Source organism: Stenotrophomonas sp. 22DLJC03 (genome assembly GCF_056861405.1).
On record NZ_JBSPUG010000003.1, the window covers coordinates 230,687 to 679,441 of the forward strand.

Consider the following 448,755-nt stretch of genomic DNA (forward strand, 5'->3'; position numbering starts at 1 on the left):
CTGGTGCCGTCGTTCGTGGTGCAGCGCCTGCCGATGGCGGATGGCCAGGTGTTCGTACGCCCGGCCACGCTGCGTGGCCTGTCGCCGGACCAGACGCTGGTGCTGGTCAACGGTCGCCGCTTCCACCGCAGCGCGCTGCTCGGCAACCGTGGCGCGCAGGCGGCTGACCTGGCACAGATTCCGACCAGTGCGATCAAGCGCATCGAAGTGCTGCGCGATGGTGCCTCGGCGCAGTACGGTTCGGATGCCATCGCCGGTGTCATCAACATCATTCTCGAAGATGGCCCCGGTACCGAGATTACTGCCGGCTACTCGCAGTACGCACAGGGCGATGGTGCCTCGCGCGACTTCAGTGCACGCACCGGCTGGTCGCTGGGTGACTACGGCAGCCTGGTGCTGTTCGCCGAATCGTCCAACTCCGACGCCACCTCGCGCACCCGCCAGCGCCCGGATGCGATCGCCTTCCAGGCTGCACATCCGGAGCTGGACGTGCCCAACCCGGTACAGCGCTGGGGCCAACCGGAACTGGAAAGCCGCCGCGTCGGCTTCAACGTGAAGGCCAACGCCAGCGATATGCTTGAGCTGTACGCGTTCGGCCTGTACAGCCACAGCGATGGTGTCAGCGATTTCAACTGGCGCAACCCGGACACCACCACCGGTGCCTACCGCACCACGGCGATCTTCCCCGGCTGGAACCTGCGTTCGATCTATCCGGTGGGCTTCAGCCCGCAGTACGGCAACGTCCAGAACGACCTGCAGCTGGTCGGTGGCCTGCGTGGCGAGATCACGCCCAAGCTGCGCTGGGATGTCAGCGCCTCGTACGGGCGCAACGCGATCGACTACAGCCTGAAGAACTCCATCAACGCCTCGCTCGGCCCGGCCAGCCCGACCGCATTCGATCTCGGCCGCCTGACCCAGACCGAGAAGAACGCCAACGCCGACTTCAACTACGAGTGGGACGTGGGCGGGCTGTCCAAGCCGATCAACGTCGCCTTCGGTGGTGAGTTCCGCCAGGAGACCTACCAGGTGCGTGCCGGTGATCCGGCCTCGTACGCGGTGGGCCCGGGCGCAGCGACAGGCCTGGAGGCCAATTCCAACGGCGCGCCGGGCTTCTCTGCCAGCCAGGCCGGGCAGTGGAGCCAGCGCAGCAAGGCCGCCTACGTGGATATGGAAGTGCCGCTGGGCGAGCGCTGGAGTATCGGTGCGGCCAGCCGCTATGAAGACTTCTCCAGTTTCGGCAGCACGCTGGACGGCAAGCTCTCGGCACGTTTCGCAATCACCCCGGATCTGGCCCTGCGTGGCACGGTGTCCACCGGCTTCCGTGCGCCGACACCCGCGCAGCTCAACACCACCAGCACCACCCAGGGCCTGGATACGCGCACGCTGCAGATCTTCACCAGTGGTCGTCTGTCGCCGAACGATCCGCTGGCGCAGCTGCTCGGTGCCAGGCCGCTGAAGCCGGAGGAATCGCGCACCGCGTCGCTGGGCCTGACCTGGCGCACCGACCTGGGCCTGTCCGGTTCGGTGGACGTCTACCAGATCAAGCTCACCGACCGCTTCAGCCAGTCGGCCAGCTTCGCCATTCCGGCCGGTACTCCCAATCCGCTGGGCTATACCTCGGTGAACTACTTCACCAATGACTTCGATACCACCACCACCGGCGTGGACGTGGTCGGCAACTACCTGCGCGATCTCGGTGCCGGCCGTATGACGCTGACCCTGGCCTACAACTACAACCGCACCCGCGTGGACAACGGCAGCACTTCGGTGGCCACCAACGAAACCCAGCGCGTGCTGTTCGAAGACCGCCTGCCCGAGCACAAGGGCAGCCTGACCGGCAGCTGGGATGTCGGCGCCTGGTCGTTGATGGCGCGCATGCGCTACTACGGTGCCTGGACCGACGCCAGCGGCAATGCGGTGGGCGATATCTACCAGCGCTTCGGCGCGATGAACTTCCTCGACCTTGCCGTGGGCTATCGCATCAATGAACACCACAGCCTGCGCGTCGGAGCAGACAACGTGCTGGACCGCTATCCGGATGAGGCGGTCTTCCAGGCCAGCCGCGGCCTGGTCTACTCGCGCAATGCGCCGTACGACACCGACGGTGCCAACCTGTACGCGCAGTACCGGCTGAGCTTCTGATGGACCGTACCCGCCGCTCCCTGCTGCGTGCCGGCACCTTGCTGCCCGCCGCAGCCGCACTGTCTTCACTGCCCGCCACGGCTGCCGCGCGTTACGCTGCACCCATGCAGATTCCCGCAACGACCGTGGCGCCGGACATGCTGGCCCGCGATGAAGGCTACTGGGCCGCCGTGGCCAGTCACTTCGACATCACCGACGAAGTGAACCACCTGGAGAACGGCTACTGGGGCGCGATGGGCAAGCAGACCCTGGCCAGCTACCAGCGGCATACCGCCGAAGTGAACCGGGGCAATGCTTGGTACGGTCGCCACGCGTTCCCGGCGCAGTACATGGCCGTGCATCGGCAGGTGGCCGACATGCTTGGCGTCGGCGCCGACGAGATCGCGCTGACCCGTGGCGCCACCGAAGCCATGCTCGCGCTGATCGGCGGCTACAACCGGCTGGCTGCAGGCGACCAGGTGCTGTACGCCGACGTCGACTACGACAGCATGATCAACGCGATGCGCTGGCTGCAGCAGCGTCGTGGCGTGCAGGTCGAGCGCATCGCACTGCCGGTGGTGCCCACCCATGAGCAGATCCTGCAGGCCTACGATGAGGCGTTCGCGCGCCTGCCGCGCCTGAAACTGGTACTGCTGACCCAGGTCAGCCACCGCCATGGGCTGGTGCTGCCGGTGGCCGAGCTCGCCGAGCGTGCGCGGGCGCGCGGCATCGATGTGATTGTCGATGCTGCACATGGCTTTGGCCAGATCGACTACGCGGTGCCGGACCTGAAGGCCGATTTCGTTGGCATCAACCTGCACAAGTGGATCGGCGCACCGGTGGGCGTGGGCGCGATGTACGTGCGCAAAGGACGCGTGGCCGACCTGGATTCGTACATGGGTGAGACCGACGACGGCCGCGTGGGCAGTCGCGTACACACCGGCACGGTCAACTTCGCGGCCTATCTGGCGCTGCCGGAGGCCATCGCGCTGCATCAGCGCATCGGCGCAGCGAACAAGCAGGCGCGGCTGCGCTACCTGCGTGAGCGTTGGACGGTGGCGGCGCGGCAGATGGTGCATATCGAGGTGCTGTCGTCACCGGATCCGGCGTTGGCCAGTGCATTGGCCAGCTTCCGCCTGCGCGGGCGCACCAGCGTGGCCGACAACATCGCGTTGCAGAAGCGCCTGCTGGATGAGCATCGCGTGTTCACCACCCATCGCGACGGGTTGGAGTCCGGCGCGTGCGTGCGGGTGACACCGTCGGTGTTCACCCGTCCGGAGCAGATGGATGCGCTCGTGCAGGCCCTCTCCGCTCTGGCCTGACCCTGCTCTGGTAGGTGCCAACCTTGGTTGGCACTTCCTTGCGCCTACCGCTCGATCGCCGGCAACGCATCCGACAACAACAACCGGTCGATTCTCCGCAACGCACTCTCCAGCTGCCGGCGGTCCGCCGCCAGTCCCAGCGACAGCCGCACACCGCTCTGATGCAATACCCCCGGCGGACAGAACGCCGATGACGGCGCGATCGCCAGCCCCTGCAGCTGTGCGGTACGCACCAGGGTGGCATCGGTCCACGGTGCCGGTATCCGGCACCAGGCATGCAGCCCTTCCGCGCGCTGCAGCAGCGAAGGCGCAAGCAGATATCGCGCCAGGCGCACGCGTTCGCGCGCCTCGGTGCGCACCTGCGCCAGCAGTGACTGCGCCGAACCATCCAGCAGCAGCTGGCTGGCCAGCGCCGAGACCAGCGGATGGCCCATCAACCGCGTTGCCCGCAACGCAGCCGTCATCGCCTCGGCATGCACGGCGCTTGGGCAGCGCACGAAGGCGGTGCGCAGGCCGGGGCTGATCACCTTCGACAGCGTCGCCACGTAGAACACATGACGCGGCGCCAGCGCCGCCAGCGGTGTCGGTGCAACCTCGGAGAGGTGCCAGTACGGATCATCTTCGATCGCCAGCAGGCCTTCGCTTTCCAGCACACGCGCCAGCGCTTCGCGCCGCTGCAGCGGCAGGGTCAGTGCGGTCGGGTTCTGGCAGGTGGGATTGAGATAGACCAGGCGCGCACCGCTTTCGCGTGCCAACCGCACCAGAGCCTCGGGGCACATACCGTGCTCGTCGCTGTCCACCGGCAGCAAGCGCCGACCGAGTGCGGCGGCCGCCTGCAGCAGGCCCGGATAGACCAGCGCATCGCACAGGATCGCGTCGTCGTCGCGTCCCTGGCTGACCAGGATCGACGCCAGCGCCACCTGTGCACCCTCGGTCAGCAGCAGGCAGGCATCGTCCACCGCGCCCAGCATCGGCTGCAGCCAGCGCGCCGCTGCGTGGCGGTCGGTGGGGTTGCCACCGCCCAGGTGATAGGTCATCAGGTTCGGTGCGTTGCTGCGTGCGAGTACGGCGGCCGCGCCACGCCGCAGCGTTTCGGCCAGCGCATCGGCGTCGGGCACCGGCGGCACGTTCATGCTCAGGTCCACCACCTGGTCGAAACCGGCCTTGGGTGGTGCGATGAAACTGCCCTGCGGTCCACGCGCTTCGATCAGGCCGCGCTTGCGCGCTTCATCAAAGGCCCGCGTCACCGTGGTCAGGTCGATGCCGAGCTGCTGCGCCAACGCGCGCTGCGAAGGCAGGCGCTGGCCCGGTGCGAGACTACCGCGGCGCACTGTGCGTTCCAGCGAATTGACGATGCGCAGGTAGATCGGCCCGTTGTGCGCGAGCACGTCCTGCACCCATTCGCGTGCTGCGACATCCGGTCGCGGCATGTACGGAGCATGTCGGGGCGTATCGTTGCTTCCAACGGCGGGAGCCTGTCCATAACCATCGGTCGGTTCGGACAGGTGACCGCCGTTGTTGTTTGCGGCGGCCACGCCGGACAGTGTCAGTGATGTCATTGCGCGTCCTCAGCGCTTGGCCTGCCACGGGCAGTAGCAGCCCACGGCAAGCAGTCCTTTCGGGCGCACGGTCTCGCCGCGTACCAGTCTGTCCAGCAATGGTTCGACGAAGCTGTTGGCCGAGTTGCAGACCATGCCGATGCTGTAAGGGCCGGCGTAGGCGAGGTGGCCCTGGCGATCCCAGATCGCGACAGCGGGGCTGGCCGGGATGTGTTCGATGCCGTCGATGGTCGGCAGGTTGATCACCTTGTTGCTCAGCGGCTCGGGCAGCTCGCCCTGGGTACCCGGGCGGCGGATCGCATAGAAGTCGATGCCGCCGCGGCGGTACATGCTGATCAGGTAGCTCAGGTGCGCACCGGTCTCGCGGTTGCACACGCCGCAGGCCGGGTCCCAGAAATGCACCACGCGGATGCGGCCGGTATCACCGGCCAGGTCGGCCGGCAGGCGCAGCTGAGAATCGTCGAAGACGATGGCCTGTTCGGTGAAGGTGGACTGCGCGCTGTAGCCGAAGTACTGCCACAGCGCAGCCGCGACGCCGGCCATGAACAGGCAGGCGAGGGCGATCATCGTCGGCAGCAGCCAGCGGCGACGCGGCGCGGCTGCGCCCATCAGGAATCTTCCCGGCCGAACTTGTGCACGTACTGCTTGCGCATCTCGCGGCAGGAATCGGCCTGGGCGCGGCGCTGGATCTCGCTACGCGACGGATCCTCGCTGCGCTGCACGCATTGCTCGATGGCGTGGCGTTCGGCGGCCTCTACGTCCACGGTCTGCGGCTGCAGGCAGACCCAGGCCAGCGCGGCCAGCATCAGCACCACAAAGCCGCCGCACCCGGCCATCACCAGGTGGAATTTCGGTTTCTCGGCGCGCATCGATGCACGTCCCTTCATCCATACATTGCATACAAAATATCATCTTGTATGGATAAAGCGCCATGCACCCCGTTCAGACGATGGCGTTGTGACGTGCCTCGGGGGCCTCGGACAGGATCTCGTTCAGCTTGGCCAGCGCCCCTGCCAGCGCGCCCTGGTCGACCGCGCCGCCCAACGACAGGCGGATCGCATTGCCCGGTGGCGGCTCTTCCACGCTGAAGGCGTCGGAGCTGGCAATGCCCAGCCCCTGTTCCTGTGCGGCCTGGATCAACCGGTACTGGTCCAGCCGCGGCGGCAGCGGCAGCCACACATGCAGGCCGGCCGGATGCGCCTGGGCACGGGCCGGCAGATAACGGGCGGCAATGGCCTGACGCTCGCGCAGCTCCTGCTGGAAGCGCTGAACCATGTCCCGTGCCAAGCCGCTGCGGATCCACTGCGAGGCCACCGCCACCATCGACTGGGTCGGCATCAGGGCGATCGCGCGCAGGGCGTCCAGCACCGGTTCCATCGGCTCGCCGGCCGGCACCACCAGATAGGCCGTGCGCATGCCCGGGGCCAGGCACTTGGACAGGGTGGAGATGTAATAGACCGGGCAGCCGGCATCGCGGTGGGCGGCCAGCGGCGGTGCGGCGTCACCGGCCAGCAACCAGTAGGGATCGTCTTCGATCACGGTCAGATCGTGGCGCTTCGCGATCGTCAGCAGGGCCTGCCGGCGCTGTGCCGACATCGTCGCCGTCGTCGGGTTCTGGATGGTCGGCACCAGGTACAGCAGGCGCGGGCGACGCAGCTGGCAGGCCTCTTCCAGCGCTTCAGGCAGCATGCCTTCGGCGTCCATCGCCACTGGCACCACGCCCCGCTGCAGCACGCGCGCGGCAGCCAGCAGGCCCGGGTAGGTCAGCTGCTCGGCGGCGATCAGCTCGCCCGGCTGGGTGCGGGCCAGGATCAGCGCGCACAGCGCGGTCTGCGCGCCGGGGCAGATCACCACCTGGTCGGCACCCACCGTGCCCAGCATCGGCGCCAGCCACTGCACTGCGGCGGCGCGGTCCTCGCGGGTGCCGGCGCCGACGTGGTAGCTCATCAATTCGCCCTGGCCCAGCTGCTGGCCGACGTGCTGGAAGCCGGTCTCCATGCCCTGCGCGAACGGCGCGCTGCCCAGCAGCGGCGGGATGTTCATGCTCAGGTCGACCGAGGTGCTGCGGTTGCCGGCCGACAGCGCTATGAAGGTGCCACCGGCGCCCTGGGCGTCGAGCAGGCCGGCCTGGCGCAGCTCGGCGAAGGCACGGGTGACCGTGGTCAGGTCCACGCCGACCTGCTGGGCCAGGTCGCGCTGCGGCGGCAGCCGGTCGCCCGGGCGCAGCACGCCGTCATCCACCGCCTCGCGCACCTGCTGGGCAATCTGCAGGTACAGCGGGCCGGCGCCTTCGCGGAAGGGGCGAACCCAGGTGCGATTGGGGTGTTTCAGGCGGCGGCCGGCGGCAGGTGGCGTCATCGGTCAGTTTTTTCCATACGTGCAGATGCACAAGTCCATACAATGCTGTATCTTGTATGGGCTTGATTGGAGTGGTTCGCCTGCTTGTAGGCGACCTCGTACCCACAGTGTAGCCGCTCCACGCCCGGGCGCTGCGCGCAGGCGAGCCGGTCAAGCGCGCTTCTTCAACAGGGTTGACCTCCAATGAATATCTGCTGGAACCGCATCCGCCTGGCGCTGGTCGCCCTGGCCTGCGTCGGCCTGTCGGGCTGTGACTGGGTGCTGCTGGATTCGAAGGGCATGGTCGGGCTCGCCCAGCGCGACCTGATCCTGATCTGCATCGGCCTGATGCTGATCGTGGTGATACCAGCCATCGTGCTGACCTTCGTGTTCGCCTGGCGCTACCGCGCCGGCAATACCAAAGCGAAATACATGCCTGACTGGTCACACTCCACCAAGGTGGAGATCGTGGTCTGGGGCGTGCCGCTGATCATCATCGCGGTGCTGGCGGTGATCGTGTGGAAGTCGACCCACGAGCTGGACCCGTACAAGCCGCTGGACGTGGCCGGTGAGCCGCTGCACGTGGACGTGATCGCCACCGACTGGAAGTGGGTGTTCGTGTACCCGGACCTGGGCATCGCCACGGTCAACCAGCTCAACTTCCCGGCCAACCGCCCGCTGGCGTTCAACATCACCTCCAACTCGACGATGAATACCTTTTTCATCCCGCAGCTGGGTGGGCAGATCTATGCGATGGCCGGCATGCGCACGCAGCTGCACCTGATCGCCAACGAGCCCGGCCAGTTCCGCGGCATGTCGGGCAACTACAGCGGGCATGGCTTCTCGAACATGAAGTTCATCGCCACCGCCAGCAGCAACGAAGACTTCGAGCGCTGGGTGGCCGAGGTGCGCAGTGCGCCGCAGGCGCTGGATTTCAACCAGTTCAAGGCGCTGGCCGCGCCGTCGAAGAACGCACCGGTACAGCACTTCTCCAGTGTTGAACCACTGCTGTTCAAGAAGGTCATCGACCAGTTCATCGGCGTTGGTGAGAACACCGCTGCTGCGACCCCGGCGGGCGCTGCCGGCGGTGCCCAGGTTTCCCAGGAGTAACGAACATGTTGGGTAAATTGACGTGGGAGGCCGTGCCGCTGCACGAGCCGATCGTCGTGGTCACATTGGCGGCCATGGTGCTGGGTGGCCTCGCGCTGCTTGGCGCGGTGACGTACTTCAAGCTGTGGGCGCCGCTGTGGCGTGACTGGTTCACCACCGTGGACCACAAGAAGATCGGCATCATGTACGTGGTGGTGGCGCTGGTCATGCTGGTGCGTGGCTTTGCCGATGCGCTGATGATGCGCGCGCAGCTGGCGGCGGCTGGCCCGGGCAGTGATGGCTTCCTGCCACCGGAGCACTACGACCAGATCTTCACCGCGCACGGCGTGATCATGATCTTCTTCGTGGCCACCCCGTTCGTGGTCGGCCTGATGAACATCATCGTGCCGCTGCAGATCGGCGCGCGCGACATGGCGTTCCCGTTCCTCAACGCCTTCAGCTTCTGGATCTTCGTGGTCGGCGCTGCGCTGATGATGATCTCGCTGGGTGTTGGCGAATTCGCCATGACCGGCTGGGTCGCCTATCCGCCGCTGTCGGGCATCGAGTTCAGTCCAGGAGTGGGTGTCGATTACTACATTTGGGCGTTGCAGGCGTCCGGCATCGGCACATTGCTGACCGGCGTCAACCTGTTCATCACCATCCTGCGCATGCGTGCGCCGGGCATGACCCTGATGAAGATGCCGGTGTTCACCTGGACCGTGCTGGTCACCAGCGTGATCATCATCGCCGCCTTCCCGATCCTGACCGTAGCCCTGGGTGCGCTCACCCTGGACCGCTACCTGGACTTCAACTTCTACACCAACACGTTGGGTGGCAACCCGATGATGTACGTGAACCTGGTGTGGGCCTGGGGCCACCCGGAGGTGTACATCCTGGTGCTGCCGGCGTTCGGCATCTTCTCTGAAGTGACCGCCACGTTCGCGCGCAAGAAACTGTTCGGCTACAAGTCGATGGTCGGCGCCACGCTGGCAATCGGCATCCTGTCGTTCATCGTCTGGCTGCACCACTTCTTCACCATGGGCTCCGGTGCCAGCGTCAATGCCTTCTTCGGCATCATGACGATGATCATCGCCATCCCCACCGGCGTGAAGATCTTCACCTGGCTGTTCACCATGTATGGCGGCCGCGTGGAGTTCAGCGTGCCGATGCTGTGGACGATCGCCTTCCTGGTCACCTTCACCATCGGCGGCATGACCGGCGTGCTGCTGGCCATCCCGGGCGCGGACTTCCTGCTGCACAACAGCCTGTTCCTGGTCGCGCACTTCCATAACACCATCATCGGCGGCGCGCTGTTCGGCTACCTGGCCGGCTTCGCCTACTGGTTCCCGAAGGTGTTCGGCTTCACCCTCAACGAGCGCCTGGGCAAGTGGTCGTTCGCCTGCTGGGTGATCGGTTTCTACCTGGCCTTCATGCCGCTGTACATGCTCGGCTTCATGGGCATGACCCGCCGCATGAACCAGTACGACAACCCGGCGTGGACGCCGTACCTGATCGCCGCCTTCATCGGTGCACTGTTCGTGTTCGCGGGCATCATCCTGATGCTGGTGCAGATCTACGTGAGCGTGCGCGACCGCAAGCGCAACCTGGACCTGACCGGCGACCCGTGGAACGCACGCACGCTGGAATGGGCCACGCCGTCGCCGCCGCCGTTCTACAACTTCGCCGTGGTGCCCAAGGCCGATGAGCTGGACGCCTTCCACGAAGCGAAGAAGCGTGGCCTGCCGCCGCCGCCGAAGAAGTACGCACCGATCCACATGCCGAAGAACACCGGCGTGCCGCTGATCCTCAACATCTGGATTCTGGTGCTGTGCTTCGCCCTGGTCTGGCACATCTGGTGGATGGCCGCGGCCAGCTTCATCGCGATGATCGTGACCCTGATCGTGCGGTCCTACGACGAGGACGTGGACTACTACGTCAGTTCCGAAGAGGTGGCGCGCACCGAAGCGGCCAGCCTTGCCAAGCTGAAGGAGGTACGCGCATGAACCTGTTGACCCGCCCGGAGCTGGCCAGCGACACGCAGGCGCACGAGGACCACCACGAACACGACCACGGCCACGAACAGGGCGGCATGAAGGTGTTCGGCATGTGGGTCTACCTCATGTCCGATCTGGTGCTGTTCGGTTCGCTGTTCGCCTCGTACGCGGTGCTCAGCACCGCCTACGCCGGCGGCCCAACCGGCAAGGACCTGTTCTCGCTGCCGTTCGTGATGGCCGAGACCTTCCTGCTGCTGGTTTCCAGCATCACCTACGGCCAGGCCGTACTGGCGATGCACCGCCACGATACCTCGGCGGTGCTGCGCTGGCTGGGCGTGACCTTCGTGCTCGGTGCCTCGTTCATCGGCATGGAGATCTACGAGTTCTCGCACCTGATCCATGAAGGCGCAGGCCCCAGCACCAGTGCCTACCTGTCGGCGTTCTTCGCACTGGTCGCCACCCACGGCCTGCACGTGGCCAGCGGCCTGATCTGGATGGCGGTGGTCATGCACCAGGTCTACAGCCGCGGCCTGACCCCGACCAACATCACCCGCGTGTCGTGCCTGAGCCTGTTCTGGCACTTCCTGGACCTGGTGTGGATCTGCGTCTTCACCTTCGTCTACCTGATCGGAGCCTTCTGACATGGCCCACGTCGAAACCTCGCGCGCCGGCAATGCGCACGGTTCCACCAAGTCCTACCTGATCGGCTTCGTGCTGTGCGCGCTGCTGACCGTGGTGCCGTTCGCACTGGTGATGAATCCGGTGCTGTCGCGGCCGCTCACGCTGTTCCTGCTGGTCGGCTTCGCGGTGGCGCAGATCCTGGTGCAGCTGGTCTATTTCCTGCACATGGACCGCAAGTCCGAAGGCGGCTGGAACCTGGCCAGCTTCGTGTTCACCCTGGTGATCCTGTTCATCATCGTCGCGCTGTCGGTGTGGATCATCTGGAGCATGCACTACCACATGATGATCAACTGACCGTGGCCGGGGTGATCGGCATGGACCGCGCGATCACCCCGGCACCTCCGTCCTCTTTCCCCCCAAGGGCAGGCCTGACCGAGACCCCGCCCGCGTCTGCGTTGGTGGTACCCCGTGAAGCGTCCTGCTGCTGTTGTCCGTTCGTTGTTCTCTCCCCGTTTCCGCCTGCCGCTGCTGGCAGGCCTGGCCATCGGCCTGCTGGCCGGTTGCAGCGCGCAGTCGCGCATGGACTTCTATTCCAAGGACATCGCCTGCGAAGAGCTCGGCCAGCAGTGGTCGATGCCCGACAGCCACGGCACCCTGCGCGGCCCGAAGGACCTGCAGGGGCAGGTGACCTATCTGTTCTTCGGTTTCACCAGTTGCCCGGATGTCTGCCCGACCACCATGGTCGAGCTCAGCCAGGTCAAGCACCTGATGGGCAAGGATGCCGACCAGCTGCAGGTGGTGTTCGTCAGCGTCGATCCCGCACGCGACACGCCCGAAGTCGCCCGCACCTATGTGGAAGCGTTCGATCCCAAGGCGATCGCACTGGTCGGCAACGAAGCACAACTGGCCGCGATGGCCAGCGACTTCAAGGCGTTCTATGAAAAGGAACCTGGCCAGGTGCCGGAGACCTACACCATGAGCCACATCGCGGGCGGTTACGTATTCGACCGCCAAGGCCGCCTGCGCCTGTTCGCGCCCTATGGCATGCCGGTGGACAAGCTGTTCTCCGACGTGCAGCGCCTGCTGCTGGAGCCGGCCCATCCAGCCGCCGGCAACGACGCACTGGCCAGCTGCCACCTCAAGCAAAGCGACACGCTCGCTGCCCGGTAGTCCCGGGCCATGCCCGACTGATACCAACCGTTCGTTGCGCCCGCTGCCCCGGTAGCTGTCGACCTTGGTCGACACGCGGTGAATGAATCTGGTGGGTGCCGACCGTTGGTCGGCACACCCCCACACACCAATCCCCCGGCCGGCCAGGAGAGCCAACCGACCGGGGGCACCACTCAACGCCTTACTTGGTTTCTTCCCACTGCACCACGTCCGGCTCGGCCGCCTTGATGCCGGCGGTCGACAGCAGCTTGGTGGTCGCATCCAGCGCCGCGTTCACCGACGGGTACTCCACAATGGCGCGGCCCGAGGCCTTGGACACCTTCACCACGGTGCCGCCGGTGGCGGTGGCCGCACGCTGGGCCGAGGCCGCATCGGTGAAGAACACCTTGACCCGCGAGGTCGCCACCACCGGCGCGCCATCGTTGGAGACAGCGGCCGCAAACTTGCTGGCACCGGCATCCGCACGTGCGGCCACACCGGTAGACGCATCGGTGGACCGCTTGCTGCGGGTGCCGACGGCCGCAGCGCTGGCATCAGCCCCGGTGGTGATCCGGAACTGACCGCCGCTGGCCTGCTGCACGGTTGCCGACGGCGCCAGCTGGAAGCGCGAGCCGCCCACATTGAACGAACGGCCAGTGGCCTCCGCCTTCAACTGCTGTGTGTCTACGGTCGACAAGGTCTTCGCCGGAGGTGTCTGGCCCGAACTCTGTGCCCAGGCGGTGGTGGTCATCGCCGCCAGGGCGAGGGTGCTCAACAGAATGGTCGTCTTCATCATCAGTGCCCCAGAACGCGGATCTTGAAGAATTCGAGGTTGCCACGCGATGCAGCGTTCGCGGCCTGCCCCAGGTCGGTAACTTCCAGTGTCCAGGTGCCCGTGGCGTTCTCATCCAGGAAGGCATTGCTGGACAGCAGGTCCCAGTTGGTGAAGTTGCGCTGGACACCATTGAGGCCAGAGCCGATCGCGGTGAATGCCGGCTGCACCACGCTGCGCGTGCCACTGGGCGAGACCAGCACGAACTGCAGCTGGCGGGTATTGCTGTGATTGACCCGGAAGCCCAGCTGCACGCTTTCGATGTTGCGCGCGCCATTGGCCAGCTGGAAGGTCAGGCGTGCAGCGGCCGCCGAGGTATTGCCGATGGCCACGGTACGCGTCGTGTTGCGCCAGCCACTATCCACCAGTGCACCCAGCGGCTGGAAGTCTTCTGCGACCTGTACCGCGCGTGCCGCGTTGACCACACCGAAACCGTACCAGTTGCTGTAGGCACGGCCGGCGGCATTCACCGTCCAGCCCGGCACCAGCACGCGGCCGTCGGAGTGGGTCACCGCTGCCCGGTTCGGATCGGTGCGGGTGGCGGTGGTGGCCAGGATGTACTTCACATCGCGGTAGGACAGGTTCGGGTTGGTCTCCAGCAGCAGTGCCGCCACGCCCGACACCATCGGCGTGGCCGCCGAGGTGCCGTTCATCTTGCCGGTGTAGTTGCAGGTGCTGTCGATGGCAGACTGGTCGCCGTCCAAGGTGTTGCGCAGGCTCGTGTTCTTGTTGCTGCCCTGCGCGCAGCCGGTGACATCGGTGGTGAGGATGGCCGGATCGTAGCGGATCGCCAGCTGCCCCGGCACGACCTGCCGCTGCCAACCATTCTCACCGCCGAAGCCGGATACCCACAGCGCCGAGCCGGTGGACGAGTAGGACGAGCGCACGCCATCGGCGCGCACGGCGGCAACGGTGATCACGTTGAACAGGTTGTTGCGCGGATCCCGGCCTGCCGGAATGCAACCCGTGTTGCGGTTCTTGGTGTCTGCCGAGCAGATGTCGGTGCCATCCGAGCGTGCGCCGTTGTTGTGATTGTTGCCGGCGGCTTTCACGTAGATGCCACCGCGCCCGCCACGGGTGCCGGACATGGCCTGCTCATAGGCGGTGATGTCGTTCTGGCTGTAGGCCAACGGCAGGTTGGGGTTGCCCGGGCTTGAGCCCCAGCTGTTGTTGAAGACGCCCACGTCGGCCACTTCGGCGCCGTCCCACCACGAGTACTCGATGTTGGAATTCGAATTGCCCTGGGCATTGGACGCCAGGAAATTGAAGCCCTTCAGGGTGGCCGCCGAGGCCACGCCGCGCACGCCCAGGTTGTTGGCGCCCACCGCACCGGCGATGCCGCCGACCATGGTGCCGTGATTGTCGCGGTCCGGATTGGACGGTGAAGGGTTGTTGCTCTGGTTGGCGAAGTTCTTGCCTGCGACCGCCGCGACGTTGGCGGCCAGGTCCGGGTGCGCGATCTGCAGGCCGTCATCGACGATGGCGATGGTGACGCCCTGGCCACGGATGCCATTGCGGAACAGGCCATCCACGTTGAGATCGTTGCCGGCCACCGGCAGGGTATCGCCCAGTACGGCCTGTCCGGTGTTGAGCAGATGCCACTGACGCCCGGCCAGCGGATCGGCCTGCTGGGCCTGGGCGGTGACGGCCAGGCTGCCCAGGACCAGGGCAGTGGCCAAGGCCAGGCGCGCGGAGCGCGGTGGCGTGGAGCGTTGCGTGTGTCGCTTCATACACGAATCCTTCTGTTGTGAATCGGCATGGCAGGACGGCAGGGCGGAACTGCCCCATCGCAACGAGCCAAACGCGACACAACGAACAACCCCCTACCTCTTCACACCCGCAATCTGCAGATGTGCAAATTGCGTCACAAACACTTATGCCGTGGGGTAATGACGACTGCAGCGGCCCGCATCTGGTAGGTGCCCACCTTGGTTGGCACGCGTATCGACGCATGGTGTGGATCTACCCGGCATCGTCGCGCGCCCTCACATCCGGCTGTGCTACTACAGCCCGTGCACCCTTCCGCATCGGAGCACGATGATGGTCAACCCTCTGGCCCAGGCCCATCGCGGCCTCGGCACCACGCTGTTCAGCCTGCTGAATCCGATACCGTTCGGCTTCTTCGTCGGCGCGCTGATCTTCGACGCGATCTATCTCAACAGCGCCGAGGTGATGTGGGGCAAGGCCGCCGCCTGGCTGATCACCTTCGGCCTGCTGATCGCCATCGTGCCGCGGCTGATCAACCTGTTCGCGGTCTGGCGCCGCAACGGCACCGCCACCCGCATCGATCGCATCGACTTCTTCCTCAACCTGGTCGCAGTGGTGCTGGCCATCTGGAATGCCTTCGTGCACAGCCGCGATGCGTATGCCGTGGCGGTGCCAGGCACGATCCTGTCGGCGTTGACCGTGGCCCTGATCGCACTGGGCCTGATCCTGCTGTCGTTGCAGCCGCCGGTGCTCCAGGGAGGTCGTCATGGCTAAGTACATCCTGCCCACCGTGGCCGCCTTGGCGCTGGCCGTCACCCTGTCGGCCTGTGCCGGCAAGGCCGAGTACCACCCCACCGATCAGTCCGGTGCGAAGCCGCCGCTGCCGGCACCGAAGAACTTCCTGATGCCGCCGATGCAGGTGCCGCGCGGCGTGGGTTGGGCCGAGGGCCAGTCACCCACGGTGGCCGAAGGCCTGAAGATCGAACGCATCGCCGCCAACCTGCTGCATCCGCGGCGATTGTTGACCCTGCCCAACGGCGATGTGCTGGTGGTGGAGGGCAATGGCCCCGGCGAAGAACCGGTCACCACGCCCAAGCAGTGGATCGCCGGCAAGGTGAAGGCGCGCTCGGGCAAAGCCGGCAAGGGCGGCAACCGGGTCACCCTGCTGCGCCGCACGCCGGGCACGAACACCTGGACCCAGCACGTGTACATCGAAGGCCTGCATTCGCCGTTCGGCATCCAGCTGATCGGCGACACGCTGTACGTGGCCAACACCGGCAACATCGTGCAGTACCACTACGTACCAGGTGAAACCCGCATGTCCGACAAGGGCCGCGAGTTCACCGACCTGCCCAGCACCATCAACCACCACTGGACCAAGGAGCTGCTGGCCAGCCGTGATGGCAGCAAGCTGTACGTGGGCGTGGGCTCCAACAGCAACATCACCGAAAATGGCCTGGCCGTGGAATACCGCCGTGCGGTGGTCCTGGAAGTGGACGTGGCTACCCGTGGCAGCCGCATCTTTGCATCGGGCATCCGCAACCCGACCGGGCTGGACTGGGAGCCGAGCACGGGGAAACTGTGGGCCGTGGCCAACGAGCGCGACGAGATCGGTGCCGACCTGGTGCCGGACTACCTCACCTCGGTGAAGGAGGATGGCTTCTACGGTTGGCCCTACAGCTACTACGGCCAGCATGTGGACGAGCGCGTGCAGCCGCAGCGGCCGGACCTGGTGGCCAAGGCCATCACGCCCGACTACGCCATCGGCTCACACGTAGCACCGCTGGGCCTGCTGTTCTACACCGGGCAGGCGCTGCCGGCGCAGTACCACGGTGGCGCCTTCATCGGCGAGCACGGCAGCTGGGATCGCACGCCGCTGAGCGGCTACGAAGTGGTCTACGTGCCGTTCAAGGACGGCAAGCCGACCGGGCGGCCGCAGACCGTGGTCAGTGGCTTCGCCTCGAAGGACGAGAAGACCCTGATGGGCGCGCCGGTAGGTATGGCCATGGACGCCGAGGGTGCATTGCTGGTCGCCGACGACGTGGGCGACGTGGTGTGGCGGGTGTCGGCCAAGTAGCTGTGTAGCGTCGAGCCACGCTCGGTTGCTTTGAATTGGCCTGTGTAGAGCCGAGCCATGCTCGGCTTACGCGCGCAGCGCGGGGTTTCCGGAAACCGGCCGAACAGCAGCCGGGCATGGGCTCGGCTCTACATTTCCGAAGGCGCAGCGCGGAATCCACTGAACACCGACTCGGCGGCAAACCCCACGCCACCCAGCAGCACGCCGAAATACACCACCGTAGCCACCACGAAACCATAACCAGCCGCCACCGCCGCACCATCGCGCTGGATGAAGCCAATCGCAAACGACATCAGCGCCAGTGCCGGCAACGTATTGCTGAAGGGAATCGGCCCGGCCGGGGCCATCAGCAACAGGGTCGCGAACACCAGCATCAGGTTGTTCAGGCGCATCATCTTCTTCGAGCGCACCATCACCGCCAGCCGCATCGGCTGTGACAGGCGCTCCATGCGGTGCACCCATTTCAGCGCACGGCCGAGGTTGGCCTTCAGCTTGTCGGTGGCGATCTCGCGGCGCGCCAGCTTCTGCGGCACCCACAGCGGGCGGTTGCGCACGCGGCTCAGGCCGATCAGCAGGATCGAGGCGCCGAACACGGTGCTCAGCCCGGGAATCGACACCGGGATGATGAAGATGGCCGAGAGCAGGATCACGATCAGCAGCAGACCTTCATCGCCCAGGGCGCTGAGCAGGGTACCGACGCTCACCTGGTCGCCGGGCAGCTCGTCGATCATCTGCTCGATCTGCTGGGCCAGGGGCGCGCTGTCATTGGTTTCGGGGGCACGGTAGGTCATGCGTCGCAAGGTTCTCCAGGGAAGGGCGGTCAGCGGGCCGTCCTGCGGTGGGGGACGCACAGGCTCCCGCAGTATCCCGGCCAACGTGGGCAAAGAGGTGAACCGGGCATGAGGGGTAAACTGGCGTGCCCCGCACGAGCTGAACGCAATGGACATGGGCCGCAGGCAATCGACCATCGAACTGGTCGCCATCGACATGGATGGCACCCTGCTGGACCCCACCCACACGCTCACCGCCCGGGCCAAGCAGGCCATCGCGCAGGCGCGCGCGCTGGGCGTGCATATCGTGCTGACCAGTGGCCGCCCGGTTCCCGGCCTGGCGCCGTTCCTGCATGAGCTGGCCATCACCGGCGACGACGACTACTGCATCGCCTGCAATGGCGGCCTGGTGCAGCGCATCGGCACGCGCGAAACCGTGGTCGAGTATCCGCTCAGCTTCGACGACTTCCTGTTCTGCGAGCAGGTGGCCCGCGAACTGGGCGTGCATTTCCAGGCGTTGGACAGCCTGCGCATGTATACGCCCAACCAGGACATCAGCTACTACACCGTGGCCGACTCGCATCTCTCGCGGATGCCGCTTTCCTACCGTCGCGTGGAAGACATGGACCCATCGATGTCCTTCATCAAGCTGATGATGATCGACGCGCCGGACGTGCTGGATGCCGCCATCGCGCGCCTGCCCAGCGAACTGACCGAGCGCTTCGCGGTAATGAAGAGCGCACCGTTCTTCCTGGAAGTGTTCGACCAGCGTGCCGGCAAGGGCCCCAGCCTGCAGAAGCTGGCCGAGCACCTGGGCATCGACCGCGCCAACGTGATGGCCATCGGTGACCAGGAGAACGACCTGACCATGCTGCAGTACGCCGGTACCAGCGTGGCGATGGGCAATGCCATCGACACGGTGAAGGCGGTGGCGCGTTTTGAAACCACGAGCAATGCCGATGAAGGCGTGGCGCGCGCCATTGAGCGTTTCGTGCTGCAGTAACCGCGCGTCCAGCTGCCCCGGTAGGTGCCAACCTTGGTTGGCACACGCAAACGGCACGCGCCGACCAAGGTCGGCCCCCACCACGCCCCATCCGCCCAAGGTGGTTGCCAACCTTGGTTGGCACACGCAGACGGCAAGCGCCGACCAAGGTCGGCCTCCACCACGCCGGGGCTATACCCACGTATAGCCCACCCATCCCCATCGCCATCGGCGCTGTACCACGGTGCAATGGCGGATGCGGCACTGCGATGCAAGAATTTCGCACGTCGAAATCACGCCATCGAATCCTGAGGCAGGGGATCGTCTTCCTCTGCTGCTGACCGGCGCGCACTGCGCTGTCACTCCCTCAACGCAATCGCACCGCCAGCCAGGGCGCCGACACCGGTGCTGCAACGCGCTGGGCGTGCGCCTGCGCCGCTCTCTCCCTGCACCCTGGATCTGCCCATGAACACCCCACCCACGACGCGTCTCGCCCTGGCCATCATCACGGCCATCGCCGCACCTGCGTATGCCGCCGAGACCCACGACGCAGCACATGACACCCCCACCACCTTGAACGCGCTGCAGGTGATCGCCACGCCGCGCGGCGCCGCCGTTGCACCGACCCAGGTGGTCGGCCCCAACCGCTACATCATCAAGGCCGAAGACCTCGACGCGATGGTCACCGGCAACAACGGCCTGGCCATGCTCAAGCAGGTGCCGGGTGCCAGCTACACCGCCACCGACGGGCTGGGTCTGGATATCTCCGCCACCAGCCTGTTCGTGCGCGGCTTCCGCATGAACGAAATGGGCATCACCTTCGAAGGCGTTCCGCTGAACGACAACGGTTTCCTCTCGCTCACCGGCACCAGCGTGGTGAACGTGGGCGTGCCCGATGGCATCGGCGCGATCACGGTCAGCCCGGGCGGCGCACCGGTCAGCGTGTTCTCCAGCAGCGTCAACGGCGGCAGTCTGGAATACCGCCTGCGCGATCTGCAGGACACGCCCAGCCTGCGCGTGAAGCAGGGCGTGGGCAGCAACAACACGTTGGTTACCACCGTATCCGGGCAGAGCGGCCAGCTCGGTGAGCACGGCCCGAAGGTGCTGGTCGACCTGCAGCGTGTATCGGCCGACAAGTACCAGGGTGAGGGCACCCAGAACTTCCTGCGCGGCGACCTGAAGCTGCAGCAGGATGTCGCCTGGGGTGACTTCACCGTCTTCCTGTCCGACAGCAAGGCCAAGGTCTGGGGTTACAACAACATCTCCTTCGACATGATCCGCAAGCTGGGCTGGAAGGCCGACATCTTCTATCCGGATTATGCGTGGGCGTGGTACGTAGCCTCGCCGGAGAATGCGGACAAGTCCTGCGGCGCCTACACCTGCGGTGAGCTGTCCGAACTGATCCCGTACGACACCGGCCAGACCACCCGCGACCGCGTGTCCTCGATCAACCATCGCTTCCAGATCAGCCCGGCCCTGAGTGGCAACGTGCAGCTGTACAACGCCAACAGCCACACCCAGGCCACGCTGACCGACCCGACCGTGCCGTCGCCAAACGGCGCACCGTTCTCCGAACAGGTGCAGACGCCGCGTGTGAATCGGCTGGGTGGCATGTTCAACCTGCAGTTCGAGACCGGCGCGCACACGTTCACCGCCGGCTTCTGGCAGGAGAAGAGCAAGGCCGCGGCCAAGACCGAGTGGTACCAGCAGCCGCTGCTGGGCGAGGGCCCGCCGCTGAAGGCCACCGGTCCGTTCGATGTGTATGGCCCCGCGTTCAAGACCGACAACGCGTCGAGCTGGGTGACCCGCTCGCGCCAGTTCTACCTGCAGGACGACATCGTGTTGAACGACACGCTGAAGCTGGGTGTCGGCTTCAAGGCCGTGGACTTCCGCACCAGCGGTGGCGGCCTGGGTGATGCCAAGGACCGGCCGGTGAACGGCACGCTGCGCGCCAAGAGCAACTTCCTGCCGCACGTCTCGCTGTTCTGGAGCCCGACCGAATCCACCGACGCCTTCATCGACCTGGCCAATACCATGAATGGCTATCGCGTGGCCCAGCGCGGCAACATCGGCTACACCGCCTCGGCATGGACCATCACCGACCAGGAAGAGTTCGACCGCGTGGCGGGCACCCTGCGCCCGGAAAAGAACTGGAACCTCACCGTGGGCGCATCGCACCGCTTCGACCGGCTGACGATCACCGGCGATGTGTTCTACAACGACATCCGCAATCGCCTGCTGTCGGCCGCCATCGGCACCCAGTTCGCTCAGATCAATACCGTGCGGCTGATGCCGAAGATGCACGTGATTGGTGCCGACCTCGGCATCACCGCCGACCTGACCGACCACCTGCAGTTCTACCAGGGCGTGGCCGTGGCCCGTTCTTACTACGACAGTGATTTCGTGGTGGGCGACACGGTGTACCCGATCAAGGGCAACGCGCAGCCGGGCTACCCGCAGATCTCGCTGGTCAGTGACCTGTCGGCGCATTTCGGTGACTGGCGCTTCGGTGCCACCAGCACCTCCTACCTGCGCCAGCCTTTCACCTACGAGAACGACATCCGCGTGCCGACCTTCTGGCAGGTCAACACCTATGCCGCCTATCGCTTCGGTGCGGACAGCGTGGTGCCCGGCCTGGAGCTGCGGCTGGACGTGAGCAACCTGTTCAACCGCCACAACATCGGCACTGCCACCATCGCCGGCTCGTCGTTCTCGGGGGATTACCAGACCCTGCAGCGCAGCGCCCCCCGGCAGCTGATGTTCAGCACCTCGATGGCGTTCTGAGGCAACGAGAGGTGGGGTCAGAGCCCTTTGCCGCGCAAAGGGATCCGACCCCGCAGCCATCCCGTGATCGGGGGTCAGATCCCTTTGCACGCAAAGGGCTCTGACCCCCAAAACCCGCCTACAAACCCGCATTGCGCAAACAACAGGGCTTTTCTGGCGAAGACGCAAGGTTCCCACAATGTTGCTGGGCCATCCTGTTGGCATGGCACAGCACAACCCGCGAACCCCGCTGTTCGGCATCCGGGGCCCAGGACGGCCCCGGCAGGCGCTGTCCGTGGCGCCTGCAATCGACCTGCGGGCCGAGTACCAGTTCTGGCAGGTCTACGAGCGCGTGGTCCGTCCGTTGCCCGGTGGGGGGCTGCGGCTGGCCTGGCTGGTGTGCCAGAAGGTGTACCGGGACCGGTGGCAGCACCCGAACGACAGCGACGAGGCGGCGTTGTCGCGGGTGCTGTTTGGCGGGAACATGACGGCTGACCGCGCATTGGAGCTGGCGGAGCTGCATGCGCTGGTCAGCCGTCGGGTGGCATTGCTGGCCAGGCGCGGGCGGATTGATTCCGCAGCGTGATGCGCGGGGACGTCCCTTGCGTCGCTGGGCGGCCATGACCCGCCTTGGCGGCATTGCACTGTTCGATGCCATAACCCGCTCTTGGTGGGGTCGACTGTTAGTCGACCGCTCTTCGTATCTACCCCACAGAGAGCCGCGCTTCGCGCGCGAGTCGACCAACGGTCGACTCCACCAATAGCCAACTCGACCGGCGTTTCTATGGCTTTCCCCGGTCCAACTGCCGATAGCCAATCGCCTCAGCCAGATGCGCCGTCTGGATCGTTTCACACCCCGCCAGATCAGCAATCGTGCGCGCCACCCGCAGAATCCTGTGCATCGCCCGTGCGGATAGCTGCAGACGCTCAATCGCCTGCTCCAGCAGATCCTGATCGGCCTCACTCAATTTCGTGCACGCACGCAGCGCAGCCGGCGGTAGATGTGCATTGAGCCCACCACGTGCCTGCTGCCAGGCATGGGCGGCTTCCACCCGCTCACGCACCGATGCACTGGGCTCACCCAGCGGCGTGCTTTCCCTCAGCTCCACCGCGTCCATGCGTGCCACACTGATATGCAAGTCGATGCGGTCCAGCAGCGGGCCGGACACCCGCGCACGGTAGCGGTTGATGCGCTCATCGCTGCACAGGCAGCGGTTGCTGCGGTCACCGGCCCAGCCACACGGGCAAGGGTTCATCGCTGCCACCAGTTGAAACCGCGCGGGATACTGCACGCTGCGTGCCGCGCGGGCGATGCGGATGTGGCCGGATTCCAGCGGCTCGCGCAGGGTCTCCAGCGCACTGCGGTTCCACTCTGGAAGCTCATCGAGGAACAGCACGCCGTGATGGGCCAGCGAGATCTCGCCGGGGCAGGGCGGATTGCCGCCACCCACCAGCGCCGCCGCGCTCGCACTGTGGTGGGGAGAACGGAACGGCCGTTGCCGCCAGCGCCGCGGGTCCAGCCCTTCACCACTCACCGAGGCAATCGCGGCCAGCTGCAGCGCCTCTGCTTCCTCGGTGTCCGGCAGCAGGCTGGGCAGGCGCGAGGCCAACAGCGTCTTGCCGCAGCCAGGGCTACCGATCAGCAATAGATGGTGCCCACCGGCGGCGGCCACTTCCAACGCGCGCCGCGCATGCGCCTGCCCGCGCACGTCGGCCAGATCAGGCAGTGGCAACGGCGTCGTGTCCCCACGCTCTACTGGCGGCAGCAGGCGTGGGTTCTCCAACCCAGCGCAGCACTCCAGCAACGTACGCGCTACCCGCACATCGGCGTGCTCGGCCAGCGCAGCCTCGGCGGCATTGCCCGGCGGCACCACCAGGATGCGCCCCGCTTCGGCGGCTGCAATCGCGGCGGGCAATGCACCGGCCACCGGGCGTAGCTCGCCGGTCAGGCCAAGCTCACCCAGGAATTCGTACTGCAGCAGCGACTGCGGGTCGACCTGGCCGCTGGCCGCAAGAATGCCCAAGGCAATCGCCAGGTCGTAGCGACCACCTTCCTTGGGCAGATCTGCGGGCGCCAAGTTCAGCGTGATACGCCGCTGTGGAAAGTCGAAGCGCGCGCAGAGCAGGGCGGCACGCACGCGCTCGCGGGATTCGCGCACGCTGGTTTCGGCCAGTCCCACGATCTGGGTGGCAGGCAGGCCGCCAGAGAGGTGCACTTCCACCCGCACCAGCGGGGCGTCGACCCCGGCGCGGGCACGGCTGTGGACCAGCGCCAGGCTCATGTTTGGGTTCCTGCAGAGAGACGCTTGATGGTGCGGCAGGTGCTCTGCGGGGGGCTATCAGGGATTGTTGGCGAAGTGGCTAGGGGGATTCTGGCCGGTGGCGCCCCGGGGCCTCAAACAGACATCGTTGTTCGCCAGGCACTGCTCAATTGAAGCGCCCAAGCTGCTTCTCGACTCCAAACGGCCCAGCACTCTTCACCAGCAACCAGCGCTGGCTCAGATGGAAATTCAGCTGTCGTTCGAAGCTAAACCGCAGTTGGGCGATAACCGGCGTCCGCCACACTGGATCGGTGAGAATTCAGATCCGCACACCTGAGCGTCGACTCTCCGGGGTAAGGGCTGCCAAAAATGTCCAAGGCGAGTATTTCCCTAATGCCATTGCTACCAGTGGTTCACTTTCCATTTGATCCAAAGCGCCCCGGCAACCAGCGCGCCTGCGACGACTGCAGCCTTGCCAGTGACGGATGTGTCGCGCCAAGCCGCAGCAAGGTCAACGTTGCCGGATGTAGCGCTGCGTGGCTCCTTCGGGGGGCGCGTTTGCTGTGGCAGGAGTCCGTCAAGGCACGAAATTACATTGGCTGCTGTGTTTGAGTAGTCGGCGAGAAGAGACTCTGACAAGCGCACTTCAGGATCATGCAAAAGCTTGTTGCGAACAGATGCCAGAAAGCGGATTTTTTTGATCAGGTCCGGTCCGAGAAGCCTTTCGATACTCGTAGCCTTCTCGTGCAGGCCGCGGCCGCTAGCACCCAGCGCTTCCAGTTTTGCTTCGATCTTCTTGGACAGGTCGACGATGTGTTCCAGTGACATCTAATAAAGCTCCTCACCAATCGCACCTACCTCGCCATTCAAGCGTGGTTAGGATCCGGTGCTGTTTATATGAATATCAAGCCTAACTTACTGCAAGCCATACTCGTACTCGCTGTTGCCATCCCTCGGAAGAACAGCACTAGGGGCCTCCGTGCTGCAAGCACCTTTGTTATTTCTTACTTCGTCCGCAACGAGACTGGATCATCGATGTTCGACATGTCGGCCTGGATCTACATCCACTGGCCACGCCAATTTTGGTGGCGTGGCTTTCAGCGCTCTAGAAATGGCGTCAAGCTACGGCGTTCTGGGGGGTGGCGCAACTGGGGCAAAAGTTTGCCGAGCGCTCCACCACCGCTTCGCAACTGCTGCAGGTTCTATAGGTCTTCTTCGCGATGATCTTGTTACGCATGTAAGCGATCTGAATCACAGCGGGAACGGTCACGCGGTAAGCCGGGCTGGAAAGGTCGGCCAAGGTCCATACTGCGGTGATCGCCCAGCCAATGGGTCCAAGCGCCAAACTGACACTCTTGGTAATGGCTGCGCCAGCACCGAATGTAAGGCCACGGCCGAGAATCGCCTTGGCAACTGCATTGGCAACGATAGTAGCGATCTTGTAGGTGGCAAACCCGCCCAAGCGAGCCGTCTGAATCAGTAGAGCAAGTGCCCCTGGCCCCGTTGGCAAGCTGCCCAAACCGAGCTCATTGGCGACCGCTTGCTTCTCTTCCTCAGACATCTTTTCTACTGCCTTGCCAAGAATCTTGCGGACGATGACCAGTTCTATGTCGGCTACCGCAGATACACTGGGCATCTTGACACCAAGGTGGCTGGCCACGTCACTGACGATCTCGCTGTACGCAACCGTCGGCGCTGCATCTGGCAGCAAGTTATCAAGGAAGCTTCCAGAAAACATGCCGCGTGCCTTGCGAAATGCGTTACCGACTGTATTCCCGCCAAACTCAAGAATTTCCTGAGCAATCAATGCCCGCTCGGTTGGGCCGTAGTGCTGCTTTTCTTTGGCATTGATCAGGATCCTGCACATGGCGCTGTCAAGCGTCAGGCGGCCAGCTCCCCGATCGGTAATGTAGTCAACTAGGATGTCGAGATCCTCGGCGTCAGCTTCCGCCAGGATCACCCCCAGATCATTGGTAACACGGATGTCTTCGTTGCTAAGAAAAACGGTGACGGTCATGATTAGTCTCGAAAATTTGCGCCCATCGCGGCGCAGAGGGTCAGGAGAAGAGGGATGTATTCTGGGTTGGAAGCGTGGAGTTGCTGTAGCGGTGGTGCAGCACTTGTTGCTCCAATTCGATATGCCTGGGCTTCGACGTTGGTGCGAACCATCTGATCAACGTTCGCGGGCAGCTGCTGCAGATGGTTGGTAAGTCGCGCCAGGTCGCGACCGTTCTGGACACTGGCGGAAGGACCGTGGTCATTGCTGGTGCAGAGCCGATTGGCGAATTCGATGAACCTCGGATTCGTGCTTGCTGCCCCGTGCGTGAAAATTGCCTCCGCGAGTACTTTCCAGTCCCTATCGCGCATGAGCAGAAACGCGGGAGGTACCCCTAGGGCATGGGCGATCTGGCAGATGGACTTGAGGGTTGGATTGGCTTCGTTGCTCTGCTTAAGCAACTTGGTTAGTGAGGAACGAGACATTCCCGCGTCCTCAGCGAGTTGTTCCTGACTGACAATAGTGCGCTCACCATCTTCATCAATGGCGGGTTTTGCGCCTGCGATCCGTCTAATGGATCTTATGAAAGCTTCTGCAGTACTTGCGTGCAATGACTTGGGCTGATCGAACATTGAGCACTCCATGCGATGCTGAATTCTCGTTGCTCCATTCAGGGCTGGCTAGCTGCTTTGAGTATTTCAGTAGACAAGTGCGAAATCTTGTCCACTGAAGTGGACAAGCACCGGGCTGTCTTGAGCTCACGCCGACTGCAATGGGTCGATGCAGGCAAGAGTTCGATGGGGTGAGCGGAGCTTCATGAAGTTGGCAAGAGCACTGTCCAGTGCGGGCGTTGTTCAAATGACTATGGGTTCACAGCGGCCGCATGCGTGGGTCGGCAGCGTTGGACGACGTAAGCCTGGGTGATGGCCGGGCCACCAGAGAGATGCACTTCCACCCGCACCAGCGGGGCATCGACCCCTGCGCGGGCACGGCTGTGGACCAGCGCCAGGCTCATGTGTGGGTTCCTGCAGAGAGACGCTTGATGGTGCGGCAGGTGCTCTGCGCGGGGATATCGGGAATTGTGGGCGACACAGCTAGGAGGATTCCGACAAGTGCCTGGAGCGAGCCTTCTCCCTTCGCGGCATCCAGTCTCTGCAACGTGAGCGCCGGAACTCGCCCGGCATCAAATGGATCGGAGTTGATCAGCCAGAACCGCTGCAATCAGCCCATCCGTGGCCGCTGCCGGCTCTCCTCCTGCTGCCGCTCCTGCGCTTGCGCCAGCTGCTGCGACTGCTCCCGGTCCTGAGCGCCGAGGCTCCGGTTGGCTGCTGCATACTGCTGCTCCGGTGCGACCGACAGGGCATCCTGTGTTGGCATCTGCACCCGGTTGGCGGCGGGGTCCGATGACGCGCCCGGCCCGGAGCGCGTCACGAACAGCGTGGTACCCGCAGCACGGGTCTCGGTGGCTTCACTCAATGCCACGTCTACTTTGTCGCCGGGCTTGAACCCGGCGTCTGCCGCAAGCCGGTAGGCGCTGGCCAGCAGGCGGTCGCTGTTCTGGTCCCACGGCTTGTTGTTCTTTTCATCCAGCATGGCTACCGACGAGCGCAACTGCTCCAGCAGCCCGCTGCCATCCGGGCGCAGGACTGTGTTGTGGTGTCGGCCTACGTCAGCGTCGTGCTGCGAGGCAGGCCTGGAGGTGTGTGGCGAAGGTGCGTCCGGTACGACGCCCGCAGGTTGTTGCTCCTGCTCTGAGGCCGTGCGCTGCGCGTGTGCCTGAGCAATCTCCTCTGGCGTAGTGACGGAAACGATCTGCATGCGCTCGTCATCTTTCCCAGCCAATGTGGCCAGCGAGCCATCCTTCTGTACCTGCAGCATGAAGGTGCCAAAGCTGGGCGCGGTGCGTGCATGATCCTGGGCAACCGCGGCTACAGCGTCATCAATTTCAACTGCGCTTCGCACAATGCCGGCGCTTCGATAGGCGTCCACGACCTGGCTGCGCAGGCCGTACTCGGTTGGCGTGGGATTGGCCCGGGCAATGTCGGCCATGGACGTCAGCTCCTGCACACCGGCCTGCTGGCTCTGGCGCGTGCGATTGAGCTCCTCGATGATGCTGCCCTCGGCCGGGTTGGTGCCATACACCCAACCCCGGGTGTGCCATTGCCCGTTGGCGTCCTGTGTGTACTTCTCGCCGTTGGAAGCGCGCAAGGGCTGGGTCTGGGTCTGCGCGTTGGCGATCACCTCCGGTACCGGCTCGATGGTGGCGAACTCGTGCCAGTTGTACTGGTTGAACGCCACCCGGTAACGGGCGGCGAGTGCCTCCGGCGTGTTGGCGGCGTTCTGGGCAATGATGCGCTGCGATTCCAGTTCCAGTTGCCCAGCCTTTTCGGGGCTGACTGACACGCTGTGGTCGAAAGGGACGCGCCCATCAATCATTGAGTGGATGGAGAGGTTCCATTCGCCGTTGTGCGGGTTGCGCACGTAGTGGCGGTTGGTTTCAAACGGCTCGCGTGGCGGCGTGTTGTCGCCGCCTGCATCCAGCTTGAAGGGGTTCTGCGGTTTGGGCAGGTTTGCCATGCCCAGCGAATAGGAGTCGTTGGCAGCTTTGTAGTTCAGTTCATCCACCAGCCGGCCATCGGCGACCATCGTGGTATCGCGGTAGCTTCCGTCGGGCTGCGGCGTGCGCACGCTACGGCTCCAGGTGCCATTTGCATCTTCCGGGTCGCGGCTCCATTCGTTGCCGCTGCGGTCCACCTGGGTGTAGACCGCTTTCTTGTCCTGGTACTGGGCCCAGTACTCACCGGCGAAGCCACCGGCCACGCCGCCCAACAGCCCGGTAGCTAGTGCACCTGGTCCGGTCCACGAGCCGGTAACGACTCCGTACCCTGCGCCCAACAGGAAGCCGCCGCCAAAGCCGCCCGCGGTACGCCCGACGAAGTGGGTGGCTGCAGATTCTGCGCCGGCGTTGTTGCCCTCGCTGCGCAACTCGGCCACGCGGTGGCCGGTGATGGCGAAGTCCACGGCCAGTGCGGCGACGCCAGCGGTACCGAGTACGCGCGCGCCACTAATCTGCCCGCGTGTGGCGACGGCAGCCTCGGCGGCACCTTCCGCAGCGCCCGCTCGCCCTGCAGTGCCAGCCAGTTCCGGAGCCGCGGTTGCCGGGCCAGGGCGCACGATGGCCAGCGGCATTTCCGGGTTGAACGCCGTGCGAACGCGGACGGCAGTGTGCTCGGTCAGCGGCAGGCGGCCGCCCTCGTTGGCCTCTTGAATTGCGGTGCCCAACGATGCGCGGCCGCCCCAGCGCTCGCTCAGGGTAGAGTTGCCGGGTTCGTCGATGGCATCCAGTGCCAACTTCACGTTGGCTTCGGACTGGGTGACACCACGCCAGCGCAGCTCGGAGGGGTTGAGGGTCTTCAGTTCCGCAATCTGTGCGGCGTGGGTACGTTGGTAGCCGTCCAGATCGGCGAAGAAGGTGCGGACCTTGGCGTTGGCCTCCGCCGGGGTCATGTTCTCGGGCGTGTTGGTGACCAGGTCGCCGTTGAGGATGCCGGCGCGAAGGGTATGTTCGAGGTTCTGGATGCGGGCGCCCATCCGCTCGGCAGCGGCAGCCCGCACATCCGGCGGAGTCTCCTTCGACAGCAGGGCTCGGCCATCGTACGTTTCCGCGAGGTCGTCGAGAACGAACTTCAGCTGATCCGAATACGCACCCAGAGGGCCGCCTGAGTGTGGCGAAATACCCAACCTGGTTGCCAGCGCGGGGTTCGCGGGCAGGTTGAGAATGTTGTCGGGTCCGTGGAGCGCGAAATGACCACTCCTGGCAAGCGATTTCAGCAGCGGGCTCTGTTCGAACGCAATCTGTTCGATCAGATGGTGTCCCTGAAAAACCGGTGTGTCGGCCATGCGCACCACCTCATTCAAGAATCCGTTTGAAAGAGCTCGTCTTAAATGTCGGCTACATCGCGCAGCCGTACGCCGGAGAAGTTGGCCGCACTCAATGCATCAAACATCGCGCGGTCGCAGATGGGCGGTGCGCCCATGCGATCCTGACGGAAGATATGCGCATTCCCCACAACATCCTGTTTGAATACCAGGCTCGCTCCGCCGACGAGGCTGTAAAGCTTCTCGTCCTCGCCGGTCTGATAATTGTGGTCGAGCTTGATCCTCACGCGTGAAGCGGCCCCATCCAGGGCATCGAGTCTGCGCAGCACATTGCCCAGGTAGTACCGGGGGCCGGGGCTGCCGTCAGCAAGGCTGAAGTCGCAGGCCACAAATGCAAACGCCTCGGGGTCCATCTGCTCGAACAGCTGCTTCAACGGCTCCGACACAATCCATATGCCGGCGAGCTCTTCCAGATCGCGCGGCATTCCGCCCTTTTCTGGTACATGAACCAGATGGGGACGCTCCGGATACTGGTCTGGCGTTCCATCAGGACGCGAGACGACATTCATCCCCGGGTCGATCAGCTTCTCTTCATTGGCGATCTCTATGCCGGGAACCTTGCCGTTTCCCGGGACGCCGGCGTCGATCAGGAAGAATTCGCCCTTATGAGATGCGGCTTCGGCTGGAACTTCAATGGGGGTCGAGTCGGTCACGGGGGCTTCCATCATGGATGCGGGGGCAGGACGGGAAAGCAGTCGAGCCGATGCTAGCGGGGCTGCAGCGCAGCCACAAGTTCCACCGAAACGGTGCCGCGATACCCGATTTACGTGAATCTCGGGAAAATTCGGAACAATGCAAAAGATGGTGTTGCGATTCATTCGTCACCCCGCGCATAGGCAGAAGGGAGCGCGCCGCGAGCGGGCGCTCAATCTTTGGGGCGCATCCGCTCGTGGATGAAGGCGGTCAGTGCAAGATCGGCCATCACTAGCCCCTCCATCACCCGGTCGCCCACGTACTGCTCAGGCTCACCGTTCTGGCGCGTGCGCTCGGCCGCCAGCAGGATCTCCTGCACGATGCGCTGCCCGGTCAGCGCGCAGTCGGCGTCGGACAACGCCATCTGCCGGCTGCGCAGGTGATGTCGCTCGGGCCAGGGCTGGCCATCGGCCGCAGCGCCCGCGCCGATGGCGTGCAGGATGGCGATGAGGCTGTTGGGGTCCAGCGCGGGCGCGGGTGACGGCGCTTGCTGGATCGGGCGCGGGGGCGGGGAGTGCGGCGTGGTCATGGCGGGCTCCGTGCATGCAGGCGGAAGCCGCCACCGATAAAGGTGGCGGGCAGAGCGTGGCTCGAAAACCGGTGTGTGATGATCGCCGGTGGGCACGAGGCCCCCACGCCCCGCCCGCCATAGCCGGCAGACGGATTGCCAGCCGGCACCACGCAAGGTGATGCCGGCTGGCAAGCGCAAACTTCATCACAACAACGGGTTTTCGAGTCCCGACCACCGATGCACGGTGGCGCAGTAACGATTACCTGCTGTTGTGCGGAATGCCAACGGGTAGGGGTCAATGCCGCCAAAACCCGAGACGCTTTTGGCATTGTCGCATAGCCCCGGATGCGGCGAGAGCCTTGGCGTGCTTGGCGGAGCGGCGCTTCTGTAACGGAGTCGTCAGAACCTTCCGTCAGAGATGTAGGGCGCGGCAAATGCGACAGCATTGGTCCGACGGTCGCTGATGGATGCCGCGTATTCTGCCTCCATGCGTGAGTGACTTTCTGCCTATTGACCTCGTGGGGCGTCATGCAGAATCTGACTACCGCTGTAGTCACCAGGAACTGTCCTGCCCGCAGCAGGAAGGTTCTGCGGCGTTTGAACGGACTCCACCCACTGGCGCAGGCCGCTACAAGGATCACTGTACGTGTTACGCCGCAATCGACTTCTTCTGTCTGCGGGTCTGCTCCCGCTTCCGTGGTTCCTGTTCTGGACCAGCGTTGCTGCCCTGTTCGCGCCGGGTTACAACCCGCTTGCCCAGCACGCCAGCGAGCTGCTGCAGGCGCCAACGCTCGCAAGCATCTGCGGCAGGATCGCCGCCATCGGCTCCGGTGTCGGCTTCGTGGCGTTCTCCATCGGGGTGTGGCGGGAGTCCGGTCGCCGGATTGCCGTAGGTGCAATCTGCTGGTTGGTCTTTGGCATTTCCATGCTGACCAACGGGCTCTGGCCCATGGGCCATCCGATGCACGGCTTCTACACCATCGGTATCGTAAACATCATTGCACCGGGGATGTCGCACATCGAACTAAGTGCGTGGTCTGCCAACCGAAGGGCGTACGCCGTGACTGCTATGGTGAGCATCGCGGGCATCGTCTATCTCTGGTTGAACGTGGTGGGAGCGGATCCGGATGGGTTCAGGGGGCTGACACAGCGCATGTTCTCGTCGATCAATTCGCTGTGGCCGTTCCTGGTTGCGCTGTACCTGCTGCGCAGGGGTTCAAGCGCGCTGAAGGTGCAGCCTGCGATTTGATGGAAGGGCATGCAGGCACAAGGACGACTGTTAAGCGTGCGGAGTTGAGAAGAGGATGAGGATTTTTCGCCGTCAGCTGATCTACGTTCAGGTGCATCAGGACCATTTTATTGCGCGCCTGGTCGGTGGAGACAGAACCATTCGCCGCCAGTGTCATGCCCTTGGCAATCGCGCGGGTCCGATCAAGGACTTCTCGAATATCCGGCCCCTGCTCAAGGCGATCCTCTCGGAACTCATGCCTGGGTTCTCTCTCGTCAAGCCGTGGGGGCTTCTGCACTTTGATCCGGTTGAGTACCCGATCACGAAAGAAGAACTGGCCGGGTTCCAGAAGGCTGCCATGCAAAGCGGTGTGAGCTTCTGTTTTCTCTCCACGTGGGAGCAGCGGCATGAAGACAAGGATCTGTTGGAGATGTTCAAGTAGGGTTCGGCACGAAGATTATTTCGGGGCAAGACCGCTTCGTGATTGGGCCTGGTGGATCTATTGCGAGCGTCCGCTTCTGGCCGAAAGCGGACGACCTCAACACACTCTGCCCGCATCCACTTGCCCCAACCCTGCATCCAGGTAGAGCAGTCGACGGGACATATGTCGGCTGGGCGGCTAGCGAGAGGGTGCCCGCGGGAACAGCAACCTGGGGGTTGCGAACAGAAGCAGCCACGCACTCATGGCAGCCGCATACGCAAGTACACCACCCACCAGGAAGGTGCCGAGCAGGCTTCCGGTGAATAGTCGGTACAAGCCGCGGCCCCGGCCCGCAGCGTCTTCTCCCAGGACGAGTACGATCACTGGGAGGATCATCATTCCGCTGCAGAGGATGAGCGAGAAGAGACCCAGCAGCCAGCGCCTTCCGGGTGGGTTCCAAGGCACTGGGTAGCCCGACAGCAGTCGTCGCATCCGGAGAAACAATGCTGGAATCAAGAACAAGTACATCAGCGCCACATACAACCAGGTGCGGGTGTCGGCATGGACGGAGGCGAAGACCGCCTGGGGATAGGCGCTTGCTCGGTGGAGCACCTCCGCGCAAGCCGCCATGGCAGCACTCATGACCATTGCAGGCCAGAACAGCTTCGATACGTTGGACCACTGTGCATCACGCTGTTGCTGCTTTCCGTCGGTCGTTCTAGACATGAGATTCCTCCTGCTAATCTGCTCTAACGAAATCGAAACGGAGTTGGTCGGTAGAGGAATGCACGATCGCATCGATGCACGAGAAAGCCACAGAGGGCGTAACGCTGCAAGGCTGTCAGCCTTATCCGCGAGAGCGCCCCCCCGCCCCAGTAGTTCCCGGCGCCCCAAGTCTAGCCCTTCGTGTAACAGTCGCCGACAGGGGCCAATGGACTGCTTCTGGCCGGAAGCAGACATAGGCCAATCTGACATCAGAGCCCGTGCGCCACTTTGAGTATTTCGGCGGCGCGCTCGCCGATGACGACACAAGGCGCCATCGTGTTTCCGCTGGGGACGTCCGGCATGATCGATGCATCTGAGATCCGTAGCCGGTCGATACCATAGACCTGCAGATTGCCGTTCACGACGGACATCTCATCCCGACCCATCTTCGCGGTGCAGGCTTGGTGCCAGTAGGTGACAGCCGAGTCGCGGACGTACGTCTCCATCTCGGATGAACTCAAATTTCCCGGCATCGCTTCACGCTTGAGCAGGCTGCTGAAGGGCGATGCATGCGCAAGGTCCCGAGCGAGTTGGATCGTCTTCGCTGCATCGCGCAGGTCATCCGGATGCGACAGCGTATTGGCCTCGATCCGGCAATGATCATTGACGCCGGCGCCAGTGAGATGTACTGAGCCGCGACTCTTGGGATGGGAAAGGCCGGCAAACGTCATCCAGCCATGCTCCGGTACGCCACGAGGCGCGGTCTCCAGCGTGGGAACCGGGAACTCCAACTGGCAGTGGAAGACATCCGGCGCGTCCAGTGCGGGGTCTGTCTTCCAGTAGAGCGTGGCTTCGGATCCTCCACTTCCCACCGCAACTGGTCCGTTCGCCTCGAAGAGGCATCCGAACGAGACGTGATCCTGATGGTTGCGGCCAACGCCGGGCAGGTGCTGCACCGTCGCGATGCCATGAGGCGCGAGCTCGTCCTCCGGGCCGATGCCGGACTGCATGAGGACCTTGGGCGTATTGATCGCGCCCATTGAGAGGATCACCTCGCGATCGGCCATCAGGTGCTTGGTGCTCGCGCCCTGGACGACCTCGACACCAACGACAGTGGTGCCGTTGAAAAGCAGTCTGCTGACCTGCGTATGCGTCAGAACGGTCAGGTTGGCCTGCCCCAGCTTCGGGAAGATGTAGGACCGGAAGATCGATGAGCGTCGGCCCGCCTTCACGATCAGGTCGTTGAGCGCGACGCCACCGCGTCCTTCCATCATCGCGCCGTTCGGGCTGTCGAAGATCGGCATGCCCAGCACTTTGGCCGCCTCGATCATCGCGATGGCCACTGGCTGCGGATGATGGGGCGCTTCCACATGCACGGGGCCACCAGTGCCGCGTCGGCGGGGATCCGGCATGCCGCGCCAGTTCTCGATCCGACGGTAGATCTCAAGCACGGACTCGTAGCCCCATGCATCGTCACCTGCTTCGCGTGCGAAGTGGTCCCAGTCGCTCTGATGACCGCGCGCCCACACCATGACGTTGATGCTCGAGCTTCCGCCCAGCGCCTTGCCCATGTTCAACGGGATCGCACGGCCATTGAGATGTGGATTGGGCTGGGCGACAAAGGCCCAGTCACGGTCGGATCCAAGATTCAGGGGCCACCGCGCGGGCTCCAACACCTCCGGCGTCTCATCGGAGCCTCCCGCCTCGATCAACAACACGCGTAAGCCCGGATGCTCGGCAAGACGGCCGGCCAGCGCGCAGCCGGCAGGACCGGCACCGCAGACGATGAAGTCGTAGCGTTCTTGATGGCCGGGATCATGCGTGTGCGAATGAGGGGGGAAGGACGTCGTCAAAGGGGGGAACTCCGGGCAAGGGAACAGCGCCAGGCAGCCGGATACGGCCGCCCGCCGTGGGCAGGGCGTGTTGTCTGAAGAGGAAAGCCGGACGCGACGGGGGAGGAGTCGGCGTCCGGCAGGTTGCGATCTTACTTGGTCGAGCGACCTGCTTCCTTGGCCGCCTGGTCGATCGTGTCGGCGACCACCTTGGGCTGGGTCATGAAGACCGCGTGGCTGGCAGAGACCTTAGTGATGCGCGCCTTGATGCGCTCGGCCATGTGGATGAGCATCGCTTGGTCGAACGCCTTGTCTTCGGTCGCTATCACCGCCCAGCTGGGCTTCGTGCGCCAAGCGGCCTGCGTCAACTTCGTACCGAACACCGACATGTTGATCGGCACCTGCGAATCACGCAGGAACGCCGCATCAGCGTCGGTGGTGTCATGGGCGAAGCCCGCCTTGAACTTGGCCGGGCTGATGAAGCCGTAGCCATCGCTTGCGGTCTCGATGACGAACTCGGGCGTGGGCGCGAAGCCTTCGTATTGCTGGGCGGTGGTCTCGCCCGCATCTGGCGCGAGCGCCGACACGTAGACCAGGCCTGCGACCTTGTCGTGCGCGCCAGCTTCGGTGATGACGGTACCGCCCCACGAGTGACCGACCAGGATAGCGGGACCGTCCTGGCGATCCAGCACACGCCGGGTGGCGTTCACGTCATCGGCCAACGAGGTTAGTGGGTTCTGCACGATCGAGACGCGGTAACCGCGTGCGGTCAGGTCGTCGTACACCGGCCGCCAGCCCGCGCCATCGGCGAAGGCACCATGCACCAGGACTACGTTCTTGATCCGGGTAGCGTCACGGGCAGCGATATCCGCGGCGTAGGTGGAGGGGGTGAAGCTGGCCGCCAGGGCGGCGGCGAGCACGGCGGGAATGAGCTTGAACATGGGCGTGTCCTCAGGTGGTGGGTGATGGCGGTTCGATGTGCGGCGTTGGCCGGCAGGGCTACTTTGGAACGAACAGCAGAACCATCGGGTACGTAAAGTCCAGATAACTTGACCAAAAGTACTGACATGCCCCGAACGCAATCCCGCCTAGGGTCAGTGGACGGGCCAGCCAAGCGCGCGCGACCGGGCAAGAGGGCGCCGCGCCATGCCGATGTGGCTCATCGGCGCTTGTCACGCCGTCGGCACGGTCCCGCCGTCGATGACGTGTTCTGTTCCGACGATGGATGCGGCGCGGGGCGAGACCAGGAACGCGATGAGATCCGCCACTTCGCTCGGCTTGGCCGGGCGCCCCAGCGGAATTCCGCCCAGCGCGTCCATGACCATCTGCCTGGCGCCTTCGTAATCCGTGCCCGCGTTGGCTGCGATGGTCCCGAGGAAATCGACCGAGGCTTCGGTCTCGACCCAGCCCGGCGAGACGCGGACCACGCGTACGCCCTTGGAGGTGACTTCCTTGGACAGCGCCTTGCTGTATGTGGACAACGCCGCCTTCGCCGCCGCGTAGGCGATGGTGGAATCATGCAGCGGCAGCACGTGCTGGATGGACGTGACATGCAGGACCACACCGGATCCCTGCGCGATCATCGCCGGCAACAGTGCGCGATCCATCCGCACGGCCGCCATCAGGTTCAGGTCCAGCGCCTTGGCCCACTGCCCATCGTCCAGCATGGCGAAGCCACCCGCAGGCGCCGACGATCCGCCCACCACGTTGATCAGGATATCGACGCCGCCCAGGTTTTGCCGGGCGGCCTCTACCGCCTCTTGGACACCCTCGGCGGTAGAGAGGTCCGCCGCCACGTAGTGCACGCCATCGATCGGCTTTCTGGGATTTGAGAGTGATGTCGCCACGATCCGCGCATCTAGTTGGGAGAGCTGCTCGACGACAGCCTCACCGATGCCTCGCGTGCCGCCGGTGACCACGACGCGCTTGCCTGCCAGTTGGAGGTCGAAACCCATCACGCCACCTCCAGCGAGGCGATCTTGCCGCGCTCCAGGATGAAGGCGTAACGCAGGCCCAGCGGGCTGCCGGGGAAATTTCCCGACACCTGGCAGGTGACGATGTAGCTGCGCCCTTGCGTTTCCAGCGTGTGGGGCTTGGCGGTATAGGTGTACCTGGCGGACGACTCGGTCTTCCAGGCTTCGATCGCGGCGAGGCCCGAATGAGTTTTGCCCTCGTCCAGGACGACACCGTCCTTGGTGAAGCAGCGGGCCACCGTCCGGCCATCCCGGCGGTCAGCTTCGAAATACGCCGAGATCGGCTCGGGCAGGTCCAGATCTTTCATTTCAATGCTCCGGTTGGGGTGTGCGGAGCTAGAGTGAGCCGTTCCCGAAGGTTAGAGAATCAGCTAGGATCTGATCAGGCTATGTAGGAAGCAGTGCACAATGCGGGGCTCCGAATTCGCGGAACTCAAGGCCTTCGTGGCCGTCGTCGACCGGGCCAGCTTCGCCAAGGCGGCCGATCATCTGGGCCTGTCCCGCTCCGCCCTCAGCCAGATCATTCGGCAGCTTGAGTCCCGGCTCGGCGTGCGCCTGTTGAACCGCACGACACGCAGCGTGTCGCCGACCGAACCCGGACGCCGTTTGCACGAACGGATTGCTCCGATGCTGCGCGACATGGACGAAGCAGTGGCACAAGCCATCGGCATAAATGCGCGCACGGCGGGAACGTTGCGGATCAACACGCTGAGCATGGCGGCAAAGAAAGTGATCGCGCCGAGATTGGGGCGTTTCGCAAAGGCGCATCCGGATGTCGTGCTCGACATCGTGATCAACGATGGACTGAGTGACATCGCGGGCGAGGGCTTCGATGCCGGCATCCGCGTGGGTGGTCGACTGCAGAAAGACATGGTGGCGGTCAGGCTGACACCGGACATCGACCTGCTGGCCGTAGCCTCACCCGACTATCTCGCCAGACACGGCGAGCCGAAGACACCGGCCGAGCTCAGCCATCATGCCTGCATCAACTGGCGCTTTCCCGGGAGCGGGAAGGTCGCAGGGTGGGAATTCAAGAAGAAGGGGAAAGGCGTCGAGTTCTTTGGCGATGGCACGGTGATCTCCAATCACCAGGACATCGTGGTGCCCGCCGCACTCCAGGGCTTGGGCATCTTCTATGCCTACAACGATGACGGCATTGCCGAAGCACTGCAGGACGGACGACTCAAGCGCGTCCTCTCCGACTGGTCACCGACGGTGCCTGGCCTGTATCTCTACTACTCCAGCCGGCGCTATATGCTGCCGGCGCTCCGCGCCTTTATCGATTGTCTGCTTGATCGCGATATCGGCACCGATGACTCCTCCACGTCCGGAAGTGTTCGTTGATAGTCGATGTCCGCTTTCGACCCAAAGCAGACATTTTCCTCCCATGCCGCGAGCTGTCATAAGTGCTCTGCTAGGTAAGGGCGACGACGCCGGAGCCGTAGCTACGTTCAACGCCGAGTGGGAGCTTGTCGAGCAATGGTTGGACCGCTGGCGAGACAATATGGCTACCTGCCCCGAAAACTTTGAGGGGTGCGGTTGTTGCTTCGTGTATTGGGAAGTGGATGCACCGCAGTGTGCGCTAGAGGAGCTTCCTTCTCATCTCTTGACTGGCAAGTGGTAGCCGACAACCAGCCTCCGCTTCTGGCCGAAAGCGGACGTCGATTGCGAGTAGCGCGTATCAACTGTCATCGCAGCGGCGCAAGGCAATGTATTGGGAGACCTACCGTTCCCGGTCGAAGCTCTTCTTGTGCTCGGGCGTTCTGCCCAACTCAGAGGATCTCTCCCATGAGCGGGTTTTTGGCATATCAAGGAGCTGCTCCAATGAATCAGCCGAACGGATTCTGTAGCCTTGCGCCGTACTGGCGACGGCTAACCACTGCGCTGGCGGTTCTCCGCTTCCAATCAGCTTCCTCATTACGCTGAGCCGCCTCAGATAGGATTCGAGGACCCTTGGTGCCACGCCAAGCGGAGACGTTTGTCTATCAAGCCCAGTGCAGTTAACCAGTAGATCCACCATCGCCGTTCCTCTGGTGGCCTGACATTTGTTCGCTTCGGGGTCCCGCAAAAATGCGGAGTAGCGCATTGCACCAATCGTTATTTCATCTTGATCCTTCGCGCCGAAGCACAAGAAATGGGCCTTCTTGGCGATATCCTGCATCTGCTTATCCTCCAGATAGCGCTGAAGGTTGGCCGGTGGCCACTTGCCGCGTTCTGAGCGTGCGGCCGGCCAGCTGCGCTTGAACTCCAGCGCCACACACCAGTCCCCCCCGCGATGAGATCGCCGAACGTGCCGTCGAGAGGGGTCTGCTGGAACAGATTCACAGGCAAGGGTTTTCCAGTTCTACCGCTCTCGTAACCCAATGCGTAGATGAAGGCACCTAGGAGCTGGTTCTCGTAGGCGATGCCTGGACGTGCAGCCGCTTGAAGGCTGGTACTCAATTGCTTCTCTCCTGATGACACGATTCGCGCGCTCGGTTCGACTATCCGCACGGGGCGCTCGCGGGATTTGATGGCTTGATCAGTCCGGAGAGGGGGCGGTCGCATCCAGGCACCGCCCCTCCGACCTAGCTCAGCGCTTTGTCTTGGTGGGATCGACCAGTCGGTAGGTTGATCCGCGGGTCGGCGTCGGTGGCAGGGGTTCCCGGCGCACTACGGTGCGCTCGGGACCTTGCCCCCCGCGTGGGCCGATGATCTGGTACTGACCCGACGTCGGGGCGGGCTGACCCGGCTTGAGTCCACTGGGCTTGCTCATACTGGCCTCCTTGGGCGCTATCGGTATTGCATGATTGGATGTTCGGTGTACCGAACAAGGTGGAGTGTGCCGTGCATATTCGCTACTGTCAAACATCTTGTTCGGTATAGTGCAACTTCCGATTGCACTGACCTTATGCACAAACATGAACAAAGCCCTTCAGACCAAGGTCAAAGATCTTCGGAAAAAGTCCGGCCTCACACTCGACGCCTTGGCGGATGCGACTGGCATCAGTAAGAGCTATTTGTGGGAGATAGAGAATCGCAAGGAAGCTCCCAGTCCCTCAGCTGAGAAGCTGGGTGCGATCGCTGGCGTCTTTGGCGTTACGGTCGACTTCCTGCTTCACGAAGAAACCGGGAGCCCGGAGGAGAGGCACTTGGATGAAGCCTTCTTCCGCAACTACAGCAACCTTGAGCCGGAGGACAGGGAACGTGTCAGGAAGATCGTCGACAGCTTCAGAAAGGGATAGGTCCGCGGCGCTGACCCCGCCGAAGGCCGCTTACAGGCTTACGAATCTGCTAAATGCCATCTCGCAAGCCCACGGCACGCCTAGATTTCCTATAGACGTGCAGGGCCTGGCGTTGGAAGCCGCGAACATCTTCAAGTGGGATGACCCCATCACCGAAGTGCGTGGGGAGGCGATCAACAACTTCGATGGCGCTCTGTTCCCGGATGACGGGCGCAAACGCTGGCTTCTTCTGTACAACAGTGCCCTAAGGTCACTCGGCAGGATCAAATTCACCCAGGCTCACGAACTAGGGCATTATTTATTACACCGCCATGAACGCGAGTGCTTTCAGTGCACCGATGAAGATATGGTCGATATCGACCTGGATGAACGGGATATTGAAGCCGAGGCGGACTACTTCGCGTCCACATTGTTGATGCCGCTAGACGACTTTCGTGCGCAGATGGGCACTGACGCTAGTCTTGATGCCATAAGCGGTTGTGCCGATAGATACGGCGTATCTCTGACTGCAGCACTGCTTCGCTGGATTGGTTACACGGACCACAACGCTGTGGTAGTTATTCACCGCGATGGGTACGTCCTGAAGTCTAAAGCAAGCCAGTCCGCGTTTCGTAGCGGGGCGTTCTTCCCGTCGCGGCGGAAGGTAATCGCAGTCCCAGACGATGTACTTGCGTCTAGTGACGTGACGAAGAATACGATAGGCGTTGAAACGGACGCTAGGCTCTGGTTTCCATATGTGGCAAGTGGAACAAGTCTTCGTGAAATGAAGGTCACTGCCGACCACTATGACTTCGCCATCTCACTTTTGGTTCTGCCACGAGGGACCTCTGCTTGGAAGCCGCGCTGCTCAGACAAGGCATGATTCAGTGGGATTCGCGGTCAAGCTGCTGTAGATGAGACGTCTCCTTTTGGCCGGGAGCGGACATTGGCTCGCGCAGGGCATTTCCTGTAGATCAGTGGCTAGCTAGCAACCCGTAGCGGACTTGCCCGTGTGTCTTGAAAGTGGATCTGGCGGGGCTCCTGATCCCATGCGTGGGGCCGGCCATGCGCTGGCTTGATGGCTGAGCTCGGCCGCCCTAGGATCGCGCTGTATCAGCAGAGCGGCCCAATATGCGGGGACGCGGGATGAACGCTTGTGTGAGACTGGTCTTGTTCACGAGCATGGCGCTATGCCTTCTGGCTTGCACCAAACCCGGTGGCACCGCCAGCGATGTGATCGCAGGAGCAGAAGCGGAAGCTACGGCCCCGAGTCCGCCGCGCAGATGCAAGCCAGAGCCCGCGCCGGTGACAGATACGCTCAGGCGCTGGTCGAGAATCATTATCGCGAGATAGGCAATGCAGCGCTGTACAGGCAGTGGATGGAGGAGGGCGTTTCGAGAGGAGACCCCGCAGCGATGCAGCGCCTGGCTTCCCATCTCATCTCTTTGGGCGGGACCGAGAATTGCCAGCGGGCTGAAGTGATGCTGGTGCGCGCGCGCACGCTTGTGACGGACGGCGATGCGTCGTTCCATGGAGCCATCGACTCCACGATGCGGAGGCTTAAGGGCGAGCTACCAGGTAGCTCGTCCTGCAAATGAAGGTTATGTGGCCGTGCCGATCTTCCACTTCTTCAGTTGATGATCTCGCCGCTACCGGACGCAACAAACGCCTTCAACTGCCGAACGAACTCCGGGTCGTAGGCTTCCCACTCCACAATCTCCCCAACAACCCGCAATGGCTGCGCACTCCGATACGACCGCGTAGGGTTCCCGGGAAATTTCTTGTTAGTCACATTCGGGTCGTCCTCAAACGGCCCGGTCGGCTCCACGATGTACACACGCGGTCGCCCCTCACCGCGAGCCATCTCCGCAGCCAGCCCGGCGCCCTTGGCAATGATGGTGAAGTAGATGTGGTTCATCACCACACTGTCGCGATAGTTGGAGCGGAAGCCCGCGCTCAGCAGCTCTCCCACCGCGAGGTCGGCGCGGGTGCCGTGATAGAACGGCCCGGTAACCTGGTCGCAGGTATCATGCGTAACGGGTGTCCATTCGGTGTCCTGTGCCATCGGCACTGCCCCTGCGTGTCCTGCCGGATCGACAGGCTGGCGAGTCTAGGGCGCCCGGTGGGCCTTGCTGCAAGGCCCCATCCGGGAAATACTCTGTAAACGGGAGGCGCGGTGCGCCTCCTTTTTCATTCTGCGGTGCCGCGCCCTTCCAGCTCACGCACGGCCGTTTCCAGCGCGTCCAGCTTCTCGCGGGTCTTCAACAACACCGCGCGCTGCACTTCGAACTCCTCGCGGGTGACTAGGTCGAGCTTGGCCAGGCCGGCCTGCAGCGCGCTCTTGAAGGTGGCCTGCAGTTCCTCCCGCGATTCGCGCAGGCCTGGTGGCACCATGTCGCTGAGGCGACGCGCCAGGTCATCGATTTGGTTCAGGTCGATCATGGTGTGCTCCGTGAGGGCGGGCCCGTGCATCCTGCGCGGGCAGGGCGTTCAGGCATAAGGATACTGCTGGCCCCATGGCTGCGAACAGGCGGCAGCGACTTCGCACGGGCCGCGTTCAGGCGCTATCCTCCACGCCGGAAGACAGGAGATAGACGATGAAGATGGTCATGGCGGTGATCAAGCCGTTCAAGCTCGACGACGTGCGCGAAGCGCTGGCCGAGCGTGGGGTCACCGGGATCACGGTGACGGAAGTGAAGGGCTTTGGTCGCCAGAAGGGCCATACAGAGCTGTACCGTGGCGCGGAGTATGTGGTCGATTTCCTGCCGAAGGTGAAGCTGGAAGTGGCGGTGACCGATGACCAGGTGGAAGCGGTGGTCGAGGCCATCGTGAAGGCGGCCGGCACCGGCAAGATTGGCGACGGCAAGGTGTTTGTGTACGACCTGGGCAGCGTGGTGCGTATCCGTACCGGTGAGTTGGACGCGGACGCGTTGTAAGCGCGCCGCGGGCTGCCGGCACCCGACAGTGATGCCGGGACGCGACGAGGTAGAGTCGACTGTTAGTCGACTTGCGCGCGAAGCGCGGGGTTTTACGTCGTCGGAAAGAAGAGCAGTCGACTAACAGTCGACTCTACCCAGCCGGGGTATCCAGCCCAGTCGGGTATCCAGCCCAGCCGGGGTATCCAGCCCAGCCGGGATATCCAGCCCGGTCGGTGTATCCAGCCCAGCCGGGGTATCCAGCCCAGTCGGGTATCCAGCCCAGCCGGGGTATCCAGCCCAGTCGGGATATCCAGCCCAGTGGGGCACCCAGCCCCATCGGGCAATCGGTCGCATTCCCAGAGGCGAAGCGCTTACCGGCGCTTCGCCCACTTGTAGAACCGCTTCCAGCCCTGCCGCACCGCAGCCACCCAGCCCGGGTCGGCCACCAGTGCGGCCTGCGCGGCGCTCGGGGCCTGGCCGGTCACGCGCTGGCGGATCTTCAGCAGGTTCTTCATGTCGCTGCGGCGCATCTGCCGGCTCAGCGGGTTGCGGCGCAGCCAGCGCGGGGCGCGCCAGGCCGAGGTGAAGTCCAGCAGCACCGGCACGCCGCCGCTCACCACCACATTGGTGCCGTGCAGGTCGTTGTGGGTGATGCCGGCGGCATGCAGGCGGCTGAGCGCGTGCTGCAGCTGCTCGAACACGTCATTGCCCACCGCCTGCGCGGTGCTGAGGGTCTGGCCGGGAATGAATTCCATGCCCAGCGCCAGGCCACCGAGGGTGCCGAGCAGGGCCGGGGCGTGCTTCCAGCCGCCCAGGCGCTGCAGCATGCGCGCCTCGCGACGCACCATCAGCCGGGCGACGGGCGACAGCGGGGTGCCGCGATAACGGGAGTAGTCCTTGATGACCGCCTCGCGCCCGTCCAGGCAGGTGCGGTAGACATCGGGGGCGAGGAAACGTTCGCCGCGCTTGAGCAGCAGCGGCGTTGCGGCGTCATCGCCGCAGGAGGAGGGGGGAGTAACAGGGAGGTACATATCAGGGTCTCGGGCGACCCGGTGGGCGGCGCTGAGCGTCAAGCGAACCGGTAGTGCAGGGGAAGTACTAATGTTTTGTTAATTTTAGTACTCGCCAGTTCGCTATTCCACGATTTGTCGGAGAAATGTCGGGGTCGTGGCTGGAACAGTTCGTCACGCCGAATCGGACAATTACGTCTCACTTGTTGGCGTGGGCCTTTCAGATCAGGTAGTTGTGCCTTCCTGACGTCCATTCATTCGCGTTCCGCTGCACGCCATGCACGCCTGGCTTGACCCCGACGCACGGCCTGCCGACCATAAGCTGTTAATTCGCGACATCGGCGGCCGCCCCTCTCCGGCACGTCCCCGTCCCCTGCCGCGGTCCCCTCCGGTGCTGGCCGTCCGGCCGTGCATCGCCCTGATTCCCGTTCCGGCTGCGGCTGGAGGAAAGTGCTTTGATCATCAAAATCGTCATCGCAGCGCTGTTCGTCGCCTGCGTGCTGTACATCCACTTCCGTGGCAAGGTGCGCGCGCGCTGGTCGCGCCAGCTGCTGGACCACTCCAGTTTCATGGCCCCGATCAACGTGGTCATGTACATGTTCTCGAAGGTGCCGACCACGCCGTTCCTGGACCCGGCCAAGGAATTCCCGCAGCTGGAGCCGCTGCGCCAGAACTGGCAGATGATCCGCGACGAGGCGCTGGCGCTGCGCGATGCGCAGGCGATCGCCGCGTCCAGCACGTTCAACGACGCCGGCTTCAATTCGTTCTTCCGCCGTGGTTGGAAGCGCTTCTACCTGAAGTGGTATGGCCCGTCGCACCCGTCGGCGAAGGCAATGTGCCCGAAGACCACGGCGCTGCTGGAGTCGCTGCCGGACGTGCGCGCGGCGATGTTCGCGCAGCTGCCGTCGGGCAGTGAACTGCGCCCGCACCGCGATCCGTTCGCCGGTTCGCTGCGCCTGCACCTGGGCTTGGCCACGCCGAACAACGACGGCTGCTACATCGAAGTGGACGGCATCAAGAAGAGCTGGCGCGATGGCGAGTGGATGATGTTCGATGAGACCTACATCCACCATGCGCATAACGAGACGCCCGATGATCGCGTGATCCTGTTCTGTGACATCGCCCGCCCGCTGCACTTCGGCCTGCCGGGCCTGTTCAACCGCGCGGTCGCGGCCACGCTGTTGGCCGGCGGCGCCTCACCGAACCTGCCGGGTGACCCGACCGGTGGCGTCAACAAGGCCTTTGGCAGCGTCTACAAGGTGCGCCTGAAGGCCAAGGCACTGCGCGAGCGCAGCGTGGTGGCTTACCAGGTCATCAAGTGGGGCTTGGTGGTGGCGGTGATTGCCGGTATCTGGGCGCTCTGATCGTTACATGAGGTTGCCGGCCAGCGGCCGGCACTACCGGGACATGAAAAAACCCGCGCTGGTGACAGCGCGGGTTTTTCTTTTGCATGGGTGGGTGCCAACCTTGGTTGGCACGCTTTCCGATCAGCCCTTCAGTGCGGCCTGCACGAACGGCGGGGTCACCAGCACGCCGGTGTGCAGCGCGGCGGTGTAGTACAGGGTCTCGAAGGTCTTGGCGGCCGAGTCGGCCTGGCGGAAGTCGAAGCTGCTTTCGCCCTTGCGCGCCAGGGTCACGCTCCACCAGCCGGTGGGGTAGCACGGCTGCGGGAACGGCAGGGTCTTGAACGAGCCGAAGCCGGCCTTGCCCATCTCGGTGCGCATTTCGTTGATCAGTTCCAGCTGCATCAGCGGCGACTCGGACTGCTGCACCAGGATGCCGTCGTCCTTCAGGGCCTTGAAGCAGCTCTCATAGAACGCCTTGTTGAACAGGCCTTCACCCGGGCCGACCGGATCGGTCGAATCGACGATCACCACGTCCACGCTGCCGGCCGGGCAGTTGGCCATGTAGGCCACGCCGTCGTCGAACATCAGCTCGGCGCGCGGGTCGTCGTTGGAATCGCACAGTTCCGGGAAGTGCTTGCGCGCCATCACCGTCACCTGCTCATCGATGTCGCACTGGGTCACGCTCTCCACGCCCTTGTGCTTGAGCACTTCGCGCAGGGTGCCGCAGTCGCCGCCGCCGATGATCACCACGCGCTTGGGTGCGGCATGGGTGAACAGCACCGGATGGCTGATCATCTCGTGGTAGAAGAAGTTGTCCTTGCTGGTCAGCATGATGGCCCCGTCGATGGTCATCAGGTTGCCCCAGTCAGTGGTCTGGAAGATCTCGATCTTCTGGAACGGCGACTGCACCTCGTCCAGCTTGCCGGTGATGCGGTAGCCGATGGCCGAGCCCGTGCGCTCGAAGTGTTCGATGTACCAGTTGTTGCTGTCAGTCATTGGAAAACAGTCCTGTTCGGAGGGGTGAAGCCGGGCTGGCGGGCGGGGCCGCGTGGCACAGATGCCACATCCGGACGGATCGGCCCGTTCAGGTTGGAACCTGCCACGGGCGCGGGCGCGCATGATAACGAACCTGTGGGCATATAGGCGTTATCATGCCCCCCCTTTTATTGCCAACAAGGCCGACTGCAATGACCGATTGGTCCCTCGACCAAGCCCGCAAGACCTACTCGATCCCGCATTGGGCGGACGGTTACTTCGACGTGGATCAGGCCGGGCACATGGTAGTGAGACCGACCGGGGCAGACGGCCCGGTGGTGTCGCTGCCCAAGGTGGTGGACGCGGCCCGTGCGGCCGGTGCCAAGCTGCCGCTGCTGGTGCGCTTCCCGGACATCCTGGGCCAGCGCCTGGGCAAGCTGCAGGCGGCCTTCACCCAGGCCCGCGCCGATTGGGATTACGCCGGTGGCTACACCGCCGTCTATCCGATCAAGGTGAACCAGCACCGCGGTGTGGCCGGCACCCTGGCCAGCCATCACGGTGAGGGCTTTGGCCTGGAAGCGGGCAGCAAGCCGGAACTGATGGCGGTGCTGGCGCTGTCGCGCCCGGGCGGCCTGATCGTCTGCAACGGCTACAAGGACCGCGAGTACATCCGTCTGGCCCTGATCGGCCGCAAGCTGGGCCTGCAGACCTTCATCGTTATCGAGAAGCCGTCCGAGCTGAAGCTGGTGCTGGAAGAATCCAAGGCGCTGGATGTGAAGCCGGGCCTGGGCGTGCGCATGCGCCTGGCCTCGCTGGGCGCTGGCAAGTGGCAGAACAGCGGTGGCGACAAGGCCAAGTTCGGCCTGTCGCCGCGCCAGCTGCTGGACCTGTGGAAGTCGCTGCGCGATACCGAGTACGCCGACTGCCTGAGCCTGCTGCACTTCCATATGGGCTCGCAGATCTCCAACGTGCGCGACATCGCCAACGGGATGCGCGAAGCCACCCGCTACTTCGTCGAACTGTCACAGCTGGGCGCGAAGATCACCCATGTGGACGTCGGCGGCGGCCTGGGCGTGGATTACGAAGGCACCCGTTCGCGCAGCTTCTGCTCGATCAACTACGGGCTGCATTCGTATGCCAGCAACATCGTGCAGCCGCTGGCCAATGCCTGCGAAGAACATGGCCTGACCCCGCCGCGCATCGTCACCGAGTGCGGCCGCGCGATGACCGCGCACCATGCGGTGCTGATCGCCAACGTGTCTGAAGTGGAACAGGCGCAGGAAGGCCGCGTGCCGGACCAGCACGACGACGAGCCGGCTTCGATCCGCCACCTGCGCGAGATCCACGAGGAACTGGACGTGCGCCCGGCGGTGGAACTGTTCCAGGAAGCGCAGCATTTCCATGCCGAGGGCCTGTCCAGCTACGCGCTGGGCCAGATCGACCTGCCGCAGCGTGCGCGCATCGACGATCTGTTCTACGCCATTGCCCACGGTGTGCGTGCGCGCCTGAGCTATGACGAAAAGAGCCATCGCCCGGCGCTGGACGAACTGAACGAGCGCCTGGTCGACAAGTACTTCGTCAACTTCAGCGTGTTCGAATCGATTCCCGATGCGTGGGCGATCGACCAGGTGTTTCCGATCGTGCCGATCGAGCGCCTGAACGAGACGCCGGACCGTCGCGGCATCATCGCCGACATGACCTGCGATTCCGATGGCATGGTCAAGACCTATGTCGAGAACGAAAGCCTGGACAGCTCGCTGCCGCTGCACGCAATGAAGCATGGCGAGAGCTACCGCATCGGCTTCTTCATGGTCGGCGCCTACCAGGAGATCCTGGGCGACATCCACAACCTGTTCGGGGATACCGACGCGGTGGAAGTGCTGGCCGATGCCGATGGCTACGCCATCACCCAGCAGCGCCGCGGCGATACCACCGACGTGATGCTGGACTACGTGGGCTACAAGCTGGATGACCTGCGTGCGGCCTATGCCGAACGCGTGGCTTCGGCCGACCTGTCGCCGGAGCGCGCGCAGGAGCTGTCCGAAGCGCTGGAAGCCGGCCTGACCGGCTACACCTACCTGTCCGACGAACCGCTGGTCTGAGGTAGACGGGAACGCCGGGCATGGCCCGGCGCTACCGGCCCTGATGAGCGCCCGCGCGATCTTCCACCTGTTCCTGCATGCCGCCGTGCCAGCGTTGCTGGCATGGCTGTTCTGGCGCAAGCGCTTCGCCTCGGCGTGGTTGCTGATGCTGCTGGGCTGGATCATCGATCTGGACCACCTGCTGGCCGACCCGATCTATGCACCGAACCGCTGCAGCATCGGTTTCCACCCGCTGCATACCGCACCGGCGATCGCGGTCTATGCCGGGCTGTGCGTGCCGAAGAAAACGCGATTGTTCGGCATCGGATTGATGATCCACATCGTGCTGGACGCGATTGACTGCTGGTGGATGCATCACCGTTGATGCATGGGTGGATGCCGACCTTGGTCGGCGCTTTTGATGCGTGTCGACCAAGGTCGACACCTACCGGGTGCACGGCGACCAGTCGAATTGACGCTTGGTAGAGCCGGCCGTCAGGTTGGCCGCTTCACCCCACCGGCAACCACAACGTTGCACACAGGCCGGGCTGCGCGTTCTCCAGCGCCAAGCGCCCGCCATAACTGGCGGCGATATCCCCCACAATCGCCAGGCCCAGCCCACTGCTGCCCTCGCGCTCATCCAGCCGCACGCCACGCTGCGTGACCTGTGACAGTGACTCCGCGGCCAGGCCCGGGCCGTCATCACGTACTTCGATGCGTAGCTGCCCGTCACTGCTGTCTGCGGTGACGTCCACCTGCTGTTGCGCCCACCGCCCGGCGTTATCCAGCAGGTTGCCCAGCATTTCTTCCAGATCGGCACTGGCACCGGCGAACTGCAGCGCCGGATCGATGCCTTCCGCCGTGAACGCAATGCCGCGTTCGCCATGCACGCGTGCCATCAGCCTGCACAGTGCTTGCGCGACAGCGGCCACGTCGGTGCGCTGGCGATGGTCGGCGGCCAGCCCGGCAGCCAGGTAACGGTCAACACTGGCCTGCATGCGTGCGCTTTGCTCGCGCACGGTGGCGCGCCAGTCCGCGCCGTCGCCATCGGCCTCGGTGGCCAGCACGCTCAGCGGGGTTTTCAGCGCATGCGCCAGATCCTGTGCGCTGGTACGCGCGCGCGCCACCATGCGCTGCTGGTGCTCCAACAGCGCGTTGAGTTCTTCGCCCAGCGGTGCGACCTCCGCACCCAGCCCCTGTGTATCGATGCGCTGCGCGTCGCCGCGACGCACCCGTTCCAGCTGCGCACCGAGGCGATGCAGCGGGCGCAATCCAAAGTGCACCTGGCTGGCCAGCACCGCCAGCCACGCGGCTACCAGCACGGCCAGGGCGATGGCCGTGCGCTGACGGAATGCGGCCACATCCGCATCCAGCGCACTGCGGTCGGTGGCGACCACGACCACGAACGGCTCGCTGGCGCGCGGCAACCGCACCTGCTGCACACGTGCGCGCAGGGATTGCTGCAGCGGCCCGCTCAGATTGCGCGTGGCCGGCCCGCTGGTCGTGGCCGGCAGGGTTTCATCCCACAGCGAGCGCGACTGCAGCAGCACACGGCCATCGGCACCGGCGATCTGCCAGTACGCACCGGAAAACACCCGCTGGAAGCGCGCGTCGTTCGGTTCCTGGCGCAGGCGCAGCTGTCCTTCCGGATCCACTTCGGCCTGTGCCAGCAGGGTCAGCATGTCCTGCTGCAGTTCGTGGTCGAGCCGGTCACGCGCGCTGCGCTTGAACAGTTCGCCCAGCAGTGAACTGGCCAGCAGCGAGACCAGCAGCAGGCCGACGCCGCCGGCCAGCAGCAGGCGCCGTCGCAGCGATGGCTGCCGCGTCATGGCGCGGCCAGCCGCCAGCCCTGGCCGCGCACGGTCTGGATCAGATCGATGCCGAGCTTGCGGCGGACCCGCCCGAGCAGGACGTCCAGCGCGTTGGAGTCGGGATCCAAGCCGCCCTCGAACACCTGTTCACCCAGGCGATCACGGCCGATCACCTGGCCGCTGTGGTGGATGAAGTAACTGAGCAGGCGGAACTCCTGCGGGCTCAGCGACAGCGCCTGCCCATCCAGTTCGAAGCGGCCTGCATTGACGTCCAGTTGCAGCGGGCCGCAGTGCAGGCGCGGGCTGGCATGGCCATGGCTGCGGCGGATCAGTGCGCGCAAGCGCAGCACCAGTTCGTCGGCCTGGAACGGTTTGGTCAGGTAGTCGTCGGCGCCGGCATCGAAGCCGGCCAGCTTGTCGTGCCAGCGCCCGCGCGCGGTCAGCACCAGCACCGGAAAGCTGCGGCCATTGCCGCGCCAGCGCTCGATCACGCTCAATCCGTCCAGCCCGGGCAGGCCGAGGTCGACGATGGCGGCCTGCAGGTCTTCGATCTGGCCGATTTCCTCGGCCTCGCGCCCGTCGGCAACCACGTGCACCACGTAGCCGGCCTGTTCCAGCAGGGGCAGCAGGCGCTGTGCCAGCGCAGCATCGTCTTCGGCCAACAGGATGCGCATCAGTCGTCCAGCTCCGTCTTCAGCAGCTTTCCGCTGCGCGCATCATAGTCCAGCTCCACCACCACGCCGTCGCCGCGCAGGATCTCCACTTCGTAGACGCCATCGTCCAGCTCCACTTCCAGCAGCTGGCCCGGGTAGCGCTTGAGGGCATCGCGCACCACGCTTTCCAATGGCACGTAACGGCCCTGCTGCACGGCGCGGCGCGCGACCTGCTGCGCCGGGTCCTGTGCAGGCGCGGCGGCGGTCGGGGCGCTGGCCAGGGCCAGCAGCAGGGGCAGGGTGGAGAGCATCGGGGTGCAGTGAGAGCTGTAGGAACAGGCGTGAGTGTGCCGGGGGTGACTAACCGTTGGCTAACAGGGGCGGCTAAGACGTTGTTAACCACGGGGTGCATCGTGGCGTTGCCGGGATGGTCCGGTCACGAACACGAACAGGAGAACCCCCATGTTGAAGTCGCTCACCCTCGCCACTGTTGCGCTGCTGGCCATCGCACCGGCTGTACAGGCCGCGCCGCTGGGCATGGCCCAGGTCGAACAGACCCTGCGCAAGGCCGGCTACACCCAGATCCACGAGATCGAACGCGATGACGGCCTGTGGGAAGCCGACGTGAGCCGCGCCGACGGTCGCTTCAGCGAGGTCTACGTTGACCCCAAGACCGGCGAGATCTTCGATGAGCACAGCAGCCGCGCACTGTTGACCACCGAGCAGGTGCTGGCACGGGCACAGGCGCATGGCCTGCGCGAGATCCATTCGCTGGAACGCGATGGTGCGACGTGGTCGCTGGAAGCGCGCAATGCCCGCAACCAGAAGGTGGAAGTGCGCCTGAGCGGTTATGACGGCCGCATCCTGCACAGCGAGCGCGATGGCTGGCTGGATTGATTCGCGTGCCGGTAGGTGCCGACCTTGGTCGGCACGGAAAGCAGAGCGTGTCGACCAAGGTGGACACCCACCGGCACATGCAAGGTCGACACCTACCGGACACGTGCACCGGTAGTGGCCGACCTTGGTCGGCCCAGGCCCGAAGCGGGGCTTACCAGCCAAACGGCGGCGGGTAATCCCAATAGCCCGGGCCGCGGCCGTAGTAGCCGCCGTACGGGCCGTAGAAGCCTGGGCCCTTGCCTTCGCTCACGTGGATGTTGACGTTGACCCCATGGGTCTTGCCTTCATCGGTGGTGTAGTTCTTGCTGAGGTTCAGGGTGGCGGCGTTGTAGTGGCTGTTGCCGCCGTTCTTGGAATAACCGATGCCGGTGGTGAAACTGCCCGACACCTTGACCTTGTCGTCGGTCACGTCGGCGATCTTCGCGTCGTCGTGCACGCGCGGGCCGCTCTTGTCGCCGTAGAACGTGCCCGGCGGGTCCTGCTTCAGGCTCGCATCGTTCAGATAACGCATCGGTGCCTGCGGCAGCGACAGATCCAGCCCGGTCGCCTGCGGCGCGGTCGCGCCAGCAGCGGACTGGGCCAGCACGGTTCCCGGCAGGGCCAGGCACAGCAGCAGGGTCAGGGGGCGGATCATGACGGCGCTCCAGCGGACAGGTGGCCACGCAACACGCGGCGGTACAGGCCGACGCTAGCAGGGGCTGCTTGAATGATGCCTGTCGGCGCCGGATTGGGGTAGAGCCAGGCCATGCCTGGTTGCGCGCTACAACCGCCCGAACCCGAACAGCCCCTGCAGCGGGTGCTTGCGCCGCTCGATCCGGGCCCGCAGCAGCTGCGCGCCGATCATCGAATAGGTGATGCCGTTGCCGCCGTAGGCCATGGCGAAGTGCACCCGTGGCCCCCATTGATCGTGCGGGCCGAAGAACGGCAGGCCGTCCGCCGTTTCGGCGAAGGTGCCGGCCCAGGAAAACGCCGGCACCGGGTCCAGCCGTGGGAACCAATGCAGCAGCTGTTTCATCAGCTTGTCGGCCTTGCGCTCTACGCGCCGATCACGGCGGGCGGGAATGTCGATGGCGTCGTCCAGGCCGCCCACCAGCAGGCGGCGATCGCCGGTGGCGCGCAGGTACAGGTAGGGACGTGCACTCTCCCACACCATCGTGTTCCGCAGCCGGCCCAGCACGTCTGCATCGATCGGATCGGTGATGAAGGCGTAGCTGCTGCGGTTGCGTGCGACGCGCTGCTGCAGCCACGTCTGGTTGGCGTAGCCCATCGCCAGCACGACATGGCGGGCGTGGATCGTGGCGCCGCCCTCGATGAGTGCGGTCACTCCCCGCGCGCTGGTCGTGAGCGTGTGCAGCACCGTACGGTCATGCACATTGCCGCCGCGCCGGCGCACGCGTTGCAGCAGCGCATAGGTCAGCCGATACGGATCGACCCGTGCCGCCTGGCGTGTGAGCAGGGCACCACCGGCGTCCACGTCGAAGCGTTCCTGCAGTGCCTCCGGGCCGAGCCAGCGGGCATCCAGGCCAATGCTGCGCCGGGCCTCACCCTCGGCCATCAGGGTGGGGACGTCACGGTGGCGGCTGGCCAGGTACAGGCTGTCCATGCGCTGGAAATCAACGTCTTTCAGACCGCGAGCGACCTCGCCAAGCGCCGGAATCGCCTCGGCACAGGCCCGGTAGGCCAGCGCGGCGGCGTCCTGGCCATAGCTTTGGGCCAGTTCCAGCAGATGGGTATCTATCTCGTACTGCAGCAGCGCTGTGCTGGCGGCGGTACTGCCCCAGCCGATGTCGCGCTGCTCGATCACCGCCACGTCGTGGCCATGCCGGGACAGTTCGTCGGCAATCAGCGCGCCGGTGATGCCGCCGCCGACCACCAGCACGTCGCAGCGCAGGTCCTGCTGCAGCGGGGGAAAGGCGTGGATCAGGCCGTTGCGTACCGCCCACCACGGGTAGCCACTCTTGAGATCCATGGTCGTGCGTTGCTCAGGCGGTGGGGCGGCCGGTGTGCGGGGTCTGGATCAGTTCGGACAGATCGAAGCCCTGCAGGCGGGCCGCCGCCAGATAATGGTCCTGCACGGTCGCGTCCAGGCGTGGCTCGCGCGCCAGCAGCCACAGGTATTTGCGGTCCGGGCTGCCGACCAGCGCCACGCTGTAGTCCGGAGCAACCTGGATCACCCAGTAGTCGCCCTTGGCGAACGGCAACCAGCGCAGGCCCTTGGGCAGGAAGCTCACCTCCAGCCGCGCGCTGTCGTTGTCGACGGCACAGGCCTCGCCGGTGGCTTCCTCGACCTCGCCGTCCATACGGCAGCGGTTGGTGACGCCGACGTTGCCGTTGTCGAGCAGCGTGTAGTGCGCCGACACGTCGGTGCAGCCCTCCGGTTCATGGCGCATAGGCAGGCGCGCGATCTCGTACCAGGTGCCCAGGTAGCGCGGCAGCTTGAGGTCGGCAACGGTCTTCAGCGGCGGGTGATCGGTCATTGGCGGTCGTTGCAGGGGTGGGCCTCCACGATGCCGATGGCCTTGCCATGGGCGGGTGAAGCCGGGGCGATGGCCGTGTCCAGAACGTTCCGTCGCCCCGACGGAGCGCCCGTTGTCACCGGCGCGGCGGTATCCTGCAGCCAGCGCCGTGTTTTCCTGATCCAGACGAGGTGGAGGTGCCGATGTACCAGGTGATCCTGTTGAAGAGTGAATCCGCGTTCGCACGCGAACAGTGGCCGCAGGTCGATGACCTGGTGGACTACGAAGGCGTGGCCTACAGCCTGCGTGCCGGCCCGCGCCAGCCGCTGCCGACCGACCACGACTGGCACCCGGTGGCGGTGTATGCGCCCGATGAGATCACCGAGGAAGAGTTCCAGGACTGGTACGCGCTGCAGCAGCCCACGGTGGAAGAGCTGCGCCTGAAGTACTGATGCTCGACGCTGCCGGGGCCGCCCATCCGCCCTTTACCGGCTCTGCCGTATAGTCGCGCGCAGGCGCGGTGGTCCGCGCGAACCGGTGTGGCTGGCTTGTCTTCTTTCCTGCGATCGATCCGTGCACGAGGGCCCTGGTGGGTCCTGATGCTGTGCTCCGCCCTCCTGCTGTCCGCGCCGGTGCTGGCACAGGATGAGGACCTCACGCCAAAGCAGCAGTTGGCGCAGATCGAATCCAGCCTGAAGGAGATCGACCGCAAGCGCGGTGATGCTTCGGCCATCGAGACACTGGCCATGTTGTCCGAGAGTGCCTCGCAGGCACGGCGAGACGCTGAGGCGCTGGAAAAGGAGCTGCAGCCACAGTTGGTTCGCCTCGACGAACAACTGGCGCAGTTGGGTACGCCTGCCGAGGGCACTACCGAGCCGCCGGAACTGGCGGCGCAACGGCGCAGCATCACCAAGCAGCGGGACGGACTGGCCGCGTCGGTAGCGCAGGCCAAGACCAGTGCCGTGCGTGCCCAGCAGCTGGCGACCGACATCGACCAGCAACGCGTCGCGCAGCGCACCGAAGAACTAGGGCAGAAGGTTGCCTCGCCGTTGTCTCCCGCGCTGTGGAGCAAAGTTGCCGAGCGCCTGCCGATCGATATCGCACGCGTTGCGCCGTTGGCCGAGCAGGGCCGCGATACCTTCGTCGCCGGCATCCGGGCCAATGGCTGGGGCACGCCGCTGCTGGGCCTGGTGGCTGCACTGGTCATGATGTTCCCGCTGCGGTTGTGGCTGCGCCGGCTGGGTCGTCGCTTTGGTGCGTCCGAGCGTGCACCCGATGGCCGCCTGCGGCGTTCTGGCCTGGCCATGTGGCTGCTGCTGGTGGGGACACTGCTGCCCGGCTATGCCGTGGTGGTACTGATGGCGGCGCTGGACGCCATCGATGCCATCGCGCCGCGCCTGCAGGTGGTGGCCGACGGCCTGGAGACGGCTACCTTCCGCGCCGCCTTCATCGCCGCGCTCAGCGCCTGCATGCTGGTTCCCAAGCGTCCGTCGTGGCGGCTGCTGAATCTGGATGACACCGCCGCACTGAAGCTGCGCAAATACGCCTGGGGTGCGGCGGCGCTGGCCTGGCTGAGCACGGTGCTGGTCGCCCTCGATCAGGCCACGCGTACCAGCGACGTCACCACGGTGGCGCTGGATGGCCTGATTGCGCTGACCTACCTCGGCCTGATCATGGCCATGCTGGTGACCCTGGCGCGCCTGCATCGCCGGCAGACCGCCGAGGCCGAGGCCAAGCTGGAGGCGCAGGCCGATGGCGTGGGTGCGGCCACGCCGGTGCGCCGCAGCAGTTGGCTGGTATTGGCACGCGTGGCGGGCAACATCGCTGTGGCAGCGGCCATCATCGCCACCCTGCTGGGCTATCTGAACTTCGCCAAGTTCGTGAACCAGCAGTTGATCGGCGGCAGCATCGTGGTGCTGGCGGCGACGCTGCTGTTCAAATTCGTCGATGACCTGAGCACGTGGATGCTCAATGCCGACAGCAAGGTCGGCCAGACCATTCTGCTCAGCACCGGCCTGAGCGTATCGCGGCTGGAGCAGGCCGGCGTGCTGCTGTCGGCGGTTCTGCGCACCTTCGTGGTGCTGATCGCGCTGCTGGCACTGGCAGCGCCGTTCGGCAACATCGGCTCGGTCGTTGAACGCGTGGCCTCGCTGGCCAACGGCATCCCGATCACCAAGGACCTGACGCTGCAACCCGGCCGCATCGCCATTGCTCTGCTGGTGATGCTGGTCGGCCTGGCGGTGACCCGGCTGCTGCAACGCTGGCTGACCGACACCTATCTGCCCAAGACCGAGCTGGACCTGGGGGCGCGCAACTCGATCAGCACCATTGCCGGTTACGTCGGCATCATCCTGGTGGGGCTGTGGGCGTTGACCGCCATGGGCCTGAACCTGAAGAACCTGGCGCTGCTGGTCAGCGCGCTGTCGGTGGGTATTGGTTTCGGCCTGCAGGCGATCATCCAGAACTTTGTCTCGGGCCTGATCCTGCTGGCCGAGCGCCCGGTGAAGATCGGCGACTGGGTGAAGCTGGGTGACCAGGAGGGTGACATCCGCCGCATCAACGTGCGTTCGACCGAGATCCAGGTGAGCGACAAGTCGACGCTGATCGTGCCGAACTCGGAACTGATCACCAAGACCATCCGCAACATGACGATGGGCAACAACCAGGGCCGCATCCAGATCCAGTTCGCGGTGCCCACCAGCACCGATGTCGGCAACCTGCGCCAAGCGTTGCTGGATGCGTACACCGCGCACACCAACGTGCTGAAACAGCCGGCGCCGACGGTCTACATCGACAGCATTGCCGGTGGCCAGATCACCATCAACAGCTTCGCGTACGTGGCCAGCCCGCGGCAGGTGTATGCGACCCGCAGCGATCTGTACTTCAGCCTGCTGCAGATCCTGGCCGAGCGGAACATTCCGCTGTCGACCCCGACCGACATCCACATCACCCGCGATCCGCAGGAGTAGGGGTTGTTCTGCAGGGCTGCGCCCTGCACCCGCTACGAGCCGGAGCAACAGCAACGGCAACAGCGTGCATTCCGTGGTCTGGCGGGGCGGTGTCGGAGTGCGGGGACGCCGTAAATCCGTCCATGCGGCTGACACCCCGCACTCCGACACCGCCCCACCTCTGACAGATTCCTGCGGCTGTCGGTAGGTGTCGACCTTGGTCGACACGTCTGTCAGATATCGAAATCAATCTGGGGTCAGATCCGTTTTCCTCCGGAAAACGGATCTGACCCCAAGAGTATTTCCGACAGATTGCGGAAAACTGTCGAAGGCGGGGTGGGTCCGGTTGCAGGAGTGTCCGCGGCATGGATGCCGCGGCCAAGCCCCCATGGATGGGTTTACGGCGTCTCCCGCAACCGGACCCACCCCGCCATCCCACGGAATGCCCGCTGTTGCCGTTGCTGTTGCTGTTGCTTCCGGCTGTTGCTTCGGCGGGCGCAGGGCGCAGCCCTGCAAAGAAACCCCTACCCTCGTGGCCGGCTGCGCGAGGGCACCAGTGCGAACGTGTCCACCGCCAGCTTCTCCGCATGGTTCAACCACGCGCGGATCTCCAGATCATCTACTTCGTGGTCCAGCCCGAATGACACGTTGATCTTGCCGTTGGCATCGGGCTGCACCCACTGCTGCGCCAGCACCACCTTGCGCTGCGAGGACACCGCCTCGATCCAGAAGCCGCGATCCGGGCGCGTGCTCGCCACCAGCTGCAGCATGTACTGGCCGGCACGGGTGCGGCGGCCCTTCTGGGTGATCATGTGCGCCTGGCGCACGCTCGGGCGCGGTCCCTGGAACGCATCCAGCGGTGCATCCACCGCGATGCCGCCACGCAGATCGTTGTCGCGGTACAGCTTGATGCCGTTGTCGCGGTTGACCAGCAGGGCGCACCAGTCACCGTCGGCTGAGCCATCCTCGAATGCGGTGCAACGGTCGACGTAGGCCAGGGTGTTGTCCGGGTTGGCATCATCGAACTGGCGCGAGGTGTTTTCCAGATACACGGACTTCAAACCCCAGTCCTTGTCGTACTCCAGCAACACCGGTGGCTGCACGTGCTGCAGGCCCACCACCACCTGGTCATCGCCATCAATCTTCAGCTCGCGGGTCGGTTCGCCCAGCCACAGTGAGCGGGCGAAGGCCAGGTACTGCGGATAGTCACGGCCGCCATCGCGCTGGGTGGCTACGCTGGCGCTGGGCGCGCGCTGGGTATCGATCAGTGAACGGCCGAAGCCCATCGTCTTCAGGTTCGGGTCAAGCAGGCTGAGCAGGGTCGCACCCGAATCCAGGGTGGTGCCGGCATCGGCGCTGAGCTGCTGCGGGGCAATGCCATCGCCAAGGAACAGCAGCAGGTTCTCGCGCTTCTGCCGGGTCAGGATATGGGTCAGATCGTTGGGCATCGCCAGGTGGTCGGAAGCGATGACGATCAGTGTGTCCTTGCCGTACGGGCTGGCCTGGATGCGTTCGACCAGCTGCGAGATCAAGCGGTCGCTGCACTTGAGCGCGTTGAGCATGTTGATGTTGCCGTACTGGCTCTGGTAGCGCTCGCCCTTGCACGACACCGGCAGATGACCTGCCGGGTGGTGGGTATCCATGGTCAGCGTGGTCAGCATGAACGGTGAACCGGCGCGCGAGAGCTGCTCGAAGCGCTGATAGGCGGTATCCAGCAGCACGTCATCGTGCACGCCCCACGCCGAGTAGTGGATGCGGCCGATCTTCTTCTGCTGCTTGAACCACGCCAGGTCATGGACTTCATCGAAGCCGTGGCTGGCCAGGAACTGGCCCTTGCCAGCGAACTGGCCGTTGGCACCACCCAGGTAATGGTTGGTGTAGCCCTGCTGCTTGAGGTAATCGCCCAGGCACACGGCCTTGGGCAGGAAGCTGCCCATGCGGTCCATGCTGTTCTCATCACCCTGCGAGGTGGTCAGCGGCACGCCGCACATCGATGACACCAGGCCGGCGATGGTCCAACCGCTGCCCTCAGCGGAGGCAAGGCCGCGCACGTCCAGCGACTCAGATGCCAAGCGGTTGAGGTTGGGCATCAGGCCCGGGAAAGCGCTCTCGTCCAGATAGGTACGTTCCAGGCTTTCGCCGTAGATCCAGACGATGTTGCGCGGACGCTGCAGCGGCTGCGTCGGCACCTGGTACTCGGGGGCGATGCGGGCGAAGTCGACCGGACGCAGCTGCTGGTAAAGGCGCTGGCCGTCGCGGGCCAGCGGGCTGATCATGATCGCGGCCACCCACACGGCCGCGAAACCGGCGAACAACGCGCCACCGTGGCCGGGCCGGCGCCAGCGCTTCACCCGCGTCGCGAACAGCGGCAGCAGCGAGACCAGCGCCAGCACGATGAAGCCGGCGATATAGCCCTTGAAATCGGAGACACCGGCGCCTTCCATATCGGCGCCGAGGTGGTACAGGGTGGCGGCATTGAGCCCATCACCGGAGAGTTTGTCGATCAGCCACCATGCGCTGAGCATGAGCAGCAGCAGCGAGAGTGAACCGGCCTTCCACCACACCCATTTGCCGGACGCGAGGAACAGCCAGCACAGCAGCAGCAACGACAACAACAGTATCCAGAGCATAGGCAGCTTCGGCAGTGACGGGATGTTGATGGACGTCGTACCGACGCGTGTCCATCCGACCGGCGCTGTCGCAAGCACATACACATGACAGGCCGATGACCCGATAGTGCATGCACGAACCTGACTGAAATGTTTGTTGAAATGACGCGCGCGCAATCGCGTTCAGAAGGTAAAACGAGCGTGAAAGGGTTCGTTGGATTGCATTAAAAACCGCATGAATACGGATGTTTTCATTGATGCGCTAGCGATGCCCGCGTTCTTCGCGCGCCCGCGCACGACGATCGAACAACAACGCGCTGGTAACGATGCCCAGCCCGAGCACCACGCCGATGAACAACAGAATCAGGGCGATGAGCGGGTAGCCGAACAGATGCCAGCCGGTGTCGATCTTCATCATCATTGCCGCAGCCATGATCAATGCCGCGCTGATGATGCCGGCCGCCACGCGGTTGGCGATCTTCTGCAGGTTTTCCATCAACCGCGATTCTTCCAGGCCGGTCACCTTCATCTGCAGGCGGTTCTCGGCCAGCAGCGCCATGATGTCCGACAGCTTGCGCGGCCCATCGCGCAGCAGCTGCTGCAGCTCCATCGCCTCGCTGGCGAGGTTGGCGGCAGACAGCGATTTCTTCAGGCGTGCGCGCATCACGTGCTGCAGCTGGCGCTCGACGATGCGGCGGGTATCCAGGTCCGGTGCCAACAACCGGCACACGGTTTCCAGATTGAGCAGGGCCTTGCCCAGCAGGCTCAGCTCCGGCGGCGTGCGCAGGCCGCAGGCGGTGGCGATGCGCACCAGGTCCAGGACCACGCGGCCTTCCGAGAAGCTGCCACTGGCGGCGTAGCGCGCAATCAGCTGGCCGGTCTCGCGCAGGTAGCGCTCTTCGTCGAATGCCTCCAACCGCGTGCTGATGCTGATCAGGTCGTCGGCCACTTCTTCGCCACGGCCATCGACAGCGGCGAACAGGATCTTCAGCAGCCGCTCGCGCAGGCGCGGCGGCATGTGCGCGACCATGCCCAGGTCGAAGATCGCCAGCCGTCCATCGGGCATCACCCGCAGGTTGCCGGGATGCGGGTCGGCATGGATCTCGCCATGCACGAAGATCTGGTCCAGGTAGCCGCGGATCAGCGCCGCCGCCAGCGGGTCCATTGATTGTTCGGTGCGGCGGACATCGGGAATCGCATCCACGCGCACGCCGGTGGCCAGTTCCATCGTCAGCACGCGCTGACTGCTGTAATCCCACAGCGGCTGCGGTATCCACAGGCGGCGGAACGGCTTGAGATGGCGGCCGAAACGGGCCAGGTTCTCGGCCTCTGCGTGGTAGTCCAGCTCCTGCATCAGGGTCTTGGCGAACTCGTTGAGCCAGTCGCGCAGGCGCACCCGACGGCCGACCTGGGTCAGATGGTCGGCGGCCAGCGCGAAGCTGCGCAGTGCCTCCAGGTCCGAGCGCAGCTGAGCAGCGACCTCGGGTTTCTGAACCTTCACCGCCACCTGGCGGCCATCGTGCAGCACCGCGCGATGCACCTGCGCGATCGAGGCACAGCCCAGTGGCTCGGGATCGAACGCGGCGAACAGCTTGTTCACCGGCGCGCCCAGCTCCTGTTCGACGATGGCATGGATGCGAGCGACCGGAATCTCGGCCACCTTTTCCTGCATGCGCTCCAGCGCCGTAGCGAACTCCACCGGCACCATGTCCGGTCGCGTGGACAGCATCTGGCCCAGCTTGACGAAAGTCGGCCCCAGGGCTTCCAGGTCGCTGACGAACTGTTCCGGGTTTCCGTCGGCGGGCACGTCGGCCTGATTGCTGGCGGCGTCCAGGTTCATGCCCGAGAACACGCCCGAATGGCGATAGCGCATCAGCAGGCGCAGGATCTGGCTGCGCCGGTTCATGCCCTTGACCAGCGGAGGGTTGCCATTGGTGGTGGGCGGATTGCTCAAGCGGAACTCCCATGCGACGGATACAGGTAGTGCCGGCCGCTGGCCGGCAATGTCCGGAACTGCGCGGTTGCCGGCCAGCGGCCGTCACTACCGGATTCCGCAGTGTCGCCGGGGGGCGGTAGGCATGCAGTGAATCCGACCGCTTCCGCAGTCGCCCCGGTATCGGTCAGAATCCGCTCATTCCCTCTCTTGGATCCCCCATGGCCGGTGCCAGCCTGTTCGCCCTGCTCGACGATATCGCCTCCCTGCTCGACGACGTCTCGGTCCTGACCAAGGTCGCGGCGAAGAAAACCGCCGGCGTGCTGGGCGACGACCTTGCACTGAACGCGCAGCAGGTGACCGGCGTCAACGCCAACCGCGAACTGCCGGTGGTGTGGGCGGTGGCCAAGGGCTCGCTGGTCAACAAGGTGATCCTGGTGCCAGCGGCGCTGGCGATCAGCGCGCTGGAAGCCTGGCTGCACAGCCGCGGCTGGAACGTGCCGCTGATCGTGCCGCTGATGATGATCGGCGGCGCCTTCCTGTGCTTCGAGGGCGTGGAGAAGTTGGCGCACCGGTTCCTGCATTCCGCCGATGAGGACGCCGAACACCAGGCCGAGCGGCGCAAGGCGCTGGCCGATGCGCAGGTGGACATGGTCGCGTGGGAAAAGGACAAGGTGAAGGGCGCCATCCGCACCGACTTCATCCTCTCGGCCGAAATCATCGTGCTGTCGCTGGGCGTGGTTGCCACGGCGTCGTTCATCAACCAGGTCAGCACCCTGGTGGTGATCGCGCTGGCGATGACCGTGTTCGTCTACGGGCTGGTCGCCGGCATCGTCAAGCTGGACGACCTGGGCCTGTATCTGTCGCGCAAGGGCGCGGCGCTGGCGGCAGTTGGCCGCGGCCTGCTGGTGTCGGCCCCGTGGCTGATGAAGTTCCTGTCGGTGGCCGGTACCGCGGCGATGTTCCTGGTCGGTGGCGGCATCCTGGTGCACAACGTGCCGGCGCTGCACCACGCGGTGCAGGCGCTGGGCGGTGAAGGCCAGTGGGGCTGGCTGATCAGTGCCGTGGCCAACATGGTGGTCGGCATCATTGCCGGTGCGATCGTGCTGGCGGCGGTGACCGGGTTCCAGAAGCTGCGCGGGAAGTAAGCAACGGCCCTTTGTCCGGTAGAGGCCGACCTTGGTCGGTGCTTTGTTTCCCGCGTGTGCCAACCAAGGTTGGCACCTACCGAAGCAGTTTCCGGTGTGCCGGGAAACTACCCTGCCTGCACCCGGTTCTTGCCCTGCCGCTTGGCCGCATACAGCGCGTCATCGGCGCGCCGCAGCAGGGTTTCTATATCGTCGCCGGGCTGCCATTGCGCCAGTCCGGCACTGAAATGCACTGGTACGCGCCGATCCTGTACGGTCAACACGCGGTGCGCCAGCGAGCGCTGCAGGCGCTGCACGGTGGCCATGCTGTCGGCACCCTGGGTTTCCGGCAGCACCAGCACGAACTCGTCGCCACCCAGCCGCGCGATGCCGTCGGTGGCGCGCAGCAGCAGCTTGCACACAGACACCAGGTGCTGCAGCAGCGCATCGCCACCGGCATGGCCGTGCGCATCGTTGGTCTGGTGGAAATCATCCAGGTCGATCACCGCCACGCCCAGCGGTGAGTTGTTGCGCGTGGCGCGGGCCAGCTCGCGCTGCAGCAGTTCGTCCAGGCCGCGGCGGTTCAGTGCCTGGGTCAGTGGATCGATGCGGGCGAGGTCGCCGGCCGCGCGCAGTTCCTGCTCAAGCTCGGCGATGCGCTGCTCGGCACGTTCCACTTCCTGGCGCGCGCTGGCCAGATGATCGCGCGCCTGCGCGGCCTGCTGCTGGACCTTGCCGGTATCGCGCATCACTTCCTGCAGCAGCTGGTTGAGGTCGGCGATGCTGCGTGCCTCGCGCAGCTGCAGTGCATAGCTGCCGATGCGATCGTGGTACTCACCGGTGCTGGTGGCCATGCCATCCATGCGCTCGATGAATTCACCCATCAGCCCGCGCATCGCCGCCTTCGAATCGTCGATGCCCTGGCGCAGCAGGCCCTGCTTGTAGATCACTTCGCGCAGTTCGGCGCGGGTGCGCTCCACCGCTTCGGCTTCCAGCGGTCCGTCCAGCAGGTGGCGCACTGCGGCGATCTGGCCCTGCAGCCAGCTGCGGTCGTCCAGCAGTTCGCTGACGTTCTCCAGCAGCAGCGCGAACAGCTCAAGCAGCAGCGCCTGCTGTTCCTGCCAGCTCTCGGCACGCACGCCGACCTGGTGGCCGAGCTCGCGCACGCCCTGTTCGATCGGTTCCAGCGCCGTGCCCGGTTGCCACTGGCGCAGCTGCATGGCGAGCGTCTGCGCCTGCTCGCGCAGGTCCGGATCGTGCTGCAGCAGGGCCACCACCGCGCCGCCCAGCAGCAACCGCAGCTGCTCGGACAGGCGCAGGCTTTCGGGCTGGCCATCCGGCGAATGCTGTTCGATGGTTCGGATGTACTTGTCGATCAGCTGCCGCATCGCGCGCCCGTAGCGCGGCCAGTCGGCACTGGCCTGCGCCGACTGCAGGCGGTCGCCCATGTCGCCCAGTTCGCCGGGCAGGGTGGCCATGCCGTTGGCGAACGCGGCCAGCAGTGGTTCCGGTGCATCGGCGCCGGCGAACAGCTGCTGCAGGGCCACGCCGCCACCGCCCTGCAGCACCACGCGGTCTCCCAGCCCGTCATCCACCACCGCGCGCACGCGTGCCGGCGGCCCAAGGGCGGTACCGGGGGCAGGGCGGTGGTCGGGCTGGTCCGTCATGGAGCAAATCCTGGGGGCTGGCAGGGACTGGTTCCAGCATATCGGCGCGGCCGCCGACGGCTTGAACGGCTAGGATGGGCGACAGGATGCCGCAGTGGAGGTGGTGATGCGCGTGATGTTGCTGGGGGCGACCGGGCTGGTGGGCGGGCTGACCCTGCGCAAGCTGCTGGACGACCCGCGCTGCAGTGTCGTGGTCGCTCCCACCCGCCGCCCGCTGGGCATGACCCACGGGACGCTTGAGAACCCGGTCCTGGCCTTCGATGCACTGCCCGCCGCAGCCGAATGGGCCCGCGTGGACGCGGTCATCTGCGCGCTCGGCAGTACCATTGCCCAGGCCGGCAGCCGCGAGGCCTTCCATCGCATCGACCATGACTACCCGCTGGCGTTCGCCCGGCTGGCGCGGGCGCAGGGAGCACAGACCTATGTGCTGAACTCCGCAGCCGGTGCCAACCCGCAGTCGTCGATCTTCTACAGCCGGGTGAAGGGTGAGCTGGAGCATGACCTGCGCGCGCTCGACTTCGCTTCGCTGACGCTGGTACGTCCAGGGTTGATTGGTGGCGAGCGTAACGAGGTGCGCCTCGGCGAGCGTTTCGCATTGACGGTACTCGGCGCACTGGGGCCAGTACTGCCACGGGCGTGGCGGATCAATCCGGCCAGCGAGGTTGCCAAGGAACTGGTCGAGGCCGCACTCGCCCCGCACCCGGGTGAACACGTAGTGGCATCGAGCGCACTGGCCGGCTGATGTCGCGTGCGCTGCGCCTGACCCAGCTTCAACAGTTGCTCCGCCGCCATCGGCGGCCGGTGGCCGGACAGGTGCTGGCCGAAGCCCTGGGCATCAGCCTGCGCACGCTGTACCGCGATATCGAGACCCTGCGCGAGCAGGGTGCCGACCTGCGCGGCGAGGCCGGCGTCGGCTACCAGCTGGCACCGAGCGATACCCTGCCGCCGATGACCCTGCCGCCCGCCGAGATCGATGCGCTGGTGCTGGGCCTGCGCTGGGTTGCGGCCCGCACCGAACCCGCGCTGGCCGAGGCCGCACGCGATGCCCTGGCGCGCATCGCGCATGTGTTGCCTGCCGCGCGTCGCGAAGCGCTGCGTGACAGCGGCCTGCGCGTGGGTCCCTCGCGTGCGGCAGCCAAGGTACCCGCTGCGCGCCTGCAGGCTGTGCGCGAAGCGGTGAGCGCGCAACAACGACTGCAGTTCGGCTACCAGGATGCGCAGGGCCAACGTACCGAGCGCATCGTCTGGCCGTTCGCGCTGGGCTACTTCGATGAAGTGCCAATGTTGGCGGCGTGGTGCGAAAGCCGCGAGGACTTCCGTCATTTCCGCTTGGACCGCATCCGCCAGGTGCGCGTGCTGGAGGATCGCTACCTCGTGCCACGCGCCACCCTGCTGCGGCGCTGGCAGAAGGCGCAGGGCATCGCACCGGATTGGTTGGACCGCTCGTAACCCCAACGAGGAATGGCGCTGTGCATCAACGCGGTGGGCTTACACAGCTGGTGGGCTATGTGCCGGGGGAGGCCGGGGTGGTACAGGTAATCGTCGACTCTATGGCCTGGGTTACGAGGCCCGACGCATCTTCCAAGAATGTCCTGACTCTCGAAACTTGAGGTTCACCAGGTTTACTGGGTGTACAACCCCAAGTGAAGGTGATGGGGGATGGGATGTTCTTATCGACTTTAGCGCGGCCCCCGTAGCAGATCCATCTGGCGGGACACGTCACGATCTCGAGGTTGATGTATACCGGAAACCTCGGATACCCACTGAAGTTCATCGTGGCAGTAACACTGGCGCCTGTTCCAGACACGTTCGGAACGCTGTCCAGCTGAAATGGCTTCGTCAGGGTAGCGACGCCCAGGGTGGACATTCTCTCTATGGGCATGAAGAAAAGGTCATTCTCCCAAGGAGAGCCATCGTTTCCCCTGCCATGAACAAGGCCGTAGGCCGAGTTGCCGGCATAGACGGGCCCACCACTATCGCCGCCTTTGTTCATCACGGTTCCATCAAGGCTGACGACTTGGACGTAGGTGCCAGCTTCCCCATTCCAGTTGGCTGCGAACTCTGCGTCTTTGATGGATCCGCATGTGCGACCGGTCGTTACGCCGAACTTGCAGACCGTTGTGCCTGGTGTCATGTCGGCCAGTGATGCCTCATCGGTTATCGCCAGTTTTTCCCCATCGACAATGATTTCGTTCGACTGGGAGAAGATGACGCCGCCACGCTGCTGTGCACCCCACTGAACGTCGTAAGATCCTTTGTTGCGTTCACTCTTGAACAGAATGCGAGCGGTTGGATTGCGCTGATAGTTGTCATTGTCACAGTGACCCGCAGTGGCCAAGCCTAGTTCGCGAGTTGCAGTTTCGACCACGTTGAAGCCGGCTGTGCAGAGCTGCTGCTGGTAGCCTTCCAGTCGCCGCCCGCCCGCTACAGTGTTTGTTGGCTCTATGAAACCTGTGGTCTCTTTTATGCGGATGAAGTCGGCGGCAGAGAGAAGTTTGGAAAGTCTGGCGCGTACGGCATCGGGATCGCGTACATATACCTCGACGATAGAGCTCTTTATGTCTACCGTGGCTGCAAACTCAATGCCCGCCTTGACGAGCTGATCGGACACCTCCTCTTGGGTGGCGCGGAGAAGCTCGAGAGAACGTGGCGCGGCTTCTGCGACGTAGAGGCGGTCCTTGGTGTAAGCAGAAAGTTGGCGTGAGGCATCGCCGGTGAACCTCACCACGATCCTGAATTCAGGGGAGTGCTCGATGTAAAGGCCGGCGAACGTCTCCGGCTTCTCCCTCTGAAGCCGTGCGCTGAGTTTACCGGCGGCCCGTTCCGCATCCATTCGTTGCGCGGCTTCGAACGTGCCTACGTGCATGGTTTCCGCGTAGTGCTGTATTGCTACATCCTTGGGGGCGTCGTCCGCAAGGGCGGGAGAGGCGGTGAGGATGGCTGCCAACAACGGGAGATATCTGCGTATTGTGGTCATGAACTTTCCTTTTCATGTGTATTACGTGAAGCGGCGTTCCATCTGCATTTGACTCTAAATCACTTCTGTCTGTTGCAACTGGTAACTGCGTCTCCCTTTGATTGGTCCGGGGGGCTCCAAAAGAGCGAAGGTTCATCGCCGACGACAGCTCCCATCATGACTTGGCTTTGCGATGTATCGCGAGATCACAGTGGGTCGCCTGCCTTTCCATCCGGTGGCGGAAGTGCCCGCAATACGCGAGATGTTCGAACGACGATCGACTCTACCTGGCCGATTTCATCTGCTTGATCTACTGACAGAATCTGTCAGCAGGCCCGTACCACCATGATCGCTCCCAACAACGGAGCTTTCCCATGTTCACGCCCAGCACCCTGCTGCAGTACGTGCGCGACGTTGCCACCAGCGCCACCTTCTACAGCGGCATCCTCGGCACGGCACCGGTCGAACAGTCACCCGGCTTTGCCCTGTTCCTGCTCGGCGATGGCGCCGCACTCGGCCTGTGGCAGCGCGATGACGTGCAGCCACCTGTGTCTGCGCAGGCCGGTGCCGCCGAACTGGCGATGGTGGTGGCCAATCCTGATGAAGTGCGGCAGTTGCACGATGCCTGGCGCGCACTCGGTGTGCAGATCGCGCAGGCGCCGGTGACGCTGGAATTCGGCCACACCTTCGTCGGGGTCGACCCCGATGGTCACCGGCTGCGTGTCTACAGCCGCGCCGAGGGCATGGTCGCGCGCGATTGATCCTCCCCTGACGCAGAACAACGGCGAGCCCTCCGCAGCGACAGGTCGTTCAGTAGATCCACGCCATGCGTGGATGGCGCGCGATCCAGCAGGCACAAAAAAACGCCGGGCAATGCCCGGCGTTTTTTCAATTCATGTGCCAACCAAGGTTGGCACCTACCGATCAGCTGGCCAGCGCCAGATCGTCCATCATCGCGCGCAGGAAGCGGGCCGCTTCACCGCCGGTGGCGGCGCGGTGGTCGAAGGTCACCGACAGCGGAATGACCTTGTGCGCTTCCACGCCGCCCATCACCGGGGTCATCTGGTGGCGGGCACGGCCGGCACCGACGATGGCCACGCACGGCGGCACCACGACCGGGGTGGCGTAGCGGCCGGCGAACATGCCGAAGTTGGACAGCGAGATGGTGTAGCCGCTCAGTTCCGAGGCGGCGATCGAACGCGATTCGACCTGCTCGCGCAGGCGGTTGACGCCTTCACGGATGCCGCGTGCATCGAGCATGTCGGCATTGCGCAGCGCCGGCACGAACAGGCCGTCGTCGGTGTCCACGGCAATGCCGATGTCCACCTGGGCGTGCAGGGTGCGGGTCAGCGCTTCACCGTCGAACCAGGCGTTCATCGCCGGCACCTTCTGTGCGGCGACCACGATCGAGCGCACCAGGCGCGCGGTGACGTCGTTGCCCGGCAGCCAGGCGTGGATGTCGGCGTCGTCGTTCAGCGTGGTCGGCACGACCTTGCTGTGCGCATCGGCCATCACGCGCGCCATGTTGCGGCGCACGCCCTTCAGCGGTTCCGGCTGGCCCTTGGCGACCACGCCCGGCGGCTGGGTACGCATCGGCTTGCCGGCAGCAGACAGCGGGGTGCGCGCTTCGCTCTGCACCGGGGCAGACACCTGCGCCGGGGCCGGCGTGGCATAGGCGGCAGCAGCGGCTGGAGCCGGAGCGGCACCGATCTTTGCGCTGCCATCCGCAGCTGCCTGCTTGACGTCGGCCATGGTCACCGCGCCATCGGCGCCGGTGGCACGTACGCGGCTCAGGTCCACGCCCAGCTTGCGCGCGGTGGCACGCACGGCCGGCACGGCCTTGACGCCGCCCACGGCCAGCGCCTGTTCGGCATGCACAGCGTTGGAGCTCTGCATCGCGCCGACCACGGTGCCGGCGTCATCACGCTCGGCGGCGGCGGGCTTGGCGGCTTCGGCGGCCACCGGTGCGGCAGCGGCCGGCAGCGGTGGCGGGGTCGGTGCTGCGGCAGGTGCGGCATGACCGTGGCTGTGGCCGGTGTCCTGGCCATCGGCGCGCTGCGGCAGGTTGGGGTCCAGCTCGAAGCTGGCCAGCACCGAGCCGGTCGGGATGATATCGCCGGCGGCGCCGGACAGCTTCAGCACCTTGCCGGAGAACGGCGACGGTACTTCGACGACGGCCTTGGCGGTCTCCATCGAGACCAGCGGCTCGTCCAGCTTGATCACATCGCCTTCCTTGACGAACCACTCGACGATGGTCGCGTCCGGCAGGCCTTCGCCCAGGTCGGGCAGGTTGAAGTTCTTGGTCTGGCTCATTTGCAGTTCTCTTCCAGCAGTTCCAGTTCGCGGGCCGGCAGCCAACCCGTCGCGCCATTGGCGCGCTCGGACCACCACCACCCGCCGTGTTCGTGATGAAGCTTCACCATCTCGCCGCTTTCCACATCCAGCTCGCGGGCGTCGTAGTCGCACAGCGCTTCGGCGCGACCCTCGTCCAGCAGCTGCAACCAGGCGATGGGCGCCCATCCAGCGCGCCCATCGTTGGTGCGTACCCAGGCAAACGCCGGCCATTCCTCGTCACGGACACCTACTTCGACGATCTGGCCGGTGCGGAACCGGAGCGGGTTGGGATACTGGCTGCGGTAAGCCCCCAGGAGGCGGGCCCGCATGTCAGCCGGCCGCCACCGCGCGCTTGGCCGCAGCCACGATCCGCTCAACGCTCGGCAGGTACTTCATTTCCAGGCGGAACAGCGGAATGTGGGTGTCGTAGCCAGTGACGCGCTCGACCGGGGCCAGCAGGTCGTAGATCGATTCCTCGGCCAGGCGCGCGGCGATCTCGGCGCCGAAGCCCGCGGTCTTCGGGGCCTCCTGCACGATCACGCAGCGGCCGGTCTTGGCCACCGATTCGGCGATGGTGGCGAAGTCCAGCGGACGCAGCGTGGCCACGTCGATGACTTCGGCACTGATACCTTCGCCGGCCAGCTTGTCGGCCGCTTCCAGCGCTTCCTTCACCTGCGCGCCCCAGGTCACCAGGGTCACGTCGGTGCCATCGCGCAGCACGAAGCAGACGTCCAGCGGCAAGGCTTCGCCGTCGTTGACGACCACTTCCTTGTACTGGCGGTAGATGCGCTTGGGCTCCATGTAGATCACCGGATCCGGCTCGCGGATCGCGGCCAGCAACAGGCCATAGGCACGCTGCGGCGACGACGGCAGCACCACGCGCAGGCCCGGCACGTTGGTGAAGATCGCCTCGTTGGCTTCGCTGTGATGTTCCGGTGCGCGGATACCACCGCCCCACGGCACGCGCAGCACCATCGGGCAGTGCAGGCGGCCACGCGTGCGGTAACGCAGGCGTGCGGCGTGGCAGACGATATGGTCGACCATCGGGTACATGAAACCGTCGAACTGCGCTTCGGCCACCGGCTTCATGCCCTGTGCCGCCAGACCGATGGTCAGGCCGGCGATGGTGGTTTCATCCAGCGGGGTGTCGAGGATGCGCTCGGAGCCGAAGCGCTGCTGCAGGCCGGCGGTGGCGCGGAACACGCCGCCGTTGACGCCCACGTCCTCGCCCAGCACCAGCACCGACGGGTCGTGCTCCAGCTCCCAGGCCAGTGCCTGGGTGATGGCTTCGATCAGGGTGATGGGGGTGGTGGTCATGCTCTGTTCTCCGCGCGCGACGGCGGCGCTGTCGGCGGCGTTGGTGTGCGCGCCGGGCGCGCCGTTCTTGATCTCATCCATGGCGCTTCTCCAGGGCGATCGCCTGGGCACGCTGGGCCAGCAGGTCCTGCGGCGGATCGGCGTAGAGGAAATCGAACATCGCCTCGACCGGCTGCACCGGCGTGTTGAGGTACAGGTTCACTTCCTCGTCCACGCGCGTGCCGCACTCGGCGACCCAAGCGGTTTCCTCTTCCTCGCTCCAGACGCCGGCGTTGATCAGGTACTTGCGCAGGCGCAGCATCGGTTCGCGCTGCCAGGCATCCTTCACTTCGGCGTCGTCGCGGTAGCGGCGCGCGTCATCGGCGGTGGTGTGGTCGGACAGGCGGTAGGTCATCAGTTCCAGCACAGTGCCACCGTCGCCGGCCAGCGCACGTTCGCGCGCCTGCTCCATTGCCGCCAGCACCGCGATCAGGTCGTTGCCGTCCACCTGCAGGCAATGCAGGCCGCCGGCCAGGCCCTTCTGCGCCAGCGTTTCGGCACCGGTCTGGGCCGAACGCGGGACCGAGATGGCCCAGCCGTTGTTGACGATGCACAGGATCAGCGGCAGCTTGTAAGCGCCCGCCGAATTCAGTGCCGCGTAGAAGTCGGTCTTGGAGCTGCCGCCGTCGCCACACACGGCCACCGCGATCTGCGGTTCCTTGTTGAGCTTGAACTTCAGCGCGGCGCCTGCGGCATGCAGGCACTGGGTGGAAATCGGCACGCAGAACGGGAAGTCCTTGGCCGCGTTGCCGCCGTAGTCGTTGCCGCGTTCGTCGCCGCCCCAGTACATCAGCACATCGTGCGGGCGCACGCCACGCATGAACATCGCGCCATACTCGCGGTACGAAGGCGCGAACACGTCGTCCTTCTGCATCGCAGCGCCGATACCCACATGCGCGGCTTCATGGCCCAGGCAGGCGGCATAGGTGCCGAGCTTGCCGGTGCGCTGCAGCGCGATGGATTTGCTGTCGAACGTACGTACGAACAGCATCTGCTTGAACAGCGGCACCAGGACCTTGGGGTCGCGCAGCGACGCGGGCAGGTCATTGCGGACGAGCGTGCCGTCCGTGTCCAGGTACTGCAGGTATTCGATCTTGAATTCAGCGGCAACCGTCATTGCGTACTGCACCTTCGACAGAGAAGTTACAAATGATATGAATCGCCATGTTAAGGAACGCGTACGGAATAGCCTTCCTGCGCCGCAACACGGCGATGCCCTGTTTTACCCCTGCCGGCGGGTGGGGGGCCAATAACAACAACGTATTCAGTCGTTGCTGCAAAGCATCAGAATACGCCTCTGGCTGACTGCCCGTGCAACGGCCCGAACGGTTCCACGCGCAGCCCCCATATCGGGGGATGCTCCACGGGCGCCCGGACGCCCCGGTATGGACGCGGCGGCTGCCAGCATGGCGGCAACGCGCTACCCTTGCCGCCCCCGATCTGGTCCCGCCCATGTCCGTCGACAACAACCAACGCGATCTCGAAGCTGGCATCCACACCGATCTGCAGGGGCGGCTGACCTATGGCGGCTACCTGCGGCTGGACCAGCTGCTCAGCGCGCAGCAGCCGTTGTCCAACCCGCCGCACCACGACGAGATGCTCTTCATCATCCAGCACCAGACCTCGGAGCTGTGGCTGAAGCTGCTCGGCCACGAACTGCGTGCCGCGATCGGCTTCCTGCAGCGTGATGAAGTCTGGCAGTGCCGCAAGGTGCTGGCGCGCAGCAAGCAGGTGCTGCGCCAGCTGACCGAGCAGTGGTCGGTACTGGAAACGCTGACCCCGTCCGAGTACATGGGCTTCCGCGACGTTCTGGGCCCGTCGTCGGGCTTCCAGTCGCTGCAGTACCGCTACATCGAGTTCCTGCTGGGCAACAAGAACACGCAGATGCTGCAGGTGTTCGAGCACGACCCGGCCGGCCAAGCGCAGCTGCGCACCGCGCTGGAAGCGCCGAGCCTGTACGAGGAATTCCTCAAGTACCTGACCCGTTTCGGCCACGCCGTCCCGGCGGTGTACGAGGCCCACGACTGGACCCAGCCGCATGTGGCCGATGACGCACTGCAGCCGGTCTTCGAACGCATCTACCAGGACACCGATCGCTACTGGCGCGAGTATTCGCTGTGCGAGGACCTGGTGGACCTGGAGACCGCCTTCCAGCTCTGGCGCTTCCGCCACATGCGTACGGTGATGCGGGTGATCGGCTTCAAGCGCGGCACGGGCGGCTCGTCCGGTGTCGGTTTCCTGGCCAAGGCGCTGGAACTGACCTTTTTCCCCGAACTGTTCCAGGTGCGCACCAGCCTGCAGGCCGCACCCCCGGCCGATCTGGCCTGACTCCCATTCAGCTTGGTTCCCGGCCGGCGGCTGGATCGTTTCAGATGCAAGTTCAGCGAGCAGGCTGGCACCTGCCTCAAACGGCGTGTATTTGACGTGAACGCCAGAAGTCGGTGATCCTCGCGCGTTGCTCCACTGCACATCGGACGTGCTCGTCATCCACCGAACCAGGAAATCCGCATGAGCTTGAACGCCACTGCGAACACCCCAGAGCCGGCCGTGCCGGACTTCAAGACCATGATGGGCCACCCGCGCCCGTTGTGGATGCTGTTCATGACCGAGTTCTGGGAACGCTTTGCGTTCTACGGCATCCGCTGGGCCTTGGTGCTGTACATCGTCGCCCAGTTCCGTGATGGCAGTGCCGCCGGTGAAGCCGACGCCAGCCGCATCTACGGTGCCTACCTGGCGCTGGTGTACGCCGCAGCGATCTTCGGTGGCTACGTGGCCGACCGGGTGCTGGGGTACCAGCGCTCGATCCTGACCGGTGCGGTGATCATGGCCGCCGGCCTGTTCATGATCTCGTTGCCGGAAGAGCATCTGTTCAAGCTCGGCCTGGCCACCATCATCGTCGGCAACGGCATGTTCAAGCCGAACATCTCGACCATGGTCGGCAAGCTGTACGGCCTGAAGGATGAGCGTCGCGATTCGGGCTTCACCATCTTCTACATGGGCATCAACATCGGCGCGATGATCGCCCCGGTGCTGACCGAGTACCTGGCCCGCAAGGTCTTCGGCACCTCGGAAATGCCGTCCTACAAGGTCGTGTTCATCGCCTCGGGCGTGGGCATGCTGATCTCGCTGGTGTGGTTCTACATCGGGCGCGCCGGCCTGAAGGGCATCGGTGCTCCGCCGGCTGGCGCTGAAGGCTTCGGCCGTGTCGTCATGGTGCTGGTGGGCTCGCTGTTCGCCATTCCGGTGGCCTACTTCCTGCTGGCCACCGGCGCCACCGCGCTGGCCTGGATCCTGGGCGTGATGTTCGCCGCACTGGCCGTGCTGCTGCTGGTCGAGGGCATCCGCGAGGGCAAGGTGCAGCGCGACCGCGTGATCGCCATGCTGATCATCTTCGCCTTCAACGTGATGTTCTGGATGTTCTTCGAACAGGCCGGCAGCTCGTTCACCTTCCTGGCCGAGAACATCGTCAACCGCCAGATGGGCGACTGGACCTTCCCGACCGCCTGGTTCCAGTCGGTCAACTCGGTGGCCATCATCACCCTGGCGCCGATCATCGCCTGGATCTGGGTGGCCCTGGGCCGCGCCAATCCGTCGATTCCGCGCAAGTTCGGCCTGGGCCTGCTGTTCAACGGCGCCGCCTTCGCCCTGCTGATGTACGCCCTGTCGCAGATGGTGGTGGACGGCAAGATCCCGTTCTGGACCCTGTTCATGGTCTACGTCATCCAGTCCGTCGGTGAGCTGTGCCTGTCGCCGATCGGCCTGTCGATGGTGACCAAGCTGGCTCCGGTGCGCCTGGTCGGCTTCGGCATGGGTGGCTGGTTCCTGTCCACCGGCATCGGCAACAACCTGTCGGGCATCTTCGCCGGCGTTGTCAGTGGTGAAGGCGGCATGACGGTCGAGTCGGCACTGAAGGGGTATACCTTCGGGTTCTGGGCTCTGATCGGCTCTGGCGTGGTGCTGTTCCTGGTCGCCCCGCTGATCAACAAGCTGATGCACGGCGTCAAGTAATGATGAGAGGGTAGAAGGCATGCGTAGCAAGCTCGATACTGCGGTAGTGGTGGTCTGTGCGGCGCTGATCGGCGCCTGTTCCCAACCGCAACCGCCTGCAGCCGCCGAGCCTACGCAGCCCCTGGATACCCGACCCACCGAGCCACCGGTCGCTGACCCCAGCGAACCGGTGGCCTCGGGCAACACCCCGGTGGCGGCGGACATCGCCGCCATCGCCGGGCTCGGTGCACAGTTCGACCCGGCCCGCGACCCGGCCAATGACCTGGCCACCGCCAAGGTGGAAGCCCAGCGCGGCAAGAAGCGCATCCTGCTCGAGGTCGGCAACGCCGCCTGCGAGCGCTGCCATGCGCTGGACGAACTGGTGGAAGGCAACGGCGACCTGCGCCGCTTCCGCGACGCCCACTACGTGTGGGTGAAGATCAACGCCAGTGATGAACAGCCCAACACCGCCTTTTTTGCCCAGTTCCCGATGATGGAACGCGACTACCCGTACCTGCTGGTGCTCGATGCTGATGGTGGACTGCTGGTATCGCAGGCGACTGGTGAGCTGCGCAGGGGCGAAGCTTTCCAGCCTGCCCGAGTGAGCGCCTTCCTCAAGCAGTGGGCACCTGACCGGTAGTGCCGGCCGCTGGCCGGCAACCTGGCTGGGTGCCGCCTGCTGGTCAGCAGGCTCTGGTGGGTGCCAACCGCTGGCCAGCAACCTCGGTGGGTGCCGACCATTGGTCGGCACAGAAGTGCATCCACGCATGGCGTGGATCTATTGCGCGCGCCGTCACACTCTCCGAATCGGTGTCTCAATTTCACTGCGTGCACGCCGTTACCGGCAAGGACTTCAGTCGACGCCCCGTCGATGCAACCTACCGGAACGCCCATGCACAGCGACCACGCCGAACGATTGCCCGAACCTGCCAGCGCATTGGCCGAGAGCGGAGCAGATGAGGGCGTGAGCCTGCCGGCGCAGGAAGTGCTGCTCGATGACGATGGTACCGGCGAGAACACCGTTGAACTGACACCACCGCGCCACCGCCTGCCGCAGATCGCGCTGCCCGACAACGTGGTGCTGAAGGGGGCGGTGCAAAGGCTGGTCGAGCAGAAAGCGCGGCTGGATGCGCTGGCTGCCGAAGGCCAGCTGGCTGGGTTGCTGCCGCCGGAATGGCAGGGCCATGGCGCGCGGGCCATCGAACTGTCCACCTTCATCCAGGGCGTACTGCCGTTCCTGCAGCCGGGCGAACGTGGCGAAACCGCGCCGGCGCGCCTGCCGGTGCGCCACGTGCTGGGCGATGACAGCCGCTGGGGCCTGGACGATGTCTCCGAACCGAAATCGCTGGCCTGGTACCTGGCCAGTGATGAGCGCGCCACTGCCGGCAGCAAGGACGTGGCCGAGGCGTATCTGGTGGGTGCACTCGGCCTGGCGTGGATGCAGGAGGGACGCAGCCGTCCTGGATTCCTGCGCGCGATGGGCCAGGACAGCCTGGCGGCGCGGGTGACCATGCTTGGCTACCCGCCAGCGGGTGAGCTGGCGCTGTACAGCGTCACCGCCCACGGCCAGCCACAGATCTGGTGCGTGCATGGCCGACGCCGCATGCGCCCGTTGGTGGCGCCGTGGCTGAGCGTGCCGCTGATGACCGCCTACGGCGTGCCGGCGCCGGTGGCGTGGCCGTCCAGCTTTCCGCCGGTGGAGGCCGTGGCCGAGCTGCTGGCGACCGCACGGCAGGGGCGCGCGCTGCCGGAAGTAGACCTGGGCAAGGCGGTGGCGAAGATCGCCGAGGACGCCGCATCCGACGCCTGGCAACCGGTCAGCCTGCTGCAGCTCAATACCTGGTCGCCGCGTTGGCACTTCTTCCTCGGCACCTTCGTCGGCCTGCCGTCGTTGCTGCTGGTGGCCGCGGCACTGGCGCTGCCAGGGGCGGTCGAAGCGGCCACGGTTGCTGCATCACTCGGTTTCGCCGGTGGCGCCATCGCCGCGCTGGCAGTGCCGTGGATCCATGCGCGGCGCAAGCATCTGAGCTGAGGCGTGGAAAAAAGGGACAGAGGGGATAAAGCCGCAATCAGCACAGTTGTGCCCAAAACGACTTGATCCCCTCCGTCCCCTTTTTCTTTCAGACCCCTTCGCCCATCCGCTCCAGGCCGTCGCCGGCCAGGCGCAGGATCAGCTTCTCCAGCACCTGCTCCTCCTCCTCGCTCAGCACCGACATCAGCTTGCGGGTGATCTCGATCACCATTGGCGCGATGGTCTCGTACACCTCGAAGCCGGCTGCCGACAGCGCCAGCACCGAGCGACGGCGGTCGTCGCCATGGGTCTCGCGCTTGATGAAGCCACGCTCCAGCAGGCGGGCCACGGCGCGGCTGACCGCCACCTTGTCCATCGCCGTGCGGTCGGAGACCTCGCTGGCCGAGGAACCCGGGTACAGCGCCAGGATGGTGATCACCCGCCATTCGGGGATCGCCAGACCGTAACGATCGCCGTATAGCTTGGCGATGTTGCCGCTGACCCGGTTGGACAGCACGCTCAGCCGGTACGGCAGGAACTGTTCCAGGTCGAGCAGGACGTGCGAGGAACGCAGGCGGGTCGAAACGGGATCGGCGGGGCTCATGTTGCGGTGCACCTTGCTGGTGGTTTCAAGTGTAACTATAAGGGGTAGGTCCAGACCCTGCATTCTCGCCGGGTCCCTACCTGCCCGCACCTGGTTTGTACCGATGCGGTACCGATTCGGAGCCACGCCATGAATACCGCAGTCCCGACCGCCTCGCATCCCAACCCCGGCATGCAGGTCACCACCTTCGAGAACCCGATGGGCATCGACGGCTTCGAGTTCGTCGAATTCGCCGCCCCGGCCGGCCGTGGCCAGGAGCTGCACGAGTACTTCCGGAAGATGGGCTTCAGCGCGGTGCTCAAGCACAAGCAGCGTCCGATTACCGTCTATCGCCAGGGCGACGTCAACTTCCTGGTCAATGAAGACCCTGATTCGTTCGCCGCCGACTTCGCCGAAAAGCACGGTCCGTGTGCCTGCGGCTTCGCCATCCGCTTCAAGAAGCCGGGCCAGGAGGTCTACCAGACCGCGCTGGGCAACGGCGCCGAAGCCATCGCCTTCAAGCCGGACAGCAAGGCGGTCAATGCCCCGGTCATCAAGGGCATCGGCGACTGCATGCTGTACCTGGTCGACCGCTATGGCAGCGCCGGCAGCATCTTCGACGGCGACTATGAGTTGATCGCCGGCGCCGACCTGCACCCGGTGGGCTTCGGCCTGACCTTCATCGACCACCTGACCCACAACCTGTACTTCGGCAACATGCAGCAGTGGTCGGACTACTACGAGCGTCTGTTCAATTTCCGCGAGATCCGCTACTTCGACATCAAGGGCTTGAAGACCGGCCTGGTGTCCAAGGCGATGACCGCGCCGGACGGCATCGTGCGCATCCCGCTGAACGAATCGTCCGACCCGAAGAGCCAGATCAACGAGTACCTGGACGCGTACAAGGGAGAGGGCATCCAGCACATCGCCTGCTTCACCGAGAACATCTACGAGACCGTCGAAGCGATGCGCGCGCAGGGCGTGGACTTCCTCGATACGCCGGAGACCTACTTCGACGTGATCGACCAGCGCGTGCCGAACCACGGTGAAGACGTGGCGCGCCTGGCGAAGAACAAGATCCTGATCGATGCCGATCCGGAAACCCACCAGCGCAAGCTGCTGCAGATCTTCACCCAGAACTGCATCGGCCCGATCTTCTTCGAGATCATCCAGCGCAAGGGCAACGAAGGCTTTGGCGAAGGCAACTTCACCGCGCTGTTCGAAAGCATCGAGCGCGACCAGATCCGCCGCGGCGTGCTGTAACGTTCATCGGTAGCGCCGGGCCACGCCCGGCGGCTGCTCATCTGTAGAGCCGAGCCATGCTCGGCTGCTATCCGTTCCGGCATCGCCGTTCCAGGAGCCACCATGTCCCCCGCCATCACCGCCCGCGGCTACCAGTCCGGCTTCGGCAACGAATTCGCCACCGAGGCCGTCGCCGGCGCGCTGCCGGTCGGGCAGAACTCGCCGCAGAAGGTGGCCCACGGCCTGTACGCCGAACAGTTGACCGGCACCGCCTTCACCGCGCCGCGCGGCAGCAACCGCCGCAGCTGGCTGTACCGGATCCGCCCGGCGGTCACCCATGGTGAGTTCACCCCGTTCGCGCAGTCCCAGCTGCAGTGCGATTTCGCTGCGCAGCCGGCGTCGCCGAACCAGCTGCGCTGGAGCCCGCTGCCGCTGCCGGAACTGCCGACCGACTTTGTGGAAGGCCTGTACACGATGGGTGGCAACGGCTCGCCCGACGCGCATGCCGGTGTGGGCATCCACCTCTACGCCGCCAACCGCGACATGGTTGGCCGCTACTTCTACGATGCCGATGGCGAACTGCTGATCGTGCCGCAGCTGGGAGCGCTGCGCCTGCTGACCGAACTGGGCGTGATCGAGATCGAACCGCAGCAGATCGCGGTGATTCCGCGTGGCGTGCGGTTCCGCGTCGAACTGCCCGATGGCCCGAGCCGCGGCTACATCTGCGAGAACTACGGTGCGCTGCTGAAGCTGCCTGACCTCGGCCCGATCGGCTCCAACGGCCTGGCCAACCCGCGCGACTTCGAGACCCCGCACGCGGCGTTCGAGGATATCGATGGTGATTTCGAACTGATCGCCAAGTTCGAAGGCCGCCTGTGGCGCGCGCCGATCGACCATTCGCCGCTGGACGTGGTGGCCTGGCACGGCAATTACGCGCCGTACCGCTACGACCTGCGCCGCTTCAACACCATCGGCTCGATCAGCCATGACCATCCGGACCCGTCGATCTTCCTGGTGCTGCATTCGCCCAGCGACACACCGGGGACCAGCAACATGGACTTCGCGATCTTCCCGCCGCGCTGGCTGGTGGCGCAGAACACGTTCCGCCCGCCGTGGTTCCACCGCAACATCGCCAGCGAGTTCATGGGCCTGGTGCATGGCGCCTACGACGCCAAGGCCGAAGGCTTCGTGCCCGGCGGCGCGTCGCTGCACAACTGCATGAGCGGCCATGGCCCGGATGCGCCGACCTTCGACAAGGCCTCCAACGCAGACCTGTCCAAGCCGGACGTGATCAAGGACACCATGGCCTTCATGTTCGAGACCCGCGCGGTGATCCGCCCGACCGCGCAGGCCTTGGCTGCCGGCCATCGGCAGGGTGATTACCAGCAGTGCTGGAACGGCCTGCGCAACAACTTCCGGTCGTCCCGCTAGCTTGGTGGGTGCCGACCTTGGTCGGCACGGATCCTGATCGCATCCACGCCATGCGTGGATGATTGCCGTCGGAACCTGCGGTTACGCCATCTCGGCGAACGCGTCGCAATGCTCCAGCGGCAGCGCTTCCAGCAGGCGCTGGCGTACGCGCTGGCAGTAGCCGTCCGAGGTCAGCGCGGGCAGCACCTGCAGCGCTGACTGCAGCCGCTGCAGCACTTCGACTTCCGCACGCGCCTGCTGCAGGTCGCGGAACACCGCAGCGGCCTGCGGGTGGCGCTGCATCTCCAGGATGCCCAGCACGTAGATGCGCGCGGCCACCAGCGAGCGGCGGCGTTCGACCGGTGTCGCAGGCACCGCAGCCTGCGCTGGCAAGATGGCAGCGGCTTCGGGGGAGGGGGCGGGCGTCGCTGCGGCCGGCCCTGTGCTCAGATAGCCCGCCTGCACCAGCTGGATGACCATCGCCGGAGCCTCCGGGCCAAGCAGGCCGGTCAAGTCGGTGATGCTGCGCTGGCCGTCGCACAGGATCAGCAGCCGCCTCTGGCGCATGTCCAGCGGCGCGCGGTGGGCCTGCAGCGCGGTTCGGGCGAGATCGGTCTTACGCGGTTGCATGGAGGGGACGGCCAAGTCGGTGCACGCCGAGCCTGAACGAAGGCCATGAAACGGCGATGACAATGCAGCACCTGCACATGTGCTGCGCTAGCGTGCAGCCACCTTCGTGCCAGGGAACCGCACCGATGAAGCATCTCCCGATTGCTGGTCTGTTGCTGCTTTCGCTCACCGCCTGCGGCGGCCAGGACAAACAGGGGGCGGCCGGCAGTGGCAGCGACACCCCAGCCGAAACCGCGTCGGCGACCGGGCCCGCACAGTCCGCCGATCCCGATCTGGCCGCGCGCCCGGCCAATGATCTCCGCAGCGACAGCCCAGCACACCTGGACGGCTACGCCGGCGCGAAGCTCGGTGCAGCCATCGCCGAGGTCCGCAGCGGCTTCGGCACGCCGCTGCGGGGCGTGGGCAGCGATGCTGCCGGCAAACCGCTGCCGGTCGACGACAACAACGATGGCTGCTATTTCCTGCGTCCGCAGAATGCCGAAGATCCGCGCCTGATGATCGAAGGCCGCAAGCTGGTGCGCTATGACGTGCACAATGCTGCGGTCATCGCACCGGGCGGCGGCAAGGTCGGCATGACCCTGGGCGAGTTGCAGGTGCTGTATCCCGAGCGCGGTGACGTCGTCCCCGACAAGTACGACGAGAAGGCCCAGCACCTGCGCGTGCGGCCGGCGCAGGAGGGCGGTGCGGTGGTCGACTTCGCACTCGGTGCGGACGGCCGGGTCGGCGCGTGGCGGGTGGGCCAGACCCCGCAGGTCGATTATGTGGAAGGCTGTGGCTGATCCTTGATCCACGGCCCAGCCTTGCGCGCGGGCCAAGCGTAGAATCGCGCCACGACCGCTGGGGGAGTGCTCGATGATCGCCATTGCAATTGCCTGGTTCCTGCTCGGCCTGCTGCTGCTGGCGCTGGGCGGGGACTCCATCGTCAAGGCCGTGTCCGGCCTGGCGCAACGCTTCGGCGCCAGTCCGTTCACGGCTGGCCTGTTGCTGCTCGGGGTGACCACTTCGCTGCCGGAACTGGCGGTCAACGCACGCGCGCTGGCGGTCGGCCAGCCGGAGCTGGCGCTGGGCAACGCGGTGGGCAGCAGCATCGTCAACCTGGGCCTGACCCTGGCCGTCGCTGCGATGGCTGCGCCGCTGCTGCTGCGCGCGCGATTGCAGACGGTACTGTGGTGGTCGCTGCTGGCGGCGGGCGTGGTGCTGATCCTGTTCGGTCTTGATGGTGGCCTGGCGCGCTGGGAAGGCGGCGTGCTGGTGGCCGGTTTCATCATCGTGCAGGTGGTGCTGCTGCGTCGTGGCCGCAGCGAGAGCGCCGAGGTGCAGGCGGTGATCGCCGAGTCCGCGTTGAGCCGTACCAGCCTGCCGTTGAACGTGCTGCGCGTGGTGATCGCGGCGCTGGCGCTGTACTGGGGCGCCCGCCTGGTGGTCGGTGCGGCGGCGGACTTCGGTGTTGCACTGGGGTGGACGCCGCTGCTGGTCGGTCTGCTGCCGGTCGCGATCGGTACCGCGCTGCCGGAGGTGGCAACCGCGATCGCTGCGGCACGCCGTGGCCATGGCGACATGGTGATGGGCCACGTGCTGGGCTCCAGCGTGGTCAACCTGCTGCTGGTGATCGGTGCGATGGCGGTCCTGCAGCCGCTGGCGCTGCCGGCCTCGTTCGTGCGCCTGGAGCTGCCGGCGCTGCTGGCCTTCGCGCTGGTGCTGTACCCGATGCTGCGTGGCGACCTGAAGATCAGCCGTGGCGAAGGCGTGATCCTGCTGGTCGCGTTTGTTGGCTGGTTCGTGCTGGAGCTGCTGCTGGTGGGTGCACCCGGGTTGTAGAGCCACACCATGCGTGGATGCGGTTGGTTCCGTGCCGACCAAGGTCGGCACCTACCGGTCACCCCGCCAATGATGCGGTAGCTGCCAACCTTGGTTGGCACTCGCAGCAACAAAGCGCCGACCAAGGTCGGCATCTACCGGGGTTACCGGTTCTGCGCGTGCTCTTCTTCCCGCACCGGCTCCGGCGGCGGCAGCTGCTCTTCGGCAGCCCGTTCGTTGCCGGGCAGGCTGGGGCGGGTTTCCATCAGCAGCGACAGCGCGGCCTTGGCCATCATGTGCGCGCTGATCGGTGCGGTGATGAACAGGAACACGGTGATCAGCAGCTCGCGCGGCTGCGGGTCCTGGCCGAGGAAGATGTGGTAGCACACCGAGCACACCAGCACGCAGCCCACGCCCAGCGTGCTGGCCTTGGTCGGCGCGTGCAGGCGCTTGAAGAACGTGGACAGCTTCACCAGGCCCAGCGCACCGACCAGGATGAAGAAGCAGCCGAACAGCAGCAGGATCGACAGGCCGATCTGGATCGCGGTGATCATTCGACGATGTCCCGGCGCAGCACGAACTTGCTCAGCACCACGGTGCTGCCGAAGCCGAGCATGGCGATGACCAGGGCAGCCTCGAAGTAGATCGCGGAGTTCAGGTACATGCCGAACAGCATCAGCTCGGCGATGGCGGTCACCGACAGCGTATCCAGCGCAAGGATGCGGTCGGGCACGGTCGGTCCGCGCAGCAGGCGCCAGGTGGCCAGCAGCATGGCCAGGCCGACCACGTGCATGCACACCACCAGCGTGGTCTGGATGATCTGGAATCCAGTCATGGGAAAATCTCCATCAACGGGGCTTCGTAACGTCGTTTGATCGTATCGATCAGCGCCTGCGGATCCTCCAGGTGCAGCACATGCACCAGCAGGAACCTGCGGTCTTCGCTGAGCGCGGCCGAGACCGTGCCCGGGGTCAGCGTGATCATGCTGGTCAGCGCGGCGATGCCGTGGATGTTGGCGATGTCCAACGGCAGCCAGATGAAGCCCGGATGGATGTTCTTCTCCGGGCCCAGCACCTGCAGGGCGACGCGGATGTTGGACATCAGGATGTCCCACAGGGTCACGCACAGCAGCTTGGGCAGCGGGCGCAGGGTACCGATGCGGGCGAACTCGCGGTCCAGGCGCGCGGCGAACAGTGGCACCACCACGCCCAGCACCAGGCCGAGCACGGTCTGGCCGACGGTGAAGCTGTCGGACATCAGCAACCAGAACGCCACCACCATGATGCTGAGCATCGGTGAGGGAATGATGCGGCGGAACAGTGAGCGCTGGGCGGTCATGGCTGGCGGATCTCCGGTGCGGTCGCGCGCAGCTGCTGCACGTACTCGCCGGGCTGCAGCAGCTGTGCGGCGGTGGCGTCGGTGTAGCGCATCAGCGGCGCGGCGGCCAGGGTCATGCCGATGCCATAGGCCAGCAGGATGCAGGCGGCGTACAGCTCGACCCGGCGCAGCCGTGCCTTGCGCGGCGGCGGCGCTTCCGGATCGACCGGCGGCACGCGCCAGAACAGGCGGATGCCACCGCGGGTCAGGCCCATGATCACCAGCAGGCTGCTGACAAGAACGGCGGTCCAGACCGGGCCGGTGTACTGCGCCGGCATGCCGGCCAGCAGCGCGGCCTTGGCCAGGAAGCCGGACAGCGGCGGCAGGCCAGCCACCGACACCGCGGCGATCAGGAACAGCACCGCCGGCGTCTCCTTGCCCGGCATCGGCGCCACCACTTCCTTGCGGTCGCTGGCGCCACCACGGCGGCGGCGGATCAGGTCGGCGATCAGGAACAGCGCGGCGGCGACGAAGCTGCTGTGCGGCAGGTAGTACAGGCCGGCCGAAAGTACTTGCGGCGTGCCCACCGAGAAGGCGATGAACAGCGTGGCGGCCGAGACGATCACCAGGTAGGAGATCAGCACGCGCAGGCGGGTCGCGGCCAGCGCACCGAGGCCACCGAGCACCAGTGTCGCCACGCCGGCCCACAGCAGCCAGTCGCGGCCATAGCCGGCCATCGCACCGGCATCGTCGCCGAACCACAGCATCTGGATGCGCAGCACCGCATACAGGCCGACCTTGGTCATGATCGCGAACAGTGCGGCCACTGCGGCCGGCGCGCGCGAATAGGCTTCAGGCAGCCACAGGTACAGCGGCATCAGTGCGGCCTTGGCGCAGAACACCAGCAGCAACAGGCCCATCGTCGCCTTCACCAGGGTCAGCTGTGCCGGCGGCACCTCGGCGATGCGCTGCGACAGCTCGGCCATGTTCAATGAGCCCAGCGAGGCGTACAGCAGGCCCAGCGCGATCAGGAACAACGTCGAGGCGGTGACGTTGAACACCACGTAGTGCAGGCCGATGCGCATGCGCAGGCCGCGGCCGCCACTGAGCAGCAGGCCGTAGGAGGCGATCAGCATCACCTCGAAGAACACGAACAGGTTGAAGATGTCGCCGGTCAGGAACGCACCGTTGAGGCCGACCAGCTGGAACTGGAACAGCGCATGGAAGTGCGGTGCGCGGCGGTCCCAGCCCGAGCAGGCATGCAGCAGGCAGGGAATGGCCAGCAGCAGGGTGGTCAGCAGCATCCACGCCGACAGCCGGTCGGCGACCAGCGCGATGCCCAGCCGCGACGGCCAGTCGCCGAGCAGGTAGACGCTGATATCGCCGCTGGCGGTGGTGGCGAACAACAGGCCCACCACCAGCGCCAGCGCCGACAGCGACGTCCAGGCCACCGCGCGCTGCACCTTCGGGCCATAACGGCGGTGCTCGACGAACAGCGACAGCGCGGCACCGAGCAGGGGAACCAGGATCGGCAGGATCACCAGGTGGTTCATGCGCGGTCCTCGCCCTGGCGCGGCGGCACACCCTCATCCTGCAGGTCGTCATCCGGCTCGTGAGCGTCCACGTGGTCGCTGTGGTTGTCGCTGCGGCTGCGCATGGCCAGCACGATGCTCACTGCGGTCATCGCGAAGGCAATGACGATGGCGGTCAGCACCAGCGCCTGTGGCAGTGGATCGGTGTAGTTGCCGAGGTTGCTGTCCACGCCTTCCTGCAGCACCGGCGCCTTGCCCAGCACCACACGGCCACCGGCGAAGATCAGCAGGTTGGTGGCGTAGGACAGGAAGGTCATGCCCAGGATCACATCGAAGCTGCGCGCGCGCAGCAGCAGGTAGATGCCGATGGCGGTCAGCACGCCGATCGCGGAGGCCAGGGCCAGTTCCATCAGTGCATCTCCCCGGTACGTGCCGAGCGGCGTTGCAGGTCGATCTCGCCCTTTCGCGCGGTGCGGGTACGAGAGGGTTTCACGGTGGCCATCATCGACAGCATCAGCATCGCGCCACCGAACACCACCAGGTACACGCCTATATCGAAGCCGATCGCGCTGGCCAGCGGTACCTCGCCGATCAGCGGCAGGTGCAGGTCGAGGTGGCCGCTGGTCAGGAACGGCACGCCGAACAGCATCGACGCACTGCCGCTGAGGATGGCGATCAGCAGGCCCATGCCGATGCAACGGATGTAGTCGAAGCCGAAGCGCGATTCCACCGATGCGGTGCCCTGGATCACGTACTGGATCAGCAGCGGCACGGCCAGCACCAGGCCGGCGATGAAGCCACCGCCCGGCGCATTGTGGCCGCGCAGGAACAGGAAGATCGACACGGTCAGGGTCAGCGGGAACATGATCTGGGCCAGGTCGGCCGGCACCGGCAGCTTGATCGGCGGGCCGGGCATGATCTGCTCCGGTGCCATCCGCGTGCGTCGCAGCAGTGCGTGTACCACCAGCGCGGCAATGCCGAACACGGTGATCTCGCCGAAGGTATCGAAGCCGCGGAAGTCGACCAGGATCACGTTGACCACGTTCTGGCCGTAGGCCTCGGGCAGGGCGCGGGCCAGCAGCTCGCCGGCCATGGTGTTCGGCGGCAGGGTCATCGCGGTGTAGGCGAGCGCACCCAGGCCGGCACCGGCGATGATCGCGATCACCGCATCGCGGCGCTTGCGCCAGCGCGGGCGCTCCGGCCCGGACTGCGCGGGCAGGTAGTTCATGCCCAGCAGCATCAGCACCAGGGTCACCATCTCCACCAGCAGCTGGGTCAGCGCCAGGTCCGGTGCGGACAGGAACACGAAGGTCAGCGCCACCATCAGGCCGACGCCGCCGACCAGCAGCACCGCCAGCAGGCGTTGCTTGTAGACGCGCAGGGTGGCGACCGCGCAGGCCATCATCACCAGCCACAGCGCCCAGCCCAGCAGCGGGATCGGCTGCGGCGCGGTCCAGTTCGGCGAGGCCGGATTGGCCACGAACGGCGCGGCGGCGACCACGATCGCCACCAGCACCAGGCCCAGCAGCATGCGCTGCAGGCTGCCGTTGGCGATGCCGTTGGTCAGTCGCTGTGCTGCGGCTGAGAGCAGGTCCAGCTGGTGGTGGAACACGTTGCGGCCGGGGCTGGTATTGGTCACCCCGTGCAGGTTGATCAGCCTGCGCAGGCCGAAGTACAGCGCCACGCCACCGACCACGCCGATCGCGCTCATCGCCAGCGGCAGGTTGAAGCCATGCCACACCGCCAGGCTGTATTCGGGCATGGCATTGCCGAGGATCGAGGCCGCAGCGGCGTGCAGCACCGGCGCGACGGTCAATGCCGGGGCCACGCCCACCGCCACGCAGATCACTACCAGGATCTCCACCGGCACCTTCATCCAGCGCGGCGGCTCGTGCGGCACGCGGTCCAGATCGTGCGGGCCGGGGCCGAAGAAGGTGTCATGCACGAAGCGCAGGCTGTAGGCCACGCCGAACACGCCGGCCAGCAGCGCGGCGATCGACACCGCGGTGCGCATGGCCTGGGGGCCGCCTGCGCTGATCGCCTCGGCGAACAGCATTTCCTTGGACAGGAAGCCGTTGAGCAGTGGAATGCCGGCCATTGCCAGCGAGGCGATGATCGCCAGCGCGCTGGTGAACGGCATCAGCCTGCGCAGCCCGCCCAGCTTGCGCATGTCACGGGTGCCGGTTTCGTGGTCGATGATGCCGGCGGCCATGAACAGCGAGGCCTTGAAGGTGGCGTGGTTGAGGATGTGGAACACGCCGGCCACCACCGCCATCGGCGTGGACAGGCCGAACAGCAGGGTGATCAGACCCAGATGGGAAATGGTGGAGTAGGCCAGCAGGCCCTTCAGGTCATGCTGGAAGATCGCGTTCCAGGCACCGACCAGCAGGGTCAGGGCGCCGATGCCGCTGACCGTATAGAAGAACAGATCGCTGCCGGCCAATGCCGGATGCAGGCGTGCCAGCAGGAACACGCCGGCCTTCACCATGGTGGCCGAGTGCAGGTAGGCCGAGACCGGGGTCGGCGCGGCCATTGCGTGCGGCAGCCAGAAGTGGAAAGGGAACTGCGCGCTCTTGGTGAAGATGCCGGCCAGCACCAGGAACAGCGCGTACGGGTACAGCGCGCTGGCGCGGATCTGCTCGCCGGCGGCCAGCACCACGTCCAGGTCGAAACTACCGACGATGCGGCCGATCAGCAGCACGCCGGCCAGCAGCGCCAGGCCGCCGCCGCCAGTGATCACCAGCGCCATGCGCGCGCCCTCGCGGGCGTCCTGGCGGTGCGACCAGAAGCCGATCAGCAGGAACGAGCTGATGCTGGTCATTTCCCAGAAAATCATCAGCAACAGCAGGTTGCCCGACACCACCATGCCCAGCATGGCGCCCATGAACAGCAGCAGGTAGATGTAGAAGCGGTGTGCGTTGTCCTGGCTGCTCAGGTAATAGCGCGCATACAGCACCACCAGCGCGCCGATGCCCAGCACCAACCCGGCGAACATCCAGGCCAGCCCATCCAGGCGCAGGGTGAAATCCAGGCCGATCTGCGGCAGCCAGGGGACCATCGTCCGCACCATCTGGCCGTCGAGCACCGATGGGGTCAGCCAGGCGAGGATGGCCAGCCCGCCCAACGGCGCCAGCGCCGCCAGCCAGGCAGCAGTCGAGCGCGAACTACGGGGGAAGGCCGCAACAGCCACTGCCATCAGGAACGGCAGGGCCAGCAGCAGGGGCAGGCTGGGGAGCATGCAGGGAATCCATGATTCACGAGCAGGTCAGGGAGGATAACAGGCTGCGAAATGTCGCCGAAACCCATCGAACAGCGATCAATTGCATGTAACGTTCGCTGATTCATTTTTTCTGCGGCGCAACATCACGTTCCTGCAGTCGCTCCCTGGCTGCCCTCGGGGATCACCCTACGCCCACGCAGGGAGACCGCAGGCCCTGTCGCACAGGGGCTGCCGTCGACGGGCGGGAGGTGGGGGGCGGGTCACCGGCGCAGGCTGGCAGGGCCGCCGTGGACTACGGGTGACGGAATCTGCCCGTTCAGGAAACAACAGCCTTTGTCGGTCGTGGTCGGGTCAGTAGCGCCAGTCGAGCTTCCGATAGGCCTTGGCCATCACCCAGGCCGGGCCGATCAGCAGGTAGGTCAGGTCGGTCAGGAAGCTGGGCTTGCGGCCCTCGAACTTGTGGCCGATGAACTGTGCGATCCAGGCCACCACGAACACGCCCACCGCCAGCCAGAACAGATTGTGCAGGCCGATTTCCGCCTCCAGCAGCCGGCACAGGCAGCCGAACACGAAGAACTGGATGAGCATGCCGATGCCCAGCGGGCGCGACAGCTTGTTGTAGAAGCACCAGGCGCTGAACATCGCGAAGGCCGACCAGATCCCGTACTGGAACCAGGTGATCAGCGGCGGCACGCACCACAGCAGGGCCACCACCGACCACAGGATCGCCGGCACCGCCACCACGTGGATGCGCTGGTTGATGACATTGCGGTGGTCGTCGGAATAGCTGGCGAAATAGCGGTCGATCGGCCGCGCAAGCTCGGTGGATGTCTGCATGCTGCGTCGCTTCCTCGGACAACGGTAGTGCCGGCCGCTGGCCGACAATCCAGAGCATAGCCGAGTTCGCGAGATTGCCGGCCAGCGGCCGGCACTACCCCATTCAGAACGCCCCCAGCCGGACCGGCCGGGGGCGCAGGGGGATCAGTCGACGCTGATCCCGGCCAGACGCTGCAGCGCCTCGGCGTACTTGGCGCGGGTGCGCTCGATGATCTCGGCCGGAATGGTCGGGCCCGGGGCGGTCTTGCCCCAGTCCAGCGTCTCCAGGTAATCACGTACGAACTGCTTGTCGTAGCTCGGCGGGCTGGTACCCACTTCGTACTCGTCGGCCGGCCAGTAACGCGAGGAATCCGGCGTCAGCATCTCGTCCATGATGTACAGGCGGCCATCGGCGTCGGTACCGAACTCGAACTTGGTATCGGCCAGGATGATGCCGCGCTCGCGGGCGTAATCAGCGGCGAACTTGTAGATGCGCAGGGTGGCATCGCGCACGCGCTCGGCCATTTCGGCGCCGACCTGCTTCACCATCGCATCGAAGTCGATGTTCTCGTCATGGTCGCCGACGGCGGCCTTGGTCGAGGGGGTGAAGATCGGCTCGGGCAGCTGTTCGGCCTGGCGCAGGCCGTCGGGCAGGTCGATGCCGCTGACCTTGCCGGTGCGCTGGTAATCCTTCCAGCCGCTGCCGATCAGGTAGCCACGGGCAATCGCTTCCACCGGTACCGGCTTCAGCTTGCGGGTGACTACCGCACGCTTGGCGTACAGGGCCGCGTCCACGCCCTCGGGCAGCACGCTGGCCACATCGATGCCGGTCAGGTGGTTGGGCATCAGGTGCGCGGTCTTGGCGAACCAGAAGTTGGAGACCTGGCAGAGCATCTCGCCCTTGCCCGGGATCGGGTCGGGCAGGACCACATCGAAGGCCGACAGGCGATCGGTGGCCACCATCAGCAGGTAGTCGCCTGGTGGGGTCCCGGCTGGCAGCCGCTCGCGCGGGATATCGAACACGTCACGCACCTTGCCGCGGTGGCGCAAGGGCAGGCCGGGGAGATCGGATTGCAACAGCGTGGTTGGCACGGGCACTCCTGGGGCTTCGTCGATACGGCTGCCCAACGGACCCGGCGGGCCCGCTGACCAGCGGGCGGCCTAGTGTAAAGCGGTCCGGGCCCGCTGTGACGTAAAATGAGCGTCCATTTCGCCGGTCGACCCTGGGGCGCCATGCGCTGGTACGGAAAACTGCTCGGATTCATCGCCGGCGCCCTGCTGTTCCGGCCCAATCCGCTGTTCGGTGCGGTCATCGGCCTGCTGATCGGCCATGCCTTCGATTCGGACTGGTTCCGCCTGAACAAGGAAAACCCGTACCGGGAGCTGGGGCTGACCTCCGAGGCCACCGATGCCGAGGTCGAGCGTGCCTACCGCAAGCTGATCTCCCAGTACCACCCCGACAAGCTCGGCGGCGCGGCCCCCGAGCTGCAGCAGCAGGCCGAGCAGAAGTCGCGGCGCATCAACGCCGCCTACGACCGCATCAAGACCCTGCGCAAGCGCTGACCCCATTGCCCCGCCTGCGGGCGGGAGACCCCTTTCCCCGTTCCGAAGGCCCCGGCCATGTCCAACTGCCTCATCGCTCCTTCCATCCTCTCGGCCAACTTCGCCCGCCTGGGCGAGGAAGTCGACAACGTCCTGGCCGCGGGTGCCGACTGGGTCCATTTCGATGTGATGGACAACCACTACGTGCCCAACCTGACCATCGGCCCGATGGTCTGCCAAGCCCTGCGCAAGCACGGCGTCACCGCGCCGATCGACGTGCACCTGATGGTCGAGCCGGTGGACCGCATCATCCCGGACTTCGCCGAGGCCGGTGCCACCTACATCAGCTTCCACCCGGAGGCCAGCCGCCACGTGCATCGCACCATCCAGCTGATCCGCTCGCTGGGCTGCAAGCCGGGCATCGTGCTCAACCCGGCCACCCCGGTGGACATCCTCGACTGGGTGCTGGATGACCTGGACCTGGTGCTGCTGATGTCGGTCAACCCGGGCTTCGGCGGCCAGGCCTTCATTCCGTCGGCCTTGGACAAGCTGCGCGTGGTGCGCCAGAAGATCGATGCCAGTGGCCGTGACATCCGCCTGGAGATCGACGGTGGCGTGAAGGCCGACAACATCGGCGAGATCGCCGCCGCTGGCGCCGACACGTTCGTCGCCGGCTCGGCCATCTTCAACGCCAAGACCAGCTACCAGGACGTGATCGCGCAGATGCGCGCCAACGTCGCTGCAGCGCGGGGCTGAGCCATGAGCACGGTGGCCGTGTTGAACATCCGTCCGGCCACCGTCGCCGATGCTGGCCTGATCCTTCGGTTCATCCGCGAACTGGCCATCTACGAGAAGGCCGAGCATTCGGTGCAGACCGATGAGATCGGCATCGCCGAAAGCCTGTTCGGCGCCGACGCCACGGCACGCGCGCTGATCTGCGAAGCCGACGGTGAAGCCATTGGTTATGCAGTGTATTTCTACAACTACTCCACCTGGCTGGGCCGCAAGGGCATCTATCTGGAAGACCTGTACGTGAGCCCGGAAAAACGTGGCTCCGGCGCGGGAAAAGCGCTGCTGAAGTACATCGCCCGTCAGGCGGTAGCTGAAGGTTGTGGTCGCTTCGAGTGGTCGGTGCTGGACTGGAACACCCCGGCCATCGAGTTCTACACCGCCGTTGGCGCGAAACCGCAGGACGAGTGGACCGTGTACCGGCTGCAGGGCCAGGCATTGCAAGATTTCGCCAACGGTTGAGATGACGTGCATCCGCGCCATGGGTGGATGCTTCTGGCAGACAAAAAAAAGCCACGCCAAACGTTGGCGTGGCCTTGCTGCATGCGTGGGAGGCTGATCCTGCCTCCATCCGTCGTCCCTGCTATGGCCTTCCATTCTCCGGCAGCTGAATGACATCTGCGTGACATTCACCACTGGCAAACGGCGTGTTGCTAGCCTGAGCGCCCTTTCACTGGATGTACTGCATGACCACCCCGCGCTGGCGCCTGATCCTCAACGGAAAATCCGCAGGCAACGACGAACTGCGCGACGCCGTCGGCCATTGGCGCGGGCAGGGCGTGCAGCTGGACGTGCGGGTGACCTGGGAGGACGGCGACGCCGAGCGCTACGTGGCCGAGGCCATCGACCATGGCGTGGACGTGATCGTTGCCGCCGGTGGCGATGGCACGCTCAGCGCGGTTGCAGAAACGCTGGCGCATCGCGAGGAACCGGCGGATGCGCTGCCATCGCTGGCACTGATCCCGATGGGGACCGCCAATGATTTCGCCACTGCTGCCGGCATCCCTGTCGCGCCGAAGGAGGCATTCGCGTTGATCGGGCAAGCGACGCCGCATGCCATCGACCTGTTGCGCGTGGATGCAGACGGTACGCCCTGGTGGTGCGCCAATCTTGCCAGCGGGGGCTTCGGCACGCAGGTGACGGTGGAGACCGATGCCGGCTTGAAGAAGATGCTGGGTGGGCTGGCCTACGTGATTACCGGCATTGCCAAGCTGGGGCGGATCGAGCCGATCAATGCGCGGCTGTCGGGCCCGGATTTCGCGTGGGAAGGCGACTTCATCGCACTCGGTATCGGCAACGGCCGCCAGGCCGGTGGTGGCCAGCAACTGTGCCCGCAGGCACTCATCGATGATGGGCAGCTGGACGTGACGGTGCTTCCGGAGCTGGAAGGTGAAGTCACTGCCACGCTTGGCCAGATGCTGAAGTCCGGCACCCAGGCCGCGCTGGAACAGCTGGCGACGCGCGCGCGCCTGCCGTGGCTGCAGGTCGAGTCGGAGCGTCCTTTGACGCTCAACCTGGACGGTGAGCCGGTGCAGGCCCGCCAGTTCCGCATCGAATGCGTGCCGGGCAGGGTGAGGATGCATCTGCCGGCCGACTGCCCGTTGCTGGCTGGCCAGGTGTTGCAGGGCCAGCAGGGGTAGAGTCGACTGGGTAGAGTCGACTCTACCGGTCCCCGCCATCGGTCCCCGTGGCCGGCCCCGGGCCTCTGGTGGTTCAGTTCCACAGGGTTCCCCTCCCGCCCAAGCTGCGATACAGTCAGGGGGTGTCCAGCCTGACGACCCCGCATACCCTTTCTTCCGCACGCCGTTGGTGGCGATGGTGGCCTGTTGCCGTCGTCCGTCCCCATAACGCTGTGTCCCGGAAGGAAAGTCGTCTTGAACTCGCACGCTCAGTTTCTGCAGCAGGCCGCTGAAGGCCACACCCATATTCCCGTTGTCCGCGAAGTGCTGTCCGACCTGGACACGCCGCTTTCGGTTTATCTGAAGCTCGCCGACGGCCCCAATACCTACCTGTTTGAATCCGTCGAAGGCGGCGAGCGCTTTGGTCGTTACTCGATCATCGGCCTGCCGGCACGTCGCGTGTACGCCTTCCATGGGCACACCCTGACTGTGCGCGAGGACGGCCAGGTCGTGGAAACCCGCGAAGTGGCCGATCCCTTCGCCGAAGTCGAGGCGCTGCGCAGCGCCCACTCGGTGCCGAAGCTGGACGGCCTGCCGGGCTTCACCGGTGGTCTGGTCGGCTGGTTCGGTTTCGAGTGCATCGGCTACATCGAGCCGCGCCTGGCCCCGTCGGCTGGCCGCGATGAGCTGGGCACGCCGGACATCCTGCTGCTGGACTCCAACGAACTGGCGGTGTTCGACAACCTGAAGGGCCGGCTGTACCTGATCGTGCATGCCGACCCGCGTACCGACGGTGCCTTCGAGCAGGCCCAGGCACGCCTGGATGCGTTGACCGCCAAGCTGCGCGCACCGGGTGCCGGCTATCCCGCACCGCTCAACAGCGACGTGCTGGACGAGTCCGATTTCGTTTCCGGTTTCACCCGCGAAGGCTTCGTCGATGCGGTCCAGCGCAGCAAGGAGTACATCCGTGCCGGCGACATCTTCCAGGTGGTGCTCAGCCAGCGCCTGAGCGTGCCGTTCAAGGCGCGCCCGGTGGATGTGTACCGCGCGCTGCGTGCACTGAATCCCTCGCCCTACATGTACTTCCTCGATGTCGGCGACCTGCAGGTGGTCGGCTCCTCGCCGGAAATCCTGGTGCGCCTGCAGGACGGAGAAGTGACCGTGCGCCCGATCGCCGGCACCCGCCCGCGTGGTGCCACGCCCGAGCTGGACCAGGCGCTGGAAGTCGAGCTGCTGGCCGATCCGAAGGAACGCGCCGAGCACCTGATGCTGATCGACCTGGGCCGCAACGACGCCGGCCGCGTGTCCAAAGCCGGTACCCTGGAAGTGGGCGAGCAGTTCGTGATCGAACGCTACAGCCACGTCATGCACATCGTCAGCGAAGTGACCGGGCAGCTGCAGCCGGGCTTGAGCTACGCCGACGTGCTGCGCGCCACCTTCCCGGCCGGTACGGTCAGCGGTGCGCCGAAGATCCGCGCGCTGGAAGTGATCCGCGAGCTGGAACCGATCAAGCGCAATGTCTACGCCGGCAGCATCGGCTACATCGGCTGGCACGGCGATGCCGATACCGCGATCGCGATCCGCACTGCGGTGATCAAGGACGGCCGCCTGTACGTGCAGGCCGGCGCCGGCATCGTCTACGACTCGGACCCGGACAAGGAATGGGACGAGACGATGAACAAGGGCCGTGCCCTGTTCCGCGCCGTCGCCCAGGCCGCCAAGGGTCTGTGAGTTCTACCGTGCCGTGGCCGACGCCGCGGCACCTTCCGCTGTTCCCATTCAAGACAAGGAGTACCGCATGAAGCTGCTGAGCGCATTGCTGTGGTCGTCACTGCTGGCCACGATGGCCCCGTCTGCGTGGGCGCAGGCCAATACCATTCCCTCGCAGCCGCACCTGCTGGTGAAGGGCGAGGCGCGTCGCGTGGTGATGCCGGATCGGTTCGGCCTGCAGTTGAACATCGAAGAGACCGACATGGACGCGGATGCGGCGCGCCGCCGCGTGCAGGACAACGTTGCCCGCGTGCTGGCGCTGTTCAAGCAGTACAAGGCGGTGGAAGGCAGCGTACGTGCGGACAACCTGCGGATTGGTCCGGCAACCCGCTATGAGCAGAGCCGGCAGGTCTTCATGGGTACCCAGGTGTCGCGCCAGTTGCGCGCCAGCTTCGCCAGCGTGAAGCAGATGCAGGACGTGCTGGGCGCGCTGAAGGCCAATGAGAACGTGCAGGTCAGCAGCGTTGCCCCGACCTACTCCGGTGAAGTCGCGCTGCGCCGCGAGCTCAAGGGCGAGGCCGCGGCCAAGACCCGCGAGTCCGCGCAGGGACTTGCCAAGGCCTATGGAACAAAAGTGCGCGGCCTGTACAGCATCTCCGATGTGGCGCCGAACTTTGCCTATGGCATCCAGGCCGGGCAATGGCCGCAGCCGGGCGAGGATGGTGAGTATCTCGACAGGATCTCGGTGACCGGCAGCTACGCACCGGCCTCGGCGCCGGCGCCCGCTGAACGCGAATCCATCGAAGCCGGCCCCATCACCTACACCGAAAACGTATACGCCATTTTCCTGATAAGCGACGGAACCTGACCATGTTGTGGATGATCGACAACTACGACAGCTTCACCTACAACCTCGTGCAGTACCTGCAGACGCTGGGCGCCGAGGTGAAGGTGGTGCGCAACGATGCGATGAGCGTGGACGAGATCGCCGCGCAGAAACCCGAGCGCATCGTCATCTCGCCCGGCCCGTGCACGCCCAACGAAGCGGGCGTGTCGCTGGCGCTGATCGAGCGCCTGGGCCCGACCACGCCGATCCTCGGTGTGTGCCTTGGCCACCAGGGCATCGGCCAGGTCTACGGCGGTACGGTGATCCGTGCCGGCAACATCATGCACGGCAAGACCTCGCCCATCCGCCATGAAGGCAAGGGCGTGTTCGCCGGCCTGCCGGACCGCTACCAGGCTACCCGCTACCACTCGCTGGTGGTGGACAAGCACAGCCTGCCCGACGCGCTGGAAGTGACCGCCTGGACCGAGAACGAGGATGGCTCGATCGAAGAGATCATGGGCCTGCGCCATCGCCAGTTCCCGGTGGAGGGCGTGCAGTTCCACCCCGAATCCATCCTCACCGAACACGGCCACGCCCTGCTGCGCAATTTCCTGCAGCGTCCGGCGGCCTGATCCAAGGAGCATTCCGATGAGCTTCTCCCCCCAGGAAGCCCTGCAACGCACCATCGAACACCGCGAGATCTTCTTCGACGAAATGGTCGACCTGATGCGGCAGATCATGCGCGGCGACGTCTCGCCGATGATGACCGCCGCCATCCTCACCGGCCTGCGGGTGAAGAAGGAAACCATCGACGAGATCGCCGCTGCGGCCACGGTCATGCGTGAATTCGCGCTGGCGGTGCCGGTGGCCGATACCACCCACCTGGTCGACATCGTCGGCACCGGTGGCGATGGCTCGCACACCTTCAACATCTCTACCTGCGCGATGTTCGTCGCCGCTGCGGCCGGTGCGCGCGTGGCCAAGCATGGCAACCGCAGCGTGTCGTCCAAGTCCGGCAGCGCCGACGCGGTCGAGGCGCTGGGCGCGGCCATCGAACTGCAGCCGGCCCAGGTGGCCGCGGCCATCGAACAGACCGGTATCGGCTTCATGTTTGCGCCGATCCATCATCCGTCGATGAAGGTGGTCGCGCCGGTGCGCCGCGAGATGGGCGTGCGCACCATCTTCAACATCCTCGGCCCGCTGACCAACCCGGCCAGCGCACCGTCGGTGCTGATGGGCGTGTTCCACCCCGATTTAGTGGGTATCCAGGCACGCGTGCTGCGCGAGCTGGGCACCGAGCGCGCCATGGTGGTCTGGGGCCGCGACAACATGGACGAGATCTCGCTGGGCGCCGGCACCCTGGTCGGCGAGCTGCGTGACGGCAAGGTGCGCGAGTACGAGATCCACCCGGAGGACTTCGGCATCGCCATGTCGGCCAGCCGCAACCTGCGCGTGGATGGCCCGGAGCAGTCCATTGCCATGCTGCGTGCGGTGCTGGACAACACCCCTGGCCCGGCGCTGGACATCGTGGCCCTGAACGCAGGCGCCGCGCTGTACGTGGCCGGCGTGGCCAGCGACATCGGCGATGGCCTGGCCCGCGCGCGTGCCGCCATCGCCAACGGCAGCGCCCGTCAGCGCCTGCAGCAGTACGTTGACACCACCCGCGCGCTGGTAGCCTGAGCGCGCGGTTCAGCCCGACCCCCTCGATGGCCGATAATGGCCGTCCTCACCGCCCCCGCATTGAACCGACGACGATGAGCGACATCCTGCAGACGATCCTGGCCCGCAAGGCCGAAGAAGTGGCCCAGCGCCGTGCCCAGCGTCCCCTCGAGGACCTGCAGGCCGCCGTGGCCAGCGCCCCGCCGGTACGTGGCTTCGTGCGCGCGCTGCAGGCGGCGGTGGCCAACGGCGACCCGGCGGTGATCGCCGAGGTGAAGAAGGCCAGCCCGTCCAAGGGCGTGATCCGCCCGGATTTCCGCCCGGCCGACATCGCCGTCAGCTACGAGTTCGGCGGCGCCAGTTGCCTGTCGGTGCTGACCGATGTGGACTTCTTCCAGGGTGCCGATGCCTACCTGCAGCAGGCCCGTGACGCCTGCACGCTGCCGGTGCTGCGCAAGGACTTCGTGATCGACGCCTACCAGGTGTACGAGGCGCGCGTGCTGGGCGCCGACTGCATCCTGCTGATCGTCGCCGCGCTGGACGACACGCAGTTGGCCACGCTGTCCGAACTGGCGATGTCGCTGGGCATGGATGTGCTGGTGGAAGTGCACGACATCGACGAGCTGGAGCGTGCGCTGCAGGTGCCGGCGCCGATGATCGGCATCAACAACCGCAACCTGCGCACCTTCGAGGTGTCGCTGCAGACCACGCTGGACATGCAGAAGGCGGTGCCGCGTGATCGCCTGCTGGTCACCGAGAGCGGCATCCTCGGCCCGCAGGACGTGGCGCTGATGCGCGACGCCGGCATCCACTCGTTCCTGGTGGGCGAGGCCTTCATGCGCGTGGAAGAGCCGGGCGAGGGCCTGCGTCAGCTATTCTTCGCGGCATGAAAACGCACTATCCAACGCCGCGCGAGGATGCGCCGCTGGTGGTCTTCGACTTCGACCACACCCTGTACGACGGCGATTCGGGCACCCACCTGTTCGCCTCGCTGATCAAGCGTAATCCGCTGCGGATGCTGGCGGCGCTGCTGGTCACCCCGATCGCCGGGCCGCTGGTGGCGATGCTGCCGACCCGTCGAACGGGTATTTCGGTCTATGTGTGGATCGGCAGTTTCGGCCTGCACCGTGCGCGCGATTTCAACAAGGTGATCGACGCCTACGTGCTGCGCAACGAGGCGCAGATGCGCGCCAAGCTGCTGCCGCAGGCGCTGGAGGTGTTCGCCGCGCACCGTGCCAAGGGGGACCGCGTGGTGGTGGCTACAGGCGCACCGCCGGAACTTGCGCGCGCGATCCTGGCCTTCGTCGCCCATCAGGACGTGCCGGTGATCGGTACCGAGGTCGGCCCGCGGCTGGGCGGCGTCGGCCCGACCCGCCACTGCCACAATGAAGAAAAGATGCGCATGCTGCGCGAGCGCGGCTACGGCGATATCGACATCGCCTACTCCGACAGCACCGCCGACCTGCCGCTGCTGCTGGCCGCCAAGGCGCCGGTGGTGGTGAACCCGAAGCCGGGCCGCGTGGAGTTCTTCCGCCGCGTGCTGCCGGCCGGTACCCGCATCCTCAACTGGGGTTGCGTCGACCGCGGCGGCGAGAAGGCGTAATCGATCCCGCCTGCCCGCCGGGCAGGGACCCGGTAGCGCCGGCCAGCGGCCGGCACTACCGAATCCCACGCGGGTAGCGCCGGGCCACGCTCGGCGAGCGGTCAGCGGTACAGGTGCCCGTATACCGCGTGGCCGATCTGGAACAGGCTGATGCCCAGCACCAGCACGCCGACGGCCACCAGCACCCAGCGCTCCTTCACCCGCTTGACCAGGATCGCCGCCACCGGCGCGGCCATCATGCCGCCGATCAGCAGGCCGGCGACGATCTGCAGATGCTGCACGCCCATCGACAGCAGGAAGGTGGCCGAGATGGTCAGGGTGACGATGAACTCGGCCGCGTTGACCGTACCGATGGTGGTACGCGCCTGGCCGCCGCGGGCGAGCAGGGTGGAGGTGGCCACCGGGCCCCAGCCGCCGCCGCCGCTGGCGTCGAGCAGGCCGGCGAAGAAGCCCAGCACCGGCACCCGACGGATCTCGCCCTGGGGCATCCAGCGCCCGGCCGCGCGGGCCAGGATGATGATGGCCAGCACCAGCAGGTAGAGGTAGATCAGTGGCCGGATGATGTCGCCGGGGATCTGGGTGAGCACGTAGGCGCCCACGGCGCCGCCCACTGCGCCGGGCAGGGCCAGACGCAGGAACAGGCGCTTATCGACATTGCCGGCTGCCAGGTGCGACACACCCGAGGCGCCGGTGGTGAACACTTCCGCAGTGTGGATGCTGGCGCTGACCTGCGCCGGCGGCAGGCCCATGCTCAGCATCACCGACGAGGACACCAGGCCGAACGCCATGCCCAGCGCGCCGTCCACCAGCTGCGCGCCGAGGCCGATGAGGATGAACCACCAGAATTCGCTGCTCAGTTCCATGCACCGAGCCTAGCGCGCGAAGGAGTGCGGACCAAGGTCCGCACCCACCGGTTGCTCAACGGGTGCCGTACAGCACCACGGTCTTGCCACGTGCATGCAGCAGGCCGTCGGTCTGCAGCTTCTTCAGCACGCGGCCAGCCATTTCGCGCGAGCAGCCCACCAGACGGGCCAGTTCCTGCCGCGAGACGCGCAGCTGGCTGCCCTGCGGGTGGCTCATCGCCTCCGGCTCCTGCGCCAGGTCGTGCAGGGTGCGCACGATCCGGTCAGTGACGTCCAGGAACGCCAGGCGACTGGCCTTGCGGCTGGTGTCGAGCAGGCGCTTGGAGATCTGCTGGCCCAGCGCGTAGAGCAGGCGCGGGGCATCGGCCGACAGCGGGCCGAGGAACAGCTGGTGCAGGCGCTCGTAGCTGATTTCGGCCAGCTCGCAGGCGGTACGGGTCCGCAGGATCACCTCGCGGCGGTCCGATTCAACGAACAGGCCCATCTCGCCGACAAACTCGCCGGCACCGAAGTAGCCCAGTACCAGCTCGCGATCGTCATCTTCCTCGGCCATGATCGAAACCGAGCCGCTGATGACGTAATACAGGGTTCCCGCCGGGTCACCGGGTCGGAAGACGTCGGTACGGGTGGGGTATCGCCGCCTGTGGCTGTGCGCCAGGAAACGATCGATTGTGGCGATATCCAGGGCCAGTGGACTGCTAGCTAGGCGCACGGTTGACACGATAGGAGCGCTCCCTCTGCGCATGAACGGATTCACGGGGTCGATAGCGGAGCTTAACCAGCGCAATTGTTAAGGGCAAACAGTGTGCCAGATGTGAGCGGTCTTCACGTTCCCCCCGGGGACAGTTTGCCCCATAATTCACCCTTTCCCTTCTTACACAGGAATCGACCGCCGTGGTCAAGCCGTTGCCTCGCCTGAGGCTGCAGGGTTTCAACAACCTCACCAAGGCGCTGAGCTTCAACATCTATGACGTGTGTTACGCGCGCACCGAAGAGGAGCGTCAGCGTTACATTGAATACATCGATGAAGAGTACAACGCCGACAGGCTGACTCAAATCTTGACCGATGTCGCTGAGATCATCGGCGCCAACATCCTCAACGTGGCCCGCCAGGATTACGATCCGCAGGGTGCCTCGGTGACGATCCTGATCTCCGAAGAACCGGTGATCGACAAGAAGCAGGCCGGCAAGGAGCTGATCTCCGATGCCGTGGTCGCGCACATGGACAAGTCGCACATCACCGTGCACACCTATCCGGAAACGCACCCGCAGGAAGGTATCGCGACCTTCCGCGCCGACATCGATGTGGCTACCTGTGGCGTCATTTCGCCGCTGAAGGCGCTGAACTACCTGATCGAGAGTCTGGAATCGGACATCGTGATCATGGACTACCGCGTGCGTGGCTTCACCCGCGATGTGAAGGGCAAGAAGCACTACATCGACCACAAGATCAACTCGATCCAGAACTTCCTGGCCAAGAACATCAAGTCGCGTTACGAGATGTTCGACGTCAACGTCTACCAGGAAAACATCTTCCACACGAAGATGCACCTGAAGGACTTCGACCTGGACCAGTACCTGTTCGAGGAGAAGGCCAAGAACCTGTCGTTCAAGGAACGCATGAAGATCGAAGCGCTGCTGCGTCGTGAGATCGAAGAGCTGTTCCACGGCCGGAACCTGTCCGAGTAAGCCCCATGCGCGATGCCGGCAGGCATCGCCACCCAGGCGGGACGACCCGCCCCGTGGAACCTGCGCTTTGCGCACTGTATAGTTCCACGGTGATGTACCGACCCACGGCCCGGTGTGAAAACACCGGGCCGTTTCGTTTTTTCAAAAAGGTAAGGAGCCCCCACCCATGCCCTGGATCTATCTGCTGCTGGCCGGCCTGTTCGAGATCGGTTTCGCCCTCGGAATGAAGTACTCCGAAGGCTTCAGCAAACCCCTGCCCACCGCCGCCACGGTGGTGTCCGCGCTGATCAGCCTGTACCTGATGAGCCAGGCGATGAAGAGCATCCCGGTCGGCACGGCCTATGCGATCTGGACCGGCATCGGCGCCATGGGCGTGGCGGTGCTGGGCATCTACCTGTTCAACGATAGTGCGTCGCCGGCACGCCTGGCCTGCGTGGGCCTGATCGTGGCTGGCGTGATCGGCCTGAAGCTGGTCTCGCCCAATTAACTGGTAGTGCCGGCCGCTGGCCGGCAACCTCAGGATCTTGCCGGCCAGCGGCCGGCACTACCCGGGGCTTACAGCCGGTAGGCGATGGTCTTCATCACCTTGGAGGCCAGCGCCATCGCGCCCGGAATCGGGAACGGCAGGCGGCGTGCGCCGGCCTGCTCGGCGTGCTCCGCGTGGCGGGCCTCGTCGTCCTTCATCACCTTGATGACCGCGCGGCTGCGCAGGTCGCCTGGGGGCAGATCGACCAGGTGTTCGTCCAGATGGGCCTCCACCTGGCGCTCGGTCTCGACCACGAAGCCCAGGTTCCAGCCGTCGCCGCGCAGCCCGGCCAGGGTGCCGATGGTGTAGCTGCCGGCATACCAAAGCGGGTTGAACAGGCTTGGGCGGCTGTCCAGCTCGCCCAGCCGGGTGGCGCACCACGCCAGGTGGTCGGTTTCTTCCTGCGCCGCTTCCAGCAGGTGTTCGCGCGTGGCCGGGTCGCGGGCCACGGCGGCCTGGCCGAAGTACAGGCCCTGTGCGCAGACTTCACCCACGTGGTTGATCCGCATCAGGCCGGCCGCGTGGCGGCGCTCGGCGCTGTCCATGCCCGGCTCGTCGGTATCCGCGGCCGGGTAGGGGCGGGCCGCCGGCGGATTGCCGAAGACCGTGTCCAGGGCGCGTTGCGCCTCGGTCAGCAGATGATCCAGCGGGGTGGTGTGGCGGAGCACGGTCATGGCGGTACGCGATGGGGCGAAAGACCCCGCGATTCTCGCCCGGCCCCGTGCCCCTGCCAACCCGCGGCTGGGGGTGGCTTGCACCGGGGGCTTGACCTGCGTACAATCCCGCCTCTTACGCTTCATCTTTCACAACGCGTGGCAGAGTTCCGGCGAGTCCTTCGCCGCAATGAGCCCGACCTAACTAGAGTTCTTCATGAGCACTTTCACTGCCAAGAACGAGACCGTCCAGCGCGACTGGTACCTCGTCGACGCCGAGGGCAAGACCCTGGGCCGTCTCTGCACCGAGCTGGCCCGCCGTCTGCGTGGCAAGCACAAGCCGGTCTACACCCCGCACGTTGATACCGGCGACTACCTGGTCGTCATCAATGCAGAAAAGATTGTCGTCACCGGCAAGAAGCTGCAGGACAAGATGTATCACCGTTTCACCGGCTACATCGGCAACCTGAAGACCGAGTCCCTGGCTCAGGCGCTGGAGCGCCACCCGGAGCGCGTGATCGAGACCGCCGTCAAGGGCATGCTGCCGAAGGGCCCGCTGGGTCGCCAGATGTACCGCAAGCTCAAGGTCTACGCCGGCACTGAGCATCCGCACGCCGCACAGCAGCCGCAGGTTCTGGATATCTAATCATGGCTATCACTCAAAACTACGGCACTGGCCGCCGCAAGTCCTCCACCGCTCGCGTGTTCCTGCGCAAGGGTTCGGGCAACATCACCGTCAATGGCCGTCCGCTGGACGAGTTCTTCGGTCGTGAGACCGCGCGCATGATCGTGCGCCAGCCGCTCGAGCTGACCAAGAACACCGAAAGCTTCGACATCCTGGTCACCGCCGCTGGCGGCGGCACCACCGGCCAGGCCGGTGCGATCCGTCTGGGCATCGCCCGTGCGCTGGTCGAGTACGACGAAACCCTGAAGTCCGAGCTGCGCAAGGCTGGCTTCATGACCCGTGACGCCCGTGAAGTCGAGCGTAAGAAGGTCGGTCTGCACAAGGCTCGTCGCGCCACCCAGTTCTCCAAGCGCTGATCTACTGCGCCTGGTTGGGCTCCTTCGGGGGCCCGCTGGATGGAAAAGCAAAAGCCCGGCTTCGGCCGGGCTTTTGTCGTTCTGGGGGTATGCATTTCGAGGTTGCTGGCCAGCGGCCGGCACTGCCCTTGGCTTCCTGTAGCGCCGAGCCGATGCTCGGCTGCTCTTCGCCAGGTTGCGGGACCAGATTAAAAAGCAAAAGGCCAGATCTTTCGATCTGGCCTTTTGCTTTTTAATCTGGCTGCCCCGGATGGATTCGAACCACCGAATGCCTGAGTCAGAGTCAGGTGCCTTACCGCTTGGCGACGGGGCAATGTAACGTGTAACTATTTTCTCACTTTTCACACTGAAAAACAACTTGGATTTCAGTGTGGTGGCTATGGGTGGACTCGAACCACCGACCCCAGCATTATGAGTGCTGTGCTCTAACCGGCTGAGCTACATAGCCTCGGTGAGCCCGCTATTCTGCTGATGTGTATCGACCCTGTCAACACTTTTGTGTCGTGCTTGTAGGCCGACAGACGGCATGGGATAGTCCCAACCAGTAGATTTTTTAGGAGTCCGCATCGTGATCGATCCGGACGGCTATCGACCGAACGTCGGCATTGTGCTGATGCGGCAGGACGGCCAGGTGTTCTGGGCACGACGTGTGCGCCGGGATGGCTGGCAGTTCCCGCAGGGTGGCATGAATACCGACGAGACGCCTGTCGAGGCCATGTATCGTGAACTGCAGGAAGAGACCGGCCTGCTGCCTGAGCACGTGGAAGTGCTCGGGGCAACGCCCGGCTGGCTGCGCTACAAGCTGCCGGCGCGGGCCATCCGCCGCAACGAGCGGCAGGTCTGCATCGGCCAGAAGCAGGTCTGGTTCCTGCTGCGCCTGACCGGTGACGAATCCCATGTGTGCCTGGACCATACCGATTCGCCGGAGTTCGACCACTGGCGCTGGGTGGATTTCTGGTACCCGGTGGAGCATGTGGTGATGTTCAAGCGCGGCGTCTATGCACGCGCTTTGCGACATTTGGCGCCGCTGGCACGCGGGGTGGCCGGGCAGGGCGTCACGGCCATGCCCAAGAGTGCTGCCGAGGCCTGGATGCCCGGCCACACGGCTGGCCACGATCGCCCGAGAAAGCGTCCGCGCAGCCGTGGCTACTGGCCGAAGAAGGCGCAGGGCGACGTGCCGCCGGCATAACCGGCTGAACGGTATCGAGAATGGTTCAGGTCTCTGATTGACAACCATTCTCGTTTCCATTGGAATAGCCAACAGGCCACCTCTGGCCTGTCAGCCCGGTTTACGCCTGTGTACGTCTGCATCTGCAACGGAGTCACCGACCACCAGATCCGCGAAGCCGCCAGCCATGGCGTCACGTCGGTGGCCGAGCTGACCATGCGTACCGGCTGTGGCGCCACCTGCGGTTCCTGCCTGGACATGGCCGGCGAACTGCTGGCCAAGGCGCGCGCCACCCACGACCTGCCGTTGCCGGTGCTCGGCCTGGCACAGGTCGCCTGAGCAACCTCTTTCGCGGCGCATTGACGCCGCTCACTCGTTCCCTTCACTGCGTGCCGCACAGGCCAATGCGCACGATTCGCGTTCCTTCACCGGCGCGCGCAAGGCGCTAAAGTGCCTGCGTTTTCAGCGCGCAGGAGCACCCCCATGAAGGGCGACACCAAGGTCATCGAATTCCTCAACAAGGTCCTCTACAACGAGCTGACCGCGATCAACCAGTACTTCCTGCACGCCAAGATGCTGAAGAACTGGGGCATCAAGGAACTGGCCGAACACGAGTACAAGGAATCGATCGACGAGATGAAGCATGCCGACATGCTCGCCGACCGCATCCTGTTCCTCGAAGGCCTGCCGAACTTCCAGGCGCTGGGCAAGCTTCGCATCGGCGAGAACCCGACCGAGATCCTGCAGTGTGACCTGTCGCTGGAACGCGACGGCGTGGTCACCCTGCGCGAGGCCGTGGCCTATTCCGATTCAGTCGGTGACTACGTCAGCCGCCAGCTGTTCGTGAAGATCCTCGATTCGGAGGAAGAACACATTGACTGGCTGGAAACCCAGCTCGACCTGATCGAGCGTATCGGTGAGCCGAAGTACCTGCTGAGCAAGCTGGAAGAGTGACTTAGCGTCGAGCTTGCTCGACTGTGTTCAGCATGGCGATGGGCGAGCAAGCTCGACGCTACCGATGCTGTGCCAGGTAGCCCGTCAGCGCCACGCGCGCCCGGGCGAATTCCGCAACCAGCAGCGCCACCGCCACGGCGGGGCGCTGTAGGCTGCCGGCACGGGCTTCATGCTCGATGCGCTGCGCGACCGCCGACAGCGACAACACGCCCACATTCGCACTGGATGATTTCAGGGTGTGCGCGAGTGCCTGCAGGCGCGGCTCGTCGCCGTTCTGCGCGGCCTGCTGCAGCTGCCGCACCATTGCGGGTGCATCTTCCAGGAACACCGCGACGATCTGGAGCGCGGCATCGCCGATCACCGCGTGCAGTTCGTCCAGAACACCGCGGTCAAGCACCGGCTGCGGAGCGGCGTGGCCTTTTGTGTTTTGTAGAGCCGAGCCATGCTCGGCTGGCGGGGCTCGACCGGCCGCGGGGGCGTTGCCGTCGAGCAAGCTCGACGCTGCGACATCGCTCGATCGTTGCCCCCAGCGCTTCAACAGCGCATGCAACGTGGCGCGCGCGATCGGCTTGGACAGGTAGTCATCCATTCCGGCCTGCAGGCAGCGTTCGCGGTCACCGGCCATGGCATTGGCGGTCATTGCGATGATCGGCAACCGCGGGCGACCGGATTCCGCTTCCTCGGCGCGCCACTGGCGGGTGGCGGCGTAGCCATCCAGCACCGGCATCTGGCAGTCCATCAGCACCACATCCACGCCGCCCTCGCGCAGCGCGAGCAATGCCTGTTCGCCATCGCTGGCGTTGCGCACCTCGCACTGGAACACCCGCAGCAGTTGTTCGGCCACCATGCGGTTGACCGTGTTGTCTTCCACCAGCAGCACGCGCAGGTGCAGCGGCGGCAATGCCGCTGCCGGCTGCCCATCTTCGGCGTTGGCCAGCAGCGCAGCCGGGCGCGCATGCGCCACCGGAACGGCCAGCAGCGCATGCAGGGCGGCATCATCGAAATGGGCGGGTAGCTGGTGCTGGCGCGGGTGCGGCGGGAGCGCCTCATCCTGCAGCCACAGCACCCGCAGTGCGTCGTCCTCGCCACGTTCGGCCAACGCCCGCTGCAGCGTCACCTCGCCGTTGCGGCGCGCACGTGCATCAACCAGCAGCCAGGCGGGCGCCTGCTGGCCCGGGCGCGGTACCGCGCGCAGGCGTTCGACCAGCGTATCCAGTTGCGGCAGCGGTTGAACCTGCAGGCCGTGGTGGGCCGCGACGCGCTCGACGCGTGCCTGTAGCGAGGCATCGGCGCTGAACAACAGCAGCGCTGCCGGTGCGCGCGCCATCGCGGGCAGGTCGCCGGGGACCTTCAGCAGCGGAATCTCGAACCAGAACGTGGCGCCCTGGCCAGGCGTGGACTGCACGCCGATGCGGCCCTGCATCAGGTCGATGATGCGCTTGCAGATGGCCAGGCCCAGGCCGGTGCCACCGTAGATGCGGGTGGTCGAGGCATCGGCCTGGCTGAAGGACTGGAACAGGCGCGCCTGCAGTGCCTGGTCGATGCCGATGCCGGTATCGGTGATCTCGAAGCGCAGCTGGTGCTGCGCGGCACCTTCGCCCAGCCGTTGCACGCGCAGCTGCACCTGGCCACGCGCGGTGAACTTGATCGCGTTCGCAAGCAGGTTGCTGAGCACCTGGCGCAGGCGCACCGGGTCACCACGCACCGGCAGCCGCACCGACGGGTCCAGCTGCAGGCCCAGTACCAGGCCCTTCGAATCGGCGGCGCGCTGCATTAGCTGCACCACGCCATCGAGCAGCTCGCGCAGGTTGAAGCTGGTGATCTCCAGTTCCAGCGCCTGCGCTTCCAGGCGCGAGTAATCGAGGATGTCGTCGACGATGCGCAGCAGCTGCTGCGAGCTGGCCGAGGCGGTGGCCAGCATCTGTCGCTGGTCCTCGCCCAGCGGTCCACGTGCGATCAGCTCCAGCATCGGCAGGATGCCGTTGAGCGGGGTGCGGATCTCATGGCTCATCGTGGCCAGGAACTCGCCCTTGGCCAGCACCGCTGCTTCGGCGGCCTGCTTGGCCTGCAGCAGCTGCTGTTCCAGCTGGCCCTGGCGTTCGGTGGTGCGGCGCAGCTGGTCGCGCTCGCTGGCCAGTACGCTGCGCTCGCGCTGCAGGCTGGCCAGCGCACGGTTGCGCGTACGCAGGCGCAGGCCCATCAGCAGCACGATGGCGGCCGCAGCAAGGGCAACCAGCAACGCGCCCCACAGCGGCACGTCAGAGCACCGCGTTGTGGAAGTCGAAGTTCAGGTCACTGCCGGCCGACTGCACCATGTTGCCCTGGATGTAGTCGACGCCACCGACCCACATCGCGGCGGCGGCTTGTGGGTCCTCGATCTGCTGCCCGATGATCTGCAGGCCGGCGGCATGCGCCTGCTCGATCGCCCGGCGCAGTTCTTCGCGGGTGGCCGGGTTGGCATGGCTGCTGGAGAAGCGCGCGGCCATGCGCACGAACGATAGCGGCAGCTGGGTCAGCAGTGCATCGGCGTCGGCACTGGGTTCGAACTGGCTCAGGCAGAAACGCACGCCGGCGCCGGCCATGCGCTGGCAGAACTGCTGCAGTGGCACGGTGTGGATCAACGCGTCGGGCAGGCGTACGTCGACCACCAGCGCGCTACCGGGCAGGTCGCGCCGCTGCAGCGATTCCAGCAGCCAGTCGGCGAAGGCATCGCGCTGCAGGGTGCGCAGCGACTGCGACACGAACAGGTTCAACGGTTGCGTGGCATGCCGGTACAGATCGAGCAGGCCCAGCGCGTGGTCCATCACCTGCTGGTCGAGATCAGCGATGCGGCCTGCCGCTTCCGCGGCCGGAATTACCTGGCCGGCCGCCAGCACCGTGCCATCGGCCTGGCGCAGGCGCAGCAGCAGCTGGTACTGCGCGGTGTTGCCGCCGGCGACGGCGACGATCGGCTGGTAGGCCAGTTCCAGCTGGCCCTCCAGCAGGGCCAGGTGTTCCTGTTCGGTGATCGCCTGGCGATGCACATGGCCGGCGACGCCGGCGCTGAGCAGGCGCGCCTGCAGGGTGGTGCGCTCGACCGCTTCCAGCGCGCTGTTGGCATCGTCGAAGCCCGGCGACATCGGCGCGTAACCGACCACGCCGCGCAGGTGCACCGATTCGTCGTCGCGGATCACGAAGGCCCGCGCCGACAACTGCTCGCGCAGGGTCGCGGCGATGCCTTCGAGGCTGTCTTCGTCAGCACTGCGGGCCAGCAGCAGGAAACTGTTGTCGTTCAAGCGCGCCAGCAGGTGCGGATGACCGGCTTCGGCCAGGCGCTGCCCGGCCTGCACCATCAGGCGCTCGAACGCGGCATAGCCGTAGCGCTCGCGCAGGCCAAGCGCGCTGGCCACTTCAATGAAGAACACGCCCCCGTGGTCGCGGTGGGCGAGCGCGGTGTTGAGCTGCTGCAGCACGTGGTGGCGGGTCGGCAGGCCGGTTTCCGGATTGCTGGTGGCCGGTGCGCCGGTGGCACCGGGCAAGGTTGCGGCCTGGGCACGTGCGCGGCGGATGCGGTTGGCCACCGCCGCGATCAGGTGGCGGGGGCGGATCGGCTTGCTCAGGTAGTCATCTGCACCGCTGTCGAGCACCTCGAACTGGCGCTCCGGATCCGGATCGCCGCTGAGGAACACGATCGGCAGCAACTGCAGGCCAGGCTGCTGGCGGATCAGCGCGGTCAGGCGCATGCCGTCCAGGCCGGGCAGGTGCAGGTCCATCAGGATCAGATCGGGGCGATGTTCCTTGATGGCCTGCAGCGCGCCATCGGCATCGCTGTGTACGATCGCCTGCATCCCGGCACCGTGCAGTACGCTCTGCGCGAACAGGGCCTGGGCGCGGTCATCCTCGACGATCAGCACGCGGTAGGGCGAATCGGAGGGCGGCGGTGCCTGGTCATTGTTGCCTGCTTCAGCCAGTGCGCCAGGGCCGGGCAGCGGCGGCGGTGCGCTGCCGATCGTCGCCGGCGTGTCAACCGCGGCCAGCGACGGGGTTGCCGCCGCGGCTGCTGCGACCGGACTTGCCGGGTCAGCGGCCCAGCGTTGCCAATGATCGGCCGGAGGGGTTTCAGCGCGTCCCGGGCGGGCGCCCGCGGGGGATTCGTTTGCGGCCATCGGTGCTCCTGGTGTTCGCGTCCATTATGCGACAAGCCCGGCGTTCAACCGGTGCCGGGCTGTCGCGGACCGTCTGCGGCGACACCACGCGCCAGCCAGCGCACACCTTTCCACAGGGTGCGCCAGACCAGCCACACCAGCAGGGCGCCGGCCAGGCTGCAGGCCAGCACCACCACCAGCGCGATCCACGGATGCGCCAGGGCCAGTGCCAGGCCGCCGATCACCACGGTGTCTTCGGCAGCGGACGCAACCCAGTTGCTGGCCGGTTCCGGCGAGGTGTTGAGCAACGCGCGGGTGCCGGCCTTCAGGCCATGGCTGGCCAACGCGACACCGGCACCGGCAGCAAGCGCGCCTGTGCCCAGCTGCCCATCGGGCGACAGCGTGGCGGCGGCGAGGAAGGCACCGGCAGGCACGCGCGCGAGCGTCTGCACAAGGTCCCAGGCCGAGTCCACGCCGGGAATCTTGTCGGCGAAGAATTCGGCCACGGCCAGCGCCGCCGAGGTGCCCAGCACCCACCATGACTCGGTGGCTTGCAGGGCGGGTGGCAGATCCACCCAGCCGAGCAGGCCGGCCAGGCCGACGCCGAACACGGTGAGGTAGACGCGGATACCGGCCAGCCAGGCCAGCAGGATGCCGATCACGAACAGGTGGGCTTCGGTCATGGCGATGCTCCGGCGACGGAACTGTGCAGGGGGCCACACTATCGGTGATGACGTGCCTGAACGCCACAGACCGCCGCCGGTCCCTGCGCAGGAAACCCACCTGTCCTGTCATACACTAGCCCGTCGTTTGCCACAGGGGCCGTATCGGTGTCGCCCTCGCGATGCCCCGGAAACCACCCATGAACAACCGCCCACCCATGCGCGTGCAGGTGCGCCTGCCCGGCGCGCCGCAACCGCCGATGGACCGTCGCCGCCTGCTGGTGATCGGTGGCATCTGGCTGCTCAGCCTGGTGTTGGCCGCGCTGGGTGGCTGCTGGATGGCCACGCCGCGCGATGCGCAGGGCCAGCGCCTGCAGGCCGCCGAGAAGCGTGCCGAGGGCCTGCAGACGCAGCTGACCGAGTTACGCCAGAAACAGGCCACGCTGGAAGCCTCCGACCGCATCAGCCGCGCCGCCAATACCGAGGTGCAGTCCTCGCTGGCCGAGCGTGACGAAGAAATCGCCGGCCTGCGCGCCGACGTCGCCTTCTATGAGCGACTGGTGGGTTCGACCAGCCAGCGCAAGGGCCTGAACACCCATTCCATCGAGTTCAGCCCGGAAGCGGCCGGCACCTGGCAGTACACCGCCGTGCTGACCCAGAACCTCAACCGCGGTGCCATCAGCCAGGGGCAGATGCGCTTCACCGTGGAAGGCGTGAAGAACGGCAAGCTGGCCACGATCAGCTGGGATGATCTGCACCAGCGCAGCAAGGTGCCGGGACAGGATTACTCGTTCCGGTACTTCCAGCAGATCAGCGGCAGCGTGATGCTGCCGGCTGACTTCACCCCGCAACGCGTGCGGGTGACATTGGGGAGTGGTGCGGGGGGCACCACCCAGGTATTCGACTGGAAACAGGCCGGTGCGCCGGCCGCCAAAGGGGAGTAGGCAGATGTTCGGAAGCAGCAAATCCAACCGTGAAGGCCAGCTGGTGGTGGATGCCCTGATCGGCAACCAGGTGGTGATCCGCGGTGATGTGGAATTCAGTGGAGGGCTGTACGTGGAAGGCCGCATCCATGGCAAGGTGATCGCCGCTGAAGGTGCCAGTGGCGCGACCCTGACGGTCGCCGAGCATGGTGTGATCGAGGGTGAGATCCGCGCCCAGGTGGTGGTCATCAGCGGTCGTCTCGACGGCGACGTGCACGCCACCGAGAAGGTCGAGCTGACCCCGAGCGCGCGGGTCAACGGCAATGTCCATTACCAGGTGGTGGAGATGAATGCGGGCGCCCAGCTGAACGGCCGCCTGATCCATGCCAGCGCCCCGATGGCGGCCCTGCCGGCGCCGGAAAGCGACGATGCCAACGGTGGCAAGGGCGATACCGCCGCGCGCCGCAAGCTGGCCGAGGCGATGGCTTGAAACCCAGCGTCGACGCCCCCATGCTGAGACCATGAGCACGCTAGTCTCCCTGCCCGGCGCCAGCCCGGTCGCCGCGCCCGATTACCAGTCGCTGGAGCGCCCGCTGAACTTCACCGAGTCGGCGGCCGCCAAGGTCAGATCTTTGATCCAGGAAGAGGGCAACCTCGACCTGGCCCTGCGCGTGTACATCGAGGGTGGCGGCTGTTCGGGCTTCCAGTATGGGTTCGAGTTCGACGAGAACCGTGCCGAGGATGATCTGGCGGTGCAGACCAGCGGGGTGACCCTGCTGGTCGATCCGCTGAGCCTGCAGTACCTGATGGGTGCCGAGGTGGACTACACCGAGAGCCTGACCGGTGCCCAGTTCGTGATCCGCAACCCGAACGCCAAGACTACCTGCGGCTGCGGCAGCAGCTTCAGCATGTAAACAGGCCGCGGGGCCTGCCCCCTGCGCGACAAGGTGTGTGGAGCAAGCTCCACCCCACAGCTGGTTTCCGCAAAGCCTGCGGCTTGCCACCCGCATCGATTGACGGCACGCTTGCCGGATGCCCAATACTCCTTCGCCGCTTTCCGGTTTCGCCTTCGTGGGCGAACCGCTGGAGCGCGCCGATGCCCTGCGCGACGATGCCGATGCACTGGCGCGCCTGTGGCCGGGCGCGCGCATTCTCGTGCTCGATCAGGACGGTACCGCCTTCACCGGCGACGACGACCAGCCCTTGGCGCTGACCGGCGCCGACATCGGTGGTGGCCCTGGTGCCGCAGTCTTCCTCGGCCTGCGTGGCGAGCAGGCCTGGTTCTCGGTCGAAGCCGCCAGCGTTTCGGTTACTGCGCCGCGCCGGCTCGACCTGCGCCAGGCCGCCCTGCTGTGGTCGATGGCCGATGCGACCGCCTTCAGCTATGCCCGCGGCATGTCCTACTGGCATTCGCGCACCCGCTTCTGTGGCGTGTGCGGCGGTGCCGTGGCATTTGCCCGTGGCGGCTTTGTCGGCCGTTGCACGCAGTGTTCCACCGAGCACTACCCTCGGGTCGATCCGGCGGTGATCGTGGCGGTGGAGAACCAGGGCCGGCTGCTGCTTGGCCGGCAGTCGAACTGGGCGCCGCGCCGTTACTCGGTGCTGGCCGGCTTTGTCGAACCGGGCGAGACCTTCGAACAGACCGTAGTGCGCGAAGTACACGAGGAGAGCAAGGTGCGGGTGACCGCCTGCCAATACCTCGGTTCGCAGCCGTGGCCGTTCCCTGGTGCGCTGATGATCGGCTTCCGTGCGCAGGCGCAGGATGACCTGCCGACCGTGGACGGAGAGCTGGAAGACGCGCGCTGGTTCAGCGCCGAAGACGTCGGCGCGGCGCTGGCACGTGATGTCGAGGACGATGGCCAGGGCATCCGCCTGTCGCCGCCGATCTCGATCTCGCGGGGCCTGATCGAGCATTGGTACCGCCAGCAGCAGGGGTGATGGCAAGGGGCTGCCAGGCGTGTTCTGGTGCCAGCATTGCCGCCACCTGAACACGCCTCGGGTTACAGTGCGATCCATCGCAGGAGGCGTCGCTGCGACAGGTAAGGTAGCGACGCCTAGCGTTCTGTTTCGTAGGGAGACCTGCCATGTTCACCACTCTGGCCGCCGTGCTGGTGGCACTGGCCTTGGGCCATGTGGCTCCGGCCGCTGCCGCTTCGCTGCGCCGTTTCGACGGCTTCCGGCGCTGGCTGGGCTGGCTGGACGTGCGGGGTGGCAAGGCCTGGCAGGGGCCGGCAGGCGTCGCCCTGGCGCTGCTGCCGCCGGTGCTGCTGATGGCGCTGCTGGCCTGGCTGCTGCGCGGCGCGCTGTTCGGCCTGCCATCGTTGCTGCTGGGCGTGGCGGTACTGGCGTGGTGCTGGGGCCCGCGCGACCTGGACCGCGATATCGAAGCGATCATCGATGCCGACGATGCCGCGACGCGTCAGGCGGCGGTGCGCAACCTGCAGTCGGCCGGCGGCAGCCTGCGCGAGGACATTCCGTCACTGGTCGAGGCGACCGTCCTCAACGCGCTGCGGCGCTGGTTCGCGGTGCTGTTCTGGTTCCTGCTGCTGGGCCCGGCCGGTGCGCTGGGGTACCGGCTGCTGGCACTGATGGCGGAAAGCCCGATGCGCGCGCGCGTGCCGGTGGAGCCGCTGGCACTGGCACAGCGCCTGCTGGGCTGGATCGAGTGGCCGGTGGCGCAGTTGATGGCGTTCTCGATGGCGCTGGTGGGTAACTTCGATACGGCGTGGAAGGCCTGGCGCCAGGCCCATGGCGAACGCCTGGCCGGTGACATCGGCTTTCTTGGCGCGGTGGCACGGGCCAGCGTCAACGCCGAGCTGCGCGAGGATGCGCACGATTACACCGAGGCGGGACTGTTGCCGGTATGGCAGCGGCTGCCGGACCTGCGCGATGCGATGAGCCTGGTGTGGCGGATGCTGCTGCTGTGGCTGGCGATCCTCGCCCTGCTGGTGATTGCAGGCTGGGTGACGTAGTGGCTTTGCAGGGCTTGCAGCCCTGCACCTGCAGAGGCAAAGGTCGGAGCAACAGCAACAGCAGCTCTGGATTGCTGATGGTTGGGCGGGACGGTGTGGGGCTGCAGGACACGCCGTAAACCCGTCCCTGGGGGCTCGATGGCGCCTCGCTCGTGTGCGCTGTCCTGCGCACACGTGCAAGCGGCGACCGAGCTGACATGGGTGAGGGCGCTTTGCTTGCGAAGCATTGCTTCGCAAGCGACCGAACGCCCAGCCGCCAGCGGCTGGGCCGGACCCCGGAGGGGGACTTGCAGCGCCCCCTGCGCAGGCCACCCACCCGGCCAACCCCAAGGCTTCTGCCTTCAAACGCCGCCCACCACGAGGGGCTGCGCCGTTGGCTGGAAACCTAGATCGGTGCCAGCGCAGTGAACGGTGCCCACGGCAGGTTGCGCAGCAGCGCATACCCGGGCAGCACCCAGAGCCAGAACACGGGATTGGCCAGTACCCGCATCAGCGGGTCGAGCACACGGGGGCGGATGCCGGCGATGTTCAGCAGCATCAGCAACAGGAACGGCAGGCTGATGACCAGCAGCGGGTTCATCGCCATCGCGCCGGGCAGGTCGAAATGGACCAGGGAATACAGGCAGCGCGTGCTGCCACAGCCGGGGCAGTACAGGCCGGTCAGCGCGTACAGCGGGCAGCTCGGCAGCGGATTGCCGGCGACATACGGATTGACGTTGCGCAACACCACCGTGGCACCCACGGCCAGGCCGGCGGAGACCAGCAGCGGTGCCCAGCGGGCGAGTCGGGAACGAGCGGGAAGCGCGGACATGCAACAACGGATCCGGCGCAGGCGCCGGATCCGTCCAGGCGTATCAGTAGCCGCTGTTGCTCATCGCGCCCATGCCGCCGAGCACAACGAAGAACAGCACGTACAGCACGACCAGCACGGCCCAGGCGATGGCCGACCAGATGGCCCACTTCTTGGCCTTGGCAGCGGAGTCCTGGGCACCGGCGATGTCGCCAGCCGCCAGCTTGCCGTTGACCTGTGCGGCGTAGACGATCGACACGATGCCGGCCGGCAGGCAGCAGAACAGGGTGGTCAGGATGGCCCAGACCAGGTTGTTCGGGACCTGCGGAGTAGCAGTATTCATGGGTTCAAGCTCCTTGATGGGTGGTGGTGGTGAATCATTGGTCGGAAAGAGCGCCCAGTACGGCCAAGCCGCCGAACAGCCCGAACCACAACAGCAACAGGACCGGCAGGGACACGGCCGAAGCCACTGCCCACCAGCCCGCCTTGCGCGACGCGCTGTAGGCCCCCGGCAGGTCGCCGGCCGCGCGGCGGCCATCGACCTGGGAGGCATAGACGATCGACACCACGCCCAACGGCAGGCAGCAGAACAGCGTCGTCAGGATTGCCCAGACCAGATGGTTGGGGATGTAGACCGGACGGCTGAGCGGTGGTGGTTGATTCAAAGCGAGACTCCATTCCTTGGTGGTCGACCGTTGTGAATCGGCCGGACCTCCCCCCTGTGGGTGCGTAATCTACCGCAACCGGCGTTGCATGTATGCGTTTACAGTCGCGGTATTCCGTGTTCGCCACTGCACGGTAGCGTATGCGGGAAGGTCGCCGGGTCCGCCTAGGCGAGCCGATTCCGTCAGGCGTGGTCACCACGCAGCGCCCGCACCTGGGCCTCCAGCACCGGGGCGCTGGTGGTGTGGCCATCCACGGCCGGCGCGGCGACCACTTCTACGGTGGCGCGGAAGCGGCGCGGTACACGCATGCGGCCCAGCCGGGTGTCGCGCCGGCTCCACATGCTCGACCACATGCTACGCAGCGCCATGGGTACCACCGGCACCGGCCGCCGTTCGAGGATCTTCTCCACCCCGGACTTGAACGGTGCCATCTGCCCGTCGCGGGTCAGCGCACCCTCGGGGAAGATGCAGACCAGTTCTCCTTCGGCCAGCGCCGCGTCGATCTCGTCGAACGCGCGCTGCATCAGCGCCGGGTCTTCGCGGGCACCAGCGATCGGGATCGCCTTGGCGGTACGGAAGATCCAGCGCATCACCGGAATGTTGAAGATCTTGTAGTACATGACGAAGCGCACCGGGCGCGGGATCGTCGCCGACAGGATCAGCGCGTCCATGTAGCTGACATGGTTGCAGACCAGCAGCGCGGCGCCTTCGTCGGGCACGTTGGCCTCGATGCCGTGCGGGCGCAGCCGGTACAGCGTGCGCACCATCACCCAGCTGAGGAAGCGCATCAGGAATTCGGGGACGATGGTGAAGATGTAGATCGCCACCAGTGCGTTGGCGATGGCCAGCGCCAGGAACTGCTGCGGAATGGTCCAGTGCAGCAGCTTGTGCGCGGCCAGCGACAGCAACGCGGCGCCGACGATGAAGCCGGAGTTCTGGATGTTCAGCGCGGCGAACACGCGTGACATCTGCGCCTTCGGCGTGCGGCTCTGGATCAGCGCGAACAGCGGCACCACGAAGATGCCGGTGAACAGGCCGATGCCGACCAGGTCGATGACGATACGGATGCTGCCAGGCTGCTGCAGGAACGGGCCGATGGACAGCCCGTGCACGGTCGCCTCGCCGCTGCGGGCGAAGTACAGGTCGAGCAGGAACGCGGTCATGCCAAACGCACCGAGCGGCACCAGGCCGATTTCCACCGTGCGTGCCGACAGCTTCTCGCACAGCAGCGAGCCGACGCCGGTGCCCACCGAGAACAGGGCCAGGGCGAAGATGTACAAGGTCGGTTCGCCGCCGAGGTTGGTCACCGCATAGGCCGGCAGCTGCGAGGTCAGCACGGTGCCGACGAACCAGAACCAGGACACGCCCAGGATCGCGTTGCGCACCGCTTTCTGCTGGCGTGCCATGCGCAGCACCGCCAGCGATTCCGGCAATGGGTTCCAGTTGATCTTCAGGTCCGGGTCGCCGGCATCGACCTTGGGGATCAGCCGCGCTGCGATGTTGCCGCATATGGCTAGGCCGATGATCGCGCAAGCCGCCACCACCGTGCCATGACTGCCGGCAACGGTGAATACCAGACCGCCGACGATCATGCCGGAGAGGATCGACATCGAGGTGCCCATCTCGACCAGGCCGTTGCCGCCGGTCAGCTCTTCTGGCTTGAGCACCGACGGCAGCACCGAGTACTTCACCGGGCCGAACAACGTCGACTGCATGCCGGTGCAGAACAGGGCGACCAGCAATACCGGAAGGCTCTGGGTGAGGAACCCGGTGGCCGCCAGCGACATGATCACGATCTCCATGCTGGTGGTGATCACGATCAGCCGCGATTTCTCAAGTTTGTCGGCGATCTGCCCGGCCAGTGCCGAGAACAGGAAGTACGGCAGGATGAAGATGGCCGGTGCCAGCGTGGCGTACAGCCCCAGTTCTTCCTCCGGCACGGCCATGAACAGCAACATGCTGATGATCGCCTGCCGGTATACGTTGTCGTTGAACGCACCGAGCGCCTGGACGACGAAGAACGGCAGGAAACGGCGCTGGCGCAGCAGGGCGAACTGGTTGTGACCGGACATGGAGCCTCCTTGACCGGCGCAGCCTAGCATTCCTGCCTATCCGCTGTGGGTGCGGACCTGTGGGTGCGGACCGTTGGTCCGCACACTTTGAAAGGTGTCAGACGATATCGTCGACCACGCCGCCATCCACGCGCAGCGCCGCGCCGGAGGTGGCCGAGGCCTGCGGCGAGGCCAGGTACACCACCATGTTGGCCACTTCCTCAACCGTGGCGGTGCGCTGGATCACCGAAGACGGACGGTGCGCCATCACGAACTCGCGGCCGATCTGCTCCAGTGGCTTGCCACTGCGCTGGCGTTCATCTTCGAACATCGCCGCGAAACCATCGGACAGGGTGGGGCCGGGCAGCACCGCGTTGACGGTGACACCGCTGCCGGCCACGCGCTTGGCCAGGCCGCGCGACAACGACAATTGCGCGGTCTTGCTGACCCCGTAATGGATCATGTCGGCGGGAATGTTGCGGGCCGACTCGGAAGAGATGAACAGCACGCGGCCCCAGCCAGCATCAACCATCGCCGGCAGCAGCGCCCGCGACAGGCGCACGCCGGACATCACGTTGGTCTGCCAGTAGCGCTCCCAGGTCGCATCGTCGGTCTCGAAGAAGTCCTCGGGGCCGAAGATGCCGGCGTTGTTGACCAGGATGTCGACCTTGGGCAAGCCGGCCAGCAGCGTATCGACACCGGCCGCATCGGACAGGTCGGCAGCCACGCCGAGCACGTCGGCATCTGGAACGGCGTCGAGCAGGCGCTGGCGGGCGCGCTCGACGCTGTCGGTGCTGCGGCCATTGAGGATGACCCGCGCACCGGCGACGGCCAGGCCCTGGGCAATCGCCAGGCCGATGCCGGCGGTGGAGGCGGTGACCAGCGCGGTACGGCCGCTGAGTTCGATCTTCATGGAGGAATCCGGGGCAGGGGGATCACGCAGTATCCGCGTGGCTGCGTGATCGGGATGCAGCGCTGGATGCAACGCGATGTTGCGTTGGCGGTAGCACCGGGCGATGCACGGCGGCAGGCTGTCAGGTGAGCGTGCGTACCGCCTCATTGGCCGCCGCGCGCACCTTCGGCAGCATCCGCAGCACCAGCGCCATCTGCGTGCGGATCAACTGCAGCTTCGGCGGCATCGCCTCGTCAATCTGCTCCAGCTCGGCGGCCACCGCGCGGTCGGCATCATTGTCCTCCTCTGCGACCGGCTGCCGTGCGGTCAGGGCCGTTGCCAGCTGCTGCAGCGCCTTGCGCACGCGCTCACCGGCAGCCAGTGCCAGCGGATCGCCGGCGTAGCTGTCCACCTGGTCGCGGTGCGCACCCAGGGCCGACAGGTGCCCGAGCAGCGTGTTGGACAGCGCCAGGAAGTGGAAGCCGGCGTCCAGGTTGCGGCGCACGTGGCCGGGTTCGCGCAGCATGTTCGACAGCGCGGTAGACAGCGCGGCGTCGGCGTTGTGCATGTCGCGGCGGGCGATGCGGTAGGCCAGATCGTCACGCATGCCGCTGCGGTACTGGCCCAGTACCGAATCCAGATAGCGCGCGGCGGTGTCCAGCACCCGCGCCAGTACAAGATGCAGTTGCCGGCCCTGCCAGTCGGGCAGGATCAGGAACGCGGCCGCAGCGGCGATCGCACAGCCCAGCAGCGTATCGACCATGCGCGGCACGATCAGCACGAAGCCGTCGCCGATCAGGTTGAAGCAGGTCAGTGCCATCACCGTGATCGCCGCCGACGCTACCAGGTAGCGGTCGGTGCGGGTGAAGAAGAACAGCAGCGCCGACAGCAGCGCGATCAGCAGCTGCACGTGCAGCTGCGGGAACAGCTGCAGCAGTGCCCAGGTCAGCACCAGGCCGAACAGCGTGCCGACGATGCGTTGTGCAAGGCGCTGGCGGGTTGCACCGAAGTTGGGACGGCACACGAACACGATGGTCAGCAGCACCCACGAGCCGTTCTGTGCATTGAACAAGCGGATCGCAGCGAAGCCGGCGATCAGTGCCAGCGCCATGCGCAGTCCATGGCGGAACAGCACCGAGCCCGGCGTGAGCTGCTGGCGGATACGCACGCCCATCTCGCGCAGGCTATGCGGGTTGCTGTCGCGCAGGCGGGTGTCAACGTTGTCGAGGCTGGCCTCGGAACGCTCCGCATCGAGCAGGCGGCGCTCGATGCTGCGCAGGTTGTGCACCAGCAGGTCCAGCGAGCCGAGCAGGCGCTGCCATTGCGGACGCTGCTGGTCGCGCAGGTAGGCCAGCGCATCGGCCAGGTCGCGCCCGGCCTGCTGGTTGCTTTCGCCATACACGAACGGACGGCGCAGGCGGATCGCCTCGCCCAGCCGCGCACAGGCCTGGCCCTGCAGGTCGAGCAGGCGCTGGCAGCGGTACAGCACGTCGCTGTGGAAGAACGCATCGACCAGCGCGCCGTACGGGTAATGCGAGGAACTGGCGCGCTCGTGGAAATCCTGCGCCATGTAGTACAGGCGCAGGTACAGGCCGGAATTGACGCCGGGCCGGCCGGAGCGACCGAAGCGGGCCAGGATCGCGGTCTTGGCTTCGTTGAGCGCACCGACCACGCGCCGGTTCTGTTCGGCCAGGTCCAGCTGGCGACGCTGCAGGTCGGCCTCGCGCACCGGTTCGAACAGCGCGGCCTTCAGCTGCAGGTAGCGGCCCAGTTCCACATACAGGCGCGCCACCCGTTCGCGCACCGGCCGGTTGGCGAACAGCGTGGTCCACAGGATCGACAGCAGGCCGTACCAGACCGCACCGGCCAGCAGGTGGCTGACCGCTTCCAGCGCGCTGTGCAGATCGCTGGCCCCGTGCTGTTCCAGCCCGATCATGGTGTAGATCGCCAGCGTCACCGTGGCCTGGGCGATGGACGCATAGCGCTCGCCGAGCGCACCGAGCAGGGTCAGGCCGAAGGTGGACAGCGCCAGCGCGGCGATGAAGATCCACGGCCATGGGAACAGCCAGATCACCGAAGCTGCGGCGATGCAGAAGCACAGCAGCGACAGCGCCACGGCCTTGGTCCGGCCCCACCAGTTGTCGTCGGTCTCGGCGATGGCGCTGGCGATGATGCCCAGGAACACGCCGGGTAGCGCGGTCAGTGCATCCAGCTGCCAGCACACGGCGACAGCTGCGGTCAGGGCGATGAACACCCGCAGGCCATAACTGGCCTTCTCGTGGGCCCACAGGCGACTGAGACTGGATTGGCGGGGGGACATGCAGGCTCGGGAGGCGGAATGCCCCCATTATTGCGGGCCTTGCGTGAAATCCGGTAGCGCCGGGCCGTGCCCGGCGAGGGCGCAGCGCGGCGCTACCGTTGGATCACATCTCCCAACGCACGCTCACCGCGAACGTGCGCGGCAGGCCGGCGCCGGCGTTGGACCAGTACCTGCGGTTGGCCAGGTTCTCGACGCTGGCACGCAGGGTCACCGGATGGCCGGACGCCAGCAGGCGATAGCCGATGCCTGCGTTCACCAGCGTGTAGTCGGGCAGCTTCAGGGTGTTGTCGGCGTCGTACCAGACATCGCCGTAGTAGCGCACGGCGGCATAGATCTCCAAACCGTCTACCCACGGCAGCTGGTAGGTGGCGTGCAGTACGCCGCTCCAGCGCGCAGCACCGGCGGTACGGTTGCCTTCCTGTGCGGCGCTACCCGGGGACAGCTTGTCGTAGGTCGGATCCAGCCAGGTGACGCCGCCGCCGACCTTCAGTGCATCGTTGAGGTGCAGGTCGGCACTGGCTTCGATGCCTTCGTACAGCGTGATGCCATCCTGCACCAAGCGCTTGCCGGCCGGCGTGAGCTCATCGATGTTGGCACCACGTTCCAGCCGGAACGCGGCCACGTTCGCATTCCAACGCGCCGCTTCGACCTTGGCACCGATCTCGTACTGCTTGCTGATGGTGGGATCGAGCACGTCACCGGCGTTGATGTAGCTGTTGCCTACGCGGCTGCCCGCTTCCAGCGACTCGATGTAGCTGGCGTAAAGGGTGACCACCTCGCTGGGCTTGAACATCACGGCGTAGGTCGGGGTGACCGGGTAGGTGTGGTATCGCCCCTTGGTTTCGAAGTCGTTGTAGCGCCAGCCCGCCAGCACCGACCAGCCGCTGCCGAGGTTCACCGTATCGCTTGCGAACACCGCCTGCTGCACCGTCTCGTCGCCGCGGGTCATCACCCGCGAACCGACGGCGTCGTGGCGGATGGCATGGCGCTGGTACAGGTTGGCGCGGCCGATCAGGTTCCACTCGTAGGGACGGTCCCAGCCCAGCCCGGTCTGGTGGCTGATGCCTGCCACCACCTGATGCTGCAGCGGACCGGTGCGGAAGCTGCCCTGCAACATCGCCTGGGCCAGCTTCCACTCGCTCTTGCCACCCAGTTCGTAGACATTGACGTCGTAGTCGCCGTTGAGATCATCGATGTAGGCGAAGATCTTGTTGACGTCATTCCATGAAGTGGTGACGCCATAACTCAGGCTGGCCTTCCAGTCACTGTTGATCTGCCAGTTCAAGCCGGTCGACAGCAGGCTGGAGCGTGTGTCGTAGTAGGTGCCGGGCACGCTGTTGTCGGTATCTCCAGAGATCGGCCGCGGCAACGAGGTCAGGCCACGGAAGTAGTACTGCGGCGATTCCTCGCGCAGGTCGCGCGACTGGAACACACCGTCGAAGGTCCAGGTGAGTGCATCACTCAGGCGCGCATCCAGCGACAGCGCGCCCACCTTGCGATCGACATGCCCGCCGTTGAAGGTCTCGCCCTTTTCCTGGAAGGCGTTGAAGCGGTAGCCGAACATCTGCTCGTTGCCGAAGCGGCCGCCAACGTCGATGCCGCCGCTGACGATGCCCTGTTCGCGCCAGCCCAGCTGGGCGGAGAACGTGGGCGTGTCGGTTGGCTTCTTGGTGATGTAGTTGACGATGCCGCCGGGGGTGCCGAAGCCATACAGGAATCCGCCCGGGCCTTTCAGCAGATCGACCTGTTCCATTACTTCCAGTGGCCATTCGGTGCCCCAGGACGAGACCTGCAGGCCATTGACCCGGTAGCTGTCGTAGTTCAGCTCCAGACCGCGGTTGCGGATCGGCGAGCTCCAGCCACTGGCATAGGCGCTGACCTGGGTGCTGACCGAGGGGTCGAGCAGGAAGGCTTCACCCAGCGAGACCACCTGGCGCTGCTCTATCTGCTCGCGGCCAACCGCGGTGATCGCGAACGGAGTGTCGCGCAGGGCGCGGTCGCCCAGTGCGCCGGCGTCGGTATGGGTGCGCTCGGCAGTGACTTTCACCGCATCCAGATCGGTGGCGCTACGGCTGCCGGCCGGCACTTCGGCGTGGGCGGCACAGGCGGCGGAAAGGGCAACGGCCAGCAGGGCCAGGCGGGGGGAACGGGAAGGTAGCATCGATGGTGGTCCTCGACGGACGGCCACGGGCCATCCGCCCACGGGTGGGGGAAGGGGCAGTGGCTGGGATCACACAGGCGTGCCGGAAGCCGGCAGCGGGGCGCCACAACGGGGCGCAGGACCATGGCTGGATGAGAATTGTTCTCTTTTCGTTACGGCGCGTCAAACCCGGAGGCGTGCGGACCAACGGTCCGCACCCACCATCCACACCCACCATCTGCATCCACGGTAGTGCCGGCCGCTGGCCGGCAGATTGGCTGTATGGAGAAAGCCGGCCAGCGGCCGGCTCTACCAGTAGTAGATCCACGCCATGCGTGGATGACCCTTCTACGCCCGCTGCGCGCGCTTGAGCAGCTTCGCTTCGCGCTTGCGTGTGCGGCGTGCCCGCCAGCGTTCGGCCAGGCACGAGAAGATCACGTACAGCGCTGGTGTGCTGAGCAGCGTCAGGCTCTGCGAGAACAGCAGGCCGCCGATCATCGCGATACCCAGCGGGCGCCGCAGCTCGGACCCTTCGCCGAGGCCGATCGCCAGCGGTACGGCGGCCAGGATCGCCACCATCGTGGTCATCATGATCGGGCGGAAGCGCACGATACTGGCCTCGCGTGCCGCTTCGCGCGGGGCCAGCCCATGCTCGCGCTGCGCCACCAGCGCGAAGTCGATCATCATGATCGCGTTCTTCTTGACGATGCCGATCAGCAGCACCAGTGCGATCATCGAGATCACCGACAGTTCGGTGTTGGTGCCGAACAGCGCCAGCAGCGCGCCCACTCCGGCCGCCGGCAGCGTGGACAGGATGGTGACCGGATGGATCAGGCTCTCGTACAGCATGCCCAGCACCAGGTACACGGTCAGGATCGCGGCAAACACCAGGATCAGCATGTCGCTGGGATCGGAGTTGAACCCGAAGCCCGCATCATCGGCCAGGCGGATGTCGCCGGGCATGCGCATGCCGGCCACGGTCGCGTCGATGATCGCCTTGGCCTCACCCATGCTCACGTTCGGCGCCAGGTTGTAGCTCAGGTCCATCGTCGTGTACTGGTTCTCGTGGGTGATCTGCGACGGCGCCAGCCCCGGCACCTGCTTGGCCATCGCCGTGATCGGCACCATCTCGCCGTTGCGCGCCCGCACGTACACCTCGTCCAGCGCTGCCGGCGTAGCGGTCTGCGAGGGCAGGGCGTTGACCACCACGCTGTACTGATTGATGTCCGAGTAGATCGTCGAGATCTGGCGCTGGCCGAACGCGCCGTACAGCGCCCCATCGATGGCGCCGACCGATACGCCCAGGCGCGCAGCCTTGGCGCGGTCGATCTCGATGTTCTGGCGCAGCCCGGCATTGTCGACATCGGTGCCGACATCGCGCAGCTTCGGGTTCTTCTTCAGTTCCGCCTGCAGCTTGGGCAGCCATTCCTGCAGGGACGCCAGGTCATTGCCCTGCAGCGAGATACGGTACTGCGCGCCCTGGCTGGAGCCGCCGCCATCGTTGCTGGGCAGATCCTGGATCGCACGCAGGCGCAGCTGCAGGTCGGGGTAACGGTCGGCCTTGGCGCTCAAGCGTGCCAGTGCATGTGCGGTGGTTTCGCGGCGGCCTTCCTTGCGCGATTTCAGCTCGACGTTGAACTGTGCGCTGGAGCCCTGGCGGCCGCTGCCCAGGCGTACGCCCACGGTCTTCACCGCCGGGTCGGCCATCAGCATGTCGGTGATGCGACGCTGGCGGGCGACCATGTCCTCGAAGGAGACGGTGGCACTGGAGTTGGCGCGGCCCCAGATCAGGCCGGTGTCCTGCGGAGGGAACGCGCCCTTCTTCACTGCGCCGAACAGGAAGATGGTGACGCCGATCAGGATCAGCGGCGTCAACGACAGCAGCAACGCGTGGCGCAGCGAGAAGTCGAGGAATACGGTGTAGATGCGCAGCATGCGCTCGTGGCCGGCATCCAGCCAACGGCCGAAGCGCGACGGCGCTGCCTTGTGATCATGGGCACTGAGGAAGCGGCTGCACAGCGCCGGGGTCAGCGTCAGCGAGACGACCATCGACACCACGATGGCCGCGACCAGGGTAACGGTGAACTCGCGGAAGAACGCACCCATCATGCCGCTGGCGAACAGCAGCGGGATGAACACCGCCACCAGCGAGGCGGTGATCGAGACGATGGTGAAGCCGATCTCGCGGGCACCGGTCAGCGCCGCCTGCATGCGCGGCATGCCCTCGTCGAGGTGGCGCATGATGTTCTCGATCACCACGATCGCATCATCGACCACGAAGCCGATCGCGATCACCAGCGCCAGCAGGCTCAGGTTGTTCAGGGTGAAGCCCATCACGTACATCACCAGCGCAGCACCGGCCAGCGACAGCGGCACGGTCACTGCGGCGATCAGCGTGGGTGCCAGCCGGCGCAGGAACAGCGCCATGGTCAGCACCACCATCGCCAGGCTGATCAGCAGGGTGATCTGCACTTCATGCAGCGACGAGCGGATGGTCGGCGTACGATCGAAGTACGGCGTCATCGTGGTGCCGGGCTGCAGGTAGTCGCGCAGGGTCGGGATCTGCGCCTTGACCCGGTCTACGGTCTCAACGATGTTGGCGCCGGCGCGGGTGAACACGTACATCACCACCGCCGGTTTGTGGTCGAACCACGCGGCCTGGTAGGCGTCCTGCTGGCCGTCGTAGACGTTGGCGATGTCCTTCAGGCGGATCACCCGGCCGTCGCCCTGGGTCTTCACCACCAGGTCGGCGAAGTCGGCAGCGCGTGCGACCGAATCGTTGGCGATGATCGCGGTGGTGGTGTTGCCATCGCTGAGGAAGCCGGTGGGTGAGGTCACGTTGGCCGCACGCACCGCGTTGCGCAGGTCATCGGCGGTCAGGCCCAACGCGTTCATCAGGCGCAGGTTGACGTCCACACGCACCGCCGGCGTCGAGGCACCGGCGATGTCGACCGAGGCCACGCCGCTGATCTGGCGGATGCGTTGGGCCAGCAGTGAGTCGGCGACGTTGTACAGCTCGTCGGCCGACTGCGTTTGCGAGGTCAGCGCGATGGCGATGACCGGATCGTCGTTCGGGTTCGCCTTCTGGTACATCGGCGAACCCATGCCCGAGGGCAGGTCGGCCTGTGCAGAATTGATCGCGGTCTGTACGTCCAGCGCGGCCGAATCGATGTTGTGGCCGCTCTGGAAGATCATGAACACCAGCGAGCTGCCTTCCGAACTCGACGAGCGCATGCGGTCGATGCCGGGCAGCTGGCCGAGGTGGCGCTCCAGCGGTGCGGTGACCGTCGAGGCCATGGTCGCCGCATCTGCGCCCGATTGGCTGGCGTGCACGAAGATCACCGGGATCTCGATGTTCGGCAGCGCCGATACGCCCAGCCGCAGGTAGCAGATCAGGCCGACCATGAACAGGCCGATGGCCAGCAGCGCGGTGCCGATCGGACGGCGGATGAAGGGGCCGGACAGGTTCATCGTGCGGGCCACCACGGCAGTGGGGCGTGGATCATGCCTGCGGCTCCTGCAGTGAACCATCGCGCAGTGCGCGCTGTTCACGGCGGCGTGCCAGCCACTCGGAGAAGCGCTCCATGTACAGGTAGATCACCGGAGTGGTGTACAGGGTCACCAGCTGCGACAGCAGCAGGCCGCCGACGATGGCGATGCCCAACGGGCGGCGCAGCTCCGAACCGATGCCGGTACCCAGCGCCAGCGGCAGGGCGCCGAGCATGGCCGCGGCGGTGGTCATCATGATCGGGCGGAAACGCAGCAGGCAGGCGCGGCGGATCGCTTCGTGCGCGTTGGCACCGGCGCGGCGTGCCTCGATCGCGAAGTCCACCATCATGATGCCGTTCTTCTTGACGATGCCGATCAGCAGCACGATGCCGACGATGCCATCCACCGACAGGCTCAGCCCGCACAGCATCAGCGCCAGCAGCGCGCCAACACCGGCCGGCGGCAGCGTGGAGATGATCGTGATCGGGTGGATGTAGCTCTCGTACAGCACGCCCAGCACGATGTAGATCACCACCAGCGACGCCAGCAGCAACCACACCACATCGGTCTGGCTGCCGGTGAATTCGGCAGCCTTGCCGATGAACTCGGCATGCAGGTGGGTGGGCATGTCCAGGTTGTCCTTGGTTTCCTGGATCGCCCGCACCGCTTCGGACAGCGAATAGCCCGGTGCCACGTTGAACGAGACCGTCACCGCCGGCAGCTGCTGCTGATGGCTGACCAGCAGTGGCGCGCTGCTGACCTTGCCCTCGGCCAGCGCCGACAGCGGGATGATGTTGCCGGCGCCGACGGTGATACCGGTGTTCTGCGCACCGATGCCCGTAGCGGTCGACGAGTTGGACGAGGTGACCTGGCCGAAGCTGGTGGCATTGGTGCCTGTCAGTGCACCGGCACCATTGGAGGCAACGGCCAGCTGTTCCATCAGCGCGGTGCTGGTGCGGAACTCCGGCGCCACTTCCAGCACAACGCGATACTGGTTGAGCTCGGTGAAGATGGTCGAGATCTGGCGCTGGCCGAACGCATCATAGAGGGTGTCGTCGATGGTCTGCATCGGCACGCCCAGCACGCTGGCCTTGTCGCGGTCGATGTTCAGCTCAAGCGCACGGCCCTGGTTGGACAGGTTGTTGTCGACGTCGGCCAGTTCCGGGCGCTTGCGCAGTGCTTCGGTCAGGCGCGTGGCCTGGGTGGCCACCGTGGCCGAATCCACGTCCGACAGCGAGTACTGGTACTCGGTGGCAGCCACGCGGGTATCCAGGGTCACGTCCTGTACCGGCTTCAGGTACAGCGCGACACCTGGAATGCCGGCGACGGCCTTCTGCAGGCGCGGCAGGATCTTGTCCAGGCCGTCACGCTCGCCGCGTTCCTTCAGCACGATCGACAGCTGGCCCTGGTTGAGCGTGGGGTTCATGCTGCCAGCACCGATGAACGCCGACACGCCGGTCACGTCCGGGTCCTGGCGCAGTGCTTCGGCCACCTGCTTGGTGCGCTGCTCCATCTGCGGGAAGGCGATGTTCTGGTCGGCCTGGACCACGCCGGTGATCAGGCCGGTGTCCTGCTCGGGCAGCAGGCCCTTGGGAATCAGCACGTACAGCAGCACGGTCAGCACCAGCGCGCCGCCGGCCACGGCCAGGGTCAGGCGCTGGTGGCCCAGCACCCAGTCCAGGCTCTGTTCGTACAGGCCCACCGTGCGCGTCCACAGGTTCTGCTTGCCGGCCGCCGCCGCACGCTCATGTGCGTCCTCGCCTTCGGGCAGGGCATCGGGCTTGAGCAGGTAGGCACACATCATCGGGGTCAGCGTCAGCGAGATCAGCATCGACAGCACGACGGCGATGCTCAGCACCCACGCGAACTCATGGAACAGGCGGCCGGTGACGCCGGGCATCAGCAGCAGCGGCAGGAACACCGCCACCAGCGAAACGGTCAACGACAGCACGGTGAAGCCGATCTGGCGCGCACCGATTTCGGCCGCTTCCTTGCCACTCTTGCCCTGCTCGATGTAACGCACGATGTTCTCGATCATCACGATCGCATCGTCGACCACGAAGCCGGTGGCCACCACCAGCGCCATCAGCGACAGGTTGTCCAGCGACATGCCGGCAAAGGCCATCACCGCGAAGGTGCCGGCCAGCGACAGCGGCACCGCCACCGAGGGAATGATCGTGGCCCACAGCCGGCGCAGGAACACGAAGATCACCGCTACCACCAGGCCGATGGTGAGGATCAGGGTGAACTGCACTTCATGCACCGAGGCGCGGATGGTCTCGGTACGGTCGTTGAAGATCTCCAGGTGCACGTCGGCTGGCAACACGCCCTGCAGCTGCGGCAGGATCGCGCGGATGCGCTCGACGGTCTGCACGATGTTGGCGCCGGGCTGGCGACGCACTTCCAGCAGCACCGCCGGTTTGCCATCGGCCCAGGCGGCCAGCTGATCGTTCTCAACGCCATCGATCACCTGGGCCACGTCCGACAGCCGCACCGGACGGCCGTTCTTGTAGCTGATGATGGTGTCGCGGTACTCGGCGGCGCTGGACAGCTGGTCGTTGGTGCCAATGCTGTAGGACTGGGTCTTGCCGTTCAACGAACCCTTCGGTGCGTTGACGTTGGCCTGGGTCAGCGCGCTGCGCAGCTGCTCCAGGGTCAGGCCCATGTTCGACAGCTGCGCCGGATTGACCTGGATGCGCACGGCCGGGCGCACGTTGCCGGCGATCGAGACCAGGCCCACGCCCTGCACCTGCGAAAGGCGCTGGGCGAGGATCGAGTCGGCGTAGTTGTTGACGTCGCGCAGCGGGCGCGTGTCCGAGGTCAGCTTCAGGGTGACGATGGCCGCGTCCGCCGGATTCACCCGGTTATAGACCGGCTGGTAGGGCAGCGACGAGGGCAGGGTGGCCTGGCGGATCGCCGCCTGCACGTCCTGCGCGGCGATGTCGATGTCGCGGTCCATCGAGAACTGCAGGATGATCGTGGACAACCCGGCCGACGAGTCGGAGGTCATCAGCTCCAGCCCGGAGATCTGCCCGAACTGGCGCTCCAGCGGGGTGGTGACCAGCGAGGCCATCGTGGTCGCGTTGGCACCGGGGTACTGGGTGGTGACCACCAGGCTGGGCGCATCGATTTCCGGCAGCGCCGACACCGGCAGCTTGCGGTAACCGAGGATGCCCAGCAGCAACAGGCCCGCCATCAACAGCGAGGTGGCGATGGGACGGCGGATGAAGATCGTCGAAAAGCCCACGGACTGATCCTTGCTGGCACTTCAATGTCGGCGCCGGCAGGCTTGCCGGCGCGAGGGAGGTCGGTAGCCTGCGCTCAGCGCGGGCCGCCGCCACGACGGCCACCGCCGCCAGCGTTCTTCTGCTCGGCCGCCTTCAGCTCGGCTTCGGTCGGCACCGCCGGGGTTTCGCCCGGCTTCAGCGCGGTGACCTTGCTGCCCGGCTTCAAGCGGAACTGGCCTTCACTGACCACCCGCTCGCCGCCCTTCAGGCCTTCGGCGATCTGCACCTGGCTGTCACCCACTTCCACGCCGCTGCGCACGGCCTGCATCTTCACCGAGTTGTCGCCCTGCACCACATAGACGTACTCGCCGTCCGGGCCACGCAGCACCGCCTGGGTCGGAATGACCACGCCACCGGCAATCGTGCGCAGCTGCATGCGTACGTTGACGAACTGGCCCGGCCACAGGCCGTTGTCGGTGTTGTCGAAGATCGCGCGCGCCTTGAACGTGCCGCTGTCGGCACTGATCAGGTTGTCGACCACGTCGAGCTTGCCGTCGCCGGACAGCACATGCGAATCGGCGCGGTCCAGTGCCGCGACAGGTACCGCACCGGCGGCCTGCGCCTGGCGCACATCGCCGAGCTGGCGCTCGGGCAGGTTGAACAGCACGTGGATCGGATGGATCTGGGTCAGCGTGACCAGCGCGGTGCCGGCGCTGACCACGTTGCCGGCGTCGACCGCACGGATGCCGGCGATACCGGTGATCGGCGCGGTGACCTTGGTGTACTGCAGCTGCACCTGCGCCGAGCGCATGCTGGCCTCGTTGGCCGCCACCGCGCTTTCATACTGTGCCACTTGGTTTCGTTGTGTATCCAGATCGGTCTTGGCGACGAACTGGCGATACTCCGGCGCGTTCGAGCGCTGGTAGTTGGAACGCGCAGTGGCCAGCAGCGCTTCGTTCTGGCGCTTGGAAGCCACCGCTTGGTCATAACTGGCCTGGGCGGTGCGCGGGTCGATCACCGCAAGCACATCGCCCTTCTTCACTTCCTGGCCTTCGCGGAAGTTCAGGCTCATCAGCTGGCCGCCAACCTGCGGGCTGACGGTGACGGTGTTCATCGCGGTCACCGTGCCCAGGGCACTGGCATAGACCGGCACGTCCTGGCGTGCCGCATCCACCACAGTCACCGGCACCGGGCCGGCATCCGGATCCTCGCCACCCTGGCGCGCAGCTGCCGCCGGGCCACCAGCCTTGTCCTTGCCCCCGCCGAGTACGCGCAGGCCGACCACAGCCAGCACCAGTACCGCCACGACCAGCAGCACGATCTTCCAAACACGTGACATTCAAGGACTCCAAGAGGGCTGGACGGGGCACGGCCCCGGTTGGCATTGCGCAAAGCATACCTGTGCCACATCACGTTTCCTGCATGACGGATGGGACGGGCGCTAAGACCGGATCCGGCCGCGGAGGTTCCCGTGGCGGCGGCGTTGCCCTACATTCAGCTGGAACCCCCTGCCGTGGAGATCGTGATGCGCCGTTCGTTGCTGCTGTCCGCCCTGCTGCTGGCCTTGCCGGCCCTCGCCCATGCCCAGGACGCGCAGCGCCCGGAAGTGACCGCCGCCGCCCAGCGACTGCAGGCCAAGGTGGTGGAGTGGCGGCGCGACTTCCACCAGCATCCGGAGCTGTCCAACCGGGAGGTACGCACCTCGGCCGAGGTCGCCAAGCGCCTGCGTGCGATGGGCCTGAAGCCGAAGACCGGCATCGCCCACCACGGCGTGGTGGCGATCATCGAAGGCGGCAAGCCCGGGCCGAAGATCGCCCTGCGCGCGGACATGGACGCGCTGCCGGTGACCGAACAGACCGGCCTGCCGTTCGCCTCCAAGGCCACCGACCAGTATCGCGGGCAGACCGTGGGCGTGATGCATGCCTGTGGTCATGACGCGCACACCGCCACCCTGCTGGGCGTGGCCGAAGCACTGGTGTCGATGAAGAAGGATCTGCCGGGCCAGGTGATGCTGATCTTCCAGCCGGCCGAAGAGGGCGCTCCGCCGCCGGAGGAGGGCGGTGCCGCACTGATGCTGAAGGAAGGCCTGTTCGCCGACTTCAAGCCGGAAGCGGTGTTCGGCCTGCACGTGTTCTCCAGCGTGCAGGCTGGGCAGATCGCCGTGCGTGGTGGTCCGTTGATGGCTGCCTCGGATCGTTTCGGAATCAAGGTGATCGGTCGGCAGACGCATGGCTCGGCGCCGTGGAATGGTGTTGATCCGATCGTGGCCACCGCCGACCTGGTCGGCACCGCGCAGACCATCGTCAGCCGCCGCGCCAACCTGTCCAAGCAGCCGGCGGTGCTGACCTTCGGCGCGATCAATGGTGGCATCCGCTACAACATCATTCCGGATGAAGTGGAGATGGTGGGCACCATCCGCACCTTCGACGAAGGCATGCGCCAGCAGATCTTCGCCGACCTGCGCAACGTGGCCGAGCACACCGCCGCCGCGCACGGTGCAAAGGCGGTGACCGACATCTACGAGTCGGAAGGCAACCCGGCCACGGTGAACGACCCGGCACTGACCGCGAAGATGCTGCCGAGCCTGCAGGCGGTGGTGGGCAAGGACAATGTGTACGAGCCGCCGCTGCAGATGGGCGCGGAGGATTTCTCGCTGTATGCGAAGGAAGTGCCGGGCATGTTCTTCTTCGTCGGTTCGACCAGCGTGGGCATCGATCCGGCGACGGCACCGGCGAATCATTCGCCGAAGTTCCTGCTGGATGAGAAGGCGCTGGATGTGGGACTGCGCGCGCTGCTGCAGGTGAGCCTGGATTACCTGCACGGTGCCGGCACCCCGGCGGGGTGAGGATTACCGGCAGGGCTTGCAGCCCTGCACCCGCAGAGGCAACGGCAACAGCCGGAGCAACAGCAAAGGCTGGCATTCCGTGGGATGGCGGGGTGGGTCCGGTGGCAGGGGACGGCGCAAGTACGTCCCTGTAGCCTCGGTCGCGCCATCCATGGCGCTCACGCCCCTGCCACAGGACCCACCCCGCCTTCGACAGCTTCCCGCGGCTGTTGGAGCGACCTCCTGCTTTGGTAGGTGTCGACCTTGGTCGACACGGCGGACGTCATGAACGTCTGAAGCATCGGCTTTTGATTTTGATTTTTCTGATCTTTCCCGTGGTGGATCGGCGGCAGAAATGTGTCTGGGGGCCGGGAGTCGGGGCTTCCCGCGACCAACCCACCCACCACGGAGGGGCTCCGCCGTTGGCCGACCCGGCCGAAGGTCCGCTCTGCGCGCGATACAATAAGCGCCATGAACACCCCCCAGGATTCCAGCCTCGGTCGCGAGGTCAGTTACCCGTCGCAGTACGATCCCGGCCTGCTGTTTCCCATCCCCCGCAGCGGCGCCCGCGCCGAGATCGGCCTCGATGACGCCGCGCTGCCATTCGTCGGCCACGACCGCTGGCATGCCTTCGAGCTGAGCTGGCTCGACCCGCGTGGCAAGCCGCAGGTCGCCGTCGCCACCGTGCAGGTGCCGTGCACCTCGCCGCGGCTGGTCGAATCGAAGTCGTTCAAGCTGTACCTCAACTCCCTCAACAGCACCCGTATCGACAGCGCCGAGGCACTGCGCGAACGCCTGGTGACCGATCTGTCGGCCTGCGCCGGTGCGCCGGTGCAGGTGCGGTTCGGCCTGCCGGAACTGCGCGAGGCGCCGCTGGGCGAGTCCATCGATGGGCTGGACGTGGAAATCGACTGCTACGGCCCGCCGCAGGCGGACTTCCTCGTGGCCGACGCGGGCGAGGTGGTGGAGGAGACCCTGGTCTCGGCACTGCTCAAGTCGAACTGCCCGGTGACAGGCCAGCCGGACTGGGCCACCGTCAGCCTGCGTTACCGTGGGCCGAAGATCGATCGCGCGGGCCTGCTGCGTTATCTGATCAGCTACCGCGAACACGCCGAGTTCCACGAGCAGTGCGTTGAGCGGATCTTCAGTGAGGTGTCCGCGCGTTGCCAGCCGCAGTGGCTGGAGGTGGAAGCCCGCTACACGCGCCGTGGTGGCCTGGACATCAACCCCTGGCGCGCCAGCCCTGGCATCGCCGCGCCGGCTGCGACCTACCGCGAACTGCGCCAGTAGCCGCCTCAGGCGGTTACGGGTAGCGCCGGCCGCTGGCCGGCAACCGCGTGGAACCCGCGTGCAGGCCAAGCCGGCCAGCGGCCGGCACTACCGGTTCAACGGCGAGCCCGGCGGGTGCCTTCCGCCCCGATTGTTCAGCCGCCCCGGGGGGCGGCTTCACATCTGCACCATCCCCATTTAACAACCGTCATGGCAACGTGCGAACCACGTAGTCATGCAAACGGGAGTTGTGGATGAGTACCGAGAAGAAAGCCGATTTCTCCGGCGTCAGTGGCAGCGTCGACAGTACCGCCGAGCAGGTGCCGAAGGCAGACTTCTCTGGCGTCAGCGCTTCGGTGGACAGCACCGCAGACGTCGTCAGCGGCGGCACCTACACCGTGCAGAAGGGTGACTCGTTGTCGAAGATCGCCAAGCAGCATCTGGGCGACGCCAATGCCTGGAAGAAGATCTTCGAAGCCAATCGCGATGTGCTTGACGACCCGGACAAGATCTTCCCGGGCCAGACCCTGAAACTGCCGCCGAAGTAAACGGCGATCGAACGCCGTCCGACAATCCCTGGGAGGAACCCCGAATGATCAAGACCACCCCGCTCCAGACCGCCCTGATCGCCGCCCTGCTGGGCAGCGTTGCCCTGGTAGGTTGCAAGAAGAAAGAAGAGTCGACCGACAACAACGCCGCGCCCGCCGCAACCGCTCCGGCCGAGACGGCACCGGCGCCGATGACCGGCGCGCCGCCGCCGATGGCAGAAGCCGCTGCTGTCAGCGTCTCGGCGGTCACCGTGGGCAAGACCGCTGCCGCCGACAAGTCGGTTGCAACGGCGGCGCTGTTTGCTCCGAAGGATGACATCGTCGTCTCGGTCAAGACCGATGGCGCTGCCAACAACGTCACCGTTGGCGCGAAGCTGACCTACCAGGACGGCCAGGTGGCCGGCGAACAGAACGCAACCCTGAACACCAGCGGTGCGGAAACCACCAACGTCACCTTCAAGAATGCAAAGGGCTGGCCGGCCGGCAAGTACCGCGCCGAGGTCACCGTCGATGGCAAGGCGGCCGGAACGCCGCAGGAGTTCGAGGTCAAGTAAGTCCTGCCGACTCTCTCCCGGCAGGGCTCACGATGGACGCAGCCGCGAGGCTGCGTCTTTTTTTATGGTGCGATGGCGGGGTCTCATCCACGCATCACCGCCGCACAAGCCCGGCCGAACGAATCACTGCGTTGCAGTACCGCCGCGTATGGCGCGGCTTTGCCCCGCGCGGCTGAAAACGCGACAATGCAGGGGTTTCCCCGCCGCGCGCCCACCCTGACGGCGGCGGGGGAAGTGACACGGTTGCACGTGGCCCGGCGCTGGCGCCGGCCTTCCCCTGAGCACTGCTACAGAGTCCAAGTCCCCCATGTCCAAGATCCTCTACACGCTGACCGACGAAGCACCGTTCCTGGCCACCCAGTCGTTGCTGCCGATCGTCGACGCCTATACCTCCACTGCCGGCATCGCGGTGGAAACCCGTGACATCTCGCTGTCCGGCCGCATCCTGTCGCTGTTCCCGGAACTGCTGAGCGATGCGCAGAAGGTCAACGACGACCTGGCCGAGCTGGGCCAGCTGGCGACCACCCCGGACGCCAACATCATCAAGCTGCCGAACATCTCCGCCTCGGTGCCGCAGCTGAAGGCGGCCATCAAGGAACTGCAGGACCAGGGCTACCCGCTGCCGGATTACCCTGAAGCTCCGGCCGACGACCAGCAGCGCGACTACAAGGCGCGCTATGACAAGGTCAAGGGCAGCGCGGTGAACCCGGTGCTGCGCGAAGGCAACTCCGACCGCCGCGCACCGCTGTCGGTGAAGAACTACGCACGCAAGCACCCGCACCGCATGGGCGCCTGGGCCTCGGATTCGAAGTCGCACGTCGCGCACATGGCCGCCGGTGATTTCTACGGCAGCGAGAAGTCGGCCACCCTGGCCAACGCCGGTGCGCTGAAGATCACCTTCCACGGCAAGGACGGCAGCACCGTCGTGCTGAAGGAAAAGACCGCGGTGAAAGCGGGCGAGATCGTCGATGCCGCGGTGATGAGCCGCAAGGCGCTGGCCGCGTTCATCAGTGAGCAGATCGCCGATGCCAAGGCCCAGGGCGTGCTGTTCTCACTGCACCTGAAGGCGACCATGATGAAGGTTTCCGACCCGATCATGTTCGGCGTGGCAGTCAACGAGTTCTACAAGGACGTGCTGGCCAAGCATGCCGACGTGCTCAAGCAGGCCGGGTTCGATGCCAACAACGGCATCGGTGACCTGGCCGCGCGCCTCCCGTCGCTGCCTGAAGCCACCCGCGCTGCGATCGAAGCCGATCTGGCTGCCGAGTACGCGCAGCGTCCGGGCGTGGCCATGGTCAACTCGGACAAGGGCATCACCAACCTGCACGTGCCGAGCGACGTGATCGTCGACGCCTCGATGCCGGCGATGATCCGCGACTCCGGCAAGATGTGGAACGCCGAAGGCAAGCTGCAGGACACCAAGGCCGTCATTCCGGACCGCTGCTACGCCGGCGTGTACCAGGCCGTCATCGACGACTGCAAGGCGCACGGTGCCTTCGACCCGGCCACCATGGGTTCGGTGCCGAACGTGGGCCTGATGGCGCAGAAGGCCGAGGAATACGGCTCGCACGACAAGACCTTCCAGATCGCCGCCGACGGCGTGGTCAAGGTTACCGATGATGCCGGCACCGTGGTGTTCGAGCACGCCGTGGAAGCCGGTGACATCTGGCGCATGTGCCAGACCAAGGACGCGCCGATCCAGGATTGGGTCAAGCTGGCCGTCGAACGCGCCCGCCTGAGCAGCACCCCGGCCGTGTTCTGGCTGGATGCTGCCCGCGCCCACGACGCGCAGGTCATCGCCAAGGTCGAGCAGTACCTGAAGAACCACGACACCGCCGGCCTGGACATCCGCATCCTGCCGCCGGTGGAAGCCACCGCGTTCTCGCTGGACCGCATCCGCAAGGGTGAGGACACCATCTCGGTGACCGGCAACGTGCTGCGCGACTACCTGACCGACCTGTTCCCGATCATGGAGCTGGGTACCAGCGCCAAGATGCTGTCGATCGTGCCGCTGATGGCCGGTGGCGGCCTGTTCGAGACCGGCGCCGGTGGTTCGGCCCCGAAGCACGTGCAGCAGTTCGTTGAAGAGGACTACCTGCGCTGGGATTCGCTGGGTGAGTTCCTGGCCCTGGCCGCGTCGCTGGAACACCTCGGCAACCGCTACGACAACGCCGCTGCCCGCGTGCTGGCCAAGGCGCTGGACGAAGCCAATGGCCAGTTCCTGGACAACGACAAGTCGCCGTCGCGCAAGCTGGGTGGCATCGACAACCGCGGCAGCCACTTCTACATCGCGCTGTACTGGGCGCAGGCCCTGGCCGCGCAGACCGAAGACGCTGCACTGCAGGCCCGCTTCGCACCGCTGGCCAAGGCGCTGACCGACAACGAGCAGAAGATCGTCGAAGAGCTGATCGCCGTGCAGGGCAAGGCCGTGGACATCGGCGGCTACTACCGTCCGGACGTGGCCAAGGCCAGCAAGGCGATGCGCCCGAGCGCGACCTTCAACGCCGCGCTGGAGCAGCTGCGCGGCTGATCCATCGCCGCTCGGTCGTGATACCGGAACCCGCGCTTCGGCGCGGGTTTCTTTTTTGCAGGCCGCGGGGGTCAGAGCCCTTCTGCATGGCAAAAGGGCTCTGACCCCTTCCTGCCCGGGGTCGGATCCCTCTGCACCGCAGAGGGCTCTGACCCCAGCCGAAAAGCGCGACATCCGTCGGCTGTCGGAATGCCGTCAAAGGGGCATGAAACTTGCCCGCGATGGCCGTCGCAGAACCGATAAGAGTGAATCTGCAACCGCCCTCGATCTGAGCAGTCGATCACGACGGCTGCCGCTGGCGATGGCCTAGCCTTGGCGACGCGAGGCCACCGGGGAGGTGGCCGCACGGGGAACACGGATGGCACGCGTGCTGGTGGTGGGAACCGACATCCAGGGCGAGCAGGCCCTGCTGCAGCGGCTGCGCGTGGCATCGGCCCTGCCGGACGACCAGATCCGCCGCAGCCAGGACCTGGATGATTGCGATCTGCTGGTCATCCGCGATACGCCGGCGCTGCGCAACGCGGCCCTGCGCATGCGTCAGCAGCGTCCGCGACTGCAGTGCTGGATCGAGGACCTGGGGGGCCAGCTGCGTGACGGTGATGGCCACCAGGACGTACTTGATGACAGTGCCATCGGCCGTGCATTGCGCGGCATGCAGTTGGCAGTGGAGCCCCTGGCCATGCACGCACTCGCACCGATCCGCCTGGCTGATGGTGCGCATGCCATCACCCGTCTGCTGCGCGAGCGGCTGCCGCTGCGGCAGGGCCAGGCACTGCTGAGTGATGCGGGCGAGCCGTTGCTGTTGATGGATCTGGAGCACGACCAGGCGGTGCTGCTGCAGGAGCCAGCGGCCGCCCTTGTGGAACGCCTGGCCGATGCCTTCGAACGCCTGCAGCTGGATGCGTTGACGCCGGCGCGCCTGCAGGCGCTGGCCGGTGAGCGGCCGCGCCAACCGCTGCGGCCGCTGTTGTGGCAATGGGCGCAGCGCAGCCGCCATTGGCAGGCGCTGGATGAACGCCTGCGCAGCGCGTCGGTGAAACTGCTGCGCTGGCCGGACTTCCGCGTGCTGGGGCACGACCACGATGGCTTCCGCCTGTGCTCGCTGTTGCTCAAGCGGGGCTGCACGGTGGACGAGTGCGCGATGCTGCTCGAGCTGCCGGCCGCAGCGGTGCGCGATTTCATCCATGCCGCCTACCTGTGCGGCTATGCACAGTTGCAGGTGGCGTCGGGCGCACCGATAGCGTCGTCGAGGCACGGCGCCGGTACCGACAACGGCCTGCTCGCCCGCTTGTGGCGGCACCTGCGCGGGAGCGAGCGCAATGCGTGAGCACAAGGTGGTGGTGCTGGGCGGGATGGGCAGCGGCAAGTCGACCCTGGTGCGCAGCATCGCCGCCGGCGCGGTGATCGACACTGACGTTGCCAACAGTGACCGTGCGGGTGCGGACAAGGCGTCGACCACCGTAGCGCTGGACTACGCCGATATCCACCTGCCCAACGGTGAGCGCCTGCGCCTGTACGGAACACCCGGCCAGCAGCGTTTCGATTTCCTGTGGCCGATCCTGTTGCAGGGCGCACGTGGCGCGGTGCTGCTGCTGGATGCGCGTCGCGCCGGCCTGGCCAGCGAGCTGGAAGACTATCTTCAGGTGCTGCGCCCGTTCGCATCATCCTTGGCACTGGCGGTGGCGGTCACCCACCTGGACCAGGCGCCACACGCCGCGCTGGATGACTGGGCCGCCCGTGCCTACCTCGATGACCAGCCGCTGCCGCTGCTGGCGGTGGATGCCCGTGACCGCGAACAGGGACTGCTGCTGATGGATGTATTGATGAGCGAAATGGAAGCGCACGCACTGGTGGCTGCGCATGGCTGACGGGCAGATGGCGGTACTGCCCGATGCCGGCCAGCGTGAGCGCCTGCAGCCTCTGCTGCAGGACCTGCAGCAGCGCGTGGAAGGCGTGCGCACGGTCGTGCTGGCCAGTGTCGATGGCTTCGCCCTGGTCAGCGCCGGGGCCGAGGGGCGCGGCGAACGGCTGGCGGCGATGACCAGCGCGATGCTGGCGCTGGCCGCGGCGGTCGGGCGCGAACTGGTGCTGGGTGATCTGCAGACGCTGATGCTGGAAGCGGCGGGCGGCAAGGTACTGATGCTGGCCATCCATGCCGAGGGGCGCGCGCCGTTGCTGCTGATGGCGGCCTGCGACCAGCGCAGCGTGATCGGCCAGGTGCTGTGGCAGAGCAGGGAATGTGGCCAGGCGATCCTGGCCGAACTCGGCGGATCGTGAGCCCGGCCGCAGGGGAACGAGGGGCTCGAACCAACATCGACAAGGGGTGCGACGTGGCTGGATTGAATGAATCGTTGAACGCACTGATGGGCATCGACGGCGCGCAGGCAGTAGCGTTGGTCGACTACGAGAGCGGCATGCTGCTGGGCGAGGCCGGTGCCGGCATGGACATGGAAGTGGCCGCCGCCGGCAACACCGAAGTGATCCGCGCCAAGATGAAGACCGCCGCATCGCTGAACCTAAACGACAGCATCGAGGACATTCTGATCTCGCTGGGCAAGGCGTACCACATCATGCGCCCGGTGGCGAAGAAGCAGGGCCTGTTCTTCTACATCGTGCTGGATCGTACCAAGTCCAACCTGGCACTGGCCCGGCGCAAGGTGCAGGACGTGGAGGCCGAACTGGCGATCTGAGCCGGTAGTGCCGGCCGCTGGCCGGCATCTGCATCGATCCATCGACGATCCAGGTGCTGCCGGCCAGCGGCCGGCACTACCTTCGCGCTCGACGGCATCGCACACGCCAGCGTATGGTGGAGACGGTCCTCCACGGGTACGTCGTGCATGTCCGAGCCTGTCATCGCAACCATACTGGCGCCGCGCATCGCCGGCGCCATCCGCGATGGTTTCGAGGATTACCATGCCCGTTTCGCGGCGATCACCGTTCGCGCCCGCCTGCGCTTCGAGCAGCGCGACTGGGCTGGTGCCCGCCAGGATGCGGTCGAGCGCATTGCGCTGTACGACCTGTGCATCGCCGAACAGATGGACGCGCTGCGTCGCCTGGCCGGAGAGGTGATCGGCGAGCGCGTGCTGTGGCTGCAGGTGCACGCGGAGTACAGCGCGCTGCTGCAGGGGCTGATCGACGCCGAGCTGTACAAGACCTTCTACAACACGTTGTCGCGGCGGCTGTTCGCCACTCGTGGCGTGGATCCGGCGCTGGAGTTCATTGCTTTTGATGTCGAACCGTCCGATGCGATCACCCATCCGGTTGCCCGGCATACCTATGCGGTCTCGCCGACGCGACCGGTGGAGGCGCTGCAGCGGGTGCTGGCCGATTACCGCTTCGATATTCCCTATGCCCACCAGCTGCGCTGTGCGGCGGCGATTGCCGTACGTCTGCAGGACGATCTCGCGCATTGGGGCGACACGCCGGTGCGCAGCATCGAGCTGCTGGATACCGTGTTCTACCGCGAGCGCCGTGCCTATCTGGTCGGCCGGGTGTTCGGCGAGCATCGCTTCTCGCCGTGCGTGATCGCGCTGGTCAATGACGAGCGTGGCCTGCGTGCCGATGCGGTACTGACCCGGCGCCGCGATGTCGCCCACCTGTTCGGCGTTTCGCGCAGCTATTTCCAAGCCGATCTGGCCACGGTGGGTGATGCCGTGGTGTTCCTGCGCAGCCTGCTGCCGGGCAAGCCGATCGACGAGATCTACACCGTGCTGGGTCGGGCCAAGCAGGGCAAGACCGAGCGCTACCGAACCTTCTTCCGCCACTTCAACGAGCATCCGCAGGAACGGCTGGTGCATGCCGAAGGCACGCCGGGCATGGTCATGGCGGTATTCACTCTGCCCAGCTATCCGCTGGTGTTCAAGCTGATCCGTGACCGTTTCTCCTGGCCCAAGGCAATGTCGCGGCAGCAGGTGGAAGAAAAATATGCGCTGGTGTTCAACCTGGATCGTGTCGGCCGCCTGCTTGATGCGCAGCCGTATCGCCACCTGCGGTTCCCACGTGACCGCTTCGCTCCGGCATTGCTGGAGGAACTGCTGCAACAGTGCGCGCAGAGCGTGCGACTGGATGGCGACGAGGTCGAGATCAACCTGTGCTACGTGCAGCGCCGCTTCCGACCGTTGAACCTCTACCTGCGTGAGCAGGGCGCGGAGGCGGTGCGCGCGGCGGTGCTCGACTACGCGCAGGCAATCACCGACATGGCGCGCAACAACATCTTCCCCGGCGACATGCTGCCGAAGAACTTCGGCGTCTCGCGGCATGGCCGTGCGGTGTTCTACGACTACGACGAGCTCTGCCTGGTCAGTGACTGCGTGTTCCGTGCCTGGCCGCAGCCGCGCACGCCGGAGGAGGCCATGGCCGACGAGCCCTGGTTCCATGTGGGGCCGCGCGATGTGTTTCCCGAGCGTTTCGGCCCGTTCATGGGCCTGCCGGGAGGAGAGCTGGCAGCGGTGCGCGAGCACTACCGGCACCTGTTCGACCCGGGCTGGTGGCAGGGCCTGCAGGAACGCTTCGCCCACGGTGACTATCCGGATACGCCGCCCTATGCGGGCGCCCACCGGCTGGCGTGACCCGGCAATCAGGTTTTCAGGCACGACAGGCTGTTGCGTGACTTGGGAAGGCACGGTAGGGCGCAGCCAAGGCACTGAGCATCCGGCGATTTTTTCAGTCCGCGTACGGGTACACCACCACCCGGTTGCGGCCCTGTTCCTTGGCCAGGTACAGCGCCTTGTCGGCCAGCCGCAGCGCCTGCTCGGCGTCGACATGGAAGCTCGGGAAATGCGCCACGCCCAGCGACACGGTGATGGTGCCGACCGGCTCGAACGGATGATCGGCAATATGCTGGCGCAGGCGCTCGCCGGCCTGCCGCGCCGATTCGGTGCCGATGCCCGGCAGCAACAGCAGGAACTCTTCGCCACCGGCGCGGCAGAGGATGTCGCTGTCGCGCGAGTAGCGGCGCATCTGGTCGGCGATGTGGACGATGGCGGCGTCGCCGACGTCATGGCCGTGGCTGTCGTTGATCGATTTGAAACGATCGATGTCCAGCGCCAGGATCGCGAACGGGATGCGCTGCACCTGCAGCGCATCCAACGCCTGCTGGAGGCCGCGGCGGTTGAGCAGGCCGGTCAGTGGATCGGTGCGGCTGGCGCGGTTGAGCGTGCCGATCCGGTCCTGCAGCGCGTTGAAGCTGTGCAGTACCGCCTGCTTGAGCTGGGCGACCTCGAAATACCAGGCACGAATGCCGCTGACGTGGTTGATCGCATTGCCGGTGTCTTCACCGCCCTGCACGTTGCGCGCCAACTGCCATAGCGGCAGCGAGATGCGGCGCGCAAACCACCAGGTGATCAGCAGCGACAGCAGGCCCAGCGGGATCGCGTTCCAGATCACTGCGGTCATCAACCGCGACAGCGGCTGCAGGGTGGATTCGGTGGGGCGCTGGGCGATGATGCCCCAGCCGGTGGCCGGCACCGGTGCATAGCCGGCCAGCATCGACACCCCGCGGTTGTTGCGCACCTGCTGTGCACCGCGTTCGCCGCGAATCACCGCCTTCACCGCCGGGTTGCCGACCACATAGTCACCCACCCGCTTGCCATCGGCGTGGTACAGCAGGCGGCCGTGGCGGTCGACCACGTACAGGTAGGAACCATCGCGGTAGTAGTGCTTGCCCAGCAGCGTATGCAGCGCGCTGCGCTGGCGCAGGTACAGGGTGCCACTGACATAACCGCGATAGTGGCCCTGGCGGTCGAAGATCGGGTGCGACAGCGAGACCAGCAGCTTGCCGGTGGCCGACTGGTACGGGTCGCTGATCATCGGCTGGCGCGCCGCCAATGCGGCGTTGTTGCCGACGCTGTGCAGGATTTCACCCTGCAGCTGCAGGGTCTGTGGAGAGGTGGCGATCACCAGGCCGTCGGCATCCACCACCAGCGATGAGTTGAAGCTGTTGGTCTGCAGCTGCAGGCGGCTGGCTTCGTCCTGCGCCTGTACCCGATCGAGGTCGCTCTGGCCGAGCCGGGTGGCGGCGTAGGCCAGCTCCTGCTGTGCGGCCAGCAGGAAGTTCTGGGTGGTCTCGGCCAGCTTGGTGGCATAGACACGGTTCGCTTCCAGGGTGTTGCCGACCAGCTGGTCGCGCTGCACCCGGTAGCTGGCCAGCAGGGTGTTGGCCAAGGCAATGATGGCACTGAGCAGGGCCAGGGCAAGGATCAGCTTGCCCAGGTTGAGGCGGGGCGAAATCAGGCGCATGCGGGGCAAACGGAGGCGGAGGGCGCTCAGCGCGGGCAGGTGCCGGCGGAGGCGGGGCTGCATTATCGCCACAAACGGGGCCGCCGCGGGTGAAGTGCGCGCCCCGCGCAGGGCTCACCGTTGCAGGCGTTGGCGCAGGATGTTCCTGATCTGCCCGGCACGCTCTTCGCTCAGTGGCCCAAGTACGCCGCGTGCCTGCGTAGGAATATGTGCGCTGGTCGACATATTGGCGTCGAACACATAGTGATCGAACATCACACGCCACTGCGCGCGCTGCGCTTCGGGCAGATCGCGCAACGCCAGGATCGCCAGCATCAGTGCGTTCATTGGTGAGTCCATCCATGACGGCACCGGGCGCCACCAGCTGTTGATCAGCACGTTGAAGGCATCCAGCCCTTCCATGTGGTGCCACCAGAGTGAAGGAATGAAGACGGCGTCGCCTGGCTCCAGTTCCGCCACCTGTGCCTGTGCCTGGCCGAAGCGTGGGAAGCGCTCGAAATCCGGTGCGTGGAAGTCAACCAGGCTGATGGCCTGGCCTGCCGGGGTGAGATCCAGAGGGCCGATGTAGAGATTGCGCACCTGGTCGGGAGCGAACAGGGTGACCCGGCGACGTCCTGCGGCCACGCAGGCCAGGTTGTCCGGCACATCCTGGTGGGCGGCGATGCGCGAGCGGTTGCCTATCCAGATGCTGGTCAGCGGGTCAGCCACGCCCAGCTGCAGCGGATTGGCCTCGGCCAGGCCAGGCAGGAAGCTGTCCAGGGTGGTCGATGCCACGTAGATCGACGGTGGAGACGGTTCGTGGGCGTACTTCAGCAGCGTGGCCAGCACCACTTTCAGCGGCACCTGCTCGCGGCGGAAGTTGAAGCCGCTCATGTCCTCGTTGTAGAACAGCCGCCCACCCGCTCCCGGCGCGGCCGTGGTGGCGGTCACCGGCATCTGCCCGTGATCGAACAGGGCAAGGTGGGCCACCGCCTCGGCGGCGGACCGGCGCGCGGCGGCCACCAGTGGCCAGTGTGCCACCAGCCCACGGATCACCTTGGGTGTGGTCCAGGTGGGCAGCTGCTCGTGCAGCTGCGCCGGGCCCAGGTCATGCACTTCATCGATGGGGCGGGGTTGGGCCAGCATGCGCGCAAATCCGGAGCGGTGTGTAGAGCCGAGCGTACGCTCGGCTCCGTCGGGATGCACGGCCCCGGCCCGGCAGGGCCGAGCCGGCGCCCGGCTCCACGGCCCTGCAACAGGTCAGAACTTGTAGCGCACGCCGAACATGTAGCGTGGGCCGGTCTGGGTGGCGTAGCGCAGCATGTTGGTATGGCGCGAGTACGTGCGCATGGTCTCGTCGGTGAGGTTGATCGCCTCCAGGCTCAGTGTCAGCTGGTCACTTACCGCGTAGCTGATGTTCAGATCGAGCTGGCCATAGGCGGCAGTGTAGTTGGGATTGGGCCCCTGGCCGCCGATGCCGTTGAGGAACTTGTCGCGCCAGTTGTATGCCGCGCGGATCTGCCAGGCATTCTTGTCATAGAAGGCGACAACGTTGGCCGAGTCGCTCAGGCCGATCATCGGGTACTGGTCACCCAGGCTCAGGTTGTTGAAGGTCAGCCCCGACTTCACCTTGGTGTAGTTGGCCGCTACGCCGAAACCGGACTGGCCGAACAGGTGCTGTACCGCCACTTCCCAGCCATCGAGATGGTCCGAGTGCTGGTTGGCGGGCACGGTGACGTCGAAGCCGGCGATCGGATCTCCCGGCAGGCCGGTGATGGTGCCGGTCTTCTGACCCGCCGAATTGGTGCCGGTGTAGGTCACGCCGGGATCGCCGGCATGGTTGGTGAAGATATAGTCGCGGATGCAGGGCATGTCGGTGGTGCCGCAGCCGGAGGCCAGTGCCTCGTTCCAGTACGCACCGCCCACCGGAGTGTGCAGCGTCCCGGTGTTCTCGCGCACGATCGTGTCGCTGATGAAGTTCTTGATGTTCTTGCGGAAGAATCCAACCGAGGCATAGCTGGCCTCGCCGTAGTACCACTCCAGCGACAGGTCGAAGTTGTCCGAGATCAGCGGTTCCAGGCCCGGGTTGCCACGACTGGCGGTACCGCCCTGGGTGCGCACGATGTCGGCCAGCGACTGGCCGCTCTGGATCTGGGTCCAGCTGGGACGGCCCAGCGTGCGGCTGTAGCTGCCGCGCAGTGCCAGCGATTCGCTGAGGTCCAGCTTCAGGTCGACGTTGGGCAACACGTAGTCGTACTTGCCACGGCCACCGATGAAGCTGCTGTCGGCCGCGTAGACGATGTTCAGCTCGTTGGCCGAGCCCCAGCTGATACCGGTGGGCACGCGAACCATCGCGTTCGATTCCACTTCGGTGCGCTCATAGCGCACGCCGGCGGCTACGTGCAGCGGCATCGACCAGTCAAAGCTGGTGCGGTACTGCAGGTAGGCACTGCGGGTCTTCTCGGTGGTGCGGATGTCCTCTGAATACTCGCTGGGCGCGTAGTAGCAACTGGGGCATGCCGGATCGGATGTGGTGCCGACCTGCGCGGCGCGATCGATCAGGCGGTCGAAGTCGAAGACCAGGAACTGGCCGGTCAGGCGCGGATCGCTGTGGCCGGAGAATGCCTTGAAGTACTTGGCCATGTTGTCCGCATACCAGATGTCATCGGCGTAGTCGGACGGCGTTCCCAGGCCACCCCAGGTATTGCGCTGCATGATCGCCGAGGCCGAGCGGTTCTCCACCTGGGCGTGGCCGATGCCGAAGTCCAGGGCCGAATAGTCTGCGAAGCGGAAGGTGCCGCGGCCCTGGTACTGCTGCACCTTGGACTTGTTGTAGCTGTTCTGGAATACCGACCCGGTCACCAGCGCATCGGATGCCTGCACGCCACCGGGCGGCAGGGCGATGTTGATGATCGGCAGGTCGCCGCTGTAGTCGACCGTGGTCTTGCCGCGCACGAAGGCGGCCACGCCCAGCACGCCGGCAGAACCATACGGGCTGTCCGGCTTCGATTCGGCGGTGGAGTTGTGTGCATCGAACGACAGGTCCAGCGCATCGTTCACTTCCCAGTCCACGTTGAAGCCCAGCGAATGCATGCCGGTCTTGGTGGCCAGCTTGGCGCCACCCATCGACACATCGGAGTTGGTCATGTCCTCGCTGTAGATGATCGGCGCGGCCACCGGGCCGCTGGTCCAGGTACTGTCGCCGGGGCCGTAGTTGAACCATACCGACAGTTCGCTACGCTGCTGCTGCACCTTGTTCTCGACATAGGTGTAGTCCAGCGTGGTCGTCACATTGTCGGCCGGCTTCCACTGGAACGTAGCCTGCGCGTTGGTGCGCTGGCGCTGCACGCCATTGACGTTGTAGGCGGTGTTCTGCGGGCGTGCGTACACATCGTCCGGCCCGGGCCGGTTGGTGATGCGATCGGCGTAGCCCTGGCCAGGCTGCGGCAGCGCACGCCAGTCCGTGGTGTTGTTGCCGTACAGGGTCGCCCAGCCCTCGGCCACCGTGGCCTGGTTGAAGCCCGAATCGCGCTCCTGATGGCTGGCACTGAGGGTCACGCCGAAGCGGTCATCGGCGTAGCGCTGGCTGAAGATGCCCGACAGCTCGCCGGTGATGTTCGAGCCCTGCAGCGTGCGCGGCAGGTTGTCGTTGGATGAATCATTGACCGCCTTCAGGCCCAGGCTGATCACCGGCTCCGATTCCAGCGGGCGCATCGTCTTGATATTGATGGTGGCGCCGATGCCGCCAGCCGGATTGTCGGCGCGGCTGGTCTTGTACACCTCAACCGCCGAAACCGATTCGGATGCGAGGTTGGCGAAGTCGAACGAGCGCGAGCCGTTGAGGCCGCCACCGCCGTTGCCAAGGTTGGATGCAGGCATCTGTCGGCCATTCAACAACACCAGGTTGTAGTCCGGGCCGATGCCGCGCACGGTCACCTTGGAGCCTTCGCCGCTGGAGGTGCGGTCGATCGACACGCCACTGATGCGCTGCAGCGACTCGGCCAGGTTGGTGTCCGGGAACTTGCCGATGTCCTCGGCGACGATGCCATCGACCACGCCCTGGCTGTCGCGCTTGAGGTTCATCGACGACTGCAGGCTGCCGCGGATACCGGTGACCTGCACGGTATCGAGCGTGGCTGGATCGGCAGGGGCGGCGGCGGGCGCGTCCTGTGCCCAGGCCGGAGCGGCCAGTGCTGCAAGCAGCGCGGAAGTGAGCATCGTCTTGCGAGGTACTGCCGTGTACGTCTTCATGGAAGCTCCCTCCCCAGGGAATTCGGTTGTGTCGGTGCGGCGCTGTCGTGATCGCGGTTACTGCACGTGGCCGGATTGGAGCGACGGTTGACAGCGTTGTCAACAAACTGCCATCAAGTGCGCCTGACCAGCGGTCGTGCCGGCCGTGATGTAACCGTTGCCATGGGCCCGCTCGCACCGATGAATTGCCTTAAAGGAAGGCATCTGCAGCGGTTTTCAAGGTATGACAGCGCTGCCAATCCGATTGCGGAAAAGCGTTGTGCGGTGCAGAACGAAACTGCGCGGATGGCGGTGCGGAACCTTGCCAGTACGGGGTGCAGCGAGCTGACAGCGCTGGACAACCCGGAGCGGCGTCGCATGTCGCACATGACCGATGGATGGCTTTAATCACTGACCGGGAGGACAGGCTTTGGACACAGCAACGACCGTCAGCGGACAGCACGTGCAGGGCAATACCCGCGCGCTGGCTGTGGTGACCGCGATCTTCTTCATGTGGGGCTTCCTCACCTGCCTCAACGACATCCTCATTCCGCACCTGAAGGCCGCCTTCGCACTGACCTGGGTGCAGGCGATGCTGATCCAGTTCACCTTCTTTGGCGCGTATTTCCTGATGTCACTGCCGGCCGGCCGGCTGGTGGCGGCGGTCGGCTACAAGCGCGGCATCGTCGCCGGCCTCGCGATCGCCTGCGTGGGTGCGCTGATGTTCTGGCCGGCGGCGGCCGCACACGTGTACAGCCTGTTCCTGGCGGCGCTGTTCGTGCTGGCCACCGGCATCACCGTGCTCCAGGTGGCCGCCAATCCATACGTTGCGCTGCTCGGTGACGAGCGCACCAGCTCCAGCCGGCTGACCCTGGCGCAGGCGATGAACGCGCTGGGCACGACGCTGGCGCCACTGTTCGGCGGCCTGCTGATCCTCTCGGCGCAGCCACGCAGCGAGGATGAGCTGGCCCTGCTGCCGCAGGCCGAAGCACTGGCCTATCGTGCGGCCGAAGCACAGTCGGTGCAGCTGCCGTACTTCGGCCTGGCGGTGGCGCTGTTCCTGCTGGCTGCAGCGATCTGGATGTTCCGCCTGCCCACCATTGCGGGCGTGGAGGGGCGCATCAGCGGCGAAGGCCGCGTGTGGGATGTGCTGCGCCATCGCCACGTGCGCCTGGGGGTGCTGGCCATCTTCTGTTACGTCGGTGCCGAGGTATCCGTCGGCAGCGTGCTGGTTAACTTCCTGTCCTCGCCGGGCATCGGCCAGGGCCTGTCCGAACAGGAGGCCACCGGCTATGTCTCGCTGTATTGGGGCGGTGCGCTGGCCGGCCGCCTGGTGGGTGCCGCACTACTGGCACGCTTGGACGCACGCCAGTTGCTTGGCCTGTTCGCACTGATGGTGATGGTCTTGCTGGGCATCACGGTCACCGCCAGTGGCGGTATGGCCAAGTGGGCCGTGGTCAGCATCGGTCTGTTCAACTCCATCATGTTCCCGACCATTTTCGCCCTGGCCATCGCGCGCCTCGGCGCACTCACAGGAAAGGCCTCCAGCTTGCTGGTGATGGCCATCGTTGGTGGCGCGGTCATTCCGCTGGCGATGGGCTGGCTGGCCGACAGCTACGGCCTGCAGGTGTCTTTCCTGCTGCCGATGCTGTGCTACGTCTACATCGCCTTCTATGCATGGAACGGCTCACGGCTACCGGCGCCGTGAGCCACGTGTTGCCGTTGTCAGCGCCGGCGTGGCGCGGCAGTCGATTCGCGATCCAGCACCGCATGTTCAACCGTGATCATGCGACCAGCGGCCTCGGCACGGATGTGCTCGATCAACTGCTCGGTTGCCAGCCGGCCCATGTAAGCGGTCGGCTGGCGCACCGTGGTCAGCGCCGGGTAGATGTGCCCGGCGATCGGCGTATCGTCGAAGCCGCACACCGACAGATCGCGTGGTACGCGCAGGCCACGCTCGCCAGCCACGCGGTACACCGCCGCGGCCATGTCATCGTTGGCCGCGAAGATCGCCGTTGGCGGGTCGACCAGGTCAAGCAGGGCATTGGCGGCGTCCACGCCCGATTCGAACGAAAACTGGCCTTTGACCACCAGCTCCGGGTCGTAAGCGATGCCGGCCTCGCGCAGCGCCTGGCGGTAGCCGGCGTGGCGCCACTGGCAGGCCCCATGTGCGCGTGGGCCCTTGATGTGGCCGATGCGCCGATGGCCCTGCGCGACCAGGTGGCCAATCAGTTCGATCACCGCTGTGGTCTCATCCATGCGTACGCCGATGCGGCCTTCCGGGTGGCGCGGCGCGATGCAGGCGAAGGGAATTTCATGCTCCTCCAGATAGGACAGCACCACCTCGTCATCGGTCAGCGGCGGGATCAGCACGACGCCGTCGGGGCGCGAATTCTCGAACAGCGCGGCCAGGTCGGGCAGGGTGCGGCGGCCGGTGCCGACCGGGCCCAGGATCAGGTTGTAGTGCTGCGCATGGCAGGCTTCCAGCATGCCGCTCTGGATTTCCATCAGGTAGTTGCGCGAGGGATTGTTGTAGACCAGCGCCAGCGCATACGAGCGCTGGCCGGCCAGGCTGCGTGCCGACGGGTTGGGCTTGTAGCCCAGCCGTGCCACGGCCGACAGCACCCGTTCGCGGGTCTGCTCGCGCACGTTCGGCTCGTGGTTGAGCACGCGGGACACGGTCTTGATCGAAACCCCGGCAACGGCGGCGACATCCTCGATTCGACTGCGCATGGTGCGATGGATCCTCCTGGAAGGCGGCGGGCACGCGGCGATGGTAGAGCGTGGTGGCCCGGTCGGTGTTGCCGAAGCAGGCGGATGTTGCCACGACAGGAGGTGCGCTGGCACGTCCCGATTCCTTGTCGCGATGCAACACACGGGCACCACTGTAGCGCGCTTGTGATGTGCCGGGGCCCGTGGTTGAGGGGCGGCCACCACAGCGCGCACGAGCAACGATTGACAGTACGGGAGCGGGCTTATATGACAGCGCTGTCAGGAACGGCACGCAGGTGCCCGCGCTGTCGTGCTGCTGCAGCCCCGCACGCCAGGAACTTCATCCACGGAGGTAGAACCCAGTGAATCGCCCCACCCAGACCCTTCTTGCCAGCTGCCTGCTGGCGGCCCTTGCCGCGCCCGCCGGTGCCGCACCGGCCAGCGGCGAACGCCTGCAGGACTGGCCGCACGTGCAGAGCGCGATCACCGCCGACGCGGACATCGAAAGCCGCGTGCAGAAGATCCTTTCGCAGATGACGCTGGCGCAGAAGATCGGGCAGATGACCCAGGCGGAAATCAAGACGATCACGCCCGAGCAGGTGCGCCGCTACTACATCGGTTCGGTGCTCAACGGCGGCGGCTCCTGGCCGGGCATGGACAAGCACGCCAGCGCGCAGGACTGGCTGAAACTGGCTGATGCGTACCACGCCGCCTCGCTGTCAACAGACGCGAAGACGCCGGTGCCGGTCATCTGGGGCACGGACGCAGTGCACGGCCACAACAACGTGCTGGGCGCGACCCTGTTCCCGCACAACATCGGCCTGGGCGCGGCCGGTGATCCGGAACTGATCGAGCGCATCGGTGAGGCGACGGCGCGTTCGGTGCGCGCCACCGGCATCGGCTGGGTGTTCGCGCCCACCCTGGCCGTGGCCCACGACCCGCGCTGGGGGCGCACCTACGAAAGCTATTCGTCCGATCCGGCGGTGATCCGCAGCTTCGCCCATGCCTACGTCAAGGGCGCGCAGGGTCGCTTCCACGACGACGGCAACGTGATCACCACCGCCAAGCACTACCTGGGCGACGGCGCCACCGACAACGGTCGCGACCAGGGCGAGGCGTTGGTCGACAAGGCGACGATGATCAACGTGCATGCACAGGGGTATTACGGCGCGCTGGCCGAAGGCGCGCAGACAGTGATGGCGTCCTTCAACAGCTGGAACGACCGCGCCGCCGGTATCGACTACGGCAAGATGCACGGCAGCAAGGCACTGCTGACCGATGCACTGAAGGACAGGATGGGCTTCGACGGCTTCGTTGTCTCCGACTGGAACGGCATCGCCCAGGTGCCCGGCTGCCGCAACGACAGCTGCGCGCAGGCCATCAACGCCGGCATCGACATGGTGATGGTGCCCGACGACTGGAAGGCGTTCATCGACAACACCATCGCGCAGGTCAAGAGCGGCGAGATCCCGGTGGCACGCATCGACGATGCAGTCACCCGCATTCTGCGGGTGAAGCTGCGCGCCGGGCTGTTCGAGCGCAAGCCGTCCGACAGCCGCTATGCCGGTGATGCCAGCGCAGTGCAGCACCGCGACCTGGCGCGCCGCGCGGTGCGCGAATCGCTGGTGCTGCTGAAGAACGAAGGCAAGCTGCTGCCGTTGCGCCGCGATGCGCGCGTGCTGGTGGTCGGCAAGGGCGCCGACAGCATCGGTGACCAGTCCGGTGGCTGGTCGCTGACCTGGCAGGGCACCGGGAACAACAACGCCGATTTCCCCAATGCCGATTCGGTGCTCGGTGCGCTGCGCGCGGAACTGGGCGCAGACAAGGTCAGCTTCAGCGTCGACGGCCAGGGCGTCGATCCGAAGGCCTTCGATGTGGTGCTGGCGGTGATCGGTGAGACGCCGTATGCGGAAACCAACGGTGACATCCTCGCCTCGGACACCGTGAGCCACAGCCGCGCCTACCCGCAGGATCTGGCCGCGCTGAAGGCCGCGGCGGCGACTGGCAAGCCGGTGGTGACGGTCTACATGTCCGGTCGGCCGATGTACACCAACGACCTGCTCAACCTGTCCAGCGCCTTCGTTGCGGCCTGGCTGCCGGGCACCGAAGGCAAGGGCGTCACCGATGTACTGGTGGCGGGCAAGGGCGGAACGCCCGCGCATGACTTCCGCGGTCGCCTCAGCTTCCCGTGGCCGAGCGTGCCTTGCCCGGCGCCGATCGACCAGCCCGATGCGAAGAAGCCGCCGCTGTTCCCGCTGGGCTATGGCCTGAGCTACGCCAGGAGCGGCAAGGTTGCTACGCTGGGCGAGGCCAATCCGGACAGCTGCGGTGAAGTGACCCTGCTGCCCATCTTCAACCGCGCCGACACCCCGCCGTTCGCTCTGCACGTGGCCGCGGCCGGTGCCACCCAGCCGCTGGGCAACGATCTGAATTCCACGCTGCGCTGGCCGACCGCCACGCCGGTGGTGCAGGTGCGCACCGTGCAGGTGAACACCCAGCAGGACGCCAGGGAAGTGACGTGGCTGGCCCCGGCGCAGCTGATCGCGCGCAGTACCTCACGCCGCAACCTGGGCGCGCTTGCGCGCAGCAATGGCGCACTGCAGTTCGACGTGCAGCTGGTGAAGCGCCCGGCATCGCCGGTGAAGGTGACCATGCAATGTGGCACCGGCTGCGAAGGGGGAGTGGACATCGCCCCGCTGCTGGGCAAACTTTCGCCCGGGCAGAAGCAGACGGTGACCGTGCCGCTGGCGTGTTTTGCAAAGCAGGGTGTGGATCTGGGCGCGGTCGAAGCACCGTTCGTGGTGAGCGCGGACACGCCGTTCGCCGCGGCGTTCACCCAGGTCAAGCTGACCGCCAACACGGCCAATTCGGAGGGCGCGGTGGCCTGCCCGTGATCTGGATGGATGCGCCGGGCCATGCCCGGCGTGTCTGTGACCGCGCGCGGTGATGCATTCCGCCGGGCATGGCCCGGCGCTACCGGTAGATCCACGCCACGCGTGGATGGGCCGTCCCGAAAACAAAAAAAGCCCCGCAGTGCGGGGCTTTTCTCTTATCGCTTCATCGAACCGAAGAACTCGTCGTTGGACTTGGTGTTCTTCATCTTGTCCAGCAGGAACTCCATCGCGGCCATTTCATCCATCGGATGCAGCAGCTTGCGCAGGATCCAGATCTTCTGCAGCAGTTCCGGCTCGATCAGCAGGTCTTCGCGGCGGGTGCCGGAACGATTGATGTCGATGGCCGGGAACACGCGCTTTTCAGCGATGCGGCGGCTCAGGTGCACTTCGCTGTTGCCGGTGCCCTTGAACTCTTCGTAGATCACCTCGTCCATCTTCGAGCCGGTGTCGACCAGCGCGGTGGCGATGATGGTCAGGCTGCCGCCTTCTTCCACGTTGCGCGCGGCACCGAAGAAACGCTTCGGGCGGTGCAGGGCGTTGGCATCGACACCACCGGTCAGCACCTTGCCCGAGCTCGGCACCACGTTGTTGTAGGCGCGGGCCAGGCGGGTAATCGAGTCCAGCAGGATCACCACGTCCTTCTTGTGCTCGACCAGGCGCTTGGCACGCTCGATGACCATTTCGGCCACCTGCACGTGGCGCGCGGCCGGTTCGTCGAAGGTCGAGCTGATGACCTCGCCGCGCACGGTGCGCTGCATTTCGGTCACTTCTTCCGGGCGCTCGTCGATCAGCAGCACGATCAGGTGCACGTCAGGATGGTTGGTGGTGATGGCCGTGGCCACCTGCTGCATCATCATCGTCTTGCCGGCCTTCGGCTGGGAAACGATGAGCGAGCGCTGGCCCTTGCCCTGCGGCGCCATCAGGTCGAGGATGCGGCCGGTGATGTCTTCCGACGAACCGTTGCCACGCTCCAGGGTGAAGCGGCGGCGCGGGAACAGCGCGGTCAGGTTCTCGAACAGCACCTTGTTCTTCGATGCTTCCAGCGGCTCACCGTTGATGGTGTCCACGATCGACAGCGCGAAGTAGCGCTCGCCGTCCTTGGGGAAGCGGATGCGGCCGGACAGGTGGTCGCCGGTGCGCAGGTTGAAGCGACGGATCTGGCTGGGCGAGATGTAGGTGTCGTCCGGGCCGGCCAGGTAGCTGGCTTCGGCCGCGCGCAGGAAGCCGAAGCCGTCCGGCAGGATTTCCAGCACGCCGTCGGCGGCAACGCCGTCACCATGGCGGGTCAGCACCTTCAGCAGGGCGAAGATCACGTCCTGCTTGCGCGCGCGCGCCACGCCTTCGGAGATCTGCAGCTGCTCGGCGATCTCCAGCAGCTTCTGTGCCGGCATGCGCTTGAGGTCGCTCAGCGAGTAGACCGGGAAACCTTCCGGCACGCTGGCATGCGGACGCGGCACGAAGGGCTGCTGCTCGCCGTTGTCGTTGGGCATGCCGTCATCGCGGAAGCGACCACCGCCACCGCCGCCGTTGCGATCACGATCGCGGCGGTTGCGGAAACGGTCGCGGCGATTGCCCTGGCCCTGACCCTGCTGGTTCTGGTTGTACGGGTTCTGGTTCTGGCCACCACCCTGGTGGTTCTGCTGCCGCGGCTGGCCGGATTCGCGGCCCTCACCACTGTCACCGCCGCCACTGCTGGCAGGCGCCTCGGCGGCGGGCGCGCTCGGCGCGGGAGGCGCTGCAGCCGGTGCCGGCGCTTCGGGCGCGGCTGCCAGCGGCAGGGTGGGCTGCGCCGGGGCGGCGCTGGTTTCGGCGGCGGCCGGAGTGGCAGCCTTGGCTACGCGGGGCTTGCGCACGCGCTTTTCGGCGGGCGCTTCGGCGCTGCCGGTTTCGGGAGTGTTATCGGACAAGAGCGTTATTCCTCGCTTGAAGGTGCGAGCGCCCGGCTGGGGCGGCGAACGTTGGGAATGGGTCTGGAAGAAACTGCGTCCAGAGGGTGCGGCACGCGAACGCGGCCGGATATGCCGACACTATCATCGGCCCGCGGCGCCGTGCAAGGGTCACCGGGAACTGCATTCATGCTGGCGCGGTATGCGCCCACCGGCAGCCGCGGGTGGCGGCCGCCGGTGTTGTCACGCAGGATCAGGCCAGAGCCTTGTCCAGCAGGCCGGCCAGCTGGGCCTTGCCCACCGCGCCGATCTGCTCGCCGACCTTCTCGCCGTCCTTGAATACGACCAGGTACGGAATCGAGCGCACGTGGTACTTGGCGGCCAGCGCACGGTTGTGGTCGACGTTGACCTTGGCGATCTTGGCGCGGCCCTGGTAGGCGTCGGCCAGTTCGTCCAGCGCCGGGGCGATCATCTTGCACGGGCCACACCACTCGGCCCAGAAATCGACCAGCACCGGCTCCTTGGAATTCAGCACTGCGCTATCAAAGTCGGCGTCGCCGACATGTACAACCTTGTCGCTCATCTTGGTTTCTCGTCTTGGATTGCACCCGGCGATGCCGGAGGTGGGTGAACTGGGCCATGCCCGGTGGCGCGACCCTCGTCGTTGCCTCGCGGCGCACTGCCGCGGTGCGTTCGGCGGGATGCCTGGACGCTCACGGCCGGCAGTGTACCCCTATCGCAGGGCAGGGACAGGCGCCGGCTGGAACCCAGCGTATCGTGATCGCTTCGATGCCTGATATGTGTCGGATTTCACTGTCCTCCTGTACATGGGGTTGGCAGCGGGCGACACCAGCGCCTCTGGCAGGGCTGTTCAAGTCCGGTGTTGCTGGGTGAAGGGTCAGCGTCTCCCTGCGTGGTGAGACGCGTCATTCCGGTTTGTCGGCCCGAGTGCGTTAAACTGGAACATTGAGCGGCGCGCGGACCCGGTGGTCCCGGCCCGCCGACCCGCCGCAGGGGCCGCAGTTTGCGACGGTGCCCCCAGACGATGCAGTGCCGCCCGCCCGCTGGCCGGTGGCCATACCAAGACGGACTCATGAGCGACAAACCGCTGACCGATTTGACCTTTTCCTCCTTCGAGCTGCATCCGGCCCTGCAGGCTGGCCTTGAAGGAGCCGGATTCACCCGCTGCACCCCGATCCAGGCGCTGACCCTGCCGGTCGCGCTGCCCGGTGGTGATGTTGCCGGCCAGGCCCAGACCGGCACCGGCAAGACGCTGGCATTCCTGGTCGCTGTCGTGAACCGCCTGCTGACCCGTCCGGCCCTGGCCGATCGCAAGCCGGAAGACCCGCGCGCGCTGATCCTTGCGCCGACCCGTGAACTGGCCATCCAGATCCACAAGGACGCGGTGAAGTTCGGTTCCGACCTGGGCCTGCGCTTCGCGCTGGTCTACGGCGGCGTCGACTACGACAAGCAACGCGAGCTGCTGCAGCAGGGCGTGGACGTGATCATCGCCACGCCGGGTCGCCTGATCGACTACGTCAAGCAGCACAAGGTGGTTTCGCTGCACGCCTGCGAGATCTGCGTGCTGGACGAAGCCGATCGCATGTTCGATCTCGGCTTCATCAAGGACATCCGCTTCCTGCTGCGCCGCATGCCTGAGCGCACCACCCGGCAGACCCTGTTGTTCAGCGCCACCCTCAGCCACCGCGTGCTGGAGCTGGCCTATGAGCACATGAACGAGCCGCAGAAGCTGGTGGTCGAGGCCGAGACCATCACCGCCGCCCGCGTGCGCCAGCGCATCTACTTCCCGGCCGACGACGAGAAGATCCCGCTGCTGCTGGGCCTGCTGTCGCGCAGCGAAGGCGCCCGCACCATGGTCTTCGTCAACACCAAGGTGTTCGTCGAGCGCGTGGCCCGTTCGCTGGAAAAGGCCGGCTACCGTGTCGGCGTGCTGTCCGGTGATGTGCCGCAGAAGAAGCGCGAGAGCCTGCTCAACCGCTTCCAGAAGGGCCAGCTGGAAATCCTGGTGGCCACCGACGTGGCTGCGCGCGGCCTGCACATCGACGGCATCAAGTATGTCTACAACTACGACCTGCCGTTCGATGCCGAAGACTACGTGCACCGCATCGGTCGTACCGCGCGCCTGGGTGAAGAAGGCGATGCGATCAGCTTCGCCTGCGAGCGCTACGCGATGGGCCTGCCGGACATCGAAGCCTATATCGAGCAGAAGATTCCGTCCGAGCCGGTCACCAAGGAACTGCTGACGCCGCTGCCGCGCCCGGAACGCCCGGCCCCGGCGGCAGGCGAGGAAGGCGATGACAACGAAAGCGTCGGCCAGATCTTCCGCGAAGCGCGCGAAGCCCGCGCCGCCGAGGAAGAGCGTCGGGGCGGTGGCCGTAGTGGCGGCCGTTCAGGCAGTGGCGGTGGCCGCGGTGGTCGTGACGGCGAGCGCAGCGGCGAACGTCGCCCGCGTGGCCCGCGCAAGCCGCGTGTGGAAGGCGAGCAGGCTGCCGCCACCCCGGTTGCTGGCGCCGAGGCTGCCGTGACCCAGGCCCCGCGTCCGCCGCGCCCGCCGCGTGCCGAAGGTGCACCGGACGTGGCAGTGGATGGCGAGCACAAGCCGCGCAAGCGCCGTCGTCGTCGCCACGGCCGTCCGGTCGAAGGCGCCGAAGGCGTGCAGGCCACGGCCGGCAATGGCGCCAGCCCGGTCACCCCGGTGCAGGTGGTGGCCAAGCCGGTGCGCACCGCCGCCGATACCGGTGATTCGTTCCTGACCCGCATCGGCCGCAAGATCCGCCGGATGCTGTCGGGCAGCTGATCGGCGCCGCCGATCAGCGGGTAGCGCCCGACCGTTGGTCGGGCGACCTTGAAGGGTGTGCCGACCAACGGTCGGCACCCACCGAGCCGAGCATTGGCTCGGCTCTACAGCCTTCATGCCGCAGGTAGCGCCGGGTCATGCCCGGCGAGCGCAGCGGCAGATCGAAAAATCCGCGGGGCATGGCCCGGCGCTACCGATCCGCGGCGCCGCTCCTGCATAATCGGGGTATGAGTGTCCTGCGCTTCGACAATGTCAGCAAACAGTACGCCGGTGGCCACGAGGCGCTGACCGATGTCAGCTTCGAGGTCGCGCCGGGCGAGATGCTGTTCGTCACCGGCCATTCCGGTGCGGGCAAGAGCACCCTGCTCAAGTTGATCCACCTGGACGAGCGGCCCAGCCGCGGCGCGGTGGTGTTCGACGAGCGCAACCTGCTGAAGGTGCGCGGCGGCGATGTGCCCCGCCACCGTCGCGCGGTCGGTGCGGTCTACCAGGACCACCGTTTGCTGATGGACCGCTCGATTGCCGAGAACGTGGCACTGCCGCTGATCCTGCGCGGTACCCGCCGTGGCGACATCAACAAGCGGGTGCGCTCGGTGCTGGAGCGGATGGGCCTGGGCCATCGCGAGAAGGCGCTGCCCTCGCAGTTGTCCGCCGGTGAGCAGCAGCGCGTCGGCATCGCCCGCGCCATCGTCGGCGAACCCAAGCTGCTGGTGGCCGACGAGCCGACGGGCAACCTCGACCCGACCCTGGCGGCGGAGATCATGGCGTTGTTCGCCGAGCTGCCTTCGCGCGGCACCAGCGTGCTGGTGGTCAGCCACGACCTGCCGCTGCTGCGCCGCATGCGCAAGCGCGTGCTGATCCTCGATCACGGCCGGCTGGTGGATGACATCTCGCCGCAGGACCTGGCGGAGTAACCATGGCGAAGAACGAAAACAGCGAAGCCGCCGCCCCGTCGCGCGTGGGTGTCTGGTTCCAGCACCACGTACACAGCGTGGTGTTCAGCCTGGGCCGCGCCTGCCGCAAGCCGTGGGCGACCCTGCTGACGGTGATGGTGATGGCGCTGGCGCTGGCCCTGCCGCTGGGCCTGTCGATCGCGCTGGACAACCTCAAGCAGTTCGCCGGCAGCGTGCAGCAGTCGCGCGACATCAACGTGTTCCTGAAGGGCAATGTCGATGGCCCCGGCGCGCTGCGCCTGGCCGGGCAGCTGCGCGACCGCGACGACGTTGCCGAAGTGAACGTGCGTACGCCCGAGCAGGGCCTGCAGGAACTGCGCGATGCCGGCCTCGGCGAGGCGATCGACGCGCTCAACGACAATCCGCTGCCCTCGCTGCTGGTGATCACTCCCGGCCAGGGCAAGGACGATGCGCGCCTGGCGCGCGCGCTGGAAAGCCTGCCCGAGGCCGACCTGGTGCAACACGATGCGCTGTGGCGCCAGCGCCTCGATGCCTGGCTCGCCTTTGGCGCGCGGCTGGTGCAGGTGCTGTCGGTGCTGCTTGGTGTCGGTGCCGCATTGGTGGTCGGCAACACCGTGCGCCTGGACATCCAGGCCCGCCGTGAAGAGATCGGCGTGCTGCAGCTGCTGGGCGCCAGCGATGGCTTCATCCGACGTCCGTTCCTGTACCTGGGCGCCTGGTATGGCCTGGGCGCTGGCGCAGTGGCGCTGGCCCTGATCGCTGCCGCCGGTGCCGCGCTGCGCATGCCGCTGGCCGAACTTTCGCGCAGCTACGGCAGCCCGTTCGTGCTGCACGGCCTGGACCTGCTGCATGGCGGCCTGGTGCTGCTCGGCACGCTGCTGCTGGGCTGGCTGGGGGCGTGGCTGGTGACCGGCCATTTCCTGCGCCAGACCCGACCGACCGACACCTGAGACCGGCATGCAACCGCAAGCGTTGAAGCACCTTGAGGGGCCCGCGACGCGGGTGATGGTGGTCGATGGCTCGAAGCTGGTACGCAAGCTGATCGCCGACGTGCTGAGGCGTGACCTGCCGGGCGTGGAGGTGATCGGCTGCGACAGCATCGAGGAAGCGCAGCAGGCGCTGGCACAGGGTCCGGTGGACCTGGTGACCACCTCGCTGACCCTGCGTGATGGCGACGGCCTGGCATTGGCGCGGATGATCCGCGAAGCCGCTGGCCAGGCCTATGTGCCGGTGATCGTGGTCTCCGGCGATGCCCAGCAGCATCTGGAGCAGCGCCGCTTCACCGAGTACGTCACCGATTATTTCGACAAGGCGCTGGGCCATGAGGCACTGGCGACCTTCATCCGCGGCTATGTGCAGCCGCAGACCATTCCCGGCGCCACCATCCTCTATATCGAGGACAGCCGCGTGGTGGCCGAGGCCACCAAGCGCATGCTCGAACGCCAGCAGCTGAACGTGCTGCACGTGGTCAGCGCCGAAGAGGCGTTCACCCTGCTCACCGCCGAGTCGCTGGGCCGCAGCCGCCACCGCATCGACCTGGTGCTGACCGACGTCACCCTGAAGGGTGAACTGAGCGGCCGCGACGTGGTGCAGCGCGTGCGCGTGGACTTCGGCTACGGCAAGCGCCGCCTGCCGGTGCTGGTGATGACCGGCGATGGCAATCCGCACAACCAGACCGGGCTGCTGCAGTCCGGCGCCAACGACCTGGTGCTGAAGCCGATCGAAGAACGGCTGCTGGTCACCAAGGTGCTGTTCCAGCTGCGGCTGGCCCGATTGAATGATGGACCCCTGATTCGATGATGGATGAAGTAGCCGACACCCCGACGATCCAACTGGAACCGAGCTGGAAGCAGCATGTCGGCGATTACCTGCTGCAGCCGCAGATGCGCGAGCTGTCCAGCTTCCTGCGCCAGCGCAAGGCCAGTGGCGCGGCGGTGTTCCCGCCCGGCCCGCAGATCTTCGCCGCGTTCGATGCCACGCCGTTCGAGCAGGTGAAGGTGGTCATCCTCGGCCAGGACCCGTACCACGGCCGTGGCCAGGCCCATGGGCTGAGCTTCTCGGTGCCGCCGGGCGTGCCGGTGCCGCCGTCGCTGCTGAACATCTACAAAGAGATCGAGAGCGATCTCGGTATCCCGCGCCCGGACCATGGCTGCCTGATTCCGTGGGCCCAGCGTGGCGTACTGCTGCTCAATGCCGTACTGACGGTGGAAGAGGGCAAGGCCGGCGCCCATCAGGGGCGCGGCTGGGAAGGCTTCACCGACCACGTGGTGGACGTGCTCAACCGCGAGCGCGAAGGGCTGGTGTTCATGCTGTGGGGCGCCTACGCGCAGCAGAAGGGCAAGGTCATCGACACCCGCCGCCATCGCGTGCTGAAGTCGCCGCATCCGTCGCCGCTGTCGGCCCATCGCGGCTTCCTCGGCTGCCGCCATTTCTCGATGGCCAACGAGTACCTGCAGCGTCGCGGGCAGGCCCCGATCGACTGGTCGCTGCCGCCGCGTTCTGCGCTCTGAGCGGGCCGGGCGGTAGCCCGGCGCCGCCAGCGATGGATCAGTGGCCCGCTGCTGGCGCGATATCCGCGCGCCGATAGTAGGCGCGCGCGCCTTCGGCGATCACGCTCAATGCCTGCACGGTGCCATCGCCGCCGCGATGGAACAGCAGTTCCGCGCCCGCACTGCCTGCCAGGAAGCGGACGGGCGTCAGCGCCTGCAGTGCGACCGGTGCATCACGCCCGGGCAGGTGCAACTGCAGTCCAGCATCGACCGCCTGCACGTCCAGGGTGGCGGCGTCGAACCAATCGGCCAGGCCACTGCGCAGATCCATGGGCAGGGCTTCATCGAGTACGAAGCGGCCGCTGAAGCGCGCATAGCCATCCACCAGCAATGCGGGATCCAGCGTGCGGATGACCGGCTTGGCGTTGTGGCCGAGTGCATCGGACAGGGCATTGCGGATCTCCCCACGCAGCGCAGGGCCGTTGTCCCCATTGGTCAGGATGACGAATCCATCGCCGCTCTCGGGGTAGCCTTCGATGCCTGCGTGATAGCTGTCGTTGCTGCCGTTGTGGAAGAAGCGGCGACTGGCGCCAGCGCCGGCCAGCTCCGGGCCCAGGCCACGGCCGGCCGGTGCCACTTCGCTGACCATCTGCAGGGCCAACGACTGCGGCAGCCATCCATCCTTGGTGCGGATGCTGCGCAGCAGGGCCGCGACGAACAGGCCCATGTCATTGGCGCTGGTCCACAGCCCCGACGCCGCCTGTTCTGGAAAGCTCTGCCAGCCGCGTGGCAGGGCCTCTGGCTGGCCCTTGTTGTCGTGCGCATGGGCAACGTTGCCGTAGCCGGCAGGCAAGGGATTCCGATACGTGCTGCGCGACATGCCCAGTGGCGAGAACACCTCGCGTTGTGCGACCTCAGCGAATGCTCTGCCGGTCAGATCTTCGATCGCCAGCTGCACCACCGTGTAGCCGCCACCGGAATAGTCGACCTGCTGGCCGGGTGCGTGGATCAGGCGTACCGGTTCATTCTTTGCAGGCGCCATTCCATCCAGTGTCTGCAGCAAGGTCGGAAGGCGTTCGGCGGGCTGGTAGTCCTGGAAGCCATGCACGTTGAAGCCGGCAGTGTGCGAGAGCAGCATGCGCAGGTTGATCGGCGGGTGCTGTCCCTGCGAATCGGCAGGCAGGTGCCAGCGGCGCAGGCGATGGTCGATGTTCTCCTCCAGCGAGACCTTGCCGGCAGCAACCAGCCTCAGGGTGGTTGCCGCAGTGCCCATTTTGCTGACCGAGCCGACCGAGAACACGGTATCGGCATCCACCGCGTCGCGCGTGCCGGCCTGGCGCAGGCCGTATCCGGCGGCGTAGACCACCTTCCCATCGCGGATCACCGCAACGGCGGCACCCGGTACCTTGTAGTGGGCGAGGCGTTCTTCGATCGACCACTGCGGCAGCGCGGCGCCCAGCTGCGCGGTGCTGGGGCGCAAGCCATGGGCCATAGCCTGCGCAAAGCGCGCAGCGTCTTCAGCGCTGGCGTCAGTGGCCATCACGTGGAACGGGGCAAGGGAGACCAGCAGCGAACACAGCAACAGGCGGTTCATCATCGACATCCTTGCAGGAGTGGAAGAAGGGCGGGATCGGCGCACGCGGTGCCACGCACGCCTGTCGCGTCCAGTCGTTGCGGGTGGAACGGGTTACCGCCGCAGCGCAGGAGGCGATGCGGCGGAGGCGTCAGCGTCGTTCGCGGCGGGCGCCCTGCGCCAGCAGGTAATCGCGCACGGCCGCGTTGCCAGCCTGGTTCAGCGGTGTCCGCCAGCGCCCCAGCCAGCCGTCGGCTTCCACGCCCAGGTTGATGTCGGCGCCGTGAGCAAGCAGGTACTGCACGGTGACCAGGTGCCCTTCGCGCGAGGCATTTATCAGCGGTGTCTCGTCATAGGTCACGACCCGGTTGACGTCGGCACCAGCCTGCACAAGCTGCTCGACGATGGGTTGCAGGCCCAACGCGGAGGCGACGATCAACGGATTGCCTTCGCCCAGCGCGGCACGATCGGGGTCGGCGCCCAGTTGCAGCAGCGTGTCGACCATCGCCGGATCGCGTGCACGGATGGCCTGGATCAGCGCCGTGCCATCACCGAGCACGCGCGCATCAAGATCGACGCCGGCCGCCGCCAACAGACGGACCTGCGCGACGTCATGCGTGCTGGCGGCTTGGAACAGCTTGATGACGCGCGTATCGGAGGCGCTGGCAGCCGGTGATGGGGCGAGCCGTGGTGAGATGGCCACGGCGGTGCCGGTGCAGGCCAGCAGAAGCAGCAGGCCCAGCCCCAACAGGCTGCGGTGCCGGGGTGTGGGTGACCCGGCGTCCACCAGCTGATCAATGCGCTGCGCCAGCTGGCTGCGCGCACTGAACATACCCAGTGCAAGCGTCGGCGCCTCCTCGCGCAGGGCCTGCAGCTGTTCGACGCTGGCCAGCAGCGAACCTGCATAGTCCAGCGGTTCGCGTGCCTGCATCGCAGCGCGTGCATCACAGGCCATCTCGCGCAGTACCGCCAGGCGTGCCTGGGCAAGGTGCAGGAGCGGATTCCACCAGAACAGTGCTGTTCCCGCCCGCAGCAGCGTGCTTGTCCACAGGTCGCGCCGTTGCAGGTGTGCAACCTCGTGGCGGACGATGTCGCGCAGCACATTGTTGTCCAGGCGTGCCAGCAAGGGGCGGGGCAGGAGGATCTGCGGGTGCCACAGGCCGACGACCATCGGCCCGTCGACGGCGCAGGTGGCGATCGTCACGTGGGCGGGCACGATGTCGGCCAGGACCGCGCGCAGTCCGGCGGTCGCCGGTTGCGCCAGCCGCCGCAGCCGGCGTGCGTGCAGCGTCGCGTCCAGCAGGCGCATGCCCAGCCACAGGGTGCCCAGCAGCCACAGCAGTGCAAGCAGTGTCGGCAGGGTCTTCGGCAGTTCGACGTAGTAGATGTCGGGCTGTCGTCCGGCTTCGAAGATGGCTTCTTCCGCCGTTGCCCCCTCGCCGGGCATGGGGTGGAACGCGGCCGCGGGCGGTGCCGGTGCGGGCAGGGTGGTCGACCAGCCCGGCAGGAAGGCGCTGAGTGGCAGCAGCAGGGCCGCTGCCATCGCTGCGGTCAGCAGCCAGGAACGTTGTTCGGCACTGAGGGCCCGCCGCCGTGCCAGCCACAGCGCGGGCAGCAGCACGATTGCGGACAACAGCAACTGTCGTACGCCCAATGCCATCGCCAGGTCGATGAGGTTCATTCCTTCCTCCCGGCCCTGGCATCGCTGACGCGCTGCTGCAGTGCCTGCAGTTCGGTGCGGTCGATTTCGCGTTCGTCCACCAGGTGCTGTGCCAACACGTTCGGTGAGCCGTCGAAGAACTGATGCAGAAGATGGTCAAGCGCTTGCCGGCGGGCCTGCTCGCGGCTGAGCGTGGCGTGATAGATGTAGGCGCGACCTTCCTGGCGATGACTGACAAAGCCTTTCTTCGCCAGCACGTTGAACATGGTCAGCACCGTGGTGTACGCGACCGGCTTGTGTTGGCCGAGCACATCCGCCACATCGCGCACGGACGCTTCGCCCTTGTCCCAGAGGATGTCCAGGATGGCCTGCTCGGCGGGAGTGGGATTCTGCGAGACAGGGCGGGCCATGCGCTTCTACGTATGAATTAGTTGATGCATCGGAGCATGTCGCCGGGTGGCTGTCAACGGGTTTCTTAGTAGTAAAGGGTCACCCCTCAGCCCTCGGGCCTGAACACCGGGCAACGTCTCCTGGCCTGAATGGACCTCCAGGACGGCCCGTTCAGCTCCGCTTGACCGGAAATCGCCGGTTTCCGGTGGGTAATTGATTGAATTCCAAGGGATTGTGAATCCCGAAAAGCGTGCTCGCCACTGTCATCAAATCGCGCTACGGTAGGGCTCTGTTTGGGACCAGTGTTGCATCAATAGGATGCTGGAACTTTTTCCTCCTTTAGCAGTCCAAATCCCGGACTGCTAAGATGGGTGCCTATGAGCCAGAACACCTCTACTGCCCTTGTGGCAAACAATCTCCCGATTCCCAGTGCGCTCGGTTCGCTGGACGCCTACATCGGTGCCGTGCACCAGATCCCGGTGCTGTCGGTCGATGACGAACAGGACCTGGCCCGTCGCTTCCGCGACGGCAACGATCTGGACGCCGCCCGCGAGCTGGTGCATTCGCACCTGCGCTTCGTAGTGCACGTGGCCCGCGGTTACAACGGCTACGGCCTTGCGCTGGGCGACCTGATCCAGGAAGGCAACATCGGCCTGATGAAGGCGGTCAAGCGCTTCGACCCGGAGATGGGCGTGCGCCTGGTCTCCTTCGCGGTGCACTGGATCCGTGCCGAGATGCACGAGTTCATCCTGAAGAACTGGCGCATCGTCAAGGTCGCCACCACCAAGGCGCAGCGCAAGCTGTTCTTCAACCTGCGCAAGTCGAAGACGCGCCTGGGCTGGATGAACGCGGCTGAAGTGAGCGCAGTGGCCAAGGACCTGAACGTGTCCGAGCGCGAGGTCATGGAAATGGAGTCGCGCCTGTCCGGTCGCGATATCGGTTTCGATGCGCCGACCGACGAGGACAACGAGCACGCGCCGCCGTCGCCGGCCGCGTACCTGGTGGCCAACGACGAAGACCCGTCGATGGCCTACGAACGTGCGGACAGCGAAGACAACCAGATGCAGCTGCTGCGCGAAGGCCTGGCCGAACTGGATGCGCGTTCGCGCGACATCATCCGCCGCCGCTGGCTGGATGCCGACAGCAAGGTGACGCTGCAGGAACTGGCGGACGAGTACGGCGTATCGGCCGAGCGTATCCGCCAGGTCGAAGCGAACGCGCTGAAGAAGATGAAGGCGCTGTTCACCGCGTAAGCGGGAGGGCGTTGGAACGAAGAAAGGCCCGGCATCGCCGGGCCTTTCTCGTTTGTGGGGCTCATCCACGCATGGCGTGGATCTACCCCGGCGGTGTGGCGCCCGTACGGCCACGCCATGCGTGGCAGCGGCGCCGGCCTCACCCCTCGCGTGCGATCGCGCGCCAGCCAATGTCGTTGCGGTGGAACTCGTTGGCCCAGGTCACCTTCGCCACACCCGCATACGCGTTCGCCTGCGCGTCGCGCACGCTGTCGCCCAACGCCGCCACGCACAGCACGCGGCCACCGGCGCTGAGCACCTGGCCCTGCGCATCCAGCGTCGTTCCTGCATGGAACACCTTGGCCGTTGCCGGCACATCATCCAGGCCGGAGATCACCTCGCCGGTGATCGGCGTTTCCGGGTACGGCTTGGCTGCCAGCACCACGCCGAGCGACGGGCGCGGATCCCACTGCGCATCCACCTGGTCCAGGCGGCCATCGATCGCCGCTTCCACCAGGTCCACCAGGTCCGACTGCAGGCGCAGCATCACCGGCTGGGTTTCCGGGTCGCCGAAGCGCACGTTGAATTCGATCACCTTCGGCGCACCGCTGGCATCGATCATCAGGCCGGCGTAGAGGAAACCGGTGAACGGGATGCCGTCGGCAATCATGCCCTGCACGGTCGGGTTCACCACCTCGCGCATCACGCGGGCGTGCACCTCCGGCGTGACCACCGGAGCGGGCGAGTAAGCGCCCATGCCGCCGGTGTTGGGGCCGGTGTCGCCGTCGCCGACGCGCTTGTGGTCCTGCGAGGTGGCCATCGGCAGTGCATGCACGCCGTCCACCATCGAAATGAAGCTGGCTTCCTCGCCGTCGAGGAATTCCTCGATCACCACGCGGGCACCGGCATCGCCGAATGCGTTGCCCGAGAGCATGTCACGCACGGCGTCTTCGGCTTCGACCTGGGTCATCGCCACGATCACGCCTTTGCCGGCGGCCAGGCCATCGGCCTTGACCACGATCGGTGCGCCCTTCTCGCGGATGTAGGCCAGCGCGGCGTCCACCTCGGTGTGCACGGCGTAGAACGCGGTCGGAATGTTGTGGCGGGCCAGGAAGTCCTTGGCGTAGGCCTTGCTGCCTTCCAGCTGCGCGGCAGCGGCGGTCGGCCCGAAGATGCGCAGGCCGGCGGCGCGGAAGCGGTCGACCACGCCGGCCACCAGCGGCACTTCCGGGCCGACCACGGTCAGCGCCACGCCTTCGGCCTGGGCCAACGCCAGCAGGCCGTCGATATCGGTCACCTTCACCGCGACGTTGCGGCACTTGTCTTCGTTGGCGGTGCCGGCATTGCCGGGCGCCACGAGCACTTCAGTGACACGGGAGGACTGGGCCAGCTTCCATGCCAGGGCGTGTTCGCGGCCGCCAGAGCCGATGACAAGTACGTTCATCACGAGATTCCAGATTGCGTGGGAAGGGAAGTTCCAGGTCCCCGGCGGCGCGTGTGCGTCATTCGCAGCCTTCGCGTCGCAGCGATTCGGGGAAGGAGTAGGTCCAGGACTTCGGGTCCAGGGTGAAGCGGTGCTCCTGACGCACCCGCTTGCCGCCGCAGGTGTTGCCGGATTCCTCGATCAGCAGTGGCCAGATGCGCGCACTGCGGTCGCTGTCGTCGAAACGCAGGGCGAAATCGATGCTGAAGCGGCGGGTGCGGCAGTCTTCGGCGGTATCGGGGTCGGCGGCCGCGTCGACGTTCTCGCATTCGTACTGGGCGTCGTTGTCGATGTGGCTGCGCACGTTGCCGGTGCTGGTCAGGCCTTTCGGGCCCGGCAGGACCAGGGTCTGCGAGAGCAGCGAGAAGCCCTGGCCGAACCAGCCATCCTCGACTCGGAAGCCGTAGAAATCGCTGCCGGCGCGGATGATGCTGGCGGTGCCCGGCTGGCCACCACTGCCGAAGCGCTCGCCGGTCAGCTCGCTGGCTATCCCGAAGCCATCGCCCTTGGGCTGCAGCACGAAGAACTCGATCGTTCCCGGGTCGATATGCGCACCATCGACCAGCGCACCGCACACCGCCAGTAGTTGTTGCCAGCTGTCACCGCTCACCACCGGTTGCTCGGCGCAGACCTGCCAGTCGATCGCGCGCGTTTCATCGTCCTGGGTCCAGCTGCCGCGCCATTGGCCGGAAAGCTTGGCGTCCTTGCCGTAACGCCCGGTCAGGAACGCCTGCAGACGCGCGGTGCGACTGACATGCGCCGCCGGTTCGCTGGCGGCGGGCTTTGCCGCATCTGCCTGGGGGGCAGATGCGGGTTCGGCAGCCGGCTTGCAGCCGGCCAGCAGGGCGGTGCCAGCGAAGGCGAGCACGGCAAGCGGTTTCAAAGAGACTGCAGACATCCGTGTCGCTCCAGCAATCAGTGGCGGAAGTGGCGCACGCCGGTGAACACCATGGCCAGGCCATGTTCGTCGGCGGCAGCGATGACTTCAGCATCGCGCATCGAACCGCCCGGCTGGATCACCGCCTTGATGCCGGCGGCAGCCGCGGCATCGATGCCATCGCGGAACGGGAAGAACGCATCGGAGGCCATCACCGAACCCTCGACCACCAGGTTCGCATCGGCGGCCTTGATGCCGGCGATGCGTGCCGAGTACACGCGGCTCATCTGGCCGGCGCCGACACCGATGGTGCGGTTGTCCTTGGCATAGACGATCGCGTTGGACTTCACGAACTTGGCCACCTTCCAGGCAAACAGCAGGTCGGTGAACTGCTTGTCGGTCGGCGCCAGCTTGCTCACCACCTTCAGCTCGTCGCGGGTCATGCCGCGGTTGTCGGAGGACTGCAGTAGCAGGCCTGAGCCGACGCGCTTGTTGTCGAAATTGTTCAGGCCGTCGCCGTGCGGGATGCGCAGCACGCGCACATTGGCCTTCTTCTGCGCGTATTCCAGCGCGGCCGGCTCGTAGTCCGGAGCGATCAGCACTTCCACGAACTGGCGGTCCAGGATCACCTTGGCGGTGGCCGCGTCCAGCGGCTTGTTGAAGGCGATGATGCCGCCGAAGGCACTGGTGGGGTCGGTGGCGTAGGCCAACTCGTAGGCATCGCCGTTGCCGGCACCGACCGCCACGCCGCACGGGTTGGCATGCTTGACGATGACGCAGGCCGGCGCGTCGAACTGGCGCACGCATTCCCACGCCGCATCGGCATCGGCCAGGTTGTTGTAGCTCAGCTCCTTGCCCTGCAGCTGCTGGAACGTGGCCAGCGTGCCCGGCACCGGGTACAGGTCGCGGTAGAACGCGCCGCTCTGGTGCGGGTTTTCGCCGTAGCGCAGGTCCATCACTTTCACGAAGGTGGAATTCATCTGCACCGGGTACTCGGCACGCACCGGCACCGCCGTGTCAGTAGCGGTGACCGCCGACAGGTAGTTGCTGATCGCGGCGTCGTACTGGGCGACGCGGTTGAACGCGGCCACCGAGAACGCGAAGCGGGTGGTGGCCGACAGCTGGCCGTCGTTGGCCTCCAGCGAGGCCAGCAGCTCAGCGTACTGCGACGGGTCGGTGGCCACCGCCACGCGGGCAAAGTTCTTGGCCGCCGAACGCAGCATGGCCGGGCCGCCGATGTCGATGTTCTCGACCGCGTCGGCCAGGGTGCAGTCGGCCTTGGCAGTGACCGATTCGAACGGGTACAGGTTCAGCACCAGCAGGTCGATGGCGCCGATGCCGTGCTCGGCCATCACCGCGTCATCCAGGCCGGAACGGCCCAGCAGGCCGCCATGTACCATCGGGTGCAGGGTCTTGACCCGGCCGTCCATCATTTCCGGGAAACCGGTGACGTCGGCCACGTCCTTCACGGCCAGGCCTGCATCGCGGATCGCCTTGGCGGTGCCGCCGGTGGACAGCAGCTCCACGCCGCGTGCCGCCAGCGCGGTGGCCAGCTCGACCAGACCGGTCTTGTCGGAAACGGAGAGGAGGGCCCGACGGACGGGCAACAGATCAGCAGTCATGGGGACAGGGCAATCGGCAGCGGAGCGGGGCCGATATTGTAGTTCTTGGGGCCCGGTGGCGGGTGCTGCCGGGGCAGATTCGCTGCGTCCAAAGCCGGTTTGACCGTAATGGGCACGGCCCGCGGGCTTGTCAGCCACCGCTGGGCACGGCACGGTGCCGCCTGTTCCCCGTGTGCAGGATGCCGTCCCGTGACCGTTGCCAACCGCCTGCAGGCCACCCTCGATGCCGAAGGGGCGCTGCTGTTCCTGGCCCGTTATGTGCGCCATGCGCGTTGTGGCCAAGGCGCGGCCTGGTGCGCCCAGGCCGATGTGCCGACGCTGCAGGCCGAAGCCGCAGAGCGCTGGGGCGAGCAGGCCGAGATCCTGTCCTGGGACGTGCAGCGCCGCGAACGCCGGCGCTGGCGGCGGCTGGAGTTCAAGGTCTACCTGGATGACGACAAGCGCTGGTATGGCGATGCCATCGCGCTGCATCGGCGCGCGCCTGGGTTGGCCGAGCTGCTGTGGGTGATGCAAGCACAGCACTGGCTGGAGCCTTTCGAGCTGTATCTGTACGCCGATGGGCTGGATGAGGGGGCGATCGTGCTGCCTGCCGGCGGCATCATCCACTTCCAGCGCTCGCGCGGGGGCGTCTACCGGCTGCTGTCGCTGCAGGCGGGGTTCGCGGATGCAGGAGCACGCGAGCGGGCCGTGCAGGCGGTGCGCAATGCCCTGCAGCGCAGCCATGACGTGGTCTGGCTGTGCCGGCATATCGATCCTGGGCTGCCATGGCATGACTGGCTGGGCCAGCCCGAACTTGCCGGTAACCGCATTTGATGGGGTAGGCTGTGCCCGCACTGCCAAGGATCAGCAGGTACGGATCATGTCGATCTATGCATTGAAAGGACGTTTCCAGGACCTGTTGCGTCCGGCCGTACGCGGTCTGTACCGCATGGGGATCACCGCCAATACGGTGACCGTGGCCGCTGCCGTGGTCTCGCTGCTGGTGGCTGCCGCCGTGTGGTGCTGTGCGCCGGCCCAGCCCCTGCTGTACCTGCTGCTGCCACTGTGGATGCTGCTGCGCATGGCGCTCAACGCCGTGGACGGCATGCTGGCCCGCGAGTTCGGCCAGCAGTCGCGGCTGGGCGCCTACCTGAACGAGCTGTGCGATGTGATCGCCGACGCGGCGCTGTACCTGAGCCTGCTCAGTGTGCCGGGCGTGCGCCCGGAAGCGCTGTGGCTGCTGGCCTGGACCGCGGCCCTGAGCGAGTACGCCGGGGTGCTGGGGCTGATGGTCGGTGCCAGCCGTCGCTATGACGGTCCGATGGGCAAGAGCGACCGCGCCTTCGTCATCGGTGCGCTGGGCCTGCTGCTGGCGCTCGGCTGGGGCGGTGCAATGACGGTCACTGGCGTGGCCGCCGCGATGGCGGTGCTGTGCGCGGTGACGATGATCAACCGCGTGCGGCGCGGACTGCAGGAAGCGGCGGTTTCGCCGAACTAATCAAGCAGATACAAAAAGACAATCAGGAGATTGCATGCGTCAGGCGCAGGAACGGGAATTCCACAGCTTCGACCAGGTACCGCTGTTCTACAGGTACTGGCCGGGCGCCACGACAACCACGCCAGCGAAGGCCATCGTGCTGCTGCATCGCGGCCATGAGCATTCCGGCCGCGTGACCCATCTGGTTGACGAACTCGACCTGCCCGACACCGCCTTCTTCGCCTGGGATGCACGTGGCAACGGCCGTTCGCCGGGCGCACGCGGCGATGCGCCGGGCTTCCCGGCGCTGGTGCGCGACCTCGACAGCTTCATCGCCCACATCGGCGCCGAGCATGGCATCGCGGTGGAGGACATCGTGGTGATCGCGCAGAGCGTGGGCGCCGTGGTCGCCGCGACCTGGGTGCACGACTACGCACCACGCCTGCGCGCGCTGGTGATGGCTTCGCCGGCGTTCAAGGTGAAGCTGTACGTGCCATTCGCACGTGCGGGCCTGGCCCTGATGCAGAAGCTGCGCGGCAACTTCTTCGTCAACAGCTACGTCAAGCCGCAGTGGCTGACGCATGACCCGGCACGGGTGGAAAGTTATCGCACCGACCCGCTGATCACCCGGCCGATTTCGGTGCGCGTGCTGTTGGGCCTGTACGAGGCCGCCGACCGTGTCGTGGCCGATGCGCAGGCGATCAGTGTGCCGGTGCAGTTGCTGGTGTCCGGTTCGGACTTCGTTGTGCACCGCACGCCGCAGGACCGCTTCTACGAGCGCCTGTCCAGCCCGATCAAGGAGCGCGTGCATCTGCCGGGCTTCTTCCACGACACGCTGGGCGAGCGCGATCGTGCACCGGCACTGGTGCGTATCCGCAGCTTCATCCGGGCGCGTTTCGCCGAACCGCTGCGCGAGCTGTCACGGCGTGATGCGCACCGCCACGGGCCAACCTTCGAGGAATCGGAAATCCTGGCCTGGCCACCGGAGCGCAACAGCTTGGCCGACCTGCGCTGGCGCGTGGTACGCGGTGGCCTGCGTTTCGGCGGCACGCTGTCCGAAGGCATCGCGCTGGGCCTGCAGACCGGTTTCGATTCGGGCAGTACGCTCGACTACATCTATCGCGACGAAGCACGAGGCAAAGGTCCATTGGGGCGGATGGTTGACCGCAACTATCTGGACGCGATCGGCTGGCGTGGCATCCGCGTGCGCGGCCAGCACCTGCAGGAACTGCTGCGCGATGCTGCCCAGCGCCTCCGTGGGCAGGGCACGCCGGTGCGCGTGATGGACGTGGCCGCCGGCCACGGCCGCTACGTGCTGGAAGCGCTGGGAACGGGCGAACAGCGCGCCGAGCGCATCGTGCTGCGTGATTTCAGCGATCTGAACGTGACCCAGGGTCAGGCTTTGATCGAGCGCCTTGGTGCGGCCGACATCGCCCGCTTCGAGCAAGGCGATGCGTTCGATCCCGCGCAGCTGGCAGCGGTGGACCCTGCACCGACGCTGGCGGTGGTGTCGGGCCTGTACGAACTGTTCCCCGACAACGACGCCGTGCTGCGCTCGCTGCAGGGCATTGCCGCGACGGTGCCGGCGGGCGGCTACCTGGCCTACACCGGCCAGCCGTGGCATCCGCAGCTGGAGTTCATCGCGCGTGCGCTGACCAGCCACCGCGGTGGCGCAGCGTGGGTGATGCGCCGCCGGACCCAGCACGAAATGGATGAACTGGTGCGCCTGGCTGGATTCGAAAAGGTGGCGCAGCGCATCGACGACTTCGGCATCTTCACGGTGTCGCTGGCGCGCCGGACCGCGTGATGGCGACGCTCGCTGCAACCCCGCTGGCCGCGGAAGGGCGCCCCTGGCGGCGCGCCCTGTTGTGGCTGGCGCTGCTGGGTCCGTTCTTCTTCGCCAGCTATGGCTTTGCCAACTGGATGGCCGGCCGCCATGCCGAACTGCCGGTGATGGCGTTCGGTTGGGAAACGCAGATTCCGTTCGTGCCGTGGACAATCGTGCCGTACTGGTCGATCGACCTGTTCTATGCGATCTCGTTCTTCCTGTGCAGGCGCCGGCTGGAACTGGACCGGCATGCACTGCGCCTGCTCAGCGCGCAGGTGATCGCAGTGGCGTGCTTCCTGCTGTGGCCGCTGCGCTTCAGCTTCGAGCGGCCGGAGATCGGCGGCGTGTTTGGTTGGCTGTTCGATGTGCTGCTGGGCTTCGACAAGCCGTTCAACCAGGCGCCGTCGCTGCACATCGTGCTGCTCATCGTGCTGTGGGTGAAGTTCGCACAGTATCTGCACGGGGTGTGGCGTTGGGTACTGCATCTGTGGGCGCTATTGATCGGCGTCTCGGTGCTGACCACGTTCCAGCATCATTTCATCGATATCCCGACCGGCCTGCTGGCCGGCTGGCTGTGCGTCTGGCTGTGGCCGGAGCAGGGCGCGCCACCGTTGCGTGCCTGGCGCACCGCGCGTGACGCCAAACGTTGGCGCCTGGCAGCGCTGTACCTGCTGGGGGCCGCTGTATTGCTGATGCCGGTGGTGCTTCTGCGTGGCGCGGCGTTGTGGCTGCTGTGGCCGGTGGTATCGCTGCTGCTGGTGGCGTTGGCGTATGCGGGGCTCGGTATGGCGGTGTTCCAGAAGCGCGCCGACGGTCGCCTGACGATGGCGGCGCGCTGGCTGCTGGCGCCCTACCTGGGTGCGGCCTGGATCAATTCGCGGCTGTGGACGCGCCGTGCGCCGCAGCCGGTGCCGGTGATGGATGGTGTGTGGCTGGGGCGTATTCCCTGCGCTGCATTGCCGGCACCCTTGGTCGGCGTGGTCGATGCCTGTGCCGAACTGTCCTGCCGCGCGCCGGGCGCCGCGTATGCCAGCGTGCCGGTGCTGGATCTGATGGTTCCTGCACCGGAGCAGCTGCGCGAGGCGGCCGAGGCCATCGAGCGGCTGCGTGCGCAGGGACCGTTGCTGGTGTGCTGCGCACTGGGCTATTCGCGCAGCGCCGCCAGCGTCGCGACCTGGCTGCTGCGCAGTGGCCGTGCGGGCGATGCCGAAGCAGCGGTGGCGATCGTGCGCGCTGCACGCCCCGGCATCGTGCTGGGCACGGCGCATCTGTATGCCATCGCTGCTGCAGCGGGAGTGCGCGCATGAGTACGGTTCCCGATCTGGCGACCATGCAGTTGCTGCTGAGGCAGGGGCGTTGGCCGGCGCTGCTGTCGCTGGGCCTGTTGCTGGTGGCGTTGCTGCTGCTCGGTATCGAGCCGGGGCTGGCGATGATCGCTGCCGGCCTGTTGCTGCTCAGTGTCGTTGTCGGGCTTGCACAGGCGTACCACGCATGGCGGGTTGGGTTGGACGCGAGCCTGCTGAAGCTGCTGCGTAATGAAGGGCTGGAAGGCGACGCCGCCGCGCGCCGTATCGATCAGGTGCTGCATGACAACGGCTTGCGCCGCGTATCGTCCGACGCACCGCTGCGCGGCTGGGACCTGCGCTGGGCAGGCATGCGTCGCCTGTTGCTGCGGCAGTACCTGCTGACAGGCGTGCAGGGTGTGCTGCTGGTGCTGGCCGTGTTGTGGCCGCAGACGTGAACGGGAGGACCCGATGTTCGCCGAACTGATTGCCCGCGCCTGCAGTGGTGCGATTCATGTGGTGACCGGTGCGCGTGCGCTGTGGATCGGCTGTGCGCCGTCCAGCGAGCGCCGCGTGTACTACGGCAACCATGCCAGCCATGGTGACTTCGTGCTGATCTGGTCGTCGATGCCGCCGGCGTTGCGGCGCCAGGTGCGCCCGGTGGCCGCGGCCGAATACTGGCAGCGCGATGGCCTGCGACGCTACCTGATCGATGCGGTGTTCAACGGTGTGCTGGTCGAGCGCGAGGCCGGTCATCGCCAGCAGGATCCGCTGCAGGTGCTGCGTGATGCGGTGGACGAGGGGTGTTCGTTGATCCTGTTTCCAGAAGGTACGCGCAACGTGGGCGACGAGCCGTTGCTGCCGTTCAAGAGCGGCATCTTTCACCTGGCACGGCAACGGCCGGAGCTGGAGTTCGTACCGGTGTGGATCGACAACCTGAAGCGGGTGATGCCCAAGGGTCGTTTCCTGCCGCTGCCATTGCTGTGTACGGCCACCTTCGGTACACCGCTACGGCTGCAGGCCGATGAGGACAAGGCCGCCTTCCTGGCACGCAGCAGGCAGGCGCTGCTGGACCTGGCGCCGAACGGGGGCAAGGCATGAGCTTCCTGATCGATGTGTCTGGTGACCTGGCTACGCAGAGCGTCGGCCAGCAGACCGGTCTGCTGTTCGCTGGCGTGGGTGCGGTCCTGGTGTTGGCCACGCTGGTGGCCGAAACGCTGCGCTGGCGCCGGCGTGGGCAGCCGAGCGCAGTGATCGCCAACCTGGTCTCGCGCATCCGCGCCTGGTGGGTGATGGCGATCGTGGTCGGGTTGGCGCTGTTCTTCGGCCGTGCCGGGGTGATCGTGCTGTTCGCGATCATCTCGCTGTTCGCGCTGCGCGAGTTCATTACCTTGGCGCCGACTCGCTCAGGCGACTACTACGCGCTGCTGGCCGCGTTCTACATCGTGCTGCCGTGGCAGTACTACCTGGTGTGGATCGACTGGTACGGCATGTACACACTGCTGATCCCGGTCTATGCGTTCCTGTTCCTGCCGATCCTGTCGACCATCGGCGGCGACACCACCCACTACCTGGAGCGCACGGCGAAGGTGCAGTGGGGGCTGATGATCTGCGTGTTCTGCATCTCGCATGTGCCGCTGCTGCTGAACCTGCACGTGCCCGGCCATGACCCCTCGCGCAACGTGTTGCTGTTTGCCTTCCTGGTGATCGTGGTGCAGTCCTCGGACGTGCTGCAGTACATCTGGGGCAAGCTGCTGGGCAGGCGCCTGATTGCACCGAAGCTGTCGCCGTCGAAGACGGTGGAGGGCTTCGTGGGTGGTGTGCTCAGTGCCAGCGCGCTGGGGGCGGCGCTATGGTGGATCACCCCGTTCACGCCGCTGCAGGCCTTCGGCCTGTCGCTGTTGATCAACCTGATGGGGTTCTGGGGTGGCCTGGTGATGTCGGCAATCAAGCGCGACCGTGGCATCAAGGACTGGGGCCACATGATCGAGGGCCATGGCGGCATGCTCGACCGGCTGGATTCGGTGTGTTTCGCCGCGCCGGTGTTCTTCCACGTGGTGCGGTACTACTGGAAGGCAGGCGGCGGCGGTTGATGCCGCTGGGCCGTCATCCACGCATGGCGTGGATCTACCGGTAGTGCCGGCCGCTGGCCGGCAACTGCAACATCCTGCCATCGTTCATGGGGTTGCCGGCCAGCGGCCGGCACTACCCTCGTGCGCGCTTACGCGCTGATGCCGTATTCCTTCAGCTTCTTGCGCAGGGTGGCGCGGTGGATGCCCAGCATCGCTGCAGCCCGGCTCTGGTTGCCTTCGCAGTGGTTGAGCACTTCCACGAACAACGGGATCTCCATCTCGCGCAGCACGATCTCGTAGACATCGTCCGCGTCGCAGCCATCAAGGTCACGCAGGTAACGGCGCACGGACTGGGCGACATGTTCACGCAGCGGTGGCCGGGCAGCGCCACGACTGTTGTCAGGACGAGAAAGGACAGCGTTCAAGGGGGTTCCCGATTCGGTTGCCCGTGCGCGCGGAGCGCGCGGCCGGACGAGGTGGTGGCGGCCAGTCTAGCGCGAGCGTGCCCGGCCTGCCACGGCCAGTCGTGTCCATCCTGGTCACAGGAAGTCGAAGGTGAATGCGACGGTGGACGCAGCCGGCTCCTGTACACGGAAGGCAATACGCGCGCTCTGTCCCGGCTCCAGCAGGGCCGCACCGGGGTCTTCACCCAGATACTGCGCCGGCGTGAACACTGCGCTGCCGATCACCCGGCCATCCGCATCGGACAGCGACAGGCGCAGCGCCGGCCAGGCCTGCGCCCAGCGTGCATCGTTGCGGATGCTGGCCTGTACCTGCAGAACGCCTGCCTGGTTGGGCAGCGGCCGGATCTCGCGGCTGGTCATGGTGAATGCGGTCGGCTCATGCCAGGCGGGCAGGGTGCAGCGCAGGACGCCACACAGCGCCCCGAGCCACGCACGATTGCCGGCGTCGGCGGCCAGTCGCGCACGATCGGCAAGCACGCTTTGCAGAACCAGCAGCAGGGCCAGTCCGGCGACCAGCAGCCAGTGCCAGCGCGGCGTCGGCAGCCTGCGCGCGCGCGCGGCACCGAGGAAGCTGGGCGCGTCGCTGGCAACGGCGGTTGCCTGTATCGCGGCCGATACGGGCTCGATGCGCACTGCTTCATCGGCAATGACAGTGTCATCGTGGTGGTGCTTCATCGCTTCCTGTTGCGGTACAGGGTCGATAGGTTCAGCCGGTGCTGCAGCAATGGGCACCGGCGCGGCTGCGTCCGGCGTGTGCGCTTCGGTCGCAGGCGCGGCATCACCTTCCGACGTGGGACGCAGGAAGGTGGCCAGTGGACGGCGCGGTGGGTTCGGCTCGGACATGCTCAGGGCGCGGGCTCGGATCCAGCGGTCATTCAACCACGATCAGGCGCGGCGCACGCCGGTGATGCGCATCCAGTCGCCGTCCTGGGTGGCCTGCAGGTCGTCGAACCACGGCGCATAGCGCTGCAGCAGTTCGCCTTCCTGGCCGTGCAGGATGCCCGACAGGGCGATGCGACCGCCGGCAGCGACGCGCGCGGCCAGCAGTTCGGCCAGCGCATCCAGCGCCGAGGCAAGAATGTTGGCGACCACGACCGGATAGGTCGCGACGGGTTCGTCCTGCGGCAGGTACACGTGCATGCGTGCCTGTTCGCCGTTGCGCTCGGCGTTGTCGGCGGTGGCCACCAGTGCCTGCGGATCGTTGTCGACGCCGATTGCCTCAGCCGCGCCCAGCTTCAGTGCGGCCAGCGCGAGGATGCCCGAGCCACAACCGAAGTCGAGCACGCGCTGGCCCTGCAGCAGGCCATCCACGGCCAACTGGTCCAGCCAGCGCAGGCACAGCGCGGTGGTCGGGTGGGTGCCCGAACCGAACGCCAGGCCCGGATCCAGTCGCACCACGGCGGCATCGGCGGACTGCGCGGCCTCTGGCAGTTCATGGTTCCACGGCACGATCCAGGTCCGGCTGCCGAAATCCATCGGCTGGAACTGGTCCAGCCAGGCGCGTTCCCAGTCCTCGTCCTCGACCGCGCGGAAGCTGCCGCCGCTCCAGTCCAGTTCCGGATCGAATGCTTCCAGTGCGGCCAGCAGCAACAGCGCATTGCTGTCGGCGGGGAACAACGCGCTCAGCACCAGGGTGTCCCACAGCGGCGTTTCGCCCACACCCGGCTCGAGGATGGCCTGTTCGTTGCTGGTATCGGCCTCGGCATCAAGCAGGGTCACGGCCAGTGCGCCGACGTCCTCCAGCGCGTTTTCATAGCGGGGCTGGGTCGCTTCGGTGCAGCGCAGGGTCAGTTCCAGGAACGGCATGGCAGTGGGGGCAATCGCGGGAAAGGGGGCCATGCTAGACCATCGGGGCGTCTCCGTATTGCCTGAGATGCCGCTCTGGGATGAACGACGCCGATTCAGACAGGCCTGCCGGGCCTTGCTAAACTCCGTGCTTTCCTGTGCGCCCTGATGCTCCACCGCCGCCAATGGCCTTTGCTCCGACCCTGAAAACCTGGTTGCTCGTGCTGCCGGCGGTGGCCGTGCTGGGCGTGGCCGGCTATCGGGCCAGCGGCCACGTGGCGCCGTCCACGGTGCAGGCAGACCTGCCGGGCGTCGCGGTCGCCGATGACAGCGCAGCAGCATTGCAGGTAATGCCGGAAGCACTGGCGCGCCGGCTGGCGGCCTTCGAGCGCGGCAACGCCCTGCCTTCAGGCCTGCCACTGGATCTCCGTGCCGATATCGAAGATGCCACCGATCTGTATGCCTACGCGCAGCGCCTGCGCGTGCAGGCCGATGAGGGCAACCACGAGGCGCGCTGGATGCTCAGCCGTGTCTATGACTACTGCGCACAGTATGCGGTCGACCCGGGCGGCTACCGCCTGGACAACAACGTGCTGGCCGGATCAGGGCTGACCGCCGCGCCGGCGATGGTGCAGGCACGCGAACGTGTCGCGCAGCGCTGCGGTGGCTTTGTGCCTGGCGACAAGCTGGGGCCGCCGCTGGTGCTTGCCGAACGGCGCAAGGCGGCGGAGCAGGGCAACCTGGCAGCCGAGGCAGCGTTGTTCGCCGAAGGCGAGCCGCTGCAGGACAGCCCCGAGTACCGCCGCGACCTGGTCGAGCGGGTGCGCACGTCGCGCGATCCGGAGGCATTCATGGCCATCGCGCCGGGCATGGGGGTGCGCGCCTCGGGCGATCGTGCGCTGAACGGCCTGGTGGCCGGCGAACAGCTCAGTGAACTGGCATGGCGGCTTGCGGCCTGCGAACTCGGTCTACCGTGTGGAGCAGACAGCGTGCTGGTCAACAGTTTTTGTGCGAACGGAGGGATCTGTTCGCAGGATGGAACGCAGGATTTCCGGGATTTCGTGTATGACGCTGCGGTTTCGCGGCAAGGTGCGGGGAAGATGAGGCAATGGATCAAGCGATTGGTTGGAAAGAGGGACGGGCAATGAATTACCGTCGATTCCTGCATGGGGCCAAATTCTGGTTCTGGGTGGCGCTGTTCGTGGCCTATTCGGCCGGTGCGGTTGGCCTGTTGATGATCGACACCTATGAAGATCGCTACCGGCATCTGTCGAAGGTGGAGCTGACCACGGTGAAGGCGCAGGAAGACGTGCGCCGCGCGGGCGCCAGCCAGGTCGCAGCGGTGTATCGCGCGCAGAGCGGCATGCCGTTCGCCTCGCTGCCGGCCGGCAGCACCTTCCAGGTGGTGTGGCCCGACGGCTCGACCGAGACCATGGTGATCGTCGACCCGACTTCGCCCAATGGCGTCCGCCCGTTGGCAAAGTCGCAGATTCCGGCGACGGCGGCCGACGCGCGCTGAAGGTAGCGCCGGGCCATGCCCGGCGGCCTCGCGCTTCGTTGCCATTTCGCCGGGCATGGTCCGGCGGTAGCGGAAGAGAAACAGAAAAGGGCGGGGATATCCCCGCCCTTTTCATGTCCAGCACCTGGCGCCGATCAGGTCAGCGCGATCGGCTTGTTCTTGCGTTCGGCAAGGCGCTTTTCCAGGTAGTGGATGTTCTGGCCACCGGCCTGGAAGCCCTTGTCGCGCATGATCCGCTGCTGCAGCGCGATGTTGGTCTTGATGCCGTCCACCACCATTTCGCTCAGTGCCACCCGCATGCGGGCGATGGCGGTCTCGCGGTCCGGACCGTGCACGATCAGCTTGCCGATCATCGAGTCGTAGTTCGACGGCACGCGGTAGCCACTGTAGATGTGGGTGTCCACGCGCACGCCGGGGCCGCCCGGCGGATGGAAGCCGGTGATGGTGCCCGGGCTCGGCACGAAGGTTTCAGCATCTTCGGCGTTGATGCGGCACTCGATCGCATGACCGGTCAGTACCACGTCGCTCTGCTTGATCGACAGCTTCTGGCCGGCGGCGATCTTCAGCTGCTCGGCCACCAGGTCGATGCCGGTGACCATTTCGGTGACCGGATGCTCCACCTGGATGCGGGTGTTCATTTCGATGAAGTAGAAGCGGCCATCTTCGTACAGGAACTCGAACGTGCCGGCACCGCGGTAGCCGATGCGCACGCAGGCTTCGGTGCACACTTTGCCGATCTGTTCGCGCTGCTCGGCGCTGATGCCCGGTGCCGGTGCTTCTTCCACCACCTTCTGGTGGCGGCGCTGCATCGAGCAGTCGCGCTCACCCAGGTGGATGGCGTTGCCCTGGCCGTCGGCAAGCACCTGGATCTCCACGTGGCGCGGATTTTCCAGGAACTTTTCCATGTAGACCTCACCATTGCCGAACGCGGCCTTGGCCTCGCTCTTGGTGGTTTCGATGGAGGTCTTCAGCGAGGCTTCGGCGTGCACCACGCGCATGCCGCGGCCACCACCGCCACCGGCTGCCTTGATGATGACCGGGTAGCCGATCTCACGGGCGATCTTGGTGTTGGCGACGATGTCATCGCCCAGCGGGCCGCCCGAGCCAGGCACGCACGGCACGCCGGCGGACTTCATCGCGCGGATGGCTTCGACCTTGTCGCCCATCATGCGGATGGTGTCCGCCTTGGGGCCGATGAAGATGAAGCCGGACTCCTCCACGCGCTCGGCGAAGTCGGCGTTCTCCGACAGGAAGCCGTAGCCCGGGTGGATGGCCTGGGCGTCGGTGACTTCAGCGGCAGCAATCAGCGCCGGGATGTTGAGGTAGCTCTGCGGCGACGGCGCGGGTCCGATGCAGACCGACTCGTCGGCCATGGCCACGTGCTTGAGGTTGCGGTCGACCGTGGAATGCACGGCCACCGTGCGGATGCCCAGGGTATGGCACGCGCGCAGGATGCGCAGCGCGATTTCCCCTCGGTTGGCAATGACGACTTTGTCGAGCATGGCGTGCCCCTCAGCCGATCACGAACAGCGGCTGGTCGAACTCCACCGGCTGGCCGTTCTCGCCGAGGATGGCGACGATGGTGCCGGACTTGTCGGCCTCGATCGGGTTGAACATCTTCATCGCTTCGATGATGGCCAGGGTTTCGCCTTCCTTGACCTGCTGGCCAACGCTGACGAAGGCCGGCTTGTCCGGGGCGGCCGAGGCATAGAAGGTGCCGACCATCGGCGAGCGCAGCACGTGGCCTTCCGGCAGCGCCGGGCCCGGCTTGGCGGTGCCGCCGGTGGAGGCTTCGGTCGGCGACTGCATCGGCATCGCCTGCGGTGCGGGGGCGGCCGGGGCGGCATACACCGGTGCCGGCATAGGTGCGGCATAGCCGGCCACCGGGGCACGCGACAGGCGCACCGACTCTTCGCCTTCCTTGATTTCGATTTCGGCCAGGTTCGACTCTTCCAGCAGGTCGATCAGCTTCTTGATTTTGCGGAGATCCATGGTGGCCTCTTTGCTCTTGATGTCAGTGTGGTGGGAAGCGCGTCGCGCTCGGGTCAAAGCAGTTCGTAGAACTCGCGCAGCTGCCGCGTACGGTCGCGCGCGAGGGTGGTCAGGCAGCGCATCTGTGCGCCGTTGCGCGCCGTGCCATCGGAATTGAGGGCATAGACGGCGTTGCAGTCGTGGTCGCGCAGCTGCATCCAGGCACGCTGGGCCAGCACCAGCTGCTGTTCGGCCTCGCCGCAGTAGCTGCAGCTGCCACCGTGGTCCGGCGTGCGCAGCTGCTGGCGCGCCTGGGCGTACACGGTATTGAGTTCAGCGTCTGCAGCCGCCGCTACGTCCGAGGCGCACAGGTCGCTCTCCATCGTGGTGGTCGGGTGCGCACAGTCGATGCCTTCGTCCTTGCGGTCGAACGCTGTGGCCGCGCCGCAGATGCCGGCCCACAGCACGACGCTGGCAAGCACGCGCGGCAGCATCATCACGCGCCGGCCACCCGCACGCGTGCCAGCGCTGCATCCATCGCATAGCGATAGCTGTCGGCACCGAAGCCACAGACCACGCCCACGGCCTTGTCACTGAAGTAGCTGTGCTGGCGGAACGGTTCGCGGGTATGCGGGTTGGACAGGTGGATCTCGATGAACGGCACCGCCACCGCTGCCAGCGCATCGCGCAGGGCCACCGAGGTGTGGGTGAAGGCGGCCGGATTGATCAGGATGAAAGCGGTTCCGTCATTGCGCGCGGCCTGCACGCGGTCCACCAGGACGTGCTCGGCGTTGGACTGCAGGCTCTCCACGGCGTGCCCGGCAGCGGACGCCTGGGCTGCCAGGGCCTGGTCGATGTCGGCCAGCGTGGTGTGGCCGTAGACCTCCGGCTCGCGGGTGCCGAGCAGGTTGAGGTTGGGGCCGTGCAGGACCAGCAGCTTCGCCATGGGATCCGGAAGACGGGAAAGGGCGGCAGTCTGGCGGAACCGGTGGATGCTGTCCAGTTCGGCGAAGTTTGCAGCGTTTCAATTGATCGTTTGAAATCTGCCGGAGCGCTTGTGGCCGTATGGCGGGCGCTGGATCAAGGCGCGCTGAACGCCTTGCAGGCCGGGGATGCATGCACGTAGGCCGACGATGGCGGCAGGCCGGGCGATGGCTGCTGCCGCAATGGGCCGTGATGCCGTAGATCCACGCCATGCGTGGATGGCGGAGTTCGGTGCGCAGCAAGCGACGCACCCACCACTGAGCCATCTGGCCCCCTCACGTCTCCAACGGCACCGTTGGCACCACATTCGGAAACACTTCTTCCAGCGGCTCCTGCTCGCCCGGCTTCGGCGCCGGCCAGTTGTAGGCGTTCACCGGCTGCGCGCGGTTCACCCACAACGCGTAATACAGATGGTCGGCGCGGCCATCACCGGTATTGGGGTGGATCAGGATGGTCAGGCCCAGGCTGTTGAGCTGCAGCCAGGGCACCAGCACCGGCAGCAGGTCGTTGGTGAAGCCGAAATAGAACGAGGGCGTGACGTGCGGGCCGCGCGGCTCCAGGTTCCAGTTGCCCAGCTCCACCGGGAAGCGCTCGGCCGCCCAGCGCCGCAACAGGGCCGCCTTCTCGAAGCTGTCCTCGTCGAAGTAGATATGCGCGTGATAGCTCCTGATATCGGTGTAGGCACGCGGGGTGGCCGGCAGGGTGGCCTCGCCGGGGCGCACACTGGTTGGACGCGGAGTCGACTCGCTGACCGTGGCCTCGCCCCAAGGGCTGCGACCTTGGGGCGCGGGCGGAACAATGGCTCGGAAACCGGGGCGGCCCGGCTCGGTGGTGTTCGCCGCCGCTTCGGCGCGCGCGGCTGCCGGGGCGGCCGCCGCGCTGGCACTGGCCAGGCCACCGGCGGCCAGCCCGGCCGAGGCGATCAGCCGGCGGCGCGTGGGCGAGAGCAGGTCGGCCCACTGGGCATCGTCGTCGGCAGCAAACAGGGCGTTGGTGGCGGAGGTCTGTGGGTCCGGGTGCATGAAGGGCTCCATGGCAGCGTGCAGCGGGGGCAGGCAAGCACGCTCAGGCACCTGCCTCGGCAGCGTCCAATAAGCAGGCGGTATCACCTCATGCCCGTTCACCCCTTGTCATTGAGCGCGGCCGATCGACGGGCTAGGGTGCAGGTCTGCCGCCCTGGAGCCCGCCATGACCTCGCCCGATGCCGACACCCGGCGCAAGCGCGCGACCTTCCGCCAACTGCACGCACAGGGTTGTTTCGTGCTGCCCAATCCGTGGGATGTGGGCAGCGCCCGCTACCTGCAGCGGCAGGGCTTCCAGGCGCTGGCCACGACCAGCGCCGGGTGCGCTTGGAGCGAGGGGCGGCCAGACGGCGCGGTTTCGCTGCAGGCCACGCTGGAACATCTGCGGCTGATGGTGGCGGCGACGCCATTGCCGTTGAACGCCGATTTCGGTGATGGCTTTGGCGCCACACCGCGCGCGGTGGAGGAGGCCGTGGCGGCGGCAATCGATACTGGCGTAGCCGCGTTGTCGATCGAGGACGCCAGTGGCGTGGCCGATGCGCCGTTGAGGCCGATCGACGAGGCGGTCCAGCGCCTGCGTGCAGCGCGCTCGGCCATCGACCGTGCCGGCGGCGAGGTGCTGCTGGTCGGCCGGGCGGAGAACTTCTTCGTCGGAGTGCCCGATCTGCAGGACGCACTGCAGCGGCTGCGCGCCTATGCCGAAGCGGGTGCCGATGTGCTGTATGCACCGGGCATCAGTACACGCGAACAGATCAGTGCGGTAGTCGCCGCTGCGGGCTCGAAGCCGGTGAACCTGCTGGTCGGTGGGCCGACGCCGCTGAGCCTGCAGGACATCGCCGCACTCGGCGTGCGCCGGGTCAGTCTCGGCGGTGCGCTGGCGCGTGCGGCGTGGGGTGGCTTGATGCAGGCCACCCAGCCTATCGTGCAGGACGGCCGCTTCGATGGCCTGCAGCACGCGGCCTCGGGCGCGGCGTTGAATACGCTGTTCCGCTGACGGAAACCTGGGTGCCGGCCCAGGTGAGCAGATTGGCAGCAGGTCCACGCCATGCGTGGACGGATGAGCCCGCGACTACAGCGCCTCGATCCCGCCCTTGGGCATGGACACTTCCGGCTCCAGCGCCGGCAGCAGTTGCCGCAGCAGCCCGGGGTTGTCCAGCAGCGCAGTGCCATCGAGATAACGCCAGTCCGCAGTTCCCACGCGGCGTACAGCGACCATGAACGAGGTGCTGCGTATCGGCGATTCGCGCACGCGCAACAGTGACTGGCGTGGCACGAAGCTGACCTCTTCGCCGCCAGCGGCGTAGGTGCGGCCGGGCATGCCGGCTTCGTCGCTGATGACGGTGACCGACTTGCGCAGTTCCTTCACGGTATCGCGGGTCATCCGTGCATAGGCATCATCGCCGCCGGCCAGCTGCTTCAGGCTGGGGTGGGTGCGCGCGATGATCATCTCCGCATCGCCGCGACCGAACGCATCCAGCATCGCCTGCACGTCCTGACGCAATGCCTTTGAATCGCTGGGGCTGAGTTCGCCTGCGAAGGCCGATGGCAGCACTACCGACAGCAGCAGGGCCAGCAATGGGAGAAGCGGGCGTCGATCCATTCTCGGCTATCTCTGGGGGGGAACCGCCGCACTATACGGCGGATGCGGAAACAGCGTCCCACGCATGGCGCTGGTATCCCGACAATCACTACTTACTATTGGTAGTTAGTGAATTCCGGACATCCCCCATGCACAGCCTCATCGTTACCGCCCATCCTGAATCCGGCTCGTTGACCCATGCCATCGCCAAGCGCATCGGCGAAGCCATCACCGCGGCGGATGCCGCCAACACCGTGACCCACGCCGACCTGATGGCCGAAGGTTTCGATCCACGCTTCAACCCACAGGACCAGGCCCTGTTCCGTGGCACCGGCGCAGTTCCGGCCGACGTCGCCGCCGAGCAGGCGCGGCTGGACGCCACCGACACACTGGTACTGGTCTACCCGCTGTACTGGTGGTCATTCCCCGCGCTGCTGAAGGGATGGATCGATCGTGTATTCGCCCAAGGCTGGGCCTACCAGGACGGTGCCGATGGCAAGGTGCAGAAGAAGCTGCGACGGTTGCGCGTGCACTTGGTCGGGATCGGCGGCGCGGGCGCGGACATGATCGAACGACGCGGCTACGGCGCGGCGATGAAGACCCAGATCGACATGGGCATCTTCGACTATTGCGGCGCGCGCGTGCTGTCGTCTGACCTGTTGCTGGACGCTGATTCCGGTGCGGCCGAAGCGCATCTGCAGTCGGCAGGGGAGATCGGCCGTAAAATCGGAACTCCAATGCACTGATCGCCGTGTCCCGCCGATGCCTGCCAACGCCGCTCCCACGCGCCGCCGATTGACCCGCGAGCAACGCGCCCGCCAGTTGCTGGATGTGGCCTGGGCGCTGGTTGGCGACGAAGGTACCGACGCGCTGACGTTGGGGCGGCTGGCCGAGGCCGCGGGCGTGACCAAGCCGGTGGCCTACGATCACTTCGTAACCCGCAACGGATTGCTGGCCGCGCTCTACGATGACTACGACGGCCGGCAGACGATGGTGTTCCACGAGCGCATCGGCCGCGCCCGGGCGCAGCTGGCCGACCGCGCGGCAGCCATCGCCTCCGGCTACATCGATTGCATCCTCAGCCAGGGCAGTGAAGTGCAGGGCATCCTCGCAGCGCTGGTGGGCGCGCCGGAACTGCACGAAGTGCGGCGGCGTTACCAGCAGGACTTCATCAACAACTGCGACGCCTGGCTGGGCCCGTTCGCCGCCGATGGCACCGTGCCGTTGGCGGGACGCTGGGCGATTCTCGGTGCTGCCGAAACCCTGTCAGAAGGGGTAGCCGCCGGTGCCCTGGACAAGATGGAGGCCGAACATGAGTTGCAACGCCTGATCGTGGCCACCGTCAAACGGCGCTGAGCCGCTCAGGCGTCGGCGCTGCTGCCGGCCAGCGCAGCGAATCCGGCGGCCAGCCGTTCGCGTACCAGAGCATCGCGTGCGTCGCGGCTGTCCGAGCCAAGCACCACTGTGATCAGCCGTACCGGATGCGCGCGCCGTGGCACAGGTTGGCAGGCGGTGGCGGCCAGGCAGAAGCCCGCGGCCTGGGTGTAGCCGGTCTTCAAGCCATCCACGCCGTCATCGCCAAGCAGGGCATTCTGGTTGTTGCGGCTGAAGCTGCCGTGCGCGAACGCGCGCTGTGCGGTGACGGCCAGAATCTGCGGATGATCGTTCAGCAGGCAGGCCGCCAGCACTGCCATGTCGCGCGCGCTGGACGCATGGTGTGGCGTGGTTATGCCGGAGACGCTGGCGAACCAGGTGCTGCGCAGGCCGAGCTGGCGTGCGTGCCGGTTCATGCGGTCCAGGAATGCAGACTGTGATCCGTCCAGATGACGCGCGATGGCCAGCGCCGCATCATTACCGGAGACGATCATCAACCCTTCCAGCAAGCGTGCCAGGCTGACCCTTTCGCCGGGCACCAGGCCCATCCGCGTTTCATCATCGGCCACCGCGTGCACGTCTTCGGCGGCAATGGTGACCGCCTCGTCCCATGTGCGACCCCCTTCTTCGATGCACGCATACGCTGCGTAGGCGGTCATCAGTTTGGTCAGCGACGCCGGCTGCCGCGCGACCCCGGCGTTGTCCTGATGGATCACCTCGAAGGTGGCGGCATCGAGGGTGATGAAGGAGAGAGGCGCGCGTGCAGGGGAAGAAGACGGCATGGATGCTGCGGTGGCGAGGGGAAGCTCGCAGGATAGTGCGCATCGGCTGCATGAAGCTGCAATATTGAAATGATATAACGTTCGAAATGATGGGCCGCCACTGGCCTGACGGGACCTCCGATGACTGCACACATGCCACGCCGTTGGCTCCCTTCCTCTCTGCTGCTCGCGCTGCTCGCGCTCGGTGGCTTTCAGCCGAACCTGCGCGCCGATACCGCCGCGGCCAGCACCACGCGCCCGCACAACGTGATCGTGATGATCAACGACGGTGCCGGTTGGGGCACCTGGGACGCGGCTGCCTACTGGCAGTACGGCAGCCGCGAAGGCGCCCCCTATGCGGACTTCCCGCAGCGCCTCGCCGTGACCACCTATCCGTTGAACGCCAGCAGCCAGCCGACCCGCGACAACGCGCAGACCCTCGGCTACGACGCGGCCAAAGCCTGGGATGACTCCCCGGTTCCCGCGCAGGACCTGCCGTTCGCCGGCTACCAGTACCTGTCCGCGGTCGCCACCGACAGTGCAGCGGCGGGCACGGCGTTGTCCTCGGGCATCAAGACCTACAACAACGCCATCAACTACAGCAACGATGGCAACGCGGTGGAATTCAATACGCTGCATGCCAAGCGCCTGGGCATGGCCACCGGCGTGGTCACCTCGGTGCCGTTCGCACATGCCACGCCGGCCGCGTTCGCTGCGCAGAACGAATCGCGCAACAACTATCACGCCATTGCGCACCAGATGCTGGCGCAGGGCCACATGGACCTGGTGATGGGTACTGGTGGTCCCGGCTACAGCGTTGATGGCCATGCCTGTGACGAAGGCGCGGGCGCGGTGAAGGCCGAGGGCTGTGCGAACCCGTGGGAGTGGGTGTCGCAGCAGGATTGGCAGCAGCTGGAAGCGGGCAGCACCATCGCCGGTAATCCGTCCGGGCCGTGGCGCCTGATCCGCAGCAAGGAGGCGTTCGCTGCGCTGGCGCAGGGACGGCTGCCGACCGACCGGCCGCTGATCGGCGTGCCGCGCGTGGCCAACACGCTGCAGCAGGCGCGCCAGCTGCAGGTGCTGGGCAAGGATGCGGCCACGCCTTCTGGTGTGAGGAAGATCGACAGCGTGCCGGATCTTGCAACCATGACCCGCGGTGCGCTGCAGTTCCTGCAGCAGCGTTCGGCCGAGGGCCTGTTCCTGATGGTGGAAGGTGGCGCTACCGACTGGGCCGCGCATACCAGCGCCTGCGGCACCGAATGGCACTACGGCCAGTGCGGCGACCAGCCGCAGTACGGCCGGCTGATCGAGGAAACCGTGGAGTTCAACGACGCGGTGACAGCAGTGATCGAGTGGATCGAACGCAACGGTGGCTGGGAACGCACCCTGCTGATCGTCACCACCGACCACGACAACAGCATGCCGATGGGCCCGGATGCACAGAGCGTGGCCTTCCAGCCGGTGCGCAACAACGGCCGTGGACGAATGCCGGGGATGAGCTTCCGTCCCACCGGCAACCATTCCAATGCACTGGTGCCGTTGTGGGCCAAGGGGGCGGGGTCGGAGCTGCTGGGCCAGCGCGTGCGGGGCGTCGACGCGGGCTACCGCCGCCATGTGCGCTGGAACGACGGCAGTTACATCGACAACACCGACGTGGCTGCGGCGGTGCAGGAAGCACTGCAGCGCTAGGGTAGTGCCGGCCGCTGGCCGGCAACCTCGGTGACCGGGCATCTTGCCGCTGCCGGCCAGCGGCCGGCACTACCGGGAGTGCTGCTGGGCGGTGGGGACGGCGACGGGGAAGGGCTGGCCAGTTGCCGCGCCAGCTCGGCGTTGGTCACATGGCCATGCAGGAACAACAGGCCGCTGAAGATGTTCATGTGCGTACCTCCACTTGAGTGGATTGCACGATACGGGCAGCATGGAAGGCGAAAAAGCGACATTTCCGCAAGCTTGCCTTGAGAGGAATTCAAGCCTGATGTCCCGCCCACCCCTCCATGCCCTGCAGGGTTTCGTGGCTGCCGCCCGGCTTGGCAACCTGTCGCGCGCGGCGGCGTCGATGAACCTGACCGTCAGTGCACTCAGCCATCAGATGCGCCAGCTGGAAGAGCGGCTCGGGCAGCCGCTGCTGGTCCGCCAGCCACGTGGTGTCACCCTCACCCTTGAGGGGCAGCGCCTGCTCGACCAGGTGGGTCCGCACCTGGATGCGATCAACGAAGCCTTCCAGCCCTATGCCGCGCGTGCCGAGCACGTGCTGACGATCAGCGCGGTGCCATCGATGGCGTCGGCCTGGCTGGTGCCGCGCCTGGGCCACTTCGTGGCTGAGCACCCACAGATCGAGATCAACCTGCAGTCGAGTGAGCGCCTGGTGGATTTCGAGCGTCAGCGGCAGTTCGACGCGGCGCTGCGGCTGGGCAGCGGGCACTGGCCCGGGCTGGTGGTGGAGCCATTGTTTGACGAGTGGCTGCTGCCGATGGCCAGCCCGGCGCTGATTGAACGCATGGGCGGTATCGACCGCGTACCGCTGACCCAGTGGCCACTGCTGGGTGATCCTGACGGCGCGTGGGGCGCGTGGTTCGCCTTGAGCGGGCAGAGCCCGCCGCCGCGCTTCGTGGCGGTGCTGGATGATTCGGAAGCGCACCATCGCGCGGCGCTGGATGGCGTGGGCGTGGCGCTCGGACGGGTGACCCGGGCACGCCTGCTGCTGGAATCCGGCCAGCTGGTTGCACTGTCCAGCCAGCGCCTGAAGACGGCGTGGCCGCATTGGCTGGTGTACCCGCAGCGCTCGGCCAGCCATCGTGGCTTCCTTGCTTTCCGCGACTGGCTGCATGCGCAGGCCGCCGAGCACGTGCGGCACATGGCAGGGCAAGGGCCGCCCGGCTAGACAGGTGCACCGGCCTGTCCGGCCGCTGTCATCAGGGCGTGGCCGGCCGCGGCGAAGCTGGGCACCTCCACCCAACACCGCCTGCCGCCATGCGCTACCGCCTCGCCGTTCTTGATATCGCCGGAACCACCGTTGCCGACCCGGGACTGGTCGCCCGCGCCTTCGTTGAAGCGATGGCCGCCGCCGGCCACGCCATCGACGTAGAGCACGTGCGCCCGTTGATGGGCTACCCCAAGCCACAGGCGATCGCCCGCCTGTTGGGGACTGCGGTGGACGACCCGCACGTGGCGCCGATCCATGCCGACTTCGTGGCGCGCATGCTCGAGTGCTACCGCCATGCACCGGGCATCGCGCCGCTGCCGGGTGCCGAGGTACTGTTCGAAACGCTGCGCGCGCACGGCATCCGCATCGGCCTGGATACCGGCTTCTCGCGTGACATTGCCGAGGTGATCATCGAGCGGCTCGGTTGGCAGGATCGCATCGATGCGTTGGTGGCCAGCGATGAGGTCCCGATGGGTCGCCCCGCGCCGTACATGATCCATGCGCTGATGCAGCGCACCGGTGTGGATGACGCCGCCGCTGTAGTGAAGGTGGGCGACACCGAGGTCGACATCAACGAAGGCCGCAATGCCGGCGTCGGCCTGAACATCGCGGTCACAACAGGTGCGTTCACCCGTTCCGAACTGCTGCCGCATGGTCCGGACCACATCATCGACCACCTCGACCGCCTGCCGGCGCTGCTCGGCCTGGCACGTTCCGGCACGGTCGCCGCTGCATGAGCCGGCCCTCGCTGCGGGCTCGGCTGCAGGGGCATCGGTTGGCGCTGACGGTGTTCGCCGGCAGTGCCGCGCTGTCCACCTATGCGTGCATGTATGCCTTTCGCAAGCCATTCGCCGCCGCATCGTTCGATGACCAGCATCTGTTCGGCGCCGACTACAAGGTGTGGCTGGTGGTGGCGCAGGTGCTGGGCTACATGTGCAGCAAGTTCATCGGCGTGCGGGTGATCGGCGAACTGCGCGCCGAGCGCCGCGCCAGCCTGCTGCTGGGCCTGATCGGCATTTCCTGGTTGGCACTGCTCGGCTTCGCGCTGGTGCCGGCGCCGTGGAACATCCCGTTCCTGTTCCTCAACGGCCTGCCGCTGGGCATGGTGTGGGGCCTGGTGTTCAGCTACCTGGAAGGGCGACGGACCACCGAAGCGATGGGCGCGATCCTCGCCTCCAGTTTCATCATGGCCTCCGGCGTGGTGAAGTCGGTCGGAAAATGGCTGCTGCTGCAGGGCGTTAGCGAGTTCTGGATGCCGTTCCTGTGCGGCCTGCTGTTCCTGCCGCTGCTGCTGGTGTCGGTACGCATGCTGGAACGCATTCCCGCCCCGGATGCCGCCGACCTGCGCGAGCGCTCGCCGCGGCTACCGATGGACCGAGCACAGCGTCGCGCCTTCGTGCGCCGCTTCCTGCCGGGGCTGGCGCTGATGATCCTGTGCTACGTGTGCCTGACCGTGGTCCGCGATTTCCGCGACAGCTTTGAAGCCGAGCTGTTCCGCGAGCTGGGCTACGGTGGCAGTGCCGGTGTTTTTGCTGCCATCGAAACGCCGGTGGCGTTCGCGGTGCTGGCGCTGACCGCTGGCCTGACCTGGTTCCGCAACAACCTCAACGGACTGATGGCGCTGCATGCGCTGATGTTCATCGGCCTGGCAACAGCCGGCCTGAGCACGCTGGCGTTCCGCGAAGGCATGCTGCATCCGCTGGCGTGGCTGGGCCTGGTGGGCTTCGGCCTGTACCTGGCCTACGTGCCCTTCAACTGCGTGTTCTTCGAACGCCTGATCGCCACCTTCAAGGTCGCTGGCAACGTCGGCTTCGTGATGTACCTGGCCGATGCGTTCGGCTACCTGGGCAGTGTGCTGGTCCTGCTTGGCCACGAATTCTCCGGCCTGCAGCTGTCGTGGGTGCGCTTCTTCTCCAGTGCGGTCATCCATCTGTCGCTGCTGGGCGGTGCCTGCCTGCTGCTGTCCCTGCTGTACTTCCACCACAAGGCGCTGCGCCTGGCCCGCATGCCAGCACTCGCCTCCGTCTGAGTCCATCCCCCATGAAGAACACAACCGCCCTCGTGGTCGGTGCCGGCATCGTCGGCCTGGCCGTGGCCCGCGCGCTGGCCGTGCGTGGCTGCAAGGTCACCGTGCTGGAGCGCCATGAACGCGCTGTCGGCGCCTCCATCCGCAACTTCGGCATGGTCTGGCCGATCGGCGTGCCCAATGGACCGCTGTATGAGCGCGCGCTGCGCTCGCGGCAGATCTGGCAGGAGCTGATCGACGTGGCCGGCCTCTGGCACGATCCCAGTGGCTCGTTGCATGTGGCCCATGCCGACGACGAATGGGCCGTGCTGCAGCAGTATGCGACGGCCAATGCGCAGCTGCGCCCATGCCGCCTGCTGGATCGGGATGCGGCGCTGGCGAAGTCGCCGGCATTGGTGGCGCGCGAGCTGCGCGGCGCGCTGTTCAATGCCGATGAGCTGGTGGTCGATCCGCGCCAGGCGATCCGCGCGCTGCCGGACGTGCTGCATGAACAGCACGGTGTGCAGTTCCATTGGCGCACGCCGGTAACGGCGGTGGAGAGCGGTCGGGTGTGGTCCGGCAGCCGCCTGTTCGAGGCGGATCAGGTGTTCGTCTGCAGCGGTCCGGAGTTCGAGCAGTTGTATCCGGAGCGGTACGCGGCAGCACCATTGACCCGCTGCAAGCTGCAGATGCTGCGGTTGGCCGCACAGCCGTCCGGGTTCCGCCTGGGTGCGGCCCTCTGTGGCGGCCTGTCGCTGGTGCACTACGCCGGATTCCGCGAGGCCGCCGATGTCGCGCCGTTGCAGGCGCGTTACCAGGCCGAGCATGCCGACCTGATCGAGCTCGGCATCCACGTGATGGCCGCGCAGAACGGCCAGGGTGAAATCACCATTGGTGATTCGCATGCCTACGCACATACGCACGATCCGTTCGATGAGCACGCCATCAACCAGAAGGTGCTCGATTACCTGTCCCGTTTCATGCAGGTACCCGACGCGCGCATTGCGCAGACCTGGCACGGCATCTATCCCAAGCTGCTGGATGGCAGCAGCGAATTCGTCGCCGAGCCGGCACCGGGCGTGACCATCGTCAACGCCATCGGTGGCGGTGGTCTGGGCATGACGCTCAGCTTCGGTCTGGCCGAAGAGCTGGTGGACGGCCGCTACACGGCGCTGCGGCGCGCAGCCTGAGGCGCTGCACGCGGCGGGTGCAATGCCCGCCGCGCTTTCGCTAGAGGTCGCTGCTGACCATCAGCTGCACCCAGTCACCGGCGAAGCAGGTGATGCCGAACTGCACCGCTTGCCCCTGTGGATCGACATTCAGCGAATGCACGCACAGCACCGGCCGTCGCGTCGATTGCCCGAGCACGCGCGCGACCTCGGCATCGGGCAGGCGCGCCATCACCGTGGTGTGCCGGCGCAGGTAGTCGGTCACCCCGAATGCGGCCAGCGTGCGGGTCACCGACGGCGTGCGTGCGAACACCTCGCCCAGCCCCGGGAAGCGGGTGGCCGGGAAATAGGCTTCGCTGTGGTCCACAGTACGGTCTTCCACCTGGCTGGAGTACACCACCCGATGCACGCGCTCGCCAGCGATCAGGCCGAGCGCGCGCGCTACCTGGCGGCTGGGCACCTGCACCCGGGTGTCGATCAGGGTGTAGTGGCTTTCTACGTTCAGGTCATGCATGGCCCGGCCGAAACGCGTGCGTCGGCTGATCGGGTAGTGGTACGGATGCTCCTGCACGAAGCTGCCGCGGCCGGTTTCGGTGCGAATGTAGCCGCGCTCCTCCAACGCCTCGATCGCGCGCCGCACGGTATGGCGGTTGACTGCGAAGCGCGTGGCCAGGTCCTGCGCCGAGGGCAGCTGGTCGCCTTCCACCAGCTGGCGTTCGCGGATCTGCCGCAGCAGCGCCTGTTCGATCTGCTGCCACAGCGGCAGCGCCGAATCGCGCGGCGTCAAGGCCGGGTCGGTCATGGTCATCAAACCTCCATCTGCGGCTGCTGGACTAGACAGGTGCACTGCACGTGCGGGCATATCAACGCGTTGCGGTTGCAACGGCATGACACAGACGGCGAAATCCATGGGCGAGCGCATTCTCGACAACCTGAAGCTGGTGCTGGCCGACGAGGTCGTGCACGGCCACGTGGTGCTGGACGGGCCGTGTATCCGCGCGGTGGGGCGGGGGCGGGTGGGGCTGCCGGGCGCAGAAGACTGTGGCGGCGACTGGCTGATGCCGGGGTTTGTGGAGCTGCATACCGACAATCTGGAGAAACACCTGGTGCCGCGCCCGGGCGTGGCGTTTCCCGCCGCGGCGGCCGTGCAGGCGCACGATGCGCAGTTGCTGGCTGCTGGCATCACCACGGCCTGCGATGCCTTGGCGGTGGGCGACGTGGAAGCCGACAGCGTGCGCGTGCGCAGCCTGCAGGCCGCCCATGCGGCGCTGGTTGAGGCGCGCCGCGCCGGCGGCCTGCGCAGCGACCACTACCTGCACCTGCGTGCGGAGCTGCCGTATTCCGGGTTGCTGCCATTGCTGGGGCCACTGCTGGATGATCCGGCGGTGCGCCTTCTGTCGCTGACCGATCACACGCCGGGGCAGCGCCAGTTCCGGAATCTGCAGCGCTATGCGGCCTACTACGGTTTGCCGACCGACACGAAGACCGGTTACCTGGATGATCTGCTGCAGGCACGCCGTGCGCAACAGGCGCGCTATCGTCAAGCACACCTGCAGCAGGTGCTGCAGTGGGGGCGCAGCCGCGGCCTGTGCCTGGCCAGCCACGACGACACGGTGGCTGCGGATGTAGATGAAGCCGTGGCCTGTGGTGCACGCATCTGCGAGTTCCCGACCACGCTGGAGGCCGCTGCCGCCGCACGTGCAGCCGGTCTGACAATCGTCGCCGGCGCACCCAACCTGGTGCTGGGCGGCTCGCATTCCGGCAACGTGGCGGCGCTGGAACTGGCACGTGCCGGCTGCCTCGATGTGCTGTCCTCCGACTATGTGCCCGCCAGCCTGCTGCCGGCGCTGGGCGTGCTGTGCGCGCAGCTGGGCTGGAGCCTGCCACGTGCGGTGGCCACGGTCAGCCATGCGCCGGCGCAGGCGCTGGGCCTGCAGGATCGCGGTCGCATCGGCGAAGGCCTGCGCGCCGACCTGCTGCGGGTGCGTGGGTCCACGCCGGACTACGTGGCCGAGGTCTGGGTGGCCGGCCGTCGCCTGCTGGCCCAGTAGCCGCCGCGGTGCGAACACCTAGACAGCTGCCCCGACCTGCCTAGTGGATGCCGCCTGCGCTTCACCGCACTGATCGAAAGTGGCCGCCATCGCCGCTCCCGCCGGAGTGGCCCACTTTCCCTTGCCGCCGCCATCGCCATGTCCACACTGCCTTCGCGCCATCCGCTTACCCTGGGTCTGCTCGCCCTGCTGCATGCCCCGCTGGCCGTCCAGGCCGCCACGCCAGCCGCGACCGATACCGTGCCCGCCACCTCCGCCGTCGACCTGGACACCGTCACCGTGGTCGGCAGCATCGTCAGTGGCGAGAAACAGGCGCTGGATGCACAGCGCGAAGCCAGCCATCTGATGAACGTGATCAGTGCCGACGGCATCGGCAAGCTGCCCGACCACAACGCTGCCGAAGCCGTGCAGCGGGTTCCCGGTGTGTCGATCGAACGCGACCAGGGCGAAGGCCGCTTCGTTGCCGTGCGTGGCCTGCCGGCACAGTGGAACTCAACCACCCTCAACGGTGACCGTCTGCCGACCGCCGAAGAGGAAACCACCAGCCGTGCCACGGCATTCGATTTCTTCCCGACCGAGCTGATCGAGCGCATCGAAGTGAGCAAGACGCTCACGCCCGACCGCGAAGGCGACGCCATCGGTGGCCAGGTCAACTTCGTCACCCGCACCGCACCGACACGGCGCACGTTTGCCGCCAGCGTGGCCGGCAACTACAACGACAAGGCAGTCGACACCGGCACCAGCGCGAACGTGCTGTACGGCGACCGCAGCGCCGATGGACGCTTCGGGTTCCTGATCAACGGTACCTACTGGAAGCGCCCGTGGGCGACCGACAACTTCGAGCCGCGCCGCAGTGCCGACGGCCTGGGCGTCTACCGGCTGGAGCTGCGCGACTACACCGGCGAGCGCACCACGCGCGGCGTCAACGGTGGCATGGAATTCCTTCCGGCCGATGGCCATCGCCTGTACGTGCGTGGCCAGTATGGCGAGTTGAGCGACGATGAGACCCACTACAAGCACCGCTACCGGTTCGACAAGGACCGCGTGGAGCTGCAGAACATCCACAACGAGCTGATCACCGAATTCAAGACGTTCGAATTCGGCGGCCAGCACACCTTCGGCCGGGTCCAGGTGGACTGGAAGCTGGCCAGTGCCGAGAACGATTTCCGCTATGGCTGCATTCCCACCTGCGCCGACAACGCGTACTTCGTGGTCCAGTTCAACCAGGGCAAGGTCGGCTACCAGGGCCTGCAGGACCGTGGTGTGGGCCGCAACTCGTACAACACCCTCGATGGCGGCAACGTTGCCGCCGACACCCCCGAAACCCATCTGCCGCCGAGCTTCGCAATGGATCCGCGGAAGATGTCGCTGAGCGCGGTGGAGCTGTATCGGGTGGCGATCAATGAGAAGGACAAGGCGGTCGCGCAGCTGGACTTCAGTTTCGACGCGAGCGACACGCTGACCTGGAAGATGGGGGCCAAGTACCGCGACAAGCAGCGCCGCGCGCGCTTCTCCGACGAGTTCTATGCCTGGAACTCCGCCACCGGCGGGCCGGTACCGACCCTGGCTGACTTCCCGTTGATGGACCAGCCGGACCGCAGTGGCTACGACGTCGGCAATGGACGTGACTACGCCCGCGATTTCTCGCAGGTGGTACCGGTGCAGGCATTGGCCGAATGGTACCGGCAGAACAAGCAGCACCTGGTGCTGGTGCCGGGCGATTCGGCACTGGTGGCCAACGGCGCGGCGCTGGGTCGCAACTTCGACGTGGCCGAGAAGCAGTACGCGACCTATGCGATGGCCACCTGGAAGCCGGACGAGCGCTGGGACGTGGTTGGCGGCGTGCGCCTGGAACGCACCGCCACCGACGTGCGCGGTCTGGTGCTGGAGCGTGACGCTGATGGCAGCAGCGCGCTGGTGCCCAACCTGGGCCGCAAGCGCTACACCTCGGCGCTGCCGCAGCTCAACGTGCGTTTCTCACCGCGCAGCGATCTCAACCTGCGGCTGGGCCTGACCCGCAGCTTCGCCCGCCCGAACTTTGGTGACATCAACCCGGGTGGCTCGTTCATGGAAGCCGACAGCACCTTCACCTCCGGCAACGCCAACCTGGACCCGACCTATTCGGACAACCTGGACCTGATGGCCGAGTGGTATGCCGGTCCGCTGGGTCTGCTGTCCGGCGGGGTGTTCTACAAGAACATCAGTAATCCGGTGTTCCAGAGCAGCAGCACCGGCAGCTTCAACGGCAACCCCAACGTCACCTTCTACCGGCCCGAGAATGGTGACGATGCCAAGCTGTGGGGCGCAGAGTTCGTCTTCGTGCGCCGCTTCGATTTCCTGCCAGGCCTGTGGAGCAACTTGGGCATCAATGCCAACCTGACCCTGATGGACTCGCGCATGCGCATTCCGGCTCGTAACGGCAACGTGCCGATAACCGGCCAGGCCGACCGCCTGTACAACGTCACCGTGTACTACGACGACGGCGCCTTCGCTGCCCGTCTGGCCACCAATCACAAGGGTGCCTACATCGAAGCGCACGGCGACAGCAGCGTCACCGACGCCTGGTACGGCGCCAACACCTCGGTCGACTTCAGCGCTTCCTATACCTTCGATCGCTGGACGGTGTTCGCCGAGCTGAGCAACCTCACCAACGAGCCGTTGAAGTACTACCAAGGCAGCCCGCAGCGCCCGCTGCAGGTGGAGTACTACGGCCGTCGTGCGCAGATCGGCCTGAAGTATCTGTTCCAGTGAGCCGTACCGGCGTTCTGTAGAGTCGAGCCAAGCTCGACTGCTTCTGCTCTTCAATCATCGCACCAGCGTGACCGCCTGCCCGGCACGGGCGAAGGCTTCAGCCAGCAACGGGCCGGCCTTGATCGCCTCCACTTCCTCGAACAACGCCCTCAGCGCGTCGGCCGGGCGGGAGGCCGGCGCTGCCACCGCCTGCTGGATCGCGGTGAAGCGGTCAGCCAGCACGCGGTGGCCAGGATGGATCTGTGCCCAGGCTTCCAGCGGCTGGCGCACGCCGGCGGCGGCATCCAGGCGCCGCTGCTCGAACAGGGTGATCGCCGCCGCCGACGTCTCTGCCCGCTCGATCATGGCGTGGCGCAGTTCGCGGCTGAGAAACAGGTCGTAGGCCGCACCGCGGCCGACCGCGATGCGCAGTCCGTCGCGGTCCAGGTCGGCCACCTGTTGCGAGGGGCTGTCCTCGCGCACCAGGTAGGTGCCTTCGATCTCCACGTATGGGGCACTGAAGGCGATGCGGTCGGCCCGCGCCGGATCGATGGCCAGGAAGGCCAGGTCCCATGCATCTTCGGCCGCTGCGGCGACCACCGACGCCGCAGCGTCGTGGCAGGTGAAACGGGCCTGCACGCCCATCCGCTGCGCCATCGCTGTGGCCAGCTCCAGTGAAGGGCCACGCGGTGAACGGGCATCACCCTGCGCCAGCACTGGGTTGCCCAGGTTGATCGCTACGCGCAGAAAGCCTCGCGGTGCCAGTGTGCTTCGATGATCGGCCAGGGACATGCAGGGCTCCGCGGAACAGGGGGGCGTCCAGCATGCCAGTGCTGCTGCGCAGGCAGCGTCAGCGTCCGGTTATCCTGCGCGGATGAATCCGATCCTGCATGTCGAGATCCCAGCCAGTGACCTGGCCCGTGCCATCACCTTCTACCAGCAGTGGTTGCAGGTGCAGGTGGACGAACCGATCCTGCTGCACGATTGCCGGATGGCCTACCTGCCGTTCGGCGATGAAGCGGCAGGGGCCAGCATGGCGCTGGTGCAGGGGGCGGACTACCGGCCGTCAGAACAGGGCGCGCGCATCTACATCGGGGTCGATGACCTTGATGCCAGCCTCGAGCGAGCCTTGCAGGTTGGAGCCGAACTGTGTTTCGGCCCCGCTGATGCCGGTGACTGGCGCGTGGCCGAGATCCGCGACAGCGAAGGCAACCGCATTGCGTTGCAGGCGCGCGCGATTCTGTAGAGTCGAGCCATGCTCGGCTGCTGCTGGTCGCGCCGTCAATGCACCAGTCGAGCATGGCTCGCCGCTACAAGTGGGGCGCGGCCCGCGAGCGCTGCAACCATTCGTTGATCGCCGGGTCCAGCCGCGGGTCGTTCGGCAGCAGCATGCCGAAGCGCTGCTGCAGCACCTCGCGCACATCGCCGACATCGTGCAACGGGCGCTTGTCCGGTGCCTGCCCGGGCCGGTACTCGGTGTAGTTGCCGCTACCAATGGTGCGGCGCCAGTCCGGTCCGGTCAGCGACGCACGCAGCTGGCCGGGGAAGCTCGAATCCGGATGGGTGCACACGTACCAATTGCCCACCACGTTGTCGATCGGGGCCGGTGACTGCAGGTCGAAGCGATACATCGCCCGCCAACCATCGTTGGACTCGGCGGAGAGCACGAAGTCTCCGTCGCCGGGCAGCCGCTGCAGCAGATAGCGTTCGTGCGGCGTTGCCTGCGGCTGCGCACCCTGCAGGCGCAGAGGTACGGTCGGGGTCAGGCTGCCGAAGCCGGCGTCCACCAGCCATTCGTCACCGTCCACGTGCACGCGCAGCAGCAGGTGGGTGCGCGCCGTGAGCTCGCCGTCCCGTGCCGCCAGTAGAACGCGCGCGCTCAGCGGCTGCGCATCGAAGCCCAGCGCCTGCAGCAGCGCCAGCAGGCCGCCGTTGAGTTCGAAGCAGTAGCCGCCACGACGTTCATCGAGCAGTTTGCGCTGCACGCTGTCCAGGTCGATCGGCACTGCATCGCGCAGCAGGCAGCTGAGGGTTTCGAATGGCAGCAGCGCGTTGTGGCGCTGCTGCAGCAGGGTCAGGCCAGCCAGCGTTGGCGGTGGCGGTGCATCCAACTGCAGGCGCTGCAGGTAGCGGGGGACATCGAGCGTCGTCATGCGGCCACCGGTCGGGGGAGGGAGGTCCACTGTGTTCCCCCAACCGGGGTTGAGGTCAAGCACTGCGCGGGTGTCATCCCCCCGTCGCCTATGCCGGGTACAAAGGCCGCGTCCGCCAGCAATCGGTGGGACTGAACCAAAAAAAACCTAAAGTTGCCCCATATCCAGCCGATACAGGTGCGTCCTTTCGCCTGGAGTCTGTCATGTCGGCCGTCGTCCCCCACCTCCGGTCCCTGCGCATGCGGCTTGCCGCGTTGCGCTCGGCGTCCCCCGGCCTGCTGCTGTGGCTGCAGCCGCACCGGCTCAGCGTGGCCGACAAGCTCAAGGCGACCCTGTGGGTCTGTGGCCTGGGCCTGGTGGCGATCGCCGCCGTCTACGCGTGGACCGGCCATGCCAACTCCCTGGCCGCGCGCAGCCAGGCCAGCTACCAGCGTGGCAGCGATCTGGCTGCCAGCCTGTCCACACGGGTGGCCGAAGCGCGTCGTCTGCAGACCCAGTATGCACGCAGTTTCGATGATGCCGACCGCGCGCAGCTGCTGGCGACGCAGAAGGCGCTGCAGGCCGATCTTCAGGCGCTGCGCGCGATGCCGATGGATGCCGGACGGCGCAAGGCGCTGCAGGCGCTGACCGAAGCCGCCGGCGCGTTCTCGCAGGGTGTGGCCGCCCTGTTCGAACGCGTCGATGAGATGGGTCGTGGCGATGCCGGCCTTGCCGCGCAGCTGCAGCAGGCCGCTGACACCCTGCAGGCGCAGGTGGATGCGCTGCAGCGGCCGTCGTTGGCGCTGTCCCTGCAGAAGATGCGCTGGCAGGAAGCACTGCTGCTGCTCGATGGCGACTCCACCCATGCCGACCGTGCGAGCGAAGAGAAACTGCCATTCGATCTCGGGCTGGTGGGCCTGCCGACCGATGCGCAGGATGCCCTTCGCAACGGCATGGAGGCCTATCAGGTCGCGTTGCTGGGCTATACCGCCGCCCGCGTTGGCCTGGATGTGGAAGCACAGTCGCTGCTGGACACCGCGGCCAGCGTCGCACCGGCGCTGAGCGCCTTCCAGCAGGCCCAGGTCGCCGCGCTGGGCAAGGCACAGGCGCGCCAGCAGGCCGGTGCACGCACCATGAGCGTGCTGTTCGCAGTGACCCTGCTGCTGGTCGCCGGTGTGCTGATCACCAGCCTGATACTGGTGCTGCGCGCGGTACGCCAGCCGATCCAGGACACCCTGCGCTTCGCCAGCGACATTGCCGAAGACCGCCTGGACACCATGCTGCGTGTGTACAACGCCAACGACGAGATCGGCCAGCTGGCCCAGCGCCTGGTCCACATGCAGCAGCGCCTGCGCGCGCGTATCGAAACCGAGCGGGCGGTAGCGCGCGGCAATACCCGCGTGCGACAGGCCTTGGACAGCGCACAGACCGGCTTGATGGTGGTCGATGCCGAAGGCCAGGTGGCGTATGCCAACCCTGCGCTGCTGCAGCTGCTGGATCTGCAGGCCGAAGACCTGGTGGGCGGTGACGCGGTGCGCCTGCACCCGGCGCTGGCCAGCCTGGCCGGCGTGCGCCAGCGCGAGGAGCGCGAGATCGGCCACGCCGGCGTGCGCTACCAGTTGATCGCCAACGCCATCATCGACGAGGGCCATTTCCTTGGTGTCGCGGTGGAATGGCGCAGCCGCGCGCTGGAAACCCTGCTGGAAACCGAGGTGGCAGCCCTGGTCGATGCCGCCGCACACGGTGACCTGCACGGACGTATTGCACTGGACGGCAAGCAAGGCTTCGTGCGTACGCTGTCGACCAGCATCAACCGGCTTCTGGTGACCTTCGAGACCAACCTCGGCGATCTACAGGCATTGCTGGCGGCACTGGCACGCGGCGATCTCAGCGTGCGCATGGAAGGTGAGCTGCAGGGCGTGTTCGCGCGCATGCGTGACGATGCCAATACCACCGTCGCGCAGCTGGGCCGCATCGTCACCCGCATCCAGCAGGCTACGTCCAGCCTCGATACGGGTGTTGGCGAAATCGTCGCCGGTCACCACGACCTGTCACAGCGCACCGAGCAGCAGGCGGCCAACCTGGAAGAGACTGCAGCATCGATGCATGAACTGACCGATACGGTCGGCCGCAACGCCGATGCCGCAGGCCGCGCTGATGCACTTGTCCAGGGCGCGGCGGCAGTGGCCCAGCGCGGCGGTGAGGCGGTCGGCCAAGTGGTGGCAACCATGCATGGCATCAGCGAGGCGTCTCGACGCATCGGTGACATCACTCAGTTGATCGATGGCATCGCCTTCCAGACCAACATCCTCGCGCTCAACGCGGCGGTGGAAGCGGCGCGCGCCGGAGAGCAGGGTCGCAGCTTCGCCGTGGTGGCCGCCGAAGTGCGCCTGCTGGCACAGCGCAGCGCCGAGGCGGCCAAGCAGATCAAGGGGTTGATCGAGGATTCGGTGGCGCGTGTCGGGCAGGGCAACCAGCAGGCCGAACAGGCCGGCACCACGATGGGCGAGATCGTCGGCAGCGTGCAGCAGCTGGCCGAGCTGTTGGCCGGCATTCGCAGCGCGTCCCAGGACCAGCATGCCGGCATCGCGCAGGTGAACCAGACCATCGTGCAGATGGAAGCCAGTATCCAGCGCAACGCCAGCCTGGTGGAAGAGGCCGGCGCCTCGACTGCGCAGATGCAGGCGCAGGTGCATGCCTTGGCAGAAGCGGTGGGGGCGTTCCAGCTGCAGCCGGCGCTGCAGGCCGCACGCGCGGCATGACCGCGGTCGCCGAGTACGGCCCGGCGCTAGCCGAGGCAGATTGAAACGGTAGCGCCGGGCCATGCCCGGCGGGATGGCTCAATACACGTCGCGCCGGTAGCGCCCGCTTTCCAACAGCGTCTCCACTGCGTCATCGCCCAGCGCAGCGCGCAGCACCTGGTCCACGCCTTCGGCCATGCCCTGCAGCGAACCGCAGACATGGATCACCGCGCCACGCTGCATCCACTCGTGCAGCGCATCGGCTGCGGCGTGCAGTCGATCCTGCACGTAGCCACCGTCGCCATCGCGCGAGAACGCCAGGTCCACCCGCGACAGATGGCCATCGGCCTGCCAGGCCTCGATTTCTTCGGCAAACAGGAAGTCGTGCGCGCACTGGCGTTCGCCAAACAGCAGCCAATGCCCGTGCTCGCCAGCATGGGCGGCTTCGCGCAACAGGCTGCGCAGGCCAGCGATGCCAGTACCGTTGCCGACCAGCACCATCGGTGCACCCGGCACGCGGTGGAAGCCGGGATTGCGATGTACGCGGGCGACGATGCTGGCACCGATCGGTGCATGCAGTGACAGCCACCCCGAACCCAGTCCAGCCCGACCGGAGGCGTCATGTACCAGGCGCACCACCAGTTCCACTGCGCCGTCATCCGTGCACGAGGCGATCGAGTACTCGCGGCCGGGCAGCAACGGCAGTCCGCGCAGCCACAGGCAGGCATCCTGCACCGCCAGCGCGGCGTCTGCATCGGGTAGCTCGCGCTCGCTGGCCAGGGCCAACAGCGTGCGCGGGTTGCCTTCCACCAGCAGTGGTTGCAGTGGGTCCAGCCCATGCGCCTTCAGCACTGCACTGGCGTGCCCTGCATTGTGGCGGGGTGCGATATGCAGGATGTCACCGGCCTGCCACCGCACCTTGGCGGGCGCGGCAAGACGGATACGCCAGATCGCGCCACCGATGCTGCCAGGATTGAGGCGGTCGCGGCCGAGCAGGCGCCAGTCATGCATCTGCGTGGCAGCCGGCAGCACGCTGTCATCGGTGGTGATGCCGGTCAACGCGCCCAGCTGCTGCTGCCACTGGCGCAGGGACGGTACCGAGGCAGCATCGACATCGATGCGCTCGAACAGCGGGCGCGCGCCGTTGCCGATCAGCCAGGCATCGACCTGGCGGCCGAAACCGCAGTAGTGCGGGTACTGGCGATCACCCAGCGCGAGCAGGGCGAACTGCAGGCCCGACAGGTCCACGCGCTGCGCGAGCAGCAGTCGCGAAGCGCGTCGCGCCGCATCCGGTGGTTCGCCGTCGCCAAAGGTGCTGAGCACGAACAGGGCCTGCACGGTTTGCTGTAGCTGTGAGCCGTCGACGCGGGCCAATGGCAGCACCTGCACCGCATGTCCGGCGGCCTGCAACAGCGCCGCCGCGCGCCAGGCCAGCTGCTCGCCCAGCCCGCTCTGGCTGGCATGCACCACAAGCCAGGGTAGGTTGCTGCCATCGTCAGTGGCTACCGGCAGCGACTGGCGAAGCCCGCGCGCGGCGCGCTGGCTGCGGCGGCGGTCCAGGTACAGCATCCAGCCGGTGATGAAGAACAGGCTCATGCCCAGACTGCTGAGCATCACCACCACGCGCCCGGGTGCACCGAAGTAACTTCCCGAATGCAGCGCGAACACGCTGGTGGCCAGCTGTCCGCCGGCGCCCTGGCGTGCATACGGACGGGCATCGAGGATCGCACCGCTGGCCGGATCGAGCTGCAGCAGGTCATGTGCACGATCGTGGTGGCCACCGCGCCGCGCCGGATCACCGGCCATCACGCGTACATTGAGTGGCTGCCCGGGCTTCTCCGGCAGGCGCAGGTCGATGTACCCGGTGCGCACGCCCGGCAACGCATACAGCGTGGCCTCGATGCGATCCAGGTCCAGTGCCGCGTCGGCGGCGACCTTGTGCTTCGCTGCCGGCGCCACGCCCAGCAGCGTGTTGGCGGCGCTGCGGTACCAGTCGAACGACCACCACAGGCCGGTCAACGCACTCATCAGGTAGATCAGCAGCACCCAGGTGCCGACCACCGAGTGCAGGCTCCACAGGAAGCCACGGCCGCTGCGCTTCCACTCCACCGCCAACCAGCTGCGCCAGTGCCACCAGCGCCGGGGCCAGCGCAGGTACAGACCGGAGAGGGTGAAGAACAGCAGCGCGATCGCACAGCTGCCGGTGATCCATTTGCCCCGCTCGCCGGCAGCGAGGTGCCGATGCAGGTCTTCGATGAAGTCGAAGAAGGCCTGCCCGCGCAGGGCACTGAAGCGCTCGCCGCTGTACGGATCGAAGTACACCCAGTGTTCCTTGCCTCCGGCAAACCGCGCCACCGAGGGCCGCTGGCCGGTGGCGTCGATCCGCAGGCGCTGCAGGGGGCGCTCGCTTCCTGCCTGGAGCAAAGGCATCAGCTCGCTCAACGCCAGCGGTGGCTGGCCGTCGGCATGGTGCTCGGCGATCGCGGCGAATCCGGGATTGGCGGCACGCAGCAGTTCGTCCTCGAAGGACAGCACGGCGCCGCTGAGGCCCATAACGGCCAGTACGGCACCAGCGGTGATGCCCAGCAGCCAGTGCAGTTGGAACAGGACGTTCTTGAACATCGAAGGAGGAGGGCCTGGAAGGCTGCCGCCCGCATCCTGCGCAACAGCAAATGAGAATTAGTCGCGGAATTCTCCGTGGCGCCCTGCCTGTGGTCAAGCAGGGGGTATCGGCCGGGCGGCGCCCGGCACCCCTCGGAAAGCCCGCTGTTGCTGTTGCCTTGGCTGTTGTTTCTGAGGTTGCCGGCCAGCGGCCGGCACTACCGCGGGTGCAGGGTGCAACCCTGCCAAGACCCTCACTTCACCCAGCTGTCGATCTCGCCGTGGGTGAACGGTCCCAGCTTCGCCTTCTGCAATCGCCCCTGTGCGTCGAACAGCACGCTGTAGGGCAGCAGTCCCTGCGTATTGCCCAGCTGCACGCTGGCATCGCGCGGGCCCGGGGTCTCGATCACGATCGGGTAGTCCACCGGTACCTGCTGCAGGAAGCGGCGCACGTCTTCCGGCGTATCCAATGCCAGGCCCAGCACCTGCACGCCTTCGCTGCCCTGGGTATGGGCAAAGCGTGCCAGCTCCGGCATCTCTTCCACGCAGGGGGCGCACCAGCTGGCCCAGACATTGATCAGCAGCGGGCGACCGGCGAAGCGCTGGCGCAGGTCGAGCGGTCGGCCCTCGAGATCCGGCAGCGTCAGTGCAGGCAGTGGGTCACCCACCTGCAGCGCAGGCGTCGCGGGGGCTGCAGGGGAAGCGGCCGGCGCTGCGGCAGGTGCAGCCGGCGTTGGTGCCAGCCGGTACCCGGCCCACAGGCCGAGGCCGGCGGCCAGCACCGCTGTCCACAGCAGCGCTGGCCGTTGCCATTTCATCGTGCGGTGCGCAGCAGCGCTTCCTCGACCACCGCCTGGGTCAGCAGGGTCGGCAGCACGGTCGGCGGCGCGCCGGGGCCGTACACCACGTACAGCGGCACGCCCACGGCCTTGTGCTCTTCCAGGAACGTGGTGATCTGCGGGTCCACATTGGTGTAGTCACCGCGCATGTACACCGCATTGGTGCGCTTGAGCAGTTCCTTGAACTCCGGCCGCGACAGCACAGCGCGCTCGTTGGCCTTGCAGCTCACGCACCAGTCGGCGGTCATGTTGACGAACACCACGCGCTTGTCGGCGCGCAGGCGGTCCAGCAGCTGCGGCGAGTATTCGACCACGTTGTCGCTGGCCGCCTGTGCGGCGCGCGCTGGCGGTGCCAGCTGGGTGACGCCCCAGGCCGGCACCAGTGCGGCGATGGCCAGCAGCACGCCCAGCAGGGCAACGGCACGCGGGCCGGTCCAGCGGTTGCGTTCGAACAGCCACAGACCGAAAGCGAACAGCAGCAGGCCACCCAGCACCAGCGACATGCCGTCCACGCCGCGCTGCTTGCCCAGCACCCACAGCAGCCATAGCGCGGTGGCATACATCGGGAAAGCCAGCACGTGCTTGAGCGTTTCCATCCACGGGCCCGGCTTGGGCAGGCGGCGTGCCAGCGCCGGCACGAAGCCGATCAGCAGGAACGGCAGGGCCAGGCCGAGGCCGAGGAACAGGAACACGGTCATCGCCTGCAGTGGCGTCGCGATGAACGCATAGGCCACCGCACCGCCCATGAACGGGCCGACGCAGGCACTGCCGACCACGCAGGCCAGCGCACCGGTGAAGAAGTCCCCGGCCGGGCCGCTGCGGCTGGCCAGCGACTGGCCGAGGTTGCCGAGGCCACCGCCGAGGGTGAACACCCCGGACAGGCTCAGGCCCACTGCGAACATGACGTAGGCCAGTGCGGCCACCACGCCCGGGTGCTGCAGCTGGAAGCCGATGCCGACCGCGTTGCCGATCGCGCGCAGGCCGACCATCAACGCACCGATCACCGCGAACGCAACCAGCACGCCCAGCGTGTACCAGAGCGCATGGCTGCGCGCGCGCTGCGGGCTTTCACCGCTCTGTGCCAGGCCGAGTACCTTCAGCGACAGGATCGGCAGCACGCACGGCATCAGGTTCAGCACCAGGCCGCCGGCCAGGGCGAGCAGCAGGACCCACAGGAACGAACGGTCCGGGTTCGGCGTGGCCGCTGGCGGGCGCGTGCGCATGGCGTTGTCGCCGCGCGCGTCGGCGGCGAACGCGTTGTCAGCGGCGGCACTGCCAGCGCCGGCCGGCGTGCCGGCATCGGCGTTGGGCACGGTCGGCAGCAGGCGCAGCGGCGCGCCATTGGCAGCCTCGCGCGGAGCACCGGTGGCGGTCGGCAGCGGGCTGATCACCTCGCTGCGCGGCGGCGCCTGGTTGGCGCTGGCGTTGATCCTGCCGGCCGGGATCGACAGCTTCACCCGTCGCGTCATCGGCGGGTAGCAGATGCCGTCGGTCTGGCAGCCCTGGAAGGTCACCACCAGGGTGCTGTCGACCGCGTCGGCGACAGAGCGGCGCAGCGGCAGCGGCACCTCCACCTGGTTGAAATACACCGAGACATCGCCGAAGTGCTCGTCGCGATGCGACTGAGCGGCCGGCCATCGCAGCTTGTCGGCCAGCACGCCGGCGCTGCCTTCGAGCTTCAGCGAGGTGCGGTCGCGATACAGGTAGTAGCCCGGCGCCGGGCTGAAGCGCAGCAGCAGGGTGTTGCCATCGCTGGCAATGGCATCGAAGCCGAATGCCTGCTCCGACGGCAGTGGCAGCGCCTGGCTGTTGCTGGCCGCACCCGGCAGGCGCAGGCCGCCGCTGTTGCCGGCACCGGCCAGCGGGTTGTTGAACGGGCTGGCCGCACCGGGGCGTGCGGCCGGGGCCGCCGCCTGTGCACCGCCGCCGGGCAGGGTGACCTGCACCACGCGCTTCTGCGGCGGATAGCAGACACCGGCGTCGGCGCAGCCCTGGTAACGCACTTCCAGGCTGATGGTGCCGGCTGCATCGGTCGGTGCGCCGGGCAGGGTGGCCTGCAGCCGCTCGCGATAGGTTTCAACCTCGCCGAAGAAATCGTCGTGGTGCTTGTCGCCCTTGGGCATCTGCAGCGCGCCTGCGTTGAAGGCCGGGTCGGCCTTGACGCTGGTGCGGTGGCGATACAGGTAATAGCCCGGTGCGATCTTGAACTGCAGCTGCACCTGGCCGCGTTCGGGGGCGGTCGCGGTCAGCGCGAACGCCTGGTCCACCGGCAGCAGGTCCTTCTCATCCAGCGCGAAGGCCGGCAGCGAGAGCCACAACAGGGCGCACAGGGCGGCGCCACGCGCAAACAAAGTCTTCAATCAGTGTCCTCCCGGGTCTGTGCCCGGATCCAGTCCAGATACGCCGGCAGGCCGGCCCGGGTTTCGACCGCGATGCACTCCGGGAGTTCATACGGATGCAGTTCGACGACCCGGGCGATTGCGTCATCGACGCGGCTCGCGGTGGTCTTCACCAGCAACTGCAGTTCGGTGTCGGTGGTGACCTCGCCCTGCCAGCGGTAGGTCGACTGCGCGCCCTCCAGTCGTGTGACGCACGCGGCCAGGCGCTCGCCAACCAGCGCGTGCGCGATGCGCTCGGCACTGGCCCGGTCCGGGCAGGTGGTCAACAGCAACAGGACGGGATCGACGGTCGACATGACCGTCGAGTATAGGGCCGCCGCCGGGTCAGGGCCCGGCGGCGGCAATGGACCGCTGCGTTGCGCGGTCAGTTGGCCAGCTGGCAGGTGGCCGGCTTGGCCGAGGTGAACAGGGCGGGGGTGGCCCATTCGGGATGGTCGATGAACGGGTTGCGGTTGCCCTGGAAGCTGTAGATCACGTCATTGCGGGCGCGTTCCGCAGCGCTCGGCGGGTCGGCCAGGTGCCAGTCGATCAACGTCGACAACAGGCCCATGTAGGCCGGCGAACTGCTGGTCTTGACGATCTTGCTGCGGTCGTCGGTCAGCTCCAGGTCCGGCTCGGACTGGCCGGTGGCCGCATCCTTGCCGCCCTCGTAGCGGATGGCCATGTACAGCACCGCACGCGCCATGTCGCCCTTGCGTGCACCCCACACTTCAAAGGTGCCGCCGTTGCCGTCCGGGGTGCGTACCCAGTTCGAATTGCCCGGATAGCCACCGCTGCCGCCGCCCTGGCCGTTGTTGGCCTCGGTGGCACGCTCGCCGCAGTTGGCGTCGCACTTGCCGAACGGCTTGTTGCCGCGGTCGGCGTTCCACTGCGCGTCGGTGAGGTACAGCATGTGGGTGTCGGTGTACGGCGCGTACGGCAGGCCCTTGTCGCCGGTGGTGCTGGCAAAGCCCAGCGAGTTCGGCCAGGTGTGCTCGCGGTTGTACTTCAGGCCGCCGCCGCTGCCGGCGCGATCGGTCCCCTTGGCGTAGCTGCGGTTGCGGTACGCATCCAGGATCCTGCCGCTGTTGTTCGGATCCTCGTCGGCGATCTCCAGAATGGTCCAGGTGCTGGTGCCCGAGCCGCTGTACGAGTAGGCGGTGTGGCCCTTGATGGTGGCGTGCAGCGAACAGCGCAGCTGGCTGGGGCTGCTGGTGTTGACCTTGGAGTAGTAACCGGCCGGCACGCCCGGGTTGCCCGGGTCCGGATTGCCACCGGTGCTGGCCACGGCGAAGGCGATGCGGCTGTCGGCGGCCGGGTGTGCGCCCTGCAGGTCGGTGATGCGCGCGGCGCGGATGTCGAAGCGGCAGGCTTCACCGGCCACCAGCGCAGTGTTGGTGGACAGCTTCACGCTGCGGCCGCTGGACGGGAAAGTCAGCGGTACGCTGCCGGAAGTGCCGCAGCTCAGGGCGAACGCGCCGCTGGCCAGGTTCACCGTCTCGCTGAACACCACTTCCAGGTCGGCGGCGGCGGGGAAGGTGCTGCTGCCCTGGGCCGGGGTGGTGGTGGACACCGACGGCGGCGTGTTCGGGCCCGGGGTGCCGCCACCACTGAAGGTCTGGCCGTTGTTGCAGCTGCCGAAGGTCTGCCTGGCCGACTCGGCCCAGGTGAAGTGGGCGTACTGGCTGCCACTGCCGGTCAGCTGCAGCGAGGTGCCCGGGGCCGTGCTGTTGGTCTCGGCCACCGGAATGTTCTGGCTGGTCATGCCGGCCGCGGGCCCGCCGGACGCTGTGATGGCACCCTCGTAGCTGAGGAACTGGACCACCTTGCCGCTGGCGTCGACCAGGGCAATGCCATCGTTCGGGCCGTTCTGCAGGCCGTTGGTGGGGTAGGTGACCACGGCGATGCTGGCGCTGCCGCAGCCTGCAGCGGTACCGGCGGGAACCGGATTGTTGGCGTAGACCGTGGCGGCCGACGGATTGCTGCCGTTGTAGAGGTACAGGCGGTAGCCGGACAGATCCTCACCGGCGGTGGCCACGACCTCGATCGCTTCGCCGACGTCGCCGGCGGCGGTGCTGTCGTCGTAGTGCAGTTCGTTGATGAAGACCTCGGCCTGGGCCGGCGCGGCGGCCAGTGCCAGCAGGCAGGCAGCGGCAAGCGGGGACAGCAATCGCATCGACTACTCCTTGTGATTGGGAATGCGCGGCCGAGCCTAAGGCCGATCCAGTGACACTTTGTCGTAAATGAACGTCAGATATCTGACAGTGCGACGCGTATCACCAAATGTCGAGGGTTGCGGGCATCCGCTTGTCGCGTTGCACGCGGAACCCCGCCTTCACGCAGCACCTGGGTGCGGCTTTGCCGGGCGGTGAATTTTTTTGCGGGATCGGCCTTGAAAGGCCCGGGGCCAGCTCCATCTCTGTCCTGCTCCCGATTCGTCGGGCTTTTTCGCGAGCAATGCTGGCAGTCACCTTGGGTGAGTGCTAACATCGCCAGACTTTTTCAGACCAATCAATAACTTAAGAGGTCTCTCATGAGCATCAAGCCGCTGCACGACCGCGTTGTGGTCAAGCCGATCGAAGCCGACGAAATCTCCGCCGGTGGCATCGTGATCCCGGATTCGGCCAAGGAAAAGTCCACCAAGGGTGAAGTCGTGGCCGTGGGCCCGGGCAAGCCGCTGGACAACGGCAGCGTGCGCGCTCCGTCGCTGAAGGTCGGTGACAAGGTCATCTACGGCCAGTACGCCGGCAGCTCGTACAAGAGCGAAGGCGTCGAGTACAAGGTCCTGCGCGAAGACGACGTGCTCGCCGTCATCGGCTGAGCTTCGGCGCGACCTGCTTCATCCCCTGATCTCCAATTCCCAGCCGCCGGGCATCGCCCGGCGCTACCAAAGAGGTAACTGCAATGGCTGCCAAGGATATTCGTTTCGGTGAAGACGCCCGTTCGCGCATGGTGCGCGGCGTCAACGTTCTCGCCAATGCCGTCAAGGCCACCCTGGGCCCGAAGGGCCGCAACGTCGTGCTGGAAAAGAGCTTCGGCGCTCCGACCATCACCAAGGACGGCGTCTCCGTCGCCAAGGAAATCGAACTGGCTGACAAGTTCGAGAACATGGGCGCGCAGATGGTGAAGGAAGTTGCTTCCCGCACCAACGACGACGCTGGCGACGGCACCACCACCGCCACCGTGCTGGCCCAGGCCCTGATTCGCGAAGGTGCCAAGGCTGTTGCCGCCGGCATGAACCCGATGGACCTCAAGCGCGGTATCGACAAGGCCGTCGTGGCCGCCGTCAACGAGCTGAAGAGCATCTCCAAGCCGACCGCTGACGACAAGGCGATCGCCCAGGTCGGCACCATCTCGGCCAACTCGGACGAGTCGATCGGCCAGATCATCGCTGACGCGATGAAGGAAGTCGGCAAGGAAGGCGTGATCACCGTTGAAGAGGGCTCGGGCCTGGACAACGAGCTGGACGTGGTCAAGGGCATGCAGTTCGACCGCGGCTACCTGTCCCCGTACTTCATCAACAACCAGCAGTCGCAGACCGCTGATCTGGATGACCCGTTCATCCTGCTGCACGACAAGAAGATCTCCAACGTCCGTGACCTGCTGCCGGTGCTGGAAGGCGTCGCCAAGGCCGGCAAGCCGCTGCTGATCGTCGCTGAAGAAGTCGAAGGCGAAGCGCTGGCGACCCTGGTGGTCAACACCATCCGTGGCATCGTCAAGGTCGTGGCCGTCAAGGCTCCGGGCTTCGGCGACCGTCGCAAGGCGATGCTGGAAGACATGGCCGTGCTGACCGGCGGCACCGTGATCTCCGAAGAAGTGGGCCTGTCGCTGGAAAAGGCCACCATCAAGGACCTGGGCCGCGCCAAGAAGGTGCAGGTTTCCAAGGAAAACACCACCATCATCGATGGCGTGGGTGACAAGGCTGCGGTCGATTCGCGCGTTGCGCAGATCAAGACCCAGATCCAGGACACCTCCTCGGATTACGACCGCGAGAAGCTGCAGGAACGCGTGGCCAAGCTGGCCGGTGGCGTTGCCGTGATCAAGGTCGGTGCCTCGACCGAAATCGAAATGAAGGAAAAGAAGGATCGCGTCGACGACGCCCTGCACGCCACCCGTGCAGCCGTTGAAGAAGGCGTGGTCCCGGGCGGCGGCGTTGCCCTGGTCCGTGCGGTCTCCGCGCTGGCTGGCCTGAAGGGTGCCAACGAAGACCAGAACCACGGCATCCAGATCGCCCTGCGCGCGATGGAAGCCCCGCTGCGCGAGATCGTTGCCAACGCCGGCGAAGAGCCGTCGGTCATCGTCAACAAGGTCAAGGAAGGCACCGGCAGCTTCGGCTACAACGCCGCCACCGGCGAGTTCGGTGACATGCTGCAGTTCGGCATCCTGGACCCGACCAAGGTGACCCGTTCGGCGCTGCAGAACGCAGCCTCGATCGCTGGCCTGATGATCACCACCGAAGCCATGGTTGCCGAAGCTCCGAAGAAGGACGAGCCGGCCATGGGTGGCGCCGGTGGCATGGGCGGCATGGGTGGCATGGGCGGCATGGACTTCTAAGGTCCTGTGCTGCACCGGAAGCGGCCGGCCTTGGGCCGGCACGCTTCTCTGCTGCTGTGAAAGACCCCGCCGCAAGGCGGGGTTTTTCGTTGCCCGGTTGCCGCCGCGTCAACGCATCGCTACGCTCGGCGTCCATGCCTACCTCGTTCATCGTCGTTGACGACTTCCTTTCTCCCGCCGATGCGCACGGCCTGCGCCAGGCGGCGCTGGGCCTGACCTATCCGGCACAGGAAGGCGCATTCCCCGGCCGCAACTCCCTGGAGCGGCTGGAGCTGGACGGCCTGTCCGGAGCTGCGTCGCGGCTGGTCAATGAACCATTGCGACCGGTCAACCCACTGCAGTCGCACGGCAAGTTCCGTCTGACCCTGGCCGGGGATGTCGGCCGCGCGAAAGTGCACACAGACCACTCTCACTGGTCCGGCATCCTCTACCTGAGCGCGCCGGAGCACTGCGAGGGCGGCACCGAGTTCTTCCGTCACCGCCGCACCAACACCGAACGGATGGCCCTGGATGCCAGCGAGCTGGCCGCATTGGGCTATGCCAATGGCGGCGACATGCATCGCGACATCATCGAGCGCGACAGCATCGACGACAGCCAGTGGGAGATGACGATGCGCATTCCGATGCGCTTCAACCGGCTGGTGCTGCTGCGGCCCTGGTTCTGGCACACCGCCGGGCCGGCGTTCGGCGACCGGCCGGAGAACGGCCGGCTGGTGTACCTGATGTTCTTCGAGCAGGCGCGGTAAGCGGGGGAATCATCCACGCATGGCGTGGATCTACTGGCCCTGCAGCGCTGCGCGCAACCACGCCAGGAAGGCAGGCAGCGCCGGATTGCCATCTGCATCGGCGCGCGTCACTGCGTAGTAGGCGAAGGCCTGCGGCCATGGCTGGTCGATCACCACCTGCAGGCGCCCGTTGGCCAGTTCTTCGGCCGCATGGATGTCGCGTACCAGCGCGATGCCCTGCCCGGCCACCGCCGCACGGATCAGCAACAGGTCGTCATCGAAAGCAGGGCCGCGCTCCAGCCGCTCATCGGCCGCCAGGCCCTGTGCCTGGAACCACAGCCGCCAGTCGCTGCGATCGGCATCCTGCAGCAGCGGCAGCTGCAGGCAATCCTGCACGGTGCCCACGGCGGGCGCGCTGGCCAGCAGCGCAGGGCTGGCCACTGGCAGCAGCACCGGCGCCAGCAGATGCTCGGCATGCAGTCCGGGGTAGCGCCCCAGCCCGTGGCGGATCGCGATGTCCACACCATCGCGGCGCAGGTCGGCCAGCGCCGGGCTGGCATCGAGCTGCACGTCCACCTGCGGTTGCAGTGCGCTGAATTCACCCAGGCGTGGCGCCAGCCATTGCGCGGCGAAACTGGGTGCGGCGCTGATACGCAGCGTGCGCCGCGTTTCCCAGCGTTCGAGTGCCTGCAGGCTCTGTGCGATCTGCTCGAAAGCCAGCAGCAGTTCCGGGTACACGCGCGCGCCCGCCGCGCTGAGCACCACGCCATGACGGGTGCGATCGAACAGGTTCACGCCCAGGCGTTCCTGCAGCTGCCGCAGCTGCTGGCTGATCGCGCCGGGCGTGACACCCATCGCTTCGGCGGCAGCGGTCAGGCTGCCGTGGCGGCCGGTTTCAACAAAGGCCCGCAGGCCCAGCAGCGGCAAAACTGCCCCATTCCGTTCTCCCGTTGCTTCGCCGGCATCCACCGCGCGGCGACAGCATATCGACCGCGGCGCAGGCTGTCGCGCACCCGTCGCGCAAGTTGAGCCAGGCTCAACTCCCCGTGCAGAAGACATCGTTTCCCCGCCACGGCGGCCTTTCCTAGACTGCCTGCACGGCTGCTGCAGCGCCTGTTTCCGCATCGTCGGCCCTCGTGCATCGAAGGCTGGCGCGTGCCGTCGCTCCCTGCCGTCCAGGAACCCCATGAACGAACCTTCGCTGCACCTGTACACCGACAGCTCGCCCAATGGCTTCAAGGCCACCACCGCGCTGGAAGAACTGGGCCTGCCGTATCGCCTGCATCACGTCCGCATCGACGCGGGCGAGCACCGACATCCCGATTTCCTGCAGCTCAATCCGCATGGCCGCATACCGGTGCTGGAGGATCGCGCGCGTGGCATCGTCATTTTCGAATCCGCGGCGATCCTGATGTACCTGGCCGAGCAGGGCAACGCGTTGTTGCCTTCCGAGCCGTCTGCACGCTGGCAGACACTGACCTGGCTGATGTTCCATGCCGCCAGCGTCGGCCCGATCCTCGGCCAGCGCGTGCACTTCGAGCACTTCGCACAACAGCCCGACATGGCCGCAATCGAACGCTATCGCAGGTTGAGCGACGATCTGTTCGCCGTGCTCGACCAGCGCCTGCACGGGCGCGAGTGGCTGGCCGGTGATCAGTACTCGATCGCCGACATCGCCCACTTCGGTTGGCTGCATATCGCCCACATCATCGATATCGATTTCTCGCAGCATCGCCATCTGAGCGCGTGGTACGCGCGCGTTGCCGCACGCCCTGCGGTACAGCGCGGCGTGCAGTTGCCCGAACCGGCCACTGGCCCGTAAGGAGGCAACGCTCATGAACGACTCCATCGTGATGCCGGGCGCGTCAGCCCCGGCCTTTGCCACGCACCCAGGCTACCAGCGCATGTTCCGCCCCGATGCACTGACCCTGGGCATCTACCTGCCATTGCGCTTCTATCAGGGCGACATGGCCGTGCTGCAGGGCCAGGCGCGGCTGGTGGAGGACATCGACCGCCACGGCTTTGCCGCGGTGTGGGTGCGTGATGTGCCGCTGTACGACCCGAAGTTCGGCGATGCGGGCCAATTGTTCGATCCATTCACCTACCTTGCGTGGCTGGCGGCGCGCACGCAGCGCGTAGCTCTGGCCACCGGCAGCGTGGTGTTGCCACTGCGCCATCCGATCGATCTGGCGAAGGCGGCGGCGTCTGTCGATCAGCTGTCCGGTGGGCGCCTGGTGATGGGCGTTGCCTCCGGTGATCGTCCGCTGGAGTTTCCCGCCTACGGGCTGGAGCACGCGGCGCGCGGTGAGCGCTTCGCCAGCGCGATGGGTGAGATGCGGCGTTGGCTGCAGCCGGGCGCGGACGGGCGGATGACGCATGCCTGGGCCGAACAGGGCCTGCAGTTGCTGCCGCCCACGGTCAACGGCCGCGTTCCGCTGGTTGTCACCGGTGGCGCACGCCAGCCGCTGGAGTGGATTGGCCAGCATGCCGATGGCTGGCTGACCTACCCAGAGGCCACTCATGACAACGCTGGTCCGCAGCGGCTGGCCACGAAGATCGGCGCCTGGCGCGCGCTGATCCCGGATGGTGGCTTCCGCCCGCACATGACCAACGAATGGATCGACCTGGTGGACGACCCGGATCATCCACGCACGCCGCTGCAAGGGGGCTATACCCTGCGCACCGGCCGCAAGGGCCTGATAGAGCTGCTGCAGGCCTGGCAGCAGGCAGGCGTCAATCATGCCGCGCTGGGCATCCAGTTCGCCGAGCGGCCCGCAGATGAGGTGCTGCAGGAACTGGCCGAAGAGGTGCTGCCATTGTTCCCGTCGCACCCGGGGCCGACGCCGCGGGTGATGGACTGGTAGCGCAGTAGGAATGGCGTCGGCCGGCGCTCAGCTGGCCGGCCGGCGCAGGCAGATGCGTGACGCCCCGGTGCTGATGTCCACCTGCCCACCCTGCATGGCGTCGGCGCCGAGAATCAGCGCGGGTCGCGTCTCGAGGCCGATCGCCTTGAACACGGGCAGTTCGCTGATCCGGACTTCCATCGGTGGATGCCGCCAGCCAGCGCTGGTCATGCTCGGCAGGGTGTACAGCCAGGTGGCCTGCTTCCCGCCGCCCAGGCCCTCGGTGCCCTTCTCACGTACCCGCACGCGGATGTCGCTGCCATCGGTGCGCACGCCCAGCGCACGGGCGGCTTCGGCATTGAGCACGGTCTGCGCCGCGCCGGTATCGACCACGGCGATGGCCTCCACACCGGTCTCGCCCAGTGCCAGCGTGATGAAGCCGAACTGGCGCAGCCCGGCACTGCGATCGGGCAGGGCATTGGCCTGGCAGCCGTTTCCATCCAGCGCGAGACGCCCCGGCGCCCACAAGGCAAGCTCGCCACGGCCGAAGTCCCAGCGCGTGTCCCAGCGCCCGGTCAGGTCGTTGCCGACCAGGCCATCAATGGCCGCTTCATCGTCCTTCGCCAACGAGGACAGGTCGGCCTGCGTGCCGCTCGCCTGCAGCTGCCAGCTGCCCAGCCGCCAAGAGGTGGTGCGCATCCTCCGCAGCGCGGCTGCCTTTGCGCTGGCACCTTGGGCATGTGAAACCGCCGCATCGGTGTCTTCCAGGCGATAGCGCCGGGCCACACGGTCATCCACCAGGGTTGCACCGGCCGCACTGTCGACCACGAAACGCAGTGGTTCGGCGCGCCCGTCCAGCGAGACAGCCACGGCTGGATGACCCCCCTGCATCCACATCGGCAGTACGTGTTCGGGAGCATCGGCCGCCAGCGCAGGCAGCGAGGCAGCAAGCAGGGGAAGCAAGGTGAGGCGCACGGGATGTCTCAGCAGTGAGGGTGGAGAGACCATTGGCGGGCACGGGCGTATCGCGGGAATATCGGCGTTGATACCGTCCTGATACACAGCTGGCTGATACTGAGCACATGAACGCTCCCGCCCGGGTCATCGTCGTCGATGACGACGCCAGCATCCGAGATGCCATCGCCGACTGCCTGCTGCTGCATGGCTACCAGGTGCGCGTGGCGGCCGGTGCCATGGCGTTGGATATGCTGCTGCAGGCCGAACGACCGGATGTGATCATCCTCGACTGGATGATGCCCGGCGAGGATGGCCTGTCGGTCTGCCGCCGGCTGCAGGCACGGGCCATCCCGATCCTGATGCTGTCGGCGATGGGCAGTGCCCCGGACCGGGTGATCGGTCTGGAAATGGGCGCGGATGATTACCTGGCCAAGCCGTTCGACCCGCGTGAGCTGCTGGCAAGGGTGCGTGCGCTGCTGCGCCGGCAGGACAAGCTGCGCACCCAGGTGGCGAGTGAGCTGCGCTTCGCCGGCTGGCGGCTGCTGCCCGAACAACGCCGCCTGATCGCGCCGGATGGAGCGGAGCTGGTACTGAGCCGCGGTGAGTTCTCTCTGCTGCTGGTGCTGGCCGAACGTCCCGGGCGGGTGCTGGCGCGCGAGCAGCTGCTGCAGCTGAGCCGCGGCGAGCCGAGCGACAGCGTGGATCGTGCCATCGACCTGGCAATCAGCCGCCTGCGTCGGAAGCTGGGGCAGGCCGCGCCCGGCGCTGAAGCCCTGGTACAGACATTGCGCGGCGAAGGCTATCGCTTCAATGCCGAGGTCCAGGTGCTGTGAGTGCCCGTTGGTCCACTGCGCGCTGGATCGCAATGCTGGCTCTCACCAGCCTGCTGCTGGCCACCCTGGTCAGCGTGGCGGTGGTGGGCTGGATGCCACGACCGGCGCCGCCGCCGATGCGCCTGGATCAGGCTCTGCAGGTGCTGCGGGGGGAACGTGCGGCGCCGCCGCTGGGGCTGCATCTATCGGTCGTCAGTTCGGCACCGGAAGGCCGCAGCAGCGACTGGCTGACCGAGCTGGCCGCCTTGCAGCTGGGTGTACCGGTGGATCACGTGCGCCTGGTCTGGGCCGGGCAGGGCAAGGCCCCCGATGTGCAGGTCATCGAGGGCGGGACGGTGCTGGATGCTTCAGGGCGTGCCGGAGTGCTGACGTCACAGGCGGCCCTGCTGACCGCCATGCAGTGGCCGCCGTTCGAGCTGGGTGTGCGCCGGGCCGATGATCGCTGGCAGGTGGTCGGCAGCGATCACAGTGATCTGGCGGCCTGGCGCGGTCAGGTTCTGCTTGCACTGTTGGCCGGCACGCTGCTGCTGGCGCCGCTGGCGGCCTGGGCGTCGCTCCGCATCGGGCGGCCCCTGCGCCGCTTGGCCGAAGCCAGCGCGCGGGTTGATCTGCAGGACGGGACGCCGCTGCCGGACGATGGCCCACGCGAGGTGCAGGTGCTGGCCGCAGCGATCAGCAGCGGTCGTGAGCGCCTGCGCGACCAGGCGCAGGACATGACCCGCATGCTGGCGGCCGTGGCGCACGACCTGCGCACGCCGCTGACCGGCCTGCGCCTGCGTGCGGAGTTTGCACCGCCGCCACAGGCAGCGCGGATGGTGGCCGACATCGAGCGCATGGACACGATGATCGAGCAGGTGCTCGATTACGCACGCGGGGAGCTGCAACCGCTGGAGTTGCGAGCACTGGACGTGGCCGCGTTGCTGGAGGAATGCGTGCAGAGCGCCTTGCTGCGCGGTGTCGATATTTCTGCAGAGGGACCGGACGTGCTGCCGTGGCAGGGGGATGCGCTCCTGCTGCGGCGGGCCATCGACAACCTCATCGACAACGCCGCTCGTTATGCCGGCGCCGTGCACCTGCGGGTTGCCATGGCAGGCAATCGCGTGCAGCTGGACGTGATGGATCGCGGACCGGGCATCGCCGAGGCCGATCGCGTGCGCCTGCTGCAACCCTTCCAGCGCAGCGAAAGCTCGCGCAGTCGTGCCACCGGTGGGACCGGCCTCGGTCTGGCCGTCGCCGCCAACGTGGCACGGCGGCATGCGGGTGAACTGCAGCTGCTGCAACGTGACGGAGGGGGATTGATCGCACGCCTGGTGCTGGGATCGGCCTCCTGACATCGCATGTCGATTGACTGGACGTCATCTTTCTGGTTTATGATTAGGTGCCTAATCATGTGGGTATCGATGATGCTCGAAGCCAAGCACCATGCCCTGCTGGACGAGGCACAGCGACGAGGCCATGCCAACGTCGCGCAGCTGCGCCTGTGCTTCCAGCTGCTGTCGCTGTCATCGTCGATCGATCGCGACTGCGCCACACGTCTGGCGCCACAGGGTCTCAGCGAGGGGCGCTTCATCGTGCTGTTCCTGCTGCACGGTGCAGGTGGCACGCTGCCGCCGCATGAACTTGCCGAGCGCGCAGGCGTCACCCGCGCCACCATCAGCGGCCTGCTCGATGGCCTGCAGCGCGAAGGCCTGCTGCAGCGTCGCAGCGATGCCGAGGATGGCCGCCGCCTGCAGATCGTGCTGACCGCAAAGGGCGCGCGTCTGGCCGAGTCATTGTTCGACCAGCACACGCAGTGGATCGGTGGCCTGTTCAATGGGCTCGAAGCTGGCGAACAGCAGCAGCTTTCGCAGCTGCTGCACAAGGTCTGGCAGCACACCGACGCCGGGCGTGAGACTGCGGCATGAGCGGTGCCATCGCCGCAGAGCGCCTGCGTGCGCTCAACCGTGGCAGCGTCGCGACGACCCATCTGGCCGAGTGCCTTGCAGTGGACTTCGCTGCGCTGCTGCAGGTGGTAGCCCCCGCACTTGGACCGGATGCGCTGCAACGCATGCGCGACGCTGCGGGAAAGGGCATCACCCGACGCATGGGTTTGGCCGCACAGCTGCTGCGCGGGGCGGGGCAGGGCACACCTGCGCTCTGGCAGGCTCACAGCTCTGACACCGTGCGCGGCTGGGCCTGCTATCTGATCGGCAGCGATGCCTCTACACCGCTGGCAACGAAGCTGCAGGCGATGCGACCGCTGGCCGATGACCCGCACTTCGGCGTGCGCGAATGGGCGTGGCTGGCATTGCGTGCCGACATCGTTGCTGCGCCGATGCAGGCGCTTGAGTACCTGCAGCCGTGGACGCATGACGCATCGCCGTACCTGCGTCGCTTCGCCTGCGAGGCGCTGCGCCCGCGCGGCGTCTGGGCCACGCATATCGCGCTGTTCAAGCAGCGTCCGGAACTTGCGTTGCCGGTGCTGGAAGCACTCGCCGACGATCCCGAGCGCTATGTGCAGGATTCGGTTGGCAACTGGCTCAACGATGCTGGCAGGACGCAGCCGCAGTGGCTGCTTGATCTCTGCACGCGCTGGCAGCGCGAACGCGACAGCGCTGCCAATGCCTACATCCGCAAGCGCGCACTGCGCTCGCTGCAATCCCGGTAGCGCCGGGCCATGCCCGGCGGACGCCAATCGACCACCTCAGGGAAGACCACCATGCCGCACACGCTCATCGAGCTCTACAGCGCCACCCCCGCCTGGACCACGCTGCCTCCCGAACAACGCGCGGCCTTCTTCGCCCTCATCGGCGCCGGTATGCAGCAGTTCGATCCGGCCCGCATCATGCCGCTGGCGATGGGCCGCATTGCCACGGGCGTACCGCGCGGCAGTGGTGAGCAGTTCTACGCGGTCTGGCGCTGCGCCAGCCGCGAGGAGGCCGACGCGCTGGTGGCGGGCATCGCCGCCACCGGCTGGCACGACTACTTCACCACCACCCATGCGGTAGGCGCGGTGGACGGCATGGCCCAGCACTTGGCTGATCTGGCTGCGCTGTAACGACGCGAAGAGCGCTCGCATGGCCCAGCCCACGGCATGGATGGCACATGCGCCTGTCACCGAGACACGGTAAACAGTGCATTGCCCATGTCCGTCCGCAGGGAAGTTGATCATGCAGAGCAAGCTCCAGGTCACGTTGTTCGGCCCTCTTGGTGCCAGCCCGGCGCTGCAGGTGCCGGGGCAGGAAGGGCCGTCGGTGGCCATTCCGGAAGCGACGCTGCGGCAGCTGGTCTCCGATCTCTATACCGCGCGCTCCCTGCTCAACCCCGAGCAGCTGGACGAAGCCAGGCAGGAGCTGGACCGCGTGCTGGAGCGCTGGGCGGACATCCATGAAGGCCTGCTGCTGGACGTGGAAGTGCATGGCAGATGAGCGACTTCGCATGCGTGCCGCCGCGTAGTCGTCCCAGACGGGCCCATCGCTGAACCGCGTTCCCAGTTGCGGATGAAACATTTTGCACTGCGCAAAAGCTGTGCTATCAATACAACCCATGAACGCAGCCCCCACCAGCTTTTACTGGTATTACTTTCCGAAGCCACTGGCGGAGGAAGGACTGCGCTCACCCTGAAGAAAGCTTCAGACGCATTCCCGAAAGCCGCCAGCGAACCTGGCGGCTTTTTTCATGCCGCCACGCTGGGGACCCCCAACGTCCCGGAGATCTCCCGCAATGCCCCCGCACACCGACGACCTGCGTATCCGCACCATCGAACCGCTGACACCGCCTGCCCAGCTGCTGGCGATGCTGCCCTGTGACGATGAAGCTTCCGACACCGTCAGCGCCTCGCGCGCGGCCCTGCACCAGATCCTGCACGGCCGTGACGACCGCTTGGCGGTGGTGGTGGGCCCGTGCTCGATCCACGACCCGAACGCTGCCATTGAGTACGCCCAGCGCCTGAAGCCGCTGCGCGACGCACTGGCCGGCGAACTGGAAATCGTCATGCGCGTGTACTTCGAGAAGCCGCGCACCACGGTGGGCTGGAAGGGCCTGATCAACGACCCGGACCTGGACGGCAGCTTCAAGATCGACAAGGGCCTGCGCATCGCCCGCGGCCTGCTGCGCGACATCAACAAGCTCGGCCTGCCTGCCGGTGTCGAGTTCCTCGACGTGATCTCGCCGCAGTACATCGCCGACCTGGTGGCATGGGGCGCGATCGGTGCGCGTACCACCGAGAGCCAGGTACACCGCGAGCTGGCTTCGGGGCTGTCGTGCCCGGTCGGCTTCAAGAACGGCACCGATGGCAACGTGAAGATCGCCGCTGACGCAGTGGGTGCGGCATCCAATCCGCATCACTTCCTGTCGGTCACCAAGCAGGGCGGCACGGCCATCGTGTCGACCACCGGCAACCCGGATTGCCATGTGATCCTGCGCGGTGGCAAGCAGCCGAACTACGACGCGGGCAGCGTTGCCGAGGCCTGCCAAGTGCTGGCCAAGTCCAAGCTGCCGACGCGTTTGATGATCGATGCCAGCCACGCCAACAGCCTGAAGAACCCGGAGAACCAGCCGAAGGTGATCGACGACATCGCCGTTCAGCTGGAAGACGGTGAACAGCGCATCGTTGGCGTGATGATCGAGAGCCATCTGGTCGGTGGTCGCCAGGAGCTGGTGGAAGGCCAGCCGCTGGTCTACGGGCAGAGCATCACCGATGGGTGCATCGATTGGGACACCACCGTGACGGTGCTGGAGCGACTGGCTGCGGCCGTGCGCGCCCGTCGCGACGTAAAGGTGTCCGAAGCCGCCTGAGTGCGGCACGTGTGTGGATGGCGGCCAGCGCCTGCGGGGGTGCGGCCGCGATCAGGGCCGGTCGGAGTTGGAGGCCAGCCCATCTGCACCGGCGATGCGCCTGGCGCTGCGCATGAGCGACAGCGCCAGGTACATCGCCGGGGTGGTGTACAGCGTCAGCCACTGGCTGACCAGCAACCCGCCCACAATGGCGATTCCCAGCGGTTGCCGGAGTTCCCAGCCTTCGCCGTTGGCCAGCATCAGCGGCAGCGTGCCCAGCAGCGCCGCCAGCGAGGTCATCAGGATCGGCCGCAGGCGCAATCGCGCTGCTTCCATCACCGCGTCCCGTGCAGTCAGGCCACGCCGCTCGCCGGCCAGCGCGAAGTCCACCAGCAGGATGGTGTTCTTCATCACCACACCGACCAGCAGGAACAGACCGAGCAGCGCGATCAGGTTCAGTTCGTCGCCGAACAGCCACAGCGCCAGCAGTGCGCCGATGCCGGCCGAGGGCAAGGTGGACAGGATCACCAGCGGCTGCATGAAACTCTCGTAGAGGATGCCCAGCACCAGGTAGACCGCCAGCGTGGCGCCGAGCACCAGCCACAGCTGGCGCGAACGCAGCTGCTCCAGGCCGCCGGCCTCACCGGACAGCTTGCCCTGTACCGAACGTGGCAGCATCAGTTTCGACATCGCGCCATCGATTGCCTGTGTGGCCTGTTCCAGGCCCACCCCCGGTGCCAGCGCGAACTCGATCCAGATCGAGGCGAACTGCTCACTGTGGTACACCCGGTCCGGTGCCATGCCATAGCGCCAGCTGGCGATGCTCGACAGCGGAATGCGCTGGCCGTTGCCATCGATCACCTGCAGGCGTGACAGCGTGCCCGGGTCCTGGGTGTGCTTCGGGTCCAGCTCCATCACCACGCGGTACTGGTTGAGGCTGTCGTACAGCGTGGCGACCTGGCGCTGGCTGAAGGAGTTGTTGAGCATGTTGGCCACCGTGCGCAGGTCCACGCCGTGGCGCGCGGCTGCTTCGCGGTCGATGTCCAGCATCACCTGGCGCATGCCTGCTTCGCCCTGTGCTTCCACGTCCACCAGTTCGGGCAGGCCACGCAGCGCGGCAGCCACCTTCGGCGCCCATTCGCGCAGCGGTGCTGTATCGGCCGACAGCAGCTGGAACTCGTACTTGCCACTGCTGCCTGCGCCCTCCAGGCGGATGTCCTGGTCCACCCACAGATAGAGATTGCCGCCGGGCAGCTTGGGCAGCCGCGCGCGCAGGCGGTCAATCACCTCTTGGCTGGAGACCTTTCGCTCGGCCAGAGGCTTCATCTTGATCATGATGAAGGCGTTGTTGACCCCGTTGCTGCCACCGATGTAGCCGATGATGTCCTCGATGGCCGGGTCGGACAGCAACAGCTTCCTGTACGCATCGATCTTCGGTTGCATGGCCTGAAAGGACAGGCCGTCATCGCCACGGGCGAAGCCGCGCAGCTGCGCGGTGTCCTGCTTGGGCACGATGCCCTTGGGCACCTGCTGGAACAGCCACGTGTTGAGCGCGATGACTGCAATGAAGGCCAGCAACGGCCAGCGCAGCCGGCGCAGGCTGGCCTGCAGCGTGCGCAGGTAAGCGCCGCGCACGCGCTCGAACAGTGCATTGCTGCCGCGCTGCCAACGCGAGGGTTGCTGCGCGGCATCCACGAACAATCGTGCACACAGCATCGGAACCAGGCTCAGCGCGACCAGCACGGAGACCGTCATTGCCGCCACCAGGGTCAGCGAGAATTCGCGGAACAGGCGTTCGACGAAGTCATCCAGGAACAGGATGGCGACGAACACCACGGCCAGTGCAACGTTCATCGACAGCAGCGTGGCACCGACTTCCGATGCGCCACGCACCGCCGCCTGCCAGCGGTCCGCGCCGAGTTCGCGATGGCGGGCGATGTTCTCCAGCACCACGATGGCATCGTCCACCACCAGCACCGCCGCGACAATCAACGCCATCAGCGAGAGCGTGTTGAGCGAGAAGCCCATCAGCGCGATCAGCGCCAGCGTACCGAACAGCACCACCGGGATCGCCACGCTGGGCACCAGTGCAGCACGCCAGTGGCCGAGGAAGGCCAGCACCACCAGCACCACCAATACGATCGCCAGCACCAGGGTGAGCTCTGCCTCATGCAGGGTGGCGCGGATTACCGGCGAGCGGTCCATCACCAGCCGCATGTCCACGCCGGAGGGCAGCAGTGCATGCAGCTGGGGCAGCTGCGCCTGGATGGCATCGACGGTAGCGATGATGTTGGCGCCGGGTTGGCGGCTGACGATCAGCAGCACGGCCGGGCGTTCGTTGTGGAAGCCGCTGGCATAGCGGTCCTCCACGCCATCGGCAACGGCGGCTACATCGCCCAGCCGCAGCGTGCGGTCGTCGCTCACCTTCAGAGCCAACTCGCGATACTGCGCGGCCTGGCGCAGCTGCAGTGGCGCTTCCAGCTGCCACTGCTGGTGCGCATCCCCCACCGCACCCAACGGGCGCACCGCATTGGCGCGGGCGATGACCTGGGCTACGTCTTCCAGCGCCAGCCCGGCGTGGTTCAGTGCGTTCGGATCCAGCGACACACGCACTGCCGGCAAGGCACTGCCGCCCACCTGCACTTCGCCCACGCCTGGTACCTGCGACAGCTTCTGCGCCAGCACGGTGGAGGCCAGGTCATACAGCTGGCCTGGCGAGCGCGTGTCCGAAGTCAGTGCCAGTGCCAGGATCGGTGCCTGCGAAGGATTCACCTTGCGGTACTGCGGCATGCCCGGCATGCCACTGGGCAGCTGGCCGCGAGCGAGGTTGATCGCGGCCTGCACTTCACGTGCGGCCTCATCGATATCACGGCCGAGCACGAACTTCAGTTCGATCTGGGTCTGGCCCTGGGTGCTGGCCGAATCGATGCGCGAGATGCCGGGCAGGCTGCCCAGCGCACGCTCCAACGGCGTGGCCACGGTGGCGGCCATCGATTCGGGCGAGGCGCCGGGCAGGCTGGCACTGACTTCAATGGCTGGGTAGTCCACCTGTGGCAGCGGCGCCACCGGCAACAGCCGCAGCGCCAGCAGGCCGGCCAGCACCAGTGCCACCGCCAGCAGGATCGTTGCTACCGGGCGCTGCACGCAGGCCTGCGCCAGGCGCGCGATGGGGGTCACGCGCGTGCCTCGTCAGCGCCCGTCGGGGCCGCTGCACGGCCACGCTGCAGGCGGTCGAAGGCCAGGTAGATCACCGGCGTGGTGAACAGCGTCAATACCTGGCTGACCAGCAGTCCGCCCACCATCACCCAGCCCAGTGGCTGCCGCAGCTCGGCGCCGGAACCGCTGGCCAGCATCAGCGGTACCGCGCCGAACAGTGCGGCCAGCGTGGTCATCAGGATCGGCCGGAAGCGCAGCAGCGCGGCCTGATGGATCGCCTCGCGTGGTGACATGCCGCGTGTGCGCTGCGCGTCCAGCGCGAAGTCGATCATCATGATCGCGTTCTTCTTCACCAGCCCGATCAGCAGCACGATGCCGATCACCGCGATCAGATCCAGGCTGCGTCCGCTCAGCCACAGTGCGGCCAATGCACCCACGGTGGCCGAGGGCAGGGTGGACAGGATGGTGATGGGATGGATGAAGCTCTCGTAGAGCACGCCCAGCACGATGTACATCACTACCACGGCCGCCAGGATCAGCCACAACGTGGACGATAGCGAGCTGCTGAAGGCGGCCGCCGCGCCCTGCAGGCGAAGTTCGATGCTCTGCGGCAGATTCACCTGCGCGCGCGCGGCGAGCACGGCATCCACCGCTTCGCCCAGCGAAGCGCCCGGGGCGAGATTGAACGAAAGCGTAGCCGCCGGGAACTGGCCCACGTGATTGCGCAGCAGCGCGGACGGACCCACCTCTACACGCGCTACCGAACCCAGCGGCACGGTCTGCCCGGCGCTGTTGCGCACGCGCAGGCCGGTGATGGCTTCCGGTCCCGGCTGGCGCGACGGATCGGCTTCCAGCACCACCCGGTATTGGCTGGCCTGGGTGAAGATGGTTGAAATCTGGCGCTGCCCATAGGCGTCGTACAGGGCATCGGCTACCGCTTCCACGCTTACGCCCAGGCGCGCCGCCGCATCGCGGTCGATCGCCACGCGCGCCTGCCGCCCCTGCATCTGCAGATCGCTGGACACATCACGCAGCGCCGGCGACTGGCGCAAGGCCTGCAGAAGCTTCGGTGTCCAGCTTTCCAGCGCTTCCAGATCCGGCGTGGTCAGGGTGAACTGGTACTGGTTGCGGCTGATGCGGTCTTCGATGCCCAGTTCCTGCACCGGTTGCAGGTACAGGATGATGCCGGGAATCTTCGCCACGCGCTGCTGCAGCCGTTCCATCACGACGGCGGCACCGTCGCGGTCGCCATGCGATTTCAGTTCGATCAGCAGGCGGCCGGTGTTGAGCGTGGCGTTGTTGCCGTCCACGCCGATGTAGGACGAGACGCTGGCCACTGCCTCGTCGGCTTCGATGGCCGCCGCCAGCGCCTGCTGGCGCTCGCGCATGGCCTGGAACGAGATAGCCTGTGGCGCCTCGCTGATGCCTTGCACCAGGCCGGCATCCTGCACCGGGAAGAAACCCTTGGGCACGGCGAAGTACAGCGCTACGGTCAGTGCCAGCGTCGCCACCGTGGCCAGCAGCATCAGCGGCTGGCGCTGCAGCACCCAGCGCAGCTGGCGGTCGTAAAGGGTGATGACGCGGTCGAAGACATCTTGTTTTGGGGTCGGAGCCCTGGCTGGATCCGACCCCTGGGCCGGGGTCAGATCCCCGTGGGGCTCTGACCCCTTCGCATGCGGCTTCAGGAAGCGCGCGCACAGCATCGGCGTCAGCGTCAGCGAGACCAGCAGCGAGATGCCGATGGCTACCGCCAGCGTCACCGCGAACTCATGGAACAGCGCGCCCACCAGGTCGGCCATGAACAGCAGCGGGATCAGTACCGCGATCAGCGAGACCGTCAAGGAGACCAGAGTGAAGCCGATTTCCGCTGCACCCCTGAGCGCCGCCTCGCGGGGGCTTTCGCCGTCCTCCAGATGGCGGGCGATGTTCTCCAGCATCACGATGGCGTCGTCCACCACGAAGCCGGTGGCGATGGTCAGTGCCATCAGCGTGAGGTTGTTGAGCGAATAGCCGGCCAGCAGCATCACCGAGAAGGTGCCGACCAGCGACAGCGGCACTGCAACGCTGGGAATCAGTGTGGCCGGCAGATTGCGCAGGAACACCCAGGTGACCAGCACCACCAGCGCGATGGCCAGCACCAGTTCCTTCTGCACGCCGCGCACCGACGCGCGGATCGATTCGGTGCGGTCACTCAGCACGTCCATCTGCACGCCGGCCGGCAGCGTGGCCTGCAGCTGCGGCAGCAATGCTCGCACCTGCTCGACCACGGCGATCACGTTGGCACCGGGCTGGCGCTGGATGTTCACCAGAACTGCCGGCGTAGTGCCGCTCCAGGCGGCCAGCTGCCGGTTCTCAGCGCCATCGCTGATGGTGGCCACATCGCCCAGCCGCAGTGGCGCGCCGTCATGCCAGGCCAGTACCAGCGCGCGGTATTCGGCCACGCTGCGCATCTGATCGTTGGCGTCGAGCATCACCGCTCGGATCGGGCCATCGAAGCTGCCCTTGGGCAGGTTGACGTTGGCCGCAGCAATCGCGGTACGGATGTGGTCCATGCCCAGGCCGTTGGCGGCCAGTGCCGCTGGATTGACCTGGATGCGCACCGCAGGGCGCTGGCCGCCGGCCAGGCTGACCAGCCCGACGCCGGGCAGCTGCGCCAGACGCTGGGCAATGCGCGTATCGACCAGATCGTGCACCTGCGGCAGCGACAGTCCCTGCGAGGTCACCGCCAATGTCAGGATCGGTGTGTCGGCCGGGTTGACCTTGCGGTACACCGGCGGTACCGGCAGGTCTCCGGGAAGGAAGCTGCCTGCCGCGTTGATGGCGGCCTGCACGTCCTGCTCGGCCACGCCCAGCGACACCTCCAGCCCGAACTGCAGGGTAATGACCGAGGCGCCGCCGGAACTGGTCGACGACAGTTGTTTCAGACCGGGAATCTGCCCGAGCTGGCGTTCCAGCGGCGCGGTGATGGTGCGTGTGGTCAGTTCCGGGCTGGCCCCCGGATACAGCGTTGTGATCTGGATGATCGGATAGTCGACCTGCGGCAGCGCTGCCACCGGCAGCAGGCGGTAGGCCAGTACACCGGACAGCAGCAACGCCACCATCAGGAGAGTCGTTGCGACCGGGCGCAGGATGAACGGGCGCGAGAGATTCATGCGCCGGCCTTGATCGCGGCCTCCTCGGTGATGATCTCCACCGCCGTGCCGTCTTCCAGCCCGTCGATGCCTTCGATCACCACCTGGTCGCCGGCCACCAGTCCGGAGCGCACGGCCACGCGTCCATCGTCGGCCGGACCGAGCACCACGTTGCGGCGCTGTGCCTTGTTGTCCTTGTCGACGATATGCACGTAGTTGCCCTGGCTGCCGAACTGCACGGCGGCATCGGGAATCAGCAGCGCGCGCTGCTCGCCCAGTTGCAGGCGGACGTTGACGAACTGGTTGGGGAACAGCGCCAGATCGTGGTTGTCGAAGTGCGCACGCAGTTTCAGCGTGCCAGTGGCGGTATCGATGCGGTTGTCGACACTGGACAGCGCGCCACTGGCAAGCTGCCGGCCTTCTTCGCGGTCCCAGGTTTCCACTGCCAGCGCCGGTTGCACCTGCACGGCATCGAGCAGCGCCGGCAGCTCGGGTTCGGGCACGGTGAACAGAACGCTGATCGGTGCGGTCTGTGCCAGCGTCACCAGGCCTTCGGCATCGCTGGCGCGTACCAGGTTGCCCACGTCCAACCGGCGCAGCCCGACGCGGCCACTGACCGGTGCGGTGATGCGGGTGTACTGCAGCTGCAGGCGCGCCTCGTCAACAGACGCCTGATCGCTGAGGCGGCGGCCCTGCAGCTGGCGCACCTTGCTCTGCTGGTCGCTCAGTTCCTGCCCGGACACGTAGTTCTGCTTCTGCAGTTCGCGGTAGCGCTGCAGCTGGCGCTCGGCGTTCTCCAGCTCGGCCAGGTTCTGTTGCTGGGTGCCCTTGGCCTGCGCCAGCTTCACTTCATACGGGCGCGGGTCGATCTGCGCCAGCAGATCGCCGGCCTTCACCTGCTGGCCTTCCTGGAAATGCAGTCGCAGCAGTTCGCCGTCCACGCGGCTGCGTACCACCACGCTGTGCAGCGGCGTGACCGTACCGACCGCCTTCAGGCGCAGCACCAGCGGCTCGGCGCTGGCGCGGGCGATGCGCACGGGTACCGTCTTGCCGGGTGCATCGTCGCCGGCACCGGCCTCCGTGCGTGGCCAGAACCCCCACAGCAGGCCGCCGGCAAGGGCAACGCCCAGCACGATCAGCAACGGGCGGGCACGACGGAAGCGGGAGTTTTCGGCGACAGACATGGGGCATCCTGCGCCCTGCGCGCGCAGGGACATGCGGGCCCGTCGGTGCGTTCACGGCACCACGGGCAGCGGGGAGGGAGTGTCTGGCGGGGCCGCGGGCGCGGCGTGGCTGGATGCCGTCGCGGCAGCGACGGGGCGACAATGGTAGCCAATCACCCCGGCCAATGCCGCATGACCAACGTCATGCAACGCAATCGGTAGTGCCGGCCGCTGGCCTGCAACCGGCTGGAATCTGCGGGCGTGTGCCGTGTTTCCGGCCAGCGGCCGGCACTACCATCAAGCAATCAATGCACTTCGTCGTGATAGACGAACTTCGGCATTTCCCAGCGGTAGTGGATCGCCAGCAGGCGCAGCGCGAAGCCGCCGCCCAGGCAGCACAGGATCGCGGTAGCGTCGGCCACGCCCCAGTGCAGCAGCAACAGGTAGGCCGCGCCGGTCAGCAGCGCGATGATCGCGTACAGCTCTTTCTGGAAGATCAGCGGCACCTCGTTGCAGAGGATGTCGCGCAGCACGCCGCCGAAGGCGCCTGTCAGCATGCCGGCAATCAGCACGATCGGCATGGCATGGCCGGCCTCACGTGCGATCGAGCAGCCGATCAGGGTGAAGGCGATCAGGCCCAGGCCATCGAGCACCAGGAAGGTGCGGCGGAAGTGGTGCATCCAGCGTGCGACCCAGGTGGCGATCAGCGCCGCACACACGGTGAAGCCCAGGTACTCGGGATGCTTCACCCAGCCCAGCGGATAGTGGCCGAGCAGGATGTCGCGCAGTGATCCGCCGCCGAGGGCGGTGACGCAGGCGATCATGACCACACCGAACAGGTCCATGCGGCGGCGGCCGGCGGACAGCGCGCCGGTCATGGCTTCGGCGGAAATAGCGATCAGGTAGATGATGGACAACAGCATGGGACAGGCTCCGGGCGCGGTGGGGCCGGCCATGCGCCACTATCGCCATTGCCTGCGCAATGACGGGATGACGATGACCGGTGCCGCTCCCGCTGTCCTTTTGCCTGAGAGTTCAGCGGCATGGGCCGCGTGCCCCTTCGGCGGATCGTCCCGGGCGTGCCCGGTGACCTCTCTCCAGCTCGGCGAGTCGAATGCATGGTTGGTGGGATTCCAGCCCACCGGCCTGAGCGATCATGGGAGCCTGCGCCTTCGGCGGGCGCCAGCGCGGCGCCTCTCTCCTGCATTCGGGCGCCAGTATATCCGCTGCAGTGCATCACGGCATAATCCGGGCATGGCACCGTCCCTCCGCCCGTGGTTCCTGTACCTGCTCGAATGCCGCGATGGCAGCTACTACGCCGGCATCAGCACCGACGTGGACGCGCGTTTCGCTGCCCACCAGGCCGGAAAGGGCGCGCGTTACACCCGGTCGCGGCCACCACTGCGGGTCCTGGCGGTGCGCGAGTACCCGGACCGAGCAGCGGCCTCACGTGCCGAATGGGAGCTCAAGCGGCAGCCGCGCGAACGCAAACTGGCCTGGCTGTTGCAGTAGATCCACGCCATGCGTGGATGGGGCGCATCCGGCCATGCCATGATCGCCCAGCCTTCAGCGCTGGAGACCCGGATGTCCACCGTTGCCCTGTTGTTCGCACTTTCCGCAGCAGCAAGCCCTGCCGCCGACGCCGCCACGATCGCAGCCATCGAAGCCACCTGCCATGACTACGTGGATGGCCAGCTGGAGGCCGACCCGCAGCGTGTCGCCCGTTCCCTGCACCCGGACCTGGCCAAACGTGCGGTGCTCGGTGATACACCGGACGAACGCCTGGGCCTGCGCCGGATGTCGAAGGAAGAACTGGTCTCGCTGACGAAGCAGGGCGCGCTGAAGACCCCGAAAGATCAATGGGATCGCCGCTGCACGGTGCTGGACGTGACCGGCAACGCGGCCTCGGTGCGGCTGGAAACGCCGTGGTTCGTCGACTACTTCCACATGGGGCGCTTCGACCAGCGCTGGGTGATCGTCAACGCGATGTGGTACCCGAAGCCGAAGGCGCCGTGAGCCGAGCATGGGCTCGGCTCTACAGGAACATGCGTGCGGCCCTAGCGCCTCGGCCGCCGGTCTTCCTGATCATCACCGAAGATGATGCGCGCGCTGCGCTGGTAGCTCCAGTACGCCACGGCCCAGTTCAGCAGCACCACGATGCGGTTGCGGAAACCGATCAGGAAGAACACGTGCGCGGCCAGCCAGAACCACCAGGCGAGGATGCCCGAGAGCTGCAGCCTGCCCAGGTGCACGATTGCAGCCATGCGGCCGATGGTGGCGAGGTTGCCGAAGTCGGCGTACTTGAAGGGACCTGGCGCCGGCTTGTCGTGCAGGCGCGCGCGGAGCACCTCGGCCACGTACTTGCCCATCTGCTTGGCGGCGGGCGCAACGCCGGGTACCGGCTTGCCGTTGGCCTGGTTCAGCACGGCCAGATCGCCGGCCACGAACAGCTCCGGATGGCCAGGCAGTGTCAGGTCTGGTTGCACCTGCACGCGGCCGGCGCGGTCCAGCGGCACGTCCAGTGTACGCGCCAGTGGTGAAGCAGCCACACCGGCGGCCCAGACCACGGTGCGCGCCGGCACGAACTGATCACCGAGCTTGAAGCCCTGGCTGTCGATGTCGCTCACCGGGGTACCGGTCAACACTTCCACGCCCAGTTTTTCCAGCTGCCGGCGCGCCTTCAGCGAAAGCACTTCCGGGAACGAGGACAGCACGCGCGGCCCGGCCTCGACCAGCCGCACCTTGGCGCTGGCCGGGTCGATGTGGCGGAACTCGTTGCGCAGCGTATGCCGTGCGATCTCTGCCAGGGTGCCGGCCAGTTCAACACCGGTGGGGCCACCGCCGACCACGGCGAAGCTCAGCCACGCCGCCTTCTTCGCCGGGTCCGGTTCGGCCTCGGCACGTTCGAACGCCAGCAGCAGCTTGCGGCGCAGCGCGATGGCATCGTCCAGGGTCTTCAGGCCGGGGGCATCATCGGCCCACTGGTCGTTGCCGAAGTAGGCGTGGGTGGCGCCCGTGGCCAGCAGCAGGGTGTCGTAGTCCAGCGTGCTGCCATCGGCCATGCGGATCTGTCGAGCCTGCTTGTCGATGGTGACCACTTCGCCGAGACGGACTTCCACATTGCGCTGGTGGCCGAGGATGTGGCGCAGCGGTGCGGCGATATCCGGCGCGGACAGGCCGGCGGTGGCCACCTGGTACAGCAGCGGCTGGAACAGATGGTGGTTGCGGCGGTCGACCAGGGTGATGCGTATGCGCTCGCGGGCCAGGGCACGGGTGGCCCAGAGACCGGCAAAACCGCCGCCGACAACAACCAGGTGGGGAACGCGCTCGCGACTCATCGACTCACTCCAGTGGGGGCATGGGGGAAGCGCTTGGCATCTTCGCACGGCAGGCGGTTGTCACGTCAGCGCCTGCGCGGATCGGCGATACTCGGGTTCAGGCAACCGCCCGCGAGGAATCCATGAGCGAACCGGAAAAGCGCATCGCCCTGTTGATCGACGCCGACAATGCGCCGGCATCGAAAATCGACGAAGTCCTGGCCGAAGTCGCCCGCTACGGCGTGGCCAACGTTCGCCGTGCCTATGGCAACTGGAAGAGCCCACGGTTGAAGGGATGGGAGGCGGTGCTGCACGAGTACGCGATCCGTCCGATCCAGCAGTTCGCCTACAGCAAGGGCAAGAATGCTTCGGACATGGCGATGGTGATCGATGCCATGGACCTGCTGTACGCGCGCAATCTGGATGGCTTCGCCATCGTGTCCAGCGATGCCGATTTCACCCCGATGGTGATGCGCCTGCTGACCGATGGCGTGAAGGTCTATGGCTTCGGCGAAAAGAAGACGCCGGAGCCGTTCGTCAACGCATGCTCGAAGTTCACCTATCTGGAAGCGCTGGGGCAGACTCATGCCAGCGTGCAGGATGCGGAACAGTCATCGAACGAACAGGCACCGAACGAGCCGGTGGCCAACGACGATGCGCGTCCGCGCAAGAGCGGCGCGGAAATGCGCAGCGATACGCGTCTGGTGAAGATGCTGCGACGTGCGGTGTCCTCGGCCGAGGGCGAGGATGGCTGGTCGCACCTGGGCCCGGTCGGCAGCCAGATCGGCAACCAGGCCTCGTTCGACCCGCGCAACTACGGTTACGGCAAGCTCAGCGACCTGCTGGCCGCGATTGGCCTGTTCGAGCTGAAAAAGGACGGCAAGTCCTCCTACGTGCGCGCGCTGCCGAAGAAGAACCGGTAGCGCCAGAAGAACCGGTAGCGCCGGGCCATGCCCGGCGGGTGCGCGAGGGAGTCATGCCACTCGCACATCCGCATGCCGATCAGGCGTATCGTTGCCGCTCGCATTGCCAGCAAGGAAAACCCGCATGTTGAAGATCTGGGGCCGTCGCAATTCCAGCAACGTCCGCAAGGTGCTGTGGTGCGCCGAGGAGATCGGCCTGCCGTATGAGTCCATCGAAGTCGGTGGCAGCCACGGCGGCACGCAGACGCCGGAATACCAGGCGATGAATCCCAACAGCCTGGTGCCGGTGATCGAGGACCACGGCCTGCCGCTGTGGGAATCGAACGCCATCGTGCGCTACCTGAGCGCGCGTTACGCGCTGGGCACGCTGTACGCCGAGGACCCGATGGAACGCGCCCAGGCCGAGAAGTGGATGGACTGGAGCACTTCGCGGATGGCGCCGCTGTACACCGACCTGATCTGGGGCATCATGCGCACCGCCCCGGCGGACCGCGACGAAGCACGGATCAACGCCGCCATCGTGCGTGCCGGTGACTACCTGGCGATGGCTGACGCCACGCTGGCCAGGCAGCCGTGGCTGTCGGGCGAGACGTTCGCGATGGGCGATATCCCGCTGGGTTCGCTGATCTACGCGTGGTTCGAACTGCCGATCCAGCGCCCGGAACTGCCGCACCTGGCCGACTGGTACGCGCGCCTGCGCGAACGCCCGGCGTACCAGCGCGGCGTGATGTCGCCGCTGACGTAAGCGGAAACGGTAGCGCCGGGCCATGCCCGGCGGACGCGGTGCGCGCAGAAATCCGCCGGGCATGGCCCGGCGCTACCGTCCGCGTGCCCTCAATACAGATCCGTCGGATCCACGTCCAGCGACCAGCGCACCTTGCGTGCTTCCGGCAGCGCGTACAACTGCGGCACCAAGTGCGAAAGCACGCCATGCAACGGCGGCCGCTGCAGCGCAGACAGCAGCAGCTGGGTGCGCTGGTAGCCGGCGCGGCGCGGCATCGGCGCCGGCATCGGCCCGTAGGCCTCGACCGCGTTCTGTTCGCCCAGCAACTGCCGCGCGGCCAGCAGGAAGGCATTGGCGTGCTCCACCTGCTGGGCTTCGGCACGCATCAGCGCCAGATGTGCGAACGGTGGGAATCCAGCCGCCTCGCGCTGGTTCAACTCGGCCTGCGCGAACGGGTGGTAGCCGCCGCTCACCAGCGTTTCCAGCAACGGATGCCCGGGATGGTGGGTCTGCAGCCAGACTTCGCCGGGATCGCGTGCGCGGCCGGCGCGGCCAGCGACCTGGATCAGCTGCTGTGCCAGTTTTTCACTGGCACGGAAGTCGGCCGAGAACAGCCCTTCGTCGATGCCCACCACCACCACCAGAGTCAGCTTGGGCAGGTCGTGGCCCTTGGCCAGGATCTGCGTGCCGACCAGGATGCCGGGCTGATCGCCCAGTTTCGCCAGCTGCTGTTCCAGCGCGTCGCGTCGCGAGGTGGTGCCGCGGTCGATGCGCACCACCGGGAATTCGGCGAAGGCCGCAGTGAGGTGCTCTTCCAGGCGTTCGGTGCCGATACCCTGCGGCTGCAGCGCCAGGCTGCCGCAGGCCGGGCAGGCCAGCGGTGCCGGTTGCCGCGCACCGCAGTGGTGGCATTGCAGGCGACGGCCGCCACCATGCACGGTCATCGGAGCATCGCAGCGGTTGCAGGGCGCGGTCCAGCCGCAGTCATGACACAGCAGCACCGGCGCGTAACCGCGGCGGTTCTTGAATACCAGCACCTGCTGGCCGCGCTTGAGATGCTCGCCGATGCCGGCCAGTACGTCGGCCGACAAACCGTCATGCAGCGGCCGTTTGCGTACATCCAGGATGCGCACGCGCGGTGGCCGTGCGTCGCCGGCACGCTGCTTCAGGCGCAGGTGGGTGTAGCGCCCGGCATAGGCGTTGTGCAGGGTTTCCAGCGACGGCGTGGCGCTGCCCAGCAGCACCGGGATGCCCAATGCCTTGGCCCGCACCAGAGCGAAATCGCGAGCGTGATAGCGGATGCCGTCCTGCTGCTTGTAGCTGCCGTCGTGTTCCTCGTCGACGATCAGCAGGCCGGCTTGCGGCAATGGCGTGAACACCGCCGAGCGGGTGCCGACGATGACCCGAGCTTCACCGCGAGAGGCGGCCGCCCAGACGCGTGCGCGCTCGTTGTCGTTCAAGCCCGAATGCAGCGCGTGCACGGCGATGCCGAGACGGCCGCGAAAGCGTGCCAGGGTCTGCGGAGTCAGGCCGATTTCCGGCACCAGCACCAGCGCCTGCTTGCCCTGTGCCAGGCAATGGATGATCGCCTGCAGGTACACCTCGGTCTTGCCGCTGCCGGTCACGCCATCCAGCAGGAACGGCTGGAAACCCTCGGTGGCGTTGATCGCGGCCACGGCCTCGGCCTGGTCCGGATTGAGGGTGGGGCCGGGCAGCGGTTGCGCGTGTTGCGGGGCCACACTCAGGGCGACGCGCTCGGCCAGCTCACGCTTGGCCAGGCTGCGCGCAGCGGTGCGCCAGTCCTGCATGCGTTCACCCAGCACGTCTTCGTCCACTGTGGCCTCGGCCAGCAGCTCGGCCAGTTGCCGGGGGCGGCTGCCAGCGCGCAGCTTCCCGCGCTGCAGGCGTCCTTCGGCGGTCAGCTGCCAGCCCCAGTGATGGGTGTCGGGCAGGGCTTCACCATGGCGCAGCGGGCCGGGCAGTGCGGTGCTCAGCACCTCGCCCAGCGGCGCATGGGTATAGCGCGACAGCCACTGCAGGCTCTGCCACAGCTCGCCCTGCAGCAGCGGCTGCGGGTCGCACCACGCCAGCGCCTGGCGCAGGCCCTGGCCGTCGTCGGTCTGGCCGTGGCCGGCCACCACGCCGATCAGCTCGCGGTTGCCGAATGGCACCTTCAGGCGGCAGCCAACCGCCACCGCGGGAGCCTCACCCTCCGGCGACAGGTAGTCGAACAGGCGGGGCAGGGGGACGGGCAGGGCGACCTGCAGGGTCGGAATCGGTGAAAGCATCGGTGTAACGGCGCGCGATAAATCGCCCGCCGCTGGTGAGATAAGCGGTGGGCCACCAATGTTGCGCCCAGCGGAATGAAATTGCACGGGGCGGAAACCGCCCCGCGCACTGGCTCCCCTACCAGGTCGTGTAGATCAGCTCCCGCCGCTGAACAGCCTGGCGGCCGATGGTGTAGCGGATTGGCACCACCCGGGCCCTGAACTGACTGAAGACCTCCCGCATGTCCGGGTGGTCGTTGATCGTCAGGATGGCCGCGCCACGCAGCCCGGCCATCTGACGGGCCAGCTCCTGGTACTGGTCCATGCCAAAGGGAGCGCCGTACCCCTCGGTCTCCCAGTACGGCGGATCGAGGAAGAACAGGCTGTCGGCGGCATCGTACTTGGCCACGCACTGCTGCCAGGGCAGGTGCTCAACGGTGACCTTGTGAAGCCGGAGGTGTGCAGCGCTCAGATCCTCCTCAATGCGCAGCAGGTTGAGGCCCTTGCCGCCCCGGCCGAAACCGGGGGTCTGGCCAGTCGCCTTGCCACCCCATGCCAGTCGCTGCAGGTAATAGAAGCGTGCGGCACGCTGGATGTCGGTCAGGGTGTCCGGGTGCTGGAGCTGGCACCAGCGGAACATCTCGCGGCTCGTCAGCGCCCATTTGAACTGGCGGACGAACTCTTCTAGGTGGTTGGCCACCACCCGATACAGGCGCACCAGCTCGCCGTGGCAGTCGTTCAGGACTTCAGCCCTGGCCGGCTCCCTGGCGAACAGCAGAGCCGCGCCACCAGCGAACGCCTCGACATAGGTGCGGTGGGGGTTCTCGGCCACCAGGGGCAGCAGGTGCGGTAGTAGGCGGGTCTTCCCGCCCGGCCAGGGGAACAGCGTTGTGGTCTTCATTCTCAGCCTCTGCGATGGATCACGGCCAGACTGAGCCTCCCCGCGCGAGGGGGCTGGGCCTTGGCCAATTGCACGCGGGCTGTCGCGTGTGTTGCGGCGTCGGCCGATCAGTTCCCGCTGATCGGCCGGCGCCCAGTTCTTGAACTACTTTCCGGCCTCAAGGACAGCCAGGCGCTGCTCGATGCTGGCCAGGCGCAGCTCGGCCGCCTCTCGCTCGCGGCGGTCCCGACGTGCCATTGCCGCCAGCATCCATGCGTGCAGCTCGCCCACGCGGAAGCTGAAGGACTCACCCGCTTCGACAGCCGGCTCCAGCAGCTCGCGGCCGGCTTCCACAGCCCCGCTGATGAGCCGGCGCCCGGCCTCAATGGCCGGTGAAACCATGATGTGGATCTCGGGGGCCAACATCTCCCCTTCGTCACCGTAGGCGGCCGGCACTACCTCGTAGACCGCATCTTGCGCGGGCCATTCCTCCCAGACCTCCTCCTGCGCTGGCCACTCGCGCCAGACAGCCTCTTTCGCCGGCCAGCTGTCGTGGCAGAAGCAGCTGTAGGCCCAGGAGTCGAGGCCATGCGTCACCATCACGTCGCAAGCATCTTGCACAGTCGGGCCGCCGTGAATGCGGTCGCCGGTCTCCCACTCCCAGACAGACTCAAGCTCCGCGATCGCCAAGAACGCGGCTTCTTCGGTATCCGTCATGTGGCGGAGGTTCTTCTTCTTCCGCTTGTCCGAGCCAGTGACCGGGGCGTTCTGGACGAACAGATTGCGGTAGGCGAACGTGCCCGTGCCCAGGTCATCCTTGTTGGTAGTGCGCGGCCGCACCACGTAGTCGGTGGTGATGACCTTGTTGGCCAGCTCAATGCGCAACGGCATATCAATGATCACGGAATTTTCGTAACCGTTGTTGCGCACCTGCCACTGTTTGATGTCCCCGTCCAGGACCTCATACAAGGAGAAATTGCCGCCGATCTCGTTGTACCAGGTGCCCGGGAAGGGCGAACTCATGCGTAGCTGGCTACCGGTGAGGGTCTTGACGCCGGCAATGGTCTCGTCCCCCACCAGGCCTGCAGCCTGGAGGCTGGTGCGCGAGCGGGCCTTCGCTGCGTCGTCCCCGGTCATGGTCAGCTCGGCGGTGAACGTGTTGAGCCAGGCGTTGCCGACAGTGCCGAGGTTCAATGTTCCCGGGATAGTCGGCCGCACATGGGCCGGGCCGATGCTGACCCAGTTCACAGGCGCTGCGTTGTCCGATGCGGAGCCGCAGCCGAGCAATAGGTCACCGGATCGAGCGCGAATGTCCGAGCGGCGCGCAGCCCCAGCATTCCAATCACCACGGAACAGCGAAATACCTGCCGAGTCGCCACCGGGTTCGCCGTACACGATCCGGCCGTTGGCGGAAAGGTTCCAGTTGCTATTGGCCGTGTAGGTCTTTACGCCACCGATCGTCTCATCACCCATCGTATGAACCACACCGCTGTCCGATGCCATTCCGGCCCGAATCGCACTGACCAGGACCTTCACGCTGCCGCCCCCTTGGACAGCAGGAATCGCCTCATTGCCGGTGAGCGCGGCGGCAGCCGGCAGGCCAGAAATCTTTACGTCGACCATTTTCGTTACTCCAGAATCAGGGGGTCGCCCGCTTCGGTGACCAGGCGATCGCCTGCCTCGGTCACCAGCTGCGCGCGGTACAGGAAGGTGTGCTGCTGGATCTGCCAGCTGCGGTAGCCATCACGGATGGCTTCGACCTCGACACGGATCTGCTTTCCACCGCTGCCGGCGGGCGGCGTGTAGGTGTCGGTCGTGCCACTGATGGTGGCCTGCGTCCGGGCCAGCGCGCCGGCGAGGTACCAGCGGACGGTGTAGGTAGTACCCGGTTCGGGGCCGATGCTGCCCTGCTCGGTGTCGATCAGCTGATCAGCCTGCAGGAGACGGTCGCGATGCGCCCACTGCACCGTAAGCGCGGCGCCGGCGGTCCACACCTCCGGCGGGTAGGCCTCGCCTTGTACGCGCAGCCGACCGGGTGGATACGGGCGGATCTGGCGACGCTGCACCGTCAGACCGATAGCGGCGGCCAGGTCAGGGTTCAGCTCCCCCTGGCTGGTGCGGGTGAGCAGCTTCGCCTGGGGCGATTCATTGGCCAGGTACTCGCGTGTGTCGAAGCCGACGTACTCGTCGGTGAACCACACCCGCGTTCCGACCGCGTGCGCCGCTGGCACGGTGTCGACGCAACCACGGGCCACGGTGAGCGTGGCTGCCACCGGGTCGAGGGCCACCACGCGCACCAGCTCGTCATCAATGAGCGCCTCGGTGCCAATTGCGACTGCGTCCAGGCTGACGCCGGCGGACAGGGCGATGGCCGTGGTGGTGGCCGTCATGGCGGTGATCAGCAGGCCGGTGGGGGCGAAGTCGGCCACGCCCACCTCCGCGAACGCGGCGCTACCCAGCCGGGTCTGCAGGGTGTAGCCGAATGCCACCGAGGACGGCCGCACGCCGATAGAAGTCAGGAAGCCAACATCCGCCGGCACGGCAGTCAGCTCCGCTGCCGCAAGGGTGGCGGCAAGGTCGCGGTAGCTGGCCTCCTGTAGGCGCTGCACGGTGACGGGCTTGGGCTTGGTATCCGGCTCCACCCAAGCATTCTCCGAAGGCTGGATGTAACTGGCTGCGGTCATGCCGCTAACGTCCTGGACCACGGTAAGCACCACAGCCGTGTCGGTCTGCGTCCCTTCGTCGACGTCCAAGACGCGCACGGGCATGCGGACCACGCCGCGCCGTGGCCACGACAAGGCTCGGACCTGCCCGCGTTTGAACGGCCCGGCGTCCTGGCGCACGCGAATCCTGACCCTGCACGGCAAACTGCTCACGGCGGCCACCTCGCGCGCCGCGACACGTCCGGCGAGCGCGGCGTTCCACAGCCCCGGATAGTTCTTGCGGCTGCTGACGACCCGCCCCTGCGCCTGCACGCTCGCCAAATTTTGGTAGGTGACGGCCGCATCCTTGTTGGTTCTGACATCGCGGTAGACGACCGTGATTTCATTGACGCTGTTCTCAAGCATCGGCTGCTGCCACTCCAGCAGCTCCATGATGCTCGCCGGACCGATTTCCTCCAGGGCCGCTGGGTCATAGTCCGGCCGCACCAGCACCAGCTCGGTCAGCCCTGTCACCGGATCCTCGATGCGCATACCACCGATGTGGTCGCACACCATGTCCATGAACTCCCCAGCAGGTACTGATCGGGCCCACTTCAGGCACAGGCCGAACCCTTCGTTTTTCAGCGTCTGCGCTGCCTTGCGGAAGCTCTCATCGTTGATTACGTCGATAGGGTGGCCCATACCCTCAGTACGGACCTGATAGATGATGTGGGCCGGGTTCATTCCCTCATCGATCTGCGCCAGGTCGCCCTGCCAAAGCCCTCTTTTCCAGCCTTGGCGCCAGCGTGAGACCTTCTTCGTCCAGTTCTTGATATAGGGGTTCATGGACGAAACCTGGCCATTGAAGACGGTCGTGAACAGACCGCGTGCAGCTGGCCACGGGCCCGGCACCCGCGACTGCAGGTAGGCGCTGGGCATCTGAGTGGGCTCACCCATGCGTACCTCCAAGGTGCCGGAAATGCCTCCTTCGCCCTTGTCCCCGCCGAAGACTTGCGGGGCAAAAATCGAAATGATCTGGGAAGTGACCACGTTGCCTGCCCACACAATGCGATCGCCAACGCGGATCTCGCGCAGCGAATCCACCGGCCCCAGGCATTCGCCCATATAGAGGCCCATGAAGTAGCGATAGCCGACGGTTTGCTTCTTGCCACTACCCACGACCAGCCTCCTCGCGGGCAATGCCGGCCAAACGTTGAGCGAAGGCATCGTCCAGCGCTTCGAACTGCTCCACCGGCAGCCCCTCGTCCAGGAACTGCCGCAGGTTCAGGCCGTGCCGTTCCATCCAAGTACGGATGCCGGCGGCGCACAACACGCCGGCCTGCTCTCCCAGCTTCGCTGCGCGAGCATGGTCGACGGTGACCAGGACAGAAGACCCCATCACTTTTTGCCACCCTTGACCTTGATCGGCGTAGTGCGCAGGTCGCCGTACCACAGCACGTTCGGATCATCGATCCAGACAGTGCCGAAGATCATGGCCGTCTCGCGGCCGTCCTCGGCGGTCGGCACGTTGAAGTCTTCAAGCGACGATGGTCGAGGCACCGGCGGCTTTGGCCGCATCACGTAGCTGACGATCAACGCCACGATCATGACAACGATTTGAACCCACATGGGCAGCTCCTCAGAAGATGGGATCGGCGCCGAAGGGATTCTTCGGCGGGATGGTGTGCTGGCCGCCGTAGTTCGGCGCGTTGTTGAACTTCTCGTGGCAGATCTGCAGGGCGTGACCGCAGCCCGGGTAGGCGGACACCAACGCGCCGGCAGCGAGCGGCGCTGCTGTGAGTAGAGTGAGGGTCGGCCCGACATGGCCTATCACGAAGCGGTACTCGACGGCCGCGCCTTGGACCCATTTGATGAAGCCGCCCACGAACCAACCGTCCGGCTTTGCCGCGAAGGCAGTGGACGCAATCGTCTGAGCGGATGCGGCCGACAGCACGCCATCGACTCGGAACAGCTCCGGATTCAGACCGCAGTCGGCGTCAAAGAGTGCGAACGGGCACTGCGCCTGCCAGCATCGGCGAAGGCCGTTCGTCGCGGCGGCGCCGGCATTGCTCTGGCAGGTCAGGATCAGATCATTCTGTCGCTCGCTGAAGTCGCTCAGCACGCCGTTCCAGGTGCCGCGGATCGCGCCGTCGCTCTTCCGAATCCGCCGCCAGCGAACGGCGATGCGATCGGTCGGCGGATACGGCCGCAGGGCCGACGCCAAAGAGATGGACAGCGGCACGGTCACTTCCAGATTTGACCTGGCCTCCTGGGCGGACTGGCCAAGGCGACCGCGCTTGATTGCCTCGGGGCTGAACGGCTGTGAATCGTAGATCTCGACCCGATCGCTGGACGTGTAGCGCCAACGCTGGGAACCGCGCCCAAATTCATACAGCTCGACATGGCGGGAGAACAGGCTCATGGCTCGCTCTCCTCAGCGCCAATGCCGGCGAAAGACACGCGGCAACGCGCGACGCCCTCACCATCGGTTTCATGGGACAGTTCCACGGTGTCGGAACTGAGGCGGGCCAGCACCATCCAGCTGATCAAGCGAATGGCACTCGGCTGCAGGGCGATCCCGTGTGGCACGTCCAGCTGCAGGAACTCCCGCTGCGGATCCAGCTCGGTGGCCTCAATCAACTGCCGGTACAGTACCTGGCCACTGAACAGTTCGATGCGCAGGTGGCGACGGCCAGCTTGTGCACGCCCGAAGCGGGCCACACCCACCCAGGCCACAACAATCCCGCTGGACGTGCTCAAGGCTGGCTCGACCAGCTCCAGATCGTCGGCCCAAGACGGCACCCACAGTGCGGCCGCTCGGCCCTGCAGCCAGTACAGCAAGCTGCGCAGGTTGGCCTGCTCCGTGCGTCCCCAGGTCTGCCAGGCGTGCGACTGCAGCGGCCACGCCTTGCCGGTGATGTCGTCGACCGCCATCGGACCGATGTCACCGTCGATCACCACCACCTGTCGACCGAACTCGGCCGTCTGCGCCTGGTCGAGGTCAGGACGCTGCTCCAGCACAGGTCGACCGCGATAGATCGCCGCCGGTGCCGCTGCTGGCCAGTCGCAGGTCTCTACCGCAGCCAGGCGCACGGTCGACCGCATGACCTGGTCGGTCACGCGTTCCAGGCTGGGGGTCTCGGCAATACGAGCCGTCCTGCAGGGCAGCACGCGGGTGCCTGGCGCCCAGGCATTGGCCGTGGGGCGGGCCAGCTGCAGGCTGTCGGCGGCAACGTCGGCCACTTCCACCAGCTCGTACGTGGTGACGTCCTTCCAGAGCATGGCCAGCCCACCAGGCCGGTAGTCACGATGGGTGGCGGCGTGCACCGGAATGGACTGGACACCCAGCACCAGGTGCGTGCGCAGCCACGACACGTCGTTCCAAACCGGTAGTGCCCAAGTACGCGCAGACCAGTCGAACAGAGCGTGTTCCAGCACCTGGCGCTCGCGCCGGTCGGCCAGCACGCTGAACTCCCAAGAGCGCCTCGGCGAACCACGCAGAGGAAATCTGGCTTCGCCGCCGCCGACCGATTGCTGGATGTCCGTCGCCCAAGCCAGCGTTTCGGTGACAGGACGCTCCCAGTCCGGCGGCAGCATCCACGCCGACATGCGATTGCCGGTGATGGTGACGGTGCGGCGCCCCAAGGCCACGAAGTCGTAAGACAGCGTAGCCGCGATCACCGGCGGGCCTTCGGTCGTGACCGACAGCTGCCAACGGCGCAGCTGCAGGGCCGAAAACGCCAATGGTGGGGTGCCAGGGCCTACCAGCTCGACGCCATCGCCGTTCTCAAGGGTTACCGAGGCCAGCGTCTGCTGCTGGAGGTAGGAGTTCCAGACTTGCACGTAGCGCACCTGATTGGTGACCAGGTTGCCCAGGTCGATGCGCAGAGGAAGGACGTGGATCCGGTAGTACCAGTCATCGAATGAGCTACGGAGGTTCGGACCAGCTGACCGCTGCTCGGGTTCCACCACCGTGGCCTCGTGGCCAGGCCCCACGTAGAAACCGATGCCTGCCAGCGCAGAGCGGAACTGTAGCGGGATCCTTGTGCGCGGAAGGCCTAGGTTTGCGCTGCGCCAATTCGGGCCCGTGCTGCTCTGGGTGGAGAGAATGATCGTCATCAGGACTTCCGCACTGCCCAACCATAGTTGCCGCTTGCCGGCGGTGCGTTAGTGGCGCTGTTCATGGCCAACTTGCGCAGCCAGGGGAACACGACCCAAGTCTCATCTCCGATCGTTACCTCCTGCTCGGGCTCCAGCCTGTCCATGTAGCAAGCGCGCAGGCCGATGACCTGGCCGATCGGAGATAGGTAAGGATTCGTGCCAGGGCGCCTGACAGTCAGATGGATTGGCTGAAAGACGCTACGGCCAGAGAACGTGTTGTCGTTCGCACCCGCAAGAACGCGACCGAGCCACATGCTGTCGTAGCTGTTGGATGTCGTAGCTTGGTAGATCGAGCCGACTCCACTACCGGCCTGACCTTCTACACCCAGCGCCGAACCAAAGTAGTTGCACAGCTGGTGATACCAATTGCTCCTGTCGTCTTCAATAGAATCGGCACGAACATGGCCACAACCGGTAAAGCTGGTGTTGTGGCCAAACAGAACGACGTTGGATCCGCTTGAGATGAGAACACCACTCCAACCACCTGTGCGAGCCCAGTAGGTTCCATCGACATAGGTGCCGCCAGCGTAGCTGCCGGCCTTCTCCAGCACACCGAAGGCATGATGGCGATACTCACCGGCAACGGCCTGGGCCACCGCAACATGAATCGCAGTCTCGTTGGAGAAGAGCTTCAGGCGCGGGAAGGGTCCAGTCAGCTCGTAGGAGGAGATGTCGCGAGGAGAGACCAGCGGTTGCAGCGCCGGAGTCGCACCCCCGTCGTAGCCGATGGAGATTCGCGACCGCAGGCTCAGCTGGTCAGTATTGAACAGATGCACGTAGTCCGAAACACCGGGAATGCGGATCGTGGCAGTGCGATTGGCACCCGAAAGAGAATTGCGCTCGACCGTCCAGCCATTGGCCTGCGCAAATTGCACAACCAGGTCGATCAGCGTCTGAACGTTCGGGATGTTGTTGAACTCGGCGTACGCCATTTTTCACTCCAGAGCAAAGGCGGCGTACTCGCCGTCGCCGGTTCGATACACGTTTGGGACCAGCAAGTGATCCGTGCCATTCACTGCCACGATTTGCTCTGCGGTGGCGCCGAAGGACGGCGTGTAGAAGACGCCGTCGAAACTCCCGAAGAACTGCCCGCGTTCCGGCATGTCGATGACCTGATCACCTCGGTCATAGTTGCCAGCCGTCCAACCAATGCCTACAAGTTGCCCGCGCTGCAGCCAGCGCTGACCGTCAAGACAGTTCCGGAAGTTCTGCTGCCGAACGCCAGGCGCCCACGGCAACGTCATTCGTGACGTGGATAGAGCGCCGCTACTGTAAGAGTTGCGAATCGGCATCCAAGCCTGCACCGGACTGAATATATACGCTTGGCTGTTCGCGATGCTATTGGTGTTATCCGCGCTCGCATTCCAGAAGTTGGAATGCATATAGGTGTCCAGCGATGCCTGGGCGTTTCTACCCAAGTAGGACGCACCAATGAAGAGGGGATAGCTCCAGTCCCCTGGGAGGTGTTCCGGCAAGATGAAGCCGGCATACATAGCGTCGTAGCGACCGTTGATCCGGGTGATGACCTTGAAGCAACGACCGTTTGCGACGAACCAGTACTTGATCGGTGAATTCACGCCCAGGATCGAGACGTAGTTCGAATTTGTGCCGGCCGGATCTATGCTCGGCATTGCGGGGTTGTAAGCAACGTGGCCGCGAATGGCCATGTTGTAGTAGCTGCTCGCCGGCACTACCCATGCCTGCAAAGAGAGGTAGATCTCATCTTCGCCGGCCAACCCTCGTCCCTTCAGTGATACGAAATCATTGGCCGTAATTTGGCCGCTGGCCACCCCCCCGACGACCTGCCATTGCTGGTTCGCGGCCACCAAGGCCGGGTCGGTAGTCAGAAAGTCCCGCAGGCGCGCCATGAGGTCCGTGATGTTGGCGGCGGTGTCTGTTGCCCAAGCCATGTTCAGAGTCCCAGTACTTGGCGGATCGCCGCAGAGTTGCGGCTGATCTTGTTGATGACGGTGGTGTCGCTGCCCGGGTCGTCCAGGTACTGGTCGAGCAGGTCTGGCGACACCTGGTTGATCACACGCAGACCCAGCTGCGCAGCCGCTGCCACTGGCGTAGGCGACGAGGCGGTGAACATGGGCGTGTTTGCGATCATCGGCGTAACTGCGCCGCCCTCGGCGTAACCGCGCCAGCGATCGATGGCCGCCATGCCGACCTGGTTGAAGGCCGAAAGGAACGCCAGCGCACCCGGTTGGCGCACGACCTCCTGGCGGTGGACGAACTCACCCGCATGGACACTGCCTGCGTACTGGTACTTGCCGCCGGGACCGGTGTAGCCGCCGGTGGCATAACTGGCAGCGGCGCCGATCGCGTTTGCGGCCGCCATTGCTGCCGCTGCGGACTGCATCTGGATGGCTGCAGCGGTCACAGCGGCAGCGCCGCTGATCAGGCCAGCGCCAGACGTGCTCAGTGCGGTGGCGCTGGTGGCCACGGCGGTGGCGCCTGCGGTGACGCCCGCGGCTGCGCTGGACAGGGCCGCCGCAGACGCCTGGGTGGCGGCGGCACTGGCGACGTCAGTGCCGGCATCGACGCCCTTGTCGAACACCATCGAGGTGATGCGGTTAGCCAACGCCTGCGACCACTGATCAGCCACAAACTCGGCCAGCCCGGTCGACACGGACACGAAGAAGGACCGGACCGTCTCGCCGAGGGATGCGTTTCCGGTCGCCAGGGACATGAAAGCATCCTTGAACGCGCTCTGGAATGTGGTGCGAACGTTCTGCTGCAGGAGATTGGTGGTCTCGGCCATCTCCCGCAGCTTCAACTCGATCTGTTCGACGGCAGCCAGGGCTTCCGGATTGCCGAGCGCGGTCGCTGCTGCGCGCATCTGCGGGACCAGGTCGCGCAGCGTGACCAGCTTGGCTTGGTACAGGTTGACGATGCGCTGTTGGGCGTCGGCTTCGGTGATCAGTCCAGCCTGCAGTTCGACTTGGATGCGCTGCTGCTCCAGCCCGACCTGGCCCATCGTGCGGTTGTAGGTCTCCTGCACACCCTTGAGCTGGGCGCTGGCCTCGGTGAGCTTCATCAGCTTGGCGACGTCGGCCGCCTCGGCGCTCCTGCCTACGTTGTCCAGCTGCTGCTGCAGGCGCCCCAGCTCCTTGACCGTCTTGGCCACCTCAGCGTCCTGACCGGTTCCCTGCAGCTGGGCCAGCTGCAGGCGGACGTCGACCATGCGCTTGGCCATCTCAACGCGCTGGCGCTCGCTGTCCAGCAACTGTGCCTGGTCGACCAGTTGGGACTTGAGCGTCTCGCTGGCGTTCTTGTAGGCGCCGTTCTCGATTTCGTAGCGGATCCGTGCCGCCTCGCCGGCCTTCGTTTCACCCTCCTGCAGGTCGCCCAGCATGGAGACCTGCTTGGCGAGGTTGTCCAGCTCGCGCTGAGCCGCAGTGTCGGCCTTCTCGCCTTCGGATTTACCCGGCTTCCGCGTACGGCTGCGGTCCTTGTACTGCTCCTCCAGCTGCTTGAGGGCCTTGTCGTAGGCGCCGCCCTTGATGCTGCCATCGGCACCGAACACGACATCGCGCAGCAGCGCCGGATCCGTATTGCCCGCCGCAGCACCGTCACGCAATGCGCGGAATTTCTTCCCCAGCTCATCGACAGCCTTGGCCATCTTCTCAGCCTTCGGCGCGCCGCTGTCGAGCTGGTCCTGGATGGCCTTCGATGCAGCCACGGCCTTGCTCTGCACCTCCTGGTTGGCCTTGTCGGCCGCCGCCCGCTGCTCCAGCGCCACCTTCTCCGACTCCAGCGCGGCGATGCGGGCCTTGGTCTGCTGTTCGCCCGCCGCACCTCGGGTGGCGTCACCCGGAATCGGGCTGTTCCGCAATGACTGGAAGAACACCAGGTCCTCACGCAGAGAGCTGAGGCGCGCCTCCACGTCAGTGCGGCCGACGTCCTTCATTGCCTGCCAGGTGCGCAGTACCGCGCCCTTGACGCCCTCCCAAGCCTGTTCCAGGAAGCCGGCCGACTGGCGGGCCTCTTCTACACGCTGCTTGTGGACTTCCGCGAAGGAACTGATGGCCAGGCGTGCGGCGTCGGTTTGGCGGCCCTGATCCTCCAAAGCGCGAACGTGGTCGTATACCTCCAGCGTCAGGAAGTTGTACTGCTCGTTCAGCTCTGCCAACGTTGCCGACGGCGCCTTGGCCAAGGCGATGATCTTGGCGGTCGTGTTCTCGATGCTGTCGCCGGTGAGCTTGGACAGGTTCACGGCGGCTTCGGCCGCCTCGGCAAGCGAATCACTGGCGATCCGGCCGGAGCCGGCCAGGCCGTTCAATGCCTGCTGCGCCTTGCCGTACTCGCCTGTGGTGCCGCCTACTTGGTTGCGCAGTTCGGCCAGGTGTCCGGCCGTAGTCCCCGCCGCATCACCGGTGGCGATCAGGGACAGTTCCAGGGCGCGGTTCTCCTGATAGCCCTTGTATGCGGCGGCTGCGAACAGGCCCAGCGTGGCCACGGCACCGCCGACGGCCACTCCCAGGGCGCCAAAGCCGGCCGCGCTGCGACTGCCCAGGTTGAGCAGCATGCTGCCAGCGCCGGACACATTGCCCTGCAGCAGGTTGGCGCCGACACCGGCCAGGCTGGTCCGGACCTCGCGAGCTGACAGGCTGAGATTGCGCATGCGCCGATCGGCAAGATCGACGCCGTCGCTCAGCTGCTGCCAATGGGCACGCTGGCTGGCGATACCCACCATTGCGCGGTTGTAGGCCTCACGCGAGATCGTGCCGGCATCGACCGATCGCTTGAGCTTGGCTTCATCGGCATCGAGCCGGACCAGCGCAGCGTGGGCCGGGTCGTACACACGCAGCAGCTGCTGCATTTGGCGCTCTTCCTTGGCGCGGGTGGAAGCGGCCTGCTCCTTGCTGGCCAGCAGTTGCTTCTCCTGCTTGTCCAGCTTGCCGAAGATCTCGGACTGCTCCTCCACGGAGATCAGATTGGACCGCATCACCCGATCAAGCAGCTGCTCGGTTTCGGCCAAGTCTTCGAACGAGCGGGCACCGCGCTCGACGCGCTGCTGCAGCTCGGAGATGGACTGGATCTGCTGGGTAGTGGTGGCCTGAGAGGCATACGCGGCTTGAACTGCCTCGCGGGAGGCCTGCGCCTGCGCGGCGGTGGCGGCGGCATGCCGGGAGGCCGCTTCGCTGTTGGACTGGCTCGACTGCACCTGGGCGTCCAGTGCCCGCTTGTAGTCCAGCGATGCCTGCACCATGTCCTGGATGCGCTTGGCCGCCTGCTCGGCGGTCTCGCCCTGGCGCTGCAGGCCAGCGGCGGCGGTCTCCGCCGCCTTGCCGGTCTCGGCGACACCCTTGGCGTTGCCGACCTTGGCCAGGCCATCGGCCGCCTTCTGCGCCGACCCGCCGATCTTCTCCAGATCCTTGTCCAGGGCCTGGACCGCGCTGCCGGCCTGGCTGAGGTCCGCTCGGATCTTGAGGGCCAGTTCCATGTTGCCGGCGTTGCGGTTCACGTGATTACTCCAGTTGCTTGGATAGATCCTTGGCTACGGCACCGCCGGCGAATGCGGCATTGATGTCGTGCAGCCTGGCGCGACGTTCCCTGCGGCTGCGCCTGTCCTCTTCTCGGAGGAAGAGCATCAGCTGCCGCTGGGTGTATCGCCCGATGTCGGCGGGGGTTCGTCCGTACCCCGCGCGGATGAGGGTTGAGTAGAGCTGGGCCCAGCCAATGACCTTGCCAGCCGCTCGGCCGCTGCCTTTCGCATCAGGCGTTCGATGAAAAAATGGCCATTCACCTGCCACCACAGCAACTGCAGCTGCTCGCCGTCGCGGTAGCTGAGGCCGCTGATCCAGTCCTTGTCCTGGTCCGTCGCTGCGGCGATCAGCACCAGCACGTCATCGATGTTGCTGGCCAGAACCTCGGCCACCGCTTCCATGCTCGGGATGACGGACGCATCGCCGAAGACGCGGTGCAGCCCCTCGACCAGCGGACGGATGTGGCGATCCAGACGTGCGGCCTCGACGAAGCCGTACTCACGGACGGTGATCTCGCGCCCACCGATCACCGCCATGCTCTCCGGGTGCAGGATGGCCAGGTCGTCGGGAGCGCCCGTCTTGGGCGCTCCCTTCTTATCCGGGGCCTCGACCTTCTTGGCCATCAGGCGGCCTTCTTCTGCAGCAGGCGACCGAAGCCACCCAGCACCGGATCGCTGGCCCTGGCCGGATCGAACAGGATCGCAGCCGACAGTGCCAGGTTGCCGTACTCCTGGTTGATCAGGCCCAGCGACTGCACCGGCGCGAAACGCGAGCGCCACAGCTCGATGACCACGGCGTCGCCGGTCTCGGTGTTGATACCGTCGAACTGCAGGAACTGCACCTTGCCTGGTGCGGAGAACAGCACGGTGTTCTCCACGCTCTCATAGCTGTAGGCCGCTTTGAACGGCTGCTGGAAGCTGCCGATGTTCTTCAGCTCGACGACGCCCTTGCTGTGGCCCACCAGCTCGTAGTTGGCCGGAGGCACAGTAGCCGGGGTGGTGGCGCTGTCGGTCAGTACCAGGGCGGACGCGAACGGATGGTCCAGGCGCACCTGGTCACCCACCACCAGGCCGGTGGGGAAAGCCTCGCCGGTCACTGTGGCGCCGGCGATGTCCGCGACAGTTGCCTGGAAGCCGAGCGCCAGGTTGGCGGAGGACCAGTAGTCCAGCGTCAGGTTCAGCGCGGCAGTCGTGCCGGTGTCCAGTCGGCCGAGCTGCAGGCGCTTGCCGGAGAACGAGTCGGTCTTGTCGGTACTGTTGGTGGACAGTTCCAGGGTGGCTTCGGGAACGTTGCCGAGCCAGCGCAGCTTGCCGATCTTGCCATCGGGCAGGACGTCGGCGCTGCGGATGTAGCCCTGCAGCGAGAAAAGGGAACCGGTACCGGACATCGTCACTTCTCCTTCGTATCGGCGACCACGCGGTTCGCGATCAACCACTCGCGATCGGCTTCGGACACCTTGATCTTGGCCTTGGCGTCGTACTGGACGCCGGCGTGGGTGTGGGGCTTGTCGAGGGTGACCTCGACCAGCTTCTGGACGGGTGCTTCGTTCACCGCGCTGCTCCTTTGATGATGTGCTGCGTTTGATAGATGTCGGCCCACAGGGCGACGCTGGCGTTGTAGTCCTGCATGTCGCCCTGGACGAATTGGCAGGCGCGCGCGCCCGGCAGGTACGGAACCCAGCCAATCAACGCTCCGCGAATGGCGGCCAGTACCGCCTGCAGATCCTGGGCGACCTGCTCGCCCCGCTGATCCCGGTAGTTCCGCGCCGCGACGACGACAGCAAAGCTGGCGTAGGCGATCTGGCTGCTCGGCACCTGCAGGCCCGGAGGAGCGACGCCCTGCTGCTGGGAAACCGCCTTCTCTCGGGCCAGCACCAGGTAGGCGCACGGCGCGGGAAAGTCCTGGAGCGACTTCACTGCGTGGTAGTCAGCCGCGCCCTTGATAGACCGCAACGTCTGGTTCTCCAGCAGCTTGGCCTCTACCAGGCGCTCGCGGACCAGCTCGACGTCGAAGGGGGCGGCGCTCACTTGCCGTAGTCCTCCAGCGTTGCATGGCTGAACTGCCGTGCCGGCGCGCACCACTCAGGTGAGCCACTGCTCGGAGGCGGAAGCGGATCATCGACGCCGAGCGAGAACTTGCCGTCCCTGGTCAGCTCCAGAAAGCGGAGCGCTTCCTTGTAGTCGCGTACCACCGGATCCGTCCGGTCCTCGGTGTTCACCCGATCCTTGTGCAGCAGGTAGCGGGCGATCCAGCGTGCCCAGGTCGGGACGATCGTCGGCACCGGGTTGAGCGGCACGGTGTAAGGCACCGGCTTGCGCACGACCAGGTAGCCATTGATAACGCCGTCGGCGTCGTCCAGGGCACGCTGCACGTGCGCTGCTGCCTGGTCGGCGATCGCAACGTCTGCAGGATCGTAGGCACTGCGATCGACGCCAAGGAGCGTGGCGTCCATCAGCGCCTCATCGACGATGCGGAAGCGCTCCGGGGTGGCCACCTCGGCCAGTTCCCTGGCGAGTTTTGCGGCCGACAGCAGGGGCAGCGTGCAGTAGGACATGGCGGCCCTCAGACGTGGTCGAAGGGTTCGGCCGGCTCGGTGCCGAGGACGCCAGCGGCCTGGTAGATCGCCGCGTCGTCCTCGGAGATTTCGATCCAGGCCGGCGGCTTCACGGGGTGCCCCTTGAACTTGAACGGCGTCAGCACCTCAAAACAAACGCGTGCCTGCGCGTCGTCATCGTGCGAATTCACGTCGGCGCCAAGGCCAGCAGCGGCATTGTCCGCGCCACTGGCTTCAGCGATGGCCGGCGGTGCAGAGGTGGAAACGTCGCCGCCGGCGCCAGGAGCCTGAGCGTTCTCGGCCGGTACCAGCGCCGGGTCGGCGGCCAAGTCCTTCGCTGCGGCGGCGCCGACATCGATATCAGCATCGGCCGGAGGATCCAGCTGTGCCGTGGCAGTCTCTGCGGGCTTCTCTTCCGTGACGGCCGGCGCGGCGGCCGGCTTGCTGTCCTGGACGTTCTTGGGTGCGCTGGGCGGCGCAGTGCGGGGCTTGGCCACGACGAAGATCTCCGAATAGATGGGGCCGTGCTCTCCGGCTGTCACGCATGGTTCGCTGTGCTCCGCACTGCCAGGCCCGCGTTCGCCTGGTGCCGCTGCCGCCCTTGGTGTGGCGTGGGCCGCTCTGGGGACAGTCCTGTCACCAGCGACCAGGTTGTTGTTACTCCGCGCCAGCGCCCTGGATCAGGTAGCCGGCGAGCATGCCGCTCATCACCGGCGCACGATCGGCATCCACCGGGTACACCCAGGAGCGAGCGTTCTCATCGCGATACGGCTTGCGGACCAGCGGCATGCCGGTGATCGAGTAGGTGTAGCCATAGCTCGGGCGCGCGTTGCTGCGACTGTTGCCACCGGTCGGCGGAGCCACGTAGGCCACGATCACGTCGTTGCCCCAGACGTCGCTGAGGTCGTCGTCCTGGCCGCTCGCGCCCACGGCCTCACCCACAACCACGTTCTGCACGTTCCACAGCTTGGCCAGCAGTTCCGCAGTGACCGAGTCACGACCGGTGTACTTCAGTCGATCGATGATCGACTTGTTGGCCTCCAGGGCGGCGAAGGACGAGGCCGACAGCAGAACGGTATTGGGGCGCACGCCGATCGAGCCGCGCACCGCGTTCTTGGCCTTGCCGATATCCTGGGTCGGATCGCTTCCATCAGCCGTCCAGCGATCGGCGGCGAGCAGGGCAATCTTGTGGTCGTTGTCGTACTTGCTGGCATCGCGGGCAAGTTCAGCGCACTCGTACTCATGTGCCAGCTCGTGGGTATCCAGGACGACGTCGACCGCGTCGCTGGCCAGATCCAGCCCCGGCACCTGGGCTGCGTCGTTCTGGTTTTCGTCCGGCACCAGCGCTTCCAAACCCGCCGGCGTAATCGCGTAGGGCTTACCGGCGTAACCGAAGGTGATGCGCTTGGTGGCCGAGCCGGGGGCACGCTTGGTGTTGTAGCGGCGGAAGCTCTCCTTGCCGAACTCCAGGATCTGGCCGCCGTAGGAACGCACTGTGGCGATCGGGAAGAGGAAGCGGCCCACGTTGCCCGGCCGCAGGTAGCCCTGCGCGTGGGTGGTCAGGATGGGATCGATGACGCGGGTCTGGGCGAGCGTTTGCTGGGACATGACAGGGTCTCTTGGATTCGACGAAGGTTGGGTGTGCCGCTGCGGCGCTTGGCTTAGCCAGCCGGTGCCGGGGGCGGCGCGTTCTGGATCAGCAGCACTTCGATGCGGTCGCCATCGGCAGCTGCGGCCTGCAGCGCCTGTGCGACGGCGACGCCGGTCGTAAGGGCAACCGCCTTGCCATCACTGCCGACCTGCACATACGCGTTCTTGGCAATCGCGCCGCCGGCGGTCACGACCGACGTGCCCAGCACGTCGGTGTTGACCAGGTCGCCGACCTTTGCCTCGGTGGCGGTCACGCCGAAGGTGTTGCCGGCGGCGGTGGCATAGGCGCCAGCTGCGCCGACAAAGCGCTCGGCGGCCAGTGCGGCCGTGGCGGCGATGGAGAGGGAAAGCAGAGCAATCTTCTGGGTCATGGTCGTGCGCTCCTGGCGCCTATAGCTGCGAATGGTCTGGGTGGTGCCTGGTTGTCGTTGGCGATCAGCGGCCGCCGACCGCCTTCACCGCGTCCAGGTACTTCACGCCGGGGTTGGTCTGCTGGTAAGCCAGTGCCTTGCGGTGCAGCTCCATGCCGGCGGCATCGACCTGCAGGCCGCCGCCCGGCGTGGCGAAATCGGCCGGCGCAGACGTGTCAGGCAAGCCACCGCCGGACTTCTCGCTGAAGTCGATGGCCTTGGGCAGGCTGGACAGCAGCTCGCGCAGGACTGACTCGGCGGGTTTGGAGACCTGGGTTTCGCCCTCGGCGAAGTTCAGCGGCTGACCACCGGCCGGCAGCGCCAGCAGCAGCTCGACCACACCGGCTTTCTGGCGCGGCAGCAGCTTGCCGTCGTTGACCAAGCCCTCGGCAAAGTTGGTGACGTCTTCGCGACGCGCACCTGCCTCCCGTGCGGCAAGCGCTTTCTCGCGCGCATCCAAGGCGGAAGTCTGCTGGTCCAGCTCCTGCTGGCGCTTGTCGATCTGTTCCGAGGTCTGCTGGGACATGTGAATCTCCGTTGTTCGTTCATCGGTGGGTGCCGCGAAGGCGGTGGGTTGCAATCCCGAACGCTCGTCCGGGTCACGGGTGCTTTCCGTGACCTCGCGGATCTGCCATTGCGGGATGAGCTTGTCGGCGGTTTCCAATCCATCGCGGTCGATGAGGTAATCGCGCATCGACTGCAGCAAGCTGCTCAACGTCCAGCCCAGGCGGGCGAGCGGCTGGGAGAAGCAAACCGCCTCTTCGCCCTCGGAGAAGGACGCGGACTTCAGGCCCTTCACTGCTGGCGGCTGCGCGCCCAGGAATCCGATGTGCCGCAGATAGAACTTGCCGGGTGTCGGATTGCCAGGCGTGTCGGGAAGGAAGATTGATGCGCTGATCTTCTTGAAGCGCCCCTTGTTCACCATGCCGGCGAAATCGGGGTCGACCTGGTGCGGCTCGGCGAACAGCACGCCGTCGCGACACTCCAGGGATTTACCCCAGCCGTATGCCGGCAGGTCGGCCTTGGGATGACCGACAACGATCGGCGCCTCATGCAAGTCGACGCTATAGGTCTGCGCGATCTGCTCAACGTCGGCTGCGCTGAACGTAAAGGAGCGACCGTCCTCGGCGACGTGCGTTCCGGCCTTGAAGATTTCGAGAGCTGCGGCGGGCTGGTTCATGCCGCCATGTTCCTGTCGCGATCGCGTCAGGTCATTTGCACGGGTTCACAGCTTTTCGGGGTCGCGCGCGTGCGAGTTTTGTCAGCATCGAGACGCGCGCCGGCAGCAGCGCCTTGGATGCGGGAAGGATCGCGCAGAAAGTGGTGTCTGACACTTGCGGCACCAGAGACACGAATCACCGTGCCACTCAGCGTGCGATTGGGCGCAGGGACGCGCTGTCGCGCTCACTCGGAAAACAGTCCAGCAACGTGATCGGAGGCAATGAGGACGACCTCTTGCTCATCTTCGTTGGACAGACCGAGCCAAGGGCGCGCGGGGATGCCGATGGTGTACGCGGGCAAGGTGACCCATTGAGCGAAGTTTGATTGCCGGCGCTTCACGAACTGCGTACCGACTTCGCCGTCCCGGCCCTGCCGGAAGTACACCTGCGTGGATCGCGCAGGGCGATTGATCGTTGCGCCGAACTGGTGGACAGCTCCGTATGGCGCGTTGGTGCCGACCAGCAGCGTGTCGCCGACCACCTGATGTGAGAGCTGATCGCCGAGCATGTGGAAGTCGAAGCGAAGCATTGGAACGCCAGGACGCTTGCGCTCCTTCTGGCGTCGATAGCTTGGGGAGAGCGGCGCCCAGGGCGCGCCGTCCGGTGACACCTGGCGTGCCGCTCGGTCCCGCGTTGAGCGCAGCAGGTACTCGCCGATGTCCGCAAGCATCGGCCGCAGCGCATCGTTGCGCAGGCCCTTGGCCGCATTGCGAAGCGAGGGGCTCGCCGTGTCCTTGGTGATCTCGACGCGCGCGGCCATCAGGGAATCTCGCCTTGGATTAGCTGCCAGCTTCCACGGTCGACCAGGCGACGAAGATCCACGGGCGAAACCATGCTGGCGTCCTCGATCAGGTTGGGCACAGCAGCACCCGCCTGAATCCTGACGTCGACGACCAGGCGCTGCCGCCGATCACCCTGAAGTACGAAGCGCATGATGCCGGCTGCGGCGTCGTACAGGAGCGCAAATGGCGATCGCATAGCGCTGGCCAGCGTCGGGAAGTATGCCGGCGGCACGCGCTCCAGCACTTCGGCAGTTTCGATCGCAATCGCAGCCGAGCCCACATCGGGCGCCACGCCCAACAGTGCATCGACCGATTTCGCCCGAAGGGCGCCGACCAGGTACTGGCTGGCATGCGGGCGTGATGCTGCTGCAGCCGCACGCCACTCGGCAAGACCGGCCTGCAGCGCATCCAGTGCTCGGGGTCGCTCCAGCACTTGGGCAGCGGTACGCGCTGCAGGGGCGGCAGGCAGCCGCACGTTCCGCCGCAGCGCTGCCTGCAGGGCCTCTTCGATACCGCTACCCAACGCGGGCGGCGTGTGAGGCCCACCTCTGCGTGACGGCCAACCGTCCAAGCTGCGGCCCGGGGCATAGCCGAAGCCTGGATCCACGCCCACTGGCGTTTCTACCAGGAACGGACCGCCTGGGCTTCGCTGCCCGACCATGCGCTGTTCAAACTCGATCGCGGGCGCCGTGTCTGGGCCGTCCTTGCCCAGCCGCGCCAGGTCACGATCGTTGAGCGCTTCGACATAGCACTGGCAACCCCAGCCATTGGCCGGGAAGAACCACTGCCACCAGGGATCGTCACAGTGCAGGACCATGCCATCCCACGCCAGATGCAGCGGTCGGGGCGTCTCGACAGCGTCGCTGTGGCGGTAGCGCCACCACGGCCTGGACTTCTTCAGGGCCTGCAGTTGATGCCAACGGCCAGCGTTGTAGCTCTGGCGAAGGTTGGTCTCGTAGATGACGCGGCTACGCCAGTTGCGACCGCCGTTGTAGTCCCAGCCATGCGTGGCGACGATTCGGTCGAAGTCGCGGCGGAATTGCTCCAGCGTGGCTCCATCGTCGATGGCCTTCCGGACGGCTGCGGCAAAGTCGGCGACCAGCTCGTCGCGATTGGCGCCGGCGACCATGAATCCCTGATCGTGCTCCGACTCCCACACGTCGAGCCAGCTTTCCGTGACGATGTTTCGCTTCCGCCGGAAGAACGCGATCTGCTGTTCGAAGGGAACTCGGCCATAGCCCACGGTTGCCATCGATCAGCCCCCGATGGCGCGCTGCGCGTCGTCGCGACCGCGCAGGTGGGCGGCGCTCAGACCAAGGGCGACGCCACCGGCAAAATCCTCAAGGCTCATGTCGGGCGCCGCCGCGAGCACCTGGTCGTACAGCTCCTCCAGGGATGTCGCGCTCCGCGTCATCTCCTGCAGCTGTTGCACCCATGCCGCACCGGCTTCCCGCGTCGACTCGTCCAGCTGGCCCGTCATGCCTCCAACAGCCTGGCTGTCCGATTCTGCGAACGCCGCCGGGTAGTGACGTCGTAGCAGTCCCAGGATCGCCTGGCCGGGATCGGCGAATCGAGCATCGTCGATCGCGGTCGGCGGTGTCTGCGGTTCGGCCGGAGCCTGTATCGGCTCATAGTTGGGGCCATACGTCTGCTCGATGTAGACCTGCTTGGGTCGATAGCCCAACCGCATCAACTTCTCGTCCCTGGCCGCCACGGCGTCCAGGTCCTCGGGTTCATTGGTGACGCGATAGACGCGCGGCACTTCTGCGCCTGGGAAGTTCATCTCCGTGAGCCAGCGGGCAGGCCCCTTCGTGAAGGACTCGCATATCAGGTCGGCGTCGGCTTTGATGATGTCCCTGCGGACTTCGGCCTGCAGTTCGTCGTTGCCAAGCTTTCCGGCCGTGCCTTGCGTGCTGGCGGTCTGCCCGAGGACGACCTTTTGGATCGTGGCGTCCATGTAGTCCTGCAGCGCCTTGTAGTCCGCCGTCCCGCTGCGACCCGCCTCAAGCAGATCCACTTCCATTGCCTTGGGCATGATGATGCCGCTGTCGGTCTGGATGGCGCGGGTTGCGCCCAGCAACCTGTTCCGCTCTTCAGCAGTGGCGTTCTCGTCGTACTTGCCTACCGCCGTGGGCATGCCGAACTTCTCCAGGAAGATCAGCCAGAACTTCAGCCCATTGCGCTTGAAAAGAACGGGCCAGTACAACCAATGAGCCAGGCCGAGGCCGTAGGGCTCATCATCATGATCGGCGCCGGCGCAGTAGTTCCAGAAGTATGGAGCCGGCGCAGGGATACCTTCAGCCATGTGGGACTGAGTGAGCAGGCGCAGATCGCCATCTTTCCCGAAACGGAAACGACGACGGTTTCGCACTTTGATCGCGCTCATTGCGATCCGATTGCCATCCGCCTTGTAGATGATCTCTGCCGGGGCATAGCCATAGAAGACGCCAAAGTGCATCTTGCGGGTCACGTTGTCCCAGCCGATGTCGTGGAGCTGGTCCCGCAGATGATCCGCTGCCGCGCGGTCGACCGCCCGCTTCCCGCCTGGCTCAACCTGCCATTCGCAGGCGACCATTGAATCCTGCCTGGAACCGAAGGTCGCCTTCACCTCGGGGTCGGAAAGCACCTGCTCATAGATCTGCAGGTCATAGCCACCACGATTGCGCAGCACGCTGTCGAACGGAAGCATCAACGGCCCGGTGTATCCGCGGGTGATGTCCATTCCGTCTGCGGTGGTGGCCACCTCGCGATTCAGTTCAGGGCGGGCGGTGGTCATGCGAAGCCTCCAAAATCATTGCCACCCGACACGGTGCCGAAGCCCCTATCGGACGTAGTTGCTACAACACCATCATCAAGGGCTTCGCCCACGTACACGCGCTGCCCGGTCGACTGAAACTCGATCGTGCCGTGTGGTACAGGGTTCAGCGCGGCAAACTGTGTGAGGGCACCGGCGATCGCGCCGTCGCCGTGGCGCACCAGCTCGGGCTCCTGCAGATCCTTGCGCTCCAGTTTGGGCACCATCGGAATGCCGTCGACGTACTCGACCGCTCGGTGGTCATCCTCCAGCGAGGCGTCCCTGGGAAGGCTGATGAAGCCATCCTCAAACAACGAGATGTACTTGGGCATCCATTCGCCGTACCAGGGTCGCGACAGCGTCACCTCGTGGACGGGGCCGCCCCTGTAGCGCCCGGTCTCCTTGTCCAGCTCGGCCCTGCCATATCGGTCGCCGGTGTACTCCATCAGCGTCTGACCGGGGCCGGTGGCATCCCCAGCAAACGACCAGCGCCCTGCAGCTTCCGTCTTCAGGAAGTCCAGCAGCGCCCAGAGGATCTGCTCCTGCTGGCGGGTGGGAGCATTGGCCAGCTCGATCAGGAACGGCACTACGCGACGCAGATCCTGCTCGATTCGCGCGGGCATGATCACCGAGAAGTGGCGATGACGAGCGAAGTCCATGCCAACCGCCCAACGGCCAGTGAATCCATTGGCGGCCGCCCTCAGTGCCGGCATCAGCTGCGTGGCAATCCAGGACGCACACCACACCTCGCGCTCCTTCTCGGGGCGCTTCGGGAAGTCGTCATCAAAGACGATGCGCAGTACCGGCCGGGTCTCCGCCATTGCGCGGTCCAACCACACCGAAGGAATGGCCGAACCATCGCCGTCGCGGGGGATGACGTCCAGCTCCTCGCGCATGGCAGCCTTGCGCGGGCCATAGGCGGATCGGATCGCGTTGTACCACTCGCGCTTTCCATCCGGCGTGGCGATCTTGCCGCGCATGGCGCAGGCGCGCTCGTAAAGGCCGTTGGCCACGGCATCGTCGAAGCTGATCCGGATCACCTTCGCCTTTGCACCGTAGCGCCCCGCACGGATGTCCTGCACCAGCTGATTAAACGGGTTCTTCTTGCCCCGGTGCGTTGACCACACCCGGATGCGACCGCCCCAGATGAGCAGTGCAGTGGCCGACTCCAGCACCTTGGCGACGTCCTTGTGGAGCGCCGCTTCGTCCAGGTCGACCACGCCCTGCAGGCCGTGGATGTTCTCGGGACGCGAGGACAGGGCAGTGACACGGAACCCGCTGGCGAAGCGGACGCGGAACGCTTGGATCTGGCGGCTTGTGCCGTCAGGCGCCTGGTCCTGGAAGATGTGCTGTTCAACACGTGATGCCTGCCCGCGCGCAATGATCGGCGCGAACTTGGCAACGTAGCCAATGAACTCCAGGCCTTTCTCTTTCGTGTCGGCCATGTACCACACGTTGTCGCCGCCGGCTTCCTTGGAGGAAGCGGCGGTGATCGTGTCGGTCAGCGCCTGCGCGAAGGTGATGCCGGTGCGGCGCCCCTTCTCACATACCGCAATATCCAGCCCTTCTTGCATCCGGATCCATTCGGACTGGTGGGCCATCAGTACGCCGGCCTCACGCGGGTCGAAGTTGGACGAGATGGTGCGGACGCTCTCTGGAAGGTCATCCCAATCCAGAACGCGCTCGGTATCCGGCAGCGGCGTCAGCTCGGACACTTAGCCGACTCCCTGCAGGACGGTGTTCCGCCAGAAGGCAACGTCGTCGGCGCCAAGGCCGCGCGCACGTGCCGCGTCCTCCACCCGCTGCGAGGCCTCCTGAAGCGCCTTCTCCCGCACCTCAGTCGCCCACTTGTGGCGGTTCACGCTGGCACGACTGAGGGTGGCGATGTTCTTGGCGGCCTTTCCCAGGAGTGCGATGCGCTTACCAGGATCCATGCCCTCGGCGTCGCCTTCCTCCAATTCCTGCAGCGCCAGCAGCGCATCGAAGATCTCGGTTTGCACGATGCTGATGATCGCGTTGCTGCGCTCGTCGGCATCATCAGGCGCTGCTTGGCTGATCAGCCGGGCAGCTTCGGTGCTGGCCTTTACCGCAGCCAAGCGCCGCTCCAGCTTCTGGCCATATGCGCCGACGGCGCTCTTGCCGATGCTGAATCCCTTTTCCGTAAGCCACTCGGCCAAGCCGACGTAGCCACCGAAGCCGGAGGTAATCAGGCGGGTGTCCAGCTCGGCGCGGACGTCCTGGGGAAGCTGTTCGATCTTGCTGGCCGGGGGCATGGCGTCACCAGTACCGTTCGGGGCGAGCGATGCCAGGGTCACACTGCGCGGTGTACTCGGCGATATCGGTGCCGAGGCGGGTCATGTCGGCGTGCCAACGGCCATCCGGCCGCTTGTCCAGTTCGATCATGCGGCGGTCATCCAGGTAGTCCAGGGCACGGCGCACCTCCAGCTGCGTGGCATCGGGGTACAGGGCGTGCGCAATGCTGAGCAGGATTTCCTCATAAGCGCCGTAGGGCGACGCGTTGTGGAGCCCCAGCAGCATCACCCAGCGCAGGTTTTCCCGGCGAACTTTGTCCATGTCCAACTTAATGCTCACGTCTTGCTCCTTGGATCTGAATCGACTTGATCTCTGAGTTGATCGCGTCGAGCTTCGCCTCAATGACAGTCTGGCTCCGGATGTGGTCATCCCTTCGCACGTACTTCTCAGCCAGTTCCGCGCGCAGTCCCAGGAGATCCACCTCCTGCTTTCGCCAGCCCTCGGCGGCCTTTTCGAACCCCGCCATCCGCTGGTCGATGCTCGCTTTGACCTGGCTGATTCCCCACTTGACCAAGCCCAGCAACGTGCCGAGTAGTGCGATGGTCAATGAGAGGAGATGCCACAGCTCCAGCTCGATCTTCATTTCGTGGCGTCTCCGCCACTGAGATTCGCCTGTGACATTTTTTTGGCGCCACTGAGCCGCCCCGACGTGGCGCGATCGTCGTTGGCTCTCTGCAGCAGCTGCTGCCAGGTGGCCTCACGAACAATCGCGTCGATGACGCAGGGTGTGAGCGTGCCGTCCTGAAGACGGCACAGTGGGGCCGGCGGCGGCGGAGCCTCCAGCGGATCGGTCAGTGCGGGCGGCAGTTCGACGTAGACCAGCACCGGCCATTCGACCAGTTCAGTTCGGACCAGCGGTTGCTTGGTCTCCCCACAACCCGCGAGCAAGAGCAGCGCACACAGGAGTAGTGCGAAGGACGTTGCAGTCTTCATCGGAATCCACCTTCTTGTTCAGGGCCTGCTGGCGCTGCGCCGCCAGGCGTTCGAGTTGAGCGATGCGGCCTGCACGGGCATCCAGCTCGGCGATGGCAGCCCGCTGCTGGTCCAGCTTCGTATCTGCCTCCCGTTTGAGGGCGGCCCGCAGCGTGGCAACGGCGTCGGCGTTGCCGGCGGCGACGTTGCGTGCGGTGTCGCGCTCGGCGCTCAGTGCGATGACCTGATCAGATAGAGCGTTGACCCGTTCGGCCTGGTTGCCTGCGCCCCAGCGGTGGCCAAGCCAGAGTCCCAGGAAGAAGGCGACAACCACCACGGCCAGAGCGAACCGCACCACAACTGGCCCCGTGGCAGCACCCACGATGTGCTTGCTGGTCAGGTGTGGATTCACGCACTCACCGCCTTGCGGGCACGGCGCAGCCGCCACCAGGTGAAGATGCTGGCGCCTGCCAGTGCAATCACCCCGATGGCGATGGCCAGACGTAGCCAGCTGGGCATGCCGGTCGTGGCCTGCGCGACAGCATTGACCTGCTGGATCGCTGGCAGCACGCCCTGGATCACTGGCTGCAGCTGCTGTGCGGCTTCCACGGCGGCCATCGTGCCACCCGCTGCGGCGGCGGTGGCTGCTGCCGTGGTGACCGACGCAGGCACGGCAACCAGCGGTTTCGCGCCGGGGTTGACGACGCCGGCCAGGCGCAGGCCTTCCTCGATCACGTCCGAGCTGTAAGGCTGCTGGCCGTTCTCGTGGCGAATGATGGCCTCGACCAACGGGCGCATGCGGCGGAATTCATGGGTATTGATGAACTGGGTCGAAGCGACGCCGACAGCGTCAGCCACTGCACCAACGTAGGCGTCGGTGTTGTTCTCGCTCGGCGGTGCCCAGCGATCAATCAGCTGCCGCACGTTGCTGCAGCCGTGCTTGTCCTGGTAGTTGATCAGCAGCAGTGCCATCGCGCGGATACCCCAAGCCGGCGCCGAGAACACTTCGAAGCGCGTTTCGCCGCGCTGCTCCTTGGTCATCCGCTCGCGGGGCATGCGCCCCTGCCACTTGTTGGCGGAGTTGCGTTCGATGTTGCCCGGATTGTTGTTGCGGATGCCGCGCGTGGTCTTGGTCGTCATGGCCTGCTCCTGGAATAGAAGGGCCGACGGGACACGACGAGGAGCGCCCGTCGACCAAGCGCGCCCCGAACGCGCCGAATCGATGGGATGCAGTCTCTATTTCGACAGTGCGCAGGTCATTTGCACGCGTTCCAAGCCTTCCTCGCGCGCGCGCGAGATAGTGGGCTGGAAACGAAGAAGGCCACCCGGAGGTGGCCTTCGATCAGTTCACTGCGTGCAGTGCCGCAGGCTGGTCCATCAAGCGCTGCCGATCATCAGGATCAAGATCGATTCCGCGCAGTTGCAGTATCCGCTGGAACGTCCCATCCGTGTTGAACACCAGCATGACGTGCTTGATCTGCGTGTCGGAGCGACCGGTCCAGACACTGGACTTGGCCAGGACATGCTGCCAGAGGTACGCGGTAGCTCCGCTCTTGCCCACGGTCGAACTCTGCGGCTCAACTCCGAGCAGCGCTACCGCTTCGGCGAGCGTGGTCTTGCCGACTTCCAGCTGAGCGATGTTGGCCGCGTTGAACTCTTGACCAACGGTCGCCTTTGCGCCGGTCAACAGCACCAGGGCGAGGAAAGCGAGATAGAGCTTCTTCATGGCGACTTTCTCCTTGTCGTCTTGCGAGGTGTTTTGGCGTGGTCGGCTTCAACTGGAGTCGAGCGGACGTCGTGAACGAATCCATCGATGGTGGTCTGCAAGAGATCCGACTGCCCTAGCGCTGCGCCGACCAGGATGTCGCGAACCAGCGCCTGGTAGGTCTCCGGCAGGTCCAGCGTCGACGCCTTCTGTGACGCGTCCGAGAGCAGCTTCATCCGGCGGCCCAGCTCGACCTCTGCAGGTTGCGCGAATACAGGCCCGTTGCCGGTGGCAAGGAACTCAGCGCGAACGTGTAGTTTTTCCACCAGGGCGCGCATTTCTTCGGATGACAGCTTCTTGACCCGACCCGAGGTCAGGTTTTTTACGCGATCGATAGACACGCCAAGCCTTTCAGCCAGGTCGACCTGCCTGAATCCCCCGTCGTCCATGATCTGGCGGATGAGTGAAGAAACCACACGAACCCCTTGCAAGGTGTACTTTTTACACTTAGGATTGTTCCGGAGTCGTCAACGGCCCTTTTACACCCCGGCAATAAGAACCGAAGGATAACCCAATGCGTTCCACTGACCCCGGCCTTGATCTTCACAAGCGCGTACGTGCCGGCTTCCTTCTCCAGGGCACAACCCTGACCGAGTGGTGCCGCGAGAACGGCACGCATGTATCCAACGCCCGTGGCGCGCTGGTCGGCACGTGGGACGGCCCGAAGGGCCGCGCGATGCGGAATCGAATCGTCAAGGCGGCGCGTATCGAACGGGTGCAGGCATGAGTGCACCCGCCCAACAGCCCGTCCGCCGGGCGCTCCGCCTGATCTTCGCCCTGCAGGGCCACACGCTCGACGGCCTGCGGCTCAAGCAGCTGGCCGACTCAATTAAGGCAACGCCGTCAACGGTGCTGCGCGACCTGGAAGTACTTGCCGACGAAGGCATCGTCGAGCGCATCGCCGGCCGCGACGAGTACTGGCGCCTTTCCCCCCGACTGATCCAGCTGGCTCGCGCTCACGAACAGGAGATGGCGCGCGTGCGCCAACGCCTGGAAGAGACCGAGCAGCGCTACTCCCGCAACCCCAACTGATCGACGAGGACCGCAATGAGCAACAGCAAGAAAGAGAACGCAGGCCGCAAGGCAGTCGCCCAAGCCGAGCCGGTAGGACCGGAGTTCATTGGCAAGACCGATGCCAACGATGCCGTGCAGATGGAAGAGTTGCGCGAGCGCCAGCTGGCCTTGGTCGAACAGTTCGGCGAGGGCCTTGCCTGGCACCCGGAACACTATGAGGCCGCCATCCGCCGCGAACTGCATCGCGGCTGCGAGGCGTTCCTGCGCGCGGGCAGCTACCTGCTGGTGGCCCGCGAATGCAGCATTCACGGGGAGTGGGCCGGCATGCTCCAACGCCTCCGCATGGAGCCGCGTCAGGCACAGCGAATGATGGAAGCGGCCCGCCGCGTGGCCACCCTGTCGAATGCGTCGACGTCGACGCAATTGGTCGCTGCGGTGAATAGCGAAAGCAAGCTCATCGAGCTGCTATCGCTGCCCGAAGATCAGTTTAAGGAACTGGCCGAGACCGGCGAAACGGGCGAGCTGGAACTCGATGAAGTGGGCAACATGTCCGTGCGTGAACTGCGCGAGGCAGTCCGCAATGCCCGCGCCGACATTGAGGCAAAGGACCAGCGAATCAGTAAGTTGTCCGATGACCTGAACAAGGAGCATGAGAAGACAACCAAGGCACAACGCCGCTGGAAGACGGCCGAAGCCGATCAGCAGCTGATCATCCTCAAGCAGGCCGTCACCGAAGCCGAGCAAGCCGTCCTCGCCGCCCTGGGCAATGGCAAGGCCGGCTTGATGGCGGCGGTCCGTGCGTGCGCTACCCACGCCTCCGAGACCGACCAGGACACGGACGCAGCCGTGTTCCTCAGCGACACGATCGGCCGCCTGCTCAATGCGGTGCGTACCGTGCGCGACGACGAGGAACTGCCGCTATCCCTGCCGCTGGTACATGACGGCTCGGAGGCCTGAGCATGTCCGCCGAGGCCCTCATCCACGCGGCAGCCGGCAAGTTGCTGGCGGCGCCGCACGGTAGCAAGAGCCGCATCGCGGCTGAGCTGGCCGAGCAGATGGGTTGCTCGGTCCAAACCGCCTACCGTCGCCTGCAGCAGGTGACGGGCGGCATCAAGCCCCGCAAGAAGCGATCAGATGCTGGTGAACTCGCGCTCACCCGCGACGAGGCCGCCGCCATCGCCGCCCTGGTCGAAGAGACACGGCGCCTCACCGGCACTGGCACCTTACCGGTCGAGGACGCCGTGGAGATTCTGCGCGCGAATGATCGCATCGAAGCACTGCGGGTCGACAAGACGACTGGCGAGCTAGTGCCGCTGAGCGTGTCCTCCATCTGCCGCGCCATTCGCGCCTACGGGTTCCATCGTGACCAGCTGGCGGCACCGACCCCGGCTGCGCGCCTGGCCTCGCCGCATCCGAACCATCTCTGGCAGATCGATGCTTCGGTGAGCCGCCAGTTCTACCTGGCGGCCGACGGCACCGAGGTGATGGACAAGCGGCGCTTCTACCGTGGCAAGCCTGAGAACTTCACCAAGATCGCAGAGAACCGCCTGTGGCGTTACGCCGTCACGGACCACGCGAGCGGCGCGATCGAGGTGTTCTATGTGCTTGGTGCCGAGAGCAGCGCGAACCTGCTTTCGGCACTGATCCACGCGATGACCCGGCGCGAAATGGGCACGATGCACGGCATCCCGAAGCTGCTGATGATGGATCCCGGCAGCGCGATGGTCGCAGCGACGACCCGCAGTTTCATGTCCGCCTGCGGTATCGAAGTGATCATCAATGAGGTGGGAAATGCCCGTGCGAAGGGGCAGGTCGAGAACGCGAACTACCTGATCGAGACCCACTTCGAAGCCATGCTCAAGACCAGGGCGCCGGTCACCAGCCTGGAGGAAATGAACACCCTGGCCCAGCAGTGGGCACGGGCCTACAACGCCACCCGCATCCACACTCGCACTGGCATGACTCGACGGGATGGGTGGCTACGCATCACCCCCGAGCAGCTCCGCATCGCACCGGACGTCCAGGTGCTGCGGCAGCTGGCCACCAGCACCCCGAAGGCATGCACCGTGCGTGACTGCATCATCCGCTTCCGGGGCAAGCAGTACGACGTGCGCGGCATTCCCGGCCTCATCAACGGGCAGCGCGTGGACGTGGTCGCCAACGCGCTGGAGCCGGACAACAGTGTGCGCGTGCTGATGCCTGGTGAGCAGGACAGCGCGCCGATTCACTTCGTGGCGCCGCGCCTGCAGCACGACGACTGGGGCTTCCTCGATACGGCCGCCCAGGTTGGTGCCGAGTACCGGGCTGCGCCTGAGACGCCTGCCGATGCAGCGCGTAAGGAGCTTGATCGCCTGGCGATGGGGGTCAAAACCGACGCAGAGGCGATCGCAGCGCGCAAGGCCCGCCGCGTGCCCTTCGGCGGCAAGGTCGACCCGATGAAGCATATCCGCGAGGCCAATGTCGCCCCAAGCCTGCCGCGCTCGGGAACCTTGGCCGAGGTCGACGCGCCGCAGGTGCTGGCGGCTCAGCGCATTGAGCCGGAAGTAGTGCGGGCCGAGCTGCCTCCGCTGAACCACGTGGAGGCAGCCATGCGCCTCAAGCCCCTGGTCGAGCGCTCCGGCAACGCATGGACCCCGGAAATGTACGCACGCACCAGCCATCGCTGGCCCGAAGGCCTGCCAGTGCATGAGGTCGAGGCTTGGGCGATCGCCCTGGTCGAGCCCGAACGCGCGGGCCTGCGCGTCATCAACGGAGGTGCTGCATGACGCTGCGCCTGAAATCGATCCTGGCCAATGCCGGCATCAAGCAGGGGACGCTGGCAAAGGCGGTGTCCCTCAGCCGCCCAGCCCTCAATGCCCTGATCAATCACGGCGTGCTGCCGACTGGCTGCGACCAGCCCCGAGTCCGTTCCGCCATCTCTGTGTTCCTGCTGGAAAGCGGCGCCCCGGCCGTTGACTGGCATTTGGAGGAGGAGCCGGCGTGCGCTAACACGCCGGCCCCGGTTTCCCCACCGCAAGACCCCGATACCGCTACCGAAATCAACGACGAGGAGATTCAGATGCTACTCCGTAAGCAGACCCTGACGCCGCAGGCCCGCCGCCACTTTGGCCTGACGGCCGACCCTTTCGCCGACCCGGCCAGCGCCGATGAGGTGTTCCTCAGCGCCGATATCCGCTATGTGCGCGAGAGCATGTACCAGGTCGCGCGCCACGGCGGGTTCATGGCCGTCATCGGTGAATCCGGTGCCGGTAAGTCCACGCTACGCGAGGAGCTGCTCGACCGCATCCGTAGGGAAGAGCAGGCGATCATCGCCGTCGAGCCCTACGTCCAGGCGATGGAGGGCACCGAAAAGAACGGCAAGACCCTGCGAAGCCTGCACATCGCCGAGGCCGTCATGTCGGCCGTAGCGCCGCTGGCCAAGACCATGAGCAGCCCGCAGGCGCGCTTTGCGCAGCTGCACGCGGCACTGCGTGATAGCGCCCGCGCCGGCCACAGCCACGTGCTCATCATCGAAGAGGCCCACTGCCTTCCGCTGGCCACGCTCAAGCACCTCAAGCGCTTCCGCGAACTGAAGGACGGCCTTCGCCCGCTGCTGTCGGTGATCCTGATCGGCCAGCCCGAACTGCAGGTCAAGCTGTCCGAACACAACCCCGAGGTGCGGGAGGTCGTGCAGCGCATCGAAATTGTGAACCTGCCGGCCTTGGATACGGAATTGGAGAGCTACCTCATCCACCGGTTCAAGCGCAACCAGCTGCCCCTTGAGCGTGTTCTGGATACGTCAGCAATTGAGGCACTACGCGCGAAGCTGACGCCGACGCGCGGTGCCGCCTCGTTGCTGTATCCGCTGGCTATTCAGAACACCCTCGCGGCGGCGATGAACCGGGCGGCCAACCTGGGCGTGCCGACCGTCACCGCCGACGTGGTCCGGGGAGTCTGAGCATGGCGATTCGAACTGATGGCTGGCCCGCCGTCGAAGGCATGGTCGTGAAACCGCGTGGTGCCCTGTGGCCACTGGCCACCCAGGTCATTGTGGTCCCATTCGAAATGCAGGATCGGCCGGAGCCGGTCAACGTGGACATTCTGCAGGTCGTGCTGGTGCCTCGCGGCAGCTGGGAGCGCATCACGGCTCACGTTCCGGAAGAGGTGCTGCAGCGTGAGGGGGTGACGCATGGCTAAGGCTATCGCCGATGACCTGCAGCCGCTCCGCCAGTTCGCGCAACGCCTGCTGCGCGAGGCGGAACTCCCGCACCGCCAGGTGACCGTCATGCATCGGGACATGTTCTCCCGCGCCGGCATCGCTTGGAAGGACGGCCAGAGCATGGACACGCTCCTGTCGGGCCTTTCCACGCAGCAGCTCCTCGCGCTGATTTATGAGCTGCGCGACGACGACCAGGACGAGGAGGAGTGATGGCCGTGCCAACCCTGAAGCGCTGCCTCGGCCAGGTGCGAAACCGAAAGCGCCACAGTGCTCACCACCCCCAGCGGAAGAAGGTCATTGGGGCGCTGGTGCATGCGCCTCTGTTCCCCACAGCATCGCGTGTGGGGACGGTCCAGCTGCACGATCCCGAGACCAGGCGTGAATACACGGTCGAGGTATGGATCCATAGCGGTGTGATGGTGATTTCGCACGCCACCGACAAGCGCTGGCTGTTGGAACTGGACGAGATCCTCGACCTGGCCATCGCTGCCGGCATCGATAGGGGGGCCCACTGACATGCAGCTGGCCCTGCTACCGCAAGAGCTGTCCCCCGAGGCGGTGCTGGCGGAGCTGCAGGGCCGCCGTGGTGCCGCCAACGGCATCACTGCCCGCGACCTGGTGCACGCCCTCACGCAGCGCTTCAACACCGCTGACGAGCGGCGGCTGCGCCAGATCATCGAGAAGCTGCGCCGCGATGGGCATCCCATCTGCGCCCACCCAGCGAACGGCTACCACCTGGCCGCCAGCGCGGAAGAACTGGACCGGTGCTGCGAATACCTGACCGGTCGCGCCATGACCTCCCTGCAGCAGGTGTGCGCGATGAAGCGCGTCGCCCTGCCGGATCTGTACGGACAACTCGGGCTAACCAAGCCCATCACCGACGAGGACACGAACGATGAACGTTGATCGTAGCTCTGACATGCTGTTCGCTGCCGCAAACACCGCGCGCGAACTGGAAAACGCCGGCATCGACGTGCTGGCCCACTACAGCAACGGGCGCCGCCCGGTGCTGATCATCACCCAGCCGCCGGCCGACATTGAAGGCCACCTCAAGCGCTGGGGACCCAACGGCAGCGGCGGCCGCGATCGTGTGCTGGCGGCGGAGTACCAGGGACTGCAGCTGGAATGGACCGAGCGTGCTCCGGTGGTTGTGACCATCCGCTCCCGCCGCGACACCTTCGAAAGCCGAGAGGTGGTGCTGTGACCGCGCCGAGCGTCCGCCTGCAGGCGGCCTTCGCTGCAGTGCTTGGCACCAGCACCTTGGAGTCGCGTGAGCTGATCGACGGCGTCATGGATTACGGCTTTGAGTATCGCGGTTATGTGCAGCACGGCCTGACCAACGCGCTCAACTGCGGCATGGTAGAGCGCGTCGGCGGTCGCTTCTCCCGCCGGTACCGCCTGAATCAGAACTGGAAGATCGACCCGAAGCGGTTGGACGCCGCCTTGGCGCAGTATGCGAAGCACGCAGGTACCGCGCCGAAACGCTGCGGCGTCGAACCCCGCGCGGCGGTCGCGCCGCTGAACATTGGTCCGGCGATCAACCCTGCGCCGTTGGTGCCGTCGATCGGCACACCGTGCATGTCCCAGGAAGAGCGCGAGGGCGAGCTGCCGCCCTACCTGGCCGGCCGCATCGTGGATTCCCTGCATTCGCACTTCGACCAGATCCTCGGCGGGGTGGAGTGATGGCTCGCACCGGCCGCCAGCGGTTCGACCACCTGCGGGCGATGCGCTTCGCGCTATGGGCCAGGACGCAGGACCAACGCTCCCTCACGCCTCTCCGGATCGCATGTCTGCTCGGCATTTCCCCTGACGCCGCGCGCCGATGGCGGGCCGATTGGTTCACCGCCGTCAGCCCTGTCCACGTCGAGGGCATCCCGGAGCGGCTCCGCCCCATGCACTTCCATACCGATTCCGCCGTCCAAGGAGGCACCCAATGACCAACCGCACCATTCCCGAAGGTTACCGCGAGGATCGCAAGGGCCGCCTTGTGCAGGAGAGCCAGATCGCGGCAATCGACCTTGCACGCGACCAACTGGTTGGCGAGCTGATCAATGGCGCCAGGAAACTGCATCAGCAGATGGCCGAGTTTCGCGGTACTGCCTTCGGCGATATCGCAGCGTTCGTGCAGCTCAGCGCCGAGCAGTACGGCGCCACCATTGGCGGCGACAAGGGCAATGTGACCCTGATGAGCTACGACGGCCGCTTCAAGATCGTCCGCGCAGTCCAGGACTCGATCCAATTCGACGAACGCCTGCAGGCGGCCAAGGCGCTCATCGATGAATGCCTCAGCGACTGGACCGAGGGCTCGCGCGCCGAGCTGCGCACCCTGGTCAACAACGCCTTCCGGGTCGACAACGACGGCAGCATCAAGACCGGTGAGGTGCTGTCCCTGCGCCGGTTGAAGTTTGACGATCCGCGCTGGACGCAGGCGATGGCGGCGATCAGCGATGCAGTGACTGTGGTGGGGAGCAAGACCTATGTGCGCTTCTACGAGCGCGATGCACAGGGGCAGTACCAGCCCATCAGCCTGGATATCGCGGCGGTGAAGCATGTCTAAGCATGCCCTCCACGACGCCTGCTACCTGGCGGTGCTGGCCAGCGACATCGCTGACGCCACCGTACGTTCCGAGGTCGAGTTGTTCGCCTACAAGCAGCGCGACGAGAACGGCCATCCGATGTTCGACACGCGCCAGGGCGCCAATTCCCCGGCGGACCTGCAGCGCGTCAACAACGCGATCGCCTACATCGAGCGACGCGGCACCGCCGCGTTCCCCTGGGACATGAAGCGGCGGATCGACGCGCCGACCCTGGTCCAGTTCTTCGACAAGGAGCATTCCGATGAACGGTGAACAGCGACTTTCCACGTGCTGCCCCGGCTGCGGCGCCGCCGCGCTGTTCGCGAGCCTCTCCACGGTCGAGAACGATCCTGAGCAGCTGCTGCTGTACGTGATCTGCCAGGAGCAGGATGGCGGCTGCGGCATCGAGTACTCCTTCATCGAGCGCCTGCAGGCGCCGGGGGTGGCCGCGTGATCGCCTACTGCTGGGCCAACGGGTTGATCGAGTTCGGCGAACACCTGCCGGAACACGCAATCCTCGTTGCCAGCGGCGAAGCCGCCCAGCTGCGCAAGGTCGTCAGCACCCGTGCCCGCCACGGTAAGGGCGAGAGCCAGGGCTGCCTGCTGGTGCCGGGCGTCCCGGAAGCGGCCGACCAGGCCGCGAAGGGCGACGCACTCGGTCTCTGGCTCGCTTGGTGCGCTCAAGCGCCGACGAGCCTGCGCTGGGGTGCGATGACCGCAACTCCGAGACGCCGCGATCCGCTGACCAAGAAGGTCCAGGTCATCGCAGCAGTCCAGGCCGGCGGCCAGATAGTTGCCGGCGACCGGCCGGGCATCCGTCGGCTGCTCGATTCGCTGGGTGAGGAGGTTCCCGCCTGGCAGACCGCCCTCACTGCCGCCCAGGCACAACTGTTGAAGGAGAAGATCTGATGTCTGCGCAAACCACTCGCTGTAAGGGCGTCTGCCGCTACAAGGTGGAGCAGGACTGGGGTGATGCCGAGGTTACCCTCGATATCGACCACCGCATCCTGACCACCGAATTGGCCACGCAGCTGAATAAGTTCTGGACCGGGGCCGAAGAGCGCCTGGAAGCAGCTGACGGCGACGTCGTCATGGCCGTGATCAAGATGGCAGCCGCTGAGTTCCTGGGGTGGGTTCTTGACGTAAACGAGAGCCTCAACGTCTTGGGGATGCAGAGGGAATTCGACGAACTGGAAGGCTGGTGCGGGGCGCATGGCGCCATCCGCTTGAGGGACTTCGATGGCCGACCGGATCTCGATTCAGAGCTTTTGCGCGTCACGGAGCTGGAGGTCTGATGTTCATTCGGAACGTCACGATGTTCCAGTTCTCGCCGGTGATCGACTGGACGCAGGTGGAGAAGCTGCTGCCGCTGTCCCAGCTGCAGCCGGTGGGCGCGCTGGAGCTGTCGTCGCGCGGGTTCATTTCTCCGTATGGGCGTGAGGGCGGTGCGGCGTTGTCGCACCGCTCCGGCGCGTTCCTCTGGCTGGTGATCGGCACCGAGACGAAGATCATTCCGGCGGCGAGCGTCAATGAAATGCTGGAGACGCGGCTGCAGGCGCTGGAAGCGCAGGGGCGCCGGGCCGGTGGCCGCGAACGGCGCCGCATGAAAGACGACCTGCTGCACGAACTGCTGCCCCGCGCCCTGGTGAAGTCGGCCCGCGTCGACATGTTCGTGGATACCCAGCGGGGGATTGCGTTCGTCGACACCGGCAGCAGCACGGCCGCGAGCGACGCCGTCTCAGAGGTCAGGGGCCTGCTCGGGAGCTTCCCGGCCAGTAGGCTCCGCGCTGCGGTCGCGCCCCGTTCCGTGATGACCGGCTGGGTCGCTGGCGAGCAGCTGCCGGCCGGCCTGTCTCTGGGAGAGGAATGCGAGCTTCGCGACCCGGTTGAAGGCGGTGCCACGATCCGCTGCCAGCACCAGGAACTGCGCTGCGACGAGGTGGAAAAGCATCTTGAGGCAGGCAAGCAGGTCTATCGGCTGGCTTTGATCATGGAGGACACCCTGTCCTTCGTGATCAGTGACGATCTGGTCATCCGGAAACTCAAGTTCCTCGACGGCGCCCTTGACTCATTGGCGGAACTGGCCGAGGACGAGCAACGGCAGGAACTGGACGCCCGCTTCGCGCTGCAGACCGGCCAGCTCAGCAGGCTGTTCGACGTCATGCAGCTCACCTTCCAACTGGAAGAGGAGGCCTGAGCAATGGCCCGCACCCGCCCGCCAACCGACCGCCGCAAGCGCACCTTGGCGGCCATCCATGCCGCCGCCAAGGCGCTCGGCCTGGCCGAGGACGTCTACCGCGACCTGGTGCAGCGCGTGTCCGGCCAGAGTGGCGAGCCGCAGCGTAGCGCTGGCAGCTGCGACCAGCGCCAGCTGGACGCGATCGCCAACGAGCTGCGCCGCCTGGGCGGCATGCCGGCGCGGTCGGCCCGTGCCGCAGAGCGCTGGGCCGGGCGCCCAAAGGGCGATCTGGCTCCTCAGCTGGCCAAGGTTGAGGCACTCCTTGCCGACGCCGGCCGGCCTTGGGCCTACGCGCACAGCCTGGCATTGCGCATGTGCAAGGTCACCCGCATCGAGTGGTGCAACAAGGAGCAGCTGCAGAAGGTGATTGCCGCTCTCCAGTACGATGCAAACCGTCGCGCACATGCTGTACCGAAGGACGTCCCATGAGCAGGAACCTGATGGAAGCGCGCCGCAGTGAGCTTTTGGCCGATGCCGCCGCCCAGGCGGCCGACGTCGCCAAGGAGCTGGGGCTCGACCAGGACCGCGCCGACCAAGTGGGGGCAGCGGTTGCTGACCGGCTGGCCGAGAACTGGTCCGGTCAGGTGCTTTCGTTCCCCAAGAATCACGCCTTCAAGCTGAGCCAGCGAGAGCGTGAGATACTGGCCGCCCACCGCGACGGGGCCTCCTATGCGGAGCTGGCCAGGAAGTACGACATGACTGAACGCGGCATCCGTAAGCTGATCCGACGCGCCGAGCTGCGCGATCGCGACCTCCGCCAGATGGGCCTTTTTGCCCCCTGAGCCAATTGCACCACGTGCAATCTCTTTGCGAGGCGGGCTTTCAACTTCCGCCATCTTCCGGGGTCTTCCGGCTAGATATCGCAGCCTCCCCCCTGATATATCTCACCCCTGCACACATCGGGCCAGTGTAACGGGCCATGCGCACGCGGATGGCAGGCGCGAAGGCGCCCGGGCGACGCCCGTTGAATCATAAATGTCACCTAAATATCGGTGTCCATTGGAGATTCAGTCTTATCCACATGTTCTGTGGATAAGACTGTGCGTTAACGGTCGGCGGGCGCGCGGGAGGCCGATGGCGACGGCCTCACGCTTGGGTTGGTCAAAAAATCGCCATACTTTAAAAACAATCAAAATCAATGGCTTAAGTGTGAAACATTGCTGAAACAGAGTGAATTCAGCTGGATGCCGCAGTTTCCCGTGCGAGGGCCGTGGTGCTGTGCACAACCTGCAGCACGAAGTACCTGCGGGCGCAAGTCCTGCCGGGCGCCGATGACCTGCCGCTATCATGCCGGCAGACCTTTGGAGTAACCGATGACGGCTGTGCCCGCCCCTGTTCCCTCGACCGCGGCCGGCGCGCTGTCGGCGTTCCTGCGTGGCGTCGAACGCCGTGCCCTGGTGGTGGCTGAACTGCAGTGCGGTGAAGCCGCCCGTGCCGAACAGACCCTGGTGGCGGTGATGCGCGCCTTTGCCGCCGTCGCCAGCGACCTGCCCATGGCGCAATGGCCGACCCGCTTCTGGACCCTGCTGGGCCAGCGCCAGGCGCTACGCGAACCGCTGGGCGGCCAGTGGGCACCGCCATTGGCTGCGCTGGGTGAGATGGGGCCGCTGCCGCGCCTGGCGCTGTTGCTGCGGGTAGGCGGTAGTCTGGATGAAGGCATTGCCATGCGCGTGCTCGACCAGGACGAGGCCGGCTACCAGCAATTGCTGGCCGATGCCTGCCCGCGCGATACCCATGGCCAGCCTGATGCCTCGGCCTGGCGGCAGCTGGCCGAGCAGGTGCAGCTGCGCATCCGTGACCTGCCGGCCAAGCGCCTGCAGCAGCTGCAACAACCGGCCGCACCGGCCGCCAACAATGAAACCCCGACCTCCAGCTGGCGTGCACCGCAGCGTGACGAGCGCGCGGCCGCCAACGGCAAGCGCCGCCGTGCGAATGCCAAGCCGCGCTGGCGCGGTCCGCTGATCCTGTTGCTGACCGTGGCGGTGCTGCTGGCCGCCGCGCTGGGCTGGCGCCATTGGCAGGGCCGTGTGCTCGGCAGCGATGCACCGCTGCCGGAAGGGGTGGTGGGCGATGCCGGTCCGGTCACGGTGGAGGCGCTGCCGCCGAGCAAGGTTGAAGCCGCGCCGGATGCGATCCCGGCCCAGGCTGCCGACGACGCCACGATGCTGGCCGACCGCGACTATCCGCTGGTGGCCGATGCCGACCTGTATGCGTGGACGGCCGCTGGCGGCCCGCTGCCGGTGGACGAATCGCAATCCAAGCCGAGCCGGCCGGAGCCGGCCAGCGCCACGCTGGAAACCGCTGCTGCCGATGAATAAGACTGTGTTCGCCAGCCTGCTGCTGGCCCTGCCGTTGTCGCTGTCGGCCACGCCGCAGACCGTGAACGTGCCGCTGCCACCGCCCTCGCGCGGAACCACGACGGCGCCACCGGCGCCGGCCGCGGCACCTTCGACGTTTGCCCACCTGGATGCGCAGCAGCAGCGCCAGCGCCGTGCCGACTACGCCACGTGGCGGGCGTTGCCGGAAGGCGAGCGTGAACGCGTCCGCCAGGCTGCGGCGCGTTTCAATGCACTGCCGGCCGATCAGCAGCAGCGCCTGCGCCAGCAGTTCCAGGCGCAGGACCAGGCGTTTCGCGAAGGCTGGCGGCTGGGCCCGCAGCTGGGCCTGGAATTCCCCAAGCTGCACGGCCTGTTCGGCTTCGTGCCGCCGGAACAGCGCGAGGCCGCGCTGGCCGTGCTGCGCCAGCTCAGCCCGGCGCAGCTGGCCCAGCTGACCTTGGTCGCACAGCGCACGCCGCCGCAGGAACGCGACGCGGTGCGCAGCGCCTTCCTCGCCGTGCCCGCCGCCGAGCGCGACAGCTGGCTCAAGCGCCAGGCGGGTCAGTAAACAAAGGGGACGGAGGGGATTAAGTCGTACTCGGCACAGTCGGGCTTGAAACGACTTAATCCCCTCCGTCCCCTTTTTTCTGTTCGTAACGCGATCGCAACGCGGTAAACCGGGGGCTGCTGAAACCCAGCATTCACGCCATGTCATGGGAATGCGCGCGCTGCGCGCGTAAGATGACCGGCCGCAACCCGGTGCCTGTGCCCTTCGCGCGCAACCGCAGTTCGCGTCAAGCACCTTATGTCTACTGCAACCTCCACGCCGCGCTTCAGCAAGGAAGTCGGCGCCACCGGTCTGCTTGCCCTGCCGCTTGTGCTCGGGCATGTCTCCACCGGTCTGATCTCCTTCGTCGACAACGTCATTGCTGGCCACCACGCCACGGCGACCCTGGCCGCGGTGACCATTGGTACCGCACTGCTGTGGCTGCCGATGCTGATCCCGATCGGTACCCTGATCTCGCTTACCGCCTCGGTGTCGCAGCTGCACGGCGCCGGTCGTGAGCGCGAGATCGGCCCGCTGTTCCGCCAGGCGCTGTGGCTGGCGCTGGGCCTGGGCCTGATCATGTTCACCTTCCTCACCGTAGTGCCGCCGCTGCTGCCGGCCTTCGGCATCGCACCGGACATCGTGCCGGGGGCGACCGCGTTCCTGCATGCGGTGCGCTGGGGTGGCCCGGCACTGACCCTGTACTTCTGCATGCGCTACCTCAGTGAGGGCATGCACTGGACCCTGCCGACCATGCTGATCGGCTTCGGTGGCCTGCTGGTGCTGGCGCCGATGGGCTACGTGCTGGCCAACGGCAAGCTGGGCTTCCCGGAAATGGGTGCCGAAGGCCTGGGCATCGCCTCGGCGGTGATGATGTGGCTGCAGGCGATCGCCTTCGCCACCTACCTGTGGTTCACCAAACGCTTCGCCCATCTGCGGCTGTTCTCGCACTTCGAAGGGCCGCGCTGGCCGGCGATCTGGGATCTGCTGCGCACCGGGCTGCCGATCGGGATCACCGTGCTGATGGAAGGTGGTCTGTTCATCGTCACCGCGCTGCTGATCGGTCGCCTGGGTGCCAATGAAGCGGCTGCGCACCAGATCGCGATCAACGTCGCCCAGCTGTGCTTCATGATCCCCATGGGCGTGGCCGAGGCCACTACCGTGCGCGTCGGCCATGCGGTCGGCCGTGGCGATGGCTTCGGCGTGCGCCGTGCGGCCTGGGCCGGCTACGCGATCATCATGGGCACGCAGACCCTGTCGGCGGCGGTGCTGCTGTTCGGCCATGACGCCATCGTCGGTGTCTACACCAACGATCTGGCAGTGGCCGGGCTGGCCTCAACCCTGCTGCTGTACGCGGCCACCTTCCAGTTCCCGGATGGCATCCAGGTGTTGTCGGCCGGTGCGCTGCGCGGCCTGAAGGACACCCGCGTGCCGATGTTCATCGCCATGTTCGCGTACTGGGGCCTGGGCATGCCGCTCGGCGCCGGGCTCGGCCTGGGCCTGGGCATGGGCCCGCAGGGCATGTGGATCGGCCTGATCGTCGGTCTCACCGCGGCGGCGATCCTGATGGGCTGGCGCCTGCGCCGCAGCAGCCTGCGCATCGGCCAGTCCAGCCTGTCCTGATCCTTCCTGCCCGCCCTGGCGACCCGTGGCGGGCGATCCCCTGACTTGTGTCCGATGCCGCATCACGCGGCACCGGCTATGCTGGTACTACGGCAAGAAGCCTTCCGGAGCGTTCCATGAATCAACCCGTGCCCCCGCTGCCCCCGGCGCGTCGCAACCCCGTCGCCAGTTTCTTCATCGGGCTGTGGGACGTCATGAATTTCACCCGCCGGTTGATCCTCAACCTGGTGTTCTTCGGCCTGCTGTTCCTGTTGCTGGTGATGTTCGTCATCGCCGCCGGCATGGGTGCCGGTGCCAGCAAATCGCTGCAGGACCGCACCACCCTGGTGATCGCGCCGGAAGGCCGCCTGGTCGAGCAGTTCAGCGCTGACCCGGTCAGCCGCGCGCTGGCCAAGGCGGTGGGCGACAACGGTGCCGAAGAGATCCAGCTGCGTGACCTGCTGCGGGTGATCGAGTCGGCCAAGGAAGACAAGAAGATCGAGCGCGTGGTGCTGGAGCTCGACAAGCTGCAGCCGTCGGGCTTCGCTTCGCTGCGTGAAGTGGCCGCTGCGCTGCAGGACCTGCGTGCGTCCGGCAAGCAGCTGGTGGCCTACAGCGAGAGCATGGGCCAGTCGCAGTACCTGCTGGCCGCGCAGGCCGACGAGGTCTACCTGGACCCGATGGGGTCGGTGGTGCTCGAGGGCCTGGGCCGCTACCGCCAGTACTTCCGCACCGGCCTGCAGGACAAGCTGGGCGTGGACGTGCACCTGTTCAAGGTGGGCGAGTACAAGTCCGCTGCCGAGCCGTACGTGCTCGACGCCGCTTCGCCGGCGTCCAAGGAAGCCGACCTGTTCTGGATGAACGACGTGTGGCAGCGCTACCTGGGTGACATCGCCAAAGCCCGCCGCCTGGATCCGGCACAGCTGGCCGCCGGCATCGACACGCTGCCGGAGGGCATCTCCGCCGCCGGTGGCGACCTGGCCAAGTTCGCCCTGCAGCAGAAGCTGGTGACCTCGCTGAAGACCCGCGAGGAATTCGAGGATCTGATGATCGAGCGCGGCGTGGCTGACGACGATGCCGACGGTGGTTTCCGCAACGTCGACTTCGGCAGCTACCTGGGCCAGCTCGATGCGCGCCGCAACCCGGTGGACAGCCGTCCGCAGGTGGCGGTGGTGGTGGCAGCCGGCGAGATCAGCGGTGGCGACCTGCCGGCCGGCCGCATCGGTGGCGAGTCAACCTCGGCGCTGCTGCGTGCAGCGCGCGACGACGAGAACGTGAAGTCCGTGGTGCTGCGCGTCAATTCGCCGGGTGGTGAGGTGTTCGCCTCCGAGCAGATCCGTCGCGAAGTGGTGGCCCTGCAGGCCGCTGGCAAGCCGGTGGTGGTGTCGATGGGCGACCTGGCTGCCTCCGGTGGCTACTGGATCAGCATGAATGCCGACCGCATCTATGCCGATCCGTCGACCATCACCGGTTCGATCGGGATCTTCGGCATGGTGCCGAACTTCAGCCGCGCGCTGGACAAGATCGGTGTGCACACCGACGGCGTCGGTACGACCCGCTTTGCCGGTGCCTTCGATGTCACCCGCCCGATGGATCCGGCGGTGGGCCAGGTCATCCAGTCGGTGATCAACAAGGGTTACGCCGACTTCACCGGTCGCGTTGCCGACGCCCGCAAGAAGCCGGTCGAGGCGGTCGACGAAGTGGCCCGTGGCCGCGTGTGGAGCGGTGCGCAGGCCAAGGAACGCGGTCTGGTCGACGCCTTCGGTGGCTTGAAGGATGCGGTGGCCGATGCCGCCAGCCGTGCCAAGCTGGGCAAGGCCGATGCTTACCGCGTGCGTTACATCGAGAAGGCGGCGACGCCGTTTGCGCAGTTCGTAAGCGGCTTCGCCGGCAGCCGTGCCGGTGCCTGGATGCTGTCCGACTCGGGCATGGCGCGGATGATGCTGGCGCGTGCGATGCCGGAAGTGGATACGCAGCTGCGCTTCGTCGAGAACGCGGCCCGCGACAAGGGCAATGGTGCGCCGGTGAAGGCGCTGGCGTACTGCTTCTGCGGGTTCTGATCGGAAGTCCATCCACGCATGGCGTGGATCTACTGGAAACGCCCGGCCCCGGCCGGGCGTTTTCGTTCAAGGGGTCGGATCCCTTTGCTCCGCAAAGGGCTCTGACCCCACAGGTCATTGCGTCGCGTCGGCCTCGGCCTTCTGCTCGCGTGCTGCGGCATCCTCCACGGCCTTCTGCGCGCTCTTGGCGCGGTCCAGCGGCTCATGCATTGCACGGGTCATTGCCTGCGGTGCCGGTGGCTTCTCCGGGTTGGGCGTCGGCGGCCGTTGGCACGCCGCCAGCAGTACGGCGGCCAGCAGGGACGTGGACACGATCAGGATGCGCATGGCGGCTCTCCGCAGTGGGCGTGCGTGCAGTGTCGCATTCCGGGCAGGGGGCTGCCGTGAGCGCGTATCCTTGCCGCATCGAAACACAGCGGGCGCGGCCCCGGAGGACACATGACCCAGCAACGGTGGCGCCTGGACGGCCAGACTGCCCTGATCACCGGTGCCAGTGCCGGCATCGGCCTTGCAATCGCGCATGAACTGGCTGGCTTCGGTGCCGACCTGATGATCGTCGGGCGCGATATAGACATGCTGGAGACCGCGCGCGACGAGCTGCTGGACATGTATCCGCAGATGCAGGTGCACGCGCTGGCTGCCGATGTTTCCGATGACGAAGACCGCCGGCAGATCCTGGACTGGGTGGAAGACCACAGCGATGGCCTGCACATCCTGGTCAACAACGCCGGCGGCAACATCAGCAAAGCGGCTACCGAGTATTCCGAGGACGAGTGGCGCAACATCTTCGAGACCAACCTGTTCTCGGCTTTCGAACTGTCGCGCTACGCGCACCCGCTGCTGGCACGCCATGCCTCGTCATCCATCGTCAACGTCGGCAGCGTATCCGGCCTGACCCATGTGCGCAGCGGCGTGGTCTACGGCATGAGCAAGGCGGCAATGCACCAGATGACCCGCAACCTGGCCGTCGAGTGGGCCGAGGATGGCATCCGGGTCAACGCGGTGGCGCCGTGGTACATCCGCACGCGGCGCACGTCCGGCCCGTTGTCGGACCCGGACTACTACGAGGAAGTGATCAACCGCACGCCGATGCGCCGCATCGGGGAGCCGGAGGAAGTGGCTGCGGCCGTGGGCTTCCTGTGCCTGCCCGCCGCCAGCTATGTCACCGGCGAGTGCATCGCGGTGGATGGTGGTTTCCTGCGCTACGGATTCTGAGCGGCAACTGCAATCATCTGAAGATCCTGTGGTTGCCGGCCAGCGGCCGGCACTACCGGGTGGCCGTCACCCCGGTACCGGGCAGTTGCTGGCCTCCAGCACACCCTGCAGCCGCTCGCGCTCGCTGCGTGCGCCGTCGCGGTTCTCTGGCGTGGCGAAACGTTCGCGGCCGCGTGCATCGCGGAAGCGCTGCTGCCAGCCGCCGCAACGCTGCGCTTCGGGCAGTTCCTCGCAGCGATCACGTACCACTTCGCAGCCGGCCGCATTCACCGGCGTGACGCCGCCCAGGCCCTGTACCGTCATCAGTTCGCAGCGACCGGGCGCGGCCTCGTACTCGTGCAGGTAGCTGCCGCCCTGGCTGTCGGTGCACTGGAAGATCGGGGGCAGGGGCGGCTTCGGTGGGCCGTCCTTTGCTTCGGCGTGGGCCTCGGCGTCACGACGCAGCGTCGCGCTGTCGAGGATCTGGTTGCCGCCCTCGCGTTCGACCATTCCCGCTTCCATGATCGTTCGGCCTTCGTCCGCACGGCGTGGCGTTGCAGAGGGCGCCTGCGCGGGCGCGGGTCCTGCCGGCAGGGGGGCTGGCGTCTCGACGGCGGGGGTGGGGGCGACCACCGCCGGCTGTGCGTTGGCCGGATCGGGTACGCGCAGTACCTGCTGCTTGCTGCCGGACGGGCAGGGCGTGCGTTGCAGCGTGGGCACGTCGCTGCTGCTGGAGGTGCATCGATACACCACGCTTGTTTCGGCCAGTGCCGCGCCGGGCAGCAACACCAGGGCCAGCCAGATCAGTTTGTTCATGCGCACAGCGTACAGGTGGTGATGCGGCGCGGCGCTCAGCGCTGGCAATCGCGCGACACGCGAGCGTCGATGCCGCGCTGTTCGTTGCTGATGGCCGTACGTTCGCTCTGCAGCGCACTGTTGTAGCGGCGGTCCAGCTCCCAGCGGCGGTCACGCAGGCGCGCGCAGACTTCCTGCGGTGGCAGCGCATGGCAGCTGTCGCGCACCAGGACGCTGCCGGCCGGAACCTGTACCCCCATGCCCACCGAGGGCGGACGATAACCCGCGCCTTCACCGATGGGGGTCCCCACCGGTGTACCGAATGCCGGACGCGGTCCGGGATAGGCCGGGCCACGATGCCCGTGCGGCAGCCAGACACTGGTCCACAACGGGACCCAGCGCGGATTGCCTTCGTTATTGTCGCTGGTATAGCGCTGGCCATCCTCGGTGACGCACTCGTACATCGGCTGTGGCGGCTGGATGTAGACGTGGCGTACTTCGCGCTCGCGGATGACCGGGGTATCGCTGGGCGGCGATGGCGTGGCGTCACTACGCACCACCCGCGGCGCAGGATCGCGCGGACGCTGCAGGTCGCGCACTTCCTGGCGGCCGCTGTTGCAGGGCTTGTCCTGCAGCGCCACGGCACCATTGCTGGCCACGCAGCGGTATACGCGCACGTCCTCGGCGGCCGGTGCGGTCCAAGGCAACAGCAGGCACAGGCTCAAGGTGGCGCGCAGCAGGTTCATGGCGGCAGGGTGCGCGATTGTCGGTGGCTGTGCAATCGTCTGCTCAGGAGCGCAGCACGTTGCCGCTGAGCGCGTCGCGGATCGGCGTCGGCTGGGCCAGGCCGCCGGTCTCGCCATCGAGGATGCCGTCGAGCAGGCGCAACAGGCGTGGGTCGAGTTCCTCGCGGCTGCGCGCCGGTGGCTCGCCGGCCAGGTTGGCGCTGGTGGACACCAGCGGGCCACCCCAGGCACGGCATAGCGCGGCCACCAGCGGGTGGGCACTGATGCGCACCGCAATGCCGCTGTGCTCGCCGGTAATCCACGGTTTGGCTCGTGGGCCGGCCGGCAGAATCCAGGTGTTGGCGCCGGGCCAGCTGGCCAGCACTGCGCGCTGGCGGGCATCGGGCAGTGCCTGCAGGCGTACCCAGCCTTCCAGCTGCGCCAGCTCGGCGGCGACCAGGATCATGCCCTTCTCGATCGGGCGCTGTTTCAGCCGCAGCACCATGTGCACCGCGGCTTCGTGCGAGGGATCGCAGCCCAGGCCCCAGACCGCTTCGGTCGGATAGGCGATCACGCCGCCTGCGCGGAGCGAGGCGACAGCGGAGTCCAGGGTGAGTTCTTTCATGGCGGCGACCGGCCCGGCGTGGGCCTTCATTATCCCCCCGCTGCGTGCAGATGGGGTGGAACCAGGCACCCCGGCAGTGCCGGCCGCTGGTCGGCACCTGATGCTTCTGGGGGTTGCCGGCCAGCTGCCGGCACTACCCCTCATCCACGCAGGGCGCGGATCTACTTCGCGGCCTTCTTGACGGCCTTCTTGGCCGGCGCCTTCTTCGCAGCAGCCTTTTTCACCGCTTTCTTGGCAGGTGCCTTCTTGGCGGCCGCTTTCTTCGGTGCCGCCTCCTTCTTCACCGTCGCCTTCTTCGCAGGTGCCTTCTTGGCCGCGGCCTTCTTGCCGAAGCCCTTGCGCACCGGCTTGCCGGTTTCTTCCATCAGCTGCTGCACTTCGGCCAGGGTCAGCGACGCCGGCTCGCGATCCTTGGGGATCTTGCCGTTCATCCTGCCGTCGCTGATGTACGGACCGAAACGGCCGTTCAGCACCTGGATGTCGCTGCCCTCGAACTCCTTGATGATCCGGTTGCGCGCGATCTCTTCCTTCTCTTCGATCAGGAACACGGCGCGGGCCAGATCGATGGTGTACGGGTCATCTTCCTTCTTCAGCGAGGCATAGGTGCTGCCGCGCTTGGCGAACGGGCCGAAACGACCGATGCCGACGCTGACGTCTTCGCCCTTGTCCTCACCCAGTGCGCGCGGCATCAGGAACAGCTCCAGCGCGTCTTCCAGGGTGATGGTGTGCATCGACTGGCCCGGACGAAGCGAGGCGAACTTGGGCTTCTCCTCGGCGTCCTCGGCGGTGCTGCCGATGGCCGCGTACGGCCCGAAACGGCCCAGGCGCACGCTGACCGGCTTGCCGGTCTTCGGGTCGGTGCCCAGTTCGCGTGCGCCGCTGGCCTCGGCGCGGTCGACCGATTCCTTCTTGTCTTCGACCAGTTCCTTGAACGGTCCCCAGAAGCGCGACATCAGCGGAATCCACTCTTCCTCGCCACGCGAGACGGCATCGAGCTCGTCCTCGAGCTTGGCGGTGAAGTCGTAGTCCACGTACCGGGTGAAGTGGCTGGACAGGAACTTGGATACCGCGCGGCCGACATCGGACGGGCGGAAGCTGCGGCCTTCCATTTCCACGTACTTGCGGAACAGCAGGGTCTGGATGATCGAAGCGTAGGTCGAGGGACGGCCGATGCCGTACTCTTCCAGCGCCTTCACCAGTGCCGCTTCGGTGAAGCGCGGCGGCGGCTGGGTGAAATGCTGGTCGGCCACGATGCGCTCCAGCGGCACGCGGTCGCCGGGCTTCATCGCCGGCAGCTTGCGGCCTTCGTCCTCGTCCTCGGCGCTCTTGTTGTCCTTGCCTTCTTCGTACACGGCCAGGAAGCCGGGCACCACCACGGTGGTGCCGCTGGCGCGGAACACGTGCTCGCTGCCGGCCGACAGATCGACGCTGACGGTGTTGAGCGTGGCCGGGATCATCTGGCAGGCCACCGCACGCTTCCAGATCAGTTCGTACAGCTTGCGCTCGTCATCGGTCAGGTAGCGCGCGACCTGCGCAGGGGTGCGCAGTGCCGAGGTCGGGCGCACCGCTTCGTGCGCTTCCTGGGCGTTCTTCGACTTGGTCTGGTAGGTGTTGGGCTGGTCCGGCAGCGAGGCGATGCCGTAGTCACGGGCGATCACGTCGCGGATCTCGGCCAGTGCATCCTGCGACAGGTTCACCGAGTCGGTACGCATGTACGAGATCAGGCCGACGGTGCCTTCGTCACCGATGGCCACGCCTTCGTACAGCTTCTGCGCCACCTGCATGGTCTTGCGGGTGGTGAAGCCGAGCTTGCGCGAGGCTTCCTGCTGCAGCGTGGAGGTGGTGAACGGCGGCGCCGGACGGCGCTTGCGCTCCTTGCTGGCCACGTCGGTGACGTGCAGCGCACCCTGCGCGGCCTGCTGGATGCGCAGGCGGGCCGCCTCGGCGGTGTCGCCATCGGTGACGGTGAACTGCTCGAACTTCTGCCCGTCCAGCTTGATCAGCTTGGCGTTGAAGTGCTGCGACGGGTGCGCGCACTCGGCGGCGATCGACCAGTACTCGCGGGCGATGAAGGCTTCGATCTCTTCCTCGCGCTCGACGATCATGCGCAGCGCCGGGCTCTGCACGCGGCCGGCGGACAAACCGCGCTGTACCTTGCGCCACAGCACCGGCGACAGGTTGAAACCGACCAGGTAATCCAGCGCGCGGCGCGCCTGCTGGGCATCGACCAGGTCGCTGGCGATCGCGCGCGGCTGGCTGATCGCTTCCTTGATGGCGCGCGGGGTGATCTCGGTGAAGACCACGCGCTGCATCGGCTTGTCCTTGACCAGCCCGCGTTCCTTCAGGATCTCGGCGATGTGCCAGCTGATCGCCTCACCCTCGCGGTCCGGGTCGGTCGCCAGCAGGATGTCGTCGGCGCCCTTGGCGGCCTTGGCGATCGCATCGACATGCTTCTCGTTCTTGTCGATCACGTCGTAGTGCATGGCGAACCCGTTGTCCGGGTCGACTGCGCCTTCCTTCGGAATCAGGTCACGCACATGCCCATACGAGGCCAGGACGGTGTAGTCCTTGCCGAGGTATTTGTTGATCGTCTTGGCCTTGGCCGGCGATTCGACGATGAGCAGGTGCTTGGGCATGTCGGGAAAGGTCTGTGGGCGGACCGGGGGAAGGGGCCGCTAGGGTGGAGCAAACGGCCGCATTAGTGAAGCGGCCACGGGCAAATCCATAAACTGAACGCCCGGTAGTGTGCCGGGCGTTCAGGTTTCACCTTATTAGAGGAATCACGCCCGGCCAGCCCATGTCAAGCAGCGAGGCGTGAGGATGGTCGTTCATGAGGCCATCTTGGCGATGAAGCCGACTGCTGCCACCAGCAGGACCAGGCCCGCCAAGGACAGCAGGGCGGTCAGGACCAGAACCAGGATGGTGACCGTGCCCAGTTCCCGACGCTGCAGCTGCGGCTGGTCGGTATAGGCCCAACGGTCGACCACCAGAGTGTCGCAGATCATGTCGTGCAGGCCCTGCTTGCGTTCGGTGAACGCGGCCATCAGGAAGCCGATGCCGAGAGTGAAGCTGCTCAGCAGCATGGCCCAGTAGCGACCGAAGGCGCGGGCCTTGGTGAGGCGCTCGCCATTGCCGCGCACGACCTTGATGCCGACCGCCATCTTTCCCAGCGTGGCACCGCCCCGCGAGGCATGGAACCAGGTGTAGTAGGCCATGCCGATGCCCAGGTTGATCAGCGCACTGGCCAGCTGCGCGACGATTTCGATGGACGATTCGCCACTGCCGACCGCGCCCATGCTGGCGCCGAGGACCACGCCGAGGATGGCACCGATGATGCTGCCCGGGATGACCAGCACGAAGTAGTCGATCATGTAGGCCGCTACGCGCTTCCAGAAACCGGCGTAGATCACTTCGCCGCCCATCACCGGCTGTACATGGCCGGCGGCACCGGCGGCGGCCGGCGCGTTGTACGGCGAGCTGCTGATGGCGCCGGTGCCGGGCAGCGGCGCGGTGCCGTTGTCGATGGCGGCATAGTCGCCGCGCAGGTCGAAACCGCCACTACCGGTGGCAGCGCTGGCATCGGCCAGCGTCTGCAGTCCGAGCTCGTCGACCACCTGGCGCAGCGCAGCCCACTGTGCCATGCCCTCATGCCAGACCAGGGTGTCCAGGTTCAGTTGGCCGCGCTGGAAGCGCTGGCGGATCTCCTGGACCGGCAGGGGGCCCTGGCGTTGCTGTCCTTCGGCGTAATACCACTCAGTCATTGCATGTTCCCTGTTGGGTCGTCCTTGGAGGGGCTGGCGTGCGTGCGGCTCAACCGCGGCACGACGGCGGCAGGTACTTGTCGTCGCTTTCGCCGGTGCATTCCCAGCGGCCGCTGTCGCGGTCGTATTCCAGCCACAGCAGGTCGCCGTCGATGCTCTTGCCGGGCACGGCCAGGGTGGCTTCGATACCGCAATGGCCGTTGTTGAAGCGGCCGATGTTCACCGCCGACAGGCCGGCATGGGCGAAGTCGCCCGGCGCCGGGAAGCCGGCGTCGTTGGCGCCCGGGCAACGACCTTCGTCATCGGCGAAATGCTGCACCTGGTCCTTCAGCGGTTGCAGCACGGTCACCGCGCCAGCGACCTTGGCACGCAGGGTGTAGTCGTTGTAGGCCGGCAGGGCGATCGCGGCAAGGATCGCAATGATCGGCACAAGGACCAGCAGCAGGCCGCCGCCGATGATGACGGTGAGCGCGCAGCCGGAGAGCTTCTTTTTCGGAGGCGGCAGGGCCGTCGTCGCCGTGCTTGTGGCATACGGTGTGGACGGCGGCAGTACGGGCGGCTGCGGCGGAGGCGGCGCTGTCGCCACCGCTTCCGGCTCGGGTTCGGCGGCGGCCGCAGCGACATCCAGTGCCGGTACGATCAGGCCGAGTTCGTCGACGACCGTGCGCAACGGCTGCCATTGTGGCAGCCCGTCGCGCCAGACCAGAGTGTCCAGGGAGATCTGGTTGTTGCGGAACAACTCGACCAACTGTTCCGCCGGCAGCGGGCCTTGCTGCCGGTTGCCTTCTGCGTGGAACCACTCGCTCACGGGGACGCTCCTGAATGCGCTATGCCCCCAAGTGTACGGTCAGTGCAGGGGTTCTGGCTCGTCCATGAACATCTGCGTTTCCATCCAGGCATAGGCCGCTTCGGAACCGGGCTGGTTGAACAGCACCATCAGCACGACCCATTTCAGGTCATCCAGGTCCAGTTCGTCCTGATCCAGGGCCATAGCCCGGTCCAGCACCAGCTCGCGCTGGTCGGCGTCGAGGATGCCGTGCTGTTCCAGGTACAGCAGGAAACCACGGCATTCCACGTCCAGCTTGTCCAGCTCGGGACCGTGGTAGACGCGCACGGGGCCATCGACCCTCGCCTGGGCCACGCTCGGCCGCTGCGCGGCCAGGGCGTCGAGCCAGTCGAACGCCTTGTTGATCTCGGTTGGGCTGAAACCGGCCTGGATCAGGCCGTTCTGCAGCGAATCGCGGTCACGGATCAGGTCCGCATCTTCGCTGAAATAGTGTTCAAACAGGTACAGCAGTACGTCCAGGATGCTCTCTTTCATTGCCCCTCGGCCTGCGTCGCGCGACGCTGTGGAGGTGAAGAAACTAGGGAGTTCGACAGTAGCGGCCGTGTACGCACACCACGATTCCCGCCAGTTCCATGGCCAGCAGCATGGAGGACACCTGTGACGCCGTCAATCCACAGCGCGTGATCAGTGAATCCATACCGCTTGGGTTGTGGTCCAGGGCCCGCCACAAGCACTGGTAGTCAGGGTCGTCGGCCCAGCGCGCCGGCAGGAGCGCCGGCGGTGCCTGTTCAGTGGGGGTGGCCAGCCGCGATTGCAAGCCCGGCAGCTGTTGGCGCAGGGCCGGGGCCAGCAGCTCCAGCACTTCCTCGGGGCGCTCGACCAGCGCTGCGCCTTCACGGATCAGCCGGTGGCAACCCGACGCGCGTGGATTGAGCACCGAGCCGGGCAGGGCGCAGACCTCGCGCCCGGCCTCGGCGGCCAGGCGGGCCGTGATCAGTGCGCCCGAGCGTTGCGCTGCTTCGACCACCACCGTGGCCAGCGCCAGCCCGGCCACCAGCCGGTTGCGCGCCGGGAAATGGCCTGGGCGTGCCGGCGTGCCCGGCAGGTACTCGCTGAGCACCACGCCTTCTGTGGCGATCCGCGCCTGCAGCCGGGCATGGCTGTCCGGGTAGGCCCGGTCGGGGCCGGTGCCGATCACTGCCACGGTGCAACCGCCGGCCTCCAGCGCGGCCAGGTGGGCGGCGGCGTCGATACCGGCGGCCAGCCCGCTGGTCACCGCCAGTCCGGCTTCGACGAAGCAGCCGGCAAAGCGTGTCGCCAGCGCCCGCCCACCGGGCGTCGGCGAACGGCTGCCGACCAGCGCCACCGAGGGGCGCCAGGCCAGGCTCGGGTCGCCGGCCACGAACAGTGCCAGTGGCGGGTTGGGGACGTCCAGCAGGGACGGAGGAAAGGCCGGATCGTTGAAGGCCAACAGATGGTGGTTGTCGTCCAGCAGCCAGCGCAGGCCCGCCGCCCAGGTCCGCGTATCGGGGCGCTCCAATGCCGCGCACTGTTCCGGGGTGCAGCCATGTGCACGCCATCCCGCCACGCCCAGCGAGATGGCCGCGCCCGCATCGCCCTGGCTCTGCAGCAGCGCCCGCCGTTGCGCCAATGCGCCCCCCGCCATCACCAGGCGCAGCAGCGCCTCTTCAGCTTGCTTGGTCATTCCCCACTATCGACCAGATGCAACAAAGGCGCCCTAGGGCGCCTTCGCGTGTGATCGTCAGGTTTTCCCGGAGGTGGCTGCCGGCCAGCGGCCGGCACTACCTGGGGTGGCCGGGGCAGCCCGGCAACGGTTACTTCGCGTCCGGATGCAGTGCGTTGTAACCCACGCGCACCGGCTTCACGCCCTGCATCACCAGTGCGTAGCTGACGTTGTCGAAGGTACGGAACACCATCGCGTGCGCGGCGTACTCATCCGGCAGCGCAACACGGCCAACGTTGCCGCTGAGGGCATCGTCCATACGCGACGAGGTCGGGTACTTCATGCGGTCCGCCACATGGCGGCCTGGCCGCCACAGCGAGAACACGGTGCCGTTGTCCACGCCCTGCGCGCGGCCGGCCGAAATCGCGATCACGTCGCGCGGACCACCGGCGGTGAACATGTCGGTCACTGCCAGCACGCGCACGTCGACGCCTTCGACGCCGGCAGCGGGCACATGCGGCACGAACTGCAGGTCGTAGGGCCGGGCCTCGATCGGGACCAGGCGGTCGCCGACACGCACTTCGCGGCCGCCTTCGTTCCTGTCCAGGACCAGGGTGGATGCCTGGACTTTGCCGCCAGCGATCCGGGTGATGGTGCCGGTGCCGACCTGGGCCAGCTCATAGCCGAGCACGCCGCGGCGGTGGTTGGGCGCGTTGTAGGCCTGCCACAGGTTGCCGCTGCCCGGGGTGACGTCGCCATTGGCGGTCAGGTCCTCGGTCGGCTTGGGCTGGGAGTAGCGCACGGTCGGGCGGACCACGGCCCAGCGCTGGCCCAGCTGGGCGTCGGCCAGGCGCACGTAGACGGCGTGGCCGCTGGTGGCACGCAGGCGTTCTTCTTCCAAGCCGGCCACGGCGGGCAGCTGCTCGATGCTGTCGACCACGCTCAGCTGCTTCAGGAACGGCTCGACCTGGGCCAGCGGAATGGCGTCGATCGGAGCTTCCTGGCGCGGGCCGGGCTTGGCTGCGACGGTCACCCGGTCCAGATAGGCCAGGCTGAGCACGTCACCGGGATAGATCAGGTGCGGATTGGCGATCTGCGGATTGGCCTGCCAGATCTCCGGCCACAGCCACGGCTTCTGCAGGAAACGTGCGGCGATGTCCCACAACGTATCCCCTTTTCGGACCACATAGGTGTCCGGGTGCCCGCCATTCACTTCCACGGCGGTAGCATAGGCAGCCACGGTCAGCATCGCCGCGGCGACGACCGTACGAAAACGAAGCAACATAGGTGTGAAGCCCTGATTCCCCAACAGGTCCGCGCACTATAGTCCAGAAACCGGGGCGCAAGGCAAGCGTTGCAGCTAGAATCTGCGACGTATGCCGGCGTGCCGGCCCCCAATCCGGAAATTGCCATGGCTCTTCTCCCCATCCTCGAGTTCCCCGATCCGCGCCTGCGTACCAAGGCTGCGTTGATCGACGCTGCCGAAGTCACCACGCCGGCCTTCCAGGAACTGATCGACAACATGTTCCAGACCATGTACGACGCGCCGGGCATCGGCCTGGCCGCCACCCAGGTGGACGTGCACAAGCGCTTCATGGTCATCGACGTCAGTGAAGAAAAGAATGAACCGCATGTGTTCATCAACCCGGAAATCGTCGCCAAGGACGGCGGCCGGGTGTACCAGGAAGGCTGCCTGTCGGTGCCGGGCATCTTCGCCGACGTGACCCGTGCCGATACCATCACCGTGAAGTACCTGGACCGCAGCGGCCAGCAGCAGGAGCTGGAAGCCGGTGAAGTGCTGGCCACCTGCATCCAGCACGAGATGGACCACCTGGATGGCAAGCTGTTCATCGACTATCTGTCGCCGCTCAAGCGCGAGATGGTCCGCAAGAAGCTGGCCAAGCAGCGCAAGCACGTGGCGTGATCGCCAATCCGGGCCGCCCTTGGGGTGGCCCGTGCCTGCGCGGCAAGCGCGGGCTGTACGGCGCCGGCCGACGGCGCCGTTTTTCTTTCCTGCACGAATCCATCCTGCAAGTGGGGTAGCCATGAGGATTGTCTTTGCCGGTACGCCGGAATTCGCGGTGTCGTCGCTGCGCGCGGCCGCGCGCCATCACGAGGTCGTCGCTGTCTACACCCAGCCTGATCGCCCCGCCGGCCGTGGCCGTGGCCTGGCGCCATCGCCGGTCAAGCTGGAAGCCGTTGCCCGTGGCATCCCGGTCTACCAGCCGGAATCGCTGAAGGACGAGGCGGCCCAGCAGCAGCTGCGCGACCTGCAGCCGGACCTGATGGTGGTGGTGGCCTACGGCCTGATCCTGCCCAAGGCGGTGCTGGCCATTCCGACCCACGGCTGCTGGAACGTGCATGCCTCGCTGCTGCCGCGCTGGCGCGGTGCCGCGCCGATCCAGCGCGCGATCCAGGCCGGCGATGCGAAGACCGGCGTGTGCCTGATGCAGATGGAGGCCGGCCTGGATACCGGCCCGGTGCTGCTGCACCAGGAGCTGCTGATCGCCGCCACCGATACCGGTGGGCAGCTGCACGACAAGCTGGCCGAACTCGGTGCGCAGGTGCTGTCTGACGGCCTGGGCCTGCTGCGCGCGGGCATCAAGCCGGTCGCGCGGCCGCAGCCGGAGCAGGGCGTGACCTACGCGCACAAACTGGACAAGGCCGAGGCCCGGCTGGACTGGGCACTGGATGCCGGCGCGCTGGCACGCACCGTGCGTGCATTCAACCCGTGGCCGATTGCCGAGGCGAGCCTGGCTGGCGAACGCGTGCGCATCCATGGCGCAGTGGCGCTGGATCTGGCCCATGGCCAGGCGCCGGGCACGGTGCTGGCGGCCAGCCGCGACGGTATCGACATTGCCTGCGGCCAGGGCGCGCTGCGCCTGCGCGTGCTGCAGCGTGAAGGTGGCAAGGCGATCACCGCCGCCGACTACCTCAACGCCCGCCGCGACCTGCGCGTGGGAGCATAAGCGGTGTCGAAGCAGAACGATTTTTCCGTCGCCAAGGCGGCGCCGGGCGCAGCCACCCGCATGCTGGCTGCACGCGTGCTGGCGCAGGTGTTCACCCGCGGCCGTTCGCTGAAGGCCGAACTGGCCTGGGCGCTGCCCAAGCTGGCTGACAGCCGCGACCGTGCACTGCTGGAAGCGCTGTGTTTCGCGGTCCTGCGCCGCCGCAGCACCTATGACGCTGCCCTGCAGGGCTGGATGCAGAAGCCGCTGTCGGCCCGCGATGCCGACCTGCGTACCTTGCTGATGGTGGGCTTTGCCCAGCTGGATGTGCTGGAACTGCCTGCGCATGCGGCACTGTCGGCCACGGTCGATGCCGCGCGTGCGCTGGGTCGCGAGCGCCAGGCCGGCCTGGTCAACGCGATCCTGCGCCGTGCACAGCGCGAGGGTTTCCCGGAGCAGCCCGCACGCGATGCCTTCCCGGAATGGCTGGCCGATGCGATTGAACGCGACTGGCCGGCCCAGGCCGAGGCCGTCTTCACTGCCAGCCTGCAGCCCGCGCCGCTGTGGCTGCGGGCCAACCGCCAGCATGGCGGCCGCGACAAGGTGCTGGCAACGCTGGCCGAGGCCGGTATTGCTGCCGAAGCCAGTGCGCTCAGTGCAGATGCATTGCGGTTGGCAGTCCCCGTTGCGGTGAACCAGCTGCCGGGGTTCGCCGAAGGCGCGTTGTCGGTGCAGGACCTGTCGGCGCAATGCGCGGCCGATGCCCTGGCGCCGGCGTCTGGTGCGCGCGTGCTGGATGCCTGCGCGGCACCCGGTGGCAAGTCTGCGCACCTGCTCGAACGCGATCCGAGCCTGCGCCTGCTGGCACTGGATATCGATGCCCGTCGCCTGGCGCGCGCACGCGATACCTACATCCGCACTGGCGTGGGTGAGCACGTACAGACCCTGGCCGCAGACGCCAGTGATCCAGGTTCATGGTGGGATGGCGTGCCGTTCGACGCGATCCTGCTGGATGCGCCGTGCTCGGCCACCGGCGTGATCCGCCGTCAGCCGGATGTGATGTTCCACCGCCGCGCCGAGGACATCGATGCGCTGGTCGGCGTGCAGGCGCGTTTGCTGGAAGCCTGCTGGTCGATGCTGCGCCCGGGCGGCGTGCTGCTGTACGCCACCTGCTCGATCCTGCGTGCCGAGAACATCGACCAGGTCCGAGCGTTCCTGAAGTGGCATCCGGACGCGCTGGCGCAGCCACTTGATGACACCTTCGGCGTGGATTGCGAAGGTGTGGCGCGGCAGAGACTGCCGGGTGAAGACGATGCTGACGGTTTCTTCTACGCGCGTCTGTTAAAAGCAGCCTGACCCCGCTGCCGCTTCGAGGCCCATGCTGAAATCCCCCGCGTCACGCCAGACCGGGTTGTTGGTGGTAATGGCCCTGCTGGTGCTGGGGGCCGGGCTGGGCCTTCGCGATCCGTGGCCCTCTGACGAGCCACGCTTTGCGCTGGTGGCCAAACAGATGGTCGACAGTGGCCACTGGCTGTTCCCGCAGCGTGGCACCGAGCTGTATTCGGACAAGCCTCCGATGCTGATGTGGTGGCAGGCCACGCTGTATAGCCTGGTCGGCCACTGGCGGGTTGCCTTCCTGTTGCCCTCGCTGATCGCGGCGCTCGGTACGCTGTGGTGCGTGATCGACCTGGGCAGACGGCTGTGGACGCGGCAGGTCGGTCTGTATGCGGGCTGGGCGCTGCTGTTCGCACTGCATTTCACCTTCCAGGCGAAGAAGGCGCAGATCGATCCGCTGGTGGTGTTGTTCATCACCCTGGCCAACTACGGCCTGCTGCGACACCTGCTGCTGGGCCCGGCCTGGCGCTGGTGGTGGCTGGGCTGGTTCTTCGCCGGCATCGGGGTGATCACCAAAGGCGTGGGCGTGCTCGCGCTGATGATGATCGTGCCAGCGGCGATCGCCTCGGCGCTGCACTGGCCAAGGGTGCGACTGCATGTGGGTGAGGGCCGCTTCTGGCTGGCACCACTGGCGTTCCTGCTGGCGTTATCGCTGTGGCTGGTACCAATGCTGCTGGCTGGCCTGGCGACGGGCTCGGAGCAGTACCGTGCTTACGCGGGAGACATCCTGTTCCGGCAGACCGCGCAGCGCTATACGCAATCCTGGGACCATCACCAACCGTGGTGGTACTTCCTCGGGATCATGCCGTCGCTGTGGATCCCCGCATTCCTGCTGCTGCCCTGGGCGGTTCCGGCCTGGTGCCGGCGCCTGCGCCGCCGCGACCCGCGCTACCTGCTGCCGTTGGCCTGGTGGCTGCTGGTCGTGCTGTTCTTCTCGATTCCCCACGGCAAGCGTGATGTCTACATCCTGCCGGCACTGCCGATGTTCTGCCTGGCGCTGGCGCCGTTGCTGCCGGGGCTGCTGAGGCGGCGTGATGTTCAGGGCGTGCTGGCGGCATTCACCGGATTGCTGGCTGCGGCGCTGGTCGTGGCCGGGGCACTGGCGCTGCTGGGCGATCCGGCCTTCGAAGTGCGCCTGACCCAGGGTCGCGGCCTGGCACCCGGCGCCACCGATGCGCTGGCATGGGCGGCGCTGGCGATGGGGATCTGGGCGGCCCTGAGCCTGTGGGTGTGCGGTCGCCGTCGCCATCACTACGCCCTGGTCTCGACCCTGGCTGCCGTCTGGGTGCTGTACAGCCTTTTGGGCTATCCGGTGCTGAATGATTCCAGTTCGGCACGTGGTCTGATGCGCGAAGTCGGTGCACGCATCGGCCCGGAGGCCGAGCTTGGACTGGTGGCGTGGAAGGAGCAGAACCTGTTGATGGCTGATCGCCCGGCGGCGACCTTCGGCTTCGAGGAGCGTTGGCATGAACAACTGCAGGCCGCTGTGCGCTGGCAACGGCTGGTTCCGCAACGACGCTGGCTGCTGGTCAACGAGGATGCGATGCAGGCGTGCATTGATCGGTCGCGCGCGGAAATGGCCGGTATTTCCAATCGGCGGCGCTGGTGGCTGGTGCCGACGCCGGCGATCATGGGTCCCTGCAGGCCATCGGCGGCGGAACTCGAACGGGAGCGGCGCCTGCAGGGCCCGGCGCTGCGGATTGAGCGCGCCGGTGCCGCCGCTCAGGTCCCGGCCAGCGCAGCCCGGTAGCTGGCCAGCGTGGCATCAGCGAACGTCTGCAGGCCGAACTCACGCTCTGCGTGGCGACGCGCCGCCCGACCGTGTTCCGCCAGCGTATCGCGCTGCTCATACAACGCCTGCAGTTGTGCGGCGATGGCGTCGATGTTGCGGGTGGCCACAACCCAGCCATCGACACCCTGTTCAATGTTTTCCGGCAGGCCCGCGTAGTCGCTGACCAGCATCGGCTTGGCGCTGGCCATCATCTCGCGGCAGGCGAAGGAGATTGTCTCGACATCGTGGGACAGCACGAAGCCGACATCACCGGCGGCGATCAACACGCGGGTATCGGCCAGCAGGCCGGTGAAGTGCACCTGCGCAGCGACTTCCCCCAGGGCCTGCACCTGTTCGCGCTGCTGCGGGCTGGGCAGATGGCCGGCCACCGCCATGTGCACGTGCGGGCGGATCGCATCGGGCAGGCGCGCGATGGCCTGGCCCAGGTCGATCCAGCCCTTGTAATCGTCGGTGCCGGCATTGCTGACCAGCACCAGCGCCTGCGGATCCTGCGTCCATTGCTGGCGCAGCGCGTGGCCGCTTCCGGAGGGCAGCGGCGAGTAGCGCTCCAGATCGACACCATTGCGCACCACATCGATCGGGCAGCGCCGGTACGGGCCCTGCTGCAGCAGGCGCTTGGTGTCGGCCGATACCGCGATCACGCGATCGGTTGCCCAGCGTGCACGCAGCGCATTGCCGAAGGTGGCGGTCGGCTTGCTGTTGTGCTTGGTCAGCACGATCGGCGGGTGGCGCATGCCGAGCAGGCCCTGCATCACGAAGCGGTGGTCGCGTGCGCCATTGACGTGGATCAGGTCGATGCCTTCATCGCGGACCAGCCGGCGCAGCGCGCGCTGTTCGGCCAGCTGCTGCGGCAGGGTGGGCAGGCCGCTGCCGAAGGCCAGTGGCAGCGTGCTGGCGATGCTCTCGTCGGCCACGGTCCGCAGCAGGCGGCTGTCGGCCGGTGCAGCGACATGCAGCGTGTGCTGGCCACGCAGCGCACGCGCCAGCGAGACGATGTACGTGGTGTGGCCGCCACCGTCGCCGTAGTGGAAGTTGGTGTACAGGATTTTCATGGGGGAGTCTTCAGGCAACGCGTGGGCAGTGTGACACAGCAGGCTCAGGGCCGGTCCGGGCGGACCGCCGGGTCGGCCACGGCCTGACCGTTGCCCAGCATCCACAGCATGATGGTCTTCTGGCGCACGTAATTGGCGCGAACATAGGCGTAGACCAGGCCATGCCAGCCGTCGCGGAAGCCGCCGCGGAACAGGAAGCCGCGCCAGAACCGCCAGGCGGGCGCCAGCACCAGCTTGCCCAGGGTGGCGCGCTTGCCGCGTGCGAATTCGTGCTCGGCCATCATCCGCGCGTACTTCTCGGTCTTGGCCAGCTGCTGCTGCAATGAGCGGTAGGGGTAGTGGATCAGGTCGCCCTGCAGGGTGCCGACGCTGCCGTCGACACTGGCCGCCTCGTGGATCTCGCGCTTGCCGCGCCAGCCCCCCTTGCGGCGGTCGAACAGGCGCATCACCCGGTCCGGGTAGGCGTTGCCATGGCGCAGGAACCTGCCGAAGTACTCCGACAGGCGGGCGAAGCGGTAGCCAGCATGGCCGGTGAAGCCACCGTCACGGGCCTGTTCGATGGCCGCGCGCAGTTCCGGGCTGATGCGCTCGTCGGCGTCCAGGCACAGCACCCAGTCGTGCGTCGCCTGTTCTACGCAGAACGCCTTCTGGCTGCGGAAACCCTCGAACGGGCGCTGCAGCACCCGGGCGCCGGCGGCCTCGGCGATGGCCACGGTGGCATCGGTGGAATACGAGTCCACCACCACGATCTCGTCGCAGAAGGGCAGCGAGGCCAGGCAGTCGCCGATGCGCCCAGCCTCGTTGAACGCGATAATGCAGGCCGAGATGCGAGGCCGTTCGATGGGAGCGGTCGTGGAGGACATGATGGCCGGGTACCTGTTGTTTGCGACGGAGCGTTATGCGCTGCCTATTCTCGCCCCGTTGGCGCAGGCCTTGCACGCCTCCGGGCAGGAGGTGGCAGCCTGGTTCGAGGACGGCGCCGCGGGCAGTGCTCTGCCGGGGGTGCCCAACATCGGCCTGAAGCAGGCCCTGGCGATGCGTCCGCGAGCGGTGTTCAGCGCGGCCAACTGGGTGCCGACCTTCATTTCGGGGGCCAAGGTGCAGCTGTTCCATGGGTTCAATGTGGAGAAGCGGGACAGTGCGCGCGGCCACTTCCGGGTGCGCGGCATGTTCGACCTGTACTGCACCCAGGGCCCGGCGACCACCGCGCCGTTCCGCGAGATCGCCGCCCTGCAGGGCCATTTCGCGGTGGCAGAGACCGGTTGGCCGAAGCTGGACCCGCTGTTCCGCGACGATGGCGGCGAGAGCGCTGCGCTGCGCGCGCCGGCAGGTGGGCGCCCGGTGATCCTGTTTGGCTCGACCTTCACCGAGCGGCTCAGCGCGGCCCCGCACCTGCATGCGCAGATCGCCGCCGACATCGCCGCCGGTGAGCGCTACTGGCTGCTGACCCTGCACCCGAAGTGCCCGCCGGAGCTGTTCGAGCGCTACCGCGCGCTGGCCGGTGCCAATGCCCGTTTCATCGAGCCTGAGCAGGTGATGGCCGCGCAGCGTGCTGCCGATGTGCTGGTGTCGGATACCTCGTCGATCGTTTCGGAGTTCATCGTCCAGCACAAGCCGGTGGTGACCTTCCGCAACCGCGTGCCCAAACCGCACATGATCGACTTCGACGATGCGGCGCAGCTGCCGGCAATGCTGCAGCGTGCGCTGCATCCGGACGCCGCGCTGCAGGCGGAGATCGTGCGCTACGCCGATACCATCCACCCGTATCGCGATGGCCTGTCCAGCGAGCGGGTGATCACCGCCACCGAGGATTTCCTGGCTGGCGAAATGGGCGCGCTGCGCCGCAAGCCGTTCGGCACCTGGCTGCGCGATCTGCAGATCCGCAAGGACCTGGGTTATTGGGGCCGGTCGCAGCGTTGAGGTAGTGCCGGCCGCTGGCCGGCAACCCGGGAAATGTCTGCAATTGCCGGCCAGCGGCCGGCACTACCTGCTACATGTCCGGAATCCGACCCTGCCATCACCAGCGCAGCTTGCGCCGTGCCAGCGCCGCAGCCAACTGCTCCATCACCTGCTGCGCCTGCGCGCGCGGCAGATGGTGCAGGGTCAGCGCCACATCACCATGTGCGCCGGCGGTATCCAGCTGCAGGCTGCTGGTGCCCAGCAGCTTGTCCAGCGGCGAACGCTGCAGGCGAAGGCCCTGCACCTTGTCCAGTTCGGCCCAGCGCCACCAGCGCTTCCACCAGCCGCCGCGCACCGCGACGTATTGATCGTCCAGGTACCAGCCCATGCGCGCCATCTGCCGGTGCGCGACCAGCAGTGCCACCGGCAGCCAGGCCAGCACGACCAGGCCCCAGGGCCCCCAGCGCCAGTACCCGGCCGCGGCCAGCAGGGGCACCAGCAGCAGCGCGCCCAGGCACAACCGCCACCAGCCACGCTGCGGAATGGCGTGCCATTGCAGCGGCGGCCACTGCAGCTGCGGCAGCAGGTGCTGCACCAGCTGCTCACAACGCCTACTGGACGCCAGCGGCGCAAGTTCGCGCAGGGCGCGGTCCTCATCGCGAGACGGCCCACCAGCGGCGCTGTCGATGCGCAGCTGGCGCAGGCCGAACCAACGATGCAGGGTGCTTTCGCGCAGCGTCCAGGCCTGGATGCGACGCCGTGCCACGCTGCTGCGGGTGCGGCTGAGCAGTCCGGCCGATACGGTCAGGCGGCGCTCCTGCTCACTGAGGGTGAAGCCGTGGTAGCGCAGCAGGGTCAGCACCACCGACAGCGCACGCAGTCCCAGCCAGCCCAGCAGCAAGGCCGCGGCCAGCAGCAGGAAGGCGCCGGCCACGCCGGGGTGCAGGTGGCTTGCATAGCCGAAGGCCTCGCGGCCGCCGCGCTGGAGGGCGTCGTCCATCACCGGCCGCGGCACGGTCTGGAACAGCACGCCGAACGCGGCGATCGCCAGCGCCCAGCCGCGGTTGGAGAGAAGGCCCATGCGCACCACGTCCCAGCTCGACAGGCGCAGCAGCACATGTTCGCTGTCAGCGTCGGCCACCTGCCCGGATGTGGTCACGTCGCCGGCCTGCGGTGCTTGTCCGCGCTGGCGCACCAGCCGTTCCAAGGCCAGTGCCTGGTCCAGCTTCAGTACCCGCATCTCCGCTTCCGGACGCACGCCGCCAGCCGATTCCAGGCGCAGCTCGGCCACGCCGAACAGGCGATGCAGCGGGTTCTGCCGCACTTCCACGTTGTGGATGCGGGCGAATGGAATTTCCCGCCGGTTGCTCGCCAGCAGGCCGCTGCGCACGGTGATCGCATCGCTGCCGATGCGGTAGCGATAGCTGAGGTACTGCAGCACCGATACCAGCACCAGCACGGCAATTGCCGACAGTGGAATGAGCTGGGCCCACATCGGATCGCGGTCACCGCGCTGGCCGAACACCAGGAGCGCCACCAGCGGCAGGAAGTAGTGGCGCAGCTGCATCAGCAGCACGAACAGCCACGACCACGGGTGCAGGCGATGATCCTCGCCACCGTTGGGCAGCGACGCGGGCAGGGGTGGCGGCTGGCTCACAGGGCGTCGGCGTCCTGGTCGAGCTGGTGCGAGAGGGTGTCGCGCAGGCGCTCGGCATCGGCCTCGTCCAGGCCGCTCACGGTGACCGCGCTCATGCGGGTACCGGCGGTGTGCACGATCAGCGTGGCCAACCCGGCACGGCGTTCCAGCGGACCGCGGCGCAGGTCCAGGTGCTGTACGCGCGAAATGGGAATGCGCGTTTCCAGCTGCCACATCAGATCGCGGCGCAGGCCCAGTCCCTGCGCATCCAGGCGCCAGCGGGTGCGGGTCAGGCGCCGGCGGCCGAGCCAGGCGCCGAAGGCGATGCCCACCAGCAGCCCGACCACGGCGCCCCACAGGCCGGCGGGCAGATCGAAGAACCACCAGGCCGCTGCGAGCGGAAGGCCCGGCACGAACAGGCCGCCGAATGCGCCTTCCAGTGCTGCCAGGCGCGCGGCGCGTGCTGGCAGCGCCTGCCAGTCAGAGGTGAGCGGTGCAGGTATCGAGGCTTCGGTCACGCGGGCTCCGTCAGGCAGCAGGGCAGGCGATGGCGGCGACGACCGCACCGCGCAGACGGTAGCAGGTCGGCCGTATTACTGGGCAGCCTGGATCAGCGCGTCGACATCGAGCATGTGACCGGCGCGGTCGGCCTTGGTGCGCAGGTAATGCTCGTTCTCGGCGGTGATCTCGCCGGTGACCGGGATGCAGTCCAGCACCTCGATGCCGGCATTGCGCAGGCGTTGCGCCTTGGTCGGATTGTTGCTGAGCAGGGCCACGCGCGCGATGCCCAGGCCACGCAGCATCGCCACCGCGCTGCCGTAGCGGCGCTCGTCGGCACCAAAGCCCAGCTGTGCATCGGCATCGATGGTGTCCAGGCCGTCGTGCTGGTAGCCGTAAGCACGCATCTTCGCGGCGATGCCGGTGCCACGGCCTTCCTGGTCCAGGTACAGCAGTACGCCGCCACCCAGTTCCTTCAGCTTGCGCAGGCCACGCCGCAGCTGATCGCCGCAGTCGCACTTGAGTGAACCGAACAGGTCGCCGGTCAGGCACGAGGAATGCACCCGCACCGGTACCACGGCTGACAGGTCCGGTTCGCCGACGATGATCGCCACCTGGTCGCGCTGGGCCACGCCACCGCGGAACACCGCGAAGGTGGTCATGCCGACGTCGCGCAGCGGCACCGGTGAACGCGCCACCAGCTCGTAATCGTGGGCGGCATGCGCCGCGCCTTCAGCCAGGTCGCACAGCGCCACCTCGGCGGCACCGTCGAAGGTGCGGTCATCGACGTCCAGGCGCACCGCCACCATCGCCGGCAGCAGCAGGCCAAGGCGGGCCAGTTCCACTGCGCCGGCATCGAAGGCGTCACCGGCGCTCCAGCCGTCCGGCATCGGGCCCGGCTCGCGCAGGTAGCCCAGCGATGGCAGGGCATCGAAGGCGACACCGGCCAGCGGCAGGCGCGCGCCCTCCGCGGCCTCCACCCCGAGCACGCGGGCGCGGGTGGCGGTCAGGAACAGGTAGTGGCGCTCGCGCGCGGCGGTGGCGAAGGCCGCGAAACTGCTGGCGGTAGCGCTGTCCAGCGCGATCACCGCCAGGCGCTGGCCCTGGCCATCATGGAGTAGGACCGGGCGACCGGCGCGCAGTTCGGCCACCGCGCGCTCGCAGCGGATCGCGGCCGGATCGCCGAACAGGGAAGAAGCAGACATGGCAGGACCGGGGGAGGCAGACATCGGTGTCTCTATGGGGGCGCCAGCGTCGTATTCAACGTGCTGCGGCGGTCTGTCGCAGGCCGGCGGGAGCGGCTTTCAGTGTGGATGCTCTTCGGTCGCATACGGGTCTTCCTCGTCGCTGCCCGGTGGTCGCAGGGTATAGCGCTTGTAGGTCCACTGATACTGCGCCGGGTCGCGGCGGGCGATCCGCTCGATGCCGGCGTTGAGCGCGGTCGCGGCCACCTGTGGGTCCGGGTCGGCCACGGACGGGTCGGTCGGCTCGATGTGCAGCGCGAATTCCATGTCCGGGCCGATCCGCTCGCACCAGCCGTACAGCACGGTGGCCCCCGTGCGTTCGGCCAGGCGGTTGACCAGGGTCATGGTCAGTGCCTGCACGCCGAAGAATGGCACGAACACGCCATCGCCGGCCTTGGGCTGCTGGTCGGGCAGGATGCCGGTGGCACCGCCGTCCTTGAGTACCTTGAACAGCTGGCGCACGGCCGGGCCTTCGGCGCGCACCTGCTGCACGTTCTGGCCGCCGCGCACGATCTGCAGGAAGGCGTCGCTGGCCTCGTCCTCCGGCGGCTTGTAGACGATGGCGATCTGCCCGCGCGAGGCCAGCCATTGGTTCAACAGCTCCCAGTTGCCGAAGTGCGGCGCGGCCACGATCACGCCCTTGCCACTGGCCAGCGCCGCGTCGTACAGGGCTTCGCCGTGGCGCTGCTTCAGGTGCAGGCGCAGGTTGTCGGCGGGTTCCTGGCTCCACAGGCGCAGGGTCTCGATGGCCTGCAGGGCGGTGGAGCGCAGCAGCTCGCGGTGCAGGCGGTCGCGTGCGGCGCCGTCCAGTTCTGGATAGGCCAGTTCCAGGTTGCGCCGGGTGACGCGGCTCTCGCGGGCGTTGAGATTGATCCACGCCCACGCCAGGCCGCGCGCGAATCCCCGCAGCAGCGGCCAGGGCAGGCGGGCGAACAGGGTGGTGGCGCGGTAGACCAGCCGGGCTTTGCGTTGCGGATTCATCGGCGCCAGTTTAGCCAAGGGCGCTGCTATCGTGGCCGGCCCGTTCATTGGAAGCCCGCAGATGCTCGTCCTGATCCAACGTGTCAGCCAGGCCGCCGTCCATGTCGATGACGAAGCGGTGGGGCAGATCGGCCCCGGCCTACTGGCGCTGGTGGGGATGGAGCCGGGCGATACCGAAGCCCAGCTGCAGCGGATGGCCGAGCGCCTGCTGGGCTACCGGGTGTTCGCCGACGAGGCCGGAAAGATGAACAGATCATTGCGCGACACCGGTGGCGGGCTGCTGCTGGTCAGTCAGTTCACCCTGGCCGCAGATACCCGTTCGGGCATGCGCCCGAGTTTCACCAGCGCCGCTCCGCCGGCAGAGGCTGAACAGGGGTTCAATCGATTTGTCGAGATCTGTCGTGAAAATCACGCGCCGGGGGTGGAAACGGGCCGATTCGGTGCCCATATGGTCGTCAGCCTGGTCAATGACGGTCCCGTGACCTTCCTTCTCAGGCCCTGAGCCTGCGGGACCACCGCCCGGCAGGCGGGGCCCCGGGCTGGTATAATGCTACGTTCCCTATTTCCCCCTAGCCGGTGGCGCGAGCACTACATGGCCAACGAACGTCCTGCCCAATCCGAAATCAAGCAACTGATCAGCAAGGGCCTGGAACAGGGCTACCTGACCTACGCCGAAGTCAATGACCATCTGCCGGACGACATGGTCGACCCGGAACAGATCGAAGACATCATCGGCATGATCAACGGCATGGGCATTGATGTCCATGAAGTTGCGCCGGATGTCGAAACCCTGCTTCTCAACGACGGCAACACCGGTAACCGCGAAGTCGATGACACCGCGGCCGAAGAAGCTGCCGCCGCGCTGAGCGCACTCGACACCGAAGGTGGCCGTACCACCGACCCGGTGCGCATGTACATGCGCGAAATGGGCACCGTCGAGCTGCTGACCCGCGAAGGCGAAATCGCCATCGCCAAGCGCATCGAGGAAGGCCTTTCGCAGGTGCAGGCCGCACTGGGCCAGTTCCCGGTGTCGGTCGAATCGCTGTTGAACGATTACGAAGCCCACAAGGAAGGCAAGAAGCGCCTGGCCGAAGTGATCGTCGGCTTCAACGACCTGGCTGAAGAGGTGGCCGCCCCGGCCGCGCCCGCTGCCTCCGATGACGGTGACGACGCAGACGCCGACGCTGACGAGGAAGAGGACGATGATGTCGAGGGCGGCGATGAAGAAGCCGCACCGACCGGTCCGGACCCGGAGGAAGTCGCCGCGCGCATGCAGGCGCTGAGCGATGCCTTCAATGCGTTCAAGAAGGCTGTGGCCAAGGGCGACAAGAAGAGCCTGCTGAAGCTCCGCGAGGAGATGTCGGCGGTGTTCGTCACCCTGAAGCTGCCGCTGCCGCTGACCGACGTGCTGACCAAGCAGCTGCGCGACACCATGGCCGGCATCAAGGCCCATGAGCGCCGCGTGCTGAACCTGGCGACCGTCACCGCACGCATGCCGCGCAAGGATTTCATCCGCTCCTGGGAAGGCAACCAGACCAACCTGGAGTGGGTGGAAGACGCACTGAAGCGCAAGCAGAAGTGGTCATCGGCCCTGCGCGAAGTGAAGGACCAGATCATCGCCGAACAGCAGGCGACGATCGACATCGAGAAGCTGACCCAGCTGGACCTGGACGATCTGAAGGAACTCAGCCGTGCCATGGCCTACGGCGAAGCCAAGGCGCGCAAGGCCAAGAAGGAAATGGTCGAGGCCAACCTGCGCCTGGTGATCTCGATCGCCAAGAAGTACACCAACCGCGGCCTGCAGTTCCTCGACCTGATCCAGGAAGGCAACATCGGCTTGATGAAGGCCGTGGACAAGTTCGAATACCGTCGTGGCTACAAGTTCTCCACGTATGCGACCTGGTGGATCCGCCAGGCCATCACCCGTTCGATCGCCGATCAGGCGCGCACCATCCGTATCCCGGTGCACATGATTGAAACGATCAACAAGTTGAACCGCATTTCCCGCCAGATGCTCCAGCAGTACGGCCGTGAGGCCACGCCGGAGGAGCTGGCCAAGGAAATGGACATGCCGGAAGACAAGATCCGCAAGGTGATGAAGATCGCCAAGGAGCCGATCTCGATGGAAACCCCGATCGGTGACGACGAGGATTCCCATCTGGGCGACTTCATCGAGGACACCAACGTGGAGTCCCCGATCGAGAACACCACCAACATCAACCTGTCTGAAACCGTGCGTGACGTGCTGGCCGGCCTCACCCCGCGTGAAGCCAAGGTGCTGCGCATGCGCTTCGGCATCGACATGAACACCGACCACACGCTGGAAGAGGTCGGCAAGCAGTTCGACGTGACCCGCGAGCGCATCCGCCAGATCGAAGCGAAGGCCCTGCGCAAGCTGCGTCACCCGAGCCGCTCGGAGCAGCTGCGCAGCTTCCTGGATATCGACTGACGCGTATCCGCTGCACATGAAGCACCTGACAGACCCCGCGCAAGCGGGGTCTGTTTTTTTTGCCTGCGATCATCCGCGTTGCAGGCGAGGGGATAGGATACGTGTCCTGTTTTCGCCCTGGTCAATGGAATGCCGATGAAACTGCCGATCCTGCTGCTCTCGCTGTCACCGCTGGTTGCCTGGGCGGATACTCCACAACCGCCGGCGTGCAATGCCGAGAGTTTCTTCAGCAGCCAGTTCGACTATGTCGTGGGCCGCGTGGTCGACGCCGGGGAGGTGCTGTTGCTGGGCGAGGCGGAAGGCTGCCTGGACGAAGAGCGTGATGGGTGCCGCAGTGGCGAGGAGATGGAACCGGGCACTGGCCTGGTGATCGGCGACCGCTGGAACAGCTACTACTGCGTGAAAGCACGTCCGCCGAGCAAGGAAGTGGTGGGCTGGGCACCGGAGCCGCGCGTGATGAAAACGAGCAACTATGTCGAGACCAGCCTGACCGACTGGGTTGCCCATTGGGAGCGCAGCGACGGAAATGCCATCGACATCGCAGCCAAGGGGGGCGCATTCGAGCTGAGCGTACCTGGTAACGGCGAGGGCGCCGCGCCGCGGGTTCTGGGCCGTGTTGCACCAGAGGAGGATGAGGACGTGCTGTACCTGCACCATGGGCGCTGCACGACACGAGTACTGCTGCGCGGCACCGACTTGGTGGTGGCCGACAATGGGGAGTGTGGCGAGCGCGAGCGCGGCCTGCGCGGTGAGTATCACAACCGTGCTCCATTGGATCGGTTGATGCAGCGCCTGGGGCAGTAGTGGCGCACGGGCCTGGTTTGGCGCGCAGTGGAAACCCATTGCCAGCCTCACTACACTGTGAGGCTGCACCGGGCCTATAGCTCAACGGTTAGAGCAGGGGACTCATAATCCCTTGGTTCCAGGTTCGAATCCTGGTGGGCCCACCAATTGGACGTCCAATGAAGTCCAGCTGTTCCTTGAACCATAAGTTGTCCGCTTTGGCCAACTTATGATTCCCAAAGAAACAAAAGATGTCCGCTTGGCTGGAGGGCCGGGCCTAGCTTCCGCTCTTAGGTCAGGAATCAGCCGAGGGCTTGGCTTTTGGGAAATTCATGCTGACTGAATTCCGCGCCTTGGCCGGAGCAGTGGCAAGAGTGTCGTTGAGCACCAATTCGGCGCGAATACGTGCCAGGACGGCATCGCGCAGCGAGCCTCGGTGCGATCCGTCAATGGCTGCAGCGTAAATATCATCATCTCGCTGAAGGATGGGCAGGCCCTCCAGCCGAAGCGACGCGGTGGCTTCAATGAGAGCCTGCTTGCGCTGAGCTTTGCTAGTCATGGTGAGTCCGTGGCAGCCAGTTCATTGTAGCGTGGGCTAGCTCCAGTCATCCCTTCAAAACAGAAGAATGGGAATGGCTGGAGACGCCGCCGAGCAGACATTGGCATCCAGACTTGGGTCGTGATCCTGTGCGCCCGACAGGATCCTCTCTAGCGGTAGCGTGAACGAGCAGCCAAGCGTCGGAAGGCGGGCTGTTGCGCCAGATTGACCGAAGCGCGTCGTATCTGCTCTAGGGCTTCCGGCAAATCCATGGGCGCGACCGATCCCTCAGTCGCACCGATGCTCTTGTCCAGCAAGTGCAGCAGCGCCGCCGCCTTTGCAGGTGCATCGATGGACTCCAGGCTTGGCATTCCCTCTGCGCCGGTGTGAAAGCCGAAACTGTGCATCGACCAACAGTCGAACGGGACGATGAACCGTGAGATAGCATCGACTGCTTCAGAGAAGGCGTCGCCGGCGCTAGCAGGTAGGTCGGCAAAAGCGGCAGCGACGCCCCGAGTGGCCAGCGAACGCTCCTGAGGCCAGACGTTCGCGAGAAACGGGGCAATCGAACCTTGGAACACCTCCTCTGCAGACTGTCCAGGCCGAACAGAGGGGCTCTTTGACATGCTAATCAGAAAGCGCTGCACGATCTGTGCAGCTGTGGCGCGTACCTCGTCATCAACAGATCGTATTGTCTGCTGAACCTTCGCATTCGGGACGACTGGCTCCCGAACCTCACGGTAAGCATGAAGTGATTCGAGCACGAGGCTGGAGAGCAGAGAGCCCCTGGATCGGCGTCCCAGTCGCCTGTCGAGGGCTCTTTCAGCAAAGTAGTCCCCGATCTCCTTCAACACGGAGGTGAACTGATTCCGTTGCGAAACTGCCCGCCACAAAGCCAGCGAACCAGCATCGTTGGCGAGCAGTGGCCCAATCAAGGTCTCACGTGACCAGCCTCGATCGGCCTTTAAGAAGTAAGGAAGCGATTCAATCAGGCGGTGTCGACCGATCAGACCCGATCTGCCCTCAGCGGAAGCGATCGCCTCGCGCATGGCACGTAATGAACTGCTCGTCGCGAACGGATTCTGGTTCCCCTCGATGCTCGGGCACAACTCTAGGAACACGCCCACCAAGCGCCCGGCGGACGTGTTGAGGGTGTCTAGCTTCTCAACGTCGAGATCTTGGGCGGCTGTGATGGATTCGTCCAGCGTGACGGTATCTGAAACGTCCTCGGTTCCATTTGTAACGGCGACGGCCACGGGCCAAAGCGTCGTCCACACATCAGGCAGCTGTGGCGCTTTCGTGATGACACGCTGCCAGGCTGACATCCAATGGGTAATGCCTTGAATCGCTTTCACCAGAGTGGAGGTCGGGACAAGTCTGAGCAGGTTCAGTACGCGCTCGGCCGTTTGCAGGTAGCCCGGTGATTGTTCGGTCTCGCGGCTCGGGGCGCTATGACTCCAGCCGAAGCGATCCCACACGTTAGGGTGGTCCCTGCCGCCTTCCACGGCGGTCTCCAGATCAGCCAAGATGCTGTCTGCGTTTCCTGCAGTGCTGATCCATGCTCCAGCACGTTCAGCAGGGTCATCGTCCCAACTGCTGCGGGCCGAGCCAAGCGCTGCTTCAAGAGCGCTCAATCGTTCCTGGCCTGACAGCTGGTCGTATCGATCCTCTGGCGCCGGTGCCACCCCGCGTGACAGTGGTGAAGAGAGGAAGTCAAACTGGACCGAATCCATCTGCACAAGTTCGGCATGCCCGCCGATGCGTTCAGCCAACCACAGCGATGCTGAAGGATCAAGCTGGCTACCAGCGACCTCAATGCGCCGAAGCTCACGGACGGCCCAGTATTGTCGGGCGCCGTTGACGCGCTCGCGATCCGAGCCGCGTGGCCAGTAGGTCGCAGGCGGACCCCGCTTGATGCGAGCCACAATCTTACAGCGGGCTGAATCGGACACGTCGTTGAATCGAAGCGACCGCACTTCGGCCACCTCTGGGAACGTATGGACGTCCCAGAACGGCCTGTCTTCCAAGGAGAGCAGGAACTCAGTCAGTTCGGCTGGTGCGGCGAGATCGGGGTTTTGCGACAACGATGCCCACAGGCGAAGGTGCACTGGCGTGCTGATCTGACTCCAGCGAGAAACGAACGCCTTCGCTTGGGGGACGTCGAGTGCAGCGATCCGCTTCACAACCGCATTGAGCAGTTTGACCGATGGCGAAATCCCATGATGAAACTCGTCGATATCCCAGTTGTGCGCCTCATCACCTTGCGTGAGGTAGGCAACGTAGTAGAGATCCCCCAGTTGCCAGAATTTGTGGTCGCCCTTCCATCCGAGCCTGCGGCCCAGGCTCAAGCCACTACTGACACCCCCTTCCAGAACGGTCCCCAGAGCGATAAGAAAGTCCACATCCTCGATGCGATCAAGTCTAAAAATCTCTGGCCTCATCAACTCGTGGCTTCCAAGCGATGCGAAGAACACGTCCTCAACACGGCGGGGGCGCTTTGCCGCTGGTCCATGAGATGGCTGCGAACGGATACCAATTTTGAGCCGAGGCTTGACCAAGGCAATGATCGAGGCGATCAAGGAGCCAGATCGCTCGCCGGCATCAATTCGACGCTGCAGGTGGTGGGCATCACTGGAGGCATTGTTTAGCGTCTCCTCCTCCCAGCTTTGCTCGATCAGCCGCCAAGCCGAGTACCAGGGCTCAGCAAGCTCGTGGGGATTGAGAAACTCCAAGGACTCCAGCACCGCCATGCGCTTAACAATCTCATATGGCTTGGTTCTTAGTGCCCAGTCGATTGTCGATTGCTCAGCAAGGCGCCCGTGCAGAAACGCTCTCACCGCTCGAACAGCGTCTCGGTCCCTGTCACTGAGCAGGAAATGGTAGGTACTCATGCCGAGATCTCGCTGTCTTGCTCAAGCGCGATCATCGTAATGGCATCAAGCCAGGCCATGTCCGCGCCGGCCCGGGACGCCAAGTTCGATAGTCGAACGCGATCAGTAGAATTTCCCCGACGCAGCAGATGATCGAACAGGTCACGATCAGCCTCGGTGGCTAGGCTCCTGGGCAGCTTCACGATGCGCTTGATGGTTGCATCGACTCGTCGCGGATCGCCATTGACCGCCGATAGCTCGGCCCAGCGCTCAAGCAGGTCCAATAGGGCCTTGTGATGCTCCTTCTCGTCATAGGCGATAGGCGTTATGCCCCGACCTTTCCAGTCCTCGATCTGGACCGGATCCGGTGCCTCGGAACCGACAAACGTGAAGCGCTCCCTGAGGTCGTCGAAGCGGACCCCGTCTGCGGCGATTGCGCTGAGCAGGTAGCGCATCGGAGGATCATTGGCGCTGTAGCCGATCAGGACAATATGGAACAGGCGCGCCGCATCGTAGATGAAGTCAGGGATGGAGCGTCGACGCATGTAGAACTCGCCAAAATCCTGGTCGGTTAGGATCAGGTCGGCGGTACGCTGGAGGTTAGGATCAAGCGCGCCATGGATGTGAAAGACACCGGAAAATTCACTGCTCCAAGTTGGTCTCGGGATTCCGCCGAGCGCGTAGGTCTGGGGTTTCCGCTTCGCCGGACTGGCGGCCTGCAGCAGCAAATCAAAATTGGTGGTAACGATCGCTGTACCTGCGCCTCGGTCTGCCAATCGCATCAACGCCCTATGGATCCTGGCCGGCTTACCGCCTGATTCTCTCAGCACCTCAGCAGATGCCGCCCTTACCCGACTGGCCACACTGGGTAAGTCATCAATCCTGCGCTCGAGCATGCCAAGCACGACATCGTAGTCTCCTCGCCAAAACCGCTTGACTTCGGCCACCTGTTGGTTGGTCAGCCCATCAAGCCCGACAGGTGCAGCTTCGGTGGCGGAAATTACGGCATGCACGCTCGTGTCGAGCTTGGCGTAAACATCAATAACGAGTTTGCCGAAGTCGGGAAGGCCGGCAGGCTTGGACACCCCCGCACCGGCAATGAAAAGTACCTTTCCTTGCGCGTGCGCAAGCAGCAGTCGCTCAGGTACGACCGGCAATCCCGAGCCCAGGGAGATCAAGCGATCAGGGGACTGCGATCTGCTAAGTGGGACCTTCGAATTCATGGCTTCTGGAAGGTTAGATACGTCTGCTGAGGTGGTGGGCGCGCGATGCGGGTCAAACCTACACGGCTTGGCTCGGCTGCGTGATGGGTCCCAAGCTCTTGATCTGACACCGGCGTGGTACTTTAGAACTCTATGCCTGCCGATTGAATGATTCTCGCATCACCCGGCTGATACTGCACATCATGCTCGGTGCGCAAAATTTTCAATCACACCGCCGCGCCCACTCCCGATCTGACGGATGGAGGATGCCGGCTTACTGACAAGCAAGGGGAGAAATGGCCCCTTGCTGTAGGTGTGGTGAGGCCGCGACCGTGGCTGGCAGCCGGTCTATCTAAGTTTACGGGGCTCCGCGCTCGACACGGTTGGGCAGGCTCCCGCGTGAAGTGTCACGCCGTGTTCGCTCCTATGCTATATCCCGCTGCGTGCCGTATGTACACGTCCTGCGCTGGCCAGCCAAGGCAGTTTGCGCGGTTGTCGGGGGAGGACTCCCGTACATGCTCCGCCAGGTCCGCCGCCTGGAAGGTTCGACCGAACCGAATCCCGCCTCAGTGCGCAGATGCCCCTGCCTTTGGGCTCCTTGGTCAAAGTGGTGCATCTCGCCGATCAGCTAGTCCTGAGTGGATAGCAGCCGACGTACAACGTGGACTGGTGCACCAGACCGCTCAACGACCAAGCGCGTGAGCGCCTTGATGGGCAACCTTGTGCCTTGTCTTGTCAGCGATGCAATGATACGTACAGCGGCGCGCCTTCGCCGCTCGGCCCGATCATTCCACCACTCCCAATGCTTCCTGCTCAACTCTGCCGTCAATAACGGATACGTGGTGCTGGCAGCACACAGGCTGTAGTTGCGGCTGCGACAAAACTCTGCCGTAGAGGGATAGGGTGGTCCAGCTGCAATAGCTTCTTCCAGTTCCCCCTTGAACCAGCGCGAGCGCTCGCCTCGCAGGTGCGTGGTCTGGCGCCGCTTTCGCTGTGGCAATGCGCTACCAATGTCCAAGCTAGCCTGTGCGGCAGCCAACTTAGGATCCACAATCAGTTGGATAATGTCGACGTTGAAGTTGGCGGCCACGGAGACCAGTGATGTCAGGTGGGGCCGAGGTGGGCGGTGCCGCGTATGGAAGAGGTCCCCAAGTTTTCGTTGGAGCTCGACCTGAGGGGTATCGATGCTTGCCAAGAATTTCGTCAACGACCCTGCAACGACGCCCTCAACTTCGCTCAGGCGAGTGACCAGCTGCTCAGTTTGGAGCTCACCGAACTCCGGATGCGCGGCGTACTCCTGAAGCGAAATTCGGTCGCACAGGCTTTGGCTGCAAATGCAACAACGGTCCAGCTCTGCCTTGCTGAGTCGTTTGCGCTGGCACGCACCACAGTATGGGCATACACGGCAACTCAGAATTTGAGGATTAGGGAAGCCAAAGAAGGACGCGCGCGAACTCCGGTAATTGCCCTTTCAACAGCGACAGATGCACATCATCTTTCCCAATGCTTCTCATTTGGAATGGACGGGGTGCTGCGAAAGCCGGTGAGAATCGGCGAGCTGCGAGCACTGTTGGATCTTTGGACTGGAAGACCGGTGGTTGAGTCTGCTTTCAACAGTCCCCCTGATTTCTTCAGCGCTGGCAGCCTCGCCGACAGGCATCGTCGGTCCATCATTGAGGATCTGAGTTCCTTGAAGGCCGCGGCGATCGGTGGCGACTGGGAGGAGTGCCGCAGACTCGCACATCGCCTAAGAGAAGCCGCTTTGATGGGAGGGTACGGAGAGATCGCCGATTGGGCGGCCGACATTGACACTGGCTCGCCCGATTGGTTGAGCGCTGCCTAGGAAGCCTCTCTGTTTCTCGCAGGCCTAGATCAACGCCCGCACACCGGCGAGTATTAGCCAGGTTCGCAGTTCCAATTCTTTGGCTCCTGGGAGTTGGTGTTAAGAGTCACTCTCCACATTGCAAACTAGCGACGTTCTGCGCATGGCCGAAGCTGGCGTGGCAAGTGATGATCTCCATCGTGTCCCCTGCCTCAGCGAAAATCAGTCCCCAGCATCAACTGAACTCCGTGACAGCATCGAAGGTTGTCGGCGCGACCACAGCGAAGAGGGGCTGAAAGGTACGGTCGGCGTGTCAGCATCCACCTGGCGCGCCATGCGATCAGGGGGGGCATCAGGACAGCAGCTCCGCGATGTAATCCCGCCGAGAGCTCAGGCCGGGTGGGGGCGGGGGCGCTGTTCGGCGAGCCTGGTTGGAGGCATCGGCGCCAGCATAAGACACTGCAAGCCTATAGGGTGGGCAGCGATTGTATTGCCAACTATCGAAATAGTTCTACGTTCCGACACGCGCGAGAGGAACACGATCGACTCTGGTTTGAACGTACTGGTTAACGGAGACGAAGTGAGGCAGAAGATCATCCTTATGGGCGGTATATATGATCGCCAAGAAGTGCTCGCAAACTCATTGGAAATTGTCTGCGGTCTCTACATCCGGGACGGCGCGCATTACTTCTCGACTGCTAGCGTTGATGCGGAAGGGATAATCATCTACCAGTACTCTGCTGCCAAATCCTGCTCGTCAGCTATCGATACAAGTTCGAGCTTGGTTAGGGACGCACATCGACCAGATTCGCGGCCAGCATAGGTAAACGCTATGCAAAGTGTCTGGCGCCCTGGTCCGACCCTTGCGCCAGACTATAAGCGGGAGGGAGCCTGCATTGAGGAGCGGTGGTGATGTGTGGCGATGAACTTTGAGTTTGAAGCTGCATCATCGTCCCTAGTTCCGCAGCTTCTGTGGGTCATGGCGTTCGCACTGAGCCTACTTCAGTACCGGGCTTGTCAGTGCCGCGCTTGCTGACTGCTGTGCTGGCGGCGCCGTGATCCTCGACCGCAGCAGGGGCGGAGATGCGCTCCAGAATTCCGTTCAGCCGCTCTATGATCTGCTGCGCGTCCTTTGACTGAATTTGTGTGCTATCAAGAGTAATACTGCGTAGGTCAGCAAGGGCTGCCTTGATGTCATCCGAGCCCTCGCGAGCACTAGCTGCCGCCAAGTTGATCGCTGGCACGGAATCGTCTGGCGAGGGCCAGCACCTTTGAAGGCCGAAAAGCAAGGCGCCGCTCAGGCCAATCGTCAGAACCCATCTACCTATTCGTCGGATTTCCTTGGCGGCGCGGGTGCGCTTTAGCCTTGATTTCTTCTTCTTTAAGACGCAGTGCCGCTTGAACCATTGCAGGTGGAAATATCGCATGCGCTGGCTGAGCGAAGGGTCTCCATCCAGGCTCGTCATTGCCATGTATGCAGTTAGCAGATTGAAATGGCGCTGAAGCCGCTGCACTTTCAGCAGCTCTCTCGGGTTGGAAATTACTTCCAGAAGAATCAACAGCTCCGCGGGCTTGATGTGATCGGTCTGAGCAGGGGTCAGTGTGCAAAAAACGGATCCATCGTCAGAGCGAATGTAGTGGAGCCTTGCGCCCTGCTCAGCGACTAGTGAAATGTGGGAGCGACTAGGTCCTTTATCAAAGGGCCTGTTGCCGAAGAAGACTTCCACAGAAAGACGATTGTCGCCTCCCATGGCGCCCCCAGGGCAAATGCAGAACGAGTAGATCGTCTCGTAGTAGCGAGCTTGATGGTCCCCGTCTGCAAGCTTGCGGAACAGTTCGTTTGAACAATTGAAGAATTCGTCAAACGCCGCATAGCGATCCAATCTCTTAGCAACCGCCTTGTCGATTCTACTTTTAAGAGAGTCATCCATCTTGGAGCTGCTCAGCGGGTGCTCTGGCGGTGGCGCAGTTCGATTACTTGAGTCTGTCATTACATCTTCCCTGGTTAAGAGCCCGCACAGCTCTATTTGCGCCAGAGAAGATAGTCTTGATGCAATCGCTCAGCAAGCTCTTAGCGCCGCTGCCAGAAGCCGTTGATCTGTTCTTCGGAGGGGCGCCTTCTCTTGTCCAATCTCCGTCTCGTTGGGGATTGAAGGCCCCCGACCCCACACCCGGCGTGGGCCGCAGGGCGGGTCTTCTTTGCACGGCCGGTGAAGGTCGCAATCCTTATTGCTAGGCCAGCTGTCGGCAGGGTGTCAGGGCCTCTCATAGAGGCTGCTATCTCTAGGCCCTAGCCTCGCTGATGCCCATACTGGGGCGGAAGTGGGGAATTGTGGCGGTGGGACTTCGAAGGCGGGCTGAGAGCGACAAACTTCAAGGGTGATTGGACGACATGTACAAGCAGATCAAATTCACGCGGGAAGATCTTTACCAGATGGTATGGGAGCGGCCGGTGCTAGTGATCGCCAAGGAGATTGGCGTGTCTGACGTTGCTATTGCAAAGGCCTGTCGGAAAGCGGGTATCCCGCTGCCAAGCCGAGGGCACTGGGCCAGCGTGAAGGCTGGCAGGGCTGTGGGGGCAGCGCCGTTGCCAAAAGCCAAGTCGGACCAGCCGGTGTCCGTGATGTTCACAGTGCTTGAGAATCCGCCCCCCAAACTTCCTAAATCCGAGATTCCGATCAGTCCACTGATCGAGGTTCCTCCGGAATTGGTCAGGCCTCACCGTTTGGTTGCGGAGTTCAAAGCTGCTGCGAAAGGGCGAAGGGAGGACAAGGGCATCATCCCGTTGAACAATCACAAGCTCCTGCGGGTGAGAACGTCGGCCGCCCAGCTCGAACGTGCTCTGATCTTGATGGACACGCTGATCAAGCAATTCGAAGAGAAGGGCTGCAAGGTGCGGGTCTCAGAGAGGAGCGCAGAGACCGAATTGGTCCTCAAAGAAGGGGTAGTCACATTCCGCCTTGATGAGAGGACCAAGCAAACGGTGCCATCGTCGCCGCCACGGCCACCGGGACGGAGGGGCGAGCAACACCACGATTCATGGCGGCCCACTCATGTACTGGTTGGCACGGGGGAGTTCACCTTGGCCTTCGGGAAGTACCGGATCAGGAATTGCCCCCATACTTGGAAAGATCGCGCCAACAAGCCTCTAGAGATGCAACTGCACGAAGTCGTAGCTACCATGCCGCTATGGGAGGCTGAGCTCTTGGCAGATCGTCTCGAGACTGAGGAAAAAGCGGCTCAAGCCCAGGAAGCCGAGAAGCGTCGGATAGCTTCGGCACGTGCGGAGGAGACGCTCAGGCTGCAACGGTTGAAGCTGGTCAACCAGTTGTCGGCCTGGGAGCGTGCGGAGCGGCTGAGGCGATTCATAGCGGCTTTTGAGCAGACGGGAGACAGCAGCCCGGAGGCGCTGGCTTGGCTTGAGTGGGTGGATCTGCAGGTCCAAGAGCTGGATCCCATTTGTTCGAACCCAAGGGCAATCACCGATCCCAGGGTTCCTCTGAGCGACTCTTTTACTGGTCGCGGATCGTGGGAGAGAAAGCCGAGTGATTGGTGGTGCTTCGACGCGAAGGAACGGCCTGCCCTGGAGCCAATAGATGAGTCTGAGCATGAGCGTGAAGGGGCGGCTGGTGCGGCAACAACCTCGACGCATCTCGAAGACAGTGGTACGAAACCGGAGTGGCACCCCAATCAGTGGTACACGCGCCTGCACCGATAAGGATTTGGGAGCGTGGCCCATTCTCTAATGGCTCCTCCCCTTAGCTAAGTAAGGGGGAGAAGCTGGGCCATATGTGGCAGCGTGGAGCTAACTCCTGGGATCCGCCTCGTCCACCCTCGGCCGGCAGTGCCCGCGCCCGCTCTCTTAACTGGAGGTGTCGCAATGCCCTGCTGGACGACAGGCCATGGAAGGTGCGCGGGTTGCGTAAGCCTGTGGCGGACAACTTATGCTTCAAAGCCATGGACAACTTATGCTTGTACGAACACCAGCTGTTCCTCCGACCATAAGTTGTCCGGCATGGCCAACTTATGCTGGTGAAACAACCATAAGTTGGCCGCTCTGGGTTCCGAATTCGGGCCTGAAGTTGTGTATACAGGGGCGACCTATTGCGAGGTTTGCCCCATGCCGGAAAAGGCTCCTGCAGCCCCCAGCACCAAGGACCGGTTGAGCTTCGTCACCGCCGGCGTGCACATCCCTGATTCTCCGATCCTCTCGGCCGCCGATACGGCCCGTCTTATGGGTTTCCCGACCCGCGAAGCGCTTGCCAAGGCCCGCAGAACCGCGCGCCTCCCAATCGAAATGTTCATGCTGGAAGGGCGCCGCGGTTGGTTCGCTCGGCGGGACGATGTGGTTACCTGGCTCGAGAACGCCTTGAGACCTCCTGTTTCACCCGAGTAGCGGACAGCTTATGGTTGGCGTGGACGGACAACTTATGCCGGTGCGAACACCAGCGGCGTTCGCAAAGCCCTTGTGTCGCTTGATTACAGGTGGTTCTAGCGTCCAGTGGTGTTCAGCGGCATCCACTTGCATCCACGAAAAAGTGAGTCAGGCTGTGTGTCAGCGGGCTAGACGCCCCTGGGCGACTCACAGGCGCTCGACTCACATGCTGATCGACACCAGGCCGCGCTCGCTCAAGCCGAAGGCCAGTCCCTTCCGTGTGGCTGACGCCAATGGCTTGTGTGTACGTCGAAGTGCGCCCCTCGGGATCCAAGGTCTGGCGTTACCGTTATTTAGGGAAGGCAAGCGTCCTATTCACCGTAAGCCCATTGAAAGGACTTCGGAGCAAGATCGAAGTTGCGTGCATTGCGGTCTGCAGTTGAAAGGTTCCATGAATGACACACGGAAGCATACGACTCATGCAGACAGAAAACCTCCCAGTGCGGAGATTATGGTTCGGTCACATCTGTCGAGGCTGTCGGTATGCAGAGGAATTTTGAAGTAACAAAGGCAGCTGTGAGCGATGCCAGTGCTGTCGTTCGGCTGATTGCATTGGCTGATGAAGAGGCCGTCATTGTTCTATCAGGGAAGCCCTCGTTGTCCGAGGCAATGGCACACTTTGAGCAGAACTTCGCACGTTCAGATGTCTACTTCAATTTTGAGAACGTTTTGATCGCGCGCAAAGGTAGCGCAGTCATTGGCTGCATCCTGTTTTTCAATGGCACGGATGAAAGTCGGTACAGCTCAGTAAGCGGTCTGGAAGAGAGTGAACCCAGGGAATCCGATGAAGATGAGGTCTACATTGATTCGCTGGCGGTCGATCCGGATCATCGGGGCGAAGGCATAGCTGGCGAATTGGTGCGCAGGGTCATCATTGAGGCGGAGGCCCGAGGCTTTACCAAGGTTGGTCTGCTGGCTGATGCCTCCAATCCGCGACTGGGCAAGATGTATCGAAATCTTGGGTTCGCGCAGGAAAAGCTTGTCCATTGCAGGAGTGGGGAGTACGAGAAGCTGACGCATCTGCTGAAGATCAGTCAGGCCGACCGCGCCAGGGGTGTGTAGCGACAGCCCGACGTCATAGGTCACGGTTGCAGGGAGCGAGAGGGTGAGGGTAACCAGTACGCATGTCGTTGCTTCGATCCTGATGCTTGCGGGCATCACTCTCGGTGCGCAGTCTGTCGCTCAGGGCCGTGCAGTGGATGAAGCGCAGGCCCATGAGATGGAACAAGAGATAGCGATCTCTGCGCGATCCATCATGACGCGCGCCCCCGGCATCACCTTGGATGAAGCCCGGCAACGGGCCAGGATCGAAGGTGAACTTCCGCCGCATCTGCAGGCCCTGCAGGCCGAGTTTGCACGCCGTCTGCTTGAGGTCCGCCTCATGCAGGCGACAGACCTGTATGTGCGGGTGTCGCTGCAAGGCGATGCTCCGGTCGCGCCCCGTACTCTGGTTGTGCCGTCAGGTCGCGTCCGCGTGGAATTCTCGACCGGACATCCGTTCACGGAAGAAGCATTCGCGCAGCGGCTGCGTGCCATCAGCCGGGAGGCTGCGGCCAGCATCCCGGGCTATGTCGGGTTGAGCGGAGATGCGCATGCCCATGCCGCGTCCGTTCGCATCCGGGGCGATGAGGCTGAGGCGCGACGGTACCGTGGCGCTCTGTCCGCCTTGCAGGAAAAGTACGGTCTTGCCCTGCGCTTCCAGACTTTGAGCGAACCAGAACGAAACTATTGAGCGGGCCCCGACGGATCGCCCCCGATGTTGAAGCAGGCCATCATCTGCGGGATGCTCGACCACGGCGCTGCCACATCTCGAGGCAGCGCCTGCCGTGCCACCCGTCCAGGAGTCCGCATGAAACGCAGTGCCCGCATGTTCGTCGCCCTGACCGCGCTCGCTGCATTGCCTGCCGCTGCAGAGCCATCCGAATCACCCAAGCGCCCTTCCGTTGAAACCCTGCAGCGCCTGATCGTCGACAAGGCACCACAAACGCGCGTGCAAACACCGGACCACGAGCGCATCACCGCACGGCGCATCGATATCGTCGATGACACGGGGGTGATCCGCATGACGTTGTCCGGCAGAACGCCGGCGCCGATCATCGATGGGCTGCAGTACAAGCGCGCCTTCAACGTGGCCGGCATGGTGCTGTATGACGATAAGGGCAGCGAGCGTGGTGGCTTCGGTACTGCCGACGTCGATGGTGGGATGGCGGTGCTGGCGCTGGATCATCCGGCGATGGATGCGATTGGCTGGCGGGTATCGCCGGACGGCGCGGTGAGTTTTTCGCTCAACCAGGCGCCGAAGCTGATCCGCGAGCCTGCGCTGGGCAACAAGTTGATTCCCGGCGTGCAGGCACCCACCCGTATCGGTCTGATGGTCGGGCCTGACGGCACCCCGGCCATTGCGTTGAATGACAAGGCCGACCGCACGCGCCTGCGCTTGACCGTCACGGCCGAGGGTTACGGTGCCATCGAGTTCCTGGATGCACAGGGCAGGGTGATCCACACGCTGGCGCCGGAGGCTGAGCTTCGCCGCTAGCGCGTGCGCGTCGCGGATCGGCGCTTACCCGCGCCGCCCGCGCCCATCAATGCTGTAGCGCCCGGCGCCGGTGCAGGCCAGCAGCAGGAAGCCACCGGCCAGCCCCAGGTTCTTCAGGAACATGATCTGCTGGGTCTGGTCTGCGAAGTTGTGGTGGAAGATGAAGGCGGTGATCAGGCTGAAACCCACCAGCACGATCGACACCAGCCGGGTCTGGAAGCCGAGCAGGATGCACAGCCCGCTGCCGATCTCGAAAACGATGGTTGGCCACAGCAGGATGCCCGGCACACCCATCGCTTCCATATAGCCCTGGGTGCCGCTGAGATCACCGAGCTTGCCCAGCCCGGAGACCAGGAACAATGCCATCAGCAGGATGCGCGCAAGCAGGTAGGCAAGCGAATGCGATGAGTGGCTCATGTGGATGTCCTCAGGGGCTGGCGACGCCGATCGGAGCCCAGCGCCGGTGAAGCCTGTGTATACAACCAGATAGGGCGTCTTGACAGACAGCCATGCCGCAGTAGACCTTTCCCGCCATGACGATCGATATTGAATCGCTCAGCCTTCGGGAACTGGGTGCCTTGGTGGCTGCCGCTGAACAGCGCAGACAACTGATTTCCAACCGTCGCCCGGCCAGTGCGGTGCGGCGCATGTTGAAGGCCGCAGCGGCCGAAGCCGGCTATACGCTCGAAGAGCTCTTCGGCGAAGAAGCCGTCGAAGACGCCGCACCCAGCCGCAAGCCCGCGAGGCGTAGAACCGGAAAGGTGGCGGCCAAGTACCGCGACCCGGAGTACAAGCGCCTGACCTGGTCCGGCCGCGGGCGCATGCCACGCTGGCTGGCGTCCAAGGTGCAGAAGGGCCACAAGGTGACCGATTTCCTGATTCCCGGCCTGGCCCGGCCGACGGCGCGCAAGAGCAGCCCGATCGGCAAGCGCACGGTCTTCAAGAAGGATTGACCAGGCCACGCTGTTAACCTGCCAGGATCTGCACAGAGAGAGAGCACGCATGCAACACAACGGCAGCATGACGATTGCGCCCAAGATCCTGTACGCCGCAGGCGCCGCAGCCGTGCTGATCAGTCTGCTGGCCTGGTCGGTGGAATGGAGTGGGGTGGCCTACGTCTGCCCATACTGCCGGGTGCAGCGCACGGGTATCGGGCTGTTGGGCCTGTTGGTGCTGTTCGCGCGGCCCGGCGGGCTCATCGTGCCTTGGCTTTCATACACCACGGGCGGTTTCGCGTTCGTGGTGGCGGCGATGCAGCACTTCAACGGCTGGAAGCGCATTTCCGCCGGCAATTTCAGCTTCAATGAACAGTGGTACATCGACCCCTGGCTGCTGTCGGGCTGCGCGATGCTGATCCTGGTGGCGCAGCTGATGCTGGTACAGGCGGCGTGCCGGCGCAGTCTGCACTGAGGCCTGCCCACGGGGCGTAGCGTCAGGCGTTCTGGAACACTGCCAGCTGTGCGGCATACGCACGTTGGTAGGCGGGGCGGTGCGTTGCACGGGCCACATAGGCGACCACCTGCGGGTGCTCGTCGAGGAGGCCGCTGCTCTTCAGGCGCAGCAGCACCGAGACCATCATCAGGTCGCCCACGCTGAAGTCACCGTCAAGCCACAGGGCTTTGCCCAGCCACGCTGACAGCTGCGCCAGCCGCATACGCACACGCTCATCGAGCATCGGCAGCCGCTGCGCGTACCAGGGCTGCTCGCGCTCCAGCACCCAGGCCATCGAGCGTTCGACAATCGGCGGCTCCACCGTGTTCAGCGCGGCAAACACCCACATGATGGCGCGCATGCGCGCATCCGGATCGGTCGGCAACAGACCGGGATGCTGCTCGGCCAGGTGCAGGATGATCGCGCCGGATTCGAACAGGACCCGATGTCCTTCCTGCCAGGTGGGAATCTGTCCGAAGGGACTCCGTGCCAGATGCGCGGGCTGCTTCATCTCGGCGAAGGTGAGCAGCTGCACGTCATAGGGCACGCTCAGCTCTTCGAGCGTCCAGCGCACGCGCATGTCACGGGCCAGGCCCTGGCCGCGGTCCGGGGAGGTGGCGAAGGCGGTGAGGATGGGGCACATCGGGGTACTCCTTCGGGCCGAAGGGCCCGCCTTTCCTGTTCCGACGAACGACGGGGCGGGAAATCGACAGCCATTCCGGGACGCCGGGCGATACACTGCCCGCTACCCATCAACCCTGTGCCCTCCCCATGTGGCAGCGCCGCACCTCCCTGGCCGAACTGCGGCAGCAACGCGATCTGCTACAGGCTGAGATGGATGCGGAAGCCCGGCGACAGGTCTCATGGCTTCCGCCGGATGATCTCGTGGCAGCGCTGATGCCGCAGGCGCGCCGGCTGCAGGAGCTTAATCAGCAGATCATCCGGGCTACTCCGCCGCGTGAGCTGATGAAGCGCCTGCAGGCGCTTGAACGGCAGCTGGTCGAATCCGGTGCACAAAGCGCAGGTATGCGGCAGGCGCTGCGGGATGAACTGCGCGATCTGAACCTGCATTTCAGCAATCCGCGCCGTCGTCCATTGACAGCCAAGGTGTTGCTGATCCTGGTGGCCAGCGTTGCGGCGGCGTTGTTGCTGCCGAAGCTGCTCGTGGACCTGCTGGCCGCTATCTAACTCGCCCTCACTCTGCCCGATGCAGCTTCCGGTACTGATCCGGCGTGCACTGCGCGTGCCGCTTGAACATCTCGGCGAAGGCGCTGACGCCGGAGTAACCCAGCTCTTCGGCGATCCGGCTGATCGGCCGGCGTGTGCACAACGCCTCCGTGGCGCGCACGAACTTCACCCGCCCACGCCAGTCGCCAAGCGACATGCCCAGTTCACTGCGTGCCAGGCGCTCCAGCTTGCGCACGCTCATGTGGTGGCGCTGCGCGACCTCGGCAACCGATTCGGCCGCCGACAGGCGTTTCTCCATGTACGCCATCACCTGCTTCAGTGCAGCGCTGCTGGCGATCGGCAGGAAACTTGGCAGCACCGCGGCATTGACGATCTGATCGATCACCACCGCGGCCATGCGCCGCTGGGCCGGTGTCTGCGGATCGGCAACCCCCTGCCGTGCCAGCTCATGCAGCAGTTCACGCAGCAACGGGCTGACTTCCAGCGCACTGCAACGCGTTGGCAGCCGACGTGACAGTGCTGCCGACAGATAGGCCGAGCGATAGGCCAGCTGCGATCGATTGCGCGAGTAGTGGGCCATGCCGGGTGGAATCCAGATGGCGTAGTGGGGTGGAGATACCATCCACTCACCATCGATCTTCATCTCCATCACGCCCTGCGCGACGAAGTTGAACTGTCCCCAGGGATGACTGTGCGTGCCCCAGTTGGTGGGCTCCATCGAGCCCTGCCGGAAGTAGATTGGGCCGGGCAGCTGGAGGAAAGTGGGGACCGGCTCAAGCGGTTGCCGCAAGCGAGGGGTGGAATGGCGCATTTTCGGGATGTCCTCGATATGCGCCAAGCGTACGCTGGCCATTCCCATGCGTACAGCCGCCGCCTTGAACTATCTCTTTCCTATCCTCGCGTGCCTGTTGTGGGGCGCAAACACCATCGTCACCAAGCTTGCCTCCGGTTCAGTGGGCCCGATCGACATCGGCTTCTTCCGCTGGCTGGTGGCGGCCGTCCTTCTGTTGCCGTTTGCCCTGCCACGTCTGCGCGGAAACCTGCCAACCGTGCGTGCAAATCTCGGCCGCTTCCTGATGCTGGGTTGCCTGGGTGGCGTGATGTACCAGTGCCTGGCGTACTACGCGGCACACTTCACCTCGGCCACCAACATGGGGGTGATCCAGGCCCTGATTCCACTGATCGCGCTGGCGCTGTCACGTGTATTCATGGGCCATCCGGTGCGTGGCACCGCCATCCTCGGAGCGGTGATCTCCAGCATCGGCGTGGTCGCGGTGGTGTCCCAGGGCGACCTGGCGCGGTTGGCTACGCAGGGCCTGAACCGCGGTGATGCGATCATGCTGGTCGGAGCGTTGGCCTTCGCCGCCTACAACGTGCTGATGCAGCGCTGGAAGATTCCGCTGTCGGTGCTGGAGTCGCTGTTCCTTCAGGCCACGGCCGCGTCGCTGATCCTGCTGCCACTGCAGCTGCTGATCGGGACCGGGGTGGACAACCTGACGGCGGTCGGTTGCATCGGCTTCGCTGCGGTCTGTGCATCCATTCTCGCGCCGCTGACCTGGATGACCGGCCTTTCCCGGCTGGGCGCAGCGCGTGTTTCCGGCTTCTTCAATCTGGTGCCGATCGTCACCGCTGCGTTGGCGGTGATGCTGCTGGGGGAGTCGCTCACTGGATGGGTACTGGGCGGTGGCCTGCTGGCTGTCGGCGGCGTGGTGTTCGCCGAATACGCTGCCAAGCGCGCAGCAGCGCAGGCGTAGTGTCGTGATCAAGAATCGTGCACCGATCCGCACAATGCCTGCTGCACCCGCAACTCCAGTGCATCCACATCGTGACCTCGCTTGCCCTGCAGGCTGAGATACAGCGACAACGGGTCAACCGCATCGTCGATGCTGGTGAACCCGGGCGGATATGCCCAGATCTGCAACCGGGCATTCTGTGCGCAGGTGGGCCCCGGCGCGGGCAGTGCGCCCAGTACCCGCCAGGTTTCGATGTACAGGGCGCGGGTGGTGCTGGCCGCCTGCGAGGGACCGGCAAGGAGGGCATCGGTACCGGCCACGGGTGCCGGATGGCCGGCACTGCGGAGCACATCGGCGGTCTGTTCCCAGCAGACATCCACCTCTTTCAGCACCGGCGAACGCAGGAACGGTTGTGCCCGGGCCCAGACATCGTCGCGGTTGCCGGCCAGCGTGAGGAAGCGCTCGCGGCCGCCCTTGGAGCGTTCGACCAGTCCGCGTTCGACCAGTTCGGCAGAGAGGCGCGATGCCGTCATGGAGGTGTAGCCAGCGGCCGCACTGATCTCGCGGGGAGACCACCATCGCGGCTGCCCCGACAACAGTACGTGGATCAACACGGCCTGTGCCGAGGGCAACAACGAGATGGCCTTCTTCTCGTGATCGGGCGCGTCGCGGAACTCGATGGCCAGGCTGGGCGCGAACAGCTGGGCATGCGGAACCACGAAGTCGATATGGGCCTCCACCAGGAACCGTCGTTGGGTGGGGGTGAGATAAGGAGAGACATACAGGACCAGTGCATTTGCCGCGGCGCGCAGGCAGCGGACGTCCTGGATGACGCGGCTGCTGGACTCGCTGGGCTCGCGGGCCACGGCAAGCATCGCAGGTGTTTCCCCATACAGCATCAGCTCGGCAAGGTGGTAGCGCGAGGACATCGCGCGTGGAATGGCATGCGATGAAGCCAGCGGGTGCACCGCAGAGGCGAGCCCGGGGAGAATCCTGCGCAGGTACCGCTGCGCGTCAGTGACCAGGTCGGTCAGGCCAGTGCGAACTGCCGTCGTCATCTCGTACTTTCCTTGCGGCGGCACGTCCGGAGGATCGGGACCGGGCCACACCGTCGCGTTCAGTGGTGAACCTGGAGACGGGCGTGCAGTGTCGAGGCGCGTGGCGATCCATGCGGTCCTGCTCCTTTGCCGTCATGACATCAGTGTTGCCGGGAACCTTGGAGATTCCGTCGAAGAACGATGGAGATCGGGTGGAGGTTGTGTGCATCGTGGCCGGCGGACTCCCCTTCCGCCGGCCACGAGCACGTACCTGTCGATCAGAAGCGCTGCGAGTACTTCACGTACACGGTGCGGCCGATGTCGAAGCCGCCGTAGTAGGGGAAGGAGCTGGACGGCTTGGAGAACATGATCGGGCCCTGGTGATTGAACACGTTGTTCGAGCCTAGTGCCACCGTGCCGTCCCACGGCAGCTTGTAGCTGACCTGGATGTCGTGGAAGGCATTCGAACCCACCTTGCGCAGTGCATCCGGCTCACCATAGGCGTAGCGGTCGGGCAGGGTGCAGGGCCGGTTCGGCACGCAGTTTTCAACCATGCCGGAGAAGTAGCGCACGGTGTACTGGGTGCTGAAGTTGCCGAGCTGCCAGTTCACGCCCAGATTCGAGCGCAGTCGGGAAATGCCCGGCTGGCCGATCCGGCCCATCATGATCGTATCGCCGGCCGAGTTCTGGTTCTGCTCGTCGTACTTGGAGACGTAGCTGTTCTGCAGGTCGATGGTGATGCGGCCGAAGGAGAACTCGGGCAGGCGATAGCGGATGCCCAGATCCCAGCCTTCGGTCTCCATCGAGCCCAGGTTGGCGAGGCCGTAGAACATGCTGGTGATGTGGCCATCACCGGCTCGCTTGACGCTTCCGCAACGCGAGGCATTACCCAGCACGTAGCAGTCACGCAGGATGCGGTCGACGCTGTCCTGGATGATCATGTTGGTGATCTTGTAGCTGTACCAGTCGAGGTTGATGTCCAGGCCCTCGACCCAGCGCGGGCTCCAGACCACGCCCACGGTCTTGCTCTTGGACTCTTCCGGGCGCAGCTTCGGGTCTGAGCCGGTGGTGAACTCGTCAGGAGTGGCGCACGGATAGCTGGCACAGGGCTTCAGGCTCTGGTTCAGCTGCTGGTAGCCCAACGGCACGCCGGCGGCGTTGCAGGCGGCATTGCCGTTGACGCTGTTGGTGGCACCGATGCCGCAGGGGTCGACATACGTTTCGAAGCTGGTACCCAGGCCGCCGTACAGGTCGGAGATGCTCGGTGCGCGGAAGCCTTCGGCGAAGGTGCCGCGGATCATCAGCTCTTCGATTGGACGCCAGGCGAAGCTAGCCTTGGAATTGGTGGTACTGCCGAAGTTGCTGTAGTCGGAGTAGCGCGTGGCCAGGTTCACGGTCAGTTCCTTGGCGAACGGCAGGTCGCGCAGCACCGGTACGTTCACTTCGGCGAAGAACTCGTTGAGGCTGTAGTCACCGGCGGTGGTGGAGGCGCCCAGCGCCGTGCTCTGCCGCGACTGCGCGAAGGCATCGGGCACGAAGCGGCCTTCTTCCTTGCGGTACTGGTAGCCCAGGGCGACGGACAGGTCGCCGGCGGGCAGCTCGATCACCGGGCCGGAGATGTTGGCGAAGTAGCTGCGGGTCTTGGTGATGCCGGTGTCGTTGAACGTCGGGAACAAGAAGCGCTGCAGTTCAGGATCGGAGAGAGAGCCAGCCCCCGCGACCCCGAACGGCAGCAAAGGATTCCAGGCCAGGCAACCCGTGACCGGCGATGCCGCCGTGCCACAACGGGCCACACCGTTGGCATCGAGGTAGGAGGGCCCCAATGCCTGCCGGGAAGCGATCAGGCTCATGTCGCCACGGCCCGTTTTTGTAACTTCATTGCGGTTGAACAGCGCGCCGACGTCCCAGTCGTACGCCTTGCTTCCCAGCTCGAAGTAGCCGGACAGGCTCGGCGCGACGCGCAGGGACTTCAGCTTGCTTTCGGTGGTGCGCGGCACCTCCCACAGACGGCGATTGAACGCAATGCTGTGGTCGACGGGGTTGAACACGCTGGCCGCGTCCATCGGCGTGCCGAACTTGGTCGACTGGTACGGGTAACCTGCAATCTGCTGGTCGGTGGTGCGCTCGTTGTAGCCGATATCGGCAGTGAACTTGATCTGCTCGGTCAGCGCGTAGTCCGTGCTGAGGAACAGCGAGCGACGCTCGATGCCGGTCTGCAGGTGCATCTGCTCGTTGCCGTTGGCGAACTCGGCCGGCGTGATCGGGTGGTAGTCGTTCGGGTTCTTCGGGTTGCCGCCACGATTGAGTGTCTTGAACACCGCATCACCCGTGTTGCACTTGTACAGGGCCGGGTCGCACCACGAACCGTTCTGGCTGATGTTGCTCCAGTCCGCACCGGGGTAGTTGGGGCCAGCACCACCGTACCGGGAGAACTCACGGTCGCGGGCGAACACCGGGTCCGATTTCTGGTATTCCAGTGCGAGCGTGTAGCCGCCGCGTTCACCACGGGCGCCGGTGACCAGCGAGAAAGTGCTGTCCTTGCCGTCGCCCTCGCTGAACTGCCCATGTTGCACGGACACTTCCAGGCCTTCGTAGTTCTTGCGGGTGATGATGTTGACCACGCCGGCGATCGCATCCGATCCGTACAGCGCAGAGGCGCCGTCCTTCAGTACATCGATGCGCTCCACCGCGCTCATCGGGATCTGGCTGAGATCCTGGTAGCCGCCGGTGGTGGCGCCCAGGCGCTTGCCGTTGACCAGCACCAGCGAGCGGGTGGCGCCCAGGTTGCGGATGTTCACGTAGTAGCCGCCGACGTTCTCGCCGGAAGCCAGGGCGCGCGCACGCGAAATGGTCGGGGCGCCGGTGGAGGTCAGGTTCTGCAGCAGGTCGGCAATGGTGGTGAAGCCCTGCTGTTCGATCATCGCGCGGGTGATGGCGATGATGGGCTGCTGCGTCTCGATGTCGACGCTGCGGATGGCCGAGCCGGTGACCTGGATGCGATCGAGGTTCTTCGGTGTTTTCTCGCTGCCATCCTGGGCATGTGCGGCCGGCGACCAGGTGGCAGCCAGGGCGGTGCCCACTGCCAGTGAAAGCAGGGTGTACTTGTAATGCATTTGGCTCTCTCCAAATCCAGTTGAATGGGTTTCGTGCATTGCTGCGTGGAAACCGATCTGAAACTCCGCTGTGCGGAATCGGAAGGAACCTAACACTCCGTTTACATCCTGATTACGTTATGGACGCGTTATCGTCGCGCGCTGGCTCCGTGCGTTCCTGCACGGGTCCTGCACGAAATCTCTACGCGCGCACATGCTGCTTTGCATCAGTGTGCCTGTGCACCTTTTGCAGATCGAAGGAGATGCGTAGTGAATACCCCTGGAAAGCCCAAACCCAGTTGGCGGCAGAGGCATGTGCTGCTGCTTGTACTGGCCATCGTGCTGCTGGTTGCGTTGATCATCATCATCGCGCCCTGGTGAATCGACGTCGGTTCGCTTGTTTTCCGTGAACGGAAATGCGCCTGCGCATGAAGAAGTCAGCGCGCGTTGAACGTGGTGATGTGCACATCAATCAGTACTCACCCGACAGCCACGCCACACCCGCCACAGTGGGGTCGAAGGCAACGCAATCGCGCTGCCATTCCCCACAGATTTTCGAGCACACAGGAGCGACTCCATGAGCACCCAGTCCACCATTGAACATCGCCTCAACGACCTGATCGAGATCGCCCGCGACGGCAAGTCGTTCTATGAAGAAGCCGCGACCAAGGTGAAGGATGCCGAGCTGTCGGCATTGTTCACCCGTATCGCCGGTGTCAAGGGTCGTATCGTCTCGGCGTTGAGCAGCTCGGTTGCTGCCAGCGGCGGCAAGCCTGCCGAGCACGGCACCATGGTCGGTTCGATGCAGCAGTTCTACGGCAAGGTACGCGCCGCGTTTGGCGACACCAATTATGGCTATGTGGCCGAACTGGAGGAATCCGAAGATCGCCTGCTTGGTGCGTTCAAGGACGTGCTGAAGGACAACGAGCTGCCGCCGGCAGTGCGCCAGGAAGTCACCCAGCTACTTCCGGAAGTTCAGGAATGCCACAACGTCATGCGCGCCCGCAAGCACGCCATGAAGGCGGCCTGACGCTCTCTGGCGGCCTTCTCCCCGGGGCCGCCACGGCCGGGTCAGCGCGGCTGCCCCGGCCATCTTTGCAGAAGCAGGAAGAGAATCAGTTGCTCTCCTGCGATTGCCGTTGATGGTGGGAAATAGCGTCTGCTGATCGACTCCGCAGCAGTGCCACCGCGAGGCTGGCCAGCGCTGCGGCGATGGCCGAGGTCCACAGGGCGCTGGCGAAGCCGTGGCTGTAGATCGCCTGTGCGAACGTCGCGGTGTGTGTGCCGGCCAATGTACCGGTGGCGATCGCATCGGCCATCGGCCGCACGTCGCCGGGTGGCACCGCCGCCGCCAACGCGGTGCGGATGCCCAGGCTCAGTGCGCTGGAAAGGATGGTGAAGCCCAGCAGGATGCCGACGAAACGCGTGGTGGCGCTGATGCCGGAGGCCATGCCGGCGCGGTCGCGCGGTGCCGCACCGATGATGGCCTTGGAGGTCTCGCCATTGAGGATGCCGCCACCGGCACCGATCACAACCATCGCGAGCAATGCAAGCCATGGTTGCTGCTGCCACGCGGCGAGGCCGGCCACGGCGTTGCCGGCGGCGGTGATCGACAGGCCGATGGCCAGCACGGCCGGGCTCGTCAGGTGGCGGCCCAGCCGCCGGCCGATCGCAGGGAACAGCAGCATCGCCGCAGCGAAGGGCAGCATGCCGACACCGGCGGCCAACGCGCCCAGCCCCATGCCGTTCTGCAGATACTGCGGCAGCATCGAGGCCATCACCTGGGCGCTTACCGAATAGCCGACCATGGCGATGAGCGCGCCGACGAAGCGCGGGCTGGCCAGCAGCCCGAGGTCCATCATGGGATGCGGCCGTGCCCGCTCAACGATGACGAAGGCGGTCCCCATGGCGAAGGCCAGGGCCAGCCCGGTCAACGCCGTTGCAGCGCCCCAGCCCTGCGCCAGGCCTTCCACCAGGAACAGCACGATGCCGAAGATTGCCAGGCTGAAGGTGGCGATGCCGGGCGGGTCGAGCGGGCGGAGCACGCTGTCGGAGGATTCCGGTATCCAGCGCAGCGCGCCGTAGCCGAGCAGGGCGAGGAACGGCAGGATCGCGATGAACACCGCGCGCCAGCCCCATAGCGTGGACAGTACGCCACCGATCAACGGCGAGAGCACCATCATCATGCCCATGGCCGTGCCCCAGAATGCCCACGCGTTGTCCTTGGCGGCCCCCTCGTGGAAGGTGTGGCCGATGATCGACAGCGATGGCGCCAACAGGAATGCGGCACCCACGCCCTGCAGCGCCCGCGCGAGATAGAGCGATGATGCGGTCGGCGCCAACGCGCACAGCAATGAGGTGAGGGCGAACACGGTGATGCCGATCAGCAGCACGCGGCGGCGGCCGCAACGGTCGGCGATGGCACCGGCCGGCAGCAGCAGCGAAGTGAAGGACAGGATGTAGGCGCTGATCACCCACTCGATATCCGCGAACCCGGCATGCAGGTCACGCGCGATGCCGGGCAGCGCGACCGCCACTGCATTGGTCTCCAGCACGGTCATCGTGCAGCCCAGTGAGGCCACCAGCAGGATCCGGTCGGGCAGCCTGCGTGGTACAGGGGAAGGGGTGGGGGAGAACGGCACCGGTCGCTCGCAGGAGGGGCAGGACAGGCATTCCAGCAGCGATCAGTGTTTGTTTCATTCTCGGCGTTTTCCCGGTACGTTAGGTTTTGCCTAACGAAGCGCCGCCCATGGAACGCCGTCACCTGGAGTACTTCGTCACCTTGGCCGAGGAGCTGCACTTCGGCCGTGCGGCGCTGCGCCTGGGGATCGCCACGCCGACCCTGAGCGTGCAGATCCAGGACATCGAGCGCCGGCTCGGGACCCGCCTGTTCGAGCGCGGACGCCGGGAGGCGGCGCTGACCTCGGCCGGCGAGGTGTTCCTGGCCGAAGCACGTGACGTGCTGCGCCGGTTCGAGCAGGCCGAAACCGTGGGCCGGCGGGCTGGCCGCGGCGAGATCGGCAAGATCGAGATCGGTTATGTGGGTTCGGCGTTGTATGCCGGCGCGCTGCAGGACCAGCTGAGCCGGTTCCGCCACCGCTATCCCGGCGTTGACCTGCAGGTGAGCGAATGGCCGATGGGCGTGCTGCCGGAGCTGCTGCAGCAAGGCCGGGTGGACGTGGTGTTCTGCCGGCCGCCGATGGATGTGCCCGACAGTTTCGGTGAACACACCCTGGTCGAGGACCAGTTCTGCGTGGCCCTGCCGGAAATCCATCCGCTGGCGCAGGCGGGGATTCCGGTGCAACCGGCGGCGCTGGCCAGGGAAGGGTTCGTGATGCCGGAACAGCCGGCAGGCGCGATGGAGGTCGCGCGACGGGGCGGCTTCATTCCACGCATCCGTTCGCAGCCCGGCCATCTGGCAGCGGTGCTGGCCGAGGTTTCCGTCGGCGTCGGTTCGGTGGCGATCGTGCCATCGGTGCTGCAACGCACGCTGGTGCTGCCGGGCATGGTCTATCTGCCGCTGGCCGGCCCGACCATCGTTTCGACCATTGCCGTGCAGTACCGCCAGGCCGAGAGCTCGCCGGTGGTGCGGCGCCTGATCGAACAGGTGAAACAGACGCCATGCAGGCGCATCGACATGCTGCCGCTGGGCTGACCGCTGCTGCCGCTTGCCGGTGGTTGCTACACTTGCGCCACCTGTACAGGTATTCGATGGCGCCATGAACAACGGGAACGGTCCGCAGACAGTTCGCTGAGCCGCAACAACGATGCAGACGTTGTTGCGGTGATCATCCCTGCGATGCACGCGAAGTGGATGGATCACCGCCGGATTCACTCTGGGCGGAGACTCCCCATGTTCAATCGACAGGCCCCACGTTGGGCCCATTCCCTGCCGTCGGCCATCGCGCTGATGGCCCCCTTCGATCTCCTGGCCTCGCTGGCCATGGATATCTACCTGCCTGTGGTTCCTGCAATGCCACGCGCGCTGGGCACCTCGCCGGTGCTGGTGCAGCTGACGCTCGGTGCCTACCTGCTGGTGCTCGGCGTGGGCCAGTTGGTGTTCGGTCCACTGTCCGATCGCATCGGGCGACGGCCGGTGCTGTTGCTGGGCGCGTTGCTGTTCACCGCCGCGTCGTTGGCGCTGGCGGCGTCCAGCAGCGGTGCGGCGTTCCTGGCCTGGCGAACCGTGCAGGCGGTCGGTGCATCGGCGGCGCTGGTGGCGACCTTCGCCACCGTGCGTGATGTATATGCCGATACGCCGGAGGGTGCTTCCCTGTATGGGTTGTTCGCCTCGATGCTGGCCTTCGTACCCGCGCTCGGTCCGATTCTTGGTGCGTTGGTGGCAGGGGCGTTCGGCTGGCGTGCGATCTTCGCACTGCTGGGCGTGCTCGGCCTGATCGCGGGCCTGCGCGCGCAACGCCATTGGCAGGAGACCCGCCCGCCGCGCAGCGACGCGCCACGCCCGGTGCTGCAGCGCATTCTCCGCAGCGCCAGCTTCTGGGTGTACACACTGGGTTTCAGTGCGGGCATGGGCACCTTCTTCGTGTTCTTCTCGATCGCTCCCCGCATCCTGGTTGGACGCATGCAGTACTCGCCACTGTCCTTCAGCCTGGCGTTGGCAACGGTGGCGCTGATGATGATTTTCAGCGCGCGCCTGGCGAAGAGGCTGATCGCCCGCTGGCAGGTGCGCGGGACCTTCCTGCGTGGGCTGTGCGTGATGATCGGCGGGGCGTTGCTGATGGCACTGGCGACGCTATGGCCACCGTCATTCGCCAGCGTGGTGCTGCCGATGTGGGCCATCGCGGTGGGCCTGGTGATGGTGGTATCGGTGGCTGCCAACGGTGCATTGCGTGATTTCGCCGATGCCTCCGGGATGGCGGTGGCGCTCTACTATGCCCTGCAGAGCGTGATCGTCGCCGGAGTAGGGACGTTGGCTACCGTGCTGCTGCCGGGAGATACGGTGTGGCCGCTGGTGGCCTATGGGTTGCTGTTGCCACTGACCAGCCTGCTGGCTGCAAGCTGCCTGCCGCGTGGTGGATAGCGGCTGGCGGCGGACAAAAAAGGGGCGGCCGCGAGGCCGCCCCAACCTGTCAAGAGAACACGTGCCTGGAACTAGAAGCGGACCGACCAGCGTGCATTGGCGCCATGGTCGCGGCTTTCACTGCCGAACTGGCCGCTGTAACCCAGCTCCAGCTGCTGCCGCGGGGTCAGCCATGCCGACAGGCCCAGCTCGGCCACCACGGCGTTGTCGGCGATCGGTGCGCCCTGGACCGCGAAGGTGCTGCTGCTGTTGGCGAGGGCCAGGTTGGCCACCTGGCTGCGGTCGCCAGAGGCGCGGCGATAGCCCACACCACCGCGCAGGTGCAGCCAGCTGTCCTTCTGGAACGAAGCCTTCAGTCCCTTGTCGAAGCGCACACCGGCGGTGGCGATCGTGGTTGCGGTGTCATCCACCTTGCCCTGAAGGGAGGCCGCACCACCGCGTTCGTTGATGCGCTTGAGGTCCACTTCCACGCGCGCCACCTGCAGGTACGGCTCCAGTCCGGCTTCCGGACCACCGAAGCGGTAACCGGCTTCGATGAAGGCCTGGCGGGTGCGGGCGTCGTAGCGTGCGCTCAGGCTGTCGCTGAAGCCAGCGAACGCCACGTCGCGCGTGCTCTTCACCTCGTGCTTGCTCCAGGCCACGCCGCCGCGCAGGCCGAATCCACCCCAGTTGTGGCTGGCGTAGGCGCCGAAGTGCGTGTTGTCGATCTTCGACTTGGCACGACGCTCCTGCTGCTTCACGTCGGTACGGCCGGTACCGGCCAGCACACCGACCTGCCAGCCGGAAAACTCGCGGTCGATGCCGACCAGCAGGCCGTTGCTGTTGGCTTCGGTGCGGGCGGTGTTGCTGTTGCCATCAAGCTTGCTGTTGCCGCCGAGTGCCTGCACCCAGGCGCCGGTGGCATCGCCCGCGTCGGCACCTGGTGCGGTGGTACCGGCACGGCGCGACAGCGCGGCATCACGCACGTAGCGGCTGCCCTCGACCAGGGCCAGTGCCGTGGCCGGATGCAGTTCGCCGCTGAGGCCGTCAAGCACGCCACCGACCTGTTGCGGGAACAGTTGGGTCAGCGGCTTGGGCAGGCCCTGGTTGATCGCCAGGCCATCGGCGCTGGTCGCCACCGCGCGTTGGTTCGGCGTGGTGGCAGCACTGGCCAGCGAGGCGCCGCGTGCCACGTCGATGCGGGCGCCGTTGGCAGCATAGGCGAGGCTGAACTGCAGGAACGGCGAGAACGCGCTGAAGTCGGTTTTCGCGAACTGGCCGCTGACGCCACCGTCGGCGCGGATGAAGTTGAACTGCTCACCCAGGTAGTAGGTGCCAGGCTCCGGCAGTGCGACCAGGGTGCCGCCAAGGGTGGCGCTGCCGGTGACGTGCAGCTGGTCGCTGCGGCCGCCGGGGGCAAGCTCGGCGGCATAGACGCCGGTCGCGCCCTGCACGTAGTTGCCATTGATGGTCAGCGTGCCGATCGAGTTGCCCGGGGCGATGGTGCCGTCCACATGTGTGTTGCCCAGCGTGCCGATGCCCTTCAACAGGCCGTTCGCACCGACCGTGGTGGTGCCGCCGGTCTGGGTGCCGTTGAAGGACAGCACGCCACCGTTGACGGTCAGGTTGCTGTCCTTCAGCACGCCACTGGCGCTGACGGTGCTGACGCCGCCGGTGGTGGTCAGTGCGGTGGAGACCAGGCTGCCGTTGAGCAGGAACTGGCCACCCTGTACTTCGACCGCCGAGATGAGCGTGTTGGCACCGTTCAACTCCAGCGTGCCTTCACGCAGCACCGCGCCGTTGAAGCTGTTGTCGCCGCTCAGGCGCAGCCAGCCGATACCGGACTTGGTCAGCTTGCCGGGGCCCCCGATGTCGTTGGTCCAGTCATCCCACGCGTCGCCTTCCCACACCTTCAGGCCGCCGGCCTTCTGGTTCATCACCACGTTGGTATCCACGCGCAGCGAACCGTAGCCTTCGATGGCCTTGCGCAGGTCGACCATGCCCCAGCCGTAGATCGGATCAATGCCGGCTGCACCAAGATCACGTGCGGTGGTCAGCAGCACGTCGCGTACCTGCGCATTGTCCAGATAGGGGAAGCGTTCCATCAGCAAGCCGAGAGCACCGGTAATGTGTGGCGCGGCCATGGATGTGCCGGTCTTGGTGCCGTAGGTGTACTGCGTGTTCTCGCTGTCGATGATCAACCGCACATAGGCGGAGGTGTTTTCGATGCGGCCCTGGATATCGCCGGAGACAATGGTGCTGAGGATGTCGGTACCGGGAGCCGAGATGCACCAGTTGGCGGCAACGCCGCAGATGCTGGAGCTGCCATCGATCACGTAGTCGGTTTCACCTGCGGCGGCATTGGGCTGGCGCACATTGGCCACTGCCAGCCAGTAGGGTTCGAGTTCGGGCTTCCAGCGCGGCATCGCGGCCGTGATGCCTGCCACTGCACCGCTGCCGTTGCCTGCCGACCACACCTGGATCAGGGTGGAACCGGGGGTGTCGCCGTTGCCGGCGTAGATGCTGCCGTACACGTCGTAGCCGTCACCGATCGCTGCATACTGCGCATCCAGCGCGGCAGCGGTCATGTTGCGGGTAGAGATGCCCCAGCTGTGGTTGATGGCACGCACACCCTGCGCCTGGATCTGCGCATACATGTCCAGCGTGGCGGCGTCATCTGGATCGGTGCGGTACAGCGCACGCGGGCGATAGAAATTGTCAGGGTCCAGGCGCCACTCGTAGTAGGTATCACCGAAGACGCGGGCAGCGGTCAGGTTCGAACCGAAGGCCACGCCGTGCATGCCCTTGCCATCACGGTTGGCACCGATGGTGCCCAGCACGTGGGTGCCATGGTCGGCGTAGCTGAAGCCATAGGGCTGGCCTGCCGCGATCAGGCGTGCGGCCAGCGCGGCGGGAACACCGGGGCCGAGGCCGTAGTAGTTGTAGCCCGGCTGCTCGCCACGGGTCTGTCCGCACGCGCCGGTACCTGCCACCACGCCCGGTGTTGCGCAGTCTGCACCGATGGTGATGCTGGAGGTGTTGCGCCCCGCAAATTCCTGGTGGGCCAGTGCCGAGCCCGAATCGAACAGAGCAAGGCGCACGCCCTGGCCGGTCAGGCCTCGGGCATAGGCGTAGTCGGCCCCCATCGCGGCCAGGCCCCAGTCGGCGTTGAATTCATCGCTGCGCCAGCTGGCCGCATCGCCTGGGTTGCCGAGGATCGACGTGCTGCTGGTGGTGGCGGACGACACCGGCGCCGACAGGTTCGCGGTGCTGGCCGTGCTGGCCGGTTGCGCCCAGGCCGCCTGCAACTGGCGCTGTTGCTGCCAGGCATCGAGTGACTCGTTGGCCATGGCGGGTAGTGCGCTGGCCAGCAGCAGCGAACTGGCGACTGCCAGCGCCAGGCGGCTGTGCAGCGGGGAACGGGAGTGGGACGAACGGCCATACAGCGGGTGATTCATCAGACAACTTCCTTGGTTGACGGACAACAAGGCCGTTAACCCTGCAACGGCGTCATCTCCCCCAGTGATGTGAGAGAAAATTTATGAACGCGTTAATTATTTGTGACGCTTTCGTTCACTCCGTCTCCCGGCGTCCTCGCTACGGTGGCCTGGCCTGGAGTTACCAGGCCTATCAAGGAGTGATGTCGATGCGTACTTTCAGGAAAGTAATCGCAGGTGCCGTGTTCGCGTTGGCCTGCAGCGGCTCGGTTGCCGCCGCCGGGCCGATTCCGCCCTGCGATCTGCCCTGCTGGAAGGCCTACCAGGCATGTTTGTCCGGTGGCGGTGATGCCATGGAATGCCAGTACGAATACGACCGTTGCATCATGGAGCGCTGCGGCGCCGTGTAAGCCCAACCGGTACCGGCTGATGGCGAGCCCCGTCATCGACGGGGCTCTTCTGTTTCTGACGTGGGTCGGGCAGTCTCGACGCATCTTCACCCGGCGAAGGAATGTCATGGCCGTCAAACGTGTTGTCGCCAACATCGCCACGCCCGATCCATCGCGCGCAGCGGCCTTCTATGGCGACCTGCTCGGTATGCCCGTGGTGATGGACCATGGCTGGATCGTCACCCATGGCGGGCAGGGCAGTGCGCTGGCGCAGGTCAGCTTCGCAAGCGAAGGCGGTGCCGGAACCCCGGTGCCGGACCTGTCGATCGAAGTGGACAACCTGCAGGAGGTGCTGGAGCGCATGCGCGCGGCCGGCATTACGCTGGAGTACGGCCCCGCCGATGAGCCCTGGGGCGTGCGCCGCTTCTTCGTGCGCGACCCGTTCGGGCGGTTGTTGAACATCCTGGCCCACGCCTGAGCGAAGGGGCTGCCTCTCAGCGGCGCCTGCCACCACGCGCCGAGGCGGGCGAGATGCCGACCATGCGGAGGCAATCGGCCACCACCGCCGCGATGAAGGCGTCTGCATCCTGGGCCGGTGCCGCGATCAGGTCGTCGGTGGCGCCGTGTACGCCAGCATAGATCAACGATGCGGTGACCTGCGGTGCCGGCAACTGCCACAGGCCGGCGGCGATGCCCGCCTCGAGGATCTCCCGCAGCTGCTTCTGGATCGCATTGCGTTCGGCATTGCCGCGCTGGTGATGGTGGTGGTTGGCGAACACCACGTCGTGCAGCGCATGGGTACGCACGTAGAGCTCGATGTTGGCGCGGATCCAGGCACGCAGGCGCGCCACGCCATCATTGGCGGGCTGCTGCTGCACGGCCAGATCGACCTCCTCCATGAACTGCCGCGTATAGCGCTGCGCCAGCGCCTGCAGGATTTCGGTGCGCGAGGCGAAGTAGGTATAGAAGGTGCCCTTGGCCACGTCGGCGGCAGCGACGATGTCGCTGATGGTGGTCGCTTCCACGCCCTGCGACAGGAACAGCGCCTGCGCGGCGTCCATCAGTTCTTCCTGGCGGGTTTCGGCGGGCTTGGTGCGGGGCCTGGCGACAGCTGGGGTCTGCATGGTGGGCGTGGTCCGGGTGCGGCGGCCACCATTCTAGCTGCCCTGCGCAGGCGACTGACCGTCAGTCATTGACCGACGGTCAGTCAGTGGCTACGATGCGCGCACATCCTCCGCGGGATCCGTACATGCATCGCTTCCAACGACCGGCCCTGGTGCTGGCGGCTTATCTCGGCACGTTCCTCGCCTCGCTGGACATCAGCATCGTCAACGTCGCCCTGCCGACCCTGCAGCAGGCACTGCGGACCGACATGGCCGGCCTGCAGTGGGTGATCAATGCCTATGCGATCGCGCTGTCAGCGCTGATGCTGTCGGCCGGTCCGCTCGGGGACCGCTATGGCCATCGGCGGATGTGGCTGCTCAGCGTGGCGACCTTCACTCTCGGCTCGTTGCTCTGCGCCTGCGCCGGCAACCTGTCGATGCTGGTGGCCGGGCGCGCGGTGCAGGGCGTCGCTGGTGCGCTGTTGATTCCCAGCGCGATGCCGATCCTCAGTCATGCGTTTCCTGATCCGCGCCAGCGTGCACGTGCGATCGGCGGCTGGTCGGCGTTCAGTGCCCTGGCCCTGGTGCTTGGGCCGCTGCTGGGCGGGGTACTGGTACAGCGTGCCGGTTGGCCGAGCATCTTCCTGATCAACCTGCCGCTGGGCCTGCTGGCGCTCGTGCTGGGGGCCTGGGCCATTCCAGAACGGCAGCATCCGCAGCACGCTGCACTGGACCCGGCCGGGCAGATGCTCAGCATCGTTGCCCTGGGCGCGCTCAGCTACGGCCTGATCGCGATCGGCGAGCGTGGTCTGCTGGCCCCGTTGACGCTGCTGGCGTTGGGCGTCGCAGCCGCGGGGTTGATCCTGTTCGGCGTCGTCGAACGCCTGGTGGCACGTCCACTGCTGCCCCTCGACCTGTTCGCCAGCCGCCGCTTCGGCATGCTCAACCTGGCTTCGTTCGTGCTGGGCTTCACCGCCTATGCCAGCCTCTTCTTCCTGTCGCTGTTCTTCCAGCAGGCGCAGGGCCATGGTGCGGCGCTGGCGGGAACGCAGCTGGTCCCGCAGTTCCTGCTGATGGGCGCGGTGTCGCTGCTGTTCGGCCGGCTGGTCACCCATATCGGCCTGCCCACCGCACTGGTGTTGGGTTATGCCCTGACCGGGGGGGCGCTGTTGGCGATGACCACATTCGAACCGGATACATCGCAGGGGCAGGCCAACGCACTGTTGATGCTGCTTGGAGTCGGAATGGGCCTGGCGGTGCCGGCCACCGGCATGGCGGTCATGGCCAGCGTACCGCCCGAGCGCGCGGGTATTGCCTCGGCCACGATGAACGCATTGCGCCAGGCTGGCATGAGCCTGGGTATCGCCTTGCTGGGCAGCCTGATGAGTGTGCGAGCGGTGCAACAGTTCGCCAGCTCCGCACAGGCTGCCGGGCAGTCAGGGGTGGCCGAGCAGGCGCGCGCGCTGATCCTACGGCACAACTCGATGGTGCCGACGCCGCAGATGCTGGCCTGGTATCGCAGTGCGATGGCCAGTGGCTTTGGCTGGGCGATGGCCGTGGCGGGTGCAATGGCGCTGCTGGCGGCCATCGGCCTGCAGCGGCAGCGGTTGCGGGACTGACTACGGGCTACTCATCCCTGCTGGCGCTTCGGGTCGTCCGCCAGGGTCGTGGACTGGCCCTGCTGCTGCTGCTGCTGCCGCGTATTGGCGTGGCGCGCATGCCCGCCTTCGCGACCGATCGCAGCCATGTGCTGTCGATCACGGCTGATCGCTTCGCCGCCTTTGCGACCCGCGACGCGCGCTTCAGCAGGACTGAACTCATGTGCGTTGCCGGACGCATGCGCAGCGCGTCCACCCTTGGCAGCGATCTCGCGCTGCTTGCCCTGGTCCATCGAGGCGAAACCCCGATTGGAGGTGCCGCGTTGCTGGTCAGCCATGTGAAATCTCCCGTTGCGTGGGTGTCGCCGCGTTCGACGACGGCGACCATCGTTGGCCATGGCACGCTAAGTCCAGGTCGCCATCTTCAGGGTCGCTTTCACCTGGCCTGCGCATCCGGTTGACGGTGATGCCCATTCAGGCTGGCGCCGCGCGTGCTGCCGCCAAGGCCATGCCGCCGACGATGGCTGCGATCGCCTCAACTTCGGCTGCCGCTGCTGTTGCTCCAAGCCGTGTCTGCAGGGCGCCGTGCGAGACAGCGAAGACGATTGCCTGACCGAGCAGGGCGTGGGTGCGCAGCAGCGTCTCAGTGCTGGATGCATCGGTGCCTCGCAGACGGGCCACGCACTCGGCCAACGCGCCATGCAGCGGCCCGAACAGCTCACGGTGGGCGCTGGCGAATGCAGCCGTCGGCTGGATCTGCTCCCGGGCCAGCAACAGGGTCCGTGGGCCTGCATCGGATGCAGCCAGCAGCGCGTGCACGAATGCCCGCATCAGCTGCTGCAACTGCTGTGCGGCCTGGCGTGGACTGGAGGGTGGCACGCTGGGCAACGGCAGCTGTTCGGAGATGGCCTGTGCGGCGCGCTTGAGCACGGCGGCATACAGTTCCAGCTTGCCGCCGAAGTGGTAGGGAATGGCTGATTGGCTGCAGCCCGCTATGTCCACCAGCTGGCGAGTGCGCACGCCCTCCACGCCGAACGCGCTGAACAGCTGAAGCCCGGCCTGCAGCAGTCGGGCTCGGGTCTGCTCGCTGCGCGTCTCGGCTGCCCGCTGTCGCGCCGGTGTCTGCAGGTGGGCGATGAACTCAGGCATCGGCCCGCATCAACCAGGTGGAGTTTTCGTTGAGGGCTACGCCGGCGTTCTCGCCGACGATGACCGTACCGCCGATGTTGGCCATGTGCCGGCCGAACGCGCAGTTTGGTTCGAAGGCGAAGCACATGCCGGCCTGCAGGGGCAGTTCGCGCCCGACGGTCGGCAGCGGCGCGATATGCGCATATCGCGTGGCCTCCGGCAGCGCTTCGATGCCCGGTGCACGGCCGAAGCCAACCGGTCCATAGGGGTTGAGGCTGTGGACCAGCGGGTGCACATGCCAGCCACGGGCCTCCAGCAGGGGGGCTTCCATCGCGTCGACGACATCGCCGAAGGTATTGCCCACGCGCAGTGCGGACAGGCCTGCCTCGTAGCTGCTGCGGGCAACGGTGGCGGCGCGATGGATGTCGTCGTGCACCTCGCCGATCGCAACCGCAGCCTGGTGCTGGGTTTCCATCAGCCCGTACAGGGCGAAGATCTCCGACAACACCAGATCACCATCGCGCAGGACGCGCGGCGGCTGCGCACGGTACTGCCAGGCGGGTGGCCCCCAGCCTACATACTCTGGACCCGAGCCGAGCAGCACTTCGGCGGTATAGCCCCCCAACGAGAAACAGGTGGCGGTCACTGCGGCAACCAGTTCGGCTTCGGAAACACCAGGGCGAGCAGTGGCACGCAGCGCCTCGCTCATCGATTCACCGATCCAGGCGGCATGCGCGATCAGCGCCAGTTCCTCCTGGCTCTTCACCGAGGCACGCTGGAAGAACGCCCGAAACACCGGTACGAATTCCGCGCCCGGTACCGCCGCCTGCATGCCCTGCAGGGTGCGTGCGGGCATCGCACCGTCGAAGTAGAACGGCGGATAGGGCTCCAGCCCCAACACGCCGATGCGTGCCGAGTACAGGCCGCACTGCTGCAGCCAGCGGCCGACTTCCTGACCGGATTTCCCTACCCAGAGTTGCTCGGGTGCGATCCATTGCAGGTCGCCGCGCAGGCCGGCCTGGAGGTGGTCGGCGATCATCAACGAGGCGAAGGTGAATACCCGTGGCGGCTCGTCGCCGACGAATACCACGATCGAGCCCGGGCGATCGTTGGTGAAATAGCAGTCCGGGGAAAAGCCAGCCGGGGCGGCAGCCTCCCGATCGCCATGCACGACCAGTGCATCGAGCTGCTCACTGGCCATGAGGTCGCGGGCCAGGGCCCAGCGGCGATTGCGTTCGTCCAGGCTTAGTGGTGCCGGTGGCGTGCGCATGAGAAGAACTCCAAGGGGAAGGTGCGCGCAGGCTCGATCACGCAGATGAATGAATCAACCGCTTGAAATGGGTTCGGGTGTGCTCTGCCGCGGGTGCAGCGGAAGTGGGCGATTGCGCAGCCGTGCCGGTGATCGCGGCGTGGTGCCGGCCGATGTTGCTAGGATGGGCGACGACGCCACTCACCTGGCCTCGACAGGGACGTAGAAAATGAACAGGATTGGATTGATCGTGGTGCTGGCATGTGCCGCGCCGGCCCACGCCGCCAGCAGCCTATTGACCGGCAGCTTCGTCCACGTTGGCTATTCGGCCAACGATGAGCAACTGCCCGCTGCGCAGTTGCCGCTGTTCCTGGACGAGCTGCAGGACCTGGGCAACGATACGATCATCCTCGGCCAGACCCGTGCCACGCGCGCTGGCGTGGGATGCGCCAGCGGCGTGCAGGACTTCGAATGGATCGCCGGTTTCCCCGGCAAGCTTGGCACGGTGCTTGATGCTGCGGCGGCGCGCGGCATGAAGGTCGTGGTCGGCACCACCTACAGTTCGGGACAATGCGGCGCCTTCTGGCAGGGCCGGAACGCGACGGCGGTGGCGCAGGATGCAGCGCAGGCGTTGGCCCAGCTCGGCCAGCAGTACGGTTCGCATCCGGCCTTTGCGGGCTGGTACATCACCGACGAGCCGGCACAGGCGTCGGCTGATCGTGCGCCCTTCTATCGTGCGATCGTGACGGCGCTCAAAGGCAGCACGCCTTCGCGGCCGGTGATGGTCGCGCCCTACCTGGCGTCATCCAGCGTCGATCCGGCCAGTGTGGCCAACGCTGCAGCGGCGTTCCGCACGGCCACCGGCGTGGACGTGCAGATCTGGCAGGATGGCATCGGCGCGGCCTCGCATGCCAGGTTGTTCCAGTGGGACCGCCCGGGACATTCCACCGAGGAGTACTTCCAGGCGCTGTCGGCAACGCTGGGTGCTGACGGCCTGTGGGCCGACATCGAACTGTTCAACCATGGCAGCCCGTTGTTCATGGATACCGGCAACGGGCTGTCCGGCGCCTACCGGCCTGCCTCGGTACAGCGCATCAACCAGCAGTTGTGGAGTGCACGTTCGGCTGGCAAACGCGTTGCCTGGCTCAACCAGTACCACATGTCCGAGGTGGTCGGCCCTGGCCAGGGCCACGTCGAAGCGCCACGGATGATGAACACCTACCGCGGGTTGTATGGCCTGGGTGCCTCATACATCGTCGATCCGGTGCAGACCACCTACAGCTACAGCGTGGCGCCGGATGCGAACTATCCCGACGGCACAGGCCACGAGCTGTTCGACCGCCGGGTGGGCGATCCGCGCAACCCGATGGATGCCGGCTGGGTGGGCGTGCATGGCAACGTCGCCGTCACCATCGATCTCGGCCAGCGCCGGCAGGTGGACTGGATTGGCCTGCACACGATGACACGCCCCGCCTGGGGCATTCTCACTCCCACCTCTGTGGAAGTGATGTGTGCCGAGCCGGGCACGCCTGCCGTAAAGATCGGCGCGCTGTCAGCGCCCTTCACCCAGGCCGGGCTGAGCGCTTCAACCGAAGAGGAATACGTGCTGGGCAACGTGGCACCGCTGGCCGCGCAGTGCCGCACACTGGAGCTACGCGTGGCCAATGGCAGCTGGACCTTCCTCAGTGAAATCGAGATGGCGGCGGAGCAGTAAGGGCGTCAGCGCACGCGCCCATCGCGCAGTCGCTGCGCGAAGGGTCGCTGTTCAAGCGCTTGCAGCGTGTCGCGCAGCACCTGCTCCAACGACTGCCCGAGATCGACGTCCAGGCTGCGTGCCGCGCGCGCCGTCGCCTGCCACTGCGCCTGCAGCGCCGGCAGCGACTGCAGTGCATGCGGGCTCAGTTGCAGGATGCGCTCGCGACTGTCTTCGCCGACGGCGGTGTGCAGCCAGCCGTCGCGCACCATCGCTGAAACCGTCTGGCTGAGCGCCGAATGGCTGAGCCCGCAGGCCAGCGCCAGGTCCTTGATACGGCAGGGCCCCTGCGCCATCAGCGTGCGCAGCACCGGCGTGTAACGCGGCCGGTAGTCCAGTTGCAGATCGCGATAGGCCTGCTCGACGGCCGGGTCGAGCTGATCAAGAAGAGCACGTAGCAGGGTGCCCAGGGTGGCATGTTGGAGATCCATGGTCGTGATGATATATAAGCACTTACATATCATCAATGCGGGGTGGGGCATGGCGGTTTCGTGGATGCTTGGCGCGCTGCTGGCAGCCTCCTGCCCTGCACAGGAGGCGGTGCTGCAGGCGGCGGCCACGGCCATACAGGCGCAGTACCTGGACGCGGCGGAAGGTGCCCGCATCGCCGATGCCCTGCGTGGTTGGTCGAACGAACAGCGCTACGCCGATACGTGTGCGGATCCGAAGGCCTTCAGCTTGCGCCTGAACCAGGACCTGGACGTATTCGATGGCCATTTCCACGTCGAGCGGGTGGATGCCAGCGCCGGACAGGACGATTGGCTGATGGCCTGGCGCGCCGACGCCCGCAGCAACGGTGCCGGCGTGCGCGAGGTAAAGGTGCTGGAGGGCAATATTGGTTACCTGCGGCTGAGCACTTTCTATCCGCTCGACCTGGCCAGGCCGAAGCTGTCTGCTGCCTTCACCCTGCTGGCCGACACCGATGGGCTGGTGCTGGATCTGCGCCAGAACGGCGGCGGTGATGACGGCAGCGCCGACCTGCTGGTGCGTACCTTGCTGGATGCGAACATCACCCAGGTGCAGGCACTGGAGCAGCGTGGCCGACGTACCCCGGTGCCGTTGCCACCGGCGAGCCTGCCGGCGTACCTGAAGCCGCTGGTGGTACTGATCGACCGCCGCACCGGCTCGGCTGCCGAATATGTCGCCTTTTCGTTGCAGGCGCTGGGTCGCGCGCGCATCGTTGGCAGCCGCAGTGGCGGTGCCGCACATATGTTCGATGATCCTGTGCTGCTGCCGGATGGCTATCAGATCAGCATTCCGGACCGGCAACCGATCAATCTCCGCACCGGTGGCAACTGGGAGCGCACCGGTGTCAGGCCCGACGTCGCCGGTGGTGACGATCCATTGTTCGTCGCCCGTCAGTTGTTGGCCATGCCGGCGTCGTCAAGATGAACGCACAATTGCAACCATGCCCTATCGCAGACGACATGCAGCGTGCCTAGAATCGATGCATCCCGGTAGTTCCCGGGCGCTTCGAGTGAATGGACTCAATGAAGATTCTGTTGACCGGCAGTTCCGGGCGGATCGGGCGCGCGATCTTCGGCGCGTTGGCGGCGGCCCATGAAGTGGTGGGGCTGGATCGCAGTCCGTTCGCCACTACGCGCATCATTGCCGATGTCACCGATCGTCAAGCGGTCACGCGGGCGGTGCAGGGTGTCGACGCGGTCATCCATACCGCGGCGCTGCATGCCCCGCACGTCGGGCTGGTGCCGGATGCGGTGTTCCAGCAGATCAACGTGGACGCCACCGCACACCTGCTGCAGGCCGCGCGCGAGGCCGGTGCACGGCGCTTCGTGCTGACCAGCACCACCGCCCTGTACGGTCACGCGGTGGTGGCCGGCGGCTGCCGCTGGATCGACGAGGACACCGAGCCCCTGCCGCGCACCATCTACCATCGCACCAAGCTGCAGGCAGAGGCCCTGGCCGAAGCTGCAACCGCGCCGGATTTCAGTGTGCGCGTGCTGCGCATGGGCCGTTGCTTTCCGGAACCGCCCGAGCGCATGGCGATGTTCCGCCTGCACCGTGGCATCGACGCGCGCGACGTGGCCAGCGCGCACGCCGCGCTGCTGCTGGATGAAGGCGCTGCCTTCGCCCGCTATCTCGCCTGTGCACCGACCCCGTTCCGGCGCGAGGACTGCCTGGAGCTGGCCACCCAGCCGCGCAACGTGCTGGCCCGGCGTGCGCCACAGCTGCTGGCCGAGTTCGAACGCCGCCGTTGGCCGTTGCCGCTGAGCATCGATCGCGTCTACGACAGTGCCCGTATGCGGCGGGCGTTGGGGTGGCAGCCGCGCTTCGGCCCGGACGATGTCTTGCAGCAGTACGCGGCTGGCAGCATCGAAGTGCTGCCGCGGGCGGAATGGATCAAGGACCGCGTGGCCGAATAGGGCGGCAGCAGGGCGGGTTCCTGACCCGACCCTGAGTACGTTCAGCAATGTGCAGGACGGCCGCCTCAACCTCGTTGGCGGGCGGCCGCTAACCCGGTGCGCTTCCTGTGCTGGGCCCGGCCCGGCGACCGGTGGCCTGCGCGATGGATCGCGCGCCTGCGCGGTGCCCTCGCGGTGCCGGTCGTCCTGAACTGCCTTGCGGATCCTTCCATGCCTTCTTCCCGCTCCGTCGCCGCCCGCCGCCCGGGCAGCATCGCCCACAAGCTGATGCTCGGCACCGCCGTGATCGCGCTGCTGTGCTTCGGCCTGACCGCGTTCCTGATCTATCGCCAGGCCAGCGCCAGCCTGGTCAATGCCTCGCGCCAGACCATGGCCAGCGAAGCCACCGCCGAGGCACGCCAGGTCGCGGCCGACCTCGGCACGGCTTTCGCCAGCAACGATGCCATGGTTGAAAGCGTGCTGGCCCAGCGTGCCCGTGGCGACGTGCCCGATCGCGCCAGCCTGGCGGCGGTGCTCGGCGAACAGCTGCGTACCCATCCGGAATGGCTGGGCAAGAGCACCATGTGGGAAGCTGATGCCTTCGATGGCAAGGATGCCGAGTTCGTCAACACCGAGGCGCACGATGCCACAGGTCGCTACATGAGCTACTGGGCCTGGCACGATGGCACGCCGCAGCAGTCGACGATGACCGACTACACCGAGACCGCCAGCGGCTCCGGCGACTGGTACATGGTACCCAGCCGCGACAAGCTGGCGAAGGTGAGCGAGCCCTACGCCTATGACATCGGCGGCCAGCAGGTGCTGATGAGCACGCTGAGTACGCCGATCGTCGAAAACGGTACGTTCCTCGGCGTGTTTACCGTCGACTTCTCGCTGGCCGCGCTGCAGAAGCACCTGGCCACGCTGAAGCCGATGGGCGCCGGCCGCGTCGAGCTGCTCTCGCCCAATGGCGTGGTGCTGGCTTCGGCCAATCCCGCTGAAATCGGCAAGCCGCGCAGCGATGCACTGACCCGCAGCATGCTGGCCGACATCGCCGCCGACCGCCGCTTCGAAGCCTTCACCCCGGATGCGGCCGGCAACGTGCGTGTGTACGTACCGCTGCGCGTGGGCGATGCCCCGCAGCGCTTCGCGCTGGGCGTGGTGATGCCGCATGCGGTGATCGTGGCAGAGGCGCGCCAGCTGCTGTGGCTGACCCTGCTGGTCGGTGTGGTGGCCGCCTTGACCCTCAGTGCGGGTGTCTACGTGCTGCTGCGCCGCCTGGCGATCCGCCCGCTGGCCGAAGCGGTGCGCGTAGCCGGCGATGTCGCCGCGGGCAAGCTGGACAGTGCGCTGCCGACGCGCAGCAATGACGAAGTGGGGCGCCTGCTGGAGGCGATGCAGGGCATGCGCGGCCAGCTGCAGTCGGTGATGGCCGCGCAGTCCGAAATGGCGCGTCGCCACGATGCCGGCGAGCTCAGCTACCGCATGGACGCCACTGTATTCCCCGGCGAGTACGGCCGCATGGTGGCCGACAGCAACCAGCTGGTGGCCTCCAGCAATGCGGTCACCCAGCGCCTGGTCGAGGTGATGCAGCGCTACGCAGTGGGTGACCTCAGCGTGGACATGGAAGCATTGCCGGGCGAGAAGGCAGTGTTCAGCGCCGCGATGGCCACCACCAAGAGCAATCTGGCGGCGATCAACGATCAGATCCAGCAGCTGGCTGCTGCGGCTGCTGCCGGTGACTTCGCGGTGCGCGGCGACGCCCTGCGCTTCGACTACGATTTCCGCCGCATGGTCGAAACCCTCAATACCATGATGGAGGTCAGCGACCACAACCTGGCCGAGCTGTCGACGCTGCTGTGTGCGATCGCCGCCGGCGATCTGAGCGCGCGCATGCAGGGTGACTTCCATGGGGTGTTCGCGGTGATGCGCGACGATGCCAACAGCACCGTGCAGCAGCTGACCCGGATCGTTGGCCAGATCCAGCAGTCGGCCGCCAGCATCCGCCTGGCCGCCGGTGAGATTGCCGCCGGCAACAGTGACCTGTCACGCCGCACCGAGCAGCAGGCCGCGAATCTGGAAGAAACCGCCGCTTCGATGGAAGAACTGACCTCCACCGTGCGTCAGAACGCCGACCACGCGCTGCAGGCCAATACCCTGGCGGGCTCCGCTGCAGGTGTCGCCAGTGAAGGTGGCCAGGTGGTCAGCCAAGTGGTGCAGACCATGGAGCAGATCGAGGCCTCCTCGCAGCGCATTGCCGAGATCATTTCGGTGATCGATGGCATCGCCTTCCAGACCAACATCCTTGCACTGAACGCGGCAGTGGAAGCAGCACGCGCCGGTGAGCAGGGTCGTGGCTTCGCCGTGGTCGCCAGTGAAGTGCGCGCGCTGGCCCAGCGTTCGGCGGGTGCTGCCAAGGAGATCAAGGGGCTGATCGACGCATCGGTGGCACAGGTCGGTGCCGGAGCGCAGCTGGTACACGGCGCCGGACGCACCATGCAGGAGATCGTTGGCCAGGTCGGCCGGGTCAACGAGATCATGGCCGAGATCTCGGCGGCGTCGCGCGAGCAGTCGGCGGGCATCGAGCAGGTCAACCAGACCGTGGTGCAGATGGACGAGACCACCCAGCAGAACGCTGCGCTGGTGGAGGAAGCCAGCGCCGCAGCGCGGGCGATGGAAGAACAGGCCGAGCAGCTGGCGGTGGCGGTATCGCGCTTCCGGCTGCAGGCCGAGCCGGTAGCCGCGGCACGCTACGCGGCCTGAGCCGCGGCTGGCACAAATGAAGACGCCCGGCAAAAGCCGGGCGTCCTTGTTTCAGCTTGCTGGCATGCCGGTACCGGGTCCGGCAATCGCAATCGTTCAGAACATGCCTTCGAAGGGGTTCCAGCTGGCTTTGCCCTTCACCTGCTCCAGGTAGTAGCTGTAGTTGGTGCTGGCGGCGACCAGGAAGTTCATGGCAATGAACAGTGGACGCGCAACGACATCCGGCAGGAACAGGGAGACGATGCCCAGCACGATGCCGATGCCGATCACCACCAGCGCCTTGCGCCACATCCCCAGGATGAGCAGGTAGATGAAGCCGAAGAAGAACGCGAAGAAGTTGATGTTGATCTTCAGGCGGTCGCCGAAGGACAGCGCCTTCCAGGCGTGTTTGAATCCCGGCTCCTTGGGAGCACCGTGCTGCTGGAAGAAGTTGAAGCGGAACTGCCACTTCGGGCTGAAGCGGGTGAGGTCGACTGCGTTCATTGACGATTACGTCCTTGTAGGAAAACGATTACATGGTACGAGGCCGCCGGTTCAGGAAACTACCCTCAACCGTCAAAAATGTGACGCGCCCAGCATGTGCAGGTCTGCGGCGGGGCGCCGCACCGTCACCCATCCGCCTTGTTTTTAGGATAGGGTGCGCAGTTCCGCCGCCGCCCCAGCTGATTCCGGGCAGCGGCGGGATGTCCATGGAGGTTGCATGACCACACCTGCTACACCGGAAAACGCACCGGGACCGGTGCTCCTGCCGACACCTGAAGTGGTGCAGGCACAACAACTGCTCGCACGCCAGCAACTGGCGGTGGCAATGGACCGTGCGCGCACGGCGGCCACGCAGAACGCGGCACCGGCCGCGCTGGAAAGCGAGTAACCCGCAACACCGCCGATCGCGCTGGCCAGCCGCCAGCGCGATCGCGGCGCGCGTCGCCGGTCAGAAGCGCGCGGTCATGCTCAGGAAGTAACTGCGCCCGGCCACGAAGTAGTCGGTGGAGCCTTCCGCGTACAGCTTCTTGTCGGCCAGGTTGCTGACGCCACCACGCAGGGTCAGTACCTCGTTGACGTTCCAGGCGGCGGTCAGGTCATACAGGGTGTAGGCCTTGAGGAAGGTCGTCGCCGTGCCGGTCTGCTTGCCGGTGTACTGCGCCGACAGGCTGCTGGAGAACGTCGTGTTGGGCGTCCAGTCCAGCGACGAGTAGCCCGAGAACTCCGGGGTATCGATCAGGTTCCTGCCGGTGGTCAGGTTCTTGGCTTCCTTCATCCAGGTCGCCGAGGTGCGCCAGCGCCAGTGCTCGCCGAAGCGGACGTTCAGGTTGCCTTCCATGCCGCTGGTACGCGCGCGCTGCACGTTGCTCATGCGCGTCCACCAGATGCCGTTGAACTTGCCCAGCGGTGCGTATTCGATCTTGTTCCTGAAGTCGGTATGGAAATAGGTCAGGCCGGCATCGACCAGGTCGTTGTCGAAGCTGATGCCGATCTCGCGGTTGGTGCTGGTTTCCGGATCCAGGTCCGGATTGCCGGCCATGTAGCAGCCGCCACGGGTATAGCCCAGCGGGATCAGCGAGGTGCAGCCACGGCCGCCGGACTGGGTGGCAGCGCTGGGCGAGTTCTCGGTCAGGCTGGGCGCACGGAAGCCCTTGGAGACGCCACCGCGGACCGTCCACTGTTCGGCCGGATGCCAGACCAGGTACGCACGCGGGCTGACGTGGCCGCCGAACTTCTCATGGTGGTCCAGGCGCGCGCCCAGGGTCAGGGCCAGCGTGCGGTGCAGCTTCAGCTCGTCCTCGACGAACAGCGCCCAGGTATCCACCTGCAGGTCGGAGCCACTGACCGCGTTGCCTGCGTAGTCGATCGGCGCGCGGCCGATGGTGTCGGTGTTGGTCAGTTCCTGGCGCTTCCACTGGCCACCCACGGCGAACTGGTGTTCAACACCCAGGGTGAACGGCGTGGTCAGGCTGCCCTCGATGATCGTATCGGTAGCCTCGGAGCGGCCGGTGGCGCCGATGTCATTCTTGTACTCGGTCCAGTACGCGCTGATCTTCGAGTTGCCGAAGCTCCACTTTCCATCGTGGTTGAGCGCCAGCGAACTGCGCTTGAGTTCACTGGCACCCCAGGCGCCTTCGTCCTGCTTTTCCAGCGAGGCATCGATGAAGGCCTGCTGCACGCCATGGCCGGCTTCCAGCGACAGTTCCTGCGCATCGCTGAGCTTCCATTGCAGCAGTGCGTCGACGTTGCGGTCCTTCTCGCCGGCATAGGCATTGCCGTAGACGCCGCCGTTGGACTGGTCCGAATCGCGGCGCATGCTGTTGGCACCGATGCGCAGGCCGAAACGTTCGCCGAGCGGGCCGGAGAAGGTCGCGCCGATCTGCTGGGTGTCACCGCGCTTGCCGTCACCGGGGCGGGTGTAGCTGTGGGTGGCGCTGCCGTTCCATTCGTCGCCGATGCGGCGGGTGATGATGTTGATCACGCCGCCCATGGCGTCGGAGCCGTACAGCGACGACATCGGCCCGCGGACCACTTCGATGCGCTCGATCTGGTCGGGCGAGATCCAGTTCAGATCCTGGCGGCCAAGGTCGGGTCGATAGTTGGTCGAGGCCGAACTGCCCATGCGCTTGCCGTCCACCAGCACCAGCGTGTAGTTGGACGGCATGCCGCGCAGCTTGATCTTGGACTGCTCGCCAACGGCGCTGAGGCCGCCTGTCACGCCCGGAACGCGGCTGAGCAGGGTGGCCAGGTCATGCACCGGCTGGCGCGCGATGTCCTCGCGGCTGATCACGCTGATGCTGGCCGGGGCATCCTTGATCCATTGCTGGTTGCCCGAGGCGGTGACCACCACGGTATCCAGGTCCTTGGTGGAGGCATCGGCACTGGCTTCGGCGGCGGCCAGGCCGGGGAGGGCAAGCAGGCAGGCGGCAGACAGGGCGGTGGCCAGGCGGGTGCGCGGCAGGCGCGCACTACGGAGGTGGGACGACAGGGACATGACGGCTTCCATCGGAGGAGGGAGACCCGGTGGAAGCAACAGGCGCAAGCAGTCAGCAGGCAGCCCCTTCCATGGGTCGTTGGGCGCGCGGCTCGAACCGGCGCAGCTGGGTGGGTCTCGGCCGCACGAAGACGGTGACCTGCCTGGTTAATGAAATGATAACCGTTCGCGTTTGTTACGATCCAGTACCTGGGGCGATGAAGCGACATCCACCTGGCCCGCCCGGAGATCGCCTGCTGTTTGCTGAATGGGGGTAAATCCCGGCGTAGACCTTCGCGCGCGGCTTACATCCAGCGCCCTAGACTGGCGCCGCATTTTCGATTCCGCCCCGTTGGAGATCGTGTGGGTTCCGGTAGTGACAGACATCGACTGTGCGGCCAAAGGCCGGCACAGCCAGGACAAGTGCGGGCGCCGGGAAGGCGCGCCGGGAACCTTCGTGCATGCAGCCCGGCCGGGATGGCCGGCCGTGCCGACTGCGCGGAGTAGGCGGCGATGGGGGGGCAAACCATCCACGCGGAAGCGGATACGCCCCGGCTTGACGCCGGCTGGGCGCTGCTGCCTGCTGAATCGCCACTGCAGATGCCCGAGCAGACCCTTCGCGACGGCCAGCTGAAGGTCCGCAGGCATCGCACATCGCCGCGCATGATCGGCCTGCGTCGGCTGTACATCTTCGGCGGCACCTTCGCCATGACCGCCATCGCCACCCGGATGATGTGGCGGGTGCTGTCGGCCAATGGCATCAGTGTGCTCGAGGCCTGCCTGCTGGTGCTGTTCGTGGGGCTGTTCGCGTGGATCGCACTGTCCTTTGCCAGCGCCGTGGCCGGCTTCCTGACCGCGGTGTTCGACCGTGGCTACCGCCTCGGCATCGACCCGGACAAACCGCTGCCGACCGTGCACAGCCGCACCGCGCTGCTGATGCCGACCTACAACGAAGACCCGCGACGGCTGCTGGCCGGCCTGCAGGCGATCTACGAATCGGTGGCCGCCACCGGGCAGCTGGAACGTTTCGACTTCTTCGTGCTCAGCGATACCCGCCGCGAAGACATTGCACGGGCCGAGGAGCAAGTATTCGCCGAGCTGCGCGAGCGCGTGCCCGACGGCCAACGACGGCTGTTCTACCGCCGCCGCGGTGACAACGGCGCGCGCAAGGCCGGCAACATCGCCGACTGGGTGCGCCGCTTCGGCGGAGCCTACCCGCAGATGCTGATCCTGGATGCCGACAGCCTGATGACCGGTGACAGCATCGTGCGCCTGGTTGCCGGCATGGAACACAACGCCGACGTTGGCCTGATCCAGACCCTGCCCTCGGTGATCGGCGGCCGCACCCTGTTTGCCCGCATGCAGCAGTTCGGTGGCCGCGTGTACGGTCCGGTGATCGCCCGCGGCGTGGCCTGGTGGCACGGTGCCGAGAGCAACTACTGGGGCCACAACGCGATCATCCGCACGCGCGCCTTCGCCGATCAGGCCGGCCTGCCGGCGCTGCCGGGCCGCAAGCCGTTCGGGGGCCATGTGCTCAGCCACGACTTCGTCGAAGCGGCGCTGATGCGTCGGGGTGGCTGGGCCGCGCACATGGTGCCGTACCTGGGCGGCAGCTATGAGGAAGGTCCGCCGACCCTGACCGACATGCTGGTGCGCGACCGCCGCTGGTGCCAGGGCAACCTGCAGCACGGCAAGGTGGTGGGCAGCCGCGGCCTGCATTGGATCAGCCGCGTGCACATGCTGATCGGCATCGGCCATTACTTCACCGCGCCGATGTGGGCGATGCTGATGCTGATCGGCATCGCCATCCCGTTGTTCCAGGAGGGCATCGACTTCAACGCCCTGCTGCACCTGTCGCCCAGCGTGTACTGGCGCGCCCAGGACGAGGAACAGGTGGTACGCCTGTTCGCTGCGACCATGGCGGTGCTGCTGATGCCCAAGGTCCTGGGGTACCTGGCGATGCTGCTGGACCCGGTCGACCGTCGCGGCTGCGGCGGCGCGATCCGCGCATTCGTGTCGATGCTGGTGGAGACCGTGCTGGCCGCACTGATGGCGCCGGTGGTGATGTACGTGCAGTCGCGTGGCGTGGCCGAAGTGCTGTCCGGCCGCGATTCGGGCTGGGACGCCCAGCAGCGCGACGACGGCGGCATTTCCTGGATGGCGCTGATCCGCGGTTACGGTGGCCTGGGCGTGTTCGGCGCCTTCATGGGCGTGCTGGCGTGGGCGGTGTCGCCGTCGCTGGCGGCGTGGATGGCACCGGTGGTGATCGGCATGGTGCTGGCCATTCCGGTGGTGGCACTTACGTCCTCGCGGGGCCCGGGCGCCTTCCTGCATCGCCTTGGCCTGCTCGATATCCCCGAGGAGAACATCCCGCCACCGGTACTGGTGCGCGCCGCCCAGCTGCGCCGGGAAGCGGCCGAGCAACCGCCGCTGTACTGATTCCCCTGTGCCAGCGGCATAATGCGGCTCGAACTTGAAGGAGCCGCATCATGCTGCAAACGGTGGAACAGGAAACCGGCGCTTCGCCGCAGTGGTCGGTGATCTGGCTGCACGGCCTTGGTGCCGATGGCCATGACTTCGCGCCGATCGTGCCGGAACTGGTACGCCCACACTGGCCGGCGCTACGTTTCGTGTTCCCGCATGCACCGGTGCGGCCGATCACGATCAACAACGGCGTGCCGATGCGCGGTTGGTACGACATCGTTGGCATGGACTTCCGTTCGCGTGCCGACATGACCGGCGTGCAGGAATCGGTACTGCAGCTGGATGCGATGATAGCCCGTGAGATCGAACGCGGCATCGCGCCGGAAAAGATCTTCCTGGCCGGTTTCTCGCAGGGCGGTGCCATCATCCTCACCGCCGCGCTGTCGCGTACCGCGCCGCTGGCCGGCCTGATTGCGCTGTCCACCTACCTGCCCGAAGCCGAGGCGGCCAAGCGTATTGAAGGTGCAGTGCAGGTGCCGGTGTTCATGGCCCACGGCAGCGCCGATCCGGTGATTCCGCAGGCAGTGGCCGCGCACAGCGCGCAGGCACTGCAGTCGCTGGGCCTGGCGGTGGAATGGCATAGCTACCCGATGGCCCACCAGGTCTGCGCTGAAGAGATCCAGGCGCTGGGTGACTGGCTGCAGGAACGCCTGGGCGTCGCCTGAGCCATGCCCCCGGCCAGCACACCGCCGTGGATGCCGGAACTGTGCCGCCTGCCACGGCTGGCGGCGATGCTCGGCCTGGCCGAGCTGGTCGTGGTGGTGCTGGCCCTGGCGCCCGACGGCAGCCGCCACTGGACCTTTGGCGAACTGCTGTCGGCCAGTGGCTTTGCGCTGTGGCTGGCGCTGGCGGTGACCGCCAGCCTGTGCCTGCTGCGGCAAGCGCTGTCGAAGCTGCCGCAGATGCTGGGCGCGGCCGCGGCGATTGCGTTGGCGGCGCTGATCGCGGTGGTCTGCGCCGGCATCGTCCACGCCCTGTATGCGGTGCTGGGGGACAACTTCGCCAGCGGCATCAGCTTCTGGCGCTTCACCCTCGGCAGTGCCGCAACCACCGCACTTATCACCGCACTGGCCCTGCGCTACTTCTATGTGAGTGATCGCTGGGCCGCACAGGTGCAGGCCAACGCGCGCGCGCAGGCCGATGCGCTGCAGGCACGGATCCGCCCGCATTTCCTGTTCAACAGCATGAACCTGATCGCCAGCCTGCTGCATCGCGACCCGGCAGTGGCCGAGCGCGCGGTGCTCGACCTGTCCGATCTGTTCCGCGCAGCCTTGGGTGCGGGCGAGGGCGATTCCACCCTGCGCGACGAATGCGAGCTGGCCGAGCGCTACCTGTCGATCGAATCGCTGCGCCTGGGCGAACGCCTGCAGGTGCTCTGGCAGCGCGACGAACCGCTGCCATGGGACCTGCCATTGCCGAGGCTGGTACTGCAGCCACTGGTGGAGAATGCCGTGCTGCACGGCATCTCGCGCCTGCCCGGGGGCGGCACCATCGAACTGCAGCTCGTCCGCGAGGGCAATGAGCTGCAGATCCGCGTACGCAATCCGGCGCCCGATCCGCAGGCCCCGGGGCTGGCCCTGGCGCGGGGCGCGGGTCATGCCCAGCACAACATCGGCCATCGCCTGGCCTGGCGCTTCGGCAGCACCGCGCGGATGACGGCCGGCTGGAGCGAGGGCTACTATGCCTGCCAGGTGACAGTGCCGATCCAGTGAGGGGACGATCGTGAGGGTAGTCATCGCCGATGACGAACCGCTGGCACGCGAGCGGCTGCGCAGCTTGCTGGCAGCGCAGGAAGGCGTGGATGTAGTGGCCGAGGCCGGCAACGGCGAGCAGGCCCTGCACGCGTGCGCGGAACTACAACCTGATCTGGTCCTGCTGGATATCGCGATGCCCGGACTGGATGGCCTGGAAGCCGCCCGCCATCTGGCCAGCTTCGAGCCGCGTCCGGCGGTGGTGTTCTGCACCGCCTACGACGCGCATGCGCTGTCGGCGTTCGAGGCGGCCGCGATTGATTACCTGATGAAGCCGGTACGTGCCGAGCGCTTGGCGGCCGCCATCGCGCGGGCACGCACGTTCCTGGCCGGCCGTGACGGCCAGCCGCAGGACCACCGCGGGCAGCAGGCCCGCAGCATGTTGTGCGCGCGCCTGCGCGGCAGCCTGCGCTTGATTCCGCTGGATGACATCCATTACCTGCAGGCCGAAGAGAAGTACGTGGTGGTGCACCACGCGCGCGGCGAGGATCTGATCGAGGAGTCGTTGAAGTCGCTGGAAGAAGAGTTCGCCAGCCGCTTCATCCGCATCCATCGCAACTGCCTGGTGGCACGCCACGAACTGGTCGAGCTGCGCCGTGGCACGGGTGGGCAGGTGCAGGCGGTGCTGCGGCATGGCAAGCAACCGCTGGAAGTCAGCCGCCGCTGCGTGGCGACGCTGAAGCAGGAGTTGCGGCACCTGTGAGTGTTCCGCGCGGCCTGCGGCCGCGACTGCTTCGAAATCAACAGCAACAGCAACAGCGGGTTGGTCGGCTCTGTATTGCTGCGCGTATGGCGCAACGGTGTGGACATGCAGGGGACGCCGTGAACCCATCCATGGGGGCTTGGTCGCCGCATCCATGCGGCTCACACCCCTGCATGCCCACACCGTTCCGCCTTCGACAGATTTCAGCGTCGGACGGCAAAGGCATTGTTGTTATCGGGCGGGGAAAGAGGGGTCAGATCCCTTTTCCTGCGGAAAAGGGATCTGACCCCGGACGCCGCCGGCTGTTGCTTCTGCTTCTGCTCTTTCTTTTTTCTTTTGATCTTCCGTGGCTGACGCACACGGAAACGGTCAGAGGCCGGGCGGGGTGGGTGCGCGGGGGTGTCCGCGGCATGGATGCCGCGGCCAAGCCCCCAAGGATGGGTTTACGGCGTCCCCCGCGCACCCACCCCGCCCGGCCAAGCACAGCTGTTGCTTGCACGACCACACCAGCCACGAGGGGCTCCGCCGTTGGCCGTATCCCGCCGATAGGCGCGATAATGACCGGATGGAAACCGTCCGCATCGCCACCCGCAAGAGCCCGCTCGCCCTCTGGCAGAGCGAACACGTCGCCGACCGCCTGCGCCAGGCACATCCCGATCTGCACGTGGAACTGGTGCCGATGAGCACCCGCGGCGATGAGGTGCTTGACCGCTCGCTGGCGGCCATCGGTGGCAAGGGCCTGTTCCTCAAGGAACTGGAACTGGCCATGCTGCGTGGCGAGGCCGACTGCGCGGTGCACTCGTTGAAGGATGTGCCGATGGAACTGGATGCGCCGTTCGCGCTGCCGGCGATGCTGACTCGCCACGATCCGGCCGATGGCTTTGTTTCCAACTTGTATGCCTCGCTGGATGCGCTGCCGATCGGTGCGCGCGTCGGCACATCGTCGCTGCGTCGGCAGGCGCAGCTGCGCGCGCTGCGACCGGACCTGCAGCTGCTGGACCTGCGCGGCAACGTCAACACCCGCCTGGCCAAGCTCGACAACGGCGGCTACGACGCCATCGTGCTTGCGGTGGCCGGGCTGGAGCGGCTGGGGCTGGGCGAGCGCATCGTCGCCCGCCTGCAACCGCCGCAGTGGCTGCCGGCACCGGCACAGGGCGCGGTTGCGGTGGAATGTGATGGCAGCAATGCGCGCTTGATGGCACTGTTCGCCGGCCTGGATGACGCGGCTACCCGTGCCTGCGTCGAGGCCGAGCGGGCGATGAACCGTGCGCTGCATGGCAGCTGCCACGTGCCGGTAGCGGCGATCGCGCAGTGGCAGGGGCAGGATCTGCACCTGCAGGGGCTGGTCGGCAGTGCCAGTGATGGCCGCGCGGTGCGCGCCGAGGCGATCGGCCCGGCCAGTGACCCGGAAGCACTGGGCCAGCGCGTGGCGAAGATGCTGCTGGATGCCGGTGCCGGCGAACTGCTGAACGTCTGAGGCATCGCAGGTAGTGCTGGCCGCTGGCCGGCAACCTCGTGCCCCGATTGAATGCAGTTGCCGGCCAGCGGCCGGCACTACCGAAAGAAGAACGGGCGCCTTTGGCGCCCGTTTCTTATTTGAATTTGTAGACCACGTTCATCGTGGTCAGCGTATCGGTCTTGCGCTTGTCCTCGGCCACGTCACTGTTGTAACGCGCCTGCCAGCCGGCCTTCAGCGCCAGGTGCTCGTTCATGCTGACCGAGACGCCGAAGTCGTTCTGGCCGAAGGTGTTGTACGAACCCGATTCGACCAGGAGGGTGTTGACCAGGTCGGTGTTGTCGGTCAGCGAGTACTTCAGGTCGAACAGGCCACGACCAATCATGCCGGTGCGGGTGCGGTCGTCTTCGGTGCTGTGGGTGCGGCGCACACCGGGGCCGATCTGCGCGTCGAACGAGAAACGCTCGGTGTTCCACAGGCGGGTGCCGTAACCCAGGCCGAACGAGCTCTGGCGGTCGTAGGTGGCGAAGTCGTCACGCTCGGTACGTACCGTCGCGGTCAGCTGGCGATGCTCGCCCAGCTGCAGCGCGCTGCCGGCACTGCCGGTGTAGCGGTTGGCGGTGGTGTTGTTGCGGCGGGTGGTGGTGCCGTCGTCGTTGGTCTCGGTCACCTTGGAGCTGGAGCGCAGGCCGAACAGGTCCATGCTGTGCACCCAGTCGCCGTCGGTGTAGCGCAGGCGCAGGCGACCGTTGAAGCTCTCGGTGCTGCTGTTGCCGCGTGCCGAGGCGAAGCCGAGCTCGCCGCCGCTGCCGCTCCACGGCGAAGACATCGCCGCCAGTTCGGAGGCGTCCTGCGCATACGCAAGCGGCGCGCACAGCAGCAGGGGGATCAGCAGGGACACACGCAGGGACATCGGGGCTTCTCCGAAGCGGTTGACAGCCGGTGATGATACTGGAAGCGTGATGGCGGTCCGAATCGATCCAAAACGCGCTTCAGGAAACGTTCCTGCCGCCAGCCCATTCAGGGTAGATCGACGCGCAATGCCGGGTCGTTGAAGCGCGAATAGCGCAGGCGCAGCTGGAAGCTGCGGCCGTTGCTGCTGCCACTGCGTACGATCTGCCGAGGCAGGCCCTGCGCGTCCACCCAGTACTCCATGCGTTCGCCGGGCTGGGCGCCGCGCAACCGGTAGTGGCGGGTTTCGACCCCATCCAGGGACTGGCTGCCGAGGTCTTCGGCCCGCAGGTCGGCGGGCAGGGCATCGGCCGGCAGCGGGTTGCGCCATTGCTCAAGCAGGCCCGGCGGGGTCGGGACCTGGCGGACCCCGCCGTCGGCCTGCAGGAACATGGTGTCGCCGATGATCGTCTGCGGTCCGGCCGCGGTCTGCAGCCGGAATCGATCGGGGGCGACGAAGTCCATGGCGCTGCGCACAGGTTCCGGCGCACCCAGCACCTCCAGCTCGGCATGGAAGCTGCGCAGGGTGGCGAAGCGTTGGCTGGCCGCCAGCACTGCCTGCGCCGGATCGGCGGCAGGGACGGCGGCCTCAGTGCCGGCCGGAGCCGGTGCGCGATCACAGGCGGCCAGCAGCAGGCAGGCCAGCAGGGGCAGGGCAGGCAACCGGCGCATCGGGTGTTCCATGGGGCGGGGGGCGCCCACGATAGCCCAAACGTCCCACACAAGACCCGCGACTCGGACATAATCGGGGGTATGGACCGATACGAACGCATCACCGCCCTGCATCGTCTGCTCAAGTCCGCGCGCTATCCGGTGACGGTGGCGACCCTGCAGGACAAGCTCGGTTGTTCCCGCGCCACCGTCTACCGCGACCTGGCCTTCCTGCGCGATGCGCTGATGGCACCGATCGAGGGCGACGGCGAGGCCGGCTTCCGTTACCAGGCCGACGAGAGTGACCGCTTCGAGCTGCCCGGCCTGTGGCTGAGCTCGGAGGAGCTGCACGCCCTGCTGGCCTCGCAGCACCTGCTGGCACGGACCGGCGGCGGCGTGCTGTCCTCGGTGCTGGCACCGCTGCAACAGCGCATCGAGAGCCTGCTGGCGGCCCAGGCCGGCGTCTCCAGCTGGCCGGTGGACCGTGTGCGGGTGATCCCGCACCGTGGCCGCAAGTTCGACGAGGGCAGCTTCCGCAGCGTGGCCTCGGCCGTGCTGGAGCGCCGCCAGCTGGCGTTCGAGTACCGCGCACGCTCCACCGACGAGCCGACCAAGCGCACGGTCTCGCCGCAGCGCCTGACCCATTACCGCGACAACTGGTACCTGGATGCCTGGGACCACGACCGCGAGGCCCTGCGCAGTTTCGCCGTGGACCGCATCCACAAGGCGCGGGTGGTCGACAGCACGGCCCGCGACGTGGCCGACAGCGAGCTCGACGAACAGCTGGGCGCCAGCTACGGCATCTTCTCCGGTGCACCGAAGGGCTGGGCGACCATCCTGTTCAGCGCCAAGGCCGCGCGCTGGGTGGCCGACGAACACTGGCACTCCAAGCAGCAGGGCCGTTTCCTGGCCGACGGCCGCTACGAGCTGAAGGTACCGTACAGCGTCTCCCGCGAACTGCTGATGGACGTGCTGCACTACGGCTCGGATGCCGAGATCGTCGAACCGGTGATGCTGCGCGAGCAGGCCAAGGCGCTGCTTGAGCTTGCCCTGAGCAACTACGACAACTCCTGACCCTTCCCCCGAGAACCCTTTCGCCCATGAAGAAGACCCTGTTGCTGCCCCTGCTCGCCGCTGCGCTGGCCCTGACCGCCTGCGGCAAGTCCGGCGAGCCCTCGCAGAAGCTGGTGGTGGCCGCCACGGCCGTGCCGCATGCCGAGATCCTGGAAGTGGTCAAGCCGATCCTCAAGCAGGAAGGCGTGGACCTGGATGTGCGCGTGTTCAATGACTACGTGCAGCCCAACGATCAGCTGGTGCAGAAGCAGGTGGATGCCAACTACTTCCAGACCGAGCCGTACCTGGATGCCTACAACCGCGATCGCAAGAGCGATCTGGTGAAGGTGATCGGCGTGCACATCGAGCCGTTCGGCGCGTACTCGCGCAAGATCAAGTCGCTGGCCGAGCTGCGCGAAGGCGCCGACGTGGTGATCCCGAACGACCCGAGCAACAACAGCCGCGCGCTGATCCTGCTGCACAAGGCCGGTGTGATCGAGCTGAAGGACCCGACCAACGCGCTGTCGACCCAGCGCGACATTGCTGCCAACCCGAAGAAGCTGAAGTTCCGCGAGCTGGATTCGGCGATGCTGCCGCGCGTGCTGGACCAGGTCGATCTGGCCCTGATCAACACCAACTACGCGCTGGATGCCGGCCTCAACCCGACCAGGGATGCACTGGCGATCGAGAGCAAGGATTCGCCGTACGTGAACTTCCTGGTCGCACGCCCGGACAACAAGGACGATGCCCGCGTGCAGAAGCTGGCCAAGGCCCTGACCAGCCCGCAGGTGAAGGCCTTCATCGAGACCAAGTACAAGGGCGCGGTGCTGCCGGCGTTCTGACCGGCGCTACGGACGTTCTGGCCATGCGGTAGTGCCGGCCGCTGGCCGGCAATCTGCAAATGCTGCCAAGGATCATGGGGTTGCCGGCCAGCGGCCGGCACGACCGTCAGTCGACGTGGAAGGCGAGGGTGGCGGCCACCGCCTGTTGCCACCCCGCATACAGCTTCTCGCGCCGGGCCACCTCCATCTGCGGCTCGAAGCGCCGGTCCAGGCCCCACTGCGCGGCGATCTGCTCGCGGCTTGACCAGAAGCCCACGGCCAGCCCGGCCAGATAGGCCGCGCCCAGTGCGGTGGTTTCGGTCAGCCGAGGCCGCAGCAGCGGTACGCCGAGGATGTCGGCCTGGAATCCGGCCAGGAAGTCATTGCCGATCGCACCGCCGTCGGCGCGCAGTTCGGTCAGCGCGATGCCGGCATCGGACTGCATCGCATCAAGCACGTCGCGGGTCTGGTAGGCCATGGCCTCCAGTGCCGCGCGCACGAAGTGGGCCTTGCGGGTGCCACGGGTCAGGCCGAACATCGCCCCGCGTACGTCACTGCGCCAGTAGGGCGCGCCTAGGCCGACGAAAGCCGGCACCAGGTACACGCCACCACTATCGGGAACCTGCGCGGCCAGCGCCTGGCTGTCGCTGGCGCGCTCGATCATGCGCAGTCCATCGCGCAACCACTGCACCACGGAACCGGCGACGAAGATCGACCCCTCCAACGCGTACTCCACGCGCCCGTCCAGGCCCCAGGCGATGGTGGTCAGCAGGCCATTGCGCGAGCGCACCGCCTGCGCGCCGGTATGCATCAGCATGAAGCAGCCGGTGCCATAGGTATTCTTGACCATGCCCGGCTGGAAACAGGCCTGGCCGAACAGCGCTGCCTGCTGGTCACCGGCGATGCCGGCGATCGGAATCGGATGGTCGAAGAAGAACTGCGGCCGGGTGTGCGCGTACACCGAACTGGAGTCGCGTACCTGCGGCAGCATCGCGCGAGGGATGTCCAGCAGTGCCAGCAGGTCGTCGTCCCAGTCCAGCGTGTGGATGTTGAACAGCAGGGTGCGCGCGGCATTGCTGTAGTCGGTCACGTGCGCCTGGCCACCGCTCAGGTTCCACACCAGCCAGCTGTCGATGGTGCCGAACAGCAGCTCGCCGCGTTCGGCGCGTTGCTGCGCGCCCTCCACATGGTCGAGGATCCAACGGATCTTGGTGGCCGAGAAATAGGCATCGATCAACAGGCCGGTACGCTCGCGAACCAGCGCTTCATGGCCTTCGGACTTCAACCGTTCGCAGATGGCGTGGCTCTGCCGCGACTGCCAGACGATGGCATTGTGGATCGGCTGGCCGGTCGAGCGGTCCCAGACCACGGTGGTTTCGCGCTGGTTGGTGATGCCCAGTGCGGCGATGTGGCGCGGGTCGATCTGCCCGCGGCTGAGCAGTTCGGTCAGCGTGGCATAGACACTGGTGAGGATCTCGCGGGGGTCATGCTCGACCCAGCCCGGCTGCGGGAAAATCTGCGCGAACTCGCGTTGCGCGCTGCCGACGATGTCGCCGGCATGGTCGAACAGGATCGCGCGCGAACTGGTGGTGCCCTGGTCGATGGCCAGCACGTAGCGGGGCGTCATGCAGCGTCTCCGGTAGCGACGGTGTTGGTAGAGTCGAGCTTGCTCGACTGCTTTTCATGTCAGTCGAGCAAGCTCGACTCTACCGTCTATCGATCCATTCCTGCAGCCGTGCCACCTGCGCAGTATCCAGCCGCAGGCCCAGCTTGCTCCGCCGCCACAGCACGTCCTCGGCACTGCGCGCCCACTCGTGCTCGCACAGGAACGCTACCTCGCGCGCATGCAGTCCAGCGCCGAATGCATCGCCCAGATCGGCCATGCTCTGTGCGCCTTCCAGCAACGCCAGGCTGCGGCTGCCGTAGGCTTCGGCCCAGCGCCGCGCGATGTCCGCTGGCAACCACGGCGCCAAAGCCAGCAAGCGTGAGCACGCCTGAGCGGCGTCGCCCCAGTCACTGCCCGGCAGTGGTTCTCCCGTTGCCGTCCATGCCGCTCCCATCTGCGACAGGGCGGGGCGCAGCAGCTCCAGCGCTTCCTCGGCCAGCACCCGATAGGTTGTCAGTTTCCCGCCCAGCACGTGCAGCGCCGGTGCCGGATCAACCTGCAGCTGCAGGCGGTAGTCGCGGCTCAGCTTTGCCGCGCGCGGGTCGGGGTCGGCCAGCAGCGGACGCACCCCGGCGAACTGCCAGACCACATCTGCCGCGCTGATCGGTTCGCGCAGATAGCGGTTGGCGGCCTCGCACAGGTAGGCGACCTCCGAAGGCAGCACGCTGCAGCGTGCCGGGTCGCCGCGGTAGTCGGTGTCGGTGGTGCCAACCAGCAGGTGGTCGTGGGCGAACGGCAGCAGGAACACTACGCGGCCATCGGGTTGCTGCAGCAGGCAGGCACTGTCGTCAGGCCAGGCGCGGCGCAGCACGATGTGGCTGCCCTGCACCAGGCGCAGGGCAGGGCCGGCGCTGCGCGGCTGCATCCGATCCAACAGGCCGCCTGCCCACGGACCGGCGGCATTGACCACGGCACGGGCGATCACCGCCTGCTGCTGGCCGTCGGCTGTTTCCAGCGTCACGTGCCAGCGGCCCTGTTCGGCGCGCAGGTCGACGCAGCGGCTGTGGACCCGTACCTGTGCACCACGTTGCGCGGCATCCCGCGCGTTGAGGATGACCAGACGCGCATCATCGACCTGTGCATCGGCATAGCTGAACGCCTGTCGCAGCGATGGCGAGAGCTGTGCACCCAGCGGGTCCTGGTGCAGATCCAGTGCACCCGATGCAGGGAAGGCGGGGCTGCGCGGCCCCAGGTGGTCGTAGAGCCACAAGCCCGTGCGCAGCAGCCAGCGTGGGCGCAGGTGAGGTTCCCAGGGCAGCACGAAACGCAGCGGCCGGACCAGGTAAGGGGCCTGGCGGCGAACGACCTCGCGTTCGCCCAATGCCTTGCGTACCAGGCCGAACTCGCGCTGCTCCAGGTAGCGCAGGCCACCGTGGATCAGCTTGCTGCTGGCGCTGGAGGTATGCGCAGCAAGGTCATGCTGCTCGCACAGCAGCACGCGCAGGCCACGACCGCTGGCATCACGGGCGATGCCGGCACCGTTGATGCCGCCACCGATCACCAGCAGGTCGACTTCATGCATTGCGCCTCCGCATCCTGTTTGTGTGTAGAGCCGACTGTCAGTCGACTCTACAGAACGCGGGTGACGGAAACGACGACGGGCCCCGAAGGGCCCGTCGCGTTACATCAGTGAAGCAGGTACAGCCTGGATCAGAAGCGGGCGCCGATGCCGAAGCCGACGGTCCACGGATCCATCTTGGCTTCGCCGATCTTCTCGCCGCCAACCTTCACGTCCGGGCGCGAGCGCATGTAGCGGGCGTCGGCACGGGCGAACCAGGTGGAGTTGATGTTCATGTCCACACCGACGGTGCCGATCACGCCCTTGGCATCCTTGAAGCGGATGTCGCTGTCAGCGCCGTTGCCCAGCTTCTCGTTGCTGAAGCTCGACTGGTAGTAGCCCACGCCCACGAACGGACGGAACACGTTGTCAGCCTGGCCGAAGTGGTACTGGCCGCTCAGCGCGATCGGCTGCTGCTCGACCGAGCCCAGGCGGGCGTTGTCCGGACCCTTGAACTTGTTGTCGAACTTGTCGGCAGCGCCCCACAGTTCAACGGCCCAGTTGTCGTTGATGTAGTAGCTGAAGCTGACGGTCGGCGCCGGGCCGCCATCGGTCTTCTTCACGCCGGTGATCGGGTCGTTCTTCGGTTCCAGCAGCGAGATGCCGCCAACAACGGCAAAATGCTTGCCCGAAGCGGTATCGGTGGTGCTGCTGTCCTGGGCGAAAGCGGCCGGCGCGAACGCGGCGGAGGTCAGCAGGGCGAGACTCAGGATACGGATGGAGCGCATGGGGGTATCTCCTAATGTTTCTTGTTTTGGGCCCCCGGTTGCGGGGCGAGCACACCGTAGTCGCCCCAACATGAATCGAATCCGACGCGCGTTAAAAAATAGTTTTCCTTGTTCAGCGACTGGAGCGGAAAGCCTGTTTTCATGGGCTTTTCGGCCATCGGTGGCATTCATGCAGTTGGAGAAGATGTGAGCGAAGCAACGTTGTGCATCGGCCTGCAAGCGCAGGTGAACGTGGATTGCAGGGTGCTGCTGCTGGGCTCGATGCCCGGCGTTGCGTCATTGCAGGAGCAGCGCTACTACGCCCATCCGCGCAATCGTTTCTGGCCGTTGCTGGCCGATATCTGCGGCTTCGACGCAGGACTGGCCTACCAACAACGGCTGCAGGCACTGATGGCGGCAAAGGTCGGCCTGTGGGATGTGATTGGCCAGTGCGAGCGGCGCGGCAGCTTGGATGCCGACATCGTGCGTGGCACGGAAGTGCCCAATGCGCTGCCGGCACTGATCGCTTCGCTTCCTGAGCTGGAGCTGATCGGTTGCAACGGCGGTGCGTCGCTGCAGGCGTTCCAGCGCTGGGTGTTGCCCCGTCTGGAGGCCCCTCCGACGCTGCTGGCGCTGCCATCCACCAGCCCGGCCAATGCCGCGTGGTCGTTGCCGCGCCTGCGCCTGGCCTGGCAGCCGGTGGCCGACGCACTGGCGACATGAAGCGGACATCGTCCGGACAATACGCTACCGACTGGATGCAGCCGCAGCCCATGGGCAACAGCGTGTCCCGGCTGCGTGCGTACTGAAAACACCTGTAACGGTTGGCGCTGGCCCCCGCTGGCCGCACAATAGACGTTTCCCTACACCAGATTGCCGGAGTTATCCCCATGGCCGAAATCAAGGAAGCACTTGTCCCCGATATCGGTGACTACAGCGATATCCCGGTAATCGAGGTGCTTGTCGCCGTCGGCGACACGGTCAAGAAGGACCAGGGCCTGGTGACGCTGGAAAGCGACAAGGCCACCATGGAAGTGCCGTCGGCCGTCGCCGGCGTGGTCAAGGAGATCAAGGTCAAGGTCGGTGACACCCTGTCCGAGGGCAAGGTCGTGGCGCTGATCGAAGTGGCTGAAGGCGAGGCTGCCAAGCCGGCAGCTGCCGCCCCGGCACCGGCCAAGGCAGCGGCTCCGGCTGCCGCCACCCAGAGCGCACCGGCCCCCGCCGCTGCTGCGCCGGCTGCCCCGGCCGCCAGCGGTGGTGCGGTTGAAGCGCTGGTGCCGGATATCGGCGACTACTCCGGAATTCCGGTCATCGAAGTGCTGGTCGCCGTCGGCGACACGGTCAAGAAGGACCAGGGCCTGGTCACGCTGGAAAGCGACAAGGCCACCATGGAAGTGCCGTCTTCGGTGGCTGGCGTGGTCAAGGAGCTGAAGGTCAAGGTTGGCGACAATCTGTCGCAGGGCAATGTGGTCGCCATCATCGAGGCCGAGGGCGCTGCTGCGCCGGCACCGAGCAAAGCAGCGGCTGCCACTGCTCCGGTTGCCGCAGAGACCGCCACCAAGGTGGAGCCGGTCGCCGTGCCGGCTCAGCCGGACAAGCTGGCTGCTCGCGAGATCGCCTCGGCGGGTACACCATCCAGCCCGCCGGTGCAGTTCAACGCCGATGGCGTGCTGCCGGCCAAGGTGCCGTATGCCACTCCGGCCGTGCGCGTGTTCGCCCGCGAGCTGGGCGTGGACCTGCTGCAGATCAATGGTACCGAGAAGGGTGGCCGCATCACCAAGGGTGACGTGCAGAAGTTCGTCAAGGCCGCGCTCAGCGGCGGCGTACCGGCGGCTGCCGGTGGTGCCGTTGCCGCCGGTGGCGGCCTGAACCTGCTGCCGTGGCCGAAGGTCGACTTCAGCAAGTTCGGCGACGTTGAAGTGCAGCCGTTGTCGCGCATCAAGAAGATTTCCGGCGCGAACCTGGCCCGCAACTGGGCCATGATTCCGCACGTCACCCAGTTCGAACAGGCCGACATCACCGACCTGGAAGGCCTGCGCGTGGCGCTGAACAAGGAAAACGAGAAGGCCGGCATCAAGCTGACCATGCTCGCCTTCCTGATCAGGGCCAGTGCCGCGGCGCTGAAGAAATTCCCGGAGTTCAACGCCTCGCTCGATGCAAGCGGCGAGAACCTGACCCTGAAGAAGTACTTCAACATCGGCTTTGCCGCCGACACCCCGAACGGTCTGGTCGTGCCGGTCATCCGCGACGTGGACAAGAAGGGCGTGGTGCAGATCGCGCAGGAAACCGGCGAACTGGCCAAGAAGGCGCGCGACGGCAAGCTGGGCCCGGCCGACATGAGCGGCGGCTGCTTCTCGATCAGCTCGCTGGGCGGCATCGGCGGCACCGCGTTCACCCCGATCGTCAATGCACCGGAAGTGGCCATCCTCGGCGTCTCCAAGTCGTCCATCCAGCCGGTCTGGAATGGCAAGGAGTTCGCACCGAAGCTGATGCTGCCGCTGTCGCTGAGCTACGACCACCGCGTCATCGATGGCGCCCTGGCCGCACGCTTCACCACGTACCTGTCGCAGGTACTGGCCGACATGCGCCGCGTGCTGCTGTAAGGCATCCGCTTCGCCCCCATCGTGCGGCCGCTGCCCCTGGCGCGGCCGCCTGTCGAAACGCAGTGACAGCCCGCCGGCCACGCCGGGCGGGCCCGAGGAAAACCCACCATGGCCACGATTGAAATCAAGGTTCCCGACATCGGCGATTACAGCGATGTACCGGTGATCGAAGTGCTGGTCGCCGTCGGCGACACGGTGAAGAAGGACCAGGGTCTGGTGACCCTGGAATCGGACAAGGCCACCCTGGAAGTGCCGTCCTCGGCTGCCGGCGTGGTCAAGGAAATCAAGGTCAAGCTCGGCGACACCCTGTCCGAAGGCGCCGTGGTCGTGGTGCTGGACGCTGAAGGTGCCGCCGAAGCCCCGGCCAAGGCTGCCGCGCCGGCCCCGGCAGCGGCCGCTCCGGCCAGCAAGCCGCCGGTGACCCCGTCGCACCGCGCCCCGGCTGAACCTGCTGCGCCGAAGCCGGCGCTGTCCAGCGGCAAGCAGGCCGACATCGAATGCGAAATGGTCGTGCTGGGCTCCGGCCCGGGCGGCTACACCGCCGCCTTCCGCGCCGCCGACGTCGGCCTGGATACGGTCCTGGTCGAGCGCTACGCCAGCCTCGGCGGTGTCTGCCTCAACGTGGGCTGCATCCCGTCCAAGGCCCTGCTGCACGCCGCAGCGGTCATCGACGAAGTGGCCCACGCCGGTGATTTCGGCGTCGAGTTCGGCAAGCCGACCATCACCCTGGACAAGCTGCGCCAGTACAAGGAAAAGGTGGTCAACCAGCTGACCAAGGGCCTGGCCGGCATGGCCAAGCAGCGCAAGGTCCGCAGCGTGCAGGGCGTGGGCAAGTTCGTTTCCGCCAACGAACTGCTGATCACCGCCGAAGACGGCAGCACCCAGCTGCTGCGCTTCCAGAAGTGCATCATCGCCGCCGGTTCGCAGGCGGTGAAGCTGCCGAACTTCCCGTGGGACGACAAGCGCGTGATGGACTCCACCGACGCACTGGAACTGGCCGAAGTGCCGGGTTCGCTGCTGGTCGTCGGTGGTGGCATCATCGGCCTGGAGATGGCCACCGTGTATGGCGCGCTGGGCAGCAAGGTCACCGTGGTCGAGTTCATGGACCAGCTGATGCCAGGCGCCGACAAGGACCTGGTCAAGCCGTTGGCCGACCGCCTGAAGAAGCAGGGCATCGAAGTGCACCTGAAGACCAAGGCCTCCGGCGTGACCGCCGATGCCAAGGGCATCACCGTGACCTTCGAAGCCGCCGAGGAAGGCCAGGCGCCTGCGCTGGCGCAGGGCACCTTCGATCGCGTGCTGGTGGCCGTGGGTCGCTCGCCGAACGGCAAGAAGATCGATGCCGAGAAGGCTGGCGTGCAGGTGACCGACCGCGGGTTCATCCCGGTTGATCGCCAGATGCGCACCAACGTGCCGCACATCTTTGCCATCGGCGACATCGTCGGCAACCCGATGCTGGCCCACAAGGCCACGCACGAGGGCAAGCTGGCCGCCGAAGTGGCTGCCGGGCACAAGAAGGAGTGGGTGGCCCGCGTGATTCCGTCGGTGGCCTACACCAACCCGGAAATCGCATGGGTTGGCGTGACCGAGACCGAAGCCAAGGCCAAGGGCCTGAAGGTCGGCGTGGCCAAGTTCCCGTGGGCGGCGAGCGGCCGCGCGATCGGCATTGGCCGTACCGAGGGCTTCACCAAGCTGATTTTCGACGAAGAGACCCACCGCATCATCGGTGGTGCCATCGTCGGCGTGCATGCCGGTGACCTGCTGGCCGAGATCGGCCTGGCCATCGAGATGGGTGCGGAAGCGGAAGACATCGGCCACACCATCCATGCGCACCCGACGCTGAGCGAATCGGTGGCGATGGCCTCGGAAATCTACGACGGCACGATCACCGATCTGTACATGCCGAAGAAGAAGTAAGGCGCCCGCGCCTTTGCGAACGAAAAGCCCCGGCATTGCCGGGGTTTTTTTTGTTGGGCCTCGATCATTCTCACTGCAAGCGTTCGGGCCGGCCGCGCAGCGGCTCGGCTTGCGGACAGTCGAGAGCCACTGCCTAGTCCGCCTGGATGCCTGACACGCGGACGGAGAGGGGGCTGGGTGCGAAGTAAAGGAAGAGGTGACGGCCGCAGGCCGGCGCCGGGGGACATTCGCACCCAGCCCCCTCTCTCCCTCAAGCGCTCGACCAACCCGCTTCTGCTCTTCTGTCAGAAGCCACAAAAAACGCGGCCCCGATGTTCCGGAGGCCGCGCCAGGAGAGAGGATGCCGTGGAAGGGGCGGGGGATCAGAACACGAAGCTGACGCCGGCCACCGGGCCCTTGAATTCCTGCTTCAGGCCGATGGTGCCATCGCTGCCCTTCTTGTCCGCGTCGAGCTTGAACCAGTCGTAGCCGGCGAACACACCGAAGTTCTTCGTGAAGCGGTAATCGACGATGGCGTTGGCGCGGCTCAGGTCGCCCTTGTAGTCATCGAAGCTGCCCCAGCGCGTATTGAGGTACTGGCCCTGCAGCGTGATCATCCACTTTTCCGACGGGGTGAAGCTCAGGCGCGCACCGACCACTGGCGCGACGCCGTCGGTCTTCTCGTTGAGGAACTGGCCCTCATAAACGGTACCCAGATCGGCGTAGGCCTTGGTGCTGACCTTGGCGTACTCGGCACCCAGCTGCAGGCCGAGGTCGAAGGTATCGGTGTCCACCACCGAGTAGTCATAGACCAGGCTGGCGACCTGGTATTTCAGCTCACCCTTGACGAAGCTGCCGGACGGCACGTTGACGTCACCGAAGGAGATGTCCTGGCCGAGGGTCTCGCGGCGGTCCTTGTCGTACTTGAAGTAGTTGAACAGCAGGCGTTGGCGGTTGCTGATGCGGAACATGCCGTCGATGCGCGGCTCCCATTCCTTGCCACCCAGCTTGAAGTCCTCGGAGAAGCCGATGTCCTGGCCGGCGACGTTGGTCTTGCCGCGAAGGGTGTTGTCCGAGTCGATGTTCATCGCACCCAGGCGCAGGGCGAAGCGGTCATCGCCTTCAGCGGCGTGGGCGGCTGTGGCGAACGAAGCGCCGGCGGCGAGCAGGGAAAGGGCGAGCAGGGTGGGTACGGGGCGCATCGAAGAGTCCTTGCAGTGGTTCATCAGAATGAAGACCACTGTGCCGGACGGCGCCGTCCACCATCCGTGAACGTATGGTCCACGGCATGTGCACGGTTCAGCGCTGTCGCGACGATGCAAAAAAGATGGCCCCGGAGCGGGGCTTCGGGGCCATCGTGGGACCTGCGGGGCGAAGCGTCGACGAGGTTGCTGCAGGCAGGTCGAAAGATCGGACCGGCACCCTGCGGCGAAAGTTCCGTGGCCTGCGACCAAAGTTCAATACTGCGCTGCAACATCGCGCGGACGTCATTGTCCCCCGGGTGGCACGCAAAAATGTAAGCGCTACCGCAACTTGCGGCTTCCCGGGATGAACAGGCAGCGGTTGTCTCGCAAATTGTCCCATTGCTATAATTTGGCGGCTCGATGAGGCCCCCCTTGCTGTAGCCGCCTCAGCCTTCCACTTGCAACCACGCGGGACGTCCTGTGCTGAACTCCGTTGATGCGGGTCGGCGACTGATGCTGCGCGCCGCGGTCTACCCGCTGGCCGCAGTGGCTGTCCTGGCCCTGGCCTTCCTGCTGGTTGGTCCGAAGTATGCCCTCGGCGCGCTGGCGTCCGGTGTGGCCATTTCGGCCGGTGGCTGGGTTGCGGCACGGATGGCACTGGGCGGGGGGGCACTGGGCGCAGGATCGGCGATGGCTCGCCTGATCATTGCGATCGTCGCCAAGTGGGTAGTGGTATTCGGCGTCCTGCTGGTGGGGTTCCTGGTCTTCAAGCTGCCTGCATTGGCGCTGTTGGCCGGTATCGCCGTCGGTCTGATGTTCCAGGTCCTGGCCATGGCCAGGCGTTGACAGAATTCAATTAACTGAAGGTTCCGGACACATGGCGGGCGAGGCTCTAACCCCTACCAGCTACATCCAGCATCACCTGCAAAACCTGACCGCGCCGGTCGGCAAGGGTGAGGGTATGTTCTGGCACATCCACGTCGACACCTTCCTCACCGCGGTCCTGATGGGCCTGGTGATTGTTGTCGCGTTCTGGCTGGGAACCCGCAAGGCCACCGCCGGCGTGCCGGGCAAGTGGCAGGCTTTCGTGGAAATCTGCCTGGAGTTCGTCGATCGCCAGGCCAAGGACACCTACCACGGCAAGAGCAAGCTGGTGACGCCGATCGCCATCACGATCTTCTTCTGGATCCTGATGATGAATCTGCTGAAGATGATCCCGGCCGATTTCATCGCCAAGCCGCTGGAATGGGCGGGCGTCCACTACTGGAAGCCGGTGCCGACCGCTGACGTCAATGCCACCCTGGGCATGGCCTTCAGCGTGTTCTTCCTGATGCTTTTCTTCGCGCTGAAGTCCAAGGGCCTGCTCGGCTTCATCAAGGAATTCCTGACGGCGCCGTTCGGCAAGTGGATGATGCCGTTCAACCTGATCCTCAACATCGTCGAGTGGCTGAGCAAGCCGATCTCGCTGGCGATGCGACTGTTCGGCAACATGTTCGGCGGCGAAATCGTGTTCCTGCTGATCTGGGTGCTGGGTGGTGCCGGTTTCTTCGGTGCCATTGCCGGTGGTGCGTTCGGCCTCGGCTGGATGCTGTTCCACCTGCTGGTGATCCCGCTGCAGGCCTTCATCTTCATGATGCTGTCGATCGTGTACCTGAGCCTGTCGGAAGACGCTCACTGAGTTTCAAGCTTCAACGCGTTTCAACCTTCATCCGTTTCATCACCCTTAGCAACTTAAGTTCCTGGAGATAACCATGTACTTCGCCGTCCTGACCAACTTCGCGCAGATTCAGAGCTCCACCGCCCTTGCCGTCGGCATCATGATCGGCCTGGCCGCGCTGGGCGCCGGTCTGGGTCTGGCCATCATGGCTGGTAAGTTCCTGGAGTCGGCCGCCCGCCAGCCGGAACTGATCCCGGTCCTGCAGGTGCGCATGTTCATCACCGCTGGCCTGATCGACGCCGCGTTCATCATCTCGGTCGCCGTCGGCCTGCTGCTGGCCTTCGCCAACCCGCTGTCGGCTGCCTTTGCTGGCGCCGTCACCAAGGCTCTGGCCGGCTGATACAGCGGTTTGAGACGACCGGGTGCTGATGCACCCGGTTTCGGATGAAGGCCGGATGCGCCGCTTCGGCGGCGCGTCCACCCCGAAACCAGCGATCGAGCTAACCATGAATATCAATTTCACCCTTCTTGCGCAGGCGCTCGCCTTCGCTGGTCTCATCTGGATCATCGCGACCAAGATCTGGCCGCCGCTGATGAACGCGATCGAAGAGCGCCAGCAGAAGATTGCTGAAGGCCTCGCTGCTGCCGACCGCAGCCAGAAAGATCTGGCCCAGGCGCAGGAGAAGGTCAACGAAGCGCTGAAGGAAGCCCGCACCAAGGCCAACGAGATCATCGATCAGGCCCACGCGCGTGCCAACCAGATCGTTGATGCTGCCCGTACCGAAGCGATCACCGAAGCCACCCGTCAGAAGGATCTGGCCCAGGCCGAGATCGACGCCGCCGCCAACCGTGCCCGTGAAGATCTGCGCAAGCAGGTGTCCGCGCTGGCCGTGACCGGTGCCGAAAAGCTGCTCAAGCGCGAAATCGACGCCAACGCCCACAAGGCGCTGCTCGACGAGCTGGCCTCGGAGATCTAAGGATGAGCCAGGCCCTCACGCTTGCCCGCCCGTACGCCCGCGCCGCGTTCGCGACCGCGCGCGACGAAGGCGCGTTCGCGCCGTGGTCGGATGCCCTCGCGTTCTCCGCCCACGTCGCCGCCGACCCGCGCGTGGCGGCCCTGCTCGCCAACCCGGAGCTGGGCCGTGACGACGCCGTCGCCCTGCTGGCGCCGGTGACCCACGGCGAGACCTACTCGCGCTTCCTGGCCATCCTGGCCGAATCGCATCGTCTGCCGCTGCTGCCGGAAATCTCCGGCATGTTCGACGCCCTGCGCGCCGATGCCGAGCACGTGGTCAAGGCCAACGTGACCTCTGCCGCCGAACTCTCGGCCGGTGAACTGGACGCGATCAAGGTCGCGCTGCGCAAGCGCTTCAACCGCGAGGTCGAAGTGACCACCGCGGTCGACGCCTCGCTGATCGGTGGCGCCGTGATCGACGCCGGTGACGTGGTCATCGATGGTTCGCTGAAGGGCAAGCTGGCCCGTCTGCAGACCGCGCTCGCTAACTGAATTCATTTAACGTCCGGCCCCGCTGCCGGCACTAGGACTTGACGATGGCAACCACGCTCAACCCCTCCGAAATCAGCGAACTGATCAAGAACCGCATCGAGAAGGTCAAGCTGGCCGCGGAATCGCGCAACGAAGGCACCGTGACCAGCGTGTCCGACGGCATCGTGCGCATCTTCGGTCTGGCCGACGTGATGCAGGGCGAAATGATCGAACTGCCGAACAACAGCTTCGCCCTGGCCCTGAACCTGGAGCGCGACTCGGTCGGCGCCGTGGTCCTGGGCGGCTACGAGCACCTGCGCGAAGGCGACGTTGCCAAGACCACCGGCCGCATCCTGGAAGTGCCGGTCGGTCCGGAACTGCTGGGCCGCGTCGTCAACGCCCTGGGCGAGCCGATCGATGGCAAGGGCCCGCTGGGTACCGACCTGACCGCTCCGGTGGAGCGCGTTGCACCGGGCGTGATCTGGCGCAAGTCGGTCGACCAGCCGGTGCAGACCGGTTACAAGTCGGTCGACTCGATGATTCCGATCGGCCGTGGCCAGCGCGAGCTGATCATCGGTGACCGCCAGACCGGCAAGACCGCGATGGCCATCGATGCGGTGATCAACCAGAAGGGCACCGGCATCAAGTGCGTGTACGTTGCGATCGGCCAGAAGGCTTCGACCATCGCCAACATCGTGCGCAAGCTGGAAGAGAACGGCGCGCTGGCGCACACCGTCGTGGTCGCCGCCACTGCCTCCGAATCGGCTGCCATGCAGTACATCAGCGCCTACTCGGGCTGCACCATGGGTGAGTACTTCATGGACCGCGGCGAAGACGCGCTGATCGTGTACGACGATCTGTCCAAGCAGGCCGTGGCCTACCGCCAGATCTCGCTGCTGCTGAAGCGCCCGCCGGGCCGTGAAGCCTACCCGGGTGACGTGTTCTACCTGCACTCCCGTCTGCTCGAGCGCGCTGCCCGCGTGTCCGAGGAGTACGTCGAGAAGTTCACCGAAGGCAAGGTCACCGGCAAGACCGGTTCGCTGACCGCGCTGCCGATCATCGAAACCCAGGCGGGCGACGTTTCCGCGTTCGTTCCGACCAACGTGATCTCGATCACCGACGGTCAGATCTTCCTGGAAACCGACCTGTTCAACGCCGGCATCCGCCCGGCCGTGAACGCCGGTATCTCGGTGTCGCGCGTCGGTGGCTCAGCCCAGACCAAGATCATCAAGAAGCTGTCGGGCGGCATCCGTATCTCGCTGGCCCAGTACCGTGAGCTGGCTGCGTTCGCGCAGTTCGCCTCGGACCTGGACGAAGCGACCCGCAAGCAGCTGGAGCGTGGCCAGCGCGTCACCGAGCTGATGAAGCAGAAGCAGTACGCGCCGATGTCGATCGCCAACCAGGCGCTGTCGATCTACGCCGTCAATGAGGGCTACCTCGACGACGTGCCGGTCAACAAGCTGCTGGCGTTTGAAGAAGGCCTGCACGCCCACTTCGCCAACACCCAGGGCGAGCTGATCGGCAAGGTCAACGCCACCGGCGGTTGGGACAACGACATCGAAGGTGCCTTCAAGAAGGGCATCGCCGAGTTCAAGACCACCGGCAGCTGGTAAGACGGACGTGTGGCGGGGCCTGGCCCCGCTACACCGTTGATTGCAGCGGGGCATCGCCCCGCTCTACGGGAATCAAAGATGGCAAGCGGACGCGAAATCAAAACCAAGATCAAGAGCGTGCAGAACACCCGCAAGGTGACGCGCGCCCTGGAAATGGTCTCGGCCTCCAAGATCCGCAAGGCGCAGGATCGGATGAAGACCTCGCGTCCGTACGCGCAGGCGATGAAGCAGGTGATCGGCCACCTGGCGCAGGCCAGCACCGATTACCAGCATCCGTTCCTGGTCGAGCGCGAGCAGGTCAAGCGGGTCGGTTTCATCGTGATCTCCTCTGATCGCGGCCTGGCTGGCGGCCTCAACAACAACCTGTTCCGCAAGCTCTTGGGTGAAGCCAAGACCTGGCAGGACAAGGGTGCCGAAGTGGACATGGTGACCATCGGCCAGAAGGCGTCGACCTTCTTCCGCCGGGTCAAGGTCAACATGGTCGGCAGCGTGACCCACATTGGTGACGTACCGAAGCTGGAATCGCTGATCGGCGTGATCAAGGTCATGCTCGATGCCTTCACCGAAGGCAAGATCGATCGCGTGTACCTGGTCTACAACCGCTTCATCAACACGATGACGCAGAAGGCCAGCTTCGATCAGCTGTTGCCGTTGCCGGCCGCCGAGAAGCAGGTCGCCCATCACGACTGGGACTACCTGTACGAACCCGATGCCGCGACCGTGCTCGAGCACGTGATGACGCGTTACATCGAATCGCTGGTGTACCAGGCGCTGCTGGAAAACGTCGCGTCCGAACATGCCGCGCGCATGGTCGCGATGAAGTCGGCCAGCGACAACGCCAACAAGCTGATCGGCGATCTGCAGCTCGTCTACAACAAGGCGCGCCAGGCAGCGATCACCCAGGAAATTTCCGAAATCGTCGGCGGCGCGGCAGCAGTCTGACCGCGTTCGTTCAAAGCACACATTTAGAGGATGCAGCAATGAGTCAGGGCAAGATCGTTCAGATCATCGGCGCCGTCGTCGACGTCGAATTCCCGCGTGAGTCGGTGCCGAAGGTGTATGACGCACTGAAGGTGGAAAACACCGAGATCACCCTTGAAGTCCAGCAGCAGCTGGGCGACGGCGTGGTCCGTTGCATCGCGCTGGGTTCCACCGACGGCCTGAAGCGCAACCTGGTTGCGATCAACACCGGTCGCGGCATCTCGGTGCCGGTCGGCGCCGGTACCCTGGGCCGCATCATGGACGTGCTTGGCCGTCCGATCGACGAAGCCGGCCCGGTGGCCGCCAGCGACAGCTGGGAAATCCACCGCGACGCGCCGTCGTACGAAGACCAGTCCCCGGCCACCGAGCTGCTGGAAACCGGCATCAAGGTCATCGACCTGATGTGCCCGTTCGCCAAGGGCGGCAAGGTCGGCCTGTTCGGCGGCGCCGGCGTCGGCAAGACCGTCAACATGATGGAACTGATCAACAACATCGCCAAGGCGCACAGCGGTCTGTCCGTGTTCGCCGGCGTGGGTGAGCGTACCCGTGAGGGCAACGACTTCTACCACGAAATGAAGGACTCCAACGTCCTGGACAAGGTCGCGATGGTGTACGGCCAGATGAACGAGCCGCCGGGCAACCGTCTGCGCGTCGCCCTGACCGGCCTGACCATGGCCGAGTACTTCCGCGACGAGAAGGACGAAAACGGCAAGGGTAAGGACGTCCTGCTGTTCGTCGACAACATCTACCGCTACACCCTGGCCGGTACCGAAGTGTCGGCACTGCTGGGTCGTATGCCGTCGGCGGTGGGTTACCAGCCGACCCTGGCCGAGGAAATGGGTGTCCTGCAGGAGCGCATCACCTCGACCAAGAACGGTTCGATCACCTCGATCCAGGCCGTCTACGTTCCCGCGGATGACTTGACCGATCCGTCGCCGGCGACCACCTTCGCCCACCTTGACTCGACCGTGACCCTGTCGCGTTCGATCGCCTCGCTGGGTATCTACCCGGCAGTCGATCCGCTGGATTCCACCAGCCGCCAGATGGACCCGCTGGTCATCGGCCACGAGCACTACGACACCGCCCAGCGCGTCCAGCAGACCCTGCAGAAGTACAAGGAACTGAAGGACATCATCGCCATCCTGGGCATGGACGAACTGTCCGAAGAAGACAAGCAGGCCGTGTCGCGCGCCCGCAAGATCGAGCGCTTCTTCAGCCAGCCGTTCCACGTGGCCGAAGTGTTCACCGGCTCGCCGGGCAAGTACGTGTCGCTGAAGGACACCATCCGTGGCTTCAAGGCCATCGTCGATGGCGAGTACGACCACCTGCCGGAGCAGGCGTTCTACATGGTCGGCAGCATCGAAGAAGCGGTCGAGAAGGCCAAGAAGATGGCCGAGAAGGCCTGATGCGGCGGGGACGGGTTTCGGCCTGTCCCATCCGTGACACGGGGTGGGCCTGCGCCCACCGCTGCGGAAACCCCTGCGGTGGGTAACACCCGCCCCCTAGCGAAGAGAGTTCCATGAGCACCATCCGTTGCGACATCGTCAGCGCCGAGCAGGAAATCTTCCGTGGTGAAGCGACCCTGGTCGTGGCCACCGGTGAGCTGGGCGAACTGGGCATCGCGCCCAAGCACGCGCCGCTGATCACCCGCCTGAAGCCGGGCAAGGTGGTGGTGACCACGCCGAACGGCGAGCAGCTGGATTTCGCCATTTCCGGCGGCATCCTGGAAGTGCAGCCGCAGGTCGTGACCGTGCTGGCCGACACCGCGATCCGCGCGCAGGACATCGACGAAGCCTCGGTCCGCAAGGCCAAGGAAGAAGCCGAGCGCATCCTGGCCAACCGCGGCGAAGCGATGGAAGTGGCCGAAGCCCAGCAGAAGCTGGCCGAAGCCGTCGTCCAGCTGCAGGCGCTGGAGCGCCTGCGCAAGAATCTCAAGCACTGAAACGTGCTCGGGAACCATCGGCAGCAATGCCGGTAGTGATGGAAGATCGCCGGCGCAATGCCGGCGATTTTCGTTCAGGAGAAGGGAGACATGCACGGAATGCAGTACGCATCGACCATGAGCATGGGCGCCACCGATGTAGCCCTCCCCCGATGGGCCCGGCCTGAAACCCTGTGGGTGGCAAGCTGGCTGGTGCTGTGCCTGCCGTGGCTGATCGGTACCAAGGTCATCCCATACGACGCCGTGCAGCAGTTCTTCCCGGCGGTCAGTTTCAGTGCCGAGCAGCTTCTGAACCTGCAGGCCCCTTGGTGGAACCCCTACCTGTTCGGCGGCTATCCGCAGATCGCCGATCCGCAGATGATGACGCTGCAGCCGACCATGGTCCTGCCGATGCTGCTGGCGCCCGCTTCGTTGCATCTGTTCACCGTGGTGGTGCTGCTGCATGTGCTGGCGGGTGGCTTCGGCGCGCTGCGCCTGGCGCGTTCATTCGGTCTTTCTGCAGCCGCACAGTGGCTCTTTGCGATGGTGCTGATGTTCGGTGCGGTGGCAGCCTCCCGCCTGCAGCACACGCCGATGATCGTCAGCTACAGCCTGCTTCCCTGGATCTGGCTGGGACTGTCGAACGTTCGGAACCAGGGCCGCACGCGTGACGTATTGCTGGCGGGAATTGCAGGAGGGCTGTGTGCGCTGCAGCTGACCCAGGTGACCTACTTCATCATCCTGGTGTGTGCTGTGTACGCCGTGGGCACAGTGCTGTCGGCCACGGGCAAGCGCTTCCGCCTGGCATTGCAGCTGACCGCCGTCGCCCTGATCGCCGCCGCAGTGAGCGCCCCCCAGTGGCTTTCCACGTTGGCATGGCTGGGTGACACCAACCGTGATGGCATGACGCTGGAGACGGCGTTGGCCGGTGCGATGCACTGGCAGGGACTGGTGACACTGCTCTCGGGAAATGTGTTCTCGCAGGCGCGTGGGAACAGTTGGTCCTTCGGCGATATCACCACGGACTACCTCTATTTCGGCGCGGTGCCACTGGCGCTCTGGCTGGCTTGGGGCGGCAGCGTTGTGCACAGGCAGCGACGCGCCACCTGTTTGGCGCTGGGTGTACTGCTGTTGACGACGCTGGTCGCCCTGGGTGACGTGACTCCGTTGTTCGCATGGCTCTTCAGCGCGCTGCCGGGTCTTGATCTGTTCCGACGGCCCTCCGATGCGCTGTTCCTTGCCGTGCCGGCAGCGGCCTGGCTGGGTGCACAGGCGTTGCAGGTTGCGTTGGAAAAGCGCGCACTGCACCCGCACCGGATGTCGTTGGCGTTGGTCGTTGTACTCGTGCCAGTTGCTTCCTGGCTGGCCGTGAGCCACGGGCATCTGGAAGCCTTTGCGTGGCTGGCGGCCAGTGCCGGCATCGGCATTGCCGCAGTGCAGCTGCTGCGTCGGCACCCGGCTCCGATGCGCTGGCTGATCGCACTGGTCGTGTTCGACATGCTGCTGTTCAACGTGGGAGCACGCTTCAATACGTCGGGCGCCCGTCCGCCGGTAATGACGGCCGAGCGCAATGGCGCCACGCAGCGCGCGTATGCGCTGCTTGCCGCCGAGCGGCGCGCAGGCCTGCCCGAGCGCGCCATCGTCTTCGGCATCGGCGTGCTGACCAATGGCGCCGCTGTGCACGCGATTCCACTGGCCAATGGCTACAACCCGCTGCTGTCCAGTGACTACCAGCAGATGGTCGGGATGCCGACGGAACCCGTGGCTGCCTTCCAGCAGAAGGCGACGACCCCTTGGGCGCCAGACATGGACGCCCCCGTGTACGACCTGCTGGGGGTCCGCTGGCTGCTGTCACCGGAGCCGTTTGCAGGGTCCGATGACCAAGGCAGCGATGTGCAGTTGGCGCTACGCGGAAGCGTGCTGCCGCGTACGCTCAATCCGCAACGGGTGCAGCGGCACAGTGAACGCCTGCCACCGGCTGCCGAGTTCAACCAGACGGACTTCAGCCAGGTGGTCTGGCTGCCCACCGGGCAGCAGACGACCTGCCCTGAACGTGAGGCAGGCCGACTGCACGTGCTCTCACAGGCCTATCAGCCCGGCAGAATCGTCCTTGACGTGGACGCTGAGCATCCGGCGTGGCTGGTGATCAATGAAGTGACCGCCCAGGGTTGGCAGGCCCGACTCGATGGCGGAGCGCCGTTGCCGCTGATGCGTGCCAATGGCCTCTTCCACGCGGTGTGCGTGCCTGCGGGGCGGCATCGCGTAGAACTCGGGTACAGCCCCCTGCAGCTGTGGCGGGGTGGGTTGCGGCAGCGGTTTGCGATGGGCGTAGCAGGCTGAAGGTCTCAGCGGAAGACAACATGGCGCAACAGCAGGAAGGAGATCAGGGCGATTCCACCTTCGATCAGCGGCTTGGCCAGCCAGGCCCAATCCAATCCAAGATGGCGGCTGGTCAAAGCGACCAGCACCGTGCTGGCAGCGGTAAGTGCGGCCCAGATCCCCAGGAAACGTGAAAATCGACGCCAGCCAAGGCGCGCGCTACCTGCGCTGGCAAAGGTGTAACGGCCGTTGAGCCAGAAGCCCAGCAGCATCCCGGCCAGGCGACCGGCAATGTTTGCTGGCACCACGGGCAGGCCCAGCGCGGTCGCGGCGACGAACACCAGCCAGTCGAGCAGCAGCTGCACGAGCCCGATGATGAGATAGGTGCTTCCCTGGCGGACGAGGCCCATTGGTACGGTGAAGGAGGTGGGATGCACATGTTAACGGCCCACGCTCTAGAATCATCGGCAACGAACCACGGACTGCCGTTTCCATGACCCAACCCCTGCACGTCATCATCCTCGCCGCTGGCGCGGGCAAGCGCATGAAGTCGGTGCTGCCGAAGGTGCTGCAGCCGATCGCCGGCCAGCCGATGCTGGCACACGTGATCGCGGCCGCCCGCGAACTGGAACCGGCGGCGATCCATGTGGTCTATGGCCATGGTGGTGAAGCGGTGCGCCAGCACTTCGCTGACCAGCCCGACCTGCAATGGGCTGAACAGGCGCAGCAGCTGGGTACCGGCCATGCGGTGGCCCAGGCGATGCCGCAGGTTCCGGATGCGGCCCAGGTGCTTGTGCTGTATGGCGACGTGCCGCTGATCCGAGCGCAGACCCTGCGCGACCTGCTGGCGCAGCCGGGCCGGCTGGCCGTGCTGGTCGCCGATGTCGAAGACCCGACCGGTTACGGCCGCGTGCTGCGCGACGCCGAGGGCAAGGTCGGCTCGATCGTTGAGCAGAAGGACGCCAACGACGACCAGCTGCGCGTACGCACGATCAACACCGGCATCATCGCCGCCGAATCCACCGCGCTGCGCCGTTGGCTGTCGCAGTTGTCGAACAGCAATGCACAGGGCGAGTACTACCTCACCGACGTGTTCGCCTTCGCCGCGCATGAGTACACCCCGGCCGAGATGGCGCTGGTGGCTGATGCACAGGAAGCCGAAGGGGCGAACGATCCCTGGCAGCTTTCGCAGCTGGAGCGTGCCTGGCAGCGCCGCGCGGTGCGCGCTTTGTGCGCGCAGGGTGCGCGCGTGCGTGACCCGGCACGCCTGGACATCCGCGGTACTGTCAGTGTCGGCAACGACGTGCTGATCGATGTTGACGTTGTGCTCGAGGGCAACATCGTGCTGGGCGATGGCGTGACCATCGGACCGTTCAACCGGCTGAAGGACGTCAACCTCGGCCCGGGCACCGAAGTGCGCGCGCATTGTGACCTGGAAGGCGTGGTCACCGAAGGTGCTGCGCTGGTGGGGCCGTTCGCGCGGCTACGCCCGGGTACCGTGCTGGCCGACGGTGTGCACGTGGGCAACTTCGTCGAGACCAAGAAAGTCACCCTCGGTGTCGGCAGCAAGGCCAACCACCTGACCTACCTGGGCGACGCGGTGATCGGTAGCAAGGTGAACATCGGTGCCGGCACCATCACCTGCAACTACGACGGCGTGAACAAGTCGACCACCACCATCGGCGACAACGCCTTCATCGGCTCCAACAGTTCGCTGGTAGCACCGGTGACCATTGGCGATAGCGCGACGATTGCCGCCGGTTCGGTCATCACCCGCGACGCCCCGGATGGCAAGCTGACCCTGGCACGTGCACGACAGGAAACCATCGATGGCTGGAAGCGCCCGCTCAAAAAGCCCTGAGCCACGTGCAGCGCGCGCCGATGAGCTCGGGGTGCTGCCTGCGATCGAGCGACGTGCTGGCGAACTGCTGAAGGGCCACCCGGCCTACACGGTGTTCGCCGGCCATGGGCTGGACCTGCAGACCCTGCAGGAGGGCCTGCAGCGCGGTCAGTTGTGGGTGGTGGATGCAGCTGATGGCGGCATCGCGGGTTACCTGCTGGCCGGCGAACTGTGTGGTGAGTTCCATGTGCTGCAGATGGACGTGGACCCCATGCATGCCCGGCACGGCCACGGCCGCGCGTTGCTGCGGCATGCATTGGGCGAGGCCAAAGCGCTTGGTTACCCGGCGGCAGTGCTGACCACGTTGTCCGATGTGCCGTGGAATGCGGACTTCTATGCAAGCGAAGGATTCGCGGTAGTGCCGCAGGCGGAGTGGAGCGATGGCCTGCGCGCCGTGATGGCTGAAGAGGCCGCGCTGGGGTTTCCGATGCATCTGCGGGTGGCGATGCGGCGCGTTTAGTAGCTGCCGACCTTGGTCGGCATATCCACGCATGGCGTGGATCTACTGACAGGCCGACCAAGGTCGGCAGCTGCCGGGAAACCCGCTCAGCCCACCGGCAACAGGATCGACACGCACAACCCGCCATCGCCGCGGTTCTGCAGTGACACCCGGCCGCCATGTGCTTCCACGATCTCGCGGGTCAAAGCCAGGCCCAATCCGGTGCCATTGCGCTTGGTCGAATAGAACGGCATCAGCGCGTTCTGCAGCACCTGCTCGTTCATGCCCTTGCCACGGTCGAGCACGTCCAGGCGCAGCCACTGCGGCAACCGCGTCAGCTGCACCTGCACATCGTCGTTCGGCGGATCAGCCTCGGCGCAGGCTTCATGAGCATTCTTCAGCAGGTTCAACAGCGCCTGCCCGAACTGCGCGATATCGATGCGGCTGCTGAGCTCTTCATCCGGCTCGTGCTCCATGCCGAACGGGATCTGCTGGCGCATGCTGGACAGGAACGGTGCCCAGTGCACGGTCTGCAACTGCGGCTGCGGCAGCTTGGCAAAGCGCGCATAGCCGCGGATGAAACCTTCCAGGTGGCGCGCACGGTCTTCGATGGTGGTGAAGATCTCCGGCAGCCGATCAAAGCGTTCGCGCTGCACCAGCACGCCGCCGGAGTGGGCCAGCGATGCGATCGGCGCCAGCGAGTTGTTGAGCTCGTGGCTGATCACCCGGATCACCTTCTTCCAGGTCTGAACTTCCTGGCGGCGCAGCTCGGCGGTCAGCAGGCGCACCAGCAGCAGGTCATGCGGTCGGCCGTTGAGCTGGAAGGCGCGCCGCGACAGGTGGTAGACCTGCTCGTCGTCCTCATCACCATCCTCTCCCTCGGCGTGCACCGCGAACAGGCTGTCGCCGCCACGGGCGATGGCATCGCGCAGCTCCACCGGCACCTGTTCCAGCACCTCTTCCAGACGTTGGCCTTCCAGTTTCCAGCCGCCGTGCAGCAGCTTGCGCGCGGCCAGGTTGGAGAACACCACGCGGGCGATGCCATCACCGCCGGAGGCGATCAGCAGCATTGCCACTGGCGTGTTCTGCACCATGGTGTCCAGCAGCAGCTCGCGCTGCACCAGCCCCTGTCGCTGCGCGCGCAGCACATCACCCAGCTCGCGGTGGGCTTCCACCAGGTCACCCAGCTCATCGTTGCCGGGCCAGTACACGCCGAAGTTGTATTCGCCATCGCGGTAGCTGCTGGTGGTGCCGGACAGGGCGCGCATCAGCGAACGCACCGGCGCGGTGGCGCGACGCAGGGTCCACCACATCAGCGACAGCAGAACCAGCGCCGATACCGTGGTGACCACCCAGCCATGGTCCATCCAGTACGCCAGCAGCCACGGCAAGGCAGCGGCCAGCGCCAGCACTGGCAGCAGGCGCAGGAACAGGCGGAAGGTGAACGAGCGCCGTTTCATTCGCGAGGGATGCCGTGGCGATCCATCCGCCGGTACAGCGCCTGCCGGCTCAGGCCGAGTTCGGCGGCGGCCTGGGCGATGACGCCGTGGTTGCGCGCCAGTACGTCTTCGATGCGCGCGCGGTCGGGATCATTGCCCACACTGGGCGTCGGGCGCGCAGCGGCGGCTGCGCGCGGCAGGTTGAGATCGGCGACTTCGATGCGGTTGCCGGTGGCCAGCAGTTCGGCGCGCTGGATCACGTTGCGCAGCTCGCGCACGTTGCCCGGCCAGGGGTGCCGCTGCAGGGCTGCGGTGGCGGCACTGGACAGGGGCTTGCCAGCGGTCAGGAAGCGCTCGGCCAGGGGCACGATGTCGCCCGGACGCTCGGCCAGCGGCGGCAGCACCAGTTCCACCGTGTTGAGGCGGTAATAGAGGTCTTCGCGGAAGCTGCCCTCGCGGATCATCGCTGGCAGGTCGGCGTTGGTCGCACTGACCACGCGCACCTTGACCTGGCGCTCGCGGTTGGAGCCCAGGCGCTCGAAGCGGCCTGTTTCCAGCACACGCAGCAGCTTCATCTGCCCGCCCAGCGACAGGTTGCCGATCTCATCCAGGAACAGGGTGCCACCATCGGCGGCTTCGAACTTGCCTTCGCGTGCCTTGTTGGCGCCGGTGTAGGCACCGGCCTCGGCACCGAACAGTTCGGCTTCGATCAGTTCCGACGGCAGCGCGCCGCAGTTGACTGTGATGAACGGTCCTTTGGCCACCAGCGAATTGGCCTGGATGATCTGCGCGATCTTTTCCTTGCCCGCACCATTGGGGCCGGTGATCAGCACCGGCAGTTCCGAGCGCGCGACCTGGCAGGCCAGCGCGATCACGCGCTCGCTGGCGGGGTCGGCGAAGACCGCGCCGCACAGGTCGTACTTCTCTTCCAGCGCGTTGCGCTGGCGCAGTTCACGGCTGCGGCGCCGGTCCAGTTCGCGGCGCGCTTCGGACAGTTCCAGCAGGTTGTTGACGGTGGTCAGCAGCTTGCGGTCGTCCCATGGCTTGGCCAGGTAGTCGGCGGCACCGGCCTTGACCAGGTCCACCGCGCTGCTGAGGTGGGTCCAGGCGGTCAGCAGGATCACCGGCAGGTCCGGATGGCGTGCGCGGATCTGCGCGAACAAGGCCTCACCTTCTTCGCCGGAGGTAGTGTCCTCGCTGAAGTTCATGTCCTGGATCACCAGGTCGACCGGCTGCGACTCGAGCAGGGCCAGCCCTTCGGACGGGCTCTGCGCCTGCAGGGTGTCGATGTCGTGCAGGGAGAACAGCACATCCAGTGCGGTGCCTACACTGGCGTTGTCGTCGATGATCAGGATCGAAGGCATCAAGCGGTTCTGCAGAAAGGGATGGGCGGCGCCGATGGAGCCGATCGTGTCCATGCACCGGGAGAGCCCGGCGCCACCCATCAAGCATAGCCAAACCCGTGGCCGCAGGGGCAGGCGGGGTCAGCGCTGCGCTGGCGGAGGGGGTGGTGCCGGTGGAGGCGGAGCGACCAGCGCCAGGCGCCAGGCAGCCGCATTCACCGGGACTGTCATTTCGCGCCTGTCGCGGCGCAGCAACAGATAGACGGTGGGGCCGGTGGAGTGGCGCAGGGCGCCGGCAAGGTGCTCGACCCGGCGCACCGCAGTGTCGTCCACGCGCAGGATGCGATCACCGCTGCGCACGCCGAAGCGGGCCTCCGGGCTGGCCGCGTCCACATGCACCTGGCCTTCGGTCGAGCGCAGTGCCAGCCGTGCATCATCCTGGCGCCATTCCAGCGTCTGCGAGTTGCCACCGCCGGCCAGTGCCGGCAGTGGCAGGAGCATCACCAGCAGCATCCAGTGGGCGCGCATCTCACGCGCCCCGGGTGGCGACCGCAGGCGGGACGGCTGCAGCACGCCGGGCCGGCCCGAACACCGCGATCTGGCCCAGCACCCACAGCAGCAGCGCGCCCAGCGGCAGGTAGTACAGCGGCATGCGTGGCAGCTCGTACATGTTCATCAGTGCAAGGTTGATCGCATAGGCAGCGAGCATGCCCAGCACGATGCCCAGCGTGGCCAGCAGGAAGTTCTCGGTCTGGAAGTAGCGCAGGATCTGCCCACGGGTGGCGCCCAGTGCGCGGCGGATGCCGATCTGCTTGCTGCGCTGCTGCACCCAGAAGCTGGCCAGGCCGATGATGCCCAGTGCGGTGACCACCAGCAACGAGATGCTGACCGTGATCAGCAGGCCGACCATCGCGCGATCGTTCTTGAAGAAGTCCTTGCGCTGGTCTTCATAGGTCAGCTTGTCGCGCATCAGCCGGTTGGGATCATTGCGTTCCAGTGTTGTGGCGGCGGCGTTGAGCACTTCCTCGCGGCGCGCAGGGTCGGTGCGCAGTACATAGGTGCCACCTTCATCGAAGCTGCGGCGCAGCGGCAGCAGCATCGAGTTGGTCCAGTTGTCATTCCAGCCATTGGGCGTGCTGAGGGTGTCGACGATGCCGACCACATTCAGGGGCTGCTTGCCCATGTAGTAGGTCTTGTTCAGTGCGCTGCCGTTGGGCTCCATCTTGGCGGCAGTGGCCTGGGTGAGGATCACCGGAATCGCCTGTTCCTTGGCGCCGCCCTTGCTCGCTTCCTTCATGTCCTTGTACTCGCTGGGCAGGAAATCACGACCCGCGATCAGGTTGATGCCCATGGTTCCCAATCCACCTTCGGACAGGGTGTACATCGAGGCATTCGTGGTCGGGCGCTCCTGGTCGAGCTCACGCGAGATGCTGCTGCTGGAGGATCCATTGCGGAACGGAACCTGGTTGATGATGGTGGCGCTGGTGACGCCGGGAATGGCACGCAGCGAGGCCAGGTCTTCGCGGGTGCGGGCCATGGCGTTGGTCTGCTCGCCGATGCCGCTGACGCGCACCATCACCAGTTCGTTCTCGGCGATGCCACTGGGCATGCTGATCTTGTCGACGCGCTGGCTGACCAGGAACAGCGCGTTGCAGACGATGGCGCAGGTCAGCGCGACTTCCAGCACGATCAGGGCGGCCGCGGTCTTGTGCCGGCGCAGGGTGCTGAGGATGGGGCGGATGTCCATGGGAGTCCTCGTTCTCGTACTTACTGCGACTTGAGCTGGATGGCCGGGGTGACCTGCATGGCGCGCCAGGCAGGCAGGAAACCGGCGGCGAGGCTGGCAAACAGGGTCAGGCCCAGTGCGAGCAGCAGCATGTTGCCGTCCAGGTGGGCCAGCTTGGCGTACTCCACCGGTTGCTGGCGCACCGCGAACAGGCCGAGCAGGGCCAGGCCGATACCCAGCACGCCACCGACCACGCCGACCGCGCCGGCTTCCACCAGGCACTGCAGGAAGATCTGGCCACGACTGGCACCGAGGGCACGGCGCACACCGATCTCACCGCTGCGGCGCAGGAACTTGGCCAGCAGCAGGCCCACCGTGTTGACCAGGCAGACGCCGAGGAAGCCCAGGGCCAGCCACAGCTGCAGGCGCACGTCGCTGGGCACCGCGCCGTTGAAGTCCAGCCATTCCATCACGGTGCGCAGGCGCACGTTCGGCGGGTGCTTGAAGCGGCCAGCCTCGCGCTGCTGTGTCGAATAGTTCTCCAGGTAGCGGCGATAGTCGGCGGCCTTGGCCGGGTCCAGTTCCACCCAGTACTGCAGCCAGGCGCACGGTGCATTGAGCGAGTAGCTGTTGCCGTCGGGGTTCTCACCGAAACAGTTCATGTTGCCGTTGTTGCCCAGCTTCAGGTCGAACGAAGTGGAGATCGGCAGCAGCAGATCTTCGTCCTTGCCGAAGCTGCCCGTGGTCAGATCGTAGAAGTGCGGCTCCGGGCTCCACTCCTTCATGACGCCGACCACGCGATAGCTCTGGCCTTCCATGCGCACGTCACGCCCCACGCTGTTGGCACCCTGGAACAGCTTGTCGTTGAGTGCCTTGGAGATGACCACCACGCGGGCGCGGGCGCTGTCATCCTCGCGCGTCCAGGGGCGGCCGTACTGCATGGGAACCTCGAACATCGGGAAGAAGTCGGCCGACGTCCAGCGGGTGTCGATGCTGAAGGGCTTGAGCGTGCTGTTGTTCGGCTCGATGGTGCCACCGCCGCCGCTCATCAGGGCTTGGCGCTCACCCTTGGCCTCGCGCAGCAGCGCTTCACCGTCGAACCGGGTCAACTGGGTTTCCGGCTCCTCGCCGGCGACATAGGCGCCGGTTGCCGCATCCAGCTGGACGTAGAACAGGCGGTCGCTCTTGCCGGGAATCGGGTCGCCGGACAGTACATGGAACACAGTCAAAGTGGTCATCGAGGCGCCGATGCCCAGCGCGATGGCAACCACCATCAGCGCGGTCAGTACCTTGTTGCGGCGGAAGCTGCGCACCGCCAGTCGGGCGTAGTAGGCGAACATGGTCGGGCCCTCACTCGTTGACGGCGACGATGTGACGCGGCGGGGTGGCCAGCACCGGCTCGCGCACCAGGTCGGTCACCTGGCCATCGACGATGTGCACGTTGCGCTGCGCGCGGGCGGCCAGTTCCGGATCATGGGTGACCATCACGATGGTGGTGCCAGCGGCGTTGATCTCTTCCAGCAGTTCCATCACGCCGCGGGCCATCTGCGTGTCCAGGTTGCCGGTCGGTTCGTCGGCCAGCAACAGGCGCGGGCTGCCGGCCAAGGCGCGTGCGATGGCCGCGCGCTGCTGCTGGCCGCCCGACAGTTCATTCGGATAGTGCTTCATGCGCGAGCCGAGGCCGACCTGGCTCAGCGCCTTCTCGATACGTTCGCGGCGCTCGTTGGCGCTCATCTTCCGATAGCGCAGCGGCACGTCGACGTTGTCGAACAGGTTCAGGTCGGGGATCAGGTTGAAGCCCTGGAAGATGAAGCCGATCTTCTGGTTGCGCAGGCGGCTGCGCGCATCGTCGCCGAGCTTGCTCACGTCCTGGCCGTCGAGCATGTAGGTGCCGCTGGTGAAGGTTTCCAGCAGACCGGCGATGTTGAGGAAGGTGGTCTTGCCGGAGCCGGACGGGCCGGTGACAGCGACGAACTCGCCTTCCTTGACCTGCAGTTCCAGCGAGCGCAACGCATGGGTTTCCACCTGTTCGGTGCGGAAGACCTTGGCGACCGAACGCATTTCGAGCATGTACATGGGGTGTCCTCTCTCCAGGATTCAGGTATCAGGTATCAGTTGACGGAGACGCGTTCGGCGTCCTTGAACAGGTCGCTGCCGGAGACCACGATGCGGTCCCCCGGCTGCACACCCGACTTGATTTCCACTTCGCCCAGGCTGCTGACGCCCAGTTCCACCGGACGGCGCACTGCGGTGCGGCCATCCATCACGTAGGCGATGCCGTTGCCCTGTTCGACGAACGGGCCGCGCTCGACCTTCAGCACGTCCTTGCGGGTATCGAGCAGCACGCGCACCGACATCCGCTGGCTCTGGCGCAGGCCTTCCGGCTGCGCGCTGGCGAAGCGCACGCGGGCGTTGACCTCGCCGTTGACCACTTCCGGCGACACCGCACTGATCTCGCCCGGGAACGGCTTGCCGTTGCCGCCGGTCAGCTGCGCCGGCATGCCGATCGCCAGGTCGCGCGCGAAGCTCTCCGGCACCTTGATCTCGACTTCGAACTTGGACAGGTCAACCACGCCCAGCACCGGCGCGTTGGCGGCCAGGTTGGTGGACTGGATGGCCTGCACCTGGCCGACCTGGCCGTCGAACGGTGCGCGCAGGGTCAGCGCGTCGACCTGGCGCTGCACCTCGGCCACCACCGCCTTCTGGCGATCGGCCAGCAGACGCTTGTTGCGGGCATCCAGGTCCGCGCCCTGGCTCTGCAGGCGGGCATCGATGGTGGCGTTGGCCAGGGTGATGTCGGCTTTCTTCAGCGAGTCCTTGGCCTTGGCCAGGTCGATCTGCGGCACCGCGCCGCCGTCATAGCCGCGCTGGTAGCGCTGCAGGTCACGGTCGGCGGCCTGCCGTTCGATGGTGGCCTGATCGGTTTCCTTGCGCGACTTGGCGCGGGCCAGGGTGGCGTCCAGTGCGGCCCGGCTCGATTCAGCCTCCAGGCCGGCCAGGGTGGCCTGTTCCTGGGCCAGCTTGCTGCGCAGTTCCGGGCTGTCGATGACCGCCAGTTCCTGTCCCTTCTTGACCACGTCGCCGGCGACCACCTTCAGGTCCACGGTACCGGCCGAGATGGCATACAGAATCGGGCTGTTGGCAGCGATCACGCGGCCGTCGGCAGCAATGTCGCGGACCAGGTCGCCGCGCTTCACTTCGGCGATGCGCACGCGGCTGCTGTCGAAGGAACGGCTGGCATTGGACCAGGCATGTACCGCCCAGCCAATGCCGGCCAGCAGTGCGATGGCGGCAAGCGCCGGCCAGCGGTAGCGCTGCCAGGAGGCGCGGGTGGTGCCTGCCGGGGCGGAGGAAACGATCTGGTCCTGTGCGGAGGTGTCGCGGATCATCGATGCGTGCCTGTCGGTGGTGCCTGGGTGGTACCCGATACAAGCACGATGCATGCCAACTTTATTTCCTTTCAGTTCAATGATTTGGATGGGTGCAAAAAGTGTCCGCGTGTCCGCGGACACCTTTCCGGACACTTTCATTAAGCGGACAGGAGGGCGACGCCGGACGCTCAGGCTAGAATGCGCCGATCGTCTTCAAGGAAACGCCTGACATGTGTGGAATCGTAGGTGCGATCGCTGATCGCGACGTAGTGCCGGTGCTGATCGAAGGCCTGAAGCGGCTTGAGTACCGTGGTTACGATTCCTCCGGTATCGCGGTGATCGACCAGGGTGAGCGCCGGGATGTACGCCGCGTGCGTCGCACCGGTCGCGTTTCGGAAATGGCCACTGCGGCCGAGGCCGAGGGCTTCAATGCAGTGCTGGGCATCGGCCATACGCGCTGGGCCACCCATGGCGGTGTCACCGAGGCCAACGCGCATCCGCACATCAGCCACGGCGTGGCGCTGGTGCACAACGGCATCATCGAGAACCACGAAGAGCAGCGCGAGAAGCTGCGTGCGCTGGGCTACAGCTTCGAGTCGCAGACCGATACCGAAGTCATCGCGCACCTGATCCACCATCACCTGAAGGACGGCGATGACCTGCTGGTGGCGCTGCAGCGCACCGTGAAGGAACTGACCGGTGCCTACGCTCTGGCCGTGGTCAGCCGCGCCGAACCGGAGCGCTTCGTCTGCGCGCGGATGGGTTGCCCGTTGCTGATCGGTCTGGGCGAGGGCGAGAACTTCGTCGCGTCCGACGTTTCGGCGGTGCTGTCGGCCACCCGCAAGGTGATCTTCCTGGAGGAGGGCGACACCGCCGAAATCCGCCGCGACGGCGTGCGCATCTTCGATGAGCATGACCAGCCGGTCGAGCGCGACGTGCACCTGTCCGACGTGTCGCTGGCGTCGTTGGAGCTGGGCCCGTACCGCCACTTCATGCAGAAGGAAATCCACGAACAGCCGCGTGCGCTGGGCGATACCATCGAGGCGGCAATCGACGCCGGTGGTTTCCCGGCCGAGCTGTTCGGCAAGAATGCCGAGGCCGTGCTGTCGGGCATCGAAGGCGTGCAGATCATCGCCTGCGGCACCAGCTACTACGCCGGGCTGACCGCGCGTTACTGGATCGAAGCCATTGCCGGCCTGCCGTGCAGCGTGGAGATTGCCAGCGAGTACCGCTACCGCGCCGCCTATGCGAACCCGAAGCACCTGATCGTCACCATCTCCCAGTCCGGCGAAACGCTGGATACGATGGAGGCGCTGAAGTACGCCAAGTCGCTCGGCCACAAGCACACGCTGTCGATCTGCAACGTGCCGGAAAGCGCGATCCCGCGCGCCAGCGAACTGGTCTGCTACACCCGCGCCGGCGCCGAGATCGGCGTGGCCTCGACCAAGGCCTTCACCACCCAGCTGGCCGCGCTGTTCCAGCTGACCGTGGTGCTGGGCAAGCTGCATGGCCGCATCGATGCGGCGCAGGAAGCCGACTACCTGGAGCAGTTGCGCTTCCTGCCGGGCAGCGTGCAGCACGCGCTGAACATGGAGCCGCAGATCGCCGCCTGGGCCGAGCGTTTCGCGCGCAAGAGCAGTGCGCTGTTCCTGGGTCGTGGCCTGCATTACCCGATCGCGCTGGAAGGCGCGCTCAAGCTGAAGGAAATCTCCTATATCCACGCTGAGGCCTATCCGGCGGGTGAGCTGAAGCATGGCCCGCTGGCGCTGGTGGACGAAGACATGCCGGTGGTGGTGATCGCGCCCAACGACAGCCTTCTGGAAAAGGTGAAGTCGAACATGCAGGAGGTGCGCGCCCGTGGTGGCGAGCTGTTCGTGTTTGCCGACCAGGACAGCAACTTCAACGAGTCCGAGGGCGTGCATGTGATCCGCACGCCGCGCCATGCTGGCGTGCTCAGCCCGATCGTGCACACCATCCCGGTGCAGCTGCTGGCGTACCACACCGCACTGGCGCGTGGCACCGACGTGGACAAGCCGCGCAACCTGGCCAAGAGCGTGACGGTGGAGTAAGGCATTCCCGGAGCTGTTGGATGCTGCATGCGAAAGGGGCCTACGTGGCCCCTTTCGTTTGCGCTGGTGGCCGTGCCAAGTGGGACAGCCGCCGGGTGTTGTGTCCGCTGTCGGCAGCCGGCAATCAATCTTTAACGCGCGACATCGCCTGTATTCAGCGGCGGTTTCAGCCACGGTGCCATTCTCTGGATCGTCAGTTGGTTCCCACGACGAACTGTCCTATCGATGCCGGTAGTGACCGATGGTCGCAGTCGTAGAATCACTTTGACCGAGGGTCGGGTTGAGCCGTTGAGCCCACCTCGTTCGCGTTGCAGCACGACGTCTGCCGATTCATTCCAAGCGGCAGGCGGGTGCGCCAGACGTGCGCTGAAAGGTCTGTTCCCGGGGAGGGGGCGTATCGGAAGAGCACACTTTTTTGACTTCAGTGACCTGCACCAGGAAACAAGAATGAACGTCCGCGAACTCCTGCAATCCAAGAAAGAAGCTGTCATCACCATCGACGCCGAAGACACCATCGGTGCCGCCGCCCACAAGATGAGCGCGAACAGGATCGCTGCGCTGGTGGTGATGAAGGACGATGCCCCGGTTGGCATCATTTCCGAAAAGGACATCGTGCGTACCCTGGCCGACGACGGCCCGCAGGCCGGCCGCCGGGTGATTTCCAGCCTGCCGTCCACTGGCCTGGAAGGTATTGCGCCGGAAGCGACCCTGAAGCAGGCCATGTCGTTGATGACGTACTCGCGGCGCCGTCATCTGATGGTCACCGAAGGCACGCTCCTGGTGGGCATCCTCAGCCTGGGCGACATCGTGAAGAACCTGCTGGGCGAGCTGGAGCTGGAAAAGGCCGTGCTGCAGGACATCTACATGGCGGCCCACTGAGGACTCCATTGTCGGAACGAGAGAAGCCGGGCATTGCCCGGCTTCTTCGTTCACGGCTTCGGTGAAATCAGAAAGTGACCTTCACCGAGTCGGCGCTGTAGTTCGCCGGGCCGTGGTAGACCACTTCGATGTTGTTGCCATCCGGATCAATCACGAACGCGCCGTAGTAACCGGGGTGGTAGGGGCGCTCGCCGGGTGCGCCGTTGTCCTTGCCTCCGGCGGCGATGGCCGCAGTGTGGAAGGCATCGACGGTGGCGCTGTCGCGGGCCTGGAACGCCAGGTGGTGGCGGCCGGTCAGCTGGCCGGCGGCGGCTTCGCTGCTGGCGCTGGAAATGAACAGCTCGTCTGCCCAGAAGTAATCATCGCCTTCGCCGGCGATCGGGATGCCGATCGTATCGAACACCGCCTGGTAGAAGCGCCGACTGGCGGCCAGGTCGCGTACGACCAGCTGGATGTGGTCGATCAGTCGCCCGCGGTGCAGTTCCATCGTTTCCATACCAACCTCGCAAAAAAAAGGGGACGGAGGGGATCAAGTCGCTTCCGGCCAATAGTGCCAGAAACGACTTGATCCCCTCCGTCCCCTTTTGGGGTCAGTTGGAGATGATCTCGACCCAGTAGCCGTCCGGGTCCTTGATGAAGGCCAGGTTCTTCATGCGGCCGTCGGTGAGGCGCTTCTGGAAGGTCACGCCCAGGTCCTCGAAGCGCTGGCAGGCGGCCTCGATATCCGGCACTGACACGCAGATGTGGCCGAAGCCGCGCGGGTCGCTGTTGCCGTCGTGGTAGACCGCGCCGTCCTGGCTCTCGGTGCCGTGGTTGTGGGTCAGCTCCAGCACGCCCGGCAGGCCGGCCATCCACACGCGACGGGCGTCGTCATCCTCGGGTACCACGGCGCCGGCCGGCACATAGGCCAGGAAGTACAGGCTGAACTGGGCTTCGGCGAAGTCGCGCTTGTCGATCAGCTGGTAACCCAGCACGCGGGTGTAGAAGTCCAGCGAGGCGGTGATGTCCTTCACCCGCAGCATGGTGTGGTTGAACACGAAGCCGGTGGTCTCGGCCGGAGCCTGGGCGGCGACGCCGGGGACATCGCGCAGGGCGGGAATGGTCATGGGGGAGGTCCTTCAGACAGGGCCGTTGCCGGCCGGATGGGGCCATTCTACCGGCCGCCACCTGACGGCACCGCGACGTACAATGGCCGGATCGCACCGTTCCGTCCTGATGACCATTGCCCGCCATGTCGCAGCGTGAATGGGTGGCCGCCGCCATCCGCAAGATCGAAGCCGATTTCAACCGTTCCGCCGATACCCACCTGATCCCGTTGGCGCTGCCCGGGTTCGAGGGCATCGATGTGTACCTGAAGGATGAATCGAGCCATCCCACCGGCAGCCTCAAGCACCGGCTGGCCCGCTCGCTGTTCCTGTATGCGTTGACCAACGGCTGGTTGCGCGAGGGGCGGCCGGTGATCGAGGCATCCAGCGGTTCGACCGCGGTGTCCGAAGCCTATTTCGCGCGTCTGCTGGGCCTGCCGTTCATCGCGGTGATTCCGGCCACGACCTCGCCGGAAAAGATCGCAGCGATCGAGTTCCATGGTGGCCGCTGCCACCTGGTCGAGCGCGCCTGCGATCTCAACTGTGATTCGGAGAAGCTGGCCCGCGAGACCGGCGGCCACTTCATGGATCAGTTCACCTACGCCGAGCGTGCCACCGACTGGCGCGCCAACAACAACATCGCCGAATCCATCTTCAAGCAGATGGCCGAAGAGCCCAGCCCGGTTCCGGAATGGATCGTGTGCAGCCCCGGTACCGGCGGTACCGCGGCCACGCTGGGCCGCTATGTCAGCTACCGCCGGCATGACACCCGCATCCTCTGCGCGGACCCGGAAGTGTCGGTGTTCTTCGATGGCTATCAGGCTGCCGTGGCCGGCCAGCAGGACTGGCGCGGCCTGACCTGCAGCGGCGGTTCGCGCGTGGAAGGTATCGGCCGGCCGCGGGTGGAACCGAGCTTCATTCCGACCAGTGTGGATGCGATGGTGAAGGTGCCCGATGCACTGAGCCTGGCCGCGATGCGCCATGTCAGCCGCCAGCTCGGCCGACGCGTGGGTGGCTCCACCGGTACCAATTTCATCGGCGTGCTGCAGGCTGCGCAGTGGATGCGCGAGGCCGGCCACCAGGGCAGCATCGTCAGCATCCTGTGCGACAGCGGTGAGCGCTACGCGCAGAGCTACTACGACCCGGCGTGGTATGCACGGCAGGGTATCGATGTGCAGGGGGCCGACGCGCAGCTGGCTGCTGCGGTAGCCGGGCAGGGCCTGCCGCAACTGCCGTGGTGCAGCCTGGAAGCGCTGTAGCCGGCCGGCATTCCGCCGGGCATGGCCCGGCGCTGCCGATCGTGCTGGGAGGGTAGCGCCGGGCCATGCCCGGCGAGCGCAGCGGTGTGTCGCACCCCGATCAATACCCCGCTGCGGTGAACGCATCCAGCACTGCATCGCGCAGCGCATCGGGCAATGCCTCGATGTCCATCGCGCGATCATCCAGGTGCAGGCTCGGGTCCAGGCCGCTGGCCCGGCCCTGGGCCAGTGCCTGCAGCCACAGCAGCACGCAGATCACAAACTCGCGCTCATGGCCCAGCCGCAGCTGGCTGGCGCCGCGTTCGATCACCTCGAACGGGTACCACTCCTGGGCATCGTTGAAGGTGCCGCCCTGCTGAAGCACGGCCTGCAACTGCTGCAGGTGGCGCGGGGCGTCGTCGCCGGCATCGCACAGCGCGGCGATCCAGGTCAGCTCGGCCGCGCTGGCGGACAACGCCAGCGACCGCGCCGATGAGACGGATGCAACTGCAGCCAGACCTTCCATGTGGGCCCTCGTTGGGTACCTACCGCTGCGGACTCCCCCGCAGCCAGAGCTTCGAACCGCGACCGTAAGGCCGACGTGAATACCGGGCAGCGCCCCCTTGTCAGCCACGCCCGGCAGCGCCATATCTACCGTGCTGCCCGCCTGTCGGGCCCGTACCCTGGAGATCTGCCGTGACCGTTGCCAACCCCCTGCTCGATTTTTCCGGCCTGCCGCGCTTCGAGGCGATCCGCCCCGAGCACGTGGCGCCGGCGCTGGACGTGCTGCTGGCCGAGGCCGAAGCCGCCGTCAGCGCAGCCGAGCAGGTGCAGCCGGTGCGCTGGGAGACCTTCGTTGCCCCGCTGGACGATGCCACCGAACGCCTGTGGCGCGCTTGGGGCCTGGTCGGCCACCTGCAGGGCGTGGTCAACACCCCGGAACTGCGCGAGGTCTACAACAGCAACCTGCCACGGGTGACCCGTTTCGCCAGTGCGCTGGGCCAGAACCTGGCGTTGTACCGGCAGTACCAGACCCTGGCTGCCAGCGCCGAGGCGGCGCACTTTGACGAGGCCCAGCGCAAGGTGCTGGACAACACGTTGCGCGATTTCCGCTTGGGTGGCGCTGAGCTGGCACCCGAGGCGCAGCAGCGTTTCGCGGCAATCAAGGAGGAGCTGTCGGCACTGTCGGCGAAGTTCTCGCAGAACGTGCTCGACGCCACTGATGCGTGGTCGCTGATCATCGAGGACGAAGCGCGACTGAAGGGCCTGCCGGAAGACGTGAAGGCTGCCGCGCATGCTGCAGCAGAGAAGGACGGCAAGACCGGCTGGAAACTGACCTTGCAGATGCCGTGCTACCTGCCGGTGCAGACCTGGGGTGAGGACCGCGACCTGCGCGAGATCCTTTACCGCGCCAGCGCACAGCGTGCGTCCGAGTTCGGCGACGATGCATTGGACAACAGCGGTAACATCGACCGCATCCTGGCCTTGCGCGCTGAACTGGCCGCGCTGCTCGGTTTCGGCTCGTATGGCGATTATTCGGTGGCGACCAAGATGGCGCAGGACCCGGCCGAGGTGCTCGGTTTCCTGCGTGACCTGGCCACGCGCGCCAAGCCGTTCGCGGCCGAGGACCGCGCCGAACTGGAGCAGTTCGCGCGCGAACAGTTGGGCATTGACACACTGCAGGCCTGGGACCTGGCATTCGCCGCCGACCGCCTCAAGCAGGCGCGCTACAGCTATTCCGAGCAGGAAGTGAAGCAGTACTTCACCGAGCCGAAGGTGCTGGGCGGCCTGTTCTCGGTGATCGAACAGCTTTACGGCCTGCGCGTGCAGGAGGACAGCGCTCCGGTCTGGCACGAGGACGTGCGCTTCTTCCGGCTGGTCGATGCGCAGGGCGCGCTGGTGGGCCAGTTCTACCTGGATCTGTACGCGCGCGAAGGCAAGCGTGGTGGCGCGTGGATGGATGATTGCCGCAACCGTCGCGAGCGTGCCGATGGCAGCGTGCAGACGCCGCTGGTCTACCTGGTGTGCAACTTTGGTCGCGGTGCCAACGGTAAGCCGGCTACCTTCAGCCACAATGAAGTGACCACCCTGTTCCATGAGATGGGCCACGGCCTGCATCAGCTGCTGACCCGCATCGGCGAACTGGGCGTGGCCGGCATCAACGGCGTGGAATGGGACGCGGTGGAGCTGCCCAGCCAGTTCATGGAGAACTTCTGCTGGGAATGGGACCACCTGCAGGGCATGACCGGGCATGTGGAAACGGGTGAGCCGCTGCCGCGCGCGCTGTACGAGCGCATGCTGGCCGCGCGCAACTTCCATAGCGGCATGGCCACCGTTCGCCAGCTGGAGTTCGGCCTGTTCGACATGCTGCTGCACAGCCAGTTCGAGCCGGCGCAGGACAGCGTGCTGGCACTGCTGGACCGCGTGCGCGCGGAAGTGGCGGTGAACCATCCGCCGGTCTGGAACCGCTTCCCGCATCAGTTCAGCCACATCTTTGCCGGCGGCTACGCAGCCGGTTACTACAGCTACAAGTGGGCCGAGGTGCTGAGCGCCGATGCCTATGCGGCGTTCGAGGAGGCGCCGCAGGCGCTGGCTGAAACCGGCGCGCGCTTCCGCGAAGAGATCCTTTCTCGTGGTGGCAGTCGCCCGGCGGCGGAGAACTTCAAGGCCTTCCGTGGCCGCGCGCCGCAGATCGATGCGCTGCTGCGCCATTCGGGCATGGCGTAAGGCCAACGATCATCCACGCATGGCGTGGATCTACCGGAATGTTCGGACATGGCGTAACGCCTTGGTAGGCGCCAACCTTGGTTGGCGAAAAGCCCAGGCCAACCAAGGTTGGCCTCTACCGGGCGTCGCGCCTTGGGATCATTCGGCGTAGATCATCTTCCGGGTCATGCCGCCGTCCACGATGAAGTCCTGGCCGGTGGTGAAACCGGACAGCGACGACAGCAGGTACACCGCCAGTGCACCGATGTCTTCGGGGCGGCCGACCCGGCCCACCGGGTGTTGCGCACGGTCGATGGCTGAGTATTCCGGCGCGTGGCGCCGCGATGGTGCCTGCCACGCAGTGGTGCCGATCCAGCCGGGGCTGATGCTGTTCACCCGCACCGCCGGCCCGCTGCTGATCGCCAGCGCGTGGGTGAAGGCGACCAGTCCACCCTTGGCTGCGGCATAGGCTTCGCTGTGTGATTCGGATTGCCACGCGCGGGTCGAGGCGATGTTGATGATCGCGCCGGCAGCATTCGCCGAGAGTGCCGGCAGCGCATGCTTGCTGCACAGGAATGCACCATGCAGCGAGGACAGACGGCGCTGCCATTCGTTCCAGTCCATGTCCTGCAGCAACGTGCCATGCGGTCCAGCGATGCCCGCGTTGTTGACCAGCCCATCGATGCGACCGAAATGCTGCAGGGCTACGGCGATGAAAGCGCGCACGCTGGCTTCATCGGTGATGTCCAACGGTTGGAACGCGGCATCGTCGCCGCGCCGCCATTCCGCCAGGCACGCTTCGCCAGCCTCGGCGTCCAGATCGCCGATCAGCACGCGTCCACCGGCACCGAGCACGGCCTGGGCAATGCCACGGCCGATGCCGTTGGCGCCGCCGGTGACCAGCACAACCTTGCCCGACAGCGGCGCGGCCGGCCATGCGGCAATCGGCGGCACCGTGCTCACGTCAGGTCTTCGCCGCGCAGGCGGCGGTGCCAGCCGTCCACACCGATGCGGTCCAGGGTCTGGATGTTGCGCTCGACGATCACGTCCGGGTCCGGATAGACATCCACCGCGCGTGCCACGCTGTCTTCGCGCAGCAGGTGCAGGGTAGGGAAGGGCGCGCGGTTGGTGTAGTTGCTGGCGTCGTCTGCGGCCACGCCATCGAACTGGTAGTCCGGATGGAAGCTGGCCACCTGCAGGATGCCCTGCAGGTCCAGTGCCTCGATCGCTGCGTCGGCGTTGTCGAGGAAGTCGTTGTAGTCGAGGAAGTCGATCAACACCTGCGGATGCACGATCAGGGTGGTGTCGATCTGCTCGGCCGGGGTATCGCGCAGCAGCACCAGCTCCTCGGCCAGCTGTTCAACCAGGGCTTCCGGCGTGGTCGCATCGCTGAGCACGATGCGGACCTGGTCCTTCACGTACACCGCCTTGGCGAACGGGCACAGGTTCAGGCCGATGACGATGCGCTCCAGCCACAGGCGGGTGGCGGCGATCGGGTCATCGGTGGGCAGGTGGGAATCGGTCATGGCGGGCACGTGGGCTGGCGGGGCCGCCATTGTAGGCAGTGTGCCGGTGCTGCGCTGTCCACTGTGCAGGAACTGGACAGTGGCGAAGCTGGAAATCCCTGACGATTCAAGTCGTTGCGCACTATCAATGGATGGCCGATTGCCAGCCCGGGGCGACGGGCGTGGAATGGATGCACGACACAGGAGGACACCCATGACTGCATCTTCCCCGTGGCTGCCGGACGCTCTCTGGGCCGGCGCCTTCTTCGATGGGCACTGGCAGGCCGCTGTGCAGCGGCAGTCGGTGATCGAACCGGCTACCGGCCAGTCGCTCGGCGAGATCGGCCTGGCGGACCCGGCGCAGGTGGCGCGTTCGGCAGCTACCGCTGCGCAGGCACAACGGGCGTGGGCCGCCGCACCGTATGAACAGCGCGCCGAGGTGCTGCGCAAGGCTGCGCGGCTGGCCGAGGAGAACATCGACACCCTCATCGACTGGTTGGTCCGCGAAAGCGGCTCGACCCGCCTCAAGGCCGGCTTCGAGGCCAAGGTGACGATCAAGGCGCTGCAGGAGGCCGCCGCTCTGCCGTCGCGCAGCGTCGGCGAGATCCTGCCCTCCGAACCGGGCCGGCTGAACCTGGCACGGCGCCGGCCGCTGGGCGTGGTGGGGATCATTTCGCCGTTCAATTTCCCGCTGTACCTGGCGATGCGCGCGGTGGCCCCGGCGATTGCACTCGGCAATGCGGTGGTACTCAAGCCCGATCCGCGCACGGCGGTGTGTGGTGGCGCGGTGATCGCGCGCTTGTTCGAGCAGGCCGGTCTACCGGCGGGTGTGCTGCACATGCTGCCGGGTGACGGTACGGCCGGTGCCGCACTGACCAGCGATCCGAACGTGGCGATGATCCAGTTCACCGGCTCCACCGCGGCCGGGCGCAAGGTGGGCGAAGCAGCGGGCAAGCACCTGAAGAAGGTCTCGCTGGAGCTGGGGGGCAAGAATTCGCTGATCATTCTGGACGATGCCGACCTCGATCTGGCAGTGACCAACACTGCGTGGGGTGTCTACCTGCACCAGGGCCAGATCTGCATGGCGACCGGCCGCGTGCTGGTGCACCGGAAGATCCACGGCGCGTTCCTGCAGAAGCTGGTGGCCAAGGCCAAAGCGCTCAAGGTGGGCGATCCTGCACGCGAGGACGTAGCAATAGGCCCGCTGATCAACGCCGGCCAGCGCGACCACGCCGCGCGCGTGGTCGAGCAGGCGGTACAGGCCGGCGCCACGCTGGAAGCGGGCGGCACGCACCGGGACCTGTTCTTCGCACCGACCGTGCTTGGCAACGTCGCGGCCGACAATCCGGCATTCAACGAAGAAATCTTCGCACCGGTGGCGGTGGTGGTGCCATTCGACGATGACGACGAAGCCGTGCGCCTGGCCAACGACAGCGAGTACGGACTGTCGATGGCGATCATCTCCAGCAATGTCGGCCGCGCGCTGAAGATCGGCGAACGCCTGCGCACCGGCCTGCTGCACATCAACGATCAGACCGTGAACGACGAGGTGATCAATCCCTTCGGTGGCGTGGGTGCGTCCGGCAACGGCACCAGCATCGGTGGCCCGGCCAACGGCGAAGAATTCACCCAGTGGCAGTGGCTGACCGTCAAGGGCGAAGCGCCCGCCTACCCGATCTGATCCAGGAGGATCCACGTATGAACATCGACACTGCAACCCGTGAGATCACCGCCGCCGTGGTGCGCGGCAAGGAACAGCCTTTCGTCATCGAGCAGGCCACGCTGCGCGGCCCGCAGGACGACGAAGTGCTGGTGAAGGTGGTGGCCACGGGCCTGTGCCATACCGACCTGATCGTGCGCGACCAGTACTATCCGGTGCCGTTGCCGGCGGTGCTTGGCCACGAAGGCGCCGGCATCGTTGAAGCGGTCGGGTCCAACGTCAAGGAGCTGAAGGCGGGAGATCATGTGGTGCTGACCTACGGTGCCTGTGGCCACTGCAATCCCTGTCGCGGTGGCCACGGCGCGTATTGTCGCGATTTCTTTGCGCTCAACTTCGGTGGCGACGATGGTCACGGCCATACCGCGATCACCGATGCGCAGGGCCAGTCGTTGCACGACCACTTCTTCGCACAGTCCTCGTTCGCCACCTATGCACTTGCACGCGAGATCAATGCAATCAAGGTGCCGGACGATGCACCGCTGGAACTGCTCGGCCCGTTGGGCTGTGGCATCCAGACCGGCGCGGGTGCGGTGCTCAACTCGCTGCAGGTGCGGTCAGGCAGCAGCTTCGCCAGTTACGGTGCCGGTGCAGTCGGCCTGAGCGCGGTGATGGCGGCCAAGGTGGCTGGCGCCACCACCATCATCGCCATCGATGTGGTGCCGTCGCGCCTGGAGTTGGCGCTGGAGCTGGGGGCCACCCACGTGATCAACAGCCGCGAGACCGATGTGGTCGAGGCCGTGCGTGCGATCACCGGCGGCGGCGCTGATTTTGCGCTGGAATCGACCGGTCGCCCGGAAGTGCTCTCCGCCGGCATCGAAGCGCTCGGCGGGCTTGGCATGATGGGCGTGGTCGGTGCGCCGAAGCTGGGCACCACCGCCAGTTTCGATGTGAACAACCTGCTGCTCGGCGGTCGCAGCATCCGCGGCATCGTCGAGGGTGACAGCGTGCCGCAGGTGTTCATTCCGCAGCTGGTGACACTGTTCCAGCAGGGCCGTTTCCCGTTCGACAAGCTGGTGAAGTTCTATCCGCTGGAACAGATCAACCAGGCCGCCGAAGACAGCACCCGTGGCATCACGTTGAAGCCGATCCTGCGCATCGCGGCGTAAGTGCAGGGTGGCACGGCTGGGTGCGGCCCCCCGCCTTGGACAGGTCTCCGCGATCTGTTGGACATGCGATGGGGTCGGAGCCGATTTCCGGAGGAAATCGGCTCCGACCCCCTTGATTGATTGGGTAAGGAATCCCTGGCGGAAACGTTCCGTTGCCGTGGCGTAACACGGGCATGGCGAACTCGGGTGTACTCTGCCTCCATGATGGCTTCCGCACTGGGACAACAACAGTTGGTGGCCGCCCGGGCGGCCTTCGCCGAGGGGGATGCGCGGTCATTGGGCCTCCTGCCCTTGCCGCTGCAGCAGTCGTGGCAGCGCTCGCGTGCGGCCGGTCTGCAGCCGGGGCAGGAGCCGGACTACCGGCCGCTGCTGGGCGATGGCCGCCATCTGTCCCATCCCGATGACAGACGCCTGGCGCGCTGCGTGCAGCCGGAGCTGCAACAACTCTGGGCGGCCTTCGGTGGGCGTGGCTGGACGATGTTCTGCGCCAACCGCGACGGCATGGTGGTCGCGCAGCAGGCGCATGGCCTGGAAGACGCGCCCCTGTTAAGGCCGATCCAGGTTGGCCGACGGCTGGGCGAGAGCGAAATCGGCACCACGGCACCGGCGGTCAGCCTGGCCGACGACCTGCCGGCGCTGGTGCGTGGCAACGAGCACTACCTGCAGCGTTTCGCCCCGGTGTTCTGCCTCAGCGAGCCGCTGCACGATCTCGACGGCAAGGTCTTCGGGGTGATCGACATCACCGGCCTGGGCGAGCGCGATCCGTCCTTGCTGCAGGGCTATTTCCGGCAGGCCGCGCTGGCCAGCGAGAACCGCCTGTTCCATGCCCTCACCGACGTGCACCTGCTGGCCGTGCAGCATGATCCACGCTGGCTGGCGTCACCGCTGCAGGGGCTGCTGGCGGTGCAGGAGGACGGCCAGCTGCGCGCGGCCAACCGCGTTGCAAGGCGCCTGTTGGGTCTGCCACGGCGCGGGCCGTTGCCGTTGCTGAGCCTGGAGGCGCTGTTTGCCGGTGCCAGTGCGGCGCAACGGCGTCGCCTGCTGCAACCGGGTGCGCCGCATCGGGTCCGTCTGGGCGAGGGCAGTGCGGTCTACCTGCAGCATCTGCAGGCACCGCGAGGTGCATTGCGGCGTGGCGCGCAGCAGAGTGCGCCGACAAACCCGGGTGCGCCGCAGCTGCGTGACCAGCAGCGCGAGGCGGCACGCCGTGCGGCACAGGCCGCAGACGGCAATCTCAGTCTGGCCGCACGCCAGCTGGGTATCTCGCGCACCACGCTGTACAAGCTGCTGCGCGATTGACCGGAAGGTCGCCGGGCATGGCCCGGCGGCATCCATCAGTCGCGGAAGTTGTTGAACTGCAGCGGCAGCTCGAACTTGCCGGCCTTCAGCACGGCGATGGCGTCCTGCAGGTCGTCGCGCTTCTTGCCCTGCACGCGCAGCTTGTCGCCGTTGATCTGGCTCTCCACCTTCAGCTTGGCATCCTTCAGTGCCGCGGCGATCTTCTTGGCGATCTTCTGCTCGATGCCCTGCTTGACGGTGATCTTCTGCCGGGCCTGCGCCAGGTTGGTTTCGATATCGCCGAATTCCAGGCTGAGCACGTCGATGCCGCGCGCGGCCAGGCGTGCACGCAGGATGTCGTTCATCTGCTTGAGCTGGAACTCGGTCGGCGCAGTCTGGTTGATGACATCGCCATCGCGTTCGAACTTGGCATCCACGCCCTTGAAATCGAAGCGGGTGGCGAGCTCGCGGTTGGCCTGGTCGATGGCGTTGGTCAGCTCGTGGGTGTCGACTTCGGACACGACGTCGAAGGAAGGCATGGGCGGTACTCCGCAGAATTCAGTGGCGGCCATTCTATCGCGCCGGCCTGCATGCCCGCTTTCTGTAGCCATGCTCGGCTGCTTTGTGAAGAGCAGCCGAGCATGGCTGGACTCTACAAGACGGCCAGCCAAGCTTGGCTCGGCGCTACATAAGAGCAACAGGCGGGCGATAATGGGCCATGAACCTGCAACGCTCTCCCTCGCGCGCGGTGACCTGGATGGTTGCAGCGGTCGCCTGTTTCTCGTTGATGGACGCTGGCATGAAACAGCTGTCGGCCAGCTATCCCACCCTGGAAGTGACCTTCCTGCGTGGCGCGGCTTCGCTGCCGTTCGTGCTGGTCTGGGTGCTGGTCAGCGCCGGCCCGCGCTCGCTGATCCCGCGTCGCTGGGGGTTGCACCTGCTGCGTGGCGCGCTGGGCATGGCGATGATCGGCTGCTTCGTGTTCGCCCTGCGCGATCTGCCGCTGTCCACCGCCTACACCATCTATTTCGTCGCCCCGCTGCTGATCGCTGCGTTGTCGGTGCCGCTGCTGGGTGAACGGGTCGGCCCTCGGCGTTGGGTGGCCATCGGCATCGGCCTGATCGGCGTGCTGGTGGTACTGCGGCCGGGCGTGGACGGCTTCATCTCGGTGCCAGGGTTGATGGTGCTGGCGGCGGCCACCGCCTATGCCATCGCCGCGATCACGGTCAGCCTGCTGACCCGCACCGATACCTCGCAGTCGATGGTGGTCTGGTTCCTGGTGATCATGGCCATCGGCGCCGGCCTGCTGGCGATTCCGGGCTGGGAGCCGCTGCAGCTGGCGCATGCGCCGCTGATCGCGGGCATGGGACTCGCTGGGGCGCTGGGCCAGATTGCCCTGACCAAGGCGTTCCAGCTGGGCGAGGCCTCGATGATCGCGCCGCTGGAGTACAGCGGCCTGGTCTGGGTGATCGGCTGGGATCTCGCCTTCTGGGGCCAGCTGCCGGATGGCTATACCTGGGTGGGTGCGGCGATCATTGTCGCTTCCGGCCTTTACCTGCTGCATCGCGAGCGGGTGAACCGGCAGGAGCCGCCGAAGCCGCTGGATCATCCCTGAGTCGGTTGGGCCGGGGAATGGGGTTAGAGCCCCTGCGGGGATCCGGCCCCGGGGTCGGATCCCGCAGGGGCTCTGACCCCAGCCAACGCGCCGGTTTGGGTGACTTAGAACCAAAAGGAATAACATTCTGGCCCATGGCGCGGGCGCGCAAGCCCCCACGCTGGTAGGCTGCACGCCCCCTTCCGCCACCCAGCCGGTGAGTCACGCCCGTGATCGAGTTCCAGCGCCTGCACAAATCCTATGCCGTTGCCGGCCGCGAAGTCAGCGCGCTGCAACCGCTGGACCTGACCATCGAGGCCGGTGAGGTGTTCGGCATCATCGGCCATTCCGGCGCCGGCAAGTCGACCCTGATCCGCATGATCAACCGCCTGGAAGAGCCCAGCGGTGGACGGCTGTTGATCGGCGGCGAGGATGTCACCGCGCTGGACCCGAACGGCCTGCGCGCGCTGCGTCGGCGCATCGGCATGATCTTCCAGCACTTCAACCTGCTGTCTTCGCGCACGGTGGCGGGCAACGTCGCCTTCCCGCTGGAGCTGGCCGGTACGCCGAAGGCGGAGATCGACGCGCGCGTGGCCGAGCTGCTGCAGACCGTCGGCCTGGAAGCGCATGCGCAGAAATACCCGGCCCAGTTGTCCGGTGGCCAGAAGCAGCGCGTCGGCATCGCCCGTGCGCTGGCTACCCGCCCGCAGATCCTGCTGTGCGACGAGGCGACCAGTGCGCTCGACCCGCAGACCACCGCCTCGGTGTTGTCACTGCTGTCGAAGATCAACCGCGAGCTGGGCCTCACCATCGTGCTGATCACCCACGAGATGGACGTGATCCGCCGCGTCTGCGACCGCGTCGCTGTGCTTGATGCCGGCCAGATGGTCGAGACCGGCCCGGTCACTCGGGTGTTCCTGCACCCGAAGCATCCGACCACGCGCCGTTTCGTCAGCGAATCGGAGCACGTGGATGAAGGCGCGCTGCACCGCGATTTCGACGTCGTCGGCGGTCGCATCGTGCGCCTGACCTTCCTCGGCGGCGACACCTATGAACCCCTGCTCGGCAGCGTCGCCCGCCAGACTGGGGTCGATTACAACATCTTGTCCGGCCGCATCGACCGGATCAAGGACACCCCGTATGGCCAGCTGGTGGTCGCCCTGGTGGGCGGTGACCAGTCCGCCGCGCAGGCCGCATTCGTGGCCGCCGGCGTGCACGTTGAGGAACTGCGTCGATGATCGCCGCCACTGCTGAAGGTTTCTTCCGCCACCTGGATGCGGACAAATGGGTGGATATCGGCAAGGCGACCATCGAGACGCTGCTGATGATGGCCGGTTCGCTGCCACTGACTCTGGCCATTGGTTTGCCGATGGGCGTGTTGTTGTACGTGTTCGGGGCGCCGCAGCTGAAGCGCCGGCCCTTCGCCTACGGCGTGCTGGCGTTGGTGGTGAACCTGCTGCGCTCGGTACCGTTCATCATCCTGATGGTGGTGCTGATCCCGGTGTCGCTGTGGCTGATGGGCCAGTCGATCGGTGTGCTCGGCACGCTGCCCGCACTGGTCATCGGTGCGGCACCGTTCTACGCGCGGCTGGTCGAGACTGCTCTGCGTGAAGTAGACCGCGGTGTGGTCGAGGCGGCACAGGCGATGGGCGCCACCACCTGGCAACTGGTCAGCCGGGTACTGTTGCCCGAAGCTCGCCCGGGCCTGATTGCAGCCGCGACCGTGACCACCGTGGCGCTGGTCGGGTTCACGGCAATGGGCGGTGCGATTGGTTCCGGGGGCCTGGGCGACCTGGCACTTCGCGAAGGCTACCAGCGCAACCGTACCGACGTGGCCTTGGTCACCGTGGTGGTATTGCTGGTGCTGGTGCAGCTGCTGCAGATGCTCGGCGACCGCCTGGTCACGCATTACAGCCGCAAATAATCGGTTCGTCCGCCGGGCCATGCCCGGCGGCGCCATCTCAACGCACGTTCGGCACTTCGTAGCCCAGCTTGCCGACCTGCTCGGGGTGCTGCGGCACCCGCTTGAGCTTGTCGGTGTTGACGCCGTACTCGTCACGCAGGCGCTCGGCGAGCTCCTTGTACAAGGCTTTGTCCATGTCCGGAGTGCGCGAGAAGATCCAGGCCATCTCGCGACCCGGGTAGCCGATCAGCGCCCATGAGTAGTCCGGGGCCACTTCCAGCACGCGCGAATGCGTAGGCACCACGCGATAGAACCAGGTGCGCCAGCCATGGTTGCCGCTGTCCGGGTCGACGCTGGCGCGGGCGCGGACTTCCTGCAGGGGTTCGCCGAAGCCATCGCGGTAGCGGTAGGTGATGCCGACTTTGTGTTCGTCGCGCAGTTCGTACTGGTTGACGCTGGCGACATGGCCGCGTTCGATGAAGTTCGGTACGCGGCCGATCACGTACCAGGTGCCCATGAAGCGCTTCAGGTCGATCGGTTCGTCCAGGGCGGGAGCGCGCGTTGCGCTGGCACGGGGCGACGGCGGCTCACTGGCGGCCATGGCGGGGCCCGCCAGGGACAGGGCCAGCAGCACGGCGCAGAGCGGGCGGATCGAGGTCATGCGGGAGCGTGCTCCAGTGGGCTTGCACGCGCATGGTCGACTGTGTGCACGCGATCCGTCAATGGTGTCGCAACCTGTGAGAAGGGGCTTGCCCAAGCTGTGTTGCATTGTCTACCGGAGAAGCCCCATGAACGCACGTTCCGTCCTTCGCCCTGCAACTGAACGCGTCATCCTCGAGCGTGCCGACCCGCGCCTGCTGCGCAGCGTGCAGCAGTTGGCCCTGGCCGGCCTGGCGCTGGTACTGGTCTGGCCGGCCGCGCGCGGCAGCAGCGCCTGGCTGGGCTGGCTGCCGATGTGGCTGGTGGGCATGCCGCTGGTGGCTTGGTGGGCACTGCTGCGCTTCCCGTTGCCACGCCTGTCGTGGTTGCGGCTGGCACGTCGTACCGGTGGACAGGCGCGACGTCGCAGCGGCGGGACGCCTCGAGGCCGGCGCGGCTCGACGGCCACGGCCTGACCTTCGACACGGGGGCGGCCGCGACGTTCCGTGCTAGCGTTCCTGGGCTTATGACTGCCTGGAGCTGCAATGTCACGACTCGCTTCCGCCTGCCTGTTGGCCGGCATGATGACCGCTGCCTCGGTGGGGACCGCCGTGGCCGCTGAAGAAACCGATCGCTACGCCTGGCTGGAGGACGTCACCGGCGACAAGCCGCTGTCCTGGGTCAAGGAACAGAACGCCAAGTCCGAAGGGCGCCTGGCGCAGACCCCGGCCTTCAAGCAGATGGAGACCAGCATCCGTGAGGTGCTCGACTCCGATGCCAAGATCCCCGGCGTGCAGAAGATCGGCGACTACTACTACAACTTCTGGAAGGACAAGCAGCACGAGCGCGGCCTGTGGCGGCGCACCACGCTGTCCGAATACCGCAAGGCCTCGCCGCAGTGGGAAACCGTGCTCGACCTGGACGCGTTGAACAAGGCCGAGGGCGAGAACTGGGTCTGGCACGGTGCCGACTGCCTGCGCCCGGACTACAGCCGCTGCCTGATCGCGCTGTCGCGCGGCGGTGCCGATGCCGATGTCACCCGTGAGTTCGACCTGTCCAACAAGTCCTGGATCAAGGACGGCTTCTTCCGTCCGGAATCGAAGGGCGGCCTGAACTGGATCGACCGCGACACCGTATTCGTCTACACCGACTTCGGTGCCGGCTCGATGACCACCTCCGGCTACCCGCGCGTGGCCAAGCTGTGGAAGCGTGGTACGCCGATGGCCTCGGCCAGCGTGGTGTACGAAGGCAAGCCGGAAGACATGTACATCGCGGCGATGCACGATGATACTCCGGGCTTCGAGCGCAACCTGGTCAGCCGCACCCTGGCCTTCTACAACAACGAGCTGTACCTGCGTGCCGACAACGGCACGCTGACCAAGATCGACGCGCCGAACTCGGCGGAGAAGGGCCTGCACAAGCAGTGGCTGACCCTGGAGCTGCGTGACGCCTGGACCGTAGGTGGCAAAACCTACGCCTCCGGCTCGCTGCTGGCGACCAAGCTCGACGATTTCCTGGCCGGCAAGCGTGATTTCGAAGTCCTGTTCACCCCGACCGCGACCACCTCGCTGGCCGGTGCGACCTGGACCAAGAGCCACCTGGTGCTGAACGTGCTCGACGACGTCAAGAACCGCCTGTCGGTGCTGACCCCGGGTGCCAGCGGCTGGCAGAAGAGTGAGTTCGTCGGTGCGCCGGCCTTCGGTACCCTGGCCGTGGGCGCGGTGGACAGCAACGACAGCGACGCCGTCTGGCTGACCGCCACGGACTACCTGACCCCGACCACTCTGGCACTGGCCGAGATCGGGAAGGCGCCGGAAGTGCTCAAGACCATGCCGGCCTTCTTCGATGCCAAGGACAAGGTGATCGAACAGCACTTCGCCACCAGCAAGGACGGCACCCGCGTGCCGTACTTCGTGGTGCACGACAAGGCGATGAAGCTGGACGGTTCCAACCCGACCCTGCTGTACGGCTACGGTGGCTTCGAGATCTCGCTGACCCCGAGCTACTCCGGTGGCATGGGTCGCGCCTGGCTGGAAAAGGGCGGCGTGTACGTGGTCGCCAACATCCGTGGCGGTGGTGAGTACGGCCCGCGCTGGCACCAGGCGGCTCTGAAGCAGAACCGTCACAAGGCTTATGAAGACATGGCCGCCGTGGCGCAGGACCTGGTCACCCGCAAGATCACCTCGGCCAAGCACCTGGGCGTGCAGGGCGGCAGCAACGGTGGCCTGCTCACCGGCAACATGCTCACCCAGTACCCGGAGCTGTTCGGTGCGGTGGTGGTGCAGGTACCGCTGCTGGACATGAAGCGCTACAGCCACCTGCTGGCCGGTGCCTCGTGGATGGCCGAGTACGGCAACCCGGACACCAGCGACTGGGAGTTCATCAAGACCTTCTCGCCGTACCATCTGTTCGACGCGAAGAAGGCCTACCCGCCGGTGCTGTTCACCACCTCCACCCGCGATGATCGCGTGCATCCGGGCCACGCCCGCAAGATGGCGGCGAAGATGATCGACGCCGGCAAGGACGTGACCTACTACGAGAACATCGAAGGTGGCCACGGCGGTGCGGCCAACAATGCGCAGGCCGCGCACATGGCTGCACTGGCCTACAGCTTCCTGTGGGAGCGGTTGGGCGGCAAGTAAGCAGAACGGAATAAGCAGAACGGAAAACGCCGCCCCAGGGCGGCGTTTTTCGTTATCGGGTAGCGCCGGGCCATGCCCGGCGAGCGCGGAGCGCGGCAATATGCCGCCGGGCATGGCCCGGCGCTACCGGAATCGCTTCAACCCGCGTGCGATCCGCGCCACCGCTTCCTGCAACCGCGGCACTTCCTGGGTGTAGGCCAGCCGCACGTGCTGGTTGGCGCGGTGGAAGCCGAAATCCAGGCCCGGGGTGAACGCCACGTGTTCGGTTTCCAGGAAGTGCGCACAGAACGCCTGCGCGTCGTCGGTAAACGCGCTGACGTCGGCGTACAGGTAGAACGCACCCTGCGGTTCCACTTCGATGCGGAAACCAAGCTCGCGCAGGGCGGGCAACAGACAATCGCGACGCTCGCGGAACGCTTCGCGGCGCTGCTCGAAGATCGCCATCGATTCCGCGCTGAAGCAGGCCAGCGCAGCGTGCTGGGCGATGCTGGATGCGCTGATGTACAGGTTCTGTGCCAGCTTCTCCAGGTCCGGCACCGCCGCCGGCGGCGCCACCAGCCAACCCAGCCGCCAGCCGGTCATGCCGAAATATTTGGAGAAGCTGTTCAGCACGAACGCGCTGTCATCCACCTGCAGCACGCTGGCTGCGTCCAGGCCGTAGGTCAGGCCGTGATAGATCTCGTCCACCACCAGGTGGCCGCCACGCGCCTGCAGGGCCTTCGATAGTGCGGCCAGTTCGTCGGCGGAGAGCACGGTGCCGGTCGGGTTGGCGGGTGAGGCCACCAGCGCGCCGACACTGTCGGCATTCCAGTGCTGTTCCACCAGCGAGGGAGTGAGCTGGTATGCGGTGTCCGGGCCGACCGGCACCAGCTGCGCGCCGCCTTCCACAAGGCGCAGGAAGTGGCGGTTGCAGGGGTAGCCGGGGTCGGCCAGCAGCCAGTGGCGGCCGGGATCGACCAGCAGGCTGCTGGCCAGCAGCAGCGCCCCGGAACCGCCGGGCGTGACCAGGATGCGTTCGGGATCGATGTCCAGCCCATAGTGGCTGCGATAGAAGCCACTGATCGCCTGGCGCAGGGCCGGCAGGCCGCGCGCGGCGGTATATCGGGTGTGGCCGGCGGCCAGCGCAGCCTGGCCGGCGCGTACGACCGGTTCGGCGGTGGTGAAGTCCGGTTCGCCGATCTCCAGGTGGATCACATCATGGCCGGCCTGTTCCAGCGCCTGTGCGCGGGCCAGCAGGGACATCACGTGGAACGGGGCGATTTCATGGCTGCGCCGGCTGTAGCCCGGCGTGTGGGGCAGGGTGCTCATGCAGCCATGGTACGCGGCGTGCCGGGGTCGGATCCCATTTGCGTGCAAAAGGGCTCTGACCCGGAGGAGGGGCGCGCGCGATCCATGACGATCCGCAGGGTTGCCGCATTGCCGGGATTGGGGTCAGATCCCTTTTCGGGAAAAGGGATCTGACCCCGTCGAAGACCATTGCATTGATGCACCAGGAGCCTTATCTCATGAAATCCACCCTCTGCCTGTTGCTTGCCAGCCTGATGACCACCACCGCTACCGCCGCCACTCCGCCCGTTCCGCCGGATGCCGCCAAGCATCCGCACGTGGTCAAGGCGCCGTTCGGCGCGACCCGCAACGATGACTATTACTGGCTGCGCGACGACAAGCGCGAGAACAAGGACATGCTGGCCTACCTGCAGGCCGAGAATGCCTATGCCGACCAGCTGCTGGCACCGCTGAAGCCACTGGAAGACACCCTGTACAAGGAGATCGTCGGCCGCATCAAGCAGGACGATTCCAGTGTGCCGGCGCGTGAGCGCGGCTACTGGTACTACAGCCGCTACGAGACCGGCCAGGACTACCCCATCCATGCGCGCCGCAAGGGTGCGATGGAAGCGCCCGAGGAGATCCTGCTCGACGTCAATGCACTGGCCGCCGGCAAGGGTTACTTCAGTGTCGGCTCGATGGAGGTCAGCCAGGACAACCAGCTGTTGGCCTGGGCAGATGATGACGTCGGCCGCCGCCAGTACACCATCCGCTTCAAGGACCTGCGCACCGGCCAGGTGCTGCCCGATGTGATCAGCGGCAGCTCCGGTGATCTGGTCTGGGCCGACGACAACCGCACCGTGCTGTACGTCGAGAACGATCCGGAAACGCTGTTGACCGTGCGCGTGAAGAAGCACGTGCTGGGCACACCGGCCAGTGCCGACACCGTCGTCTACGAAGAGAAGGACGACAGTTTCTACATGGGCATCGGCCGCACCCGCGACGACCGCTTCATCACCATCGGCGTGCACAGCACCGTGTCCTCGGAGGAGCGCTACGCGCCGGCCAGTGATCCGACCACCTTCACCGTGCTTGCGCCGCGCCAGCGCGATGTCGAGTATGACGCTGACCACTACGATGGCCGCTGGGTGATCCGCACCAACGACGGTGCGAAGAACTTCAAGCTGGTCACCGCGCCTACCGATGCCACCTCGCGCTCGCAGTGGCAGGACTGGATCGCGCACGACGCTGCGGTGTTCATCGAAGGCTTCGAGCTGTTCGACAGCTATACCGCCATCGCCGAACGTTCCGAGGGCCTGGAGCGCATCCGCCTGCTGTTCAAGGATGGCCGCAGCGATTACGTGAAGGCTGATGAGCCGGCGTATTCGATGGGCCTGGGCGACAACACCGAGGCCGATACGCCGTGGTTGCGTTACGTCTACACCTCGATGACCACGCCGACCACGGTGTTCGAGCTGAACACTGCCACGGGCGAGCGCCGTCAGCTGAAGCAGCAGCCGGTGATCGGCTATGACGTATCGAAGTACGAAACCGACCGCGTGTGGATCACCGCCCGCGACGGGGTCAAGGTGCCGGTGTCGCTGGTCTACCGCAAGGGCTACCAGAAGGATGGCAAGGGCGCGCTGTTCCAGTACGCCTACGGCAGCTACGGCATGTCGATGGACCCGTACTTCAACCAGACCGCGGTGAGCCTGCTCGATCGCGGCGTGGTGTATGCCATTGCGCATATCCGCGGCGGCCAGGAAATGGGCCGTGACTGGTACGAGAACGGCAAGCTGCTGCACAAGCAGAACACCTTCAACGATTTCATCGACGTCACCCGTGGCCTGGTGGCACAGGGATGGGCGGCGAAAGATCGCGTGGCCGCCTCCGGTGGCAGCGCCGGCGGCCTGCTGATGGGCGCGGTGGCCAACCAAGCGCCGCAGGACTATCGGGTGATGGTGGCGCAGGTGCCGTTCGTCGACGTGGTCACCACCATGCTCGACCCGACCATTCCGCTGACCACCAACGAATACGACGAGTGGGGCAACCCGGAGCAGAAGCCGTACTACGACTACATGCTGTCCTACTCGCCCTATGACAACGTGAAGAAGCAGGCCTACCCGGCGCTGTTCGTGGGCACCGGCCTGTGGGATTCGCAGGTGCAGTACTGGGAGCCGGCCAAGTGGGTGGCCAAGCTGCGTGACGACAACACCGGTCATCTTCCGATCCTGTTCCGCACCAACATGGAAGCTGGTCACGGTGGCAAGTCGGGGCGCTTCCAGCGCTACCGTGAGCTGTCCGAGTCATACGCCTTCGTGCTGCAGCAGTTGGGTATCCAGGACCCGGCCGGCGCCGCTGCGGCGGAATGAGGCACGGTGGCGGCGGTGATATCGCCGCCGCCACCGCTCTGGGTATCCTTGTGCGATGAGCCAGCCCGACCCACCCGTTGCCAAAGCATCGTCCGCGCCGGTCCGGCCGGTACGTTTCCGCTGGGCCTGGTGGCTGCTGGCGTACGTCAGCCTCGGCACCGGCATCGTCGGCATCTTCGTGCCGGGCCTGCCGACCACCGTATTCATCCTGATCTCGGCCTGGGCCGCTTCGCGCGGTTCCGAGCGCCTGCACAACTGGTTGCTGCAACACCCGCGTTTCGGCCCGGCCATCGCCAACTGGCAGGCGCATGGCGCGGTCAGCCGTTATGGCAAGTGGATGGCCACGGTCACCATGGCGGTGTGCGCCGGCATCATGCTGTGGTGCGTGCCGATCGCCTGGGTGAAGTGGTTCTCGATCGGAAGCATGACCGTGGTGGCGATCTGGTTGTGGACCCGGCCGTTGCCGCCACCCGAGTAACGTCCCCCGCCGGGCATGATCCGGCGCTACCAGGGGGCCCGGTTGCGGTGGCGCCGGGCCATGCCCGGCGGATGCGCGGCACGGCACCCTGCACCAACCGCTCAGCCGCCAATGGCTATACTCGGGGCATGAAGATCCCCCATCGAAACGCCATCCTGATTCCGCTGGCAGCGGCTTCGCTGCTGCTCCTCGCCGCCTGCGGCAACAAGGGCCCGCTGGTACTGCCGCAGAAGCCGGTGCCGGTGGAAGAACTGGTCGAACCGGTTGCCGAGCCCGCCAACGAAGCGACTCCGGCGGAGACCCAGGGCACCGGCACCCCGGCCACGACCGTGGACCCGGCCGCGCCGACGACCCAGCCGGCGCCTGCGCCCGCGAAGAAGGTGGGCAGCGGGAATGAGTGAGGCCGGTTCCAAGGCGCTGCGTTTCAGCAAGATGCACGGCGCGGGCAATGATTTCGTAGTGATCGACCTGCGTGACGGCACCGTGCCGCCTACGCCCGAGCTGGCCGCGCGCCTGGCCGATCGCCACACCGGTGTCGGCTGCGATCAGATCCTGACCATCGAAGCGCCGCGTGCGGAAGGCTCGGTGGCTTCGTACCGGATCTGGAATGCCGATGGTTCCAATTCCGAACAGTGTGGCAACGGTGCGCGCTGCATCGCCGCCTGGCTGGTGCGCGAGGGCAGTGCACAGGGCGATGCGTTCGTCATCGACAGTCCGCTGGCCAGCCACGATGTGAAGGTGCTGGGCGATGGCCAGTACGCGGTGACCATGGGCGTGCCCGCGTTCGAGCCGGCCAACGTGCCGCTGGTGGGCTTCGCCCATCCGCGCGAGGAATACCTGCTGCCGCTGCAGGGCGAGACCGTGCGTTTTGCCGCAGTGTCGATGGGCAATCCGCACGCGGTGATTGAAGTCGGCCTGATCGATGCCGCACCGGTCGAGCGCGTCGGTTCGCTGCTGCAGCAGCATGCGTCGTTCCCGCGTTCGGTGAACGTGGGCTTCGCCCAGGTGATGAGCCCCGCGCATGCACGCCTGCGCGTGTTCGAGCGCGGCGTCGGCGAAACCCTGGCCTGCGGCAGCGGTGCCTGTGCCGCTGCGGTGACCCTGATGCAGCGTGGCCGCTTGCAGCGCGATGCGCGCATCAGCCTGCCCGGTGGTGACCTCCGCATCCAGTGGCCGGGTGATGGCCAGCCTGTGGTAATGGCCGGCCCGACTGCATTCGTCTTCGAAGGGGAGTGGATCGCATGACCGAAACCGTCGACAAGCTCGGGGCCCACGAAGTTGCTGCCTGGTTGCGGCGTCATCCCGGCTTCCTCAAGCAGTTCCCGGACCTGGCCCTGACCCTGGTGGTGCCCCGCGATGACGGCCCGACCGCATCGCTGGCCAGCTACCAGCTGGAAGTGCTGCGTGAGAAGAACCGCGAGCTCGCGCGACGCTTGGCCGATCTGGGCGCCACCGCACAGGTCAACGAGCGTCTGGCGGTGCGTACGCACCAGCTGGCCCTGGCGCTGATGAAGCAGGACAGCGCCGCCGACACCCTGCGTGCGATGGCCGCCTCGCTGCAGGAAGACTTCGCCGGCGACCTGGTGCGGTTGGTGGTGCACACGCCGGTGGCGGGACTGGAACAGGCCGATTGGCTGCAGGTGATCGCCGCCGATGATGCGCAGCTCGGTCCGTTCCGCGATTGCCTGAAGGACGGCGAGCCGATCTGTGGCCGCCTGCAGCCGGAAAAGAACGCCGTGCTGTATGGCGTACGCAGCGAAGAAGTGCAGACCACCGCATTGCTGCCACTGCCGGGCGTAGGCCTGATCGCGGTCGGCAGCCATGACCCGAACCGCTTCTACCCGGGCATGGGCACGCTGTTCCTGCGCATGATGGGCGATGCGCTGGTCACCGGCCTGAAGCGCTTCCCGGGCTGAGCAGGACACGACGATGAGCGCGGTACAGGCCTTCCTGCAGCACCTGCAGGTGGAGCGGCGGATGTCGGCGCATACGCTTGATGCCTATCGCCGCGACCTGGACGCTCTGTCGGTGTGGGCCGAGCCGCGGGGCGTGGTGGTGGAAGCACTCGATGCCGAAACGCTGCGCCAGTTCGTCGCCGATGAACACCGCCGCGGACTGTCGGCCAAGAGCCTGCAGCGCCGCTTGTCTGCCTGCCGCAGCTTCTACGCCTGGCTGCTCAAGCACGACCGTATCGAGGTCAACCCGGCGGCGACGCTGAAGGCGCCGCGCGCGCCACGTCGGCTGCCGCAGGTGCTCGATGCCGATGAGGCCGTGCAGCTGGTTGAACTGGAGCCCGAGGGTGAACTCGGCCGTCGTGATCGCGCGTTGCTGGAACTGTTCTATTCCTCCGGCCTGCGCCTGAGCGAAGTGTGTGCGTTGACTTGGCGCGATCTTGATTTTGCCAGCGGCCTGGTCAACGTGATGGGCAAGGGCAATCGCCAGCGCCGGGTGCCGTTCGGCCGACCAGCGCGCGAAGCGCTGCAGGCATGGCGTGCGGAAAGTGGTGGTGGCCCGGCAATGCCGGTGTTTCCCGGTCGCAACGGGTCGATCAGCCAACGCGCGGTGCAGATCCGCATCCGCCAGCTGGCGCAGCGCCAGGGCCTGTTCAAGCACGTGCATCCGCACATGCTGCGGCATAGTTTCGCCAGCCATATCCTGGAATCCTCCGGCGACCTGCGCGGCGTGCAGGAGTTGCTCGGCCATGCCGACATCGCCACCACGCAGATCTATACCCACCTCGATTTCCAGCATCTGGCCAAGGTCTACGACGCCGCGCATCCACGTGCGAAGCGTCGCAGCAAGGACGACAAGGCTGAATAGACCGCCCTTGATCTGGATCAGGGCTGGGCGGATGCAACCGGCGCACCGTGGCCGCAGGCCACGAGGAAACTGCCTGCCATGGCGAAGCCCATTCCGCTGCACCCCAGGCATCCCGAGCGCATCTGCTGGGGCTGCGACCGCTACTGCGCGGCTGACGCGCTGGCCTGCGGCAATGGTTCCGGCCGGACCCAGCATCCGATCGAGACGCAGGGGGAGGACTGGTACATTGCCTGGGGCATCGAGCCCAATCCGGAGCGGCCGTCGCAGGCAAAACGTTGAACGACAGGCGTTCCACGTTCGGGCGGCGGGGTCCGCGCGCATTGCGATGCGTTCGTTGAAAGGGCGCCCGCCTGCCCATGGCGCGCCGCCAAGCGCTGAACGGCAGCCATCCGCACAGGCTTGATCGCACCCGGCGCTGTCCCCATCTCCCGGGAACAGCTATCGGAGGCCGCATGGACCCCAGTCAGAATCCCAACGTTTTCCACGCCACCACCATCGTCTGCGTCCGTCGCGGCGAGCACGTGGCCATTGCCGGCGACGGCCAGGTCACGCTGGGCCACACCGTGATGAAGGGCAATGCGCGCAAGGTGCGACGCCTTGGCCGTGACGGCCAGGTGCTGGCCGGCTTCGCCGGTGCCGCCGCCGATGCCTTCACCCTGTTCGAGCTGTTCGAGGCCAAGCTGGAAAAGCACGGCCAGCTGCAGCGCGCTGCGGTCGAGCTGGCCAAGGATTGGCGCACCGAGCGCCGTCTGGGCAAGCTCGAAGCCCTGCTGGCCGTGGCCGACAAGGAAACCTCGCTGATCATCAGCGGCACCGGTGATGTGATCGAGCCGGAGGACGGCATCATCGCCATCGGTTCCGGTGGTTCCTATGCACTGTCGGCCGCCCGCGCGCTGATGGCGCACACCGAACTGGATGCGCGCACCATCGCCAGTGAAGCGATCGGCATCGCCGGCGACATCTGCATCTATACCAACCGCAACGTGGTGGTCGAGGAGCTGTAACGCTCCCCGATCCGCCGGGCATGGCCCGGCGCTACCGACAACGAATTCGTGAGCACATCCATGTCGAAGATCGAAGTTTCCTCCGCCACCATGACCCCGCGCGAGATCGTGCAGGAGCTGGACCGGCATATCGTGGGCCAGCACGACGCCAAGCGCGCGGTGGCCATCGCCCTGCGCAACCGCTGGCGTCGCATGCAGCTGGTGCCTGAGCTGCGCAATGAGGTGATGCCGAAGAACATCCTGATGATCGGCCCGACCGGCGTCGGCAAGACCGAGATCGCACGCCGCCTGGCCACGCTGGCCAACGCGCCGTTCGTCAAGGTCGAAGCAACCCGCTTCACCGAAGTCGGCTACGTCGGCAAGGACGTCGAGCAGATCATCCGTGACCTGGCCGATACCGCAGTGAAGCTTTACCGCGAACAGGCCAAGGTGCGCGTGCGTACCCAGGCCGAAGAGCGCGCCGAAGACCGCATCCTTGATGCGCTGCTGCCGCGACGTAGTGGCGGCATCGGTTTCGATCCGGAGGTGGCGCGCAACGAGCCGTCGGCACAGGACAACGAGACCCGCATCAAGTTCCGCAAGATGCTGCGCAATGGTGAGTTGGACGACCGCGAGATCGAGCTCGACCTGGCCGCCAACGTCAGCATGGACATCATGACCCCGCCGGGCATGGAGGAAATGGGCCAGCAGCTGAAGTCGATGTTCGCCAACCTCGGTGGTGGCGCCAAGGCGCACAAGCGCACGCTGACCATCAAGGCCGCGCGTCCGCTGCTGATCGAAGAAGAAGCCGGCAAGCTGGTCAACGAGGACGACATCCGTACCGCGGCGATCGAAGCCTGCGAGCAGCACGGCATCGTTTTCATCGACGAGATCGACAAGGTCGCCAAGCGTGGTGACAACGTGGGTGGTGGCGACGTCTCGCGCGAAGGCGTGCAGCGCGACCTGCTGCCGCTGGTGGAAGGCTCCAACGTGTCCACCAAGTACGGCACGATCAAGACCGACCACATCCTGTTTATTGCCTCCGGCGCATTCCACCTGGCCAAGCCCAGCGACCTGATTCCCGAGCTGCAGGGTCGTTTCCCGATCCGTGTCGAGCTGGGTGCGCTGAGCAAGAACGATTTCGTGCGCATCCTGACCGAACCGAAGGCCGCGCTGACCAAGCAGTACGAGGCGCTGCTGGCTACCGAGGGCGTCAAGGTCAGCTTCACCGCCGATGCCATCGATCGCCTGGCCGAGATCGCCTTCCAGGTGAACGAGCGCCAGGAGAACATCGGTGCGCGCCGCCTGCACACCGTGCTGGAGCGGTTGCTGGATTCGCTCAGCTACGAAGCACCGGACCGTGATGGCGAGACCCTTGCAATCGACAGCGCCTACGTCGATACGCACCTGGGCGAGCTGGTGCAGGATCCGGACCTCAGCCGCTACATCCTGTAACGCAGAAGGCCGCTATCCGATGGGGTCGGATCCCTCGCTGTGGCGAGGGCTCTGACCCCGGCCGCTGCAACATGGAAGGCTGCCGCAAGGCGGCCTTCTTCGTTGATGGTCAGCGCGATTGCCGTGTGCGGTAGGCCTGCAGCACCTGATCCATCACCGCATTGGTGCGGGCGGCGCTGACGCCGGTTGACGGCGAGTGGCCGTTGCCACGCAGCTCATCGACCAGAGTGGCGATCAACGGCTGCTGGATCGACGGCGGGTTCGGGATGTCGAACGCCTGCACGCCGGCCTCGGTCTCCAGTACTACCGGAACATCATCGAAGGTGGCAAAGCGCAGCTGACCGTGGTCGCCGGTGATCTCGACCTCATCCTGGCGGCGGAACGCGCAGAAACTCCACTGCGCGATGCCATGCACCCCGCGACCGGCACGAAAGCACATCGAGACGCTGTCCTCGGCGGCATACGCGCCTGCCTGCGAACTGGCCAGGCCACGCACATCGGTCAAAGGCCCGAGCAGGTGATCGAGCAGGTCCAGGGTGTGCGAGCCCAGATCAACGAACAGGCCGCCGCCGGAGATTGCCGGGTTGGTCCGCCAGAAGTCCGGCGACGTGGCATTCGCCGAGTGCGGTCGATGCAGGGTGGCGCGCACGCTGCGCGGTTCACCGATCGCGCCGCTGTCCAGCAGCTGCTTCACCTTCTCGAAGCGGGGCAGGGCGCGGCGGTAATAGGCTACGAACACCGGTACGCCGCTGCGTGCGCTGGCCTCCATGATGCATTTGCACTGGTCATGGTCCATGGCCATCGGCTTTTCGATGTAGACCGGCTTGCCCGCGGCAATCGCCTTCAATGCGTAGTGCATGTGCGTGGAAGGCGGCGTCGCAACGTAGATCGCGTTCACTTCCGGATCGGCGATGAGCGCATCGGCATCGGCGTACCAGCGGGGAATCGCATGGCGCCGTGCGTAGTCTTCGGCCAGTGCCGCATTGCGGCGCATCACCGCGGCCACCCGTGAGTCGGGCGCGCCGGCCAGAGCCGGGCCGCTTTTCTTCTCGGTGACGCTGCCGCAACCGATGAAGCCCCACGCCACATTGTCCAGGATCATGGGGCCGTCCTCACATGGGGCCGTCGTGGCGGCAGCAATGCCGCTCACGCCTCCGGCAGCGGCTCGGGTACTGTGCCCGGCACGAACACGCCTTCCTTCACGTAGGCGGCCAGGGTCATGTCCAGCGCCAGCATGCCATCGCGCTTGAGGTCCATCAGGTCCGGTTCGACCATCGCCCCGTGCAGCACGCCCAGTACCGTGGCATGCAGCATGCGTGCGGCGATCTTCGGGTCCGCACCCTCGCGCAGCTGGCCCAGGTCCTGGGCACGGCGCAGGGCGCGTTCCATGCGGTCCAGGGCATCGCGGAAGCCGCTCTGCTGCAGTTCGGTCAGCACCCTGGTGTCGGCCGAGGCATCGCTGCGCAGCATGATTTCCATGGTCTTGCGCAGGCGCTCGTCCTCGGACAGCTCGATGAACGAGTGGATCATCACCGCGCGCAGGTCATGCACCGGGGTGTCGCGCTGGTCGGTGGAGGTGCGCTCCAGTTCCTGCATGAAAGGCAGGTGCACGCGCTCGACGATCGCGGTCAGCACCTCGCTCTTGTTCTTGAAGTGCCAGTAGACCGCGCCGCGGGTATAGCCGGCACGGGCACCGATCATCTCCAGCGTGGTACGGGCCACGCCGTGTTCATGGAAGCAGGCTTCGGCGGCGTCAAGGATGCCTTCCCGGGTTGCCTGGGTGTCCTCTTTGGTCTTGCGGGCCATGGGTAGGTACGAGTGCGGGTGAAACGTGGCTGAATTGTACCTGTTTACAAACAAACACGCATGTATGTATATTTCGTTCCCATCATTCCCGTCGTGTGCGTGGCAGGCCGGCCCGGCCCACCCACGCCGCATCGGGTGGGCGCTGTTTGCACGGTCTTCACTGTTTCTGGTGGAGGGTCCGCCGTATCAGTGCTCGCTGAGACCCTTTCCTTCAAGAGCCCTTCCGTCATGTTGCTGAGCCGAATCCGACCCTTTGCACTGTCGCTGGCGATCGCCGCGACCGTGGCTGCCTGTGGCGGCCAACCCCAGGCCCCCGAACAGGGCCCGGGCGATGTCACCGTGGTCACGTTGAAGTCCGAAACCGTGGGCCTGACCCGCGAACTGCCGGGCCGCACCAACGCCTTCCTGGTGGCCGAAGTGCGCCCGCAGGTCAACGGCATCGTCGCCAAGCGCCTGTTCACCGAGGGTGGAATGGTCAAGGCCGGCGAGCCGCTGTACCAGATCGAGGATGCGAGCTATCGCGCCCAGGCCAACAGCGCCCGTGCCCAGCTGGCCCGCGCCGAAGCCACCGCCAATGCGGCGCGGCTGAGCGCCAAGCGCATCACCGAACTGGCCAAGGTCGACGCGGTCAGCCAGCAGGATCTGGAAAACGCCGTGGCCGCGCAGAAGCAGGCCGAAGCAGACGTCGGCGCCGCCAAGGCAACGCTGGATGCAGCCAACGTCACCCTTGGCTATGCGCGCATCACTGCGCCGATCAGCGGCCGTATCGGCAAGTCCAGTGTTACCCAAGGTGCGCTGGTCAGCGCCGGCCAGGCCACGGCGCTGGCTACCGTGCAGCAGCTGGACCCGATCTATGTCGACCTGACCCAGTCCTCGGCCGAGCTGCTGCAGCTGCGCCGCGAACTGGCCGCCGGCCGCCTGCAGGACAACCAGCAGACCCCGGTCAGCATCCTGATGGAAGACGGTAGCGAATTCGCCCACAAGGGCACGCTGGAGTTCTCCGAAGTCAGCGTCGATCCGGCCACTGGCAGCTTCGCGCTGCGGGTCAAGGTCGAAAATCCCGATGGCCTGCTGATGCCGGGCATGTACGTGCGCGCGGTGATCGGCGGCGGCGTGCGCAGCGATGCGGTGCTGGTGCCGATGCAGGGCATCGCCCGTGACCCGAAGGGCGATACCAGTGCGATGGTGGTCGGCAAGGACAACAAGGTCGAAGTGCGCCCGGTCAAGGTCAGCCGCACCGTCGGCGACAAGTGGCTGGTCGAGGACGGCTTGAAGCCCGGCGACAAGGTCATCGTCGAGGGCCTGCAGAAGATCGGCCCGGGCATGCCCGTGAACGTCACCGAACAGGGCGCCGCTCCGGCCAAGCCGGCCGCCGCCCAACCTGCAGCTGCGGCCGCAGGCGCGAAGTAAGCGGAGAACCCCATGGCACGTTTCTTCATCGATCGACCCATCTTCGCGTGGGTCATCGCGATCATCATCATGCTCGCCGGCGGCCTGGCCCTGTTCAAGCTGCCGATCTCGATGTATCCCAACGTCGCGCCGCCGGCGGTGGAAATCAGCGCCAGCTATCCGGGTGCGTCGGCCAAGGTGGTCGAAGACTCGGTGACGCAGATCATCGAGCAGAACATGAAGGGCCTTGATGGCCTGATCTACTTCTCCTCCAACAGCTCGTCCAACGGCCAGGCCACCATCACCCTGACCTTCGAGAGCGGCACCAACCCGGACATCGCCCAGGTGCAGGTGCAGAACAAGCTGCAGCTGGCCATGCCGCTGCTGCCGCAGGAAGTACAGCGGCAGGGCATCAACGTGGCCAAGTCCAGCTCGGGCTTCCTCAACGTCATCGCCTTCGTGTCCGAAGACGGCAGCATGGATGCCAACGACATCGCCGACTACGTCGGTTCCAATGTCGTCGACCGTCTCAGCCGCGTGCCGGGCGTGGGCAACATCCAGGTATTCGGTGGCAAGTACGCCATGCGCATCTGGCTGGACCCGAACAAGCTGCACACCTATGGCCTGTCGGTTCCGGAAGTGACCGCCGCGATCAAGGCGCAGAACGCACAGGTGGCCATCGGCCAGCTGGGTGGTGCGCCGTCGGTGAAGGGCCAGCAGCTCAACGCCACCATCAATGCGCAGTCGCGCCTGCAGACTCCGGAACAGTTCCGCAACATCATCGTGCGCGGTGCGCAGGACGGTGCCGAACTGCGCCTGGGCGATGTTGCCCGCGTCGAGCTGGGCGCCGAGTCGTACGACTTCGTCACCCGCTACAACGGGCAGCCGGCCAGCGGCCTGGCGGTCACCCTGGCCACCGGCGCCAACGCACTGGATACCGCTGCCGGTGTCGATGAGACCCTGAAGGAGCTGGAAGGCTTCTTCCCGGCCGGCCTGAAGGCCGAGATCCCGTACGACACCACTCCGTTCGTGCGCGTGTCGATCAAGGGTGTGGTGCAGACCCTGCTCGAAGCGATCGTGCTGGTGTTCGTGGTGATGTACCTGTTCCTGCAGAACTTCCGCGCCACCCTGATCCCGACCATCGCCGTGCCGGTGGTGCTGCTGGGTACCTTCGGCGTGCTCTCGGTGCTGGGCTTCTCGGTGAACATGCTGACCATGTTCGCGATGGTGCTGGCCATCGGCCTGCTGGTGGACGATGCCATCGTGGTGGTGGAGAACGTCGAGCGCATCATGTCCGAAGAAGGACTATCGCCGCTGGAGGCCACCCGCAAGTCGATGGGCCAGATCACCGGCGCACTGGTGGGTATCGGTCTCGTGTTGTCGGCGGTGTTCGTGCCGATGGCCTTCATGAGCGGCTCCACCGGCGTGATCTACCGGCAGTTCTCGGCCACGATCGTTTCGGCGATGGCATTGTCGGTGCTGGTGGCGATCGTTCTGACCCCGGCACTGTGCGCCACCATGCTCAAGCCGCTGAAGAAGGGCGAGCACCACGTTGCACACAAGGGCTGGTCGGGCCGCTTCTTCAATGGCTTCAACCGCGGCTTCGACCGCACCAGCGAAAGCTACCAGCGTGGCGTGCGCGGCATCCTGCACCGCCCGTGGCGGTTCATGGGCATCGTCGCCGCACTGTTCCTGCTGATGGGCGTGCTGTTCGTGCGCCTGCCCAGCTCGTTCCTGCCCAATGAAGACCAGGGCGTGCTGATGGCGCTGGTGCAGGCACCGGTCGGTGCTACCCAGGAGCGCACGCTGGAGTCGATCGCCGCGCTTGAAAAGCACTTCATGGAAAACGAGAAGGACGCGGTCGAGTCGGTGTTTTCGGTGCAGGGCTTCAGCTTCGCCGGCATGGGCCAGAACGCGGGCATGGCCTTCGTCAAGCTGAAGGACTGGAAGGACCGTGATGCCGACAACGGCGTGATGCCGATCACCGGCCGCGCGATGGCAGCACTGGGCCAGATCAAGGATGCCTTCATCTTTGCCTTCCCGCCGCCGGCCATCCCAGAACTGGGCACCGCCTCGGGCTACACCTTCTTCCTGAAGGACAACAGCGGCCAGGGTCATGAAGCCCTGGTGGCGGCGCGCAACCAGCTGCTGGGCCTGGCGGCCCAGAGCAGCAAGCTGGCCAACGTGCGTCCGAACGGCCAGGAAGACACGCCGCAGTTCCGCATCGATATCGATGTGGCCAAGGCGACGTCGCTGGGGCTGTCGATCGACCAGATCAACACCACCCTGGCCACTGCGTGGGGCAGCTCATACATCGATGACTTCGTCGATCGCGGCCGCGTCAAGCGCGTATTCGTGCAGGCCGACCAGGCGTTCCGCATGGTGCCGGAGGACTTTGATCTCTGGTCGGTGAAGAACGACAAGGGCGAGATGGTTCCGTTCAGCGCCTTCGCCAGCAAGCGCTGGGACTACGGTTCGCCACGCCTGGAGCGCTACAACGGCGTGTCGGCCACCGAGATCCAGGGTGAGCCGGCGCCGGGCGTGGCCTCCGGTGATGCGATGGCCGAGATCGAACAGCTGGCCAAGCAGCTGCCGCAGGGCTTCGGCGTCGAGTGGACGGCGATGTCCTACCAGGAACGCCAGGCCGGCTCGCAGACACCGCTGCTGTACACGCTGTCGCTGATGATCGTGTTCCTGTGCCTTGCGGCCCTGTATGAAAGCTGGAGCGTGCCGACCTCGGTGCTGCTGGTTGCGCCGCTGGGCATCCTCGGTGCAGTGCTGGCCAATACCTTCCGCGGCATGGAACGCGACATCTACTTCCAGGTGGCGATGCTGACCACGGTGGGCCTGACCAGCAAGAACGCGATCCTGATCGTCGAATTCGCCAAGGAAAATCTGGAGAAGGGCGCGGGGCTGATCGAAGCGACGATGCATGCGGTCCGCGACCGCCTGCGTCCGATCATCATGACCTCGCTGGCCTTCGGCATGGGCGTGCTGCCGCTGGCGATCTCCAGCGGTGCCGGCTCCGGCGCCAAGCAGGCGATCGGCACCGGCGTGCTCGGCGGCATGGTCGTCGGCACGGTGCTCGGCGTGTTCTTCGTGCCGCTGTTCTTCGTCGTGGTGCAGCGCGTGTTCAAGCGCAAAACCGCCGAATGATGAAATCAGGCAGCGCCGGGCCATGCCCGGCGGATGTCTCACCGCGTAGCAGCCGGGTACGGCCCGGCGCTACCACCGTGATCCCCAAGGTGTTGCCATGAAGCTTCATTCCATTGCTGTTTCCATCGCCGCCGCGCTCGTGCTGGCCGGCTGCTCCACCCTGGTGCCGAAGGACACCGCCGTTGCGCCTGCCATTCCGGCGCAGTGGCCGGCCGAGGCCGCGCAGGGCCAGGTGGCTGACGTCGCCGCCGTCGGCTGGCGCGACTTCTTCACCGATGCGCGCCTGCAGCAGGTGATCGACCAGTCCCTGCAGAACAACCGCGACCTGCGTGTGGCGGTGCTCAATGTTGAACGTGCGCGTGGCCAGTACCGCGTGCAGCGCGCTGATCGCGTGCCGGGCGTGGCCGTTACCGGCCAGATGGATCGCCGTGGTACGGACGCTGGCGTCACCGAGCAGTTCACTGCCGGTGTTGGTGTGGCGGAGTTCGAGCTGGACCTGTTCGGTCGCGTGCGCAATCTCAGCGAGGCCGCCCTGCAGCAGTACTTCGCCGTGGCTGCGAACCGTCGCAACGCGCAGCTGAGCCTGGTCGCCGAGACCGCCACCGCGTGGTTGACCTACGGTGCGGACGCGCAGCGATTGAAGATCGCCGAAGCGACGCTGAAGACCTACGAGGATTCACTGCGACTGGCCGAGGCCCGCCACGAACGCGGTGGCAGTTCGGCACTGGAGCTGACCCAGACCCGCACCCTGGTCGAAACCGCACGCACCGACGCCGCACGCCTGCGTGGCCAGCTGGCCCAGGACCGCAACGCGCTGGCGCTGCTGGCCGGTGGCCAGCTCGACCCGGCGCTGCTGCCCGACGCTGTGGCGCCGAGCCTGCTGGCACTGGCGCCGCCGCCGGCCGGGCTGCCCAGCGACGTGCTGCTGCAACGCCCGGACATCATGTCCGCCGAGCATCAGCTGTTGGCCGCCAACGCCAGCATCGGTGCGGCGCGCGCGGCGTTCTTCCCGAGCATCTCGCTGACCGGCAGCATCGGCAGCGGTTCGAACGAACTGTCCAACCTGTTCGATAGTGGCACCCGCGTATGGAGCTTCCTGCCGAAGATCACTCTGCCGATCTTCCAGGGCGGCAAGCTGCGCGCGAACCTGGCCATCGCCAATGCCGATCGTGACATTGCATTGGCGCAGTACGAGAAGGCGATCCAGGTGGGCTTCCGCGAGACCGCCGACGCACTGGCGCTGAATGTCAGCCTGGATGAACAGGTCGCCTCGCAGCAGCGCCTGGTCGAGGCTGCCGAGCAGGCCAACCGCCTGTCGCAGGCACGCTATGACGCCGGCCTGGACAGCTTCGTGACCCTGCTCGACGCACGTCGTACCGCCTACAACGCGCAGCAGACGCAGCTGCAGGCGCAGCTGGCCCAGCAATCCAACCGCATCACCCTGTACAAGGTGCTGGGCGGCGGCTGGCACGAGCGCGGATAAGCAGCGCTTCTGGTAGGTGCCAACCTTGGTTGGCACGGATGCGTCAGCGCAGGCGGCCGGCATTGTGCCAACCAAGGTTGGCACCTGCCAGAGCAGGTAGCGCTACCTTCAGACCGCTTCATCATCCCGGCGCACGCCATGGCAGGCGCGCACGCGCGCCAGCGCGTCACCGGCCTCGCGGGCCATCTGCTCGTACTCGGCGCGGATCTCCTCCAGGCGCTCTTCGTCCAGCTCTTCCAGGTCCAGAAGCTCGTTGTTGGCTTCGGCTGTCGCCCGGATCAGCTCGTCCAGCTTGATCTGCATCGCCGCGGTATCGGCGTTCTGCGTGTGCTGGATCAGGAACACCATCAGAAAGGTGATGATCGTGGTGCCGGTGTTGATCACCAGCTGCCAGGTGTCGTTGAAGCCAAACACGGGCCCGCTGATGCCCCATATCACCACGATCATCACCGCAGCCAGGAAGGTCCACGGCGAACCGGTGGCGGCCGCAGCCTTCTTGGCGATCGTATTGAACAGGTTTCTTGCTTTCATCGTCGTCGTCCCACTCAGGTGACGAGGATGATCGGCAGTGGCCCGTGCAGGGGCCGTGCAGCCGTAGTTCGGCTCAGGCGCGCAGGCGCGGAGCGTCCTGCAGCCGCACCGGGCTGGTCTGGTAGACATGCTGCCAGCAGCGGTCTACGAACTCGCGGGCCTGGGACTCGCTCAGCCTCGGCATGATCTGCAGCGCGTACTGGGTCTGGAACATCTCGTCGCGCTGGGCATTGCTTGCGCGCGGTTGGGTGATCAGCGAATCGCAGGCGAACTTGATCCACGGCACGTAGGAACCGAACGAGTTGTGCGGCAGTGCGCCGTCGGCATGCTGGCGGCGCCAGTGATCAAGCTCGGCATCGACATTGATGACCGGGGGAATGGTGGGGACTTCAGCGTGCATGTCGATCCAATCGGTTGAGGTGGATGGGAGTGGGGGTTCATCGCAGTGTGGCGTATGCGCCGGTGCATGCCGCGTCAGCGCGGCGTGCAGCCGGTGTTGCCATCGAGCAGCTGCGCGCGGGTCACGGCACCGAGGTCTTCGGCGATGTCGGCCATGGCATTGCACAGCCGCACATGATCACGCGGATGGGCGCGGATCACTTCCTGCTGCAGTCCCTGGTAAGCGGTCCAGAACGGCGCGGTGCGTCGATGCAGCGCGAACTGCTGCGTCAATCGGTCGCGGATGCCGGCAAGGGCCGGGTCTGATGCAGGGCGTAGGGCGAGCGCGCACATGGCTGGCTCCGCCGGGGAAAGGGGCCCCGGTGATTCCACCCTAGGTGCGATGGCGGGCTCGGGTGTTACCGGCGCGTGTGCATGCCAGGCAACTGACTGTGCACTGGTTCACGGTGATGGCTGCAAACGCTGCCGGCACAAGGATGTGCCGGCACTGAAGCGTTCATTAAGCGGGTTCAACAGGAGGCTGCGCGGTGTTCATTCACCGATGTCTTCGTTCCAGATCTCCGGGTGCTGCGCAATGAAGCCGCCCAGCAGGTCCACGCATTCCTGGCTGTCCAGGTCGATCACCTTGACGCCGTTTTCGCGCAGCCAGTCGATGCCGCCCTGGAAGGTGCGCGATTCGCCGACCACCACGGTGCCGATGTTGAACTGGCGCACCAGGCCCGAGCAGTACCAGCACGGCGCCAGGGTGGTGACCATGATGGTGTCCTGGTAACGGCGCTGGCGGCCGGCCTTGCGGAAGGCATCGGTCTCGCCATGCACTGACGGGTCGCCTTCCTGCACGCGGCGGTTGTGGCCGCAGCCGAGCAGACGGCCGTCGTTGTGGTACAGCGCCGCGCCGATCGGCACGCCACCCTCGGCCAGGCCCTGGCGGGCTTCGGCGATGGCGGTCTGCAGCAGGGCCTGGTAGTCGGGCGTGGTGATCATGCGGGGCTCCGGTAAGTCATGGCCCGCCATGATACGGGCAGGGGGTGCCGATGGCCCCCGGCGGTGCGATAATCGGGGCATGAGCGAATCCCCCTACAAATCCGGTACCACCCATTTCGGGTTCCGCGACGTCGCCGCCAAGGACAAGCAGAAGCTGGTCGGCCAGGTGTTCACGTCGGTCGCGCGCAACTACGACCTGATGAACGACCTGATGAGCATGGGCGTGCACCGGGCGTGGAAGCGCTACTACGTCGCCACTGCGCAGGTGAAGCCGGGTGACCGCGTGCTCGATCTGGCCGGCGGCACAGGTGACATCGCCGCGCTGCTGAAAGAGCGCGTCGGCGCCGAAGGTTCGGTGGTGCTGGGCGACATCAACGCCGGCATGCTGTCGGTCGGCCGCGACCGCCTGACCAACCGCGGCCTGGTGCTCGGCCTGGACTACGTGCAGTGCAATGCCGAAGCCCTGCCGTTCCCGGACAACAGCTTCGACCTGGTGACCATTGCCTTTGGCCTGCGCAACGTGACCGACAAGGACGCCGGCCTGCGCGAGATGTACCGCGTGCTGAAGGTCGGCGGCCAGGCCCGCGTGCTGGAGTTCTCCGAAGTCACCGCCGACTGGTTCAAGCCGATCTACGACTTCCACTCGTTCAAGATCCTGCCGAAGCTGGGCAAGCTGTTCGCCAACGATTCGGACAGCTACCAGTACCTGGCCGAGAGCATCCGCAAGCACCCGCCGCAGGAAGAGCTGAAGGCGATGATGGGGCAGGCCGGTTTCGAGCGCTGCCACTACAAGAACCTGACCGGCGGCATCGTCTCGATCCATTCCGGCTACAAGCTGTAAGCCCCGCTTTGGTAGGTGCCAACTTTGGTTGGCACACGCCCGTCCGCGAGCGATGACAGATCCGTGCCAACCAAGGTTGGCACCTACCGGTAGAGGCCAACCTTGGTTGGCATGCGCCCGAGGCGCAGCGCAGCCCCGGCCGCCCGTACCGCGTCCGTCGCCATTCCGGTAGAGGCCAACCTCGGTCGGCATGCGCCGGAGGCGCAGGATCGGCCCCCCCGCCATTACCCCGCAGCGCGCAACGCCTGCGGGGCCGGACGGAGGTACCATTGGGGTTTGTTCCCCGTAACGGTCCCGATTCATGCGTAATCCGCTGATGCTCCTTCCGCTGGCCGTGGCCCTGGCCGCCGGCTGCTCCCAGGAGGCGGCCGCGCCCGCCGCCGCCCCGACTGCCGAAAAGGCCCCCGCTGCTCCAGTGAACGCCGAAAACCGCAGCCACGACGAAAGCTCGTATGCCGAGCCGGACAAGGTCGTCATCAAGGACATCGCGCTGGACCTGAAGCTGGACTTCGACCAGAAGCAGATCGGCGGTACCGCCACCTACACGCTGGAGTGGAAGCAGAAGGACGCCAAGCAGCTGGTGCTCGACACCCGCGAGCTGAGCGTGTCCAAGGTCGAGGCGATCGCCGCCGATGGCGCGCGCAGCCCGCTGCAGTTCGTGCTGGCCCCGGTCGACAAGGTGTTCGGCAGCAAGCTGACCATCGAGACTCCGGCGCAGCCGGCGAAGGTGGAAGTGACCTACCACACCGCACCGACCGCATCGGGCCTGCAGTGGCTGGCGCCGTCGATGACCGAAGGCAAGAAGCTGCCCTTCATGTTCAGCCAGTCGCAGGCCATCCATGCCCGTTCCTGGGTGCCGCTGCAGGACACCCCGAGCGTGCGCTTCACCTACAGCGCGCACGTGGTCTCGCGCCCGGACGTGATGGTGCTGATGAGCGCCGACAACGACCCCAAGGCCGCGCGTGACGGTGATTACACCTTCAAGATGCCGCAGCCGATTCCGTCCTACCTGCTGGCCATCGCCGCCGGCGACCTGGTGTTCGAGCCGATCTCCGGCCGCTCCGGCGTATGGGCCGAGCCGACCATGGTCAACAAGGCCGCCAAGGAATTCGAAGACACCGAGAAGATGATCGGTGCCGCCGAGAAGCTGTACGGCGAATACCGCTGGGGCCGCTACGACATGCTGGTGCTGCCGCCGTCGTTCCCGTTCGGTGGCATGGAAAACCCGCGCCTGACCTTCGCCACCCCGACCGTGATCGTCGGCGACAAGTCGCTGGTCTCGCTGGTTGCACACGAACTGGCGCACAGCTGGTCGGGCAACCTGGTGACCAACGCCAGCTGGAAGGACATCTGGCTCAACGAAGGCTTTACCACCTACGTCCAGGGCCGCATCACCGAAGCCCTGTACGGCAAGGAGATGGCCGAGATGGAGAAGCAGATCGACCAGACCGATCTGCTGGCCGAAGTGAAGGACATGAGCCCGGCCGACCAGGCCCTGGCGCTGCCGCCGCTGAACGAGCGTGACCCCGACGAAGCCCTCAGCCAGGTCGCCTACGTCAAGGGTTCGTGGTTCCTGGAATTCCTGGAACAGCGCTTCGGCCGCGAGACCTTCGATCCGTTCCTGCGCGGCTGGTTCGATGACCACGCCTTCCAGAGCGCCAACACCGACCAGTTCGTCGAGTACCTGAAGAAGAACCTGCTGCCGAAGAACCCGTCGGCGGTGACCGAGGCCGAACTGAAGGCATGGCTGGACGAGCCGGGCATCCCGGCATTCGCGGCCAAGGCGCAGTCGCGCAACTTCAGCAGCGTCGATACCGCACGCATCGCCTTTGCCAGCGCCGGCACCGTGCCGAGCAGCCAGGTCATTGCTGACTGGAGCACGCAGGAATGGGTGCGCTTCATCGACGGCCTGGGTGCCACCCAGCCGCTGGACAAGTTGGCCACGCTGGACAAGGCGTTCCACTTCACCGGTACCCCGAATGGCGAGATCGCCATGCGCTGGTATCCGTTGGCGATCCGCAGCGGTTACGAGCAGGCCAATGAAGGTGCCGCCGCGTTCATCGAGCGCGTCGGTCGTCGCAAGCTGATCCTGCCGATCTACGCCGAACTGGTGAAGACCCCGAAGGGTCTGGAGCTGGCCAAGCAGGCCTTCGAGAAGGCCAAGCCGGGCTACCACCCGATCACCACGGGCTCGGTGCAGGACATGCTGTCCAAGGCTGAAGCGAAGTAAACGGTAGTGCCGGCCGCTGGCCGGCAACCTGATACTGCTTCACCAGCAACGGCGGGGAAACCCGCCGTTGCTGTATCCGCTTTTCGCTGCCGATAGAATCGGGATGCACCCGTAAAGGACCTCCGCCATGAAACGACTGATCCTGCTCACCGCCTGCACCCTGGCCCTGGTTGCCTGCAGCAACCCCGAGGAAGAGCGCAAGGCGCAGGAAGCTGCCGCTGCCGCCGTGCAGGCACAAAAGGAAGCCAAAGCCGAGGACGTGGCCAAGCAGTACGATATGGCCGTAGCCGCGCAGGACTGGGAGCGCGCGCGCCTGCACGGTGCCTCGCTGCTGGACCAGTACAAGGACACCGCCGCCGCCGAACGCATCGCTGCCGGCTTTGACGAGGTCAAGGCCAAGGGCGATGCCGCACGCGATCTGCGCCGCATGCAGGGGCTGTGGCAGTACAACCAGATTCCGGTCGGCAGCAAGGGCAACCAGGTCTCGGCGCAGATCTACAGCAAGGAACGGGTGGACGTGGATGGCAGCGGTGCGAAGCCGGTGCAGCTGGTGTTCCGCGATCACCCGGAATGGAAGCGGCATGCCTACCTGGTGCTGCAGGCCGGCGATTTCCGCTGCCCGCAGTGCACGGTGAAGGTGACCGTGGACGACGGAAAGCCGATTTCCATGGCCGCCTGGCGGCCGAAGACCGATGAAGCCATCGCCATGTTCATCACCGACCAGAAAGCGCTGTGGAAGCTGGCAGCCAAGGGCAAGTCGATCAGCATCGAGTTCCCGGTCAAGGCCGGTGGCACCCGTACCGCGGTGTTCGAGACCGGTGGCGTCGATGCCAGCCGCATGCCAGCGTGGTGGCGGTGACCTTGGCGGTACCCGTGGTGGCACCCGTGGCAGTAGCGGCGTTGTCGACAATCCGCCACTGGGTGTTCGACATGGATGGCACGCTGACCGTGGCGATGCATGATTTCGCGCGGATCAAGCGCGAACTGGCGATTCCGGCGCAGGACGACATCCTCACCCACCTGGCCGCTCTGCCCGCTGCAGAGGCCAGCGCCAAGCATGCTTGGCTGCTGGCCCACGAGCGTGAACTGGCCGCGGCCTCCGTGCCGGCGATGGGCGCGGTGGCGCTGGTGCGTGCGCTGCAGGGCGCCGGTTGCCGGCTGGGCATCCTCACCCGCAACGTGCGCAGCCTGGCCCAGGTCACGCTGCAGGCGATCGGGCTGGGCGATGTGTTTGCCGAAGAGGACATCATCGGCCGCGACGAAGCCGAGCCCAAGCCCTCGCCGGACGGCCTGCAGTACTTCCTGCGGCGCTGGCAGGTGGATCCAGCACAGGTGGTGATGGTGGGCGATTACCGCTTCGACCTGGAATGCGGCCGCGCCGCGGGCACGCGCACCCTGCTGGTCAATGCTCCGGACAACCCGTGGCCGGACATGGCCTGCTGGCACCTGGCCGATTGTGCGGCGGTGCTGGAGCATTGGCAGCGCTAGCGGGGCACCCTCTGCGCCCCATGGCGGGCAGGAGGAGAGGGTTCAGATGTCGAAAGCCGTCGAAGTAGACGGCCATCACAGTGTATTGTTCGCGATCACCGCGCTGGACCCTTGTCTGGCGGGAAGCCCGGCCGGAGCTGAGGCCGGGGGCGGTTGGGGAACCGCTGCCGACGACTGTCGCGGCCTGGTCGGGCGCTGGCGACGGTGTCAGGTAACACGTTGGTCGATGTGGCCCGCTGCCAGGGAGGTGGCAAGGGTCTCTGTTGTTCCATTCCTGGATTCCTTTCATGCCTCGAACTGTGTTGCTGTCGCTGTACCGGCGTCTGTGTCCGATCGCCGCCTTCTTCCTGTTTGGCCTGGTGGCCCTGTCGCTGTCGCGGCTGGGGCTGGCGCTGTGGCATGCCGCGCGGGTCAGTGCCGCCGACGGTTGGTCCACGATCTTCCTGCAGGGACTGCGTGTGGACGTGTCCACGCTGTGCCTGCTCTTTGGCATCCCTGCGGTGCTGGCGCTGCTGTTGCCGGTCGAAGGACGGTTGGGCCGCGCCTGGCGGCATGTCCTGCGCGGGTGGCTGATCGTGGCCAGCGTGCTGCTGGTGTTCATGGAGCTGGCTACGCCAAGCTTCATGGCCGAGTACGGCCTGCGGCCCAATCGTTTGTTCCTTGAATATCTGATCTACCCCGAAGAAGTTGGAATGACGCTGCTGCGGGGGCATCTGCTGGCGGTGGTGATCGAAGTGGTCGCCGTGATCGTGCTGTGCTGGGCGCTGCTGCGCGGCTCGCGTCGCTGGGTGGAAATCCGCCCGGCGACGGTGGTCGAAGCCGGGTGGCTGTGGCGATTGCCGCTGGCGGTGCTGGTGCTCCTGCTGGCGGCGATGGGTGTGCGTTCGAGCCTCGGCCATCGGCCGTTGAATCCGGCGCTGGTGGCGTTCTCCACCGACCCCACCATCAACGTGCTGCCACTCAACTCGCTGTACACCGTCGGCTATGCGGCGCGCCAGCTGGCTGCCCGCAGCGAGACCTCGCGCATCTATGGCGAGCTGCCGTTGGGGCAGGTGGTCGACGAGCTTCACGCGACCAGTGGCCTGCCTGCCACGGCGTACGTGTCCGAGGCGCTGCCGAGCCTGGCACTGCGTCCGCCGCTGCACCAGGGCAAGCCGCGCAACCTGGTGATCGTGCTGGAAGAAAGCCTCGGTGCACAGTTCATCGGCAGCCTCGGCGGGCGGCCGCTGTCGCCCAACTTCGACCGCCTGAGCAAGCAGGGCTGGGCGTTCGAGCGCCTGTATGCCACCGGTACGCGTTCGGTGCGCGGGATCGAGGCGGTACTGACAGGGTTCCCACCGACCCCGGCCGAAGCGGTGGTCAAGCTGCCCGCCAGCCGCCAACGCTTCTTCACCCTGGCCGATGTATTGGGCCGGCATGGCTACGACACCGGCTTCTACTACGGCGGTGAAAGCCATTTCGACAACATGCGCGAGTTCTTCCTCGCCAATGGCTTCACCCGCATCGTGGATCGCAAGGACTACCGCACGCCGACGTTCGTCGGATCATGGGGGGCATCGGACGAGGATCTGTTCAACCGCGCCGATGAGCAGTTCCAGCAGTTGAATGCGCAGGGCAAGCCGTTCTTCGGCCTGGTGTTCACCTCCAGCAACCATGATCCGTTCGAGTTCCCGGACGGCCGCATCGAGCTGTACGAGCAGCCCAAGCAGACCCGCGACAATGCCGCCAAGTATGCCGATCACGCGCTGGGAGAATTCTTCCGCAAGGCGATGGCCTCACCGTACTGGGAAAACACCGTGTTCCTGGTGGTGGCCGACCATGACTCGCGCGTGTTCGGCAAGGACATGGTGCCCATCGCCAACTTCCATATCCCGGGCTTGATCCTTGGCGGCGGCATCGAGCCGCGGCGGGATACCCGCATCGTCAGCCAGATCGATCTGGCGCCGACGCTGCTGTCGCTGCTGGGCATCGCCGACCCCACGCCGCTGGTAGGCCAGGACCTGACCGACATGCGGCGGCTGCAACCGGGTCGCGCGCTGATGCAGTACGACCGCAACCTGGCATGGATGGAGGGCAACGACGTCGCCATCCTGCAGCCGGACAAGCCAGCGCAGGGATTCCGCTACGACCCGGCGACCGATCAGCTGCAGCCACATCCACTGCGGCCGGAGCTGGCACGGCGCGCACATGCCTATGCCATGTGGGGCACGCTGGCTTACGAGAAAGAGCTGTACCGGTTGCCGGAGAAACCCAAGCCCTGAGCCGGAAGGGCAGGGCGGCGTTGCGGTCCTGAGCCGGCCGCTGGCCGGCAGTGTCGACCAAGGTCGACACCTACCAGACGCATTCCCGATAGCGCGTCGGGTGGAAAGCCCCCTTGTTGTTCAAGGGGGCGCGCCAACGGCGCGGGGATAAGGCGGAATGCGCGGGCAATTCGCTTACGCGTTCAACGCGTAACCGAACTGCTGCTTGAACTGCTCGTTGAACTCTTCGAAGGTGAAGCGCTGGTTCTGGGTGCCCGGGTGCTCCACCTTCAGCGCGCCCATCAGGTTGCCCATGCGGCCGATGGTCAGCCAGTCGTAGCCCTTCTGGATGCCGTAGATCAGGCCGGCGCGGAACGCGTCGCCACAGCCGGTCGGGTCGACCACGCGGCGTTCGTGCGCCGGCGGGATGTCGTAGCTCTTTTCCGGGGTGTGGATGACCGCGCCCTTCGGGCCACGGGTGGTGATGTAGGCCTTGACCCGGCTGACGATCTCCTTTTCGTCCCAACCGGTGCGTTCCTGCAGCAGGTTCGACTCGTAGTCGTTGACCACCACGTAGTCGGCCTGGTCGATGAAGGCGCGCAGCTCCGGTCCGTTGAACAGCGGCATGGCCTGGCCCGGGTCGAAGATGAACGGGATGCCGTCTTCGTGGAATTCCTGCGCGTTCTGGATCATGCCTTCGCGACCGTCCGGGCCGACCAGGCCGAGGGTCACGCCGGGCACGCCACGCACGTGGTTCTCGTAGGAACGCATCATCGCGCCTGGATGGAAGGCGGTGATCTGGTTGTTGTCGTGGTCGGTGGTGATGAACGCCTGCGGGGTGAACAGCTCATCGATCACGCGCACGCGGGTCAGGTCGATGCCCAGGCCTTCGAAATACTCGCGGTACGGGCCGAAGTCCGAACCGACGGTGCCCATCGGGATCGGCTGGCCGCCCAGCAGGTGCAGGTTGTAGGCGATGTTGCCGGCGCAGCCACCGAACTCGCGGCGCATGCGCGGCACCAGGAAGGACACGTTCAGGATGTGCACCTTGTCCGGCAGGATGTGATTCTTGAACTGGTCCGGGAACACCATGATGGTGTCGAAGGCAAGAGAACCACAGATCAGAGCGGACATCGATGTAAGCCTATGCGGTGAATTTTGGGGTGGGCCGGCCCGGTTCAGCAGGCAAGCAAACGGCGCCCTTGGGCGCCCGACGGCGCAAAGGTTACCCGCTGGTGCCGCTCAGGGCCAGAACCGGGTGATGCCCGATCGGGCCGAAAGCCTGTCAAGGCGCGGGTTCAGCTAGTTTTTTCCTTGCTCGGCGGCAGGCGGGTTGCTAGGCTTGTCGGCCTCGATTTCTGCCCATTTTTTCGCCATCCCGCGGCGGGCACGACACCCCTCAGGACTCCTTCCTCAGATGTTCAAGAAACTCCGTGGCATGTTCTCCAACGACCTGTCCATCGACCTGGGCACGGCCAACACCCTCATCTACGTGCGCGGGCAGGGGATCGTGCTGAACGAGCCGTCGGTGGTCGCAGTGCGTCAGGATCGCGCCATCGGTGGTACCCGCTCGGTGGCAGCCGTCGGCGCCGAGGCCAAGCAGATGCTGGGCCGTACCCCGGGCCACATCACCACCATCCGCCCGATGAAGGACGGCGTTATCGCCGATTTCACCTACACCGAGGCGATGCTCAAGCACTTCATCAAGAAGGTGCACAAGTCGCGCGTGCTGCGCCCGAGCCCGCGCGTGCTGGTCTGCGTGCCGGCCGGCTCGACCCAGGTCGAGCGCCGTGCGATCAAGGAATCGGCCGAGGAAGCCGGCGCCCGTGACGTGTTCCTGATCGAAGAGCCGATGGCCGCCGCGATCGGCGCCGGCATGCCGGTCACCGAGGCCCGTGGCTCGATGGTCATCGACATCGGCGGCGGTACCACCGAAGTGGCGGTGATCTCGCTCAACGGCATCGTCTACTCGGCCTCGGTCCGTATCGGCGGCGACCGCTTCGACGAGTCGATCACCAACTACGTGCGCCGCAACCACGGCATGCTGATTGGTGAAGCCACCGCCGAACGCATCAAGGTCGAACTGGGCTGCGCCTATCCGCAGGCGGAAGTGATCGAGATGGAGATCTCCGGCCGCAACCTCGCCGAGGGCGTGCCGAAGATGATCAAGATCAGCTCCAATGAAGTGCTCGAGGCCCTGCACGAGCCCCTGTCGGGCATCGTCAGCGCGGTCAAGCTGGCGCTGGAGCAGACCCCGCCGGAACTGTGCGCCGACGTCGCCGAGCGCGGCATCGTGCTGACCGGTGGTGGTGCCCTGCTGCGTGACCTGGACCGCCTGATCTCCGAGGAAACCGGCCTGCACGTGCAGGTGGCCGATGACCCGCTGACCTGCGTGGCCCGCGGTGGTGGCCGTGCACTGGAGCTGGTCGACATGCACGGCAACGAGTTCTTTGCGCCGGAGTAAGCCGACCCGGCTGCCTGCGCCCGCAGCGCCCCTCCGGGGTGCGGCCCGCCATGATGGCGGGTCGGCACCGGCGGGGCGTCCGCGTGTTTCCCCTCCGCCTTCTGCCAGTTGAATCGTTGCCGTGCCGCCCTACGCCGGACCTCCCGTCGCTTCCCGATCCGGTGATGCCGCCAGCCCGCTGCGGCTGCTGGCTTACCTCGCACTGGCCATCACCCTGATCGTGCTTGACGACCAGGCCGGCTGGCTGGCGCGCCTGCGCGGGCAGGCCAACAGCCTGGTGCAGCCGGTGTGGGCACTGGCCGGCCTGCCAGGCAAGCTCGGCAACCAAGTCAAGGATTCTGCGGCCAGCCACAGCCAGCTGGTGACCGAGAACCGCGAACTGCGCAACCAGCTGCTGCTGGCCAACGCTCGCCTGACCCGGCTGCAGACCGCCGCGCTGGACAACGCACAGCTGCGCGAGCTGCTGAACGTGGCCGAGCGCAGTGGCCTGGACGTGCAGCTGGCGCCGATCCTGGACATCGACCTGGACCCGGTGAAACAGCGCCTGGTGCTGGATGCCGGCAGCCGCGAGGGCGTGCACGTCGGCCAGGCAGTGATCGATGTCGGCGGTCTGATGGGCCAGGTGATCAGCGTCACCGGGAGCACCTCCACGGTGCTGCTGCTGACCGACCCTGACCACGCGGTGCCGGTCACCGTGGCCCGCAACGGCGTGCGCCTGATCGTCTATGGCCGCGGTGACAAACTGGAACTGCGCGACATCCCGCTCAGCGCCGGCGTGGAAGTGGGCGACGAGATCGTCACCTCCGGCCTCGGCGGTCGATTCCCGGCGGGCTTCCCGGTCGGCACCATCACCGGCCTGCGCCCGGACGACACCCATGCCTTCCTGGTCGGCGAACTGAAGCCGGCGGCCCAGCTCGACCGTGGCCGCGACGTGCTGCTGCTGCGCCCGGGTGCGGCGATCCGCATCCCGCCGGAACTGCGCCTGCAGCTGGAAGAGACCGCCCCGGGTGGCCCGGCCGCGGGCGGAACTGTGCCGGCGGCAACCGCACCGGCCACAGCCACGCCGACACCCGCACCTGCAACGCCCGCACCGGCTGTGGGCCGGTCGCCGGCTCCGTCTGCGACGCCGACGGTGGCCCCGGCATCGTCGCTTGATCCTGCTGCTCCGGTAGTGCCGGCCGCTGGCCGGCAACCGCAACCCACCCAGCCGCAGCCGGAGGCCCAGCGATGAGCCGCCTGCGCGACAACCCCTGGGTGCTTCCGGCCAGCCTGGTAGTGGCCCTGCTGCTCGGCCTGTTGCCGTTGCCGACACTGCTGCAGCCGCTGCGCCCTTACTGGCTGGCGCTGGTGCTGGCCTACTGGGTGATCGAAGCGCCCGAGCGTGTCGGCCTGGGCATTGCCTTCGCCAGTGGCGTCATCGCCGATCTGCTGTACGGCGGCGTGCTGGGAGAACAGGCGCTGCGGCTGGTGATGCTGGCCTTCATCCTGCAGCGCTTCCGTGCCCGCATCCGCTTCTTCCCGATGTCGCAGCAGATGCTGGCCATCGGCGGCCTGCTGTTCAACGACCGCATCGTCAGTGCGCTGGTCCACATCCTGGTGGGTGAGCCGACCCTGCCGTGGTCGTACTGGTGGGCGCCGTTGCTGGGCATGGGCCTGTGGCCGCTGGTGTTCGTGCTGCTGGACGCGGTGCGCTTCGGCAAGCGCGGGCGCTGAGCCATGATCCCGCGCCGCCAGGTCAAGAATCCGCACGCCGAAGCCGAGCAGTTCCGCCGTCGCGCGGCGCTGGGTTTCCTCGGCGTGCTGGTCTGCCTGCTGGGCCTGGGCGGCTGGTATTTCAAGCTGCAGGTGCTGGACCACGACGTCTACGCCACCCGCTCGGAAGCCAACCGCATCAAGCCGCGGCCGGTGGTGCCCGGGCGCGGGATGATCTACGACCGCAACGGCCGCCTGCTGGCGGAGAACGTGCCAGCCTTCCGCCTGGACGTGACCCCGGACAAGGTCAAGGACATGGATGCCACCCTGGAAGGGCTGGCGAAGATCATCAGCATCAGCCCAGAAGAGCTGGAAGCGTTCGACAAGTCGCGCAAGGCGCGCCGCAAGTTCCTGCCGGTCACGCTGAAGCTGCGCATGAGCGACGAGGAGATGGCGCGCTTCGCGGTCGATCGCTGGCGTTTCCCCGGCGTCGAGCTGGAACCCTATCTGACCCGGCGCTACCCGTACGGTGACCTGTTCGCGCACATCATCGGCTACGTCGGCCGCGTCGATGAAAAGGATCTGGAGATCCTCGGCGAGGGCAATGCAGCCCTGACCCACATCGGCAAGTCCGGGCTGGAGCGCTATTACGAGCAGCAGTTGCGCGGCAAGGTCGGCTACGAACAGGTCGAGACCAACGTACAGGGCCGTGCGATCCGTACGATCGGCCGCGTCGCCGCGCAGTCCGGCGCCGACCTGCGGTTGTCGATCGATGCCGACCTGCAGCGCGCAATGGTGGCCGCCTTCGGCGAACAGGAAGGCTCGGCCGTGGCGATGGACCCGCGCACCGGAGAGGTGCTGGCAATGGTCAGCCTGCCGTCCTACGACCCCAACCTGTTCGTCAACGGTATTTCCCATGCCGACTTCAAGGCGCTGAACGACAACCCGTCGCGGCCGCAGTTCAACCGCCTGGTGCTCGGTGGCGTCGCGCCCGGTTCCACGCTGAAGCCGCTGATCGGGCTGGCCGGCCTCGATTCGGGCGTGCGCCGGCCGGAAGACAAAGTGCTTTCCACCGGCATGTTCTACCTGCCCGGCACCTCGCGTGGCTGGGGTGACTCGCATCGCGGCGGCCATGGCTGGACCGACCTGCGCAAATCCATCGCGCAGTCGGTCAACACCTACTACTACAAGCTCGCGCTGGACCTGGGCATCGAGCGCTTCGACCATTACATGGAGTACTACGGCTTCGGCCAGCCGACCGGCATCGACCTGACCGGCGAGATCGGCGGCATCCTGCCGTCGCCGGCCTACAAGCGGAAGAGCCGCAAGGAAGCCTGGTACCCCGGCGACACGGTCAACATCAGCATCGGCCAGGGCGACTGGAAGGTCACTCCGCTGCAGCTGGCGCGGGGTGTCAGTGGGCTGGCCAACGGGCAGCTGCGCACGCCGCACCTGGTGATCCAGCAACGTGCAGGTTTCGACCATGACTGGATGGCCACCGACCCGGGCGAGAGCAAGCCGGTCAGCCCGAACCCGAACAACCTGCAGGCGGTGCGCGAAGGCATGATGGCCACCATGCTGCCAGGCGGCAGCGCTGCGCGGATGGCAGCCGGCGCACCCTATACGATGGCAGGCAAGACCGGTACCGCGCAGGTCGTCAGCCGCAAGGGCACCGCCGCAGTGAACCCGAAGAGTCTGCCGATGCACCTGCGCCACCGCGCGCTGTTCGTCGGTTTCGCGCCGGTCGATCAGCCGGTGATCGCGCTGGCGATCGCGGTGGAAGGTGGGGGTTACGGCGGTGCGGCCGCCGCACCGATTGCACGCAAGGTGTTTGATGCCTACCTGCTGGGCAAGATGCCTGAAGGCATGCAGCCGCTGGACAGCGAGCGCGGTACCACCGCCATCGGCGCCACCGCGTTCGACAACGAAGACGTGGGGGCGCGTCAGGCGGGCGACCTCGCCGCCGGACAGATGGGTGAGCACCCGGTGCTGGTCGGCGTGCCTGCGCCGGAACCGGTACCTGCACCACAGCCGGGTACGCCGGCTGCCGCCGCACTGCCGGTCACACCACGCCCGACCGCCGCGGAGCCCGCGCGATGAAAGTATTCCTGCGCTGGGCCGGCGACATGCTGCGCCGCTTCTTCAGCACGCTGGACTGGGTGTTGTGCCTGGCGCTGGGCGCGTTGATGGTGATCGGTCTGGCGACACTCAAGAGCGCAGGCGGCGACAGCCTGGTGATGGCCCAGGGCGCGCGTTTCGCGGTGGGCATGGCCGC

The 448,755-nt window shown here is 66.0% G+C and carries 419 protein-coding genes, 3 tRNA genes, 1 pseudogene and 2 riboswitches (2 of these 425 only partly in view); of the genes and pseudogenes, 223 read left to right on the forward strand and 200 right to left on the reverse strand.

Features of this window, described 5'->3' with window-relative positions; all coding sequences use genetic code 11:
- On the forward strand, positions 1-2,142 hold the 3' portion of the coding sequence (locus tag AC13GA_RS11725; protein WP_482998192.1) for a TonB-dependent receptor plug domain-containing protein. The gene continues 261 nt to the left of window position 1, outside the view; the window shows 2,142 of its 2,403 coding nt (coding positions 262-2,403); its start codon lies beyond the left edge, outside the window; its stop codon occupies positions 2,140-2,142.
- Positions 2,142-3,443 carry an aminotransferase class V-fold PLP-dependent enzyme gene (locus tag AC13GA_RS11730; RefSeq protein WP_482998193.1) on the forward strand — a complete coding sequence of 434 codons (1,302 nt, stop codon included), beginning with the start codon at positions 2,142-2,144 and terminating at the stop codon, positions 3,441-3,443. The genes AC13GA_RS11725 and AC13GA_RS11730 overlap by 1 nt, the downstream gene beginning before the upstream one ends.
- Positions 3,444-3,487: 44 nt before the next feature.
- On the opposite strand, the gene AC13GA_RS11735 is transcribed toward AC13GA_RS11730, so the two are convergent.
- The 4 genes from AC13GA_RS11735 to AC13GA_RS11750 are packed head-to-tail and all read right to left on the reverse strand — an operon-like array spanning position 3,488 to position 7,360.
- Positions 3,488-5,002: an aminotransferase-like domain-containing protein gene (locus tag AC13GA_RS11735; RefSeq protein ID WP_482998194.1), complete on the reverse strand. Its 1,515-nt coding sequence runs from the start codon at positions 5,000-5,002 to the stop codon at positions 3,488-3,490.
- Positions 5,003-5,011: 9 nt separating this feature from the next.
- The gene (locus tag AC13GA_RS11740; RefSeq protein WP_482998195.1) at positions 5,012-5,611 is read right to left on the reverse strand and encodes a DUF6436 domain-containing protein; all 600 of its coding nucleotides are present in this window, start codon (positions 5,609-5,611) and stop codon (positions 5,012-5,014) included.
- Positions 5,611-5,889 (reverse strand): hypothetical protein, encoded by a 279-nt coding sequence (locus AC13GA_RS11745; RefSeq protein ID WP_482998196.1) that lies wholly within the window; start codon positions 5,887-5,889, stop codon positions 5,611-5,613. Before AC13GA_RS11745 ends, AC13GA_RS11740 begins: the two co-directional genes overlap by 1 nt.
- 55 nt (positions 5,890-5,944) lie before the next feature.
- On the reverse strand, positions 5,945-7,360 hold the full coding sequence (locus AC13GA_RS11750; protein WP_482998197.1) for an aminotransferase-like domain-containing protein: 1,416 nt from the start codon (positions 7,358-7,360) through the stop codon (positions 5,945-5,947).
- Between the two features lie 183 nt (positions 7,361-7,543).
- Between AC13GA_RS11750 and cyoA the strand changes: the two genes are divergently transcribed.
- The 5 genes from cyoA (at position 7,544) to AC13GA_RS11775 (ending at position 12,213) form a co-directional block, all read left to right on the forward strand.
- Positions 7,544-8,449 (forward strand): ubiquinol oxidase subunit II, encoded by a 906-nt coding sequence (cyoA, locus tag AC13GA_RS11755; protein WP_049444335.1) that lies wholly within the window; start codon positions 7,544-7,546, stop codon positions 8,447-8,449.
- A gap of 5 nt (positions 8,450-8,454) precedes the next feature.
- On the forward strand, positions 8,455-10,431 hold the full coding sequence (gene cyoB, locus AC13GA_RS11760; RefSeq protein WP_482998198.1) for a cytochrome o ubiquinol oxidase subunit I: 1,977 nt from the start codon (positions 8,455-8,457) through the stop codon (positions 10,429-10,431).
- Positions 10,428-11,063 carry a cytochrome o ubiquinol oxidase subunit III gene (gene cyoC, locus AC13GA_RS11765; protein ID WP_012512371.1) on the forward strand — a complete coding sequence of 212 codons (636 nt, stop codon included), beginning with the start codon at positions 10,428-10,430 and terminating at the stop codon, positions 11,061-11,063. The genes cyoB and cyoC overlap by 4 nt, the downstream gene beginning before the upstream one ends.
- Position 11,064: 1 nt before the next feature.
- Entirely contained in the window at positions 11,065-11,397 is a 333-nt protein-coding gene (gene cyoD / locus AC13GA_RS11770; RefSeq protein ID WP_005411473.1) for a cytochrome o ubiquinol oxidase subunit IV, read from the forward strand.
- A 144-nt stretch (positions 11,398-11,541) separates the two neighbouring features.
- The gene (locus AC13GA_RS11775; protein ID WP_428709823.1) at positions 11,542-12,213 is read left to right on the forward strand and encodes an SCO family protein; all 672 of its coding nucleotides are present in this window, start codon (positions 11,542-11,544) and stop codon (positions 12,211-12,213) included.
- A gap of 181 nt (positions 12,214-12,394) precedes the next feature.
- On the opposite strand, the gene AC13GA_RS11780 is transcribed toward AC13GA_RS11775, so the two are convergent.
- Together AC13GA_RS11780 and AC13GA_RS11785 are read right to left on the reverse strand one after the other, a co-directional pair.
- On the reverse strand, positions 12,395-12,988 hold the full coding sequence (locus tag AC13GA_RS11780; protein WP_006399785.1) for a S8 family serine peptidase: 594 nt from the start codon (positions 12,986-12,988) through the stop codon (positions 12,395-12,397).
- The gene (locus AC13GA_RS11785; protein ID WP_482998199.1) at positions 12,988-14,754 is read right to left on the reverse strand and encodes a S8 family serine peptidase; all 1,767 of its coding nucleotides are present in this window, start codon (positions 14,752-14,754) and stop codon (positions 12,988-12,990) included. The genes AC13GA_RS11780 and AC13GA_RS11785 overlap by 1 nt, the downstream gene beginning before the upstream one ends.
- A 310-nt stretch (positions 14,755-15,064) precedes the next feature.
- On the opposite strand from AC13GA_RS11785, the gene AC13GA_RS11790 reads away from it, so the two are divergent.
- Together AC13GA_RS11790 and AC13GA_RS11795 are read left to right on the forward strand one after the other, a co-directional pair.
- A complete protein-coding gene (locus tag AC13GA_RS11790) occupies positions 15,065-15,505 on the forward strand; it encodes a DUF2231 domain-containing protein (protein ID WP_041863928.1) in 441 nt (146 codons plus the stop codon).
- Positions 15,498-16,808, forward strand: a complete 1,311-nt coding sequence (locus AC13GA_RS11795) for a PQQ-dependent sugar dehydrogenase (protein ID WP_482998200.1) — start codon at positions 15,498-15,500, stop codon at positions 16,806-16,808. Before AC13GA_RS11790 ends, AC13GA_RS11795 begins: the two co-directional genes overlap by 8 nt.
- Positions 16,809-16,936: 128 nt before the next feature.
- Here the strand turns inward: AC13GA_RS11795 and AC13GA_RS11800 are convergent, their stop codons facing one another.
- Complete coding sequence (locus AC13GA_RS11800) at positions 16,937-17,599, reverse strand: exopolysaccharide biosynthesis protein (protein WP_447782781.1); 663 nt, start codon at positions 17,597-17,599, stop codon at positions 16,937-16,939.
- 148 nt (positions 17,600-17,747) lie between these two features.
- On the opposite strand from AC13GA_RS11800, the gene yidA reads away from it, so the two are divergent.
- From yidA to AC13GA_RS11815, 3 genes are all read left to right on the forward strand, one after another.
- Entirely contained in the window at positions 17,748-18,581 is an 834-nt protein-coding gene (gene yidA, locus AC13GA_RS11805) for a sugar-phosphatase (RefSeq protein ID WP_482998201.1), read from the forward strand.
- Between the two features lie 444 nt (positions 18,582-19,025).
- Positions 19,026-21,344 (forward strand): TonB-dependent receptor, encoded by a 2,319-nt coding sequence (locus AC13GA_RS11810; protein ID WP_482998202.1) that lies wholly within the window; start codon positions 19,026-19,028, stop codon positions 21,342-21,344.
- A 178-nt stretch (positions 21,345-21,522) separates the two neighbouring features.
- Entirely contained in the window at positions 21,523-21,909 is a 387-nt protein-coding gene (locus AC13GA_RS11815) for a hypothetical protein (protein ID WP_482998203.1), read from the forward strand.
- Positions 21,910-22,105: 196 nt separating this feature from the next.
- Here the strand turns inward: AC13GA_RS11815 and AC13GA_RS11820 are convergent, their stop codons facing one another.
- The 8 genes and pseudogenes from AC13GA_RS11820 to AC13GA_RS11855 form a co-directional block, all read right to left on the reverse strand.
- Positions 22,106-23,605, reverse strand: a complete 1,500-nt coding sequence (locus AC13GA_RS11820) for a YifB family Mg chelatase-like AAA ATPase (protein WP_482998204.1) — start codon at positions 23,603-23,605, stop codon at positions 22,106-22,108.
- 381 nt (positions 23,606-23,986) lie between these two features.
- A complete protein-coding gene (locus AC13GA_RS11825) occupies positions 23,987-24,412 on the reverse strand; it encodes a hypothetical protein (protein ID WP_482998205.1) in 426 nt (141 codons plus the stop codon).
- Between the two features lie 289 nt (positions 24,413-24,701).
- Positions 24,702-25,601, reverse strand: coding sequence for a hypothetical protein (locus AC13GA_RS11830; protein ID WP_482998206.1), 900 nt, complete (start codon positions 25,599-25,601; stop codon positions 24,702-24,704).
- Positions 25,602-25,603: 2 nt separating this feature from the next.
- On the reverse strand, positions 25,604-26,212 hold the full coding sequence (locus tag AC13GA_RS11835; RefSeq protein ID WP_482998207.1) for a helix-turn-helix domain-containing protein: 609 nt from the start codon (positions 26,210-26,212) through the stop codon (positions 25,604-25,606).
- Between the two features lie 284 nt (positions 26,213-26,496).
- Positions 26,497-26,595: pseudogene (locus AC13GA_RS11840) on the reverse strand (ATP-binding protein); the annotation flags it as partial.
- A 206-nt stretch (positions 26,596-26,801) separates the two neighbouring features.
- On the reverse strand, positions 26,802-29,480 hold the full coding sequence (locus AC13GA_RS11845) for an XVIPCD domain-containing protein (protein WP_482998208.1): 2,679 nt from the start codon (positions 29,478-29,480) through the stop codon (positions 26,802-26,804).
- Between the two features lie 41 nt (positions 29,481-29,521).
- Positions 29,522-30,184, reverse strand: a complete 663-nt coding sequence (locus AC13GA_RS11850; protein ID WP_482998209.1) for an imm11 family protein — start codon at positions 30,182-30,184, stop codon at positions 29,522-29,524.
- Between the two features lie 200 nt (positions 30,185-30,384).
- Positions 30,385-30,741, reverse strand: coding sequence for a hypothetical protein (locus AC13GA_RS11855; protein WP_482998210.1), 357 nt, complete (start codon positions 30,739-30,741; stop codon positions 30,385-30,387).
- A gap of 628 nt (positions 30,742-31,369) precedes the next feature.
- Between AC13GA_RS11855 and AC13GA_RS11860 the strand changes: the two genes are divergently transcribed.
- Together AC13GA_RS11860 and AC13GA_RS11865 are read left to right on the forward strand one after the other, a co-directional pair.
- Complete coding sequence (locus tag AC13GA_RS11860; RefSeq protein ID WP_482998211.1) at positions 31,370-31,972, forward strand: DUF998 domain-containing protein; 603 nt, start codon at positions 31,370-31,372, stop codon at positions 31,970-31,972.
- A gap of 55 nt (positions 31,973-32,027) precedes the next feature.
- Positions 32,028-32,393 carry a hypothetical protein gene (locus tag AC13GA_RS11865; protein WP_482998212.1) on the forward strand — a complete coding sequence of 122 codons (366 nt, stop codon included), beginning with the start codon at positions 32,028-32,030 and terminating at the stop codon, positions 32,391-32,393.
- Between the two features lie 177 nt (positions 32,394-32,570).
- Here the strand turns inward: AC13GA_RS11865 and AC13GA_RS11870 are convergent, their stop codons facing one another.
- From AC13GA_RS11870 to AC13GA_RS11890, 5 genes are all read right to left on the reverse strand, one after another.
- The gene (locus tag AC13GA_RS11870; RefSeq protein ID WP_482998213.1) at positions 32,571-33,098 is read right to left on the reverse strand and encodes a transporter; all 528 of its coding nucleotides are present in this window, start codon (positions 33,096-33,098) and stop codon (positions 32,571-32,573) included.
- 248 nt (positions 33,099-33,346) lie between these two features.
- Positions 33,347-34,930 carry a GMC family oxidoreductase gene (locus tag AC13GA_RS11875; RefSeq protein WP_229290384.1) on the reverse strand — a complete coding sequence of 528 codons (1,584 nt, stop codon included), beginning with the start codon at positions 34,928-34,930 and terminating at the stop codon, positions 33,347-33,349.
- A 131-nt stretch (positions 34,931-35,061) separates the two neighbouring features.
- Positions 35,062-35,850 (reverse strand): alpha/beta fold hydrolase, encoded by a 789-nt coding sequence (locus AC13GA_RS11880; protein ID WP_229290383.1) that lies wholly within the window; start codon positions 35,848-35,850, stop codon positions 35,062-35,064.
- A gap of 231 nt (positions 35,851-36,081) precedes the next feature.
- On the reverse strand, positions 36,082-36,864 hold the full coding sequence (locus AC13GA_RS11885) for an SDR family oxidoreductase (protein ID WP_229290382.1): 783 nt from the start codon (positions 36,862-36,864) through the stop codon (positions 36,082-36,084).
- Positions 36,864-37,190, reverse strand: coding sequence for a nuclear transport factor 2 family protein (locus tag AC13GA_RS11890; protein ID WP_229290381.1), 327 nt, complete (start codon positions 37,188-37,190; stop codon positions 36,864-36,866). The genes AC13GA_RS11885 and AC13GA_RS11890 overlap by 1 nt, the downstream gene beginning before the upstream one ends.
- A 100-nt stretch (positions 37,191-37,290) precedes the next feature.
- On the opposite strand from AC13GA_RS11890, the gene AC13GA_RS11895 reads away from it, so the two are divergent.
- Positions 37,291-38,226, forward strand: coding sequence for a LysR family transcriptional regulator (locus AC13GA_RS11895; protein ID WP_229290380.1), 936 nt, complete (start codon positions 37,291-37,293; stop codon positions 38,224-38,226).
- 379 nt (positions 38,227-38,605) lie between these two features.
- On the opposite strand, the gene AC13GA_RS11900 is transcribed toward AC13GA_RS11895, so the two are convergent.
- Positions 38,606-39,139, reverse strand: a complete 534-nt coding sequence (locus AC13GA_RS11900; protein ID WP_482998214.1) for a hypothetical protein — start codon at positions 39,137-39,139, stop codon at positions 38,606-38,608.
- A gap of 643 nt (positions 39,140-39,782) precedes the next feature.
- Between AC13GA_RS11900 and AC13GA_RS11905 the strand changes: the two genes are divergently transcribed.
- Both AC13GA_RS11905 and AC13GA_RS11910 read left to right on the forward strand, forming a co-directional pair.
- Positions 39,783-40,106 carry a helix-turn-helix domain-containing protein gene (locus tag AC13GA_RS11905; RefSeq protein WP_049432001.1) on the forward strand — a complete coding sequence of 108 codons (324 nt, stop codon included), beginning with the start codon at positions 39,783-39,785 and terminating at the stop codon, positions 40,104-40,106.
- 97 nt (positions 40,107-40,203) lie between these two features.
- Positions 40,204-40,968, forward strand: coding sequence for an ImmA/IrrE family metallo-endopeptidase (locus AC13GA_RS11910; RefSeq protein WP_482998215.1), 765 nt, complete (start codon positions 40,204-40,206; stop codon positions 40,966-40,968).
- A 747-nt stretch (positions 40,969-41,715) separates the two neighbouring features.
- On the opposite strand, the gene arr is transcribed toward AC13GA_RS11910, so the two are convergent.
- Together arr and ubiK are read right to left on the reverse strand one after the other, a co-directional pair.
- The gene (gene arr / locus AC13GA_RS11915; protein WP_482998216.1) at positions 41,716-42,150 is read right to left on the reverse strand and encodes an NAD(+)--rifampin ADP-ribosyltransferase; all 435 of its coding nucleotides are present in this window, start codon (positions 42,148-42,150) and stop codon (positions 41,716-41,718) included.
- 125 nt (positions 42,151-42,275) lie between these two features.
- Positions 42,276-42,527 carry a ubiquinone biosynthesis accessory factor UbiK gene (ubiK, locus tag AC13GA_RS11920; protein ID WP_482998217.1) on the reverse strand — a complete coding sequence of 84 codons (252 nt, stop codon included), beginning with the start codon at positions 42,525-42,527 and terminating at the stop codon, positions 42,276-42,278.
- 155 nt (positions 42,528-42,682) lie between these two features.
- Here ubiK and AC13GA_RS11925 point away from each other — a divergent pair, with 155 nt between their 5' ends.
- Positions 42,683-43,021 carry a P-II family nitrogen regulator gene (locus AC13GA_RS11925; RefSeq protein WP_005411374.1) on the forward strand — a complete coding sequence of 113 codons (339 nt, stop codon included), beginning with the start codon at positions 42,683-42,685 and terminating at the stop codon, positions 43,019-43,021.
- A gap of 353 nt (positions 43,022-43,374) precedes the next feature.
- On the opposite strand, the gene AC13GA_RS11930 is transcribed toward AC13GA_RS11925, so the two are convergent.
- Entirely contained in the window at positions 43,375-44,034 is a 660-nt protein-coding gene (locus tag AC13GA_RS11930; RefSeq protein WP_482998218.1) for an RIO1 family regulatory kinase/ATPase domain-containing protein, read from the reverse strand.
- A 437-nt stretch (positions 44,035-44,471) separates the two neighbouring features.
- Here AC13GA_RS11930 and AC13GA_RS11935 point away from each other — a divergent pair, with 437 nt between their 5' ends.
- Complete coding sequence (locus tag AC13GA_RS11935) at positions 44,472-45,377, forward strand: aspartyl/asparaginyl beta-hydroxylase domain-containing protein (RefSeq protein ID WP_167796846.1); 906 nt, start codon at positions 44,472-44,474, stop codon at positions 45,375-45,377.
- A 123-nt stretch (positions 45,378-45,500) separates the two neighbouring features.
- Here the strand turns inward: AC13GA_RS11935 and speE are convergent, their stop codons facing one another.
- Positions 45,501-46,355, reverse strand: a complete 855-nt coding sequence (gene speE, locus AC13GA_RS11940) for a polyamine aminopropyltransferase (RefSeq protein ID WP_136639275.1) — start codon at positions 46,353-46,355, stop codon at positions 45,501-45,503.
- Between the two features lie 191 nt (positions 46,356-46,546).
- On the opposite strand from speE, the gene speA reads away from it, so the two are divergent.
- Together speA and AC13GA_RS11950 are read left to right on the forward strand one after the other, a co-directional pair.
- Positions 46,547-48,436 (forward strand): arginine decarboxylase, encoded by a 1,890-nt coding sequence (speA, locus tag AC13GA_RS11945; RefSeq protein WP_046984198.1) that lies wholly within the window; start codon positions 46,547-46,549, stop codon positions 48,434-48,436.
- Positions 48,437-48,479: 43 nt separating this feature from the next.
- On the forward strand, positions 48,480-48,800 hold the full coding sequence (locus AC13GA_RS11950; protein ID WP_006474656.1) for a DUF6122 family protein: 321 nt from the start codon (positions 48,480-48,482) through the stop codon (positions 48,798-48,800).
- Between the two features lie 124 nt (positions 48,801-48,924).
- On the opposite strand, the gene AC13GA_RS11955 is transcribed toward AC13GA_RS11950, so the two are convergent.
- Genes AC13GA_RS11955 through AC13GA_RS11965 form a run of 3 tightly spaced genes read right to left on the reverse strand, consistent with a single transcriptional unit; the run spans position 48,925 to position 51,190 of the window.
- Positions 48,925-50,244, reverse strand: a complete 1,320-nt coding sequence (locus tag AC13GA_RS11955; protein ID WP_482998219.1) for a sensor histidine kinase — start codon at positions 50,242-50,244, stop codon at positions 48,925-48,927.
- Positions 50,241-50,900, reverse strand: a complete 660-nt coding sequence (locus AC13GA_RS11960) for a response regulator transcription factor (protein WP_482998220.1) — start codon at positions 50,898-50,900, stop codon at positions 50,241-50,243. The genes AC13GA_RS11955 and AC13GA_RS11960 overlap by 4 nt, the downstream gene beginning before the upstream one ends.
- Positions 50,900-51,190 (reverse strand): PepSY domain-containing protein, encoded by a 291-nt coding sequence (locus tag AC13GA_RS11965; protein WP_046984201.1) that lies wholly within the window; start codon positions 51,188-51,190, stop codon positions 50,900-50,902. Before AC13GA_RS11965 ends, AC13GA_RS11960 begins: the two co-directional genes overlap by 1 nt.
- A 151-nt stretch (positions 51,191-51,341) precedes the next feature.
- On the opposite strand from AC13GA_RS11965, the gene AC13GA_RS11970 reads away from it, so the two are divergent.
- Positions 51,342-51,776, forward strand: a complete 435-nt coding sequence (locus AC13GA_RS11970; RefSeq protein ID WP_049451153.1) for a PepSY domain-containing protein — start codon at positions 51,342-51,344, stop codon at positions 51,774-51,776.
- 151 nt (positions 51,777-51,927) lie between these two features.
- Here AC13GA_RS11970 and AC13GA_RS11975 read toward each other — a convergent pair whose 3' ends face one another.
- The 3 genes from AC13GA_RS11975 to AC13GA_RS11985 all read right to left on the reverse strand — a co-directional run bounded on the left by AC13GA_RS11975 (position 51,928) and on the right by AC13GA_RS11985 (position 54,253).
- On the reverse strand, positions 51,928-52,410 hold the full coding sequence (locus AC13GA_RS11975; protein WP_006399397.1) for a hypothetical protein: 483 nt from the start codon (positions 52,408-52,410) through the stop codon (positions 51,928-51,930).
- A 126-nt stretch (positions 52,411-52,536) separates the two neighbouring features.
- On the reverse strand, positions 52,537-53,745 hold the full coding sequence (locus tag AC13GA_RS11980) for an NAD(P)/FAD-dependent oxidoreductase (protein WP_482998221.1): 1,209 nt from the start codon (positions 53,743-53,745) through the stop codon (positions 52,537-52,539).
- Positions 53,746-53,758: 13 nt separating this feature from the next.
- On the reverse strand, positions 53,759-54,253 hold the full coding sequence (locus AC13GA_RS11985; RefSeq protein WP_136639270.1) for a lipocalin family protein: 495 nt from the start codon (positions 54,251-54,253) through the stop codon (positions 53,759-53,761).
- 182 nt (positions 54,254-54,435) lie between these two features.
- On the opposite strand from AC13GA_RS11985, the gene AC13GA_RS11990 reads away from it, so the two are divergent.
- Positions 54,436-54,684: a hypothetical protein gene (locus AC13GA_RS11990; RefSeq protein WP_006399378.1), complete on the forward strand. Its 249-nt coding sequence runs from the start codon at positions 54,436-54,438 to the stop codon at positions 54,682-54,684.
- 147 nt (positions 54,685-54,831) lie between these two features.
- Complete coding sequence (locus AC13GA_RS11995) at positions 54,832-57,201, forward strand: DUF3772 domain-containing protein (RefSeq protein WP_482998222.1); 2,370 nt, start codon at positions 54,832-54,834, stop codon at positions 57,199-57,201.
- A gap of 503 nt (positions 57,202-57,704) precedes the next feature.
- Here AC13GA_RS11995 and AC13GA_RS12000 read toward each other — a convergent pair.
- Entirely contained in the window at positions 57,705-59,810 is a 2,106-nt protein-coding gene (locus tag AC13GA_RS12000; protein WP_482998223.1) for a phosphoglycerol transferase I, read from the reverse strand.
- A 241-nt stretch (positions 59,811-60,051) separates the two neighbouring features.
- Positions 60,052-61,743, reverse strand: coding sequence for an ABC1 kinase family protein (locus tag AC13GA_RS12005; protein WP_208043613.1), 1,692 nt, complete (start codon positions 61,741-61,743; stop codon positions 60,052-60,054).
- 200 nt (positions 61,744-61,943) lie between these two features.
- Here AC13GA_RS12005 and AC13GA_RS12010 point away from each other — a divergent pair, with 200 nt between their 5' ends.
- The gene (locus AC13GA_RS12010) at positions 61,944-62,870 is read left to right on the forward strand and encodes a DUF808 domain-containing protein (RefSeq protein WP_046984841.1); all 927 of its coding nucleotides are present in this window, start codon (positions 61,944-61,946) and stop codon (positions 62,868-62,870) included.
- A 107-nt stretch (positions 62,871-62,977) separates the two neighbouring features.
- Here AC13GA_RS12010 and AC13GA_RS12015 read toward each other — a convergent pair whose 3' ends face one another.
- Positions 62,978-64,516 carry a diguanylate cyclase domain-containing protein gene (locus AC13GA_RS12015; RefSeq protein ID WP_046984840.1) on the reverse strand — a complete coding sequence of 513 codons (1,539 nt, stop codon included), beginning with the start codon at positions 64,514-64,516 and terminating at the stop codon, positions 62,978-62,980.
- Between the two features lie 106 nt (positions 64,517-64,622).
- On the opposite strand from AC13GA_RS12015, the gene AC13GA_RS12020 reads away from it, so the two are divergent.
- The gene (locus AC13GA_RS12020) at positions 64,623-65,258 is read left to right on the forward strand and encodes a Rossmann-fold NAD(P)-binding domain-containing protein (protein WP_482998224.1); all 636 of its coding nucleotides are present in this window, start codon (positions 64,623-64,625) and stop codon (positions 65,256-65,258) included.
- A complete protein-coding gene (locus AC13GA_RS12025; RefSeq protein WP_046984839.1) occupies positions 65,258-65,965 on the forward strand; it encodes a helix-turn-helix transcriptional regulator in 708 nt (235 codons plus the stop codon). Before AC13GA_RS12020 ends, AC13GA_RS12025 begins: the two co-directional genes overlap by 1 nt.
- Positions 65,966-66,020: 55 nt before the next feature.
- Here the strand turns inward: AC13GA_RS12025 and AC13GA_RS12030 are convergent, their stop codons facing one another.
- Positions 66,021-67,493: a S1 family peptidase gene (locus AC13GA_RS12030; protein WP_482998225.1), complete on the reverse strand. Its 1,473-nt coding sequence runs from the start codon at positions 67,491-67,493 to the stop codon at positions 66,021-66,023.
- A 353-nt stretch (positions 67,494-67,846) separates the two neighbouring features.
- On the opposite strand from AC13GA_RS12030, the gene AC13GA_RS12035 reads away from it, so the two are divergent.
- Complete coding sequence (locus tag AC13GA_RS12035) at positions 67,847-68,233, forward strand: VOC family protein (protein ID WP_136639145.1); 387 nt, start codon at positions 67,847-67,849, stop codon at positions 68,231-68,233.
- Positions 68,234-68,396: 163 nt separating this feature from the next.
- On the opposite strand, the gene AC13GA_RS12040 is transcribed toward AC13GA_RS12035, so the two are convergent.
- The 4 genes from AC13GA_RS12040 to pdhA are packed head-to-tail and all read right to left on the reverse strand — an operon-like array spanning position 68,397 to position 72,279.
- Positions 68,397-69,785, reverse strand: coding sequence for a dihydrolipoamide acetyltransferase family protein (locus AC13GA_RS12040; protein WP_482998226.1), 1,389 nt, complete (start codon positions 69,783-69,785; stop codon positions 68,397-68,399).
- Positions 69,782-70,135, reverse strand: a complete 354-nt coding sequence (locus tag AC13GA_RS12045; protein WP_012512332.1) for an SH3 domain-containing protein — start codon at positions 70,133-70,135, stop codon at positions 69,782-69,784. Before AC13GA_RS12045 ends, AC13GA_RS12040 begins: the two co-directional genes overlap by 4 nt.
- 1 nt (position 70,136) lies before the next feature.
- Complete coding sequence (locus AC13GA_RS12050) at positions 70,137-71,204, reverse strand: alpha-ketoacid dehydrogenase subunit beta (RefSeq protein WP_006474353.1); 1,068 nt, start codon at positions 71,202-71,204, stop codon at positions 70,137-70,139.
- Positions 71,197-72,279: a pyruvate dehydrogenase (acetyl-transferring) E1 component subunit alpha gene (gene pdhA / locus AC13GA_RS12055; protein WP_482998227.1), complete on the reverse strand. Its 1,083-nt coding sequence runs from the start codon at positions 72,277-72,279 to the stop codon at positions 71,197-71,199. The genes AC13GA_RS12050 and pdhA overlap by 8 nt, the downstream gene beginning before the upstream one ends.
- Before the next feature lie 335 nt (positions 72,280-72,614).
- Here pdhA and AC13GA_RS12060 point away from each other — a divergent pair, with 335 nt between their 5' ends.
- The 4 genes from AC13GA_RS12060 to AC13GA_RS12075 all read left to right on the forward strand — a co-directional run bounded on the left by AC13GA_RS12060 (position 72,615) and on the right by AC13GA_RS12075 (position 77,181).
- The gene (locus AC13GA_RS12060) at positions 72,615-73,490 is read left to right on the forward strand and encodes a tryptophan 2,3-dioxygenase (RefSeq protein ID WP_482998228.1); all 876 of its coding nucleotides are present in this window, start codon (positions 72,615-72,617) and stop codon (positions 73,488-73,490) included.
- Positions 73,491-73,670: 180 nt separating this feature from the next.
- Entirely contained in the window at positions 73,671-75,170 is a 1,500-nt protein-coding gene (locus tag AC13GA_RS12065; RefSeq protein ID WP_136639148.1) for a peptide MFS transporter, read from the forward strand.
- Positions 75,171-75,189: 19 nt separating this feature from the next.
- Complete coding sequence (locus tag AC13GA_RS12070) at positions 75,190-75,789, forward strand: thioredoxin family protein (protein ID WP_482998229.1); 600 nt, start codon at positions 75,190-75,192, stop codon at positions 75,787-75,789.
- Positions 75,790-76,041: 252 nt separating this feature from the next.
- Positions 76,042-77,181, forward strand: coding sequence for a hypothetical protein (locus AC13GA_RS12075; RefSeq protein ID WP_253079266.1), 1,140 nt, complete (start codon positions 76,042-76,044; stop codon positions 77,179-77,181).
- A gap of 88 nt (positions 77,182-77,269) precedes the next feature.
- Here the strand turns inward: AC13GA_RS12075 and AC13GA_RS12080 are convergent, their stop codons facing one another.
- Positions 77,270-77,827, reverse strand: a complete 558-nt coding sequence (locus tag AC13GA_RS12080; RefSeq protein WP_081307605.1) for a MarR family winged helix-turn-helix transcriptional regulator — start codon at positions 77,825-77,827, stop codon at positions 77,270-77,272.
- Positions 77,828-77,893: 66 nt separating this feature from the next.
- Between AC13GA_RS12080 and hppD the strand changes: the two genes are divergently transcribed.
- Positions 77,894-79,006: a 4-hydroxyphenylpyruvate dioxygenase gene (gene hppD / locus AC13GA_RS12085; protein ID WP_211195207.1), complete on the forward strand. Its 1,113-nt coding sequence runs from the start codon at positions 77,894-77,896 to the stop codon at positions 79,004-79,006.
- A gap of 102 nt (positions 79,007-79,108) precedes the next feature.
- Entirely contained in the window at positions 79,109-80,416 is a 1,308-nt protein-coding gene (gene hmgA / locus AC13GA_RS12090) for a homogentisate 1,2-dioxygenase (protein WP_426354966.1), read from the forward strand.
- An 81-nt stretch (positions 80,417-80,497) separates the two neighbouring features.
- On the opposite strand, the gene AC13GA_RS12095 is transcribed toward hmgA, so the two are convergent.
- On the reverse strand, positions 80,498-81,025 hold the full coding sequence (locus AC13GA_RS12095) for a hypothetical protein (RefSeq protein WP_482998230.1): 528 nt from the start codon (positions 81,023-81,025) through the stop codon (positions 80,498-80,500).
- 125 nt (positions 81,026-81,150) lie between these two features.
- Here AC13GA_RS12095 and AC13GA_RS12100 point away from each other — a divergent pair, with 125 nt between their 5' ends.
- On the forward strand, positions 81,151-81,804 hold the full coding sequence (locus AC13GA_RS12100; RefSeq protein ID WP_046984828.1) for a hypothetical protein: 654 nt from the start codon (positions 81,151-81,153) through the stop codon (positions 81,802-81,804).
- A gap of 73 nt (positions 81,805-81,877) precedes the next feature.
- Positions 81,878-82,843: a sodium:calcium antiporter gene (locus tag AC13GA_RS12105; protein WP_046984827.1), complete on the forward strand. Its 966-nt coding sequence runs from the start codon at positions 81,878-81,880 to the stop codon at positions 82,841-82,843.
- Positions 82,844-82,986: 143 nt separating this feature from the next.
- Here AC13GA_RS12105 and AC13GA_RS12110 read toward each other — a convergent pair whose 3' ends face one another.
- From AC13GA_RS12110 to AC13GA_RS12145, 8 genes are all read right to left on the reverse strand, one after another.
- Entirely contained in the window at positions 82,987-83,376 is a 390-nt protein-coding gene (locus AC13GA_RS12110) for a Na+/H+ antiporter subunit G (protein ID WP_482998231.1), read from the reverse strand.
- Positions 83,373-83,657, reverse strand: a complete 285-nt coding sequence (locus tag AC13GA_RS12115) for a K+/H+ antiporter subunit F (protein WP_006399171.1) — start codon at positions 83,655-83,657, stop codon at positions 83,373-83,375. The genes AC13GA_RS12110 and AC13GA_RS12115 overlap by 4 nt, the downstream gene beginning before the upstream one ends.
- Positions 83,654-84,160, reverse strand: a complete 507-nt coding sequence (locus AC13GA_RS12120; protein WP_006399169.1) for a Na+/H+ antiporter subunit E — start codon at positions 84,158-84,160, stop codon at positions 83,654-83,656. The genes AC13GA_RS12115 and AC13GA_RS12120 overlap by 4 nt, the downstream gene beginning before the upstream one ends.
- Positions 84,157-85,692, reverse strand: coding sequence for a monovalent cation/H+ antiporter subunit D (locus AC13GA_RS12125; protein ID WP_046984824.1), 1,536 nt, complete (start codon positions 85,690-85,692; stop codon positions 84,157-84,159). Before AC13GA_RS12125 ends, AC13GA_RS12120 begins: the two co-directional genes overlap by 4 nt.
- Positions 85,689-86,081 carry a Na+/H+ antiporter subunit C gene (locus AC13GA_RS12130; RefSeq protein WP_046984823.1) on the reverse strand — a complete coding sequence of 131 codons (393 nt, stop codon included), beginning with the start codon at positions 86,079-86,081 and terminating at the stop codon, positions 85,689-85,691. Before AC13GA_RS12130 ends, AC13GA_RS12125 begins: the two co-directional genes overlap by 4 nt.
- Positions 86,081-88,909 (reverse strand): monovalent cation/H+ antiporter subunit A, encoded by a 2,829-nt coding sequence (locus AC13GA_RS12135; protein WP_482998232.1) that lies wholly within the window; start codon positions 88,907-88,909, stop codon positions 86,081-86,083. The genes AC13GA_RS12130 and AC13GA_RS12135 overlap by 1 nt, the downstream gene beginning before the upstream one ends.
- Before the next feature lie 333 nt (positions 88,910-89,242).
- A complete protein-coding gene (locus tag AC13GA_RS12140; protein WP_136639155.1) occupies positions 89,243-89,728 on the reverse strand; it encodes an Mpo1 family 2-hydroxy fatty acid dioxygenase in 486 nt (161 codons plus the stop codon).
- Positions 89,729-89,872: 144 nt separating this feature from the next.
- Entirely contained in the window at positions 89,873-90,799 is a 927-nt protein-coding gene (locus AC13GA_RS12145; protein ID WP_046983680.1) for a phosphoribosylaminoimidazolesuccinocarboxamide synthase, read from the reverse strand.
- Positions 90,800-90,940: 141 nt separating this feature from the next.
- On the opposite strand from AC13GA_RS12145, the gene AC13GA_RS12150 reads away from it, so the two are divergent.
- The 10 genes from AC13GA_RS12150 to AC13GA_RS12195 all read left to right on the forward strand — a co-directional run bounded on the left by AC13GA_RS12150 (position 90,941) and on the right by AC13GA_RS12195 (position 99,455).
- Positions 90,941-91,270 carry a J domain-containing protein gene (locus AC13GA_RS12150; RefSeq protein ID WP_006399039.1) on the forward strand — a complete coding sequence of 110 codons (330 nt, stop codon included), beginning with the start codon at positions 90,941-90,943 and terminating at the stop codon, positions 91,268-91,270.
- 57 nt (positions 91,271-91,327) lie between these two features.
- Positions 91,328-92,005 carry a ribulose-phosphate 3-epimerase gene (gene rpe / locus AC13GA_RS12155; RefSeq protein WP_046983681.1) on the forward strand — a complete coding sequence of 226 codons (678 nt, stop codon included), beginning with the start codon at positions 91,328-91,330 and terminating at the stop codon, positions 92,003-92,005.
- A 12-nt stretch (positions 92,006-92,017) separates the two neighbouring features.
- Positions 92,018-92,500, forward strand: a complete 483-nt coding sequence (locus tag AC13GA_RS12160; protein WP_482998453.1) for a GNAT family N-acetyltransferase — start codon at positions 92,018-92,020, stop codon at positions 92,498-92,500.
- A 224-nt stretch (positions 92,501-92,724) separates the two neighbouring features.
- The gene (yegS, locus tag AC13GA_RS12165; RefSeq protein ID WP_482998233.1) at positions 92,725-93,678 is read left to right on the forward strand and encodes a lipid kinase YegS; all 954 of its coding nucleotides are present in this window, start codon (positions 92,725-92,727) and stop codon (positions 93,676-93,678) included.
- 234 nt (positions 93,679-93,912) lie between these two features.
- Positions 93,913-95,388, forward strand: coding sequence for an anthranilate synthase component I (gene trpE / locus AC13GA_RS12170; RefSeq protein WP_482998234.1), 1,476 nt, complete (start codon positions 93,913-93,915; stop codon positions 95,386-95,388).
- Between the two features lie 67 nt (positions 95,389-95,455).
- Complete coding sequence (locus tag AC13GA_RS12175) at positions 95,456-96,235, forward strand: SIMPL domain-containing protein (protein WP_046983685.1); 780 nt, start codon at positions 95,456-95,458, stop codon at positions 96,233-96,235.
- Positions 96,236-96,237: 2 nt separating this feature from the next.
- Positions 96,238-96,825, forward strand: coding sequence for an anthranilate synthase component II (locus AC13GA_RS12180; protein WP_046983686.1), 588 nt, complete (start codon positions 96,238-96,240; stop codon positions 96,823-96,825).
- Positions 96,826-96,841: 16 nt separating this feature from the next.
- Positions 96,842-97,873, forward strand: a complete 1,032-nt coding sequence (gene trpD / locus AC13GA_RS12185; protein ID WP_046983687.1) for an anthranilate phosphoribosyltransferase — start codon at positions 96,842-96,844, stop codon at positions 97,871-97,873.
- Between the two features lie 74 nt (positions 97,874-97,947).
- Positions 97,948-98,742: an indole-3-glycerol phosphate synthase TrpC gene (trpC, locus tag AC13GA_RS12190; RefSeq protein WP_100435359.1), complete on the forward strand. Its 795-nt coding sequence runs from the start codon at positions 97,948-97,950 to the stop codon at positions 98,740-98,742.
- Positions 98,739-99,455, forward strand: a complete 717-nt coding sequence (locus AC13GA_RS12195; protein WP_136639161.1) for a haloacid dehalogenase-like hydrolase — start codon at positions 98,739-98,741, stop codon at positions 99,453-99,455. Before trpC ends, AC13GA_RS12195 begins: the two co-directional genes overlap by 4 nt.
- A 101-nt stretch (positions 99,456-99,556) precedes the next feature.
- Here AC13GA_RS12195 and AC13GA_RS12200 read toward each other — a convergent pair whose 3' ends face one another.
- On the reverse strand, positions 99,557-100,318 hold the full coding sequence (locus AC13GA_RS12200; protein WP_046983690.1) for a sulfite exporter TauE/SafE family protein: 762 nt from the start codon (positions 100,316-100,318) through the stop codon (positions 99,557-99,559).
- Positions 100,319-100,373: 55 nt separating this feature from the next.
- Complete coding sequence (gene crp / locus AC13GA_RS12205) at positions 100,374-101,063, reverse strand: cAMP-activated global transcriptional regulator CRP (protein ID WP_010482649.1); 690 nt, start codon at positions 101,061-101,063, stop codon at positions 100,374-100,376.
- Positions 101,064-101,212: 149 nt separating this feature from the next.
- On the opposite strand from crp, the gene speD reads away from it, so the two are divergent.
- Both speD and AC13GA_RS12215 read left to right on the forward strand, forming a co-directional pair.
- Positions 101,213-102,007: an adenosylmethionine decarboxylase gene (gene speD, locus AC13GA_RS12210; protein ID WP_006398865.1), complete on the forward strand. Its 795-nt coding sequence runs from the start codon at positions 101,213-101,215 to the stop codon at positions 102,005-102,007.
- Between the two features lie 166 nt (positions 102,008-102,173).
- Positions 102,174-102,494 carry a DMT family transporter gene (locus AC13GA_RS12215; protein WP_005411314.1) on the forward strand — a complete coding sequence of 107 codons (321 nt, stop codon included), beginning with the start codon at positions 102,174-102,176 and terminating at the stop codon, positions 102,492-102,494.
- A 68-nt stretch (positions 102,495-102,562) separates the two neighbouring features.
- Here the strand turns inward: AC13GA_RS12215 and coq7 are convergent, their stop codons facing one another.
- Positions 102,563-103,207, reverse strand: coding sequence for a 2-polyprenyl-3-methyl-6-methoxy-1,4-benzoquinone monooxygenase (gene coq7 / locus AC13GA_RS12220; RefSeq protein ID WP_482998235.1), 645 nt, complete (start codon positions 103,205-103,207; stop codon positions 102,563-102,565).
- 196 nt (positions 103,208-103,403) lie between these two features.
- On the opposite strand from coq7, the gene rplM reads away from it, so the two are divergent.
- Together rplM and rpsI are read left to right on the forward strand one after the other, a co-directional pair.
- On the forward strand, positions 103,404-103,832 hold the full coding sequence (gene rplM, locus AC13GA_RS12225) for a 50S ribosomal protein L13 (protein WP_006398837.1): 429 nt from the start codon (positions 103,404-103,406) through the stop codon (positions 103,830-103,832).
- Positions 103,833-103,834: 2 nt separating this feature from the next.
- Positions 103,835-104,227, forward strand: coding sequence for a 30S ribosomal protein S9 (gene rpsI / locus AC13GA_RS12230; protein WP_005411311.1), 393 nt, complete (start codon positions 103,835-103,837; stop codon positions 104,225-104,227).
- A gap of 238 nt (positions 104,228-104,465) precedes the next feature.
- Here the strand turns inward: rpsI and AC13GA_RS12235 are convergent.
- A tRNA-Gln gene (locus tag AC13GA_RS12235) sits at positions 104,466-104,540 on the reverse strand.
- A 58-nt stretch (positions 104,541-104,598) separates the two neighbouring features.
- Positions 104,599-104,675 (reverse strand) — tRNA-Met (locus AC13GA_RS12240).
- A gap of 120 nt (positions 104,676-104,795) precedes the next feature.
- Between AC13GA_RS12240 and AC13GA_RS12245 the strand changes: the two genes are divergently transcribed.
- From AC13GA_RS12245 to bfr, 3 genes are all read left to right on the forward strand, one after another.
- Positions 104,796-105,416 carry an RNA pyrophosphohydrolase gene (locus AC13GA_RS12245; protein ID WP_006398836.1) on the forward strand — a complete coding sequence of 207 codons (621 nt, stop codon included), beginning with the start codon at positions 104,796-104,798 and terminating at the stop codon, positions 105,414-105,416.
- Between the two features lie 108 nt (positions 105,417-105,524).
- Positions 105,525-105,734, forward strand: a complete 210-nt coding sequence (locus AC13GA_RS12250) for a (2Fe-2S)-binding protein (RefSeq protein ID WP_032951724.1) — start codon at positions 105,525-105,527, stop codon at positions 105,732-105,734.
- A 144-nt stretch (positions 105,735-105,878) separates the two neighbouring features.
- On the forward strand, positions 105,879-106,349 hold the full coding sequence (gene bfr / locus AC13GA_RS12255) for a bacterioferritin (protein WP_005419804.1): 471 nt from the start codon (positions 105,879-105,881) through the stop codon (positions 106,347-106,349).
- Between the two features lie 58 nt (positions 106,350-106,407).
- Here the strand turns inward: bfr and AC13GA_RS12260 are convergent, their stop codons facing one another.
- Genes AC13GA_RS12260 through AC13GA_RS12270 form a run of 3 tightly spaced genes read right to left on the reverse strand, consistent with a single transcriptional unit; the run spans position 106,408 to position 111,156 of the window.
- Entirely contained in the window at positions 106,408-108,606 is a 2,199-nt protein-coding gene (locus AC13GA_RS12260; RefSeq protein ID WP_482998236.1) for an ATP-binding protein, read from the reverse strand.
- A gap of 1 nt (position 108,607) precedes the next feature.
- A complete protein-coding gene (locus tag AC13GA_RS12265; RefSeq protein ID WP_482998237.1) occupies positions 108,608-110,494 on the reverse strand; it encodes an EAL domain-containing protein in 1,887 nt (628 codons plus the stop codon).
- A gap of 44 nt (positions 110,495-110,538) precedes the next feature.
- On the reverse strand, positions 110,539-111,156 hold the full coding sequence (locus tag AC13GA_RS12270; RefSeq protein ID WP_428710065.1) for a DUF4126 domain-containing protein: 618 nt from the start codon (positions 111,154-111,156) through the stop codon (positions 110,539-110,541).
- A gap of 179 nt (positions 111,157-111,335) precedes the next feature.
- On the opposite strand from AC13GA_RS12270, the gene AC13GA_RS12275 reads away from it, so the two are divergent.
- The 5 genes from AC13GA_RS12275 (at position 111,336) to ampE (ending at position 115,030) form a co-directional block, all read left to right on the forward strand.
- Positions 111,336-112,079 carry a DUF6776 family protein gene (locus tag AC13GA_RS12275; RefSeq protein WP_012512305.1) on the forward strand — a complete coding sequence of 248 codons (744 nt, stop codon included), beginning with the start codon at positions 111,336-111,338 and terminating at the stop codon, positions 112,077-112,079.
- Positions 112,080-112,083: 4 nt separating this feature from the next.
- Complete coding sequence (locus tag AC13GA_RS12280; protein ID WP_046983695.1) at positions 112,084-112,548, forward strand: bactofilin family protein; 465 nt, start codon at positions 112,084-112,086, stop codon at positions 112,546-112,548.
- A 31-nt stretch (positions 112,549-112,579) separates the two neighbouring features.
- A complete protein-coding gene (erpA, locus tag AC13GA_RS12285) occupies positions 112,580-112,972 on the forward strand; it encodes an iron-sulfur cluster insertion protein ErpA (RefSeq protein WP_046983696.1) in 393 nt (130 codons plus the stop codon).
- A 118-nt stretch (positions 112,973-113,090) separates the two neighbouring features.
- The gene (nudC, locus tag AC13GA_RS12290) at positions 113,091-113,996 is read left to right on the forward strand and encodes an NAD(+) diphosphatase (protein WP_136639165.1); all 906 of its coding nucleotides are present in this window, start codon (positions 113,091-113,093) and stop codon (positions 113,994-113,996) included.
- Between the two features lie 146 nt (positions 113,997-114,142).
- Positions 114,143-115,030 (forward strand): regulatory signaling modulator protein AmpE, encoded by an 888-nt coding sequence (gene ampE, locus AC13GA_RS12295; protein ID WP_482998238.1) that lies wholly within the window; start codon positions 114,143-114,145, stop codon positions 115,028-115,030.
- 385 nt (positions 115,031-115,415) lie between these two features.
- Here the strand turns inward: ampE and AC13GA_RS12300 are convergent, their stop codons facing one another.
- The 10 genes from AC13GA_RS12300 to AC13GA_RS12345 all read right to left on the reverse strand — a co-directional run bounded on the left by AC13GA_RS12300 (position 115,416) and on the right by AC13GA_RS12345 (position 131,943).
- A complete protein-coding gene (locus AC13GA_RS12300; protein WP_006473646.1) occupies positions 115,416-115,841 on the reverse strand; it encodes a DUF2752 domain-containing protein in 426 nt (141 codons plus the stop codon).
- A 43-nt stretch (positions 115,842-115,884) separates the two neighbouring features.
- Positions 115,885-116,163, reverse strand: a complete 279-nt coding sequence (locus AC13GA_RS12305; protein WP_005411298.1) for a CD225/dispanin family protein — start codon at positions 116,161-116,163, stop codon at positions 115,885-115,887.
- Between the two features lie 34 nt (positions 116,164-116,197).
- Entirely contained in the window at positions 116,198-116,485 is a 288-nt protein-coding gene (locus tag AC13GA_RS12310; RefSeq protein WP_012512303.1) for a CD225/dispanin family protein, read from the reverse strand.
- 182 nt (positions 116,486-116,667) lie between these two features.
- On the reverse strand, positions 116,668-118,557 hold the full coding sequence (locus AC13GA_RS12315; RefSeq protein ID WP_482998239.1) for an MFS transporter: 1,890 nt from the start codon (positions 118,555-118,557) through the stop codon (positions 116,668-116,670).
- A 97-nt stretch (positions 118,558-118,654) separates the two neighbouring features.
- Positions 118,655-119,449 (reverse strand): SDR family NAD(P)-dependent oxidoreductase, encoded by a 795-nt coding sequence (locus AC13GA_RS12320; RefSeq protein WP_107380642.1) that lies wholly within the window; start codon positions 119,447-119,449, stop codon positions 118,655-118,657.
- A 121-nt stretch (positions 119,450-119,570) separates the two neighbouring features.
- Positions 119,571-121,748, reverse strand: coding sequence for a YccS family putative transporter (yccS, locus tag AC13GA_RS12325; RefSeq protein WP_482998240.1), 2,178 nt, complete (start codon positions 121,746-121,748; stop codon positions 119,571-119,573).
- Positions 121,749-121,851: 103 nt separating this feature from the next.
- Positions 121,852-123,909, reverse strand: coding sequence for a TonB-dependent siderophore receptor (locus tag AC13GA_RS12330; RefSeq protein ID WP_482998241.1), 2,058 nt, complete (start codon positions 123,907-123,909; stop codon positions 121,852-121,854).
- 327 nt (positions 123,910-124,236) lie between these two features.
- Positions 124,237-127,359: an efflux RND transporter permease subunit gene (locus AC13GA_RS12335; RefSeq protein WP_482998242.1), complete on the reverse strand. Its 3,123-nt coding sequence runs from the start codon at positions 127,357-127,359 to the stop codon at positions 124,237-124,239.
- A gap of 31 nt (positions 127,360-127,390) precedes the next feature.
- The gene (locus AC13GA_RS12340) at positions 127,391-130,624 is read right to left on the reverse strand and encodes an efflux RND transporter permease subunit (protein ID WP_253078623.1); all 3,234 of its coding nucleotides are present in this window, start codon (positions 130,622-130,624) and stop codon (positions 127,391-127,393) included.
- A 74-nt stretch (positions 130,625-130,698) separates the two neighbouring features.
- Positions 130,699-131,943, reverse strand: coding sequence for an efflux RND transporter periplasmic adaptor subunit (locus AC13GA_RS12345; protein ID WP_136639173.1), 1,245 nt, complete (start codon positions 131,941-131,943; stop codon positions 130,699-130,701).
- A 186-nt stretch (positions 131,944-132,129) separates the two neighbouring features.
- On the opposite strand from AC13GA_RS12345, the gene AC13GA_RS12350 reads away from it, so the two are divergent.
- The 10 genes from AC13GA_RS12350 (at position 132,130) to aceK (ending at position 142,897) form a co-directional block, all read left to right on the forward strand.
- Positions 132,130-133,449 carry a M20 family metallopeptidase gene (locus AC13GA_RS12350; protein WP_136639174.1) on the forward strand — a complete coding sequence of 440 codons (1,320 nt, stop codon included), beginning with the start codon at positions 132,130-132,132 and terminating at the stop codon, positions 133,447-133,449.
- Between the two features lie 450 nt (positions 133,450-133,899).
- Positions 133,900-134,718: an NADPH-dependent 7-cyano-7-deazaguanine reductase QueF gene (queF, locus tag AC13GA_RS12355; protein ID WP_136639424.1), complete on the forward strand. Its 819-nt coding sequence runs from the start codon at positions 133,900-133,902 to the stop codon at positions 134,716-134,718.
- 233 nt (positions 134,719-134,951) lie between these two features.
- Entirely contained in the window at positions 134,952-135,245 is a 294-nt protein-coding gene (locus AC13GA_RS12360; protein ID WP_005419771.1) for a LysM peptidoglycan-binding domain-containing protein, read from the forward strand.
- A 44-nt stretch (positions 135,246-135,289) separates the two neighbouring features.
- On the forward strand, positions 135,290-135,799 hold the full coding sequence (locus AC13GA_RS12365; RefSeq protein ID WP_482998243.1) for a hypothetical protein: 510 nt from the start codon (positions 135,290-135,292) through the stop codon (positions 135,797-135,799).
- 307 nt (positions 135,800-136,106) lie between these two features.
- Positions 136,107-138,329: an NADP-dependent isocitrate dehydrogenase gene (locus AC13GA_RS12370; protein WP_046986069.1), complete on the forward strand. Its 2,223-nt coding sequence runs from the start codon at positions 136,107-136,109 to the stop codon at positions 138,327-138,329.
- 358 nt (positions 138,330-138,687) lie between these two features.
- Positions 138,688-139,656 (forward strand): hypothetical protein, encoded by a 969-nt coding sequence (locus AC13GA_RS12375; protein ID WP_482998244.1) that lies wholly within the window; start codon positions 138,688-138,690, stop codon positions 139,654-139,656.
- Positions 139,649-140,197, forward strand: coding sequence for a GTP-binding protein (locus AC13GA_RS12380; RefSeq protein ID WP_253078619.1), 549 nt, complete (start codon positions 139,649-139,651; stop codon positions 140,195-140,197). Before AC13GA_RS12375 ends, AC13GA_RS12380 begins: the two co-directional genes overlap by 8 nt.
- On the forward strand, positions 140,190-140,606 hold the full coding sequence (locus AC13GA_RS12385) for a roadblock/LC7 domain-containing protein (RefSeq protein WP_046986066.1): 417 nt from the start codon (positions 140,190-140,192) through the stop codon (positions 140,604-140,606). The genes AC13GA_RS12380 and AC13GA_RS12385 overlap by 8 nt, the downstream gene beginning before the upstream one ends.
- 53 nt (positions 140,607-140,659) lie before the next feature.
- The gene (locus AC13GA_RS12390) at positions 140,660-141,019 is read left to right on the forward strand and encodes a hypothetical protein (protein ID WP_012512293.1); all 360 of its coding nucleotides are present in this window, start codon (positions 140,660-140,662) and stop codon (positions 141,017-141,019) included.
- A gap of 147 nt (positions 141,020-141,166) precedes the next feature.
- A complete protein-coding gene (aceK, locus tag AC13GA_RS12395; RefSeq protein WP_482998245.1) occupies positions 141,167-142,897 on the forward strand; it encodes a bifunctional isocitrate dehydrogenase kinase/phosphatase in 1,731 nt (576 codons plus the stop codon).
- 94 nt (positions 142,898-142,991) lie between these two features.
- On the opposite strand, the gene AC13GA_RS12400 is transcribed toward aceK, so the two are convergent.
- From AC13GA_RS12400 to AC13GA_RS12410, 3 genes are all read right to left on the reverse strand, one after another.
- Positions 142,992-144,566 carry a sensor domain-containing diguanylate cyclase gene (locus AC13GA_RS12400; protein ID WP_046986063.1) on the reverse strand — a complete coding sequence of 525 codons (1,575 nt, stop codon included), beginning with the start codon at positions 144,564-144,566 and terminating at the stop codon, positions 142,992-142,994.
- Between the two features lie 114 nt (positions 144,567-144,680).
- Complete coding sequence (locus AC13GA_RS12405) at positions 144,681-145,691, reverse strand: cupin-like domain-containing protein (protein ID WP_482998246.1); 1,011 nt, start codon at positions 145,689-145,691, stop codon at positions 144,681-144,683.
- Between the two features lie 114 nt (positions 145,692-145,805).
- Positions 145,806-148,796 carry a TonB-dependent receptor gene (locus AC13GA_RS12410; protein ID WP_482998247.1) on the reverse strand — a complete coding sequence of 997 codons (2,991 nt, stop codon included), beginning with the start codon at positions 148,794-148,796 and terminating at the stop codon, positions 145,806-145,808.
- 490 nt (positions 148,797-149,286) lie between these two features.
- Between AC13GA_RS12410 and AC13GA_RS12415 the strand changes: the two genes are divergently transcribed.
- Complete coding sequence (locus AC13GA_RS12415; RefSeq protein WP_482998454.1) at positions 149,287-150,483, forward strand: sugar MFS transporter; 1,197 nt, start codon at positions 149,287-149,289, stop codon at positions 150,481-150,483.
- Positions 150,484-150,500: 17 nt separating this feature from the next.
- On the opposite strand, the gene AC13GA_RS12420 is transcribed toward AC13GA_RS12415, so the two are convergent.
- A complete protein-coding gene (locus tag AC13GA_RS12420; RefSeq protein ID WP_482998248.1) occupies positions 150,501-151,508 on the reverse strand; it encodes a LacI family DNA-binding transcriptional regulator in 1,008 nt (335 codons plus the stop codon).
- A 341-nt stretch (positions 151,509-151,849) separates the two neighbouring features.
- Here AC13GA_RS12420 and AC13GA_RS12425 point away from each other — a divergent pair, with 341 nt between their 5' ends.
- Positions 151,850-154,381, forward strand: a complete 2,532-nt coding sequence (locus AC13GA_RS12425; RefSeq protein ID WP_295379553.1) for a glycoside hydrolase family 3 protein — start codon at positions 151,850-151,852, stop codon at positions 154,379-154,381.
- A gap of 155 nt (positions 154,382-154,536) precedes the next feature.
- Here the strand turns inward: AC13GA_RS12425 and rho are convergent, their stop codons facing one another.
- Together rho and trxA are read right to left on the reverse strand one after the other, a co-directional pair.
- Complete coding sequence (rho, locus tag AC13GA_RS12430; RefSeq protein ID WP_136639414.1) at positions 154,537-156,288, reverse strand: transcription termination factor Rho; 1,752 nt, start codon at positions 156,286-156,288, stop codon at positions 154,537-154,539.
- A gap of 232 nt (positions 156,289-156,520) precedes the next feature.
- Entirely contained in the window at positions 156,521-156,850 is a 330-nt protein-coding gene (trxA, locus tag AC13GA_RS12435; RefSeq protein WP_005411275.1) for a thioredoxin, read from the reverse strand.
- 510 nt (positions 156,851-157,360) lie between these two features.
- Here trxA and rhlB point away from each other — a divergent pair.
- From rhlB to ung, 5 genes are all read left to right on the forward strand, one after another.
- Positions 157,361-159,085 (forward strand): ATP-dependent RNA helicase RhlB, encoded by a 1,725-nt coding sequence (gene rhlB / locus AC13GA_RS12440; protein ID WP_046986056.1) that lies wholly within the window; start codon positions 157,361-157,363, stop codon positions 159,083-159,085.
- Between the two features lie 227 nt (positions 159,086-159,312).
- Complete coding sequence (gene ftsE, locus AC13GA_RS12445; protein WP_005419728.1) at positions 159,313-159,999, forward strand: cell division ATP-binding protein FtsE; 687 nt, start codon at positions 159,313-159,315, stop codon at positions 159,997-159,999.
- A 2-nt stretch (positions 160,000-160,001) separates the two neighbouring features.
- Entirely contained in the window at positions 160,002-160,949 is a 948-nt protein-coding gene (gene ftsX / locus AC13GA_RS12450; protein WP_012512287.1) for a permease-like cell division protein FtsX, read from the forward strand.
- Between the two features lie 7 nt (positions 160,950-160,956).
- Positions 160,957-161,799: a response regulator gene (locus AC13GA_RS12455; RefSeq protein WP_012512286.1), complete on the forward strand. Its 843-nt coding sequence runs from the start codon at positions 160,957-160,959 to the stop codon at positions 161,797-161,799.
- On the forward strand, positions 161,796-162,509 hold the full coding sequence (gene ung / locus AC13GA_RS12460) for a uracil-DNA glycosylase (RefSeq protein ID WP_005419723.1): 714 nt from the start codon (positions 161,796-161,798) through the stop codon (positions 162,507-162,509). The genes AC13GA_RS12455 and ung overlap by 4 nt, the downstream gene beginning before the upstream one ends.
- Before the next feature lie 37 nt (positions 162,510-162,546).
- Here the strand turns inward: ung and AC13GA_RS12465 are convergent, their stop codons facing one another.
- The 3 genes from AC13GA_RS12465 to AC13GA_RS12475 form a co-directional block, all read right to left on the reverse strand.
- The gene (locus tag AC13GA_RS12465; protein WP_482998249.1) at positions 162,547-164,082 is read right to left on the reverse strand and encodes a serine hydrolase domain-containing protein; all 1,536 of its coding nucleotides are present in this window, start codon (positions 164,080-164,082) and stop codon (positions 162,547-162,549) included.
- Between the two features lie 130 nt (positions 164,083-164,212).
- Positions 164,213-165,742, reverse strand: coding sequence for a M56 family metallopeptidase (locus tag AC13GA_RS12470; RefSeq protein ID WP_136639411.1), 1,530 nt, complete (start codon positions 165,740-165,742; stop codon positions 164,213-164,215).
- A complete protein-coding gene (locus AC13GA_RS12475; protein WP_482998250.1) occupies positions 165,739-166,131 on the reverse strand; it encodes a BlaI/MecI/CopY family transcriptional regulator in 393 nt (130 codons plus the stop codon). The genes AC13GA_RS12470 and AC13GA_RS12475 overlap by 4 nt, the downstream gene beginning before the upstream one ends.
- A gap of 357 nt (positions 166,132-166,488) precedes the next feature.
- Here AC13GA_RS12475 and rpoH point away from each other — a divergent pair, with 357 nt between their 5' ends.
- On the forward strand, positions 166,489-167,364 hold the full coding sequence (rpoH, locus tag AC13GA_RS12480; protein ID WP_006397457.1) for an RNA polymerase sigma factor RpoH: 876 nt from the start codon (positions 166,489-166,491) through the stop codon (positions 167,362-167,364).
- Between the two features lie 139 nt (positions 167,365-167,503).
- Here rpoH and purD read toward each other — a convergent pair whose 3' ends face one another.
- Genes purD through purH form a run of 3 tightly spaced genes read right to left on the reverse strand, consistent with a single transcriptional unit; the run spans position 167,504 to position 171,325 of the window.
- Positions 167,504-168,787: a phosphoribosylamine--glycine ligase gene (purD, locus tag AC13GA_RS12485; RefSeq protein ID WP_482998251.1), complete on the reverse strand. Its 1,284-nt coding sequence runs from the start codon at positions 168,785-168,787 to the stop codon at positions 167,504-167,506.
- 58 nt (positions 168,788-168,845) lie between these two features.
- Positions 168,846-169,724 (reverse strand): hypothetical protein, encoded by an 879-nt coding sequence (locus AC13GA_RS12490; protein ID WP_482998252.1) that lies wholly within the window; start codon positions 169,722-169,724, stop codon positions 168,846-168,848.
- 17 nt (positions 169,725-169,741) lie between these two features.
- Positions 169,742-171,325 (reverse strand): bifunctional phosphoribosylaminoimidazolecarboxamide formyltransferase/IMP cyclohydrolase, encoded by a 1,584-nt coding sequence (gene purH, locus AC13GA_RS12495; RefSeq protein ID WP_426355008.1) that lies wholly within the window; start codon positions 171,323-171,325, stop codon positions 169,742-169,744.
- A gap of 189 nt (positions 171,326-171,514) precedes the next feature.
- On the opposite strand from purH, the gene AC13GA_RS12500 reads away from it, so the two are divergent.
- From AC13GA_RS12500 to AC13GA_RS12530, 7 genes are read left to right on the forward strand one after another with little or no spacing between them, the layout of a single operon-like run.
- On the forward strand, positions 171,515-172,138 hold the full coding sequence (locus AC13GA_RS12500; protein WP_046986051.1) for a hypothetical protein: 624 nt from the start codon (positions 171,515-171,517) through the stop codon (positions 172,136-172,138).
- Positions 172,139-172,184: 46 nt separating this feature from the next.
- Positions 172,185-172,802, forward strand: a complete 618-nt coding sequence (locus tag AC13GA_RS12505; RefSeq protein ID WP_046986050.1) for a CDP-alcohol phosphatidyltransferase family protein — start codon at positions 172,185-172,187, stop codon at positions 172,800-172,802.
- A gap of 34 nt (positions 172,803-172,836) precedes the next feature.
- Positions 172,837-174,588: a bifunctional alpha/beta hydrolase/class I SAM-dependent methyltransferase gene (locus AC13GA_RS12510; RefSeq protein ID WP_482998253.1), complete on the forward strand. Its 1,752-nt coding sequence runs from the start codon at positions 172,837-172,839 to the stop codon at positions 174,586-174,588.
- A gap of 23 nt (positions 174,589-174,611) precedes the next feature.
- On the forward strand, positions 174,612-175,916 hold the full coding sequence (locus AC13GA_RS12515; RefSeq protein ID WP_482998455.1) for a phosphatase PAP2/dual specificity phosphatase family protein: 1,305 nt from the start codon (positions 174,612-174,614) through the stop codon (positions 175,914-175,916).
- Entirely contained in the window at positions 175,913-176,350 is a 438-nt protein-coding gene (locus AC13GA_RS12520; RefSeq protein WP_482998254.1) for a hypothetical protein, read from the forward strand. The genes AC13GA_RS12515 and AC13GA_RS12520 overlap by 4 nt, the downstream gene beginning before the upstream one ends.
- 13 nt (positions 176,351-176,363) lie before the next feature.
- Complete coding sequence (locus AC13GA_RS12525; RefSeq protein WP_046986046.1) at positions 176,364-176,993, forward strand: lysophospholipid acyltransferase family protein; 630 nt, start codon at positions 176,364-176,366, stop codon at positions 176,991-176,993.
- The gene (locus AC13GA_RS12530) at positions 176,990-177,985 is read left to right on the forward strand and encodes a phosphatidate cytidylyltransferase (RefSeq protein WP_046986045.1); all 996 of its coding nucleotides are present in this window, start codon (positions 176,990-176,992) and stop codon (positions 177,983-177,985) included. The genes AC13GA_RS12525 and AC13GA_RS12530 overlap by 4 nt, the downstream gene beginning before the upstream one ends.
- A gap of 128 nt (positions 177,986-178,113) precedes the next feature.
- Here AC13GA_RS12530 and fis read toward each other — a convergent pair whose 3' ends face one another.
- The 3 genes from fis to prmA form a co-directional block, all read right to left on the reverse strand.
- Positions 178,114-178,389, reverse strand: a complete 276-nt coding sequence (gene fis / locus AC13GA_RS12535) for a DNA-binding transcriptional regulator Fis (RefSeq protein WP_006397198.1) — start codon at positions 178,387-178,389, stop codon at positions 178,114-178,116.
- Positions 178,390-178,503: 114 nt separating this feature from the next.
- Positions 178,504-179,271: a DUF3426 domain-containing protein gene (locus AC13GA_RS12540; RefSeq protein WP_482998255.1), complete on the reverse strand. Its 768-nt coding sequence runs from the start codon at positions 179,269-179,271 to the stop codon at positions 178,504-178,506.
- Positions 179,272-179,313: 42 nt separating this feature from the next.
- Positions 179,314-180,234 carry a 50S ribosomal protein L11 methyltransferase gene (gene prmA, locus AC13GA_RS12545; protein ID WP_046986074.1) on the reverse strand — a complete coding sequence of 307 codons (921 nt, stop codon included), beginning with the start codon at positions 180,232-180,234 and terminating at the stop codon, positions 179,314-179,316.
- A gap of 164 nt (positions 180,235-180,398) precedes the next feature.
- Here prmA and AC13GA_RS12550 point away from each other — a divergent pair, with 164 nt between their 5' ends.
- Together AC13GA_RS12550 and AC13GA_RS12555 are read left to right on the forward strand one after the other, a co-directional pair.
- Positions 180,399-181,361: a hypothetical protein gene (locus AC13GA_RS12550; RefSeq protein ID WP_046986043.1), complete on the forward strand. Its 963-nt coding sequence runs from the start codon at positions 180,399-180,401 to the stop codon at positions 181,359-181,361.
- On the forward strand, positions 181,358-181,732 hold the full coding sequence (locus tag AC13GA_RS12555; protein WP_065723554.1) for a hypothetical protein: 375 nt from the start codon (positions 181,358-181,360) through the stop codon (positions 181,730-181,732). Before AC13GA_RS12550 ends, AC13GA_RS12555 begins: the two co-directional genes overlap by 4 nt.
- A gap of 134 nt (positions 181,733-181,866) precedes the next feature.
- Here the strand turns inward: AC13GA_RS12555 and accC are convergent, their stop codons facing one another.
- The 5 genes from accC to AC13GA_RS12580 all read right to left on the reverse strand — a co-directional run bounded on the left by accC (position 181,867) and on the right by AC13GA_RS12580 (position 185,709).
- On the reverse strand, positions 181,867-183,234 hold the full coding sequence (accC, locus tag AC13GA_RS12560) for an acetyl-CoA carboxylase biotin carboxylase subunit (RefSeq protein ID WP_006397186.1): 1,368 nt from the start codon (positions 183,232-183,234) through the stop codon (positions 181,867-181,869).
- 10 nt (positions 183,235-183,244) lie between these two features.
- Positions 183,245-183,724: an acetyl-CoA carboxylase biotin carboxyl carrier protein gene (gene accB, locus AC13GA_RS12565; protein WP_006397184.1), complete on the reverse strand. Its 480-nt coding sequence runs from the start codon at positions 183,722-183,724 to the stop codon at positions 183,245-183,247.
- Positions 183,725-183,777: 53 nt separating this feature from the next.
- Complete coding sequence (locus AC13GA_RS12570) at positions 183,778-184,200, reverse strand: lysozyme inhibitor LprI family protein (RefSeq protein WP_012512269.1); 423 nt, start codon at positions 184,198-184,200, stop codon at positions 183,778-183,780.
- On the reverse strand, positions 184,200-184,649 hold the full coding sequence (gene aroQ, locus AC13GA_RS12575) for a type II 3-dehydroquinate dehydratase (protein ID WP_136639400.1): 450 nt from the start codon (positions 184,647-184,649) through the stop codon (positions 184,200-184,202). Before aroQ ends, AC13GA_RS12570 begins: the two co-directional genes overlap by 1 nt.
- 313 nt (positions 184,650-184,962) lie before the next feature.
- Positions 184,963-185,709 carry a DOPA 4,5-dioxygenase family protein gene (locus tag AC13GA_RS12580; RefSeq protein WP_136639399.1) on the reverse strand — a complete coding sequence of 249 codons (747 nt, stop codon included), beginning with the start codon at positions 185,707-185,709 and terminating at the stop codon, positions 184,963-184,965.
- Positions 185,710-185,875: 166 nt separating this feature from the next.
- On the opposite strand from AC13GA_RS12580, the gene AC13GA_RS12585 reads away from it, so the two are divergent.
- On the forward strand, positions 185,876-186,703 hold the full coding sequence (locus tag AC13GA_RS12585) for an isocitrate lyase/PEP mutase family protein (protein WP_253078604.1): 828 nt from the start codon (positions 185,876-185,878) through the stop codon (positions 186,701-186,703).
- 75 nt (positions 186,704-186,778) lie between these two features.
- On the opposite strand, the gene AC13GA_RS12590 is transcribed toward AC13GA_RS12585, so the two are convergent.
- Positions 186,779-187,309: a hypothetical protein gene (locus AC13GA_RS12590; protein WP_046986039.1), complete on the reverse strand. Its 531-nt coding sequence runs from the start codon at positions 187,307-187,309 to the stop codon at positions 186,779-186,781.
- 128 nt (positions 187,310-187,437) lie between these two features.
- On the opposite strand from AC13GA_RS12590, the gene AC13GA_RS12595 reads away from it, so the two are divergent.
- Together AC13GA_RS12595 and AC13GA_RS12600 are read left to right on the forward strand one after the other, a co-directional pair.
- Positions 187,438-188,034 carry an NAD(P)H-dependent oxidoreductase gene (locus AC13GA_RS12595; protein ID WP_046986038.1) on the forward strand — a complete coding sequence of 199 codons (597 nt, stop codon included), beginning with the start codon at positions 187,438-187,440 and terminating at the stop codon, positions 188,032-188,034.
- A gap of 16 nt (positions 188,035-188,050) precedes the next feature.
- On the forward strand, positions 188,051-188,644 hold the full coding sequence (locus AC13GA_RS12600) for a TetR/AcrR family transcriptional regulator (protein WP_253078602.1): 594 nt from the start codon (positions 188,051-188,053) through the stop codon (positions 188,642-188,644).
- 5 nt (positions 188,645-188,649) lie between these two features.
- Here the strand turns inward: AC13GA_RS12600 and AC13GA_RS12605 are convergent, their stop codons facing one another.
- Complete coding sequence (locus AC13GA_RS12605; protein WP_136639397.1) at positions 188,650-189,444, reverse strand: D-alanyl-D-alanine carboxypeptidase family protein; 795 nt, start codon at positions 189,442-189,444, stop codon at positions 188,650-188,652.
- A 120-nt stretch (positions 189,445-189,564) separates the two neighbouring features.
- Here AC13GA_RS12605 and AC13GA_RS12610 point away from each other — a divergent pair, with 120 nt between their 5' ends.
- Entirely contained in the window at positions 189,565-191,112 is a 1,548-nt protein-coding gene (locus AC13GA_RS12610; RefSeq protein ID WP_482998256.1) for an alkaline phosphatase, read from the forward strand.
- Here the strand turns inward: AC13GA_RS12610 and AC13GA_RS12615 are convergent.
- Positions 191,109-191,300, reverse strand: a complete 192-nt coding sequence (locus tag AC13GA_RS12615) for a hypothetical protein (protein WP_482998257.1) — start codon at positions 191,298-191,300, stop codon at positions 191,109-191,111. The two genes, AC13GA_RS12610 and AC13GA_RS12615, sit on opposite strands and share 4 nt — an antisense overlap.
- A 98-nt stretch (positions 191,301-191,398) precedes the next feature.
- Between AC13GA_RS12615 and AC13GA_RS12620 the strand changes: the two genes are divergently transcribed.
- The 4 genes from AC13GA_RS12620 (at position 191,399) to AC13GA_RS12635 (ending at position 195,541) form a co-directional block, all read left to right on the forward strand.
- Positions 191,399-192,304 (forward strand): LysR substrate-binding domain-containing protein, encoded by a 906-nt coding sequence (locus AC13GA_RS12620; RefSeq protein ID WP_295381662.1) that lies wholly within the window; start codon positions 191,399-191,401, stop codon positions 192,302-192,304.
- An 89-nt stretch (positions 192,305-192,393) separates the two neighbouring features.
- Positions 192,394-193,083, forward strand: coding sequence for an HAD family hydrolase (locus tag AC13GA_RS12625; RefSeq protein WP_136639394.1), 690 nt, complete (start codon positions 192,394-192,396; stop codon positions 193,081-193,083).
- A complete protein-coding gene (locus AC13GA_RS12630; RefSeq protein ID WP_136639393.1) occupies positions 193,080-194,375 on the forward strand; it encodes a DUF5690 family protein in 1,296 nt (431 codons plus the stop codon). The genes AC13GA_RS12625 and AC13GA_RS12630 overlap by 4 nt, the downstream gene beginning before the upstream one ends.
- Before the next feature lie 11 nt (positions 194,376-194,386).
- Positions 194,387-195,541 carry a TIGR03364 family FAD-dependent oxidoreductase gene (locus AC13GA_RS12635; RefSeq protein ID WP_253078598.1) on the forward strand — a complete coding sequence of 385 codons (1,155 nt, stop codon included), beginning with the start codon at positions 194,387-194,389 and terminating at the stop codon, positions 195,539-195,541.
- 40 nt (positions 195,542-195,581) lie between these two features.
- On the opposite strand, the gene phnF is transcribed toward AC13GA_RS12635, so the two are convergent.
- On the reverse strand, positions 195,582-196,328 hold the full coding sequence (gene phnF / locus AC13GA_RS12640) for a phosphonate metabolism transcriptional regulator PhnF (protein ID WP_169050354.1): 747 nt from the start codon (positions 196,326-196,328) through the stop codon (positions 195,582-195,584).
- A gap of 100 nt (positions 196,329-196,428) precedes the next feature.
- Between phnF and AC13GA_RS12645 the strand changes: the two genes are divergently transcribed.
- The gene (locus AC13GA_RS12645) at positions 196,429-197,571 is read left to right on the forward strand and encodes an alpha-D-ribose 1-methylphosphonate 5-triphosphate diphosphatase (protein WP_482998258.1); all 1,143 of its coding nucleotides are present in this window, start codon (positions 196,429-196,431) and stop codon (positions 197,569-197,571) included.
- 138 nt (positions 197,572-197,709) lie between these two features.
- Positions 197,710-200,322 (forward strand): TonB-dependent receptor, encoded by a 2,613-nt coding sequence (locus AC13GA_RS12650; protein ID WP_482998259.1) that lies wholly within the window; start codon positions 197,710-197,712, stop codon positions 200,320-200,322.
- A gap of 54 nt (positions 200,323-200,376) precedes the next feature.
- Here the strand turns inward: AC13GA_RS12650 and AC13GA_RS12655 are convergent, their stop codons facing one another.
- Positions 200,377-201,093 (reverse strand): transporter substrate-binding domain-containing protein, encoded by a 717-nt coding sequence (locus tag AC13GA_RS12655; RefSeq protein WP_337302256.1) that lies wholly within the window; start codon positions 201,091-201,093, stop codon positions 200,377-200,379.
- An 82-nt stretch (positions 201,094-201,175) separates the two neighbouring features.
- Between AC13GA_RS12655 and AC13GA_RS12660 the strand changes: the two genes are divergently transcribed.
- Positions 201,176-201,547 (forward strand): VOC family protein, encoded by a 372-nt coding sequence (locus tag AC13GA_RS12660; RefSeq protein ID WP_046987302.1) that lies wholly within the window; start codon positions 201,176-201,178, stop codon positions 201,545-201,547.
- 64 nt (positions 201,548-201,611) lie between these two features.
- On the opposite strand, the gene AC13GA_RS12665 is transcribed toward AC13GA_RS12660, so the two are convergent.
- Positions 201,612-202,454 (reverse strand): arylamine N-acetyltransferase family protein, encoded by an 843-nt coding sequence (locus AC13GA_RS12665; RefSeq protein ID WP_482998260.1) that lies wholly within the window; start codon positions 202,452-202,454, stop codon positions 201,612-201,614.
- Between the two features lie 203 nt (positions 202,455-202,657).
- On the opposite strand from AC13GA_RS12665, the gene AC13GA_RS12670 reads away from it, so the two are divergent.
- On the forward strand, positions 202,658-205,195 hold the full coding sequence (locus AC13GA_RS12670; RefSeq protein ID WP_482998261.1) for a methyl-accepting chemotaxis protein: 2,538 nt from the start codon (positions 202,658-202,660) through the stop codon (positions 205,193-205,195).
- 78 nt (positions 205,196-205,273) lie between these two features.
- Here AC13GA_RS12670 and AC13GA_RS12675 read toward each other — a convergent pair whose 3' ends face one another.
- From AC13GA_RS12675 to AC13GA_RS12695, 5 genes are all read right to left on the reverse strand, one after another.
- The gene (locus AC13GA_RS12675; RefSeq protein WP_482998262.1) at positions 205,274-207,796 is read right to left on the reverse strand and encodes a PepSY domain-containing protein; all 2,523 of its coding nucleotides are present in this window, start codon (positions 207,794-207,796) and stop codon (positions 205,274-205,276) included.
- Positions 207,797-208,029: 233 nt separating this feature from the next.
- Entirely contained in the window at positions 208,030-208,593 is a 564-nt protein-coding gene (locus tag AC13GA_RS12680) for a redoxin family protein (RefSeq protein WP_046987298.1), read from the reverse strand.
- Complete coding sequence (locus tag AC13GA_RS12685) at positions 208,590-210,974, reverse strand: protein-disulfide reductase DsbD family protein (RefSeq protein ID WP_136638565.1); 2,385 nt, start codon at positions 210,972-210,974, stop codon at positions 208,590-208,592. Before AC13GA_RS12685 ends, AC13GA_RS12680 begins: the two co-directional genes overlap by 4 nt.
- Positions 210,971-211,309 carry a divalent-cation tolerance protein CutA gene (cutA, locus tag AC13GA_RS12690; protein ID WP_046984236.1) on the reverse strand — a complete coding sequence of 113 codons (339 nt, stop codon included), beginning with the start codon at positions 211,307-211,309 and terminating at the stop codon, positions 210,971-210,973. The genes AC13GA_RS12685 and cutA overlap by 4 nt, the downstream gene beginning before the upstream one ends.
- Positions 211,310-211,377: 68 nt before the next feature.
- On the reverse strand, positions 211,378-213,168 hold the full coding sequence (locus tag AC13GA_RS12695) for an endonuclease (RefSeq protein WP_482998263.1): 1,791 nt from the start codon (positions 213,166-213,168) through the stop codon (positions 211,378-211,380).
- Positions 213,169-213,525: 357 nt separating this feature from the next.
- On the opposite strand from AC13GA_RS12695, the gene AC13GA_RS12700 reads away from it, so the two are divergent.
- The 3 genes from AC13GA_RS12700 (at position 213,526) to AC13GA_RS12710 (ending at position 216,292) form a co-directional block, all read left to right on the forward strand.
- On the forward strand, positions 213,526-213,813 hold the full coding sequence (locus AC13GA_RS12700) for a co-chaperone GroES (RefSeq protein ID WP_006396661.1): 288 nt from the start codon (positions 213,526-213,528) through the stop codon (positions 213,811-213,813).
- 83 nt (positions 213,814-213,896) lie between these two features.
- On the forward strand, positions 213,897-215,546 hold the full coding sequence (groL, locus tag AC13GA_RS12705) for a chaperonin GroEL (RefSeq protein WP_012512251.1): 1,650 nt from the start codon (positions 213,897-213,899) through the stop codon (positions 215,544-215,546).
- Between the two features lie 134 nt (positions 215,547-215,680).
- Positions 215,681-216,292, forward strand: coding sequence for a DUF6445 family protein (locus AC13GA_RS12710; RefSeq protein ID WP_046984259.1), 612 nt, complete (start codon positions 215,681-215,683; stop codon positions 216,290-216,292).
- A 30-nt stretch (positions 216,293-216,322) separates the two neighbouring features.
- Here AC13GA_RS12710 and AC13GA_RS12715 read toward each other — a convergent pair whose 3' ends face one another.
- Complete coding sequence (locus AC13GA_RS12715) at positions 216,323-217,198, reverse strand: LysR substrate-binding domain-containing protein (RefSeq protein WP_482998264.1); 876 nt, start codon at positions 217,196-217,198, stop codon at positions 216,323-216,325.
- A 259-nt stretch (positions 217,199-217,457) separates the two neighbouring features.
- Here AC13GA_RS12715 and AC13GA_RS12720 point away from each other — a divergent pair, with 259 nt between their 5' ends.
- Both AC13GA_RS12720 and AC13GA_RS12725 read left to right on the forward strand, forming a co-directional pair.
- The gene (locus tag AC13GA_RS12720) at positions 217,458-218,093 is read left to right on the forward strand and encodes a glutathione S-transferase family protein (protein ID WP_482998265.1); all 636 of its coding nucleotides are present in this window, start codon (positions 217,458-217,460) and stop codon (positions 218,091-218,093) included.
- A gap of 13 nt (positions 218,094-218,106) precedes the next feature.
- Positions 218,107-219,135, forward strand: a complete 1,029-nt coding sequence (locus AC13GA_RS12725; protein ID WP_482998266.1) for an LLM class oxidoreductase — start codon at positions 218,107-218,109, stop codon at positions 219,133-219,135.
- Positions 219,136-219,162: 27 nt separating this feature from the next.
- On the opposite strand, the gene AC13GA_RS12730 is transcribed toward AC13GA_RS12725, so the two are convergent.
- Positions 219,163-220,122, reverse strand: coding sequence for a retropepsin-like aspartic protease (locus AC13GA_RS12730; protein ID WP_482998267.1), 960 nt, complete (start codon positions 220,120-220,122; stop codon positions 219,163-219,165).
- A 74-nt stretch (positions 220,123-220,196) separates the two neighbouring features.
- Here AC13GA_RS12730 and AC13GA_RS12735 point away from each other — a divergent pair, with 74 nt between their 5' ends.
- The 7 genes from AC13GA_RS12735 (at position 220,197) to AC13GA_RS12765 (ending at position 225,680) form a co-directional block, all read left to right on the forward strand.
- A complete protein-coding gene (locus AC13GA_RS12735) occupies positions 220,197-220,904 on the forward strand; it encodes a response regulator (RefSeq protein WP_046984240.1) in 708 nt (235 codons plus the stop codon).
- 32 nt (positions 220,905-220,936) lie between these two features.
- On the forward strand, positions 220,937-222,235 hold the full coding sequence (locus AC13GA_RS12740; protein WP_046984241.1) for a sensor histidine kinase: 1,299 nt from the start codon (positions 220,937-220,939) through the stop codon (positions 222,233-222,235).
- 72 nt (positions 222,236-222,307) lie between these two features.
- Positions 222,308-222,808 (forward strand): MarR family winged helix-turn-helix transcriptional regulator, encoded by a 501-nt coding sequence (locus AC13GA_RS12745; protein WP_046984260.1) that lies wholly within the window; start codon positions 222,308-222,310, stop codon positions 222,806-222,808.
- Complete coding sequence (locus tag AC13GA_RS12750; RefSeq protein WP_136638559.1) at positions 222,805-223,551, forward strand: DNA alkylation repair protein; 747 nt, start codon at positions 222,805-222,807, stop codon at positions 223,549-223,551. The genes AC13GA_RS12745 and AC13GA_RS12750 overlap by 4 nt, the downstream gene beginning before the upstream one ends.
- Positions 223,552-223,602: 51 nt before the next feature.
- A complete protein-coding gene (locus AC13GA_RS12755) occupies positions 223,603-223,941 on the forward strand; it encodes a DUF6616 family protein (RefSeq protein WP_046984243.1) in 339 nt (112 codons plus the stop codon).
- Positions 223,942-224,053: 112 nt separating this feature from the next.
- On the forward strand, positions 224,054-224,311 hold the full coding sequence (locus tag AC13GA_RS12760) for a hypothetical protein (RefSeq protein ID WP_046984244.1): 258 nt from the start codon (positions 224,054-224,056) through the stop codon (positions 224,309-224,311).
- Between the two features lie 295 nt (positions 224,312-224,606).
- Positions 224,607-225,680 (forward strand): 3-deoxy-7-phosphoheptulonate synthase, encoded by a 1,074-nt coding sequence (locus AC13GA_RS12765; RefSeq protein WP_046984245.1) that lies wholly within the window; start codon positions 224,607-224,609, stop codon positions 225,678-225,680.
- Between the two features lie 51 nt (positions 225,681-225,731).
- Here AC13GA_RS12765 and AC13GA_RS12770 read toward each other — a convergent pair whose 3' ends face one another.
- From AC13GA_RS12770 to AC13GA_RS12785, 4 genes are all read right to left on the reverse strand, one after another.
- Positions 225,732-228,836 carry an efflux RND transporter permease subunit gene (locus AC13GA_RS12770; protein ID WP_482998268.1) on the reverse strand — a complete coding sequence of 1,035 codons (3,105 nt, stop codon included), beginning with the start codon at positions 228,834-228,836 and terminating at the stop codon, positions 225,732-225,734.
- On the reverse strand, positions 228,833-231,967 hold the full coding sequence (locus AC13GA_RS12775; protein ID WP_482998269.1) for a multidrug efflux RND transporter permease subunit: 3,135 nt from the start codon (positions 231,965-231,967) through the stop codon (positions 228,833-228,835). Before AC13GA_RS12775 ends, AC13GA_RS12770 begins: the two co-directional genes overlap by 4 nt.
- The gene (locus tag AC13GA_RS12780; protein WP_253077945.1) at positions 231,964-233,130 is read right to left on the reverse strand and encodes an MdtA/MuxA family multidrug efflux RND transporter periplasmic adaptor subunit; all 1,167 of its coding nucleotides are present in this window, start codon (positions 233,128-233,130) and stop codon (positions 231,964-231,966) included. Before AC13GA_RS12780 ends, AC13GA_RS12775 begins: the two co-directional genes overlap by 4 nt.
- A 284-nt stretch (positions 233,131-233,414) precedes the next feature.
- Positions 233,415-234,032, reverse strand: coding sequence for a trimeric intracellular cation channel family protein (locus tag AC13GA_RS12785; RefSeq protein WP_005411215.1), 618 nt, complete (start codon positions 234,030-234,032; stop codon positions 233,415-233,417).
- An 84-nt stretch (positions 234,033-234,116) separates the two neighbouring features.
- Positions 234,117-234,220: riboswitch (glycine riboswitch) on the reverse strand.
- Between the two features lie 13 nt (positions 234,221-234,233).
- Positions 234,234-234,323, reverse strand: a riboswitch (glycine riboswitch).
- A 40-nt stretch (positions 234,324-234,363) separates the two neighbouring features.
- On the opposite strand from AC13GA_RS12785, the gene AC13GA_RS12790 reads away from it, so the two are divergent.
- Positions 234,364-234,621: a GIY-YIG nuclease family protein gene (locus AC13GA_RS12790; protein ID WP_295380731.1), complete on the forward strand. Its 258-nt coding sequence runs from the start codon at positions 234,364-234,366 to the stop codon at positions 234,619-234,621.
- 72 nt (positions 234,622-234,693) lie between these two features.
- Positions 234,694-235,125, forward strand: a complete 432-nt coding sequence (locus tag AC13GA_RS12795; RefSeq protein ID WP_482998270.1) for a nuclear transport factor 2 family protein — start codon at positions 234,694-234,696, stop codon at positions 235,123-235,125.
- 41 nt (positions 235,126-235,166) lie between these two features.
- Here the strand turns inward: AC13GA_RS12795 and AC13GA_RS12800 are convergent, their stop codons facing one another.
- Positions 235,167-236,447 carry an NAD(P)/FAD-dependent oxidoreductase gene (locus AC13GA_RS12800; protein ID WP_046984250.1) on the reverse strand — a complete coding sequence of 427 codons (1,281 nt, stop codon included), beginning with the start codon at positions 236,445-236,447 and terminating at the stop codon, positions 235,167-235,169.
- A 122-nt stretch (positions 236,448-236,569) separates the two neighbouring features.
- Here AC13GA_RS12800 and AC13GA_RS12805 point away from each other — a divergent pair, with 122 nt between their 5' ends.
- Positions 236,570-237,349, forward strand: a complete 780-nt coding sequence (locus tag AC13GA_RS12805; protein ID WP_046984251.1) for an NYN domain-containing protein — start codon at positions 236,570-236,572, stop codon at positions 237,347-237,349.
- Between the two features lie 124 nt (positions 237,350-237,473).
- Entirely contained in the window at positions 237,474-238,094 is a 621-nt protein-coding gene (locus AC13GA_RS12810) for a glutathione S-transferase family protein (RefSeq protein ID WP_046984253.1), read from the forward strand.
- 89 nt (positions 238,095-238,183) lie between these two features.
- Here the strand turns inward: AC13GA_RS12810 and AC13GA_RS12815 are convergent, their stop codons facing one another.
- From AC13GA_RS12815 to AC13GA_RS12970, 32 genes are all read right to left on the reverse strand, one after another.
- Positions 238,184-240,361 (reverse strand): primosomal protein N', encoded by a 2,178-nt coding sequence (locus AC13GA_RS12815; RefSeq protein WP_482998271.1) that lies wholly within the window; start codon positions 240,359-240,361, stop codon positions 238,184-238,186.
- Positions 240,362-240,479: 118 nt separating this feature from the next.
- A complete protein-coding gene (locus AC13GA_RS12820) occupies positions 240,480-241,241 on the reverse strand; it encodes a DNA adenine methylase (protein WP_482998272.1) in 762 nt (253 codons plus the stop codon).
- A gap of 144 nt (positions 241,242-241,385) precedes the next feature.
- Positions 241,386-242,843: a tail fiber domain-containing protein gene (locus AC13GA_RS12825; protein ID WP_482998273.1), complete on the reverse strand. Its 1,458-nt coding sequence runs from the start codon at positions 242,841-242,843 to the stop codon at positions 241,386-241,388.
- 5 nt (positions 242,844-242,848) lie between these two features.
- On the reverse strand, positions 242,849-245,041 hold the full coding sequence (locus AC13GA_RS12830; RefSeq protein WP_482998274.1) for a hypothetical protein: 2,193 nt from the start codon (positions 245,039-245,041) through the stop codon (positions 242,849-242,851).
- Complete coding sequence (locus AC13GA_RS12835) at positions 245,034-245,261, reverse strand: hypothetical protein (protein ID WP_482998275.1); 228 nt, start codon at positions 245,259-245,261, stop codon at positions 245,034-245,036. Before AC13GA_RS12835 ends, AC13GA_RS12830 begins: the two co-directional genes overlap by 8 nt.
- Positions 245,261-245,491, reverse strand: a complete 231-nt coding sequence (locus tag AC13GA_RS12840) for a hypothetical protein (RefSeq protein ID WP_482998276.1) — start codon at positions 245,489-245,491, stop codon at positions 245,261-245,263. Before AC13GA_RS12840 ends, AC13GA_RS12835 begins: the two co-directional genes overlap by 1 nt.
- A gap of 10 nt (positions 245,492-245,501) precedes the next feature.
- Positions 245,502-246,284: a phage BR0599 family protein gene (locus AC13GA_RS12845; RefSeq protein ID WP_482998277.1), complete on the reverse strand. Its 783-nt coding sequence runs from the start codon at positions 246,282-246,284 to the stop codon at positions 245,502-245,504.
- Positions 246,281-247,834 (reverse strand): hypothetical protein, encoded by a 1,554-nt coding sequence (locus AC13GA_RS12850; RefSeq protein WP_482998278.1) that lies wholly within the window; start codon positions 247,832-247,834, stop codon positions 246,281-246,283. The genes AC13GA_RS12845 and AC13GA_RS12850 overlap by 4 nt, the downstream gene beginning before the upstream one ends.
- Before the next feature lie 146 nt (positions 247,835-247,980).
- On the reverse strand, positions 247,981-248,955 hold the full coding sequence (locus AC13GA_RS12855) for a hypothetical protein (RefSeq protein WP_482998279.1): 975 nt from the start codon (positions 248,953-248,955) through the stop codon (positions 247,981-247,983).
- 3 nt (positions 248,956-248,958) lie between these two features.
- Complete coding sequence (locus AC13GA_RS12860; protein ID WP_482998280.1) at positions 248,959-249,933, reverse strand: hypothetical protein; 975 nt, start codon at positions 249,931-249,933, stop codon at positions 248,959-248,961.
- Between the two features lie 2 nt (positions 249,934-249,935).
- The gene (locus tag AC13GA_RS12865) at positions 249,936-253,493 is read right to left on the reverse strand and encodes a phage tail length tape measure family protein (RefSeq protein ID WP_482998281.1); all 3,558 of its coding nucleotides are present in this window, start codon (positions 253,491-253,493) and stop codon (positions 249,936-249,938) included.
- Positions 253,494-253,619: 126 nt separating this feature from the next.
- Complete coding sequence (locus AC13GA_RS12870) at positions 253,620-254,138, reverse strand: DUF6631 family protein (protein WP_197603568.1); 519 nt, start codon at positions 254,136-254,138, stop codon at positions 253,620-253,622.
- Entirely contained in the window at positions 254,138-254,902 is a 765-nt protein-coding gene (locus tag AC13GA_RS12875; protein WP_482998282.1) for a phage tail tube protein, read from the reverse strand. Before AC13GA_RS12875 ends, AC13GA_RS12870 begins: the two co-directional genes overlap by 1 nt.
- Before the next feature lie 2 nt (positions 254,903-254,904).
- Complete coding sequence (locus tag AC13GA_RS12880) at positions 254,905-255,066, reverse strand: DUF7210 family protein (RefSeq protein WP_155029304.1); 162 nt, start codon at positions 255,064-255,066, stop codon at positions 254,905-254,907.
- Positions 255,063-255,542: a phage tail terminator protein gene (locus tag AC13GA_RS12885; protein WP_482998283.1), complete on the reverse strand. Its 480-nt coding sequence runs from the start codon at positions 255,540-255,542 to the stop codon at positions 255,063-255,065. The genes AC13GA_RS12880 and AC13GA_RS12885 overlap by 4 nt, the downstream gene beginning before the upstream one ends.
- On the reverse strand, positions 255,539-256,069 hold the full coding sequence (locus tag AC13GA_RS12890) for a phage protein Gp36 family protein (protein ID WP_482998284.1): 531 nt from the start codon (positions 256,067-256,069) through the stop codon (positions 255,539-255,541). Before AC13GA_RS12890 ends, AC13GA_RS12885 begins: the two co-directional genes overlap by 4 nt.
- A gap of 8 nt (positions 256,070-256,077) precedes the next feature.
- Positions 256,078-256,566 (reverse strand): hypothetical protein, encoded by a 489-nt coding sequence (locus AC13GA_RS12895; RefSeq protein WP_482998285.1) that lies wholly within the window; start codon positions 256,564-256,566, stop codon positions 256,078-256,080.
- A 160-nt stretch (positions 256,567-256,726) separates the two neighbouring features.
- Entirely contained in the window at positions 256,727-257,677 is a 951-nt protein-coding gene (locus tag AC13GA_RS12900) for a major capsid protein (protein ID WP_482998286.1), read from the reverse strand.
- Between the two features lie 53 nt (positions 257,678-257,730).
- Complete coding sequence (locus AC13GA_RS12905; protein ID WP_482998287.1) at positions 257,731-258,090, reverse strand: capsid cement protein; 360 nt, start codon at positions 258,088-258,090, stop codon at positions 257,731-257,733.
- Between the two features lie 64 nt (positions 258,091-258,154).
- Positions 258,155-259,309 (reverse strand): hypothetical protein, encoded by a 1,155-nt coding sequence (locus AC13GA_RS12910; RefSeq protein WP_482998288.1) that lies wholly within the window; start codon positions 259,307-259,309, stop codon positions 258,155-258,157.
- Positions 259,310-259,533: 224 nt separating this feature from the next.
- A complete protein-coding gene (locus AC13GA_RS12915) occupies positions 259,534-260,109 on the reverse strand; it encodes a phage virion morphogenesis protein (protein WP_482998289.1) in 576 nt (191 codons plus the stop codon).
- Positions 260,109-261,383, reverse strand: coding sequence for a phage head morphogenesis protein (locus AC13GA_RS12920; protein ID WP_482998290.1), 1,275 nt, complete (start codon positions 261,381-261,383; stop codon positions 260,109-260,111). Before AC13GA_RS12920 ends, AC13GA_RS12915 begins: the two co-directional genes overlap by 1 nt.
- Positions 261,384-261,386: 3 nt before the next feature.
- A complete protein-coding gene (locus tag AC13GA_RS12925; protein ID WP_482998291.1) occupies positions 261,387-262,907 on the reverse strand; it encodes a DUF935 domain-containing protein in 1,521 nt (506 codons plus the stop codon).
- A complete protein-coding gene (locus tag AC13GA_RS12930) occupies positions 262,904-264,640 on the reverse strand; it encodes a hypothetical protein (protein WP_482998292.1) in 1,737 nt (578 codons plus the stop codon). Before AC13GA_RS12930 ends, AC13GA_RS12925 begins: the two co-directional genes overlap by 4 nt.
- Complete coding sequence (locus AC13GA_RS12935) at positions 264,641-265,198, reverse strand: DUF3486 family protein (RefSeq protein ID WP_482998293.1); 558 nt, start codon at positions 265,196-265,198, stop codon at positions 264,641-264,643. It abuts the gene before it with no gap.
- 4 nt (positions 265,199-265,202) lie between these two features.
- Positions 265,203-265,517: a hypothetical protein gene (locus AC13GA_RS12940; RefSeq protein ID WP_482998294.1), complete on the reverse strand. Its 315-nt coding sequence runs from the start codon at positions 265,515-265,517 to the stop codon at positions 265,203-265,205.
- On the reverse strand, positions 265,507-265,821 hold the full coding sequence (locus AC13GA_RS12945) for a hypothetical protein (protein WP_340569892.1): 315 nt from the start codon (positions 265,819-265,821) through the stop codon (positions 265,507-265,509). The genes AC13GA_RS12940 and AC13GA_RS12945 overlap by 11 nt, the downstream gene beginning before the upstream one ends.
- Positions 265,818-266,063, reverse strand: a complete 246-nt coding sequence (locus AC13GA_RS12950; RefSeq protein WP_482998295.1) for a hypothetical protein — start codon at positions 266,061-266,063, stop codon at positions 265,818-265,820. Before AC13GA_RS12950 ends, AC13GA_RS12945 begins: the two co-directional genes overlap by 4 nt.
- Before the next feature lie 16 nt (positions 266,064-266,079).
- Positions 266,080-266,562: a hypothetical protein gene (locus AC13GA_RS12955; RefSeq protein ID WP_482998296.1), complete on the reverse strand. Its 483-nt coding sequence runs from the start codon at positions 266,560-266,562 to the stop codon at positions 266,080-266,082.
- Positions 266,559-267,290: a hypothetical protein gene (locus AC13GA_RS12960; RefSeq protein ID WP_482998297.1), complete on the reverse strand. Its 732-nt coding sequence runs from the start codon at positions 267,288-267,290 to the stop codon at positions 266,559-266,561. Before AC13GA_RS12960 ends, AC13GA_RS12955 begins: the two co-directional genes overlap by 4 nt.
- A gap of 202 nt (positions 267,291-267,492) precedes the next feature.
- Complete coding sequence (locus tag AC13GA_RS12965) at positions 267,493-267,876, reverse strand: hypothetical protein (RefSeq protein WP_482998298.1); 384 nt, start codon at positions 267,874-267,876, stop codon at positions 267,493-267,495.
- A complete protein-coding gene (locus tag AC13GA_RS12970) occupies positions 267,873-268,331 on the reverse strand; it encodes a helix-turn-helix domain-containing protein (protein WP_340569898.1) in 459 nt (152 codons plus the stop codon). The genes AC13GA_RS12965 and AC13GA_RS12970 overlap by 4 nt, the downstream gene beginning before the upstream one ends.
- Before the next feature lie 98 nt (positions 268,332-268,429).
- On the opposite strand from AC13GA_RS12970, the gene AC13GA_RS12975 reads away from it, so the two are divergent.
- The 23 genes from AC13GA_RS12975 to sppA all read left to right on the forward strand — a co-directional run bounded on the left by AC13GA_RS12975 (position 268,430) and on the right by sppA (position 284,469).
- Entirely contained in the window at positions 268,430-268,642 is a 213-nt protein-coding gene (locus AC13GA_RS12975) for a helix-turn-helix domain-containing protein (protein ID WP_482998299.1), read from the forward strand.
- The gene (locus AC13GA_RS12980; protein WP_340569900.1) at positions 268,639-268,947 is read left to right on the forward strand and encodes a helix-turn-helix domain-containing protein; all 309 of its coding nucleotides are present in this window, start codon (positions 268,639-268,641) and stop codon (positions 268,945-268,947) included. Before AC13GA_RS12975 ends, AC13GA_RS12980 begins: the two co-directional genes overlap by 4 nt.
- A gap of 15 nt (positions 268,948-268,962) precedes the next feature.
- A complete protein-coding gene (locus AC13GA_RS12985) occupies positions 268,963-269,886 on the forward strand; it encodes a hypothetical protein (protein WP_482998300.1) in 924 nt (307 codons plus the stop codon).
- Between the two features lie 2 nt (positions 269,887-269,888).
- On the forward strand, positions 269,889-271,694 hold the full coding sequence (locus AC13GA_RS12990) for a hypothetical protein (RefSeq protein ID WP_482998301.1): 1,806 nt from the start codon (positions 269,889-269,891) through the stop codon (positions 271,692-271,694).
- A complete protein-coding gene (locus tag AC13GA_RS12995) occupies positions 271,691-272,866 on the forward strand; it encodes an ExeA family protein (protein ID WP_482998302.1) in 1,176 nt (391 codons plus the stop codon). The genes AC13GA_RS12990 and AC13GA_RS12995 overlap by 4 nt, the downstream gene beginning before the upstream one ends.
- A 2-nt stretch (positions 272,867-272,868) precedes the next feature.
- Positions 272,869-273,105, forward strand: coding sequence for a hypothetical protein (locus AC13GA_RS13000; RefSeq protein ID WP_482998303.1), 237 nt, complete (start codon positions 272,869-272,871; stop codon positions 273,103-273,105).
- Entirely contained in the window at positions 273,098-273,337 is a 240-nt protein-coding gene (locus AC13GA_RS13005) for a hypothetical protein (RefSeq protein ID WP_482998304.1), read from the forward strand. Before AC13GA_RS13000 ends, AC13GA_RS13005 begins: the two co-directional genes overlap by 8 nt.
- Complete coding sequence (locus AC13GA_RS13010) at positions 273,337-273,642, forward strand: hypothetical protein (RefSeq protein WP_482998305.1); 306 nt, start codon at positions 273,337-273,339, stop codon at positions 273,640-273,642. The genes AC13GA_RS13005 and AC13GA_RS13010 overlap by 1 nt, the downstream gene beginning before the upstream one ends.
- Position 273,643: 1 nt before the next feature.
- On the forward strand, positions 273,644-274,033 hold the full coding sequence (locus AC13GA_RS13015; protein WP_482998306.1) for a hypothetical protein: 390 nt from the start codon (positions 273,644-273,646) through the stop codon (positions 274,031-274,033).
- A complete protein-coding gene (locus AC13GA_RS13020) occupies positions 274,023-274,331 on the forward strand; it encodes a hypothetical protein (RefSeq protein WP_482998307.1) in 309 nt (102 codons plus the stop codon). The genes AC13GA_RS13015 and AC13GA_RS13020 overlap by 11 nt, the downstream gene beginning before the upstream one ends.
- Positions 274,328-274,810, forward strand: coding sequence for a hypothetical protein (locus AC13GA_RS13025; RefSeq protein WP_482998308.1), 483 nt, complete (start codon positions 274,328-274,330; stop codon positions 274,808-274,810). Before AC13GA_RS13020 ends, AC13GA_RS13025 begins: the two co-directional genes overlap by 4 nt.
- A 250-nt stretch (positions 274,811-275,060) precedes the next feature.
- Positions 275,061-275,684, forward strand: a complete 624-nt coding sequence (locus AC13GA_RS13030) for a DUF3164 family protein (protein ID WP_482998309.1) — start codon at positions 275,061-275,063, stop codon at positions 275,682-275,684.
- Positions 275,677-275,976 carry a hypothetical protein gene (locus tag AC13GA_RS13035; RefSeq protein ID WP_482998310.1) on the forward strand — a complete coding sequence of 100 codons (300 nt, stop codon included), beginning with the start codon at positions 275,677-275,679 and terminating at the stop codon, positions 275,974-275,976. Before AC13GA_RS13030 ends, AC13GA_RS13035 begins: the two co-directional genes overlap by 8 nt.
- Positions 275,966-276,157: a hypothetical protein gene (locus tag AC13GA_RS13040; RefSeq protein ID WP_482998311.1), complete on the forward strand. Its 192-nt coding sequence runs from the start codon at positions 275,966-275,968 to the stop codon at positions 276,155-276,157. The genes AC13GA_RS13035 and AC13GA_RS13040 overlap by 11 nt, the downstream gene beginning before the upstream one ends.
- The gene (locus AC13GA_RS13045; RefSeq protein ID WP_482998312.1) at positions 276,154-276,612 is read left to right on the forward strand and encodes a hypothetical protein; all 459 of its coding nucleotides are present in this window, start codon (positions 276,154-276,156) and stop codon (positions 276,610-276,612) included. Before AC13GA_RS13040 ends, AC13GA_RS13045 begins: the two co-directional genes overlap by 4 nt.
- Complete coding sequence (locus AC13GA_RS13050) at positions 276,612-276,998, forward strand: DUF2528 family protein (protein ID WP_482998313.1); 387 nt, start codon at positions 276,612-276,614, stop codon at positions 276,996-276,998. Before AC13GA_RS13045 ends, AC13GA_RS13050 begins: the two co-directional genes overlap by 1 nt.
- Positions 276,998-277,900, forward strand: coding sequence for a recombination-associated protein RdgC (locus AC13GA_RS13055; RefSeq protein ID WP_482998314.1), 903 nt, complete (start codon positions 276,998-277,000; stop codon positions 277,898-277,900). The genes AC13GA_RS13050 and AC13GA_RS13055 overlap by 1 nt, the downstream gene beginning before the upstream one ends.
- A gap of 3 nt (positions 277,901-277,903) precedes the next feature.
- Positions 277,904-278,371: a phage protein GemA/Gp16 family protein gene (locus AC13GA_RS13060; protein ID WP_482998315.1), complete on the forward strand. Its 468-nt coding sequence runs from the start codon at positions 277,904-277,906 to the stop codon at positions 278,369-278,371.
- Positions 278,368-278,724 carry a Mor transcription activator family protein gene (locus AC13GA_RS13065; protein ID WP_205404380.1) on the forward strand — a complete coding sequence of 119 codons (357 nt, stop codon included), beginning with the start codon at positions 278,368-278,370 and terminating at the stop codon, positions 278,722-278,724. The genes AC13GA_RS13060 and AC13GA_RS13065 overlap by 4 nt, the downstream gene beginning before the upstream one ends.
- A gap of 531 nt (positions 278,725-279,255) precedes the next feature.
- On the forward strand, positions 279,256-280,260 hold the full coding sequence (locus AC13GA_RS13070; RefSeq protein ID WP_136638552.1) for a hypothetical protein: 1,005 nt from the start codon (positions 279,256-279,258) through the stop codon (positions 280,258-280,260).
- Complete coding sequence (locus tag AC13GA_RS13075) at positions 280,253-280,828, forward strand: DUF3106 domain-containing protein (RefSeq protein WP_482998316.1); 576 nt, start codon at positions 280,253-280,255, stop codon at positions 280,826-280,828. The genes AC13GA_RS13070 and AC13GA_RS13075 overlap by 8 nt, the downstream gene beginning before the upstream one ends.
- Before the next feature lie 237 nt (positions 280,829-281,065).
- Entirely contained in the window at positions 281,066-282,430 is a 1,365-nt protein-coding gene (locus AC13GA_RS13080) for an MATE family efflux transporter (RefSeq protein WP_046984256.1), read from the forward strand.
- Positions 282,431-282,546: 116 nt separating this feature from the next.
- Complete coding sequence (gene sppA, locus AC13GA_RS13085) at positions 282,547-284,469, forward strand: signal peptide peptidase SppA (protein ID WP_012512230.1); 1,923 nt, start codon at positions 282,547-282,549, stop codon at positions 284,467-284,469.
- Between the two features lie 114 nt (positions 284,470-284,583).
- Here sppA and AC13GA_RS13090 read toward each other — a convergent pair whose 3' ends face one another.
- Positions 284,584-284,796, reverse strand: coding sequence for a hypothetical protein (locus AC13GA_RS13090; protein ID WP_012512229.1), 213 nt, complete (start codon positions 284,794-284,796; stop codon positions 284,584-284,586).
- A 111-nt stretch (positions 284,797-284,907) separates the two neighbouring features.
- On the opposite strand from AC13GA_RS13090, the gene AC13GA_RS13095 reads away from it, so the two are divergent.
- Complete coding sequence (locus tag AC13GA_RS13095) at positions 284,908-285,684, forward strand: SDR family oxidoreductase (RefSeq protein ID WP_046984257.1); 777 nt, start codon at positions 284,908-284,910, stop codon at positions 285,682-285,684.
- 66 nt (positions 285,685-285,750) lie between these two features.
- On the opposite strand, the gene AC13GA_RS13100 is transcribed toward AC13GA_RS13095, so the two are convergent.
- The 9 genes from AC13GA_RS13100 to AC13GA_RS13140 form a co-directional block, all read right to left on the reverse strand.
- Entirely contained in the window at positions 285,751-286,479 is a 729-nt protein-coding gene (locus AC13GA_RS13100) for a hypothetical protein (protein ID WP_337302244.1), read from the reverse strand.
- A 35-nt stretch (positions 286,480-286,514) separates the two neighbouring features.
- Positions 286,515-287,204 carry a DUF4124 domain-containing protein gene (locus AC13GA_RS13105; RefSeq protein ID WP_136638548.1) on the reverse strand — a complete coding sequence of 230 codons (690 nt, stop codon included), beginning with the start codon at positions 287,202-287,204 and terminating at the stop codon, positions 286,515-286,517.
- 43 nt (positions 287,205-287,247) lie between these two features.
- The gene (tsaC, locus tag AC13GA_RS13110) at positions 287,248-287,838 is read right to left on the reverse strand and encodes an L-threonylcarbamoyladenylate synthase type 1 TsaC (RefSeq protein WP_136638547.1); all 591 of its coding nucleotides are present in this window, start codon (positions 287,836-287,838) and stop codon (positions 287,248-287,250) included.
- A 131-nt stretch (positions 287,839-287,969) separates the two neighbouring features.
- A complete protein-coding gene (locus tag AC13GA_RS13115) occupies positions 287,970-290,444 on the reverse strand; it encodes a DNA topoisomerase I (RefSeq protein ID WP_482998317.1) in 2,475 nt (824 codons plus the stop codon).
- 192 nt (positions 290,445-290,636) lie between these two features.
- Entirely contained in the window at positions 290,637-291,569 is a 933-nt protein-coding gene (locus AC13GA_RS13120; protein ID WP_482998318.1) for an RDD family protein, read from the reverse strand.
- 49 nt (positions 291,570-291,618) lie between these two features.
- A complete protein-coding gene (locus AC13GA_RS13125; protein WP_482998319.1) occupies positions 291,619-292,377 on the reverse strand; it encodes a pilin in 759 nt (252 codons plus the stop codon).
- A 39-nt stretch (positions 292,378-292,416) separates the two neighbouring features.
- A complete protein-coding gene (locus AC13GA_RS13130) occupies positions 292,417-292,890 on the reverse strand; it encodes a DUF494 family protein (RefSeq protein ID WP_005411195.1) in 474 nt (157 codons plus the stop codon).
- A gap of 43 nt (positions 292,891-292,933) precedes the next feature.
- On the reverse strand, positions 292,934-294,061 hold the full coding sequence (gene dprA, locus AC13GA_RS13135; protein ID WP_447782668.1) for a DNA-processing protein DprA: 1,128 nt from the start codon (positions 294,059-294,061) through the stop codon (positions 292,934-292,936).
- 130 nt (positions 294,062-294,191) lie between these two features.
- Positions 294,192-295,325, reverse strand: coding sequence for a LysM peptidoglycan-binding domain-containing protein (locus tag AC13GA_RS13140; protein ID WP_337302240.1), 1,134 nt, complete (start codon positions 295,323-295,325; stop codon positions 294,192-294,194).
- A gap of 126 nt (positions 295,326-295,451) precedes the next feature.
- On the opposite strand from AC13GA_RS13140, the gene def reads away from it, so the two are divergent.
- From def to AC13GA_RS13160, 4 genes are all read left to right on the forward strand, one after another.
- Positions 295,452-295,964: a peptide deformylase gene (def, locus tag AC13GA_RS13145; protein ID WP_046983422.1), complete on the forward strand. Its 513-nt coding sequence runs from the start codon at positions 295,452-295,454 to the stop codon at positions 295,962-295,964.
- A gap of 121 nt (positions 295,965-296,085) precedes the next feature.
- Entirely contained in the window at positions 296,086-297,009 is a 924-nt protein-coding gene (fmt, locus tag AC13GA_RS13150) for a methionyl-tRNA formyltransferase (RefSeq protein ID WP_482998320.1), read from the forward strand.
- A 3-nt stretch (positions 297,010-297,012) separates the two neighbouring features.
- Positions 297,013-298,344: a 16S rRNA (cytosine(967)-C(5))-methyltransferase RsmB gene (gene rsmB, locus AC13GA_RS13155; protein WP_136638543.1), complete on the forward strand. Its 1,332-nt coding sequence runs from the start codon at positions 297,013-297,015 to the stop codon at positions 298,342-298,344.
- Positions 298,345-298,366: 22 nt separating this feature from the next.
- On the forward strand, positions 298,367-300,133 hold the full coding sequence (locus AC13GA_RS13160) for an ArnT family glycosyltransferase (protein ID WP_430766295.1): 1,767 nt from the start codon (positions 298,367-298,369) through the stop codon (positions 300,131-300,133).
- Here the strand turns inward: AC13GA_RS13160 and AC13GA_RS13165 are convergent.
- Together AC13GA_RS13165 and AC13GA_RS13170 are read right to left on the reverse strand one after the other, a co-directional pair.
- A complete protein-coding gene (locus AC13GA_RS13165) occupies positions 300,106-301,227 on the reverse strand; it encodes a glycosyltransferase family 4 protein (protein WP_430766294.1) in 1,122 nt (373 codons plus the stop codon). The genes AC13GA_RS13160 and AC13GA_RS13165 overlap by 28 nt on opposite strands.
- A 44-nt stretch (positions 301,228-301,271) precedes the next feature.
- Complete coding sequence (locus AC13GA_RS13170) at positions 301,272-302,090, reverse strand: glycosyltransferase family 2 protein (protein ID WP_136638542.1); 819 nt, start codon at positions 302,088-302,090, stop codon at positions 301,272-301,274.
- On the opposite strand from AC13GA_RS13170, the gene AC13GA_RS13175 reads away from it, so the two are divergent.
- Positions 302,089-303,147, forward strand: coding sequence for a CDP-glycerol glycerophosphotransferase family protein (locus tag AC13GA_RS13175; RefSeq protein WP_482998321.1), 1,059 nt, complete (start codon positions 302,089-302,091; stop codon positions 303,145-303,147). The two genes, AC13GA_RS13170 and AC13GA_RS13175, sit on opposite strands and share 2 nt — an antisense overlap.
- Positions 303,148-303,244: 97 nt before the next feature.
- Here the strand turns inward: AC13GA_RS13175 and AC13GA_RS13180 are convergent, their stop codons facing one another.
- The 4 genes from AC13GA_RS13180 to AC13GA_RS13195 form a co-directional block, all read right to left on the reverse strand.
- A complete protein-coding gene (locus tag AC13GA_RS13180; RefSeq protein WP_482998322.1) occupies positions 303,245-304,783 on the reverse strand; it encodes a PH domain-containing protein in 1,539 nt (512 codons plus the stop codon).
- Positions 304,780-305,280, reverse strand: a complete 501-nt coding sequence (locus AC13GA_RS13185; protein WP_046983414.1) for a PH domain-containing protein — start codon at positions 305,278-305,280, stop codon at positions 304,780-304,782. Before AC13GA_RS13185 ends, AC13GA_RS13180 begins: the two co-directional genes overlap by 4 nt.
- A 75-nt stretch (positions 305,281-305,355) precedes the next feature.
- The gene (gene ribA / locus AC13GA_RS13190) at positions 305,356-306,489 is read right to left on the reverse strand and encodes a GTP cyclohydrolase II RibA (protein WP_046983413.1); all 1,134 of its coding nucleotides are present in this window, start codon (positions 306,487-306,489) and stop codon (positions 305,356-305,358) included.
- Between the two features lie 75 nt (positions 306,490-306,564).
- Positions 306,565-307,485, reverse strand: a complete 921-nt coding sequence (locus tag AC13GA_RS13195; RefSeq protein ID WP_136638541.1) for a lauroyl acyltransferase — start codon at positions 307,483-307,485, stop codon at positions 306,565-306,567.
- 61 nt (positions 307,486-307,546) lie between these two features.
- On the opposite strand from AC13GA_RS13195, the gene dtd reads away from it, so the two are divergent.
- The 4 genes from dtd (at position 307,547) to AC13GA_RS13215 (ending at position 310,884) form a co-directional block, all read left to right on the forward strand.
- Positions 307,547-307,987, forward strand: a complete 441-nt coding sequence (gene dtd, locus AC13GA_RS13200; RefSeq protein WP_046983411.1) for a D-aminoacyl-tRNA deacylase — start codon at positions 307,547-307,549, stop codon at positions 307,985-307,987.
- A 90-nt stretch (positions 307,988-308,077) separates the two neighbouring features.
- Positions 308,078-309,934, forward strand: coding sequence for an RNA polymerase sigma factor RpoD (gene rpoD, locus AC13GA_RS13205; RefSeq protein WP_046983410.1), 1,857 nt, complete (start codon positions 308,078-308,080; stop codon positions 309,932-309,934).
- A 135-nt stretch (positions 309,935-310,069) separates the two neighbouring features.
- The gene (locus AC13GA_RS13210) at positions 310,070-310,738 is read left to right on the forward strand and encodes a hypothetical protein (RefSeq protein ID WP_482998323.1); all 669 of its coding nucleotides are present in this window, start codon (positions 310,070-310,072) and stop codon (positions 310,736-310,738) included.
- A 70-nt stretch (positions 310,739-310,808) separates the two neighbouring features.
- Positions 310,809-310,884: transfer RNA gene (locus tag AC13GA_RS13215), tRNA-Ile, on the forward strand.
- A 128-nt stretch (positions 310,885-311,012) separates the two neighbouring features.
- Here the strand turns inward: AC13GA_RS13215 and AC13GA_RS13220 are convergent.
- The 3 genes from AC13GA_RS13220 to AC13GA_RS13230 all read right to left on the reverse strand — a co-directional run bounded on the left by AC13GA_RS13220 (position 311,013) and on the right by AC13GA_RS13230 (position 315,348).
- A complete protein-coding gene (locus AC13GA_RS13220; RefSeq protein ID WP_482998324.1) occupies positions 311,013-311,276 on the reverse strand; it encodes a hypothetical protein in 264 nt (87 codons plus the stop codon).
- Positions 311,277-311,425: 149 nt separating this feature from the next.
- The gene (locus AC13GA_RS13225; RefSeq protein WP_482998325.1) at positions 311,426-314,146 is read right to left on the reverse strand and encodes a hypothetical protein; all 2,721 of its coding nucleotides are present in this window, start codon (positions 314,144-314,146) and stop codon (positions 311,426-311,428) included.
- A complete protein-coding gene (locus AC13GA_RS13230) occupies positions 314,143-315,348 on the reverse strand; it encodes an SIR2 family protein (protein ID WP_482998326.1) in 1,206 nt (401 codons plus the stop codon). The genes AC13GA_RS13225 and AC13GA_RS13230 overlap by 4 nt, the downstream gene beginning before the upstream one ends.
- A 1,114-nt stretch (positions 315,349-316,462) precedes the next feature.
- Between AC13GA_RS13230 and AC13GA_RS13235 the strand changes: the two genes are divergently transcribed.
- The gene (locus AC13GA_RS13235; RefSeq protein WP_482998327.1) at positions 316,463-317,170 is read left to right on the forward strand and encodes a response regulator; all 708 of its coding nucleotides are present in this window, start codon (positions 316,463-316,465) and stop codon (positions 317,168-317,170) included.
- Positions 317,171-318,126: 956 nt separating this feature from the next.
- Here AC13GA_RS13235 and AC13GA_RS13240 read toward each other — a convergent pair.
- Positions 318,127-319,080, reverse strand: a complete 954-nt coding sequence (locus tag AC13GA_RS13240) for a hypothetical protein (RefSeq protein ID WP_482998328.1) — start codon at positions 319,078-319,080, stop codon at positions 318,127-318,129.
- Between the two features lie 461 nt (positions 319,081-319,541).
- Between AC13GA_RS13240 and AC13GA_RS13245 the strand changes: the two genes are divergently transcribed.
- From AC13GA_RS13245 to AC13GA_RS13265, 5 genes are all read left to right on the forward strand, one after another.
- The gene (locus tag AC13GA_RS13245; RefSeq protein WP_482998329.1) at positions 319,542-320,867 is read left to right on the forward strand and encodes a hypothetical protein; all 1,326 of its coding nucleotides are present in this window, start codon (positions 319,542-319,544) and stop codon (positions 320,865-320,867) included.
- 402 nt (positions 320,868-321,269) lie between these two features.
- Positions 321,270-321,545: a hypothetical protein gene (locus tag AC13GA_RS13250; RefSeq protein ID WP_482998330.1), complete on the forward strand. Its 276-nt coding sequence runs from the start codon at positions 321,270-321,272 to the stop codon at positions 321,543-321,545.
- 555 nt (positions 321,546-322,100) lie between these two features.
- On the forward strand, positions 322,101-322,646 hold the full coding sequence (locus tag AC13GA_RS13255; RefSeq protein WP_046983408.1) for a GNAT family N-acetyltransferase: 546 nt from the start codon (positions 322,101-322,103) through the stop codon (positions 322,644-322,646).
- Positions 322,647-322,689: 43 nt separating this feature from the next.
- The gene (locus tag AC13GA_RS13260) at positions 322,690-323,316 is read left to right on the forward strand and encodes a hypothetical protein (RefSeq protein WP_337302239.1); all 627 of its coding nucleotides are present in this window, start codon (positions 322,690-322,692) and stop codon (positions 323,314-323,316) included.
- 117 nt (positions 323,317-323,433) lie between these two features.
- Positions 323,434-324,120: a hypothetical protein gene (locus AC13GA_RS13265; RefSeq protein WP_482998331.1), complete on the forward strand. Its 687-nt coding sequence runs from the start codon at positions 323,434-323,436 to the stop codon at positions 324,118-324,120.
- A gap of 24 nt (positions 324,121-324,144) precedes the next feature.
- Here the strand turns inward: AC13GA_RS13265 and AC13GA_RS13270 are convergent, their stop codons facing one another.
- Positions 324,145-324,537 (reverse strand): DoxX family protein, encoded by a 393-nt coding sequence (locus tag AC13GA_RS13270; RefSeq protein WP_046983406.1) that lies wholly within the window; start codon positions 324,535-324,537, stop codon positions 324,145-324,147.
- Between the two features lie 116 nt (positions 324,538-324,653).
- On the opposite strand from AC13GA_RS13270, the gene AC13GA_RS13275 reads away from it, so the two are divergent.
- A complete protein-coding gene (locus AC13GA_RS13275; RefSeq protein WP_046983405.1) occupies positions 324,654-325,073 on the forward strand; it encodes an H-NS histone family protein in 420 nt (139 codons plus the stop codon).
- 49 nt (positions 325,074-325,122) lie between these two features.
- On the forward strand, positions 325,123-325,530 hold the full coding sequence (locus AC13GA_RS13280; RefSeq protein ID WP_478474131.1) for a hypothetical protein: 408 nt from the start codon (positions 325,123-325,125) through the stop codon (positions 325,528-325,530).
- A 22-nt stretch (positions 325,531-325,552) separates the two neighbouring features.
- Here the strand turns inward: AC13GA_RS13280 and AC13GA_RS13285 are convergent, their stop codons facing one another.
- A complete protein-coding gene (locus AC13GA_RS13285) occupies positions 325,553-326,194 on the reverse strand; it encodes a glutathione S-transferase family protein (protein WP_482998332.1) in 642 nt (213 codons plus the stop codon).
- A 128-nt stretch (positions 326,195-326,322) separates the two neighbouring features.
- Between AC13GA_RS13285 and AC13GA_RS13290 the strand changes: the two genes are divergently transcribed.
- Positions 326,323-326,739 carry a hypothetical protein gene (locus tag AC13GA_RS13290; RefSeq protein WP_482998333.1) on the forward strand — a complete coding sequence of 139 codons (417 nt, stop codon included), beginning with the start codon at positions 326,323-326,325 and terminating at the stop codon, positions 326,737-326,739.
- Positions 326,740-326,746: 7 nt separating this feature from the next.
- On the opposite strand, the gene AC13GA_RS13295 is transcribed toward AC13GA_RS13290, so the two are convergent.
- On the reverse strand, positions 326,747-327,550 hold the full coding sequence (locus AC13GA_RS13295) for an AraC family transcriptional regulator (RefSeq protein ID WP_046983430.1): 804 nt from the start codon (positions 327,548-327,550) through the stop codon (positions 326,747-326,749).
- Between the two features lie 7 nt (positions 327,551-327,557).
- Between AC13GA_RS13295 and AC13GA_RS13300 the strand changes: the two genes are divergently transcribed.
- Positions 327,558-328,493, forward strand: coding sequence for a DMT family transporter (locus AC13GA_RS13300; RefSeq protein ID WP_482998334.1), 936 nt, complete (start codon positions 327,558-327,560; stop codon positions 328,491-328,493).
- Positions 328,494-328,501: 8 nt separating this feature from the next.
- On the opposite strand, the gene AC13GA_RS13305 is transcribed toward AC13GA_RS13300, so the two are convergent.
- Positions 328,502-329,530: a helix-turn-helix domain-containing protein gene (locus tag AC13GA_RS13305; RefSeq protein WP_136638529.1), complete on the reverse strand. Its 1,029-nt coding sequence runs from the start codon at positions 329,528-329,530 to the stop codon at positions 328,502-328,504.
- Between the two features lie 257 nt (positions 329,531-329,787).
- Entirely contained in the window at positions 329,788-332,622 is a 2,835-nt protein-coding gene (locus tag AC13GA_RS13310) for a TonB-dependent receptor (protein ID WP_253079435.1), read from the reverse strand.
- Positions 332,623-333,178: 556 nt separating this feature from the next.
- Here AC13GA_RS13310 and AC13GA_RS13315 point away from each other — a divergent pair.
- Positions 333,179-333,631, forward strand: coding sequence for a PA2169 family four-helix-bundle protein (locus AC13GA_RS13315; RefSeq protein ID WP_006395575.1), 453 nt, complete (start codon positions 333,179-333,181; stop codon positions 333,629-333,631).
- Between the two features lie 85 nt (positions 333,632-333,716).
- Here AC13GA_RS13315 and AC13GA_RS13320 read toward each other — a convergent pair whose 3' ends face one another.
- Positions 333,717-335,183: an MFS transporter gene (locus AC13GA_RS13320; RefSeq protein WP_482998335.1), complete on the reverse strand. Its 1,467-nt coding sequence runs from the start codon at positions 335,181-335,183 to the stop codon at positions 333,717-333,719.
- 167 nt (positions 335,184-335,350) lie between these two features.
- On the opposite strand from AC13GA_RS13320, the gene AC13GA_RS13325 reads away from it, so the two are divergent.
- Positions 335,351-336,256, forward strand: coding sequence for a LysR substrate-binding domain-containing protein (locus tag AC13GA_RS13325; RefSeq protein ID WP_482998336.1), 906 nt, complete (start codon positions 335,351-335,353; stop codon positions 336,254-336,256).
- 198 nt (positions 336,257-336,454) lie between these two features.
- The gene (cml, locus tag AC13GA_RS13330; RefSeq protein WP_482998337.1) at positions 336,455-337,642 is read left to right on the forward strand and encodes a CmlA/FloR family chloramphenicol efflux MFS transporter; all 1,188 of its coding nucleotides are present in this window, start codon (positions 336,455-336,457) and stop codon (positions 337,640-337,642) included.
- Between the two features lie 71 nt (positions 337,643-337,713).
- Here the strand turns inward: cml and AC13GA_RS13335 are convergent, their stop codons facing one another.
- A complete protein-coding gene (locus AC13GA_RS13335; RefSeq protein ID WP_482998338.1) occupies positions 337,714-341,079 on the reverse strand; it encodes an autotransporter domain-containing protein in 3,366 nt (1,121 codons plus the stop codon).
- A gap of 188 nt (positions 341,080-341,267) precedes the next feature.
- On the opposite strand from AC13GA_RS13335, the gene AC13GA_RS13340 reads away from it, so the two are divergent.
- Together AC13GA_RS13340 and AC13GA_RS13345 are read left to right on the forward strand one after the other, a co-directional pair.
- On the forward strand, positions 341,268-341,468 hold the full coding sequence (locus AC13GA_RS13340) for a hypothetical protein (RefSeq protein WP_482998339.1): 201 nt from the start codon (positions 341,268-341,270) through the stop codon (positions 341,466-341,468).
- Positions 341,469-341,574: 106 nt separating this feature from the next.
- Entirely contained in the window at positions 341,575-341,925 is a 351-nt protein-coding gene (locus AC13GA_RS13345; RefSeq protein WP_046984792.1) for a VOC family protein, read from the forward strand.
- Between the two features lie 16 nt (positions 341,926-341,941).
- Here AC13GA_RS13345 and AC13GA_RS13350 read toward each other — a convergent pair whose 3' ends face one another.
- Positions 341,942-342,571 carry a TetR family transcriptional regulator gene (locus tag AC13GA_RS13350; RefSeq protein WP_046984793.1) on the reverse strand — a complete coding sequence of 210 codons (630 nt, stop codon included), beginning with the start codon at positions 342,569-342,571 and terminating at the stop codon, positions 341,942-341,944.
- Between the two features lie 125 nt (positions 342,572-342,696).
- Between AC13GA_RS13350 and AC13GA_RS13355 the strand changes: the two genes are divergently transcribed.
- The gene (locus AC13GA_RS13355; RefSeq protein WP_482998340.1) at positions 342,697-344,169 is read left to right on the forward strand and encodes an MFS transporter; all 1,473 of its coding nucleotides are present in this window, start codon (positions 342,697-342,699) and stop codon (positions 344,167-344,169) included.
- A gap of 11 nt (positions 344,170-344,180) precedes the next feature.
- Here AC13GA_RS13355 and AC13GA_RS13360 read toward each other — a convergent pair whose 3' ends face one another.
- The 3 genes from AC13GA_RS13360 to AC13GA_RS13370 all read right to left on the reverse strand — a co-directional run bounded on the left by AC13GA_RS13360 (position 344,181) and on the right by AC13GA_RS13370 (position 346,546).
- Positions 344,181-344,486 (reverse strand): KGG domain-containing protein, encoded by a 306-nt coding sequence (locus AC13GA_RS13360; RefSeq protein ID WP_482998341.1) that lies wholly within the window; start codon positions 344,484-344,486, stop codon positions 344,181-344,183.
- A gap of 136 nt (positions 344,487-344,622) precedes the next feature.
- Positions 344,623-345,297, reverse strand: a complete 675-nt coding sequence (locus AC13GA_RS13365) for a CerR family C-terminal domain-containing protein (RefSeq protein ID WP_482998342.1) — start codon at positions 345,295-345,297, stop codon at positions 344,623-344,625.
- Positions 345,290-346,546, reverse strand: coding sequence for a M24 family metallopeptidase (locus AC13GA_RS13370; protein ID WP_136638505.1), 1,257 nt, complete (start codon positions 346,544-346,546; stop codon positions 345,290-345,292). Before AC13GA_RS13370 ends, AC13GA_RS13365 begins: the two co-directional genes overlap by 8 nt.
- A 208-nt stretch (positions 346,547-346,754) precedes the next feature.
- Here AC13GA_RS13370 and AC13GA_RS13375 point away from each other — a divergent pair, with 208 nt between their 5' ends.
- Positions 346,755-348,239, forward strand: a complete 1,485-nt coding sequence (locus AC13GA_RS13375; RefSeq protein ID WP_308518098.1) for a DUF4434 domain-containing protein — start codon at positions 346,755-346,757, stop codon at positions 348,237-348,239.
- A 5-nt stretch (positions 348,240-348,244) separates the two neighbouring features.
- Here AC13GA_RS13375 and AC13GA_RS13380 read toward each other — a convergent pair whose 3' ends face one another.
- Positions 348,245-348,709, reverse strand: a complete 465-nt coding sequence (locus tag AC13GA_RS13380) for a MarR family winged helix-turn-helix transcriptional regulator (protein ID WP_046984799.1) — start codon at positions 348,707-348,709, stop codon at positions 348,245-348,247.
- 49 nt (positions 348,710-348,758) lie between these two features.
- Here AC13GA_RS13380 and AC13GA_RS13385 point away from each other — a divergent pair, with 49 nt between their 5' ends.
- The 3 genes from AC13GA_RS13385 to AC13GA_RS13395 all read left to right on the forward strand — a co-directional run bounded on the left by AC13GA_RS13385 (position 348,759) and on the right by AC13GA_RS13395 (position 353,404).
- Positions 348,759-349,670, forward strand: a complete 912-nt coding sequence (locus tag AC13GA_RS13385) for a S41 family peptidase (protein ID WP_482998343.1) — start codon at positions 348,759-348,761, stop codon at positions 349,668-349,670.
- 98 nt (positions 349,671-349,768) lie between these two features.
- Positions 349,769-350,662, forward strand: coding sequence for an NAD-dependent epimerase/dehydratase family protein (locus AC13GA_RS13390; protein ID WP_046984801.1), 894 nt, complete (start codon positions 349,769-349,771; stop codon positions 350,660-350,662).
- 210 nt (positions 350,663-350,872) lie between these two features.
- Positions 350,873-353,404 carry a methyl-accepting chemotaxis protein gene (locus AC13GA_RS13395; RefSeq protein WP_482998344.1) on the forward strand — a complete coding sequence of 844 codons (2,532 nt, stop codon included), beginning with the start codon at positions 350,873-350,875 and terminating at the stop codon, positions 353,402-353,404.
- 96 nt (positions 353,405-353,500) lie between these two features.
- Here AC13GA_RS13395 and AC13GA_RS13400 read toward each other — a convergent pair whose 3' ends face one another.
- Positions 353,501-353,887 (reverse strand): DUF2628 domain-containing protein, encoded by a 387-nt coding sequence (locus AC13GA_RS13400; RefSeq protein ID WP_046984802.1) that lies wholly within the window; start codon positions 353,885-353,887, stop codon positions 353,501-353,503.
- 217 nt (positions 353,888-354,104) lie between these two features.
- On the opposite strand from AC13GA_RS13400, the gene AC13GA_RS13405 reads away from it, so the two are divergent.
- Positions 354,105-354,275: a hypothetical protein gene (locus tag AC13GA_RS13405; protein WP_169050326.1), complete on the forward strand. Its 171-nt coding sequence runs from the start codon at positions 354,105-354,107 to the stop codon at positions 354,273-354,275.
- A 60-nt stretch (positions 354,276-354,335) separates the two neighbouring features.
- Here the strand turns inward: AC13GA_RS13405 and AC13GA_RS13410 are convergent, their stop codons facing one another.
- Entirely contained in the window at positions 354,336-356,381 is a 2,046-nt protein-coding gene (locus AC13GA_RS13410; protein WP_482998345.1) for a TonB-dependent receptor domain-containing protein, read from the reverse strand.
- Between the two features lie 492 nt (positions 356,382-356,873).
- Between AC13GA_RS13410 and mdoH the strand changes: the two genes are divergently transcribed.
- The 5 genes from mdoH to hemC all read left to right on the forward strand — a co-directional run bounded on the left by mdoH (position 356,874) and on the right by hemC (position 362,775).
- Positions 356,874-358,799, forward strand: coding sequence for a glucans biosynthesis glucosyltransferase MdoH (gene mdoH, locus AC13GA_RS13415; RefSeq protein WP_046984804.1), 1,926 nt, complete (start codon positions 356,874-356,876; stop codon positions 358,797-358,799).
- A gap of 50 nt (positions 358,800-358,849) precedes the next feature.
- Complete coding sequence (locus AC13GA_RS13420; RefSeq protein ID WP_482998346.1) at positions 358,850-359,509, forward strand: alpha/beta hydrolase; 660 nt, start codon at positions 358,850-358,852, stop codon at positions 359,507-359,509.
- Positions 359,510-359,512: 3 nt separating this feature from the next.
- Positions 359,513-360,556: a sensor histidine kinase gene (locus AC13GA_RS13425; protein ID WP_482998347.1), complete on the forward strand. Its 1,044-nt coding sequence runs from the start codon at positions 359,513-359,515 to the stop codon at positions 360,554-360,556.
- A 10-nt stretch (positions 360,557-360,566) separates the two neighbouring features.
- The gene (locus tag AC13GA_RS13430; RefSeq protein ID WP_046984806.1) at positions 360,567-361,298 is read left to right on the forward strand and encodes a LytR/AlgR family response regulator transcription factor; all 732 of its coding nucleotides are present in this window, start codon (positions 360,567-360,569) and stop codon (positions 361,296-361,298) included.
- Between the two features lie 565 nt (positions 361,299-361,863).
- Positions 361,864-362,775 carry a hydroxymethylbilane synthase gene (gene hemC / locus AC13GA_RS13435; protein ID WP_136639056.1) on the forward strand — a complete coding sequence of 304 codons (912 nt, stop codon included), beginning with the start codon at positions 361,864-361,866 and terminating at the stop codon, positions 362,773-362,775.
- A 115-nt stretch (positions 362,776-362,890) separates the two neighbouring features.
- On the opposite strand, the gene AC13GA_RS13440 is transcribed toward hemC, so the two are convergent.
- Together AC13GA_RS13440 and AC13GA_RS13445 are read right to left on the reverse strand one after the other, a co-directional pair.
- Positions 362,891-363,667 carry a DUF481 domain-containing protein gene (locus AC13GA_RS13440; RefSeq protein WP_046987542.1) on the reverse strand — a complete coding sequence of 259 codons (777 nt, stop codon included), beginning with the start codon at positions 363,665-363,667 and terminating at the stop codon, positions 362,891-362,893.
- A 107-nt stretch (positions 363,668-363,774) separates the two neighbouring features.
- Entirely contained in the window at positions 363,775-364,377 is a 603-nt protein-coding gene (locus tag AC13GA_RS13445) for a LolA family protein (RefSeq protein WP_046987543.1), read from the reverse strand.
- 81 nt (positions 364,378-364,458) lie between these two features.
- On the opposite strand from AC13GA_RS13445, the gene AC13GA_RS13450 reads away from it, so the two are divergent.
- Entirely contained in the window at positions 364,459-365,430 is a 972-nt protein-coding gene (locus tag AC13GA_RS13450; protein WP_482998348.1) for a helix-turn-helix transcriptional regulator, read from the forward strand.
- A 26-nt stretch (positions 365,431-365,456) separates the two neighbouring features.
- Complete coding sequence (locus AC13GA_RS13455; protein ID WP_046987545.1) at positions 365,457-366,251, forward strand: MetQ/NlpA family ABC transporter substrate-binding protein; 795 nt, start codon at positions 365,457-365,459, stop codon at positions 366,249-366,251.
- Between the two features lie 106 nt (positions 366,252-366,357).
- Here AC13GA_RS13455 and glpK read toward each other — a convergent pair whose 3' ends face one another.
- The 3 genes from glpK to AC13GA_RS13470 all read right to left on the reverse strand — a co-directional run bounded on the left by glpK (position 366,358) and on the right by AC13GA_RS13470 (position 370,182).
- Positions 366,358-367,857: a glycerol kinase GlpK gene (gene glpK / locus AC13GA_RS13460; RefSeq protein ID WP_046987546.1), complete on the reverse strand. Its 1,500-nt coding sequence runs from the start codon at positions 367,855-367,857 to the stop codon at positions 366,358-366,360.
- A 79-nt stretch (positions 367,858-367,936) separates the two neighbouring features.
- Positions 367,937-369,418 (reverse strand): glycerol-3-phosphate dehydrogenase, encoded by a 1,482-nt coding sequence (gene glpD / locus AC13GA_RS13465; RefSeq protein WP_482998349.1) that lies wholly within the window; start codon positions 369,416-369,418, stop codon positions 367,937-367,939.
- A gap of 128 nt (positions 369,419-369,546) precedes the next feature.
- Positions 369,547-370,182, reverse strand: a complete 636-nt coding sequence (locus tag AC13GA_RS13470) for an OmpW/AlkL family protein (RefSeq protein ID WP_428709890.1) — start codon at positions 370,180-370,182, stop codon at positions 369,547-369,549.
- Positions 370,183-370,368: 186 nt separating this feature from the next.
- On the opposite strand from AC13GA_RS13470, the gene AC13GA_RS13475 reads away from it, so the two are divergent.
- From AC13GA_RS13475 to lpdA, 3 genes are all read left to right on the forward strand, one after another.
- Positions 370,369-370,884, forward strand: a complete 516-nt coding sequence (locus AC13GA_RS13475) for a DNA-deoxyinosine glycosylase (RefSeq protein WP_136639052.1) — start codon at positions 370,369-370,371, stop codon at positions 370,882-370,884.
- Positions 370,885-371,051: 167 nt separating this feature from the next.
- Positions 371,052-372,764 (forward strand): dihydrolipoyllysine-residue acetyltransferase, encoded by a 1,713-nt coding sequence (gene aceF, locus AC13GA_RS13480; protein WP_482998350.1) that lies wholly within the window; start codon positions 371,052-371,054, stop codon positions 372,762-372,764.
- Between the two features lie 108 nt (positions 372,765-372,872).
- Positions 372,873-374,681: a dihydrolipoyl dehydrogenase gene (gene lpdA / locus AC13GA_RS13485; protein ID WP_482998351.1), complete on the forward strand. Its 1,809-nt coding sequence runs from the start codon at positions 372,873-372,875 to the stop codon at positions 374,679-374,681.
- A 362-nt stretch (positions 374,682-375,043) separates the two neighbouring features.
- On the opposite strand, the gene AC13GA_RS13490 is transcribed toward lpdA, so the two are convergent.
- On the reverse strand, positions 375,044-375,862 hold the full coding sequence (locus tag AC13GA_RS13490) for a hypothetical protein (protein ID WP_010481314.1): 819 nt from the start codon (positions 375,860-375,862) through the stop codon (positions 375,044-375,046).
- Positions 375,863-376,324: 462 nt separating this feature from the next.
- On the opposite strand from AC13GA_RS13490, the gene AC13GA_RS13495 reads away from it, so the two are divergent.
- The 10 genes from AC13GA_RS13495 (at position 376,325) to AC13GA_RS13540 (ending at position 385,842) form a co-directional block, all read left to right on the forward strand.
- Positions 376,325-376,690, forward strand: coding sequence for a hypothetical protein (locus tag AC13GA_RS13495; RefSeq protein WP_211195204.1), 366 nt, complete (start codon positions 376,325-376,327; stop codon positions 376,688-376,690).
- Between the two features lie 31 nt (positions 376,691-376,721).
- Positions 376,722-377,522: a F0F1 ATP synthase subunit A gene (gene atpB, locus AC13GA_RS13500; protein ID WP_295382031.1), complete on the forward strand. Its 801-nt coding sequence runs from the start codon at positions 376,722-376,724 to the stop codon at positions 377,520-377,522.
- A gap of 73 nt (positions 377,523-377,595) precedes the next feature.
- Complete coding sequence (gene atpE / locus AC13GA_RS13505) at positions 377,596-377,901, forward strand: F0F1 ATP synthase subunit C (RefSeq protein ID WP_005411133.1); 306 nt, start codon at positions 377,596-377,598, stop codon at positions 377,899-377,901.
- Between the two features lie 106 nt (positions 377,902-378,007).
- Complete coding sequence (locus AC13GA_RS13510; RefSeq protein ID WP_012512170.1) at positions 378,008-378,478, forward strand: F0F1 ATP synthase subunit B; 471 nt, start codon at positions 378,008-378,010, stop codon at positions 378,476-378,478.
- Positions 378,479-378,480: 2 nt separating this feature from the next.
- Positions 378,481-379,008 carry a F0F1 ATP synthase subunit delta gene (locus AC13GA_RS13515; RefSeq protein WP_006394588.1) on the forward strand — a complete coding sequence of 176 codons (528 nt, stop codon included), beginning with the start codon at positions 378,481-378,483 and terminating at the stop codon, positions 379,006-379,008.
- A gap of 44 nt (positions 379,009-379,052) precedes the next feature.
- Positions 379,053-380,600: a F0F1 ATP synthase subunit alpha gene (atpA, locus tag AC13GA_RS13520; RefSeq protein ID WP_046984974.1), complete on the forward strand. Its 1,548-nt coding sequence runs from the start codon at positions 379,053-379,055 to the stop codon at positions 380,598-380,600.
- A gap of 78 nt (positions 380,601-380,678) precedes the next feature.
- The gene (gene atpG, locus AC13GA_RS13525; protein ID WP_482998352.1) at positions 380,679-381,542 is read left to right on the forward strand and encodes a F0F1 ATP synthase subunit gamma; all 864 of its coding nucleotides are present in this window, start codon (positions 380,679-380,681) and stop codon (positions 381,540-381,542) included.
- A gap of 38 nt (positions 381,543-381,580) precedes the next feature.
- On the forward strand, positions 381,581-382,987 hold the full coding sequence (gene atpD, locus AC13GA_RS13530; protein ID WP_046984975.1) for a F0F1 ATP synthase subunit beta: 1,407 nt from the start codon (positions 381,581-381,583) through the stop codon (positions 382,985-382,987).
- 113 nt (positions 382,988-383,100) lie between these two features.
- Entirely contained in the window at positions 383,101-383,523 is a 423-nt protein-coding gene (locus AC13GA_RS13535; protein ID WP_005419509.1) for a F0F1 ATP synthase subunit epsilon, read from the forward strand.
- 90 nt (positions 383,524-383,613) lie between these two features.
- Complete coding sequence (locus tag AC13GA_RS13540; RefSeq protein WP_482998353.1) at positions 383,614-385,842, forward strand: hypothetical protein; 2,229 nt, start codon at positions 383,614-383,616, stop codon at positions 385,840-385,842.
- 5 nt (positions 385,843-385,847) lie between these two features.
- On the opposite strand, the gene AC13GA_RS13545 is transcribed toward AC13GA_RS13540, so the two are convergent.
- The gene (locus tag AC13GA_RS13545) at positions 385,848-386,231 is read right to left on the reverse strand and encodes a GtrA family protein (RefSeq protein ID WP_046984977.1); all 384 of its coding nucleotides are present in this window, start codon (positions 386,229-386,231) and stop codon (positions 385,848-385,850) included.
- Between the two features lie 83 nt (positions 386,232-386,314).
- Here AC13GA_RS13545 and glmU point away from each other — a divergent pair, with 83 nt between their 5' ends.
- Both glmU and AC13GA_RS13555 read left to right on the forward strand, forming a co-directional pair.
- On the forward strand, positions 386,315-387,682 hold the full coding sequence (gene glmU, locus AC13GA_RS13550) for a bifunctional UDP-N-acetylglucosamine diphosphorylase/glucosamine-1-phosphate N-acetyltransferase GlmU (protein ID WP_295382034.1): 1,368 nt from the start codon (positions 386,315-386,317) through the stop codon (positions 387,680-387,682).
- Entirely contained in the window at positions 387,651-388,181 is a 531-nt protein-coding gene (locus AC13GA_RS13555) for a GNAT family N-acetyltransferase (protein WP_447782628.1), read from the forward strand. Before glmU ends, AC13GA_RS13555 begins: the two co-directional genes overlap by 32 nt.
- Before the next feature lie 86 nt (positions 388,182-388,267).
- On the opposite strand, the gene AC13GA_RS13560 is transcribed toward AC13GA_RS13555, so the two are convergent.
- The 7 genes from AC13GA_RS13560 to AC13GA_RS13590 all read right to left on the reverse strand — a co-directional run bounded on the left by AC13GA_RS13560 (position 388,268) and on the right by AC13GA_RS13590 (position 396,057).
- The gene (locus tag AC13GA_RS13560; protein ID WP_006394396.1) at positions 388,268-389,620 is read right to left on the reverse strand and encodes a sensor histidine kinase; all 1,353 of its coding nucleotides are present in this window, start codon (positions 389,618-389,620) and stop codon (positions 388,268-388,270) included.
- On the reverse strand, positions 389,617-390,963 hold the full coding sequence (locus tag AC13GA_RS13565; RefSeq protein ID WP_447782627.1) for a sigma-54-dependent transcriptional regulator: 1,347 nt from the start codon (positions 390,961-390,963) through the stop codon (positions 389,617-389,619). The genes AC13GA_RS13560 and AC13GA_RS13565 overlap by 4 nt, the downstream gene beginning before the upstream one ends.
- 120 nt (positions 390,964-391,083) lie before the next feature.
- Entirely contained in the window at positions 391,084-391,470 is a 387-nt protein-coding gene (locus AC13GA_RS13570) for a PDZ domain-containing protein (RefSeq protein ID WP_253078349.1), read from the reverse strand.
- 1 nt (position 391,471) lies between these two features.
- Positions 391,472-392,689, reverse strand: coding sequence for an ABC transporter permease (locus tag AC13GA_RS13575; RefSeq protein ID WP_046984982.1), 1,218 nt, complete (start codon positions 392,687-392,689; stop codon positions 391,472-391,474).
- 20 nt (positions 392,690-392,709) lie between these two features.
- Positions 392,710-394,008, reverse strand: coding sequence for an ABC transporter permease (locus tag AC13GA_RS13580; RefSeq protein ID WP_482998354.1), 1,299 nt, complete (start codon positions 394,006-394,008; stop codon positions 392,710-392,712).
- Positions 394,009-394,018: 10 nt separating this feature from the next.
- Positions 394,019-394,744: an ABC transporter ATP-binding protein gene (locus AC13GA_RS13585; RefSeq protein ID WP_006394322.1), complete on the reverse strand. Its 726-nt coding sequence runs from the start codon at positions 394,742-394,744 to the stop codon at positions 394,019-394,021.
- A gap of 35 nt (positions 394,745-394,779) precedes the next feature.
- Positions 394,780-396,057, reverse strand: a complete 1,278-nt coding sequence (locus tag AC13GA_RS13590) for an efflux RND transporter periplasmic adaptor subunit (protein ID WP_046984984.1) — start codon at positions 396,055-396,057, stop codon at positions 394,780-394,782.
- A gap of 212 nt (positions 396,058-396,269) precedes the next feature.
- On the opposite strand from AC13GA_RS13590, the gene glmS reads away from it, so the two are divergent.
- Together glmS and AC13GA_RS13600 are read left to right on the forward strand one after the other, a co-directional pair.
- Complete coding sequence (gene glmS, locus AC13GA_RS13595) at positions 396,270-398,108, forward strand: glutamine--fructose-6-phosphate transaminase (isomerizing) (RefSeq protein ID WP_046984985.1); 1,839 nt, start codon at positions 396,270-396,272, stop codon at positions 398,106-398,108.
- A 447-nt stretch (positions 398,109-398,555) separates the two neighbouring features.
- Positions 398,556-398,987 (forward strand): CBS domain-containing protein, encoded by a 432-nt coding sequence (locus AC13GA_RS13600; protein WP_046984986.1) that lies wholly within the window; start codon positions 398,556-398,558, stop codon positions 398,985-398,987.
- Between the two features lie 67 nt (positions 398,988-399,054).
- Here the strand turns inward: AC13GA_RS13600 and AC13GA_RS13605 are convergent, their stop codons facing one another.
- Both AC13GA_RS13605 and gloA read right to left on the reverse strand, forming a co-directional pair.
- Complete coding sequence (locus AC13GA_RS13605; RefSeq protein WP_065724641.1) at positions 399,055-399,483, reverse strand: VOC family protein; 429 nt, start codon at positions 399,481-399,483, stop codon at positions 399,055-399,057.
- 94 nt (positions 399,484-399,577) lie between these two features.
- Complete coding sequence (gene gloA, locus AC13GA_RS13610; protein WP_136639044.1) at positions 399,578-400,093, reverse strand: lactoylglutathione lyase; 516 nt, start codon at positions 400,091-400,093, stop codon at positions 399,578-399,580.
- Positions 400,094-400,218: 125 nt separating this feature from the next.
- Between gloA and AC13GA_RS13615 the strand changes: the two genes are divergently transcribed.
- The gene (locus tag AC13GA_RS13615; RefSeq protein WP_046984989.1) at positions 400,219-401,331 is read left to right on the forward strand and encodes a PLP-dependent cysteine synthase family protein; all 1,113 of its coding nucleotides are present in this window, start codon (positions 400,219-400,221) and stop codon (positions 401,329-401,331) included.
- Between the two features lie 100 nt (positions 401,332-401,431).
- Here AC13GA_RS13615 and AC13GA_RS13620 read toward each other — a convergent pair whose 3' ends face one another.
- Positions 401,432-401,836 (reverse strand): hypothetical protein, encoded by a 405-nt coding sequence (locus AC13GA_RS13620; RefSeq protein WP_046984990.1) that lies wholly within the window; start codon positions 401,834-401,836, stop codon positions 401,432-401,434.
- Positions 401,837-402,006: 170 nt separating this feature from the next.
- Here AC13GA_RS13620 and AC13GA_RS13625 point away from each other — a divergent pair, with 170 nt between their 5' ends.
- Positions 402,007-404,037 carry a M3 family metallopeptidase gene (locus AC13GA_RS13625; protein ID WP_426355110.1) on the forward strand — a complete coding sequence of 677 codons (2,031 nt, stop codon included), beginning with the start codon at positions 402,007-402,009 and terminating at the stop codon, positions 404,035-404,037.
- A 138-nt stretch (positions 404,038-404,175) separates the two neighbouring features.
- Here AC13GA_RS13625 and AC13GA_RS13630 read toward each other — a convergent pair whose 3' ends face one another.
- Both AC13GA_RS13630 and AC13GA_RS13635 read right to left on the reverse strand, forming a co-directional pair.
- Positions 404,176-404,979 carry an SDR family oxidoreductase gene (locus AC13GA_RS13630; RefSeq protein WP_337302218.1) on the reverse strand — a complete coding sequence of 268 codons (804 nt, stop codon included), beginning with the start codon at positions 404,977-404,979 and terminating at the stop codon, positions 404,176-404,178.
- Positions 404,976-405,542, reverse strand: coding sequence for a DUF1415 domain-containing protein (locus AC13GA_RS13635; RefSeq protein ID WP_482998355.1), 567 nt, complete (start codon positions 405,540-405,542; stop codon positions 404,976-404,978). The genes AC13GA_RS13630 and AC13GA_RS13635 overlap by 4 nt, the downstream gene beginning before the upstream one ends.
- 193 nt (positions 405,543-405,735) lie before the next feature.
- On the opposite strand from AC13GA_RS13635, the gene AC13GA_RS13640 reads away from it, so the two are divergent.
- From AC13GA_RS13640 to AC13GA_RS13650, 3 genes are all read left to right on the forward strand, one after another.
- Positions 405,736-407,202, forward strand: a complete 1,467-nt coding sequence (locus AC13GA_RS13640; protein ID WP_482998356.1) for a benzaldehyde dehydrogenase — start codon at positions 405,736-405,738, stop codon at positions 407,200-407,202.
- Between the two features lie 17 nt (positions 407,203-407,219).
- Positions 407,220-408,347, forward strand: a complete 1,128-nt coding sequence (locus AC13GA_RS13645; protein WP_482998357.1) for an NAD(P)-dependent alcohol dehydrogenase — start codon at positions 407,220-407,222, stop codon at positions 408,345-408,347.
- A gap of 201 nt (positions 408,348-408,548) precedes the next feature.
- Positions 408,549-409,646: a helix-turn-helix domain-containing protein gene (locus tag AC13GA_RS13650; RefSeq protein ID WP_253078344.1), complete on the forward strand. Its 1,098-nt coding sequence runs from the start codon at positions 408,549-408,551 to the stop codon at positions 409,644-409,646.
- A gap of 35 nt (positions 409,647-409,681) precedes the next feature.
- Here AC13GA_RS13650 and AC13GA_RS13655 read toward each other — a convergent pair whose 3' ends face one another.
- A complete protein-coding gene (locus tag AC13GA_RS13655; protein ID WP_006471121.1) occupies positions 409,682-410,164 on the reverse strand; it encodes a YajQ family cyclic di-GMP-binding protein in 483 nt (160 codons plus the stop codon).
- 179 nt (positions 410,165-410,343) lie between these two features.
- On the opposite strand from AC13GA_RS13655, the gene AC13GA_RS13660 reads away from it, so the two are divergent.
- The 3 genes from AC13GA_RS13660 to AC13GA_RS13670 all read left to right on the forward strand — a co-directional run bounded on the left by AC13GA_RS13660 (position 410,344) and on the right by AC13GA_RS13670 (position 413,143).
- Positions 410,344-411,240: a DMT family transporter gene (locus AC13GA_RS13660; protein WP_482998358.1), complete on the forward strand. Its 897-nt coding sequence runs from the start codon at positions 410,344-410,346 to the stop codon at positions 411,238-411,240.
- 209 nt (positions 411,241-411,449) lie between these two features.
- Entirely contained in the window at positions 411,450-412,457 is a 1,008-nt protein-coding gene (locus AC13GA_RS13665) for a methionine ABC transporter ATP-binding protein (protein WP_046984996.1), read from the forward strand.
- Positions 412,454-413,143: a methionine ABC transporter permease gene (locus tag AC13GA_RS13670; protein ID WP_046984997.1), complete on the forward strand. Its 690-nt coding sequence runs from the start codon at positions 412,454-412,456 to the stop codon at positions 413,141-413,143. The genes AC13GA_RS13665 and AC13GA_RS13670 overlap by 4 nt, the downstream gene beginning before the upstream one ends.
- 37 nt (positions 413,144-413,180) lie before the next feature.
- On the opposite strand, the gene AC13GA_RS13675 is transcribed toward AC13GA_RS13670, so the two are convergent.
- Positions 413,181-413,783 carry a lipocalin family protein gene (locus tag AC13GA_RS13675; RefSeq protein WP_046984998.1) on the reverse strand — a complete coding sequence of 201 codons (603 nt, stop codon included), beginning with the start codon at positions 413,781-413,783 and terminating at the stop codon, positions 413,181-413,183.
- A gap of 127 nt (positions 413,784-413,910) precedes the next feature.
- On the opposite strand from AC13GA_RS13675, the gene AC13GA_RS13680 reads away from it, so the two are divergent.
- Positions 413,911-414,237, forward strand: a complete 327-nt coding sequence (locus AC13GA_RS13680) for a hypothetical protein (RefSeq protein WP_046984999.1) — start codon at positions 413,911-413,913, stop codon at positions 414,235-414,237.
- 69 nt (positions 414,238-414,306) lie between these two features.
- Positions 414,307-416,403: a prolyl oligopeptidase family serine peptidase gene (locus AC13GA_RS13685; RefSeq protein WP_482998359.1), complete on the forward strand. Its 2,097-nt coding sequence runs from the start codon at positions 414,307-414,309 to the stop codon at positions 416,401-416,403.
- A gap of 123 nt (positions 416,404-416,526) precedes the next feature.
- Here AC13GA_RS13685 and AC13GA_RS13690 read toward each other — a convergent pair whose 3' ends face one another.
- On the reverse strand, positions 416,527-417,711 hold the full coding sequence (locus AC13GA_RS13690) for a pyridoxal phosphate-dependent aminotransferase (RefSeq protein WP_482998360.1): 1,185 nt from the start codon (positions 417,709-417,711) through the stop codon (positions 416,527-416,529).
- A gap of 197 nt (positions 417,712-417,908) precedes the next feature.
- Here AC13GA_RS13690 and AC13GA_RS13695 point away from each other — a divergent pair, with 197 nt between their 5' ends.
- From AC13GA_RS13695 to hslU, 9 genes are all read left to right on the forward strand, one after another.
- Entirely contained in the window at positions 417,909-420,041 is a 2,133-nt protein-coding gene (locus tag AC13GA_RS13695) for a S9 family peptidase (RefSeq protein ID WP_046985002.1), read from the forward strand.
- A 55-nt stretch (positions 420,042-420,096) separates the two neighbouring features.
- Positions 420,097-420,519 carry a YbaN family protein gene (locus AC13GA_RS13700; protein ID WP_046985003.1) on the forward strand — a complete coding sequence of 141 codons (423 nt, stop codon included), beginning with the start codon at positions 420,097-420,099 and terminating at the stop codon, positions 420,517-420,519.
- Between the two features lie 128 nt (positions 420,520-420,647).
- Positions 420,648-420,920 carry an LPS translocon maturation chaperone LptM gene (gene lptM / locus AC13GA_RS13705; protein ID WP_012512147.1) on the forward strand — a complete coding sequence of 91 codons (273 nt, stop codon included), beginning with the start codon at positions 420,648-420,650 and terminating at the stop codon, positions 420,918-420,920.
- Positions 420,913-421,764 carry a diaminopimelate epimerase gene (gene dapF / locus AC13GA_RS13710; protein WP_482998361.1) on the forward strand — a complete coding sequence of 284 codons (852 nt, stop codon included), beginning with the start codon at positions 420,913-420,915 and terminating at the stop codon, positions 421,762-421,764. The genes lptM and dapF overlap by 8 nt, the downstream gene beginning before the upstream one ends.
- Positions 421,761-422,435 (forward strand): DUF484 family protein, encoded by a 675-nt coding sequence (locus AC13GA_RS13715; protein WP_482998362.1) that lies wholly within the window; start codon positions 421,761-421,763, stop codon positions 422,433-422,435. The genes dapF and AC13GA_RS13715 overlap by 4 nt, the downstream gene beginning before the upstream one ends.
- Positions 422,436-422,448: 13 nt before the next feature.
- A complete protein-coding gene (gene xerC / locus AC13GA_RS13720) occupies positions 422,449-423,339 on the forward strand; it encodes a tyrosine recombinase XerC (protein WP_046985005.1) in 891 nt (296 codons plus the stop codon).
- 78 nt (positions 423,340-423,417) lie between these two features.
- Positions 423,418-423,618, forward strand: a complete 201-nt coding sequence (locus tag AC13GA_RS13725; protein WP_046985006.1) for a DUF3079 domain-containing protein — start codon at positions 423,418-423,420, stop codon at positions 423,616-423,618.
- A 173-nt stretch (positions 423,619-423,791) separates the two neighbouring features.
- The gene (hslV, locus tag AC13GA_RS13730) at positions 423,792-424,343 is read left to right on the forward strand and encodes an ATP-dependent protease subunit HslV (protein ID WP_005411093.1); all 552 of its coding nucleotides are present in this window, start codon (positions 423,792-423,794) and stop codon (positions 424,341-424,343) included.
- Between the two features lie 60 nt (positions 424,344-424,403).
- Positions 424,404-425,777, forward strand: coding sequence for an ATP-dependent protease ATPase subunit HslU (gene hslU, locus AC13GA_RS13735; RefSeq protein WP_046985007.1), 1,374 nt, complete (start codon positions 424,404-424,406; stop codon positions 425,775-425,777).
- Positions 425,778-425,886: 109 nt separating this feature from the next.
- Here the strand turns inward: hslU and AC13GA_RS13740 are convergent, their stop codons facing one another.
- A complete protein-coding gene (locus AC13GA_RS13740; RefSeq protein ID WP_482998363.1) occupies positions 425,887-426,879 on the reverse strand; it encodes a Gfo/Idh/MocA family protein in 993 nt (330 codons plus the stop codon).
- 44 nt (positions 426,880-426,923) lie between these two features.
- Positions 426,924-427,583 carry an efflux transporter SmeDEF transcriptional repressor SmeT gene (gene smeT / locus AC13GA_RS13745; protein WP_046985009.1) on the reverse strand — a complete coding sequence of 220 codons (660 nt, stop codon included), beginning with the start codon at positions 427,581-427,583 and terminating at the stop codon, positions 426,924-426,926.
- 228 nt (positions 427,584-427,811) lie between these two features.
- Here smeT and smeD point away from each other — a divergent pair, with 228 nt between their 5' ends.
- The 3 genes from smeD to smeF all read left to right on the forward strand — a co-directional run bounded on the left by smeD (position 427,812) and on the right by smeF (position 433,611).
- Positions 427,812-428,993 (forward strand): multidrug efflux RND transporter periplasmic adaptor subunit SmeD, encoded by a 1,182-nt coding sequence (smeD, locus tag AC13GA_RS13750; protein ID WP_046985010.1) that lies wholly within the window; start codon positions 427,812-427,814, stop codon positions 428,991-428,993.
- A gap of 12 nt (positions 428,994-429,005) precedes the next feature.
- Positions 429,006-432,128 carry a multidrug efflux RND transporter permease subunit SmeE gene (gene smeE / locus AC13GA_RS13755; RefSeq protein ID WP_480982203.1) on the forward strand — a complete coding sequence of 1,041 codons (3,123 nt, stop codon included), beginning with the start codon at positions 429,006-429,008 and terminating at the stop codon, positions 432,126-432,128.
- A 97-nt stretch (positions 432,129-432,225) separates the two neighbouring features.
- Positions 432,226-433,611, forward strand: a complete 1,386-nt coding sequence (smeF, locus tag AC13GA_RS13760; protein WP_046985012.1) for a multidrug efflux RND transporter outer membrane subunit SmeF — start codon at positions 432,226-432,228, stop codon at positions 433,609-433,611.
- 108 nt (positions 433,612-433,719) lie between these two features.
- On the opposite strand, the gene AC13GA_RS13765 is transcribed toward smeF, so the two are convergent.
- From AC13GA_RS13765 to AC13GA_RS13780, 4 genes are all read right to left on the reverse strand, one after another.
- A complete protein-coding gene (locus tag AC13GA_RS13765) occupies positions 433,720-434,142 on the reverse strand; it encodes a low affinity iron permease family protein (RefSeq protein ID WP_012512139.1) in 423 nt (140 codons plus the stop codon).
- A 73-nt stretch (positions 434,143-434,215) separates the two neighbouring features.
- Positions 434,216-434,542, reverse strand: coding sequence for a hypothetical protein (locus AC13GA_RS13770; protein WP_006393104.1), 327 nt, complete (start codon positions 434,540-434,542; stop codon positions 434,216-434,218).
- A 74-nt stretch (positions 434,543-434,616) separates the two neighbouring features.
- Positions 434,617-434,874, reverse strand: a complete 258-nt coding sequence (locus AC13GA_RS13775; protein WP_295382056.1) for a hypothetical protein — start codon at positions 434,872-434,874, stop codon at positions 434,617-434,619.
- A gap of 198 nt (positions 434,875-435,072) precedes the next feature.
- Positions 435,073-435,525: a nucleoside deaminase gene (locus AC13GA_RS13780; RefSeq protein ID WP_046985014.1), complete on the reverse strand. Its 453-nt coding sequence runs from the start codon at positions 435,523-435,525 to the stop codon at positions 435,073-435,075.
- A gap of 79 nt (positions 435,526-435,604) precedes the next feature.
- Between AC13GA_RS13780 and ubiE the strand changes: the two genes are divergently transcribed.
- From ubiE to AC13GA_RS13805, 5 genes are all read left to right on the forward strand, one after another.
- Complete coding sequence (gene ubiE / locus AC13GA_RS13785; protein WP_136639030.1) at positions 435,605-436,366, forward strand: bifunctional demethylmenaquinone methyltransferase/2-methoxy-6-polyprenyl-1,4-benzoquinol methylase UbiE; 762 nt, start codon at positions 435,605-435,607, stop codon at positions 436,364-436,366.
- Between the two features lie 301 nt (positions 436,367-436,667).
- Positions 436,668-438,596 carry a M1 family metallopeptidase gene (locus AC13GA_RS13790; RefSeq protein ID WP_428709872.1) on the forward strand — a complete coding sequence of 643 codons (1,929 nt, stop codon included), beginning with the start codon at positions 436,668-436,670 and terminating at the stop codon, positions 438,594-438,596.
- Between the two features lie 127 nt (positions 438,597-438,723).
- Positions 438,724-439,455: a hypothetical protein gene (locus AC13GA_RS13795; protein WP_428709871.1), complete on the forward strand. Its 732-nt coding sequence runs from the start codon at positions 438,724-438,726 to the stop codon at positions 439,453-439,455.
- Positions 439,452-440,084, forward strand: a complete 633-nt coding sequence (locus AC13GA_RS13800; protein WP_295382064.1) for an HAD family hydrolase — start codon at positions 439,452-439,454, stop codon at positions 440,082-440,084. Before AC13GA_RS13795 ends, AC13GA_RS13800 begins: the two co-directional genes overlap by 4 nt.
- 287 nt (positions 440,085-440,371) lie before the next feature.
- The gene (locus AC13GA_RS13805) at positions 440,372-442,345 is read left to right on the forward strand and encodes an LTA synthase family protein (RefSeq protein WP_482998364.1); all 1,974 of its coding nucleotides are present in this window, start codon (positions 440,372-440,374) and stop codon (positions 442,343-442,345) included.
- A gap of 174 nt (positions 442,346-442,519) precedes the next feature.
- On the opposite strand, the gene AC13GA_RS13810 is transcribed toward AC13GA_RS13805, so the two are convergent.
- Positions 442,520-443,458: a carbohydrate kinase family protein gene (locus tag AC13GA_RS13810; RefSeq protein WP_006392776.1), complete on the reverse strand. Its 939-nt coding sequence runs from the start codon at positions 443,456-443,458 to the stop codon at positions 442,520-442,522.
- Positions 443,459-443,741: 283 nt separating this feature from the next.
- On the opposite strand from AC13GA_RS13810, the gene AC13GA_RS13815 reads away from it, so the two are divergent.
- The 5 genes from AC13GA_RS13815 to rodA form a co-directional block, all read left to right on the forward strand.
- On the forward strand, positions 443,742-444,788 hold the full coding sequence (locus AC13GA_RS13815; RefSeq protein WP_005419402.1) for a rod shape-determining protein: 1,047 nt from the start codon (positions 443,742-443,744) through the stop codon (positions 444,786-444,788).
- A 121-nt stretch (positions 444,789-444,909) separates the two neighbouring features.
- Positions 444,910-446,019 (forward strand): rod shape-determining protein MreC, encoded by a 1,110-nt coding sequence (gene mreC / locus AC13GA_RS13820; protein WP_136639026.1) that lies wholly within the window; start codon positions 444,910-444,912, stop codon positions 446,017-446,019.
- Positions 446,016-446,501, forward strand: a complete 486-nt coding sequence (gene mreD / locus AC13GA_RS13825) for a rod shape-determining protein MreD (RefSeq protein WP_046985023.1) — start codon at positions 446,016-446,018, stop codon at positions 446,499-446,501. The genes mreC and mreD overlap by 4 nt, the downstream gene beginning before the upstream one ends.
- Positions 446,502-446,504: 3 nt before the next feature.
- Positions 446,505-448,580, forward strand: coding sequence for a penicillin-binding protein 2 (gene mrdA / locus AC13GA_RS13830; RefSeq protein ID WP_136639025.1), 2,076 nt, complete (start codon positions 446,505-446,507; stop codon positions 448,578-448,580).
- Positions 448,577-448,755 carry the 5' end (the start) of a rod shape-determining protein RodA gene (gene rodA / locus AC13GA_RS13835; protein WP_046985025.1) on the forward strand. The gene runs 934 nt beyond the window's last position, so 179 of the gene's 1,113 nt are visible here — the first part of the coding sequence; the start codon lies at positions 448,577-448,579; its stop codon lies beyond the right edge, outside the window. Before mrdA ends, rodA begins: the two co-directional genes overlap by 4 nt.

Bases quoted from the DNA above. Each gene is read 5' to 3' on its own strand.
- AC13GA_RS13335 (WP_482998338.1), bottom strand. From the start codon at position 341,079: ATGAATCACCCGCTGTATGGCCGTTCGTCCCACTCCCGTTCCCCGCTG.
- AC13GA_RS12765 (WP_046984245.1), top strand. From the start codon at position 224,607: ATGCCCCCGCACACCGACGACCTGCGTATCCGCACCATCGAACCGCTG.
- AC13GA_RS12490 (WP_482998252.1), bottom strand. From the start codon at position 169,724: ATGTCTGCAGTCTCTTTGAAACCGCTTGCCGTGCTCGCCTTCGCTGGC.
- AC13GA_RS12105 (WP_046984827.1), top strand. From the start codon at position 81,878: ATGATCGCCATTGCAATTGCCTGGTTCCTGCTCGGCCTGCTGCTGCTG.
- AC13GA_RS13210 (WP_482998323.1), top strand. From the start codon at position 310,070: ATGAAACTGCCGATCCTGCTGCTCTCGCTGTCACCGCTGGTTGCCTGG.
- AC13GA_RS13445 (WP_046987543.1), bottom strand. From the start codon at position 364,377: ATGCGCCGGTTGCCTGCCCTGCCCCTGCTGGCCTGCCTGCTGCTGGCC.
- AC13GA_RS11905 (WP_049432001.1), top strand. From the start codon at position 39,783: ATGAACAAAGCCCTTCAGACCAAGGTCAAAGATCTTCGGAAAAAGTCC.
- yidA (WP_482998201.1), top strand. From the start codon at position 17,748: ATGGACATGGGCCGCAGGCAATCGACCATCGAACTGGTCGCCATCGAC.
- AC13GA_RS13765 (WP_012512139.1), bottom strand. From the start codon at position 434,142: ATGAAAGCAAGAAACCTGTTCAATACGATCGCCAAGAAGGCTGCGGCC.
- AC13GA_RS13515 (WP_006394588.1), top strand. From the start codon at position 378,481: ATGAGCCAGGCCCTCACGCTTGCCCGCCCGTACGCCCGCGCCGCGTTC.
- def (WP_046983422.1), top strand. From the start codon at position 295,452: ATGGCTCTTCTCCCCATCCTCGAGTTCCCCGATCCGCGCCTGCGTACC.
- AC13GA_RS12790 (WP_295380731.1), top strand. From the start codon at position 234,364: ATGGCACCGTCCCTCCGCCCGTGGTTCCTGTACCTGCTCGAATGCCGC.
- AC13GA_RS11880 (WP_229290383.1), bottom strand. From the start codon at position 35,850: ATGTTCAAGCTCATTCCCGCCGTGCTCGCCGCCGCCCTGGCGGCCAGC.
- cml (WP_482998337.1), top strand. From the start codon at position 336,455: ATGTTCAATCGACAGGCCCCACGTTGGGCCCATTCCCTGCCGTCGGCC.
- AC13GA_RS13380 (WP_046984799.1), bottom strand. From the start codon at position 348,709: ATGGATCTCCAACATGCCACCCTGGGCACCCTGCTACGTGCTCTTCTT.
- AC13GA_RS12140 (WP_136639155.1), bottom strand. From the start codon at position 89,728: ATGCAGACATCCACCGAGCTTGCGCGGCCGATCGACCGCTATTTCGCC.
- AC13GA_RS12965 (WP_482998298.1), bottom strand. From the start codon at position 267,876: ATGAAGAAGCTCTATCTCGCTTTCCTCGCCCTGGTGCTGTTGACCGGC.
- AC13GA_RS13090 (WP_012512229.1), bottom strand. From the start codon at position 284,796: ATGCGCATCCTGATCGTGTCCACGTCCCTGCTGGCCGCCGTACTGCTG.
- AC13GA_RS12135 (WP_482998232.1), bottom strand. From the start codon at position 88,909: ATGCTCCCCAGCCTGCCCCTGCTGCTGGCCCTGCCGTTCCTGATGGCA.
- AC13GA_RS12680 (WP_046987298.1), bottom strand. From the start codon at position 208,593: ATGAAATGGCAACGGCCAGCGCTGCTGTGGACAGCGGTGCTGGCCGCC.
- AC13GA_RS12380 (WP_253078619.1), top strand. From the start codon at position 139,649: ATGCGTGAGCACAAGGTGGTGGTGCTGGGCGGGATGGGCAGCGGCAAG.
- AC13GA_RS12720 (WP_482998265.1), top strand. From the start codon at position 217,458: ATGAACGAACCTTCGCTGCACCTGTACACCGACAGCTCGCCCAATGGC.
- AC13GA_RS13245 (WP_482998329.1), top strand. From the start codon at position 319,542: ATGTACAAGCAGATCAAATTCACGCGGGAAGATCTTTACCAGATGGTA.
- AC13GA_RS11750 (WP_482998197.1), bottom strand. From the start codon at position 7,360: ATGACGCCACCTGCCGCCGGCCGCCGCCTGAAACACCCCAATCGCACC.
- AC13GA_RS12570 (WP_012512269.1), bottom strand. From the start codon at position 184,200: ATGATGCTGCCGCGCGTGCTTGCCAGCGTCGTGCTGTGGGCCGGCATC.
- AC13GA_RS13235 (WP_482998327.1), top strand. From the start codon at position 316,463: ATGGAAGAGGTCCCCAAGTTTTCGTTGGAGCTCGACCTGAGGGGTATC.
- AC13GA_RS12010 (WP_046984841.1), top strand. From the start codon at position 61,944: ATGGCCGGTGCCAGCCTGTTCGCCCTGCTCGACGATATCGCCTCCCTG.
- AC13GA_RS13675 (WP_046984998.1), bottom strand. From the start codon at position 413,783: ATGACCTCGATCCGCCCGCTCTGCGCCGTGCTGCTGGCCCTGTCCCTG.
- AC13GA_RS13405 (WP_169050326.1), top strand. From the start codon at position 354,105: ATGACCACACCTGCTACACCGGAAAACGCACCGGGACCGGTGCTCCTG.
- AC13GA_RS12960 (WP_482998297.1), bottom strand. From the start codon at position 267,290: ATGACGACCAAGACCACGCGCGGCATCCGCAACAACAATCCGGGCAAC.
- AC13GA_RS12060 (WP_482998228.1), top strand. From the start codon at position 72,615: ATGTCCGTCGACAACAACCAACGCGATCTCGAAGCTGGCATCCACACC.
- AC13GA_RS12755 (WP_046984243.1), top strand. From the start codon at position 223,603: ATGCCGCACACGCTCATCGAGCTCTACAGCGCCACCCCCGCCTGGACC.
- AC13GA_RS13400 (WP_046984802.1), bottom strand. From the start codon at position 353,887: ATGAACGCAGTCGACCTCACCCGCTTCAGCCCGAAGTGGCAGTTCCGC.
- AC13GA_RS12760 (WP_046984244.1), top strand. From the start codon at position 224,054: ATGCAGAGCAAGCTCCAGGTCACGTTGTTCGGCCCTCTTGGTGCCAGC.
- AC13GA_RS12410 (WP_482998247.1), bottom strand. From the start codon at position 148,796: ATGAAGACGTACACGGCAGTACCTCGCAAGACGATGCTCACTTCCGCG.
- purD (WP_482998251.1), bottom strand. From the start codon at position 168,787: ATGAACGTACTTGTCATCGGCTCTGGCGGCCGCGAACACGCCCTGGCA.
- AC13GA_RS12935 (WP_482998293.1), bottom strand. From the start codon at position 265,198: ATGCCCCCGGCCAGCAAGATCGAACAGCTTCCCCAGGACGTCCGCGCC.
- AC13GA_RS13580 (WP_482998354.1), bottom strand. From the start codon at position 394,008: ATGTTCGCCTACTACGCCCGACTGGCGGTGCGCAGCTTCCGCCGCAAC.
- cyoB (WP_482998198.1), top strand. From the start codon at position 8,455: ATGTTGGGTAAATTGACGTGGGAGGCCGTGCCGCTGCACGAGCCGATC.
- hemC (WP_136639056.1), top strand. From the start codon at position 361,864: ATGGAAACCGTCCGCATCGCCACCCGCAAGAGCCCGCTCGCCCTCTGG.
- glpD (WP_482998349.1), bottom strand. From the start codon at position 369,418: ATGCATGAAGTCGACCTGCTGGTGATCGGTGGCGGCATCAACGGTGCC.
- AC13GA_RS11970 (WP_049451153.1), top strand. From the start codon at position 51,342: ATGTTGAAGTCGCTCACCCTCGCCACTGTTGCGCTGCTGGCCATCGCA.
- AC13GA_RS12070 (WP_482998229.1), top strand. From the start codon at position 75,190: ATGCGTAGCAAGCTCGATACTGCGGTAGTGGTGGTCTGTGCGGCGCTG.
- AC13GA_RS12875 (WP_482998282.1), bottom strand. From the start codon at position 254,902: ATGTCCGGTACCGGTTCCCTTTTCTCGCTGCAGGGCTACATCCGCAGC.
- mreD (WP_046985023.1), top strand. From the start codon at position 446,016: ATGAGCCGCCTGCGCGACAACCCCTGGGTGCTTCCGGCCAGCCTGGTA.
- AC13GA_RS13285 (WP_482998332.1), bottom strand. From the start codon at position 326,194: ATGTGCCCCATCCTCACCGCCTTCGCCACCTCCCCGGACCGCGGCCAG.
- AC13GA_RS11955 (WP_482998219.1), bottom strand. From the start codon at position 50,244: ATGACGCGGCAGCCATCGCTGCGACGGCGCCTGCTGCTGGCCGGCGGC.
- AC13GA_RS13775 (WP_295382056.1), bottom strand. From the start codon at position 434,874: ATGTGCGCGCTCGCCCTACGCCCTGCATCAGACCCGGCCCTTGCCGGC.
- AC13GA_RS13565 (WP_447782627.1), bottom strand. From the start codon at position 390,963: ATGCCTTCGATCCTGATCATCGACGACAACGCCAGTGTAGGCACCGCA.
- sppA (WP_012512230.1), top strand. From the start codon at position 282,547: ATGAATCAACCCGTGCCCCCGCTGCCCCCGGCGCGTCGCAACCCCGTC.
- AC13GA_RS12200 (WP_046983690.1), bottom strand. From the start codon at position 100,318: ATGGAACTGAGCAGCGAATTCTGGTGGTTCATCCTCATCGGCCTCGGC.
- AC13GA_RS13725 (WP_046985006.1), top strand. From the start codon at position 423,418: ATGGCGAAGCCCATTCCGCTGCACCCCAGGCATCCCGAGCGCATCTGC.
- AC13GA_RS11960 (WP_482998220.1), bottom strand. From the start codon at position 50,900: ATGCGCATCCTGTTGGCCGAAGACGATGCTGCGCTGGCACAGCGCCTG.
- AC13GA_RS13770 (WP_006393104.1), bottom strand. From the start codon at position 434,542: ATGCACGCTGAAGTCCCCACCATTCCCCCGGTCATCAATGTCGATGCC.
- AC13GA_RS12805 (WP_046984251.1), top strand. From the start codon at position 236,570: ATGAGCGAACCGGAAAAGCGCATCGCCCTGTTGATCGACGCCGACAAT.
- AC13GA_RS13120 (WP_482998318.1), bottom strand. From the start codon at position 291,569: ATGACTGAGTGGTATTACGCCGAAGGACAGCAACGCCAGGGCCCCCTG.
- groL (WP_012512251.1), top strand. From the start codon at position 213,897: ATGGCTGCCAAGGATATTCGTTTCGGTGAAGACGCCCGTTCGCGCATG.
- AC13GA_RS12700 (WP_006396661.1), top strand. From the start codon at position 213,526: ATGAGCATCAAGCCGCTGCACGACCGCGTTGTGGTCAAGCCGATCGAA.
- AC13GA_RS13220 (WP_482998324.1), bottom strand. From the start codon at position 311,276: ATGACTAGCAAAGCTCAGCGCAAGCAGGCTCTCATTGAAGCCACCGCG.
- AC13GA_RS12035 (WP_136639145.1), top strand. From the start codon at position 67,847: ATGTTCACGCCCAGCACCCTGCTGCAGTACGTGCGCGACGTTGCCACC.
- AC13GA_RS12695 (WP_482998263.1), bottom strand. From the start codon at position 213,168: ATGCGATTGCTGTCCCCGCTTGCCGCTGCCTGCCTGCTGGCACTGGCC.
- AC13GA_RS11785 (WP_482998199.1), bottom strand. From the start codon at position 14,754: ATGAAGCGACACACGCAACGCTCCACGCCACCGCGCTCCGCGCGCCTG.
- AC13GA_RS11890 (WP_229290381.1), bottom strand. From the start codon at position 37,190: ATGAAAGATCTGGACCTGCCCGAGCCGATCTCGGCGTATTTCGAAGCT.
- AC13GA_RS13390 (WP_046984801.1), top strand. From the start codon at position 349,769: ATGAAGATTCTGTTGACCGGCAGTTCCGGGCGGATCGGGCGCGCGATC.
- AC13GA_RS11745 (WP_482998196.1), bottom strand. From the start codon at position 5,889: ATGAAGGGACGTGCATCGATGCGCGCCGAGAAACCGAAATTCCACCTG.
- aceK (WP_482998245.1), top strand. From the start codon at position 141,167: ATGTCCGAGCCTGTCATCGCAACCATACTGGCGCCGCGCATCGCCGGC.
- smeF (WP_046985012.1), top strand. From the start codon at position 432,226: ATGAAGCTTCATTCCATTGCTGTTTCCATCGCCGCCGCGCTCGTGCTG.
- AC13GA_RS12330 (WP_482998241.1), bottom strand. From the start codon at position 123,909: ATGCTACCTTCCCGTTCCCCCCGCCTGGCCCTGCTGGCCGTTGCCCTT.
- AC13GA_RS13005 (WP_482998304.1), top strand. From the start codon at position 273,098: ATGGCTAAGGCTATCGCCGATGACCTGCAGCCGCTCCGCCAGTTCGCG.
- AC13GA_RS13585 (WP_006394322.1), bottom strand. From the start codon at position 394,744: ATGTACATGCTCGAAATGCGTTCGGTCGCCAAGGTCTTCCGCACCGAA.
- AC13GA_RS12785 (WP_005411215.1), bottom strand. From the start codon at position 234,032: ATGCTGTTGTCCATCATCTACCTGATCGCTATTTCCGCCGAAGCCATG.
- AC13GA_RS12980 (WP_340569900.1), top strand. From the start codon at position 268,639: ATGAGTGCACCCGCCCAACAGCCCGTCCGCCGGGCGCTCCGCCTGATC.
- AC13GA_RS12610 (WP_482998256.1), top strand. From the start codon at position 189,565: ATGACTGCACACATGCCACGCCGTTGGCTCCCTTCCTCTCTGCTGCTC.
- AC13GA_RS12075 (WP_253079266.1), top strand. From the start codon at position 76,042: ATGCACAGCGACCACGCCGAACGATTGCCCGAACCTGCCAGCGCATTG.
- aroQ (WP_136639400.1), bottom strand. From the start codon at position 184,649: ATGGCGAAGCTGCTGGTCCTGCACGGCCCCAACCTCAACCTGCTCGGC.
- mdoH (WP_046984804.1), top strand. From the start codon at position 356,874: ATGGGGGGGCAAACCATCCACGCGGAAGCGGATACGCCCCGGCTTGAC.
- purH (WP_426355008.1), bottom strand. From the start codon at position 171,325: ATGACTGCTGATCTGTTGCCCGTCCGTCGGGCCCTCCTCTCCGTTTCC.
- AC13GA_RS12630 (WP_136639393.1), top strand. From the start codon at position 193,080: ATGAGCCGGCCCTCGCTGCGGGCTCGGCTGCAGGGGCATCGGTTGGCG.
- AC13GA_RS13385 (WP_482998343.1), top strand. From the start codon at position 348,759: ATGGCGGTTTCGTGGATGCTTGGCGCGCTGCTGGCAGCCTCCTGCCCT.
- AC13GA_RS12920 (WP_482998290.1), bottom strand. From the start codon at position 261,383: ATGGCAACCGTGGGCTATGGCCGAGTTCCCTTCGAACAGCAGATCGCG.
- AC13GA_RS13680 (WP_046984999.1), top strand. From the start codon at position 413,911: ATGAACGCACGTTCCGTCCTTCGCCCTGCAACTGAACGCGTCATCCTC.
- AC13GA_RS12710 (WP_046984259.1), top strand. From the start codon at position 215,681: ATGCCTACCTCGTTCATCGTCGTTGACGACTTCCTTTCTCCCGCCGAT.
- AC13GA_RS13545 (WP_046984977.1), bottom strand. From the start codon at position 386,231: ATGGGCCTCGTCCGCCAGGGAAGCACCTATCTCATCATCGGGCTCGTG.
- AC13GA_RS12050 (WP_006474353.1), bottom strand. From the start codon at position 71,204: ATGGATGAGATCAAGAACGGCGCGCCCGGCGCGCACACCAACGCCGCC.
- AC13GA_RS11740 (WP_482998195.1), bottom strand. From the start codon at position 5,611: ATGGGCGCAGCCGCGCCGCGTCGCCGCTGGCTGCTGCCGACGATGATC.
- cyoA (WP_049444335.1), top strand. From the start codon at position 7,544: ATGAATATCTGCTGGAACCGCATCCGCCTGGCGCTGGTCGCCCTGGCC.
- AC13GA_RS13070 (WP_136638552.1), top strand. From the start codon at position 279,256: ATGACGGCTGTGCCCGCCCCTGTTCCCTCGACCGCGGCCGGCGCGCTG.
- AC13GA_RS13290 (WP_482998333.1), top strand. From the start codon at position 326,323: ATGTGGCAGCGCCGCACCTCCCTGGCCGAACTGCGGCAGCAACGCGAT.
- AC13GA_RS13700 (WP_046985003.1), top strand. From the start codon at position 420,097: ATGAGCCAGCCCGACCCACCCGTTGCCAAAGCATCGTCCGCGCCGGTC.
- trxA (WP_005411275.1), bottom strand. From the start codon at position 156,850: ATGAGCGACAAGGTTGTACATGTCGGCGACGCCGACTTTGATAGCGCA.
- hmgA (WP_426354966.1), top strand. From the start codon at position 79,109: ATGTCCCCCGCCATCACCGCCCGCGGCTACCAGTCCGGCTTCGGCAAC.
- AC13GA_RS12335 (WP_482998242.1), bottom strand. From the start codon at position 127,359: ATGAACCTGTCCGGCCCCTTCATCCGCCGTCCGATCGGCACCGCGCTG.
- AC13GA_RS12625 (WP_136639394.1), top strand. From the start codon at position 192,394: ATGCGCTACCGCCTCGCCGTTCTTGATATCGCCGGAACCACCGTTGCC.
- erpA (WP_046983696.1), top strand. From the start codon at position 112,580: ATGAGCACGCTAGTCTCCCTGCCCGGCGCCAGCCCGGTCGCCGCGCCC.
- AC13GA_RS12385 (WP_046986066.1), top strand. From the start codon at position 140,190: ATGGCTGACGGGCAGATGGCGGTACTGCCCGATGCCGGCCAGCGTGAG.
- AC13GA_RS12820 (WP_482998272.1), bottom strand. From the start codon at position 241,241: ATGAAGACCACAACGCTGTTCCCCTGGCCGGGCGGGAAGACCCGCCTA.
- cutA (WP_046984236.1), bottom strand. From the start codon at position 211,309: ATGTCGACCGTCGATCCCGTCCTGTTGCTGTTGACCACCTGCCCGGAC.
- AC13GA_RS12815 (WP_482998271.1), bottom strand. From the start codon at position 240,361: ATGCTTTCACCGATTCCGACCCTGCAGGTCGCCCTGCCCGTCCCCCTG.
- AC13GA_RS12780 (WP_253077945.1), bottom strand. From the start codon at position 233,130: ATGTCTGTCGCCGAAAACTCCCGCTTCCGTCGTGCCCGCCCGTTGCTG.
- rpsI (WP_005411311.1), top strand. From the start codon at position 103,835: ATGGCTATCACTCAAAACTACGGCACTGGCCGCCGCAAGTCCTCCACC.
- AC13GA_RS12130 (WP_046984823.1), bottom strand. From the start codon at position 86,081: ATGGAACTGGCCCTGGCCTCCGCGATCGGCGTGCTGACCGCCATCGGC.
- AC13GA_RS12080 (WP_081307605.1), bottom strand. From the start codon at position 77,827: ATGCAGGGTCTGGACCTACCCCTTATAGTTACACTTGAAACCACCAGC.
- AC13GA_RS13490 (WP_010481314.1), bottom strand. From the start codon at position 375,862: ATGCGCCCCGTACCCACCCTGCTCGCCCTTTCCCTGCTCGCCGCCGGC.
- AC13GA_RS12315 (WP_482998239.1), bottom strand. From the start codon at position 118,557: ATGTCCGGTCACAACCAGTTCGCCCTGCTGCGCCAGCGCCGTTTCCTG.
- AC13GA_RS13280 (WP_478474131.1), top strand. From the start codon at position 325,123: ATGCAACACAACGGCAGCATGACGATTGCGCCCAAGATCCTGTACGCC.
- dapF (WP_482998361.1), top strand. From the start codon at position 420,913: ATGAGTGAGGCCGGTTCCAAGGCGCTGCGTTTCAGCAAGATGCACGGC.
- AC13GA_RS13240 (WP_482998328.1), bottom strand. From the start codon at position 319,080: ATGGATGACTCTCTTAAAAGTAGAATCGACAAGGCGGTTGCTAAGAGA.
- AC13GA_RS12740 (WP_046984241.1), top strand. From the start codon at position 220,937: ATGCTGGCTCTCACCAGCCTGCTGCTGGCCACCCTGGTCAGCGTGGCG.
- mrdA (WP_136639025.1), top strand. From the start codon at position 446,505: ATGATCCCGCGCCGCCAGGTCAAGAATCCGCACGCCGAAGCCGAGCAG.
- AC13GA_RS13130 (WP_005411195.1), bottom strand. From the start codon at position 292,890: ATGAAAGAGAGCATCCTGGACGTACTGCTGTACCTGTTTGAACACTAT.
- AC13GA_RS13575 (WP_046984982.1), bottom strand. From the start codon at position 392,689: ATGGACATCCGCCCCATCCTCAGCACCCTGCGCCGGCACAAGACCGCG.
- AC13GA_RS12475 (WP_482998250.1), bottom strand. From the start codon at position 166,131: ATGGCCCGCCCTGTCTCGCAGAATCCCACTCCCGCCGAGCAGGCCATC.
- AC13GA_RS12860 (WP_482998280.1), bottom strand. From the start codon at position 249,933: ATGGCTTGGGCAACAGACACCGCCGCCAACATCACGGACCTCATGGCG.
- AC13GA_RS12180 (WP_046983686.1), top strand. From the start codon at position 96,238: ATGTTGTGGATGATCGACAACTACGACAGCTTCACCTACAACCTCGTG.
- AC13GA_RS12540 (WP_482998255.1), bottom strand. From the start codon at position 179,271: ATGTCCGAGCCGAACCCACCGCGCCGTCCACTGGCCACCTTCCTGCGT.
- AC13GA_RS13690 (WP_482998360.1), bottom strand. From the start codon at position 417,711: ATGAGCACCCTGCCCCACACGCCGGGCTACAGCCGGCGCAGCCATGAA.
- arr (WP_482998216.1), bottom strand. From the start codon at position 42,150: ATGGCACAGGACACCGAATGGACACCCGTTACGCATGATACCTGCGAC.
- AC13GA_RS11835 (WP_482998207.1), bottom strand. From the start codon at position 26,212: ATGTTCGATCAGCCCAAGTCATTGCACGCAAGTACTGCAGAAGCTTTC.
- AC13GA_RS13650 (WP_253078344.1), top strand. From the start codon at position 408,549: ATGATGGCTTCCGCACTGGGACAACAACAGTTGGTGGCCGCCCGGGCG.
- AC13GA_RS11815 (WP_482998203.1), top strand. From the start codon at position 21,523: ATGTTGCTGGGCCATCCTGTTGGCATGGCACAGCACAACCCGCGAACC.
- AC13GA_RS12020 (WP_482998224.1), top strand. From the start codon at position 64,623: ATGCGCGTGATGTTGCTGGGGGCGACCGGGCTGGTGGGCGGGCTGACC.
- AC13GA_RS13640 (WP_482998356.1), top strand. From the start codon at position 405,736: ATGACTGCATCTTCCCCGTGGCTGCCGGACGCTCTCTGGGCCGGCGCC.
- glpK (WP_046987546.1), bottom strand. From the start codon at position 367,857: ATGACGCCCCGCTACGTGCTGGCCATCGACCAGGGCACCACCAGTTCG.
- AC13GA_RS12100 (WP_046984828.1), top strand. From the start codon at position 81,151: ATGAAGCATCTCCCGATTGCTGGTCTGTTGCTGCTTTCGCTCACCGCC.
- AC13GA_RS12945 (WP_340569892.1), bottom strand. From the start codon at position 265,821: ATGAAGATCGAGCTGGAGCTGTGGCATCTCCTCTCATTGACCATCGCA.
- AC13GA_RS13010 (WP_482998305.1), top strand. From the start codon at position 273,337: ATGGCCGTGCCAACCCTGAAGCGCTGCCTCGGCCAGGTGCGAAACCGA.
- hslU (WP_046985007.1), top strand. From the start codon at position 424,404: ATGTCGAAGATCGAAGTTTCCTCCGCCACCATGACCCCGCGCGAGATC.
- AC13GA_RS13230 (WP_482998326.1), bottom strand. From the start codon at position 315,348: ATGAATTCGAAGGTCCCACTTAGCAGATCGCAGTCCCCTGATCGCTTG.
- ftsX (WP_012512287.1), top strand. From the start codon at position 160,002: ATGGCGAAGAACGAAAACAGCGAAGCCGCCGCCCCGTCGCGCGTGGGT.
- AC13GA_RS13225 (WP_482998325.1), bottom strand. From the start codon at position 314,146: ATGAGTACCTACCATTTCCTGCTCAGTGACAGGGACCGAGACGCTGTT.
- AC13GA_RS11950 (WP_006474656.1), top strand. From the start codon at position 48,480: ATGAGCGCCCGCGCGATCTTCCACCTGTTCCTGCATGCCGCCGTGCCA.
- smeD (WP_046985010.1), top strand. From the start codon at position 427,812: ATGTTGCTGAGCCGAATCCGACCCTTTGCACTGTCGCTGGCGATCGCC.
- AC13GA_RS13140 (WP_337302240.1), bottom strand. From the start codon at position 295,325: ATGTTGCTTCGTTTTCGTACGGTCGTCGCCGCGGCGATGCTGACCGTG.
- AC13GA_RS13360 (WP_482998341.1), bottom strand. From the start codon at position 344,486: ATGGCTGACCAGCAACGCGGCACCTCCAATCGGGGTTTCGCCTCGATG.
- AC13GA_RS13060 (WP_482998315.1), top strand. From the start codon at position 277,904: ATGGCCCGCACCCGCCCGCCAACCGACCGCCGCAAGCGCACCTTGGCG.
- AC13GA_RS12420 (WP_482998248.1), bottom strand. From the start codon at position 151,508: ATGCGCAGTCGAATCGAGGATGTCGCCGCCGTTGCCGGGGTTTCGATC.
- AC13GA_RS12265 (WP_482998237.1), bottom strand. From the start codon at position 110,494: ATGGCCGCAAACGAATCCCCCGCGGGCGCCCGCCCGGGACGCGCTGAA.
- ubiK (WP_482998217.1), bottom strand. From the start codon at position 42,527: ATGATCGACCTGAACCAAATCGATGACCTGGCGCGTCGCCTCAGCGAC.
- AC13GA_RS12655 (WP_337302256.1), bottom strand. From the start codon at position 201,093: ATGTCCCTGGCCGATCATCGAAGCACACTGGCACCGCGAGGCTTTCTG.
- AC13GA_RS12615 (WP_482998257.1), bottom strand. From the start codon at position 191,300: ATGAACATCTTCAGCGGCCTGTTGTTCCTGCATGGCCATGTGACCAAC.
- AC13GA_RS13780 (WP_046985014.1), bottom strand. From the start codon at position 435,525: ATGATCACCACGCCCGACTACCAGGCCCTGCTGCAGACCGCCATCGCC.
- AC13GA_RS11790 (WP_041863928.1), top strand. From the start codon at position 15,065: ATGGTCAACCCTCTGGCCCAGGCCCATCGCGGCCTCGGCACCACGCTG.
- AC13GA_RS13295 (WP_046983430.1), bottom strand. From the start codon at position 327,550: ATGCGCCATTCCACCCCTCGCTTGCGGCAACCGCTTGAGCCGGTCCCC.
- AC13GA_RS12900 (WP_482998286.1), bottom strand. From the start codon at position 257,677: ATGTCCCAGCAAACGCTCGCCCAGACCCGCGTCATCGATCCCATCCTG.
- accB (WP_006397184.1), bottom strand. From the start codon at position 183,724: ATGGATCTCCGCAAAATCAAGAAGCTGATCGACCTGCTGGAAGAGTCG.
- AC13GA_RS13105 (WP_136638548.1), bottom strand. From the start codon at position 287,204: ATGAACCTGCTGCGCGCCACCTTGAGCCTGTGCCTGCTGTTGCCTTGG.
- AC13GA_RS11985 (WP_136639270.1), bottom strand. From the start codon at position 54,253: ATGACCGATCACCCGCCGCTGAAGACCGTTGCCGACCTCAAGCTGCCG.
- AC13GA_RS11930 (WP_482998218.1), bottom strand. From the start codon at position 44,034: ATGTACCTCCCTGTTACTCCCCCCTCCTCCTGCGGCGATGACGCCGCA.
- tsaC (WP_136638547.1), bottom strand. From the start codon at position 287,838: ATGAAGGCCCACGCCGGGCCGGTCGCCGCCATGAAAGAACTCACCCTG.
- AC13GA_RS13570 (WP_253078349.1), bottom strand. From the start codon at position 391,470: ATGCGCGCCCACTGGATGCTGCTGGTGATGCTCCTGCCACTGCCGGCA.
- AC13GA_RS12030 (WP_482998225.1), bottom strand. From the start codon at position 67,493: ATGACCACAATACGCAGATATCTCCCGTTGTTGGCAGCCATCCTCACC.
- AC13GA_RS11895 (WP_229290380.1), top strand. From the start codon at position 37,291: ATGCGGGGCTCCGAATTCGCGGAACTCAAGGCCTTCGTGGCCGTCGTC.
- AC13GA_RS11810 (WP_482998202.1), top strand. From the start codon at position 19,026: ATGAACACCCCACCCACGACGCGTCTCGCCCTGGCCATCATCACGGCC.
- rhlB (WP_046986056.1), top strand. From the start codon at position 157,361: ATGAGCGACAAACCGCTGACCGATTTGACCTTTTCCTCCTTCGAGCTG.
- AC13GA_RS12585 (WP_253078604.1), top strand. From the start codon at position 185,876: ATGACCTCGCCCGATGCCGACACCCGGCGCAAGCGCGCGACCTTCCGC.
- AC13GA_RS13425 (WP_482998347.1), top strand. From the start codon at position 359,513: ATGCCCCCGGCCAGCACACCGCCGTGGATGCCGGAACTGTGCCGCCTG.
- AC13GA_RS12995 (WP_482998302.1), top strand. From the start codon at position 271,691: ATGACGCTGCGCCTGAAATCGATCCTGGCCAATGCCGGCATCAAGCAG.
- phnF (WP_169050354.1), bottom strand. From the start codon at position 196,328: ATGACCATGACCGACCCGGCCTTGACGCCGCGCGATTCGGCGCTGCCG.
- AC13GA_RS11780 (WP_006399785.1), bottom strand. From the start codon at position 12,988: ATGATGAAGACGACCATTCTGTTGAGCACCCTCGCCCTGGCGGCGATG.
- cyoC (WP_012512371.1), top strand. From the start codon at position 10,428: ATGAACCTGTTGACCCGCCCGGAGCTGGCCAGCGACACGCAGGCGCAC.
- AC13GA_RS13510 (WP_012512170.1), top strand. From the start codon at position 378,008: ATGAATATCAATTTCACCCTTCTTGCGCAGGCGCTCGCCTTCGCTGGT.
- AC13GA_RS11865 (WP_482998212.1), top strand. From the start codon at position 32,028: ATGAGGATTTTTCGCCGTCAGCTGATCTACGTTCAGGTGCATCAGGAC.
- AC13GA_RS13015 (WP_482998306.1), top strand. From the start codon at position 273,644: ATGCAGCTGGCCCTGCTACCGCAAGAGCTGTCCCCCGAGGCGGTGCTG.
- AC13GA_RS12810 (WP_046984253.1), top strand. From the start codon at position 237,474: ATGTTGAAGATCTGGGGCCGTCGCAATTCCAGCAACGTCCGCAAGGTG.
- AC13GA_RS13195 (WP_136638541.1), bottom strand. From the start codon at position 307,485: ATGAATCCGCAACGCAAAGCCCGGCTGGTCTACCGCGCCACCACCCTG.
- AC13GA_RS11795 (WP_482998200.1), top strand. From the start codon at position 15,498: ATGGCTAAGTACATCCTGCCCACCGTGGCCGCCTTGGCGCTGGCCGTC.
- AC13GA_RS12915 (WP_482998289.1), bottom strand. From the start codon at position 260,109: ATGGCCGCGCGCGTCGAGATCACCAAGGACACGGCGAGCCCCTCGCTT.
- yegS (WP_482998233.1), top strand. From the start codon at position 92,725: ATGACCACCCCGCGCTGGCGCCTGATCCTCAACGGAAAATCCGCAGGC.
- AC13GA_RS13645 (WP_482998357.1), top strand. From the start codon at position 407,220: ATGAACATCGACACTGCAACCCGTGAGATCACCGCCGCCGTGGTGCGC.
- AC13GA_RS13620 (WP_046984990.1), bottom strand. From the start codon at position 401,836: ATGGAAGGTCTGGCTGCAGTTGCATCCGTCTCATCGGCGCGGTCGCTG.
- AC13GA_RS12620 (WP_295381662.1), top strand. From the start codon at position 191,399: ATGTCCCGCCCACCCCTCCATGCCCTGCAGGGTTTCGTGGCTGCCGCC.
- AC13GA_RS13035 (WP_482998310.1), top strand. From the start codon at position 275,677: ATGTCTAAGCATGCCCTCCACGACGCCTGCTACCTGGCGGTGCTGGCC.
- AC13GA_RS13455 (WP_046987545.1), top strand. From the start codon at position 365,457: ATGAAGAAGACCCTGTTGCTGCCCCTGCTCGCCGCTGCGCTGGCCCTG.
- AC13GA_RS12215 (WP_005411314.1), top strand. From the start codon at position 102,174: ATGCCCTGGATCTATCTGCTGCTGGCCGGCCTGTTCGAGATCGGTTTC.
- AC13GA_RS12645 (WP_482998258.1), top strand. From the start codon at position 196,429: ATGGGCGAGCGCATTCTCGACAACCTGAAGCTGGTGCTGGCCGACGAG.
- accC (WP_006397186.1), bottom strand. From the start codon at position 183,234: ATGCTCGACAAAGTCGTCATTGCCAACCGAGGGGAAATCGCGCTGCGC.
- AC13GA_RS13160 (WP_430766295.1), top strand. From the start codon at position 298,367: ATGCTGAAATCCCCCGCGTCACGCCAGACCGGGTTGTTGGTGGTAATG.
- aceF (WP_482998350.1), top strand. From the start codon at position 371,052: ATGGCCGAAATCAAGGAAGCACTTGTCCCCGATATCGGTGACTACAGC.
- AC13GA_RS12470 (WP_136639411.1), bottom strand. From the start codon at position 165,742: ATGAACCTCATCGACCTGGCGATGGCATTGGGCGTACGACAGTTGCTG.
- AC13GA_RS13020 (WP_482998307.1), top strand. From the start codon at position 274,023: ATGAACGTTGATCGTAGCTCTGACATGCTGTTCGCTGCCGCAAACACC.
- AC13GA_RS13305 (WP_136638529.1), bottom strand. From the start codon at position 329,530: ATGACGACGGCAGTTCGCACTGGCCTGACCGACCTGGTCACTGACGCG.
- atpD (WP_046984975.1), top strand. From the start codon at position 381,581: ATGAGTCAGGGCAAGATCGTTCAGATCATCGGCGCCGTCGTCGACGTC.
- AC13GA_RS12750 (WP_136638559.1), top strand. From the start codon at position 222,805: ATGAGCGGTGCCATCGCCGCAGAGCGCCTGCGTGCGCTCAACCGTGGC.
- AC13GA_RS13370 (WP_136638505.1), bottom strand. From the start codon at position 346,546: ATGCGCACGCCACCGGCACCACTAAGCCTGGACGAACGCAATCGCCGC.
- glmU (WP_295382034.1), top strand. From the start codon at position 386,315: ATGACCCAACCCCTGCACGTCATCATCCTCGCCGCTGGCGCGGGCAAG.
- AC13GA_RS12910 (WP_482998288.1), bottom strand. From the start codon at position 259,309: ATGAACCAGCCCGCCGCAGCTCTCGAAATCTTCAAGGCCGGAACGCAC.
- AC13GA_RS12580 (WP_136639399.1), bottom strand. From the start codon at position 185,709: ATGCACCCGGACCCACAGACCTCCGCCACCAACGCCCTGTTTGCTGCC.
- AC13GA_RS12300 (WP_006473646.1), bottom strand. From the start codon at position 115,841: ATGTCCGCGCTTCCCGCTCGTTCCCGACTCGCCCGCTGGGCACCGCTG.
- AC13GA_RS13310 (WP_253079435.1), bottom strand. From the start codon at position 332,622: ATGCATTACAAGTACACCCTGCTTTCACTGGCAGTGGGCACCGCCCTG.
- AC13GA_RS13420 (WP_482998346.1), top strand. From the start codon at position 358,850: ATGCTGCAAACGGTGGAACAGGAAACCGGCGCTTCGCCGCAGTGGTCG.
- AC13GA_RS11870 (WP_482998213.1), bottom strand. From the start codon at position 33,098: ATGTCTAGAACGACCGACGGAAAGCAGCAACAGCGTGATGCACAGTGG.
- AC13GA_RS11975 (WP_006399397.1), bottom strand. From the start codon at position 52,410: ATGATCCGCCCCCTGACCCTGCTGCTGTGCCTGGCCCTGCCGGGAACC.
- AC13GA_RS11990 (WP_006399378.1), top strand. From the start codon at position 54,436: ATGTACCAGGTGATCCTGTTGAAGAGTGAATCCGCGTTCGCACGCGAA.
- AC13GA_RS13315 (WP_006395575.1), top strand. From the start codon at position 333,179: ATGAGCACCCAGTCCACCATTGAACATCGCCTCAACGACCTGATCGAG.
- AC13GA_RS13660 (WP_482998358.1), top strand. From the start codon at position 410,344: ATGAACCTGCAACGCTCTCCCTCGCGCGCGGTGACCTGGATGGTTGCA.
- AC13GA_RS13560 (WP_006394396.1), bottom strand. From the start codon at position 389,620: ATGAAACGGCGCTCGTTCACCTTCCGCCTGTTCCTGCGCCTGCTGCCA.
- trpC (WP_100435359.1), top strand. From the start codon at position 97,948: ATGAGCGACATCCTGCAGACGATCCTGGCCCGCAAGGCCGAAGAAGTG.
- AC13GA_RS12120 (WP_006399169.1), bottom strand. From the start codon at position 84,160: ATGACCGCCCAGCGCTCACTGTTCCGCCGCATCATTCCCTCACCGATG.
- AC13GA_RS11830 (WP_482998206.1), bottom strand. From the start codon at position 25,601: ATGACCGTCACCGTTTTTCTTAGCAACGAAGACATCCGTGTTACCAAT.
- AC13GA_RS12835 (WP_482998275.1), bottom strand. From the start codon at position 245,261: ATGGGGTCTTCTGTCCTGGTCACCGTCGACCATGCTCGCGCAGCGAAG.
- AC13GA_RS12405 (WP_482998246.1), bottom strand. From the start codon at position 145,691: ATGCTGGCCCAACCCCGCCCCATCGATGAAGTGCATGACCTGGGCCCG.
- AC13GA_RS11800 (WP_447782781.1), bottom strand. From the start codon at position 17,599: ATGACCTACCGTGCCCCCGAAACCAATGACAGCGCGCCCCTGGCCCAG.
- AC13GA_RS12045 (WP_012512332.1), bottom strand. From the start codon at position 70,135: ATGCGGGCCCGCCTCCTGGGGGCTTACCGCAGCCAGTATCCCAACCCG.
- AC13GA_RS13030 (WP_482998309.1), top strand. From the start codon at position 275,061: ATGACCAACCGCACCATTCCCGAAGGTTACCGCGAGGATCGCAAGGGC.
- hslV (WP_005411093.1), top strand. From the start codon at position 423,792: ATGGACCCCAGTCAGAATCCCAACGTTTTCCACGCCACCACCATCGTC.
- AC13GA_RS12605 (WP_136639397.1), bottom strand. From the start codon at position 189,444: ATGCCGTCTTCTTCCCCTGCACGCGCGCCTCTCTCCTTCATCACCCTC.
- AC13GA_RS12125 (WP_046984824.1), bottom strand. From the start codon at position 85,692: ATGAACCACCTGGTGATCCTGCCGATCCTGGTTCCCCTGCTCGGTGCC.
- AC13GA_RS11730 (WP_482998193.1), top strand. From the start codon at position 2,142: ATGGACCGTACCCGCCGCTCCCTGCTGCGTGCCGGCACCTTGCTGCCC.
- AC13GA_RS12025 (WP_046984839.1), top strand. From the start codon at position 65,258: ATGTCGCGTGCGCTGCGCCTGACCCAGCTTCAACAGTTGCTCCGCCGC.
- AC13GA_RS12465 (WP_482998249.1), bottom strand. From the start codon at position 164,082: ATGAACCGCCTGTTGCTGTGTTCGCTGCTGGTCTCCCTTGCCCCGTTC.
- AC13GA_RS12675 (WP_482998262.1), bottom strand. From the start codon at position 207,796: ATGTTCAAGAACGTCCTGTTCCAACTGCACTGGCTGCTGGGCATCACC.
- xerC (WP_046985005.1), top strand. From the start codon at position 422,449: ATGAGCGCGGTACAGGCCTTCCTGCAGCACCTGCAGGTGGAGCGGCGG.
- AC13GA_RS11850 (WP_482998209.1), bottom strand. From the start codon at position 30,184: ATGGAAGCCCCCGTGACCGACTCGACCCCCATTGAAGTTCCAGCCGAA.
- AC13GA_RS13340 (WP_482998339.1), top strand. From the start codon at position 341,268: ATGCGTACTTTCAGGAAAGTAATCGCAGGTGCCGTGTTCGCGTTGGCC.
- ampE (WP_482998238.1), top strand. From the start codon at position 114,143: ATGTTCACCACTCTGGCCGCCGTGCTGGTGGCACTGGCCTTGGGCCAT.
- AC13GA_RS13365 (WP_482998342.1), bottom strand. From the start codon at position 345,297: ATGCCTGAGTTCATCGCCCACCTGCAGACACCGGCGCGACAGCGGGCA.
- nudC (WP_136639165.1), top strand. From the start codon at position 113,091: ATGCCCAATACTCCTTCGCCGCTTTCCGGTTTCGCCTTCGTGGGCGAA.
- AC13GA_RS12360 (WP_005419771.1), top strand. From the start codon at position 134,952: ATGAGTACCGAGAAGAAAGCCGATTTCTCCGGCGTCAGTGGCAGCGTC.
- AC13GA_RS13075 (WP_482998316.1), top strand. From the start codon at position 280,253: ATGAATAAGACTGTGTTCGCCAGCCTGCTGCTGGCCCTGCCGTTGTCG.
- AC13GA_RS11825 (WP_482998205.1), bottom strand. From the start codon at position 24,412: ATGTCACTGGAACACATCGTCGACCTGTCCAAGAAGATCGAAGCAAAA.
- AC13GA_RS13355 (WP_482998340.1), top strand. From the start codon at position 342,697: ATGCATCGCTTCCAACGACCGGCCCTGGTGCTGGCGGCTTATCTCGGC.
- AC13GA_RS13440 (WP_046987542.1), bottom strand. From the start codon at position 363,667: ATGTCCCTGCGTGTGTCCCTGCTGATCCCCCTGCTGCTGTGCGCGCCG.
- AC13GA_RS12985 (WP_482998300.1), top strand. From the start codon at position 268,963: ATGAGCAACAGCAAGAAAGAGAACGCAGGCCGCAAGGCAGTCGCCCAA.
- AC13GA_RS13395 (WP_482998344.1), top strand. From the start codon at position 350,873: ATGCCTTCTTCCCGCTCCGTCGCCGCCCGCCGCCCGGGCAGCATCGCC.
- AC13GA_RS13100 (WP_337302244.1), bottom strand. From the start codon at position 286,479: ATGAACAAACTGATCTGGCTGGCCCTGGTGTTGCTGCCCGGCGCGGCA.
- AC13GA_RS12375 (WP_482998244.1), top strand. From the start codon at position 138,688: ATGGCACGCGTGCTGGTGGTGGGAACCGACATCCAGGGCGAGCAGGCC.
- gloA (WP_136639044.1), bottom strand. From the start codon at position 400,093: ATGACCATTCCCGCCCTGCGCGATGTCCCCGGCGTCGCCGCCCAGGCT.
- AC13GA_RS13095 (WP_046984257.1), top strand. From the start codon at position 284,908: ATGACCCAGCAACGGTGGCGCCTGGACGGCCAGACTGCCCTGATCACC.
- rpe (WP_046983681.1), top strand. From the start codon at position 91,328: ATGTCCAACTGCCTCATCGCTCCTTCCATCCTCTCGGCCAACTTCGCC.
- ribA (WP_046983413.1), bottom strand. From the start codon at position 306,489: ATGTCTGCCTCCCCCGGTCCTGCCATGTCTGCTTCTTCCCTGTTCGGC.
- AC13GA_RS12530 (WP_046986045.1), top strand. From the start codon at position 176,990: ATGAGCTTCCTGATCGATGTGTCTGGTGACCTGGCTACGCAGAGCGTC.
- speA (WP_046984198.1), top strand. From the start codon at position 46,547: ATGACCGATTGGTCCCTCGACCAAGCCCGCAAGACCTACTCGATCCCG.
- AC13GA_RS12870 (WP_197603568.1), bottom strand. From the start codon at position 254,138: ATGGCCAAGAAGGTCGAGGCCCCGGATAAGAAGGGAGCGCCCAAGACG.
- AC13GA_RS13740 (WP_482998363.1), bottom strand. From the start codon at position 426,879: ATGATCCTGGACAATGTGGCGTGGGGCTTCATCGGTTGCGGCAGCGTC.
- AC13GA_RS13670 (WP_046984997.1), top strand. From the start codon at position 412,454: ATGATCGCCGCCACTGCTGAAGGTTTCTTCCGCCACCTGGATGCGGAC.
- AC13GA_RS12730 (WP_482998267.1), bottom strand. From the start codon at position 220,122: ATGGTCTCTCCACCCTCACTGCTGAGACATCCCGTGCGCCTCACCTTG.
- AC13GA_RS12595 (WP_046986038.1), top strand. From the start codon at position 187,438: ATGCACAGCCTCATCGTTACCGCCCATCCTGAATCCGGCTCGTTGACC.
- AC13GA_RS12115 (WP_006399171.1), bottom strand. From the start codon at position 83,657: ATGACTGGATTCCAGATCATCCAGACCACGCTGGTGGTGTGCATGCAC.
- coq7 (WP_482998235.1), bottom strand. From the start codon at position 103,207: ATGACCGTGCTCCGCCACACCACCCCGCTGGATCATCTGCTGACCGAG.
- AC13GA_RS12520 (WP_482998254.1), top strand. From the start codon at position 175,913: ATGAGTACGGTTCCCGATCTGGCGACCATGCAGTTGCTGCTGAGGCAG.
- AC13GA_RS12840 (WP_482998276.1), bottom strand. From the start codon at position 245,491: ATGTGGGTTCAAATCGTTGTCATGATCGTGGCGTTGATCGTCAGCTAC.
- AC13GA_RS13350 (WP_046984793.1), bottom strand. From the start codon at position 342,571: ATGCAGACCCCAGCTGTCGCCAGGCCCCGCACCAAGCCCGCCGAAACC.
- ftsE (WP_005419728.1), top strand. From the start codon at position 159,313: ATGAGTGTCCTGCGCTTCGACAATGTCAGCAAACAGTACGCCGGTGGC.
- AC13GA_RS13450 (WP_482998348.1), top strand. From the start codon at position 364,459: ATGGACCGATACGAACGCATCACCGCCCTGCATCGTCTGCTCAAGTCC.
- AC13GA_RS13265 (WP_482998331.1), top strand. From the start codon at position 323,434: ATGAAACGCAGTGCCCGCATGTTCGTCGCCCTGACCGCGCTCGCTGCA.
- AC13GA_RS12280 (WP_046983695.1), top strand. From the start codon at position 112,084: ATGTTCGGAAGCAGCAAATCCAACCGTGAAGGCCAGCTGGTGGTGGAT.
- AC13GA_RS12650 (WP_482998259.1), top strand. From the start codon at position 197,710: ATGTCCACACTGCCTTCGCGCCATCCGCTTACCCTGGGTCTGCTCGCC.
- AC13GA_RS13615 (WP_046984989.1), top strand. From the start codon at position 400,219: ATGTCGCAGCGTGAATGGGTGGCCGCCGCCATCCGCAAGATCGAAGCC.
- speE (WP_136639275.1), bottom strand. From the start codon at position 46,355: ATGACTGACAGCAACAACTGGTACATCGAACACTTCGAGCGCACGGGC.
- AC13GA_RS11980 (WP_482998221.1), bottom strand. From the start codon at position 53,745: ATGGATCTCAAGAGTGGCTACCCGTGGTGGGCGGTACGCAACGGCCTG.
- AC13GA_RS12350 (WP_136639174.1), top strand. From the start codon at position 132,130: ATGCGCCGTTCGTTGCTGCTGTCCGCCCTGCTGCTGGCCTTGCCGGCC.
- AC13GA_RS12735 (WP_046984240.1), top strand. From the start codon at position 220,197: ATGAACGCTCCCGCCCGGGTCATCGTCGTCGATGACGACGCCAGCATC.
- AC13GA_RS11925 (WP_005411374.1), top strand. From the start codon at position 42,683: ATGAAGATGGTCATGGCGGTGATCAAGCCGTTCAAGCTCGACGACGTG.
- AC13GA_RS11845 (WP_482998208.1), bottom strand. From the start codon at position 29,480: ATGGCCGACACACCGGTTTTTCAGGGACACCATCTGATCGAACAGATT.
- AC13GA_RS12890 (WP_482998284.1), bottom strand. From the start codon at position 256,069: ATGTCCTACTGCACGCTGCCCCTGCTGTCGGCCGCAAAACTCGCCAGG.
- yccS (WP_482998240.1), bottom strand. From the start codon at position 121,748: ATGTCCCCCCGCCAATCCAGTCTCAGTCGCCTGTGGGCCCACGAGAAG.
- AC13GA_RS13345 (WP_046984792.1), top strand. From the start codon at position 341,575: ATGGCCGTCAAACGTGTTGTCGCCAACATCGCCACGCCCGATCCATCG.
- atpA (WP_046984974.1), top strand. From the start codon at position 379,053: ATGGCAACCACGCTCAACCCCTCCGAAATCAGCGAACTGATCAAGAAC.
- smeE (WP_480982203.1), top strand. From the start codon at position 429,006: ATGGCACGTTTCTTCATCGATCGACCCATCTTCGCGTGGGTCATCGCG.
- AC13GA_RS12365 (WP_482998243.1), top strand. From the start codon at position 135,290: ATGATCAAGACCACCCCGCTCCAGACCGCCCTGATCGCCGCCCTGCTG.
- AC13GA_RS13165 (WP_430766294.1), bottom strand. From the start codon at position 301,227: ATGAAAATCCTGTACACCAACTTCCACTACGGCGACGGTGGCGGCCAC.
- AC13GA_RS13040 (WP_482998311.1), top strand. From the start codon at position 275,966: ATGAACGGTGAACAGCGACTTTCCACGTGCTGCCCCGGCTGCGGCGCC.
- AC13GA_RS12990 (WP_482998301.1), top strand. From the start codon at position 269,889: ATGTCCGCCGAGGCCCTCATCCACGCGGCAGCCGGCAAGTTGCTGGCG.
- AC13GA_RS13080 (WP_046984256.1), top strand. From the start codon at position 281,066: ATGTCTACTGCAACCTCCACGCCGCGCTTCAGCAAGGAAGTCGGCGCC.
- AC13GA_RS13555 (WP_447782628.1), top strand. From the start codon at position 387,651: ATGGCTGGAAGCGCCCGCTCAAAAAGCCCTGAGCCACGTGCAGCGCGC.
- cyoD (WP_005411473.1), top strand. From the start codon at position 11,065: ATGGCCCACGTCGAAACCTCGCGCGCCGGCAATGCGCACGGTTCCACC.
- AC13GA_RS11885 (WP_229290382.1), bottom strand. From the start codon at position 36,864: ATGGGTTTCGACCTCCAACTGGCAGGCAAGCGCGTCGTGGTCACCGGC.
- AC13GA_RS13115 (WP_482998317.1), bottom strand. From the start codon at position 290,444: ATGCCCAAGCACCTGCTCATCGTCGAATCGCCGGCCAAGGCCAAGACG.
- ung (WP_005419723.1), top strand. From the start codon at position 161,796: ATGATGGATGAAGTAGCCGACACCCCGACGATCCAACTGGAACCGAGC.
- AC13GA_RS12525 (WP_046986046.1), top strand. From the start codon at position 176,364: ATGTTCGCCGAACTGATTGCCCGCGCCTGCAGTGGTGCGATTCATGTG.
- AC13GA_RS12000 (WP_482998223.1), bottom strand. From the start codon at position 59,810: ATGCTCTGGATACTGTTGTTGTCGTTGCTGCTGCTGTGCTGGCTGTTC.
- ubiE (WP_136639030.1), top strand. From the start codon at position 435,605: ATGAGCGAATCCCCCTACAAATCCGGTACCACCCATTTCGGGTTCCGC.
- AC13GA_RS13810 (WP_006392776.1), bottom strand. From the start codon at position 443,458: ATGTCCGCTCTGATCTGTGGTTCTCTTGCCTTCGACACCATCATGGTG.
- AC13GA_RS13635 (WP_482998355.1), bottom strand. From the start codon at position 405,542: ATGACCGATTCCCACCTGCCCACCGATGACCCGATCGCCGCCACCCGC.
- AC13GA_RS12505 (WP_046986050.1), top strand. From the start codon at position 172,185: ATGTCGATCTATGCATTGAAAGGACGTTTCCAGGACCTGTTGCGTCCG.
- AC13GA_RS12845 (WP_482998277.1), bottom strand. From the start codon at position 246,284: ATGAGCCTGTTCTCCCGCCATGTCGAGCTGTATGAATTTGGGCGCGGT.
- dtd (WP_046983411.1), top strand. From the start codon at position 307,547: ATGCTCGTCCTGATCCAACGTGTCAGCCAGGCCGCCGTCCATGTCGAT.
- atpE (WP_005411133.1), top strand. From the start codon at position 377,596: ATGTACTTCGCCGTCCTGACCAACTTCGCGCAGATTCAGAGCTCCACC.
- AC13GA_RS13170 (WP_136638542.1), bottom strand. From the start codon at position 302,090: ATGTCCTCCACGACCGCTCCCATCGAACGGCCTCGCATCTCGGCCTGC.
- AC13GA_RS13275 (WP_046983405.1), top strand. From the start codon at position 324,654: ATGACGATCGATATTGAATCGCTCAGCCTTCGGGAACTGGGTGCCTTG.
- AC13GA_RS13655 (WP_006471121.1), bottom strand. From the start codon at position 410,164: ATGCCTTCCTTCGACGTCGTGTCCGAAGTCGACACCCACGAGCTGACC.
- lpdA (WP_482998351.1), top strand. From the start codon at position 372,873: ATGGCCACGATTGAAATCAAGGTTCCCGACATCGGCGATTACAGCGAT.
- trpD (WP_046983687.1), top strand. From the start codon at position 96,842: ATGAGCTTCTCCCCCCAGGAAGCCCTGCAACGCACCATCGAACACCGC.
- AC13GA_RS12110 (WP_482998231.1), bottom strand. From the start codon at position 83,376: ATGATCACCGCGATCCAGATCGGCCTGTCGATCCTGCTGCTGTTCGGC.
- pdhA (WP_482998227.1), bottom strand. From the start codon at position 72,279: ATGACGGTTGCCGCTGAATTCAAGATCGAATACCTGCAGTACCTGGAC.
- AC13GA_RS12635 (WP_253078598.1), top strand. From the start codon at position 194,387: ATGAAGAACACAACCGCCCTCGTGGTCGGTGCCGGCATCGTCGGCCTG.
- AC13GA_RS11995 (WP_482998222.1), top strand. From the start codon at position 54,832: ATGCTGTGCTCCGCCCTCCTGCTGTCCGCGCCGGTGCTGGCACAGGAT.
- AC13GA_RS13790 (WP_428709872.1), top strand. From the start codon at position 436,668: ATGCGTAATCCGCTGATGCTCCTTCCGCTGGCCGTGGCCCTGGCCGCC.
- AC13GA_RS12825 (WP_482998273.1), bottom strand. From the start codon at position 242,843: ATGGTCGACGTAAAGATTTCTGGCCTGCCGGCTGCCGCCGCGCTCACC.
- AC13GA_RS13590 (WP_046984984.1), bottom strand. From the start codon at position 396,057: ATGATCCGCGACACCTCCGCACAGGACCAGATCGTTTCCTCCGCCCCG.
- AC13GA_RS12925 (WP_482998291.1), bottom strand. From the start codon at position 262,907: ATGACCACCGCCCGCCCTGAACTGAATCGCGAGGTGGCCACCACCGCA.
- AC13GA_RS12725 (WP_482998266.1), top strand. From the start codon at position 218,107: ATGAACGACTCCATCGTGATGCCGGGCGCGTCAGCCCCGGCCTTTGCC.
- AC13GA_RS12275 (WP_012512305.1), top strand. From the start codon at position 111,336: ATGAACAACCGCCCACCCATGCGCGTGCAGGTGCGCCTGCCCGGCGCG.
- AC13GA_RS11820 (WP_482998204.1), bottom strand. From the start codon at position 23,605: ATGAGCCTGGCGCTGGTCCACAGCCGTGCCCGCGCCGGGGTCGACGCC.
- AC13GA_RS12775 (WP_482998269.1), bottom strand. From the start codon at position 231,967: ATGAATCTCTCGCGCCCGTTCATCCTGCGCCCGGTCGCAACGACTCTC.
- AC13GA_RS12510 (WP_482998253.1), top strand. From the start codon at position 172,837: ATGCGTCAGGCGCAGGAACGGGAATTCCACAGCTTCGACCAGGTACCG.
- rpoD (WP_046983410.1), top strand. From the start codon at position 308,078: ATGGCCAACGAACGTCCTGCCCAATCCGAAATCAAGCAACTGATCAGC.
- AC13GA_RS11965 (WP_046984201.1), bottom strand. From the start codon at position 51,190: ATGCTCTCCACCCTGCCCCTGCTGCTGGCCCTGGCCAGCGCCCCGACC.
- AC13GA_RS12660 (WP_046987302.1), top strand. From the start codon at position 201,176: ATGAATCCGATCCTGCATGTCGAGATCCCAGCCAGTGACCTGGCCCGT.
- AC13GA_RS12745 (WP_046984260.1), top strand. From the start codon at position 222,308: ATGCTCGAAGCCAAGCACCATGCCCTGCTGGACGAGGCACAGCGACGA.
- AC13GA_RS12370 (WP_046986069.1), top strand. From the start codon at position 136,107: ATGTCCAAGATCCTCTACACGCTGACCGACGAAGCACCGTTCCTGGCC.
- AC13GA_RS13175 (WP_482998321.1), top strand. From the start codon at position 302,089: ATGATGGCCGGGTACCTGTTGTTTGCGACGGAGCGTTATGCGCTGCCT.
- AC13GA_RS13270 (WP_046983406.1), bottom strand. From the start codon at position 324,537: ATGAGCCACTCATCGCATTCGCTTGCCTACCTGCTTGCGCGCATCCTG.
- AC13GA_RS13410 (WP_482998345.1), bottom strand. From the start codon at position 356,381: ATGTCCCTGTCGTCCCACCTCCGTAGTGCGCGCCTGCCGCGCACCCGC.
- hppD (WP_211195207.1), top strand. From the start codon at position 77,894: ATGAATACCGCAGTCCCGACCGCCTCGCATCCCAACCCCGGCATGCAG.
- AC13GA_RS12015 (WP_046984840.1), bottom strand. From the start codon at position 64,516: ATGACGGACCAGCCCGACCACCGCCCTGCCCCCGGTACCGCCCTTGGG.
- prmA (WP_046986074.1), bottom strand. From the start codon at position 180,234: ATGCCGTTCCTGGAACTGACCCTGCGCTGCACCGAAGCGACCCAGCCC.
- AC13GA_RS13250 (WP_482998330.1), top strand. From the start codon at position 321,270: ATGCCGGAAAAGGCTCCTGCAGCCCCCAGCACCAAGGACCGGTTGAGC.
- AC13GA_RS11735 (WP_482998194.1), bottom strand. From the start codon at position 5,002: ATGACATCACTGACACTGTCCGGCGTGGCCGCCGCAAACAACAACGGC.
- AC13GA_RS11855 (WP_482998210.1), bottom strand. From the start codon at position 30,741: ATGACCACGCCGCACTCCCCGCCCCCGCGCCCGATCCAGCAAGCGCCG.
- AC13GA_RS13685 (WP_482998359.1), top strand. From the start codon at position 414,307: ATGTCACGACTCGCTTCCGCCTGCCTGTTGGCCGGCATGATGACCGCT.
- AC13GA_RS13695 (WP_046985002.1), top strand. From the start codon at position 417,909: ATGAAATCCACCCTCTGCCTGTTGCTTGCCAGCCTGATGACCACCACC.
- AC13GA_RS12795 (WP_482998270.1), top strand. From the start codon at position 234,694: ATGTCCACCGTTGCCCTGTTGTTCGCACTTTCCGCAGCAGCAAGCCCT.
- lptM (WP_012512147.1), top strand. From the start codon at position 420,648: ATGAAGATCCCCCATCGAAACGCCATCCTGATTCCGCTGGCAGCGGCT.
- AC13GA_RS13815 (WP_005419402.1), top strand. From the start codon at position 443,742: ATGTTCAAGAAACTCCGTGGCATGTTCTCCAACGACCTGTCCATCGAC.
- AC13GA_RS12305 (WP_005411298.1), bottom strand. From the start codon at position 116,163: ATGAATACTGCTACTCCGCAGGTCCCGAACAACCTGGTCTGGGCCATC.
- AC13GA_RS12855 (WP_482998279.1), bottom strand. From the start codon at position 248,955: ATGGCGTACGCCGAGTTCAACAACATCCCGAACGTTCAGACGCTGATC.
- AC13GA_RS12665 (WP_482998260.1), bottom strand. From the start codon at position 202,454: ATGACGACGCTCGATGTCCCCCGCTACCTGCAGCGCCTGCAGTTGGAT.
- AC13GA_RS13605 (WP_065724641.1), bottom strand. From the start codon at position 399,483: ATGGAAACGATGGAACTGCACCGCGGGCGACTGATCGACCACATCCAG.
- AC13GA_RS13300 (WP_482998334.1), top strand. From the start codon at position 327,558: ATGTCCTCGATATGCGCCAAGCGTACGCTGGCCATTCCCATGCGTACA.
- AC13GA_RS12670 (WP_482998261.1), top strand. From the start codon at position 202,658: ATGTCGGCCGTCGTCCCCCACCTCCGGTCCCTGCGCATGCGGCTTGCC.
- queF (WP_136639424.1), top strand. From the start codon at position 133,900: ATGAACACCCCCCAGGATTCCAGCCTCGGTCGCGAGGTCAGTTACCCG.
- AC13GA_RS13065 (WP_205404380.1), top strand. From the start codon at position 278,368: ATGAGCAGGAACCTGATGGAAGCGCGCCGCAGTGAGCTTTTGGCCGAT.
- AC13GA_RS13795 (WP_428709871.1), top strand. From the start codon at position 438,724: ATGAAACGACTGATCCTGCTCACCGCCTGCACCCTGGCCCTGGTTGCC.
- AC13GA_RS12415 (WP_482998454.1), top strand. From the start codon at position 149,287: ATGTGGGGCTTCCTCACCTGCCTCAACGACATCCTCATTCCGCACCTG.
- AC13GA_RS12455 (WP_012512286.1), top strand. From the start codon at position 160,957: ATGCAACCGCAAGCGTTGAAGCACCTTGAGGGGCCCGCGACGCGGGTG.
- AC13GA_RS12600 (WP_253078602.1), top strand. From the start codon at position 188,051: ATGCCTGCCAACGCCGCTCCCACGCGCCGCCGATTGACCCGCGAGCAA.
- atpB (WP_295382031.1), top strand. From the start codon at position 376,722: ATGGCGGGCGAGGCTCTAACCCCTACCAGCTACATCCAGCATCACCTG.
- AC13GA_RS13055 (WP_482998314.1), top strand. From the start codon at position 276,998: ATGTTCATTCGGAACGTCACGATGTTCCAGTTCTCGCCGGTGATCGAC.
- AC13GA_RS13470 (WP_428709890.1), bottom strand. From the start codon at position 370,182: ATGCGCTCCATCCGTATCCTGAGTCTCGCCCTGCTGACCTCCGCCGCG.
- AC13GA_RS12590 (WP_046986039.1), bottom strand. From the start codon at position 187,309: ATGGATCGACGCCCGCTTCTCCCATTGCTGGCCCTGCTGCTGTCGGTA.
- atpG (WP_482998352.1), top strand. From the start codon at position 380,679: ATGGCAAGCGGACGCGAAATCAAAACCAAGATCAAGAGCGTGCAGAAC.
- AC13GA_RS13050 (WP_482998313.1), top strand. From the start codon at position 276,612: ATGTCTGCGCAAACCACTCGCTGTAAGGGCGTCTGCCGCTACAAGGTG.
- AC13GA_RS13000 (WP_482998303.1), top strand. From the start codon at position 272,869: ATGGCGATTCGAACTGATGGCTGGCCCGCCGTCGAAGGCATGGTCGTG.
- AC13GA_RS12065 (WP_136639148.1), top strand. From the start codon at position 73,671: ATGAGCTTGAACGCCACTGCGAACACCCCAGAGCCGGCCGTGCCGGAC.
- AC13GA_RS12095 (WP_482998230.1), bottom strand. From the start codon at position 81,025: ATGCAACCGCGTAAGACCGATCTCGCCCGAACCGCGCTGCAGGCCCAC.
- AC13GA_RS12150 (WP_006399039.1), top strand. From the start codon at position 90,941: ATGCGCTGGTACGGAAAACTGCTCGGATTCATCGCCGGCGCCCTGCTG.
- AC13GA_RS13805 (WP_482998364.1), top strand. From the start codon at position 440,372: ATGCCTCGAACTGTGTTGCTGTCGCTGTACCGGCGTCTGTGTCCGATC.
- smeT (WP_046985009.1), bottom strand. From the start codon at position 427,583: ATGGCCCGCAAGACCAAAGAGGACACCCAGGCAACCCGGGAAGGCATC.
- bfr (WP_005419804.1), top strand. From the start codon at position 105,879: ATGAAGGGCGACACCAAGGTCATCGAATTCCTCAACAAGGTCCTCTAC.
- AC13GA_RS13535 (WP_005419509.1), top strand. From the start codon at position 383,101: ATGAGCACCATCCGTTGCGACATCGTCAGCGCCGAGCAGGAAATCTTC.
- AC13GA_RS13325 (WP_482998336.1), top strand. From the start codon at position 335,351: ATGGAACGCCGTCACCTGGAGTACTTCGTCACCTTGGCCGAGGAGCTG.
- rpoH (WP_006397457.1), top strand. From the start codon at position 166,489: ATGAGCCAGAACACCTCTACTGCCCTTGTGGCAAACAATCTCCCGATT.
- AC13GA_RS12975 (WP_482998299.1), top strand. From the start codon at position 268,430: ATGCGTTCCACTGACCCCGGCCTTGATCTTCACAAGCGCGTACGTGCC.
- AC13GA_RS12555 (WP_065723554.1), top strand. From the start codon at position 181,358: ATGAATTACCGTCGATTCCTGCATGGGGCCAAATTCTGGTTCTGGGTG.
- glmS (WP_046984985.1), top strand. From the start codon at position 396,270: ATGTGTGGAATCGTAGGTGCGATCGCTGATCGCGACGTAGTGCCGGTG.
- AC13GA_RS13715 (WP_482998362.1), top strand. From the start codon at position 421,761: ATGACCGAAACCGTCGACAAGCTCGGGGCCCACGAAGTTGCTGCCTGG.
- AC13GA_RS12040 (WP_482998226.1), bottom strand. From the start codon at position 69,785: ATGAGCCAGACCAAGAACTTCAACCTGCCCGACCTGGGCGAAGGCCTG.
- AC13GA_RS12905 (WP_482998287.1), bottom strand. From the start codon at position 258,090: ATGACCCAGAAGATTGCTCTGCTTTCCCTCTCCATCGCCGCCACGGCC.
- AC13GA_RS12400 (WP_046986063.1), bottom strand. From the start codon at position 144,566: ATGCGCCTGATTTCGCCCCGCCTCAACCTGGGCAAGCTGATCCTTGCC.
- AC13GA_RS13600 (WP_046984986.1), top strand. From the start codon at position 398,556: ATGAACGTCCGCGAACTCCTGCAATCCAAGAAAGAAGCTGTCATCACC.
- dprA (WP_447782668.1), bottom strand. From the start codon at position 294,061: ATGACCAAGCAAGCTGAAGAGGCGCTGCTGCGCCTGGTGATGGCGGGG.
- AC13GA_RS13375 (WP_308518098.1), top strand. From the start codon at position 346,755: ATGAACAGGATTGGATTGATCGTGGTGCTGGCATGTGCCGCGCCGGCC.
- AC13GA_RS12175 (WP_046983685.1), top strand. From the start codon at position 95,456: ATGAAGCTGCTGAGCGCATTGCTGTGGTCGTCACTGCTGGCCACGATG.
- AC13GA_RS12800 (WP_046984250.1), bottom strand. From the start codon at position 236,447: ATGAGTCGCGAGCGCGTTCCCCACCTGGTTGTTGTCGGCGGCGGTTTT.
- AC13GA_RS12270 (WP_428710065.1), bottom strand. From the start codon at position 111,156: ATGACCGAAGCCCACCTGTTCGTGATCGGCATCCTGCTGGCCTGGCTG.
- fmt (WP_482998320.1), top strand. From the start codon at position 296,086: ATGAGGATTGTCTTTGCCGGTACGCCGGAATTCGCGGTGTCGTCGCTG.
- rplM (WP_006398837.1), top strand. From the start codon at position 103,404: ATGAGCACTTTCACTGCCAAGAACGAGACCGTCCAGCGCGACTGGTAC.
- AC13GA_RS12195 (WP_136639161.1), top strand. From the start codon at position 98,739: ATGAAAACGCACTATCCAACGCCGCGCGAGGATGCGCCGCTGGTGGTC.
- crp (WP_010482649.1), bottom strand. From the start codon at position 101,063: ATGCGCAGAGGGAGCGCTCCTATCGTGTCAACCGTGCGCCTAGCTAGC.
- AC13GA_RS12550 (WP_046986043.1), top strand. From the start codon at position 180,399: ATGGCCTTTGCTCCGACCCTGAAAACCTGGTTGCTCGTGCTGCCGGCG.
- AC13GA_RS12345 (WP_136639173.1), bottom strand. From the start codon at position 131,943: ATGTCACGTGTTTGGAAGATCGTGCTGCTGGTCGTGGCGGTACTGGTG.
- AC13GA_RS12320 (WP_107380642.1), bottom strand. From the start codon at position 119,449: ATGAAGATCGAACTCAGCGGCCGTACCGCGCTGGTCACCGCCTCCACC.
- AC13GA_RS13540 (WP_482998353.1), top strand. From the start codon at position 383,614: ATGCACGGAATGCAGTACGCATCGACCATGAGCATGGGCGCCACCGAT.